The sequence below is a fragment of the Acidobacteriota bacterium genome (assembly GCA_016712445.1).
In the GTDB taxonomy this organism is placed as follows: Bacteria; Pseudomonadota; Alphaproteobacteria; order Caulobacterales; family Hyphomonadaceae; genus Hyphomonas.
This window is the reverse complement of sequence record JADJRB010000001.1, coordinates 1,107,006-1,553,345: the sequence shown is the minus strand read 5'-3', so window position 1 is coordinate 1,553,345 and position 446,340 is coordinate 1,107,006. Positions and strand designations below refer to the sequence as shown.

430 protein-coding genes, 4 tRNA genes and 4 pseudogenes (2 of these 438 running past the window's edge) are annotated in these 446,340 nt (G+C 65.3%); 221 read left to right on the top strand and 217 right to left on the bottom strand.

The window, feature by feature from the left end; all coding sequences use genetic code 11:
* A protein-coding gene (locus IPK75_07930) for a ribonucleotide-diphosphate reductase subunit beta (protein ID MBK8198284.1) crosses the window boundary here: on the top strand, nt 1–598 show its 3' portion. It extends 437 nt beyond the left edge of the window; 598 of the gene's 1,035 nt are visible here — the last part of the coding sequence; the start codon falls outside the window, past its left edge; its stop codon occupies nt 596–598.
* Between the two features lie 37 nt (nt 599–635).
* On the opposite strand, the gene IPK75_07925 is transcribed toward IPK75_07930, so the two are convergent.
* Nucleotides 636–2,987, bottom strand: a complete 2,352-nt coding sequence (locus tag IPK75_07925; protein MBK8198283.1) for a TonB-dependent receptor — start codon at nt 2,985–2,987, stop codon at nt 636–638.
* Between the two features lie 181 nt (nt 2,988–3,168).
* On the opposite strand from IPK75_07925, the gene IPK75_07920 reads away from it, so the two are divergent.
* The 6 genes from IPK75_07920 to recR all read left to right on the top strand — a co-directional run bounded on the left by IPK75_07920 (nt 3,169) and on the right by recR (nt 9,525).
* Complete coding sequence (locus tag IPK75_07920) at nt 3,169–3,615, top strand: Rrf2 family transcriptional regulator (GenBank protein MBK8198282.1); 447 nt, start codon at nt 3,169–3,171, stop codon at nt 3,613–3,615.
* Between the two features lie 60 nt (nt 3,616–3,675).
* Nucleotides 3,676–5,364 (top strand): DNA polymerase III subunit gamma/tau, encoded by a 1,689-nt coding sequence (locus IPK75_07915; protein ID MBK8198281.1) that lies wholly within the window; start codon nt 3,676–3,678, stop codon nt 5,362–5,364.
* 12 nt (nt 5,365–5,376) lie between these two features.
* A complete protein-coding gene (locus IPK75_07910; protein MBK8198280.1) occupies nt 5,377–5,700 on the top strand; it encodes a YbaB/EbfC family nucleoid-associated protein in 324 nt (107 codons plus the stop codon).
* A gap of 75 nt (nt 5,701–5,775) precedes the next feature.
* Nucleotides 5,776–7,602 carry an SEL1-like repeat protein gene (locus IPK75_07905; protein MBK8198279.1) on the top strand — a complete coding sequence of 609 codons (1,827 nt, stop codon included), beginning with the start codon at nt 5,776–5,778 and terminating at the stop codon, nt 7,600–7,602.
* A 54-nt stretch (nt 7,603–7,656) separates the two neighbouring features.
* A complete protein-coding gene (locus tag IPK75_07900; GenBank protein ID MBK8198278.1) occupies nt 7,657–8,874 on the top strand; it encodes a Coenzyme F420 hydrogenase/dehydrogenase, beta subunit C-terminal domain in 1,218 nt (405 codons plus the stop codon).
* Nucleotides 8,875–8,919: 45 nt separating this feature from the next.
* The gene (recR, locus tag IPK75_07895) at nt 8,920–9,525 is read left to right on the top strand and encodes a recombination protein RecR (GenBank protein MBK8198277.1); all 606 of its coding nucleotides are present in this window, start codon (nt 8,920–8,922) and stop codon (nt 9,523–9,525) included.
* Between the two features lie 72 nt (nt 9,526–9,597).
* On the opposite strand, the gene IPK75_07890 is transcribed toward recR, so the two are convergent.
* Nucleotides 9,598–9,972: a hypothetical protein gene (locus tag IPK75_07890; protein ID MBK8198276.1), complete on the bottom strand. Its 375-nt coding sequence runs from the start codon at nt 9,970–9,972 to the stop codon at nt 9,598–9,600.
* A gap of 438 nt (nt 9,973–10,410) precedes the next feature.
* On the opposite strand from IPK75_07890, the gene IPK75_07885 reads away from it, so the two are divergent.
* Both IPK75_07885 and IPK75_07880 read left to right on the top strand, forming a co-directional pair.
* Nucleotides 10,411–10,752 (top strand): UrcA family protein, encoded by a 342-nt coding sequence (locus IPK75_07885; GenBank protein MBK8198275.1) that lies wholly within the window; start codon nt 10,411–10,413, stop codon nt 10,750–10,752.
* Nucleotides 10,753–10,957: 205 nt separating this feature from the next.
* On the top strand, nt 10,958–11,584 hold the full coding sequence (locus tag IPK75_07880) for an energy transducer TonB (protein MBK8198274.1): 627 nt from the start codon (nt 10,958–10,960) through the stop codon (nt 11,582–11,584).
* 45 nt (nt 11,585–11,629) lie between these two features.
* Here IPK75_07880 and typA read toward each other — a convergent pair whose 3' ends face one another.
* Nucleotides 11,630–13,462, bottom strand: coding sequence for a translational GTPase TypA (typA, locus tag IPK75_07875; protein ID MBK8198273.1), 1,833 nt, complete (start codon nt 13,460–13,462; stop codon nt 11,630–11,632).
* Between the two features lie 155 nt (nt 13,463–13,617).
* Between typA and pgeF the strand changes: the two genes are divergently transcribed.
* The 3 genes from pgeF (at nt 13,618) to IPK75_07860 (ending at nt 16,333) form a co-directional block, all read left to right on the top strand.
* Nucleotides 13,618–14,382, top strand: coding sequence for a peptidoglycan editing factor PgeF (pgeF, locus tag IPK75_07870; protein ID MBK8198272.1), 765 nt, complete (start codon nt 13,618–13,620; stop codon nt 14,380–14,382).
* Between the two features lie 89 nt (nt 14,383–14,471).
* Nucleotides 14,472–15,407 carry a ribose-phosphate pyrophosphokinase gene (locus tag IPK75_07865; protein ID MBK8198271.1) on the top strand — a complete coding sequence of 312 codons (936 nt, stop codon included), beginning with the start codon at nt 14,472–14,474 and terminating at the stop codon, nt 15,405–15,407.
* A gap of 86 nt (nt 15,408–15,493) precedes the next feature.
* Nucleotides 15,494–16,333 (top strand): glycosyltransferase family 2 protein, encoded by an 840-nt coding sequence (locus IPK75_07860; protein ID MBK8198270.1) that lies wholly within the window; start codon nt 15,494–15,496, stop codon nt 16,331–16,333.
* A gap of 72 nt (nt 16,334–16,405) precedes the next feature.
* On the opposite strand, the gene IPK75_07855 is transcribed toward IPK75_07860, so the two are convergent.
* The 14 genes from IPK75_07855 to petA form a co-directional block, all read right to left on the bottom strand.
* Nucleotides 16,406–17,398 (bottom strand): peptidoglycan DD-metalloendopeptidase family protein, encoded by a 993-nt coding sequence (locus IPK75_07855; GenBank protein ID MBK8198269.1) that lies wholly within the window; start codon nt 17,396–17,398, stop codon nt 16,406–16,408.
* Nucleotides 17,399–18,334 carry a M56 family metallopeptidase gene (locus tag IPK75_07850; GenBank protein MBK8198268.1) on the bottom strand — a complete coding sequence of 312 codons (936 nt, stop codon included), beginning with the start codon at nt 18,332–18,334 and terminating at the stop codon, nt 17,399–17,401.
* Nucleotides 18,331–18,714, bottom strand: coding sequence for a BlaI/MecI/CopY family transcriptional regulator (locus IPK75_07845; protein ID MBK8198267.1), 384 nt, complete (start codon nt 18,712–18,714; stop codon nt 18,331–18,333). The genes IPK75_07850 and IPK75_07845 overlap by 4 nt, the downstream gene beginning before the upstream one ends.
* 97 nt (nt 18,715–18,811) lie before the next feature.
* Nucleotides 18,812–19,360, bottom strand: coding sequence for an isopentenyl-diphosphate Delta-isomerase (gene idi, locus IPK75_07840; GenBank protein MBK8198266.1), 549 nt, complete (start codon nt 19,358–19,360; stop codon nt 18,812–18,814).
* 73 nt (nt 19,361–19,433) lie between these two features.
* Nucleotides 19,434–19,631: a hypothetical protein gene (locus IPK75_07835; GenBank protein MBK8198265.1), complete on the bottom strand. Its 198-nt coding sequence runs from the start codon at nt 19,629–19,631 to the stop codon at nt 19,434–19,436.
* A 170-nt stretch (nt 19,632–19,801) separates the two neighbouring features.
* Nucleotides 19,802–20,509 (bottom strand): TerB family tellurite resistance protein, encoded by a 708-nt coding sequence (locus IPK75_07830; protein MBK8198264.1) that lies wholly within the window; start codon nt 20,507–20,509, stop codon nt 19,802–19,804.
* Nucleotides 20,510–20,607: 98 nt separating this feature from the next.
* Nucleotides 20,608–21,504, bottom strand: a complete 897-nt coding sequence (locus IPK75_07825) for an ion transporter (protein MBK8198263.1) — start codon at nt 21,502–21,504, stop codon at nt 20,608–20,610.
* A 101-nt stretch (nt 21,505–21,605) separates the two neighbouring features.
* Nucleotides 21,606–22,067 (bottom strand): nuclear transport factor 2 family protein, encoded by a 462-nt coding sequence (locus IPK75_07820; GenBank protein MBK8198262.1) that lies wholly within the window; start codon nt 22,065–22,067, stop codon nt 21,606–21,608.
* An 85-nt stretch (nt 22,068–22,152) separates the two neighbouring features.
* A complete protein-coding gene (locus IPK75_07815; GenBank protein ID MBK8198261.1) occupies nt 22,153–23,079 on the bottom strand; it encodes a hypothetical protein in 927 nt (308 codons plus the stop codon).
* A gap of 68 nt (nt 23,080–23,147) precedes the next feature.
* The gene (gene mtnP, locus IPK75_07810) at nt 23,148–24,026 is read right to left on the bottom strand and encodes an S-methyl-5'-thioadenosine phosphorylase (GenBank protein MBK8198260.1); all 879 of its coding nucleotides are present in this window, start codon (nt 24,024–24,026) and stop codon (nt 23,148–23,150) included.
* Nucleotides 23,980–24,438 carry a GNAT family N-acetyltransferase gene (locus IPK75_07805; protein ID MBK8198259.1) on the bottom strand — a complete coding sequence of 153 codons (459 nt, stop codon included), beginning with the start codon at nt 24,436–24,438 and terminating at the stop codon, nt 23,980–23,982. Before IPK75_07805 ends, mtnP begins: the two co-directional genes overlap by 47 nt.
* Before the next feature lie 102 nt (nt 24,439–24,540).
* On the bottom strand, nt 24,541–25,503 hold the full coding sequence (locus tag IPK75_07800) for a cytochrome c1 (GenBank protein MBK8198258.1): 963 nt from the start codon (nt 25,501–25,503) through the stop codon (nt 24,541–24,543).
* A gap of 20 nt (nt 25,504–25,523) precedes the next feature.
* On the bottom strand, nt 25,524–26,975 hold the full coding sequence (locus IPK75_07795; GenBank protein MBK8198257.1) for a cytochrome b N-terminal domain-containing protein: 1,452 nt from the start codon (nt 26,973–26,975) through the stop codon (nt 25,524–25,526).
* Between the two features lie 15 nt (nt 26,976–26,990).
* A complete protein-coding gene (petA, locus tag IPK75_07790) occupies nt 26,991–27,626 on the bottom strand; it encodes a ubiquinol-cytochrome c reductase iron-sulfur subunit (protein ID MBK8198256.1) in 636 nt (211 codons plus the stop codon).
* A gap of 131 nt (nt 27,627–27,757) precedes the next feature.
* On the opposite strand from petA, the gene hemF reads away from it, so the two are divergent.
* Nucleotides 27,758–28,654, top strand: a complete 897-nt coding sequence (hemF, locus tag IPK75_07785) for an oxygen-dependent coproporphyrinogen oxidase (GenBank protein MBK8198255.1) — start codon at nt 27,758–27,760, stop codon at nt 28,652–28,654.
* Between the two features lie 186 nt (nt 28,655–28,840).
* On the top strand, nt 28,841–29,338 hold the full coding sequence (locus tag IPK75_07780; GenBank protein MBK8198254.1) for a tryptophan-rich sensory protein: 498 nt from the start codon (nt 28,841–28,843) through the stop codon (nt 29,336–29,338).
* On the opposite strand, the gene IPK75_07775 is transcribed toward IPK75_07780, so the two are convergent.
* The 4 genes from IPK75_07775 to IPK75_07760 form a co-directional block, all read right to left on the bottom strand.
* Nucleotides 29,322–30,476 (bottom strand): CCA tRNA nucleotidyltransferase, encoded by a 1,155-nt coding sequence (locus IPK75_07775; GenBank protein ID MBK8198253.1) that lies wholly within the window; start codon nt 30,474–30,476, stop codon nt 29,322–29,324. The two genes, IPK75_07780 and IPK75_07775, sit on opposite strands and share 17 nt — an antisense overlap.
* A 46-nt stretch (nt 30,477–30,522) precedes the next feature.
* Nucleotides 30,523–30,852 carry a hypothetical protein gene (locus IPK75_07770; protein MBK8198252.1) on the bottom strand — a complete coding sequence of 110 codons (330 nt, stop codon included), beginning with the start codon at nt 30,850–30,852 and terminating at the stop codon, nt 30,523–30,525.
* A 105-nt stretch (nt 30,853–30,957) separates the two neighbouring features.
* The gene (locus IPK75_07765; protein ID MBK8198251.1) at nt 30,958–31,581 is read right to left on the bottom strand and encodes a CoA pyrophosphatase; all 624 of its coding nucleotides are present in this window, start codon (nt 31,579–31,581) and stop codon (nt 30,958–30,960) included.
* Nucleotides 31,582–31,589: 8 nt separating this feature from the next.
* A complete protein-coding gene (locus IPK75_07760; GenBank protein MBK8198250.1) occupies nt 31,590–32,177 on the bottom strand; it encodes a DUF1285 domain-containing protein in 588 nt (195 codons plus the stop codon).
* 75 nt (nt 32,178–32,252) lie between these two features.
* Here IPK75_07760 and IPK75_07755 point away from each other — a divergent pair, with 75 nt between their 5' ends.
* From IPK75_07755 to IPK75_07730, 6 genes are all read left to right on the top strand, one after another.
* Entirely contained in the window at nt 32,253–33,251 is a 999-nt protein-coding gene (locus IPK75_07755; GenBank protein MBK8198249.1) for a MoxR family ATPase, read from the top strand.
* Nucleotides 33,248–33,937: a hypothetical protein gene (locus IPK75_07750; protein ID MBK8198248.1), complete on the top strand. Its 690-nt coding sequence runs from the start codon at nt 33,248–33,250 to the stop codon at nt 33,935–33,937. The genes IPK75_07755 and IPK75_07750 overlap by 4 nt, the downstream gene beginning before the upstream one ends.
* Entirely contained in the window at nt 33,934–34,800 is an 867-nt protein-coding gene (locus tag IPK75_07745; GenBank protein MBK8198247.1) for a DUF58 domain-containing protein, read from the top strand. Before IPK75_07750 ends, IPK75_07745 begins: the two co-directional genes overlap by 4 nt.
* Nucleotides 34,797–37,655 (top strand): DUF4159 domain-containing protein, encoded by a 2,859-nt coding sequence (locus tag IPK75_07740; GenBank protein MBK8198246.1) that lies wholly within the window; start codon nt 34,797–34,799, stop codon nt 37,653–37,655. The genes IPK75_07745 and IPK75_07740 overlap by 4 nt, the downstream gene beginning before the upstream one ends.
* A complete protein-coding gene (locus IPK75_07735; protein MBK8198245.1) occupies nt 37,652–39,691 on the top strand; it encodes a hypothetical protein in 2,040 nt (679 codons plus the stop codon). Before IPK75_07740 ends, IPK75_07735 begins: the two co-directional genes overlap by 4 nt.
* A 76-nt stretch (nt 39,692–39,767) precedes the next feature.
* Nucleotides 39,768–40,799, top strand: coding sequence for an ATP-binding protein (locus IPK75_07730; protein ID MBK8198244.1), 1,032 nt, complete (start codon nt 39,768–39,770; stop codon nt 40,797–40,799).
* A 4-nt stretch (nt 40,800–40,803) separates the two neighbouring features.
* On the opposite strand, the gene IPK75_07725 is transcribed toward IPK75_07730, so the two are convergent.
* Nucleotides 40,804–41,295 carry an N-acetyltransferase gene (locus IPK75_07725; GenBank protein ID MBK8198243.1) on the bottom strand — a complete coding sequence of 164 codons (492 nt, stop codon included), beginning with the start codon at nt 41,293–41,295 and terminating at the stop codon, nt 40,804–40,806.
* Between the two features lie 45 nt (nt 41,296–41,340).
* Nucleotides 41,341–42,243 (bottom strand): 1-acyl-sn-glycerol-3-phosphate acyltransferase, encoded by a 903-nt coding sequence (locus IPK75_07720; GenBank protein MBK8198242.1) that lies wholly within the window; start codon nt 42,241–42,243, stop codon nt 41,341–41,343.
* Nucleotides 42,244–42,499: 256 nt separating this feature from the next.
* Here IPK75_07720 and IPK75_07715 point away from each other — a divergent pair, with 256 nt between their 5' ends.
* From IPK75_07715 to IPK75_07695, 5 genes are all read left to right on the top strand, one after another.
* The gene (locus IPK75_07715) at nt 42,500–42,949 is read left to right on the top strand and encodes a response regulator transcription factor (protein MBK8198241.1); all 450 of its coding nucleotides are present in this window, start codon (nt 42,500–42,502) and stop codon (nt 42,947–42,949) included.
* Nucleotides 42,950–43,048: 99 nt separating this feature from the next.
* Nucleotides 43,049–43,672, top strand: coding sequence for a rhomboid family intramembrane serine protease (locus tag IPK75_07710; GenBank protein ID MBK8198240.1), 624 nt, complete (start codon nt 43,049–43,051; stop codon nt 43,670–43,672).
* Nucleotides 43,665–44,810, top strand: a complete 1,146-nt coding sequence (locus IPK75_07705) for an AFG1 family ATPase (GenBank protein MBK8198239.1) — start codon at nt 43,665–43,667, stop codon at nt 44,808–44,810. The genes IPK75_07710 and IPK75_07705 overlap by 8 nt, the downstream gene beginning before the upstream one ends.
* 189 nt (nt 44,811–44,999) lie before the next feature.
* On the top strand, nt 45,000–45,899 hold the full coding sequence (rpoH, locus tag IPK75_07700; protein MBK8198238.1) for an RNA polymerase sigma factor RpoH: 900 nt from the start codon (nt 45,000–45,002) through the stop codon (nt 45,897–45,899).
* A 4-nt stretch (nt 45,900–45,903) separates the two neighbouring features.
* Entirely contained in the window at nt 45,904–46,731 is an 828-nt protein-coding gene (locus IPK75_07695; protein ID MBK8198237.1) for an RNA methyltransferase, read from the top strand.
* A gap of 169 nt (nt 46,732–46,900) precedes the next feature.
* Here the strand turns inward: IPK75_07695 and IPK75_07690 are convergent, their stop codons facing one another.
* The 6 genes from IPK75_07690 to cobA are packed head-to-tail and all read right to left on the bottom strand — an operon-like array spanning nt 46,901 to nt 52,100.
* Nucleotides 46,901–47,644: a phosphoadenylyl-sulfate reductase gene (locus IPK75_07690; GenBank protein ID MBK8198236.1), complete on the bottom strand. Its 744-nt coding sequence runs from the start codon at nt 47,642–47,644 to the stop codon at nt 46,901–46,903.
* A 5-nt stretch (nt 47,645–47,649) separates the two neighbouring features.
* Nucleotides 47,650–48,138: a DUF934 domain-containing protein gene (locus IPK75_07685; GenBank protein ID MBK8198235.1), complete on the bottom strand. Its 489-nt coding sequence runs from the start codon at nt 48,136–48,138 to the stop codon at nt 47,650–47,652.
* Nucleotides 48,125–49,783 (bottom strand): nitrite/sulfite reductase, encoded by a 1,659-nt coding sequence (locus IPK75_07680; protein MBK8198234.1) that lies wholly within the window; start codon nt 49,781–49,783, stop codon nt 48,125–48,127. The genes IPK75_07685 and IPK75_07680 overlap by 14 nt, the downstream gene beginning before the upstream one ends.
* Nucleotides 49,776–50,387 carry a glutathione S-transferase family protein gene (locus IPK75_07675; GenBank protein MBK8198233.1) on the bottom strand — a complete coding sequence of 204 codons (612 nt, stop codon included), beginning with the start codon at nt 50,385–50,387 and terminating at the stop codon, nt 49,776–49,778. Before IPK75_07675 ends, IPK75_07680 begins: the two co-directional genes overlap by 8 nt.
* Nucleotides 50,384–50,686, bottom strand: coding sequence for a DUF2849 domain-containing protein (locus IPK75_07670; protein ID MBK8198232.1), 303 nt, complete (start codon nt 50,684–50,686; stop codon nt 50,384–50,386). The genes IPK75_07675 and IPK75_07670 overlap by 4 nt, the downstream gene beginning before the upstream one ends.
* A 1-nt stretch (nt 50,687) precedes the next feature.
* On the bottom strand, nt 50,688–52,100 hold the full coding sequence (gene cobA, locus IPK75_07665; GenBank protein ID MBK8198231.1) for a uroporphyrinogen-III C-methyltransferase: 1,413 nt from the start codon (nt 52,098–52,100) through the stop codon (nt 50,688–50,690).
* A 110-nt stretch (nt 52,101–52,210) separates the two neighbouring features.
* Between cobA and gcvA the strand changes: the two genes are divergently transcribed.
* Nucleotides 52,211–53,143: a transcriptional regulator GcvA gene (gene gcvA / locus IPK75_07660; protein MBK8198230.1), complete on the top strand. Its 933-nt coding sequence runs from the start codon at nt 52,211–52,213 to the stop codon at nt 53,141–53,143.
* A gap of 260 nt (nt 53,144–53,403) precedes the next feature.
* On the top strand, nt 53,404–53,799 hold the full coding sequence (locus IPK75_07655) for a hypothetical protein (GenBank protein ID MBK8198229.1): 396 nt from the start codon (nt 53,404–53,406) through the stop codon (nt 53,797–53,799).
* 216 nt (nt 53,800–54,015) lie between these two features.
* On the opposite strand, the gene IPK75_07650 is transcribed toward IPK75_07655, so the two are convergent.
* Together IPK75_07650 and IPK75_07645 are read right to left on the bottom strand one after the other, a co-directional pair.
* A complete protein-coding gene (locus IPK75_07650; protein ID MBK8198228.1) occupies nt 54,016–55,935 on the bottom strand; it encodes a hypothetical protein in 1,920 nt (639 codons plus the stop codon).
* Nucleotides 55,936–56,012: 77 nt separating this feature from the next.
* A complete protein-coding gene (locus IPK75_07645) occupies nt 56,013–56,153 on the bottom strand; it encodes a hypothetical protein (GenBank protein MBK8198227.1) in 141 nt (46 codons plus the stop codon).
* A 169-nt stretch (nt 56,154–56,322) separates the two neighbouring features.
* On the opposite strand from IPK75_07645, the gene IPK75_07640 reads away from it, so the two are divergent.
* The gene (locus tag IPK75_07640; GenBank protein ID MBK8198226.1) at nt 56,323–56,712 is read left to right on the top strand and encodes an Hpt domain-containing protein; all 390 of its coding nucleotides are present in this window, start codon (nt 56,323–56,325) and stop codon (nt 56,710–56,712) included.
* Here the strand turns inward: IPK75_07640 and IPK75_07635 are convergent.
* The 3 genes from IPK75_07635 to yghU all read right to left on the bottom strand — a co-directional run bounded on the left by IPK75_07635 (nt 56,673) and on the right by yghU (nt 58,948).
* On the bottom strand, nt 56,673–57,017 hold the full coding sequence (locus tag IPK75_07635) for a chorismate mutase (protein ID MBK8198225.1): 345 nt from the start codon (nt 57,015–57,017) through the stop codon (nt 56,673–56,675). The genes IPK75_07640 and IPK75_07635 overlap by 40 nt on opposite strands.
* Nucleotides 57,018–57,100: 83 nt before the next feature.
* Nucleotides 57,101–58,066: a hypothetical protein gene (locus IPK75_07630; protein ID MBK8198224.1), complete on the bottom strand. Its 966-nt coding sequence runs from the start codon at nt 58,064–58,066 to the stop codon at nt 57,101–57,103.
* A gap of 3 nt (nt 58,067–58,069) precedes the next feature.
* On the bottom strand, nt 58,070–58,948 hold the full coding sequence (gene yghU / locus IPK75_07625) for a glutathione-dependent disulfide-bond oxidoreductase (GenBank protein ID MBK8198223.1): 879 nt from the start codon (nt 58,946–58,948) through the stop codon (nt 58,070–58,072).
* 135 nt (nt 58,949–59,083) lie between these two features.
* On the opposite strand from yghU, the gene IPK75_07620 reads away from it, so the two are divergent.
* Nucleotides 59,084–59,785, top strand: coding sequence for a class I SAM-dependent methyltransferase (locus IPK75_07620; GenBank protein ID MBK8198222.1), 702 nt, complete (start codon nt 59,084–59,086; stop codon nt 59,783–59,785).
* Here IPK75_07620 and IPK75_07615 read toward each other — a convergent pair.
* From IPK75_07615 to IPK75_07580, 8 genes are all read right to left on the bottom strand, one after another.
* A complete protein-coding gene (locus IPK75_07615) occupies nt 59,782–60,066 on the bottom strand; it encodes a hypothetical protein (protein MBK8198221.1) in 285 nt (94 codons plus the stop codon). The genes IPK75_07620 and IPK75_07615 overlap by 4 nt on opposite strands.
* A gap of 12 nt (nt 60,067–60,078) precedes the next feature.
* On the bottom strand, nt 60,079–61,608 hold the full coding sequence (odhB, locus tag IPK75_07610) for a 2-oxoglutarate dehydrogenase complex dihydrolipoyllysine-residue succinyltransferase (protein ID MBK8198220.1): 1,530 nt from the start codon (nt 61,606–61,608) through the stop codon (nt 60,079–60,081).
* Nucleotides 61,609–61,640: 32 nt separating this feature from the next.
* Nucleotides 61,641–64,649, bottom strand: a complete 3,009-nt coding sequence (locus tag IPK75_07605; protein MBK8198219.1) for a 2-oxoglutarate dehydrogenase E1 component — start codon at nt 64,647–64,649, stop codon at nt 61,641–61,643.
* Nucleotides 64,650–64,796: 147 nt separating this feature from the next.
* Complete coding sequence (gene sucD, locus IPK75_07600; GenBank protein ID MBK8198218.1) at nt 64,797–65,699, bottom strand: succinate--CoA ligase subunit alpha; 903 nt, start codon at nt 65,697–65,699, stop codon at nt 64,797–64,799.
* A gap of 5 nt (nt 65,700–65,704) precedes the next feature.
* Complete coding sequence (sucC, locus tag IPK75_07595; GenBank protein ID MBK8198217.1) at nt 65,705–66,898, bottom strand: ADP-forming succinate--CoA ligase subunit beta; 1,194 nt, start codon at nt 66,896–66,898, stop codon at nt 65,705–65,707.
* Nucleotides 66,899–67,044: 146 nt separating this feature from the next.
* Nucleotides 67,045–68,304 (bottom strand): MFS transporter, encoded by a 1,260-nt coding sequence (locus IPK75_07590; GenBank protein ID MBK8198216.1) that lies wholly within the window; start codon nt 68,302–68,304, stop codon nt 67,045–67,047.
* A 12-nt stretch (nt 68,305–68,316) separates the two neighbouring features.
* Nucleotides 68,317–69,483, bottom strand: a complete 1,167-nt coding sequence (locus IPK75_07585) for an alkaline phosphatase family protein (protein MBK8198215.1) — start codon at nt 69,481–69,483, stop codon at nt 68,317–68,319.
* A gap of 69 nt (nt 69,484–69,552) precedes the next feature.
* Nucleotides 69,553–69,987, bottom strand: a complete 435-nt coding sequence (locus IPK75_07580) for a DUF2306 domain-containing protein (protein ID MBK8198214.1) — start codon at nt 69,985–69,987, stop codon at nt 69,553–69,555.
* 238 nt (nt 69,988–70,225) lie between these two features.
* Here IPK75_07580 and IPK75_07575 point away from each other — a divergent pair, with 238 nt between their 5' ends.
* Nucleotides 70,226–71,029: a LytTR family transcriptional regulator gene (locus IPK75_07575; GenBank protein MBK8198213.1), complete on the top strand. Its 804-nt coding sequence runs from the start codon at nt 70,226–70,228 to the stop codon at nt 71,027–71,029.
* Here IPK75_07575 and IPK75_07570 read toward each other — a convergent pair.
* The 3 genes from IPK75_07570 to rsfS form a co-directional block, all read right to left on the bottom strand.
* Entirely contained in the window at nt 71,026–72,324 is a 1,299-nt protein-coding gene (locus tag IPK75_07570; GenBank protein MBK8198212.1) for an ABC transporter substrate-binding protein, read from the bottom strand. The two genes, IPK75_07575 and IPK75_07570, sit on opposite strands and share 4 nt — an antisense overlap.
* Before the next feature lie 246 nt (nt 72,325–72,570).
* The gene (locus IPK75_07565) at nt 72,571–73,035 is read right to left on the bottom strand and encodes a 23S rRNA (pseudouridine(1915)-N(3))-methyltransferase RlmH (protein MBK8198211.1); all 465 of its coding nucleotides are present in this window, start codon (nt 73,033–73,035) and stop codon (nt 72,571–72,573) included.
* Nucleotides 73,036–73,038: 3 nt separating this feature from the next.
* On the bottom strand, nt 73,039–73,443 hold the full coding sequence (gene rsfS / locus IPK75_07560; protein MBK8198210.1) for a ribosome silencing factor: 405 nt from the start codon (nt 73,441–73,443) through the stop codon (nt 73,039–73,041).
* A 194-nt stretch (nt 73,444–73,637) separates the two neighbouring features.
* Here rsfS and IPK75_07555 point away from each other — a divergent pair, with 194 nt between their 5' ends.
* Genes IPK75_07555 through IPK75_07545 form a run of 3 tightly spaced genes read left to right on the top strand, consistent with a single transcriptional unit; the run spans nt 73,638 to nt 75,719 of the window.
* Entirely contained in the window at nt 73,638–74,342 is a 705-nt protein-coding gene (locus tag IPK75_07555; protein MBK8198209.1) for a BON domain-containing protein, read from the top strand.
* A gap of 39 nt (nt 74,343–74,381) precedes the next feature.
* Nucleotides 74,382–75,332: a glutathione synthase gene (gene gshB, locus IPK75_07550; protein ID MBK8198208.1), complete on the top strand. Its 951-nt coding sequence runs from the start codon at nt 74,382–74,384 to the stop codon at nt 75,330–75,332.
* Between the two features lie 27 nt (nt 75,333–75,359).
* Nucleotides 75,360–75,719 (top strand): hypothetical protein, encoded by a 360-nt coding sequence (locus IPK75_07545; protein MBK8198207.1) that lies wholly within the window; start codon nt 75,360–75,362, stop codon nt 75,717–75,719.
* A gap of 3 nt (nt 75,720–75,722) precedes the next feature.
* Here the strand turns inward: IPK75_07545 and IPK75_07540 are convergent, their stop codons facing one another.
* Complete coding sequence (locus IPK75_07540; GenBank protein MBK8198206.1) at nt 75,723–76,892, bottom strand: alpha/beta hydrolase; 1,170 nt, start codon at nt 76,890–76,892, stop codon at nt 75,723–75,725.
* 96 nt (nt 76,893–76,988) lie between these two features.
* On the opposite strand from IPK75_07540, the gene IPK75_07535 reads away from it, so the two are divergent.
* Both IPK75_07535 and IPK75_07530 read left to right on the top strand, forming a co-directional pair.
* Nucleotides 76,989–77,675 carry a VOC family protein gene (locus tag IPK75_07535; protein MBK8198205.1) on the top strand — a complete coding sequence of 229 codons (687 nt, stop codon included), beginning with the start codon at nt 76,989–76,991 and terminating at the stop codon, nt 77,673–77,675.
* 103 nt (nt 77,676–77,778) lie between these two features.
* Complete coding sequence (locus IPK75_07530; GenBank protein MBK8198204.1) at nt 77,779–78,186, top strand: helix-turn-helix transcriptional regulator; 408 nt, start codon at nt 77,779–77,781, stop codon at nt 78,184–78,186.
* Between the two features lie 4 nt (nt 78,187–78,190).
* On the opposite strand, the gene mutS is transcribed toward IPK75_07530, so the two are convergent.
* Entirely contained in the window at nt 78,191–80,878 is a 2,688-nt protein-coding gene (gene mutS / locus IPK75_07525; protein ID MBK8198203.1) for a DNA mismatch repair protein MutS, read from the bottom strand.
* Nucleotides 80,879–81,010: 132 nt separating this feature from the next.
* Between mutS and IPK75_07520 the strand changes: the two genes are divergently transcribed.
* On the top strand, nt 81,011–83,287 hold the full coding sequence (locus tag IPK75_07520) for an NADP-dependent malic enzyme (GenBank protein ID MBK8198202.1): 2,277 nt from the start codon (nt 81,011–81,013) through the stop codon (nt 83,285–83,287).
* On the opposite strand, the gene IPK75_07515 is transcribed toward IPK75_07520, so the two are convergent.
* From IPK75_07515 to dusA, 5 genes are all read right to left on the bottom strand, one after another.
* Nucleotides 83,284–85,020 carry an MFS transporter gene (locus tag IPK75_07515; protein MBK8198201.1) on the bottom strand — a complete coding sequence of 579 codons (1,737 nt, stop codon included), beginning with the start codon at nt 85,018–85,020 and terminating at the stop codon, nt 83,284–83,286. The genes IPK75_07520 and IPK75_07515 overlap by 4 nt on opposite strands.
* A complete protein-coding gene (locus tag IPK75_07510) occupies nt 85,017–86,507 on the bottom strand; it encodes a response regulator (protein ID MBK8198200.1) in 1,491 nt (496 codons plus the stop codon). Before IPK75_07510 ends, IPK75_07515 begins: the two co-directional genes overlap by 4 nt.
* Nucleotides 86,508–86,565: 58 nt before the next feature.
* Nucleotides 86,566–88,122: a YifB family Mg chelatase-like AAA ATPase gene (locus IPK75_07505; GenBank protein MBK8198199.1), complete on the bottom strand. Its 1,557-nt coding sequence runs from the start codon at nt 88,120–88,122 to the stop codon at nt 86,566–86,568.
* A 148-nt stretch (nt 88,123–88,270) separates the two neighbouring features.
* Nucleotides 88,271–88,834, bottom strand: coding sequence for a hypothetical protein (locus tag IPK75_07500; protein ID MBK8198198.1), 564 nt, complete (start codon nt 88,832–88,834; stop codon nt 88,271–88,273).
* A gap of 153 nt (nt 88,835–88,987) precedes the next feature.
* Nucleotides 88,988–89,965 (bottom strand): tRNA dihydrouridine(20/20a) synthase DusA, encoded by a 978-nt coding sequence (gene dusA, locus IPK75_07495; GenBank protein ID MBK8198197.1) that lies wholly within the window; start codon nt 89,963–89,965, stop codon nt 88,988–88,990.
* Between the two features lie 125 nt (nt 89,966–90,090).
* Between dusA and IPK75_07490 the strand changes: the two genes are divergently transcribed.
* Both IPK75_07490 and IPK75_07485 read left to right on the top strand, forming a co-directional pair.
* Nucleotides 90,091–90,867, top strand: a complete 777-nt coding sequence (locus IPK75_07490; GenBank protein MBK8198196.1) for an ArsR family transcriptional regulator — start codon at nt 90,091–90,093, stop codon at nt 90,865–90,867.
* A 10-nt stretch (nt 90,868–90,877) separates the two neighbouring features.
* A complete protein-coding gene (locus tag IPK75_07485) occupies nt 90,878–91,273 on the top strand; it encodes a VOC family protein (GenBank protein MBK8198195.1) in 396 nt (131 codons plus the stop codon).
* 68 nt (nt 91,274–91,341) lie between these two features.
* On the opposite strand, the gene IPK75_07480 is transcribed toward IPK75_07485, so the two are convergent.
* The 5 genes and pseudogenes from IPK75_07480 to IPK75_07460 form a co-directional block, all read right to left on the bottom strand.
* On the bottom strand, nt 91,342–92,124 hold the full coding sequence (locus IPK75_07480) for an ATP-binding protein (GenBank protein MBK8198194.1): 783 nt from the start codon (nt 92,122–92,124) through the stop codon (nt 91,342–91,344).
* Nucleotides 92,114–93,642: pseudogene (locus tag IPK75_07475) on the bottom strand (IS21 family transposase). Before IPK75_07475 ends, IPK75_07480 begins: the two are co-directional and overlap by 11 nt.
* 97 nt (nt 93,643–93,739) lie before the next feature.
* Nucleotides 93,740–94,555 (bottom strand): acyltransferase, encoded by an 816-nt coding sequence (locus tag IPK75_07470; protein ID MBK8198193.1) that lies wholly within the window; start codon nt 94,553–94,555, stop codon nt 93,740–93,742.
* A 122-nt stretch (nt 94,556–94,677) separates the two neighbouring features.
* A tRNA-Val gene (locus IPK75_07465) sits at nt 94,678–94,752 on the bottom strand.
* A gap of 97 nt (nt 94,753–94,849) precedes the next feature.
* The gene (locus IPK75_07460) at nt 94,850–95,209 is read right to left on the bottom strand and encodes a response regulator (protein MBK8198192.1); all 360 of its coding nucleotides are present in this window, start codon (nt 95,207–95,209) and stop codon (nt 94,850–94,852) included.
* Nucleotides 95,210–95,447: 238 nt separating this feature from the next.
* On the opposite strand from IPK75_07460, the gene IPK75_07455 reads away from it, so the two are divergent.
* The 3 genes from IPK75_07455 (at nt 95,448) to hisN (ending at nt 97,838) form a co-directional block, all read left to right on the top strand.
* Nucleotides 95,448–96,269: an N-formylglutamate amidohydrolase gene (locus IPK75_07455; GenBank protein MBK8198191.1), complete on the top strand. Its 822-nt coding sequence runs from the start codon at nt 95,448–95,450 to the stop codon at nt 96,267–96,269.
* A gap of 324 nt (nt 96,270–96,593) precedes the next feature.
* On the top strand, nt 96,594–96,992 hold the full coding sequence (locus IPK75_07450) for a helix-turn-helix transcriptional regulator (GenBank protein ID MBK8198190.1): 399 nt from the start codon (nt 96,594–96,596) through the stop codon (nt 96,990–96,992).
* 33 nt (nt 96,993–97,025) lie between these two features.
* Nucleotides 97,026–97,838 carry a histidinol-phosphatase gene (gene hisN, locus IPK75_07445; GenBank protein ID MBK8198189.1) on the top strand — a complete coding sequence of 271 codons (813 nt, stop codon included), beginning with the start codon at nt 97,026–97,028 and terminating at the stop codon, nt 97,836–97,838.
* Here the strand turns inward: hisN and IPK75_07440 are convergent.
* A complete protein-coding gene (locus IPK75_07440) occupies nt 97,835–98,839 on the bottom strand; it encodes a TraB/GumN family protein (GenBank protein MBK8198188.1) in 1,005 nt (334 codons plus the stop codon). The two genes, hisN and IPK75_07440, sit on opposite strands and share 4 nt — an antisense overlap.
* Before the next feature lie 176 nt (nt 98,840–99,015).
* Between IPK75_07440 and IPK75_07435 the strand changes: the two genes are divergently transcribed.
* Nucleotides 99,016–99,092 (top strand) — tRNA-Arg (locus IPK75_07435).
* Nucleotides 99,093–99,822: 730 nt separating this feature from the next.
* Here IPK75_07435 and IPK75_07430 read toward each other — a convergent pair.
* Nucleotides 99,823–100,314: a hypothetical protein gene (locus tag IPK75_07430; GenBank protein ID MBK8198187.1), complete on the bottom strand. Its 492-nt coding sequence runs from the start codon at nt 100,312–100,314 to the stop codon at nt 99,823–99,825.
* A gap of 3 nt (nt 100,315–100,317) precedes the next feature.
* Entirely contained in the window at nt 100,318–101,382 is a 1,065-nt protein-coding gene (locus IPK75_07425; protein MBK8198186.1) for an ImmA/IrrE family metallo-endopeptidase, read from the bottom strand.
* 208 nt (nt 101,383–101,590) lie between these two features.
* Here IPK75_07425 and IPK75_07420 point away from each other — a divergent pair, with 208 nt between their 5' ends.
* The 8 genes and pseudogenes from IPK75_07420 (at nt 101,591) to IPK75_07385 (ending at nt 110,515) form a co-directional block, all read left to right on the top strand.
* Nucleotides 101,591–102,535 carry a nucleotidyltransferase gene (locus IPK75_07420; protein MBK8198185.1) on the top strand — a complete coding sequence of 315 codons (945 nt, stop codon included), beginning with the start codon at nt 101,591–101,593 and terminating at the stop codon, nt 102,533–102,535.
* A 2-nt stretch (nt 102,536–102,537) separates the two neighbouring features.
* Entirely contained in the window at nt 102,538–103,032 is a 495-nt protein-coding gene (locus IPK75_07415; GenBank protein ID MBK8198184.1) for a hypothetical protein, read from the top strand.
* On the top strand, nt 103,029–103,925 hold the full coding sequence (locus IPK75_07410; GenBank protein MBK8198183.1) for an AAA family ATPase: 897 nt from the start codon (nt 103,029–103,031) through the stop codon (nt 103,923–103,925). Before IPK75_07415 ends, IPK75_07410 begins: the two co-directional genes overlap by 4 nt.
* Nucleotides 103,925–105,088, top strand: a complete 1,164-nt coding sequence (locus IPK75_07405; protein ID MBK8198182.1) for a hypothetical protein — start codon at nt 103,925–103,927, stop codon at nt 105,086–105,088. The genes IPK75_07410 and IPK75_07405 overlap by 1 nt, the downstream gene beginning before the upstream one ends.
* Nucleotides 105,085–105,642 (top strand): 3'-5' exonuclease, encoded by a 558-nt coding sequence (locus IPK75_07400; protein ID MBK8198181.1) that lies wholly within the window; start codon nt 105,085–105,087, stop codon nt 105,640–105,642. Before IPK75_07405 ends, IPK75_07400 begins: the two co-directional genes overlap by 4 nt.
* A 514-nt stretch (nt 105,643–106,156) precedes the next feature.
* Nucleotides 106,157–107,659 (top strand): IS21 family transposase, encoded by a 1,503-nt coding sequence (locus IPK75_07395; protein ID MBK8198180.1) that lies wholly within the window; start codon nt 106,157–106,159, stop codon nt 107,657–107,659.
* Between the two features lie 11 nt (nt 107,660–107,670).
* The gene (locus IPK75_07390; GenBank protein MBK8198179.1) at nt 107,671–108,489 is read left to right on the top strand and encodes an ATP-binding protein; all 819 of its coding nucleotides are present in this window, start codon (nt 107,671–107,673) and stop codon (nt 108,487–108,489) included.
* Between the two features lie 166 nt (nt 108,490–108,655).
* A pseudogene (locus IPK75_07385) lies at nt 108,656–110,515 on the top strand (helicase).
* Nucleotides 110,516–110,586: 71 nt separating this feature from the next.
* Here the strand turns inward: IPK75_07385 and IPK75_07380 are convergent.
* Together IPK75_07380 and IPK75_07375 are read right to left on the bottom strand one after the other, a co-directional pair.
* Nucleotides 110,587–111,938 (bottom strand): IS3 family transposase gene (locus IPK75_07380; protein ID MBK8198178.1). Its coding sequence is split into 2 segments (ribosomal slippage): nt 110,587–111,602 and nt 111,602–111,938, totalling 1,353 coding nucleotides; the frame shifts between segments, so codons are not numbered across the junction.
* A gap of 64 nt (nt 111,939–112,002) precedes the next feature.
* Nucleotides 112,003–113,217 carry a transglutaminase domain-containing protein gene (locus tag IPK75_07375; GenBank protein ID MBK8198177.1) on the bottom strand — a complete coding sequence of 405 codons (1,215 nt, stop codon included), beginning with the start codon at nt 113,215–113,217 and terminating at the stop codon, nt 112,003–112,005.
* A 193-nt stretch (nt 113,218–113,410) separates the two neighbouring features.
* On the opposite strand from IPK75_07375, the gene IPK75_07370 reads away from it, so the two are divergent.
* From IPK75_07370 to IPK75_07335, 8 genes are all read left to right on the top strand, one after another.
* Nucleotides 113,411–114,817 (top strand): RHS repeat protein, encoded by a 1,407-nt coding sequence (locus tag IPK75_07370; GenBank protein MBK8198176.1) that lies wholly within the window; start codon nt 113,411–113,413, stop codon nt 114,815–114,817.
* 984 nt (nt 114,818–115,801) lie between these two features.
* Nucleotides 115,802–116,380, top strand: coding sequence for an antirestriction protein ArdA (locus IPK75_07365; protein MBK8198175.1), 579 nt, complete (start codon nt 115,802–115,804; stop codon nt 116,378–116,380).
* Nucleotides 116,381–116,447: 67 nt separating this feature from the next.
* Complete coding sequence (locus IPK75_07360) at nt 116,448–116,699, top strand: hypothetical protein (GenBank protein MBK8198174.1); 252 nt, start codon at nt 116,448–116,450, stop codon at nt 116,697–116,699.
* A gap of 12 nt (nt 116,700–116,711) precedes the next feature.
* Nucleotides 116,712–118,481 (top strand): ParB/RepB/Spo0J family partition protein, encoded by a 1,770-nt coding sequence (locus IPK75_07355; GenBank protein ID MBK8198173.1) that lies wholly within the window; start codon nt 116,712–116,714, stop codon nt 118,479–118,481.
* Between the two features lie 453 nt (nt 118,482–118,934).
* A complete protein-coding gene (locus IPK75_07350; protein MBK8198172.1) occupies nt 118,935–119,258 on the top strand; it encodes a DUF736 domain-containing protein in 324 nt (107 codons plus the stop codon).
* Between the two features lie 91 nt (nt 119,259–119,349).
* Entirely contained in the window at nt 119,350–119,886 is a 537-nt protein-coding gene (locus tag IPK75_07345) for a S26 family signal peptidase (GenBank protein MBK8198171.1), read from the top strand.
* Nucleotides 119,887–120,106: 220 nt separating this feature from the next.
* Nucleotides 120,107–121,306, top strand: coding sequence for a relaxase/mobilization nuclease domain-containing protein (locus IPK75_07340; GenBank protein ID MBK8198170.1), 1,200 nt, complete (start codon nt 120,107–120,109; stop codon nt 121,304–121,306).
* A 328-nt stretch (nt 121,307–121,634) separates the two neighbouring features.
* A complete protein-coding gene (locus tag IPK75_07335; GenBank protein ID MBK8198169.1) occupies nt 121,635–122,222 on the top strand; it encodes a hypothetical protein in 588 nt (195 codons plus the stop codon).
* Between the two features lie 264 nt (nt 122,223–122,486).
* Here IPK75_07335 and IPK75_07330 read toward each other — a convergent pair whose 3' ends face one another.
* Both IPK75_07330 and IPK75_07325 read right to left on the bottom strand, forming a co-directional pair.
* On the bottom strand, nt 122,487–123,761 hold the full coding sequence (locus IPK75_07330; protein MBK8198168.1) for an FAD-dependent oxidoreductase: 1,275 nt from the start codon (nt 123,759–123,761) through the stop codon (nt 122,487–122,489).
* 292 nt (nt 123,762–124,053) lie between these two features.
* The gene (locus IPK75_07325) at nt 124,054–124,443 is read right to left on the bottom strand and encodes a hypothetical protein (protein ID MBK8198167.1); all 390 of its coding nucleotides are present in this window, start codon (nt 124,441–124,443) and stop codon (nt 124,054–124,056) included.
* Between the two features lie 360 nt (nt 124,444–124,803).
* On the opposite strand from IPK75_07325, the gene IPK75_07320 reads away from it, so the two are divergent.
* The 3 genes from IPK75_07320 to IPK75_07310 all read left to right on the top strand — a co-directional run bounded on the left by IPK75_07320 (nt 124,804) and on the right by IPK75_07310 (nt 127,320).
* Complete coding sequence (locus tag IPK75_07320; protein MBK8198166.1) at nt 124,804–125,322, top strand: YqhA family protein; 519 nt, start codon at nt 124,804–124,806, stop codon at nt 125,320–125,322.
* A gap of 379 nt (nt 125,323–125,701) precedes the next feature.
* Nucleotides 125,702–126,532: a hypothetical protein gene (locus IPK75_07315; protein MBK8198165.1), complete on the top strand. Its 831-nt coding sequence runs from the start codon at nt 125,702–125,704 to the stop codon at nt 126,530–126,532.
* Complete coding sequence (locus tag IPK75_07310; GenBank protein MBK8198164.1) at nt 126,529–127,320, top strand: hypothetical protein; 792 nt, start codon at nt 126,529–126,531, stop codon at nt 127,318–127,320. Before IPK75_07315 ends, IPK75_07310 begins: the two co-directional genes overlap by 4 nt.
* Before the next feature lie 54 nt (nt 127,321–127,374).
* On the opposite strand, the gene IPK75_07305 is transcribed toward IPK75_07310, so the two are convergent.
* From IPK75_07305 to IPK75_07290, 4 genes are all read right to left on the bottom strand, one after another.
* A protein-coding gene (locus tag IPK75_07305) for an IS3 family transposase (protein MBK8198163.1) occupies nt 127,375–128,468 on the bottom strand; the annotation gives its coding sequence in 2 pieces (ribosomal slippage) (nt 127,375–128,207 and nt 128,207–128,468; 1,095 coding nt in all).
* Nucleotides 128,469–128,638: 170 nt separating this feature from the next.
* Nucleotides 128,639–130,399 carry a hypothetical protein gene (locus tag IPK75_07300; protein ID MBK8198162.1) on the bottom strand — a complete coding sequence of 587 codons (1,761 nt, stop codon included), beginning with the start codon at nt 130,397–130,399 and terminating at the stop codon, nt 128,639–128,641.
* A gap of 201 nt (nt 130,400–130,600) precedes the next feature.
* Entirely contained in the window at nt 130,601–131,413 is an 813-nt protein-coding gene (locus tag IPK75_07295; protein MBK8198161.1) for a site-specific integrase, read from the bottom strand.
* 14 nt (nt 131,414–131,427) lie between these two features.
* The gene (locus IPK75_07290) at nt 131,428–131,859 is read right to left on the bottom strand and encodes a DUF4102 domain-containing protein (protein ID MBK8198160.1); all 432 of its coding nucleotides are present in this window, start codon (nt 131,857–131,859) and stop codon (nt 131,428–131,430) included.
* Between the two features lie 182 nt (nt 131,860–132,041).
* On the opposite strand from IPK75_07290, the gene IPK75_07285 reads away from it, so the two are divergent.
* Nucleotides 132,042–133,166, top strand: a complete 1,125-nt coding sequence (locus tag IPK75_07285) for an IS91 family transposase (protein ID MBK8198159.1) — start codon at nt 132,042–132,044, stop codon at nt 133,164–133,166.
* Nucleotides 133,167–133,580: 414 nt separating this feature from the next.
* Here the strand turns inward: IPK75_07285 and IPK75_07280 are convergent, their stop codons facing one another.
* From IPK75_07280 to IPK75_07265, 4 genes are all read right to left on the bottom strand, one after another.
* A complete protein-coding gene (locus IPK75_07280; GenBank protein MBK8198158.1) occupies nt 133,581–134,012 on the bottom strand; it encodes a hypothetical protein in 432 nt (143 codons plus the stop codon).
* 701 nt (nt 134,013–134,713) lie between these two features.
* Nucleotides 134,714–138,316 (bottom strand): TonB-dependent receptor, encoded by a 3,603-nt coding sequence (locus IPK75_07275; protein ID MBK8198157.1) that lies wholly within the window; start codon nt 138,314–138,316, stop codon nt 134,714–134,716.
* A 379-nt stretch (nt 138,317–138,695) separates the two neighbouring features.
* The gene (locus IPK75_07270) at nt 138,696–151,739 is read right to left on the bottom strand and encodes a DUF11 domain-containing protein (GenBank protein MBK8198156.1); all 13,044 of its coding nucleotides are present in this window, start codon (nt 151,737–151,739) and stop codon (nt 138,696–138,698) included.
* 1,511 nt (nt 151,740–153,250) lie between these two features.
* Nucleotides 153,251–154,510 (bottom strand): site-specific integrase, encoded by a 1,260-nt coding sequence (locus tag IPK75_07265; protein ID MBK8198155.1) that lies wholly within the window; start codon nt 154,508–154,510, stop codon nt 153,251–153,253.
* 379 nt (nt 154,511–154,889) lie between these two features.
* Here IPK75_07265 and IPK75_07260 point away from each other — a divergent pair, with 379 nt between their 5' ends.
* The 8 genes from IPK75_07260 to IPK75_07225 all read left to right on the top strand — a co-directional run bounded on the left by IPK75_07260 (nt 154,890) and on the right by IPK75_07225 (nt 165,234).
* Complete coding sequence (locus IPK75_07260; GenBank protein MBK8198154.1) at nt 154,890–155,900, top strand: amidohydrolase family protein; 1,011 nt, start codon at nt 154,890–154,892, stop codon at nt 155,898–155,900.
* Nucleotides 155,901–156,124: 224 nt separating this feature from the next.
* Nucleotides 156,125–156,895, top strand: a complete 771-nt coding sequence (locus IPK75_07255; GenBank protein ID MBK8198153.1) for an SDR family oxidoreductase — start codon at nt 156,125–156,127, stop codon at nt 156,893–156,895.
* A 196-nt stretch (nt 156,896–157,091) separates the two neighbouring features.
* Complete coding sequence (locus tag IPK75_07250; protein MBK8198152.1) at nt 157,092–158,543, top strand: TolC family protein; 1,452 nt, start codon at nt 157,092–157,094, stop codon at nt 158,541–158,543.
* The gene (locus tag IPK75_07245; GenBank protein ID MBK8198151.1) at nt 158,540–159,703 is read left to right on the top strand and encodes an efflux RND transporter periplasmic adaptor subunit; all 1,164 of its coding nucleotides are present in this window, start codon (nt 158,540–158,542) and stop codon (nt 159,701–159,703) included. Before IPK75_07250 ends, IPK75_07245 begins: the two co-directional genes overlap by 4 nt.
* Before the next feature lie 5 nt (nt 159,704–159,708).
* Complete coding sequence (locus tag IPK75_07240; GenBank protein MBK8198150.1) at nt 159,709–162,831, top strand: efflux RND transporter permease subunit; 3,123 nt, start codon at nt 159,709–159,711, stop codon at nt 162,829–162,831.
* A gap of 113 nt (nt 162,832–162,944) precedes the next feature.
* Entirely contained in the window at nt 162,945–163,466 is a 522-nt protein-coding gene (locus tag IPK75_07235; GenBank protein MBK8198149.1) for a thioesterase family protein, read from the top strand.
* A complete protein-coding gene (locus tag IPK75_07230; GenBank protein ID MBK8198148.1) occupies nt 163,463–164,395 on the top strand; it encodes a nucleoside hydrolase in 933 nt (310 codons plus the stop codon). The genes IPK75_07235 and IPK75_07230 overlap by 4 nt, the downstream gene beginning before the upstream one ends.
* Complete coding sequence (locus tag IPK75_07225; GenBank protein MBK8198147.1) at nt 164,392–165,234, top strand: ribokinase; 843 nt, start codon at nt 164,392–164,394, stop codon at nt 165,232–165,234. Before IPK75_07230 ends, IPK75_07225 begins: the two co-directional genes overlap by 4 nt.
* Before the next feature lie 730 nt (nt 165,235–165,964).
* On the opposite strand, the gene IPK75_07220 is transcribed toward IPK75_07225, so the two are convergent.
* From IPK75_07220 to IPK75_07205, 4 genes are all read right to left on the bottom strand, one after another.
* Nucleotides 165,965–166,366, bottom strand: coding sequence for a PaaI family thioesterase (locus IPK75_07220; protein MBK8198146.1), 402 nt, complete (start codon nt 166,364–166,366; stop codon nt 165,965–165,967).
* On the bottom strand, nt 166,363–166,917 hold the full coding sequence (locus IPK75_07215) for a lipocalin family protein (GenBank protein MBK8198145.1): 555 nt from the start codon (nt 166,915–166,917) through the stop codon (nt 166,363–166,365). The genes IPK75_07220 and IPK75_07215 overlap by 4 nt, the downstream gene beginning before the upstream one ends.
* Before the next feature lie 80 nt (nt 166,918–166,997).
* A complete protein-coding gene (locus IPK75_07210) occupies nt 166,998–167,459 on the bottom strand; it encodes an SAM-dependent methyltransferase (protein MBK8198144.1) in 462 nt (153 codons plus the stop codon).
* A gap of 12 nt (nt 167,460–167,471) precedes the next feature.
* The gene (locus IPK75_07205) at nt 167,472–168,293 is read right to left on the bottom strand and encodes a CoA ester lyase (GenBank protein ID MBK8198143.1); all 822 of its coding nucleotides are present in this window, start codon (nt 168,291–168,293) and stop codon (nt 167,472–167,474) included.
* A gap of 135 nt (nt 168,294–168,428) precedes the next feature.
* Between IPK75_07205 and IPK75_07200 the strand changes: the two genes are divergently transcribed.
* The 8 genes from IPK75_07200 (at nt 168,429) to IPK75_07165 (ending at nt 174,666) form a co-directional block, all read left to right on the top strand.
* A complete protein-coding gene (locus IPK75_07200) occupies nt 168,429–168,929 on the top strand; it encodes a pentapeptide repeat-containing protein (GenBank protein ID MBK8198142.1) in 501 nt (166 codons plus the stop codon).
* A 35-nt stretch (nt 168,930–168,964) separates the two neighbouring features.
* Nucleotides 168,965–171,712 carry a helicase gene (locus IPK75_07195; GenBank protein MBK8198141.1) on the top strand — a complete coding sequence of 916 codons (2,748 nt, stop codon included), beginning with the start codon at nt 168,965–168,967 and terminating at the stop codon, nt 171,710–171,712.
* Nucleotides 171,712–172,008 (top strand): RNA-binding S4 domain-containing protein, encoded by a 297-nt coding sequence (locus IPK75_07190; GenBank protein MBK8198140.1) that lies wholly within the window; start codon nt 171,712–171,714, stop codon nt 172,006–172,008. Before IPK75_07195 ends, IPK75_07190 begins: the two co-directional genes overlap by 1 nt.
* On the top strand, nt 172,005–172,451 hold the full coding sequence (locus IPK75_07185) for a TerB family tellurite resistance protein (protein MBK8198139.1): 447 nt from the start codon (nt 172,005–172,007) through the stop codon (nt 172,449–172,451). The genes IPK75_07190 and IPK75_07185 overlap by 4 nt, the downstream gene beginning before the upstream one ends.
* 100 nt (nt 172,452–172,551) lie before the next feature.
* On the top strand, nt 172,552–172,893 hold the full coding sequence (locus IPK75_07180) for a ferredoxin family protein (GenBank protein MBK8198138.1): 342 nt from the start codon (nt 172,552–172,554) through the stop codon (nt 172,891–172,893).
* A 259-nt stretch (nt 172,894–173,152) separates the two neighbouring features.
* A complete protein-coding gene (locus IPK75_07175) occupies nt 173,153–173,677 on the top strand; it encodes a CarD family transcriptional regulator (protein MBK8198137.1) in 525 nt (174 codons plus the stop codon).
* Nucleotides 173,678–173,792: 115 nt separating this feature from the next.
* Nucleotides 173,793–174,197: a GFA family protein gene (locus IPK75_07170; GenBank protein ID MBK8198136.1), complete on the top strand. Its 405-nt coding sequence runs from the start codon at nt 173,793–173,795 to the stop codon at nt 174,195–174,197.
* 199 nt (nt 174,198–174,396) lie between these two features.
* Entirely contained in the window at nt 174,397–174,666 is a 270-nt protein-coding gene (locus tag IPK75_07165) for a sel1 repeat family protein (protein ID MBK8198135.1), read from the top strand.
* Here IPK75_07165 and IPK75_07160 read toward each other — a convergent pair.
* Both IPK75_07160 and IPK75_07155 read right to left on the bottom strand, forming a co-directional pair.
* Nucleotides 174,663–175,847 (bottom strand): alpha/beta hydrolase, encoded by a 1,185-nt coding sequence (locus IPK75_07160; GenBank protein MBK8198134.1) that lies wholly within the window; start codon nt 175,845–175,847, stop codon nt 174,663–174,665. The genes IPK75_07165 and IPK75_07160 overlap by 4 nt on opposite strands.
* A 69-nt stretch (nt 175,848–175,916) precedes the next feature.
* Nucleotides 175,917–177,485, bottom strand: coding sequence for a long-chain-fatty-acid--CoA ligase (locus tag IPK75_07155; protein MBK8198133.1), 1,569 nt, complete (start codon nt 177,483–177,485; stop codon nt 175,917–175,919).
* A 173-nt stretch (nt 177,486–177,658) separates the two neighbouring features.
* Between IPK75_07155 and IPK75_07150 the strand changes: the two genes are divergently transcribed.
* The 6 genes from IPK75_07150 to IPK75_07125 all read left to right on the top strand — a co-directional run bounded on the left by IPK75_07150 (nt 177,659) and on the right by IPK75_07125 (nt 184,067).
* A complete protein-coding gene (locus IPK75_07150; protein MBK8198132.1) occupies nt 177,659–179,386 on the top strand; it encodes an SUMF1/EgtB/PvdO family nonheme iron enzyme in 1,728 nt (575 codons plus the stop codon).
* Between the two features lie 14 nt (nt 179,387–179,400).
* The gene (locus tag IPK75_07145) at nt 179,401–180,315 is read left to right on the top strand and encodes a DUF2785 domain-containing protein (GenBank protein ID MBK8198131.1); all 915 of its coding nucleotides are present in this window, start codon (nt 179,401–179,403) and stop codon (nt 180,313–180,315) included.
* Nucleotides 180,316–180,377: 62 nt separating this feature from the next.
* Complete coding sequence (locus IPK75_07140) at nt 180,378–181,664, top strand: glutamate-5-semialdehyde dehydrogenase (protein ID MBK8198130.1); 1,287 nt, start codon at nt 180,378–180,380, stop codon at nt 181,662–181,664.
* A complete protein-coding gene (locus IPK75_07135) occupies nt 181,661–182,248 on the top strand; it encodes a nicotinate-nucleotide adenylyltransferase (GenBank protein ID MBK8198129.1) in 588 nt (195 codons plus the stop codon). Before IPK75_07140 ends, IPK75_07135 begins: the two co-directional genes overlap by 4 nt.
* On the top strand, nt 182,245–182,985 hold the full coding sequence (locus tag IPK75_07130) for a HesA/MoeB/ThiF family protein (protein MBK8198128.1): 741 nt from the start codon (nt 182,245–182,247) through the stop codon (nt 182,983–182,985). Before IPK75_07135 ends, IPK75_07130 begins: the two co-directional genes overlap by 4 nt.
* A 74-nt stretch (nt 182,986–183,059) precedes the next feature.
* The gene (locus IPK75_07125; protein MBK8198127.1) at nt 183,060–184,067 is read left to right on the top strand and encodes an alpha/beta hydrolase; all 1,008 of its coding nucleotides are present in this window, start codon (nt 183,060–183,062) and stop codon (nt 184,065–184,067) included.
* Between the two features lie 4 nt (nt 184,068–184,071).
* Here the strand turns inward: IPK75_07125 and IPK75_07120 are convergent, their stop codons facing one another.
* Entirely contained in the window at nt 184,072–186,129 is a 2,058-nt protein-coding gene (locus tag IPK75_07120; protein MBK8198126.1) for a S9 family peptidase, read from the bottom strand.
* Nucleotides 186,130–186,203: 74 nt separating this feature from the next.
* Nucleotides 186,204–187,190: a D-glycerate dehydrogenase gene (locus IPK75_07115; GenBank protein MBK8198125.1), complete on the bottom strand. Its 987-nt coding sequence runs from the start codon at nt 187,188–187,190 to the stop codon at nt 186,204–186,206.
* Between the two features lie 135 nt (nt 187,191–187,325).
* Between IPK75_07115 and IPK75_07110 the strand changes: the two genes are divergently transcribed.
* The 7 genes from IPK75_07110 (at nt 187,326) to IPK75_07080 (ending at nt 191,615) form a co-directional block, all read left to right on the top strand.
* Nucleotides 187,326–187,829: a hypothetical protein gene (locus IPK75_07110; protein MBK8198124.1), complete on the top strand. Its 504-nt coding sequence runs from the start codon at nt 187,326–187,328 to the stop codon at nt 187,827–187,829.
* A gap of 62 nt (nt 187,830–187,891) precedes the next feature.
* On the top strand, nt 187,892–188,428 hold the full coding sequence (gene fabA / locus IPK75_07105) for a bifunctional 3-hydroxydecanoyl-ACP dehydratase/trans-2-decenoyl-ACP isomerase (protein MBK8198123.1): 537 nt from the start codon (nt 187,892–187,894) through the stop codon (nt 188,426–188,428).
* Nucleotides 188,429–188,750: 322 nt separating this feature from the next.
* Complete coding sequence (locus IPK75_07100) at nt 188,751–189,569, top strand: enoyl-ACP reductase (protein ID MBK8198122.1); 819 nt, start codon at nt 188,751–188,753, stop codon at nt 189,567–189,569.
* A gap of 6 nt (nt 189,570–189,575) precedes the next feature.
* Nucleotides 189,576–189,842 carry a hypothetical protein gene (locus IPK75_07095; protein MBK8198121.1) on the top strand — a complete coding sequence of 89 codons (267 nt, stop codon included), beginning with the start codon at nt 189,576–189,578 and terminating at the stop codon, nt 189,840–189,842.
* A 220-nt stretch (nt 189,843–190,062) separates the two neighbouring features.
* A complete protein-coding gene (locus IPK75_07090) occupies nt 190,063–190,320 on the top strand; it encodes a YjhX family toxin (protein ID MBK8198120.1) in 258 nt (85 codons plus the stop codon).
* A 73-nt stretch (nt 190,321–190,393) separates the two neighbouring features.
* Entirely contained in the window at nt 190,394–191,164 is a 771-nt protein-coding gene (locus IPK75_07085; protein MBK8198119.1) for a hypothetical protein, read from the top strand.
* Nucleotides 191,157–191,615, top strand: a complete 459-nt coding sequence (locus IPK75_07080) for a GFA family protein (protein ID MBK8198118.1) — start codon at nt 191,157–191,159, stop codon at nt 191,613–191,615. The genes IPK75_07085 and IPK75_07080 overlap by 8 nt, the downstream gene beginning before the upstream one ends.
* 5 nt (nt 191,616–191,620) lie before the next feature.
* On the opposite strand, the gene IPK75_07075 is transcribed toward IPK75_07080, so the two are convergent.
* On the bottom strand, nt 191,621–192,451 hold the full coding sequence (locus IPK75_07075) for a CAP domain-containing protein (protein MBK8198117.1): 831 nt from the start codon (nt 192,449–192,451) through the stop codon (nt 191,621–191,623).
* Between the two features lie 74 nt (nt 192,452–192,525).
* Here IPK75_07075 and IPK75_07070 point away from each other — a divergent pair, with 74 nt between their 5' ends.
* The gene (locus IPK75_07070) at nt 192,526–193,230 is read left to right on the top strand and encodes a zinc transporter (GenBank protein ID MBK8198116.1); all 705 of its coding nucleotides are present in this window, start codon (nt 192,526–192,528) and stop codon (nt 193,228–193,230) included.
* Here the strand turns inward: IPK75_07070 and udk are convergent.
* The 3 genes from udk to rpsO all read right to left on the bottom strand — a co-directional run bounded on the left by udk (nt 193,227) and on the right by rpsO (nt 196,475).
* Nucleotides 193,227–193,919: a uridine kinase gene (gene udk, locus IPK75_07065; protein ID MBK8198115.1), complete on the bottom strand. Its 693-nt coding sequence runs from the start codon at nt 193,917–193,919 to the stop codon at nt 193,227–193,229. The genes IPK75_07070 and udk overlap by 4 nt on opposite strands.
* A 90-nt stretch (nt 193,920–194,009) precedes the next feature.
* Nucleotides 194,010–196,139 carry a polyribonucleotide nucleotidyltransferase gene (gene pnp / locus IPK75_07060; GenBank protein ID MBK8198114.1) on the bottom strand — a complete coding sequence of 710 codons (2,130 nt, stop codon included), beginning with the start codon at nt 196,137–196,139 and terminating at the stop codon, nt 194,010–194,012.
* Between the two features lie 66 nt (nt 196,140–196,205).
* The gene (gene rpsO, locus IPK75_07055; GenBank protein ID MBK8198113.1) at nt 196,206–196,475 is read right to left on the bottom strand and encodes a 30S ribosomal protein S15; all 270 of its coding nucleotides are present in this window, start codon (nt 196,473–196,475) and stop codon (nt 196,206–196,208) included.
* Nucleotides 196,476–196,716: 241 nt separating this feature from the next.
* Here rpsO and IPK75_07050 point away from each other — a divergent pair, with 241 nt between their 5' ends.
* Both IPK75_07050 and IPK75_07045 read left to right on the top strand, forming a co-directional pair.
* Nucleotides 196,717–197,187: a DUF2721 domain-containing protein gene (locus IPK75_07050; protein ID MBK8198112.1), complete on the top strand. Its 471-nt coding sequence runs from the start codon at nt 196,717–196,719 to the stop codon at nt 197,185–197,187.
* A gap of 104 nt (nt 197,188–197,291) precedes the next feature.
* Entirely contained in the window at nt 197,292–198,332 is a 1,041-nt protein-coding gene (locus tag IPK75_07045; protein ID MBK8198111.1) for an NAD(P)-dependent alcohol dehydrogenase, read from the top strand.
* On the opposite strand, the gene truB is transcribed toward IPK75_07045, so the two are convergent.
* The gene (gene truB, locus IPK75_07040) at nt 198,329–199,270 is read right to left on the bottom strand and encodes a tRNA pseudouridine(55) synthase TruB (GenBank protein ID MBK8198110.1); all 942 of its coding nucleotides are present in this window, start codon (nt 199,268–199,270) and stop codon (nt 198,329–198,331) included. The genes IPK75_07045 and truB overlap by 4 nt on opposite strands.
* A 176-nt stretch (nt 199,271–199,446) precedes the next feature.
* Here truB and IPK75_07035 point away from each other — a divergent pair, with 176 nt between their 5' ends.
* Both IPK75_07035 and IPK75_07030 read left to right on the top strand, forming a co-directional pair.
* Nucleotides 199,447–199,884: a MarR family transcriptional regulator gene (locus IPK75_07035; GenBank protein ID MBK8198109.1), complete on the top strand. Its 438-nt coding sequence runs from the start codon at nt 199,447–199,449 to the stop codon at nt 199,882–199,884.
* A 105-nt stretch (nt 199,885–199,989) separates the two neighbouring features.
* Entirely contained in the window at nt 199,990–200,412 is a 423-nt protein-coding gene (locus tag IPK75_07030; GenBank protein MBK8198108.1) for an organic hydroperoxide resistance protein, read from the top strand.
* Nucleotides 200,413–200,436: 24 nt separating this feature from the next.
* On the opposite strand, the gene IPK75_07025 is transcribed toward IPK75_07030, so the two are convergent.
* The 16 genes from IPK75_07025 to miaB all read right to left on the bottom strand — a co-directional run bounded on the left by IPK75_07025 (nt 200,437) and on the right by miaB (nt 216,043).
* Entirely contained in the window at nt 200,437–201,054 is a 618-nt protein-coding gene (locus tag IPK75_07025; protein ID MBK8198107.1) for a hypothetical protein, read from the bottom strand.
* A gap of 107 nt (nt 201,055–201,161) precedes the next feature.
* Nucleotides 201,162–201,563 carry a 30S ribosome-binding factor RbfA gene (gene rbfA, locus IPK75_07020; GenBank protein ID MBK8198106.1) on the bottom strand — a complete coding sequence of 134 codons (402 nt, stop codon included), beginning with the start codon at nt 201,561–201,563 and terminating at the stop codon, nt 201,162–201,164.
* Nucleotides 201,563–202,090 (bottom strand): YcxB family protein, encoded by a 528-nt coding sequence (locus IPK75_07015; protein MBK8198105.1) that lies wholly within the window; start codon nt 202,088–202,090, stop codon nt 201,563–201,565. Before IPK75_07015 ends, rbfA begins: the two co-directional genes overlap by 1 nt.
* 10 nt (nt 202,091–202,100) lie before the next feature.
* Nucleotides 202,101–204,668 carry a translation initiation factor IF-2 gene (gene infB, locus IPK75_07010; GenBank protein MBK8198104.1) on the bottom strand — a complete coding sequence of 856 codons (2,568 nt, stop codon included), beginning with the start codon at nt 204,666–204,668 and terminating at the stop codon, nt 202,101–202,103.
* Between the two features lie 55 nt (nt 204,669–204,723).
* Nucleotides 204,724–205,407, bottom strand: a complete 684-nt coding sequence (locus IPK75_07005; protein MBK8198103.1) for an RNA-binding protein — start codon at nt 205,405–205,407, stop codon at nt 204,724–204,726.
* A complete protein-coding gene (nusA, locus tag IPK75_07000; protein MBK8198102.1) occupies nt 205,382–207,145 on the bottom strand; it encodes a transcription termination/antitermination protein NusA in 1,764 nt (587 codons plus the stop codon). Before nusA ends, IPK75_07005 begins: the two co-directional genes overlap by 26 nt.
* The gene (gene rimP / locus IPK75_06995; GenBank protein ID MBK8198101.1) at nt 207,142–207,741 is read right to left on the bottom strand and encodes a ribosome maturation factor RimP; all 600 of its coding nucleotides are present in this window, start codon (nt 207,739–207,741) and stop codon (nt 207,142–207,144) included. Before rimP ends, nusA begins: the two co-directional genes overlap by 4 nt.
* 130 nt (nt 207,742–207,871) lie before the next feature.
* Complete coding sequence (locus IPK75_06990) at nt 207,872–208,999, bottom strand: hypothetical protein (protein ID MBK8198100.1); 1,128 nt, start codon at nt 208,997–208,999, stop codon at nt 207,872–207,874.
* A gap of 129 nt (nt 209,000–209,128) precedes the next feature.
* A complete protein-coding gene (locus IPK75_06985; protein ID MBK8198099.1) occupies nt 209,129–209,338 on the bottom strand; it encodes a cold-shock protein in 210 nt (69 codons plus the stop codon).
* A gap of 186 nt (nt 209,339–209,524) precedes the next feature.
* Nucleotides 209,525–210,226, bottom strand: coding sequence for a tRNA (guanosine(46)-N7)-methyltransferase TrmB (gene trmB / locus IPK75_06980; protein MBK8198098.1), 702 nt, complete (start codon nt 210,224–210,226; stop codon nt 209,525–209,527).
* 10 nt (nt 210,227–210,236) lie between these two features.
* Nucleotides 210,237–210,659 carry a helix-turn-helix domain-containing protein gene (locus IPK75_06975; protein MBK8198097.1) on the bottom strand — a complete coding sequence of 141 codons (423 nt, stop codon included), beginning with the start codon at nt 210,657–210,659 and terminating at the stop codon, nt 210,237–210,239.
* 45 nt (nt 210,660–210,704) lie between these two features.
* Nucleotides 210,705–212,348: an apolipoprotein N-acyltransferase gene (gene lnt / locus IPK75_06970; protein ID MBK8198096.1), complete on the bottom strand. Its 1,644-nt coding sequence runs from the start codon at nt 212,346–212,348 to the stop codon at nt 210,705–210,707.
* Between the two features lie 6 nt (nt 212,349–212,354).
* Entirely contained in the window at nt 212,355–213,215 is an 861-nt protein-coding gene (locus tag IPK75_06965; protein MBK8198095.1) for a CBS domain-containing protein, read from the bottom strand.
* The gene (gene ybeY / locus IPK75_06960) at nt 213,208–213,675 is read right to left on the bottom strand and encodes an rRNA maturation RNase YbeY (GenBank protein MBK8198094.1); all 468 of its coding nucleotides are present in this window, start codon (nt 213,673–213,675) and stop codon (nt 213,208–213,210) included. The genes IPK75_06965 and ybeY overlap by 8 nt, the downstream gene beginning before the upstream one ends.
* An 8-nt stretch (nt 213,676–213,683) precedes the next feature.
* Nucleotides 213,684–214,670: a PhoH family protein gene (locus IPK75_06955; protein ID MBK8198093.1), complete on the bottom strand. Its 987-nt coding sequence runs from the start codon at nt 214,668–214,670 to the stop codon at nt 213,684–213,686.
* Entirely contained in the window at nt 214,667–216,043 is a 1,377-nt protein-coding gene (miaB, locus tag IPK75_06950; protein MBK8198092.1) for a tRNA (N6-isopentenyl adenosine(37)-C2)-methylthiotransferase MiaB, read from the bottom strand. The genes IPK75_06955 and miaB overlap by 4 nt, the downstream gene beginning before the upstream one ends.
* Before the next feature lie 146 nt (nt 216,044–216,189).
* Between miaB and IPK75_06945 the strand changes: the two genes are divergently transcribed.
* Nucleotides 216,190–217,740, top strand: coding sequence for an alanine:cation symporter family protein (locus tag IPK75_06945; protein ID MBK8198091.1), 1,551 nt, complete (start codon nt 216,190–216,192; stop codon nt 217,738–217,740).
* Nucleotides 217,741–217,764: 24 nt separating this feature from the next.
* On the opposite strand, the gene IPK75_06940 is transcribed toward IPK75_06945, so the two are convergent.
* The 4 genes from IPK75_06940 to IPK75_06925 form a co-directional block, all read right to left on the bottom strand.
* Nucleotides 217,765–218,769, bottom strand: coding sequence for an NAD(P)-dependent alcohol dehydrogenase (locus IPK75_06940; protein ID MBK8198090.1), 1,005 nt, complete (start codon nt 218,767–218,769; stop codon nt 217,765–217,767).
* Between the two features lie 52 nt (nt 218,770–218,821).
* Entirely contained in the window at nt 218,822–220,279 is a 1,458-nt protein-coding gene (locus tag IPK75_06935; GenBank protein MBK8198089.1) for an AMP-binding protein, read from the bottom strand.
* A 41-nt stretch (nt 220,280–220,320) separates the two neighbouring features.
* Complete coding sequence (locus tag IPK75_06930) at nt 220,321–221,271, bottom strand: alpha/beta hydrolase (GenBank protein ID MBK8198088.1); 951 nt, start codon at nt 221,269–221,271, stop codon at nt 220,321–220,323.
* 78 nt (nt 221,272–221,349) lie between these two features.
* The gene (locus tag IPK75_06925) at nt 221,350–221,655 is read right to left on the bottom strand and encodes an SCP2 sterol-binding domain-containing protein (protein ID MBK8198087.1); all 306 of its coding nucleotides are present in this window, start codon (nt 221,653–221,655) and stop codon (nt 221,350–221,352) included.
* A gap of 110 nt (nt 221,656–221,765) precedes the next feature.
* Between IPK75_06925 and IPK75_06920 the strand changes: the two genes are divergently transcribed.
* Together IPK75_06920 and IPK75_06915 are read left to right on the top strand one after the other, a co-directional pair.
* The gene (locus tag IPK75_06920) at nt 221,766–223,313 is read left to right on the top strand and encodes a methylmalonyl-CoA carboxyltransferase (GenBank protein MBK8198086.1); all 1,548 of its coding nucleotides are present in this window, start codon (nt 221,766–221,768) and stop codon (nt 223,311–223,313) included.
* 98 nt (nt 223,314–223,411) lie between these two features.
* Nucleotides 223,412–224,326, top strand: a complete 915-nt coding sequence (locus IPK75_06915; GenBank protein ID MBK8198085.1) for a DUF4349 domain-containing protein — start codon at nt 223,412–223,414, stop codon at nt 224,324–224,326.
* A gap of 10 nt (nt 224,327–224,336) precedes the next feature.
* Here the strand turns inward: IPK75_06915 and gltB are convergent, their stop codons facing one another.
* The gene (gene gltB, locus IPK75_06910) at nt 224,337–228,878 is read right to left on the bottom strand and encodes a glutamate synthase large subunit (GenBank protein MBK8198084.1); all 4,542 of its coding nucleotides are present in this window, start codon (nt 228,876–228,878) and stop codon (nt 224,337–224,339) included.
* A gap of 4 nt (nt 228,879–228,882) precedes the next feature.
* Nucleotides 228,883–230,325: an NAD(P)-dependent oxidoreductase gene (locus IPK75_06905; protein MBK8198083.1), complete on the bottom strand. Its 1,443-nt coding sequence runs from the start codon at nt 230,323–230,325 to the stop codon at nt 228,883–228,885.
* A 314-nt stretch (nt 230,326–230,639) separates the two neighbouring features.
* Between IPK75_06905 and IPK75_06900 the strand changes: the two genes are divergently transcribed.
* Nucleotides 230,640–231,491: an undecaprenyl-diphosphate phosphatase gene (locus IPK75_06900; protein MBK8198082.1), complete on the top strand. Its 852-nt coding sequence runs from the start codon at nt 230,640–230,642 to the stop codon at nt 231,489–231,491.
* Here IPK75_06900 and IPK75_06895 read toward each other — a convergent pair.
* From IPK75_06895 to IPK75_06870, 6 genes are all read right to left on the bottom strand, one after another.
* On the bottom strand, nt 231,488–232,480 hold the full coding sequence (locus IPK75_06895; protein ID MBK8198081.1) for a complex I NDUFA9 subunit family protein: 993 nt from the start codon (nt 232,478–232,480) through the stop codon (nt 231,488–231,490). The two genes, IPK75_06900 and IPK75_06895, sit on opposite strands and share 4 nt — an antisense overlap.
* 106 nt (nt 232,481–232,586) lie before the next feature.
* On the bottom strand, nt 232,587–233,051 hold the full coding sequence (locus tag IPK75_06890; protein MBK8198080.1) for a spore coat protein U domain-containing protein: 465 nt from the start codon (nt 233,049–233,051) through the stop codon (nt 232,587–232,589).
* Complete coding sequence (locus IPK75_06885; protein ID MBK8198079.1) at nt 233,051–235,363, bottom strand: fimbrial biogenesis outer membrane usher protein; 2,313 nt, start codon at nt 235,361–235,363, stop codon at nt 233,051–233,053. Before IPK75_06885 ends, IPK75_06890 begins: the two co-directional genes overlap by 1 nt.
* Nucleotides 235,360–236,043, bottom strand: coding sequence for a molecular chaperone (locus IPK75_06880; protein ID MBK8198078.1), 684 nt, complete (start codon nt 236,041–236,043; stop codon nt 235,360–235,362). Before IPK75_06880 ends, IPK75_06885 begins: the two co-directional genes overlap by 4 nt.
* An 11-nt stretch (nt 236,044–236,054) precedes the next feature.
* Complete coding sequence (locus tag IPK75_06875) at nt 236,055–236,519, bottom strand: spore coat protein U domain-containing protein (protein ID MBK8198077.1); 465 nt, start codon at nt 236,517–236,519, stop codon at nt 236,055–236,057.
* A 384-nt stretch (nt 236,520–236,903) separates the two neighbouring features.
* Complete coding sequence (locus IPK75_06870; GenBank protein ID MBK8198076.1) at nt 236,904–237,527, bottom strand: J domain-containing protein; 624 nt, start codon at nt 237,525–237,527, stop codon at nt 236,904–236,906.
* A 31-nt stretch (nt 237,528–237,558) separates the two neighbouring features.
* On the opposite strand from IPK75_06870, the gene IPK75_06865 reads away from it, so the two are divergent.
* Nucleotides 237,559–237,831: a BolA family transcriptional regulator gene (locus IPK75_06865; protein ID MBK8198075.1), complete on the top strand. Its 273-nt coding sequence runs from the start codon at nt 237,559–237,561 to the stop codon at nt 237,829–237,831.
* Between the two features lie 16 nt (nt 237,832–237,847).
* On the opposite strand, the gene IPK75_06860 is transcribed toward IPK75_06865, so the two are convergent.
* The 4 genes from IPK75_06860 to IPK75_06845 all read right to left on the bottom strand — a co-directional run bounded on the left by IPK75_06860 (nt 237,848) and on the right by IPK75_06845 (nt 241,705).
* A complete protein-coding gene (locus tag IPK75_06860; protein MBK8198074.1) occupies nt 237,848–238,627 on the bottom strand; it encodes a MerR family transcriptional regulator in 780 nt (259 codons plus the stop codon).
* A gap of 97 nt (nt 238,628–238,724) precedes the next feature.
* Nucleotides 238,725–239,987 carry an HlyC/CorC family transporter gene (locus IPK75_06855; GenBank protein MBK8198073.1) on the bottom strand — a complete coding sequence of 421 codons (1,263 nt, stop codon included), beginning with the start codon at nt 239,985–239,987 and terminating at the stop codon, nt 238,725–238,727.
* An 18-nt stretch (nt 239,988–240,005) separates the two neighbouring features.
* Nucleotides 240,006–241,136, bottom strand: a complete 1,131-nt coding sequence (locus IPK75_06850) for a 3-dehydroquinate synthase (GenBank protein ID MBK8198072.1) — start codon at nt 241,134–241,136, stop codon at nt 240,006–240,008.
* Entirely contained in the window at nt 241,133–241,705 is a 573-nt protein-coding gene (locus IPK75_06845; protein ID MBK8198071.1) for a shikimate kinase, read from the bottom strand. The genes IPK75_06850 and IPK75_06845 overlap by 4 nt, the downstream gene beginning before the upstream one ends.
* 304 nt (nt 241,706–242,009) lie before the next feature.
* Here IPK75_06845 and IPK75_06840 point away from each other — a divergent pair, with 304 nt between their 5' ends.
* The 3 genes from IPK75_06840 (at nt 242,010) to IPK75_06830 (ending at nt 243,768) form a co-directional block, all read left to right on the top strand.
* On the top strand, nt 242,010–242,906 hold the full coding sequence (locus IPK75_06840) for a tyrosine recombinase (protein ID MBK8198070.1): 897 nt from the start codon (nt 242,010–242,012) through the stop codon (nt 242,904–242,906).
* Between the two features lie 36 nt (nt 242,907–242,942).
* Nucleotides 242,943–243,437, top strand: coding sequence for a hypothetical protein (locus tag IPK75_06835; protein ID MBK8198069.1), 495 nt, complete (start codon nt 242,943–242,945; stop codon nt 243,435–243,437).
* 94 nt (nt 243,438–243,531) lie between these two features.
* Entirely contained in the window at nt 243,532–243,768 is a 237-nt protein-coding gene (locus IPK75_06830) for a hypothetical protein (GenBank protein ID MBK8198068.1), read from the top strand.
* On the opposite strand, the gene IPK75_06825 is transcribed toward IPK75_06830, so the two are convergent.
* Nucleotides 243,765–243,941, bottom strand: a complete 177-nt coding sequence (locus IPK75_06825) for a YqaE/Pmp3 family membrane protein (GenBank protein ID MBK8198067.1) — start codon at nt 243,939–243,941, stop codon at nt 243,765–243,767. The genes IPK75_06830 and IPK75_06825 overlap by 4 nt on opposite strands.
* 128 nt (nt 243,942–244,069) lie before the next feature.
* Between IPK75_06825 and IPK75_06820 the strand changes: the two genes are divergently transcribed.
* The 5 genes from IPK75_06820 to IPK75_06800 all read left to right on the top strand — a co-directional run bounded on the left by IPK75_06820 (nt 244,070) and on the right by IPK75_06800 (nt 247,859).
* A complete protein-coding gene (locus IPK75_06820) occupies nt 244,070–245,125 on the top strand; it encodes a CoA ester lyase (GenBank protein ID MBK8198066.1) in 1,056 nt (351 codons plus the stop codon).
* Between the two features lie 45 nt (nt 245,126–245,170).
* Nucleotides 245,171–246,025 (top strand): formate/nitrite transporter family protein, encoded by an 855-nt coding sequence (locus IPK75_06815; GenBank protein MBK8198065.1) that lies wholly within the window; start codon nt 245,171–245,173, stop codon nt 246,023–246,025.
* A 56-nt stretch (nt 246,026–246,081) separates the two neighbouring features.
* On the top strand, nt 246,082–246,837 hold the full coding sequence (locus IPK75_06810) for an alpha/beta hydrolase (GenBank protein MBK8198064.1): 756 nt from the start codon (nt 246,082–246,084) through the stop codon (nt 246,835–246,837).
* A 78-nt stretch (nt 246,838–246,915) separates the two neighbouring features.
* Nucleotides 246,916–247,344, top strand: coding sequence for a nuclear transport factor 2 family protein (locus tag IPK75_06805; protein MBK8198063.1), 429 nt, complete (start codon nt 246,916–246,918; stop codon nt 247,342–247,344).
* The gene (locus IPK75_06800; protein MBK8198062.1) at nt 247,227–247,859 is read left to right on the top strand and encodes a GNAT family N-acetyltransferase; all 633 of its coding nucleotides are present in this window, start codon (nt 247,227–247,229) and stop codon (nt 247,857–247,859) included. Before IPK75_06805 ends, IPK75_06800 begins: the two co-directional genes overlap by 118 nt.
* Here the strand turns inward: IPK75_06800 and IPK75_06795 are convergent.
* Nucleotides 247,841–249,619 carry an EAL domain-containing protein gene (locus IPK75_06795; protein MBK8198061.1) on the bottom strand — a complete coding sequence of 593 codons (1,779 nt, stop codon included), beginning with the start codon at nt 249,617–249,619 and terminating at the stop codon, nt 247,841–247,843. The genes IPK75_06800 and IPK75_06795 overlap by 19 nt on opposite strands.
* Before the next feature lie 119 nt (nt 249,620–249,738).
* On the opposite strand from IPK75_06795, the gene hisB reads away from it, so the two are divergent.
* Entirely contained in the window at nt 249,739–250,335 is a 597-nt protein-coding gene (gene hisB, locus IPK75_06790) for an imidazoleglycerol-phosphate dehydratase HisB (GenBank protein ID MBK8198060.1), read from the top strand.
* Between the two features lie 6 nt (nt 250,336–250,341).
* On the opposite strand, the gene IPK75_06785 is transcribed toward hisB, so the two are convergent.
* A complete protein-coding gene (locus IPK75_06785) occupies nt 250,342–250,947 on the bottom strand; it encodes a TetR/AcrR family transcriptional regulator (protein MBK8198059.1) in 606 nt (201 codons plus the stop codon).
* A gap of 64 nt (nt 250,948–251,011) precedes the next feature.
* Here IPK75_06785 and IPK75_06780 point away from each other — a divergent pair, with 64 nt between their 5' ends.
* Nucleotides 251,012–252,448: a carotenoid oxygenase family protein gene (locus IPK75_06780; protein ID MBK8198058.1), complete on the top strand. Its 1,437-nt coding sequence runs from the start codon at nt 251,012–251,014 to the stop codon at nt 252,446–252,448.
* Between the two features lie 14 nt (nt 252,449–252,462).
* On the opposite strand, the gene IPK75_06775 is transcribed toward IPK75_06780, so the two are convergent.
* Together IPK75_06775 and IPK75_06770 are read right to left on the bottom strand one after the other, a co-directional pair.
* Nucleotides 252,463–253,770 carry an HlyC/CorC family transporter gene (locus IPK75_06775; protein ID MBK8198057.1) on the bottom strand — a complete coding sequence of 436 codons (1,308 nt, stop codon included), beginning with the start codon at nt 253,768–253,770 and terminating at the stop codon, nt 252,463–252,465.
* Nucleotides 253,771–253,823: 53 nt separating this feature from the next.
* Nucleotides 253,824–255,581 (bottom strand): toll/interleukin-1 receptor domain-containing protein, encoded by a 1,758-nt coding sequence (locus tag IPK75_06770; GenBank protein ID MBK8198056.1) that lies wholly within the window; start codon nt 255,579–255,581, stop codon nt 253,824–253,826.
* A gap of 87 nt (nt 255,582–255,668) precedes the next feature.
* Between IPK75_06770 and hisH the strand changes: the two genes are divergently transcribed.
* From hisH to IPK75_06750, 4 genes are all read left to right on the top strand, one after another.
* Entirely contained in the window at nt 255,669–256,301 is a 633-nt protein-coding gene (hisH, locus tag IPK75_06765; protein MBK8198055.1) for an imidazole glycerol phosphate synthase subunit HisH, read from the top strand.
* Nucleotides 256,302–256,449: 148 nt separating this feature from the next.
* On the top strand, nt 256,450–257,178 hold the full coding sequence (gene hisA, locus IPK75_06760) for a 1-(5-phosphoribosyl)-5-[(5-phosphoribosylamino)methylideneamino]imidazole-4-carboxamide isomerase (protein MBK8198054.1): 729 nt from the start codon (nt 256,450–256,452) through the stop codon (nt 257,176–257,178).
* Nucleotides 257,178–258,185 (top strand): SIR2 family protein, encoded by a 1,008-nt coding sequence (locus IPK75_06755; GenBank protein ID MBK8198053.1) that lies wholly within the window; start codon nt 257,178–257,180, stop codon nt 258,183–258,185. The genes hisA and IPK75_06755 overlap by 1 nt, the downstream gene beginning before the upstream one ends.
* A 140-nt stretch (nt 258,186–258,325) precedes the next feature.
* On the top strand, nt 258,326–258,742 hold the full coding sequence (locus tag IPK75_06750) for a hypothetical protein (GenBank protein MBK8198052.1): 417 nt from the start codon (nt 258,326–258,328) through the stop codon (nt 258,740–258,742).
* Here IPK75_06750 and IPK75_06745 read toward each other — a convergent pair.
* The 3 genes from IPK75_06745 to IPK75_06735 form a co-directional block, all read right to left on the bottom strand.
* Nucleotides 258,739–258,891, bottom strand: a complete 153-nt coding sequence (locus IPK75_06745) for a hypothetical protein (protein ID MBK8198051.1) — start codon at nt 258,889–258,891, stop codon at nt 258,739–258,741. The two genes, IPK75_06750 and IPK75_06745, sit on opposite strands and share 4 nt — an antisense overlap.
* 66 nt (nt 258,892–258,957) lie before the next feature.
* Nucleotides 258,958–259,740, bottom strand: a complete 783-nt coding sequence (locus IPK75_06740) for a GGDEF domain-containing protein (protein ID MBK8198050.1) — start codon at nt 259,738–259,740, stop codon at nt 258,958–258,960.
* Between the two features lie 90 nt (nt 259,741–259,830).
* Complete coding sequence (locus tag IPK75_06735; protein MBK8198049.1) at nt 259,831–260,019, bottom strand: hypothetical protein; 189 nt, start codon at nt 260,017–260,019, stop codon at nt 259,831–259,833.
* 203 nt (nt 260,020–260,222) lie between these two features.
* On the opposite strand from IPK75_06735, the gene hisF reads away from it, so the two are divergent.
* Complete coding sequence (gene hisF, locus IPK75_06730) at nt 260,223–260,981, top strand: imidazole glycerol phosphate synthase subunit HisF (GenBank protein ID MBK8198048.1); 759 nt, start codon at nt 260,223–260,225, stop codon at nt 260,979–260,981.
* Here the strand turns inward: hisF and IPK75_06725 are convergent, their stop codons facing one another.
* The gene (locus tag IPK75_06725; GenBank protein MBK8198047.1) at nt 260,982–261,791 is read right to left on the bottom strand and encodes a crotonase/enoyl-CoA hydratase family protein; all 810 of its coding nucleotides are present in this window, start codon (nt 261,789–261,791) and stop codon (nt 260,982–260,984) included.
* Between the two features lie 117 nt (nt 261,792–261,908).
* Between IPK75_06725 and hisE the strand changes: the two genes are divergently transcribed.
* The gene (gene hisE, locus IPK75_06720; protein ID MBK8198046.1) at nt 261,909–262,259 is read left to right on the top strand and encodes a phosphoribosyl-ATP diphosphatase; all 351 of its coding nucleotides are present in this window, start codon (nt 261,909–261,911) and stop codon (nt 262,257–262,259) included.
* 5 nt (nt 262,260–262,264) lie between these two features.
* Here hisE and IPK75_06715 read toward each other — a convergent pair whose 3' ends face one another.
* From IPK75_06715 to rpmB, 8 genes are all read right to left on the bottom strand, one after another.
* Nucleotides 262,265–262,831 carry a hypothetical protein gene (locus IPK75_06715; GenBank protein MBK8198045.1) on the bottom strand — a complete coding sequence of 189 codons (567 nt, stop codon included), beginning with the start codon at nt 262,829–262,831 and terminating at the stop codon, nt 262,265–262,267.
* Nucleotides 262,832–262,980: 149 nt separating this feature from the next.
* A complete protein-coding gene (locus IPK75_06710) occupies nt 262,981–263,670 on the bottom strand; it encodes a transcriptional regulator (protein ID MBK8198044.1) in 690 nt (229 codons plus the stop codon).
* A 122-nt stretch (nt 263,671–263,792) separates the two neighbouring features.
* Nucleotides 263,793–265,784, bottom strand: coding sequence for a cobaltochelatase subunit CobT (gene cobT, locus IPK75_06705; protein ID MBK8198043.1), 1,992 nt, complete (start codon nt 265,782–265,784; stop codon nt 263,793–263,795).
* Nucleotides 265,785–266,456 carry a dienelactone hydrolase family protein gene (locus IPK75_06700; protein ID MBK8198042.1) on the bottom strand — a complete coding sequence of 224 codons (672 nt, stop codon included), beginning with the start codon at nt 266,454–266,456 and terminating at the stop codon, nt 265,785–265,787.
* Between the two features lie 20 nt (nt 266,457–266,476).
* The gene (gene cobS, locus IPK75_06695; GenBank protein MBK8198041.1) at nt 266,477–267,460 is read right to left on the bottom strand and encodes a cobaltochelatase subunit CobS; all 984 of its coding nucleotides are present in this window, start codon (nt 267,458–267,460) and stop codon (nt 266,477–266,479) included.
* A gap of 99 nt (nt 267,461–267,559) precedes the next feature.
* Entirely contained in the window at nt 267,560–268,393 is an 834-nt protein-coding gene (locus IPK75_06690; GenBank protein MBK8198040.1) for a class I SAM-dependent methyltransferase, read from the bottom strand.
* 38 nt (nt 268,394–268,431) lie between these two features.
* Nucleotides 268,432–270,105, bottom strand: coding sequence for an amidohydrolase (locus IPK75_06685; GenBank protein MBK8198039.1), 1,674 nt, complete (start codon nt 270,103–270,105; stop codon nt 268,432–268,434).
* A gap of 247 nt (nt 270,106–270,352) precedes the next feature.
* Nucleotides 270,353–270,640: a 50S ribosomal protein L28 gene (rpmB, locus tag IPK75_06680; GenBank protein ID MBK8198038.1), complete on the bottom strand. Its 288-nt coding sequence runs from the start codon at nt 270,638–270,640 to the stop codon at nt 270,353–270,355.
* A 257-nt stretch (nt 270,641–270,897) separates the two neighbouring features.
* Between rpmB and IPK75_06675 the strand changes: the two genes are divergently transcribed.
* A complete protein-coding gene (locus tag IPK75_06675; GenBank protein MBK8198037.1) occupies nt 270,898–271,794 on the top strand; it encodes a DUF3108 domain-containing protein in 897 nt (298 codons plus the stop codon).
* A 1-nt stretch (nt 271,795) separates the two neighbouring features.
* Here the strand turns inward: IPK75_06675 and IPK75_06670 are convergent, their stop codons facing one another.
* Together IPK75_06670 and IPK75_06665 are read right to left on the bottom strand one after the other, a co-directional pair.
* Nucleotides 271,796–272,962: an AI-2E family transporter gene (locus IPK75_06670; protein ID MBK8198036.1), complete on the bottom strand. Its 1,167-nt coding sequence runs from the start codon at nt 272,960–272,962 to the stop codon at nt 271,796–271,798.
* Nucleotides 272,963–273,090: 128 nt separating this feature from the next.
* Nucleotides 273,091–274,110 (bottom strand): RluA family pseudouridine synthase, encoded by a 1,020-nt coding sequence (locus tag IPK75_06665; GenBank protein ID MBK8198035.1) that lies wholly within the window; start codon nt 274,108–274,110, stop codon nt 273,091–273,093.
* Nucleotides 274,111–274,201: 91 nt separating this feature from the next.
* Here IPK75_06665 and IPK75_06660 point away from each other — a divergent pair, with 91 nt between their 5' ends.
* The gene (locus IPK75_06660) at nt 274,202–275,893 is read left to right on the top strand and encodes an alkaline phosphatase D family protein (GenBank protein ID MBK8198034.1); all 1,692 of its coding nucleotides are present in this window, start codon (nt 274,202–274,204) and stop codon (nt 275,891–275,893) included.
* Here IPK75_06660 and IPK75_06655 read toward each other — a convergent pair.
* The 3 genes from IPK75_06655 to IPK75_06645 all read right to left on the bottom strand — a co-directional run bounded on the left by IPK75_06655 (nt 275,890) and on the right by IPK75_06645 (nt 277,747).
* Nucleotides 275,890–276,648 (bottom strand): SDR family oxidoreductase, encoded by a 759-nt coding sequence (locus tag IPK75_06655; protein ID MBK8198033.1) that lies wholly within the window; start codon nt 276,646–276,648, stop codon nt 275,890–275,892. The genes IPK75_06660 and IPK75_06655 overlap by 4 nt on opposite strands.
* A 129-nt stretch (nt 276,649–276,777) precedes the next feature.
* A complete protein-coding gene (locus IPK75_06650; protein MBK8198032.1) occupies nt 276,778–276,945 on the bottom strand; it encodes a YdcH family protein in 168 nt (55 codons plus the stop codon).
* Nucleotides 276,946–277,060: 115 nt separating this feature from the next.
* On the bottom strand, nt 277,061–277,747 hold the full coding sequence (locus tag IPK75_06645) for a GGDEF domain-containing protein (protein ID MBK8198031.1): 687 nt from the start codon (nt 277,745–277,747) through the stop codon (nt 277,061–277,063).
* A gap of 124 nt (nt 277,748–277,871) precedes the next feature.
* On the opposite strand from IPK75_06645, the gene purE reads away from it, so the two are divergent.
* The 7 genes from purE to IPK75_06610 all read left to right on the top strand — a co-directional run bounded on the left by purE (nt 277,872) and on the right by IPK75_06610 (nt 284,701).
* The gene (gene purE, locus IPK75_06640; GenBank protein MBK8198030.1) at nt 277,872–278,366 is read left to right on the top strand and encodes a 5-(carboxyamino)imidazole ribonucleotide mutase; all 495 of its coding nucleotides are present in this window, start codon (nt 277,872–277,874) and stop codon (nt 278,364–278,366) included.
* Entirely contained in the window at nt 278,363–279,442 is a 1,080-nt protein-coding gene (locus IPK75_06635) for a 5-(carboxyamino)imidazole ribonucleotide synthase (protein ID MBK8198029.1), read from the top strand. The genes purE and IPK75_06635 overlap by 4 nt, the downstream gene beginning before the upstream one ends.
* A 4-nt stretch (nt 279,443–279,446) precedes the next feature.
* Entirely contained in the window at nt 279,447–280,202 is a 756-nt protein-coding gene (locus IPK75_06630) for a creatininase family protein (GenBank protein MBK8198028.1), read from the top strand.
* An 88-nt stretch (nt 280,203–280,290) separates the two neighbouring features.
* The gene (locus IPK75_06625) at nt 280,291–281,022 is read left to right on the top strand and encodes an ATP-binding cassette domain-containing protein (protein MBK8198027.1); all 732 of its coding nucleotides are present in this window, start codon (nt 280,291–280,293) and stop codon (nt 281,020–281,022) included.
* 20 nt (nt 281,023–281,042) lie between these two features.
* Nucleotides 281,043–281,777 carry an ABC transporter permease subunit gene (locus IPK75_06620; protein MBK8198026.1) on the top strand — a complete coding sequence of 245 codons (735 nt, stop codon included), beginning with the start codon at nt 281,043–281,045 and terminating at the stop codon, nt 281,775–281,777.
* A gap of 9 nt (nt 281,778–281,786) precedes the next feature.
* Nucleotides 281,787–283,685 (top strand): Gldg family protein, encoded by a 1,899-nt coding sequence (locus tag IPK75_06615; GenBank protein MBK8198025.1) that lies wholly within the window; start codon nt 281,787–281,789, stop codon nt 283,683–283,685.
* Nucleotides 283,682–284,701 carry a DUF4340 domain-containing protein gene (locus IPK75_06610; GenBank protein MBK8198024.1) on the top strand — a complete coding sequence of 340 codons (1,020 nt, stop codon included), beginning with the start codon at nt 283,682–283,684 and terminating at the stop codon, nt 284,699–284,701. Before IPK75_06615 ends, IPK75_06610 begins: the two co-directional genes overlap by 4 nt.
* Before the next feature lie 11 nt (nt 284,702–284,712).
* Here IPK75_06610 and IPK75_06605 read toward each other — a convergent pair whose 3' ends face one another.
* Complete coding sequence (locus IPK75_06605; protein ID MBK8198023.1) at nt 284,713–285,360, bottom strand: DUF1223 domain-containing protein; 648 nt, start codon at nt 285,358–285,360, stop codon at nt 284,713–284,715.
* Between the two features lie 115 nt (nt 285,361–285,475).
* Nucleotides 285,476–288,244 (bottom strand): aconitate hydratase AcnA, encoded by a 2,769-nt coding sequence (acnA, locus tag IPK75_06600; protein MBK8198022.1) that lies wholly within the window; start codon nt 288,242–288,244, stop codon nt 285,476–285,478.
* A 165-nt stretch (nt 288,245–288,409) separates the two neighbouring features.
* Here acnA and ccmA point away from each other — a divergent pair, with 165 nt between their 5' ends.
* From ccmA to IPK75_06575, 5 genes are read left to right on the top strand one after another with little or no spacing between them, the layout of a single operon-like run.
* Nucleotides 288,410–288,991: a heme ABC exporter ATP-binding protein CcmA gene (ccmA, locus tag IPK75_06595; protein MBK8198021.1), complete on the top strand. Its 582-nt coding sequence runs from the start codon at nt 288,410–288,412 to the stop codon at nt 288,989–288,991.
* Nucleotides 288,988–289,653: a heme exporter protein CcmB gene (gene ccmB / locus IPK75_06590; GenBank protein ID MBK8198020.1), complete on the top strand. Its 666-nt coding sequence runs from the start codon at nt 288,988–288,990 to the stop codon at nt 289,651–289,653. Before ccmA ends, ccmB begins: the two co-directional genes overlap by 4 nt.
* A 20-nt stretch (nt 289,654–289,673) precedes the next feature.
* Complete coding sequence (gene ccsA, locus IPK75_06585) at nt 289,674–290,405, top strand: cytochrome c biogenesis protein CcsA (GenBank protein MBK8198019.1); 732 nt, start codon at nt 289,674–289,676, stop codon at nt 290,403–290,405.
* Between the two features lie 3 nt (nt 290,406–290,408).
* The gene (ccmD, locus tag IPK75_06580; GenBank protein MBK8198018.1) at nt 290,409–290,561 is read left to right on the top strand and encodes a heme exporter protein CcmD; all 153 of its coding nucleotides are present in this window, start codon (nt 290,409–290,411) and stop codon (nt 290,559–290,561) included.
* Nucleotides 290,558–291,079 carry a redoxin family protein gene (locus IPK75_06575; protein MBK8198017.1) on the top strand — a complete coding sequence of 174 codons (522 nt, stop codon included), beginning with the start codon at nt 290,558–290,560 and terminating at the stop codon, nt 291,077–291,079. Before ccmD ends, IPK75_06575 begins: the two co-directional genes overlap by 4 nt.
* Nucleotides 291,080–291,103: 24 nt before the next feature.
* Here IPK75_06575 and IPK75_06570 read toward each other — a convergent pair whose 3' ends face one another.
* Nucleotides 291,104–291,637: a MarR family transcriptional regulator gene (locus tag IPK75_06570; protein ID MBK8198016.1), complete on the bottom strand. Its 534-nt coding sequence runs from the start codon at nt 291,635–291,637 to the stop codon at nt 291,104–291,106.
* 145 nt (nt 291,638–291,782) lie between these two features.
* Here IPK75_06570 and IPK75_06565 point away from each other — a divergent pair, with 145 nt between their 5' ends.
* Nucleotides 291,783–292,334, top strand: coding sequence for an NUDIX hydrolase (locus IPK75_06565; protein MBK8198015.1), 552 nt, complete (start codon nt 291,783–291,785; stop codon nt 292,332–292,334).
* On the opposite strand, the gene IPK75_06560 is transcribed toward IPK75_06565, so the two are convergent.
* The 4 genes from IPK75_06560 to IPK75_06545 form a co-directional block, all read right to left on the bottom strand.
* Complete coding sequence (locus tag IPK75_06560; protein ID MBK8198014.1) at nt 292,331–293,065, bottom strand: septation protein IspZ; 735 nt, start codon at nt 293,063–293,065, stop codon at nt 292,331–292,333. The genes IPK75_06565 and IPK75_06560 overlap by 4 nt on opposite strands.
* An 8-nt stretch (nt 293,066–293,073) precedes the next feature.
* Complete coding sequence (locus tag IPK75_06555; GenBank protein ID MBK8198013.1) at nt 293,074–294,534, bottom strand: lipopolysaccharide biosynthesis protein; 1,461 nt, start codon at nt 294,532–294,534, stop codon at nt 293,074–293,076.
* 43 nt (nt 294,535–294,577) lie between these two features.
* The gene (locus IPK75_06550; GenBank protein ID MBK8198012.1) at nt 294,578–295,186 is read right to left on the bottom strand and encodes a DedA family protein; all 609 of its coding nucleotides are present in this window, start codon (nt 295,184–295,186) and stop codon (nt 294,578–294,580) included.
* Nucleotides 295,187–295,270: 84 nt separating this feature from the next.
* Entirely contained in the window at nt 295,271–296,131 is an 861-nt protein-coding gene (locus IPK75_06545; protein ID MBK8198011.1) for an EamA family transporter, read from the bottom strand.
* 77 nt (nt 296,132–296,208) lie between these two features.
* On the opposite strand from IPK75_06545, the gene IPK75_06540 reads away from it, so the two are divergent.
* The 5 genes from IPK75_06540 (at nt 296,209) to IPK75_06520 (ending at nt 299,756) form a co-directional block, all read left to right on the top strand.
* Nucleotides 296,209–296,373: a hypothetical protein gene (locus IPK75_06540; protein MBK8198010.1), complete on the top strand. Its 165-nt coding sequence runs from the start codon at nt 296,209–296,211 to the stop codon at nt 296,371–296,373.
* Nucleotides 296,374–296,382: 9 nt separating this feature from the next.
* A complete protein-coding gene (locus IPK75_06535; protein ID MBK8198009.1) occupies nt 296,383–297,237 on the top strand; it encodes a hypothetical protein in 855 nt (284 codons plus the stop codon).
* 81 nt (nt 297,238–297,318) lie between these two features.
* Nucleotides 297,319–299,058 carry an amidohydrolase family protein gene (locus IPK75_06530; GenBank protein MBK8198008.1) on the top strand — a complete coding sequence of 580 codons (1,740 nt, stop codon included), beginning with the start codon at nt 297,319–297,321 and terminating at the stop codon, nt 299,056–299,058.
* Between the two features lie 75 nt (nt 299,059–299,133).
* Nucleotides 299,134–299,541: a hypothetical protein gene (locus IPK75_06525; GenBank protein MBK8198007.1), complete on the top strand. Its 408-nt coding sequence runs from the start codon at nt 299,134–299,136 to the stop codon at nt 299,539–299,541.
* Nucleotides 299,542–299,549: 8 nt separating this feature from the next.
* Nucleotides 299,550–299,756: a helix-turn-helix transcriptional regulator gene (locus IPK75_06520; protein ID MBK8198006.1), complete on the top strand. Its 207-nt coding sequence runs from the start codon at nt 299,550–299,552 to the stop codon at nt 299,754–299,756.
* 42 nt (nt 299,757–299,798) lie between these two features.
* Here IPK75_06520 and ftsY read toward each other — a convergent pair whose 3' ends face one another.
* From ftsY to IPK75_06505, 3 genes are read right to left on the bottom strand one after another with little or no spacing between them, the layout of a single operon-like run.
* Nucleotides 299,799–301,040 (bottom strand): signal recognition particle-docking protein FtsY, encoded by a 1,242-nt coding sequence (gene ftsY / locus IPK75_06515; protein MBK8198005.1) that lies wholly within the window; start codon nt 301,038–301,040, stop codon nt 299,799–299,801.
* Nucleotides 301,037–302,311 carry a tRNA (N(6)-L-threonylcarbamoyladenosine(37)-C(2))-methylthiotransferase MtaB gene (gene mtaB / locus IPK75_06510; protein ID MBK8198004.1) on the bottom strand — a complete coding sequence of 425 codons (1,275 nt, stop codon included), beginning with the start codon at nt 302,309–302,311 and terminating at the stop codon, nt 301,037–301,039. Before mtaB ends, ftsY begins: the two co-directional genes overlap by 4 nt.
* Nucleotides 302,312–302,367: 56 nt before the next feature.
* Complete coding sequence (locus tag IPK75_06505; protein ID MBK8198003.1) at nt 302,368–302,823, bottom strand: DUF3617 family protein; 456 nt, start codon at nt 302,821–302,823, stop codon at nt 302,368–302,370.
* Between the two features lie 170 nt (nt 302,824–302,993).
* Here IPK75_06505 and IPK75_06500 point away from each other — a divergent pair, with 170 nt between their 5' ends.
* Nucleotides 302,994–303,380, top strand: coding sequence for an RES family NAD+ phosphorylase (locus IPK75_06500; protein ID MBK8198002.1), 387 nt, complete (start codon nt 302,994–302,996; stop codon nt 303,378–303,380).
* 4 nt (nt 303,381–303,384) lie between these two features.
* Here the strand turns inward: IPK75_06500 and IPK75_06495 are convergent, their stop codons facing one another.
* Genes IPK75_06495 through IPK75_06480 form a run of 4 tightly spaced genes read right to left on the bottom strand, consistent with a single transcriptional unit; the run spans nt 303,385 to nt 305,828 of the window.
* A complete protein-coding gene (locus IPK75_06495; protein MBK8198001.1) occupies nt 303,385–304,194 on the bottom strand; it encodes a diaminopimelate epimerase in 810 nt (269 codons plus the stop codon).
* 50 nt (nt 304,195–304,244) lie between these two features.
* Complete coding sequence (locus IPK75_06490; GenBank protein MBK8198000.1) at nt 304,245–304,661, bottom strand: hypothetical protein; 417 nt, start codon at nt 304,659–304,661, stop codon at nt 304,245–304,247.
* 58 nt (nt 304,662–304,719) lie between these two features.
* Nucleotides 304,720–305,502 carry an SDR family oxidoreductase gene (locus IPK75_06485; GenBank protein ID MBK8197999.1) on the bottom strand — a complete coding sequence of 261 codons (783 nt, stop codon included), beginning with the start codon at nt 305,500–305,502 and terminating at the stop codon, nt 304,720–304,722.
* Nucleotides 305,499–305,828 carry a nuclear transport factor 2 family protein gene (locus IPK75_06480; protein ID MBK8197998.1) on the bottom strand — a complete coding sequence of 110 codons (330 nt, stop codon included), beginning with the start codon at nt 305,826–305,828 and terminating at the stop codon, nt 305,499–305,501. The genes IPK75_06485 and IPK75_06480 overlap by 4 nt, the downstream gene beginning before the upstream one ends.
* Before the next feature lie 75 nt (nt 305,829–305,903).
* Here IPK75_06480 and IPK75_06475 point away from each other — a divergent pair, with 75 nt between their 5' ends.
* The gene (locus IPK75_06475) at nt 305,904–306,272 is read left to right on the top strand and encodes a helix-turn-helix transcriptional regulator (protein MBK8197997.1); all 369 of its coding nucleotides are present in this window, start codon (nt 305,904–305,906) and stop codon (nt 306,270–306,272) included.
* Here the strand turns inward: IPK75_06475 and IPK75_06470 are convergent.
* The 5 genes from IPK75_06470 to IPK75_06450 form a co-directional block, all read right to left on the bottom strand.
* The gene (locus tag IPK75_06470) at nt 306,269–307,321 is read right to left on the bottom strand and encodes a MaoC family dehydratase (protein MBK8197996.1); all 1,053 of its coding nucleotides are present in this window, start codon (nt 307,319–307,321) and stop codon (nt 306,269–306,271) included. The genes IPK75_06475 and IPK75_06470 overlap by 4 nt on opposite strands.
* Nucleotides 307,322–307,361: 40 nt before the next feature.
* Nucleotides 307,362–307,631: a hypothetical protein gene (locus IPK75_06465; GenBank protein ID MBK8197995.1), complete on the bottom strand. Its 270-nt coding sequence runs from the start codon at nt 307,629–307,631 to the stop codon at nt 307,362–307,364.
* 149 nt (nt 307,632–307,780) lie between these two features.
* Entirely contained in the window at nt 307,781–308,128 is a 348-nt protein-coding gene (locus IPK75_06460) for an arsenate reductase (GenBank protein MBK8197994.1), read from the bottom strand.
* A gap of 229 nt (nt 308,129–308,357) precedes the next feature.
* Entirely contained in the window at nt 308,358–310,019 is a 1,662-nt protein-coding gene (locus IPK75_06455) for a toll/interleukin-1 receptor domain-containing protein (protein MBK8197993.1), read from the bottom strand.
* Between the two features lie 137 nt (nt 310,020–310,156).
* Entirely contained in the window at nt 310,157–311,029 is an 873-nt protein-coding gene (locus IPK75_06450; protein ID MBK8197992.1) for a CoA ester lyase, read from the bottom strand.
* A gap of 100 nt (nt 311,030–311,129) precedes the next feature.
* Here IPK75_06450 and IPK75_06445 point away from each other — a divergent pair, with 100 nt between their 5' ends.
* Nucleotides 311,130–312,254 (top strand): beta-lactamase family protein, encoded by a 1,125-nt coding sequence (locus IPK75_06445; protein ID MBK8197991.1) that lies wholly within the window; start codon nt 311,130–311,132, stop codon nt 312,252–312,254.
* A gap of 4 nt (nt 312,255–312,258) precedes the next feature.
* Nucleotides 312,259–312,879: a LysE family translocator gene (locus IPK75_06440; protein MBK8197990.1), complete on the top strand. Its 621-nt coding sequence runs from the start codon at nt 312,259–312,261 to the stop codon at nt 312,877–312,879.
* Nucleotides 312,880–312,992: 113 nt separating this feature from the next.
* On the opposite strand, the gene rarD is transcribed toward IPK75_06440, so the two are convergent.
* Nucleotides 312,993–313,901 carry an EamA family transporter RarD gene (gene rarD, locus IPK75_06435; GenBank protein MBK8197989.1) on the bottom strand — a complete coding sequence of 303 codons (909 nt, stop codon included), beginning with the start codon at nt 313,899–313,901 and terminating at the stop codon, nt 312,993–312,995.
* A gap of 111 nt (nt 313,902–314,012) precedes the next feature.
* On the opposite strand from rarD, the gene IPK75_06430 reads away from it, so the two are divergent.
* Nucleotides 314,013–315,287, top strand: a complete 1,275-nt coding sequence (locus tag IPK75_06430; protein MBK8197988.1) for an amidohydrolase family protein — start codon at nt 314,013–314,015, stop codon at nt 315,285–315,287.
* A gap of 101 nt (nt 315,288–315,388) precedes the next feature.
* Here IPK75_06430 and IPK75_06425 read toward each other — a convergent pair whose 3' ends face one another.
* Nucleotides 315,389–317,893, bottom strand: coding sequence for a TonB-dependent receptor (locus IPK75_06425; protein ID MBK8197987.1), 2,505 nt, complete (start codon nt 317,891–317,893; stop codon nt 315,389–315,391).
* 167 nt (nt 317,894–318,060) lie between these two features.
* On the opposite strand from IPK75_06425, the gene IPK75_06420 reads away from it, so the two are divergent.
* Both IPK75_06420 and IPK75_06415 read left to right on the top strand, forming a co-directional pair.
* A complete protein-coding gene (locus IPK75_06420; GenBank protein MBK8197986.1) occupies nt 318,061–319,674 on the top strand; it encodes a sulfotransferase in 1,614 nt (537 codons plus the stop codon).
* A 109-nt stretch (nt 319,675–319,783) separates the two neighbouring features.
* The gene (locus tag IPK75_06415; protein MBK8197985.1) at nt 319,784–320,749 is read left to right on the top strand and encodes an aldo/keto reductase; all 966 of its coding nucleotides are present in this window, start codon (nt 319,784–319,786) and stop codon (nt 320,747–320,749) included.
* A 98-nt stretch (nt 320,750–320,847) separates the two neighbouring features.
* Here IPK75_06415 and IPK75_06410 read toward each other — a convergent pair whose 3' ends face one another.
* The 3 genes from IPK75_06410 to amt form a co-directional block, all read right to left on the bottom strand.
* Nucleotides 320,848–321,408: a hypothetical protein gene (locus IPK75_06410; GenBank protein MBK8197984.1), complete on the bottom strand. Its 561-nt coding sequence runs from the start codon at nt 321,406–321,408 to the stop codon at nt 320,848–320,850.
* 499 nt (nt 321,409–321,907) lie between these two features.
* On the bottom strand, nt 321,908–324,361 hold the full coding sequence (locus IPK75_06405; GenBank protein MBK8197983.1) for a DNA translocase FtsK 4TM domain-containing protein: 2,454 nt from the start codon (nt 324,359–324,361) through the stop codon (nt 321,908–321,910).
* A gap of 213 nt (nt 324,362–324,574) precedes the next feature.
* Complete coding sequence (gene amt, locus IPK75_06400; GenBank protein MBK8197982.1) at nt 324,575–325,963, bottom strand: ammonium transporter; 1,389 nt, start codon at nt 325,961–325,963, stop codon at nt 324,575–324,577.
* Nucleotides 325,964–326,181: 218 nt separating this feature from the next.
* Between amt and IPK75_06395 the strand changes: the two genes are divergently transcribed.
* Nucleotides 326,182–327,420, top strand: a complete 1,239-nt coding sequence (locus IPK75_06395) for an FAD-dependent monooxygenase (GenBank protein MBK8197981.1) — start codon at nt 326,182–326,184, stop codon at nt 327,418–327,420.
* A 13-nt stretch (nt 327,421–327,433) separates the two neighbouring features.
* Here the strand turns inward: IPK75_06395 and IPK75_06390 are convergent, their stop codons facing one another.
* From IPK75_06390 to IPK75_06375, 4 genes are read right to left on the bottom strand one after another with little or no spacing between them, the layout of a single operon-like run.
* On the bottom strand, nt 327,434–327,739 hold the full coding sequence (locus IPK75_06390) for a DUF971 domain-containing protein (GenBank protein ID MBK8197980.1): 306 nt from the start codon (nt 327,737–327,739) through the stop codon (nt 327,434–327,436).
* Complete coding sequence (locus IPK75_06385; protein ID MBK8197979.1) at nt 327,736–327,990, bottom strand: Trm112 family protein; 255 nt, start codon at nt 327,988–327,990, stop codon at nt 327,736–327,738. The genes IPK75_06390 and IPK75_06385 overlap by 4 nt, the downstream gene beginning before the upstream one ends.
* 9 nt (nt 327,991–327,999) lie before the next feature.
* Complete coding sequence (locus IPK75_06380; GenBank protein MBK8197978.1) at nt 328,000–328,644, bottom strand: LON peptidase substrate-binding domain-containing protein; 645 nt, start codon at nt 328,642–328,644, stop codon at nt 328,000–328,002.
* A gap of 53 nt (nt 328,645–328,697) precedes the next feature.
* Complete coding sequence (locus tag IPK75_06375; protein ID MBK8197977.1) at nt 328,698–329,585, bottom strand: co-chaperone YbbN; 888 nt, start codon at nt 329,583–329,585, stop codon at nt 328,698–328,700.
* Between the two features lie 162 nt (nt 329,586–329,747).
* Here IPK75_06375 and IPK75_06370 point away from each other — a divergent pair, with 162 nt between their 5' ends.
* A complete protein-coding gene (locus tag IPK75_06370) occupies nt 329,748–330,410 on the top strand; it encodes an outer-membrane lipoprotein carrier protein LolA (GenBank protein ID MBK8197976.1) in 663 nt (220 codons plus the stop codon).
* A 241-nt stretch (nt 330,411–330,651) separates the two neighbouring features.
* Entirely contained in the window at nt 330,652–331,461 is an 810-nt protein-coding gene (locus IPK75_06365) for an exodeoxyribonuclease III (GenBank protein ID MBK8197975.1), read from the top strand.
* On the opposite strand, the gene IPK75_06360 is transcribed toward IPK75_06365, so the two are convergent.
* Nucleotides 331,458–331,904 carry a GNAT family N-acetyltransferase gene (locus IPK75_06360; GenBank protein ID MBK8197974.1) on the bottom strand — a complete coding sequence of 149 codons (447 nt, stop codon included), beginning with the start codon at nt 331,902–331,904 and terminating at the stop codon, nt 331,458–331,460. The two genes, IPK75_06365 and IPK75_06360, sit on opposite strands and share 4 nt — an antisense overlap.
* Nucleotides 331,901–332,587 (bottom strand): response regulator transcription factor, encoded by a 687-nt coding sequence (locus IPK75_06355; GenBank protein ID MBK8197973.1) that lies wholly within the window; start codon nt 332,585–332,587, stop codon nt 331,901–331,903. The genes IPK75_06360 and IPK75_06355 overlap by 4 nt, the downstream gene beginning before the upstream one ends.
* A 118-nt stretch (nt 332,588–332,705) precedes the next feature.
* On the opposite strand from IPK75_06355, the gene IPK75_06350 reads away from it, so the two are divergent.
* Nucleotides 332,706–333,215: a L,D-transpeptidase family protein gene (locus IPK75_06350; protein ID MBK8197972.1), complete on the top strand. Its 510-nt coding sequence runs from the start codon at nt 332,706–332,708 to the stop codon at nt 333,213–333,215.
* Here IPK75_06350 and IPK75_06345 read toward each other — a convergent pair.
* Nucleotides 333,212–333,874 carry a YggS family pyridoxal phosphate-dependent enzyme gene (locus IPK75_06345; protein MBK8197971.1) on the bottom strand — a complete coding sequence of 221 codons (663 nt, stop codon included), beginning with the start codon at nt 333,872–333,874 and terminating at the stop codon, nt 333,212–333,214. The two genes, IPK75_06350 and IPK75_06345, sit on opposite strands and share 4 nt — an antisense overlap.
* A gap of 4 nt (nt 333,875–333,878) precedes the next feature.
* Here IPK75_06345 and IPK75_06340 point away from each other — a divergent pair, with 4 nt between their 5' ends.
* The gene (locus tag IPK75_06340; protein MBK8197970.1) at nt 333,879–334,508 is read left to right on the top strand and encodes a thiamine phosphate synthase; all 630 of its coding nucleotides are present in this window, start codon (nt 333,879–333,881) and stop codon (nt 334,506–334,508) included.
* On the opposite strand, the gene IPK75_06335 is transcribed toward IPK75_06340, so the two are convergent.
* Together IPK75_06335 and IPK75_06330 are read right to left on the bottom strand one after the other, a co-directional pair.
* Nucleotides 334,498–334,959 carry a hypothetical protein gene (locus tag IPK75_06335; protein ID MBK8197969.1) on the bottom strand — a complete coding sequence of 154 codons (462 nt, stop codon included), beginning with the start codon at nt 334,957–334,959 and terminating at the stop codon, nt 334,498–334,500. The two genes, IPK75_06340 and IPK75_06335, sit on opposite strands and share 11 nt — an antisense overlap.
* Nucleotides 334,960–335,033: 74 nt before the next feature.
* On the bottom strand, nt 335,034–336,215 hold the full coding sequence (locus tag IPK75_06330) for a porin (GenBank protein ID MBK8197968.1): 1,182 nt from the start codon (nt 336,213–336,215) through the stop codon (nt 335,034–335,036).
* Nucleotides 336,216–336,333: 118 nt separating this feature from the next.
* Here IPK75_06330 and IPK75_06325 point away from each other — a divergent pair, with 118 nt between their 5' ends.
* Genes IPK75_06325 through holA form a run of 4 tightly spaced genes read left to right on the top strand, consistent with a single transcriptional unit; the run spans nt 336,334 to nt 340,918 of the window.
* Entirely contained in the window at nt 336,334–336,759 is a 426-nt protein-coding gene (locus IPK75_06325) for a DUF3576 domain-containing protein (GenBank protein ID MBK8197967.1), read from the top strand.
* 48 nt (nt 336,760–336,807) lie between these two features.
* Nucleotides 336,808–339,405: a leucine--tRNA ligase gene (locus IPK75_06320; protein ID MBK8197966.1), complete on the top strand. Its 2,598-nt coding sequence runs from the start codon at nt 336,808–336,810 to the stop codon at nt 339,403–339,405.
* Nucleotides 339,402–339,887 carry a hypothetical protein gene (locus IPK75_06315; GenBank protein ID MBK8197965.1) on the top strand — a complete coding sequence of 162 codons (486 nt, stop codon included), beginning with the start codon at nt 339,402–339,404 and terminating at the stop codon, nt 339,885–339,887. Before IPK75_06320 ends, IPK75_06315 begins: the two co-directional genes overlap by 4 nt.
* Entirely contained in the window at nt 339,887–340,918 is a 1,032-nt protein-coding gene (gene holA / locus IPK75_06310; GenBank protein MBK8197964.1) for a DNA polymerase III subunit delta, read from the top strand. The genes IPK75_06315 and holA overlap by 1 nt, the downstream gene beginning before the upstream one ends.
* On the opposite strand, the gene IPK75_06305 is transcribed toward holA, so the two are convergent.
* The 9 genes from IPK75_06305 to IPK75_06265 all read right to left on the bottom strand — a co-directional run bounded on the left by IPK75_06305 (nt 340,915) and on the right by IPK75_06265 (nt 350,554).
* Nucleotides 340,915–341,859, bottom strand: coding sequence for a ParB/RepB/Spo0J family partition protein (locus IPK75_06305; GenBank protein ID MBK8197963.1), 945 nt, complete (start codon nt 341,857–341,859; stop codon nt 340,915–340,917). The two genes, holA and IPK75_06305, sit on opposite strands and share 4 nt — an antisense overlap.
* The gene (locus tag IPK75_06300; protein MBK8197962.1) at nt 341,856–342,662 is read right to left on the bottom strand and encodes a ParA family protein; all 807 of its coding nucleotides are present in this window, start codon (nt 342,660–342,662) and stop codon (nt 341,856–341,858) included. The genes IPK75_06305 and IPK75_06300 overlap by 4 nt, the downstream gene beginning before the upstream one ends.
* Nucleotides 342,649–343,278, bottom strand: a complete 630-nt coding sequence (gene rsmG, locus IPK75_06295; protein MBK8197961.1) for a 16S rRNA (guanine(527)-N(7))-methyltransferase RsmG — start codon at nt 343,276–343,278, stop codon at nt 342,649–342,651. The genes IPK75_06300 and rsmG overlap by 14 nt, the downstream gene beginning before the upstream one ends.
* Before the next feature lie 5 nt (nt 343,279–343,283).
* Entirely contained in the window at nt 343,284–345,149 is a 1,866-nt protein-coding gene (mnmG, locus tag IPK75_06290; protein MBK8197960.1) for a tRNA uridine-5-carboxymethylaminomethyl(34) synthesis enzyme MnmG, read from the bottom strand.
* Between the two features lie 64 nt (nt 345,150–345,213).
* Nucleotides 345,214–346,539 (bottom strand): tRNA uridine-5-carboxymethylaminomethyl(34) synthesis GTPase MnmE, encoded by a 1,326-nt coding sequence (gene mnmE, locus IPK75_06285; GenBank protein ID MBK8197959.1) that lies wholly within the window; start codon nt 346,537–346,539, stop codon nt 345,214–345,216.
* A gap of 10 nt (nt 346,540–346,549) precedes the next feature.
* Entirely contained in the window at nt 346,550–347,827 is a 1,278-nt protein-coding gene (gene rho / locus IPK75_06280; GenBank protein MBK8197958.1) for a transcription termination factor Rho, read from the bottom strand.
* A gap of 154 nt (nt 347,828–347,981) precedes the next feature.
* The gene (locus IPK75_06275) at nt 347,982–348,425 is read right to left on the bottom strand and encodes a CopD family protein (protein MBK8197957.1); all 444 of its coding nucleotides are present in this window, start codon (nt 348,423–348,425) and stop codon (nt 347,982–347,984) included.
* A 9-nt stretch (nt 348,426–348,434) separates the two neighbouring features.
* The gene (gene hemH, locus IPK75_06270; protein MBK8197956.1) at nt 348,435–349,508 is read right to left on the bottom strand and encodes a ferrochelatase; all 1,074 of its coding nucleotides are present in this window, start codon (nt 349,506–349,508) and stop codon (nt 348,435–348,437) included.
* An 8-nt stretch (nt 349,509–349,516) separates the two neighbouring features.
* Nucleotides 349,517–350,554 (bottom strand): uroporphyrinogen decarboxylase, encoded by a 1,038-nt coding sequence (locus tag IPK75_06265; GenBank protein MBK8197955.1) that lies wholly within the window; start codon nt 350,552–350,554, stop codon nt 349,517–349,519.
* A 346-nt stretch (nt 350,555–350,900) separates the two neighbouring features.
* On the opposite strand from IPK75_06265, the gene IPK75_06260 reads away from it, so the two are divergent.
* Genes IPK75_06260 through dnaQ form a run of 5 tightly spaced genes read left to right on the top strand, consistent with a single transcriptional unit; the run spans nt 350,901 to nt 354,448 of the window.
* A complete protein-coding gene (locus tag IPK75_06260; GenBank protein ID MBK8197954.1) occupies nt 350,901–351,743 on the top strand; it encodes a kinase/pyrophosphorylase in 843 nt (280 codons plus the stop codon).
* The gene (locus tag IPK75_06255) at nt 351,740–352,336 is read left to right on the top strand and encodes a Maf family protein (GenBank protein ID MBK8197953.1); all 597 of its coding nucleotides are present in this window, start codon (nt 351,740–351,742) and stop codon (nt 352,334–352,336) included. The genes IPK75_06260 and IPK75_06255 overlap by 4 nt, the downstream gene beginning before the upstream one ends.
* Complete coding sequence (gene aroE / locus IPK75_06250; GenBank protein ID MBK8197952.1) at nt 352,333–353,145, top strand: shikimate dehydrogenase; 813 nt, start codon at nt 352,333–352,335, stop codon at nt 353,143–353,145. The genes IPK75_06255 and aroE overlap by 4 nt, the downstream gene beginning before the upstream one ends.
* Complete coding sequence (gene coaE / locus IPK75_06245) at nt 353,142–353,747, top strand: dephospho-CoA kinase (protein ID MBK8197951.1); 606 nt, start codon at nt 353,142–353,144, stop codon at nt 353,745–353,747. The genes aroE and coaE overlap by 4 nt, the downstream gene beginning before the upstream one ends.
* Nucleotides 353,747–354,448: a DNA polymerase III subunit epsilon gene (gene dnaQ / locus IPK75_06240; protein ID MBK8197950.1), complete on the top strand. Its 702-nt coding sequence runs from the start codon at nt 353,747–353,749 to the stop codon at nt 354,446–354,448. Before coaE ends, dnaQ begins: the two co-directional genes overlap by 1 nt.
* Here the strand turns inward: dnaQ and secB are convergent.
* Nucleotides 354,445–354,936 carry a protein-export chaperone SecB gene (gene secB, locus IPK75_06235; protein MBK8197949.1) on the bottom strand — a complete coding sequence of 164 codons (492 nt, stop codon included), beginning with the start codon at nt 354,934–354,936 and terminating at the stop codon, nt 354,445–354,447. The two genes, dnaQ and secB, sit on opposite strands and share 4 nt — an antisense overlap.
* Before the next feature lie 133 nt (nt 354,937–355,069).
* On the opposite strand from secB, the gene IPK75_06230 reads away from it, so the two are divergent.
* From IPK75_06230 to IPK75_06220, 3 genes are all read left to right on the top strand, one after another.
* A complete protein-coding gene (locus IPK75_06230) occupies nt 355,070–355,684 on the top strand; it encodes a Tim44 domain-containing protein (GenBank protein MBK8197948.1) in 615 nt (204 codons plus the stop codon).
* 87 nt (nt 355,685–355,771) lie between these two features.
* On the top strand, nt 355,772–356,986 hold the full coding sequence (locus tag IPK75_06225; GenBank protein MBK8197947.1) for an MltA domain-containing protein: 1,215 nt from the start codon (nt 355,772–355,774) through the stop codon (nt 356,984–356,986).
* On the top strand, nt 356,986–357,504 hold the full coding sequence (locus IPK75_06220) for a Smr/MutS family protein (GenBank protein ID MBK8197946.1): 519 nt from the start codon (nt 356,986–356,988) through the stop codon (nt 357,502–357,504). The genes IPK75_06225 and IPK75_06220 overlap by 1 nt, the downstream gene beginning before the upstream one ends.
* Here the strand turns inward: IPK75_06220 and IPK75_06215 are convergent.
* The 3 genes from IPK75_06215 to IPK75_06205 all read right to left on the bottom strand — a co-directional run bounded on the left by IPK75_06215 (nt 357,501) and on the right by IPK75_06205 (nt 360,348).
* Complete coding sequence (locus IPK75_06215) at nt 357,501–358,541, bottom strand: aspartate-semialdehyde dehydrogenase (protein ID MBK8197945.1); 1,041 nt, start codon at nt 358,539–358,541, stop codon at nt 357,501–357,503. The two genes, IPK75_06220 and IPK75_06215, sit on opposite strands and share 4 nt — an antisense overlap.
* A gap of 8 nt (nt 358,542–358,549) precedes the next feature.
* Nucleotides 358,550–359,224 carry a DUF1013 domain-containing protein gene (locus tag IPK75_06210; GenBank protein ID MBK8197944.1) on the bottom strand — a complete coding sequence of 225 codons (675 nt, stop codon included), beginning with the start codon at nt 359,222–359,224 and terminating at the stop codon, nt 358,550–358,552.
* A gap of 149 nt (nt 359,225–359,373) precedes the next feature.
* Complete coding sequence (locus tag IPK75_06205) at nt 359,374–360,348, bottom strand: NAD(P)H-quinone oxidoreductase (GenBank protein MBK8197943.1); 975 nt, start codon at nt 360,346–360,348, stop codon at nt 359,374–359,376.
* A gap of 100 nt (nt 360,349–360,448) precedes the next feature.
* Between IPK75_06205 and IPK75_06200 the strand changes: the two genes are divergently transcribed.
* On the top strand, nt 360,449–360,628 hold the full coding sequence (locus IPK75_06200; protein MBK8197942.1) for a DUF1192 domain-containing protein: 180 nt from the start codon (nt 360,449–360,451) through the stop codon (nt 360,626–360,628).
* 65 nt (nt 360,629–360,693) lie between these two features.
* On the top strand, nt 360,694–361,239 hold the full coding sequence (locus tag IPK75_06195; protein MBK8197941.1) for a DUF1465 family protein: 546 nt from the start codon (nt 360,694–360,696) through the stop codon (nt 361,237–361,239).
* 9 nt (nt 361,240–361,248) lie between these two features.
* Here the strand turns inward: IPK75_06195 and IPK75_06190 are convergent, their stop codons facing one another.
* Complete coding sequence (locus tag IPK75_06190) at nt 361,249–361,878, bottom strand: TetR/AcrR family transcriptional regulator (GenBank protein MBK8197940.1); 630 nt, start codon at nt 361,876–361,878, stop codon at nt 361,249–361,251.
* 151 nt (nt 361,879–362,029) lie between these two features.
* Between IPK75_06190 and IPK75_06185 the strand changes: the two genes are divergently transcribed.
* Both IPK75_06185 and IPK75_06180 read left to right on the top strand, forming a co-directional pair.
* Complete coding sequence (locus IPK75_06185; GenBank protein ID MBK8197939.1) at nt 362,030–362,653, top strand: carbonic anhydrase; 624 nt, start codon at nt 362,030–362,032, stop codon at nt 362,651–362,653.
* Between the two features lie 62 nt (nt 362,654–362,715).
* Nucleotides 362,716–362,791: transfer RNA gene (locus IPK75_06180), tRNA-Ala, on the top strand.
* 51 nt (nt 362,792–362,842) lie between these two features.
* Here IPK75_06180 and ppa read toward each other — a convergent pair.
* The 8 genes from ppa to IPK75_06140 all read right to left on the bottom strand — a co-directional run bounded on the left by ppa (nt 362,843) and on the right by IPK75_06140 (nt 367,492).
* Nucleotides 362,843–363,376 (bottom strand): inorganic diphosphatase, encoded by a 534-nt coding sequence (ppa, locus tag IPK75_06175; GenBank protein MBK8197938.1) that lies wholly within the window; start codon nt 363,374–363,376, stop codon nt 362,843–362,845.
* Between the two features lie 95 nt (nt 363,377–363,471).
* A complete protein-coding gene (locus IPK75_06170) occupies nt 363,472–364,308 on the bottom strand; it encodes an alpha/beta hydrolase (protein ID MBK8197937.1) in 837 nt (278 codons plus the stop codon).
* A 54-nt stretch (nt 364,309–364,362) separates the two neighbouring features.
* Nucleotides 364,363–364,668: an antibiotic biosynthesis monooxygenase gene (locus IPK75_06165; protein MBK8197936.1), complete on the bottom strand. Its 306-nt coding sequence runs from the start codon at nt 364,666–364,668 to the stop codon at nt 364,363–364,365.
* Nucleotides 364,665–365,279, bottom strand: a complete 615-nt coding sequence (locus tag IPK75_06160; protein ID MBK8197935.1) for a hypothetical protein — start codon at nt 365,277–365,279, stop codon at nt 364,665–364,667. Before IPK75_06160 ends, IPK75_06165 begins: the two co-directional genes overlap by 4 nt.
* 11 nt (nt 365,280–365,290) lie before the next feature.
* Nucleotides 365,291–365,773 carry an SRPBCC family protein gene (locus IPK75_06155; protein ID MBK8197934.1) on the bottom strand — a complete coding sequence of 161 codons (483 nt, stop codon included), beginning with the start codon at nt 365,771–365,773 and terminating at the stop codon, nt 365,291–365,293.
* A gap of 29 nt (nt 365,774–365,802) precedes the next feature.
* The gene (locus tag IPK75_06150) at nt 365,803–366,402 is read right to left on the bottom strand and encodes a dihydrofolate reductase (protein MBK8197933.1); all 600 of its coding nucleotides are present in this window, start codon (nt 366,400–366,402) and stop codon (nt 365,803–365,805) included.
* Nucleotides 366,403–366,411: 9 nt separating this feature from the next.
* The gene (locus tag IPK75_06145; protein MBK8197932.1) at nt 366,412–366,855 is read right to left on the bottom strand and encodes an SRPBCC family protein; all 444 of its coding nucleotides are present in this window, start codon (nt 366,853–366,855) and stop codon (nt 366,412–366,414) included.
* Nucleotide 366,856: 1 nt separating this feature from the next.
* Complete coding sequence (locus IPK75_06140) at nt 366,857–367,492, bottom strand: TetR/AcrR family transcriptional regulator (GenBank protein MBK8197931.1); 636 nt, start codon at nt 367,490–367,492, stop codon at nt 366,857–366,859.
* A 159-nt stretch (nt 367,493–367,651) separates the two neighbouring features.
* On the opposite strand from IPK75_06140, the gene IPK75_06135 reads away from it, so the two are divergent.
* Nucleotides 367,652–369,490 (top strand): TIR domain-containing protein, encoded by a 1,839-nt coding sequence (locus tag IPK75_06135; protein MBK8197930.1) that lies wholly within the window; start codon nt 367,652–367,654, stop codon nt 369,488–369,490.
* A gap of 63 nt (nt 369,491–369,553) precedes the next feature.
* Here the strand turns inward: IPK75_06135 and IPK75_06130 are convergent, their stop codons facing one another.
* Complete coding sequence (locus IPK75_06130) at nt 369,554–370,438, bottom strand: class I SAM-dependent methyltransferase (GenBank protein ID MBK8197929.1); 885 nt, start codon at nt 370,436–370,438, stop codon at nt 369,554–369,556.
* A 201-nt stretch (nt 370,439–370,639) separates the two neighbouring features.
* On the opposite strand from IPK75_06130, the gene IPK75_06125 reads away from it, so the two are divergent.
* Nucleotides 370,640–371,122, top strand: coding sequence for an Hsp20 family protein (locus tag IPK75_06125; GenBank protein MBK8197928.1), 483 nt, complete (start codon nt 370,640–370,642; stop codon nt 371,120–371,122).
* A gap of 59 nt (nt 371,123–371,181) precedes the next feature.
* On the opposite strand, the gene IPK75_06120 is transcribed toward IPK75_06125, so the two are convergent.
* A complete protein-coding gene (locus IPK75_06120) occupies nt 371,182–372,183 on the bottom strand; it encodes a glutathione S-transferase family protein (protein MBK8197927.1) in 1,002 nt (333 codons plus the stop codon).
* Nucleotides 372,184–372,326: 143 nt separating this feature from the next.
* On the opposite strand from IPK75_06120, the gene IPK75_06115 reads away from it, so the two are divergent.
* On the top strand, nt 372,327–373,376 hold the full coding sequence (locus IPK75_06115; protein ID MBK8197926.1) for a glycosyltransferase: 1,050 nt from the start codon (nt 372,327–372,329) through the stop codon (nt 373,374–373,376).
* On the opposite strand, the gene IPK75_06110 is transcribed toward IPK75_06115, so the two are convergent.
* From IPK75_06110 to IPK75_06100, 3 genes are all read right to left on the bottom strand, one after another.
* On the bottom strand, nt 373,377–373,796 hold the full coding sequence (locus IPK75_06110; GenBank protein MBK8197925.1) for a riboflavin biosynthesis protein RibD: 420 nt from the start codon (nt 373,794–373,796) through the stop codon (nt 373,377–373,379).
* 23 nt (nt 373,797–373,819) lie between these two features.
* Nucleotides 373,820–374,533 carry a 2,3-diphosphoglycerate-dependent phosphoglycerate mutase gene (gpmA, locus tag IPK75_06105; GenBank protein ID MBK8197924.1) on the bottom strand — a complete coding sequence of 238 codons (714 nt, stop codon included), beginning with the start codon at nt 374,531–374,533 and terminating at the stop codon, nt 373,820–373,822.
* A gap of 63 nt (nt 374,534–374,596) precedes the next feature.
* Nucleotides 374,597–375,739: an AGE family epimerase/isomerase gene (locus tag IPK75_06100; protein MBK8197923.1), complete on the bottom strand. Its 1,143-nt coding sequence runs from the start codon at nt 375,737–375,739 to the stop codon at nt 374,597–374,599.
* A 122-nt stretch (nt 375,740–375,861) separates the two neighbouring features.
* Here IPK75_06100 and IPK75_06095 point away from each other — a divergent pair, with 122 nt between their 5' ends.
* The 11 genes and pseudogenes from IPK75_06095 to IPK75_06045 all read left to right on the top strand — a co-directional run bounded on the left by IPK75_06095 (nt 375,862) and on the right by IPK75_06045 (nt 385,775).
* Nucleotides 375,862–376,467, top strand: coding sequence for a hypothetical protein (locus IPK75_06095; protein MBK8197922.1), 606 nt, complete (start codon nt 375,862–375,864; stop codon nt 376,465–376,467).
* Between the two features lie 86 nt (nt 376,468–376,553).
* Nucleotides 376,554–378,719 carry a S9 family peptidase gene (locus IPK75_06090; protein MBK8197921.1) on the top strand — a complete coding sequence of 722 codons (2,166 nt, stop codon included), beginning with the start codon at nt 376,554–376,556 and terminating at the stop codon, nt 378,717–378,719.
* 51 nt (nt 378,720–378,770) lie between these two features.
* On the top strand, nt 378,771–379,361 hold the full coding sequence (locus tag IPK75_06085; protein MBK8197920.1) for a GNAT family N-acetyltransferase: 591 nt from the start codon (nt 378,771–378,773) through the stop codon (nt 379,359–379,361).
* Nucleotides 379,362–379,526: 165 nt separating this feature from the next.
* Nucleotides 379,527–381,029: a signal recognition particle protein gene (gene ffh, locus IPK75_06080; protein MBK8197919.1), complete on the top strand. Its 1,503-nt coding sequence runs from the start codon at nt 379,527–379,529 to the stop codon at nt 381,027–381,029.
* Entirely contained in the window at nt 381,026–381,337 is a 312-nt protein-coding gene (locus IPK75_06075; GenBank protein ID MBK8197918.1) for a chorismate mutase, read from the top strand. The genes ffh and IPK75_06075 overlap by 4 nt, the downstream gene beginning before the upstream one ends.
* Before the next feature lie 42 nt (nt 381,338–381,379).
* Nucleotides 381,380–381,781 (top strand): 30S ribosomal protein S16, encoded by a 402-nt coding sequence (gene rpsP, locus IPK75_06070; GenBank protein ID MBK8197917.1) that lies wholly within the window; start codon nt 381,380–381,382, stop codon nt 381,779–381,781.
* Between the two features lie 151 nt (nt 381,782–381,932).
* Nucleotides 381,933–382,208, top strand: a pseudogene (locus IPK75_06065) (peptidase inhibitor family I36 protein).
* A gap of 3 nt (nt 382,209–382,211) precedes the next feature.
* On the top strand, nt 382,212–382,589 hold the full coding sequence (locus tag IPK75_06060) for a beta/gamma crystallin family protein (protein MBK8197916.1): 378 nt from the start codon (nt 382,212–382,214) through the stop codon (nt 382,587–382,589).
* Between the two features lie 150 nt (nt 382,590–382,739).
* Nucleotides 382,740–383,630 carry a beta/gamma crystallin family protein gene (locus IPK75_06055; GenBank protein ID MBK8197915.1) on the top strand — a complete coding sequence of 297 codons (891 nt, stop codon included), beginning with the start codon at nt 382,740–382,742 and terminating at the stop codon, nt 383,628–383,630.
* 9 nt (nt 383,631–383,639) lie between these two features.
* The gene (rimM, locus tag IPK75_06050) at nt 383,640–384,197 is read left to right on the top strand and encodes a 16S rRNA processing protein RimM (protein ID MBK8197914.1); all 558 of its coding nucleotides are present in this window, start codon (nt 383,640–383,642) and stop codon (nt 384,195–384,197) included.
* Between the two features lie 99 nt (nt 384,198–384,296).
* Entirely contained in the window at nt 384,297–385,775 is a 1,479-nt protein-coding gene (locus tag IPK75_06045; GenBank protein ID MBK8197913.1) for a beta/gamma crystallin family protein, read from the top strand.
* 12 nt (nt 385,776–385,787) lie between these two features.
* Here IPK75_06045 and IPK75_06040 read toward each other — a convergent pair whose 3' ends face one another.
* Nucleotides 385,788–386,546 carry a glycosyltransferase family 2 protein gene (locus tag IPK75_06040; protein MBK8197912.1) on the bottom strand — a complete coding sequence of 253 codons (759 nt, stop codon included), beginning with the start codon at nt 386,544–386,546 and terminating at the stop codon, nt 385,788–385,790.
* Between the two features lie 268 nt (nt 386,547–386,814).
* Nucleotides 386,815–387,042 (bottom strand): annotated as a pseudogene (locus IPK75_06035) (hypothetical protein).
* A 149-nt stretch (nt 387,043–387,191) separates the two neighbouring features.
* On the opposite strand from IPK75_06035, the gene IPK75_06030 reads away from it, so the two are divergent.
* The 6 genes from IPK75_06030 to cysK all read left to right on the top strand — a co-directional run bounded on the left by IPK75_06030 (nt 387,192) and on the right by cysK (nt 393,950).
* Complete coding sequence (locus IPK75_06030) at nt 387,192–388,997, top strand: cation:proton antiporter (GenBank protein MBK8197911.1); 1,806 nt, start codon at nt 387,192–387,194, stop codon at nt 388,995–388,997.
* Between the two features lie 24 nt (nt 388,998–389,021).
* Nucleotides 389,022–389,747: a tRNA (guanosine(37)-N1)-methyltransferase TrmD gene (gene trmD / locus IPK75_06025; protein ID MBK8197910.1), complete on the top strand. Its 726-nt coding sequence runs from the start codon at nt 389,022–389,024 to the stop codon at nt 389,745–389,747.
* Complete coding sequence (gene rplS, locus IPK75_06020; protein MBK8197909.1) at nt 389,734–390,270, top strand: 50S ribosomal protein L19; 537 nt, start codon at nt 389,734–389,736, stop codon at nt 390,268–390,270. Before trmD ends, rplS begins: the two co-directional genes overlap by 14 nt.
* A gap of 214 nt (nt 390,271–390,484) precedes the next feature.
* On the top strand, nt 390,485–391,882 hold the full coding sequence (gene leuC / locus IPK75_06015) for a 3-isopropylmalate dehydratase large subunit (protein MBK8197908.1): 1,398 nt from the start codon (nt 390,485–390,487) through the stop codon (nt 391,880–391,882).
* A 23-nt stretch (nt 391,883–391,905) separates the two neighbouring features.
* A complete protein-coding gene (gene bioB / locus IPK75_06010; GenBank protein ID MBK8197907.1) occupies nt 391,906–392,862 on the top strand; it encodes a biotin synthase BioB in 957 nt (318 codons plus the stop codon).
* Nucleotides 392,863–392,966: 104 nt separating this feature from the next.
* A complete protein-coding gene (gene cysK / locus IPK75_06005; GenBank protein ID MBK8197906.1) occupies nt 392,967–393,950 on the top strand; it encodes a cysteine synthase A in 984 nt (327 codons plus the stop codon).
* A 384-nt stretch (nt 393,951–394,334) separates the two neighbouring features.
* Here the strand turns inward: cysK and IPK75_06000 are convergent, their stop codons facing one another.
* A complete protein-coding gene (locus IPK75_06000) occupies nt 394,335–394,775 on the bottom strand; it encodes a hypothetical protein (protein MBK8197905.1) in 441 nt (146 codons plus the stop codon).
* Nucleotides 394,776–395,059: 284 nt separating this feature from the next.
* On the opposite strand from IPK75_06000, the gene IPK75_05995 reads away from it, so the two are divergent.
* The 6 genes from IPK75_05995 to leuB all read left to right on the top strand — a co-directional run bounded on the left by IPK75_05995 (nt 395,060) and on the right by leuB (nt 398,796).
* The gene (locus tag IPK75_05995) at nt 395,060–395,695 is read left to right on the top strand and encodes a glutathione S-transferase family protein (protein MBK8197904.1); all 636 of its coding nucleotides are present in this window, start codon (nt 395,060–395,062) and stop codon (nt 395,693–395,695) included.
* Nucleotides 395,692–396,540, top strand: a complete 849-nt coding sequence (locus tag IPK75_05990) for a VOC family protein (protein ID MBK8197903.1) — start codon at nt 395,692–395,694, stop codon at nt 396,538–396,540. Before IPK75_05995 ends, IPK75_05990 begins: the two co-directional genes overlap by 4 nt.
* Before the next feature lie 10 nt (nt 396,541–396,550).
* The gene (leuD, locus tag IPK75_05985) at nt 396,551–397,180 is read left to right on the top strand and encodes a 3-isopropylmalate dehydratase small subunit (GenBank protein ID MBK8197902.1); all 630 of its coding nucleotides are present in this window, start codon (nt 396,551–396,553) and stop codon (nt 397,178–397,180) included.
* A gap of 30 nt (nt 397,181–397,210) precedes the next feature.
* Complete coding sequence (locus tag IPK75_05980) at nt 397,211–397,381, top strand: hypothetical protein (protein ID MBK8197901.1); 171 nt, start codon at nt 397,211–397,213, stop codon at nt 397,379–397,381.
* Nucleotides 397,378–397,674 carry an antibiotic biosynthesis monooxygenase gene (locus IPK75_05975; protein MBK8197900.1) on the top strand — a complete coding sequence of 99 codons (297 nt, stop codon included), beginning with the start codon at nt 397,378–397,380 and terminating at the stop codon, nt 397,672–397,674. Before IPK75_05980 ends, IPK75_05975 begins: the two co-directional genes overlap by 4 nt.
* A 69-nt stretch (nt 397,675–397,743) precedes the next feature.
* Nucleotides 397,744–398,796, top strand: a complete 1,053-nt coding sequence (gene leuB, locus IPK75_05970) for a 3-isopropylmalate dehydrogenase (GenBank protein ID MBK8197899.1) — start codon at nt 397,744–397,746, stop codon at nt 398,794–398,796.
* A gap of 64 nt (nt 398,797–398,860) precedes the next feature.
* On the opposite strand, the gene IPK75_05965 is transcribed toward leuB, so the two are convergent.
* Nucleotides 398,861–401,227, bottom strand: a complete 2,367-nt coding sequence (locus tag IPK75_05965) for a TonB-dependent receptor (protein ID MBK8197898.1) — start codon at nt 401,225–401,227, stop codon at nt 398,861–398,863.
* A gap of 150 nt (nt 401,228–401,377) precedes the next feature.
* On the opposite strand from IPK75_05965, the gene IPK75_05960 reads away from it, so the two are divergent.
* Nucleotides 401,378–401,899, top strand: coding sequence for a GNAT family N-acetyltransferase (locus IPK75_05960; protein ID MBK8197897.1), 522 nt, complete (start codon nt 401,378–401,380; stop codon nt 401,897–401,899).
* On the opposite strand, the gene IPK75_05955 is transcribed toward IPK75_05960, so the two are convergent.
* Nucleotides 401,896–402,666, bottom strand: a complete 771-nt coding sequence (locus IPK75_05955; GenBank protein MBK8197896.1) for a glutaredoxin — start codon at nt 402,664–402,666, stop codon at nt 401,896–401,898. The two genes, IPK75_05960 and IPK75_05955, sit on opposite strands and share 4 nt — an antisense overlap.
* A gap of 85 nt (nt 402,667–402,751) precedes the next feature.
* Between IPK75_05955 and IPK75_05950 the strand changes: the two genes are divergently transcribed.
* Genes IPK75_05950 through IPK75_05935 form a run of 4 tightly spaced genes read left to right on the top strand, consistent with a single transcriptional unit; the run spans nt 402,752 to nt 405,710 of the window.
* Nucleotides 402,752–403,942 (top strand): amidohydrolase family protein, encoded by a 1,191-nt coding sequence (locus IPK75_05950; GenBank protein ID MBK8197895.1) that lies wholly within the window; start codon nt 402,752–402,754, stop codon nt 403,940–403,942.
* Between the two features lie 5 nt (nt 403,943–403,947).
* Nucleotides 403,948–404,766, top strand: coding sequence for a DUF1801 domain-containing protein (locus IPK75_05945; GenBank protein ID MBK8197894.1), 819 nt, complete (start codon nt 403,948–403,950; stop codon nt 404,764–404,766).
* 54 nt (nt 404,767–404,820) lie between these two features.
* Nucleotides 404,821–405,180: a winged helix-turn-helix transcriptional regulator gene (locus tag IPK75_05940; protein ID MBK8197893.1), complete on the top strand. Its 360-nt coding sequence runs from the start codon at nt 404,821–404,823 to the stop codon at nt 405,178–405,180.
* The gene (locus IPK75_05935; GenBank protein ID MBK8197892.1) at nt 405,177–405,710 is read left to right on the top strand and encodes an SRPBCC family protein; all 534 of its coding nucleotides are present in this window, start codon (nt 405,177–405,179) and stop codon (nt 405,708–405,710) included. The genes IPK75_05940 and IPK75_05935 overlap by 4 nt, the downstream gene beginning before the upstream one ends.
* Nucleotides 405,711–405,845: 135 nt before the next feature.
* On the opposite strand, the gene IPK75_05930 is transcribed toward IPK75_05935, so the two are convergent.
* Nucleotides 405,846–406,217, bottom strand: coding sequence for a nuclear transport factor 2 family protein (locus tag IPK75_05930; protein ID MBK8197891.1), 372 nt, complete (start codon nt 406,215–406,217; stop codon nt 405,846–405,848).
* Between the two features lie 124 nt (nt 406,218–406,341).
* Between IPK75_05930 and IPK75_05925 the strand changes: the two genes are divergently transcribed.
* Entirely contained in the window at nt 406,342–407,382 is a 1,041-nt protein-coding gene (locus IPK75_05925) for an aspartate-semialdehyde dehydrogenase (protein MBK8197890.1), read from the top strand.
* Nucleotides 407,383–407,514: 132 nt separating this feature from the next.
* Here IPK75_05925 and IPK75_05920 read toward each other — a convergent pair whose 3' ends face one another.
* The gene (locus IPK75_05920; GenBank protein ID MBK8197889.1) at nt 407,515–408,012 is read right to left on the bottom strand and encodes a prolyl-tRNA synthetase associated domain-containing protein; all 498 of its coding nucleotides are present in this window, start codon (nt 408,010–408,012) and stop codon (nt 407,515–407,517) included.
* A 56-nt stretch (nt 408,013–408,068) separates the two neighbouring features.
* Here IPK75_05920 and IPK75_05915 point away from each other — a divergent pair, with 56 nt between their 5' ends.
* Both IPK75_05915 and IPK75_05910 read left to right on the top strand, forming a co-directional pair.
* Nucleotides 408,069–408,806, top strand: a complete 738-nt coding sequence (locus IPK75_05915) for a hypothetical protein (protein MBK8197888.1) — start codon at nt 408,069–408,071, stop codon at nt 408,804–408,806.
* Between the two features lie 106 nt (nt 408,807–408,912).
* Nucleotides 408,913–409,269, top strand: coding sequence for a GIY-YIG nuclease family protein (locus tag IPK75_05910; protein MBK8197887.1), 357 nt, complete (start codon nt 408,913–408,915; stop codon nt 409,267–409,269).
* 166 nt (nt 409,270–409,435) lie between these two features.
* Here IPK75_05910 and IPK75_05905 read toward each other — a convergent pair whose 3' ends face one another.
* Together IPK75_05905 and IPK75_05900 are read right to left on the bottom strand one after the other, a co-directional pair.
* Entirely contained in the window at nt 409,436–410,026 is a 591-nt protein-coding gene (locus tag IPK75_05905) for a hypothetical protein (GenBank protein MBK8197886.1), read from the bottom strand.
* A 15-nt stretch (nt 410,027–410,041) separates the two neighbouring features.
* Nucleotides 410,042–411,283, bottom strand: coding sequence for an argininosuccinate synthase (locus IPK75_05900; GenBank protein ID MBK8197885.1), 1,242 nt, complete (start codon nt 411,281–411,283; stop codon nt 410,042–410,044).
* Between the two features lie 166 nt (nt 411,284–411,449).
* On the opposite strand from IPK75_05900, the gene IPK75_05895 reads away from it, so the two are divergent.
* Nucleotides 411,450–413,399, top strand: coding sequence for a hypothetical protein (locus IPK75_05895; protein ID MBK8197884.1), 1,950 nt, complete (start codon nt 411,450–411,452; stop codon nt 413,397–413,399).
* On the opposite strand, the gene IPK75_05890 is transcribed toward IPK75_05895, so the two are convergent.
* On the bottom strand, nt 413,396–413,815 hold the full coding sequence (locus IPK75_05890) for a DUF4112 domain-containing protein (GenBank protein ID MBK8197883.1): 420 nt from the start codon (nt 413,813–413,815) through the stop codon (nt 413,396–413,398). The genes IPK75_05895 and IPK75_05890 overlap by 4 nt on opposite strands.
* Nucleotides 413,816–413,887: 72 nt before the next feature.
* Here IPK75_05890 and IPK75_05885 point away from each other — a divergent pair, with 72 nt between their 5' ends.
* Both IPK75_05885 and IPK75_05880 read left to right on the top strand, forming a co-directional pair.
* Nucleotides 413,888–414,229, top strand: coding sequence for a DUF952 domain-containing protein (locus IPK75_05885; protein ID MBK8197882.1), 342 nt, complete (start codon nt 413,888–413,890; stop codon nt 414,227–414,229).
* A complete protein-coding gene (locus IPK75_05880; GenBank protein MBK8197881.1) occupies nt 414,229–415,233 on the top strand; it encodes a quinone-dependent dihydroorotate dehydrogenase in 1,005 nt (334 codons plus the stop codon). Before IPK75_05885 ends, IPK75_05880 begins: the two co-directional genes overlap by 1 nt.
* On the opposite strand, the gene IPK75_05875 is transcribed toward IPK75_05880, so the two are convergent.
* Nucleotides 415,202–416,503 (bottom strand): MATE family efflux transporter, encoded by a 1,302-nt coding sequence (locus tag IPK75_05875; protein ID MBK8197880.1) that lies wholly within the window; start codon nt 416,501–416,503, stop codon nt 415,202–415,204. The genes IPK75_05880 and IPK75_05875 overlap by 32 nt on opposite strands.
* Nucleotides 416,504–416,742: 239 nt before the next feature.
* Here IPK75_05875 and IPK75_05870 point away from each other — a divergent pair, with 239 nt between their 5' ends.
* Both IPK75_05870 and IPK75_05865 read left to right on the top strand, forming a co-directional pair.
* On the top strand, nt 416,743–417,825 hold the full coding sequence (locus tag IPK75_05870) for an FIST C-terminal domain-containing protein (GenBank protein MBK8197879.1): 1,083 nt from the start codon (nt 416,743–416,745) through the stop codon (nt 417,823–417,825).
* Between the two features lie 5 nt (nt 417,826–417,830).
* Nucleotides 417,831–419,396 (top strand): EAL domain-containing protein, encoded by a 1,566-nt coding sequence (locus IPK75_05865; protein ID MBK8197878.1) that lies wholly within the window; start codon nt 417,831–417,833, stop codon nt 419,394–419,396.
* A gap of 24 nt (nt 419,397–419,420) precedes the next feature.
* Here the strand turns inward: IPK75_05865 and IPK75_05860 are convergent, their stop codons facing one another.
* Both IPK75_05860 and IPK75_05855 read right to left on the bottom strand, forming a co-directional pair.
* A complete protein-coding gene (locus IPK75_05860) occupies nt 419,421–420,521 on the bottom strand; it encodes a Zn-dependent alcohol dehydrogenase (GenBank protein ID MBK8197877.1) in 1,101 nt (366 codons plus the stop codon).
* An 84-nt stretch (nt 420,522–420,605) separates the two neighbouring features.
* On the bottom strand, nt 420,606–421,406 hold the full coding sequence (locus tag IPK75_05855) for a helix-turn-helix domain-containing protein (protein MBK8197876.1): 801 nt from the start codon (nt 421,404–421,406) through the stop codon (nt 420,606–420,608).
* A gap of 107 nt (nt 421,407–421,513) precedes the next feature.
* On the opposite strand from IPK75_05855, the gene IPK75_05850 reads away from it, so the two are divergent.
* The gene (locus IPK75_05850) at nt 421,514–421,939 is read left to right on the top strand and encodes a hypothetical protein (GenBank protein ID MBK8197875.1); all 426 of its coding nucleotides are present in this window, start codon (nt 421,514–421,516) and stop codon (nt 421,937–421,939) included.
* On the opposite strand, the gene IPK75_05845 is transcribed toward IPK75_05850, so the two are convergent.
* The 4 genes from IPK75_05845 to msrA form a co-directional block, all read right to left on the bottom strand.
* Complete coding sequence (locus tag IPK75_05845; protein MBK8197874.1) at nt 421,936–423,528, bottom strand: alkaline phosphatase; 1,593 nt, start codon at nt 423,526–423,528, stop codon at nt 421,936–421,938. The genes IPK75_05850 and IPK75_05845 overlap by 4 nt on opposite strands.
* Nucleotides 423,529–423,592: 64 nt before the next feature.
* Nucleotides 423,593–424,510, bottom strand: a complete 918-nt coding sequence (locus tag IPK75_05840; protein MBK8197873.1) for a DMT family transporter — start codon at nt 424,508–424,510, stop codon at nt 423,593–423,595.
* The gene (gluQRS, locus tag IPK75_05835; protein MBK8197872.1) at nt 424,507–425,352 is read right to left on the bottom strand and encodes a tRNA glutamyl-Q(34) synthetase GluQRS; all 846 of its coding nucleotides are present in this window, start codon (nt 425,350–425,352) and stop codon (nt 424,507–424,509) included. The genes IPK75_05840 and gluQRS overlap by 4 nt, the downstream gene beginning before the upstream one ends.
* Before the next feature lie 1,154 nt (nt 425,353–426,506).
* Entirely contained in the window at nt 426,507–427,163 is a 657-nt protein-coding gene (msrA, locus tag IPK75_05830) for a peptide-methionine (S)-S-oxide reductase MsrA (protein MBK8197871.1), read from the bottom strand.
* Between the two features lie 119 nt (nt 427,164–427,282).
* Between msrA and IPK75_05825 the strand changes: the two genes are divergently transcribed.
* The 5 genes from IPK75_05825 (at nt 427,283) to IPK75_05805 (ending at nt 435,969) form a co-directional block, all read left to right on the top strand.
* A tRNA-Ser gene (locus tag IPK75_05825) sits at nt 427,283–427,372 on the top strand.
* Nucleotides 427,373–427,644: 272 nt separating this feature from the next.
* Entirely contained in the window at nt 427,645–429,840 is a 2,196-nt protein-coding gene (gene bcsA, locus IPK75_05820; protein ID MBK8197870.1) for a UDP-forming cellulose synthase catalytic subunit, read from the top strand.
* Nucleotides 429,837–432,023 carry a cellulose biosynthesis cyclic di-GMP-binding regulatory protein BcsB gene (locus IPK75_05815; protein MBK8197869.1) on the top strand — a complete coding sequence of 729 codons (2,187 nt, stop codon included), beginning with the start codon at nt 429,837–429,839 and terminating at the stop codon, nt 432,021–432,023. Before bcsA ends, IPK75_05815 begins: the two co-directional genes overlap by 4 nt.
* On the top strand, nt 432,020–434,533 hold the full coding sequence (locus IPK75_05810) for a BCSC C-terminal domain-containing protein (GenBank protein ID MBK8197868.1): 2,514 nt from the start codon (nt 432,020–432,022) through the stop codon (nt 434,531–434,533). The genes IPK75_05815 and IPK75_05810 overlap by 4 nt, the downstream gene beginning before the upstream one ends.
* Nucleotides 434,530–435,969, top strand: coding sequence for a PAS domain-containing protein (locus IPK75_05805; GenBank protein MBK8197867.1), 1,440 nt, complete (start codon nt 434,530–434,532; stop codon nt 435,967–435,969). Before IPK75_05810 ends, IPK75_05805 begins: the two co-directional genes overlap by 4 nt.
* 10 nt (nt 435,970–435,979) lie before the next feature.
* On the opposite strand, the gene IPK75_05800 is transcribed toward IPK75_05805, so the two are convergent.
* Nucleotides 435,980–437,260 (bottom strand): O-antigen ligase family protein, encoded by a 1,281-nt coding sequence (locus IPK75_05800; GenBank protein MBK8197866.1) that lies wholly within the window; start codon nt 437,258–437,260, stop codon nt 435,980–435,982.
* Nucleotides 437,261–437,423: 163 nt separating this feature from the next.
* Between IPK75_05800 and IPK75_05795 the strand changes: the two genes are divergently transcribed.
* The 11 genes from IPK75_05795 to IPK75_05745 all read left to right on the top strand — a co-directional run.
* Nucleotides 437,424–438,053, top strand: a complete 630-nt coding sequence (locus IPK75_05795; protein MBK8197865.1) for a phosphoribosylanthranilate isomerase — start codon at nt 437,424–437,426, stop codon at nt 438,051–438,053.
* Nucleotides 438,054–438,060: 7 nt separating this feature from the next.
* Nucleotides 438,061–439,272, top strand: coding sequence for a tryptophan synthase subunit beta (trpB, locus tag IPK75_05790; protein MBK8197864.1), 1,212 nt, complete (start codon nt 438,061–438,063; stop codon nt 439,270–439,272).
* Nucleotides 439,269–439,643 carry a hypothetical protein gene (locus IPK75_05785; protein ID MBK8197863.1) on the top strand — a complete coding sequence of 125 codons (375 nt, stop codon included), beginning with the start codon at nt 439,269–439,271 and terminating at the stop codon, nt 439,641–439,643. Before trpB ends, IPK75_05785 begins: the two co-directional genes overlap by 4 nt.
* Nucleotides 439,640–439,960 carry a divalent-cation tolerance protein CutA gene (locus tag IPK75_05780; GenBank protein MBK8197862.1) on the top strand — a complete coding sequence of 107 codons (321 nt, stop codon included), beginning with the start codon at nt 439,640–439,642 and terminating at the stop codon, nt 439,958–439,960. The genes IPK75_05785 and IPK75_05780 overlap by 4 nt, the downstream gene beginning before the upstream one ends.
* Nucleotides 439,960–440,787, top strand: coding sequence for a tryptophan synthase subunit alpha (locus IPK75_05775; protein MBK8197861.1), 828 nt, complete (start codon nt 439,960–439,962; stop codon nt 440,785–440,787). Before IPK75_05780 ends, IPK75_05775 begins: the two co-directional genes overlap by 1 nt.
* Nucleotides 440,788–440,817: 30 nt before the next feature.
* On the top strand, nt 440,818–441,798 hold the full coding sequence (locus IPK75_05770; protein MBK8197860.1) for an acetyl-CoA carboxylase carboxyl transferase subunit beta: 981 nt from the start codon (nt 440,818–440,820) through the stop codon (nt 441,796–441,798).
* Entirely contained in the window at nt 441,795–443,048 is a 1,254-nt protein-coding gene (locus IPK75_05765) for a bifunctional folylpolyglutamate synthase/dihydrofolate synthase (protein ID MBK8197859.1), read from the top strand. Before IPK75_05770 ends, IPK75_05765 begins: the two co-directional genes overlap by 4 nt.
* A gap of 299 nt (nt 443,049–443,347) precedes the next feature.
* Nucleotides 443,348–443,923, top strand: a complete 576-nt coding sequence (locus IPK75_05760) for a hypothetical protein (protein MBK8197858.1) — start codon at nt 443,348–443,350, stop codon at nt 443,921–443,923.
* A gap of 449 nt (nt 443,924–444,372) precedes the next feature.
* Nucleotides 444,373–445,119 (top strand): electron transfer flavoprotein subunit beta/FixA family protein, encoded by a 747-nt coding sequence (locus tag IPK75_05755; GenBank protein ID MBK8197857.1) that lies wholly within the window; start codon nt 444,373–444,375, stop codon nt 445,117–445,119.
* Nucleotides 445,119–446,048, top strand: a complete 930-nt coding sequence (locus IPK75_05750) for an electron transfer flavoprotein subunit alpha/FixB family protein (protein MBK8197856.1) — start codon at nt 445,119–445,121, stop codon at nt 446,046–446,048. Before IPK75_05755 ends, IPK75_05750 begins: the two co-directional genes overlap by 1 nt.
* A 152-nt stretch (nt 446,049–446,200) precedes the next feature.
* Nucleotides 446,201–446,340 carry the 5' portion of a 3-hydroxybutyryl-CoA dehydrogenase gene (locus IPK75_05745; GenBank protein ID MBK8197855.1) on the top strand. It continues 739 nt past the right edge of the window, so the window shows 140 of its 879 coding nt (coding positions 1–140); it begins with the start codon at nt 446,201–446,203; its stop codon lies beyond the right edge, outside the window.

Here is a 446,340-nt window from a genome sequence, read left to right as displayed (position 1 = left end):
CGGCTGCGAGACGAACGAAGACATCGCCGTCTCGATGGCCGTCTTCGGTGCGTTCACGGAAGGCCTGCAGCTCTTCGCCTCCTTCGCGATGCTGATGAACTTCCCGCGCTTCAACAAGATGAAGGGCATGGGCCAGATCGTCACCTGGTCGATCCGCGACGAGAGCCTTCACTGCGAAGGCATGATCAAGCTCTTCCACACTTTCTGCGCCGAGACCGGCGTGATGACCGATGCCCTGCGCGAAAAGATCCGCGAGTGCTGCCGCACGGTGATCGCACTCGAAGACAAGTTCATCGACCTCGCCTTCGAAATGGGTCCGGTGGAAGGCATGACGCCGGACGACATCAAGAACTATATCCGCTACATCGCCGACTGGCGCCTCGGCCAGCTGAAGATCGAGCCGCTCTACGGCATCACCAAGCACCCGCTGCCCTGGCTGTCGGAAATCCTCAACGGTGTCGAGCACGCAAACTTCTTCGAACAGCGCGCCACCGAATATTCCAAAGGCGCCACGAAAGGCGACTGGCACGGCGATGACGGCGTCTGGAGCCGCTTCGACGACCGCCGCAAGCGCGCCGAAAGCGTCCCGGCGGAGTAGCCCGCGCCCCGCCAACGCGCGGGGGCGGGTCTGTCCCTCAGAAGCTTGCCCGCAGCGTGATACCATAGGTGCGCGGGTCAGCCGGCTGGCCGACATACAGGCCGGAGTTGCCCGGCTGGGCCGCCAGCAGTTCGAAATATTCCTCGTCTAACAGGTTCTTCGCCCAGACGAAGACATCCCATCCCTTGTCCGAGCGGAATCCGATCCGGCCGTTCAGCACCGAATATCCGTCTACGGTCAGATACGCAGACTCGGTGGGGCTTGAGGAGAAGTCCGACCGGAAGAAGCCATCAAGCGCGGTGAAGTATTCCCCTTCCCGTCCGAGGAAACTTCCGTTCCAGTGCGCCTCGCCGCCAACCGAGCCAGACCATTCCGAAATCCCCGGCAGGCGCGTACCTGAAATGTCCACAGATTGCGGCCCACCGGTATTTTCCAGCGCCGGCGGCGCGTCCGGAAAGGAGACATACTTTCCGTCGGTCCAGGCGAGCGCGCCATAGGCGGTGAAGGTGTCATTGATCCGTGCGCGGCCGTCCAGCTCAACCCCGCGCACCCTCACCTTGTCCGCGTTCGCCAAATACCCCCGCAGCACGCCGACCTGCGCGTTGACGACCTGCACCTGATAGTCCTCGATCTCGGTGTCGTAAGCGGTCAGGTTCAGCGTCACGCCGTCCAGCGGCTCGCTCTTGAGGCCAAGCTCGATATGGCGCACGTCCTCAGGCGCGACCGTTGCAAGGCCGATGGCAGGATTGCCGGCGGCGTCGTTCGGGATGCCGCCAAGGTTCAGCCCCACAGACTTGAACGCCGTCGCATAGGTCGCATACGCATTGACCCGCGGCGTCACATCATATGCCGCCGTCAGCTGCCAGGAGACATTCGTATCGTCCGCCGAAGCCTCATAGGCCAGCGGCGCAAGGATCGACCGCTGCAGCGCGATCAGCGCGGGGTCGGCCGTCTGCAGGCCGCCATAGACCTGCGCATCGTAGTCGACACTCTTCTCGTCATAATTCAGGCGCACACCGGGCAGCAGGCGCAGCCGGTCGGTCACGTGCCACTCAAGCTGGCCGAACAGCGCCGCGCTCGTATTGTCGGACTGGATGTCAGACGTCTGACCATATCCGTCGAGCAGGCCCGGCGTGTCCCAGCCTGCCGAGGACGGGTTCAGCAGCCAGCGCGCCGCCGCGCTCCCCTGCTCCTGCCGCCCGGTCGAATCGATCTCCTGCTGGAAGTAGAAGGCGCCGAACACGAATCCGACATCATCGCTGAAAACACCCGCATAGCGCAGCTCCTGCGTCCACTGCGTCTGCTCCGAGGGGTTCGCCGACACCGTCGTGATCGGCAGGCCGAGGAAGTCCCGGTCATTCGACGGTCCCCAGTTCCAGAGGCGCCAGGCCGTGATCGAGGTCAGTGTGCCCGGCCCGATCTCCCAGTTCGCCGTCAGCGACACGCCGCCAATGTCCTGGTCCGACTGGTGATGCGTGTCAGCATCCGTCAGGCGGTCGAACGCGTTGAAGCTCGGCGGCGCGTAGCCGAAGTAGCCGGCAAGCGCCGTATACTGACGATTGGCGGCGCGCAGCGTCGGCGCGACCCCTGCCGGCACCAGGGCATACCCGTTCGGACGCTGTCGCGTATGGTCGCCGGTCAGGATGACTTCGAGCGTGTCCGACGCATTCCAGAGCAGCTGGCCGCGCACGCCGGTATTGTTGAGGTCGTTGATATGGTCGTTGCCGGCAACGTTATAGAGCGTGCCGTCGCGCTGCGTGCCCGAGAAGGAGAGCCGGCCCGCCAGCGTCTCCGTGATCGGCCCGCTGATCGCCCCCTTCGCCTGGACAAAGCCGAGATTGCCGTAAGTCAGTTCCACTTCCGTCTCCGGCGTGAACGACGGCTTCTTGGTCGTGATGTTGATCGCGCCGGCCGTCGTGTTCTTGCCGAACAGCGTGCCTTGCGGCCCGCGCAGCACCTCGATCTGGGAGACATCGATGAAGTCGAGCGTCGTCGCAGCCGGCCGGGCGAAGAACACACCGTCGACATACAGCCCCACCCCGGCATCCAGCCCGTCATTGGTCAGGCCATAGGGCGCACCAAGGCCCCGGATGTTGATCGAGGTATTGCGCGGGTTGGTCGAATAGAATTGCAGCGTCGGCACGATCTCGCGCAGCCGGCCCACGTTGAAGGCGCCGGTCTCGGCAATGAAGTCCTCGGTCAGCACGGATACGGGGATCGGCACGTCCTGAAGGTCCTCGGTCACGCGCCGGGCGGTGACGGTGATCGTCTCCCGGCGCAGTTCGGCATCGTCCGGCGCCGCGGCTGGCGGCGGATCGGCCTGCGCGGCGGCAATCGGGGCAAGGGCGCTGAACAGCGCGGCGAGGGTCAGGGCGTGAGGCGGGTTCATGTCAAAGCTCCATCTTAAGCACATTATCTCGACCTATTTAGTCGTATTAATAAAGTGAGATTTTCGAAACCTTCGGTTTAGTGCCGCAAGCACAGGCGTATTTCCCTACAAATCCAGTGCCTTGACCCGAGTGATTTGGTCGCCTTGTAAGAAAAACTGAACTCTGGCAGACCGTCCCGCGATGATCTCGCAGAAGTCCAAGTACGCCCTGCGCGCCCTGATGGCGCTCGCCGACCGGTCCGGGGACGCGCCGATGCTGATCGGCGAGATCGCCGCGCAGGAAGTGATTCCCCGCAAGTTCCTTGAGCAGATCCTGCTCGACCTGAAGCATCAGGGCCTGGTCGTCAGCCGGCGCGGCAAGGCCGGCGGCTATATCCTCCTGCGACGGCCGGAAACGATCACCTTCGGCGAAGTCCTGCGCCTGATGGATGGGCCCCTCGCGCCGCTGCCCTGCCTTTCCCGGATGGCCTACCGGCGCTGCGGAGACTGCGCCAGCGAGCAGGCTTGCCGCATCCGCAAGGTCTTCGCCGAGGTCGCCGAGGCGACCCGCGCCATCCTCGACACGACCACGCTGGCCGACGCGCTCGGCAACCGGGCCGTGCTGGACGAACTGGACGCGGGCTCCTGATCCGCGCCCCGGAACGCGGGTTTGCCCCGGCGCGCCTCCCCGGCTAGTGTCCGGCCCGACATGAGCGGTGACGATTCCCTTTTCGCAGACTCCCCCGGCGGCGCCTATCAAGTGCTCGCCCGCAAATACCGTCCGCGCCGCTTCGAGGATCTGGTTGGCCAGGAAGCCATGGTGCGCACGCTCTCGAATGCCTTCGAGACCGGCCGCATCGCGCACGGCTTCATGCTGACCGGGGTGCGCGGCGTCGGCAAGACGACCACCGCCCGCCTGCTGGCCCGCGCGCTCAACTACGAACCGGCTGAAGCGGCAAAGGGAAAGAAGGGCAAGGGCGATTCCGGCCCGTCCATCCATCTCGATCCGCCGGGCGTTCACTGCGAAGCGATCATGGCGAGCCGTCACCCGGACGTGCTCGAACTCGACGCGGCCTCGCGCACCGGGGTCGCCGACATGCGCGACCTGCTCGATTCGTCCCGGTACGGACCGGTTTCGGCCCGCTACAAGGTCTACATCATCGACGAAGTGCACATGCTTTCGACGGCGAGCTTCAACGCCCTCCTGAAGACGCTGGAAGAGCCGCCGCCGCACCTCAAGTTCATCTTCGCGACCACCGAGATCCGCAAGGTGCCAGTCACCGTGCTCTCCCGCTGCCAGCGGTTCGACCTCAAGCGGTTGGACACGCCGCTGCTCGCCGAGCACCTCGCCAACATCGCCCGCAACGAAAAGGCCAAGGTTTCTGACGAAGCACTCGCCCTCGTTGCCCGTGCGGCGGAGGGCTCGGTGCGCGACGCCCTCTCCCTGCTCGACCAGGCGATTGTCCAGACGCCGGATGGCGAGGTCTCCGGCGCGGCCGTGCGCGACATGCTGGGGCTCGGCGACCGCACACGCCTCTACGACGTGTTCGAGAAGGCCATCACATCGGACGGCAAGGGCGCGCTGGCGGAAATCAAGGACCAGGTCGCCGGCGGCGCCGATCCGGCCGTCATCTTGAAAGACCTGATGGATATCGCCGCCGATGTCTCGATCGCGCAGGCAACCGGCGATGACTGGGCCGCCGCCGGCCCCGCCGACTGGGCAAACCGCACGCGCGCGATCGCGCAGCGCCTCACCCCCGCGCAGGCCGCGCGCACCTGGCAGATCCTCCTGTCGGGCTACGGCGACCTTCAGGTCTCGCCGGACCCGGCGACCGCACTGAACATGGTGATCCTGCGCCTCGCCGCCGCCTCGAGCCTTCCGTCCCCGGAGGAAGCGGCCCGCATGATTGCCGAGGGCGCCGCGCCGCCGGGAAAGGCAAGCGCGCCCCTTGAGGCTCCGCCGAGTGCGCCCGGCGGGATCGCCACCTTTGCCGATATCATCCACGCCCTCACGCAGGCGCGTGAAGTGTCGCTGCAGGTCGACACCGAACGCTTCGTCCGGTTTGCTTCTGTCAGCGCGGGTCATCTGAGCTATGCCCTCGCGCCCGGCGCACCGGCCGGCCTCGCGGGAAGGCTGAAAATCTTCCTCGACAATGAGACCGGCCTCGACTGGCAGATCCGCGAGTCGGAGACCGACGCCGAATCGCTGCGCGAGCGCGAGCGCCGGGAGAAAGCCGAGCGCATCGCCGAAGCCGCCGCGCATCCGCTGATTGCCGCGACGCTCAAAGCGATCCCCGGCGCCGTGATCCTCGATGTGACCGACGACACGCCGCCGCTTGAAAATCCGCCCGCAGCGGACAATGTGATTGACCTGACATCCCGCCGCCGGCCCGCCTGACGGAGTTCGCCCATGAAAGACCTCGCCCAGATCATGCAGCAGGCCCAGGCCATGCAGGCCAAAATGGCCGAGGTTCAGGCCAAGATCGAGGCGACCGAAGCCGACGGCGTGGCCGGGGCCGGCCTCGTGCGGGTCAAGCTCAGAGGCAAGGGCGAGCTTGTCTCGCTCAGCATCGACAAGAGCCTGATGGGCGACGATCCCGAGATCGTCGAAGACCTCATCAAGGCGGCGCATTCCGATGCACGCCGGCGCCTCGACCAGGCGATGGATGATGCAATGCGTGCCGCGACTTCGGGCATGGGCGGGCTGTTGCCGGGCTTCAAGCTGCCCTTCTAGCGCGGCCCGCTTGCATTGAGTCCGGTGCAGCCTATCGTAGCTGCGAGCGGCTGATCGGGAGCGGAGCGGGCAGACATGTGGCGGCAGTTTTGCGCGGGACTGGCGTTCCTGGCATTGGCCGGACTTGCGGGCGCCGATCCCTCCCCCAAGGACATCGCCGATCGCCTGGCCGATCTTGGCCCGGACGTGGTGGCCGCCGCCGGTGCCAACGACCGGGGCGAGAGCCTTCGCCAGTATGCGCGGGCGCGCGATCCGGACGTGACCGATCCAAAGATAACACCGGCCCCCGTGCTGTCCGGGGAAATCCTCGCACGGCTTTATCTCGCCGCCTGCGATCTCGGCGACAACTGGGGCTGCAACAATCTCGGCCTGCAATACGAAACGGCGGACGGCGTCAGCAAGGACCTGGACAAGGCCGTCGCGCTCTACCGGAAAACCTGCGACGCGGGCGACCAGCGCGGCTGCGTGTTTCTCGGCGTCGCCTACCAGTATGGCGAAGGCACATCGATCGATCTGGAAAAGGCGACCGCGTATTTCGAGGCCGCGTGCGACCGCGGCGAGCCGAGCGGCTGCCTCAGGCTGGCGCAGGTCTATCAGGACAGTGACGAGCCGGGCGCCTCGATCGACGAGGCGATCGGTATCTACCAGTCGCTCTGCGACAAGGGCGACGGCAGCGGATGTTTCTGGTTGGGCGCACTTTTCGAGATCGGTGAACGCGTCCCGGAGGACAACGAAAAGGCACTCGCGCTGTATCGCCAGTCGTGCGCGCTGGGCGAACAGCTGGGCTGCGTGAACCTTGGCTTCAGGCATCTGTCGGGAGACGGCGTTGAAGAAGACGCCGCCGAGGCAGAAAAGCTGTTTGCCGTCGCGTGCGAGCGGCGTGAAAGCAGCGGCTGCCTCCAGCTGGCAATCCTGCACTCGGACAGCCTCGGCGAACATGCGGATGCGGAACGTGCTGCCCTGTTTGCCGAAAAAGCCTGCCGGCCGACCAATGCCTATGCCTGCACCTTTCTGGGCTCGATACTCGAAACCGGCTTCGGCACGCCGCAAGATCCGGACCGGGCAGCGCAACTCTACCTTTCCGCGTGTGATTCGGGCGAAGGCACAGGTTGCTCTGAGTACGGACGGTTGCTGAACGAAGGCGTGTACCTTCGCCATGACAGTCCGGCCGCCCGCGAGCATTTCCGCATGGGGTGCGATCTGGGTGATCTCAATGGTTGCTTTTCGCTGGCCTACGACCTCGCACAGGAATCGCCGCGCGCTGCAATCGAGGCTGTTGGTCTCTACGAGAAGGCGTGTGACGGCGGGTTCTATTCCGCCTGCGCCAATCTCGGGAACCTGTATTCGGAGGGCCGAGGCACGCGGCGGGACCGCAAGAAGGCCGTCGAATTGTTCCGGAGCGGCTGCGAACGGGACGACCCGATTTCCTGCTACAATCTCGGCCTCGCCTATGCCCAGACCAAGGGACCGAACCGCAATCTCGACACGGCGGAAGTCCATCTGTCGCGCGGATGCGAACTTGGCGGCCAGCTCCAGTGTCTCGATCCCGGGATAATGTATGAATATGGGCTCGATGTGGACGCCGACGCGAAGCGCGCGGCCTGGTATTACCGCGAAGCGTGCGAAACCGGCCTTCCGGACGGGTGTGGATTCTACGGACGCCAGATGGCCTTCGGGCGCGGCGTGGATGCGGACGTGGAGCGCGCGATCGACCTGCTTGCCCGGGCCTGCGACAGTGACAGTTCGGTCGGCTGTGACACATTGGGACAACTGACCCAGGCCGGCATGGGTGTGCCGTCCGACATCAATGAAGCCATCCGGCTCTATGTGCGCGCGCTGAAGCTCAACCCGGAGAACTTCGAAGCGCAGGCGCATCTGGACCTGCTGTCCGGTACGCCCTGAACACGGGCCGAGTCTCCGGATGACAGCCGTCTGACAACCCGGTAGCGTTTCCGCATGGCCACTGCCCCCTATACCCCTCCCCTTCGCTCCGCAGAGCCGCGCGGGTTGTGCACCGATTGCGGCGTATCGCGGATGGCGGATGCAAAAGCCTGCGGGCGGGCCTGCCAGTTCATCCAGCCGGGCTATACCGGATTTGAAATCCGGCTGCATGGCCGCGCCCGCGATGATCAGCAGGCGGACGAAACGCATTTCGGCGTCTTCCGCAGGATGATCCGCGCTAGCCTTTCGCCAGCCAAGGCGGGCGCACAGTGGACAGGTATCGCCACGACTTTGGGCGAACGGCTCTTGTCCGCCGGCAAGGTGGACGCCGTGCTTGCCGTGGCGCCGGATCCGGAAGACCGGTGGAAGCCAAGGCCGGTCATCGTGACCCGCGCCGAAGACATGTCCCAGTGCCGGGGCATGCGGATGGGGTATTCGCCGCTTGTCGCCTTGATGGAAGAAGTGGCGGCAAGAGGTTTCAAACGCATCGCGCTGATCGGCATTCCCTGCCAGGTGTATGCCCTTCGGGCGCTCGAAGCGGAATTCGGTCTTGAAAAACTCTACGTGATCGGCACGCCCTGTTCGGACAATACGACAACCGAGAACTTCCACGACTTCCTCAAGTTGCTCGATCCTGCACCTGAAACGATTTCATACCTGGAGTTCCGGGCCGACTTCCGGGTCGAGCTTCGCTTCGATGATGGCCGCCAGCGTCTTATCCCCTTCCTGTCGCTTCCCATCTCCAAGCTTCCGCGCGACTTTTTCCCGCTCACCTGCCGCACCTGTGTGGACTATACGAATGCCCTCAGTGACCTGACGGTCGGCTATATGGGCGGCGAAGGCGAGCAGTGGCTGATCGTGCGCAACGAACGCGGCGAAGAACTTGTCAGCCTGCTGGGCGATTCGCTGGTTACGGCGCCGCCCGGATCGAAAGGAAGAAGAGCGCCGCATGTCGCGGCGTTCATCGCGAATGTGGAGCGGGCCGCGGGCGGACTTCCGCTGCGGTCGATGCCAAATTGGGTGCGCCCCCTCGTGTCTTTCCTCCAGCCGCGCATCGGTCCGAAGGGTCTGGAATTTGCCCGGACGCGCGTCGAGATGAAGGCCGCCGAAACGGTGATCCACCTGCGGCGAGAAGCTCCGGCCAAACTCAAGAACATGGTGCCGCGCCATGTCTGGAAACTGCTTTCGCCCTACGGCATTGCGCCCACCGAAAACGAGCAGAAAGAGCCGTGACGGGCGGGGTGACAGGCCCTGCGGAACCGCGCATAAAGCGCGCCGATGTCACAACGTTCCGCCGGTCCTGAACTCCTGCGCCTGATCGACCTGATCGCGAAGCTGCCCGGTCTGGGGCCGCGTTCGGCGCGGCGTGTGGCCCTGCACCTGCTCAAACGCAACGACACCTTGCTGAAGCCGCTGGCCGAGGCGATGGCCGAGGCCGGGGCGAAGATCCAGAAATGCGGCACCTGCGGGAATTACGATACGGTGCAGCCCTGCGCGGTGTGCCAGATGCCGGGGCGTGACGACACGCTGATCTGCGTGGTGGAAGACGTGCCGGATCTCTGGGCGCTGGAGCGCGGCGGGGCTTACCGGGGGCGCTATCATGTGCTTGGCGGCGTACTGTCGGCGATTGACGGGATCGGCCCGGCTGACCTCGGCATTGCTTCCCTTGTGAGCCGGATCGAGGCGGGCGGTGTGCGCGAGGTGATCCTTGGACTGAACGCGACGGTGGATGGGCAGACGACTGCGCACTACATCGCCGACCAGCTTGAGGGCAAAGGCGTCGAGGTGACGCGCCTGGCGCACGGTGTGCCGATCGGCGGGGAGCTCGATCACCTCGATGATGGCACGCTGGCCGCCGCGTTGAGATCGCGGCGCGGCGTATAGGCCTGCGCGGGCGGCCGCAGGGGCGAAGCCGGTGCGGTGTTTGTTGCTGCCTTTCGCGGGTTTGCCGGACAGCTAGGACGTGTCGAACTGCACGGCGCCGGACAGGACGTGTACGGACCATGCGTCGGCTGCAGGCGCAGGCGGAACGAGCGCGCGCACTTCCGGGGCCGTTGCCAGCGCGAGGCGCACGGAGCGCGCAAAAAGCCGGACGACGGCCGGGACAGGCCGCAAGGCGCAGGGCGCCGTGTCGCTGGCGGTGAAATCGCCCGGCATGTGGCGCAGGCTGACCCTGCCCCAGCGACTGACGTGGAACCAGTAAGGCACCCCGGCGCCATAGTGGCGGCGCACCCAAAGCTTCAGCGCGACAAGCTGCGCGAAGATCAGCGGCCAGAGCAGTTGATGCGTGAGCGTGAGGCCGGACGGCGGGTGGCGCAGGGAATATTTCACCCGCGAAGCATAACCCGGGCGGGTACCCTGCCGGATTCGCGCGACGCAGGTTTTTTCCAAGGTCTTGATGCGGCTTGGCATTTTGTTGGCGCAGGTGGCGCGCCTTGTTGCGCAGGGCGAAACTTGTGCAACGGTTTCCAGCGCAGGATCGGCTTCATGAGGGCGACCGGTTGATGCTGGAACGGGCAGGCCCTGCCCAGCGGGCGGGCAGTTTGGCGGGCCGGCCGCGAATTCAACAGGGGATGAAAAACGCGCGCTTGCATTGCTGCACCTGCGGGGTAATTGTTGCATTGCAACATGAAGTCTCGGCCGCATCGGGATGGCCACAGCGCCTATTGGGGGGCGTTGTCCCGGGAGACGGCAATCTGAGGCGTCCTCGTGTTGCGGGAGGAGTTTCCAGCCGGGCCTTGCCTGGCGCTAACTCTGAAGGACTGACCCATGTTCAAATCCACCGTAATGGCCGCTCTGGCCGTCGCCGCGCTTGCACCTGCAGCCTTCGCTGAAGGCAAGACGGTCACGCTGACCCACCAGTACGACACCGGACTCGTTTCCAGTGATGACGGCGCCGCTGAACTCATCGCCGAGCTCGACCGCGCCGCGAAACGCGCCTGCACATCGCGCGTGCCGGGCCTTGGCATCTCCTTTACCGACGAAGCCTGCGCCGAGTCGCTGCTCACAGCGGCTGTGAAGCAGATCCACACGGCCTCGCTTGAAGCCGGCACCTTCATTGCGCCGGCCTTCGAAAAGGCTGCGCTGACGCAGCTTGCCTCGGTCGACTGACCCCTTTCCTCCCGGAACAACGCCTGGCCACGTTTCCTCCCGGTCATGGGCGTTGGAGGGGCCATCCCCGGCCAGGGATGGCCCCTCGCTTCGGGTTCGCCCCTCGGTTGGAATTTGATTGACGCTGCGTAATTTTGACGTAGCGTCAATGCTGGGACCGCGAGACACGCGGCCCGTGCCCACGAGGGGCTGGAGGAAACGATCAATGAGACTGACACTGGATGAGGCGCCCCCGCGCCTGTCGCTTTCGATGCTGCTCGCCGCGCCGCTTGTGTATGCGCTGTTCCTGGTCTCGAGCCAGTTGATCAAGACGGATGAGCTGGTGCTGACGCCTGTTTCCGACCGGATCCTGACGCCCCTGGTCCTGCCGGTGGATGAACCGCTCGGCGTGCCTGAAGAAAAGCTTGTTCCGGAAATGACGGTGATAGAGCGCCCACCGGCCATCGAACGGCAGACGATTGAAACGACCGGCGGTGCCCCGGCTTACGAGTTCACGGCGCCCGATACCGAAGTCTTCTCTCTCGGAGACCTCAAACCGCCGATTGCCGTTGTCACGCCTGTCGCCGGACGCGACATCACCCCGGTGCGCGCGCCGCTGCCCGTGATGCCATCGGCGGCGATGACGCGTGGCATTTCAGGAAGCTGCGACGTCATCTTCGATGTCGACACGCGTGGACGGCCATTCAATATCGTGGCTCAGTGCACGGATGACCTCTTCGCCAAGGAAGCCGCCCGCGCCGTGAGCAAGGCCGAATTCCTGCCGAAGATCCGCAACGGCGTCGCGGTCGAGCAGCGCGGTGCGATCTATCCGATCGAATTCAAGATGCAGTGAGTCCGGCCCGGCCTGCGCCGGTCGCGCAGGCCGCTAGCGAAACGATCAGGCGTCGGCGCTGGCTTTCGACTGGCGCTTGCGCACGTTCGGATCGAGGTGGACCTTCCGCAGGCGGATCGACTTCGGGGTCACTTCGACCAGCTCATCATCCGCGATATAGGCGAGCGACTTCTCGAGCGTCATCTGCAGCGGTGTGGTGAGGCGCACCGCCTCGTCCGAACCGGAAGCGCGCATGTTGGTGAGCTTCTTGCCCTTGAGCACGTTCACTTCGAGATCGTTGTCGCGGTTGTGTTCGCCGACGATCATGCCGCCGTAAACCTTCGTGCCCGGATGGATCATCATGGGCCCACGGTCTTCGAGGTTCCACAGCGCGAAGGCGACCGCCTCGCCCTGCTCCATGGCGATCAGGACGCCGGTATGGCGGCCCTGGATCTTGCCCTTGTGGGGCGCGTATTCGTGGAAGATGCGGTTCATGATGGCCGTGCCGCGCGTGTCGGACAGGAGTTCGCCCTGATAGCCGATCAGGCCGCGCGTCGGCGCGTGGAAGACGAGGCGCGTGCGACCGACGCCCGAGGGGCGCATGTCGAGCATTTCGGCTTTGCGCTCGGCCATTTTCTGGACAACGATGCCGGAGTGTTCGTCATCGACGTCGATGATGACTTCCTCGATCGGCTCGAGCTTCTCGCCGGACTCGCTGGTCTGCATGACGACTTGCGGACGCGCCACGCCCAGCTCGTAGCCTTCGCGGCGCATGGTTTCGATCAGCACGGCGAGCTGCAATTCGCCCCGGCCGGAGACGGTGAAGGCTTCGGCATCGGTGGCGCGTTCGACTTTCAGGGCAACGTTGCCTTCCGCCTCTTTCTCCAGGCGGGCCCATATCATCCGTGAGGTGACTTTCGTGCCTTCGGTGCCGGCGAGCGGCGAGTCGTTGACGCGGAAGGTCATCGAAATGGTCGGCGGATCGATCGGGCGCGCTTCGAGCGGCACGGTGACCGACGGATCGCAGAACGTATCGGCGACGTTTGCCTTGGTCATGCCGGCCAGCGAGACGATGTCGCCGGCCTGGCCTTCGTCGACCGGAACGCGCTCAAGGCCGCGGAAGGCGAGGACTTTCGAGACACGCCCCTGCTCGACAAGCTGGCCGTCGCGCGAGAGGACCTTGATCGACTGGTTCGGTTTCACCGAGCCCGACAGCACACGGCCGGTCAGGATGCGGCCAAGGAACGGGTCGGCGGAAATGGTGGTCGCGAGGAAGCGGAACGGTCCTTCCTCGACGCGCGGCACCGGCACATGGTCGACGACCAGCTGGAACAGCTCGTCCATGTTGCTGACCGGCGTTTCATATTGCTTCGACATCCAGCCATTCTTGGCCGAGCCGTAGAGGATCGGGAAGTCGAGCTGCTCGTCGGTGGCGTCGAGGTTGGCGAAGAGGTCGAACACCTCGTTGACGACCTCGTCCGGGCGGCGCTCCGGCTTGTCGATCTTGTTGACGGCCACGATCGGACGCAGGCCGCATTTGAGAGCCTTGGACACCACGAACTTGGTCTGCGGCATCGGACCTTCGGAGGAGTCGACGAGCACGATGGCGCCGTCCACCATGTCGAGGATCCGCTCCACTTCGCCGCCGAAATCGGCGTGGCCGGGCGTGTCGACGATGTTGATACGGTAGCCGTTCCATTCGACCGAGGTGGTCTTGGCCAGAATGGTGATGCCGCGCTCTTTCTCGAGGTCGTTGGAGTCCATCATCCGCTCGGCCGTCTTCTCGTTCTGGCGGAAGGTGCCGGACTGTTTCAGCAGCTCGTCGACCAGCGTCGTCTTGCCGTGGTCAACGTGGGCGATGATGGCGATATTGCGCATCTTTTCGATGGGGGTCGTCATAGGGCGGGCTTTCCGGCGGGCGGCGTTCGGGAGGGGAACGGTGAGTTTCGGGTGGATTTGGGCGCCCCCTAGCAGAGGAACAGTGATTTGACCATGCCGATGCGGCAGGGCCCCGGCGCTTGACGCGCGCGGCTTTGACCGCCAGCACGGTGGGCATGTTGCCGCCCTTCGTCACTTCGCCGCTCCTCGCCGGTTTTTCCGGCATTTCGCATGGCTTTTTCGGGCGCCGGGGCGGGGTTTCGACGGGCGATTATGACAGCCTGAACGCCGGAGAAGGCTCAGCCGATGCACCGCGGAACGTGGCCGAGAACCGGGCGCGCATCTCGGCCGCCGTTGGTGCCCGCTGGATGCTCTCGTGCTATCAGGTCCATTCGCCGGACGTCGTGCGCGTGACGGCGCCGTGGACGGAGCGGCCGAACGCCGATGCGATGGTGACGGACCGGCCGGGGCTGGGTCTTTGCGTCCTGTCTGCGGACTGTACGTCAGTTCTTTTTATGGACCCAGATGCGGGCGTGATTGGCGCGGCGCATGCGGGCTGGAAGGGTGCCCACGCAGGCGTATTGTTGCGGACTCTTGAGGCGATGGAGAAGCTGGGCGCAGACCGCGTGCGGATCCGCGCGGCGATCGGGCCTACGATCCAACAGGCGAGCTATGAAGTCGGCCCGGAATTCCGCGACAATTTCCTTGGCCTCGATCCGGCGAGCGAGGACCTCTTCGTGTCCGGCAAAGGCGACCGGTTCCATTTCGACTTGCCGGGCTTCTGCGCGCGCCAGCTGAGCAGCGCCGGCGTCGGCAAGGTGAGCAATCTCGCGCTCGATACCTGCGCGCTTGAGGATATCTATTTCTCCAACCGGCGCCGCAACCTGCGCGGCGAGGCAGATTATGGCCGAAATGCCTCGGTCATCGTGATTCCGGAATAACCGGCCGATTCCAGTTTTCCGTGGCTTGCGACTCGCGGGCGCCTGTTACAAAAGCGTCGCGAGCCGGGCAGCAGAGGGTCTAACGCGCCATGAAACTGATTTCCTGCAACGCCAACCGGCCCCTCTCCGAAGCGATCGCCGATTACCTGGACATGCGGCTGACCCGCTCCGAGGTGAAAACCTTCGCCGACCAGGAGATCTTCGTGCGCATCGACGAGAACGTGCGCGGCGAGGACGTGTTCGTGATCCAGTCGACCTCCTACCCCGCCAACGACAACCTGATGCAGCTGCTGATCATGATGGACGCGCTGCGGCGCGCCTCAGCCCGGCGCATCACGGCGGTGATCCCGTATTTCGGCTATGCGCGGCAGGACCGGAAAACCGATGGCCGCACGCCGATCTCGGCCAAGCTGGTGGCGAACCTGATTTCCACGGCCGGCGCCGACCGCGTGCTGACGGTCGACCTGCATGCCGGCCAGATCCAGGGCTTCTTCGACATTCCGACCGACAACCTGTTCGGCGGCCCGGTGATGATCGACGATATCAAGGAGCGCTTCGGGCGCGACAAGATGGTGATGGTGTCTCCGGATGTCGGCGGCGTGGTGCGCGCCCGGGCGCTGGCCAACAAGCTGAACGCCGACCTTGCCATCGTCGACAAGCGCCGCCCGGAAGCGGGCAAGTCCGAGGTGATGAACATCATCGGCGATGTGAGCGGCAAGCGCTGCATCATGCTGGACGACATCTGCGACAGCGGTGGCACGCTGGCCAACGCCGCCGCCGCGCTGAAGGAACAGGGCGCGACCAGCGTTTCCGCCTATGTGACGCACGGCGTGCTGTCGGGCAATGCCGTGCAGCGTATCGAGAAATCGGTGCTCGACGAACTGGTGATGACCGACACGATCCAGCCTTCGGCGGATGCGCTGAAATCCAAGAAGCACCGTGTACTGCCGATGTCTCCGCTGCTCGGCGAGGCGATCCGCCGGATCGCGAATGAAGAGAGCGTGTCGAAACTGTTCGACCGCTAAGGCCGGCACCCGATGCCCTCTTCAGCCATTCATGCACGAAGAGGCTGGGAGCAGACCGTCCCTCGCTGCCACGGAAAAGCGGCGGCATGACCGCCCTGCCCCGCGTGCTTGCGATGACGCCCGCTTACAATGGCGAGGAATTCCTTCAGCGGACACTCGATTCACTCGCCGCACAGACCTATCCTGCCCTGCGCGTGCTGATCGCCGATGATGCGTCCACGGATGCAACTGCCGAAATCGCCGAGGCGTATGTGCGCCGCGACAGCCGGTTCTCCCTCGTCCGCCGGCCAGCCAACCTCGGCTGGACAGGCAACACGAATGCCATACTCAAGGATGCACGCGGGCAGGCCGAATACATGCTGTTTGCATTTCATGACGATGTCCTGTTCCCGGACTATGTTGCGCGCCTCGCCGCACGACTGGACTCGCAGCCGGACGCCGTTCTGGCCTTCAGTGATGCGGAGCTGAGATTTGAAGACCAGGCGCCGCAGACGGCCGCGTTCACCCGTCTGGAACAAGTCACCTCTGCCCGGGCGCGCACAGCCATCATGGCGAGGATGCCGGAAAACTGGTGGATACCCGCGCATGGCATGTTTCGCGCCAGCGCCGCCGAAACCATCGGCAGCCTGAAGCGCAGCCGCCGGGGCGAAGTCATGGCCGACTGGCCCTGGCTGGTGCGCCTCGCCTCGATTGGCGCGTTCGTGCGGGAACCGGACATCCTGACGCGAAAATACTTCCGCAAATCCAGCGTCTCCGGAATCTGGCGCCATGACGCGGATGCCTACCGGGCGGTCGCCGCAACTGTGGCGAAGGAGATCCGCGCGTCGGACCTCCCGCCGCAAGACAAGGCGGTCGCCCTCGCCTGCCTAGCAAGATTCTATGCTTACTGGCTGGTTCACAAGGGACCGGGCGACGATCAAGGCTGATGGCCGGAACGGCTCACTCATTCTGAAAAGTACTCCGGCCGGTCTCAGGCCCTCAAACAGAGCAGCGCAGCCTCATTCGATGCAGTATTCAAGCGGATAGATCACGCCTTTCACTTCGACGGCTTGACCGGCTTCATTCAAGACCGGCTTGAAGGATGCGCCGGGAAGCGCAGCCGCTGACGACTTGAAAACAGGATCCGAACAATCCGCGACTGCGTTGGCAGGAATTCCGTCGGCACCAAGATCAAACATCACGCGGCACGCGCCACTCAGGCCTTTCTCCATGGCCGCGGAGGGATAAACAGGCAGTGGCCAACTGACGGCCTGAGGCGCCCAGTCTGGTTCGAGTGCAAGGCCATTGGCCGCATTGGCCGCACGGGAAGCCTCAAGACGCGCGGCCCATTCCGGGCCCGCCTTCTGTTCCGCCAAGTCTGCTGAAAGACTGCCACAAGCCGGCGCGGCGGGCGCAGTGGCGGGCTTCGGTGCGGGTGCCGCCTTCGGCGCCACTGGCGCAGCGAGCGAGGACGGGCCGCCGGTAAACAGCAATGCGCGCGGAGCGGGCGCATCCGGCGCTGCTGTGCCCGCCGGTGCGAGCGGAGCCGGCGGCGCCGAGAGGCGCAGGGTCTCGGCCAGCACAAGCCCATCTTCCGCCTGCGGATCAACCGGGGCGCCCGCGCGCCAGACTTCGAAGTGGAGGTGCGGACCGGTCGCCTTGCCAGATTGGCCGAGGGCCGCAATCGTCTCGCCCGGCGTGACGGCATCGCCGGTTGCGACGTTCATCGACTGCAACTGTCCGAAGCGCAGCGTGGTGCCGCCGGTGGCTGCGATCTCGATGAGATTTCCGTAGCCTTCTGTGAACTCGGCGCGCGTGACAGTGCCAGCGGCAGGCGCATAGACGGGCTTGCCTTCCTCTTCTGCCAGATCAACGCCGTTGTGGAACTTCTGCTCGCCCGTAATTGGGTGGTTCCGCGCACCGAAGGTGGAAGTGAGCTTCGCCTTGTCTAGCACGGGGTGCGCGTAGACGACGCTGGACGAAGCCGAGGCCGGCGCGCCCTTGATCAGCATTCACTGCGCGAAAGCCAGCGGCGCAGCGAGCGCGAGGGCGCCGGCGACAGCAAGCCCCAGACGCCGGGGACGGCGCGGCGTTTCATTGAGCAATTCGGTGAGGCGCATTTTCAGGTTTCCTTCCCTTTTGAGGACAAGTGCAGCGACCGGCAACGTGACGGCCGGGCGTGCGAGACGCGCTGCGCGGGTGAGTGCGCGGGCATAGGCGATCCGGTCGCCGGTGAATTCGGACGCGATCTCGTCGACCACCACTTCGCGCCAGTAGTCGAGCCGCTCGCGGATCAGCCAGGCGAAGGGCGAGAACCAGAACACGTCGGCGACGATGCGCTCGAGCGGACGGGCGACGAGGTCACCGCGCTTGAGGTGGACGAGTTCGTGGACAAGCACCTGCGAGGCGTCGCCACTGGCAAGGAGCGCGGCGGGCACGAAGACCGAAGGCCGGACGACGCCTGCGAGGAACGGGGCGCCGCGCGGGATCATGCAGACGTGCGGCTGGCGCGCGAGGTCGAGCGCGTCGGCCCAGTGCGCGACGGGCCGGTCGACACGCAGGGCGCACGCCTTGAGACGCTGCAGCCGCACCTGGCTGACGAGCCAGAGACCGAGGCGGACGGCCCAGCCAGTGATGATCGCGGCCATCAGGACGACACCGAGTTCTGGCAGGCGCAGCGCAGCAGACGCTGCCGCCTGCCCTTCCGGCGCGGGCTGGACAAGCAGCGTCTCAAGCACTGGCACATCCGGCAACGGCGCCGCTTCGAACACGGGCAGGCCTGGCGCCACGAGCGCGGCGAGGAAGGGGGCGAACAGCAGGGCGGCGGCAGCGCGCCAGATGGCCTGCGCGGCGCGAGGCGACGGCTTCAGCCGGCAGAGGAAGCTGGCGCCGCCCCAGACGAGGGCGCTCCAGCCGAGGGCGATGAGGACCAGTCCGGCGGCGCTCATGGCTTGTCTCCGGCGCGGTCTTCGGCGGCGTTGATGATGGCGTCGAGTTCGTCCAGTTCGGCATCGGAAAGATGCGGGCTCTCCGCGAACAGCGCGGCGGGCAGAGGGCCGTCCATGTCGAGCACCTGGCGGGCGAGATGGCGCACGAGACCGCCGAGCGTAGCGGTGCGGTCGAGGACGGCGGTGTAGACCGCGATGCCGTGCACGTCGGCGCGGCTGACCCAGGCCTTTTCTTCCATGCGGGCGATCACGGTGCGCGTGGTCGAGGCCTTCCAGCCCTGCCCAGGGCCAACGCCGTCGTGCACTTCCCGGGCGCTCTGCGGACCGCTGGCCCACAGATGTTTCAGGACGGCGAGTTCGGACGAATTCGGCTGGGACATGGGCGCCTCGCTTTCAGCAACACTGGTACGCTACATTTGTAGCGCACTGGTGTCAACTGACGCGCACGAACGGCGGGTGCCCCTCGATCATCGAGGCTTAGATCACCGGCAAGCGGTCACGCCATTCGGACAGCTCCGCAGGATGAGCCGAGATGTAGTGCCGGAGCCAGGCGGCATAGTGGTCCGGCGCGGCCAGAACCGCAGCGGACAGCGCCTCCAGCGAAATCCAGCGCACGGCCTGGACTTCTTGGGGATTGAGCGCGGGCTTCGCGCTGGTCCGGCCAAAATAGATATGCGGGATCTCGTTCTCGACCATGTCATTGTCGAGATGCGCCACGTAGCGGCTCTTGAAACCGAAGGTCAGCGGCACCCTGAGTCCGACCTCCTCTTCCAGCCGGCGCGCCGCAGCAGCAGCCGTCACCTCCCCAGGTCGCGGATGCCCGCAGCAGGAATTCGCCCACTTCCCGGCCGAGTGGTACTTCCCCTCAGCCCTTTGCTGGATGAGGCATTCGCCCTGCGGATTGAACACGAAAATCGAAAACGCGCGGTGCAGCAGGCCGTCCTGATGGATGCGCCACTTGTCGCCGTCGCTCAGCCGCAGGTCGTTTTCGTCGACCAGGATGACCTGTTCAAATTCGTCGCTCACGCCGCCCGCCTCCAGCTCACGAGGTAAGACGACCGGGGCTGAGGGTCAAATTCCGGGCGTGTGATCGTCAGGACTACTCGACGGTCCAGCCGCGCGGCGTGCGCCGGGCCTGCAGGGTTACCGTGCGCGCATTGACACGTACCGGCACCGGGGCCGGGCGCCTGACCGCGAAATAGCGCAGCGCCAGCGCCGAGGCGGCGAGCAGAAGACCCGCAAGCGCCGTCATCATTGCGACAAGGCTGGCGAGGAACAACACCACTGCGCCGACCATCAACTGAATGAAGAAACCAAGGCCGGCACGAAGTGACGCCAGCAAGCCTGACATACGGGGCGGTGGAAGGGTCTGGTCCATGGAGCCTCACGATCAGCGATCAAGATGGCCGCATGATGGCAGGGCGTCAACGCGTTGCATGCGCCGCGCGTATCACTTTTCCGCAATGATCATTCCTGGCGCACCAGCAAGCCGCGCTCTGCCCGGATACGGGCATAGGCAGCTGTGATCGCGGCCGCCTTGGAATGGGCGGCATCCTCGAACTCGCGCGGCGCGCCCATCTGGATGATCCGGTCCGGGTGATGGTCGGCCATCAGGCGGCGATACGCTGTGCGGATATCGGGAAAATCCGCGTCATGGGCGACGCCAAGGATATGATAGGGATCGTCGCGCTCCGGCCCGAGATGGCTGGCACGGATGCGCCGGAAGGTGGCCTGGTCAAAGCCGAACGCCTCGGAAACGGTGCGCAGGTAGGTCATTTCCGCCTCGGTGACCACGCCGTCGGCGCCCGCGATCTGGAACAGGCCGTCCAGCACGCCTTCGAGCAGGCAAGGCCGGTCGCGGTAGCGCCGTCCGATGCGGCGGGCGTAGGCTTCGTATCCGCGCACCGTCTGGCGCGCGAGTGCGAACACACGTCGCACATTCTCGGCCTCTTCGGGCGGCGCCCGGAACACGCGGGCGAAGGCCATGATCTCGCTGTCGCTGACCAGGCCGTCGGCCGCCGCCATCTTGGCACCCAGTCCGACCACCGCTGCGGTGAAACCGACATCGTTCTGGTCAGGCGCACACCCGTCTGCGCCGGCACTGTCAATGTCGGGAACTGGTCCAGTGTCGAACAGGCGCCGGCCTGAATTGAGGAGGGTGGTCCAGAGACTCATGGTCCTGCTACCTATAGCAGGTTGAAACGGCATTTGGACAGCGCTCGTTGCTCACAGGGCCGTGAACCCCGGCTCAACTGACTGTGAAGCCCGGGATCCTAGCCGTTGCGCGCGGCCAGCATCGCCTTCAGCGACTGTATCTCGCTGTGCATTTCCCGCATCATCTTCATCATCTCGGCCCGGTTCGTCTCGGCCTCTTCGAGATCATCCTCGACCTGCTCGAGCGTATCTTCGAGCGCCGTATCGCGCTCGTGGATCTCCTCGAGCGCCGCCTTCTGTTCGTTGGTCAGCGCTTCGACAACCAGGGCGATGAACAGGTTCAGGATGGCAAAGCTGCCGATGAAGATGAAGACAATGAAGAAGACCCAGGCATAGGGATGGCCGTCATCGGTGACGGCGCCGAGGATTTCCGACCAGCCATCCATGGTCATCAGCTGGAACAGGGTGAGCGCCGAATCCGGCAGCGCGCCAAACATGTCGTGCACTTCGGCGTTGACCGTGTTGCCATACATGTTGGTGGCCATCACGGCCCCGACATAGATGACGAGGATGATGACCGCGAGGATCGCGCCCATCCCGGGGATCGACTTCAGCAGCGCTTCGGTGATGCGTTTCATCATCGGCACGAAGCGCAGGAGCCGGAGAACCCTCAGCACCCGGAGCGCCCGCAGCACCGTAAAGGCCGACGCCCCAGGGATCAGCGAAACGCCGACCACCGTGAAGTCGAACACGCTCCAGCCTTCCTTGAAGAACTGCCAGCGATAGACATAAAGCTTCAGCGCGATCTCCGCGACGAACAGCCAGGTGATGGCGTTGTCGAGAAATTCGAGCAGCGTCACAACGTCCGGCGAGAACGAGGCGCGGTAGGTCAGCAGGCCGAGGACGATGGCGTTGACGATGATCAGCGTCGTGATCGTGGTGCGGATCACGGGGCGCTCGAGGAAGGCCTCAATCGCCGAATTGCTTGTTTCAAAATCCAGTGTTGCACGCGCCATTCAAGCGGTCCCCTGTTGCAATCCCATTTTGACGCGCGGTGTTTGCCCTGAGCCGCCGCGCCTGCCAACCCGCCTTCTGGCGGCCAGCGATTACACGCGGATCACTCGGCCGACGTGGTCGTGTCCGAGACGATACGCCAGTTGCCGTCGATCTTGCGCAGCACCAGCGTGTAGAGCCCGGACGGCGCATCCACGGCCCGCGTCAGCTGCCAGTGTCCATGCGCGATGGCCGCATCCGGCGACAGGACGATGATCTCGTGGTCGCCTGTCTCGAGCGTGCCCATCAGGCCCGGCGTCGAATAGGTGGTCTTGTAGCGGGCGACCGTCTGGTCATAGCCGCGCGTGACAGTCCCCCCCGAGGCGAAGCGCAGATCGGGCGACTGCCAGTAGCCTTGCATGAAACCGTCGATATCGCCCTTGTTCCAGGCCACATCCTGGGCTTCCAGCAGGGCGGTGATAGCCGCGGTTTCGCTCGCCTTCTCCTTGTCCGTCAGCGCAGCGGGCGCGGTGGCGCAGGCCGCAACGAACAGGAAAGCGGCGCCGGCAAGAATGGAACGGACCATGCGCGGGTAACTCCTTCAGGCTGTTGCAGTCAGGCAGAACCTGAAACGGGCCGGCGCACAAGGCGTCGCCCGGCGGCAAGCCGGCCTAGTTGGTGACTTTTTCCGGACCTTCGGCGGGCGCCTCGTCGGCATACGCGCCGTCATCCTCGACGATTTCACCGGAAAGCGGCTCGGTCTCGTCCTCGGGCAGGTCAATCTCGACGTCATCCGGCGGCACGTCATTGGCGGCCTTGCGGCCAAAGCCGAACAGGTTGCGCTTCTCGCGCGGCGCCTCGTCCGCCTCTTCGGTCTCGCCGGCCGGCTCAGGTTCGGGCTTCGGCGCGCGCCGGCGGCCAAGCGGGCTATCGCGGTCAGCCTGCCGGTCGTAATGCATGTTGTAATACTCCCACGCAGTGTGGGTCAGCGGCTTCGGCGTCAGTTCAAGACCGTACATGCGCAGCCGTTCGACCACCTCATCGCGCAGGTGCATGCCCGGGAACGCTTCGGCCTTGAAGCCGTGGGCTTTCATCCAGTCCCGCACATCCCAGCTGCGCACCCGGCCGATCTCGGCCGGCAGGGCGCCGTGATGCACTTCCCAGAAATAGAGGGCCGCAATCCCGTTGATGGCCGCATCCATCGCGTCGTCCAGCACGTTGCCCGGCGCATTGCCTTGCGCGAGCTGTGCGCGCAGCGACAGCTTGCGGGCCTCCAGTTCCTGATAGGTGACGCCAATCACGGCGATGCCGTTGCGGTTGGCATTGATCAGCGCCCGGTTGACACCGTCGAGCTGGGGATGGCTAATCGGCAGCAGCACGTCCGGACCGACGGCCGGATTACCTGCGACCTGCGACAGCTCGCTGACCATCCGCTGCAGGTTGATGCGCATCTCGTGGCTGATGCCTTCCAGCGCAGACTGGCGCCCGGCGCGCGCGTCCTCGCGCATCCGCCAGAGGTGCCAGGAAACGAGCGTCATCAGCGCGACCAGGAGGCCGAGGCCACCGGTCAGGAAGGTATAGAATTGTGCTTCGCTCATTCTGAGATCCCCCGAGGCCTGCCGAGGCAAGCAAGGTACGCGCCAGTTCAGGGACGCACCCGCAACTCTTAGCCGTCGAGGGCACGGCCTGCAATCACCCGCAACTTATCAAGAAATTCAGGATCGCGGGCATCCGGCGCCGTGATGAGCGCAAAATCGAGGCAGGATTCAATGCCTTGCGGCGAGGGCGTACGCGGCGTTCCGTTAAGGGTACCGGCCAGCTCGACAATCGCGCGGCGCGCGAGCGCGCTGTTCTGGTGCATGACTTCGAGCACGTTGGTTACAGTCACGGCCTCGGTCTCGGCGCGCCAGCAGTCATAGTCGGTGACCATCGCCAGCGTCGCATAGGGCAGCTCGGCTTCCCGGGCGAGCTTGGCTTCCGGCATGTTGGTCATCCCGATCACGTCGCAGCCCCATTGACGGTACAGCCTCGACTCCGCGAGGGAAGAGAATTGCGGGCCTTCCATTGCGAGATAGGTGCCGCTCCGGTGCACCTTGCCGCCTGCGGCTGCGACCGCATCGCCGGCGAGCGCCGACAGACGGGCGCAAACCGGCTGCGCCATCGAGACATGCCCCACCATGCCCACGCCGAAGAAAGTCTTCTCGCGCGCGAAGGTGCGGTCGATGAACTGGTCCACGGCCACGAAATCACCCGGCGCGTACTTTTCCTGCAGCGACCCGCAGGCCGAAATCGAGAGGATGTCGGTGCAGCCCGCCGCCTTCAGCGCCGCGATATTCGCGCGGTAGGGCACGTCGGTCGGCGTGATCCTGTGTCCCTGCCCGTGCCGCGGCAGGAACACGAACTTCACGTCCCCGATGCGCCCGCGCACCAGTTTGCCGGACGGCTCGCCCCAGGCGGTGCGCCCGTCGACGCTTTCCCGGTCCTGCATCCCGTCGAGGTCATACAGGCCGGAGCCGCCGATGATGCCGATCGTCCATAGGGTCATGGATCAGTCCTTTGAACAGTTTGCGCATCCCGAAAGGTGGCGGAGAAAGCGGGTTGTGTGTGGTCAATTCCACGTCATCTGCAGGCGAATAACCGAAGCCCGCATAGAATTCCACGAGTCGGGACTGGTCAGCGCGCACCGCCAGTTGAGCCCCCTCTGCGCCGGTCTCGCGCCCATGGGCTTCCAGCGCCTCCAGGATGACCGCGCCGAGCCCATGCTTCTGGTATGCCGGCAGCACGCCGATACGCTTCACTTCCATCCAGCGCCCCTGCCCGCCCGGCCCCGGTACGGCAACCCAGCGGCCAGACCCGATGGCCTCTTCGCCCCGCATGAGTACTACCCCGCCGCCTTTTGCGATTTGGGCTGAAACCGTTTCCGGCGTCTCGCGGAAAACGGTCGACTCCGGCGACACGCGTCCGGTCCAGATCTGCCGTGTCAGCGCCTCAACGAGAAAGCCATCCGCCGGGCTTGCCCTGCGGATGGCTGTTTCGGTCTTCAGGCTGGAGGCCAGAGCCTAGTGCTCCACTTTCCGCCAGATGCGCTTGTAGGAGAACCACAGCAGGATCGCGAGGATGCCGAGATACACCATGGTGGCGAGGCCGACTTCCTTGCGGGCCTGCAGCTTCGGATCCCCGGCCCAGGCCAGGAATTGCGCCACGTCGTGGGCCATCTGCTCGACCGTTGCCTCGGTGCCGTCGGTGTACTCCACCCGGCCCGGCGTCAGTTGCGGACCCATGGCGAGGAAACCGCCCGGCGGCGCATGACGCGGATCGCCAAGATAGTTCGGCTTGGTGTCACCCGCCATGAAGGGGTTGTAGTACTGGCCAGCCGGCTGGATCAGGTAGGCAGGTCCGTGATGCGGCATGTCTTCGCCGAGCTTCTCGAACTTCGCCATGTCGATGACGGTCTGATAGACTGTCTCGCCGTTCTCCTCGAGGATCCGGTCTTCGTACATCTCGAAGTCCGGATAGCCCGTCAGAAGGCTGTAGACGTAGGACGCGCCGCCATGGCGGGCCTTCGTGATCACCGACAGGTCCGGCGGCAGGGCGCCGCCATTCGCCGCGCGAGCCGCTGCGGCGTTCGGGAACGGCGAGCGGAAATGGTCCGCAGGCGTCGCCGGGCGCAGGTCGTATTCGCCCGCATCGTTCGGTGTCGGGCTGACGATCTCGTTCTCAGCAGCGAGGGCCTTCACGAACGGGTTGTCATTCGGGTTCGGATAGGCAGGATCGTAGAACGGGCCGCCCTTTTCACCGAGGTTGCGGTAGCTCAGCAGCTTCATCGAGTGGCAACTGGAGCAAACCTGCTTGTAGACGGCGTAGCCGCGCTGGACCGAGGCCAGGTCGTACTCGCCCGTCGCGCCTTCGAACGGCCAGCCGCCCTCCGGCTCGTGCGGGTGTTTGGCGCCGCCAGCAGCATGGGCGAGGCCCGCGAAGGCGAGTCCTGCGAGACTGATGGCGAGGATGCGGAAGGTTTTCATCGAGTCTGTCCTCTCCAGTCTCATTCGGCCGGAACTGACTGCGGCTTGTGGGCCCGCAGCACGGATTTGTGGATCGACTCCGGCAGCGGCTTGGTCTTCTCGCCGAGGCCGATGAAGAACAGCATGATGAAGTAGCCGAAGTACATGAAGGTCAGGATCAGCGACAGATGCCGGAACTGGAACGTCGGCGCCGGCACGGCTTCAAGGCTGGGTGCTGCCGTGGCGGGCAGGCTTTCCATGAAGGCGCGGGCTGCTTCATAGGCCTCATCGCCGCCCTTGTAGGTCGACGTCGCGAGCGCGCCGTCGGCCGTGTAGCTGACCACGAGGCTCGGTTCGCCCTGAAGCGATTTGATCACCGCATCATCCGGGTTGGCTGCGCCGCACCAGCCGAGCAGGAAGCAGACCGCGACAAACCCGAGGAAGAACTGGCGGGCCACCGGGCGGTAGCGCATCGACTTGACCTTCGACGTGTCGAGCCAGGGCAGCACGAACAGGATGGCGATGGCAGCGAACATGAAGATCACGCCGAGCAGCTTCGCATCGATCGGACCGAGGTCGAACGTGATCGCACGCAGGATCGCGTAGAACGGCAACATGTACCACTCGGGCACGATGTGGGCCGGCGTCACCAGCGGGTTGGCCTCGATCGACTGGTCCGCGTGGCCCAGCGCGTTCGGCGCATAGAACACGAAATAGGCGAAGAGGATCAGGAACACCGCAATCGCGAACCCGTCCTTCACCGTGTAGTACGGATGGAAAGGCACGGTGTCTTTCTGGACGTCCTGGACTTCCACGCCGGTCGGGTTGTTGTTGCCCGGCACGTGAAGCGCCCAGATGTGCAGGATGACGACCGCCGCGATCATGAACGGCAGCAGGTAGTGCAGCGAGAAGAAGCGCTGGAGCGTCTGGTTGCCGATCGACGGACCGCCGAGCAGCCAGGTCTGCAGGCTCTCACCGACCAGCGGGATCGCACCGAACAGCGAGGTGATCACGTTGGCGCCGTGATAGGACATCTGGCCCCAGGGCAGCATGTAACCGAGGAAGGCGGTGGCGATCATCAGCAGGAAGATCACGCAGCCGAGGATCCAGAGCACTTCGCGCGGGGCCTTGTATGATCCGTAGTAGAGGCCGCGGAACATGTGGATGTAGACGGCGAAGAAGAACATCGAGGCGCCGTTGGCGTGGATGTTGCGCAGCAGCCAGCCGTAAGGAACGTCGCGCATGATGCGCTCGACCGACGCGAAGGCGCCGTCGACGCTCGCCTCGTAGTGCATGGCCAGGATGACGCCGGTGATGATCTGGACGGCAAGGCAGACGGCGAGGATGCCGCCGAACACGTACCAGTAGTTCAGGTTCTTCGGCGTCGGGAAATTGATCGCCGTGTCATTGGCAAACCGGATGATCGGCAGGCGCTTGTCGAGCCAGCGCTCGAACGCCGAATTCGGGGTGTAGGAGGATTCATGTCCGCTCATTTAAAGGTGTCCTTCTCAGAGGGAGATGTTGACGACCGAGTCAGAGACCCAGCGATAATCGGGAACGGGCAGGTTCTTCGGCGCCGGACCTTTGCGGATACGGCCCGAGGTGTCGTAGTGCGAACCGTGGCACGGGCAGAACCAGCCGCCGAAGTCGCCGGTGTTGCCCTGCGACGGGCCGACCGGCACGCAGCCGAGGTGGGTGCAGGAGCCGGACGTGATCAGCATCGTGCGGTTCAGCGAGCCGTCCGCCTTCGGGCGAAGGCGCGAATCGTCGGTCGCCGGGTCACGCAGGGTCGAGATGTTGACCGATTCGGCAGAGGCGATTTCGGCCTCGGTGCGGTGGCGGATGAAGAACGGCTTTCCGCCGATCAGGACGCGGATCTCGCCGCCGAGCGGCACCTTCGAGACATCCACCTCCAGCGAGGAAGCGGCCTTCGTGTCGGCGGCAGGGTTCCACTGGTCGATCGCGGCCCAGGCGAACATGCCGGCCCCGCCCAGCGCAACAGCGCCCGTCGCGATATGAATGAAGTTGCGGCGGTCGTCGTCGACCGTTTCGGTATGAGTGGTCTCAGCGGTCACGCGTGACTCCGTTCCCTGATGTCGAGGCGAATTGCGCCTGTCCTTACTAAAGCTGGCTTGCCCGCACATTGCGGCAAGTAGGCGCGGGCGCGGCTCGCCGGCACGCACCTCAGCCCCTTGCGCCAGCGCGTTAGCGCGCCCCGGCGACTGTGACAACAGGCCTCTTGCGAGACCGCGGGGCCCGGGTCCAGTGTCAGGCGATGACAAAGACCTCAAAAACCGCTGCGCTTGCCGATCATCAGGCCCGGGCGAGCGCCTGGTTCAAGGCGCTCCAGGACGACATCTGCCGGCGCTTCGAGGCCCTCGAAGACGCGGCCGCGCCGCCGCTTTACAAGGGACCGGCCGGTCGATTCGAGCTGACGGACTGGGTCCGCGGCGACGGCAGCGAAGACCTGGGCGGCGGCCGGATGGGCCTCATGCGCGGCAAGGTCTTCGAAAAGGTCGGCGTACATTTTTCGCTGGTCCGCGGCACGTTCTCCGAAGCCTTCGCGGCGCAGATTCCCGGCGCCGACAAGTCGGACGGAAAGTTCTGGGCCAGCGGCATTTCCCTCATCGCCCACCCGCGCAATCCGCGCGTGCCGGCCGCGCACATGAACACGCGCATGCTGGTGACCAGTGATTCGTGGTTCGGCGGCGGCGGCGACCTCAATCCCCTGCTCGCCTACCAGCGGAACCAGGAATTTGCCGATACGGTGGACTTCCACGCCGCCATGAAGGCCGCTTGCGACACGCATCCGGGCGTCGACCATGCCGACTTGAAAGCGCATTGCGAGACGTACTTCCACCTCGAGCATCGCAACGAACCCCGCGGCACGGGCGGGATATTCTACGACCGGTTCAACTCCGGCGACTGGGAGCAGGATTTTGCCTTCACGCAGGAAGTCGGCCGCCAGTTTGCCGGCATTTACCCGGCGCTGGTTGCGCGGCGCATGAACGAGCCCTGGAGCGAAGCCCAGCGCGAGGAACAGCTCATCCAGCGTGGCCGGTATGTCGAGTTCAACCTGCTTTACGACCGCGGCACGACCTTCGGCCTGAAGACCGGCGGCAATGTCGAGAGCATCCTTTCGAGCATGCCTCCGGTCGTGAAATGGCCGTGAAAAGCAATCCATAACTACTCCACACCGGCGTGTGGATAGTCCAAACCGTTTTCTCGCCCGGGACGGTCCTCCAGCGCCTTGGAACCGTTCGAAAATTTTCCCAAATTCCGGTCACTGCAGCGCGATTGACCTGCCCGTCGGGCGGCGCAGCTTTCGATCGGCCGTCAAAAGGCTTATCTTCAGGCGATGGGGACGACATGGCGATCGGTGGACTGGCCGGGCGCGGCTTTGGTCACGGCAGGCACGCTCGGTGCCTTGCTGGCAGGGCATGCCTTGAGCCCGGGTGGGGCTGACCCATGGTATGCCGGCCTGCGCAAGGCGCCGCTGAACCCGCCCGACATCGCCTTTGCGATCATCTGGCCGCTGCTGTTTGCGCTGATGCTGGCGGGTGCGCTGATGGTCCTGCACGAAGCGGGCAGTTTCAAGCGCGCGAGCGCGGCCATGGGTCTTTACTTCACCATGCTGGCGGCCAACGTGTGCTGGAGCCTGTTCTTTTTCGGGTTCCGCGATCCTGCCGTCGCCCTTGGGGTGCTCGCCGCGCTCTGGCTGCTGGTGGCAACGATGATGCTGCGTTTTGCGATTCACTCGCCGCGCGCAGCGCTGCTGCAGGTGCCTTACCTCGTCTGGGTAACGTTCGCCGGCTATCTCAACGCCGCCATCTGGATATTCAATCCCGCGCCCTGAGCCGGTCCAGCAGCGCGCGCCGGGTCAGGCTGAAGCCTGATGCGATCCAAGCTTCCTCAAGCGCGCCGAGGGCGGCGCCGATGGCAGGCCCTGCAAGTCCGGCCGCCAGCGCGTCACTGCCGCCGACCGGGAATTTCGGCCGGGACCAGACGGCCGTCTCGACGGCGAGCGCTGTCAGGTCGCCGCCCGCACCGCCGGCCGCTTCGATCGCCGCCCGGTCGAGGACGGCCGCAGGCCCGAACCTGTAGAGCGCCTCGCGCAGGTGCGCGCTCCCCGCCCCCAGGACATGCGGCAAGGCCGGGTCAGCCCAGCCAGCCAGCCGGGCCGCTTCGTCATTCGAGAATTTCAGCCGCGCGGACACGTCGCCGGCTTCCCGAAGCCGGCGCGGCAGCATCGCCATCAGGCGGCGAAGCGCATCGGGCTGGAGTCCAGCGCCGGACTCGGCAGACACGAGGCCGGAAAGCAGCGCCGGGCTGGCACCCGGCAGGACGGCGCCCAGGACACCGGATTCTTCCATGGCCAGAACGGCCTCGGACGGGTCCGGCGCTGTCAGCAGGCGCTTCAGTTCTTTCCAGATCCGCTCGGCCGCAATCCGTTCAAGCCCGGCGCACTGGCGCGCGCACGCGGCCTGCCCCTCGGCGTCGATGCCGGCGCCGTACCAGGCATTGAACCGGTAGAAGCGCAGGATGCGCAAGTAGTCCTCGCGCAGGCGCTGGTCTGCCTCGCCGATGAAGATGACCCGGCCCGCAACCGCATCGTCCACCGAACCCGGGATCACTTCGATGACCCGGCCATCCGCGCCGGCATAGATGGCGTTCAGCCGGAAATCGCGCCGCCCGGCATCCTCCGACCAGTCTTCGGTGAAGGCGACCACCGCGCGGCGGCCATCGGTTTCCACATCGCGGCGCAGGGTGGTGATCTCGACCGGCACGCCGTCATGCACGGCGGTGATGGTGCCGTGTTCGATGCCGGTCGGGATGGCCCGCACGCCGCCGGCTTCCAGCGCCTTGAGGATTTCGGGCGGGGTCAGCTGCGAGGCAATGTCCACGTCGTCCGCAGGCAAGCCGCGCAGGGCATTTCGCACGCAGCCGCCGACGAAGCGCGATCCGCCCTGCCGCGCCGTCTCAAGCGCGCCCATGACCGCGCGGGTCGACGGCGCCTTCAGCCAGGCCGCGCGCAGCGTCTCAGGTGGGGGCATCGGCGGGCGGCGTCTGGTGCGGTCGCGGGATGCCGACATCTTCCGGCCGGTGCTCGCAAGGATAGGTGCGCGCAGGCACAACGACGCCGTTCTCGACCCGTGCCGGCTCGGTGCACATGCCCCGGTCGCGCGGCTCGAGCGCGATCATCACGAACCAGGCAAGCGTGGCGAGACCGATGCCGATGGCGAACAGCAACTGGACGGGCCATTTGCGCGCGCCGGCTTCCTCGGCCGATTTCGTGGCGAGCACGAACAGGCCGAACACGAGGAACGGCAGCGATATGATGAAAAGTTCGATGAGCAGGCGACCGGCCACGGCAGCGCGTTCCTATTCTGGTTTCGGGCGCGTCTGGATCGGCCCCCTCTGGCCTACATAAAGGGCTGCGACGCCTTGAGGAACCCTGAATGCGGGGCGGACCGATCAGTCGCTTTCGTACAGCGTCTGGTAAAGCCGGCGGATGATGCCGGCGGTTACGCCCCAGATGCGATAGCCGTTGTGCGGCATCTCGTAATAGGTGCGGTGCTTGCCGCGATAGAAAGCCTCGCCCGTCTGGTGGTTCGCCGTGTTCATCAGGAAATCGAGCGGCGTCTCGAACACGGCGGCGACTTCGCCGGGCTCCGGCACCGGCACGAAGTCATGCGGCAGCAGTCCGACGATCGGCGTGATGCGATAGCGCGTACCCGTCACATACGGGGCGCCCTTTCCGAGCACATCGACTTCGTGCGGCGGGATGCCGACTTCCTCATGCGCCTCGCGCAGGGCGGCGGCGACTTCATCGAGGTCCAGCGGATCGACCTTGCCGCCCGGCAAAGCGACCTGTCCGGCATGATCGGCCATCGTGTTCGGCCGAAGCGTCAGCAGCGCGGTCGCCCCTTCCCGGCGCGGGATGACGCCGAACAGGACCGCCGCGGGGCGGATGATGGCAACTTCCTCCGGCGTCAGGAAATCCATGTCGCCGCCTTCCATCAGGCGCGCGTCACCGGCCGGCGGATCGAGCCGGCCGCGCACGCGTGCAATGAAGTCTTCGAGACCGGAATACGCCATGGTGCCCTTCAGGACGCCGGGCCGAGGGCGAAGAAATCGCCCCGGCTCCACACGCCGAGACGGTCCGTACCATCTGGCGCGGGCACGGCAAGGTCCACCAGCTCGTAGAAAACCGGCCGCGTCAGCTTGGCCTCGAGGCGCCCTCGCACGTTCACGTACGGCGCCGGTTCGCCGGTGCCGGCGTCGAACGCGATGTGCAGCGGCGCGTCCGGTCCGGCGGTCGTCACATAGTCGAGATTGGTGGTGAAGGTGAGCGACTGGTCAGGGCCCGGCTCACCGGTCCGGTCCACCCGAACGGCAAGGAACGGTGCGTCTTCGACCTTCACGATCACTTTCTCGTAGGGCGTGACGAGGTAGGTCACGCCGTCTTCATCCTTGCGCAGGATGCGGGAGAACAGTTTCACCATGCGCGCGCGGGTGATCGGCCGGCCCTCATGCCACCAGCTGCCATCGGCGCGGATTTCCATGCCGATGTCGGTGCATTTTTCCGGGTTCCACTTGTCCACAGGCGGCAGCGGACCCGCAAACTTGCCTTCCGGCAGGATGGCCTTAAGCGTGTCTTCGAGGCCGAAACTGCTGCCGGGGCTGGATGTCACATCTATCTCCGCCAAAATCACGCCTTACAAATAGGCTTTCAGACTAAGCAGGTTAAGCCGGAGAGGCGAGGCGAAATGGCCGATACAGTGACTGGATCCGAAACCGCGGTGGCGGACGCCGAAGCCGCCGCCGAGGCGCTGGCCCGCGTGAAGTCGGAGATCGGCCGGGCCATCTTCGGCCAGGAACGCGTGATCGAACTGGCGCTCGCGGCGGTGCTGGCAGGCGGCCATGCGCTGCTGATCGGCGCGCCGGGCCTCGCCAAGACGCGCCTCGTGGAAGCGATGGGCACCGCCCTCGGCCTCGCCAACCAGCGCATCCAGTTCACGCCGGACCTGATGCCGTCCGACATCCTCGGATCCGAAGTGCTGGACGAGGCGCCGGGCGGGCAGCGCAGCTTCCGCTTCCTCAAGGGCCCGGTGTTCACGCAGCTGCTGATGGCCGACGAGATCAACCGCGCGAGCCCGCGCACCCAGTCTGCGCTGCTGCAGGCGATGCAGGAGAAGCATGTGACGGTGGCCGGCGTGCGCCACGACCTGCCGGCGCCCTTCCATGTGCTCGCCACCCAGAACCCGATTGAGCAGGAAGGCACCTATCCGCTGCCGGAAGCGCAGCTTGACCGCTTCCTGCTGAAAGTCGATGTGACCTATCCCGATCTCGATACCGAACGCCGGATCCTGATCGAGACGACGCGCGGCGCTGATGCGCCTGTGCGCCCGGCCCTGGATGCGGGACGCCTGATGGCGATCCAGGCGCTGGTGCGGCAGATGCCGGTCGGCGAAAAGATCGTGGGCGCGATCCTGAACCTGATCCGCGAAGCGCGGCCCGAACAGACGAGCGACGCGCGCGTGCGAAGGCTGGTTGACTGGGGCCCCTCCCCGCGCGCCGGACAGGCCTTGATGCTGGCGGCACGCTCGCGCGCGCTCCTGCGCGGACGCCTCGCGCCGTCGATGGAAGACGTTGAAGCGCTGGCCGAGCCCTGTCTCGGCCACCGGATGGCGATGCGCTACGATCCGACCGGCGAGGCGCCGAAGCTCAGTGACCTGATCAATGACCTGGCGAGGAAAGCCGGATGATCCTGCGCCTGTCGATAGGGGCATTCGTTTTCCTGGCGGCCGCCTGCACGGCGGCGCCCAAACCGGCCGAAGAGGCGCAAGGCTGGGCCTGCCGCGACGCGGTGCGGGAGGCAGTATCCTATGCCTATGCAATGGCGAAACACCGGGATGACCAGCGTGCGGTGATGCTGTTCCCGGCCGGCCCCGCGATGGCCGCGTATGAAGCCGAGACGAAGCGGCTGAGGGATGAAGGCGCGCGCCTTTTGGCGGCGCTGAAGCAGCACGATCCGGCTGCGTCCAGTCTCGCGCCGCTGGCACCGCCGCCGGTCGCGGGCCTGTCGGAGGCGCTGGTCGAGGAGAAGATCCTCAACGCGGACGCCTGCATGAACGCCGAGCCGGAGGCATTATCCGCCTGCGGACGAAGCCTGACGGAGGGCGCAGCCTATGCCCGCCAGCATGCGGCCACACGCGAGAAGCGGATGGAGGTGATGCGCTTTGCCTCGGAGGCCGCAATGAATGCCTATGTCGAGCGCACGGACTATTTCCAGGCCGCCGCGACCGAGATAGCCGGCATGCGCACCCTGATCGCGTATCGCTACAATCTGGCCGTGGCCGGGTCTGAGCCCGTGTTCGCCGAAACAAGCGACGAGGAAGCCGACCGGCGCATTGCGGACGCCAGAACCTGCGCGGCGCCGCTGGTGCGATGACCCCTGCTGCCGACCTTCGCGCCGAAGCCGAACGCCTGGCCCGGCAGCTGCCGGGGCTGAACTTCAAGGCGGAAGCCTCGGAGGCGGCGCATATCGGCTCGGCGGGGCGGCGGCGCGCGGGCGGCGGCGAGACCTTCTGGCAATACAGGCGGCATGCCCAGGAAGACGACGCCGCGCGCATCGACTGGCGCCGCTCGGCCAAGGGCGACGACCTGTATGTGCGCGAGACGGAACTCGAAACCGCCCGCACGGTGATGTTCTGGGCGGACGACCAGGCGGGCTTTCGCTGGAAGGGCGACGGCGACCTGCGCACCAAGGCGGAGGAAGCGATCCTCCTGATGCTGACGATGGCGATTCCGATGTCACGTGAGGGCGAGCGGATCGGCGCGCTTGGCTCTGGCCGCCGGCCGAGTTTCGGCAAGCGCGCCGTTGACCGGCTGGCGACCGACCTGATCCGTGGCACGGGCGGCGTGTTCCCCGCTCCGCCCCGCGCGGCCGCAACAATTATTGTTGCCTCGGATTTCTATGATCCGATCCCGGAATGGTCCGCCCGACTTGCGCCGCTTGCCGCGCGGTGCCCGGAAGGCGTGCTGCTCGCCGTATCGGCGCCGGTGGAGGTGGACTTTCCCTATGAAGGACGGGTGAAACTTTCGCGGCCGGGCGCCTCCATCGACCGCATCCTCGGACGCGCCGAGACGATGCGCGAGGAATACCAGCGTCGGTTTGCCGAGCAGCGCGCGGCGCTCGAAGCGCTGGCGCGCCGGATGGGCTGGGGTTTTGCCGCGCATGTCACCGGCACCCCCGCGATCGAAAGCGCCGCGCGGCTGAAGGCGGAAATCGAACAGTTCGGGGCAGCGCGGTGACAACGCTCGGCCCGTTCCTCCTCGGCGCGCCGCTGGCGCTGTTCGCCTTGCTCGCCCTGCCCCTGATCTGGTGGGTCCTGCGCGCCACACCGCCGGCGCCGAAGCAGGCGGAGTTGCCGTCGCTGCGGCTGCTCGAAGGCGCCGTGCCAATCGAGGAAACGCCGGCGCGCACGCCCTGGTGGGTGTGGCTCATCCGTACACTGGCGGTCGTGGCGGCGATCATCGGTCTTTCCCAGCCCGTCTACGCGCCGGGCGCGAAGGCCGGCGAGCTTGCCGAGCAGGGTCCGATCCTCATCGTCATCGACAATGGCTGGCCCTCGGCGCCGCGCTGGACCGAACTGACAAACGCCGCAAGTGCGACACTGGACGCGGGCAGCCGCGACACTGCGGTACACCTCCTGCTGACCGCTCCCCAGCAGCTGAACGCCGATCCCGCCGAGCGCCTGTCAAAGGCCGAACTCGACAAGCGCATCAACACGCTGCGCCCGCAGGCCTGGGGCACCGACCGCGCCGACGCGCTGAAACGCCTCGACGCGTCCGGCCTGAAACCCGCACGCATCTTCTGGGCAAGCGACGGCCTGGAGAATGGCGGCGGCACGGCGTTCGCCGCAGACCTCGCCGCGCGCGCACCCCTCACGGTATTTGCCGCGCCCGCAGAAGGCCCGGTCGCGATCACCGGACTGGCGGCGGAGACCGACGCGGTGACCGTTCGCCTTGCCCGCGCCGAATCGCATGGCACCGCCCGGGCGTTCGTGTCGGCGCAGACCCGCGACGGCTCGGCCATTGCGTCTGCAGAAGTCGTGTTCGAAGCGGGCGCGCGCGAGGCTGCCGCGCAGTTCGAGATTCCGGCGGCCGCCCTGGCGCGCGTCGCGCGGTTCAACGTGACCGGACGGTCCGGCGCCGGCACAGTCTGGCTCTGGGATTCGGTCGACCGCACCCGCCGGGCCGGCCTTGTCGACGAAGGCACGGCGGCGCAGCCCCTGCTGTCGGACATGCACTATATCCGCAAGGCGCTGGAGCCGTTCGCCTCCATCTCCTCGGGCGACATCGACACGGTCGTGGCGACCTCGCCGGACGCCATCATATTGTCCGACGTCGGACAAATCCCGGCGGCCGAAGTTGAAGTGCTCACCAAATGGGTGGAAGCGGGCGGCGCCCTGATCCGTTTCGCCGGACCGCGCCTCGCCGCGCAGGGCGACGAGCTCCTGCCGGTTCACCTGCGCCGCGCCTCGCGCGCCCTTGGCGGGACGCTCGCCTGGGAAGAGCCGCAGGGGCTTGCCGAATTCGAGAGCACGTCGCCGTTCTACGGGCTGCCCGTTCCGAAGGACATCAAGGTGCGCCAGCAAGTCCTGGCGAGCCCGGATACCGAGCTTTCCCGCAAGACCTGGGCGCGCCTCGACGATGGCTCGCCGCTGGTGACCGCCGATGCGCGCGGCAACGGCATGTTGATCCTGTTCCACGTCACCGCTGGTCCGGACTGGTCGGACCTGTCCTATTCGGGCCTGTTCGAGCAGATGCTCAGACGCGCGATCACCGCCGGGCGCGGCGAAGCCATCGAGGACACAGCCGGCACCTACACGCCGCAGCTCACGCTGGACGGCTTTGGCCGGCTGTCGGGGGCCAGCACCAGCGCGGCACCGATCAAGGCGACCGAGTTTTCCGCCACCTTGCCCTCCGAAATCCACCCGCCGGGCCTCTACCAGGGCCCCGCCGGCACGCGCGCGCTGAATGCCGGCGCCGGTGCGAAACCGGAGCTGATCGCGAATTGGCCGGCCTCCGCGCGGCTGCTGGGCGACGCCGAGGCGCGCTCGCTTCGCCTTGCGGGGCCGCTCCTGTCGCTGGCCGCCGGGCTGCTGGCGCTGGACCTGTTCATCGCCTTGTTCGTGGCCGGGCGGTTCCGCCGTTTCGGTGGCCGCGCGAAGACGGCGCAGGCTGGCGCCGCGCTGCTGGCGCTTGCGGCGGTTTCATTTGCTGCGCCGGACAGGGCCTACGCGCAGTATGACTACCAGATGATGCCCGATGGCACCTACCGGTCCGTATCCACCGCGTCCCGCGTGGTGCCGCTGCCCGGCACGGGAATGCCCGAGAAGCAGATCGAGGCAGCGCTCGAGATGCGCCTTGCCTATGTCGAAACCGCTGACAGCGCGCTCAACGCAAGGACACGCGCGGGGCTCATCGGCATTTCGAATATCCTCCTGATGCGGACGTCCGTTGAGCCGGCCGAGCCGCACGCGCTGAACCTCGAAACCGACGCGCTGGAGCTCTACCCGCTGATCTATTTCAACGTCCCCGGCAATGCGGCGCCCTTGTCCGACAAAGCGACCGCCAGGCTCAACGCCTACCTGCGCTCAGGCGGCGCGCTGCTGATCGACACGCGCGCCGGGGAGACGGCCGGCACGCAGACCGATGTGACGAAACTGGAAGCGCTGCTGGAAGGCCTCGACGTGCCGCCGCTTCAACCCGTTCCGAAGAACCATGTCCTGTCGCGCAGCTTCTACCTGATCGACGACTTCCCCGGCCGCTTTGCGGGTCGCCGCCTGTGGATCGAACAGACCGGGCAAGGCAACGCGCCGCGCGGCGACGGCGTCTCGCATGTCTTCATCGGCGATGCCGACTGGGCCTCTGCCTGGGCGGTCGACCAGAACGGACGTGACCTTTATTCCGTGGACGGAGGCAATGAACAGCGCGAGACGGCGCGGCGGTTCGGCGTCAACCTCGTCATGTATGTGCTGACCGGCAGCTACAAGGACGACCAGGTGCACGTGCCGGCGCTGCTTGAGCGACTCGGCGAGCGCGAAGGCCAGGGCGCTGACCCGCGCCTGCCTGTGCCGGACCCGGATGGCGGGCCGCAATGAACGAAGCGGTACGCCTCGGGTTTGAGCCGTTTCTCGGCTGGCCGCTGTTCTGGACTCTCGCGGGCCTGACGGCGTTGGCGTGGATTGCCTATTTCAGCCTGCGCGGCCGCGCCTGGCTGACGCGCGCCCTCGGCCTCCTTCTGCTCAGCGCGGCCCTGTTGAACCCGTCGCTCGTGCACGAGGAACGCGAGCCCCTGCCCTCGGTCGCCGCCGTCATTCTCGACCGGTCGGAAAGCATGCAGTTCGGCGACCGGTCGAAGGCCGCGGAGGCCGCCTACAAGGCGCTCGTCGCCAAACTCGGCGAAGACAAGACGCTGGAAGTGCGCACGCTCGAGACCAGTCCCGGCGATGACGGCACCTATCTCGACGGTGCGCTCGAAGGGCTGATGTCGGATGTTCCGCGCGACCGGATCGCGGGCGCGATCTTCATCACGGATGGCCAGATCCACGACCTTCCGGACCCGGATCGTACCGAGGCGCTGATCGGCCCCCTGCATGGCCTGATTGCCGGCGACGAGGACCGGGGCGATCGCAGCGTTCGCATCGTCAATGCGCCGAACTTCGGCATCGTCGGCGAAAGCGCAGACCTTGTCGTGCGGGTTGAAGACCCGCGCGGCGGCGAGGTTGACCTGCAGGTTTCACTGAATGGCGGCGCGCCGGTGCGTATCCGCGTGAAAGCAGGCGAAGACACGCCCATCCCGGTCGAGATCGAGCGGCGCGGCGAGAACATGGTGGTGATCGAGGCGCCGCCCGGGCCGGAAGAACTGACGCTCGCCAACAACCGCACCGCCATGACGATCGCGGGCGTGCGAGACCGGCTGCGCGTGTTGCTGGTCACCGGCAAGCCGAACCAGGCAGGCCGGGTCTGGCGCGACCTGCTGAAATCAGATCCGTCGGTCGACCTTGTCCACTTCACGATTCTGAGGCCACCCTTCAAGACCGACTATGCGCGGCCCGAGGAACTGGCGCTCATCGCCTTCCCGACCGAGGAACTGTTCGAACAGAAGCTGACCGAGTTCGACCTCATCATCTTTGACCAGTATGAGCGCCAGGGCGTCATCACGCAGGCCTATCTCGCCAACATGGCGCGCTATGTGGCCGATGGCGGCGCCTTGCTGATTGTCGCGGGCGAGCAGTTTGCGGGGCCGGCGAGCCTCGCGCGCTCGCCGCTCGCCTCGGTGCTGCCCGCCACTCCTACGGGGGTCATCCGTACCGGGAGCTTCAAGCCAAAGCTGACCGGGCCGGGCAAGCGCCATTCCGTCACCGCACCGCTGGATGACAGCCAATGGGGCGCCTGGATGCGCTATATCGAGGCGGATGCGGTGGCCGGCGACGTGCTGATCGCGGGACCGGAAGGGCGGCCGCTGCTGATCGTCGACCGCGTCGACAAGGGACGCGTCGGCATGCTGATGTCCGACCAGATCTGGCTCTGGGCCAGCGGCTATGACGGCGGCGGCCCGTTCGCCGAACTGATCCGCCGCATGGTGCACTGGATGATGAAGGAGCCGGAGCTCGAAGAGCGCCGCCTGTCGATCCAGGCCGATTCGGGAAAGGCGACGGTGGAGCTGCGCACGCTGCTCGACACGGCGCCGCCGCTCGAAATCGAGACGCCCGAAGGCGATACGCTCCGCCCGCGCTGGGTCAACCGCGGCCCCGGCACCTTCACTGCCGAAGCGTCCATCGACGAACTCGGCATCTATCGCGCCCGGTCGGGCGGCCTGGAGGCGATCGCGCTGAACGGCCCGGCGAACCCGCGTGAATATGCCGACCTGACATCGACCGCCGACCTGCTTGAGCCAGTAGCCCGGGCGACCGGCGGCGGGGTTCTCCGCCTGAACGCCGACGGCACCAACCTTCCGGAAATCCGCAGGATCGGCAACCAGCGGACAGCCGCCGGCAATGGCTGGATCGGCCTGCGCGAACGGGAGGCCTACGCGGTGCGCTCGTCGACCAGCCAGCCGCTGCTGCCGGGCCTGCTGGCGGCAGGCGCCCTGATCCTGATGCTGCTGCTCGCCTGGCGCCGGGAAGGCCGTTAGGCACGCCGCCAGGCGATCAGCATTGATTTGTATCAGGTTGCCGGTCAGATACGGAACAAAGGGGAAATTGGCGTCCATGGACGACTTCAGGGTACGTCTGAGCGAGGTGGACCTCGTTGACCGGCTGGCTTTGCCCGTGCCGGCGATCGTCGTCCAATCGGGCATCGGCGTCGCCTTCTTCGTCGGCGCGCTGGTCACGCGGGCCGCTGTCGACGTCGTGGCGACATCGGCTGGCCCCTTCTCCCTGATCTACCCCGCCGTGATGCTCGCGACCCTCTACGGCCGGTGGCAGGCGGGACTGATCACATGGCTGATAAGCTACCTGCACGCCTGGTACGTCGTGCTGCCGGTGCGCAATTCCTTCGAGTTCGCGGACCCGTCGGATTTCGCCCGCACGCTGGTCAACGGTGCAGCTTCGCTGGTGATCCTGTTCTTTGCTGAGGCCTTCCGGCGGGCTGTCCGGCGCGCCACGGAAGAACGCGACGCAGAGATCCAGACGCGGGACATGCTGCTCGGCGAGCTCGATCACAGGACCAAGAACAATTTCGCCATGGTGGCGAGCCTGCTGGACCTGCAGCGCCGCGCGACAAGCTCAGAAGAAGTCTCCGAAGCCCTGACACTCGCCTCCATCCGTGTGCAGAGTTTCGCAGCCATCCACGCGTCGATCTATTCCAAGGGTGCCTTCTCCGACGAGATCGAACTCAACGACTATCTGGGCCTGCTTGGACAGGAATTGTCAGCGGCCTTTTTCCCGGATGACCGGATCCGGATCGAGGTGGCCTGCGACCCGGTGAAGGTGCCGCGTGACCGGGCTGTCGCGCTCGGGCTGATCGTCAACGAGGCCGTCACCAATGCGGCCAAGCATGCGTTCTCGGAGGATGCATCCGGCAAGATCAGCGTGAAGTTCCAGTCGCCGCGCGGCGCGCCCTGGGTGTTGACGGTCGAGGATGATGGCCAGGGCACAAACCTCAAGAAACCTGCAGTGCCGGCCTCGAAAGGCGGTCTCGGATCGCGCCTGATCGCGGCCTTCGCGCAGAAGGCGGGCGGAACGCTTGAAACGGTTTCGTCCGGAGACGGAACGGTCGTCCGGTTGACCGGGACGGCCTGACGCCTCAGGCCGCCGTTACCAGTCCTTCCAGCTGGGAGGCATCGCCGGCCAGATCCTGGATCATCACGCGCGCCTGGTCTTGCGGTCCCGGAAAGGTCAGGCGGTTGCGGGGGGCGACCACGAACCCTGCCTTGCCGAACAGGCTCTTTGCGCCGATCAGGATGGCTGCCGGCCAGCCGGCTTCCTTGCCCGCGGCGAGCGCCGCCCGGGTAATCTCGAGGCTGAGAAAATTGCCGCGAAAGGCGGGGTCGACGGCAACCGGGCCGTAGAACAAAGCCGGAGACTTTGCCTCGCCCACGACGAGCGGCCAGACCCGGCACACGCCGACCACCCTGCCCTCGTGCAGCGCCACGCGGTTGATTTCAGGCAGGGAGGCCGAATTCTCGCGCAGCCGTTCGGCGGTCTTGGCAAAGTGGCCCGGGCCGAAGGTGCGGTCGAACAGGTCTTCGATCGCGTCGGCATGCAGGGCGGGGTTTTCGGGAACAATCTCGATCATGGCGCGCGCGTCTAGGGCGCATTGCCCGCCGCCGCAAGCGGAACCTCAGGGCGCGAACTCGGCGTCCGGATCCGTCAGCAGCGCATACGACACGTGTTTCTTGAGCTCTTCGGTCAGCTCAGCCGGGTCGCCCTTCAGCCGGTCAGGCGAAATCGGCTGGCCAAAGGTCATGCGGATCTTCGAACCGGTCTTGTTGAGGAGCTCATGGAACAGCGTGATGTCGCGCAACTCGTTGGAGAGGTCGCACAGGAGGTAATAGAGCGCCGAGTTGCGGGCATCGAGGTTGAGCGGCACCACCGGCGCGCCCTGCTTGCGGGCGAGCGCGACCACGGTCGGGAACCAGTCCTTCTCTTCCATCTGGCCGTTGACCTTCCGGGCCAGCCGGCCGGAGGGAAAGATCACCACGCACTTTTCCTGCGCGAAGGCTTCCCCGGCCCGCCTGAGGGTTTCGCGGGTCTTCGAGGGCGAGCGCTTGGCGACAACCCATTCGACCGGGATCAGCACATCCTCGAAGCGCGGGTTGACGCGGATCGCGTCGGCATTGGCGAAGAAGATGATGTCCTCGCGCTTCTGTTTCAGCAGGTCCCACACCGCGACCCCGTCAGCGAGGCCGGTCGGGTGATTCGCCGCCACGATGCAGCGCCCCGTGGCCGGCAGCCGGTCGAGGCCGGACACCGACATGTCGAAGGACAACTGCGCCGACAGAAGGTCAAACGATTCCCGGCCGGTCAGCTGCACGATCTCGTCGGCCATCGTGCGGGCCTTGCTGTAACCCAGCATGCCGTAGAGGACCGGACGGGCCAGCGGCCAGAGCGGGCTGGCACGCAGTTTCGGGCAGCGCTCTTCGATCAGCACATCAACGATGTGCAGGTCGCCGCGCTCCTCCGCGGGCAGGAACGCCGACAGCGTGCCGGATTTGGCACCGGGAGTGACGGTTTCGTCGGTCATTGCCTGCTTGCCTGCCTCCCCGAGCCCGCTTTGCGGTGCCCGTGCAGCATAGGGCCGCCCCTTCCGGCTGCAAAGGGACAGGAACAGGCGCCTCAGGGCAAAATAAATTCGCGAAAAGTGCGATCTGGCCAGTTTTCAACACTTCGGAAAGTTTCGCTTTACCAAGGCGCAAGACGCGCGTGGCATGGTGAACCCATCACGGGGCCCGGCTTAACGCTTCTGCCCCATCGCCAGTTTCCTAATCGGGGTAGTGTAGATGAAAGTTCTGTGGGTTGAGGATCATGAGCCGGTGCGCGACATGCTGGCGATTGCGGCTGACAAGGCCGCCCGCGCGCGCGTTCAGGTTGACCTCGTGATGGCACCGACCCTGATGGCGGCCGAGATGCGCCTGCGTCTCGAGCGCTTCGACCTCGTCGTGCTCGACCTCGGCCTGCCGGACAGCATGGACGCCGACATGACCATCGCCCGCGTCGCCAACATGGGCAAATACCGGATCGCCGTCGTCTCCTCGCAGGAAAACCGCGACCAGGCCGTCGCCTCCGCCGTCCGCTGCGGCGCCAACATTCACCCGCAGGCGGTGTTCAAGGCCAACCTGCCGTTCAACCGCTTCATCCAGCGGCCGGAGTCCTTCGAGGACTTCTTCATGGAACTGATGCCCGCCGCCGGCGCCGTCAGCGCCCCCGCCCGCTCCGCCCGGGCCGCCTGACGCCGAGGCTTGCACGCTTCAGCCCCTGATTGCTAAGCCGCCCGGGAGACTGCTTCCGGGCGGCTTGTCGTTTCCGGCCTCCGCCGCCAAGGTAACATCATGGACATCTTCGCATCGCCCGTGACGCTGGGCCTTCTGGCCCTCAACGTGGCCGCCAGCCTGATTGCCTTCAGCAATCCCGCCTTCATGCACCAGAACGTGCTCTGGGTCGGCCCGATGCGGAAGCAGGGCGAATGGTACCGCGCGCTCAGCTCCGGCTTCCTGCACGTCAACGGGCCCCACCTGTTCCTCAACATGTACGGCCTCTGGATGTTCGGGCCGATCTGCGAATACGTGCTCGGCGGGGTCGGGTTTGCGATCGTCTACTTCTCCGCCCTGCTCGGCGGTAGCGCCTGGGCCTACCTGCACAACATGGGCGACGACCAGTACCGCGCCGCTGGCGCCTCGGGCGCCCTTTCCGGCATCATCCTCGCCTTCTGCCTCTTCGCGCCGTTCAGCATGATCTATGCGCTGTTCGTGATCCCCATGTGGGGCATCGTGTTCGGCATCCTGTACGTCGTCATCAGCTATATCTTCTCGATGCGCGCCGATCGCATCATCGGCCATGAGGCGCACCTTGGCGGCGCGGTTGCCGGCGTCATTGCCACGCTCGTCGTCCGCCCCGAAACCTGGAGCGAGTTCATGACGCAGGCGTCCGAAAAGTTCGCGGCCTACCTTGGCTGACGCGCGGACCGGCAGCGTAAGGGCGCGCTATGATGCGCGGGTGGCCAGCGGCACGCTGACCGGCGACGCCGCGCAGGCCGCAGCGGCCAGCCGCCTTGATGACCTCGCCGCAGCCTTGGCGCATCCGCAGAAGAAATCCCTGTTCGGAAAACCGCCGCCGCCCGTGCGCGGTTTGTACCTTTGGGGAGGCGTCGGGCGCGGCAAGTCCATGCTGATGGACCTGTTCTTTGCCGGGGCCGGCGTCGCCTCCAAGCGCCGCGTCCACTTCCATGAATTCATGGCCGAAGTGCATGAGCGCCTCGATGTCTGGCGCCGCCTCAGCGACACCGAGCGCCGGCGCTCGCCCTTCCACGTGCGCGGCGCGGGCGATGACCCGATTGCGCCGGTCGCGCGGCAGGTGGCAAGCGAAGCACGGCTGCTCTGTTTCGATGAGTTCCAGGTCAACCAGATCGCCGATGCGATGATCCTCGGCCGCCTGTTCGAGGCGCTTTTCGGCGAAGGCGTCACCGTCGTGGCGACCTCCAACCGCCACCCCGATGACCTCTACAAGGACGGGATCAACCGCGCGCTCTTCCTGCCCTTCATCGAACGCCTGAAGGAACGCTGCGACGTGTTCGAACTGGCGGCCGCGCGCGACTACCGGCTTGACCGGCTGGTCGAGGCGCCTGTCTGGTACGCCCCGCTTGGCGCCGGCAGCGCGGCGGCGCTGGACCTGGCCTGGGACCGCCTGACCCTGGGCGCGGAGCCGCAGCGCTGCGTGCTCACCGTCAAGGGCCGCAAGCTGGACATCGCGCGCGAAGCGGCCGGCGTCGCCCGGCTGACCTTCGAGGAACTGTGCGCCCGCCCGCTCGGCTCGCTCGACTATCTCGCCGTTGCGGCGACCTTCCACACGGTCATCCTTGAGAGCATTCCCCTGCTCACCCCCGACCGGCGCAACGAAGCGGCCCGGTTCGTGGCGCTGATCGACGCGCTCTACGAAGCGCGCACCAAGCTCGTCGCGAGCGCCGCTGCCGAGCCAGACCGGCTTTATCCGGACGGCGACGGCGCCTTCGAGTTCCAGCGCACCGCCAGCCGTCTTTTCGAGATGCGGTCGGCTTCCTACATGGCGGAGGAACGGCGAAATCTGGCGCCGGACTGACCCCCAATTCCGTTGGGCGGCCCCCTTCCCTATGTTTGCCCCAATTCCTATTTATGCACGGACGCAATGACTGAATTGCGCCTCTCCGGCGGCGACGTTGCTGCCATGCAGGACTAAGGTGCCGGGGAAGTTCCAGAATTAGAGGCGTGCCGCCGCAAACGGGACATGCCCTGAACAGGAGGACGAACTATGGCGAACGCGCCAACCAAAGCAGGCTCCGTGGCGCTCAGTCCGGAACAGGGACTCAGCCGGTATCTCAGTGAGATCCGCAAGTTCCCGATGCTCGAGAAAAACGAAGAATTCATGCTGGCCCGCCAATGGCGCGACCATGAAGATACCGAGGCGGCCGAGAAGATGGTCACCTCCCACCTTCGCCTCGTCGCGAAGATCGCCATGGGCTATCGCGGCTACGGCCTGCCGATGGCCGAGGTGATCTCTGAAGGCAACGTGGGCCTGATGCAGGCGGTCAAGAAATTCGACCCCGAGAAGGGCTTCCGCCTCGCCACCTATGCGATGTGGTGGATCCGTGCCGCCATCCAGGAATATATCCTGCGTAGCTGGAGCCTCGTGAAACTCGGCACCACCGCGGCCCAGAAGAAGCTGTTCTTCAACCTGCGCCGCCTGAAAGGCGAGATGCAGGCGCTGGAAGAAGGCGACCTCAAGCCCGAACAGGCCCGCCTGATCGCCGAGAAGCTGAACGTCACCGAGGCCGAAGTGTTCTCGATGAACGGGCGCATGTCCGGCTCGGACGCCTCGCTGAACGTGCCGATGGGCACCGACGGCGACATGGAATGGCAGGACTGGCTGGCCGATGACGAACCCGGCACGGCCGAGACTTTCGCCAACCGCCAGGAACTCGACAGCCGCATGGAGCTGCTCACCCGCTCGATGGAAGATCTCTCCGAGCGCGAGCGCCATATCCTGACCGAGCGCCGCCTGATCGACGAGCCGAAAACGCTGGAAGAACTCTCCGACCAGTACGGCGTCAGCCGCGAACGCATCCGCCAGATCGAAGTGCGCGCCTTCGAGAAGCTTCAGAAAACGATGAAGCGCCTTGCCAAGGAACAAGGCCTGCCGGTTGGCGACTGATCGCCTGAACCTGATCCGCATCACCGAAAGCCGCGACCCCCGGGTCGCGGCTTTTGCGTCCATCCGCGAGCGCGACCTGGCGGACGGCCATGGCGGCCGTTTCATCGTCGAAGGCAAGGTGACGCTGGACACCCTGCTGACGCGCGGGCGGTTCGAGGTCGAAAGCCTGTTCCTCTGCGAGACGCGGCTTGCGCCGCTCGCCGACATCCTGGCGAAAGTACCGGACGGCGTACCGGTCTATGTGGCGCCGCAGGGTGTGATGGACGAGGTGGCCGGCTTCCCCATGCACCGGGGCGTGCTCGCCTGCGGCCTAAAGGGCGCGCCGCTTCGCCCGGCAGATGTTCTGCCTGCGGACGGTCGCTCCACCGCGCTTCTGCTCGCGGGCCTTTCCAACCATGACAATGTCGGCGCCTGTTTCCGCAACGCCGCCGCCTTCGGCGCCTCCGCCGTGCTGCTGGACGACACAAGCTGCGACCCGCTCTACCGCAAGGCCATCCGCGTCTCCTCCGGCACGGCGCTCTGGATGCCCTTCAGCCATGCCGGCACCGGCGCCTCCCTGATCGAAACCGCTGAAGCCACCGGCCACGAAGTCTGGGCGCTGACACCGGACCCGCGCGCCGCGCCGCTGCCCTCAATGAAAGTTCCGCCTCGCGTGGCCTTGCTGATGGGTGCCGAAGGCCCCGGCCTGCCATCCAACCTGATCGCCCGCGCCCGCCCCGTGCGTATTCCGATGACGGACGGTTTCGACAGCGTGAACGTGGCCACGGCCGCGGCGATTGCACTGAGCCATGCGTGGAATGCGCGGCATGGTCTCCTGCCTCCCCCACCCTAGCCCTCCCCAAAATGGGGAGGGGACCGGCTGCATTGTCTTGCAGAGCTCGCTCTTCACAAAAGCTGACATGTCCCCTCCCCTTTATGGGGAGGGTTAGGGTGGGGGAGGCAAAAGAAAAAGGCGCGGATAAAAACCCGCGCCTCTTCCGTCTACATACAAATAAGGTGGATCAAAAAACCCGCGGCCGTTCGTTGCGCTCAACATGCAGGCCGCACTCGGTCTTGTCCTGCCCGGCCCAGCGGCCGGCGCGCGGATTGTTCGGATCGTCCGCAGGCTGAGTGCATGGCCAGCAGCCGATGGACGGATAACCCTGCGCGACCAGCGGGTGACGCGGTAGGTTACGCTGTTCCAGGAACAGGTCCACATCGTCCTGGTTCCAGCCGGCCAGCGGGTTCACCTTGTAACGGCCGGACGCAAATTCGAACACCGGCAGGCTCATCCGGGCGCCGCCATGGAAGCGTTTGCGCCCCGTGATCCAGGCCGAGTAGCCTTCCAGCGCCGGCTCCAGCGGGCGCACCTTGCGCAGGTCGCAGCAGGCATCCGGGCTTGAATTCCAGAGCTTGTTCTTCGGGTCTTCCAGCAGACGCTCACCCTCATTCGGCACCAGCGTGCGCACACCGGTCAGGCCGAGGCGCTCGATCAACTCGTCGCGGTAGTCCAGCGTCTGCGGAAAGTGCATGCCGGTATCGATAAACTGGATCGGCAGCGACGGATCGACATCCGCGATCAGCGCCAGCATCACGGCGCTCTCCGCGCCAAAGCTCGACACATAGGTCAGGTCGCCTGCCCACTCGCGCACGATCGCCGCGCGCAGGATGGTCTGCGCCGAGGCCTGACGCAGCTCGCCGTTGAGGCGCGCGAGCCGGACGGACGGATCCGTTGCCGGGCTTTCAATCAGGGTATCGAAGGGCATGCGCCTCAGGCTCCGGTTCGTTTGCGGAAGACTGCCGCCGGGCCCTTTGCTGAAGGTTGGTAGACTTCAGAATACTCGGCTAACGCTTCCTGCACCTCAGATACGGTGGCGCGGGTGGTTTCGTAAGCATCGAACCCTGAACGGTGCATGTAGAATATCTGATCGCGCAGGACATGGCCCACCGCCCGCAGCTCGCCGGCATAGCCAAAACGCCGGCGCAGCAGCTGGGCCTGGCTGAAGCCGCGGCCATCCGTGTATTTCGGGAACGTGACTTCGATCAGACCGAGTTCCTCAAGGTAAGGCGCCAGGCGGGCCGGATCATCCTCAGGGCCGAGGCGCACACCCTCGGGGCCGGGCTCGTTCGCCTGCTCCTGCTTCAGCGCGAGGAAGCGCGTCAGCGACACCGTCACCTTGCTGTGGTCCGGCAGCGCCGCCCCGTCCGCGACGTGCATCCACTCGTTGGCGATCTCGTCGCCCTTCTTAACCAGCGGCATACAGCACCTCCTGGAACGGCGCATGGCCAAGACGCTCGAGCGTGTCGATGAATTTCTCCGCCGGCGAGGTGCGCTGCGCCCGGTAGTATTCCACGACGCGGTGAATGGCGCCGGGCACCTCTTCCGCCTTCAGGCCGGGGCCGACGATCTCGCCCAGCGCCGCCTTCTCGTCGGCCCGCCCGCCGAGCAGGATCTGGTAGAATTCCTCGCCCTTCTTGTCGACGCCGAGGATGCCGATATGGCCGACATGGTGGTGCCCGCAGGCATTGATGCAGCCGGACACATTGATGTGCAGCTTGCCGATGTCTTCCTCATAGGCCGGGTCCGCGAACACCTTCTGCACTTCCAGCGCCACCGGGATGGAGCGCGCATTCGCGAGGTTGCAGAAGTCGAGACCGGGGCACACGATCATGTCGGTGATCCGGCTTTCGTTTGCGGCGGCGAGCCCTGCAGCATCCAGCGCTTTGTAAACTTCAGGCAGATCATCCAGCGCGACATGCGGGAGGATCAGGTTCTGCGCATGGCTGACGCGGATATCTCCGTACCCGTACTTTTCAGCGAGGTCCGCCACAACTTCCATCTGCTTGTCCGTCGCATCGCCCGGCGCCACGCCTAGCGGCTTCAGGCTGACCGTGACAGACGTATAGCCGGTCACCTTATGCGGGTGCAGGTTCGCCCGCGTCCAACGCGCAAAGGCTGCATCCGACACTTTCGCAGCTTCAAAGGCCGGCGACTCTCCCGGCTTCTCCACAAGCGGCGGCGGCGCAAAATAGGCATGGATGCGCGCCACCTCCTCCGCCGGAAGATCAATCTTCTCATCTGCGCGCTGCGCCGCAAATTCTTCCTCGACCTGGCGGATATATTCCGCCTCGCCAAGTTCCGTCACGAGGATCTTGATGCGCGCCTTGTACTTGTTGTCGCGCCGGCCATAGCGGTTGTACACGCGCATGATCGCCTCGAGGTAATCGAGGATCTGCGTCTCCGGCACGAACGGGTTCACCAGAGTCGCGATCACCGGCGTGCGCCCCTGCCCGCCGCCCACCCAGACTTCAAACCCCGTCACGCCGTCCTTCTGGCGGATATGCAGGCCCACATCATGCACACGGATCGCCGCGCGGTCATGCTCGGCCGCCGTCACAGCAATCTTGAACTTGCGCGGAAGGAAAGCGAATTCCGGATGGAACGTGCTCCACTGCCGGATGATCTCGCACCAGGCGCGCGGGTCGACCAATTCGTCCTGCGCCGCCCCGGCAAAATGATCCGTGGTCGTATTGCGGATACAGTTGCCGGAGGTCTGGATGGCGTGCATCTCGACCTCTGCCAGCTTCTCCAGCACATCCGGAATATCCTTCAGCGCCACCCAGTTGAACTGGATGTTCTGGCGCGTGGTGAAGTGTCCGAAGCCCTTGTCATAGTCGCGCGCAATTTCGGCCAGACGGCGCAGTTGCACCGGCGAAAGCTGGCCATACGGGATCGCGATGCGCAGCATGTAGGCGTGCAGCTGCAGGTACACCCCGTTCTGCAAGCGCAGCGGCTTGAACTCATCCTCCAGCAACGCGCCGGACAGCCGCCGCGCCACCTGCCCGCGGAACTGCGCCACACGCTCGCGCACGATCTGCGCATCGAACTGGTCGTATCTATACATGTGTCACCTCATGCAGGTGCGGCAGACCCAATTCCAGCTCGCAGCGCGCCACCCATCCGTGTACGGCCGGAAACTCACCGAGATCAAAGCCGCCCTCATGCGCCATGCGCGTATAGGCCAGCAGCGCGATATCCGCGAGCGTCAGCGCCGCGCCGCCCGCAATGAAGTCACTCGAAATCAGCGCCATCTCCATCCGCCCCAGCGCCCGGCGCCCCTTGGCCATCAGGTCGGCGTCAATCGCGTCGTCGGATTTCTTCAGGTAGTGCTTCTGAAAGCGGCGCACGGCAATCGTCGGCTCATGCGAATACTGTTCCCAGAACATCCATTCCAGCATCTTCGCCCGCTCGAAGCCGTCCTGCGGAATCAGGTCGGACCCCTCTGCCAGATACAGGATAATCGCATTCGACTGCGACAGCGTGCGCCCGTCCTCGAACTGCACGACCGGCACCTGTCCGAACGGATTCAGCGCCAGGAAGTCATCCGTACGCGTCTCACCCTTCAGGATATCGACCTCGATCCACGCGTGCGCATGGCCCAGCCGCTCGGCCACCCATTTCACTTTCAGGCAATTTCCCGAAATGCTGTCACCAAAGATCCGGATCATGCCTTCACCCCGTAGGCCAGCGCCGGATCGGCGCGCATCGATTCGCGCAGCGTCTCGCGGCCCGCGATCGCGCCCGTCTCGCTCACTTCCATGAAATAAGGATCGGTAATCAGGCCTTCCTGCTTCAGCGCTGCCGCAAGGCGCACCTCCGCCTCATCGCCGGTGAACACGCCGAGCGTTGCGGCATCATCCGTCCACGACCCATCGGCGCACATCCAGGCCGACCGGCCGGTCGCCGTGAACCAGGCCGTCACCGCCTTCGGTGTCTCGGGTTTCAGCTTCGGGCGTACCGACGTCATCTCAGTCCTCCAGCGCCAGCGCTTCGATGCGCGGCGATCCGCCAAATTCCGGCGGCAGGAACTGGCTGATCTGAACCGCCGAGAGCGGCAGGCCCGCCACTTCGCCGATGATCAGCAAGGCCGGCCCGCCAATGCCCTCTTCCTCGATCAGGAACGGCAGTTCGGACAACTCCCCGAACACGCGGAGTTCCTCCGGGCGCGTACCATTCTCGATCACCGCAATCGGCGTGCGCCCGTCACGTCCCGCCGCGATCAGCCGCTCGGCAATGATCGGCGCCGTCTCGACGCCCATGAACACCACCACCGTCTGGCCCGGCCGGGCGAGCGCCGCCCAGTCGAGATCCGGCACGCCGCCCGCCTTGGCATGGCCGGTCACGAAGGTCAGCGTCTGGGCGTGGTCGCGGTGGGTCAGCGGAATGCCCGCCGAGGCCGCACATCCGAGGGCGGACGATATGCCCGGCACCACATGCACGGCCACACCGGCCTCGCGCACCGCTTCCAGCTCCTCGCCGCCGCGCCCGAAGATGAACGGGTCGCCGCCCTTCAGCCGCACCACGCGCAGACCTTCGCGCGCCGACGCCACCAGCCGGTGCTGAATCTCCGCCTGCGGAACAGAATGGTCACCCTTCGATTTGCCCACCGGCACGCGCGCCGCATCCCGGCGCACGAGGCCAAGGATTTCCGGGCTCACAAGACGGTCGTAGTAAACGACGTCCGCCTCCTGCATCACGCGCAGGGCCTTCATGGTCAGCAGTTCCGGATCGCCCGGCCCGGCGCCCACGATATGCACGACGCCCGATGCGCGCGCCGGCGCCGCTGCCGCCGTCTTCAACAGGTCTTCGGCTCTCCCCAGGTCGCCGGCATAGGCCGCTTCCGCCGCCGGGCCAGACAGCGCCCGTTCCCAGAACCGGCGCCGCACGGCCTTGTCCTTGATCGCGACCGCCACAAACGGCCGAAGCCGCCCGGCCAGCGCCGCGAGGTCGCCGATCCGCGCCGGCAGCAGCGCTTCCAGTTTCGCCCGCACGGCTTTCGCCAGCACCGGCGCCGTACCATTCGAGCCGACCGCCGCGACGATGCCGTCCCGGTCGACAATCGACGGCACGGTGAAATCGCACAGCTCCGGCTGGTCGACGACGTTCACCGGAATCCCGCGCGCGCGCACGGCCTGCAGCGCGGCGTCCCGCGCCGCGGCGTCTTCCTCGGCGATGATCGCCAGTTTCGCGCCCTCAAGGGCGGCCTCGCGGTCGAACACTTGCACGCGCCCGGCAAATTCGCCGTCCGGCGCGCCGCCGACCTGAACCAGCTCGGCCGGCGAGGAAACCAGCAGGCGCAGCTTGCGCGCCGCCTCTTCCCCGCTGCCGAAGACGACGATGCGGGCGCCCTCGAGATTGAAGAATGCCGGAAACTGGCGCATGGGGCGCAACTCTCTTGTTTAGCTGTTCTGGAGGGATACATGCACACAGCGCCCTTGACGACCCCGCAGCAACGGGCAACCCCTAAGCCGATCTTTTAGAGAAACTATCGATGTCCGAGCCCACCGACCGCCTGCCCCCGCTCAACGCCCTGCGCGCTTTCGAAGCGGCCGCCCGGCGCCTGTCGTTTACGCAGGCGGCAGAGGAGCTGAACGTCACGCCCGGCGCGATTTCCCAGCAGATCCGGCAGCTGGAAGACTTCGCAGGCACCCCGCTGTTCAAGCGCACGGGGCGTTCCGTCCTGCTCACCGACGCGGCGCAGGCGAGCCTTCCCCTCGTGCGCGAGGCGTTCGAGCGGATTTCCGAGGCCGGCCGGATCATGCAGGCCCCTGCCCGCAAGGGGCGCGTCATGGTTTCCAGCGCGCCGTCCTTCGCGGCCAAGTGGCTGGCGCCCCGCCTCGAAAAGTTCAACCAGTTGAACGAAGGCATCGAGGCCTGGATTTCGGCCGACATGTCCCTCACCGATTTCAACACCGCCGATGCCGATCTCGCCATCCGCTACGGGCGCGGAAACTACGACGGCCTGAAGTCGGAAAAACTGCTGGACGAGACGGTGCTGCCCGTCTGTTCGCCGCGCCTGCTTGAAGGTCCGGACGCGATCCGCAAGCCGGAAGACCTCGTGAAACATACCCTGCTGCACGACGAGAGCTCCGAGAACGACCCCTCCTGCCCCGACTGGGCCAGCTGGCTGCGCGCGCACGGCGTCTCCGGCGTCGATGGCACGCGCGGCCCGCGCTTCAACCAGGGCATCCTGGTGATCGAGTCGGCGGCGGCCGGGCGCGGCGTGGCGCTCGCCAAGCAGGCCATCGCGTCAAACGACATCGCCGCAGGCCGCCTCGTCGCTCCGTTCGCCAATGGGTCGATCCCGATCGATTTCGGTTACTGGCTCGTCTGGCCCAAGGGCCGCCACCTGACGCCCGACGTGCGTGCCTTCATCAAATGGATCAAGGACGAGGCCGCCAGCAGCGAAATCGTCGGCGTCTGACCCGGCCCGTCACGAAGCTCGCCCTGCGCTGAAAACCGCTGCGCAAGTTCCGCCTTGCGCAACAAAACCACCTCAATTCTCCCCATCCCGAACATTTATTTCCCGTGTCATCCCGGCGAAAGCCGGGACCCAGACTTCCTTGTTCCTGCTTGCAATTTTTCGCACGCGCGCACGCATGGACGTCTACACGACCGTCCACACCAGAACTATTTTCAGCCAATCCAATCCGGCGGGCCCCGCAGCGGATCTATACTCCGCCGATGTCCACTTTCCTCAGCATACGGAACTACGTGTACTTCCGGCATCTCTTCGATGCCGTGCACCCGTTGTTCTGGCCGGTGCTCTACTGGCAGCTGAAGGCAGCGTGGCTTTCCCTCCAGCGCGAGAAGCTTACCAGCGTGATGCTCGCCGTCACCTGGTGGGGCGGCGTGCGCATCGTCTATCGCGGCGACAAGATCGAGACGCCGAAACACGATCCCCTCGCGCCGCTCAGGCCACGCTTCGACGACCCCATCTGGTCCACCCGCCTCCCGGCCTGTCTCGACACAATCGCCACATCGCGGCTCTTTCCAATCCTCCCCCTTTTCACGGGGGAGGTGTCACCGCAGGTGACGGAGGGGGCGCGCCCTCGCCACCCCATCCCCAACACCTCGTAGGGCGGGATTCACCCCGCCATCCGCCCAGCCCGTACTGCGCCTCCTTGGCCCGCTCATCCCGGCGAAAGCCGGGAACCAGAGCAGAGGCAAGCGCAACACGGCAAGGCTGGGTCCCGGCCTGCGCCGGGGTGAGCGGAGACTTGAAACTGGGAATTGAACCGGCCAGCCCCGCTGCGCCGGCCGCTTCTGCTGTTTGAAATCGAAAATCGCCGCGCTCTAAAGCGCCGCATCCACCAGCAGGAAAGCCGCGAGGCGGGCGCTGGCATTGCGGCTGGTGCTCTGCGTCTGCTCCAGCGCGACCAGCGCATCGGCTTCTTCCATGATCGCGAACTGGCGCGCCATGTCCATCAGCTTGCTGTCGCCGCGCAGGCGGTGAGACACGCGCTCGACTTCCTTGCTCGCCTGGTCCTTGATCGCTTCGCGGCGCGGCGCGTCGCCTTTCGTCGCCGCGGCGGCGATCCGCTTTTTCGACCGTGGACGGAAGATCTCACCGAGCGGAATGCCCGAGGTCTGCAGCCGGTTGACCAGCGCCTCGGCGATCTGCTCGCGGTCGAGCGGTGCGCCGCCGGTCTCTTCGCGCGAAATGTCGGAGATGATGTCGCGCAGGGCCGACCCGTTGCTGCCGTTCGACAGCATGTCGCTGGCACGCCGGCGCGGCGGCTCTGGCGGCGCCTGCTGGTCCTCGTGGCGGCGGCGCAGCATCAGCGGTTCGCTGCCCTGCGAAGTCGTATCCCGTCCCAGCACCAGCGGCGGCTCGCCGCCCGTTTGGCCCGCGCTGGCGGCAATCACGGCATCCGCGCTCGCTTCGAACAGGTCATCATCGATCGACGATCTTGCAGGCGCGGTCCGGCCATTGCCGTTGGAGTACGTGGCTGCGAGGCCGTTGCCGCCGGCATGGCCATTGGCGCTGTGGCCGTTCGCGCCATGGCCGTGGGAGGCATGGCCGTTAGTGTATGGCGCCTGGGGCGCGGCAAGGCTGGTCCGCTGGGCGGGCGCGGGAATGGTCTGCATCGGCTCGGCCGGCGAAATGCCGGTACGCCGTTCGAGGCTCTCGCCTTCAATCCGCGCGGCATAGCTGGCCGTGCGCAAGGCATAGGCCGCCTGCTCGCCGGCTTCACGCAGGCGGGCCAGTGCGCGGGCTGCTTCTTCAGCTGCGCCGCGGGTCGCAGAATTGATTTCGGCATTGGCCTGTCGGGCGCCGTCGATCGCCGAAGCGACTGCGCCTTTCAGGGCATCGCCGGTCGTCGCCGCCGCCGCGGCCGCCACTTCGCTGGCGCGCACGGCGGCGTCCACCGTTCGGCGAGATTGTTCAAGCTTGTCCTCGATCCGCGTGATCGAGAAGGTCAGCGCCTCGGTCCGCGTCGCCGCTTCGCGCGCAAGCCCGTCGAGCGCATCGAGCCGGCGTCCAAGGTCGTCGCCTGCTCGCTGCATGGCGCCGAGCCGGTTCTCCAGCGCGGTGTCTGCGCGGCCGACTTCGTCGCTCGCCTGGCGCGCGGCCGTCACCATCATCTGGGCCTGACGCGGAATGGCTTCGCTCATGGTGCTGATCTGGCTGCGCAGTTCGCGCGCCAGCGCTTCCAGCGCCTGGCGTTCGGCGGCCAGCCGCGTGGCAAGGTCGCGCGCGTTGTCCGACGTCGCGTAGGAAACAGATTCAAGCCGCAGGCGTTCGTCGCCGATCTCGGCCGCCATCGCCTTCATGGCCGTCAGCGCATGCGCCATCGCCAGGTCCACTTCGGCGGCGGCCTGTTTCATCTGCTCGGCAAAGGCGATGCCTTCGGTGCCGGCTTCGCGGGCGGGCGCCATCAGACGCGACGTCGCTTCGAGCACCAGCGCATTTGCGGCGGCCGCACGTTTGGTCGACCGGCCCATGAACCCGGCCATGACGATCAGGAACGCCGGAACGAGCGCGGCAATTCCGCCGGCCGCAACGAGGTAGGGCGAAAACTGCGCCGTCAGCGACATGCCGCCGAGACCGAGGAATCCGAGCACGACCCCGCCGAGCCAGAGCGCAGCGACGAAGAAGGCCGCCCCGACCATCCATCCGCCACCGTGCTGTGCCATCTCATAATTCTGAGAAGCCTGGTGGCGCACAAGGTCGTCCCGGCCCGAAGGGCGCGCGGAGGATGCGTCTGTCATATCCAAAGTATAACGCGCCTCGTGTGTTGCTGCGAGGGCAGATTACACGCCGGGAGGTTAAGCCTTTGCAGGATTCCTCAGCCGAAAACGGCCGTCAGCACGGAGTCTTCCGCCGGCTTGTCGTCCTTGTCAGACGAGTCGGGCGCAAATTCGAGGCCGATCCAGGCAAGAATCATGGCCAGGACCAGATTGCGGATGAGGATGAGCAGGTTGGTCATCGCGGTGTCCCCGAAAGCGAAATGCGGCGATTTCGTCCGCATTGGCGCTGCCTCTAGCAGATTTGAGGGTTTTCGACAATCGATATCCCGCGAACTTTTTGCGCCGTCCGGTTCGTTAACAGGATGCTAATGCGCTTCCCGCAGGGTTCCGGTGCACAGGAGACCCCGAATGACCGAGCCGCGCCCGCCCCTGCCCGTGATGGATCTCGCCCACCTCGCGGCCATGACTGGCGGCGACACCGAACTCGGCCTCGAAGTGATCGAGATTTTCCAGCATCAGGCCCAGCTCTGGTCACGCCTGCTCGATCCGCGCCTGCCGGCCCGGGAATGGTCCGACGCCGCGCATACGCTGAAAGGCGCAAGTCTCGGCATCGGGGCGCTGAAGCTCGCTGCCGTATGCGAACGGGCTGAAAAGGCCGGCCGCAGCGAAACCGCGCCCAGCCCGGCGCACGCTTCCGTGCTGCTCAACGATATCAAGGATTCGCTGGGCGAAACGCTCGAAGCGGCGGCCCGGGCGGCTTACGACTTGGCGTCGACCGGGCGGCGCAGCGCGTCGTAGCTTTCGAACTCGTAGGCGATGCAGCGGTCGATCAGCGTGCGCCAGACCGGTTCCGCGATCGCCGGCGACAAGCCATGTTTGGGGCACTCAGCCTTCACCTTGGCCACCACATCCTCGATCCGCGCCCGGTCATGCACGACCGCCCGGTCGCCCTTGATGCGGGCCGCCGCGTCCATGAACGACTGGCGCTCGGCCAGGATTTCGACCAGCAGCCGGTCGATCCGGTCGATCTCGTAGCGCACATCGGTCATCGCACCGGCGGTTTCGGCCGTGTGGCGGCGGGGATCTGAAGTATAGGTCGTCATGCGTCACCGGGCCTGAGCAAGAAGGTGTCCCGCCCGATACATGGGGTGCCGGGCCGCGGCAAGCCACCGGGCACGGCGCCGCACTAGGCTTTCGGCAGGCCGAGCCGCCGGCGCAGCTTCGCCACAAAGGCCGGCACGTCCCCGCCGGCGAGGTATCCCCAGGGCGTGGCCGCCGGCACTTCCAGCGCTGCGAGGTGGCGCTTGAGCCGCTCGCGATCGGGAAAAGCGGCAAACAGGCAGGCAAACTGGTTGCGGGCGAAATGCGCCTCTGCCGCCGTCATCGCCGGGCCGGATTGCGCCATCGCCCAGAAGCGGTCATCGAGATCGGCGAGTTCCTGCTTGAAGGCGGCGCCCGATACGCGCGCCTTCATGGCGTCGGCCGCGCCGTCCTCGTCGTTCATCGCCATCTCGTAGAGCCATTCCTCGATATAGGCGCGCGCCTTGAGACCTAGAAAGGCCGCGTTCGGCGCGGTCGCGGCGGCGTCGGCTACCGCGTGCATCTCTTCGACGCTGCCGTGCCATTTGGGCGCCAGGTAGTTCAACCGTGCAAGCTCGGCGCTTACATTGGCCTCCCCTGCCGCCTCAAGGTCGCGCACGATGGCCTCGAAGCCGCCGTCAGTGCCACGGGCGAGCATTTCGGTGCGGATGCGGAACGTGTGCAGCGCGCTGTCACCAGGCGTCAGATGCGCCGCTTCCGCGAGCGCCTCATGCGCCTGGTCTGCCATGTCATACATGCTGAAGGCCTGCGCGTCGCTGGTCAGGTCCGCCGTCGCGAAACCCCTCAGCCGGTGGGCCCAGACATAACGCAGGCCGCCTTCAACCGCCGCGAGCGAGGGATGCTGGCTGCGCGGCGGCAGCGCGGCGCCGATCTCGCTGAGCTGGCCCAGCCCATCCAGCAAATGCACGCGGTCCGCTGGCGGCAAGCCGGCATACAGCACGCCGAGCGCGGCGCCGTCGCCTGCCTTGAGCAGGCCGAGGCCCGGACCGACATGAATGTTGCCTTCCGCCACATCGAAGGCGGGCGCCTTTTTCCCGAACAGTCCGAACAAGGATCAGCTGCCGGCTTGCGCTTCGAGCTTGTCCTGCGTCTTCGTGTCGAAGTCGCTGGCATCATGGCGCTCGCGCAGCTGCGACTCGGGCTTTCCGAACGTGCGGTTGACCATCTGGCCGCGTTTCACGCCGGGCCGCGCACCGACCTGCTTCATCCAGCGAATGACATTCTTGTACTCCTGCACCTGCAGGAACTCGCCGGCATCGTACACGGCGCCGGTGACCAGCGCGCCATACCAGGGCCAGATCGCCATGTCGGCGATCGAGTATTCCTTGCCGGCGAAGTATTCGTTGTCCTTGAGGTGGCGGTCGAGCACGTCGAGCTGGCGCTTCACTTCCATCGCGTAGCGGTTGATCGGATACTCGTACTTCTCGGGCGCATAGGCATAGAAGTGACCGAAGCCGCCGCCGAGGAAAGGCGCCGAGCCCATCTGCCAGAACAGCCAGTTGATCGCCTGGGTCCGCGCATAATGGTCCTTCGGCAGGAAGGCGCCGAATTTCTCGGCGAGATAGATGAGCATCGAGCCGGATTCGAACAGGCGCGTCGGCGGGTTGGTGGAATGATCCATCAGCGCCGGGATCTTGGAGTTCGGGTTGATGTCGACGAAGCCGGAGCCGAACTGCTGCCCTTCCCCGATATTGATCAGCCAGGCGTCATATTCGGCGTCCTTGAACCCGGCCGCGAGCAGCTCCTCGAACATGATCGTGACTTTGACGCCGTTCGGCGTGCCGAGCGAATAGAGCTGGAACGGGTGCTTGCCGACGGGCAGCACCTTGTCATGCGTCGGCCCGGCAATCGGACGGTTGATGCTGGCGAAACGTCCGCCGCTTTCCTTGTCCCAGGTCCAGATTTTCGGCGGCGTGTAGGTGGGGTCAGCCATGTCGGTCTCCGTTAGCCAGACTCTCAGGTGCCATAGGTCGGCGTAGCGTGCGCGATTGCAAGGCCTGCCGGATCATTCTTGCGTGAAGTTCGCGGCCCATATATGTTACTGTATAACAATTCTAGGATCGCCGCGATGTCGACTGCCCCTTCCCCGTTGTCCACCCATTTCGATGCGGCGCGCGCCGAAGTGTATGACAATCAGTTCGCGGCCATGCAGCCGATCAAGGATGCGGTCCACCTGCTGGTGGAGGCGCACTTTGCGAGCCTTCCCGGCGATGCGCGCATCCTGATGGCGGGTGCGGGCACCGGCGCAGAGGCACGCTACCTCGCCGCGCGCTTTCAGGGCTGGCATTTCACGCTGATTGATCCGTCCGCGCCGATGCTGGCGGTGGCGAAGCGCCATGCCGAGGCCGAAGGCTTTGCAGGCCGCTGCACGTTTATTGCGGACTATGTGTCCGGCGCGCCGCTGGAGGCGCATGACGGCGCGACCAGCCTGCTGGTCTCGCATTTCCTGACGGAGACGCCTGCGCGCCAATCCTTCTTCGAGGACATCGCTGCGCGCCTCAAGCCGGGCGGGCTGTTATTCAATCTGGACCTGTGCGCCGACAGGCAGGCGCCGACATTCCCGGGCACGCTGGGCCTGTGGCTGGACCTGTTGCGCCTTGGCGGCGTGGCGGAGGAGAACCGCAAAGGCTGGGTCGATGCCTATGGCCGCGATTTCGGCGTACACGGACCATCCGAACTGGAAAGCCTGATCGAGGCGGCAGGGTTCACGCCGCCAGCCCCGGCCTATCAGGCGGCAATGATGCGCGGCTGGGTGGCGGCGAAGCGTTAGACTCCCGGAAACCACTGATTGCCAATGCTGACGCGCTCCGGCTCTTTCCAGCGATAGCTCTTTGAAGGCGCGGAATAGGCGCGCGACCACTCCGCCTCCGAAGGGTCATCAACGCTGCCAACAGACATGCACGAATAGCATTGAACCTCCAGACACGGGCGTGGCTGGCTGGCGGTGGAGTATACCCACCATTCATGGTCACATTTGTCGGGCTCTGTAGCATCGGAGCGAACCCAATTCATCAAGGCCTTTTCGATCTTTGATTCCAGCCAGCGAAACATCAGCCTCGCTTCCTAGACTTCCAGCAGCATCCGCTCCGGGTCTTCCAGCGCGTCCTTGACGCGGACGAGGAAGGTGACGGCTTCCTTGCCGTCGACGATGCGGTGGTCGTAGCTGAGGGCGAGATACATCATCGGCTTGATGACGATCTGGCCATTGCGGACGATCGGGCGGTCCTCGATCCGGTGCATGCCGAGCACGCCGGACTGCGGCGGGTTGAGGATCGGGGTCGACATCAGCGAGCCGTAGATGCCGCCGTTGGAGATCGTGAACGTGCCGCCCTGCAGGTCGCCGATGGCCAGCTGGCCATCGCGCGCCTTCTTGCCCAGGGCGGCAATCGCCTTCTCGATGTCGGCGAGCGACATCTCGTCCGTGCCGCGCACGACCGGGACCACGAGGCCCTTGTCGGTGCCGACGGCGACGCCGATGTCGTAGTAGTTCTTGTAGATGACGTCCTGGCCGTCGATCTCTGCGTTGACGGCGGGCACGTCCTTGAGGGCGCTGGTCACGGCCTTCACGAAGAAGCTCATGAAGCCGAGCTTGATGCCGTGGCGCGCGACGAAGGCGTCCTGGTGTTTCTTGCGCAGGTCCATGATGGCCGACATGTCGACGTCGTTGAACGTGGTCAGCATCGCGGCCGTGTCCTGCGCTTCCTTCAGGCGGCGGGCGATGGTCTGGCGCAGGCGGGTCATCCGTACACGTTCTTCACGCGGACCGGTTTCGCGGGGCGGGCGGGCCTCAGTATCGGGCATCGAAGGGACTTTCGGTTGGTTCACATAGGCAAGGGCGTCGGCTTTGGTGGCGCGGCCATCGCGGCCGGAACCCGGAATGCTGGCGGGCGAGACATTGGCCTCGGCCGCGATGCGGCGCACGGACGGCGCAACCGGGCGTTCGCCGGTGCCGGTAGCGGCGGCCGGCGCAGAAACGGTCTTTGCGGGCGCGGCCTCGGCGGCTGCCTTCACTGGCGCAGCGCCGGCAGCGCCGACGCGCGCGATCACCGAGCCCGGCGTGACGCTGGCGCCTTCCTTGACGAGGATCTCGAGCACCACGCCGTCAGCCGGCGACGGCACTTCCAGCGCCACCTTGTCGGTTTCGATTTCGGCGATCGTCTCGTCTTTCTTGACGCTTTCGCCGACCTTCTTCGAGAAGGAGGCAATCGTGCCTTCGGCCACGCTCTCGCCCATCACGGGCACTTTCACATCCGTCACGCCGCCGGCGGGCGCAGGGGCCGCAGCAGCGGGCTTCGCGGGCGCCGGTGCAGGCGCCGCGGCGGGCTTTGCGGCCGGCGCAGCTTTCGCAGCGGGTGCGCCGCTGCCGTTCAGCTTGCCGAGCAGCGCGCCGATGCCGACGGTCTCGCCTTCCGGCACGGTGATGTCGGACAGGACGCCGTCTTCCGCCGCCGAGACTTCCACCGATACCTTGTCGGTTTCCAGCTCGACCAGCACGTCATCCTTCTTCACGGCGTCGCCCTTGGCTTTCAGCCAGCGGCCAACCGTGGCTTCCGTGACGCTTTCACCGAGGGTCGGCACTACAATGTCTGTCATGGGTCTGGATCCCGGGCGATTGCTGGAAGGGGTTAGGGCGTAACGGTCCGGTCATCGACCGGGTCCGGCGAGAAGGCCGTCTTCAGGAAGGCGGCAAGTTCCGCCTGGTGTTTCGACATCAGGCCGGTGGCGGTGGCGGCGCTCGGCGGACGGCCGGCATAGGCCGGACGCGGACGGGCATAGCCGGCCTGAGCCGCGCACCATTCGATCTCGTCACGGATGAAGGTCCAGCCGCCCATGTTGCGCGGCTCTTCCTGGCACCAGACCAGCTCGGCCTGCGGGAAGCGTTTCAGCTCGGTGACCATCGACTTGCGCGGCACCGGATAGAACTGCTCGATGCGCAGCAGGTAGACATCATCGGCGCCCGACGCTTCGCGCGCTTCGAACAGGTCGTAGTAGACCTTGCCCGAGCACAGCACGACGCGGCGGATCTTGTTGTCTTTCACCAGCTTCACCTTGCCTTCGCGGCCCGGCGTCTCGGCGTCGTCCCAGAGGATGCGGTGGAAGGTCGACTTGGCATTCATGTCGTCGATCGTCGAGGTGGCCAGCTTGTGGCGCAGCAGCGACTTGGGCGTCATGATCACCAGCGGCTTGCGGAACTCGCGGTGGATCTGGCGGCGCAGGGCGTGGAAATAGTTCGACGGCGTCGTCAGGTTGCACACCTGCATGTTGTCTTCGGCGCACATCTGCAGGAAGCGCTCGAGGCGGGCCGAGGAATGCTCCGGGCCCTGACCTTCATAGCCATGCGGCAGCAGCATCACGAGGCCCGACATGCGCAGCCATTTGCGCTCCGCGCTGGAGATGAACTGGTCGAAATAGACCTGCGCGCCGTTGCAGAAGTCTCCGAACTGGGCCTCCCACAGGGTCAGCGTGTTCGGGTCGGCGAGCGAATAGCCATACTCGTATCCCAGCACCGCCTCTTCCGAGAGCAGCGAGTCGATCACTTCGTACGGCGCCTGCTTGCCATTGATATGGTTCAGCGGCGTGTAGCGCTCGCCGGTCGTCTGGTCGACGATATGGCTGTGGCGCTGCACGAAGGTGCCGCGGCCGCAATCCTGTCCGGACAGGCGCACCGGGAAGCCTTCATCGAGCAGGCTTGCGAACGCGAGGTGTTCGGCGCCGCCCCAGTCGATTTCCTTGCCCGTCTCGTAGCTCTCGCGGCGGCGGGCGATGACCCGGTCGACGGTCTTGTGCACGTCGAGGCCAGCGGGCAGCGCGGTGATCGCGTCGCCCAGTTCCTTCAGGCGGTTCTTGGCGACGCCGGTCTTGCCGCGGCGATCGTCGTCGATCGGCAGGCTGAAGCCCGACCAATGACCTTCGAGCCAGTCGGCCTTGTTGGTCTTCAGGTCCTTGGCGGCGTTGAAGGCCTTCTCGAGGAAGTCTTCGAACTCCTTCACCTGGGCGGCGACATCGTCGGCCGTCATCAGGCCCTCGGCGACGAGGCGTTTGCCGTAGATCTCGCGCGTCGACGGCAGGTCCTTGATGACCTTGTACATGACCGGCTGGGTCATCGTCGGGTCGTCGCCCTCGTTGTGACCGAAGCGGCGGTAGCAGAACATGTCGATGACGACGTCCTTGCCGAACTTCTGGCGGTACTCGGTCGCAACCTTGGCCGCATAGACAACCGCTTCCGGATCGTCGCCGTTGACGTGGAAGATCGGCGCCTGGACCATCAGCGCCACGTCCGACGGGTACGGCGACGAGCGCGAGTACATCGGGCTGGTGGTGAAGCCGATCTGGTTGTTGACGATGAAGTGGATGGTGCCGCCGGTGCGGTAGCCTTGCAGGCCGGAGAGCGCGAAGCACTCCGCCACGACGCCCTGCCCCGCGAACGCAGCATCGCCGTGCAGCAGCAGCGGCAGCTTCTGCGAGCGGTCGAGCTTGCCGCTCTGTTGCGACGCCGTGAACTGCTTGGCGCGCGTGCGGCCTAGCACGACCGGGTTCACCGCTTCGAGGTGCGACGGGTTGGCGTTCATGGTGAGGTGGACGGTGTTGCCGTCGAACTCGCGGTCGGACGAGGCGCCGAGGTGGTACTTCACATCGCCCGAGCCGAACTCGCCGGCGCCCTGCGTGGAGCCGCCCTGGAATTCGTGGAAAATCTTGTCATAGCCCTTGCCCATCACGGCCGCGAGCATGTTGAGGCGGCCGCGGTGCGGCATGCCGACGACGATCTCGTTGACGCCTAGGGCGCCGCCGCGCTTGATGATCTGCTCCAGCGCGGGCACCGCCGCTTCGCCGCCATCGAGGCCGAAGCGTTTCGTACCGGGATAGCGCTTGTGCAGGAAGCGTTCGAAGGTCTCCGCCTCGATCAGCTTGCGCAGGATCGCGAACTTGCCTTCGCGGGTGAAGGCGACGCCCTTGTCGGGGCCTTCGATGCGCTCCTGCAGCCAGCCTTTTTCGGCGGGGTCGGAGATGTGCATGAACTCGATGCCGAGCGTCGAGCAGTAGGTCCGCTTCAGGATGTCGAGCATCTGGTTGATGGTCGCGCGCTCGAGACCGAGCACGTTGTCGATGAAGATCGGGCGGTCGCGGTCTTCCGGCTTGAAGCCATAAGTGGCCGGATCAAGCTCGGGCTGCTCGCCGAACCCGTTGAGGCGCAGCGGGTCGAGCTGGGCGGCGAGGTGGCCGCGGATACGGTAGGCGCGGATCATCATCAGCGCACGGATCGAATCGGTTACCGCCTGCGAGATGTCGGCCGGCGCCGCCGCGGGGCTGGCTGCCTTGATCTTCTTCTCGAGCTTCGGCTCCAGCAGCGCCCAGTTGCCGTCAAACGCAGCAACCTGTTCGTCGCTCACGGGCTTCGGCCAGCCGGCGCGCTTCCAGCTTGCCCCTTCGGCATTCTTCGTGGCCGCCGCGCCGTCATCGCCCAGCTCGGCAAAGAAGCTGCGCCAGCTCTCCGGCACCGACGACGGGTCCTTCGCATAGGCGGCCTGCATCTGTTCGAGATAGAGCGCCGACCCGCCGTAAAGGAACGCGGTTTCCAGCATCGCGGTGTTGCCGGAGCTGCGCGGACCGTTCACCGGGCTGCCATCGTCTGCCATTGAAAAATCATCCTTCCAGAGCTTGCCGCCCCCGGCGAGCTATATGGGGGCGGATGATGCCGCCTGCAGGTCACGGGCTGCAGAGCCCCGCCTGCAGCCGCGCTACCTTCAGGACGCGCGCAGCTGCAAACTAACCAGGAGGGTCTTCTAACCCTTTAACACTTCGACCAGCGTCGTACCAAGACGCGCCGGGCTGGGGCTTACACGGATTCCCGCAGCTTCCATCGCTGCAATCTTGGATTCTGCATCGCCCTTGCCGCCCGACACGATTGCGCCGGCATGGCCCATCGTGCGGCCCTTCGGTGCCGTGCGGCCCGCGATGAAGCCGGCCATCGGCTTCTTGCGGCCGCGTTTGGCTTCGTCGATCAGGAACTGGGCGGCTTCTTCTTCGGCCGAGCCGCCGATCTCGCCGATCATGATGATCGACTTGGTCTCGTCGTCCGCCAGGAACATTTCCAGCATGTCGATGAACTCGGTGCCTTTGACCGGGTCGCCGCCGATGCCGACCGCCGTGGTCTGGCCGAGGCCGGCGTTCGTGGTCTGGAACACAGCTTCATAGGTCAGCGTGCCGGAGCGCGAGACGATGCCGACCGAGCCCTTCTTGAAGATGGAGCCCGGCATGATGCCGATCTTGCACTCGTTGGCGGTGATGAGGCCCGGGCAGTTCGGCCCGATCAGGCGCGACTTCGAGTTCTTCAGCTTCGCCTTGACGCGGACCATGTCCATGACCGGCACGCCTTCGGTGATGCAGACGATCAGCGGGATTTCCGCGTCGATGGCTTCCTCGATGGCGGCCGCAGCGCCCGGCGGCGGCACGTAAACGACCGAAGCTGTGGCGCCGGTCTTGGCCTTGCCTTCAGCAACGGACGCGAAGATCGGCAATTCCTTGCCGTTCGCCGCCGTCCACATCTCGCCGCCCTTCTTGGGGTGGATGCCGCCGACCATCTGCGTGCCGTAATATTCAAGCGCCTGGCTGGTATGGAACGAGCCGGTATTGCCGGTCATGCCCTGCGTCAGGACTTTCGTGTTCTTGTCGATCAGAATGGACATGACGCTTAACCCCGCACCGCTTTGACAATTTTCTGGGCGGCGTCGTCGAGATCGTCAGCCGAGATGACGTTGAGACCGCTTTCCTTGATGATCTTCTTGCCGAGTTCGACGTTCGTGCCTTCGAGACGCACGACCAGCGGAACCGACAGGTTGGTTTCCTTCACGGCTGCGATGACGCCTTCGGCGATAACATCGCATTTCATGATGCCGCCGAAGATGTTCACGAGGATGCCCTTCACGTTGGGGTCCTTCATGATGATCTTGAACGCGGCCGCCACCTTCTCCTTGCCGGCGCCGCCGCCAACGTCACAGAAGTTGGCTGGCTCTTCGCCGTAGAGCTTGATGATGTCCATCGTCGCCATGGCGAGGCCCGCGCCGTTGACCATGCAGCCGATCGTGCCGTCGAGCGCGATATAGGCGAGGTCCCATTCAGCCGCTTCGAGTTCCTTGGCGTCCTGTTCGGTTTCGTCTTTCAGCGCCTGCACGTCGGGGTGACGGAACAGGGCGTTGCCGTCGAACGAGACCTTCGCATCGAGCACGCGCAGGTGGCCGTTCTTCATGACGATGAGGGGGTTCACCTCCAGCATCGACATGTCTTTCTCGGTGAAGGCCTTGTAGAGGATCGGCCAGAGCTTCAGGCCATCTTCGGCGGCGGTGCCGGACAGGTTCAGCGCCTTGTTCAGCGCGGCGCAGTCGGCCGCCGACACGCCCTTCAGCGGGTCGATCTGGACGGTCTGGATTTTCTCGGGCGTGTCATGCGCGACGGCCTCGATGTCCATGCCGCCTTCGGTCGAGACGACGAACGCGACGTTCGAGGTGGCGCGGTCGACTAGGATCGAGAGGTAGAGTTCCTTCTCGATGTCGGCGCCGTCTTCGATGTAGAGGCGGTTGACCTGCTTGCCGGTGGCGGAGGTCTGCGCGGTGACGAGGTGTTTGCCGAGCATCGCTTCGGCATGTTTCATCACGTCTTCCTTCGAGAAGGCGAGGCGCACGCCGCCCTTCTCACCAGCTTCCTTTTCCACGAACTTGCCCTTGCCGCGTCCGCCGGCATGGATCTGGCTCTTCACGACCCAGAGCGGGCCGGGCAGCGTGTCGACCGCTTTCTGCACATCCGCCAGCTTCAGCACCGGCACGCCTTCGGCCACCGGCGCACCGAACGTCTTCAGCAGCGCCTTGGCCTGGTATTCGTGAATGTTCATGGAGATTTCCCTTTGTGGCCGCCGGTCTGGTCGCCTCTCGCCAGCCGTCCTGCCCTGTGGTTCGCGCCGCTGTATACCAACACTGAGGCCCGCCGCAACAGACTGGGTAGCAGTTCGTGGACCTAGGTTTCGGGATTGACGCGCGGTCACCCTGGCGGCGCGCGTTCACCCTCCCCTTCCAATTGCGGCTCGCTGGCGGTCGAGACCGCCGACGTGGCCTCTGCCGCCAGCATCGCCTCGGGCGCAACCGGCTCGGCCGGCGGCCGCACGCGACTGCGCACCAGCATGATTCCCGCCAGCAGGAAGAGGCCCGCGGCGGCCAGCGCAAACAGCGCGTTGGGCCCGCCGAGGCTCATGGCAAACCCGGACAGGATCGGCCCGATGACCGATCCGCCGGCCCAGACGAATAGGATGCCGCTCATCACCTGCGGGATGCGCCCTGCTCCGGCCCGGTCGATCGCGTGGGCGGCGCAGACGCCGTAGAAACTGAAGGCGCCGGCGCCCCAGAGGCAGAGCAGCACCAGCACCGCCGGCTCGCCCAGCCGGGAGGCGCCCACCGCCAGCGCCAACGCCGCCGCCCCCGCAAACAGCGACAGGCCCGCCACCACGATCCGCCGCTCGACCCGGTCCGATATCCGCCCGGCCGGCCATTGCACCAGCAATGCCCCCGCCGAAGCCACGGCGGCCGCCAGCGCAGCGGCGCTGGTGCCGCCGCCGCCGATTTCGAACGTGCGCGTCCAGGTCGGCAGCAGCGCCCAGGTGCCGGTGTTCAAGGCACCGGCGAGGAAGCATCCCGCCACCGCCGACGGCGCCAGCCGGAACAGCGCCGGCAGGCTCATCACCTCGCGCTCGGGCGCGGCGGGTTCTTCGAGCCGCGTCAGGCACAGCGTGATCAGCGACAGGCACAGCAGGATCGCCACCCAGCTGAGGCCGCGCGGATCTGTCGCCGCGAGGCCGAAGGCCAGGAACGGGCTGAGCAGCCCCGCGATCCGCGACAGGAAATAATAGAAGCCCATCACATCGCCGCGCCGGCCAGTCGGCACCGCCTGCCCCAGCCAGCTTTCGGCGCTGGCAAACAGCAGGCCGAACACGATGCCGTGAACGAGCCGCGCCGCGCTCCAGGCGGCAAGGTCCGCCACCATCCCCATCAGCAGCGCGCAGATCGCCGTCACCGCGGCCGCCGCCGCATAGAGCCGGATGGTGCCATACCGGCCGATCAGCGCCGGGCCGGCCCAGGCCCCCGCCATGAAGCCGGCGGAATAGAGCGCGCCGATCAGCCCGGTCAGCGTTTCGCTCGCCTTCAATTCGGACAGGCCGACGGGCGTGATGACGCCCATGAAACTCGCGCCCGCCTGCATGAGGCAGATCGCAAGGATCAGGGTAATGACGCGGCTATAGCCCGACATGACGTTCCGGGGTCAGCGAAACTTCGCGGTGTGCGCGCGCACGGTCTCGCCGGCGCCCGACTTGATCTGCAGGCTGACGGTTCCGGCGTCCCAGTCGATGCCGATGGCGCCGTAATTCTCGGGCGGGTAGCCCTCCCCCTTCTGGCGCGTGTCCATTTCGGTCGTCGTCTCGGCAAAGGCGACGTTCAGCGACGAGGCCGTGATCTCGCTGACCGGATAGGCCAGCGCCGCGTCGTCCTCATAGAGGAACGCCGTGTGCCGGTCGCCGGACACGAACACGACGCCGTTCGCTTCGCTTTCACGGATCAGCCGGTAAAGGCGCTGCTGCTCGAGCGGCATCCTCGACCAGGCCTCGAACCCGTGGACGGTCGGCAACACCTGCACCGACGAGACGATCAGGCGAAGGTCCGCCTTGTCCTGCAGGCGGTTTTCCAGCCAGGTCCACTGGTCATTGCCCAGCATGTCCTGCGCCGGATCGGCCGAGGGCATGTAGCGCTCCTTGCCGGGCTTGTTCCATTCGTCCGTCGGCGCGAGCGCCGAGCGGAAGAAGCGCGTGTCGAGCACGATCACCTGCGTGCGCTTTCCTTCCGGCCCGAAGGTGCGCGCATAGTACGTGCCCGGATAAGCGCCGACATCCTGGTTCTCTAGCCCCCAGAAGCGTTCGTGGATACGTTCTGCGAGTCTCCTGAACGGGAATTCCCGGCCCGCATCATTGGCGCCCATGTCATGGTCGTCCCAAGCCACCATCATCGGGAACTTCGCGCGCACCGCCCTGAAATCCTCGCGCGCCGCGAGGTCTCGGAAACTCGCGCGCAGCTCGTCGAGGTCAGGCTGGTTGTTGACATAGGCCGGGCCATTCTTGTCGCCGTACACGTTGTCGCCGATCATCAGGAAAAGGTCGGCCTGCTCCTTGGCAATCGAACGCATCGCGGCGCTGTCGCCCTTCTCCTCGTCGAGGCAGGAGGCCACGAGGATCTGCGTCAGGGCCGTCTCCGGCGAGGGCATCGCAGCCCCCTTCGGCGCATGCGGGAAGAAGTCGTCCGGCAGCGTGCGATAATAGGTCTCGAGCGCTTCCTCGGCTGACTTCGGCGCGAAGGCATCGCCGATCAGCGGCAGCTTGGCCGCGGACTGGCATCCCGCCAGCGCCGACAGGATTGCGAGCGAGATCAGTCTCTTCATGGCGTGCCTCCAAAGGTCCCTGCGCAGCTTGTAGCCACGTTCGGCAACCCCCGTAAGGCCGAAACGCGCTCACACCTGGAAGAACAGGTGCCACATCAGCCGCCCCGGCAGGAAGCTGAACAGGCCGGCCACCAGCAGCGCGCCGACGAACAGGCCGGTCATCTCCTTGCGGTGCACCCGGATGTTGCGCCGCCGGGCAGCCGCCAGTCCCATAGGCAGCACGATCATCGTCCAGCCGGAGAGGAGGTGGATGAATCCGTAACTGTCGCCATTGAGGCCGGTGAGGAAGAACGAACTGATTGCCGTTACGGTCATGGTGGCGACCCAGGTATATCCGAGCACCCGGTGCATTGTGCGGCCCTTGACGCCCAGCAGCAGCACGCAGCCGATCACGAACGAGGCCAGCGCGCCGGCAATATGCGCCTGCAGCACCGGGCGGATTTCGAGCAGAGGCGACAGGTCGACGCGCACCTGAACGTGGGTCCAGCCTTCCGCAGCCAGCATCGACTGCGACAGCCAGGCGAACCCTGCGAGCCCCGCCAGCACGATCAGCGTGTAGGGCCGGCGTTCGCGCAGGCGGCGAAACGAGAACGAGGCAGCGGAACGGGTGGCAGGCAGGTCGGTCATCGGGCATGGCTCCATATGGACTTGTGGACGGCTCTCCGTCCGGCCCGGCCAACCTTGCCGCCTCGCCGCCGCCCCGCCACCGCAACTACGCGGGCGGGCTGGAATCCTGCGTGAAATGCCGCCATTACCGTTCGCGAAGCGCGAATTGCAGGAGCACGAGACCCCGCTCATGGACATCGACTGGCCCCGGCGCCTCAGGGAATTCGGCGTCTATGCCGCCGCCGGCCTGTTCCTGGCGGTCATCAATCCCTTCTCCGCCACTGGCGAGGCCGCCTTCATCCTGCGCGCGGCCTACTGGATCGGTTTGATCTTCGTCGGCAGCCTGTCGGCGGAAGCCGGCCGCCGCCTGTTCGAACGCGCCTGGCGCGGCGCGCCCCTGCTGCTCGTCCTCGCGGTCACAGCGGTCTCGGCCGCCCTCGCCGTCACCCTCACGCTGGCGCTGTTTGACCTCGCCTATTACGGCGAGGCCCCGCCGCTGAACCGGACCATCACGCTGTTCGGCTTCGTCTGCGTGATCTCGGCGGCGATGACCGGCGTCGGTTTCATGGCGGACCGCTCGATCCTCGCTCCGCCGCCCACGGATGCGCCCGAAGGCGCCGGCCCGGCGGAGACCTTCCTCTCCCGCCTGCCGCTGAAGTTCCGGCAGGCCGACCTCTATGCCGTCTCGTCAGAGGACCATTACCTGCGCGTCCACACCAGCCTCGGCGAAGACCTGATCCTGATGCGGCTGGCCGATGCCGTGCGCGAACTGGAAGGCGCCGGCGGCCTGCAGGTGCACCGGTCCTGGTGGGTCGCCCGCAACGCCGTGAAGGATGTCCGCCGCAGCGGCGGCAAGCTGGCGCTGGTCCTGCCCTCCGGCAAGGAGGCACCTGTCTCGCGCACCTTCATGCCCGCCGTGAAGGCCGCCGGCCTCGCCTAGATCGGCGCGGTAAGGGCCGCCCTCACCGGCGCGCCCAGCAGCTGCTTCACGAACTCGACATGGCTGCGCAGCCGGTAAAGGTCGTCGGTATAGGAGAGCGGAACGTCGAGTTCCCCGATATCCGCCTGCAACCGTTCCAGCCGGCTGATCACCGAGGTGCGCGGCTCGCCTTCCGGCGTGGCGCGGCCTTCCTCTTCGAGGGCGCGCAGGTCCTTGTACCAGACATAGATCCGCCGCCGGACCCGCCAGCGGTAGATCGGCGGCGCTGCGCGCACCAGCGGGAAGGCCAGCGTCAGCAGCGGGATCGCCAGCACCCAGGCCCGGTCGAGGAAATTGGCCACGCTGAACGGAAAGTACCGCCTCAGGAATGACGGCCCGTCCCGGTAGAACCTCACGGTCTGGCGGCTCACCGGCATGTCGGCATTCTCGGCGTTCGGGAACTGGCCCGCCGCCGAGAACAGGCTCGGCTCGGAATGGATCGCCAGCGCCGCGTCCAGCAGCACCGCCTCGATCGCCGGGTGCAGGTCGTCGCGCACGGCCAGCTGCGACACCGCCGCCAGCAGCGGCACATCGCGGGCCGGAATGTCGGCGCCGATATCGGTGATGCCGCGCAGCAGCACGACCGATGACAAGCCCTCTTCGCGCCGCGCAATCGCGGGCGCGCGCTCGAAGGGCAGCAGGCGCACACCCTCGGCGCGCATCAGCGTCTGGATGTAAGGCGCATCTGCCGACGCGGCGAAGGCGACCGCATCGACCTCGCCTGCCTGCAGCGCCGCGAGGGCCTCTCGGGTCGACAGGGCAAGGCGGGCGCTGTTCGGCCAGTCGCCGCCATACGCCACCTGCAACGAGGTCGCGAGCGCGCGTGTCCCGGACCCGTCCGGTCCGATCGACAGGCGCGCGCCTTTCAGGTCGCCGAAATCATCCGCCGTCACGCCGCCGCGCACGAACACCCAGAACGGCTCCTCGAACAGGCCGCCCAGCGAGCGTAGCGCCTTCTGTTCCGGCGGCCCGGCAAGCCCGCCCTGCACCAGCGCCACGTCCAGGAAGTCGTCTTCCAGCAGGCGCAGGTTGTCGATCGACCCTTCGGTATCGACCAGTTCGACCTCGACGCCCTGCTCCGCGAGCAGGCGTTGGTAGCGTTCGGCATACTCATGGTAGGCGCCGCCCGGCGCACCGGCGCCAAACCGGATCTTCTTCGGCGGCGCCGGGTCCATCAGCATCAGCGCCACGATAAAACCGAGCACCGCGACCGCGATCACCGGTCCATAAATGCGCCACATGTACTTGCCCCGCATCGGCGCCGTCTCCTGCCGGGGCGCCTATCGCCCGGCACATTCCTTAGAGTGCTTGTCCCCTGCCCGGCAACCGCGAGATTCGGGCGCTGCCCGGCCGGCGGAAAATCGGGAGGGGTCGTGATCCAATCGGCCGGACCCGCGTAAATAGCTCAGGTGACCGGCTTCCGCCCCTTTCGGGGTGCCTCCGCTGCCCGGTCGTCTGCGGTCCCGCCGCCTGTTCCCCCACAGGCGCGGGGCCGCCCTCCTTCAGGCCTTGTGATACGGTGTGCCGGCCAGGATGGTCAGCGCGCGGTAGACCTGTTCGGCCAGCATGGCGCGCACCAGCCGGTGCGGCCAGGTCTGGGCGCCGAAAGCGAGCGTCTTCGGCACCTTGCGCCGCACCTCGTCCGAATAGCCCTCCGCCCCGCCGATCAGGAACACGGCGTCGCGCAGGCCCTCGTCGCGCCAGGCGGCGAGCCGGCGGGCGAGTTCGGTGGAGGTGAGGTTTTCGCCGGCTTCGTCGAGGCGTACGCACCGGGCACCGTCCGGCAGGCGGGCGATCAGCCGGGCGCCTTCGGCCTCGAGGCCGCCGCCGCTGGCTACCTCGTGTTCGTCCGGTCCGCGGAAGCCGAGCTGGCGGGCGAGCGGCTGGGCCCGCCCTAGATAGTCATCGGCAAGGCTGCGTTCGGGGCCATCCTTGAGGCGCCCCACACCGACCCATTGCAGGCGCATCGGTCAGGACGACGCGCGGGCCGTCCGGTGGGCCGACTGGTCGGACATCCAGATTTTTTCGAGATTGTAGAATTCGCGCACTTCCGGGCGGAACAGGTGGACGATCACGTCACCCGTGTCGATCAGCACCCAGTCGGCATTGGCCATGCCTTCGACACTGGCCGGGCGTCCGGTCAGGCGTTTGGCCTCCTGGGCCACGTGATCGGCGAGCGCCGAAACGTGCCGGCCGGAACGGCCGGAGGCGATGATCATGAAATCTGCGAGGGAGGATTTGCCCTGGAGATCGATGAAGGCGAGGTCTTCAGCCTTGTCGTCCTCGAGGACTTTCGACAGGGCCTCCGCCAGCAGCTTGATGTCTGCGAGCGAGGCGTTCTTTGGGGGCTCAACCCGGTTTTTGGCGGATGACAGGGCAAGGGCTCCTTTGGCGTTTGCACGGCAAACCTACCACGCGGAGGCCGCCGCGCCCAGCAAAAAGGCGCAGCTGCGGGCCTGCCGCCCCCGGCGTTCATAAGCTATACAGGGTTTCATTAGGAGAATGCCCGCGTTTCGCCCTATCTGGGTGGTAATGAAGTTTTCTCCACCGTGACTTCCAGGATCCCCGCATGCGTACCGTATTCGTCCTCCCCCTGCTTCTGGCGACCCTCACCACCACCGGCTGCGCCGCAGCGGTCGTCGGCACGGCCGGCGCCGTCGGCCTGACCTCCGTGCAGGAAAAGACCATGGGCGAGGCGCTCGATGACGCGACCGCCTCCAACGAGATCAAGGCCAAGCTGCTGAACGAGAGCGGGGCCAAGTTCGGCGAAGTCGATGTCGAGGTCTCCAACGGCCTCGTGCTGCTGTCCGGGCGGGTCAACGACCCGGCCGACCGCACCTATGCCGAAGGCATCGCCTGGAGCTCCTCGCGTGCCCGCGATGTCGCCAACGAGATCCGGATCGAGCCGCCGGGCGGTTTCATGGCCAACGTCTCGGACGAGATCATCACGGGCCGGGTCCGGTCGCGCCTGATCGGGTCGAGCACCGTCAAGAGCGTCAACTTCAACATCGAGACCTATGACGGGGTCGTCTACCTGATGGGCCTTGCCCGCAGCCCGGAAGAGCTGCGCGCCGCTGCCGAGGAAGCCTCGGTCGTCGGCGGGGTGAAGCAGGTCGTCTCCTACGTCCGGATCCGCGAGGCCGCCAGCCGCCCGCCTGCGCCAGTTGCGACAGAAGTTCCTGATACCACTTATCAATCGACCCCCGACGCTTCATATACGACCGAGCCGATGCCCGAGCTGCACGGCGCGAGTTACGATACAGGAAGCCGCTGACCGGGCGCGCCTTCCGTCACAACGGGGGCGCGAAACCGCGTGACACTGCGCATAGCCATCCAGATGGACCCGCTCGAGCGGGTCAATATCGACGGTGATACCACCTTTGCCCTGGCCGAAACCGCGCAGGCGCGCGGCGCCAGCCTGTTCGTCTACGGGCCGGGCGACCTTGCCTGGAGCGAAGGTCGTCTCACCGCCCGCGCCCGCCCCGCCCGCGTCCAGCGGGTGCGCGAGACACCGGGCCTCTTCGGCGAAGCGCTGACGCTCGACCTCGCCGAAGACGTCGACGTCATCCTGATGCGGCACGACCCGCCCTTCGACATGGGCTACATCACCGCCTGCCACCTGCTGGAGGAAATCTCCGGCCGCACGCTCGTGCTCAACGATCCGGCCGGCGTGCGCTCCAGCCCGGAAAAGATCTTCCCGCTGATGTTCCCGGAGATCATGCCGCCGACGCTGGTCACCCGCGACCGCGCCGCCATCGACGCCTTCCGCGACCGCCACCGCGACATCATCGTCAAACCGCTTTACGGCCACGGCGGCGCCGGCGTGTTCCGCATCGCGCCGGACGATTCCAACCTCGATTCCCTCCTCGAGCTGTTCTTCAGCAAGAACTCGGAACCCGTGATGGTGCAGGCCTTCCTGCCGGCGGTGTCGGAGGGCGACAAGCGCATCATCCTGATCGACGGCGAACCGGTCGGCGCAATCAACCGGCGCCCCAAGGCCGGTCAGGTCCGCTCGAACCTGGTCGTCGGCGGCACGGCCGAGGCGACCGAACTCAGCGCCGCCGACCAGCACATCTGCGAGGTGATCGGGCCGGAACTGAAACGCCGCGGCCTGCTGCTCACCGGCATCGACGTGATCGGCGGCCGGCTGACCGAAGTGAACGTCACCTCACCGACCGGCCTGCAGGCCCTGAAACGCCTCTCGGGCATTGATGCAACTGCCAAATTCTGGGACGTTGTGGAAAGGAAGCTTGCAGTCGGATAGCTGCGGCGTCATGCTTGAGGAATGCTGATGAAACCGATCACTGCCCTTCTCCTGTTCACGCTTGCGGGCGTGGGCACTGCCTGTTCCGACACCGTTGGCGCCGCCGATGAAGCCGCGCCGGCCGAAGTGGCCTCGGCGCCCGCCGCCGAAGTGCAAGGCACGCTGAACCTCAATCTCGGCCGCTCCGGCGAAAGCCAGGCCCGCCCGATCGTCGGCTCCAGCGCCAATACCGGCACCGGCCTGATCGTCGGCCCGAGCCAGACCGGCGGCAATTTCGAAGGCGTGCAGGATCTCGGCATCGACATCGAAGACGCCCCGCACGATCCGCTGGCCACGCCCGAGGAGTCGGACGAGGACGACCTGATCCGGATCCCGGAAAAGAAATAAGCCTCAGCCGGCCAGGCTTTCCGCTTCCAGCCACTCGGCGCACGTCCGCACCGCCTCGGGCAGCAAGTCCGGGCGCTCGATGTAATAATGATCCGCGCCCTGAATGTCCTTGTAGGACTTGCGGGCATGCCCCACGGCCTCGAACAGCCGGCGCGCATGGCTCGGCGTGCAGGCAAGATCGGCCGTGTTGTTGATGACAAGTACCGGGCAGGCAACGCGCGAGGCATTGCCGAGACCGTCCGCATTCGTCGTATCGTACCCCCACTGCGACAGCCATGAGCGCAGCGTCGTGAACCGCGCGAGGCCGACCGGTCCGTCATTCGCGATGCGCGGCTCTCCGAGATAGCACGTATGAGGCCGCCGGTCGGAGGGCTCCTGTGTGGGATCGGTCCAGCACACGTTCGACATCGTGCCATGCACCGTGAAGGCGCGTTCGGCATTGGTGTCACCCTTGCGTCGAAGCCCTTCCAGCGTCTCCTGCACCCAGGCCGTGATGCGCCGGTTGCGGGCGAGCTGGGCAGCCCGGAAGCGGGCCACGAATTCATCCGTATAGGGAGGCTGCGCCGGACAGGCCGGATCGTAGATGTTGAGCGCCGGATCGCGCTCGAACGGGCGCGTCTCGTCGGTGATCGACGGATCGATCCATTCGGTCAGCGTGATCGCGCGGCTCACATGCGCCGCCAGCAGCATGATACCGTCCGCAGGCGGAAGGGCCTTCTTCGTCAGGTCATAGGCATCGCCCGCCGGCGTGTGCGTGAGCGTCGGGCGCTGGGCCTGGTCCTGGTAGAACAGCGACAATGACCCGCCGCCCGACCAGCCGCCGAGAATGACGCGCTTGTAGCCGAGGCGGGTGCGGGCATGTTCGATACAGGCGCCAAGGTCCGAGATGCATTTTTCCATGATCAGCGCGGTGTCGTTTCCGCGGTAGCGCGTGTTGCAATAGATCACATGCTGGCCGCCGCGCGCGAGGGCCGAGACCAGCGGCAAGAACGAGCCGCCGCCGATCGGATGGCTGAAGATGACGACGCTGTCGGCTTTCGTACCGGCCGGATAGATGCGCATGCATTCGGCGGCGATATTGTCGCCTGCCCCGCCATACACGTCCTTGAAACCGGAAGGGTCCTTGTGGATGACAAGATAGGGTTCACGGGTGATTTCCGTAGCGCCAACCATGAAGTGTGCCTCCTTGCCCCTTTTGATTATTGCGCGCACATTATTGCCAAGAACGGCCGTGTCCATGTGGCCGCAGGGTCAAGGGAGAAAGACGCGATGATCAAGGCGAACGGGATCCACCATATTGCGATCATGGCTGCGGACATCCGCGAGCATATTGCCTACTTCTCGGATGTGATGGGCTTCCAGCTCTCGGCCCTGTTCGACATGCACGGCGTGCCGGGCGGCATTCACGCTTTCCTGCACATGGACGACCATTCCTATTTCTCGATCGTGCAGCTGCCCGCAGTGAAGGACATCCCGATCCAGCTTGGCGTCACCCATGCTGGCACCGGCGCCGGTCCGTCCGCACCCGGAACGATGCAGCACCTCGCCTTCCGCGTCGACACGCTGGACGACCTCTACGCGATCCGCGACCGGATCCGCACCAAGGGCATCAACGTCATCGGCCCGATGGACCATGGCATGTGCCACTCGATCTATTTTGCCGGGCCGGACCAGCTGACCCTGGAAGTCGCCTGCTCGACCGTCGCGGTGGATCCCAAGCTCTGGATTGATCCCGCCGTGGTCGAGAAGGTCGGCATCAGCAAGGCCGAACTCGAAACCTATGTCACGCCGGACGCCTATGCCGGCGAAGGTGGCCGCGTGAAGCAGCCGCCCTATGATCCGGCCAAGCCGCATCAGGCCTACCCCGAGGCCATGTACCAGGCGATGATTGCCACCCCGGATGACGTGATCCTGAAAGTCACGAAGTTCGAGGCCCCGGTAAAGGTTACCGCCTGACACCCGCCCGCGGTTTTCCGGCGAAACACAGCTGCTCTGCCCGTTCAGGTCGTATCTGGCCTGCGGGTTGCATTCCGGTATGTAAACGCCGGAGGGCCCCATCATGGCGAAAGCCGACACCTCGCCCGCCCATGAGGCGCGCAAGCCGACCGATGCCGACCGGTTCGTGGGCCAGCGCCTGCGCCAGGGCCGCCGCGAACTGGGCTTGACGCAGGAAGGCCTTGCCGCCCTGCTCGGCGTCACCTTCCAGCAGATCCAGAAATACGAAGCCGGTCATAGCCGCATGTCCGCCGGCCGCCTGCTCGAAATTGCGCAGGCCCTCGGCCGGCCGATCGGCTGGTTCTACGAGCCGTTCGAGATCGCCGAAAATCCCGACGGCACCCGCGGCCGCGACTTGCAGGCCCACGACCTGAAACGCGATGCCCGCCGCCTCGTCGAGGAAATCGGCGATGTCGAAAGCCTGCAGGCCGTCGTCCGCGTGCTCGAAGCGATGGCGCTGCGCGCCCGCTGAGGCTTCACGCCTTCGGCTTGCCGAGCGTTTTCAACTCATACAGGGCCTGCAGCGCATCGCGCGGGCTGAGCCCGTCGGGATCGAGCGCCGCGAGCGCCGCCATCACGGCCTCGGCTTCAGGCGGCAACCCGGCCTCCGGCTCCGGCGCGGCCGCCGCAAACAGCGGCAGGCTTTCAGCCGCCGACGGGCTCGCCTCGAGCTGCTTGAGGATCTGCGCGGCGCGCGCCACCGCGCTCCTCGGCAATCCGGCGAGGCGCGCCACCTGCACCCCGTAGGACCGGTCGGCCGGGCCCGGCTGCACCTCGTGCAGGAAGATCAGGTCATGCTTCCACTCGCGCGCCTTGAGGCTCGCATTCGCAGCGCCCGGCAGTTCGGCGGCCAATGCCGTCAGCTCGTGATAGTGCGTCGCGAACACGGCGCGGCACCGGGTCTGCGCGTGCAGGTGTTCGACGGCGGCCCAGGCGATGGCAAGGCCGTCCCAGGTTGCGGTGCCGCGCCCGACTTCATCCAGGATGACGAAGCTCTCGGGCGTCGCCTGATTGAGGATCGCGGCCGTCTCGACCATTTCGACCATGAAGGTGGAGCGGCCGCGCGACAGGTCGTCGGAAGCGCCGACGCGGGAGAAGACGCGGTCGGCAAGGCCAAGCCGAAGCGAGGTTGCGGGCACGAAGCACCCGGCCTGCGCCAGGATCACGGCCAGCGCCGCCTGGCGCAGGTAGGTCGACTTGCCAGACATGTTCGGTCCGGTAACCAGCAGGAAGCGCGGCGCCGACGTCGCCCCGGCATCGAGGCTCAGGTCATTGGCGGTGAAGCCTTTCCCGTCCCGCCGCAGCGCGGCCTCGACCACGCAGTGACGAAGACCCTTCGCCTCGAAAACCGGCGCCACCTCGATGACCGGGCGAACCGCCCCGGCCTCGTCGGCCCAGACCGCATTCGCCGCGGCGACATCCACGGCGGCGAGCGCGGCGGCCACCTCGGCCAGCGCCTCGCGCTCGGCCGACACGCGCACGCCGAATGCTTCGAAGTCTGCCAGCTCCAGTGCCTTGGCTTCCTCGTCGGCGCGGCTGATCCGGCCTGCCAGTTCGGCAAGCTCGGTGGTCGAGAAGCGCACCGCGCCCGCCATCGTCTGGCGGTGAATGAAATCATTCGCCAGCGGCGGCTTCAGCATCGCGTCGGCAAGCCGGGCCGGCACTTCGATGAAATAGCCGAGGACATTGTTGAACTTGATCTTCAGGGCGGCAATTCCGGTGGCCTCGGCATACCGGCCCTGCATCGCGGCAATCACCCGGCGGCTGCCATCGCGCAAGGTGCGCACCTCGTCGAGCGCGCCATTCCAGCCGGCCGCGATGAACCCGCCGTCGCGCGCGAGCACCGGCGGCGTCTCAACCAGGGCCGCCGTCAGGTCAGCGCCGAGGGCCGCGAGACCGCCGGGCGCCGGCAGGCTCAGCACCTCCGCCGCGCGCGCCAGAAGCGGCGGCAGCGCCGCGCCGGAATTGCGCAGGATACCGGCCGTCTTGCGGGCGGCGGCCAGCGCCTGCGCCAGCGCCTGCAGGTCGCGCGGCCCTCCCCGGCCAAGCGCGAGGCGCATGCAGGCGCGCTCGAGATCCGGCGCCGCCTTCAGCGCAGCGCGCGTGTCGCCGAGCACGGTGCGCTCGCCCGCAAAGAAGCTGACGGCATCGTAGCGCGCCTCGATCCCGGCACGGTCGCGCGACGGGCGGGCGAGCTGCGCGGCGAGCAGGCGCGCGCCCGGCGCCGTGATGGTGCGGTCGATGGCGGCGAGCAACGTGCCCTCGCGGCCGCGCGCATAGGACCGGTCGATCTCGAGACTCGCGCGGGTGGCGGGGTCGATCAGCAGGGCGCTGGCCGGATGGGCGCGCCGGGGCACCGACAGGCGCGCCGGGCGCCCCGCCTGGGTCAGCTTCACATAGTCAAGCAACAGGCCGGCCGCCGCGCATTCCGCCTTGCTGAAGTCGCCGAGCCCGTCGAGCGCCGCGACCCCGAACGTTTCCTTCAGCAGCGCCTCGCCCGCTTTCGCGGTGGCCGTTCGGGCCGGGCGTTCGGTGATTGCCACCGCTGTCACCTCGGGCAGGCCCGCAACGGCCGGCCGGCTGCGGTCCGCCTCCGACACCAAGAGTTCGCTGAGCGGCCACGCGAGCAGCGCGTCGGCCACCCGGGCCGCATCAAGCGCCGCAAGTTCGAACAGGCCGGTCGACACGTCGCACACCGCCAGCGCCGCCTCGCCCTGCGCCGTGAAGGCCAGCGCCGCCAGCGCCTGGCCCTGGCGCGCCGGCAGCAGCGTATCCTCGGTCAGCGTGCCCGGCGTGACGACGCGCACAATTTCGCGGCGCACCACCGATTTGGAGCCGCGCTTCTTGGCCTCGGCCGGGCTTTCGGTCTGTTCGCAGACCGCCACCCGGCACCCCGCCTTGATCAGGCGCGCGAGGTAGCCCTCGGCGGCATGGTAGGGCACGCCGGCCATCGGGATCGGCGCCCCGTCATGCTCGCCGCGCGAGGTCAGCGTGATGTCGAGCACGCCGGCCGCCGTCACGGCATCGTCGAAGAACAACTCGTAGAAGTCGCCCATCCGGAAGAACAGCAGCGCATCCGGCTGCTGCGCCTTGATCGACAGGTACTGCGCCATGAACGGCGTCGGCTCTGCGGCAGGCAGCGATTTGGGGGCGGTATCCGGCATGGCGCGGCAAGCTAGCCCTTGCGCGGGGGATTCGCAAAGCCGGGCCTGCATGTGTGCGGATTTGACTGTTGGCACAGCCCGCACGGCGGCCTAGACGGGATTCCCAAGCCGTCAAACTGAAACAGAGCCCCGATGACCACGCAGCGCCCGAGCTTCACCGATCAGGAAGCCCTCGACTTCCACTCGCACCCGACCGCGGGCAAGATCTCGATGGCCCCCACCAAGCCGATGGGCACGCAGCGCGACCTGTCGCTGGCCTACAGCCCGGGCGTTGCCATCCCGGTGCTGGCGATCGCCGGCAATGAAGACCTCGCGTATGACTACACCTCGAAGGGCAACCTCGTCGCGGTCATCTCCAACGGCACCGCCATCCTCGGCCTCGGAAACCTTGGCCCGCTGGCCGCCAAGCCGGTCATGGAAGGCAAGGCCGTGCTGTTCAAGCGCTTCGCCGACATCGACAGCTTCGACATTGAAGTGAACACCCGCGACGCCGAGGACTTCATCCGCACGGTGCGCAACATCGGCGCGACCTGGGGCGGCATCAACCTGGAAGACATCTCGGCGCCCGACTGTTTCATCATCGAAAGCCGGCTGCGCGAGGAACTCGACATCCCGGTCTTCCACGATGACCAGCACGGCACGGCGATCATCGCCGCCGCCGGCCTGATCAACGCCTGCCATATCACCGGGCGCAAGATGTCGGACGTCAAGGTCGCCGTCTCGGGCGCCGGCGCGGCCGGTCTGTCCGTGGCCGGACTGATCCGCCATCTCGGCGTGAAGGGCGAGAACATCCTCCTGTGCGACACGGCGGGCGTGGTCTACGAGGGCCGCAAGGAGAAGATGGACCAGTTCAAGTCCGCCTTTGCCGTGAAAACCACCAAGCGCACGCTGGCCGAAGCCATGAAGGGCGCCGACGTGTTCCTCGGCCTGTCGGTCAAGGGCGCGGTGACCAAGGACATGGTCAAGTCCATGGCCAAGAACCCGATCATCTTCGCGATGGCGAACCCGGACCCGGAGATCACGCCGGAAGACATCAAGTCCGTCCGCGACGACGCGATCATCGCCACCGGCCGGTCGGATTATCCCAACCAGGTCAACAACGTCCTCGGCTTCCCCTACATCTTCCGCGGCGCGCTGGATGTCCGTGCACGGAGCATCAACGAGGAGATGAAGGTCGCCGCCGCGCAGGCGCTTGCCGAACTTGCGCGCGAGGACGTGCCGGATGAAGTGGCCGCTGCCTATCACGGCGCCCGTCCGACCTTTGGCCGCGACTATATCATCCCCACACCGTTCGATCCGCGCCTGATCAGCTTCGTGCCGCCGCTGGTGGCGCAGGCCGCGATGGATACCGGCGTCGCGCGCAAGCCGATTGCCGACATGCATGCCTACCGCCAGAGCCTGGTGCGCCGCGCCGACCCGTCGGCTGCCTTCCTGCAAGGCGTGCAGGCGCGCTGCCGCGAAGTGCAGCGCCGCATCGTGTTTGCCGAAGGCGAAGAGCCTGCGGTCGTGCGCGCCGCGTGGAGCTTCAAGAACCAGGGCCTCGGCCATCCTATCCTGATCGGGCGCGAAGCGCAGGTCGAGGCGACGATGGAACAGATGGGCGTGCCGGCCGGCGCGCTCGACATCATCAACGCCCGCCTGTCCGACAACAATCCCGTCTATGTCGACATGCTCTACAAGCGCCTGCAGCGGAAGGGATACCTGAAACGCGACGCCCAGCGCCTCGTGAACCAGGACCGCAACATCTTCGGATGCTGCATGCTCAAGAACGGCGATGCCGACGGCATGGTGACCGGTGTGACGCGCAACTATGACGCCGCGCTGAAGGATGCCCTGCTGGTGCTCGATCCGATCCCCGGACAAGCCGTGATCGGCATGTCGATGGTGATCAACATGGGCAAGACGATCTTCATCGCCGATACCAGCGTCAATGAATTGCCCGACGGTCCCACGCTCGCCAACATCGCGCATGAAGCCGTGCGCGCGGTGCGCAGCGTCGGCTTCACGCCGCGCGTGGCCTTCCTGTCATACTCGACCTTCGGCAATCCGATGGGCGAACGCGGCGACAAGGTGCGCGAGGCCGTGTGCATCCTCGACCGCACGCCGGGTCTCGACTTCGAATACGAAGGCGACATGAATGCCGACGTGGCCCTGAACCCGAACCACAAGCTGCTCTATCCGTTCTCGCGCCTGACCGGGCCCGCCAACATCCTCGTGATGCCGGCGATCCATTCGGCCTCGATCGCGACCAACCTGCTGGAACAGATGAGCCGCTCGACGATCATCGGTCCGATGCTGCTGGGCCTCGAGAAGCCGGTGCAGATTGCCTCGCTCGGCGCGACGGTCGGCGACATCGTCGATCTCGCCGCGCTGGCCGCGTTTGACATCGACCAGGTTCACAGCGGCTAAGGCGCGGCGGCGCTTTCGGGCGCGGGCGGCAGGCGGGCTTGCCGCACCCACTCGATGACCGACAGGGCAACGGCGATGCCGCCGAGCCAGAACGTCAGTATAAAGACGCTGTAATAGCCTTCCGTCTCGATCATGGCGCCGAGCCAGGGCCGGCCGAGCGTACCGATCAGCATGGTGAGCGAAGCGAGCAGCGCATATTGCACCGCCGCGAAGCGCGGGTTCACGACGGAGGTCAGGAACGCCACGACCGCGACGCTGGCGAATCCGCCAGCGAGGTTTTCGCCTGAGATTGCGATCATCAGTCTTGCCATCCGGTCTCCGGCATCGGCGCCCTGCCCTTCCGGCGAGATGTGCGCCGCCCAGCCCGCAAAGGCCCGCAGCGGCTCTGCGATGTGCGTCCACTCGAGGAAGGCATCGATGCCGGCCCCGCCGCGCGACAGGTCTGCGAACAGGAGGTTGGTCGCCGCCGCCAGCACTGCGCCGGCCACCAGCACCGGCATGCGCCCGACAAAGCTGATGACCACCGCGCCGATGGCGGCGCCTGCGACGGTCATCAGCACACCGAAGAATTTTGAAGCCACCGCGACGTCCGCCATCGAATGGTGGAGCGCGCCGAACCGGTCGTCGAGATAGAAGGGATAGGCGAAAGAACCCCAGACGGAATCGGTGAAGCGGTAGGTCAGCGCCAGCAGCAGCACGAGCAGCGCGCCCCAGCCGAGACGCCCGATCAGGTCCATCAGCGGATCGAAAATCGAGCGGAAGACCGCGCGGATGACGCGCTTCACCTGCGGCTCGTCGCTGGGCCCGTCCACGATTTCGGCCGGCACACGCCCGTGACGCAGCAGCAGGACGAGCGCGCCGAGGGCGGGCAGCAGCACGGTCAGGCCGACGATCCATGGTCCCTGCTCGGCAACGAACACGCCGCCTTTCGGCGGCGGATCCTGCGTGAAAGAGGCGATGACAAAGCCCGCGATCATCAGGAAGGCGGCGATCCAGCCGGCGGCGACCAGTAAGGTGGCGAAGGTGCGTTCGCGTTCCGGCAGGCCGGCCTGGAAGGTCAGGCGGCGGTGGCCGGGCCCCGTCTCGGTTTCCGGTTCGGGCGCCAGCAGCGTGCCGGAAATGGCAAGCACCATCATCGCCGCGATCATCACATAGACAACCACCCAGCCGTAGAACTGGGCGAGCAGCAGGGCGAGGAAGCCGGTGATGAAACCGGCGATCCGGTAGCCGAACTGGTAGAGCGCGGCCATCAGGTCCTTGTCTTCATCCGAACGCGCGACCTCGATGCGCCAGGCATCCAGCACGATGTCGTGGGTCGCCGAGAACAGCGCGGCGAACAGGGCGATCACGGCCACGAGGCCGATATGCTCGCCGGGGTTCGAGAAGGCGAGCAGGAACAGGAGGCCGGCGATCGGCAGCTGCAGGCTGAGCAACCAGGTGCGCCGCGGACCCAGCAAGGGAAACGGATGGTGCGCCGACTGGAAGGCCGGCGACCAGAGGAACTTGAACGCATAGCCGATGGTGACGATCGACAGTACACCGATGGTTGAAGGCGAGACGCCTTCAGTCGTCAGCCAGGCATTCAGCGTACCGAGCACCGCGCCGTAAGGCAGGCCGGCGGCAAGCGCGAGCAGGAACATGGCCGCCATCCGGCGGTCGCGCATGGCCTTCAACGCGCGAATGAAACGCGGCGCTTCCTTTTCCGGCGCGCCAGCCCCTGCGAGGTCCGTCATGCGGCGCCTGTCAGACGGCCCGCGCCGGCCGTCCATTGCAGCGCGAGGGAACGCAGCGCCTCGGCATCAAGCGGCTTGGCCGCGACGCCGCTGGCGCCGGCTTCCCGGGCGCGGCGCTCGATATCGGGTGTCATTTCGGCCGAGACCGCAATGACCGGCGCTGTCAGGCCTGCGGACCGCAGGTGTCTCATGGCTTCAAATCCATCCATCACCGGCATTCTCAGGTCCATCAGAACAAGGTCGGGCGCCATCTGCGCCGCCGCATCCAGCGCTTCGCGTCCGGTTGCCGCCACACTGACGGTAAATCCTGCCGATTCCAAGGCGCGCCGTGCAATCAGGGCATTGATCGGGTTGTCGTCGGCGATCAGCACGCGGCCGCCGCCGCCTTCGTTTTCCGGCTCGTCCGAGACCTGGCGCCCGCTGCGGGCGAGCACGATCCGCTCGGCCACCGACGACATCCGGAGCGGCCGGACCAGCCAGCCCCGGCAGCCGAGCTGGCGGAAGCGGCCGATGGCGCCGCGGTCTTCAGGGCGCAGCACAACAAGCGCCGGCGCCTTGCGGGCGAGCGCCGCGACCATCGCCTCAGGCAGGTCCGCGCCGACCAGCAGCACATCGATGCCGCCGGGCACGTGGCCCGAGCCGAGGTCGATCTGGGTAACTTCCGTCTCAAGTCCGGCCATGGCAGCGGCCAGCGAAAGGGCCGTCGCCGGCGGCAAGCCGGCCAGCCCGATCTGGCCCCCGAGGCGCGAGGCATCATGCACCGGCGGCACGTCGGCGCTGCGGAGCGGGATGTCGACGGTGAAAGTTGCCCCCTCCCCCAGTCCGGACGACACGCGGACATTGCCACCGAGAAGGTCAGCGAGGCGCTTGACGATGGCGAGGCCGAGGCCGACGCCGCCTTCGCGATAGGCATCGCCGGTGGCGGTCTGGCGGAAGGCCTCGAACAGCCGCGCCTGGTCCTGCGGCGCAATTCCGGGACCGGTATCGCGCACATGCACCGTGAGCCCGTTCGCGCGCGGCACGACATCGACCAGCACGGCGCCCCGGGCGGTGAACTTCAGGGCATTGCCGACAAGGTTGAAGAGGATCTGGCGCAGGCGTCCGGCATCGCCTTCGTAGACGGGGACCGGCCATTGCTGGCAGCGCACAGCAAGGTCGAGACCGGCCGCATGGGCGCGCGGAGAGAGGAGTTCGGCAACTTCCCGGGCCAGATGCAGCGGACAGAAGCTCTCGGATTCGAGTTCGACGGCGGACGCGTCGAGCCGGGCATAGTCGAGCACATTGTTGAGCAGGTCGAGCAACCGGCCGCCGGACAGGCGGATCGTCTCGGCATATTCGCGCTGGGCCGGCGACAGGTCGGTTTCCAGCAGCAGCGAAACCGTGCCGAGTATGCCGTTGAGCGGCGTGCGGATTTCATGGCTGGCCGTGGCGAGAAACGCCTGTTCAGGCGATTCGCCCTCCGGCCGGCTGTCTGAAGGTGATGTCATGGCGCGAATCTAGCCCGGAAAGCCTGATCAGAGCCTTAATCCGCCGGGAACCATGGCATCAGCGCACCAGTGAAGAGCCAGTGATAGCGGCTGCCCCGGCGCCCGAGGCCGGGCGGTGGCGATAGCTGAGGGCTTCGGCAATGTGTACGCGCCGTACCGCATCCGAGCCATCGAGGTCGGCGATGGTGCGGGCGACCTTCAGCACCCGCGTATAGCCGCGGGCGGTGAGTGACAGCTTCACGGCCGCGTCGGCGAGCAAGGCCGCGCCGGGCGCATCCGGAGAGGCGAGCTGATCGATGGCGCCGGGCGGCATGTCGGCATTCACGTGCCGGCGGCCTTCGGTATCGGCGAGGCCGTCGAAGCGCTCGGCCTGCAGCTCGCGGGCCCGGGCAACCCGGGCGCGGGTTTCGGCCGTGCCTTCGGCGGGCGCCGGCAGGCTGAGGTCGACGGCGGTGACGGGAGGGGTTTCATAGAACAGGTCGATCCGGTCGAGGAACGGGCCGGAAATCCGCGACTGGTAGTCCTGCGCGCAGCGGGGTCCGCGCGTGCAGGCGGCGGCGCCGGGTCCGCCGCCGCAGCGGCAGGGATTCATCGCCGCGATCAGCTGGAAGCGGGCGGGATAGCGCACATGCCGGTTGGCGCGCGCGATCACCGCTTCGCCCGCTTCGAGCGGCTGGCGCAGGCTGTCGAGCACCTGGGCGGAGAATTCCGGCAGCTCGTCGAGGAAGAGCACGCCGTGATGGGCAAGCGAGACTTCGCCCGGCTTCGCCTTGATACCGCCGCCGACCATCGCCGCCATCGAGGCGGAATGGTGCGGCGCGCGGAACGGGCGGGTGCGGGAGAGCTGGCCGCGCTGCAACAGGCCAGCGATGGACTGGATCTGCGAGGCTTCGAGCAGTTCGCGGGCCGAAAGCGGCGGCAGGAGACCCGGGAGGCGCTGGGCGAGCATCGACTTGCCGGAACCGGGCGGGCCGCAGAAGAGGAGGTTGTGACCGCCGGCGGCGGCGATTTCGAGCACCCGCTTGGCGCCTTCCTGGCCTTTCACGTCTTTCAGGTCGGGACCGATTTGGGCCTCCAGCAGGTCGCCTTTCTTCGGAGGGCTAAGCACGCTGCGGCCGGCAAAGTGGTTGATCAGCGCGATCAGGCTTTTGGCCGGCAGCACATCCCCGCCGGCCCAGGCGGCTTCGGAGCCGCAGGCTTCCGGGCAGATCAGGCTGAGGCCCATGGCTTCGGCCGCCATCGCCGCCGGCAGGATACCGGCCGATTCGACGAGCCGGCCGTCCAGCGACAACTCCCCGATCGCGGCATAGCGGGCGAGCTGGTCTTCCGGAATGACGCCGAGTTTGGCGAGCAACGCCAGGGCGATCGCGAGGTCGTAATGGCTGCCTTCCTTCGGCAGGTCAGCCGGCGCGAGGTTCACGATGACGCGCTTCGGCGGAAGCGCGAGGCCCAGCGCCGAGAAGGCGGCGCGCACCCGTTCCCGGCTTTCGCCGACCGCCTTGTCCGGCAAGCCGACGACCATGAAGTTCACCTGCCCGCCGGACAGCTGGACCTGCACATCGACGGGTTGGGCCTCGACGCCGTCAAACGCGTATGTCGTGATCCGTGCGACCATGCCGAGCCCCTTCAACCGAGGGGAGGATTAACATGACGCTCCGAACAAAGGAAGAACAAATTGTTAAGGAGTGGTTTAAGGGATTGCTGCCAGCGCCTTTGCCCTCCCCTGCACGGCAAGGGAGGCGCGGAGAGGCGGCGCACGCAGCTTACGAGGTATCGAGACCGGCCCAGGCCAGAGGTCTCGCGATCTGGTCGGCGCGCAGGAGCAGCACGTCGAGCGCGGGCGGGATGCGGCGGATGATGTGCCAGGGCACGGGCAAGTCGCGCAGGCCCGGCGTCAGCAAAGTGCCGAAGCGGCGGGCGAGACGGCGGGCATGGGATGCAGGGCTTGCGAGCACGTCGGCGAGCCGGCGGGCCGCTTCGGTGAGAAGCGCCCATTGCAGCTCGGGCGGGTCCTCGCCGGCGCTGCCGCCGCCGGATGCGGCGGGCGCCTCGATCAGCGGGAAGAGATAGCGGCTCGCCCCGCGCGGGACGGCATTGTCCGTAGGCGGACGAGACGGCACCACGCGCGGTGGAGGCAGGACGAGCTCTGCGGCGAGGATATGGATATAACGGCGGACAAGCGCGGCGGCGACGGCAAGCTGGGCGCGCGCTTCACTGGCGATGGCCGCGAAAGCGCACGGGTTGGCGGTGAGCAGGAGCCGGCGCAGCGCCGCCAGCAGCGCGGCGATGGGATACCAGAGGTCAGGGTGCGGACGGGCCGGCGGCATGGACGAACCATACACCTGCCCGCAATCCCGCCGGATTGGCGCGCGGCGGATATTTTACAAGGCCCGGATTTCGCGCGCTATTTTATTTTCACGGTGCGGAATTTTGCCTGCACAAGCCGGAACTTGTGCAACCGTTCCGGGGCCCGCCATGCTTCAGGCCTCGACCTTTTCGATGGCAGCGAGCGCGGCGTGGAGGACTTCGAGGCCTGCGCCTTTCCGGACGGCCTGTTCGGACAGGATGCGGCGCCATTGGCGCGCGCCGGGCTGGCCGGCGAACAGGCCGAGCATGTGGCGGGTCATGGCATGCAGGCTTGAACCGGCGGCGAGGCGCGCGGCGATGTAGGGCTCGTAGGCGCGCACGGCAGCGGCCGCATCGACAATCTCCCCTTCCCCGAAGAGCAGCGTGTCGACACTGCCGAGGAGGCCGGGAGTCTGATAGGCGGCGCGGCCGAGCATGACTCCGTCGAACACGGCCAGGTGCTCCGCACACTGATCGAGCGTGGTGATGCCGCCATTCAGGATGATCTTGAGGCCGGGGCGGGCCGCTTTGAGCCTGGCGACAAGGGCGTAGTCGAGCGGCGGAACTTCCCGGTTCTCCTTCGGGCTCAGACCCTTGAGCCAGGCCTTGCGGGCGTGCACGGTGAAGACCGTACAGCCGGCGGCAGAGACCTTGTCGACAAAGGTGAACAGGGTTTCTTCCGCCGGCAGATCATCGATGGCGATGCGGCATTTGACGGTGACGGGAATAGAGACGGCGGCGCGCATTGCGGCGACGCAGGCCGCCACAAGATCCGGCTCTGCCATCAGGCAGGCGCCGAAGGCGCCGGACTGGACCCGGTCGGACGGGCAGCCGCAATTGAGGTTCACCTCGTCATAGCCGAAACCTTCGGCGATGCGCGCCGCTTCGGCGAGCTTGACGGGGTCCGACCCGCCGAGCTGGAGGACCAGCGGATGTTCGGCGGGATCGAAGGCGAGCAGGCGCTGGCGATCGCCGTTCAGGACCGCGTCGGCGGTGACCATCTCGGTCCACAGCAGGGCCCGCTTCGACAGCGCGCGGTGGAAGACCCGGCAATGCCGGTCTGTCCAGTCCATCATCGGAGCGACGGAGAAGCGATAGTCGGGTGCGGGCACAGCAAACCTGGAGCGGGGAAACGTCAGTGCGCATATCGCGCGCGCGGCCGGAAGGCCAGCGCAGGCGCGCCGGGATACATCAATCTGGATTGACTCATCAAAATGAATTGATGCATTAGAGAGAAATGACCTTTTCGTCCGCCCTGCCCGCCCTTGATCCGCCCGGCTTCCTGCAGCTGGCTGGCCACCCGGTACGGTGGCGGTTGCTGGAAGAATTGTCGGTGAGCGACCGGGCCGTGCGGGAGCTGACCGACCTTGTCGGCATGCCGCAGAACCTGCTGTCGTATCACCTCGCCAAGCTGCGCGACGGCCAGCTGGTTTCCGCGCGCCGCAGTTCGGCGGACCGGCGGGACACCTATTATTCGATCCGGCTGGACGGGATCGGCCAGCGCCTGGCCGCCACCGGCGCGGCGATCCATGCGAGCCTGCGCCTGCGTACCGAGGCGCCGGTCACCCCGATAAAGCCGGGCCGCAAGGTGTTGTTTGCCTGCACGGGAAACAGCGCGCGCTCGCAGATGGCGGAAGCCTTGCTGCGTGCCCGTTCCGGCGGCGCGGTGGCGGCCTTCAGCGCCGGCAGCGCGCCGAAGGCCCTGCACCCGAACGCCGTGCGGGTGATGCGGGACGTCCATGGGCTGGACCTGGCCAACCAGCACGCCAAGCACCTCGACACCTTCGCGGGCGAGCGGTTCGACCGGGTGATCAGCCTGTGTGACAAGGTGCGCGAGGTCTGCCCGGCCTTCCCCGGCGAGCCTCAGATTATCCACTGGAGCCTCGCCAATCCGGCAACGGGCGAAAGCGACGCGGCGACCTATCCGCTGTTCGTTGAAACGGCGGCCGAGCTGAACGCCCGCATCGCCGCCCTCATTGCGCAGCTGGCCGATGCGGACCCCGAACAGACCTGAGGAGGACCTGATGACAGACCCCAACGACATGGTGTGCGTCCGATACATCGTCGACGACGTGCAGGCGGCGGTCGATTTCTATACGCGGGTGCTGGATTTCGAGGTGCTGACCTGCTTTCCCGCCTTTGCCGATGTGGCGCGCGGACAGCTTCGCCTGCTGCTCAGCGGGCCGGAAAGTTCGGCGGCGCGCCCGATGCCGGATGGCATCCGCCCGGCGCCGGGCGGCTGGAACCGGATCCACCTGATCGTCGCCGACATTGCGGCGGAAGTCGCCCGCCTGAAGGCGGCCGGGGCGCCGTTCCGCAATGACATCCTGGAGGGGCCGGGCGGCAAGCAGGTGCTGCTGACAGACCCGTCCGGCAACCTGATCGAGCTGTTCGAACCCGCGATTGTTGATTTCTGCTGAGAACTGACCCGGGATTTCCATCGAGAACTGACCCGCCTTGTGACTATCTTTCGGGTTTCATTTCCGGGTCAAGATGATGCCTTCTCCTTTTTCGATTTCGGCTTCTGCGCCGAGCTGTTCTTGAACCGGAAGCTGTCATTGCCGGTTTCGAGGATGTGGCAGTGATGGGTGAGGCGATCGAGCAGCGCGGTCGTCATTTTCGCATCGCCGAACACGCTGGCCCACTCGCTGAAGCTCAGATTGGTCGTGATGACGACGCTGGTGCGCTCGTAGAGTTTGCTCAGCAGATGGAACAGGAGCGCGCCGCCTGATGCGCTGAACGGCAGGTAGCCCAGCTCGTCGAGGATCACGAGATCGGAGTGGATCAGACGGTTCGCGATCTGACCGGTTCTCCCTTGAGCCTTTTCCTGTTCGAGTGCGTTGACCAGCTCGACGGTTGAGAAGAACCGGACACGGCGTCGATAGTGCTCGATCGCATGTACGCCGAGCGCCGTTGCGATATGCGTCTTGCCGGTGCCAGGCCCGCCGACCAGGACGATATTGTCGGCCACATCGATAAAGTCACACCGATGAAGCTGGCGGACGAGGGCTTCATTGATTTCGCTGCTGGCAAAGTCGAAGCCCGCAAGGTCGCGGTAAGCGGGGAACCGGGCGCTCTTCAGCTGGTAGGCCACGGACCGCACTTCCCGTTCTGCGGTTTCGGCTTTCAGGAGCTGGGACAGCATGGGGATTGCCGACTCGAACGCGGGCGAGCCCTGAGCCATGAGATCAGTGACGGCCTGCGCCATTCCGTGCATCTTCAGGCCGCGCAACATGACGACGATCGCGCCGCTGGCTGGATCATGACGCATGACGGGTCTCCCCCACTGCACGCAACGTGTCGTAACGATCAACATTTGCCTGTGGCTCACTGGCGAGGCGCAACGCCTGCGGCGCCGTCACAGGTGGTGTACTGATGGGTTTGCCATCGACCAGCCGGTGCAGCAGGTTCAGGATATGGGTCTTGGTTGCAACGCCTGCTTCCAGCGCCATCGACACGGCCGTCAGAACCGCGTCCTCATCGTGCTGCAACACCAGCGCCAGGATCTCGACCATTTCCCGGTCACCGCCCGGCGAACGCAGAAGTTGCCGCTGAAGCCGCCGGAAGTCGTCTGGCAGCTCCAGGAACGGCGCGCCATTGCGCAGCGCGCCCGGCTTGCGCTGGACCACTGCGAGATAGTGGCGCCAGTCATAGATCGTGCGCCCCGGGCCATCGTGAGATCGCTCGATGACGCGCCGGTGTTCGCACACGACCTGGCCCTCTGCGACGACGAGGAAGTGATCCGGGTAGACCCGCAGGCTCACAGGACGATTGGCGAACGACGCCGGGACGCTGTAGCGGTTGCGTTCCAGATGCACGAGGCAGGTGGGAGAGACCCGCTTGCCATATTCCACGAAGCCATCGAACGGCCGACCCGCCGGCATCAGGCTGCCGGCTTCATCAGCCCAGGCATCGGCAACAGAACCGGGCTGGGTGCCATGCGGGATGTCCTGCCACAACGCACGGCATCGCTGCTCAAGCCAGAGGTTCAGGGCGTCCAGACTCTCCGCATGCGGTATAGGCTGCCATAGACGATGACGCGCATCCTGAACGTTCTTCTCGACCTGGCCTTTTCCCAGCCGGCTGCCGGATTGCAGAACTCGGCCTCGAACATGTAGTGGCTGACCATCGCCGCAAACCGCGCGTTGACTGTCCGCGCCTTGCCGCGCCCGACCTTGTCGATCGCCGTGCGCATGTTGTCGTAGATCCCGCGCCGCGGCACGCCGCCAAGCATACGGAACGCATGGTTGTGCGCGTCGAACAGCATCTCATGCGTCTGAAGGATATAGGCGCGCACGAAGAAGGCGCGGCTGTAGCTGAGCTTGAAGTGCGCGACCTGAAGCTTCGTGCGAACACCGTCAATGACCGCCCAGTCCTCGCTCCAGTCGAACTGGAATGCCTCGCCCGGCGCGAATGAAAGCGGCACAAAAGTCCCTCGTCCGCTTGTCTGCTGCTGGACGCGGTACTCGTCTCGCCAGGCCCGTGCAAACGCCGCAACCCGGCCATACGAACCATCATAGCCAAGGCTCACCAGATCGGCATACAGCTGCTTGATCGTGCGCTTCTGTTTGCGCGGCCGCGTCATCTCCCGCCGCAGCCATGCCGACAGCCGGTCCGCATAAGGATCCAGCTTGCTCGGCCTGTCCGGCGTCCTGAAACGCGGCTCGACCACCTCGGATCGCAGATACTTGCGCAGCGTGTTTCGAGAAAGGCCCGTCCGCCGGGAAATCTCCCGGATCGACATCTGGTCGCGGTGATACCACCGCCGGATAACGCTCAATAATGCCATGTCCAACACTCCATGGTCCCCCGCTCGCCAAAGCTCGGGACCGGTTCAAACATGGGTCACTTCTCAGTGGAAATTTCTGCCCTCCCAGGGTCAATTCTCAACGGCAATCAACAAAGCCGGTCAGCTTCAGGCGCGTACAGCCGAGCACCAGCGCCGCCGCGGGCACCACCGTCAACGGCAGCATCACGGCTTCCGCCGCCGGGCCGAGGTCGAGCAGCGAGGCGAGCGCGCGTCCGCCAACCGTCGCGAGAATCCCTGCCGACCCGGCGCCGATCAGGGCCCATGTCCAGCGCGCGTTCCCTGCCGGCCCGGTCAACAGGCGCGAAAGGTCCTCGCGGTAGTGCCACAGCAGCGCCCCCGCGCCGAACGGCAGCGCGCCGCTCCAGATCGAGAAGTAGAGGGCGTAGAAGTCCCGCCCGGTCGCGATTCCCCACGCCATGTAGGCGGCGCCGGCCGCGAACAGACCCCATGTCCGCAGCCGGGTAGCCGAAAATCCAAGGCTGATGACGAGGTAGTAGAAAAGCTCCGTCGTCAGCGCCCAGGCGGGCGGCGACAGGCGCGGCGTATCGAGGTTGTAGAAGATCAGCGTGGCGTTCTGCACCCACCCCGCCAGCGTCATCGGCACGCCCAGCGCATTGTCGATCGCATGGTCGCGCGCCGGGCCGAAGATCAGCGCCAGCGGCAGCGTGAGCAGCAGCGAGACGATATAGATCGGGTAGAGCCGCAGGATCCTGTTCAACCAGAACCGGCCAAACCCGGACGGGCTGTAATCATAGGACGTGTGCATCACGAGGGTCATCAGGAACCCGGACAGCACGAAGAAGGCCTGGACAGCGATCGGCCCGATTTTCGGGATGGCCAGCAGGTGAAAGGCCACGACGGCCATCGCCAGCACGAAACGCATTGTTCCCATGAGACTACTCTACAGGCGGCACAGTGTTTGTCCGCTCAAAGCATATTCCGCGCCAGCCCGGCCGGACAAGGCGTTGGTTACCCACCGAGGCAGGGCCGCAGAATACGCACAATCCCGGGGAATGGTGGGCGGTACAAGGTTCGAACTTGTGACCCCTACGATGTCAACGTAGTGCTCTACCACTGAGCTAACCGCCCGCTCGGCGAAGGCCCTTGGGCCATGCGTTGCGAAGCGTGCGTATTGGACAATCAGGCGTTCGGCGTCAAGCGGGCATTCGCCGCGCAGCGGGCGGGTTCAGGCCGCCATCACCTTGTCCACTTCCTCGACGATTTCGCGCAGGTGGAAGGGTTTCGAGAGCACCTTGGCGCCGGCCGGTGTCGGCGCGCCGGACGACAGCGCCACGGCCGCAAAGCCGGTGATGAAGACGATCTTCATGGCCGGGTCGAGTTCGGCGCCGCGGCGGGCGAGTTCGATCCCGTCGAGGCCCGGCATCACGATGTCGGTCAGCAAGAGGTCGAAGACTTCGCGCTCCAGCGCCTGCAAGGCGCCCTCGCCGTCGGCATAGTCCTGGACGTCATGGCCCGCGCGGCGCAGGGCCGCTGCGAGGAACCCGCGCATTGAATCGTCGTCTTCCGCGAGCAGGATCTTGGTCACAGAGGCCTCATGTCGACTGAGTCGGAGCTGATTACCGCATAAAGGGCAATGAAGGTAAATCAGTGGTGAACACGACGGCCCGCGGACGCGCCATTCTTTACATCCTGCACAGGAAAGTTCTTGACCTGCTGCCCGGTTCCCAAACCATTAGGCCATGCGCGAAACCTCTCCGGCCCTGCGATCAGACCCTGTCGCCGAGCTGCCCATCACGGGCGAGCGTCAGGCGCCGTTCGATTTCATGCCCGCCGGGGTGCCCGCCGCGCCGGTCCTGTTCGCCAGCCCCCATTCCGGATCGCATTATCCGGCCGCCATGCAGGATGCGCTGTGTGTGCCCCTGCTGGATGTGCGGCGCACGGAGGACGCCTTCATCGATGAGCTGTTCGCGGCCGCGCCGGCCTTCGGCGCCGGCCTGGTGGCCGCGCGTTATGGCCGCTCGGTGGTCGATCTCAACCGCGATCCGCACGAGCTTGACGCCGCCATGTTCGAGGACGGTCCGCCCCGTCCCTGCGCCTTGCCGACCGCCCGAGTCGAAGCCGGCCTCGGCTGCCTGCCCCGCGTCGGCGCCCGCGGCGAGGCGATCTATGCCCGCCTGTTGTCGCGCTCCGAAGGCGAGGAGCGCCTCGCCTTCATCCATGATGCCTACCACCAGCACCTCACCGAAACGCTGGACGGCCTGCGCCGCGCCCATGGTCATGCCCTGCTCATCGACTGCCACTCGATGCCGTCGGTCCAGCCCGGCCGGCGCGCGTTGACCGACATTGTCCTCGGCGACCGGTTCGGATCGAGCGCCGACCCCCGCCTGATGGCCCGGATCGAGCGCAGTTTCCGCGCCCAGGGCTTCACCGTCGCCCGCAATGCGCCCTATGCCGGCGGTTATACCACCCGTCGCTATGGCCGGCCGCGCCGGGGCGTCCACGCCCTGCAGGTCGAGATCAACCGCGGCCTCTACATGGACGAGCAGCGCATCACCCGCGCCAGCGGCTTCAGCGCTCTCAAGGACGCCTTGCAGAAAGTGATCGCCGAGATCATTGACGCCGCCGGCCACCTGCCGCGATCATGAATTTCAATAAAAACAAAGACAAATAACGGAACAATGCGTTCCGATTAGCGCGCCCTGTCCGCGGCACAAAAAAAGGGCCGCGCCCGGAGGCGCGGCCGAAGTCAAAGGGAGGAAACGCCAGAGGCGTCTGCACCGAAGTGCAAAGCCAGAATATGTTGCGATGCACAATCCAGCAAAGAACATTCTGACGCACCCCGCCTCTGACCCCCTGATTGCCCCCAAAACAGGCACATTCCGGCACGCGGCACGCCGTTTGCGTAGAAATTGCGCGAAAATCCTGTTTTGGGACTGCCACCGGTCCCGCGCCAACTCGGAGAGGGAACCATGGCTGACGAAACTGACCTTCACGTAGGCAAGCGCCTGCGCCGCCGCCGCCGCCTTCTGGGCATGACCCAGCAGGAACTGGCCGGACAGGTAGGCGTCCGCTTCCAGCAGATCCAGAAGTATGAGTGCGGTGCCAACCGCATCACGGCTTCGCGCCTGTTCGACCTCTCGCGGGCAATGAACGTCACCGTCCAGTACTTCTTCGACGGCATGCCGACGGCCAACCCGATGCCGAACGCCGCCAACGACGCCGAACAGATGGAAGGCGACATCCTTTCGCAGAAAGAGACGCTGGAACTGGTCCGCGCCTACTACCGTCTCGGCGAGCGTCCCCGCAAACGCCTGCTTGAGCTCGCGAAAGCCCTCGAAGGCGACAATTCGAGCACCGGCGCTGCTTGACGCCCCTCGTCCGGCGGGGCACCCCCTCGCCGGATGACCGCTTCCAGATCCCTCGAGACTGACCTTGGTTTTGCCGCCCGGCTTGCAGATGCAGCTTGGGCGGCAATTCGTATTCACTTCCGCAATCTCTCCGAAATCGAGGACAAGGGCGAAAGCGCCCGGCCCGGATTCGACCCCGTCACCGAAGCCGACCGCGCCGCCGAGCGCGCCATGCGCGCCCTCGTCGCGGCCGAACGCCCGGATGACGGCGTCACCGGCGAGGAGTTTCCCGACACCGCGTCAACTTCCGGCTGGCGCTGGTATTTCGATCCGATCGACGGCACGCGCGCCTTCGTCGCCGGCCTGCCGGTCTGGACCACGCTGATCGCGTTGGTCGACCCGGACGGCGTGCCCGTCATCGGCGTCATCGACCAGCCCGTCATTGGCGAGCGTTATCTCGGCTGGCCGGGCGGCGCGCGGCTCGACACCGCACACGGCAGCACGCCGATCCGCGTCTCGGGCTGCGACGACCTGCGGGCTGCGGTCATCGCCACCACCGATCCCTTCATCTTTTCGCCGCCCGAACAGGGCGCCTGGAACCACCTGCGCTCGGCTGCCCGCATCACGCGCTACGGCCTCGACGCCTACGGCTATGCGCGTGTCGCCGCCGGCACCATCGATCTCGTCGCCGAGTCCGGGCTCAAGTCCTGGGATGTTGCCGCGCTGATCCCGGTCGTGCGCGGCGCCGGCGGCCTTGCGACCGACTGGCGGGGCAACCCGCCAAAACTTGGTGGGCAGATCGTCTGCTGTGCCAGCCAGGCCGTGCTCGACCAGGCCCTGCTCGCGCTCCGGCGTGCGGCCGACTAGGGCCCCGTCACCTCATAGCCCTCTGCGCGCAGCTTCGCGATGACGCTGTCCGGCCCCACAAGGTGGCCCGCACCGACCGCGATCAGGCGCGTGCCGGGCTCATCCAGCATGCCTGCCACCAGCGGCGTCCAGCGTGTGTTCCGGTTCAGCAGCAGCGCCGCGTAAGCTTCGTCCGAGCCGAACGAATCCGGCGTCGACATCAGCGCGCCAAGGCCGGCCGTGTCGCCGTCGGCCCATTCCGCCACCAGCAGGTCCAGCAGTTCGGTCCCCTGCTTCATCGACTCGGCCGTCTGCATCAGGAAGTCCACCTGCGCGCAATTATCCAGACCGGCGAATTCGCCGAGCTGCTGGTCGACCGTCTCGAGATAGGCAAACTGCGCGCCGTGTGCCTTGGCGTCGGCCTCGATCTTCATCTCGACGCCGGCCGTCGGATCGAACCCTTCCTCGGTCATCTGCATCACCGACAGGTTCAGCGCCGCATACCAGGGCCGCATCGGCTGCACGGCTTCGATCGGCAGGCCCACTTCGGTCAGCGCCGCGGTCAGCTGCGCCACTTCGGCCTCCGTCAGCAGGCTGTTCAGCTGGGTGCCGTCGTTGAACAGGCCCTGCGAGGTGAAGAAGGCCATCAGTTCACGGCCGGCTTCCGGGCTCGTCGTATCGGCTTCGAACACGACCGTGTCGGCCGCCGCGATCGCCGCGTCGATCTCCGGCGTGCGCCATTCGAGGTCCGGCCGCAGCAGGTGAACCGTGCCGAGCAGGTAGATCGTCGTGTCCTCGTCCTTCAGGGTCCACATCGCCGGCTGGCCGGCGCCGCGGCTCGCTTCGGCGGCGGCGATCGCACGCTCCTCGGCGGCCGCCATTTCCGCAACCGCAGCTGCGCTGTCGGCCGTGCGCACGCAGGCGCCGGGTGCGGCCTCGGTGCTCGCCGTCTCCCCAGCCGCCGCAGGGTCAGCCGGTTTGGGATCACAGCCCGCCAGGACCAGCGCTGCAGACGCAGCCATCAATGCAGGAATCAGTCGGGTCAGACGCATGGGCGCGAAGGCCTCCGGGGAAGTTGTTACAGCCTGTCCAGCCTAGCCGATCCCGCTGCCGCGTCCATCACGATCCGCATGGCCGGGCGCGGCGCAATCGCGGTTGCGCGCTCCCCCGTCCTCGCTTAAACACCGCCTTCGGCGAGGCACCCATAGCTCAGCTGGATAGAGTGTTGCCCTCCGAAGGCAAAGGTCAGAGGTTCGAATCCTCTTGGGTGCGCCATAAAATCAAGGACTTAGCTGTTACTTTCTGACCGACGAGCTGCTGATTTTCGCTTGGGGTTCCACCGGGGTTCCACCGAATTCGGCGGTTTATCGGTTGTTTCGAGTGGGTTCAAACTGTTTCGATTAGCCCCTCGCGGCACTTTATTGGGCGACGCACAGCGGTCCTATGACCAAGACGAGTCGTTCTGAGCCACGGCTCGAACGCTCGCGAGACGATCGGTGCTGGATCCATGAAAACGGACTCGCTGTTCCTGTCAGGGGTGCCTCGCGATGCCAGGACTAGGCTCTGGGTTCATGCCCATTGCTGTGGCTCCCTTGAAATCTCACTCGCCTCTCAGGCAAAGATCCCTGACGGGCGTGCTCCTCTCACTCAGGATCAGCCGACCGTCAGGAATGGGGAGCCGCAGCCATTCATCTGCTTGGTAGCGATCTGGTATTGTTGGCCTAAACGGACGATTTCAATGCGTCCGAGGAGCGACGGAAAATGAGAAAATGGGCCGTCTGCTGCATGGCCGGTTTAGAGCGCAGAAATTTAGAAATCGATGCTTCAACGTATCAAGGAGGCGGTCAGCAGCCGCAAATTGGCTGATCTTAAAGAGCTACAACAGGTTCCCTGATAACGGCCTTCGTTCACGCGAGGATTGAGCGGGATAGTAAGCCAATCAGTGGTCCCTCGCTGGTGTCGGCCCTGACTAGGTTTTGACTGCCGCTCGTCGTATCGAACCGAATTAGCCGGCAAAACGAGTCAAGCGTTGTTTCACTTCATCCGCGGGAAGGCGGCAACGCGGATGGGCGAAAAGCTGGGTCAGGCCACCATGCAGCCGATCGAACTGCACATGGGCGCCATCCGCCATCTGGTCGAAGAGCCATAACACGCCATGCATGGCGATCTGCTCGACAGCGGCCAGTTCGCGCAGGATCCCGTCGCCGGTCAGCAGCGTCCATGTTCGGGACTCCGCAAGGGCGAATGCAAAGGTATCGGGTACGGAGAGCTTCTGATGCTGGCGATTGACGCCGGTCGCGCGCCGCAGCTCGGAAACTGTAAGTTCCTCGACGCGCAGCCCGAGCGCCATCAGCCTGTCTCCGAGTTCGCCTTCCAGCTCGCGGATGTAAAGGAGATCAGGCACCGCAAACTCGAACGGCAGCAGGAACATCTCATCGAGAAGGTCCGCCCGTTCGAGATCGATGACAACCGAAGTATCGGAAACCAGAACCGTCACGGATCAGGCCGCCACCTGATCCAGTCGCCTATCGAGTTCGCGCACGGAAATGCCGAGCAGTTCGGCGGCCCGGGACTCTCCGATCACGCCTTCGGCCAACGCCCGAAAGCATAGACGCTCGAAACGGCGCGGCTCTTCTAATTCCGGCCTCATGCTTTCCGGTTCCTCGAATGGTGCCGTCCGCCAGCCACGCTCCGCAAAAACCTTGAACAGACGGGCGCAGGCCGCTTGGTTGATGATGCCAAGATCTTTGCAGCGATAAGCCAAGGCCTGAATACTGACACCGAACAGTCGCTTAAGCGCCACCAGTTCGCCGATGCTGATCGAGGATCGATGGGCGCCCACTTCGGCACGGAGCACGTCCGCCGGCATCAAGAACGCGCCAGCGAAGCGATGTGCGGCCTTCTCCTCGTCGACACCGCCAGAGGGAGCGATAACCATATGACCAAGCTCATGCGCCAGATTGAAGCGCTTGCGTTCCGACCAAGAGCTCTGCTTGATGACAATGACGCGCGCTGCATCGCTGCCCTTGCGCCGGACTTTGGCGGCAAGCCCGTCCACATTGTCGAGATCGAGTGAGAGCACCTTGATGCCGCGTTCCTCGAGCAGCTCCGCAAGGTGCGGGATTGGGTCGTTACCAAGCCCCCAATCGTCCCTAACGGACCGAGCCGCGTCTTCCGCATCCCGAATATCTGACACGGGATGCGGCGCGCTTCGTGGCTGTTCCCATTCGACGCTGCGCATCTGGAGCATGTCTTCGACCGCGAGATAGCGCTCAAGCATGTGAATGGCGCGCGCTTCGAGCATGGCTTCCTCACGGGACGACGTGCCGACCTTCTTACGAAAATCGACGCCTTCCAGCGACAACTCGTCCTCGTTCAGTAGATATTCCTCGGAGACAGAGAGTGCTTTCGCAAGGGCGATCAGCACGCGAGAACTCGGCATATCTTCGTTGCGTTCATACTTGCCGATCGCCTGAGCGGAGACGATGCTGCCCATGGCATCGGCAAGCGCCCGTAGCGACATGCCGGATGCCGACCTCGCGACCCTTAGCTTGTTCCCGATCATGATGGCCTCCTTAACGACCGCAACAGGTCGGTTTCCATAAATGCGATATAGGGACATTTTTGTAAACCAAAACCTCTTGAAAAGCGACAAATGGTGCCCAGATTAGGCATAGTGCCGCACTAACCGGGATTTTCTGTAAACCGGAGCGTGTTGCGAAGAGGCCGGTCTCGATCCGGTGGTTAGTGCCAGACCGGAAAGGGGTGGGGCGATGGCTTTGAGTAACGCGGAATTGCGATACTATGACAGTAATGTGCTGCGCTTGCCCGCAGATAAGCGGAAAGAGCATCACGCACAGGTCGATCGGCTGATCACCGAGTTGTGCAAGAGCGTTCGGGACAAAACCGAAATCAAGATCACCAAGGTCATAAAAGCGGGGTCGTTCGCGAAATATACGATTCTGCGTAAGACGGTGTCCGATCCGGTAGATGTCGATCTGGTATTTTATATCGCGGGCCGCGACGTGACCAAGGAAACCCTCGATAGCCTCAGCGCGACGATCTACGATCTGCTGATCAAGATCTATCCGACCAAATCAGTTGAGGATTTTGAGATCCAGCGCAAGGCTGCCACGGTAAAATTTGTCGGTTCGGGGCTCAGCGTCGATATCGTGCCCGTGATCGAGGATGCTGCGCGGGCAGGCTATGGCTGGCAGTATGACATCCATAACGGTTCGAAGGTTCAGACCTGCGCGCCGTGCCAGATCCAGTTCGTTCGTGACCGCAAGAATCAGGACGGCGATTTTCGGACGCTGGTCCGAATGGCGAAGAAATGGCGCAACTATGCCGAGATCAAGCCGCTAAAGTCTTTCGCCATTGAACTGATCATGGCGCATGTCCTGGCGACGCAGGGCAAAGGGGGCAGCATCGAGCAACGCTTCCGCAATTTCCTTCTCTATATCGCCCAATCGGGTCTCAAGGAGCAGATCAGCTTTCCTGAGAACACTGCTCCGTTCGGGTCATTCTGCGATCCGGTTGTAATCCTTGATCCGGTCTACAGCCTCAACAATGTGACCAGTCGGATTTCGGAGGCCGAGCGTAAGCAGATCGTTGCTGCGGCACAGGAAGCGTGGGAGACGGCGAACTTCGCTTCGGCTGAAAATGACAATGCGGTCTGGAAGGAACTCTTCGGCCACGGCTTCAAGGTGGAGGATTGAACATGAGTCAGACGCGCACCGCATCCGCCACTTATACGACGACCGACGTCGAGAATGTCGTGCGGCGGGTAAAGGCAGATCTCATGATGATCGCCGACAGCGCCGGCGCATGGACGGCCGCGGAAGCGGCGAACTATGCCCATGATATCGAGGTGCTGGCCAAGGCCGGATATCTTGCCTGGGTCGATGTCACCTTGCTCCAATATGGGGCTGAGAAGAAAGCGGTCCGTTTCAATGTTGACACCGATGCCGGCGGTCTGACAACGAGCCGCCCCGGCGGCGTGCTCTGGCCCCGCCTGTCGGGTGCGACGCTGCGGATCGTAATCAGCTACACTGCCGCCTACACCGACGAGGCCCGCAGGGCGACCAGCGGCAAGCTGAAGATTGGCTGGACTGCGTCCTATGATGACACCAGCCATTCCAGTCTGAGTTCGTCGGGCGGGCGCAACTATGTCAGCAGTGCCTATGGCATGCAGCGCAAGGATTGGGCCGCATGAGCCAGCCAAGTATCTTCGATAGCGAAGTCGCGCTTCCCAGCGATGTGTTGGCTGCGCGCGAAAAGCGGTTGCTGGGGTTCGACGTCCGCTATACCCGCGTCCATGACCAACTCCGCCTGCTGCTCAATGTCGGCGCATTGGACGACTGGAACAGGCAAAAACATGGCGGCAAGCTTGCCTTGTGTGGCCTCGTTGCCGAGCAATATCCGCTCGTGATCTTTCACGGCGATGTCGGCACGGGCAAGACAGCGACGGCAGAGTGTATTGCCAACCGACTTGTCGCCGAGGGGCAAAGCTCGGATTCGATGCTGTTCAAGCTGTCCAACCGGGTGCGCGGCAATGGTATGGTCGGCGAAATGGGCAGTCTCATCACCGAAGCCTTCCACAAGGTCGTCCTGGCGGCAGGCAAGAGCCGTCGCGCCATTCTGATTATCGACGAAGGCGATAGTCTCGGCGCTTCTCGATCGCAGGATCATAGCCACCATGAAGACAAGGTCGCGGTCAACACGTTGATCCAGAGAGTGGATGACCTTCGCCAATACGGCGGCCGGATCGTCGTGATCCTGTGCACTAATCGTCTGTCCGTCCTCGATGCTGCGCTCCGGCGCCGCGCCGCCATCATCGAGGAGTTTCGCCGCCCATCGGACCAAGAGCGCGGGCAACTCTTCCAGATGGATCTGGCAGGCCTTGATGCGGGGGCAGCGCAGATTGCGCAACTGGTGCGGGCGACGGCCGCCCATGAGGGGCGGCCGCCCTGGACCTATTCCGATATCCGTACCCGGCTCTATCCAACGGCGCTGGCCCGGGCTTATCCGGATCGCGCCTTGCGGTTCGAAGATCTGCTTTCGGTTGCAACGACGCTCCATGCCTCGCCTGTCATGGAGGACAAGTGATGGCGCGCTCCCCACTGTTCGGACGCCGCATCCATATTTCTGGCAGCGTGGCCAAGGATCTCACCATCGCCCCAACGGCTGACGTTGAAGCCGCGCGCACGCTGGTCACCGGGCTGATCAAGGAATTGGTCCGGCGGGGCTCCAACTTCGTCATCCCGGTCGATGCCGAGCCTCCTCGGGAGGATGGCTTGCCGCTCTGCTTCGACTGGCTGATCTGGAAGGCCGTGAAGGACAATTTAGCGCATCGGCCCCCAAATGTGCCGGGTCCGTTCGTGGTCGCCGTGCAGCACCACAAGACCGAAGAGCAGATTCCTGAAGAACATGCCGAACTTTGGGACGACCTGCGCTCCTCCCAGCTCATTAAGATCGAAAGCGCCGCGCAGTGGAACATGAACAGCAAGCGGATGGAGGCGCAGGCGCGCTTTGGCGACGTTCTCGTCGCTCTGGGCGGCGACGAAGGCGTTCTCTATCTTGCCAACCTATATCATGATGCAGGCAAGCCAATCGTGCCACTCAACCTCCCCTTGTGCGCGGAGACGAAGGGCGCCCGGCGGCTTTACAATTTCGGTCTGGCCAGCAGTCAGACCCGTCGCTTGTTCCAGATCGCGGATGACGGCGATGCCCATGACTGGATCAACCGGATCGGCTTTCCGAGCCGGCAGCTGATCCCGGACCGCATATCCGCGCTGATCGATCTGCTTGAGGCGCTGGAACGGCCCAAGGCTTTCGCTGTTCGTCTGCTCAATCCCGACCTTGATGACTATAACGACGTCCAGAATTTCTTCGATCTAGTCGTCAAGCCGGTGATCGAGGATGAGCTGGGCTATCGTTTGGTCGTCATCGATGGACGGCAAACCTATGACCATGCCCGGATCGATCAGGAGATATTCGCCAAGCTGCACCGCAGCAGTATCGTTCTCGCCGACATTACTGGAGCGCGGCCCAATTGCTTCCTTGAACTGGGCTATGCCCTTGGCCGCTGCCTGCCCACCATGGTCATGGTACGTCAAGGTGCCAGCCTGCCGTTCGACATCACGACTTTTTCTGGCCTTCACTGGAAGGCCAGCGGTAGTGCAGAGGAGCGCAAGCGTGCTTTTCGCGAGCATTGGAATGCCATCCGCAATCGTCCCTCTCTCGTGCCGACGGAGCCACTGATCTCATGAGCGACAATCGCGAGCTATTCGTATCAGTAGACGTTGAAACTGCGGGGCCGATCCCCGGCGAATACAGCCTGCTTTCGATCGGTGCCTGCTCGGTCTTTGCACCGGAAGAGGCCTTTGCCTGCGAACTGAAGCCGATCGGCGATAAATTCGATCCCAAGGCTCTCGAAGTGACCGGGCTCTCACTAGAGACTTTGGCGCAAACCGGGGACGACCCCCGTCTGGCGATGGAGAAATTCGCGGAATGGCTGGATGATCTGGGCGGCGAAGATGCGACCGTCATATTCGTCGGGCTCAACGCTCCCTTCGACTGGTCGTTTATCAATTATTATTTCCATCGCTTTCTCGGGGAGAACCCGTTCGGCTTCACAGCGCTCGACATCAAGGCGATGTATATGGGAGCTACGGGCTGTTCCTGGGCGGACACCCGGTCGAGCCGGATCGCGCAAAAAGTGTCGCCGACCCTCGCCAGCACCCACGATGCCCTGGCCGATGCTCGTTATCAGGCGGAGATATTCCGGTTGATCCAGACAAAGCTTGTGCCTCGAGAGAAGTAAGATCCCAAACTTGGTCAAACCAGTGGGAGGGGATTAAGTCATGCTTCTTGGCTGCGACATTGCGCGCCACATGCCTGCTCATCTCCAACTGCACCGCGCCCATCAGGTTAACGAAGCACCACTTCACACTACCAGTGTCGCATATAGTCCCCATTGCCTCCAACCGAGGCCGTTCCATCTTCTCAACAATGATGTCTGCTTTCGGTCGATCCGCGGCTGAGCTACAACGGCCGGAATGGGGCGCATTCGAGACAATTGAGCGCTGGTTGTGAAATGACTCCCTTCGGCGATGAATTGCCGGACAACTTGGCTCTGGTGATCGGCATTAAAGGGGGTCAAAACCTGCCAGTTGCGAATGCCCATTTCGTGGATCGCGGGAGCTTGTCAGGTGCCAGAACGCAGTGTGAACGCCGGTAATAAAAGGGGCCACATATTGGTGGTCTGACCGGCGGGATTGCCGGATTAAAAAAGGGCCATTCCTTATAGCCCCTTGCTGGACAAGCGAGGGCGGAGGATGAAGCGCGTGGAACTGTATGTGAAGGTACGCCGGGCCGTTCTGGCAGACGGCATGAGCCGACGAGCGGCGGCACGGTATTTCGGGATCGACCGCAAGACGGTGGACAAGATTCTGGTGTTTCCTGTGCCGCCCGAACATGGCCGGGCTGGCAGGATCTACAGGCGCAAGCTGACAGGGTTCACCGGGATCATTGATGCGATCCTGTCGGCAGACCGGCAGGTGCATTCCAAGCAGCGACACACGGCGCAGCGCATCTTCGAGCGACTGAAGGACGAGCACGGGTTCAGCGGCGGCTCGACGATCGTGCGCAATTACGTGGCCGAGGCGCGGCTGCGGTCAAAGGAAGTGTTTGTACCGCTGAGCCACAAGCCGGGTCACGCGCAGGCTGATTTCGGCGAGGCGGATGCGATCATCGCAGGCAAGCGCGTGCGGTTTCACTATTTCTGCATGGACCTGCCGCAGTCGGATGCGTGCTTCGTGAAGGCGTATCCGGCCGAGGTCGCTGAAGCGTTCTGCGACGGGCATGTCGCGGCGTTCGATTTCTTCGGCGGCGTGCCGTTGTCGATCCTCTATGACAACACAAGGCTCGCCGTGGCGCAGATCCTCGGCGACGGCCGGCGCACACGCAGCAGCATGTTCTCGGGCCTGCAGAGCCATTACCTGTTCGAGGACCGGTTCGGACGTCCGGGCAAGGGGAACGATAAAGGCAAGGTCGAAGGCCTGGTCGGCTACGCGCGGCGCAACTTCATGGTGCCGGTACCGGTCGCTGACAGCTTCGAGACCCTCAATGAGATGCTGGTCGACAAGTGCGCCAAGCGTCAGCAGGCCGTGCTTCGCGGCAAACAGGCGAGCATCGCCGAACGGTTCAGGTCGGATGCGGAGATGCTCATGGCGCGGCCCGCTTATGCCTTCGATCCCTGTCACATGACGGCAGGCCGGGCCTCGTCATTGTCACTCGTGCGCTACAAGACGAATGACTACTCGGTACCGACGGCCTTCGCGCACCGGGAGATGGTGATCAAGGCTTATGTCGACCGGGTCGACATCATCTGCCAGGGCGAGCGGATTGCCCGTCACCCGCGCACCTATGCCCGCGAGGACTTCGTCTATGATCCGCTGCATTACCTTGCGCTGATCGAGCAGAAGGCCGGATCGCTGGACCAGGCCGCACCGCTGGACAAGTGGCTCCTGTCGCCGCCGGTGCATCGCATGCGGCGCCTGATGGAAGCCCGCAGTGGCAAGGATGGCCGGCGCGAGTTCATCCAGGTGCTGCGGCTGTGCGAGACGTTCGATCAGACGCTCGTCGAGGCCAGCGTCGCGCATGCACTCGACATCGGCGCCATAAGCTTCGACGCCGTCAAGATGATCGCGCTGGCGAAGCTGGAACACCGCCCGCCGCGGCTGGATCTCAGCCTCTACCCCTATCTGCCCTGCGCCAACGTGCGCGCCACCAGCACAAGCAGTTATCTGGGTCTCCTGGGTATGGCAGGTGCCGCATGAGCGAGGACTTCATGCCCCTGCCAGCTGTGGAAACGCCGGCGACATCGGTGCCGCCGCAGGTCCTGCTCGCCAATCATCTGAAGGCCCTGAAGCTTCCGGCGTTCGCACGCGACTATGAGAAGGTGGCGATGGAGGCGGCCGGTGACCGGGCCGATTATCCGAAGTACCTTTTGCGCCTGTGCGAACTTGGGCGTATCGACCGCGAGCGGCGCAGCATCGAGCGACGCATCCGCCAGGCCCGGTTCCCGCACACCAAGAGCTTCGACACGTTCGAGTTCGCCGCCCAGCCTTCGCTCAACAAGGCGCTGGTTCTCGAGCTGGCCCGCTGCGACTGGATCGAGAAGCGCCGCAATGTCATTGCGCTCGGGCCGTCCGGAACCGGCAAGACGCACACCGCCCTGTCGCTCGGCCTTGCTGCCTGCCAGCGCGGACACAGCGTCGCGTTCACCACCGCTGCCGCGCTCGTCCATGAGCTGATGGAAGCGCGCGACGAGCGCCGTCTCCGGCGCGCGCAGAAGCATCTCGCCAGCGTCAAACTCCTGATCATCGACGAACTTGGCTATGTGCCGTTCACCGCGGTCGGCGCCGAACTCCTGTTCGAGGTCCTGAGCCAGCGCTACGAACGCGGCAGCACCCTGATCACCAGCAACCTGCCGTTCGACGAATGGACCAGCGTGTTCGGATCCGAACGCCTCACCGGCGCACTCCTCGACCGGCTGACGCACCATGTCCACATCCTCGAACTGAACGGCGACAGCTTCCGGCTCGCCACGAGCCGCAAGCGCCAGAAGCGATCCACCCCCGGAAAACGGAGGCACCGCATGAAATAGGATCAGAAAACCGTCAGCGCCTCACCGTGTGTCTGGCCTCCGCTTCGCTCCGGCCAGACACCCGGCGAGGCGCAAGAAACCAGCCTCGCCTGCGGGGCTTTTTATCGAACCTGACTGGCCCCTTTTTAAACCGGCAAATGGCCCCTTTTTATCCCGGCGTTGACAAGAGTTGATCCGCTCTCTGATGGTTGTCCCGGCTGGATTGGTCAACAACTGGCACCGCGAACTAAACGACGTCTTCAACCTGGATTTTGAGGTATTTGGGTCCGAGGGTGATATCACTGACCGAAAGACGAATGCTTTTGCAAAGCACGACCGACTGATCGCCAGTATCGACACACTTAAGCGCCCGGAACGAATTAAACGCCTATTGGCCGCGCCGCGCTGGGATCTGGTGGTCTTCGACGAAGCGCATCACCTGACCGCTTACCGCACAGGTGGGAAGGTGCGGAAGACCGAAAATTACAAGTTGGCCGAAGCGCTCAAAGATCACTCGCGTGACTTGATGCTACTGTCCGCAACGCCGCACCAAGGCAACCATTTCCAATTTTGGATGCTGGCTCAGCTTTTGAATCCCACCCTGTTCGGCAGTCCCGAAGAAATGCTCGAAAACCGCCACAGGCTCAACACGGTGATGTTCCGGCGTACGAAGGCCGACGCTTGTAGGCCTGACGGTTCGCCGCTGTTTGCTCGGCGCTGGGTTCACACCGAGTCCTTTCTGATGAACGAGGACGAGCGGCTTTTTTACGAGAAGCTGCGCGAGTATCTGGAAGATGACTTCAACCTTTCTCGACGCAAAGGCAACCAAGGGCGTGCGCTCGGGTTCCTTATGGCGATATTCCAGAAGATCGCCGCTTCAAGCTTTTCAGCGGTTCGGCGTACTTTGAAACGCCGCATGCTCATGCTGACATTGCATGAGGCCCTTTTGCGCGACAAAGAGTTAGATATTGAAGGCCGCGAACGCCTGACTGACGAAGCACGCGAGCTGATTCATCAGGAGTTTGGTCTACCGCACGACAATATCGGACGCAGCGAAGTGGATCGCATGCTCGCAGACCTCCGGTATCGTTTGGTAAAGAAGCTGGACGAGGAGGCACTCGAGATGGCCTCCGATCCATACGGTAGCGAGTATTCAGCGTCCCATGCGGAGGAAGCTGCATCGGCAGCTGTCGATCTTCATCTACCAGAAGAGCGCTTGCGCATCGCAGACCTGCTTAGAGTCTTCCCGCAGCAAAGAGAAACCAAAGCACAGAAACTCATCGATGGACTGGGCACGCTATGGCGCCAGAATCCGAACGAGAAGATCGTCATCTTCGCAACATACCTTGGTACCGTTGACTTGATTGCCCGTGAAATTGACCTGGCCTTCCCCGGCCAAGGTGTTGTTGTTTTGAGAGGGGGCGATCACGGGGCCAAGCTAGCTGCCGAACGCCGGTTCCGCCAGAAGGATGGGCCTCGCGTACTCGTATGCACAGCCGCCGGTCGCGAGGGCATCAATTTGCAGTTCGCCCGGATACTCTTCAACTTTGATCTTCCTTGGAATCCAATGGATGTGGAGCAGCGTATTGGACGCATCCATCGCTACGGCCAGAACCATACGGCTCAGGTTTACAACCTCGTTTTATCAGACACGATCGGAGGTCGCAGCTTTCTGCTGCTCGATGAAAAGCTGACCGAGATTGCACGCACTGTCGGCAAGGTCGATGACCAAGGAAACGTTGCCGAAGATCTTCGGGCGCAAATTCTGGGGCAGCTATCTGAGCGGCTAAACTACGACAAGCTTTATCAAGAGGCCTTGTCAGATCCGGAGCTAAAACGCACGCAAGTCGAGCTTGACGCCGCATTGTCCAATTCAAGCGAAGCACGGCAAGTTGTCTTTGATCTTTTTCAAGACCTCAATGGCTTTAGCCTCGACGAGTACAAGCCTTTTGCCGATATTTCATCGAGCATGGATCGGCTGGTGAGATTTTTCTCCGCCGCAGTTCTGGTTCGAAAGCAGAAGCTGAACAAGATTGACGAGGAAACCTGTCCGTCGTCAGGTATTTTGAGACAGAAGGCTGCCTGACTTAAGGAGGGTCTGGCGCATCTGGGTTTCAGTTAAGCAGCAGACTCGGCGTGCTGCAAGCGCCTGAGTTTCATCGTCCTCCTTTTGATTTTCTCACGTTCGAGCAGGATGGTCTGCCCGCGGCCGGTGTAGACATCGGCCGGGGTAAGGTTTTTCAGGCTCTCGTGATAGCGCTGATGGTTGTAGTGGCCGACGAACGCGTCGATCTGCGCTTCGAGATCTCCGGGCAGGAAGTAGTTCTCCAGCAAGATGCGGTTCTTCAAAGTCTGATGCCAGCGTTCGATCTTGCCTTGCGTCTGAGGGTGATATGGCGCGCCGCGCGTGTGCTTCATGCCTTTGTCGGCGAGATATTCAGCCAAGTCGCCAGAGATGTAGGATGGTCCGTTGTCTGACAGCAGGCGTGGGCGGTGAATGACGTTCGCGGTTTCGAGCCCGGAAGCTTCGAGCGCCAGATTGAGCGTGTCCTGCACATCACTCGCCGCCATGCCCGTGCAGAGCTTCCAGGCGATGATGTAGCGGGAGAAGTCATCGAGCACCGTGGAGAGATAGAACCAGCCCCAGCCGATGACCTTCAGATAGGTGAAGTCCGTCTGCCAGAGCTGGTTGGGTGCGGTGGTCTTGTCGCGGAACTCACTGGCGGCTTTCATCACGATGAAGGCTGGGCTGGTGATCAGGTCATGCGCCTTCAGAAGCCTGTAAACACTGGCTTCCGAGACGAAGTAACGCTTCTCATCCGTGAACGTCACCGCCAGCTCCCGGGGCGAAAGTTCCGGCTGGTCGAGGGCCATTTCCAGTACCTGATCGCGCATGGCTTTTGGGATGCGGTTCCAGACGCGGCCGGACCCGCCGCGCCGGTCTTCCAGTCCCTCATCGCCAAACCGTCGATACAGATCGTACCAGCGATAGAAGGTCGGCCGCGACACGCCGATCTGATCGAGCGTCTTCTTCACCGGCTGGTGCGAGTTCTCGACCAGCCGGATGATTTCGAGCTTTTCGGATGCGGGGTACCTCATTCTTGGGCGTCCCCATCCCCGATCACGCTTTTTTTCAGAATGCGGTTCTCAAGGGTCAGGTCCGCCACGACTTCCTTCAGGTCGCGCATCTCACGCTTCAGGCCCGTCACTTCGCCCGAAGTCGCCTGCCGCTCCGTGTCGCCTGACAATCGCTTCTTGCCGGCTTCGAGGAACTCCTTCGACCAGGTGTAATACAGCCCTTGGGCGATCCCCTCGCGTCGGCACAACTCGGCAATCGAGTATTCGCCGCGTAGGCCTTCAAGGACAATCCGGATCTTCTCCTCAGCGGAAAACTTCCGCCGGGTCTGACGCTTGATTGCCTGCACATGCTTCTCGGCCGAACTCTCCTGCGGCCCGGATTTCTGTCTCATCTTCACTCCTCGTATCAGTTACGATGAGCCAGAAATCCTCCTTAAGCAATTTGGCCGATCTGTCTCACAGTCGCTGACGGGGAACAGCCGCATACGGATGATTGACCGTCAGCGTGGCAGTATAGTTGAAGCTCGGCAGGCCGCACCCCGAAGGCCCGCCGGAACCCGGGCAGTCGCGGGTGAGTGTATTCAGCGGTAGGTCATCGAGTTCGAGCCTGAAGGACAGGTCGTAGTAATCGGCTGATGTGACGATATGATCGGCATCAAAGTTGGAATCGAACTCCAGACGGCGGCCATAGATTTCATCGACCCAGAGTTGACGACTGAAGGAGGCCTGGACCCCACCAGCGCCGAGCGGCGCCGACGCAGCAACCGCGAGGCCGGTCCGGTACTGGTCAGGAATATCGCCTGTGATCGTCTGGCTGGCCACGGACGTGTAAGGGGTCGAGGTCGACCGGAACCCGCCGACAGGCTTGTAGACGGGCGGAATCTCAGGGCCGCCCACGACACCGCGTAGATCGGCCGAAAAAGCGCTCGATGTCAGGGTTGTGAGCAGCGCAACCGAACGGGCCGACAGGTAAGTGTCGAGCGCCGTTGTATTGACATTGGAGATGTAAGGCCGCCCGCTTGCGCTGCCGCTCGATATCCCCGTCCCGGCCTGCGTCGCTGCCGCGCCGGACGTAAATCCGGAGTCGCTTTCAAGATTGCGACGCGCCGCGAAATCCTGCGGCTTGAAGCTGGGGTCGAACACATACCAGGTTCCCGATATCTGGACTTCGGCCCAGGCATGGCGGATCGCAACGCCGGTGACCGATCCCGCAATATTGCAGTCGGCAGGTGATACACCATTGATTTGTGATGGAATTCCGCCAAATGCGAGCATCCGGCACGCCGAGGCGGCATGGGTCAGACCCGTCCAATCCTGAAACTGCTGGGCGGTCAGCGTTGCCGTTCCGATCCGGTAGCGCGCCGTGTAGCCGGCCTGCCGGGCGAGTTCGACAAACAGAACGTTGATATCGAACGGCGTACCCGACTGGTCGATCATCGCGCCGAGCGCGCCCTTCCTCAGGCCGTAGGCAAACTCCACATCGATCTGATTGCGGACATATTCGTAGATGAGGTCTATATCATTGCCGAGCGCGCGGGCCTGCTCAACAATCTCGGGCGGGCGACCTTCAAAACCGGAGACACCCGTGAACGAAGAGGTACGCGTCGTGGAACTGCCGTAATAAGTTTCCGCCGCCGATGGTGAAACAAGGGCGCCGCGCTCGAACCGCATGGAGGGCAGTGTTTGCGCCTGAGCGTGAAGCGCCGCGCAAAAACCGAACACTATCAAGCCAGGAAACCAGGTCCGAAACGATACCATCGATCTGCCCCTTCGGTTCAACCTTGACACGATCTCCATTTATTCTGATAAAGTCAACTCTCAGGCGAGTTGACTACACCTTTTTCACCTCGAAGAGGCACGAGAGATGATTGCAAGGCGCAGCTTCATGGCTCAGCTGTTAGCTGGCACTTGCTGTGCCACATTACTCAGCTCACGGAGCAGCGCCTTCGCCGACACCGTCAGCTACACCTATGATGCCCTCGGCCGCGTTTCGACAGTGACTTATAGCAACGGAGCATCGATCACCTACGCCTATGATGCGGCAGGCAACCGGACCGCACTCGGCCAGACGCCGCCGAACTCGGTTCAGGTCACGCTGGGTGCAAGTCCGGCATCCATTCTTGCCGGGCAGTCGGCGAGCCTCTCCTGGACATCGCAATATGCGACCGGGGTATCGATCAACAACGGGGTGGGTCCGGTGAGCCCGCTGGCAGGCGGCTCGGTTTCTGTCTCCCCCTCCGCCACCACAACGTATACCGTTACGGCGGCCGGGCCGCCCTTGCCCGCTACGGCCCAGGCCAGTGTTACCGTCTACCCGCTGCCCACCTGCACACTCTCGGCGAGCCCCTCTACAATTCTTGTCGGCCAGTCCACAACTCTGACCTGGACGAGCGCAAATGCTTCCAGCGCGTCCATCAATAACGGCGTCGGAAGTGTCACGCCGGTCGTCGGCGGTTCGGTTGTCGTGACGCCCAGCGTGACGACAACTTATACTTTGACTGTGACCGGCGCGCTAAGCAGCCAACAAACGGCCCAGACCGCCGTCACGGTCAACCCGAACAGTTTCAACCAAACGATTCAGGTGACTGGCACCGGTCCGGTCAACCTGCGTAGCTTAGCCAATGCTGCAGGATATAACGGCACACAAGACGCAAATGTTGTCTTTGAAGTCGGAAACGGCGTGACGATCACTGGTGCGGGCGGCGGCATTGCCGTCGATACAGGCACCTGGCCTGGATCGCCTTATACGATCACCCTGTCGCTCGTCGTCAAAACCGGCGGAATTCTGCGCGGCGGCGGCGGAAGTGGCGGAGCTGGGGGCACACCAGGCAATGGCAGCGCAGGCGGCGATGCGGTTTACTGCCGTCATCCGATCACGATCACAATCCAGAGCGGCGCACAGGTGCGCGGTGGTGGCGGTGGCGGCGGTGGTGCGTCCAGTGTCGAGGAAGGATTCCCGGAACCAGAATACCGGCCTGGCGGCGGAGGTGGAGGCGGCGCGCCCAACGGCGGCGGCGGTGCGGGTGACAGCGGCGCCGGAATCGGCGCATCCGGCACAACGTCAGGCGGCGGCGCCGGCGGTTGGGGCATCAACGGCGGTGTCAATGGCGGCGCTGGTGGAACGTATGGCGTAGCAGGCTCCAACGGCCAGGGCTGGTTTAGCCCGTCGGCTCCAGGTGGGACAGGCGGCGCAGCGGGCTACTGTATCCGCAAGAACGGTCATTCTGTTCCGGTCACGAACAATGGCACGACATCAGGGACGATCGGCTGAAAAATAGCAGGCCGCCGGTATTCGCGCGCGCGTTATCTGGCGTTGATCCCATTTCACAGGCGCGTCTTCGTAGGCTAGGGAGTTCACGCAAGCACGTATGCTCCGCCAGGCGCCCCGTAAGCCTGCCATAAACTGAGTGCGCCCTGCCCGCGCGAATGCGCGGGTCAGCTCGCCGGCCTGTCTGGAGGTTTGATGGCGACGATCTCTGCCAATGCCCGGCGGACCGGCGCGGCTCACTGAGATGTCGGAAGGATCGATGTCCAGGCATGGTGCTGGGCCGCTCCGGCTGGACGCGCGCCGCCGCTTCCCACTGTTCGCATCATCGGTCTACGGAAGATGCTCGGCGAGCCGGCTGCGACCAGAGGGGTCGGCGCCGCAACCTGACGCCGGACGAAGCCTTGCAGGCGACAGCTGCTCCGACGGCGCATGTCAGCTTACGAAGACGCGAAGCTTTTCATTGGCGTGGTCCAAACTCCCGAGCTGAATGACAAGCGGAAAGCCGCATTCCCGAAATGTCCCGTGGGTGAACACGCCGTTGCAGGCATCGCAGATGCGCCACGGCCGGAGCACGGCATGCCGCGATGAACGTCGTAGCGGGGCAGCGATTGCGCGCTCAGCCTTGGTCAATGATCTCTCAGTCTTGCCGGGACAATGTGGATCATATCCGCACATATCATAGTGCTCCTCATGGGTCTCTGGCTTTGACGCGCATGATCCGTGCCGCGTTTCGGCGGCGGGGTCTTCGCTGGTCGCCCGATTCAGCCCCGGCGTCTGGGATCCTTCCAGGCGGTAGTGGGCGGACGGCGCGTTTGCCGGAGCGCGGCCGCCGCGCAAGGGGGCGGATCCTGAGACCATCTGAGCGCCTGTAGGCGTCCTACCTTCAGCACCCCTTGCACGGCGCCCTTATGCGCTCCGGCCATGCGCCGACCCTGCCGCCCACCACCGCCTCATGCGGACAGGAACGCGGCGGCAGAGGAGACTGACATGACCGGACAAACGACTACCCCTTCCCCCGCCACGCGCGCGCTGCTCCGGGACGCCGGAGCGACGCCAGGCGAACGGCCACGCATTTATGTTGCCTGCCTCGCAGCCTACAATAACGCACGGTTGCACGGGCGGTGGATCGACGCGACGACGCCGGATGAGATCAGGGCCGAGGTTCGTGCAATGCTGGCGGCGTCACCCGAGCCAGATTCCGAAGAATCGGCCATCCACGATTACGAGGGCTTCGAAGGCGCGAGCCTGTCCGAATACGCGTCCTTCGAAACCGTGTGCGACCTTGCCGACTTTATCGCCGAGCATGGCGAGTTGGGTGCCCGCATCTACCAGAACTATTGTGATGACCTCGAACAGGCGCGCACCGCCTTCGAGGACTATGCGGGCGAGTACCGCAGCGCAGCGGACTTTGCCGAGGAACTCCACAACGATCTCGGCACCGCGATCCCCGAGAGCCTCAGCTATTACATCGACTGGCAGGCGCTCGCCCGTGACATGGCGATGAATGGCGAAATCATGGTGTTCCAGACGGGCTTTGATGAAGTCCACGTCTTCTGGTCGCGGTGACGGAGGGCGCACTCATGATCACCGACCGTTTTGCGGCCTTCGTTTGCCCCGGCAGGGAGGGCGCGTGATGCCGGACATCTTCGAACGCCTGCTAGGCCCGCGTCCGTCACTGACGCTCGACATCGCGCAGGGCTTTGTGATCGGCATCTGGGTTGCCGGGCGGCGCCCCGACATCATTATCCACGACTATGACTGGGGCGATACGGCCCCCGACGCGCAGCGCGACAGTTTTGGCGCGCCCTTCGTGCCGATCAACTGGCACCTGCCGCCTTGGCGGCTGGGCCTCGCGCTTGCCCCCCAACATCTTTTCCCATTTTGAAGGAGCTATCCCATGTCACAACCTGACCTCGTCCACATCAAGCTGAGCCAGCTCGGCATTTCCAAACTCAACATGCGCCGCGGACGCAAAGTCCCGGATGTCTCCGACATCCTGCCTTCGATCCGGGAGAAAGGCATCCGCCAGACCCTGCTCGTGCGGCGCGAAGCAGGTGGCTATGGCATCGTCGCCGGACGCCGCCGGTTCTTCGCGCTCCAGCAGATTGCAAGGGAGACCGGGACCGATCCGCTGGTGCCCTGCGCCGTGATGGCGGAAAGCGATGCCGCCTCCGCCATCGAGGCGTCGATCATCGAGAACGTCGCTCGCCTGCCTGCGACCGAAATGGAGCAGTTCACCGCGTTCCGCAAACTCCATGACGAGGGCCGGACCGTCGAGGACATCTCGGCTTTCTTCGGCGTGACCGAACTGACCGTCCGGCGCGTGCTGGCCCTCGCTGGGCTCAGTGCCCCGATCCGGAAACTCTACGCCGATGAAGACATCGACCGCGAAACCGTGCGCGCGCTGACACTTGCAACGCCTGTACAGCAGGCAGACTGGCTGAAACTCTGGAACAGCGAGACCGAGCGCGCCCCGATCGGGCGAGTCTGCCGCGCATGGATTACGGGAGGCAGCGCAATCACGACGGACAAGGCGCTGTTTGACCTGGCCGCCTATACCGGCGCGGTCACCGCAGACCTGTTTGGCGAGGCGGCAGTGTTTGCAGATGCAGCGGCGTTCTGGGAGGCGCAGAACGCGGCCATCGCCGCGCGGACCCAAGGCTACCGCGAACGCCGCTGGGCCGATGTGGTGCTGCTGGAACGCGGCGCCTACTTCCAGCGCTGGGACTATGTCCAGACAACGAAGAAGCAGGGCGGCAAGGTCATCGTCGAACAACGCCATGATGGCACGGTCACATTCCATGAAGGCTGGCTGAAAGCTGCCGAAGCCCGGAGGGCCAGGACGGCAAAGGTCGAGGGCGAGGTCGCGTCCGAAGCAGTTACCCGGCCCGAGATGTCAGGTCCGATGGCGGACTATATCGGATTACACCGGCATGCCGCCGCGCAGGCGAGCCTGATCCGGAGCCCGGCCATCGCACTGCGGCTGATGGCGGCTCACGCCCTGTGCGGCTCCACGCTCTGGAATGTCCGGCCTCACAATCCGGGTGCGGTGAAGGAAGCGACGCTTTCGAGTGTCGAAGGCGGCGTTGCAGCTGCTGAGGTCAGCGCTGCGCGCGAACGCGCGGATACGCTGTTTGACGCACTCGGCGCGCCGGTCCCGCGCCGGAACGGCGACGCCTATCACCTCTGCGAATCCTTCGCTGCGCTACTCGCCATGTCGGACACTGAAGTGATGCAGGTGATGGCGCTCGCGATGGCGGACACGCTCACCTCCGGCGGGCCTGCCGTCGAGGCGGTACTTCACACCTGCGCCGCTGATCCAGCGGAGTTCTGGACCCCTGACGAGGCCTTCTTCGATCTTCTGCGCGACAAGCGGGTGATCAACGCGATGGTCGCTGATATCGGCTCAAAGTCACTGGCGGAAACCTGCGCCCCCGATACCGCCAAAGTGCAGAAGACGGTCATCGCGAACCGGATCACGGGAGAAGGCTGCGCGCCTAATCCGGACTGGCGCCCCGGATGGATGCAGGTGCCGCCCACCCGCCTTGTCGAAGGCGCGGGCTCACTGCCTGCCGATGTGTGGGAGCGGATTTCAGGACTGTTCGAAGCGGGTGCGGAGGAACTGCCGGGCACCGAGCCCGAGCCTCGCGAAGCCAACGCGGCCTGAGTTTTCGTCTCGCTGTCGGCAAGGATGAAGTCGCCCGGCGTCAGCCGCCGGGCGACTTTTTCCGCGAGGGCCTCTGTGCGTGGATCAAGGAGCGGCAGGTTCAAAGCGAGTTTGGTTAATTTGCAATCGCCTTGTGATTTTCCGTGCGATTCAGGACTGCGTTGCGGGACGTGTGCCGCGTTCGTTTCGGATGCTTGCCCTTCGCGGACCTCTTGTTTCCGTCTCTTGCCGTTAGACCTGGACGACCTGCGCCAGCCCTGAAACCGCCCCTTCCGAAGAATTTTCCCCTGCGCTGCGCGCATTCCTCGCGCCCCAAAATTCTCCTGCGGGCCGGTGCTCCGCTCTGCTGCGCCCGTTCCGGTTCTGGCCCGGTGCAGGCCGTCCTTTCGGTCCGGCGTCGACGGGAACAAGGGGTTCCCGGAAGACGAGCCAGGAAACGAAAAGGAGAACACCATGGCAAACGCACTCGGATACGTCACGGAAACCAAGACCGGTTTTGAAGGCGCCCTCGCAATGATGAACCTGACCAGCCCCATCCGCATCGAGAAGAACGCGGACAAGGCCGGGGACGGACAACCCGACTACCGCATCTTCGCCGGAGAAACCGCCACAGAAATCGGCGGCGGCTGGATGCGCAAGGCAAAGGCCTCAGGACGAGACTACCTCTCGATCACCCTCGCGGACCCGCAGATCGGGCCCCGCAAGATCTTCGCGAACCTCGCCCCGGTCAAAGGCAAGAAAGGCCGGCACGTCATCCTCTGGAACCCCAAGGACTGATCCAGGCCTACCGCAACAGGCCGCCCCGGAGAAACCTCCGGGGCGGCTCTATGCTTTTGGACTGGCGCAGGACTTGCGTCACGGCTCAGCGATGCCTGCGCTAAACCTCTCCTCCCGCGCGAAAGTGCTGGTCTGTGCGTCCATGATCGCCGGGCTTGGCTTTGCGGCCGCGCGCCCGCAGGAGCTCTTCCTCTACAACCCATCGGACTCGATCCCCAAAGGGTTCTACATCCGGGACCGTTCAGAGCTGGTGCGCGGATCGGTGGTCTCGATCGGGTCGATCCATGCCGCGCCGGACTATGCCGCAAAACGTGATTTCGTCGATGCGGGCGACCGGTTTCTCAAACGCATCGCTGGCATGGACGGTGACACGGTCTGCGCAGAAGGCCGCGCGATATCGCTCAATGGTGCGCCCATCGCCGAACGGGCAGATGTCGATGCCGCCGGCGATCCCCTGCCCTCCTGGAACGGCTGCGTAACGCTTGGCCAGGGACAGGTGTTCCTGCTCGGCGATCATCCGGCAAGCTTTGACGGACGCTATTGGGGTGTTTCCGCGCGCGCCGATCTGGGCGGCCCCTGGCGCAAGTTTCGCGGATCAGGAGACCTGTCGTCTTCGCCTCGCCGATGAAACCGGAATCCTTTTCGGCCCTGCACTTGTACACTTCTGGTCATGGATCAGATCAAAAGAAAGGGAGGGCAAGATAAAGGCGCGGCCTGCAGGCCGCGCGAGACGCCTGTCGGCGCGGAGGTTTTTGCAGGCCGTAGCCTGCGCCACAGGCCGTGCCACAGCCTGTGGTTTGATCCGCATAGGGACGCTTTGAATTTTATCTCAGTGAAGCGAGTCGCCGATGACCGATAGCAAGAATGACCGCCTGATGAGCTCTTCAAAACTCGCGCGTGCCGCGAGTGGCGAAGACCTCTCCGCGATGAAGCCCTCGCGGCTCTTGAGGCCGGTTGAGACGGACCGACTCGATGGCCAGCTGGCTGGCAGTGCTAAGCGTAACGATAGCGCCGGTTCGACCAAGCCGCTCTCCCGGCGCCTCGCCCAGCGGGCGCCCGTGATGCGTCATGCGAAAGCGGTCGGGCCGGGTGAGATGGTCTCAGACCTTCGCCAGCGCGCGGCGGTCAAGGTGCATTACTTCAATCATGGAGGTGGTGGCGGCGCGGCCTTGAAGGCGCATACGCGCTACCTGGCGCGGGATGCCGCTGGGCGTGGTGAATTGAGCGAAGAGCCTGCCTCCCCTGCCCTCTGCCCAGATCTGGAAACGCCAGAAGCGGCAGCCCGCGCACATGCGGATTATCTCGCGCGAGGCGAGCAAGGCCGCGTCCTGTTCTATGACCGGGCAGAGGACAGCGTTGATGGCGGCGCACGCGCCGAGGGCTGGGCGACATCTGACAAGCGCCACTTCCGGATCATCCTGGCGCCTGAAGAAGGCGAGCGCCTCAGGGACCTGACGAGCTACACGCGAGAAGTCATGGCCCGCGCAGAAGCTGAGCTCGGTACGCGCTTCTCGTGGTTCGCCGTCAATCACCATGACACCGGGCATGCTCACACCCACATCGTCCTGCGCGGGCGAAGGGCCAACGGTCAGGACTTGATCCTCCCCCGTGACTTCATCCGGCACCGGCTGCGCGAGATCGCCCGAGATGTGGCAACGAATTGGCTCGGACATCGCACGCCCGTCCAGGAGCGCGAGGCGCTTGAGAGGGAAACCACCGGCCATGCGCCGACACGTCTCGACAAGCTGATCGCCGCGCAGTTGCCTGAAAGCCACGTGATAGAAGTCCGCCGCCTGGAAGCACAGAACCGCGATCCCCATGTGACCGCTGCTCTCAGGGCTCGGACCAAGGAGCTCCGACGCCTCGGACTTGCCCGAGAGGTCCGGCGGGGCGTGCTGCAGTTCGAGCCGGAGTGGCAGGACCGCCTCAAGGCGATGGAGCTGCACCTTGATATCCGCAAGCAACTGATGGCCGAGCGACAACGATCGCAGCAGGTCGAGCGTGAGCGGTTGGCGCGCCAGTTGTCTAGGAATGGACTGGAGCGTTAGGCTGCTTTGGCCGCATTAGCAGTCAAGCGCTTTGGAATGGCAGGTCGGCTGGATTTGGTTTGCATTCCGAAACCCGCGAATGGCCGATTTGGAGAGCGCGAATGGCACGAGTCAGGTACCCTTCTACGACAGTCGTTGGCCCTAAACCGCCGGTCGTCATTGTTGAGGCGGGGATGGTTGGAACACAGCGAACAATTGGCGCTTGGATCATTCATGAAGTACGCCATTTCGAGAACCAAAACGCATGAGCCGCCGGATTAGGGGATCAGGATCGCAATCGAATGTATGACTCACAAGACGACGAAACTAACAAGCTAATGAGGCCGGAATGATCCAACCATTGTTCCGGCTCTTGATCTTTCTTGCTGTATTGCTGGGTTCCGGCTGTCAGGCGACTGATGCTCAAGCAGACGCTACCGACACGCAAACAAAGGATGTATTTCGAAGAACATCGTTTGTGTATAATAGCGTTTCTCCGTTTGGATCTGAGCTTTCAATCCTGATGCTGAACGACGGCGTGCGCGTTGTGCTTGATCATGTGGCGCCCGTTTCGTCTGATTGTTCCTCCGAGGAAATCCCGATCTGCATAGCAAATCGCGAGGCAAAGTTTGTGTTTGCCCTGCCTGACGGTTTGGAGCCCATGCGTGGGAAAGTATGGTCTGCTAACGGGTCGGAATTCACAGTACTTGATGTTCTCACCTCCTCCTGGTTCCACAAGGTGGAACCTTTCGCAATAATTCAGGCAACGAATGCGGATGGAGACATCAATGTGTTCTATTACGGCATGAGCCGCGGGTTGGTTGCGTTCCACACCTCCGCAATTCGGGGCGATTGTGCGAGGTGCCTGAATGGCGGCAAGATTTTCGTCCTTACAGGACAAGAATACGGCTTTGGATATAAGCCAAAAGAGAAATAGGCGCAGTGCGAACCGGCAGAAATCGGCTTGTATGCCCATTCAGTGGCACTGTGATGTATCGACCCAGCGGATTCTGCTCAGTTTAGACCGCCAAAGCGAATGCCTCAGCGGGTTTTTTTATGCCGACGGCCGGATGCTGAATGACCGCCTTCGGCGAAGTCCGGCCTGGTTTCCGCAAGCCGGCGGAATGACAGGACTGAGGCAACACTGCCGGTGGCCGGTTCTGACAATCTCAGCCGACTTGGCCCTAACCAGACATCAAAGTTAGCTTTTCTTCTTGGGCGCGAGGATATTGGCTGCCTGGCGGGCAGCCGCTTCGCCGCTGATGTGTGCGCCGGAGAGAAGCGCAGGATAGGCGCCGCCTAGCGCTTCGCCGGCAAAGAAAACCCTGTCTCCAAGAGAATTGGATAATGCGGCACGCGCCTTGTGCCGTCCCGGCCGGGCAGCGGCGTAAGCTCCGCGCGTCCAAGGGTTGCTGCCCCAGTTCGTCATCCGGCCTTTGCGGATGTGGCGGCGGATATCGCTGCCCAGCATCGAGGCAAGCTGGTCGGTGGCGAAGGCGATGGCGGCGTCCTCGCCTGCCTTCTCGATTTCCCAGGCCCGGCTCCCACCCACGAACCCGACGCAGAGATCATTTCCGGCCGGAAAAGACAGAAAGAAGGCCGCTTTCGGCGGAAGGGGCTCATCGATGGCGCGCGTGACAAAGGCGTTCTCCGGCAGGCCGAAACGCGACCCGTCCGTCTGCAGCGCGATCTTCGTCAGCAGGCCCATGGGAAGGTCGTCAAAGGCTTGCCAGACTTCTGCAGGCAAGTCCGGCATAAACCTGATCCCTCGTCCGGACATGACACCGGTCGAAACCGTCACGATGACCGCTTGCGCCCGGATGTCGCCCTTCTGTGTGCGGACAGTCACGCCCGTGCCCGACCAGTCGACGCCCGTGACCACGGTACCAGTCTGGATGGGCAGACCCTTTGCGAACTTCGCGACGAGGGACCCCAAGCCCTCTCGGACGAGGGCGTTCACCGCATAGGCGCCATAAACCGCGACATCGGCGCTCGAAAGCTCGGTCAGATCGACGCCGTGATCCATCGCGCTGAGCCATGTTGCAGCGGCGGCCAGCCATCGGTCGCTTGCTTTCACCAGGCTCGACGCGGCAACATCGTCTTTGTGGGATGCCAGCAATTGCCTGAGGCGGGATGCGGCCCTGTCATACTTATCCACATCGTCCGGCGTGGCGGGCTGGCCTCCTGAAAACAGGGCGCCGGGAGGATCGTCATGATCGATCATGGTGAAGCCTGCAGAGCGGGCGGCGCTGATGTAGGGCAGATCACCGGGGCCCTGCAGCCAGGCGCATCCATGGTCGAATGGAATTCCGAAGGTTTCGCTTTCTGTGAACGCCCGGCCGCCGATCCGGTCGGAAGCTTCCAACACAAGCACGCTAAAGCCGAGAGCCTGCAGACGGTGCGCCGCGGCGATCCCGGCGCCGCCAGCGCCAATGATGACGACCTCAGGTGCAGAAGATGGTGGGGCGGTTTTCAAGGTCGGCTCTTCAGAAGTCTGGTTGGCGCCGGATCAAGCTACGCTGAGTATTGGTCTGTCAATCAAGGCTGCAGAGCCGTCGTTAAGCTGCGGGGTCGGACACCGGTTCGATTGATCGACAGGCCGATCCGGGAAAGTTTACCAAGCAAAAAAGGGCACCGTTCGTTGAGTTGCCGCATCGCAGCGAGGCGGCAGCTCAACAACTGAACCAAGGTTAACTTGCCGGCAGAGCAATCGGACCTTCAGAACCGGCTGGGTAGGTTCAGGCCGCTCGGTCAGCGTGGGTGAAGAGCTAGTTCCCCGCCTCGCCCAACGCGCCTTCAACGGCGGCTGTTGTTGCACATTGCACCAATGCCTCGCGGGTCTGGGCGTCAACATTGCCGGCTTTCTCGATGGCGGCCGGCAAGCCTTCACCGCTGAGACTTTCGCTGAGGACATTCTTGAGCGCTTCCAGATGCTCGCCGGTGATCTCTGACCCCAGGCTGTCCTGCACGCAGCCGCAGAACACTTCCGATTGCCCGGCCAGAACGCAAGCTGTCTTGGTGTCCACTGCGCCACTTGCCGCCTCGAGCGCCTGTCCGCCCAAATCGAGCGCGCCCTGCTTCACTTGTTGCAGGTCGGCTGCATCACCGCAGGCCCCAAGCACCAGTGCGAAACCGGCCACCAGAACAGTACGCATCATGTTTTCCCTTTATCTTTCTTTGCTTGTCAAAAGCCTCGATCAGCCGGAGGCCGTGAAGCGACTTGATGGTCATTGGTTTTTCTCTTCGCCGGCAGACGTGGATACCGCCAGGGCCTTCTGCAAGCGTTTGGCCCGGGACAATGCGAAAGTGTCGCGGCTGCAAGAGCCCGATTTTTTGCGAAGCCGGCCCCGGACTATTTCGTCCTGCTTTCTGGTCGGGTAAGCCGAAGCGGGCGGCGGCAGATGCACCGTCGCCGATAGTTGCATCTGCGCCATCTAGGCTTTCGGCAGTGCGGCGCCGGATACTGCAGCGACAGCGCTACCGGATGTAACAGTCATATTTGTTTCAAGGCGGAAAGAATGGAAAAACTACTCTCATTGGTCGGGTCGCTACTCTACGGCATGCGTTTCACAATGCTGTTCTTCTATGTCGGTCTTGTCACGATCATTCTCGGGATCCTGGGCAAGTTCGTGCTCGAAACTTATAGGCTGATGAACACACTGCTGTTTGAACAGATCAGTAAGATCGACCTGATCATCAAGGTGCTGGAACTGGTGGACATGACCATGGTGGCGCAACTTGTCTGGGTTGTGTCTCTGGCAGGTGTTTCACTGTTCGTGACGACCCGGCACTTTGACGAAAAGGACATGAAAAAGCCGGATTGGCTGGACCACGTAAACACCTACAATCTGAAGCTGAAGCTCGCATTCGCCATCATCTCGATATCGGGCGTCCACGCGCTAAAGACCTACCTGGGCGGCGACCTCAGTCTGGAGAACGTGCAGATTGTAGCGTTTGTGGCTGTAATTCATTTCATGTTCGTGCTTTCCGCGATCGGGATTTCCGTTGCGGAGAGGTTGACCCGGGAAAAGGAATAAGAGCCCGTCGGGCGAAAGCCGCCCATGCCTTTGACCTGGATTCCGCCGACGCCTCACGGGTGCGATCAGACGGCCAGCGATCTTCGCGTTCTTCATTGATTTGGCACCACCGGTCGACTCGGGCCGGATGCTAAATGGCTGGAATCGGCGAACTCCGGCCTGGTTTCCGTCAGGCGGCCCAATGACCGGATTGACGTGACCCTGCCGGCCGGGGAGCCTCAGCATGAGAGCCGCGTTGGCCCTAAGTTGCCGGTCGCTCGCGCGATTGCGGAAGTCTGTTTTGCGTCACACGCGTCCATACGCGCCTTGAGCGCTTGTGCAATTGCAAACAGGTCCTACGGTCCCCTTGGTTTGTAACGGGAAATTGGGGGACACGCGCATGCTGTTGCGGCGAATGACACAACACGTCAAGGCGCAGAACTGGTTCGCCGTCGCGCTTGATTTCGTGATCGTTGTCACGGGTGTCTTCCTCGGTATCCAGATCGGCAATTGGAACGCCGATGCCGCCCTTAGCCGCAAGGCCGTCGCGCTGGAGCGGCAACTGGAGTTTGAGCTGGCGGATGAAACGATCGATTACCGCGCAAGGCTGCTTTATTTCCGCGATGTTCAGGCTAATGCTGAACAGGTTTTGGCTAATGCGGAGGGCACGGTGACGCTCTCTGATGAGGATTATCTCATCAAGGCATTCCGGGCGACGCAGTTCAACAGGATTTTCAAGCGGCGCTATGCCTATGACGAGATTGTCTCGCTGGGCATTGGCTTGCGGCTAAAGGATCCGATGATCCTGCGCGATGCAGAGAACTATTACGCAGAAGCGTGGGTCGATGTGGCCTCTGCAGAGACCCAGTCATCGACCTATCGCCGCCTGTTCCGTGAAATCATTCCGCTCGACGTGCAGCGCGATGTGCGCCGCCATTGCGGCGATGAGAAAATGCAAAATTACGAGAGCTACGAAGCGGCTATCGTGATGTTTGAGCCCGACGCGACCGTGCTCCAGTTTCCGTGCCAATTATCGCTTCCGCCAGAGCGCATCGCGCTGGCCGCGGCGGCATTGCGGAGCGCCGACGGTCTTGAGCGCGCGCTGCGCTACCGGATTTCAGAGCTGGAAAACACCAACGCATTGATTGCGATGGTGGAAAAAAACATGACGGCCTGGCGCATGATGCCCGCCGAATTTGAGGCCGCTCAACAGAAAGTGACCAAGCCATGATCCTCCGCCGTCTGACCAAGCATGTGAGAGACCAGAACTGGTTCGCGGTGGGGCTCGACTTCCTGATTGTGGTGCTGGGCATCCTGATCGCATTTCAGATCACCAATTGGAGCAATGAACGGGAGAACCGGCGCGTCTATGATCAAGCTCTTGAGCGGGTGGTTGTTGAGTTGAACAGCAATCTTGCCATGCAAGACCGGGTTCGCAAAAATATCGCCATAGAGTTGCCGGTCATCCAGACAGCGCTGGAGGATTTACGCGCCTGCCGCGCCGATAAAGACGCGCTGGCCAATGTCAAGGCAGCCCTTGTGCCGCTGAATGCGCCTTACGTATTGCTGCTGCAAACCGCAGCCGTAGAGCAGTTTCTGGGCAATGAGGCTTTCCTGCAATATCAGTCGGTTGACGCGCGAGAACAGTTGACCGAGTTCTTACGACTTGCCACTTTCGCGCTGTACTATGACCGCGCCTTCAGCGAGCAATCGCTTCAAAACTTCGCATCAGTCGCTGATGCGCTGTCGGTTGGGCCGCTGGCCGTTAGCGGGCCTGATGAGATATTGGCCGTGATGCTGAGCGATAGCCCGCTCAGTCCGCCGCTCTACCGGGAGCCGATCATTGCCTTACCGCTCGAGGAGGCCTGCAAGGACAAAGCCTTTGTCGGGCTTTTCTACGAATGGGAGGCGACGGCTTTTCGTGTGTCTATCACTGCTGGCAGTTTTGAACCAAGGCTGCGCAAGGCGCTCTCCGCGCTCGGCCGTCCCGTTGCAGAGACTGAGGGAGCCACGCCGTGATCCTCCGCCGTCTGGGGTAATCATCCCATTTTTAAGCGGCTTGTTTCCTAGACTTCATGCGGCGTGTTTCAGTTTCATGGCGGGGGTTATGCCGCCGATGCCCATATTCGGGCGCTCATTGTTGTAAATCCATAGCCAGCGCGTGGCGTGATCCTTGACCTCCTCGATTGTGTTCCAGATGTATTGCCCGAGCCATTCTTGTCGAACAGTTCGGTTGTAGCGTTCGACGTAGGCGTTCTGCTGGGGCTTGCCGGGTTGGATGTAGAAGATCCCAATGCCGCGTTTGGCGGCCCAGGTTTGCAGCTTCCCACTGATGTTTTCGGGGCCATTGTCAACGCGAATCCCCATCGGCTTTCCGCGCCACTCGATGATCTGGTCGAGCGCGCGGACCACGCGGGCCGCAGGCAGTGAGAAGTCCACCTCGATAGCGAGGCCTTCTCGGTTGAAGTCGTCGAGCACATTCAGTGTCCGGAACGATCGACCATCACCGAGTTGGTCCGCCATGAAATCCATCGACCACATTTCATTCGGATGGTCGGGAACCAACAGTTTGTCTGGCACGGGCCGAACCAGTCGCTTCTTCGGCTTGATCCGCAAGTTCAGCTCCAGTTCGCAATAGATGCGGCGCACGCGCTTATGGTTCCACGCAAAACCCTGCACATTGCGCAGGAACAGATAGCAAAGGCCGAAGCCCCAGCGCCGTGTCTTCTCGGACTTCGCCAGCCGCACCAGCCAGTCGGCAATCTCGGCATTCTCATCCGACAGTTTCGCCTCATATCGGTAGCAGGTCTCGCTGATGCCAAAGGTGCGGCAGGCCAGCGCGATAGGCACGCCCTTCTTTCGAACAGCCTCTTTGGCCATCTCTCGTCGTCGAGATGGCCTTGCTACTTTTTTCCCAAGGCATCCTTCAGCAACTCATTCTGCATCGCCATCTCGGCATACATCTTCTTCAGCCGCCGGTTCTCTTCAGCCATCGCTTTCATCTCAGACAGCATCGCCGCATCCATTCCGCCATACTTGCTGCGCCAGTTGTAAAAAGTAGCGTTGCTGATCCCGTGCTCGCGGCAAAGATCCGCAACCGGCACACCGCCTTCGCCCTGCTTCAGGATCGCGAGGATCTGGGCTTCCGTAAATCTCGATTTCTTCATGGTCGTCTCCGTGCTCTATCAAAGCCGAAGAAGTCCAGTTTTCAAGTCACTTAATTTCGGGGATGATTACCACAGGACTGAGGTGACCCTGCCGGACACGGAACCCAATGATGGGAGCCGACCTGGCCCTATCAGGTCGCTCGGCATACCCTCGTATGCTCTCGCTACAGCTAATTGGATCGTATGATTTTTGCTGCTTCTGAGAAAGCGACTGCAATTCTCGATTCACTGAGCGAATCGTACGCCTCGGGTATTTCCAACAAAGCAACCTTAATCCGCTCCGACAAATTCAGGTCGGAGATTTGAACAACCTGCTTGATTGCGCCGACCAAATCACCAGTCTGATACAAACTGAATAGCCTTGAATTGTCTTTTGTCTTTTCTGCATGCTCGGCAACTTCGCGAGCCAACGATTCCAGATACTTTCTAACTGCGTTTTGATCTTTCTGGAGCTTCTTACCTCTAATTCGAGTGGTCGTGCTCGGCGGGAATATCCACCCGAACATGCTCGACAAAATTCGATCACGTTCTTCCTGTTTTGCGCGAGCCTCGGCCATTTCCTGTCGATGATGCTCGTCCTGTCCATGATCCCAGGTGTGTTTGTAGGAACTCTTCGCGCGATCGAGTTGACCGAGCTGCGATCCTGCAAAGAGCAGTGGCGCACTAGCGACAATCGCCAAAGCTGCAGAAAAGCCGGAGCTGAGAACCACCCAAGCAGCACCCCGGGCAAGGTCGCCGTCTATGAGATAGTAGGAGACAGAAATGAGGATGGCGAAAACTGCAAGACCGATCTTATTTGCCAGCGTCAATGGAAGAGCTTCAACGATAGGAAATCTACGTCTCATTCGAGGAGCGATGAAGAGCAACCCAAGAATGACTAGCGGAGCGAACAGCGGGGCCACAATTGCCCACTCTTGAGTTGCGCCATTGAGTAGGATCAGCGGAAGACCGGCGGCACATGCGAGTAAGAACAGCGCGAGGCTAATCCTTCGGGCGCTGTCACCATCTTTCGATGCCTCAGAATCGCTCAAGAATGGTGGCCATTGTTGAGTTAGGCGCTGGCCCTTTTGAGCAAAATAGTCGTCCGCGCGACGTCTCAGGTTCTGAAGCGTGGTGATTTCGTCGTTGTAGCGTCGTGCTGTATTTCCGAAGCTGCTGCCGAAAAAGCCGGCGGACACAGCGAGCAGCATATAGGGCGGCAGCCAAAAGTAACGCGCAGGCCAATGGGCTTGATCCCAAGCGTTCGTTCGGTCTGGATCGAGCGCAACGTGAACTTCTACCTTGTTAGGCGACGGGATGGGTGTGATGGCTGGTTTCGGGGGCGGGCGCTCTTGTAGCTTTTGAAGTTCAGCGTTCGGATTATTGCCAACTTGCCGAACCTCAATCTCGACGTCCTCAGCATTCGGGTGGCGTGCACGAATTTCGCTGAAGTTCTTGTTGCAGCGTTCCTGGCCGTCCGTGATGACGATCAGCTTGGCTGGGCCGTCGATCTTGCCAAGCACCTGATCGATCGCGTTCGTTATCGCTGTCTGATCATCTTTGCCTCCCAAGTCCGGGAGCGCTGGTGGGAAATCCTTTCCGCGGGGGATGGGCTTTGCGACGTCGAAAGCTTCGAAGCAGAGATTGGTGTCAGGCGTCGCAGGCTTGCTTCCGAAAAAAACTACCGAGACAGGTTGATCACTTGGGAGGGACAGAGCGCGCATCAATAGCTCCGCATCCTCCCTATTCTGTCCTTGCATTGAGCCGGACGCATCGACCACGAAATAGATAGGCTTTGGAGGCGTCGCCGTAGTGGCGGACGCCTGCGCGCGAGCGTCCGGCGCGGTCCAGAATACCAAGGCTGCAACCAGTAACCCGAACCGCATAATGCCGCCAAATGATCCGCCCGAATGTTGCCAGTATGTTCTTTTGGGCCCCACGTCAATCGTCACCGTATTGCCTCGAACACTAAGTGGCACAAATCCTATGCCGGAGAAGCACGCGCACCCCGGCCATTCGCGTAACCTAGAACGAATGAACCGGCACAACCGGCGATCAATTGCCTGATGGCGCGAACTTGTCTCCGCCCGACTTCGGCCTGTTATTTGCCTGTCAGCCACGACGCTCATGCATAACTTGGCCAATCGGCTCGACTAGGAGCGCGCTGTCGGACCATTTGAAAGTAGCTCAGAAATGTTATCGGCCATCGCTTCAGCGGCGGCGCGAACATGGCCATCTGCGAGGTGCGCATACCTGCGGGTCGTTTTGATGTCGGCATGACCAAGCAGCTTGCCGATCACTTCGAGCCCAAGGCCGCCAGCCAGCGCGAACGACGCTGCCGAATGGCGCAAGTCGTGAAGCCGGACATCCTCAAGCCCCGCCAGCTTTCGCGCCCGCAGCCAGAGCTTCGGTGTGCCTTGGAAGTAAGTTTCCGTATTGGCGCTCGCAAACACGTATCCCAGCGTCCCGTGCTTTGAACGCTCTTCGAAAATCGCCCGCATCGGTCCGGTGATGGGGATGAGCTTGGCGCCTGTCTTCGAGGTGGCGAGGCGCAGGAAGCCTGTGTGCAGATCAACTTCTTTCCAGGTCAGCTGTTCGATCTCGCCTTTGCGCGCCCCGGACAGCGCTAGCATGCGTATGATCGCAATCCCGGCTGCTGGCGCACCGGCTTTCTCGATCTGGTCGAGTGCCTCGCCAAGACGGCGCATTTCATCAGGGCTGAGGAACCGCTCCATGGACCGGCTCGGCGTCTTCTCGACGCCGAGGGCGGGATTGGCAGGCAGAAAGCCTTCGCGCACGCCGAACGAGAATATGGACGATAGGAGCGACAGCGTGCGGCTGGCAGTCCCCTCCCCGCCCCGGACGCGGCGCACACCGCGAGCTTTGGACTTAGTGTCTTTGGCGGTATCGCCGCGCGCGACCGCGTCACGGAAACGAGCGATCACACCCGCATTGAGTTCGCTCAAGCTGACCTTGCCAATCAGGGGAGGATATGCGCGTTGATCCGGCCGACATCGACCGCGATGTTGCGCGGGTCCCGTAACTTGCCCGCGAGCTTCCCGCGCTGGCGCGAGCGCAGGGCTGAACGTTCGATCCAGAGTTGGCAGAGCCCGCCAACGGTCGAAGGTCCGGTTGCCTTGACGACTTTCGCAGGCGTCTTTCCAGCAGCCGCATCGGCAATCGCAGCGCGGGCTTTGCGGCGCGCGTCATCCGCGGTCATAGCGCCAGGCTTACCGAGAGTGATCGTTATCTTGCGGGCCGCGCGACCCTTTCCTACGCGAGTCTTTGCAATGAATGTTTTTGCGCCGCCCGGCCGGACGCGGACACCGAAACAGGAGAGCTCGTCATCCCAAAGGACGTACTCGGTGGGCCTCGGCTCCGCCGCCTCGATGCTTTTCAATGTAAGTTTCATAGTGCCTTCGGGTGCCCGCTCCCTCGTCGCGACCTTTGCCTTTTTGCGACCTTTGCCTTTCCGTATATCGGGAAGGCAAATGCCGAATGGTACTCCACCGGGGCTCCACCAGATTTCGAAACGGAACGAAACACAATGAAACGCCCACGGACGGTTTACCTGAAAATACTATATTATACTGTGTGTTAGGCCGTCTACTCGAAACTGGCCGAAACGCTAAAAAACAGCCCAGCGTTGCCCTCGGTGGGCATGTCTCCCGCTGCGAGGACTGCGGGACGATGGACGTTGCCTATAACTCCTGCCGCAACCGGCATTGTCCGAGATGCCAGGCGGCGGCCTCCTATGACTGGCTGGAGGCCCGCAGGCGGGACCTGCTTCCCGTCGCCTATTACCATGTCGTGTTCACGCTGCCCGCGCCGCTGGCGCGTGTGGCGTTCCAGAACAAGCGTGTTGTCTATGACGCTCTGTTCAAGGCCGTCTCCGAGACCCTGATGACGATCGGCGCCGACCCGAAGCATCTCGGCGCAAAGCTCGGCGCGACCCTGGTCCTGCATACGTGGGGATCAGCGATGACCCATCATCCCCACATCCACGGCGTCGTGCCCGGCGGCGGCCTGTCACCGGATGGCAAGCGCTGGGTCGACTGTCGCCGCGGCTTCTTCCTGCCCGTGCGGGTACTCTCGCGCTTGTTCCGCAGGCTGATGTGCGAGCGGCTCGCCGGCCTCCATGCCGCCGGCAAGCTCAGCTTCCACGGCGATCTCGCCCCGCTGGCAGACCCGGAAGCGTTCACGCTCCTCCTGAAGAGCCAGCGCCGGCGCGACTGGGTCGTCTATGCCAAGCAGCCGTTCGCCGGGCCTGACCAGGTCCTCTCCTATCTCGCCCGCTATACCCACCGGATCGCGATCTCGAACAGCCGGATCACAGCCTATGACGGCCAGCGCGTGACGTTCCGGGTCAAGGACTATCGCAAGGACGGCGAGACCAGATACGGGGTCATGACGCTCGCCGCCAGCGAGTTTGCCCGGCGGTTCCTGCAGCACGTTCTGCCCGACGGCCTTCACCGCATCCGGCATGTCGGGCTCCTCGCCAACACCCAGCGCCGCGCCGCCATCGCGCAGGCACGCAGCCTGCTCGCCGATCGCATACCACCGCCAGAACCGATGCCCGACCCAACGCCGGCCCAGGAGGCGCCGGCCCCCGGGCCGGCGCCATGCCCCTGCTGCGGTGGACGGATGATCCTTGCCGAGCTGGTGACCCCGGCAGCGCAACTCAAGCGACGCCCACAAGCACGGATGGACACCTCATGACGTTCGCTCCGTTCTCGGTTGCCGACGTCCCCGCGTTCGCCATCATCGGCGACGTCGGGAGCTTGCGGCCTGATCGAACGCGCTGCCAGAAAAGCAGCGCACGCGGCACATCAGACACCGGCAAAATCCACGGTGCATGCGACATCCGACGGCGCCAGAACCACCCAGGACGGCCGCCTGCGCCCACCTGCAATGCAGGCGATAGCTTCAAATCTCCATAACGGTGCCAGCCACCCGCGCGTCAGGCATTCTGCGATCAAGGACGCCCGCCACCGGGCCCGGGGCCGCCGGCTGCGCATGGCGGGCGTCCTTGATCGCTTTAGAAATCCGGCCTGGTATCGGTGAGGCGGCCCGGCGGCACGATTGTATCGACCCTGCCGGTCGAGAAACCTGACGATCGGAGCCAACCTGGCCCTAAACGGACGACGGCAACCATACGACTTCCGTCTCGCGAAGCATCGCACCGGGGAGATCGTCCTGTCCGGGTAGTTCCCGAAAACTCGCCTTGTAGAGCGTCGGCAAAGGCTGAAGGCGTGCAAGTTCGGCGTCGAGCCATGACTCCAATTCATCGTATTCAGCATTGACACCACCGTGACCGGGATGGGTCTGGAGTGCGGCTTCACCGCTGTGGAATTGACGTTCCCAGGCTCGATAGATCGACCACTGTTGCATGGCGCGTTGCATGAACTTTGAACCCACGGGGTAGAGCTTGAAACTGTCCGAGTAGTCGTCGACGGTATCTTCGTACTGCGATGCAAAATAGTGCGGAGCACCATTCATGTCGGCGATGCCCGTTCGAATCCCATCGTACAGGTCCCAGATTGCATGCACTCGTTCGTATGTCATTGACTGCAGTCATAGCGCCTGCGGGACAAAGCACCAATGACTGCAACCGGCGATCTCCCGCCTGGTGGCGCTGAGGCAACCGAACGACAGGACTGAGGCGAGCCTGCCAGAAGCCAATCCGTAGATCGGAGCCGACCTGGCCCAGACTTGCCTGTCATGATTGCCTCAGCGAACGACGGGTCTGAAAAAAAGGGACGTTTTCGGCCTGCGTATCGGTCCAAAGAACCCAGTGTTCGAGCCGTTTGATTTCAGGGAGGTGTGAATCGGCATCAGCATGTGCCCCCGGCACCTCTAGCAAAATCAACCGGATATTGCGCCGATCGGCGTCGGGACCTTACGCCGATTTACATCCCAATGCCCGCCAGACTCAAAAAAGTCCGAGACCAACAAGACGTTCGCCTCGGCCGACCGATTCGAATGGGATGCTGAAGTTGCGGGACTTGCGCTGCGACATCGCTCCGGCAGGCAATTCGCGCGGTACCTTTAGATATGGTCTGACGGGCGAAATGTGCGCCGCGCCCTGGGACCGGAAGCCTCCTTGTTACTGGAACAAGCCTGCGATGTCGCCCGCGCGCTGATCGCTGAACTGACTGGCGAAACGACAGCGCTAGCGCTCGTCCTGATTGTCGCGCTACAACCGGGAGAAGTCCAAGTCCAAGCCTGGAACTGCGACTTGGATTGATACTCGACGGAACAGTCTCCTAAAATTTCGCGATGATGTTTAGAAACAGCCCGTCGTCATTGTAGGAAAGGTCGGTGAGATCATCCGAGAAGTCGGTGAAATTGTATCCGATGCCAACTTTTGCATTGTCTCCGACGTGACGATAAATAGCCGCGAGGAAACCAGCTTTGGTGTCTTGGGCAAGATCGACATCAAGTATGCGGGCTTCGAGAAGACCATCCCATTTTTTGACGACGTGAAAATCGACCCGGGCAACGGCTAGCTGCGCCTTGCTGGTGACGAAGTCTGCGTCTGTACGAGACAGGCTGACTTGGCCCTCGCGCAGTCCATATTTGCCGCCAAAGGTAAGCCAGTTGCTGATGCGATAATTTGCGTCAACGCTGAGAATGTTAGATTTTTGCGCAGGAATACCGGTTTGTCCGCTGCTCGAAATCTGTGCCGATGTCGGCAGATCTTCAAAGTAAGTATAGCGAAGCAGGGCATTCAGACGATCGTTCTCAACGGGACGATAGGCCCCGGCAAGCTGCAGCTCGGTGAAGTCTCCGGCAAAAAACGCGCCCGCGTTCGAATTGCTTTCGGCTTTGTTGAATTTGAGCAATGCCCGCCAGTCGGGTGACACCTTCACGCTGGCATTTGACCGGAAGAGCCAGGTCTCACGCTTTGTGACGGCGATGGGGTCTTCGTCTTCGCGCCATTCAAAAGCTGTTCCGAAGTTCACGGTCTCGCCTGCATAGCCCGCCGTAGCGGTATAGGCTTCCCGCTCGATACGCTGGAAAGCGTCTTCCAGATCGCCGACTTGAAACGAAGCGCCGAGCGACCAGCGCTCAGCCGGGATGAAGTCAATACCGTAAGCGTGAGTCACGCCGGTCGTGTCGCCAAAGCTCGCACGTTCTTCGCCATAAACACTGACGACATCGTTGAAGCGTTTTCGCGCACCAGCCGTCAGGCCGTTTTGTGAGTTTGATAGGAAGCTGGTACCGTCAACGCCCGGTTCCTGACGTTCTGCATCCAGCGTGTAATTCAGATAGTATTCCTCGCCGTCTTGGCGTTGCCAAGTCAGCTCCGCCAGCGCGCCTGTGCCGCCATCACCGCCGGAAACTTCACCGCGCGCCTGGAGCTGTTCGGTCAGACTGGTTTCGATACCCAAGCCAGCACGATTGGCATCTGCGCGCAAACCGCTTGCGCTCAGCGTTCCTTGAGCAAAGCCGTAAACCACAAAGCTGGCATTGGCCTGGTGACGCAGTTCAACACCCAGATCTGTGCGCTCACCATCATTACCGAATGCGGACCCGGCAATGTCGTTGTAGCGCAGACCGAGACCAGCGGTGAGGGTATCAGACAATCCGAACCTAAAATCGGCAGCCGCGGTGACTTCATCAACGCCGCCGTCAATCGAGACGTCATCAAATTTGAAGGCAAGCGAACCCTGGTCTCCCAAGGAACGTGTCAGACTGGCGCCAAAACGCTCTGTTTCTCCCAGTGTGAGGCGGCCAACGCCGGAAAAGCCAGCCTCTAGCTGTTCATAATAGCCGGTGAGTTTCGTATCGCTTTCTACTCCTGCCAGATCTGACAGTGTGGCTGCGCCTTCAACGCGCCATGCGGTGGCGTCATTGCTCGTCCCGGCAATCAGCGGATTGAACGAAAATCCGCCATCGATTGAGGCTCGCTCTTGAAACCCGGCGCCGTCTGTTTGTGCAAGTTCGGCTTTGACGTAGGTCTGATCAGTCATGCGGGCGATGATATCTGCCGAAACCAAAGTCTGGTCGGCATCGCCGGTTTCTTCGCCCTGCGCAGTCAGGCCAAGGCGGATCGAATCGTTCACCCACCGTTCGACCCGGCCACCGGTCGTGAAGCCATCGATCTCATCGAGTCCTGGTGTGTGCTCATAGCGTGCGACGAGGTAGACGGAGTTGCCGGAGACAGTACCGTCGCGCACGATTTGAGTTCCGAGCGCCGTGGATGTCAGCGGCGCCGAAAGCAGAATACGGCCCTGAATATAGTCGATGTCGTAGTCGACGAACGGTTGCAGATCGCGCGTTTCCAACACAAGTCCGGAGTCTTGATCGCGGATTTCCACACGCAGACGTTCAGAACCAATTGTCAGATCTTGCCGCTCAAGAAAGTAAACTGATCCGCCGGTTGCCTGAAACTCTTCACGCGCCGGAACCGTGCCGGGATCAGCCGCGAAGATGGTCACACGCTGCGTGCGCTCGCCGTTAGAAGTGGTCTCGTCACTGTTGTACTGGGCCTTTGCGCCATACAGACCGCGGTCAATCTGGGCAAACTCGGTATTGGTCACATTGGTGAGGAAGTTACCCCAGACGATATGATCGTCGCCACGTTCGAGTCGGACATAGAAGCGCCCTTGCGTTGGAGCATCCTCTACGTAAGTAGAATCGTCACCATAGACAGGATAGTAGCGGTCCGGATCAAGGCGGCGGAGCAAAGACTGCGGGTCCTTGTCAGACAAGTTCGAGAACAGATTGTCGACATCGTCTTCAGTCGTGTCCATCGATGCGGTCAGCAGGTACTTCCCTTGGATCTTGCCTTTCAGATAAAAGGCGCCGCGACCCGTTACATAAGTTTCGTCGAAGTCTTCGCCCGACGCCTCCAACAAAGCGCGGCTCTCGCTTGTGCGCGTTCCGACTGTCAGATCACCAATCGCGACCATAAAGAAGTCATTTTCGGGGATCTCGATGCTGCGAGAAACGTCGACCTGCTTTCCGTCTTCGCGGGTGTAGCTCACATCGATGCTGTGCTGCCCCGCCGGAACGATTTCGCGGACAACAAAGTCCCCGTCTCGGTCCATTTGAATGGGTCGCCCCATGAATTTTATATTGCTCGCGCCGTCACCTGCCATTTTGAGGCCCGACACGGTCACGGCACCACCGCGCACCTGAATGTTGCGCGTTGCCGTTGCATCCAGTCCATCTATCGCTGAGTAAGCGTTGGCTGATGACTTTGGAGCTTCGCTTTCTGATACAACCCGAATCCACTTGTCGATGGTTTCATCAAACTTTCCGTCCGCATTGTAAACGCGCAGGACATAGGTATAGCGCGATGTGTTGCGTGTCGCTGGAATGGTCCAATTCGCTTCACCCGTCTGGAGGTCGACAGCGACAACCGCGATCGGTGCCTTGATGAGTTCGTCGTCAGCATCAAATATCCGTACTTCTGCGCGGTTCACCCAAGCACTATAGTTCCAATGGGTGTCGAATTTGAGCGGCTCGCCCGGTATTCCTGCCACACGGCCGTCGATAAGTCCGATGTTCAAATGCGGCGTGACTTCCAGACTATCAAACGTCATCCGAATGTCTGCTTTATCGAGCGCCAGATCGGCAATCGTTGAGGCGTCCAGGTTACGCTTCAAGGAATCGTGAACGATAATTTGAGCCGCAGGACGTTGAATTTGGTCGGCCTGATCAGAAGCGACCGGACCTGCAGCGCGCGAAGAAAGTTGTGTCGCAGCAATTACAAGATTGCTGGCTTGCGCCGTCTTTTCGACTTGTACGCTGACAATTTGGTTTGACTGACTTTGGTCTGCAAGAGCCGTAGGCACCATTGCCGAAGTCGAAATCAGTGCGGCAATAAAGGCCGACTTTTTCAATTTCACACGCATCACGATTTAGTCCCGATTATGATCGCCAGAAAGTCCGGCGTCCCTTTTGTCGAGACTGACAATCTCAGAATTCGGTAAGCTCACGCTTTGGTTAATCGATGAAATTTTATCGATCTGAGCCTAAAGGCCAAACTTTGTTGCAGTATGAATGGCTGTTCAGCGAAACACTACGAAACGCGCATGGGAATATTAACTTCTGACTTTGACAGTCTGATCGCTCCCTTTTGATCACTGCTTCTTTTGCCACTCGGTTCGACTCCAGCGGAACGGTCCGGCGCCCTTAGGCCATCCATTATCCCAATCCAAAGACGGTGAACGCAGTGTGCCCCGAGCGATGCGCGATCGCCCGGGGCTCAAATTGCAGTGACAAAAGTCGAGGCTATCAACGTTCCGAAGGTGACGTGACCGATTCGGTATCAATCAACAGGTCGTAGTCGGCACCTTTTTCGCGCCAAGCCTTTTTGATCTCATCCGTCAGCGCTTTGAGACGCGCACCGCTCTGCGGCCCGGCATAAGCAAGGCGAAGGACGGAAGGCGCATCCGACAGCACACTGATGAGTTCAGCGATTTTTGGCTGCCATTCCGGTTTCAATTTGACGTCGTCTGGCTCAAAGGCCTCGTCGGTGAGCTGGAACTCGACGATGCGCAAAAGACTTGCGCCAAAATCAAGTTGAGACATCTTGCCCTGCGTGAGGCGGATCACGCGGGGGTTTTCGGTTGTTACAACAAATCCAGTTGGCAACGTCCGGCTATCGAGTTTCAAGATAAAGTTTGAACCAATACCTGGCTTTGGCGTGGCTGCGCAGGCGATGTGATAGCGACCAAATTCATCCGTCGTGATCACTAGACCATTGACCGTCGCGAGGCGCACGCCCGCCAGTCCTTGCTCGCCCTCGTCCTGCACTCCATTTCGGTTAAGGTCTTCGAACACTTTTCCGGTCACTTCCGAACAGTCGAACACTTCGTCCGGCACAATGCGTATCCGCGCTTGACCAACATTCGACAAAACCAGATTGCCTGGTCCGTTGTCGGCAAATCCCTCATTGATGTATTCGCCCGCCTGCGCGCCGGCACCGACAACCAGAGCCAAGGTTACGTTGGCAGCGGTTCCGGCGGCAATATCGATGTCGGACCAAATCAGATTGCGACCTTCTATTGTGGGTTCAAGATCGGCGCCGTTCACGCGCGCTGACCCCGGGACATATTTCAGACCAGCAGGTGGTCGGTCGATGATATCAATATCGTTGAGGTCGATTGTCTGACCGTTTCGCACCGTAATCGTATAGGTGATGACGGATCCGACAGACGCAGAGCTGACTGACGCCGTCTTCGTGGCTTGCAACGGCGTGGCGCTTGCCTCGAAATTCACCGGAATGTGGTTGTTGATAACGTCTCGCGAACCTTGTCCGAGGAGGAAGGCGGCAAAGAATGTCGTGCTGGGTGGTAGCGCTGATGCCGAGACTTCGCAGACCGTGCCCGGAATCGCGTCGATCGCACACACCGACGAATCCAGCGGACCGCTTGTGAAATTGGCGGGATTGAACCCCCAGACCGCTTGAGTGCCGTTTGGCAGTTCGACGGTAATTCTGTATTCTGTCGGTTGTGTTGGGCACAAGGCATCCGCACCCGGCACGATGTCAAACTGGTAGCGCCCCGACGCATCAGTGGTCTGGTTTTGTTGACTGGCGTGAACGAAACAGGCGGTTGGCAAGGGCGTACCGCCTGCCGTCAGTACCGTGAGTCGCGCACCAGAGACCGCTTCACCGGTCGCGACATTGTAAACGACGCCAGAAGGATCAATCGGAAGGTTCAAATTGACGCGTTCCTCTCCGGCTGACAGCGTCAGAGAAGAAATCGTTCCGACGACAACACCGGTCGCCGGATTGACAAAACGCACTTCACTGGCCTGCCAGGGAGCGAGATCTCCGATTGAATAGGCTCCATCGGCACCCGTGATGGCTGACCCGACCAGGACACCGTTCTGGTAGACTTCGACGCGGTAGCCGGTCAGGAGTGTTTCAGTGGATTGGTGAACGTCGTCACCATTCGCATCGAAGTATACAATCCCCGTCACGGAGGCTTCCGACAGCACCGTCAGCGTGACCGATGCTGTGGCGCAATTGGCTGGGTTCAGAACTTCACAGATCTGGTAGGTGATTGAGTATGTGCCGGGCGGCGTACCGGCCGGTATAGTCAGAGTCCCATCCGGATTCAGCACAAGTCCGGAAACGCCACCCGTTGAGATCAGCGTCAAAGTCACGCGGTCGGCGGTGACGGGCATGCCGTTCAGCAAATCGCCTTCAAGCACGCTTGGGGTTGTGCCTCCGATGGCTCCGTCTCCGACAAGAGCATCATCGTCTGCCGTAATGGGGGGTACGTCGACGACCACGGTTGCAATCGCGGTTGAGCAATTGGCCGGGTTCAGCGTCTCGCAGATCTGATACGTGATAGGATAGGAACCCGCCGGGGTTCCGGCCGGCACAGTGATCGTGCCATCGGTATTGATCGTGGCGCCAGGAAGCGCCGTGCCATCGGTGATCGAGACCGTCACCGTCGAGGAGGTGACCGCCACACCGTTCAGCGTGTCGCCATTGAACACGCTCTGCGTGGCACCGCCGGTCGCGCCATTGACCGCAGGCAGCGTGTCAGCGTCGGCAAGGATCGGCGCCGCCGAGACGACCACGGTTGCAATCGCGGTTGAGCAATTGGCCGGGTTCAGCGTCTCGCAGATCTGATACGTGATAGGATAGGAACCCGCCGGGGTTCCGGCCGGCACAGTGATCGTGCCATCGGTATTGATCGTGGCGCCAGGAAGCGCCGTGCCATCGGTGATCGAGACCGTCACCGTCGAGGAGGTGACCGCCACACCGTTCAGCGTGTCGCCATTGAACACGCTCTGCGTGGCACCGCCGGTCGCGCCATTGACCGCAGGCAGCGTGTCAGCGTCGGCAAGGATCGGCGCCGCCGAGACGACCACGGTTGCAATCGCGGTTGAGCAATTGGCCGGGTTCAGCGTCTCGCAGATCTGATACGTGATAGGATAGGAACCCGCCGGGGTTCCGGCCGGCACAGTGATCGTGCCATCGGTATTGATCGTGGCGCCAGGAAGCGCCGTGCCATCGGTGATCGAGACCGTCACCGTCGAGGAGGTGACCGCCACACCGTTCAGCGTGTCGCCATTGAACACGCTCTGCGTGGCACCGCCGGTCGCGCCATTGACCGCAGGCAGCGTGTCAGCGTCGGCAAGGATCGGCGCCGCCGAGACGACCACGGTTGCAATCGCGGTTGAGCAATTGGCCGGGTTCAGCGTCTCGCAGATCTGATACGTGATAGGATAGGAACCCGCCGGGGTTCCGGCCGGCACAGTGATCGTGCCATCGGTATTGATCGTGGCGCCAGGAAGCGCCGTGCCATCGGTGATCGAGACCGTCACCGTCGAGGAGGTGACCGCCACACCGTTCAGCGTGTCGCCATTGAACACGCTCTGCGTGGCACCGCCGGTCGCGCCATTGACCGCAGGCAGCGTGTCAGCGTCGGCAAGGATCGGCGCCGCCGAGACGACCACGGTTGCAATCGCGGTTGAGCAATTGGCCGGGTTCAGCGTCTCGCAGATCTGATACGTGATAGGATAGGAACCCGCCGGGGTTCCGGCCGGCACAGTGATCGTGCCATCGGTATTGATCGTGGCGCCAGGAAGCGCCGTGCCATCGGTGATCGAGACCGTCACCGTCGAGGAGGTGACCGCCACACCGTTCAGCGTGTCGCCATTGAACACGCTCTGCGTGGCACCGCCGGTCGCGCCATTGACCGCAGGCAGCGTGTCAGCGTCGGCAAGGATCGGCGCCGCCGAGACGACCACGGTTGCAATCGCGGTTGAGCAATTGGCCGGGTTCAGCGTCTCGCAGATCTGATACGTGATAGGATAGGAACCCGCCGGGGTTCCGGCCGGCACAGTGATCGTGCCATCGGTATTGATCGTGGCGCCAGGAAGCGCCGTGCCATCGGTGATCGAGACCGTCACCGTCGAGGAGGTGACCGCCACACCGTTCAGCGTGTCGCCATTGAACACGCTCTGCGTGGCACCGCCGGTCGCGCCATTGACCGCAGGCAGCGTGTCAGCGTCGGCAAGGATCGGCGCCGCCGAGACGACCACGGTTGCAATCGCGGTTGAGCAATTGGCCGGGTTCAGCGTCTCGCAGATCTGATACGTGATAGGATAGGAACCCGCCGGGGTTCCGGCCGGCACAGTGATCGTGCCATCGGTATTGATCGTGGCGCCAGGAAGCGCCGTGCCATCGGTGATCGAGACCGTCACCGTCGAGGAGGTGACCGCCACACCGTTCAGCGTGTCGCCATTGAACACGCTCTGCGTGGCACCGCCGGTCGCGCCATTGACCGCAGGCAGCGTGTCAGCGTCGGCAAGGATCGGCGCCGCCGAGACGACCACGGTTGCAATCGCGGTTGAGCAATTGGCCGGGTTCAGCGTCTCGCAGATCTGATACGTGATAGGATAGGAACCCGCCGGGGTTCCGGCCGGCACAGTGATCGTGCCATCGGTATTGATCGTGGCGCCAGGAAGCGCCGTGCCATCGGTGATCGAGACCGTCACCGTCGAGGAGGTGACCGCCACACCGTTCAGCGTGTCGCCATTGAACACGCTCTGCGTGGCACCGCCGGTCGCGCCATTGACCGCAGGCAGCGTGTCAGCGTCGGCAAGGATCGGCGCCGCCGAGACGACCACGGTTGCAATCGCGGTTGAGCAATTGGCCGGGTTCAGCGTCTCGCAGATCTGATACGTGATAGGATAGGAACCCGCCGGGGTTCCGGCCGGCACAGTGATCGTGCCATCGGTATTGATCGTGGCGCCAGGAAGCGCCGTGCCATCGGTGATCGAGACCGTCACCGTCGAGGAGGTGACCGCCACACCGTTCAGCGTGTCGCCATTGAACACGCTCTGCGTGGCACCGCCGGTCGCGCCATTGACCGCAGGCAGCGTGTCAGCGTCGGCAAGGATCGGCGCCGCCGAGACGACCACGGTTGCAATCGCGGTTGAGCAATTGGCCGGGTTCAGCGTCTCGCAGATCTGATACGTGATAGGATAGGAACCCGCCGGGGTTCCGGCCGGCACAGTGATCGTGCCATCGGTATTGATCGTGGCGCCAGGAAGCGCCGTGCCATCGGTGATCGAGACCGTCACCGTCGAGGAGGTGACCGCCACACCGTTCAGCGTGTCGCCATTGAACACGCTCTGCGTGGCACCGCCGGTCGCGCCATTGACCGCAGGCAGCGTGTCAGCGTCGGCAAGGATCGGCGCCGCCGAGACGACCACGGTTGCAATCGCGGTTGAGCAATTGGCCGGGTTCAGCGTCTCGCAGATCTGATACGTGATAGGATAGGAACCCGCCGGGGTTCCGGCCGGCACAGTGATCGTGCCATCGGTATTGATCGTGGCGCCAGGAAGCGCCGTGCCATCGGTGATCGAGACCGTCACCGTCGAGGAGGTGACCGCCACACCGTTCAGCGTGTCGCCATTGAACACGCTCTGCGTGGCACCGCCGGTCGCGCCATTGACCGCAGGCAGCGTGTCAGCGTCGGCAAGGATCGGCGCCGCCGAGACGACCACGGTTGCAATCGCGGTTGAGCAATTGGCCGGGTTCAGCGTCTCGCAGATCTGATACGTGATAGGATAGGAACCCGCCGGGGTTCCGGCCGGCACAGTGATCGTGCCATCGGTATTGATCGTGGCGCCAGGAAGCGCCGTGCCATCGGTGATCGAGACCGTCACCGTCGAGGAGGTGACCGCCACACCGTTCAGCGTGTCGCCATTGAACACGCTCTGCGTGGCACCGCCGGTCGCGCCATTGACCGCAGGCAGCGTGTCAGCGTCGGCAAGGATCGGCGCCGCCGAGACGACCACGGTTGCAATCGCGGTTGAGCAATTGGCCGGGTTCAGCGTCTCGCAGATCTGATACGTGATAGGATAGGAACCCGCCGGGGTTCCGGCCGGCACAGTGATCGTGCCATCGGTATTGATCGTGGCGCCAGGAAGCGCCGTGCCATCGGTGATCGAGACCGTCACCGTCGAGGAGGTGACCGCCACACCGTTCAGCGTGTCGCCATTGAACACGCTCTGCGTGGCACCGCCGGTCGCGCCATTGACCGCAGGCAGCGTGTCAGCGTCGGCAAGGATCGGCGCCGCCGAGACGACCACGGTTGCAATCGCGGTTGAGCAATTGGCCGGGTTCAGCGTCTCGCAGATCTGATACGTGATAGGATAGGAACCCGCCGGGGTTCCGGCCGGCACAGTGATCGTGCCATCGGTATTGATCGTGGCGCCAGGAAGCGCCGTGCCATCGGTGATCGAGACCGTCACCGTCGAGGAGGTGACCGCCACACCGTTCAGCGTGTCGCCATTGAACACGCTCTGCGTGGCACCGCCGGTCGCGCCATTGACCGCAGGCAGCGTGTCAGCGTCGGCAAGGATCGGCGCCGCCGAGACGACCACGGTTGCAATCGCGGTTGAGCAATTGGCCGGGTTCAGCGTCTCGCAGATCTGATACGTGATAGGATAGGAACCCGCCGGGGTTCCGGCCGGCACAGTGATCGTGCCATCGGTATTGATCGTGGCGCCAGGAAGCGCCGTGCCATCGGTGATCGAGACCGTCACCGTCGAGGAGGTGACCGCCACACCGTTCAGCGTGTCGCCATTGAACACGCTCTGCGTGGCACCGCCGGTCGCGCCATTGACCGCAGGCAGCGTGTCAGCGTCGGCAAGGATCGGCGCCGCCGAGACGACCACGGTTGCAATCGCGGTTGAGCAATTGGCCGGGTTCAGCGTCTCGCAGATCTGATACGTGATAGGATAGGAACCCGCCGGGGTTCCGGCCGGCACAGTGATCGTGCCATCGGTATTGATCGTGGCGCCAGGAAGCGCCGTGCCATCGGTGATCGAGACCGTCACCGTCGAGGAGGTGACCGCCACACCGTTCAGCGTGTCGCCATTGAACACGCTCTGCGTGGCACCGCCGGTCGCGCCATTGACCGCAGGCAGCGTGTCAGCGTCGGCAAGGATCGGCGCCGCCGAGACGACCACGGTTGCAATCGCGGTTGAGCAATTGGCCGGGTTCAGCGTCTCGCAGATCTGATACGTGATAGGATAGGAACCCGCCGGGGTTCCGGCCGGCACAGTGATCGTGCCATCGGTATTGATCGTGGCGCCAGGAAGCGCCGTGCCATCGGTGATCGAGACCGTCACCGTCGAGGAGGTGACCGCCACACCGTTCAGCGTGTCGCCATTGAACACGCTCTGCGTGGCACCGCCGGTCGCGCCATTGACCGCAGGCAGCGTGTCAGCGTCGGCAAGGATCGGCGCCGCCGAGACGACCACGGTTGCAATCGCGGTTGAGCAATTGGCCGGGTTCAGCGTCTCGCAGATCTGATACGTGATAGGATAGGAACCCGCCGGGGTTCCGGCCGGCACAGTGATCGTGCCATCGGTATTGATCGTGGCGCCAGGAAGCGCCGTGCCATCGGTGATCGAGACCGTCACCGTCGAGGAGGTGACCGCCACACCGTTCAGCGTGTCGCCATTGAACACGCTCTGCGTGGCACCGCCGGTCGCGCCATTGACCGCAGGCAGCGTGTCAGCGTCGGCAAGGATCGGCGCCGCCGAGACGACCACGGTTGCAATCGCGGTTGAGCAATTGGCCGGGTTCAGCGTCTCGCAGATCTGATACGTGATAGGATAGGAACCCGCCGGGGTTCCGGCCGGCACAGTGATCGTGCCATCGGTATTGATCGTGGCGCCAGGAAGCGCCGTGCCATCGGTGATCGAGACCGTCACCGTCGAGGAGGTGACCGCCACACCGTTCAGCGTGTCGCCATTGAACACGCTCTGCGTGGCACCGCCGGTCGCGCCATTGACCGCAGGCAGCGTGTCAGCGTCGGCAAGGATCGGCGCCGCCGAGACGACCACGGTTGCAATCGCGGTTGAGCAATTGGCCGGGTTCAGCGTCTCGCAGATCTGATACGTGATAGGATAGGAACCCGCCGGGGTTCCGGCCGGCACAGTGATCGTGCCATCGGTATTGATCGTGGCGCCAGGAAGCGCCGTGCCATCGGTGATCGAGACCGTCACCGTCGAGGAGGTGACCGCCACACCGTTCAGCGTGTCGCCATTGAACACGCTCTGCGTGGCACCGCCGGTCGCGCCATTGACCGCAGGCAGCGTGTCAGCGTCGGCAAGGATCGGCGCCGCCGAGACGACCACGGTTGCAATCGCGGTTGAGCAATTGGCCGGGTTCAGCGTCTCGCAGATCTGATACGTGATAGGATAGGAACCCGCCGGGGTTCCGGCCGGCACAGTGATCGTGCCATCGGTATTGATCGTGGCGCCAGGAAGCGCCGTGCCATCGGTGATCGAGACCGTCACCGTCGAGGAGGTGACCGCCACACCGTTCAGCGTGTCGCCATTGAACACGCTCTGCGTGGCACCGCCGGTCGCGCCATTGACCGCAGGCAGCGTGTCAGCGTCGGCAAGGATCGGCGCCGCCGAGACGACCACGGTTGCAATCGCGGTTGAGCAATTGGCCGGGTTCAGCGTCTCGCAGATCTGATACGTGATAGGATAGGAACCCGCCGGGGTTCCGGCCGGCACAGTGATCGTGCCATCGGTATTGATCGTGGCGCCAGGAAGCGCCGTGCCATCGGTGATCGAGACCGTCACCGTCGAGGAGGTGACCGCCACACCGTTCAGCGTGTCGCCATTGAACACGCTCTGCGTGGCACCGCCGGTCGCGCCATTGACCGCAGGCAGCGTGTCAGCGTCGGCAAGGATCGGCGCCGCCGAGACGACCACGGTTGCAATCGCGGTTGAGCAATTGGCCGGGTTCAGCGTCTCGCAGATCTGATACGTGATAGGATAGGAACCCGCCGGGGTTCCGGCCGGCACAGTGATCGTGCCATCGGTATTGATCGTGGCGCCAGGAAGCGCCGTGCCATCGGTGATCGAGACCGTCACCGTCGAGGAGGTGACCGCCACACCGTTCAGCGTGTCGCCATTGAACACGCTCTGCGTGGCACCGCCGGTCGCGCCATTGACCGCAGGCAGCGTGTCAGCGTCGGCAAGGATCGGCGCCGCCGAGACGACCACGGTTGCAATCGCGGTTGAGCAATTGGCCGGGTTCAGCGTCTCGCAGATCTGATACGTGATAGGATAGGAACCCGCCGGGGTTCCGGCCGGCACAGTGATCGTGCCATCGGTATTGATCGTGGCGCCAGGAAGCGCCGTGCCATCGGTGATCGAGACCGTCACCGTCGAGGAGGTGACCGCCACACCGTTCAGCGTGTCGCCATTGAACACGCTCTGCGTGGCACCGCCGGTCGCGCCATTGACCGCAGGCAGCGTGTCAGCGTCGGCAAGGATCGGCGCCGCCGAGACGACCACGGTTGCAATCGCGGTTGAGCAATTGGCCGGGTTCAGCGTCTCGCAGATCTGATACGTGATAGGATAGGAACCCGCCGGGGTTCCGGCCGGCACAGTGATCGTGCCATCGGTATTGATCGTGGCGCCAGGAAGCGCCGTGCCATCGGTGATCGAGACCGTCACCGTCGAGGAGGTGACCGCCACACCGTTCAGCGTGTCGCCATTGAACACGCTCTGCGTGGCACCGCCGGTCGCGCCATTGACCGCAGGCAGCGTGTCAGCGTCGGCAAGGATCGGCGCCGCCGAGACGACCACGGTTGCAATCGCGGTTGAGCAATTGGCCGGGTTCAGCGTCTCGCAGATCTGATACGTGATAGGATAGGAACCCGCCGGGGTTCCGGCCGGCACAGTGATCGTGCCATCGGTATTGATCGTGGCGCCAGGAAGCGCCGTGCCATCGGTGATCGAGACCGTCACCGTCGAGGAGGTGACCGCCACACCGTTCAGCGTGTCGCCATTGAACACGCTCTGCGTGGCACCGCCGGTCGCGCCATTGACCGCAGGCAGCGTGTCAGCGTCGGCAAGGATCGGCGCCGCCGAGACGACCACGGTTGCAATCGCGGTTGAGCAATTGGCCGGGTTCAGCGTCTCGCAGATCTGATACGTGATAGGATAGGAACCCGCCGGGGTTCCGGCCGGCACAGTGATCGTGCCATCGGTATTGATCGTGGCGCCAGGAAGCGCCGTGCCATCGGTGATCGAGACCGTCACCGTCGAGGAGGTGACCGCCACACCGTTCAGCGTGTCGCCATTGAACACGCTCTGCGTGGCACCGCCGGTCGCGCCATTGACCGCAGGCAGCGTGTCAGCGTCGGCAAGGATCGGCGCCGCCGAGACGACCACGGTTGCAATCGCGGTTGAGCAATTGGCCGGGTTCAGCGTCTCGCAGATCTGATACGTGATAGGATAGGAACCCGCCGGGGTTCCGGCCGGCACAGTGATCGTGCCATCGGTATTGATCGTGGCGCCAGGAAGCGCCGTGCCATCGGTGATCGAGACCGTCACCGTCGAGGAGGTGACCGCCACACCGTTCAGCGTGTCGCCATTGAACACGCTCTGCGTGGCACCGCCGGTCGCGCCATTGACCGCAGGCAGCGTGTCAGCGTCGGCAAGGATCGGCGCCGCCGAGACGACCACGGTTGCAATCGCGGTTGAGCAATTGGCCGGGTTCAGCGTCTCGCAGATCTGATACGTGATAGGATAGGAACCCGCCGGGGTTCCGGCCGGCACAGTGATCGTGCCATCGGTATTGATCGTGGCGCCAGGAAGCGCCGTGCCATCGGTGATCGAGACCGTCACCGTCGAGGAGGTGACCGCCACACCGTTCAGCGTGTCGCCATTGAACACGCTCTGCGTGGCACCGCCGGTCGCGCCATTGACCGCAGGCAGCGTGTCAGCGTCGGCAAGGATCGGCGCCGCCGAGACGACCACGGTTGCAATCGCGGTTGAGCAATTGGCCGGGTTCAGCGTCTCGCAGATCTGATACGTGATAGGATAGGAACCCGCCGGGGTTCCGGCCGGCACAGTGATCGTGCCATCGGTATTGATCGTGGCGCCAGGAAGCGCCGTGCCATCGGTGATCGAGACCGTCACCGTCGAGGAGGTGACCGCCACACCGTTCAGCGTGTCGCCATTGAACACGCTCTGCGTGGCACCGCCGGTCGCGCCATTGACCGCAGGCAGCGTGTCAGCGTCGGCAAGGATCGGCGCCGCCGAGACGACCACGGTTGCAATCGCGGTTGAGCAATTGGCCGGGTTCAGCGTCTCGCAGATCTGATACGTGATAGGATAGGAACCCGCCGGGGTTCCGGCCGGCACAGTGATCGTGCCATCGGTATTGATCGTGGCGCCAGGAAGCGCCGTGCCATCGGTGATCGAGACCGTCACCGTCGAGGAGGTGACCGCCACACCGTTCAGCGTGTCGCCATTGAACACGCTCTGCGTGGCACCGCCGGTCGCGCCATTGACCGCAGGCAGCGTGTCAGCGTCGGCAAGGATCGGCGCCGCCGAGACGACCACGGTTGCAATCGCGGTTGAGCAATTGGCCGGGTTCAGCGTCTCGCAGATCTGATACGTGATAGGATAGGAACCCGCCGGGGTTCCGGCCGGCACAGTGATCGTGCCATCGGTATTGATCGTGGCGCCAGGAAGCGCCGTGCCATCGGTGATCGAGACCGTCACCGTCGAGGAGGTGACCGCCACACCGTTCAGCGTGTCGCCATTGAACACGCTCTGCGTGGCACCGCCGGTCGCGCCATTGACCGCAGGCAGCGTGTCAGCGTCGGCAAGGATCGGCGCCGCCGAGACGACCACGGTTGCAATCGCGGTTGAGCAATTGGCCGGGTTCAGCGTCTCGCAGATCTGATACGTGATAGGATAGGAACCCGCCGGGGTTCCGGCCGGCACAGTGATCGTGCCATCGGTATTGATCGTGGCGCCAGGAAGCGCCGTGCCATCGGTGATCGAGACCGTCACCGTCGAGGAGGTGACCGCCACACCGTTCAGCGTGTCGCCATTGAACACGCTCTGCGTGGCACCGCCGGTCGCGCCATTGACCGCAGGCAGCGTGTCAGCGTCGGCAAGGATCGGCGCCGCCGAGACGACCACGGTTGCAATCGCGGTTGAGCAATTGGCCGGGTTCAGCGTCTCGCAGATCTGATACGTGATAGGATAGGAACCCGCCGGGGTTCCGGCCGGCACAGTGATCGTGCCATCGGTATTGATCGTGGCGCCAGGAAGCGCCGTGCCATCGGTGATCGAGACCGTCACCGTCGAGGAGGTGACCGCCACACCGTTCAGCGTGTCGCCATTGAACACGCTCTGCGTGGCACCGCCGGTCGCGCCATTGACCGCAGGCAGCGTGTCAGCGTCGGCAAGGATCGGCGCCGCCGAGACGACCACGGTTGCAATCGCGGTTGAGCAATTGGCCGGGTTCAGCGTCTCGCAGATCTGATACGTGATAGGATAGGAACCCGCCGGGGTTCCGGCCGGCACAGTGATCGTGCCATCGGTATTGATCGTGGCGCCAGGAAGCGCCGTGCCATCGGTGATCGAGACCGTCACCGTCGAGGAGGTGACCGCCACACCGTTCAGCGTGTCGCCATTGAACACGCTCTGCGTGGCACCGCCGGTCGCGCCATTGACCGCAGGCAGCGTGTCAGCGTCGGCAAGGATCGGCGCCGCCGAGACGACCACGGTTGCAATCGCGGTTGAGCAATTGGCCGGGTTCAGCGTCTCGCAGATCTGATACGTGATAGGATAGGAACCCGCCGGGGTTCCGGCCGGCACAGTGATCGTGCCATCGGTATTGATCGTGGCGCCAGGAAGCGCCGTGCCATCGGTGATCGAGACCGTCACCGTCGAGGAGGTGACCGCCACACCGTTCAGCGTGTCGCCATTGAACACGCTCTGCGTGGCACCGCCGGTCGCGCCATTGACCGCAGGCAGCGTGTCAGCGTCGGCAAGGATCGGCGCCGCCGAGACGACCACGGTTGCAATCGCGGTTGAGCAATTGGCCGGGTTCAGCGTCTCGCAGATCTGATACGTGATAGGATAGGAACCCGCCGGGGTTCCGGCCGGCACAGTGATCGTGCCATCGGTATTGATCGTGGCGCCAGGAAGCGCCGTGCCATCGGTGATCGAGACCGTCACCGTCGAGGAGGTGACCGCCACACCGTTCAGCGTGTCGCCATTGAACACGCTCTGCGTGGCACCGCCGGTCGCGCCATTGACCGCAGGCAGCGTGTCAGCGTCGGCAACCAGCGCTAAGACAATGAACTCATTAGTGAACGTGCAAATCGCGTTCTCGCCATCAGTAAGAGTGAGGCCGTCAGTGGGATTGCTATCCGCCGTGTCGGTACAAATCAGAGACGACTGAACGTGGGTTGGCGGCCCGGTTTCTGACAGCGTGTATGTTCCGGCTGGAACGGTCCGGTTGGTCACCAAAGCAGTCCCCGAGGTACCGCTGCCTGAAACAACGCCTGAAAAGTTTAACGTAAAATCGGACGCGGTTGCGACGCCACCGCCCGTGTTGTCGACTGACTTGACAAGCGTAATAGTGGGATCAGGAATCACGACCGTCATACTCGGCGTGAAGGCCCAAGCCATTGTCCCTCCGCCAGAATTGAACACGTAGAGACGTGCTGTCTTCACCGGGGTAAGTATATCGAAACTGACAAAATGATTGTCGATGGCGCCAGTCATGTTCAACAGCACGTTCCCGGCATCGGCAGGCAGAATTGTGAATCGACCAATGTTGCTGAGTGTGTTGGCCCCGTCTGCATCCGGAATAACAAAGCTACCAACGTCGTCAGCTGCGGCGCGATTGATCGACACAATTGCGCCGCTTGGCGGACCCGCTAGCGCCCAGGTGCCCGGAACCGACCAGGAATAAGCATCTCGCACGCTTGTAGCGCCCGCACCTGCCGACAGACTATCCAGATCATTGATGTTCAGTTGATCCAGACTGAAGGGTAGCGGCGAATTAAGCGTCGAATAATTCAAAATGATGAGATCGGCGGAGCCAATATTGGCTGTCGGTGAGCCGATGCGCGGCGGCGACGCAGTGAAATTCACCGGGTCCGTACTAGCTGCGTCACGCGTAATCTCGACACAGTACTGCCCGGAAGCATCGCATATCCGCAATCCATCTGTGATCGCGGTGGCCTGATTGAGCGTCAGAGTTGTTTCAGCGTTTGCGCCGAAGGGCGCAAAGACGGCAATAGCCGACATGACGGAAACGCTCGAAAGCCCCGGATGCGTCCGCATGACGTAACTTGCTCGAACGCTCTTGTTTTGAGGGCGCGTTTTGGTCAATTTCATAGCACGGCTCGCCAAGTGTTAATGAAGACGGATGTTTTGTTTACCCTGCTTAGAAAGCTGGTTTCCTAGAAATTCGTATACAAAGGTATAAAATGAGTGCCTGAGTGAGGTCGTGATGATCCTCTCTAATGCGCGACCGTTCGGGCCGATCATTTACAAATATGAACCTGAGATGAACATTTATTCAGTTTGGCTTTACGTTGCTTACGAAATGAACACGCGATGAACAGACCAAGAGCGACTGATGAGCGAGCGCTGGAATCTGCACAGTGCTACCCGCTGAATATATTTGGAGCGGCGATACTTCAATTTGACGAATCGACATGTTGATATTGTTTGAAGGCGAAGGTGCCGAAGAACTGCAAATCGGCGTGGAGTCCCGACGGCAGATCGGCGCTCTATCCTGGAGATTCTGCTCGTAGTACAGGGGCATTGGCAGACATCAATAATTACAGCCATAAAGATGGTTGCTATAGGGACGCAATAGTCGATTTTTCGAGCTCTTGGGACTTTTTCGACGCAATCGGCGATAAATTGCCTGATGGTGAAAAGCTGTCTCCGTCCGACTTCGGCCAGTTATTTGCCCGTCAGCCGTCGACGACGCTTATGAATGACTTGGCCAGTCGGCTCGACTAGGAGCGCGCTGTCGGACCATTTGAAAGTAGCTCAGAAATGTTATCGGCCATCGCTTCAGCGGCGGCGCGAACATGGCCATCTGCGAGGTGCGCATACCTGCGGGTCGTTTTGATGTCGGCATGACCAAGCAGCTTGCCGATCACTTCGAGCCCAAGGCCGCCAGCCAGCGCGAACGACGCTGCCGAATGGCGCAAGTCGTGAAGCCGGACATCCTCAAGCCCCGCCAGCTTTCGCGCCCGCAGCCAGAGCTTCGGTGTGCCTTGGAAGTAAGTTTCCGTATTGGCGCTCGCAAACACGTATCCCAGCGTCCCGTGCTTTGAACGCTCTTCGAAAATCGCCCGCATCGGTCCGGTGATGGGGATGAGCTTGGCGCCTGTCTTCGAGGTGGCGAGGCGCAGGAAGCCTGTGTGCAGATCAACTTCTTTCCAGGTCAGCTGTTCGATCTCGCCTTTGCGCGCCCCGGACAGCGCTAGCATGCGTATGATCGCAATCCCGGCTGCTGGCGCACCGGCTTTCTCGATCTGGTCGAGTGCCTCGCCAAGACGGCGCATTTCATCAGGGCTGAGGAACCGCTCCATGGACCGGCTCGGCGTCTTCTCGACGCCGAGGGCGGGATTGGCAGGCAGAAAGCCTTCGCGCACGCCGAACGAGAATATGGACGATAGGAGCGACAGCGTGCGGCTGGCAGTCCCCTCCCCGCCCCGGACGCGGCGCACACCGCGAGCTTTGGACTTAGTGTCTTTGGCGGTATCGCCGCGCGCGACCGCGTCACGGAAACGAGCGATCACACCCGCATTGAGTTCGCTCAAGCTGACCTTGCCAATCAGGGGGAGGATATGCGCGTTGATCCGGCCGACATCGACCGCGATGTTGCGCGGGTCCCGTAACTTGCCCGCGAGCTTCCCGCGCTGGCGCGAGCGCAGGGCTGAACGTTCGATCCAGAGTTGGCAGAGCCCGCCAACGGTCGAAGGTCCGGTTGCCTTGACGACTTTCGCAGGCGTCTTTCCAGCAGCCGCATCGGCAATCGCAGCGCGGGCTTTGCGGCGCGCGTCATCCGCGGTCATAGCGCCAGGCTTACCGAGAGTGATCGTTATCTTGCGGGCCGCGCGACCCTTTCCTACGCGAGTCTTTGCAATGAATGTTTTTGCGCCGCCCGGACGGACGCGGACACCGAAACAGGAGAGCTCGTCATCCCAAAGGACGTACTCGGTGGGCCTCGGCTCCGCCGCCTCGATGCTTTTCAATGTAAGTTTCATAGTGCCTTCCGGTGCCCGTTCCGTCTTCGCGACCTTTGCCTTTCTGCGACCTTTGCCTTTCCGTATATCGGGAAGGCAAATGCCGAATGGTACTCCACCGGGGTTCCACCAAATTTCGAAACGGAACGAAACACAATGAAACGCCTACGGACGGTTTACCTGAAAATACTATATTATACTGTGTGCTAAGCCGTCTACTTGAAACTGGCCGAAACGCCAAAAAACAGCCCAGCGTTGCCCTCCGAAGGCAAAGGTCAGAGGTTCGAATCCTCTTGGGTGCGCCATACTCCCTCTTCAAATCGGGCCAGCAAGGCTCACGTCGGATGTGATTGCCCGCACCGGCTTTGCGTGCCATCGAATGACGCGCAGGAGGGCCGAAATGCGAAAGCAATTTTTGGCATTTGCCAGTTTTATCTTTGCAGGCGCTTGCGCTCAGGTTCCGGCGGAGCCGATCATCGACATGCACATGCATGCCTGGTCGTTGAACGAGTTCGGCGGCGAAAGCGTGCCGGTCTGTATCGGCGCCCGGGGCATCGACATGCATGGCATCGATCCCGGCGAGCCATTTGATTTTTCAAAGCAGGCCGACTGCAAGGAAATGGCGGTCTCACCGGGCACGGACGAAGGCGTGCTGGCAGAAACCGTCGCCGAGATGGAACGCTACAACATTGTCGCGGGCGTCATCGCCGGCGACGGTGCCGTCGTTGAGACCTGGCGCCGTGCGCATCCGGACCTGTTCATTCCGGCCGCCAATTTCTTCATCGACGATGGCCCGCCGCCGCCAGAGCGCCTCGCCGAACTGCGGGGACAGATCGAACGCGGCGAAACCGAAATCTTCGCGGAAATCACGCCGCAGTATCGCGGCATGGCGCCAGATGATCCCTCACTCGAAGCGTTCTATGCCTTGGCCGAGGAACTTGATGTGCCCGTCGGCATACACATGGGTTACGGCGCGCCGGGCGGTCCCTACTGGGTCTATCCCCGGTATCGCGCGTCGCTCGGCAATCCGCTTCTTCTGGAAGACCTGCTTGTCCGCCACCCCAAGCTGCGCGTCTACGTCATGCATGCGGGCATGCCGATGACCGACGAGGTGATTGCGCTGCTCTACAGTCACCCTCAGGTTTTCGTGGATATCAGCGCAGACAATTGGGGCGTTCCACGCGCCGAGTTCTATCACCACCTGAAGCGTCTGGTCGATGCGGGCTACGGCAAGCGCATCCTATTCGGAAGCGACCAGATGGTCTGGCCCAAGGCAATTGGCGTCGCCGTCGAGAGCATCACCGAAGCCCCGTTCCTGACCAGGCAGCAGAAGCGCGATATTCTCTACAACAATGCAGCGCGGTTCCTCAGGCTGAGCGAAGAGGACATTGACCGGCATCACGGCCGCTGAGCAAACGGCCCGATGCTTGCCCCGCGCCGGCAAGGCGGGCAACAGGTCCTGAACGGAGTTTGCCACGTCGTCCGAAGCCGCCACCGCCATGAAATCGCGCCCGCGCACTGACGCGGCCATCGCTGCACGCTATCTCGAAGGCTGAGCCGAGCGCGGCGCCGAAGGCGATTGCCAAGGCCGCGCGCGCGCCTACTGTCCCTGCGAAACACGAAGGGAAGAAACGCATGGACCTCCAGCTCAAGGGCAAGAACGCTGTCATCCTCGGCGGCACGCGCGGCATCGGCCGGGCGATTGCCGACACGCTCGCCGCCGAAGGCGCGAACGTCGCCATCTGCGCGCGCAAGGCCGACCAGGTCGCCGCTGCGGTGAAGGACCTGCAGGCGCTCGGCGTGACGGCCACCGGCGCTTCGATCGACATCACCGACGGCGCCGCCCTCAAGGCCTGGATCGCCGACGCCGGCAAGGAACTTGGCGGCATCGACATCCTCGTCTCCAACGCCGGCGCGATGGCGCAGGGCAATGACGCCGCCGCCTGGACGCAGAACTTCCAGCTCGACGTGCTGGGCGCGGTCCACGCGTTCGAGGCCGCCGAGCCCTTCCTCACCAAGGCCGCCGCCGCCCGCGGCGACGCCGCGTTCGTCATCATCTCGTCAATCTCCGCCGCGATGGCCGACCGGGCCGACAGCTACGGGCCGATCAAGGCCTCGCTGATCCACATGGCCAAGGGCCTCGCCCGCCAGCACGCCAAGGCCGGCCTGCGCGTCAACGTGGTCTCCCCCGGCATGGTGTTTTTCGAGGGCGGCGTCTGGCACATGGTGAAGACCAACATGCCGGAATTCTTCGAGCAAGCGAACAGCCGCAACCCGACCGGCCGCTGCGCTACGCCGCAGGAAATCGCCAATGCGGCAGTGTTCCTCGCCAGCCCCCTCTCCTCCTACACGACCGGCTCGAACCTGATCGTCGACGGCGCAGTCTCCGGGCGCGTGAACTTCTAGGGCCACTTCACGAAGACGTGTTGTTGCGCTGCAAAACAAGCCTCGCGCCCCGGCGGCGGCGGGATTATGCGAAATACTCCATCCGCCGCGACGGACATCCGCGCCAAAACCGTTTATGGTCTTCCAGCAGGACTTAACCGGAACAGGGCGGCTATTGCCTTGATCGGTAAGGTTCGTCGTCTATCTGTCGAGGCAAATGACACCGTTGCACCCCTCCCGGTCCGGACGCCTAGCGGGCGCGCTTGCTGTCGTGCTCGCGGCAACGGCGTGCGCCGGTGTGCCCGAAGCGCCCGTGCCCGGCGTGCCGGTGATCGCGCCGGGCGAGGCGTTTCCAGCCCTTCCCGGCGGCAGCGCGCCGGAGTCCGCATGGTGGACCGGCTTTGACGATCCGGAAGTCCAGCGGCTGGTCGAGACCGCGCTCACCCGCTCGCCCGTCCTGCGCGGCGCGGATGCGTCCGTGGCCGAAGCGGAAGCCTTGCTGCGCCTCGCGCTCCTCGGCCGCAGCCCCTCCCTCTCCTCCTCCGCCAGCGCCACGGCCAGCCGGCCGACCGGCGGCGACGACGACTTCGAGGCGAGCGGCAACGCTGGCCTCGCCGCCGACTGGGAACTCGACGCGTTCGGCCGCCTTGGCGCCGCCATCGAGGCCGCCCGCTTCGACGAGGCCGCCGCGCGCGAACTGCGCCGCGACATCGCCGTCTCGGTCGCCTCGGAAACCGCGCTGGCCTATATCGACCTGCGTAGCGCCGAAGCCCGCCTCGCCGTCGCCGGGAAGAACGCCGCCACGCAGAAGGAAAGCCTTGGCCTCGTCCAGACCCTTTTCGACAATGGCCGCGCCAACGAACTCGACCTCAACCGGTCGCAGACCCAATATCGCACCACACTCGCTTCCCTGCCCGTCTTCGAGGCGAGCATCGCCGATGCGCGCAGCCGGCTCGCCGCGCTGACCGGCTCACCGGCCACCCTGCCCGCCCCGGTCACACCCGATGCGGGCCGCACCGCCCGCGTCCCGCGTCTCGCCGCCACGGTCAGCGCCGGCTCACCGGAAGAGATGCTGCGGCGGCGTCCCGACGTGCGCCTTGCCGAAGCCCGCATTGGCGCCGCCCTCGCCCTCGGCGACGCGGCCCGCGCCAACCTGTTCCCGCGCATCACGCTGAACGCAGACCTGTTCGGCGTCATCCGCGACAGCGGCGTCGCCTTCAACGAAGACTCGATCGGCCTCTCCTTCGGCCCCGCCATAAGCTGGGCCGGGCCGGACCTGCGCCGCGTCTACGCCCAGATCGACGTCAATGATGCCCGCACGATGGGGGCCGCCGCCGATTACGAAGCCGCCGTCCTCGACGCCCTCTCCGACGCCGAAACCGCCCTCTCCAACTACGTCACCGAGCGCCAGCGCCGCGCCGACCTCGAGGCCGCCTTCAGCTCGGCGAAGCGCGCCTACGAACTCGCGCGCCTGCGCTTCCAGGAAGGGCTAGACTCCTCACTCGACGTGCTGGATGCGCAGCGCACCCTGCTCGACGCCGAAGACCGCCTGGCGGTCAACGAAGCTGAAATCGCCCGCCGCGCCGTGCGCGCCTATCGCAGCCTCGGCGGCATCTGGACCGACGAAGATCTCGCCGCCTTCCGGGCGGAACAGGAACAAACGCCATGACCAAGCTATTCGCCCATCGTCACGCGAAGCCGGCCGCGATTGCGGCGGCCGTGATCGCCGGCGCCGTCCTGATCGGGATCGCCGTGATGGCGCCGCTCACCACCCAGCAGCCCGTTGCTGCCCAGGCGGCACAGGGCGGCCCGCCGCCGGCCAGCGTCTTCGTCGAGCCCGTCCGTACCCAGACGTTCGCGAACCGGGTCGAAGCCATCGGCACGCTCGAAGCCAATGAGCGCGCCGACCTGACGCTCAGCGCCTCGGACCGCGTGACCGCCGTGTATTTCGAGGACGGCGAGCGCGTGAAGGCTGGCAAGACGCTGATTTCGCTCGCCCAGCGCGAACAGAGCGCGCTGGTGGAAGGCGCCGAAGCCGATCTCGCCCGCGCCAACCAGGAACTCGCCCGCCTCGAGCCGCTCGCCCGGGAAGGCGCCGTCTCGCAGGCCGAACTGGACGGGGCCCGCCGCGATGCGAATGCCGCATCTGCCCAGTTGAGAGCCGTGCAGTCACGCCAACGCGACCGCGTGCTCGTCGCCCCATTCGACGGCGTGCTCGGCTTCCGGCAGGTCAGCGTCGGCTCCTTCGTGCGCCCCGGCGACGTCGTCGCCACGCTGATCGACGACAGCGTCATGCGTCTCGATTTCGCCGTTCCCTCGATCTTCCTCAACAGCCTCAAGCCGGGCCTCGCCATCGAGGCGCGGTCCAGCGACCTGCCGGGCAAGTCCTTCGAAGGCACCGTGTCCAGCATCAACAACTCGATCGACCCGGTTACCCGGTCCGTCCGTGTACGTGCCATGATCCCGAACAAGGACGGCGTGCTGAAGACCGGCATGTTTGTCGCCGTCACGCTGCTCGCCGAGCCGCGCGAAGCGCTGTCGGTGCCCGAAGTGGCGCTGCAGCCGCTGGGCCCTGAAACCTTTGTCTGGATCGTCTCGAAGGGTGCCGCCGGCAACGTTGCCAACCGCGTCAAGGTGCAGGTCGGCCAACGCCAGAACGGCCGCGTCGAGATTCTCGCGGGCCTGAGCAATGACCAGCAGGTCATCACCGAAGGCGTGCTGCGCCTGCGCGAAGGCGGCGCGGTCACGGTGCGCGACCAGTCCATCCTCAAACCCGCCGCGTCCGGGGGCACCGGCGGCGGAGCCCCGGTCGGCGCGAACCGGGAGTAGGCGCGATGCTGCTTTCGGATACCTCGATCAAACGCCCCGTCTTCGCGACGGTCCTGGCGCTGATCCTCATCGTGTTCGGACTGGTGGCGTTCTCCCGCCTGTCCCTGCGCGAGTATCCGGATATTGACCCGCCGATCGTATCGGTCACCACCAACTATCCCGGCGCGTCGGCCTCCGTGGTCGAGACGCGGATCACGCAGATCATCGAAGACCGCATCGCCGGGGTTGAGGGTGTGCGGTTCATCAACTCGCGTTCGTCCGACGGCCGTTCGAACATCTCGATCGAATTCAATATCACCCGGGACATCGAATCGGCCGCCAACGACGTGCGCGACCGTGTCTCCGGCATCCTCAACAACCTGCCCGACGAAGCAGATCCGCCGGAAGTCCAGAAGGCCGACGCCGATTCCGACGTGATCCTCTGGATGAACCTCGCGAGCGAACAGCTGGCGACACCGGAGCTGACCGATTATGCCAACCGCTACCTGATCGACCGGTTCTCGGCCCTCGACGGCGTTGCCCGCGTGCAGGTCGGCGGCGCGCGCGATTATGCCATGCGCGTCTGGATCGACCGCAAGGCACTCGCCGCCCGCGGCCTCACCTCCGGCGACATCGAGCGCGCCCTGCGCGCCGAGAACATCGAGGCCCCCGCCGGCAACCTCGAATCCGGCGACCTCTACTACACCATGCGCATCGACCGCGCCTTCCGCTCGGCGGAAGATTTTGCCGGTCTCGTGATCGCACAGGGCGACGGCTATCTCGTGCGCCTCGGCGACGTTGCCCGCGTCGAACGCGGCACCACGGATGACCGCACGACTTTCCGCGGAAATGGCCAGCCGATGGTCGGCCTTGGCATCGTCAAGCAGTCAACCGCCAACACGGTCGATGTCGCCAAGGCCGCGAAGGCGCTGGCCTTCGAACTCAACGAGACGCTGCCCGACGGCATGCAGATCTACATGTCGTTCGACAGTTCGGTTTTCATTGAGGCCTCGATCCGCGAGGTCTGGATGACACTCGGCATTGCAGTCGTGCTCGTCACGCTCGTCATCTTCCTCTTCCTCGGCAGCGCCCGCGCCACGATCATCCCCGCGGTGACTGTGCCCGTCTCGGTCATCGCCACCTTCATGGTGATGCTGGCGCTCGGCCTGTCGCTGAACCTGCTCACCTTGCTCGCCCTCGTCCTCGCCATCGGCCTGATCGTCGATGACGCTATCGTGGTGCTGGAAAACATCCACCGCCGGATGGAAGAGCTGGGCGAAACACCGCTGGTCGCCGCCTTCAACGGCACCCGCCAGGTCGGCTTCGCCGTCATCGCCACCACCATGGTGCTGATGGCCGTGTTCATCCCCATCACCTTCATGCAGGGCAATACCGGCCGCCTGTTCACCGAATTCGCAATCGCGATCGCCGCCTCGGTCGGCTTCTCCAGCTTCGTGGCCCTGTCCCTGTCGCCGATGATCGCCTCCAAGATCCTGCGGCCGCATACCGGACGCCCGAAAGGCATCCTCGCCCTGCTGCCGAACCTCGTCGACCGCGCCTTCGAAGCCCTGAAATCCGTGTACAGCGTGATCTTCGACATCATCGTCAAATGGCCGGTGATCATGGCCGCCGCCCTCGTCGGCGCGTTCGTGGCGATCTGGTTCCTGTTCCAGCACCTCGGCCAGGAATACGCCCCGCAGGAAGATCGCGGCTCCTTCTTCATCAGCGTGCGCGGGCCCGAAGGCGCCTCGTTCGAGTACATGTCGAAATACCTCGACGAGATCGAGCGCCGCGTCATGCCCTACACAGAATCCGGCGAGATCAGCCGCCTGCTCGTCCGCGCGCCCGGCTTCGGCAGCAACAGCTACAACCAGGGCAACGTCGTCGCCGTGCTCGACGACTGGGCAAACCGCCGCCCGGCCGACGAGATCATCGGCGAGATCAACGGCCAGCTCGCCGACCTTCCCGGGATCCGCGCCTTCGCCATCATGCGCCAGGGCCTTGCTGGCGGCGGCGGCAAGCCGGTCCAGTTCGTCATCGGCGGCCCATCCTACGAACAGGTCGTCGAATGGCGCGACATCTTCCTCGCCGCGCTCGAAAAGGACAATCCGGGCCTGCGCGACATCGACTGGGACTACAAGGAGACCCAGCCGCAATACCGCATCGAGATCAACTACCAGCGCGCCGCCGACCTCGGCGTCACCGTCTCCGAAATCGGCAACACCCTGCAGACCATGCTCGGTTCGCGCCGCGTGACGACCTACATCGACAACGGCGAGGAATATGACGTCGTCCTTGAAGGCCTGCGCACCGACCAGAGCACGCCGAACGATGTCCAGAACATCTACGTCCGCTCGACCCGCTCCGGCGAACTCATCCCGCTCGCCAGCGTCATCTCGATCGAGCCGTTCGCCGACAGCCCGACACTGAACCGCTACAACCGCGTGCGCGCCATCACCATCGACGCCGCCCTGGCCGACGGCGTCCCCCTCGGCCAGGCCCTCGACGGCATGGAACGCGTCGCGCGCGAAGTGCTGCCCCAGGAAGCCACGATCGACTTCAAGGGCCAGTCGCTCGAGTTCCGCTCGTCCGGCTCGTCCATCCTCTTCGTCTTCGGCCTCGGCCTGCTGATCGTCTTCCTCGTGCTCGCCGCCCAGTTCGAGAGCTGGATCCACCCGGTCGTCATCATCCTCGCCGTGCCCGCCACCGTGGCCGGCGGCATGTTCGGCCTCTGGATCACCGACCAGACGCTGAATATCTACACCCAGATCGGCCTCATCATGCTGATCGGCCTCGCCGCCAAGAACGGCATCCTCGTGGTCGAGTTCGCCAACCAGCTGCGCGACGAGGGCAAACCCTTCGACGCCGCCCTGAAGGAAGCGGCCCTGGCGCGCCTCCGCCCGATCCTGATGACCGGCCTGACCACCGCCGCCGGCGCCGTGCCGCTGATCCTTTCGGCCGGTGCAGGCTCGGAAACCCGCATGGCGATCGGCATCGTCGTGCTGTTCGGCGCCATCGCGGCCGTGTCGGTCTCGCTGCTCGTCGTGCCCGCCGCCTACAGCCTGCTCGCCCGCCGCACCGGTTCTCCCGGCGACGTTGCCCGCAAGCTCGAGGCCGAAACCGAAGCCCTCGCCCACCCCGCCGAATAGGCCGCCCCGCGCCGCATGGTGAATCCCGTTCGGCATGGCGCTTGAAAGGTGCCTTCAGGCTTCGCATAGACTTGTGCGATAAAAAAATGTCCTGAGGAAACGGCCGCACATCCATGAACCTGTTCTTCCGATTCCTGCGCGTCTTCCTGCCCGCCTTCTTCACCAGGGTTCACACCGGCCTGCTCGACCTGCACATCGTGCGCTCCGCCGTCTGGCTGGGCGACCAGGACCCGATGGGTCACATGACCAACTCGCGCTATTCCTCGTTCACCGATCTTGGCATGATGAACTTCATGGGCCGCACCGGCGCCCTGAAAGCCTATCGCAAGCGCGGCTGGGCCCCGATCGTGCAGTACGAATCGTTCAACTACATCCGCATGCTGCGCTATCCGCAGAAATTCGAACTGCAGACCCGCCTCGCCGGCTGGGACGACTGTTTCATCTGCTTCGAGCACCAGTTCATTTCGAAGGGCGCCGTCTGCGCCGAAAGCCGTGTTGTCGCCCGCCTGTACGGGCGCAAGAAGGCGAAAATTACCGCGCAGGACGCGATGGACGCGCTCGGCGTGCAGCTCGAAAGCCCGGAGCTTGCCCCCGCCTTCCACCGTATCATCGGTGAACTGAAGGCGCGCGCATGACCGCCCGCACGCCCCTGATCATCGATTGCGATCCCGGCATCGACGATGCCGTCATGCTGATGATGGCCTTCCTGAGCCCCGCCGTCGACCTGCAGGCGATCACCACCGTCGCGGGCAATGTCCCGCTGCGCCTCACCAGCCGCAACGCGCGCCTCATCTGTGAACGGATGGGCCGCAGCGACGTGCCGGTCTTCGCAGGCTGTCCGCGCCCCCTGCTCCGCAAGCCCGTCACCGCGGAGGATTTCCACGGCGAAGCCGGCATGGCCGGGATCGAGATCTTCGAACCGAAGGCCCCGCTCACTGCCGGCCACGCCGTCAATGCCCTCATTGACCGCCTCACCGCCGCCGCGCCGGGCAGCCTGACGATGATCATCTCCGGGCCGATGACCAACCTTGCAACCGCCCTCGTCATGGCGCCCGCCTGCGCGCGCGGCATCGGCCACCTGATCATCATGGGCGGCGGCAGCGCCATCGGCGGCAACATCACGCCGTATGCGGAGTTCAACATCTTCGCCGATCCCCATGCCGCCGCCATCGTCTTCGATGCCGGCATCCCCACCACCGTGCTCAGCCTCGATGTCACCCACACCGTGCGCGCCGAGCCCGAACGCATCGCCCGCCTGCGCGCCATTCCGGGACCTTACCCGCAGATGATGGCGGACCTGCTGGCCGCCGGAAATTTGCTCGAGGCGCGCTGGAAGAACGGCCTGATGGCGCCGATGCATGATCCGTCCACGGTCGTTTATCTGCTCGCCCCTCACCTCTTCGAGACGAAGCCCTGCCGCGTCAGCGTGGTCACGCGCCCCGGCCAGAAGTTCGGCCATACGCAGGTAAAAGACACGAAGCGAGGACCGCATCGCTGGGTCACGAAAGCCGACGCCGACGCCTTCTTCGGCCTGATTGAATCCCTTCTGGAGGGCGCGGCATGATCACCGTCATCGGCTCCGTCAATCTCGACCTCGTCGCCTCCGGGGCGCCGCTGCCGCATCCGGGCGAAACGGTCACCGGCGCGCGCCTGGCGCGCTATCCGGGCGGCAAGGGCGCGAACCAGGCGCTGGCCGCCGCCCGCCTCGGCCACAAGGTCCGCCTCGTCGCCGCCGTCGGCAATGACGACATGGCCGAGGAAGCGCTGAAACTGCTGCGCAATGGCGGCGTCGATCTCTCCGCCACGCATTACCTGAGCGGCGAGACCACCGGAACCGCACTCATCGCGGTCTCGCCTGAAGGCGAAAACCTGATCGTCGTCTGTCCGGGGGCGAACAATGCGCTGACCGCGGAAGACGCTGCCGCCTCGCCCATCGAACACATGCTCGGGGTGCTGGAAGTGCCCGTCCCCGCCCTGCTCGCGGCCGCCGCGCGCGCTACCGGCTTCGTCGCCCTCAACCTTGCCCCGGCAATGTCCGTCCCGCCGGAACTGCTGGCCGAGGCCGACCTGCTCGTCGTCAACGAAACTGAAGCCGCCTTCTACGGCGACACCTTGCACGCCCCCGGCCGCCGCGTCGCTATCTCGCTGGGCGGCGAAGGCGCCGAGCTCTGGAAAGGCGGTGTACGGATCGCGTCGGCAAGACCGCCTGCGGTCCGCGTCGTTGATACCGTCGGCGCCGGCGACACCTTCTTCGCCGCCCTCGCCTGCGCCCTCATCGAAGGCCAGCCCGACGAGGCGGCCCTGCAATTCGCCGTCGCCGCCGGCGCCGCCGCCTGCACCCGCCCCGGCGCCCAGCCGAGCCTCCCGAACCGCGTCGATGTCGACGCGCTCCTCGCTTCCTGAATTCCGCAAGACAGGTCCGCGCAAGCCTCCGCACCTCGGCCTCCGCTCATCCCCGCGCAGGCGGGGATCGCGCCCGGCATGCACCAAGTTTCGTTGCACAAGTTCCGCCTTATGCAACGCTCTACCTTGATTCCCACTCCCACCCCCGTGTCATCCCGGCGAACGCCGGGACCCAGAAAGCCAGGCAAATCAAACCCCTCTGGGTCCCGGCGTTCGCGGGGATGACAAGCGCAGAACTTTTTTCACCCAAACCAATCCGGCGGGGTCCGCAGCGGGTGTAATCTCCCCTCATCCAGCGACAGGAGCCGGGCCGGTACCGTTCGGTTGTCGCTGGACCGGCCCGGGTGTGGGCGAAAGTGGGATAACGGCCCACCTTCGCCCTAGGGACGTCGAACCAGGCAAGCCGGAGCAAATGCCGGTGGAGAATCCCTCTGGCCACCCAGTCCTCTCAGGCCGGGTCCGAAGCGGGTAAGCAGCCAAGGCCTGGCGGCGCCGAAGTCATCCCGAGAACTGCCCGAAGCCCCGGGCCGGGCGCGGCGGACGCGAGGCGTCCATCCGCAATACACTTTTCTACCCGGACGCTGCGGGCGTCCGCCGCGCGAGGCTCCGACGGACAAGAAATCGCGCTGCGATTTCCCGGAGGAGGCCAGTTGCCGGAACGGCGACTGGCTGGCCACAATACCCTCCGGACCCGGACGGCTCCTGCCGGTCCGGCTGCACGCGCGTGCGCTCAGAGATTCAGCTGCGTCTGCGTCGTCAGCGCGACCAGCTTGCCGTCCGCCGTCTCGATCCGCGTTTGCCAGACCTGCAGGCGCCGACCCGTGCTGACCGGCTCGGCGGTCGCTGTCAGTACACTGCCAGCCGGCGCCGCCGCGATCAGGTTTGTCTTGCTTTCGGTCGTGGTCGTCCCCTTGCTGCCCTCCGGCAAATTCAGGAACGCGCCGACTGCCCCCGCACAGTCCGCCAGCGTCATCAGGAAGCCGCCATGCGCGATGCCGCCCGCCGTGCAATGCTCCGCACCAACCGTCACCTGCGCCTGCACACACGCCTTGTCTGCCTGTGTGAAACGCAGGCCCACCTGCCCGGCGAAGGGCATCGAGGCCGCGAGGGCATCAAGACGCGGATCGCTCATGGCTGGATCGTTTCCTTCAGCATCGAGAGGTCATAGCCCTGCGCCTCAGCCGCCGCATCCATCCGGGCGCGGACGTCCGGCGAGATCGTGGGGGTGCGCGACAGGTACCAGAGATACCGCCCGGACGGCTCGCCGACAACGGCATGCGCATAGGCGTCGTCGAGATAGATCACCCAGTAGTTGCCGTCGCCCGCCGGCAACGGGATCGGCGCGAAATTCACCGCAAGACGTGCACCGCCCGATCCGTCGATCGGTTTGGCGATGCCATCGGCATCGCGCGGCTCGCCGGACTTCGTGCCGGTGCGGCAGGTGTTCAGAACGCCGATGCGCCCGTCATCGCGCAGCGTGTATTCAGCGGTAACGCCCTCGCAGTTTTTCTGGAAGCCGTTCGGATACCGGGCGATCTCGTACCAGAGACCGGCATAGCGGGTTGCATCGACGGAAGGCACAGCCTGCAGCGGCGGCGCATCCTTGGCGCGCCCCGAAGGCCCGCCCGTACAGGCTGCGAGGCCGAGGGTGCTGGCGGCGATGATCAGCAATCGAAGGGTCATGTCATACTCCGGCGTGAAAGGGATATGCGTAGGAAGGCAAATGCCCCCGCATTGGTTCCACTTAGGGCGACTGCCCGTGCCTACCAGTAGTCCTTCATCAGCTCGCTGGCCCAGTTCGGCTGACGGATGTCGCCGCGCGGCAGGAATTCGCGCATCACCGGCTTGATGTCGAGCACAGGCGTCCCGTCAATCGCGTCGAGACCCTCCACCTCGATCTCGCGGCCCTCCACCGCGACGATCCGGCAGACTGTCACGCCGATCCTGTTCGGGCGATTCTTGCCCCGCTGCGCGAAGATGCCGACGAGGGGCCAGTCGGGATTGCCGCGCGGACGCCGCGCGCCGGTCTCGATCCGGTCGTCCGGCACCAGATGGAACTGGAATATGATCTCGGCATGGCTGAAGGCATCCAGCCCGGCGAGGGCGTCGGCAGCGAGCCCGTCGACGAGGACGATCCGGGCGCGCTCGGCACCCCAGTTGTCGTCTTCAGGCCGCGCACGTCCGCCGCGCACATGGGCAACCGGGGTGAGAGCGAGGCTTGTCATGGTCTGCTTTTCTCAATCCGTGCGCGCCGCCGCAATGATCCGCTGCGCGGCCAGCACGACCGGCCGGTCGATCATCTTGCCCTTGAAGAGCGCCACGCCGCTGCCGGCATCCTGCATCGCCGCCAGCACAGCGCGCGCTTCGGCGACCTCGTCCGGACCCGGCGTGAAGGCGGCATTGACCGTTGCCACCTGCCCCGGATGGATGCAGGCGCGGCCGCAGAAACCCATTGCGCGGACGCGGCGGGTCGAGGCCGCCAGACCGTCCGTATCCGACGTATCGAGGAAGGGCACGTCATAGGCCGCAACCCCCGCCGCGCCGGCGGCGGCAGCAATCAGGCCGCGCGCGGTCAGCATGGCGTCCCAGTCCGCCACATCGGCGCCGAGGCTGGCCGAGAAATCGACGCCTCCGAACATCAGCCCGCCCGCCGCCTGCGCAGCGATCGCGGTAGCGTTGACCAGCGCCCGGCCGCTTTCGATCACGGCGATCAGCGGGGCGCGCGTGCCGCTCGCCTCTGCCACGATCTCGAGATCGACGGCGGTCTCTGCCTTCGGCACCATCAGGAAGGCAGCGCGCAGCGTGTCCCCGGCGGCGGCAATCGCGGCGAGATCGGCGCAGCCCGCGGCGGTGCGCGGCGAGTTGAGGCGCACGCCAACTGCGGCGCGATCGCTTGCGCCGAGCCAGGCGAGCACGTCGGCGCGCGCCTTGGGCTTGTCCGCCGGCAGGACGGCATCCTCCAGGTCGATGATCACGGCGTCGGCGCCGGAGGCGGCGGCCTTGTCGAAACGGTCTGGCCGGGAACCCGGCACGAACAGGAGGGAGCGATAAACGGACACGGCGGCAAGTGACCTTCCTGGTGACTGCCCTTCCGGTATCGGACGGTGTTTTGCGGGTCAAACGGAAAGCCGCCACCAGCGATTGCGCTGGCCGGCCAATCACGCCAGTTTGCCAGGCGGGCAAGGGAGTCGGGCGTGATCGCCATCCGGTACATGGATTCTGAACGGGTGACCGAGCTCGGCCTGGCCGAACTGCGCGGCGCGCGCATCGAGCGGCAGGATTTCCTGCGCGCCGACTTCAGCGGGCGCGACCTGACCGGCGCCGCCTTCCGCGACTGCGAGCTGCGCGCCGCCTGCCTCGACTGGGCAAACCTCGAACGGGCACGCTTCGACTATGCGCGGCTGATGTCGGCCACCTTCCGCCATGCGCACCTGCGGCAGGCCTCGCTGCGCCATGCCTGCCTGCGGGGCGCCGACCTGTCCGGTGCCTGCCTGATCGGGGCGGACTTCACCGGCGCTTCGCTGCGCCAGGCCACGCTGGCCGGCGCCAACCTGTCGGGTGCGACCTGCCTGTGGGCCGACGGTGACCCGCTGTCGCTTTCCGGCGCGGTGTATGATGCGGGCACCGTGCTGCCGCCGGGCCTGCGGCCGGGCGAACTCGGCATGGTGCGCCGCTTCGCAGCCGGCAGAGCTTGACTTAAGCGCCCGCCGTCCCCACCCCTCACCCGCACATGACCACCTTGAAGGCCATTCTCGGCCCCACCAATACCGGCAAGACGCACTACGCCATCGAGCGCATGCTCGCCCACGGCACAGGCATGATTGGCCTGCCGCTGCGGCTGCTGGCGCGCGAGGTGTATGACCGCGTGGTCGAAGCGAAGGGCTATGCCGCTGCCGCCTTGCTGACCGGCGAGGAACGCATCCAGCCGCCAACGGCGCGCTACTTCGTCTGCACGGTGGAATCGATGCCGGTGGATGTGCGCGCCGACTTTGTCGCCATCGACGAGATTCAGCTCGCCGAGGATGACGACCGCGGACATGTGTTCACCGACCGCATCCTCCACATGCGCGGCACGCACGAGACGCTGCTGCTGGGCGCCGACACGATGCGGGGCTTGCTCAAGGACCTGAAGCTGGGTGTGGAGACAGAACCGCGCCCGCGCTTCTCCGAGCTGCGCTATGCCGGCCATGCCAAGATCACCAAGCTGCCGAAGCGCACTGCCATCGTCGCGTTCAGCGCCGAGGAAGTCTATGCCATCGCCGAACTGCTCCGCAGGCAGAAGGGCGGCGCGGCGGTCGTGATGGGCGCCCTCTCGCCGCGTACCCGCAATGCGCAGGTGGCACTCTACCAGTCCGGCGAGGTCGACTACATTGTCGCCACTGATGCCATCGGCATGGGGCTCAACCTGAATGTCGAGCGCGTCGTGTTTGCCGCGCGCACGAAGTATGATGGCCGCCGCCACCGCCCGCTGACATTGGCCGAGTGCGGGCAAATCGCAGGCCGCGCAGGGCGCTTCCGCACGGACGGCGAATTCGGCGAGACCGGCAGCTGCCCGCCCTTCGCAGATGAAGAGTGGAAAGCCATCGAGGCGCACCGGTTCGATCCGGTCGATGCGATCCAGTGGCGCAATTCGGCGCTCGACTATTCCAGTCTCAAGGCGCTCATCCGCTCGCTAGAGAAGCCGTCCGGCAATCCGGTGCTGATCCACAATCCGCGGGCGCTGGATGAATGGGTGCTGCGCCGGATGAGCGAAGACGGCGGCATCGGCCCGAACGTGACGGGCGAGCGCAAGGTGCGCCGGCTCTGGGATCTCGCCCGGCTGCCCGATTTCCGCAAGGCCGGCCCCGAAGGCCACGGGCGCCTCGTGCTGGGCCTCGCCGAGACGCTGGCCGATCCCGATGCGCGCCTCTCCGACGAGGGGCTCAGCCGCCGGATGGAAGACCTCGCCTCCGTCCGCGGCGACATCAACCAGTTGCAGCAACGGCTGGCCGCCATCCGCACCTGGACCTATGCCGCGCACCGGCAGGACTGGCTGGAGAATCCATCTTATTGGCAACAGAAGACCCGGGAGATTGAAGACTCCCTGTCAGACGCGCTACACGAAGCGCTGACAGCCCGGTTCGTGGACCGGCGCACCACTGCCCTGCTTGCAAGCCTGAGGAAAGAAGATGCACTCGTGACTGACCTGACGCCCGAAGGCGATGTGACGGTGGAGGGCCATCTGGTTGGCCGCCTGCGCGGGCTGACGTTCGAACCGGTGGTCGATGCCCGCACGCTGGAAGGCAAGGCCGTGCGCGGCGCCGCGCTCGCCGCCATCCGCCCGATGCTGAGCGCCCGCCTCGCCGAGATCGCGTCCGCGCCCGCCGAATCCTTCCGCCTGACCGAAGCTGCGGAAGTCGAGCATAACGGTGCGCCGGTCGCCCGCCTGGCCAAGGGCCAGCAATGGATGACCCCGCGCGTCGAGCTGATCGGCGCGGTCGAGGCCGAACCGGCCGAACGCCAGCCGGCGCTGGCCCGGATCGAGGAATGGGTGCGCGGCGAGATCGGGCGCGTATTGCCGACGCATGCGCGGCTCGCCTTCGCCAAGTCGGGTGAAGCGCTGGAGGGCTTGCTGCGCGGCCTCGCCTTCCGCATCCTCGAAAGCGGCGCCGCGATTGATCTGCGCACGGACGAATCCGCGCCGCGCCTCAACCCGGAGCAGCGCGAGGCCCTGAAGGCCGCCGGCATCCGCGTCGGCCGGGTCGCCGCCTATACGCCGGACGCGCAAAAGCCCGCTGCGCAAAAGATGATCGCCATCCTCAAGGCTGTTGAGTCGGCCACCGAGTATCCGCTCGCGCCCGAGGGCGCTGGCTCGTTCGGTCTTGACGGTACCTGGCCCGAGGCGGCGCTGGCAGCCAATGGCTACCTGCGCTTCGGGCGCCGGGCCGTGCGGGCCGACCTCGCCGAACGCCTTGGCTGGGAGCTGGCCAAACGGCGCAAGGATGCCGGCAAGGCGGTGTTCGAGATTCCGATCGACCTCGCCTCGGTGATCTCCTGCCCGGCCGACGACTGGCCGGCCGTCCTGAAAGGGTTCGGCATCGCGCCGGCCGAGAAGGATGCAGAAACCGGCGCGGTGAAACTGTGGCGCTATTCGGCGCGGTCGCGCCCGGAGGGCGAGGAGCGCCCGGCCCGCCGCGCGCATCCGCCAAAGACGGAAGGTGCGCCGCAGGGCGAGCGCCCGAAGCGCGACGGCGGCAGGTCTGATCGTCCGCGCACGGAGCGACCCAGCCCCCGGCCCGATCGCCGCGGCGAGGCGGGCAGCCAGCCGCGCTTCGAGCCGCGCAGCAAGCCTGTTGACCCGAACAGTCCCTTCGCCGCGCTCGCCGCCCTGCTGCCTCCGCCGAAGCCGCCCAAGCCGCCCCGCCCCCGCAAGGGCAGCAAGCCCGCCGCCCCACAGGCGGCCGCGCCCGGCAAGTTCCGGTACCGCCCGTTCCGATGATGCCCGAAGCAGCGGCGGAAACGTCTGTGCGCGCCGACGTCTGGCTATGGCGCGCCCGGTTTTTCCGCACGCGCGCCCTGTCGACCGCCTTTGTCCGCAAGTCCGGCCTGCGCCTCACCCATGCCGGCCAGCTGCGCCGCACCGACAAGCCCGGTGTCAGCCTGGTGGTGGGCGACGTGGTGACATTCGGGAAAGGCACGGATATTCTCACGGTCGAAGTGCTTGATCTCGGAACCCGCAGGGGGCCAGCCGAAGAAGCGCGGATGTTGTACCGCCCGCTGGAGACTGGCGCATGATGAAGTCCCTGAAAAACCTGTTCACGCCGAAGACCCCTGCCGAACAGCCGATGCCATCGGAAGTCGCGGTCGCGGCGCTGCTGGTCGAGGCGGCGCTGGTGGACGGCGTCTATGTCAACATCGAGAGCGACATGATCGCCGAGATCCTGCTCGAATCCTTCAACTTCGACGCCGACAAGGCCGACGCCGTGCTGGCCGAGGCCGAAGCGCTGGCGGAGGAAGCGGTGGGCAGCCACCAGTTCACCAAGCACGCGAAAAAGCTGCCGATGGCGGACCGGGTGAAGGTGATCGAGGCGATCTACCGCGTGATCCTGTCGGACGGCGAGCGCTCGGATGTCGAGGAGGCCTATGTGCGCCACGTCGCCGGGCTGCTGTATGTCGACGACATCGCCCGCGCCGAGGCGCGAAAGCGGGCCGAGCTGCGTTCCTCAGAGGCCGGTTGAGCGATTCTGCACCGGCAGTTGAGCCTGCCACATTGACAGTGCCGGGCGTCGCCGCCAATTGGCTGGCCTGAGCTTCCCTTCCTGCGAGACTGACCCGAACATGACCTACATCGTTGTCGATGCCTGCATCCGCTGCAAATACATGGATTGCGTGGAGGTCTGCCCGGTCGACTGTTTCTACGAAGGCGAGAACATGCTCGTCATCCACCCGGATGAGTGCATCGACTGCGGCGTGTGCGAGCCGGAATGCCCGGTCGAGGCGATCAAGCCGGATACGGAGGACGATCCGGACGGGAAATGGCTGAAACTCAACTCCGAGTATGCCAAATCCTGGCCGAACATCACCCGGATGAAGGAGCCGCCGGCCGACCGCGAGCAATTTGCGCAGGAGACTGGAAAGCTGGAAAAATACTTCAGCGCCAACCCCGGAACCGGCGACTGAGACCCCTCGGAGTGCGATTCGGCCCACAGTTGCTACAGCTTCCAAGGTGCCTCAAACGTTAACGAGGCGCTTGATTCCATTCCATTTACGAATTGTGACCGTCTGCGCGCACCTGTTGTAAATGCGCCAAATTCGTGTTATGTCTTGGGTCTGATCAATAATCATAGAGAAGCGGGAATTCCTAACTCAGTACCTCATTAAGGGAACTGGGCCGGGAAGATCGTCGCTTACGTGTGTGTAGAAAAAGGGTCAATTCAGAATGGCGAAAAAAGCAGAGACTCGGACTTTGGCGTTCGAGGTCGGGCAAAGCGTTGTCTACCCGGCCCACGGCGTCGGCAAGATCACGGCAATCGAGAAGCAGACCGTTGCCGGCATGCAGCTCGAAGTCTATGTGGTCGCCTTTGACCAGGACAAGATGATCCTGCGCGTGCCGACCAACCGCGCCGAAGCCTCGGGCATGCGCGCCCTGGCCGGTTCGAAACTGGTCGACGATGCCCTGAAGACCCTTGGCGGCAAGGCCCGCATCAAGCGCACCATGTGGTCGCGCCGCGCCCAGGAATACGAAGCGAAGATCAATTCGGGCGACCTGATCTCGATCGCGGAAGTCGTGCGCGACCTTCACCGCGGCGACGACCAGCCGGAGCAGTCCTATTCCGAGCGCCAGCTGTATGAGAGCGCGCTGGACCGGATGGCCCGCGAGCTGGCCGCCGTCGAGAACATCGACAAGGGCAAGGCGATGGAAAAACTCGCCAAGTCGCTGGCCAAGAAGAAGATCGCCGCCTGATTTCAGGCTCCGCGACGGTAAACGGACAGACCCCGCAGGCAACTGCGGGGTTTTTCTTTGACTTGGCGCGTGGCCCATGGCATCTTGAACAAAACATGAACATTGGAGGCAAGTCATGGCGATCACGGGCGGCTGCCGCTGCGGCGCAATCCGGTATGAACTCAGCGCGGCGCCGGACCGCGTATCGATCTGCCATTGCCGGGATTGCCAGCTCAGCGCCGGGGCTCCGATGGTCAGCTGGGCGGTGATGCCGGCCGGGCGACTGAAGATCACGCGGGGCCACCCGGCATTGATCAACACGTCCGGCGACACGTTCCGCCGCTTCTGCAGCCAGTGCGGCACCGGTCTATTCTATGTCAACGAAACCTACCTGCCCGGGCTGGTGGATGTTCAGTCGGTGACGCTGGACGATCCGGACGCATTCCCGCCCAACGCCCGCGTCCAGACGGCCGAGCAGCCCGTATGGACGTCGCACATCCATAAGCTGGCGGCGTTCGAACGTTATCCGGGCACGGAATGATCCTGCGGAAAGGCAAATCCTAACAGGCGGGCCGCCTGCGTTCACCAAGCCGTGTCCGGCGCCATGCGTTGTTAACCATGTCCCAACCCCTTCGCGTCACCTTTGATCCGTTGCCGGATGGTCCGGCAGGTGAATGGGCCGCAGCCCGGACATGGGGAAAACCCAGACAGCTCGCGGCAGGTGTAAAGGACGACTATCAATGGCTTACTCAGATATTCCGATGGAGCCCGGCGCGCTGATCGGCGCCCACTCCCTCCCCGAAGACCTCTACCGCGCCGGCCTCGCCTTCGCGACCGGCACGGGAACCGAGATCAACCTCATCGAAGCGCACAAGTGGTTCAACCTCGCCGCCGTGCGCGGACACGAGGATGCCAGGGCGCAGCGCCAGGAAATGGCGGAAATGCTGACCTCGGACGAAGTGAAACAGGCCCTGCAGGCTGCCCGCGACTGGCTGAAGCTCGCCCACTAAGGCGCAGCGCCGCTTTCGCAGGACGGCGCGATCTTCGCGCGCGCCGTTTCAATGTCCGCTTCCACCGCATAGGGGCGGATGCAGTTCACCAGCGTGACCAGAGTCGCGCCCGGCTCCTCCATGTAGGAGAGGTGCGCCGAGCGCTCGAACCAGTAGGTCGCCTTGGCCGGCGCCGAGAGCCTGTCCATCCACTCCGCCGCGATCTGTGACGGCGTATTGAGATCATGCCGGCCGTGCAGCATGAAGACCGGGACAGGGCTCTCAGTCACCGTGTCGAAATCCACTTCCGTCAACTCTGGCAACAGCGCTTCGAGCGCGATGAGCCCGCCCTCGTCATAGGTCTTGCGGTCGTCCTCCGTGTATTCCGGCGCAAGACGGATGGCGCGGAACCAGGGATCGATGTCCGACCGGAAGCCGCCTGTCCCGCCATAGTGTATGAGCCAGTTCCGCTGCGCGCCAATGCGCGCGAGCGTCAACGCGCCGGGCCCGGGATAGGGCGCCAGCGCTTCCAGATCGGCGATGGCCTGCGCATTCCCGTCCGCCCGCGCCGCGGCCAGCGTGGCGTCAAAGCCCACCTGTTCATTGCGCCGCATGTTCACCATCTGGCCGCTGCCGATATAGACCGAGACGGCGTCCGGGCGGGCGAGTGCAGCCTGCAACCCGATGACGGTGCCCCAGGAATGGCCGAGAATGACGACTTTCTCCTGGCCCGTCCGCTCACGGACGAAATCAATGACCTCGATCAGGTCATCGCGCATGCGCTCAATCGAGAAGCTGGCGGCAACCGCGTCCGCGTCATTCAGGCGGTAGGTCTTGCCGGTGCCGCGCTGATCCCATTGCACGACGGTGAAATAGTCTTCCCAGCCTCGCTGGTAGGTCCAGCTCATGGCCATTTCCGGCGTGCCGGGTCCGCCATGCACGACGATGATGACCGGATTTGCGAGATCCTTTCCCCGGATCGTCAGCGCCTGGTCGATGCCCCCGATGCGGGCCGTGACCTGCTCGTTGATGCCGCCGGGGGCCGGTATCTCGCCGAGCGCCGCGATGATGTCCTTGGCGTCCTGCTGCGAGAAGGCCGGCGGCGGCGCTTCGGCCTCGGGCTCAGGCACGGGCGGCGTGGCGCAGGCCGCGGCAAGCAGCAGCAGGGCGGCGTTCAAGGTGCGGACGGCGGATCGGTGCATGCTCTGATTCCCTTGTGGCTGCATCGTAGATGCACCGAAGGGCCGCGCTGGATGCACCGTTCCTGAAATTTAACCCACCCTACGCGTCATTCCCTTCCAGTAGGGCTCGCGCAGGTCCTTGCGGAGGATCTTGCCAGAGGGGTTGCGCGGGAGGGCGTCGATGAAGTCGACCGATTTGGGCGCCTTGTAGGCCGCGATACGTTCCTTGGCCCAGGCGATGATACTGTCCGCAGACGGATCTTCGCCCGGCTTCTTCACGACGATGGCCTTGACGGCTTCGCCCCATTTGTCATCTGGCACGCCGATCACCGCGACATCCGCCACGCCCGGCGCGCCGAAGATCGCATTCTCCACTTCGGCCGGATAGACGTTCTCGCCGCCGGACACGATCATGTCCTTCACGCGGTCGTGGATGTAGAGGAAGCCGTCCTCGTCGAAATACCCGGCATCGCCGGTATGGAAGAAACCGCCGCGCACCGCCTCTTTCGTCGCGTCCTCGCGGTTCCAGTAGCCCTTCATGACGAAGCCCGCCTTGATGACGATCTCGCCGACCTCACCGGTTGGCATCGGATTGCCTTCGCCGTCGACCACGCGCACGACCGCGCCCGGCCAGGGCACACCGCACGAGCGCAACTTGCCCCAAGCGGGGTCATGCGCTTCCGGCGGCATGAAGGTGCCGGCGCCGACTGTCTCCGTCAGGCCGTAGAGCTGGCAGAAGCGCGCGCCGGTGATTTCGCCGGCCGTGCGCAGCAGCGCTTCGGAAATCGGCGAGGCGCCATAGGAAATCATCTTCAGGCTGGAGAAGTCGATCTCGCGGATATTGGGCTGCTGGGTCAGCATCAGGATCACGGCCGGCACCCAGAACGCGTAGGCGATCTTGTGGTCGCCGATCAGCTTGAGGATCAGCTGCGGATCAATCTCGCGCAGGATCACCGTCTTGGCGCCCTGCTGGGATGCGAGCACGCCGACATTCACCCCGGCCACATGGAACAGCGGCATGGCATTCATGACCGCTTCGCCGACACCATAGCTCGACCATTCCAGCAGCGAGGCCTGTTTGAAGAAGGCATGGTAGTTGTCATTGGTGAGCATCACGCCCTTGGGCAGGCCCGTTGTGCCGGAGGTGTAGAGCTGGATGACATCGTCGTTGCCGGCCACCGCCAGCCCCGGATTGGCGGCCGCCTTGGAATTGCGCCAGGACGGGTAATAGTCCCAGTCCTCACGGTCGCCGTCGATGGTGATGATGCGCTGAAGGTCCGGCAGCTCGGCCTTGATCTGGTCGATGACGCCATAGAATTCCTTGCCGACAAACAGCACCTTCGCTTTCGCGTCCGACAGGATGAATTTCACCTCCGGCGGCGCGAGGCGGGTGTTGACGCCGGTCATCACGGCGCGCGCCTTGGCGCAGCCGAACAGCATCTCGTAATAGGCGTCCGTATTCTTGGCGAGATAGCCGACCCGGTCGCCCGGCTTGACGCCGAGGGCGATGAGACCGTTGGCCACCTGGTTGGAGCGCTTTTCCAGTTCCGCAAAGCTGGTGGTCTTGCCTTCAAACCAGAAGGCGGCCGCTTCCGGGCGCAGGGCGGCCTGAACACGCGGCACGTCCGCAATAAAAGGCATCGCCTCAATGTCGATCATGGGTTTCCTCCGCTTGTTTGCAGATGAGACTAGGGCTTTTCTCGCACCTGTCAGCCCCCGTGTGACGGCTGCGGGCAGAAGCTGATTCCGGCCCCCTTTGGCAAAGCGGGTTTGTGTGCAAACGTTCGCCTGACGCGCGAGCTGGACCTGTGGCCGCGCCGGGGGACGAACGAATGGCCGCAATTTTCCTTTCCTACAGCCGGGCTGACCGCCCCAAGGCGCAGGTGTTTGCCGAAGCGCTGGCAGCCGAAGGCTTTTCCGTCTGGTGGGACAAGGTGCTGCGCGCCGGGCAGACCTATGACGAAGTGACCGAAGGCATGCTGCGCGACGCGGATGTGGTGGTCGTGCTGTGGTCCACCGTTTCGGTGAAATCGAAATGGGTGCGCACCGAGGCAACGCTCGGCCAGCGCACGTCGATCCTGATCCCCGCCATGATCGAAGACGCGGAACGGCCGATCATGTTCGAACTGACCCAGTCCGCCGACCTGATCGGCTGGGACGGCAACCGCGAGGATCCGCGCTGGAAGGAATTCGTGATCGATATCCGACGCGCGGTGGAACAGGCTGCGCCCGCCGAAGCGAAGCCGTCCGCACCGCCCCCGGCGCCGGGCCAGGCCGCAGACATGACGATGGAGCTGACCTTCTGGACATCTGTGAAGGACAGCCGCGATCAGGCTGATTTCGAGGCCTACCTGAAACGGTATCCGGACGGCCACTATTCCGACCTCGCGCGCAACCGGATCGCCGCCATCGCGCGGGCCGAAACGAAGCCGGCACCGCCGCCGCCTCCACCTCCTCCACCTCCACCGCCGCCGCCTCCTCCACCACCACCTCCGCCCCCTGCGGCGCCGAAGGCCGTGGCCGCGCCGGCGGCGGAGGCGCCGCCTCCGAAACCCGCCGCTGCGCCAAAACCTGCGCCCGCAAAGGCCGCGCCACCGGCCGCAAAGAAATCCGGATCGTCCTTACCCGTCATGGTTGGCGGGCTGGTAGCGATCATCCTGGCTGGCTGGGGTGTCTCGCGCCTGTTGCCGAATGAGCCGGCGGTTGACGCGCCGGTCGAGCTGGCCGCCGCAGAGACCAAGCCGGTCGAGATGCCTTCGGCGCCGGAGACCGATCTTCCGCTGGTTGATGCCTCGGCTGCCGACACCGCCGTGCCCGAGACGCCCGTGGTCGACACGCCGCCCGAGCCGGAGCCTGAACCGCTGCCGCCGGAACCGGTTTGCGACATTTGCCCGGCCATGGTGGCGCTGCCCGGCGGCACCTTCCGGATGGGATCGGCAAAGACCGAAGCCGGGCGCGAGCCGATCGAGGGACCGGACCATGACGTGACGGTGAAGGCCTTCTCGATCAGCAAGACCGAGATCACCTATGCGCAGTGGAGCGCCTGCGTCGAGGATGGCGGGTGCGGCGGCTATCGCCCCGGCATGCCGGACTCGACCGGCATGCCTGCGGCGGCGATCTCATGGCGCGATGCAAATGCCTACACCAAATGGCTGTCCGCCGAGACCGGGCGCAGCTATCGCCTGCCGACGGAGGCGGAATGGGAATACGCCGCCCGCGGAGGAACCACGACGGCTTATTGGTGGGGCGACAAGTTCGACGCTGCCAAGGCCCCGCGCGACAAGATACGGGAAGCGGCGAGCCTCGCCGAGAACCCGTTCGGCCTGCAGGGCATGCTCGGCAATGTCGGGGAATGGGTCGCCGATTGCTATGTCAATGGCTACAGCGACACGCCGGTCGATGGCAGCGCGATGACGTCGGGCGACTGCAGCCGGCGCGTTGTGCGCGGCGGGTCGGTCAAGAGTAGCCCGTCCGCGCACCGGTCTGCCAACCGGGCCCGGCTGTCCGTGACGACGCGGGACCGTCAGTACGGCTTCCGGGTCGTGCTCGAAGAACCCTGAAGGGAGCCGCGCCGATGAGGATGCCGCTGATCACCCTGTCTGTGGGCTTGCTTGCGGCCTGCGCCACGGTCGCTTCGCCACCAGCCGAACCTCCGCCGCCGGCCGCTTGTGTCATACAGCCAGACCTGTTCGCCGCCGGGCCACAGCGTGAAAGGACGCTGGCCGACATGGACGATGCCGCGCGCACCGCGCTTGTCCTGTCGCTGCCCGACTGTCTGGAAAGCCCCCAACCGGAGGTGCGCGACGGGTATGCGTATGAAGTCCTGTCATCGGCGCTGCGCGGCGGAAATGTTGAGCCAGATACGGTCCGTATGCTGAAGGCCGAGTTGCTGTCGCGGCTGGCGAGCGAGGATGCGGCAGGTTTCCGCCAGCCCTTTGCAGCGCTGGCGCTGGCCGAAGTGGCGCGCACCGACCGGATCGAACCCTGGATGTCCGAGAGCGAGCGCAGCGACCTCATCGCGGCGGCCGATGCCTACCTTGCGGGCCTCGCCGACTATCGCGGCTTCATCGACGGCGAAGGCTGGCGGCACGGCGTCGCGCACATGGCCGACCTGCTCATGCAGCTGTCGCTCAATCCCGAACTGACGCGGGCCCAGGGCGAAGCCGTGCTGTCTGCGGTGGCGCGCAAGGTGGGCACGGCGGACCACGCCTATGTTTTCGGGGAAAGCGAGCGGCTTGCAGCGCCCGTCCTGTATCTTGCGCGGCGCGATTTCTTCACGCCGGAGGAGTGGACCGCCTGGTTCGCGGGCCTCTGGCCGGCAGATGATCCGCTGCGTGCGGCGGCCTACTCGTCCGAACCCGGCCTCGCGAAGCTGCATAACCTGCGCGCCTTTTCGCAGGCTGTGTATGTCAGCGCCATGGCGAGCGAAAATCCGGTCTATGAACCGGCCGGCGCCGCCGCGCTGCAGCTGCTCGCCTCCCTGCCCTGACGCCCGGGGCCGGCGGCCGCGCCTTGCGGGAACGAGCCATTTGCGGCACATCCCTGCCTGTCATGACCCTTGCTGCCACGCCCCCCGATGCCGGCCTTGCCGAGCAGATGCACGACATGGGCGCGCGCGCCCGGGCCGCCTCGCGCGCGCTTGGCCTGCGCCCGGCGGCAGACCGCACGCGCGGCCTGATCGCCATTGCCGCCGCCATTCGCGCCGCAGCGGCCGACATCCTTGCCGCCAATGCAGAGGACATGGACGCCGCCCGCGCGAAAGGCCTCGCGCCATCGATGCTGGACCGACTCGCCCTCGACGCGGGCCGGATCGAAGGCATCGCGGCGGGCGTCGAAACGGTCGCGGCGCTGCCGGATCCGGTGGGCCGTGAACTCGCCCGCTGGAGCCGCCCCAACGGGCTCGACATCGCGCGGGTCGCGGTGCCGCTCGGCGTCATCGGCATCATCTATGAAAGCCGCCCGAACGTGACGGTGGATGCCGGCACGCTCTGCCTGCGCTCCGGCAACGCCGCCATCCTGCGCGGCGGCTCTGAAAGCCTGCTGACTTCCCGCGTGTTGGCCGGCGCAATGCGTAGCGCGCTCGCAGGCGAAGGCCTGCCGGAAGACGCGGTCCAGCTCGTCGATACCGCCAGCCGCGAAGCCGTGGGCCACATGCTGGCCGGCCTCGGCGGCGCGCTGGACGTGATCGTGCCGCGTGGCGGGCGCAGCCTCGTCGAGCGCGTGCAGGCCGAAGCGCGCGTACCGGTGATCGGACACCTCGAGGGACTTTGCCACACCTATGTCGATGCCGCCGCCGATCCGGCGAAGGCAGTCGATATCGTGGTCAACGCGAAGATGCGGCGCACAGGCGTTTGCGGCTCGCTGGAAACACTGCTGGTCGACGTGGCAGCCGCGCCGGCCCTGCTGCCGCCGATGGCGCGCGCCCTTCAGGCGGCGGGCTGCGAGCTGCGCGGCGACAGGCGCACGCGGGCGCTGCTGCCGGACATTACGCCGGCTACGGATGAAGACTGGTCGACCGAATATCTTGCGCCGATCCTCGCGGTGGCAGTCGTCGACGGGCTGGAAGGCGCCCTCGCGCATATCGCGCGCTGGTCGTCGGGTCACACGGACGCGATCATCACCGAGGACAACGCCGCAGCGGAAGAATTCCTCGCGCGCGTCGACAGCGCCATCGTGCTGCACAATGCGTCCACGCAATTTGCCGATGGCGGCGAATTCGGCTTCGGCGCCGAGATCGGGATTGCCACCGGCCGCATCCATGCGCGCGGGCCCGTCGGCGCCGACCAGCTGACGACCTACAAGTACGTCGTGCGCGGCACCGGACAGGTCCGGCCTTGACGCGCCCTTCCCTGCCCGGCGCCGCAGACGGCCGGCGCATTGGCCTTCTCGGCGGCAGTTTCAATCCCGCCCATGAAGGCCACTTGCACGTCGCCGAGCTGGCAAGGCGGCGCCTGCATCTTGATGATGTCTGGTGGGTCGTGGCGCGCGGCAATCCGCTGAAGTCCGAACACGGATCGTTCGACACACGCTTCGCGTCGGCGCAGGCCATGGCCGGGCGCGCCGGTATGCAGGTGACCGATATCGAACGACAGCTGGGCCTGACCTACACCGTCGACACACTGGCCGCCCTGCAGGCGGCCGAACCCGGCGCGCAGTTCGTCTGGCTGATGGGCGCCGACAGCGCCGCCACTTTCCATCTCTGGAAGGACTGGGAGACGATTGCGGCCCGCGTTCCGATCGCCGTCGTCTCGCGCCCCGGCACGCGCCTATCGCGCGCCCTGCCCTTCACGCGCCGCTTCGCCGAAGCCCGCTTGCCCGAGCGTGATGCGGAACGGCTTGCGGGCTGTGCAGCTCCCGCCTGGGTATACCTGCGCGCGCGGGGCAATCCGCTGTCCTCCACGGCCCTGCGTGCTGCGACATGAGCCTCGGTCCGGACGACCTCGAGCGCCACAAGCGGCATATCCTGCTGAAGGAGATCGGCGGCCCCGGCGTGCAGAAGCTGCGCGCGGCGTCCGTCTCCATCATCGGCGCGGGCGCGCTGGGCGGCCCGTGCGCCCTGTACCTTGCAGCGGCCGGTATCGGACGTATCGAGATCTGGGACGATGACCATGTCGAGCGCTCCAACCTGCAACGCCAGATCCAGTTCGGCGAGACCGACGCCGGCGCGCCGAAGGCAGCCCGCCTGGCTGAGCACCTGCGCGCCGCGCACCCCGGCCTCGACATTTCCTCCGTAGGCCAACGGTTCCGCGCCGGCGACGCGCCCACCGGCGCCGTGCTGGTCGATGCCTCCGACAATTTCGAAACACGCTTCGCGTTGAACCGTCTCGCGCATGCGAGCGGGCGGGCCCTGGTCTCTGGCGCCGCCAGCGGATGGACCGGACAGGTCGGCGTGTTCGCCTCCGGCCTCATCCCGGGCGCTCCCTGCTACCAGTGCTGGGTGCCCGAAGCGCCGCCCGCGGCCGAAGCCTGCGACGAGGTTGGCGTTGCCGGGCCGGTTACGGGAATGACAGGTTCGGCCATGGCACTCGAAGTGCTGAAGCTGGTGACCGGCGCCGGCAGCGCGCTGACCGGACGCCTGCTGCTGATCGACGGACTGGCCGGAACCGCGCGCAGCGTGCAGCTGCGGCGGGACATGCAGTGCCCGGTGTGCAGCGCCTGATATCAGGGTTTGACACCACCCCTCCGGCGGGCCCTTATCGCGCGCAGAGTCGAATCTGAAAGTTGCGCCGCCTCATGCTCCGCCGCCTCCTCGCCGTCGTTGTCACCTTGGGTATCATCCTTTTCGCCGGGTGGATGACCCTGCGACGCGGCGACATTCCTTACGAGCAACTTGAATCGATCTATGCCAACGCCGACAGCCGCTATCTCGCCTTCGGCGACGACATGCGCGTGCACTTCCTCGATGTCGGTCCGCGCGATGGCAACGTGATCGTGCTGGTGCACGGCTTCTCCGCTTCGCTGCAGACCTGGGAGCCGTGGGTCACCAACCTCAAGCGTGACTACCGCGTCGTCTCGATCGACCTGCCGGGTCATGGCCTGTCGCGCTGCCTCGATAACGACGCCATCGGTCCGAAACAGTTTGTCGAGACGATCAACCGGGTCGCCAACGGTCTCGGGATCGAGCATTTCACGCTGGCCGGCAACTCGATGGGTGGCGGCGCCGCCTGGGCGTATGCGCTGGCGCATCCGGACCGGCTCGACGGGCTCGTGCTGGTCGATGCCGGCGGCTGGCCGCGCGACGAGGCCGAAACCGATTCGCGCCCGCTGGTGTTCAAGCTGCTCGAGATCGATCTCGCCCGCCGGGTGATGAAGGATCTCGACCTGTCCGCCCTGATCCGCGGCGGCCTCGAGAACAGCTTCAGCGATCCCTCGTTCGTGACGGACGAGATGGTGGAGCGTTATGCGACGCTCGCCCGCGCGCCCTGCCACCGCGAAGCGCTGCTGTCGCTGTCGGCGGGACGCGGCGAGCGCACGGAAGCCTCGCCCGAGCTGCTGTCGGCGATCAGCGTGCCGACCCTGGTGATGCACGGCGAGGACGACAACCTGATCCCGGTCGAGCATGGCCGCAATTTCGCAGCCGCCATCCCGGGCGCGCAGCTGATGGTCTATCCCGGCGTCGGACACCTGCCACAGGAAGAGATCGCCGACCTTTCGGCAGGCGACCTGCGCGCATTCCTGGAGTCGCACGTCTACGGCGTCGACGCCGTGGCGCTGGAAGACACCTCCGGCGCGCCAGACTGACGCATCAGGACGCGGCCACCGGCAGGTGTGTCGCAAGGAAGCGCTGAATGGCCTGGAACTCCGTGCGCTCGTCTTCATCGGAGCGGTAGGAGTGTTGCGAGTCCGGCAGGCGGATGAATTCGTAGCGCTTTCCCGCCTTCTTCATCGCCTTCTCCATGAACTCGGATTGTTCGATCGGCACGATATAGTCGTCTTCGCCATGGATCAGCATGACCGGGCGCGTGATACGGTCAGCGAGGCGGGCCGGAGACACCGCTTCAATCGCATCCTTGTCCTTTGACGGGCTGCCAATGTGTTCGACCCAGTAGAGATAGGACTCGGAATCGCCGCCCTCCTCCTTGCGTTCCCAGGTCAGGAGCTTTCCAAGGTCGGACGGTGCCGCGCCGGCGATGATGCAAGCATAGCGGTCGGGCGTCAGCGTGGCGGCCGCCAGTGCCGAATAGCCGCCATAGGAATATCCGAAGATGCAGGCCCGCCCTTCGGGCGCCAGACCGGTATTGATCAAGTGCTGGTAGCCATCATCGACGTCGGTCTGCATGAGCTTGCCCCACTGGCGCCGCCCCTGGTCGGCGAAGTCCTTGCCGAAGCCGGACGAGCCGCGGAAGTTCGGCTCGAACACCTGGTAGCCGAGCGAGGCAAGGAACTGGACCTGCCAGTCGAACCCCAAGGCGGTGCGCGCTTCGGGCCCGCCGTGCGGCATCACGATCAAGGGTAGCGGCTGGCCCGGCGCGGCGCCCACCGGGCGTGTCAGGTAGCCGCGCAAGGGCGTACCGTCGCGCGCCGTGTAGTCGATCGCCTCGGTTGGGGCGAGCGCCTTGCCCTTCATGGATGACTTGCTCAGCCCGAGCGCAGAGTTGGCAGCCGTATCGAGCGAGTAGATGTGGAAGGAGCCTGAATCGGTCGGACCGTAAGTCTGAAGCAGCCAGCGCTTGCCGTCATCGCTTGAATCGATTGGCATGACGCTGACTTGCGGCCCGAAGAATTCCGCCAGCGCATCGAGGTGCGCCTGCGTTGCCTTGTCCTGCATCTCGATCTGGAGCTTGTCGTCGACATAGAAGACACCGAGCAACGAGCGTGTATCGCGGTTGAACAGCGCGCCGCTCATGTCCACCCGGTCATGCACACGGATTTTCTCGGTGATGGCGTCCTGCTCGAAATCGTAGAGATAGATCCCGGTCTTGTCCTCGCCGTCCGGACGGGCGGCGACATAATACGTGCTGGCTGTCGGGCCCGGAAAGAGGAGGTCGAACTCCTTGGCTGCCTCGTCTCGCTCGTCGCTGTCGACGCGGATGGTGCGTGTCTTGCGCCACTTCGTCTTTCCGCTCGCAGAATCCTCGCGGGCATAGATCGTCGCAACCGTGCCGCGCCGGTTCATGTCGAGCCGGAAGGCGGGCTCGCCGTTGCGGTCAGTGAACCAGCGCGAGGTGCCGGATGTCCCGATGGCAATGCGCTCGAACGAGCCGTCGCGCACGTTCACTTTGAACAGGTCGAGATCGCCGTCGAGGCGCGCGGCCATCAGGATATGGTCCGGCTGGGACGGCAGGAAATCAGTGACGGTGCCGAGATGGAAATTGCGGTTGAGGCGCCAGTCATCGCCGAACATCACGGCCATCTTTTGCGTGGCGACCTGGATCGAGATCAGGCGGCGGTAGGCGTAGGGGTTCGAACGCCGGAAGAATGGTGTCTCTTCGTCGATGTCCTTGCGGCTGAGCGGACGACCGGTGTTCAGGTCAATATAGCCGGTCGTCGCGACGAGGACGGTGTCATCGTTCGCCCATTCCAGCCAGTTGACGTAATAGTCGCCGACGGTGATCGGCTTGACGCTCTCGCCGGCCGCCGCGAGATTCATGGTGACGATATAGTCGTTGCCCTTGTCGGTGCGCAGCACCGCGAGATGGTCGCCGCTGGGCGACAATTCCGGGCTCCAGACATCGAGCGGCCCCAGGAAGTCCTCAAGCGAAGGGCGCGGCGCGGCGGCCTGGCACAGCGCTGGCTGGGCGAGCCCTGCCACCAGAAACACGGGCAGGCACGCGGCCCGCATCCATCCTGATACTGACGACATATGAGACCCCTGTTGACGCGTGACGCTACGAGAGCGCCGTTTTCGCGTCAATCTGGGATTGTCGGCTTGCCCGTCTAGAGGATCGCGGGGATGACCCGATCCGGCGGGCGGTGGCCGTCGGCGAAGGTTTTGATGTTGATGATGACTTTCTCGCCCATCTCGGTGCGGCCCTCGATCGTGGACGATCCCATGTGTGGCAGCAGGAGCACGTTGGGCAGGCCGAAGAGCTCGGGGTTTACCGCCGGCTCGCGCTCGAACACGTCGAGCCCTGCCCCGGCGAGGGCGCCGGCCCGGATGGCGCGCGCGAGGGCGGCTTCATCAATCACTTCGCCGCGGGCGGTGTTGATAATGTAAGCCTCCGGCTTCATCAGCGCGAGACGGCGCGAATTGATGAGGTGGAATGTGGCGGGCGTGTGCGGGCAGTTCACCGACACGATGTCCATGCGCGCCAGCATCTGGTCGAGCGAGTCCCAATAGGTTGCCTCGAGGGCTTCCTCGATGCGCGGGCCGACCGGCTTGCGGTTGTGATAGTGGATCTGCATGCCGAACGCCTTGGCACGGCGCGCGACCGCCTGGCCGATACGGCCCATGCCGATGATGCCGAGGCGCTTGCCGGAGAGGCGGCGCCCCATCATCCAGGTCGGCGTCCAGCCATCGAACTTGCCGCCGTCCATGATCTGGGCGCCTTCGTGCAGGCGGCGCGGCACGGCGAGGATCAGCGCCATGGCGACGTCGGCGGTATCGTCGGTCAGCACGCCCGGCGTGTTGGTGACCGTGATGCCGCGCTGCACAGCGCTCGCCACGTCAATGTTGTCAACGCCGGCGCCGAATTGGGCGATCAGGCGCAGCTTCTCGCCGGCGCGCGCCATCAGGCGCCCGTCGATGCGGTCGGTCACGGTCGGCACCAGCACGTCGGCCGTCTGCATCGCCTCGGCGAGCTGTTCTTGCGTGAGGGGAATGTCGGATTCGTTCAGGCGGGCGTCGAACAGCTCTTTCATCCGCAATTCCACCGGGGCCGGCAGTTTGCGGGTGACGACGACTTTGAGTTTCGATGCCGGCATGGGACTCCCGTAAATCCTTCTTGTTGTCATTGCGCTTACCAGAGGCTTTGCGCCGCGCCAATGACCCGCTGTTTTACCTGCGATTCATGGGAGGTGGTGTACGTAGATGCCTCCCAGACCCAAGGACCACTGCACATGAAACGGGCAGTTCTTGCACTCACCCTGCTGGTGAGCAGCGCTTGCGTGCTGCCTGTCGCGGCAGATCCGCTGCCGGAAGTGCAAATCAGCCGCTTTTCGGACAAGCCGGTCCCCCGGTTCGAGGCGCTGCGCCATGAAAAAGTGAACGGACGCATGGGGCCGAGCGAAGACTACAAGGTGCAGTGGGAATACACGCGCAAGGGCCTGCCTGTGCTGATCCTGAAGGAGAGCGGCGCCTGGCGGTATGTGCGCGATCCCTCCGGCGACGAGGTCTGGATCAAGGGCAACCAGCTGACCGACCGGCCCACGGCGGTCACGACCGATGCCTTCGTGCTGCGCGCCGGGCGCGCAGGCGACAGCGCAAGCGTCGCCGACATCGGCAAGGGCGTGCTGGTGGAGGTGCAGGGCTGCGAGGCGGAGATGTGCCAGATCACGGCCGGGGCCTTCCGCGGCTGGGCGCCGCGCACGCGGCTGTGGGGCGCGTCCGAGACAAAAGGTTGACTTTACCGCCGTCAGGCGGTGGGAAGGCGCCTGACTTTAGCGCCTTTTCAAGGATAGACCCGATGTCCGGTCCGCACGATTTCCACACCCCGAAGTCCTCCTACTCGAAGGAAGACCTGCTCGAATCCGGTAAGGGCGGCTATTTCGGCCCCGGCAACGCGCAGTTGCCCGAGCCGCCGATGCTGATGATGGACCGGATCACCTCGATCGGCATGGAGGGCGGCCAGTTCGGCAAGGGCCACGTGATCGGTGAACTCGACATCCACCCGGACCTCTGGTTCTTCAAGTGCCACTTCCCGGGCGATCCGGTGATGCCGGGCTGCCTCGGCCTCGACGCCATGTGGCAAGCGGTCGGCTACTGGCTGGGCTGGTCCGGCAGCCCCGGCAAGGGCCGCGCGCTGGGCGTTGGCGAAGTGAAATTCACCGGCGAGATCACGCCGGACAAGAAGCTCGTGCGCTACGAGATCGACATCAAGCGGGTGCGCCGGGGCAAGCTGGTGCTGGGGATCGCGGACGGGCGGGTGTATGTTGACGGCGTGCACGTCTACACTGCCGAGGACATGAAAGTGGGCCTGCGCCAACCCGGCGAAAGCGCCTGAAAAACACTCCACAAACTGTCCATAAAACAGCCTGTAGAGTAGCCGTTTCGATAGAGTCTTTTCGCCTGACAGGCGAGTTTCGGCGTGCTTCAGATACTGCCGGTGAGGGCCCAGCACGGCTCGAGGAAGACCCCGACGATCACGAGAATGGCAATGGCAATGCGCATGTTGGCTCCCCGAGGGTGGCTGGCGGCGCCGGCCGGAACCCTGTTTTCGGGAAAGCGGATTGCAGGATGCATGCCGGAACGCGCCGGCCAACTTGACGTGCCCCGCTGGCCCGCCTAGCCCAGCCATCAAGCAAGAGACGCAAAGGGAGGCCCGGATGGCTGATGACTGGAACATGCCCAAGGGCGACCTGATGAAGGGCAAGCGCGGCGTCGTGATGGGCGTGGCGAACCAGAACTCGATTGCTTGGGGCATTTCGAGCCAGCTGGCCGCGCAAGGCGCCGAGATCGCGTTTACCTACCAGGGCGAGAGCCTTGAGCGCCGGGTGCGCCCGCTGGTCGAATCGATCGGCATGGACACGATGATCCCGGCCGATGTCACCGATGATGCGAGCATGGACGCTGCCTTCGCCGCCATCAAGGCGAAGTGGGGCACGATCGATTTCCTCGTTCACTCGATCGCCTTTGCCGGCAAGGACGAGTTGCAGGGGTCGATGGTGGCCAATACCACGCGCGAAGGCTTCCGCCGCGCGATGGATATCTCCGTGTACAGCTTTATCGACTGCGCGCGCCGCGCCTCGGAGCTGATGCCGGAGGGCGGCTCGATCATCTGCATGACCTATCTCGGCGCCGAGCGCACTGTACCGTCCTACAACGTCATGGGCGTGGCCAAGGCGGCGCTTGAAGCCTCGACGCGCTACGCTGCGCGCGATCTCGGCGTGAAGGGCATCCGCGTCAACGCCATCTCGGCCGGCGCGATGCGTACGCTGTCGCTCGCTGGCATTCGCGGCGGCAAGAGCCTGATGGGCACGGGGCGCAACTGGTCGCTGCTGAAAGAGGACACGAGCATGGAAGGTGTCGCCGGCTGCGCGCTCTACCTGCTCTCGCCGCTCGGCCGCTCGATCGCGGGCGAAGTGATCCACGTCGACGCCGGCTTCCACGTGGTGGGCGTGCCGGACGCGGCCGAGGAAGAATAGGCTTCCATGATCCCCGCGCTGCACCGTCTCGAGAAGACCTGCACCGCGTGCCCTGCCCAATGGGAAGGGGAATTGTCCGACGGCACCTGCTTTTATGTGCGCTACCGGTTCGGCGTGCTGCGCGTCGGCTTTGGTGCAACGCCGGACGCGGCGGTGGACGATGCGCGGTTCGAATGGGAACTGGGCGACGGGCTGGACGGCTGGATGGAGTGGGACCAGGCGAGCGACTATTTCGACCGCGCCGTGCGCGCCCAGTATGCCGGGGGTGACTAAGCCGGCGGCTTGACGCTTGGGGCCGGCCGCGCGAAACTGGGCGTCCATCGAGGTGAGTATGCTCCGTACCCTGTCTGAGTCCCGTTGAGGGGCCTGCCGTTCCCGCACTGAACCTGTGCAAGGCAGGCCGACGAAAACGATGAGCCCGGCGAACTGCGCCGGACACGTTTTCATGCGCCCCTCCCCCTGCGGCCGGGGCGCGGGACCAGAGACTTCCACAATGGACATTTCGCGCGCCGAACAGCGCATCCTCCACCTGCTCGCGCAAGGCGGGCGGATCGACCTTATCCGGGACGACGCCGGCAAGCCGGCCGAAGCGCACTGCTTTTCGCGCGACGGCTGGCGCTATGCGAGCTTCGACCTCGACCTTTTCCGCAAGCTGAAGCGGCGGCGCACCATCGCCTCGCAAGGCGGCAAGCCCTACCGGATCACCCGGCGGGGCCTGCAACTCGTCCGGTCGCAGCCGGATAATTGCTGACAGGACGGGCGGCGAGCCAGGCCGGTCTCGCCGCCCTCTTGCGCCCGCGCCGAAATTACCAGACGTTTTGAACATGAAACGCTTTCATGTCCGCGCCGCTGCGCCCTTGATGACCCTCGCCCTGCTCCTGCCCGGCTGCCAGACCGCGCCGGCCTCCACGCGGCTGCTCGCGGCCGACGGAACCGTCTGTGCGGGCGCGGAGAAATTCGATGTCGCCGCGATCAAGGCGATGAACCTGGCGGAAGCCTCGGACGAGGAAGCGCATATCTTCGAGTATACGCAGATCACCCCGCTGCCGCCCGGCGCCGAAGAGGCCGACACGCGCATCCGCGTCCGCGTGCCGGCGAGCGGCATGTGGAGCCTCGATACGCGCGTCACGCTCTGGAAGATCGCGGACGGCAGCTGGCAGATTGCGACGGACAATATCAATTACGGGGCGCCTCCGCCGCCGCCTCCCCCGCCGCCGCCGGTCGACGAGAACGGCAATCTGTTGCCGGGCTTCGAAGGCTGGGAACCGCCACCGCCCGCCCCGCCGAAACCGCCCTATCTCTGGTCCGCGCTCGACGCCGGCGCGGCGGCCGAGCTCGATGCCTTCCTCGCCGATCCCTGTTTCCTCAACGGGCCCGACCGCCTGCCCTATTCGGTGCCGATGAACGAGATCGACGAGTACGGACGAGAGGAATGGCTTTGCCCGATGGATTCGGCCTACTACATGGCGGAAGTGAAACAGCCGGGCCGGCCTGCGCGCTACATTTCCCATTCCTGCTACATGGACTTCGCGGTGTCGAAACTGCTGACGCGGGCGGCTTACCTGACCGCCTCATCGGCGCCGGCCGATGAGTGACGCCCCTCTCATCCGCATGGCGTCCTGTCGCTGCGGCCAGCTGACGGCGGCGTGCCGGGGAGAGCCGGTGCGCGTGTCAGTGTGCCATTGTCTCGAATGCCAGAAGCGCAGCGGCAGCGCCTTCGCGGCGCAGGCGCGCTGGGCGGATGCCGACGTGGACCTGCGGGGCACGTGGAAGGTGTGGGAACGCACGGCGGACAGCGGCCACCGCGTCACTTATCGCTTCTGCCCCGACTGCGGATCAACGGTCGCCTACACGATCGAGGACTGGCCGGGCGTTACGGCGGTGCCGCTGGGCGCCTTTGCGGGCACGCCGATGCCGGCGCCGGGATTCTCCGTGTACGAAGACCGCAAGCTGGACTGGGCACAGGTGACCGGGGACGTGCAGCGCTCAACCTCCGAGAGCGCGGCACGGCGGCCGGGCCTCGACCTGCTGAAGAAACGGGACTGAGCGCCTCAGGGGGTGACGGTGACGGCGGGGCCGAGGAAGCGGATCCAGTAGAAGGACAGTGCATCCTCGCCCGGCTGTGTGGCATAGGCGGCGAGGCGGGCATCGCCCTTCACACCAGTAAGGTTCACGGCCGGAATCTCGAGTCCGTCACCATTGACGAGATCGAAGCGCACGAACTTCCAGCCTTCGAGGCCGCGCGGCGCGCGCAGGCGCGAAGTGCCCGACAGGCGGAGCGGGGCTGCTTCCGGCAGCGTACCGGAGAGGCGCAGGAAAAGCTGCGTCACCCAAACACCGCTCCGTGTGCGAACGACCCCGAAGGCGACGTGCGTCGCTTTCGGGTGCAGGATGTTCTCGCGGTGACCGGGGCTGTCCATGAGATTTTCGTGCAGGCGGCGCAGGGCAAAGTCCGGGTCGATACGACCCGGCGTCTTCGAAACGGTCGCGACATTCTCGGCGGAAAAGTCGGCCAGCGCCGTGCGGTCGAGCGCGGCGATACGGTCATCGCCCGAGCGTCCGTCCGGGCCCTCATGGCCGAAGAAGCTGTTGACCGCCATGTCGAGGCTGTGGAAGCGCGCCGCGGGGCGAAGCTCGGGGCGCAGCGCGACGGGCGGCAGGCCGGCGGCGCGGCGTTCGGCGTTCACGCGGGCGAGGAAGCCTGCCTCCATGCCGGCATCGAACTCGAAGCCCTCCGGCGGCGCCTCAAGGCAGGCGCTGGCGCGGCCGACATAGCCCGCCACATCCGCGGGGCGACCGGCCAAGCCCGCATCGCAGACCTGCGCGAACGCCGGGGCGGCGAGCGCGAGGAGGCAACCGATCAGGGCAATCAGGCGTTCCACATCCGCGAGAATAGCCCGGTCGGCGAGGCGCCGACAGAGGCCAAGCGCACAGGCCCGAACCTCCGGAGACGGACATGCTGACCCTCTCGATTGTTGTTGCCGTCGTGTCCGGCGCCCTGATCGCCGGGGCGCTCTGGGGCGCGTTCGGCAAACTTCCGGACCAGCTGGAAGGGTTCCTGATCGCGCTGGCGGGCGGAGCGCTGATCCTGTCGGTCGTCACCGAACTGATCCAGCCTTCCATCGATGAGGCCTCGCTGGCGACGGCCGCACTGTGGACGCTCATCGGCGCCGCGGTGTTCACAGGCATCGACTATCTCGTCGATGAACACTGGGGCAGCGACAAGGGCGGCGGATTGCTGGCGGCGATCACGCTGGACGGGTTGCCGGAGAACCTGGCGCTTGGCGTGGCGCTGATCGGGGCCGATGCGCTGGCCGTCGCCGCACTGGCCGGATCGATCCTGCTGTCGAACTTGCCGGAGGCAGCAGGCGGCGCGCGGGAAATGGTCAAGGGCGGCATGTCGAAGGCCGGCGCCCTCGCCCTGTGGGCTGGCACCGCGGCGCTGCTCGGCGGATCGGCGGTCGCTGGCAACCTGCTGTTCGAAAACGCGCCGCCGCCGGCGCTGGCGGCCGTCCGCTGCTTCGCGGCGGGCGCCGTGATCGCCTCGCTCGCGACCGAAGTGTTTCCGAAGGCGTTCAAGGAAGACCGCCACCTTTCGGGCATTGCGACTTGTCTTGGCTTCCTGCTGGCGCTGATCCTAAGCGAGGGGCTCGGCGCCTAGGCGGGCATGACCCCGGCGGTCTGCAGGCGTGCCAGGACGGGCGCCATCATCCGCTCGATTGCCTCGCCTGAGGGCGTCGTATCGCCGTAGGCCGGCAGGCCCTCGTCAGCAATCACGAGGTCGGCCTCGAACATGGCCGGATAGGTGAACCGGTAGTGGGCCGCGCGCACGGTCGACATGTATTGCAGGAGGACGGAATCCACCGTGCGGCCGCGTTCGATCACGTCGCGCCGGATACGGCGCGCAAGGCGCAGGTCGTCCGGCGTGTCGACATAGACCGACAGGTCGATGAAGTTGCGGATCTTCGGCATCGACAGCGCGTGGATGCCTTCGAGGATGAGCACGGGGGCGGACTCGATGCGGCGCGTCTTCTTCGAGCGGTCATGCTTTTCGTAGTCATAGATCGGCTGCTCGATGGTCTCGCCGGCCTTGAGAGCGCGCAGATCGGAGACCAGGTGGTCGACTTCCTTTGATTTCGGGTCGTCATAGTTGATGCCGGCGACGAGCGCGTGGCGCTCCTCCTCGTTCTTCGGCGCGCCGTAGAAGCTCATCGGGTGGTAGTAGGCGTCCTCCCCGAACATCACGGCCTGGCCGGGACCGAGACGCTTGAGCAGCGCGATCGCCAGCGTCGACTTGCCGGAGCCGGAGCCGCCGGACATCGCGATGAGGAAGGATTTGCGTTTGGTCATCGACGTGCCCCTTTGCCGGAAACCCGGTTTCCATGAAAAAGGGCCGCCCTGCAAGGAGCGGCCCCTTCCGATTGCCTGCTGGCAGGAACCTTATTCGCCGGCGTCGGCGCCTTCGATTTCCTTGCCGGTCTCCTGGTCGACGACCTTCATCGAGAGGCGGACCTTGCCGCGCTCGTCGAAGCCCATCAGCTTGACCCAGACCTTGTCGCCTTCCTTCACCATCTCTTTCGGATGGCCGATGCGCTTGTTGGCCATCTGCGAGACGTGGACGAGGCCGTCCTTGGGACCGAAGAAGTTCACGAAGATGCCGAAGTCTTTCATCGACACGACCTTGCCTTCGTAGATCTCGCCGACTTCGGCTTCCGCCGTGATGCCCTTGATCATCTTGATCGCGGCATCGATCGACTTGCGGTCGAGCGCAGAGATCTGGACCGTGCCGTCGTCCTCGATGTTCACCTTGGCGCCCGTCTCGTCGACGATGCCGCGGATGACCTTGCCGCCGGAACCGATGACGTCACGGATCTTGTCGACCGGGACTTTCATGATTTCCATTTGCGGGGCGGTGTCAGCGAGCTTGCCGCGCGAAGCGGTGAGGGCTTTCGCCATTTCGCCGAGGATGTGCTCACGGCCGCCTTTCGCCTGCGCGAGGGCCTTGCCCATGATTTCGCGGGTGATGCCGGCAACCTTGATGTCCATCTGGAGCGAGGTGATGCCGTTGGCAGTACCTGCGACCTTGAAGTCCATGTCGCCGAGGTGGTCTTCGTCACCCAGGATGTCGGAGAGGACGGCGAAATCCTTGCCTTCCAGGATGAGACCCATCGCGATACCGGAGACCGGGCGCGTGATCGGCACGCCGGCATCCATCATGGCCAGCGAGCAACCGCAGACCGTGGCCATCGAGGACGAGCCGTTGGACTCGGTGATCTCGGAGACCAGACGGATCGTGTACGGAAAATCCTCGTGCTTCGGCAGGACAGCCTGCAGCGCGCGCCAGGCGAGCTTGCCGTGGCCGATTTCGCGGCGGCCAGCGCCGCCCATGCGGCCGGTTTCACCGACCGAATAGGGCGGGAAGTTGTAGTGCAGCATGAACTTCTGTTTGTGCGTGCCGTCGAGACCGTCGATGTATTGTTCGTCGTCGGACGTACCCAGCGTGGTGACGCAGATGGCCTGCGTTTCGCCGCGCGTGAACAGGGCCGAGCCGTGCGTGCGGGGCAGGAAACCTGCTTCCGAAACGATCGGACGGATCTGGTCGAGCTTGCGGCCGTCGATGCGCTCACCCGTTTTCAGGATGTCGCCGCGCACGACCGAGGCTTCGGCTTCCTTGAAGGCGGCCTTGAACAGCTCGCCCGACATTTCGCCGGGGGCTTCCTCGGTGCCGACGAGGGCGGCTTTCGCCTTGTCGCGGGCTTCGCCGACGGCGGCATAGCGCTCGCCCTTGGCGGTGATCTTGTAAGCCTTCGACAGGTCCTTGCCGACGATCTTCTCGATGGCGGCAACGGCGGCGGAGTTGTCTTCCGCTGCGAATTCGAACGGCTCCTTCGCGGCTTTCTCGGCGAGTTCGATGATCGCGTTGATCACGGGCTGCATGGCGTCGTGGCCGGCGACAACGGCGCCGAGCATGACGTCTTCGGAAAGTTCGTAGGCTTCCGATTCCACCATCATCACGGCGTCGGCGGTGCCGGCGAGGACGAGGTCGAGATCGGAGTCTTCGGTTTCGGCGATGGTCGGGTTGATGACGTACTTGCCGTCGATATAGCCGACGCGGGCAGCGCCGATCGGGCCCATGAACGGCGCGCCGGAGAGCACGAGCGCGGCGGAGGCGCCGATCATGCCGACGATGTCCGCATCGTTCTCGAGGTCATACGAGAGGACGGTGACGACGACCTGGACTTCGTTCTTGAACCCCTTGACGAACAGCGGGCGGATCGGGCGGTCGATGAGGCGCGAGGTCAGCGTCTCTTTCTCGGTCGGGCGGCCTTCACGCTTGAAGAAGCCACCGGGGATGCGGCCCGATGCGAAGTATTTTTCCTGGTAGTTGACGGTCAGCGGGAAGAAGTCCTGACCCGGCTTGGCCGACTTTGCATAGACGGCAGTCGCGAGGACCGAGGTTTCGCCATAGGTGACCATGACGGCGCCATCGGCCTGACGCGCCACATGGCCCGTCTCGATGGTGAGTGTGCGGCCGGCCCATTCCAGCGACACGGATTGCGTATTGAACATGTCTGTCTTTCTTTCACATACGAAAAGCCCGCCGCGGCCCTATTGCCCGGCGGGCTTGTTTTCGACCTAGCGGCGGATGCCGAGTTCCGTGATGAGCTTCGTGTAACGTGCCTCATCCTTGCCCTTGACGTAATCAAGGAGCTTCCGGCGGGTGGCGACCATGGTCAGCAGGCCCCGGCGGGAATGGTTGTCTTTCTTGTTGTCCTTGAAGTGGTCGGTCAGGTTGTTGATGCGATAGGTGAGGATCGCGACCTGCACTTCCGGCGAGCCCGTGTCGCCCGGTTTCGTGGCGAACTTCTTGATGAGCTCTTGCTTCTTTTCAGCGGTAATCGACATCGGATAGCCTTCTGGTTAGGCGCCCGCAGGCGCTGGGTTCACTAATCGCCTGAATTGGCGGGGTTTTTTGGGATCGGGCCTTATCGAGTTGGCCACAGCCGGGATGTCGTCCAGCAGGGTCAGCAGGCAAGCCTCCGCCCCAAAAACGGGCTTATGACTCAAATGGGGGGGAATGGGAAGGGCTTGGGATGTTTCCTGCGCCAAACAGGGTAAACTCAGGCAGGATTCGCCCTGGACTCCCATGATGACGCCCCTGCCCCTCCCCTCCGACATCGCCCACATCATCCAGCTGGCCATCGCGCCGGTGTTCACGCTGGCCGGCATTGGCGGGCTGCTGAACGTCATGGCGAACCGGCTCGCCCGCGTCGTTGACCGCTGGCGGGCGCTGGAGGCGGAACTGGCCGGGGCGGCGGACGCGGTACACGCGCGCCACATCAACGAGCTTGGCATCCTCGACCGGCGGATGGCGCAGATCCACCGGGCGATTGCGCTGTCGACGCTGGCGGCGCTGCTGATCTGCCTCGTCATCATCCTGCTGTTCACCGGCCAGCTGGTGGCGATCCCGGTGGCGCAGGCGGTCAGCCTGCTGTTCATGGCTTCGATGGTGTTTTTGTCGGTCGCGCTGGTCTCGTTCCTGCGCGAGGTGCGCATCGCCAGCCGGTATCTGAGGGTCACGCGCGAAGTGCTGGAGGCAGGCAAGGCTGCGAGATAGTCCGCTCTTCCCCGCGAAGGCGGGGATGGGCGGATAAGCCGGACGCACTGGACTTACCGCCGTTCCGGTGAAACCCTCTCCTCAAAATCAAGGGAGAGTCCGCCATGCAAGTCGCCGCCTATGCCACTCAGGGTCCCACCGATCCGCTGAAGCCGTTCGAGATCACGCGGCGCGACCTGCAGCCCGATGACGTGCTGATCGACATCACGCATTGCGGCATCTGCCATAGCGACATCCATTCGGCGCGCAATGAATGGGGCCGGGCGAAATATCCCTTCGTGCCGGGGCACGAGATTGTCGGGCGCGTCAGCGCGATCGGTCCAAAGGTCACGAAACACAAGGTGGGCGACCTGGTCGGCGTGGGCTGCCTCGTGGATGCCTGCCTGAAATGCCCGGCCTGTCATGACGGCGACGAGCAGTATTGCGAGAAAGGCTCGGTCGGCACCTATGGCGGCACCGAGCCGGTAATCGGCGGACCGACCTTCGGCGGCTATTCGAAACAGATCGTCGTGCGCGATGCTTTCGTGCTGAAGATTTCGGAGAAGCTCGACCCCGCCGCTGCCGCGCCCCTGCTCTGCGCCGGCATCACCAGCTGGTCGCCGCTGAAGCACTGGGCCGTCTCGAAAGGCGACAAGGTGGGTGTCATCGGGCTGGGCGGGCTCGGCCATATGGGCATCAAGTTCGCGGTAGCGATGGGCTGCGAAGTGGTGATGATCACCACCTCCCCCACCAAGGGTGAAGACGCGCGCCGCCTTGGCGTCTCAGACGTGCTCGTCTCGAATGACCGTGAACAGATGAAGGCGCACCGGGGCAGTTTCGATTTCCTGCTCAACACCGTGCCGGTGAAGCACGACCTCAATCCCTATCTCGGCCTGCTGGCGCGCAACGGCACGATGGTGATCGTCGGCGCGATCGAGCCGCTGGAGCCGATGCACGGCGGCATCCTGCTCGCCAACCGTCGCAGCGTCGCCGGCTCCGGCATCGGCGGCATCGCAGAAACTCAGGAGATGCTGGATTTTTGCGCTGAGCATGGGATCGTCTGCGATATCGAACTGATCGACATGAAAGACGTGAACCCCGCCTATGACCGCGTGGTCAAAGGCGATGTGAAATACCGCTTCGTCATCGACATGGCGACGCTCTAGACGGCGAACACCCGAACGGGTTCGAAATGGCCGGCGCGCACTTCGCCGAGGGCGATCGCATCGTCACCCGAGAGGGCGAGCGCGAGGCGGTCTTCTTCGCCGGCGCGCTCACCCTGCCAGCGCTCGATGACATGCGGCAGAAGCAGGATCGTGCGGCCCTGGCGCAGGTTGCCGGCGTCGTTCGGCGTGACCTGAAGGTGCGGCATCGCGTTGAGAACGGCGTGCAGCGGCTTCAGGTGGGCGTGCAACGCGTCGCGGTCGTCGGCGAGGGCCTGCAGGTCCGCGATGGACACCGCGCCGGCGGCGTCGAAGGCGCCGACCCGGGTGCGGCGCAGCTGGCTGATATGGCCTTCAGCGCCAAGATCGGCTGCAAGATCGCGCGCGAGGGCGCGGACATAGAAGCCCTTGCCGGAGACGACGTGGATGACCGAATGATCGGCGTCCGGCATGCCGATGACCTTGGCGGCGTGGACGTCCACTTCGCGCGATTCAAGCTCGAAGGCTTCGCCGCCACGGGCAAGGTCGTAGGCGCGCTCGCCCGCGACCTTGATGGCGGAATATTTCGGCGGGACCTGCTGGATCGTGCCGACATAGGCCTTCAGGGCCGCTTCGACCGCGTCCCGGGCCGGGCGCACATCGGACGTGGCGACCGCCTCCCCTTCCGCATCCTGGCTGGCGGTCGAGATGCCCCAGCGGATGGTGAAGACGTATTCCTTGTGGGCGTCCATCGCCCACTGGACCGTCTTCGTCGCCTCGCCAAGGGCGATCGGCAGGATGCCGTCCGCCAGCGGATCAAGCGTGCCGCCATGGCCGACCTTCTCGGCATTGTAGAGCCGTTTGAGGATGGCGACGGCCTGCGTGGACGTCATCTCGACGGGCTTGAACAGGTTCAGCCAGCCCGTGACGGGCTCGCCCTTGCGTTTTCTCTGGCGGGACAAGTCATTCTCCATGGTCCGGGCGGGCGGATCGAACGCGCGCCGGGGCGGGTCAATTGAGCGCTGCCTTATCCGCAGCAGACGGGCGGCGTCAATCCACGCATCTGCAGGCGCGCGCAATTCCATTGCGTCATCGCAATTCCGGCCCAATATTACGAGCAATGCGCCTGGAGCCTGTCATGTCCGCTGCCGAAGATCCCCTTCTCCTCGACAACCAGCTTTGCTTTGCCTTGTACTCAGCGTCCCTGCAGATGACCAAGCTGTACAAGCCTCTGCTTGACGAGATCGGCCTGACCTATCCGCAATACGTGACCATGCTCAGCCTCTGGGAAGAAGACGGGGTCACGGTCGGGACGCTTGGCGAACGCCTCTTTCTCGATTCCGGTACACTGACGCCGCTGCTGAAGCGCCTCGAGACGGCCGGCCTGGTCACGCGCACGCGCAACCAGGCAGACGAGCGCCAGGTACTGATCGCGCTGACGGCGAAAAGCCGCGCCTTGAAGCTGAAGGCGGCCTGCATCCCCGAGAAAGTCGGCGCGAGGGGCGGGCTGACGCTCAGCGAGTTCCTCACATTGCGCAAGACGCTGAAGAAGCTGCGCAGCGCGCTCACCGCCTGACGGGACAGGCGCCCGCGCGGCGATCACGGAAATGTGCGGGCTTTTATATTGCACACAATCTAATTGTGTCATATATATCTGATATCGAAACTCATGGAGACCCCGATGAACATTCTTTACACGGCACATGCCACCTCGTCTGGCGGCCGCACTGGCACCGCCGCAACGGATGATGGCCGCCTCAGCGTGACACTCGACACCGTCAAGGAGTTCGGCGGCGCTGGCGGGCCGGGTACCAATCCAGAGCAGCTGTTCGCGGCTGGCTATGCGGCGTGCTTCCACTCCGCGCTCAAATTCGTGGCGAGCCAGACCGGTGTGAAAGTGCCTGCGGACTCGGCGGTGACGGCGCATGTCGGCATCGGCCAAAACCCGAAAGGTGCCGGCTTTGCCCTTGAAGTGACGCTGGAAGTGTCGCTGCCGGGCACGGATCGGGATGCGGCCGAGAAACTGGTCGAGGCGACCCACCAGGTCTGCCCCTATTCCAACGCCACGCGCGGCAATGTCGATGTCACGCTGAAGATCGTCTGACGATACCGGCGCCTCTCCGGCGGGTCAGCTCCCGGCCGGAGGGGCGTCTTCTTCCTCGTCGAACACATCGCTCGGCCGCGCGCGGGCAGGCTGGGCCGGGGCGGCCGCGCCCTTCGGCAGGCGGAGGTTCACGATATCAAGGTTCAGGTCAAAGTCGCCGGTGACGCTGGCGTCGCCGGTGTCCATCTTGTGGAGCACCACGTCGCGGATCTTGATGAGCACGTCGCGGTTGTTGTCGACGAGCGGGATCTGGCGCCCGTCGGAGGTGCCGATCAGCAGGCGGTAGTAGGGTTCCATCTTCTTCAGCTTGAGCGCAATCATCATGGCGCGCACGCCGAGAAACAGACCAACGAGCAGAAGGAACCAACCGCCCAGTACCGCATAGACAGCATGAGGTTGTTTTCCGCTTACATAGCCGATTGCAAGCGCGACCAGGGCAAAGAACAGGAAGCCGACGCAGCTGGTGGCGTAGATGCTCTGCGTCTTGCGGTTCTCCGGGGTATCCCATGGGAAAAAGTCGTGCTTCTCGACCGACATGGTGGCGATGCGGCGCACGGCGATGGTGTCATTTCCCATCTGGATCGACGCGGCGGAGACTTCGCCCTGGCGCGCGCCTTCCTGGTCAATGGTCTGGCGTTTCATGCCCGTGTTTTCCCAGCTTTCTGCCCTGCCTTCCTGTCGGAAGCGGCGGTGTTCCCGTCAAGTGACAAAGCATAAAGGCAGAAACGCGGCAAACGCCCGGCCGGCGATCAATCCTCGAGATCGCGGCGCACGCGGGGGTCCGCCAAGAGCCGGTCGATGGCGGTCGCCTCGTCATAGGACTTGTCGGCGATGAAATGCAGTTCGGGCGTGAACTTCAGTTCGATTTCGCGGCCAAGCCGGCCACGCAGGAAAGTGGCCGCGCGGTTCAGCGCGCCCGCAAGGCGCGTGCGGCCGGCCTCCGTATCGTCGCCGAGCGGCGTGACGAAGACCTTGGCGCGCTTCAGGTCCGGCGAGCAGCGCACTTCGCCCACCGTCACGAGCACGCCGGAGAGTTCAGGATCACGCAGGTCTTCCCGCGCGATGATCTCGGCGAGGGCGTGGCGGATGATTTCACCGGCGCGCAGCTGGCGCTGCGACGGAAGGCCGGGATTGGAGGGCTTGCGGGCCATCAGGAGGCAATCCTTGAAGTAACGTAGTCTTTGAAAGCGGTGCGGCGGGCAGGATCCCGGCCGAACCATTCGTCGGGAATGATCAGCGCATCGGCGCCGTTGGCGAATATCGCGGTATGGCCGTCGATGGCGGTGAGGCGGCGGATGCCGTCCCAGCGCACACGCGTCTCGACCGCGCCGCGCCGCACGCACAGGCCATCGGGTGAAACGGTCACCTGCGTGTCGAGGGTGAGCTCAGTGCCGCGCCCGGGCCGGTTGCGATAAGACCAGCGCATGAAGATGATGTACCATGCAATCGCCGCGAAGGCAGCCACGTTTGCCGAGGCAAGCAGCTGGATGAAGGGCGTCCAGTCGAGCGCGCGCCCGATATCGCGGAAAAGCAGCGCCACGCTGGCCGAGATGAACGGCGCCGTCAGGCCGGCATAGTAGAGAGCGGTTGGCCCCACGGTGCCGGACCGGCTGATGCGGACCAGTTGCTTGAGATCGCGGCTCTGCAGCCGGCCGGAAACCGAAAGGGACTCGCTCATCCTTGAGAGACTAAGCGAGCGTCCTTGCGATTTCCTCTACCTGGAAGCACTCGATCTTGTCGCCGACGCGGATGTCGTCATAGCGCTCGAACGCCATGCCGCACTCCATGCCTGCATTGACCTCGGACACTTCGTCCTTGAAGCGTTTCAACGTCTTCAGGCGGCCTTCGTGGATAACCACGTTGTCGCGCAGCAGACGCACGCCGCAGCCGCGAAGGACCTTGCCCTCGGAGATACGGCAACCGGCAACCTTGCCGACCTTGGTGATGTTGAACACTTCGAGGATGTCCGCGTAACCGAGGAAGGTTTCGCGTTTCTCCGGTGCGAGCATGCCCGACAGGGTCGACTTCACGTCCTCGATCAGGTCGTAGATGACCGAGTAGTAGCGGATCTCGACACCTTCGCGTTCGGCAAGGTCGCGCGCCTGCTTGTTGGCGCGGACGTTGAACGCAAAGATCGGCGCGTTGGAGGACCGGGCCAGCATGACATCCGACTCGGAGATTCCGCCGACAGCGCCGTGAATGACGCGGGCGCGGACTTCCTCGGTGGAGACCCGGTCGAGCGACATCGAGATGGCTTCCACCGATCCTTGCACGTCGGCTTTCAGCACCACCGGCATTTCGCTGGTTTCGATGGCGCCGTCCTTGAGACGGCTCATCAGCTGATCCAGCGAAGCGCGGGCCGCGACGTTGGCATTGCCGGCAATCTGGCGCTTGCTCCGCACACGGTATTCCGTGATCTCACGGGCACGCGACTCGCTGTCGACGACCACCATCGCGTCGCCCGGATCGGGCGCGCCGTCGAGACCGAGCACTTCCACCGGAAGCGACGGGCCGGCATCGGACAGCTGCTGGCCGCGCTCGTCGACGAGCGCGCGCACCTTGCCCCACTGGGCGCCGGCCACAACGATGTCGCCGCGCTTCAGCGTGCCGCGCTTGATCAGCACGGTGGCCACCGGGCCACGGCCCTTGTCGAGCTTGGATTCGATCACCACACCATCCGCTTCGCGGTTCGGGTTGGCTTTCAGTTCGAGCACTTCGGCCTGCAGCGAAATCGCGTCGGTGAGTTCGTCGAGCCCTTCACCGGTCTTCGCCGAGACTTTCACCGCCATCGTCACGCCGCCCATCGATTCGACCTGGATGTCGTGCTGGAGAAGGTCGGTCAGGACCTTGTCCGGGTTCGCATCATAAAGGTCGGTCTTGGTCACGGCGACGATGATCGGAACGCCGGCCGCCTTCGCGTGATTGATGGATTCGACTGTCTGCGGCATCACCGAATCATTGGCGGCGACCACGAGGACCGCAATGTCCGTCGCATTGGCGCCGCGCGCGCGCATGGCGGTGAACGCCGCGTGGCCGGGCGTGTCGAGGAAGGTGATCCGCTCGCCCGACTTCAGCTGCACCTGGTAAGCACCGATATGCTGGGTGATGCCGCCGGCCTCGCCGGAGACGACGTCGGTCTTGCGCAGCGCGTCCAGCAGCGAGGTCTTGCCGTGGTCGACGTGGCCCATGATCGTGACGATCGGCGGGCGGGGCTGAAGGTCGGTGTCATCGTCGGCAACGCCTTCGAGACCGATCTCGACGTCGGCTTCCGAAACGCGCTTCACGGTGTGGCCGAATTCGGCGGCGATCAGCTCGGCGGTGTCAGCATCGACGATGTCGTTGCCGCGCAGCATTTCGCCTTGCTTGAACATGAACTTCACAACGTCTGCGACGCGCTCGTTCATGCGCCCGGCGAGGTCCTGCAGCGTGATGGCTTCCGGAAGCGTGACTTCCATCGAAACCTTGTCGCGGCTGTCTGCGCCGCCCATCTTGCGTTCGCGTTCGCGTTCGCGGGCGCGGCGCACCGAGGCGAGCGAGCGCTGGCGGTCAGCGTCATCCCCGAGAGCCGAAGCGATGGTCAGCTTGCCCTGGCGGCGCGCACCGGCATCGCGGCTGCGGGCCGCGGCTTCGCGCGCGCGGTCACCGGCGCCGCGGTCATCCTTGACCACCTTGCCGCCGCGTTTGACGCGTCCGGCCTCGTCGTCTGCAGGAACTGCAGCTGCCGGGGCAGCGCCGTCTGCGCGCGGACGGGACTTGGCGGGGCGTTCACCGGCGCGCTCAGGCGGCGCGGCGAGCGCGGCTGCTTCGGCTGCCTTGCGGGCTTCCTCTTCGGCCTTGCGGCGGGCTTCGGCCTCTTCGCGCTCGCGGGCTTCCTGGACCTTGCGCTCCTGTTCGGTGCGCAGACGGTCCTGCGAGGCCTTTTCCTTCTCGAGGTCCTTGGCGCGGGCGGACTCTTCGGACTTGCGCTGGTCAAGAACCTTCTGGCGCGCTTTCAGCTCGTTGACGGTAATGCCGAGCTTCGCCGCGAGGGCGACCAGCTTGGCTTCCATCGACGCGGCAGCGTCAGCAGCCGGATCCGGCGCCTGAGGCGTGCCGGGGGCGCCGCCTACCGTGACCGGACGGCGTTTCTTGGTTTCAACGACCACCTGCTTGGAGCGGCCGTGGCTGAAACTCTGCTTCACCGTGCCGGAGGTTTTCCGCACGACGGTCAGCGGTTTGCGGCCACCGGAATTGTCTTGATCGTCTTTGTCGCTCATTCGTCCTACATATCACATTCTGAGCCCGGCCGCCCATGCAGCCCGGCAGATTCCGTTATCGGTCCGGTCCTGGGAACCAGTCGAGTTCAGGGGCCAGGCGAAAGCCGGTGAGACGCCGGTAGGCGGTTTCCCAGTTCTTCGCGATGGCGCCCCTGCGGACGAGGCCGTGTATCACACGGTCACGCCCGAAAGCCATGCCCAATTCCTGCGCACTCAGCGCGCCGGCCACTTTCACGTCGCTATATATGGCTTTCGCCAGAAAATACACCTTCTTGCGGCCATCCTCTGCACCGTCAGAAGCTTCCAGCAGGAAAGCGGGCTCGGCACTGCGGAGCGCATCGCGCACCTGGTCATGTCCCTGGATTGCCTGCCCTGCCTTACGGGCAAGACCCAGCAGCTCGACGCACCGCTTCACAAGCAGCCGCTCGGTGAGATCCGACAAGCCGTCCGGCACAGTCACGGCGGACTTGAACCCGCGTGCGAATGCGCCTTTCGCGGCGGCTGTGTCGACATGCCGGCGTTCCGACGACACCCAGACGCCGCGGCCCGGAAGGCGGGCGGCGATATCCGGCGTGACCACATTGTCCGGCGACAGAACAAAGCGCAGCATCGCCTCGCGCGGGAGGCGCTCGCGGGTCACCGCACACTGGCGCTCAGGCGATGCCGAAGCATCGCCGTCGTCGCCGTCCTCATTTTCCGGGATCAGGCCGGGATCACTGCTCGGGTACGGCTTCTTCATCGCCGCCCTCCGTCTGCAGGTCTGAAATGTCGATGCCGAGTTCCTCGGCGAGCGCATCTTCGTCGTCGTCGTCAGAATTGCCGAGTTCGCCGAGGGCGAGCAGCGCGCGCTCTTCCTCGGTGAGTTCCGGCGCTTCTTCGCCGCCTTGCTGCGCGATCAGCGCGTCTACGGCTTCCTGTTCGATCCAGCCCGCGATGACGCGCGCCTTCATGATGAACATCTGCGCGTCGTCCTTGCGCATTTCGCCCTTCTTCAGGATGCCCTCGACCCAGACCGGTTTGCCATCGGGGCCAGGCTCGCGGTAGCCGGTGATGTCGTCCGGGACGAGGCCGGCAACGTCTTCCACCGTCTTCACGCCCTGCTCGCCAAGCTTCACGGCGAAGGACGGCGTCATGCCTTCGAGATCCATGACCTCGTCCTCGACGCCGAGTTCGCGGCGCTTCGCATCGTTCTCGGCGGCGAGCTGTTCAAGATAGTCGCGGGCGCGTTCCTGCAGTTCCTCGGCGACGTCCTTGTCGAAGCCTTCGATGGTGATGAAGTCTTCCGGCGCGACAAAGGCGATCTCCTCGACCGACTCGAAGCCTTCAGAGGCAAGGAGCTGGGCGAGCGTTTCGTCCGCATCCAGAGCTTTCATGAAGAGGTCGGTACGCTCCTGGAATTCCTTCTGGTAGCGCTCGGAGTCGGCCGACTCGGTGATCAGGTCGATCTGCCAACCGGTCAGCTGCGAAGCGAGGCGCACGTTCTGGCCGCGGCGGCCGATGGCCAGCGGGAACTGGTCGTCGGCCACGACGACTTCGACGCGGCGCTCGTCTTCGTCGAGCACCACTTTCGAGACTTCTGCCGGCTGCAGCGCGTTCACGATGAACGTGGCGGCGTCATAATTCCACGGGATGATGTCGATCTTCTCGCCCGAAAGCTCGCCGACAACTGCCTGAACGCGCGCACCGCGCATACCGACGCAGGCGCCGACGGGATCAATGGAGGAGTCGTTCGAGATCACGCCGATCTTGGCGCGCGAACCCGGATCGCGGGCACAGGCCTTGATCTGGATGACGCCTTCGTAGACTTCCGGCACTTCCTGGGCGAACAGCTTGCGCATGAAGTCCGGCGCGGCGCGCGACAGGAAGATCTGCGGGCCTTTCAGCTCGCGGCTGACCTTGTAGAGGTAAGCGCGGACGCGGTCGTTCGGCTGGAAGTTCTCGCGCGGGATGCCGTCGTTGCGGCGGATGATGCCTTCGGCTCGGCCAAGGTCGACGATGACGTGGCCGTATTCGACGCGCTTGACGATGCCGTTGATGACTTCGCCGACGCGGTCCTTGTATTCATTGTACTGACGCTCGCGCTCGGCATCGCGCACCTTCTGCGTGATGACCTGCTTGGCGGTCTGGGCGGCAACACGGCCGAAATCGAACGGCGGTAGCTCTTCCTTCAGTTCGCTGCCGACTTCGAGCGACGCGTCGATCTTCTTCGCCTCGGCAAGGCGCAGCTGCTTGGCTTCGTCTTCAAACGCTTCGTCGGCGACGACCGTCTGCACGCGCCACAGCGTCTGTTCGCCGGTCGCGGGATCGATCTTGGCGCGGATGTCGTGCTCCTGGCCATACTTCGCCTTGGCAGCTTTCTCGATGGCTTCCTGCATCGCTTCGATCACGATGCGCTGGTCGATCGATTTCTCTTCCGCGACCGCCTTGGCGATCTGCAGGATTTCAAGCCGGTTGGCGGACACGCCTACGGTGGTCATTGGAGATCTCCTGTCTCTTCTTCGTCTGTGTCGTCTTCTGTCTCGTCGATCTCGAAATCGGCGAGGTCGTCATCTTCATCCGGCTGCGGCGGCAGGTTGCCACTGGCACGCGCGGCCTCGATCAGTTCGTCGGTCAGCACAAGGCTCGCCCGGCTCATCTCGTGGACGGCGGCGACCAGTTCGGTCTCGTCGTCGAGTTCGATATGTACCCCGTCGTCGCCTTCCGACACGATGGTGCCGGTGAAGCGGCGCCGGCCGTCAATCGGGCGCGCCAGTTCGACCCGGGCGGCATGGCCGATCCAGCGGCCGAAGTCGCCGGGGCGGGTCAGCGGCCGGTCGATGCCCGGCGTGGACACTTCGAGGATATAGGCTTCCGAGATCGGGTCTGCCTCTTCGAGCACGGGCCCCATCGCCCGGCTCAGGCGCGCGCAATCCTCGACATCGGTCGGCGCGCCCCCTGCCCGCTCCGCCATCACCTGCAGGTGAGGCCGGCGCCCGCCGGTCACCCGCACGCGGACGATCTCCATGTGCAGGCCATCCGCGACGGGGCGGATGATGTCCAGCAGGCGGCGTTCCTGTTCGGTCAGAGCGATCATGCGAGGGCGGGCGGGTCCCGGATAAAGAAAAACGGCGGACCCGTTTCCGGACCCGCCGCCGATATATTTCGACTTGGCGGCTAAATAGTCCCGAACGTGCCTTCTGTCGAGGGGGATTGTGTCGAGGGCCTCAGCCGCCACGTAGCGTGCGGACGATTAGAGTCAGGACCCCCGTTTCGGCGTCGAGAGCGCAGTTCGCCGTTGCGGGGTCCTCCTGCGGCTCAAACCTCCATCTTGCTATCCGGCTCTCGGCTTGCTCTGGAGTGAGGCCCGAACGGGGCAAGGCTGCGATGATTTCCGGATTGATCACCTCGCCGTTTCGCAACGAGAATTTGATCACGAATGCACCAAAAGACGCGTATCCACCCGGAAGGATGGGCTCCTTGTCAAAATCCGCAGCAATGAGGTGCCCGTCGCAAACCCGCAAACCCTTCGTGACGGTCCGCGGAGGCAGAGGCCGATCCCCAGTGTATTCAAGTTTCAGCATCGCTTCTGCGTCTGCTCTTGAGAGATAATCGCGCCCTTCGCTCTCGAGGCGCGCCCGAATCAATTCTGCCCAGCCTGTCGCTTCCCAATAACTGCGCTCCACCCAGTCAGTATGAGAATCCGGCGAATCCAGCAGACGGCGCGCCAGCTCGCCCGAAGCGCGCACAACAGTTTCAATCTGACTGGAGCGGGGCCGTATCTCGTACTCAGCTGAGATCTGCACAAACAAAGATTCATAATAATACTCAGCGTACGGCTCGCCGCCTCTGCCGAAGTGAAGATGGGCGCGACTCGCCCATTCTGCGGTTGCCTTGGAATCTCGAACCAGCTGGCTTTGGCTATACAACTCACGGAATGCAGAAAGTGTCAGATCCGTTGGCTCGCTCGCCTCTACCAAGCTCAGGGCCTCGGCAAGCGCACGCTTTGACTTCTTGGAGACCTTGACTCGGTACTCGGCAAAGGGCGCTAGCACGACTGCGTCAATCGGCGCATCGCTGCGCGTTGCAGCAAATTTGCCCGGCTTTATCGCATCCCTGCAGCTGAAATTGATACAAAGCAGCCAGCCAGCAGAGTACGCGATACGACCTGCTTCAGGATCTTCGGGATGCGCCATTGCGGACGCCGCAAGTTGCCGTGCGGCCGTTATCACTTGCTGACGACTCCCCGATGCCTTGGCGGCTTCCAGAGCTTGAAGGTCTCCTGACGGCACCTGCGCCATCGCTGAGCAGACGGCGCTCAGTCCGATGAACAAGCTGACCAAGGTTCGCCGCATGGATTTCCTCAACAATCGGTGTCAACCTTATGTTGATCCATGCATGGGCGGTCAACTCTCCTTTGGTCAAACAAAAGCGGCGGCCAGGAGAACCGGCCGCCGCTTCCTGACCCCTCGGGGGCCCGAGACTTAGAGGACTTTCAGGTCCACAGCCGAGGTCTTGCCGCGGCGTTCGTCCTTGTGCAGTTCATACGAGATGGCCTGGTTCTCGGCCAGCGTACGCAGGCCCGAGCGCTCAACAGCCGAGATGTGTACGAAAACGTCCGCACCACCCTCGTCCGGCTTGATGAAGCCGAAGCCCTTTTGGTCGTTGAACCACTTAACTTTTCCGGTTGCCATACTGGCCTTCCTTTACCGTTACCGGGCCGCAGCAGCCGCGGGATTGCGACAGGCTGGTGCCCATCGAAAACGGGGGAGGGAAAGTCATTGCCGTCGGTCTGACGGGGTCTTGATATTCAGACCGACCGGTTTCGATGGCCGCCAAAAGCGCATGAATTGCCCGAAATGTCAAGATTATCCACAGGCTCAGATGCGGAGGAAGTCGTACCAGACCGGGTCACAATCGCCGAGTTTCTTGGTCTCGTAGCGGGTCGTGACATGGTCCGCCGGCGGACGGCGCCAGTCATCCGCCCGCGCCGCCAGCCAGTCGAAACCGCCATGCGCGAGGAACGTGAGGAGCGCTTCATCCGCATAGCTCGCGACATCTGTGGCGAACCGGACTTGCCCGCCGGGCGCCAAAATCCGGTGCAGGGCCGCCACGAGATCCGGCTGGACAAGCCGGCGTTTCTGCTGCCGGCGCTTCGGCCAGGGGTCCGGGAAGAGGATGAACACGCGACCGATCGAGGCGTCCGGCAGCGCATCGACCAGCTTTCGCGCATCATCCGGCCAGAGACGGATATTGGCGAGTGCATTGTCCTCGATACCCGCAATCGCCTTGGCGACACCTTCGACGAACGGCTCGCAGCCTATGATGCCCGTCTCCAGGTGCGCCTTCGCCTGCGCGACCATGTGCTCGCCGCCGCCAAAGCCGATTTCCAGCCAGACGTTTCGCGCCGCAGCGAACAGGCCGCGCGGATCGGTGCCCGGCACTAACGGCTCGGGAATGCGCCAGTGCGAAAGTCGGGTGTCGATCAGCGTCTGCTGGCGGGGCGACAACGCGCGCCCGCCTGTGCGGCCGAACGTGCGGATCGGGCGATCCCTCAACGCGTCGCGCTCACCGGAAGCCATGGCCTGCCGCTCAGTCCTGGCTGGAGCGGGTGTCGAAGGCGGTCGCGGCGGCGCGCACCGTGTTCAGCAGCGACTTGCGCAGCGACATGTCTTCGATCTTCTGGAAGGCGGAAATCAGCTCCAGCGTTTCCGGCGTCATCACCGGCGCATGCGGCTCGTCCTCGTCCTCGGCGAACTCGGCATGTTCGGCTTCGAGAAACTCCTCGGCGCCTTCGAAGAAATAGCTGATTGGCACGCCCAGCACGCCGGCGATCTCGTACAGCCGGCCAGCCGAGACACGGTTCACACCCTTCTCGTATTTCTGGACTTGCTGGAATGTGAGCTCGAGCAATTCACCGAGGCGTTCCTGCGTCAGTTTGAGTTCGCGCCGCCGCCAACGGATGCGCTGGCCGACGACGCGGTCAATCCCGCTCGGAAGTTTGCTGTCGGTCATTGTTCAACCCGATCCTCGTGCGACGTCTGGGCCCTGTGAATGGGCTTAACGCCTCCAGCTGATGAAGGCCAGCGCTGCAAAGAGGCAGAGACTGAACCAGAAGAGCCCAGCACCAAGCCGCGTCTGGAACACGGTAACGGGGGCCGGTTCCGGGATGCGGTCACGGCCATAGGTCGAGGCCCACCCTTCCGGCGCGGTTTCGGCCGGGCCGGTACGCATCGTTTCGCGGCCATAGCCGTCAACGATGCCGGATACGCCCCTGTTTGCGGAACGCACGAGCGGCAGACCGGTTTCGATCGAACGGTAGCGGTTCTGCGCGTAGTGCTGGGCCGGGCCCATGCCGCCGCCGAACCAGGCATCGTTCGACACGAGGACGATCCATTGCGCCCGGTCGGTCTCGTTCGCCTTGCGGGTGATTTCAGGGAAAAGACCCTCGTAGCAGATCAGCGCCACGAACGGCGGCATCGTGCCGGTATCGATCGCGGTCGGGCCTGCGCCCGGGCGAAAGCCCGAAGCGGCGAGGCGCTGCGTGGTGGGCGGCAGGAATGCCGCAAGCTGACGGCCGAACGGGATGAAGTCCACGGCGGCGAGCTCGCCGAACGGCACCAGCCGATGCTTGTCGTAGAGCGAGATCGGGCCGGTCTTGTTGGCCTCCGCATCGAGCACTGCCAGGCTATTGTAGTAGACCGGAGTGTCTTCCGAGAACCATTCGTAGCGCGTCGCGCCAACGATCAGCGTGCGCTCGCCGATATAGTACGAGACCGCGTCCAGCGACGCGGATTCCTGTAGCAGGAATCCGGGAACGGCACCCTCCGGCCATAACACGATGTCGCCGGGCCGGCTGTCGGGATAGGTCAGCATGCGGATGTATTCGTCGAGCACGACGCCCGGCTCCATCCGGTCCCAGTCGGCTTGCGGAACGCCGGCGTCCATGATCACCACATTCTGGTCGGTCAGCGGCGACGGGGCTGCAATCCGCTCTGCGCCCCAGGCCCATCCGAAGGCGAGCAGCAGGACGGCCGCGAAAGACGGCGCGAGACGCAGGCCAAGCCCGCGCATGTCGCGCGTATCGACAAGGGCGGCCGGCGCGGACATGACAAACACCGTGAGCAGCGTCAGCCAGTAAACCCCGCCCAGCGAAGCCGCCTGAGAAAAGGCGCCGCCGGGCACCCAGGTCGTGCCGGGCAGGTTCCAGGGAAAGCCGCCGAACAGGTGACCACGTATCCATTCGGCGAGCGCAAAAAAGAGCGCGAAGATGAAGATGCGCGACGGCGAAGCCGACCAGAAGGCCCCGGCCATGGCCGCGCAGGCGCCCCAGATCAGGCCCATGCCGGCGGGCAGCACGATCAGCGGCAGCCAGATGAAGATCAGGCTTTCCTCAGGGTTCACGAGGAACGGCAGCGCGGTCCAGTGCATGCTGACGAGAAAGAATCCCGATCCGAAGGCCCAACCGCGCAGCGCGACCTGGCGGCCCCAGCGCTTGTGCGCACGCGCGCCGTCGATCATCCAGACCAGCGCCGTGAACGACACCGCCAAAACGACACTGAAATGGAACGGTGCAAAGGCGAACGCCGCCAGCGCGCCAAACAGCGCTGCGGCACCAGCCGCTGTCCAGCCGGTCAGGCGCGCAAGGGACTCGTGCAGCGGCCCCAGGGCCGTGAAGCCGTGGCTGCGAACCTCAGTGGACATGCAACTCTACTCCTCGGGAGACGGCGAAGCGGGCAATTCGGGAAGGCGAAGCTTGAGGCGCCGGATCCGGCGCGTATCGGCTTCCATGATTTCCAGTTCGGCGCCGCTGGGGTGGCGCAGGATCTCGCCGCGCAGCGGCACCTTGCCGGCGAGCGCCACGGCAATGCCGCCCAGCGTGTCGATCTCGGCATCGCTGTCGGCAAGGCCCAGATCCACGCCGGACTCTTCTGCGAATTCGTCGACTTCCATCCGCGCGTCGGCTTCCCAGACGCGCGCGCTGCGGCGCAGGAACATCGGCTCGTCGTCGTCGTGCTCGTCCTCGATGTCACCCACGATCACCTCAACGAGGTCTTCGAGCGTGAGCAGGCCATCCGTGCCGCCATACTCGTCGACCACAAGGGCAAGGTGGATCCGCGTCGCCTGCATCTTCACCAGCAGATCCGTCAGCTTCATCGACGGCGGCACATAGAGGACTTCGCGGTGCAGGCGTTCGAGCGGGCGTTTCGGCGGCGGCGTATCCTTCGCCAGTTCGGTGACGACATCCTTGATGTGGACAAACCCGATCGGGTCATCGAGCGTTTCGCGGAAAACCGGCAGGCGCGAATGGGTCACTTCCGCAAAGAATTTCAGGAGCTCCGGCAGCTCGGTGCCGGCTTCGACGGCCTTGATCTCGGCTCGCGGCACCATGACGTCATAGACGCGCAGCTGTTCGAACTCGGCGACACGCAGGCGCATGACTTGCGGCGCGCCTTCGCCCGCCGGATCAGCCACTTCTGCGGCAGGGGCCGGAGCGGGCTTGCGGCGGACGCCGAAAAGCCCGCGGATCCGGCCAGCGGGCGCCGTATCGGAGGGGTCAGAATCACTCATCGGGGACTGTGTCGCTCAAAAGGTAGGGATTGGCGATACCAAGCGATGCCAGTGCCCGTATCTCCTTGTCTTCCATGATTGCGGCTTCGGCCGGCGTCTCATGGTCATGGCCGAGCAGGTGCAGGTAACCGTGGATCAGCAGGTGCGTAAGGTGATCGGCCATAGCCTTGCCCTGCGCGGACGCATCCCGCGCGGCCACGCCGTGCGCCACCGCGATGTCGCCGAGCAAGGGCCGGTCCATCTCGGTCGCCGGAAATGACAGGACGTCCGTCGGCTTGTCCTTGCTCCGGAAGTCCCGGTTCAACTGCTGCAGTTCGGCGTCGTCGGTCAGCAGCAGGGACACGAGGCCCTCGGCCGCCTCTTCGGCGGCGGCGGCCGCAAAAGCCCTGCGACTCAATGCGCCGAGATCCCCGAGGGCGGACCACTCCTCCCCTTCCACGATCAATGCGACATCAATCATGTGCTTGCTCAGCTTTCGCCTGCCGCCGCATAGGCGTCGATGATGCGGCTGACGAGACCGTGTCGCACGACATCGGCTGCGGTCAACCGGTGCACGGCAATCCCCTCGACATCGCCGAGGATTTTCAGGGCATGCTTGAGCCCCGAGCCCTGGCTACCAGGAAGGTCGACCTGGTCCGGATCGCCCGTCACAACCATGCGGCTGTCCCGGCCGAGCCGCGTCAGGACCATCTTCATCTGGGCAATGGTGGTGTTCTGGGCTTCGTCGACGATCACGAAGGCATTCTTCAATGTACGGCCGCGCATGAACGCGATCGGAGCCACTTCGATCTCGCCGCGCTGCATGCGGCGCTCCATCTGCTCCTGGCCCATCAGCTCGCGCAGTGAGTCCCAGATCGGCAGCATGTAGGGATCGACCTTTTCTTCCAGCGTGCCCGGCAGGAAGCCGAGCTTCTCGCCGGCCTCCACCGCTGGCCGCGTCACGATCAGGCGCTGGCGCAGGCCGGCTTGCAGTTCCGCGACGCCGGTTGCGACCGCAAGGTAAGTCTTGCCGGTGCCGGCGGGCCCGACGCCAAAAATAAGGGCGTTCTCTGCGTTCGACAGCAGGTCGATATATCGCGCCTGGCCGCGCGTCATGGCGGTGACGGGCTTCTTCAGGCCTTTCAGCCCGGCAAAGGACTGCGAAGGCGATTGCGCGGCGGCGAGGGCGCCGTCGAGTTCCATCTCTGTCGGCTCGGCGCCGTTCTTCAGCCGGCGTTCGAATTCCGCAAGCGCCGCTTCAGCAATCGAGACGCCTTCCTCGGCGCCGTCGAGCTTGATGCCTCCCCCCTGGCTTTCGGCGCGCAGGCCGAAGGGCTTCAGCCGGGTTTCGAGCAAGGCGAGGTTGCGATGATGCGGCCCGCACAGATCCCGCAAGCGCTCGGCCTGCGCAACCGGATAGACACGGCTGGTCGCGGTATTGTCCTGTTTGGCGGAAGGAGGACGCTTGGCGCTCACTGAGCGGGCTCGCGCGCACGCACCAGTTCACCGGTCAGTGAATTCAGGCTTCCCGAAACGATCTTCACGTCGACCAACGCATTCATCAGCGTGTCGTTGCCGTCGAAATGGACCGCCTGGAGATAGGGCGAGCGGCCATGCATCTGGCCGGGATTGCGCCCTTTGCCTGTGACCAGCACGGGCAACGTGCGGCCGATCTGGGACTGGTTGAATGCCGTCTGCTGGTCGCGCAGCAGCGACTGCAGGGCCTGCAGGCGGGCGTCCTTGACCTCTTCCGGCACTTGCAGCGCCATGCCGGCGGCCGGCGTACCGGGGCGCTGCGAATACTTGAATGAGTAGGCGATCGCGTAGCCGATATCTCGCACCAGCTGCATTGTGGCTTCGAAATCGGCGTCGCTTTCACCCGGAAAGCCTACGATGAAATCCGACGCGATGGCGATGCCGGGGCACGCCTCGCGGACAGCCGCTATGATGTCGCGGTACTCAGCAGCGGAATGGCCCCGGTTCATGGCCTTCAGCACACGGTCGGATCCCGACTGCACCGGCAGGTGCAGGAACGGCATCATCGCGGAGGTATCGCCGTGGGCGGCGATCAGGTCGGCGTCCATGTCGCGCGGATGGCTGGTCGTGTAGCGGATACGCTCGATGCCGCCAATCTTCGCCAGATGGCGCACGAGCCGGCCGAGGTTCCAGTCATCGCCGCCCTCAAGGCGCGGCGCGGCGCCGTGGAAGGCGTTGACGTTCTGGCCGAGCAGGGTGATTTCGCGCACGCCCTTCGCCGCGAGATCGCGGACTTCCGCGACAATGTCATCGACATTGCGCGAGATTTCGGCGCCGCGTGTATAGGGCACGACGCAGAAGGTGCAGAACTTGTCGCAACCTTCCTGCACGGAGACAAAAGCCGTGGGACCATCGGGTTCGCGTGTTTTCGGCAGAGCATCGAACTTCTCAACCGTATCGAACTCGGTCTCCAGCCGGTCACCCACGGCGCGGCTTGCACGGGCGATCATTTCGGGCAGCTTGTGGTAGGCCTGCGGGCCGAGCACGAGATCGACGGCCGGCTGGCGCCGGATGATTTCAGCGCCTTCGGCCTGCGCGACGCAGCCTGCCACGGCGATGGTCATGCGCCCGCCGGAGGCCTCCTTCAGCCGCTTCAGGCGTCCAAGCTCGGAATAAACCTTCTCGGTCGCTTTTTCGCGGATATGGCAGGTGTTGATGACCACGAGGTCCGCGCCTTCCGGAGCCTCCACCGGCGCATAGCCGAGAGGCTTCAGCACATCGCGGATGCGCTCGGAATCATACACGTTCATCTGGCAGCCATGGGTCCTGATAAACAGGCCCTTCAGGGGCTTGGCGTCGGGGGCAGCAGTCATCGAGCGGCTTATGCCTCAAATGAGGGCAGTCTGAAAGAACCTTCCTCAATCCGCTCGCCTCGCGGCAATCAACGCCTTCACAGCCCGGCAAAGCCGGTTAGGGTGCCCCCAAATTGACACTTTCGGCGGCGGGGAGGCCCCTCACAATGTTCCAGGAATTCATCACGTCGCTTGAGGCGCATGTTGTCAATGTCAGCGGTTTCCTATGGGGCGGCGAATGGAACGGTGCGCAGCTGTTGCCGGTCGCGCCGCTGGTCGTGCTGCTTCTGGGCACCGGCATCTTCTTCATGATCCGCATCGGCTTCCGGCCGATCCTCCGGCTGGGCCCGGCCATCGGCGAGGTCTGGGCGGGCCGGAAGGGCAATGGCGACCCGAGCGCCATCACCCCGTTCCAGGCGTTGACGACCGCGCTGTCCGGACAGGTCGGCACCGGCAATATCGTTGGCGTTGCAACCGCCATCACCCTTGGCGGGCCGGGCGCCGTGTTCTGGATGTGGGTGACCGCTGTGCTGGGCATGGCGCTGGCCTTCGCGGAAAGCTCTCTGGCCCTCAAATACCGTGAACGCGACGAGTATGGTCGGCTAAACGGCGGCCCGATGTATTACATCACCAACGGCCTCGGTAAGAACTGGAAGTGGCTGGCCGTCCTCTTCTGCATCGGCACGATCATCTCGGCCACGGCCACCGGCGGGATGATCCAGGCCAACGGCATGACCCAGAACATCATGGCCGAGCTGCAGCCCTTCAATATCAACCTGCCCACCTGGGCGATCGGAATGGTCGTCGCTGCGCTGGTCTTCGTCATCATCGTGGGCGGCATCAAGTCGATCGGTAGCGTCGCCGAGAAGCTCGTTCCGGCGATGGCGATCCTCTACGTCGCCATGTGCCTCGTCGTGCTTGGCCTCAACGTGCAGGAGCTGCCGCACGCGTTCGGCATGATCTTCGCCTCGGCCTTCGGTCTCCAGCAGGCGGCCGGCGGCCTCGCCGGATATGCCGTATTGTCAGCCATCCGGTTCGGCGTCGCCCGCGGTCTCTTCTCGAACGAAGCGGGCCAGGGCTCGGCGCCAATCGCGCACGCAGCCTCCCAGATGAGGAACCCGGCCCGTCAGGGCGAGATTGCGATGATCGGCGTTTTCGTCGACACGCTCGTGATCTGCACGATGACAGCGCTTGTGATCATCACGGCGGAAGGCACCTTCGCCACGGCGCCGCAATTCCTGGCGAACGCAGACATGGTCGCCGCAGGTCTCGGTGAGACGACTTCGCACCTCTGGCTGGCGGAAGGTTCCAACCCCGCCACGCTCACCAACCGCGCCTTCACGGACGCCCTGCCCGGTCCGGTCGGCGGCTGGATCGTGACGCTCTGCCTGACACTGTTCGCCTTCACGACCATCATCGGCTGGTCCTACTACGCCGAACAGGCGGTGACGTTCCTGATCGGGGAATGGGCCACCAAACCATTCCGGTATGTCTGGTGCGTTGTCATCTTCATCGGCGCGATCGCGCAGGTGAATCTCGTCTGGATGTTCGGCGACATTGCCAACGCCACGATGGCCGTGCCCAACCTGATCGCGATCCTGGCGCTCTCCGGCGTGGTGATCGCCATCCACCGGGCGAACGGCGATCCCGACACGGCGACCGGCGACAGCGAGATTCCGCTGTCGGCGAAAGCGGCCGCCAGCGCGCCGGCCGAATAGGCCGGGCGCGGGCCGTCGGCTGCCTCAGATCGTCAGGACGATCTTGCCGAAGTGCTGCTGGCTGGCCTGATGGGCGAAAGCGGCTGCGATCTGGTCAAGCGGATAGCGGCTGTCGATGACCGGCCGGATGGTGCTGGCATCGAGCGCGTCGACCATGTCTTCCTGATGGCGGCGCGAGCCAACCGTGATGCCCGAGACGGTGACGTTGCGTGAGAACAGCGCGGCGGTCGGCACTTCGCCGGAGACGCCGGTCAGCACGCCGATCAGCGAGATGTGACCGCCAGGACGGCAGGCATTGATCGACTGCGCCATGGTGCCCGGCCCGCCGATCTCGACCACTTCGTCGACGCCGCGTCCGCCGGTCAGTTCAAACGCCTTGCGGCCCCAGTCCGGCGTTTCCTTGTAGTTGATCACGTGGTCGGCGCCGAGCGCCTTCAGTTTTTCGAGCTTGGCCTCCGACGAAGAAGTGGCGATGACGCGCGCGCCTGCCGCCTTGGCGAACTGGAGCCCGAAGATCGAGACGCCGCCAGTGCCCTGCACCAGCACCCAGTCGCCCGGCTTGGTCTTCGTCTCGACGAACATGCCGCGCCAGGCGGTAAGCGCGGCGCACGGCAACGTCGCCGCTTCATCGAATGTCCAGCCAGCCGGCATGCGCGTGAAGGATGTCTCGGGCGCCGCAACCAGTTCCGCGCCGAACCCGTCCGCGCCGTCGCCCGGCACACTGGCAAAGCCTGCTGCTTCGATCTGGCCGGACTGCCAGCCCGGGAAGAACAGCGAGATGACCTTGTCGCCGACCTTCCATTTGGTGACGCCTTCGCCGACGGCGACCACTTCGCCCGCGCCGTCCGACATCGGGATGCGACCGTCCGGCGTCGGGATGCCGCCGAGGGCGACGATGAAGTCGTGATAGTTGAGCGAGCTTGCCCGCACGCGCACCAGCACTTCGCCGGCCTTCGGCTTCGGGTCTGGGCGCGTTTCAATGACGAGCTTGTCGAGCCCGCCGGGTTTCTTGACGGCTGCTACTTTCATGGTTCGGTCCTCCCGGGTTTTCGGCACGGGACGGGCCGCGCCGTAGGGGAAGTCAAGAGCTTGCGAGACGGGCTTCCCGAAGCGCCTTGCGGCGGACCTTGCCGGCGTCATCGCGGACCGGCTCGCCGACATATTCGAAACTCTTCGGCACCTTGTAACGCACAAGCCGCTCCGCGAGGTGGGCCTCCATAGCTTTCGGATCGGCGGGGCCCTCCGGCCGGTCGATCACCGCGTGCAGGCGCGCGCCCATGTCTTCGTCCGGCAATCCGATGACGGCGGAAGAACGCACGCCGGGGAAGGCATCGATCGCGGCTTCGACTTCGGCCGGATAGATGTTGGCGCCGCCGACGAGAATCATGTCCGACAACCGGTCGGTCAGGTAGAGGTAGCCATCGGCGTCCATCCAGCCCATGTCGCCGAGGCTTTCCCAGCCGCCTTCGATCGCCTTGGCCTCGGCGCCGATATAGTGATAGGTGCTGCCAGCACCTGTATGTGGACGGATGAACACTTCCCCGACTTCTCCGGGCTTCAGCGTTTCACCCGCCTCGTTGACCACTTTCATCTCGCAGGTCTCGACCGGCTTGCCGACCGAGCCCTTGTGCTTCAGCCATTCCGTACCCTGAATGGTTGTGGACCCCTGTCCTTCGGTGCCGCCATAGAGTTCCCAGATCACTTCGGCGCCGAGCCAGTCGATGAAGCATTCCTTCAGCCAGGCGGGACACGGCGCCGCAAGGTGCCAGAGCGCCTTCAGGCTGGAGAGATCGTAGCGCGCGCGCACGTCGTCCGGCAGCGCCCAGATGCGCCGCATCATGGTCGGCACCGTGTAGACGACGTCCACCTTGTGGGCCTCGATCAGGCGCAGCGTTTCCTCCGCGTCGAAGCGCGTCGTCACGACCACCTTGCAGCCCTTGAACAGGGCCGTCATCGCCCAGAGGAACGGGCCGTTGTGATAGAGCGGGCCGGGGATCAGCATGCAGCCCTGCTGCGGGATTTCCAGCAGCGGCACGTCGGGGTCGGTCGCGGCCGGCGACTTTGAAACAATCAGTTTCGGCCGCCCGGTGGAGCCGCCGGATGTCATCGCCTTGTAGCTGATGGAGGTCATTTCCGGCAGGGGTGTGTTGGGCAAAGCCGCATCCGGTTCGAAGCCGGTAGGCAGGCAGGCTATCGGCGCATACTCACCGGCCTCGACGCCGACGACCAGGCTTGGGGCGCCCACCTCGATGATCTGGTCGCGCTCCAGTTTCGGCAAGCGAGAAGACACAGGCTGGGGCGTCGCGCCGGCTTTCCAGGTGGCGAGGCAGGCTTCAAAGAATTCGATCCCGTTGGGCAGGGCAATCGTGACGAAGTCGTCCTGCTTGACGCCCAGCGCCTGGTAGGCGCGCGCGAGCCGGTTGGTGCGCGCCTCCAGCTCCGCCCAGGTCAGCTCCGCCCCTTCATGGTGGAGCACGGTGCGTGCCGGCTGCACGCCTGCCCAGTGCGCCACGATGCGAGACAGTGAAATGACGGCCATGCTACATTCTCCCGGTGATCTTGTTCTCGTCAGTCTGAAGGTCAGATTCCGGCGCGCTTCAACAGCTTCTGGAAGCCGCTCCAGAACTCTGCCCGCCGGTCGTCGGTCTCCATGAGGATCTCATGCATCGCGCCTTCAATCGTGGTGTGGTCACAATCCTTCAGGCGGCGGCAGATGTCCGTATGCGATGTATTGTCGACGAGCTTTTCCTCGGCGGCGGATGCGACGAAGACGGGGATCGTTACCCTTGAGAGCGCCTTCGGCTTTGTGAAGGTGGCGAGAATGTCGAGCGATGCGCCCAGCCAACCCCAGGTGACGGGGCCGACTTCAAGGTCCGGCGCCGCATCGATCAGCCGGCGCTGCAATTCCCAGCGGCGCTTGTCGTGGGTGACGATGTTGCTTTCGAACCGCTCGGGCGGGCCCGGCTGGACGGCATAGTCGCCCGACCTACCGGTCGCCCGCATGGCCCAGACAAGATAGCTCATGCCGAAGAATTTCGACTTGATGCCCCACATCGGGGCCGAAAACGCGGCGGCGTCGACCTTGACCAGATCCTGCGCGATCGCGGCGAGGGCGATCGCGCCGCCCATCGAGTGGGCAAGGCAGACGTGCGGGCGCGGCAGGCGGTCCTGCAATTCCTCAAGCCCGCGGGCCAGCGCGCCCATGAACGTCTCGAAGCGGTCGATGTGACCCTTCTTGCTGTCGTCGAGCAGGCGTTCGGACAGGCCCTGCCCCGGCCAGTCGAGAATCAGGACGGCAAAGCCCATCTTCTGCAATTCGCGCCCGACCTCGAAATACTTCTCGATGAACTCGGTACGCCCCGGGCAGACGATGACCGTGCCGCGCGGCTTGCTGGGAGACAGGGCGGGCGCGGCGCAGGCCCGCAGCTCGCGGCCGGCGCTGCCCTTGAACCAGATGACCTCAGCACCGTCCGGGGCCGGGTTGTCCTTCAGGTTCACGAAGGTCGACTGCCGTTCCTGGGTATCCGCCATGCGTCCTGTCCCGAATAAACAAAGGCCGCCCACGCTGTCGCCGGGCGGCCTTCTAGGTCAATCCCTTCAGGGCAGGCCTCAGCCGGCGAGCTTCTTCATCAGGCTCTGCAGCTGCATGGCCACCGACATGTCGCCGGCGACTTTCAGTTTGCCCTGCATGAAGGCCATCGTCGGGTCCATGGCGCCCGAAGCGATCTTTGCGAAGTCGTCCCAGTTCACCGAAATGGTCGCATCGGCCGGATCGTCGGAATTGCTGGCGGTGTTGTTTACGCCGTCGATCAGGAGCTTGCCGACGCTGCCGAAGTCAAACTTGACCTTTTTCTTGAAATCGCTGCCGCCAGCCATAGCTGCCGAGGCGCGCGCGGTGAGTTCTGCGAGATCCATCCGGGGTTCCTCCTTGGGAATTGGGTCTGGCAGCGGATAAAGCAAACCGGAACGGACGGAGCAAGAAGATTCCCTTGACGTGCGGAACGGCAAGTTGATCACCTGTCGGCATGAGCTGGGAAAAGTCGATCGAAGAATTGCGCCGGCGGGAACGCCTGGCGGAGCACATGGGCGGCGATGAGCCGGTGGAACGCCAGCGCGGGCGGGGCAAGTTGACCGTGCGGGAACGCGTGGCCTTCCTCGCCGACCCGGGAAGTTTCCATGAGATCGGCAAGATCGCCGGCAAGGCGACCTACGGGGCCGACGACGAACTGGCGGCGTTCACGCCCTCCACCTCCGTCACCGGACGAGCCCGGCTGGACGGCAAGCCGGTCGTGATTCTCGCCGATGACTTCACCGTGCGCGGCGGCGCCTCGGACGCCTCGATCTGGCAGAAGATGGTCCAGATGATCAAGATGGCGACCGAATACCGGATGCCACTGGTGCAGATGATCGACGGCACGGGCGGCGGCGGTTCGGTGAAGTCGCTGGAAAAGGATCCGCGCACCTATATTCCCGAAACACCGGGCTGGAACGAGATCGTCACCGGCCTGTCGCAGGTGCCGTTCGTCTCGCTGGCGCTCGGCCCGTGCGCGGGTATGGGCGCCGGTCGCGTAGCCGCCAGTCACTTCTCGATCATGGTGAAGGACCTCAGCCAGGTTTTCGTGGCCGGCCCGCCGGTCGCCATCGCGCTGGGCGAGAACGTCACCAAGGAAGAACTCGGCGGCTGGAAGATCCAGGCGCAGAACGGCACGGTGGACAATGTGGTAGACAGCGAAGCCGATGCTTTTGCAGCAGCCCGGCGCTTCCTGTCATACTTGCCGCCGTCAGTGCACCACCTCCCGGAGCGTACTCCGCCCACGGACGACCCGAAGCGCAGGGAAGAAAGTCTGCTGTCGCTGGTGCCGAAAGATGGCCGCACACCCTACAAGCCGCGCCGCATCATCGAATCGACGGTCGACAAGGGCAGCTTCTTCGAAATCGGACACGACTGGGGCCGCGGAATCGTGACCGGCCTTGCCCGCATTGATGGTTTCGCCGTCGGCATCATGGCCGGAGACCCGTTCTTCCTTGACGGGGCCTGGACCGCCGACGTGTGCGACAAGGTCAGCCGCCACATGGATCTCTGCTCTACCTTCCACCTGCCGGTCATCCACTTCGTCGATTGCCCCGGCTTCGCCGTGGGCGTGAAGGCGGAAACGGCGGGCGTCACCCGCGCCGGCGTGCGCGCCATGACGGCCGTCTACCAGGCGGATGTGCCGGTCTGTTCAGTCGTGATCCGCAAGGCCTACGGTTTGGCGGGATCGGCGATGATGAACCAGTCGAAGACCAAGTGGCGCTATTGCTGGCCTTCGGGCGACTGGGGTTCCCTGCCGATGGCCGGGGGCATCGAGGCGGCTTTCCGCAAGGAATTGTCGGAGGCCGAAAATCCGGAGGAGTTGAAAGCTCAGCTCTACCGGAAGTTCGAAGCCATCCGCTCGCCCTTCCGGACAGCAGAGAGTTTCCTGGCCGAGGAGATCATCGACCCCCGGGAGACGCGCAGCCTGCTGGGCGATTTCGCCCATCATGCCCAGAGGGCCCTGCAAGCGGGTGAGCGGCGTGTCACCTACCGGCCCTGAAACGGCCCCGGCGCGTCCTGAATCCGGCGCGCTCTTGCCATTTTCTGCGCCATGATGCGTGAGTGACCCGGCGGGATCATTCGGGGGAGGACATATCGATGAATCTCAGGCTTCCATTCGCGGCTGCGGCCGCATCCCTTCTTGTGCTGGCCGCGTGCGGATCCGAGCGCAGTTACGACTCGAGCCCGGCGATGGCGCCGCCAGCGCCAGAGGCCATGATGAAGTCGGCTGACGCCGCCTATCTGGCCGACGAAGAATCCGCGGGCGGCGGAGAGTCCGCGCCCGACGCGCCGGCGGGCGCGGTTCAGTACATTGCCTATGCCCACTCGATCGGCATGCGCCTGCCGGTAAAATCCATCGAGCCGACGATGCAGGCGCATATCGATGCCTGCAACAAGGCAGGTCCGGCAGTCTGCGTGATCACCAATTCGTACATGACCGCCTATTCCGAAGACCAGGCGTCCGCGTCGCTGAACCTGCGCGCGACGCCCGCGTGGATCGAAACTTTCCTCGCAGGTGTCGAGGCGGAAGCGGAAGCCGCAAAGGGCGAAATCACCAGCCGCCAGACGACCGCCGAAGACCTGACCGTTTCGATCATCGACACCGACGCCCGCCTGAATGCGCAAACCCTTCTTCAGGCGCGCATCGAACAGTTGCTGAAGGATCGCCCCGGCAATCTCGGCGAATTGCTTGAGACCCAGCGAGAGCTCGCTCGCATCAATGGCGAGATCGACTCGTTGAAATCCTCGCTCGCAGCGCTGCGCCAGCGCGTGAACATGAGCCAGCTCTCGATCAGCTATGAAACGAAGATCAACCCGATTTCGCAAGGCGCGCTCTCGCCGCTCGGCGATGCGTTCGGGAGCTTCTTCTACAATCTCACCAGCGCGCTCGCCGCCGTGATCACGGCCTTCGCAGTCGGCCTTCCCTGGCTGCTGCTGATCGGTGCCCTGCTCTGGGTGTGGCTGCGGCTGATCTGGCCGCGCATCCGCCGTAAGAAGCCGCCCGCGGCCTGATCCCTGCGGATCAGGCGCGCTCGGCCTGCTTCCTGCGTGCCGGGGGTTTGCGGGCGAGCAGCATCGCGGCGACTTCCTTCGGGACGATCATCAGCATCTGGCTGAGGGTCGTTTCCCAATCATCGAGCAATTCGCGGCCCCGCACCGAACCGGTCCGGCGGACATGTTCCTCGAGCAGGGCCTTGGCTTCTCCGACGTGTTCGTCGGCCATGTCCGCGAGCGGATACCAGTCGATCGAGTCCGGATTGACGACCTGGTCGAAACGCGCCTTCGGATCCCAGACATAAGCTGCGCCGCCGGTCATGCCGGCCCCGAAATTGTCGCCGATCGGACCGAGGATCATGGCCCGGCCGTTGGTCATGTACTCACAGCCGTTTGCCCCGCAGCCTTCCACGACGGCCTTTGCACCAGAGTTGCGCACGCCGAAGCGCACGCCGGCCGTGCCCGCCGCGAACAGCTTTCCGGCCGTCGCGCCGTAGAGGCAGGTATTGCCGATGATGGCGTCGCCGACCGCCGAGCGTCGGTCGCGGGGACGCGGCGTGACCACGATGGTCGCGCCCGACAGGCCCTTGCCGACATAATCGTTGGCATCGCCCAGCACTTCCAGCAGCAAGCCCTGCACGCTGAATGCGCCAAGCGACTGGCCGGCCGAACCTTCGAGCCGGATATGCAGCCGGCCCTCCGGCAGCGAATGCATGCCGAACTTGCGGGTAATGCGCGAGCTTGCCCGCGCGCCGATGGCCCGCGTTGTATTCTCGACACCATATTCCAGCTGCATCTTCTCGCCGCGCTCGAAGAACGGCTCAGCATCGCGCAGGATTTGCGCGTCCAGCGTGTCGGGCACGGGTTCACGCCGGTTCGGCTTGTAGACTACGGGCGCGTCCGTATCGACCTGCAACAGGAGCGGGTTGAGGTCGAGATCGTCGAGATAGGCCGCGCCGCGGCTGACCTGCTTCAACAGGTCAGTGCGGCCGATCGCTTCGTCGAGCGACTTCAGGCCGAGCGAGGCGAGGATCTCGCGTACGTCTTCGGCAATGAAGCTCATCAGGTTGACCACCTTTTCGGCCGAACCGCTGAACCGCGCACGGAGCGCTTCGTCCTGCGTGCAGACGCCAACGGGACAAGTGTTCGAATGGCACTGGCGCACCATGATGCAGCCCATCGCGACCAGCGACGCCGTGCCGATACCATACTCTTCAGCGCCGAGCATCGCCGCGATGACGATATCCCGGCCCGTGCGCAGGCCGCCATCGGTGCGCAGGGTGATCTTGTCGCGCAGGTTGTTCAGCGACAGGACCTGATGGGCCTCGGCCAGGCCGATCTCCCACGGAAGGCCAGCATACTTGATCGATGTCTGCGGGCTCGCGCCCGTGCCGCCGACCCCGCCCGCAATCAGGATGACATCTGCCTTCGCCTTCGCCACCCCGGCCGCCACAGTGCCGACGCCGGACTGCGCAACAAGCTTCACGCACACGCGGCAGTCGGGGTTGATCTGCTTCAGGTCGTAGATCAGCTGGGCGAGGTCTTCGATCGAATAGATGTCGTGGTGCGGCGGCGGCGAGATCAGCGTCACGCCGGGTGTCGCGTGGCGCAGTTTCGCGATCAGTTCCGTCACCTTGAAACCGGGCAGCTGCCCGCCTTCACCCGGCTTGGCGCCCTGGGCCACCTTGATCTCGATCTCGCGGCACTCGTTCAGGTATTCCGCCGTGACACCAAAGCGCCCGGACGCGATCTGCTTGACCGCCGAGTTCATGTTGTCGCCGTTCGGCAGCGGCCGATAGCGCGCGCGGTCCTCCCCGCCCTCTCCGGATACGGACTTTGCGCCGATCCGGTTCATGGCGACGTTCAGCGTCCCGTGCGCTTCAGGTGACAATGCGCCGAGTGACATGCCGGGGGTGACGAACCGCTTGCGGATTTCGTTGATCGACTGGACCTGGGAGAGCGGAATGGCTGCCCCGGCAGACTTGAAGTCGAGCAGGTCACGCAGCTGGATCGGATCGCGCGCATGCACGGCGTCGACGTACTTGCGATAGATCGAATAGTCGCCGCGATCGCAGGCCGCCTGCAGCGTATGGATGAGGGTGCCGTCAAGCGCATGCAGTTCGTCCGAAGCGCGCAGCCGGTAGAACCCGCCGACAGGCAGCGAGATCACATCCTCGTCGAACGCCTTCTGGTGGCGCACCAGCGCGTTCTCTTCGAGGCCCGCAAGACCGAGCCCGGAAATCCGGCTCGACATGCCGGGGAAATAATCCGCCACCAGCGCGCGAGAGAGGCCCAGCGCCTCGAAATTGTATCCACCGCGATAGGACGAGATCACCGAGATGCCCATCTTGGAGATGATCTTCAGAAGACCCGCCTCGATGGCGTCCTTGTAGTTCTTGACTGCCTGGCCGAGCGAAAGGTCGCCGAGCAACCCGCGCGCATGGCGGTCGGCAATCGCATCCTGCGCGAGGTAAGCGTTGACGCACGTCGCCCCGGCGCCGACCAGAACCGCAAAATAGTGCGTATCGAGACATTCGGCCGAGCGAACCGTGATCGAACAGAAGGTGCGCAGGCCCTGCGCCACGAGGTGCGAGTGCACGGCGCCGGTGGCGAGGATCATCGGCGCAGCGATGCGGCTGGCAGACTGATTCTCATCAGTCAGGATGATGTGCTCCCGGCCTGCGCGCACAGCCTCCTCGGCTTCACGCCGGATCCGCTCTAGCGCGTCCTTCAGCGCCGCCCCTTCAGCGGCCGTCACGTCATCAGCAGCGAAGGTGCAGTCAATCGTCTCAGTGCCAAGACCGAGGCGCGCATGCAGGCGCTCGTACATGCCGGTGGTCAGTACCGGACTTTCCAGCACGAAAACTTCCTGCTGCGACTTGTCCGTATCCAGAACGTTCCCGAGGTTCTTGAACCGCGTGCGCAGGCTCATCACCCGGCCCTCGCGCAGGGGATCGATCGGCGGGTTCGTGACCTGGCTGAAATTCTGGCGGAAGAAGTGGCTCATCGGCCTGTAGGCCGACGACAGCACCGCCGGCGCCGTGTCGTCGCCCATCGAGCCGATGGCTTCCTTGGCGCTCTCGGCCATAGGTGCAAGAATCAGCTCCAGTGTCTCAAGCGTGTACCCGGCGGCCGTCTCGCGGCGCAGCAGTTCTTCGCGGTTGAACAGAACCGGTTCCGGTCCCGGACCGATTTCCGGCTCCAGCTCGGTCACTGCCTGCAGCCACTCCTCGTACGGTGCCTGCTCGGCGAGGAAGTCTACAATTTCGCGGTGCTCGTAGAACTTGCCCGTCTTCAGGTCCGCCGCGATCATGCCGCCGGCCGGGATCGACCCACGCTTGGCGATCTCGTGATTGCCGAGCGGGCACATGCCGGTCTCCGAGCCTACTGCCAGGATACCGTCCGTGGTCAGAGCATAGCGCAGCGGCCGCAGGCCGTTGCGGTCAAGCCCCGCCACCGCCCAACGCCCGTCATAGGCGGCGATGCCCGCCGGGCCATCCCACGGCTCCATCACGGAGTTGCAATAGTCATAGAGTGCGCGGTGCGCCGTCGGCATGACCGACTCCCGCTTCGACCAGGCTTCCGGAATCAGCATGGCCTTCGCCATCGGTGCCGGACGACCGGATTTGCAAAGCAGTTCCCACACCGCGTCCAGTGCGCCGGAGTCAGACGTCCCATCCGGAATGATCGGCTTGATGTCGTCGACGTGTTCACCATACGCCTCGGAGACCATGCGGATCTCGTGGCTCTTCATCCAGTTCTTGTTGCCGCGCAGCGTGTTGATCTCGCCGTTGTGTGCGATCATCCGGAAGGGCTGGGCCAGCTCCCATTTCGGGAACGTGTTGGTCGAATAACGCTGGTGGTAGATCGCAAAGGCGGAGACGAAACGTTCGTCGCGCAGGTCTAGATAGAAGTTGTCGATGTCGGCTGCGAGAAACATGCCCTTGTAGATCAGCGACTTGTGGCTGAGCGAGCAAACATAGAACGAAGGGATCGCCTGTTCGCGTGCGCGCCGCTCGATGCGGCGGCGGCAGATGTAGAGCGCCCGCTCGAGCTCTTCAGGGCTGCGCCCGCGCGCATCGCGGAACATGATTTGTTCGATCGCGGGGCGCGTGTCCTTGGCTTTCTGGCCAATCACGGAAACGTCCACCGGCGGCTGGCGCCAGCCATAGATATAGAATCCGAAGTGCAGCACTTCGCGCTCGACCAGCGTGCGGCCAGCTTCCTGCGCGCCGAAATCCGTACGCGGAAGGAATATCTGGCCGACACAGATCCGGTCATCCGTCGGTGTGTGGCCGGTGCGGATCACATGCTCACGGAAAAAGTCCTGCGGCACGTCGAGGCGGATGCCGGCGCCGTCGCCCGTCTTGCCATCGGCATCCACGGCGCCGCGGTGCCAGACGTTCTTCAGCGCCGCGATGCCCATCGCGACGATTTCGCGCTTCGGCTTGCCGTCCAGCGACACGACCAGACCGACACCGCAGGCGTCGCGTTCGTCGTCGGGGTTATAGGCGTGCCCGTCGATCAGTTTCTGACGGTTGGCTTCGTACTGTTTCACATAGTCCGACATTGTCTTACTCCGCCGCCACCTTGTCCGACGCCATTGCGCGCATGGACTTGTGCATTGCCTCGGCCGCGTCACGGCCATCCTTGATTGCCCAGACCACCAGCGAGGCGCCGCGCACGATGTCGCCCGCCGCGTAGACGCCCGGCAGGCTGGTCTGCATCGTCGCGTAGTCGACCTTCACCGCGCCCCAACGATTCACGGTCAGGCCGGGTTCGTCGAACAGCATCGGCAGGTCTTCGGGATCAAACCCGAGCGCCTTGATCACCATGTCCGCCTTGAGGTCGACCACCTCGCCGGTCTTCACCGGACTTTGCCGGCCAGATGCGTCCGGCTCGCCCAGCTTCATCCTGCTGGCGCGCACGGCCTTCACCTTTCCGGCCTTCGTGTCGAGGATGGCTTCCGGGTTGGCGAGCCATTCGAACACGACCCCCTCCTCTTCCGCGTTCTGCACCTCGCGCTGCGAGCCCGGCATGTTCGCACGGTCGCGGCGATAGAGGCAGGTCACGGATTTTGCACCCTGCCGCACAGCCGTCCGCACACAGTCCATCGCCGTATCGCCGCCGCCGATCACCACCACGCGTTTGCCTTCGGCGTTGAGCTCGCCAGACTCAAACGCAGGCACGGCGTCGCCGAGGCCCGTGCGGTTCGAGGCCGTGAGAAAGTCCAGCGCGGCGAGCACGCCGTCTGCGCCGCTGCCCGGGCACTTGAGGTCCTTTGCAGCATAGACGCCAGTCGCGATCAGCACGCTATCGTGCTTGGCGCGCAACTCGCCGAGCGAAACGTCCTTGCCGACGCGTGTGTTGAACCGGAACGCGATGCCGGACGCCTCAAGGTGCGCAATGCGGCGCTCGACGACATCTTTTTCCAGCTTGAAGCCGGGAATGCCGTAGACGAGCAAACCGCCGCCGCGATCGTAGGCGTCGTAGATGGTCACCTGATAGCCTTTGCGGCGCAGCTGTTCTGCGGCGGCCAGACCGCCAGGACCTGCTCCGATGATACCGGCCGACTGGCCGCGCTCCCGCGGCGGCTTGATCGGCTGGATCCAGCCCTCGGCCCAGGCCGTATCGGTGATGTGTTTCTCAATCGAGCCGATCGTCACGGTTCCGTGCCCGGACTGCTCGATGGTGCAGATACCCTCGCAGAGCCGGTCCTGCGGGCATATGCGCCCGCAGATTTCCGGCATGTTGTTGGTGGCGGAAGACACGCGCCAGGCCTCTTCCAGCCGGTCCTCGGCTGCCAGCTTCAGCCAGTCAGGGATATTGTTCTGCAGCGGGCAGCCCTGCTGGCAGAACGGCACGCCGCATTGCGAACACCGGCTCGCCTGCGCGTGCGCGGCTTCCGGTGAGAACCCCGCATATATCTCTTCAAAATCGGCAGACCGCACGCCTGCCGGACGTTTCTCCGGCATCGCTTTCGACACCTTCGTGAACTGCAGCATGCGTTCTGCCATCGGGCCACTCCCTGTACGTCTGAAAGCCCGCTTCGGTGTGGCGGGAACTCTGCTTTACGGCGCCGGGAACCACGCGCCAAGCATGTTTTGGATAATACATATCATATCAATAGTTATCGACCGAAAAAATCTTGGGCAGGCCTAGCGCGATCCGCCTACCGCCTGTTTTGTATATCGTTTTGATACCATAGCACGGAAAGGCTCTCGGTTGACGACGTGTTGGCGCCGGATCGGCCAACGTGCATCCTCACGATTCAATCCTTCACTTTTCTGCGCTAGGGCTGGCGCGGAATCAGCCACCGGTGCCTGCGAACATGTCGATTTTCCAGATCCTCATCATCTCCATTGTCCAGGGCATCACGGAGTGGCTGCCGGTTTCGTCCTCGGCGCACGTTCTGCTGGCGGCCGACTATTTCGGCTATGTCGGCCGCGACGAGCTGCTGATCAATGCCGTGGCCAACTTCGGCACCGTTGCCTCAATGCTCATCTACTTCCGCAAGGAGATCGGCGAGGCCATCGTCGGCGTATTTGCCCTGCCGGGCGCCGTCGCCAGCAAACGTCCGCTGTCTTCCGGAGAGCGGCTCGCGATGAACCTCATCGCCTCGCTGCCGCTGACGATTGCCGGTCTCGCAGCGGCCCGCCTGCTGATCCCCGACGAGCTCAACGCTTCCTTCCGCTCGGTTCAGGGCGTCGCTATCCCGCTCATCGGCTTCGGCGTTCTGCTGGGCCTCGCGGACATCTTCGGCAAGCGCACCCGCACGATTGACGACATGACGCCGCTGCACGCCGCGCTCATCGGTGTGGTGCAGGTGATCGCCGCCATCCTGCCGGGCACGTCACGCTCAGGCATCACCATGACCACCGCCCGGGCACTGGGCTATTCGCGTCCCGACGCCGCCAAGTTCGGCATGCTGGTCGGGGCGCCGGTCCTGTCGGCGGTTGGGCTCTACATGATCGCGGAATTCTATTTCGGCAGCGAAGTGGGTCTCGTCACCGTGACAGCGTCGGAAGCCATCGCCATCGGCGTCGGCTCAGCCCTGTCGGGCCTGGTCGCCATCTATGTCTTGATGGCGCTGGTACGCCGGATGAGCTTCCTGCCCTTCGTCGGCTACCGCATCCTGCTCGGCATCGCCTTGCTGCTGATGATGCCCGTTCCGCAGGTCTAGGCTTCGCTCGCCTTGTGGAACTCGCCATAGGTGCGGAAACGCCAGAGGTAGCGCGGCACGATGGCTTCCACCGATTCCAGCTCCGTGACCCCGAGATCGCGCAGCGTCAGCGCGCCGTCGGCAACGACATTATCGTCCTTCAAGAGCTCGATCTGGGCGCCGGTCATCGGCGGCTCGCCGAGGAAACCCCATGAAAATGGCGGCACGAACCGCCAGACTGCACCGACGAGATAGCCGACCGGGCGCGCAATGAAGAACGGCAACGTGACCTTGAACCGCTGCAGGTCGATGACCTTCAGGATCACGTCATAGAGTTCGTTGAACGTATAGGTGGCGGGCCCACCGAGCTCGTACGTCTTGCCTTCAAACTCGCCGGACGAATCCACGGCAGCTGCAATCGCATCGGCCACATTGCCGGCATAGACCGGCTGGAAGCGCGTCTTGCCGCCGCCGATGGCCGGCAGCACCGGCGCCGAACGCGCGAGCGCGGCGAACTTGTTGAAGAAGCCGTCCTCCGCGCCGAACACGATCGACGGCCGCAAGATGGTCGCCGTAGGCACGGCCTTGCGAACCGACGCTTCGGCCTGTGCCTTGGTCTGGGCGTAGGACGACTTCGAAGTCTCGCTGGCACCGATCGCGGACATCTGGATGAACCGCGTGATGCCCTTTGCGGCAGCGACTTCAGCCACCAGCGCTGCCCCATCGGCCTGCTCGCCCGAGAAAGTCTGCTTGCCGCTTTCGAACAGGATGCCGACGAGATTCACCACGGCGTCCGCGCCGTCGAGCGCCCTTTCGATCGAAGCCCGGTCGCGCACGTTCGCCTGCACGATGTCGACCCAGCCCGGCGGGCCGGCCAGGCGCACATCGATTGCCGGGCCAACACGCCGGCAGGCCACCCGCACGCGCCAGCCGCGCTCAACCAACGTACGCGCGGCATACCGGCCGATGAAGCCGGAGCCGCCGAATACCGTCACCAATCCCTTGACCATGCGAGACGCCTCTTTACGGGCCAGCCCAGCTGGCCTCGAATCCCAATTCCTGCGCCTTTGACCACAGGAAGGTTGCCAATGTCCATGCGGCATGCTCGGCGCGTCATTAGTAGATGATGGTCATCACCGGCCCGTCCGAATAATTGCCTGAGTTCACCTGCTGGCTGGCAGGTATCCGCCCGTAAACCGTGCGCGTTTGGGTGCGCGAGAAAAGGCCCAGCAACATCGTGCCGGAAAAGCTGCTGCCCTGCACTCCGTCACCCCACACCGTCGAGTAACCGGAATTGAGATAGATTTGATAGGCAAGCTTGTTCGCCGTTGCGCCCTGCCGCATCTTGCGGGCAGCGATGTTCGCCTCCTGCCCGCCATCAAGGCGCACTTCATAGGCGACGCCAATGAACAACAGTCCGGTGCAGGTCATGGTGACCGTCGAGGTCGCGTCCACCGTGAGGCCGGAATAGGCATTGTACGGCGCAAAACTCATCGTGGTTGCAGACACCGAACAGCTTTGCGCGCGCGCCGGCGCGGCCACGAAGAATGCAAAGGCGAGCACCGCCAGCAATATCCTCATCACGAAATCCCCGCATACTTGAGTTGAACCTCAGGGCCGAGTTGCATCCGGCCCGTGCTGCGCAGCGCGCCAACCCGCGCAGCGTAGGCGCCGTCCGGCGAATGGACGATGACGGTATCGTTCTCGTCCGCCTCGGCGCAGAATACGCGCCCATCCATCCCGACGGGGCAGCGCCCGCCCGCCGCGGCAAGTTCCACCCGGCTGCCCGCCGGCAGCGGCGCCCCGTCCGCGAGCGCCACACTGAACGCGAGCGCGGTCTGCCGCTTGAGATCGAACGTCACATCTGAAATGCCACGCCGGGGCACGAAGTCGAGATCAAAGCTCGCCACTTCGAAGTCCAACGGCACATCTTCAGGCTTCAGGCTGAGCCGGTTCAGTTCAAAGGGCCGCACGCCGGTTATGACCGCAATCCCGTCGGCGTCCGTCAGTGCCACCCGGCGATTGTCCTGGTAGACGGGCACACCCGCGAGTCCCGGTGTGCGGACGCGCACAGTTGCCGGCGTGGACTGGCGTGCGAACACCGCTCGCCGCCCGAGGACCGTAAAGCCGCCGCGCAGGCCGGCAGACAATTCGCGTGTCGATCCGAACGCGCCCGCATGCACGAATGCTTCCGCCGCGCCGAGGTCTGCCTGCAGGCTCGCCTGCGCCGCGTCGCTTCGATCGCCGTCCACCGCTTGCACGGTCCACTGAAGCCGTTCGCCGGCACCGCGAAGCCGCGATACTTCAAACGCCGCGGAGGATGCCCCACCAAGACTCTCGCTCCCGGCGCGCGCCGAGTAGCTCCCGAAATTGATGCGCAGGCTGACGGTCAGGCCGCTTTCGCCGCGCGCGATATCGTGAAAGCCGTCGGCGGAGAACAGGACCCGATTGTCCGACAGGCTCTTCTCCCATCCGGCGGAAACGAACCGGCGATCAGGCAACACACGGTCGTCTTGCTGGGAATAGCCCGCGCGAAATGAGCCAGCCGGCGTGAATACTCCCGCGCTGGCGCGCAGGGACACATCCGGAAAAGGCGCACCGGCCGTCGCCGCCGCATCGGTATAGTCCGGGTCGGCGATCCGCGCCTGCAGCTGAAGGCTGGCGCGCCGCGCGCTACGGTCCAGGCCGACGGCCAGCAAGTGGCCGCGCGCGCCCTCGGCCGTCTCGCTGAGGCTTGCAGACACATTCAGGATACCCATCGCGCCGGTTGCCACCTGCAGCCCGGCGCCGGCGGTTAGCGCGGCGCGCCCAAACTCTCCGTGCACTTCACCGGTCACCGAATCGCTGAGCCCCCGGCGTACGAGGGCGGAGGCAAGGAATGTGTCGCCATACTCGGACTTCGCGCCGTCGAATCTTCGCGGCACACCGGCGCTCACAGAATAGTCCGTCACCCCCGCCGCCAACCCATCTGCGGAGGCGAAGAAGCTGATATCTTCGATCCGGGTAAGGCCCGAGGCGTCACGGATCGCGATCTCGACATCGTTGAGCCCGGCTTCAGGATTGATCTGGAGCTCGCTGAAGCCCGGCGCGACGCTGGTGCGCTCGCGCAAGGCGCCGTTCACCCGGACATCGATCTCGGACTGCTGGCGTAGCAGTGTCTGGAATGTCCGGTATGGTCGATAGGACTGGTCCGGATCCATGGAGAAGTCCGTGCCGAACTGGACGCCCGCAAAGGCCGCCAGCCGGCCCCAGCGCGGGGCGCGTGTGAAACTGTCGCCAAGGGTCAACCGGGCCATGTTGTCGGGAAAGTCCAGCTCATAGGCAGTTGCGAGGCGCTGGACCTCCGTCGCGCTGCCATCCCAGGACGCCACCGAATCGTTCAGCAGCCGGCCCTTGCCGGTGTGCAGGGTCAGCGAGAGATCAGCGAAGCCAGTCTCGTGGGTGCCCGAACGGTCTTCGACTCGCTGCGCGCTGAGGCCATACTGGCCGATCAGTCCGGTCAGCGCCGGGGCATAGGTGCGCACGTCTGCCCGCCGGTCCTGCGGGCCGGGCGCGAGTCGTTGGGCGTAAACATCAATCCGGGCCCCTTCCCGGTCGAGATCGTAGGCTAGTCCGGGGATGGATTGCAGGCACGCTTCAGGGTCGGCGCCGTCATAGAGACGGGCCGTCTTCAGCGGTGCGGTTTCCATCGCGTCGCAGCCATCCGGCCGTGTGCGGAGCATCGCAAGTTCGCCAGTCGGCCGGCCATTGACATGCACCTCCAGCAACAAGTCCGGCGGGCCCGCCGGCACCTCAGCGGCAGGCGGAAGGGCGAGCGGCGCGGCCTGAGCCGGCGCGGACGCGAAGGTCAACCAGGCCAGCGCTGCCAGTCCGGATGCCCACGCGGCGTTCACTTCAGGGGTCGCAGGTCCACCGCATAGGCCTGCGCGCCAACGGCGTATTCGAGGGCAACGAAACTGGCCGCATCCGCGCCGGCGGTCAGTCGCATCTGGGCGCCCGGCAGCAGGTAGACGATGCCGCCGCCTGCCGCCACAGGCTCCGCACCCGGCACGACGAGCGCGACGTTGTGCAGCTTCAGCCAGCCCGGTCCGGGATTGACCAGCTCAATGTCCCTGCCCGCGCGCCGCGCCTGCAACTGTTCGGGCGCGCCGGCCGGCCCCGCGAACATTGACAAGACGTAGCGCAGGCGCAGGGCCAGCTGCGCGTCGGCCTGCGTCTCAGGAGCCGTGGAGGGTGGCAGTTCATCAACCACCACCCTCCACGTCCCCGCACCGTCCGTATTGGGGAGCGAGAACCGGACGGTTTGAGACTTGCCCGGTGCGATCTCGAAGATCTCGGGCCCGAAGCGGACATTCTTTGCGGGCAGCATCAGCTCGGCCCCGTCCGCCTGGGACCAGTCGAACACGCGCACCTGCACCAGTTTGGGCTGATCAAGGTCAGACTGGATTGTCAGCGACGTGGCGCCGCCTTCGGCGGGCGCGCTCAGCATGACCGGCGAGAGGGTGAGACCCTGCGCGTGCGCGCAGCCGGCCGCCCATCCTGCCACGGCCAGAAGCAGGGCCATCCTTTTCATTGCCTTCATCCTCAGTAGGTGACGGTCACCTGCACCGCGTCGGAATATCCGCCCGCGGCGACCGGCGTTCCGGTGGTTGCGCCATAGACAACGAGCGTCTGGCTCGGGCCGGTGGTCGCGAAGACCGAACCCGTGACCCCGTCGCCCCAGACCGTCGTGCGACCGGCGTTCGAGTAAAGTTGGTAAGTGAACGTGTTCGGCAGCGAATTGTGCGTCAACAGACGCGCCGAAATATCGGCCGACGAGCCACCATCCAGCGCAATCGACAGCGGGTCGCTGTTCGTGCAGTTCACGGTAATGCCGCCGGTTGCCGTAGCCGCCGACAGGCCGACGTTGGAGAACACGACCGGCGTCGTGGACACCGCGCAGGTGTTCAGCACCGTTGCCTGCACCTGCAATGTGCCGGTCGCCTGTGCCGCGTGCGCTGCGCCGGCGAGGCTCAGGCACATGGCCGCCGCAGCGAAATTCCTGAACATCTCGAAACACTCCCGAAGAAACGAAGACAGCATTCAAATTCGCCGCCACTGGGTTCCACCATAGCGATCATTGATTGAGCGAGTCTTTCGGAAGAGTCTCTGATTGGTTTACATCCGTATGATTTCTGTACGGATGATATCGGCTACGATGCGAAACACAAAACCCTGCCTGTTATGCCGCACATACAACAGACGCCAGCGACAGCGCTAGTGGCCGGGACGTGGGGCACGCTTGCAAATTCCGCGACAGTATCTTTTTCCATAGCAGTTACGATATTCTATTTTTGGTAGATACTCGCGGGTCGGATAAGCGGAGCACAAAAGCGCCGCGCGCGCCTTGCTGGCGGCTTGTAGAAACTGGAGAAAATCCAGGCTTAGAGCCGCTCAGCTCCGCATCAGGCCGGACGCCTTCAGCAGTTTGCCGGCGCGCACGACGCGCTGGAGCTTGTGCTCGCTCGACCGGTCGCCCTTGTTGGAGTCAGGATGGAAACGGCGGATATACTCGGCGTAACGCGCGCGGATCTCGGCCGGCTTGGCATCCGCCTCAAGGTCGAGTTCGCGCAAGGCCCGCAACTGCAGGCTCGAGCGATGCGCCTCGACGCGCGCTTCGGCGGCCGGCGTGTCGTCCATGTCGAAGAAGCCGCGGCCAGCCCATCTGCGCGGATCGTGCGCCTGCGCGCCCCGTGTGCCGCCCATCGGGCCCCCGCCGAACCGCCAGGTCCGCTTGTGGCCATAGCGCTCGGAACGCACGAAGGACGCAGCCTCGGCTTCGCTCATCCCTTCAAAGAAATTGAAGCGGCGATTGTACTCCGACACGTGCTGCGCGCAGAAGAAATGCCGGCCTCGGCCGCCCTGACGCGGTGCCGGATGGTCGCCTTCGAGGTCACAACCGGGCTCATCGCATTCGCGTGTCTGCTTGGCGCGCGCACGCGACGCCTCGTCCGCAGGCGGCTTCACGCGTATATCCTTGAACTTGACGCGGTAACGGAAGGGATCGCTGTCGGACATGGGACACGATAATAGGGAGCGCCGCCTTAAGATGCCACAACCAAGTGACAGACGAACGCGAATTGAAGAGATTCTCACCGAGGCCTTCGCGCCGGACTCGCTGAGCATCGTGGACGACAGCGCCAAGCATGCAGGCCATGCCGGCGCTGCGCCGGGCGGGGAAACACACTATTCCGTCGAGATCGTCGCCGAGGCCTTCGCCGGCTTGTCGCGCGTACAGGTCCAGCGCACGGTCATGCTCGTGCTGCAGAAGGAATTCGACACCGGCCTGCATGCGCTGGCGCTCAAGGCAACCGCGCCCTGAACGCCAGTCGCAGGCCCTATGCCGACAGCCCGGCAGCGTAAGCCGCGATCGCTTCGGAGAGGTAGCCGGAAAATCCTTCGGCCATCGCATCGAACCGGGCAATAAATTCCGGATTGCCGGAATACATCTGTCCGAGGCCCGCATAGGCCTGCGGCGGGCAAGGCCGCCCCCACATGTAAGCCACCCAGTCATTGTGCCGCTTGAGGATCGGCTTCAGCACCGCCGTCCCGGGCTCGATGCCGCGCCGAAACGCCTCGAGCAGGTCGGTTTCAATCGTCTCCAGTTCGGCTAGCGCCGCCTTGCGGCCTGCCTCGTCCAGCTCGTTGAACCGGGCGCGGCTGTCATCGATCCGTGCCTGCATTTCGGGTCCGTAACGTTCGACCAGCCACGCCTCGAACTCGGCTTGTTTCGCCTCGGAATGCCAGGCGTAAAGTGTTTCATCCGTCATCGTCGTTTTTCCTTCGAGGCTGAGGAGCGTCTCATCAATCACCTCCAGCAGCCGTTCCTGTTCGCCGATACGCCGTTCGAGCTGCAGCCGGTGCGCCTTCAGCGCCGTGGCCGCATCAAAGCCTGGATCATCCAGCACGCGGCGGATATCCTCGAGGCTCATCCCGAACTCGCGGTACAGCAGGATCTGCTGCAGCCGGTAGAGTTCGGCCTGTTCGTAATACCGGTAGCCGTTGCTTCCAATCCAGGCCGGCTTCAACAGTCCGATCTCGTCGTAATGGTGGAGCGTGCGGACCGAAACCCGCGCCGCATCCGCCAACATCCTGACCGTCAGTCTCTTCACCGTCATGTCTCCGCGCCGCAACCAACCTTGCGCCGGACAAGGCCTACGCTCTCACGCCGCGTGAGGGTCAACTGGCCCCGGCAACAAATCCCTGCACGGAGCGTCAGGCCGGCTCGACCCGCGAAATGTTCACCCCGGTCACCTGATTGCGCTGCCGGCGCAGGATGTTGAACCGGTAGCCGTGGAACACGAAAGTCTGCGTCGGCTCCGGGATGGTCTGGGCTTCGTGGATGACGAGGCCGGCCACCGTCACCGCCTCGTCATCCGGCAGGTTCCAGCCGGTCGCGCGGTTGAGGTCGCGGATCGGCACCCAGCCATCGACGTTTACCGAACCATCCGGCTGCGCGCGCACGCCCTGGATCTGCACGTCATGTTCGTCATGGATCGCGCCGACGATCTCCTCGAGGATGTCTTCGAGCGTGATCATGCCCTGCAGTTCGCCATACTCGTCGACGACGAGCGCAAAGTGTTGCCCCTTCGACAGGAACTGGTCGAGCTGGTCCTTCACCGGCGTTGTTTCCGGCACGAACCAGGGTTTGCGCAACACGCTTTCGAGGTCGAGCTTCGACAGGTCTCCGCCGAGTGGCAAGGCGGCGCGCAGCAGGTCCTTGGCGTGCAGGATGCCGATGATCTCTTCTTTCTCGCCGCGGTACAGCGGCAGGCGCGTATGCGGGCTCGCCAGCGCCTTCATCACCAGCTGGCGCATGTCGAGTTCGGCGTTGAGCATCTGGATGTTCTTGCGGTGGATCATCACGTCCTCGACCGTCAGCTCCTTGAGGTCGAGGGCGCCCACCAGACGCAGCCGGTCTTCGCGTTCGACGCTGCCTTCCATCGCGTGCAGATCGATCGCGCCGCGGATTTCCTGCTCGGCCGAAAGCGGCGCCGCCGGCGCGGCAAGGCCGAGAATGGCAAGCACCTGGTTCACGATGAACTGGATCAGCTTGATGATCCAGGACGCCACCCGCACGAGGATCCCGATCGGACCGGCGACAACCAGAGCCACGCTGTCTGGCCGCGTGATGGCATAAGTCTTCGGCAGCACTTCGGAAAAGATCAGCACGGTCGCCGTCATCACCGCGGTCGCCACCGCCAGCGCCAGGCCGCCCTGCCCGAACAGCGCGGTGAACATCGTTGTCGCCAGCACTGAAGCGAGAATGTTGACGAGGTTGTTGCCGAGCAGGATCGCCCCGATGAAATCCTCCCGGCTGGCGAGGAGCCGGTTGACGGACCGCGCTCGCTTATCACCTTCCTTCTCGAGCTGATGCATGCGCGCACGGGAAGCCGCCGTCAGTGCAGTTTCCGACCCCGAAAAGAATGCGGACATACACAGCAGGATGGCGATGGCAATCAGGTAACCGGCAATCATGTCGGGCAAAGAGTCTCTTCAGGCTGTTTCAAGGAGTTCGCGGGCGAGGAAGGTCTCGATCGAGGCAAGATCCGCATCCGGATGAATGTAGGCGGCGCCAATGCCGCGCGCGAGGATCAGCGGCACGCGTCCGCCGCGCGCTTTCTTGTCCTGCTGCATCAGCTGGGTCAGGCGCGGCGCCGTGAATCGCGTCCGGTCGCGCCCGCCGAGATCGGATGGCAGGCCGGACGCCTTCACCACGTCGGCAACGCGGGCTGCGTCCTTGTGGGGCGTCACGCCCAGTTCCGCCCCATACCGGAAGGCCAGCGACATGCCAAGCGCCACCGCCTCGCCGTGCAGGAGGTCCGGGCCGTAACTGTTGGCTGCCTCCAGCGCATGGCCAAAGGTGTGTCCGAGGTTCAGGAGCTGGCGCACGCCGGTTTCTGTCTCGTCCTCGACCACGATGGCGGCTTTCGCGGCGCAGGATTTCGCGACCGCATGGCGCGCCGCATCTGGCTCCAGGGCCAGCACCTTGTGCCCGCTCGCCGCCAGCCAGTCGAAGAAAGCGGCATCATTGATCAGGCCGTATTTCAGGATCTCGGCATAGCCCGCCTGCAGCTCGCGCTTCGGCAGCGTCGACAACAGTTCAGTATCGGCGATCACGAGCCGCGGCTGGTAAAACGCGCCGACCAGGTTCTTGCCGCGCGGCGTATTCACCGCCGTCTTTCCGCCTACGGAGGAATCGACCTGCGCCAGCAGCGTCGTCGGCACCTGCACGAAACCCATGCCGCGCTTCATCAGGCTCGCCGCCAGTCCGCCCATGTCGCCGATCACGCCGCCGCCGAACGCGATCAGGATGTCGCCCCTGTCTGCCCCGCCCGCGAGCAACCAGTCGAGCACGTTGCCGAGCTGCGCAAACGTCTTCGTCTGCTCGCCCGGCGGCAGCGCCATCCAGTCGAGCTTGATGCCGGCGCCGGCAACCGCCGCGTCCAGCCGTGCCTTGTGATGGCGCATCACTGTCTCGTCGGTCAGCACGAACGCGCGCGGCCGCTTGACCAGGCCCGCGAGTCGCTCGCCGAGCAGGCCCAGCGCGCCATGGCCCGTCAGGATATCATAGGCGCGCGCGCCAAGGTCCACACGGACGGTTTCGAGGGCGGAAGGCGTTGTCATCGGGGCGTCCAGGTCTGCAGGGCTTTCAGGATGGCATTGACCGTATTCGTGTGCGGGCCGTCTTTCGACATCACGTGCAGGTCCGCCTGCGAATAGAAAGGCTCGCGTTCGGCGACGAGGTTCGAGAGGTGCGCCTTCGCGTCGGCGCGCTTCAGCAGCGGCCGGTTGTCGCGCTTCTGCACGCGCCGCCACAGCGTCTCGAGATCAGCATTCAGCCAGACTGTCACCGCGCGCTCCTTCATCACGGCGCGCGTGTCGGCGTCGAGATAGGCTCCGCCACCGGTGGCCAGCACGTGCGGCGGCAGGTCCAGCATGCGCTTCAGCACCTGCTTTTCGCCCCGGCGGAAATCCGCCTCACCGTGCAGCGCAAAGATGTCGGAGATCGACAGGCCGGCGGCCTTCTCGATTTCAGCATCGCTGTCATAGAAGGCCCGGCCCAGTTTCTCCGCAAGCCGGCGCCCGACCGTTGACTTTCCGGCCCCCATCAGACCCACGAGCGCAATCGTGCGCCCCGCATAGGCGGGCGCCTCGGAAGGCTCGGGACTCGAAGGGTCGCTGTCGTCCGGCATGTCTCTCTCTTACCCGGCGTTGCACGCCAGTCCTAGACCTGCCACATAGACGGCGCATTCGGGCGGCAGGATTCGCCCGCAAAACCAGCTTTCGGGGCAGAAATCCATGCGCAAATTCCTGATCGGCTTCGTCGTCCTCGCTGTCGCGGTCGCCGGCGGTATGTGGTGGCTGGGTCAACAGGCCGTCAAGAACCCGCCGCCGGACACCGAAACGCGCATCCCGATCGAAGGCGTTTTCTGACCGATCAGCCATTAACTACGCGGTTTGACGGTCCCTTAAGCCTGCCGGCCTACCCTGCCGGACATGTCAGACCATACCCGCATCGGCGCCTTTCTCGAGATGATGTCGGCTGAGCGGGGCGCGAGCCCCAATACGCTCGATGCGTATGGCCGCGACCTGTTGGACGCCTCGGAGTTCTGCCGCAGCCATTTGACGCGCGCCAAACCGGCCGAACTGAGCGCCTGGGTCGCCGATCTTGCCGATCGCGGTCTCGCGCCCGCCTCGCAGGCCCGCAAGATATCGGCGCTTCGCCGGTTCTTCCGCTTCCTGTTCGAAGAGGGCGACCGCAAGGACGACCCGACGGTCCGCCTCGATGGCCCCTCCCCGACGAGGGATGTACCGGACGTGCTCAGCCGGGAAGAAATGCGCCGTCTCATAGATGCCTGCGACGGGGATGCGCGTCTCACCTGCCTGGTCGAACTGCTCTACGGCGCGGGCCTGCGCGCCTCGGAGCTTGTCTCCCTGACCTTGGGCAGCCTGCCGCGCCGCAAGGGAACCCGCTGGGTCACGCAGGACATCATCATCCGCGGCAAGGGCGGCAAGGAACGCCTCTGCCCGCTCGGCGCGCCGGCGCTCGCCTCCCTTTCCGCCTGGCTGGCCGAACGTCAGGGCAAGGACGACCGGGCCCGCGCCGAGGACTTCGTCTTCCCCTCGCGCGGCGCCAGTGGCCACCTTACCCGCCGCCGCCTGGGCCAGTTGCTGGAATCGCTCGCGATGCAGGCCGGGCTGGACCCTGCCCGCGTGCATCCGCACGCCCTGCGCCACGCCTATGCCACCCACCTGCTGCAAGGCGGCGCCGACCTGCGCAGCGTCCAGACCCTGCTCGGCCATGCCGACATCGCCACGACGCAGATCTATACCCACGTGCTGACCGACGAACTCCAGGAACTCCTCGAAACCGCACATCCGATGGCCGGCTGACGACGTAAGCGTGTGCATTCCCGGAAGGAACTGCTCATGAAATATGCCGCCCTCAGCCTGCTCGCCCTCGCTGCCTGTGCATCGGTCCCTGCTCCTTTGGCCCCCGTGATTACCGAAGCCGACACGGCCCTGATCCTCGGTGAGGGCTGGACCGGCACGCTGACCTACCGCGACTACAGCCCGCCGTATGGCCTGGTGACGCTGCGCACGACCCTTGAAGTGACCCGCACTGCCGGCGGGCTCGACCTCTTCCTGCGCTACCCCGACGAGCCCAAGGCTGACGGGTCGTCCGCGCTGGAAATCTCGACCGACGGCCGGCAAATTGACGGCGATCCGATCATCTCCCGCAGCAAGACAGGCGGCCAGCTCGTCTTCGTGACCGAGGGGGCCTGCGAGGACGACGACCGGCCGGCGACCTGCCGCCATACCTACAGCCTCTCAGAAACACAGTTCGACATGGCGAAATCCGTGGATTTTGGAGATGCAAATCCGACCGTCGAGCGCAACGCCTATACCTTCACCCGGCCCTGACGGTCTGAGAAATCCAGATTGCGCGCCCGCCCGCAGGTGCGATACAAGCGGCGCAGTGCCAGCGCGTGCTGGTGTTTGCCGATGGATATACCGCATGGGCCGCGTCCTCAGAGCCCTCGTTGCCACGCTTCTCCTGATCGAAATCGCCGCCATCTTCCTCGGAACGTCCACTTGGGCGATCCTGTCGGAACTGCACGCCAGCCAGAACATCATCATCGGCGGCGAAGGGATCGCGGCGCTCGTTGTCGTGGTGCTCGCGGTCGTGATCTACCGGCGCGCAATCGCCGCCGAGATCCGCATCGACCAGAACGTCGCCTCTGACGCAGCCTAGCCGGCGGCCGCTGCGCCGCCGCGCGTCTGGATCCAGAATGCGTGGATGACGCCCGGCAACCAGCCGATCAGCGTCAGCAACACGTTGAGCAGGAAATGCAGGCCGAGCCCTTCCTTCAGGAGCACGGGCAGCGGCGGCAGCAGGATGGTCAGCAGGATCATCAGGAACGACATGGGCAGGCCTCATTGATTTGGGGATGCCAGACGAACGCGCAGGCTCCGCCCCTGTTCCCCCGCCCGGCTTCTCCATTTGACGCGCTGCAGCATGGGTCCTAATCCTCTGCGCCAAACGGAGGGGCCAGATGTCTCAGAAAACGCCGCGCAATTTCTTCAAGCCCCTCGCCATCGGCGCGCCGGACCCGCTCCGCGACCTGCCCGTGCGCCTCGAACGGATGATCCATTTTGTCCCCGGCCATAACGAGAAGATCCGCCCGAAAGTGCCGGACATGGCCAAGCAGGCCGATGTCATCCTGGCAAACCTTGAAGACGCCATCCCGGCCGATGCCAAGGACGCCGCGCGCGCCGGCGCCGTCGAGATCGGAAACATGCTGGACTGGCAAAAATCCGGCACCGGCTTCTGGGCCCGCGTGAACTGCCTCAATTCCCCCTGGTTCCTCGATGACGTGACCGATCTCGTCCTCAAGGCCGGTCACCAGCTTGATGTCATCATGCTGCCGAAGGTCGAAGGCCCGTGGGACATTCACTACGCAGACCAGTTCGTTGCCCAGCTTGAAGCCAAGGCCGGTCTCTCCCGCCCGATACTCTTCCACGCCATTCTCGAAACGGCCGAAGGCGTCGCCCGAGTCGAGGAGATCGCCCTCGCCTCCCCCCGCATGCAGGGCATCTCGCTCGGCCCCGCAGACCTCGCCGCCAGCCGCAAGATGAAAACCACCCGCGTCGGCGGCGGCCACCCCTTCTACCGCGTCCTCGAGGATCCGCATGCAGACGGCGCCCCGCGCGCCAATGCCCAGCAGGATCTCTGGCACTATACAATCGCCCGCCTCGTGGACGCCTGCCGCATGGCCGGCATCAACGCCTTCTACGGCCCCTTCGGTGACATCTCCGATCTCGATGCCTGCGAACAACAATTCCGCAACGCCTTCCTCCTCGGCTGCGCCGGCGCCTGGTCGCTCCACCCCAACCAGATCGCCATTGCCAAGCGCGTCTTCTCTCCGGACCCGGACGAAGTGAAGTTCGCTCGGCGCATCCTCGCCGCCATGCCCGACGGAACAGGCGTGGCCATGCTTGACGGCAAGATGCAGGACGACGCCACCTGGAAACAGGCCAAGGTCATCTCCGACCTCGCCGATCTCGTCGCCGCCAAGGACCCGGACCTCGCCGCCGCCTACGCGGGATAAGCCGCCCGACGCATCCATCTCGGCCGCCAGGGGTTGTTTATCGCGATGAGCGACAACGGCCCCGCACCCGAAGACGAAGCTGACACCCACATCTCCGCCGAGGAGCAGGTCGAGGCGCGCGAACTGACGCGCCTGAAATCGCGGGTTGTCTACGAAATCATCCGGCAGGAAGGCGAGAGCGAACTCAAGCGGCCGCAATCCTCGATCTGGTGGTCCGGCATCGCGGCCGGCGTCGGCGTCTCGCTGTCGCTGATGACCGAAGCAATGTTCCGCGCCCACCTTCCCGACGCGCCCTGGCGCCCGCTGGTCGAGAATATCGGCTACACCTCCGGTTTCCTGCTCGTCATGCTGTCCCGGCTGCAGCTGTTTACCGAGAACACGATCACCACGGTCCTGCCAACGTTTGCCAATCCCTGCCGTCGCACCATGCTGGGCACATCCCGCCTCTGGGGCATCGTGTTCGTGGCCAACATGATCGGCACCTTCCTGGCCGCGATCATCTTCGCGCATGGCGGCATTCTGCCCGCCGAAGTCGTCGCGGCCGCCCTCGATCTCAGCCGCGACGTCGCGGCCTGGGACGCAGGCCAGACCTTCACCCGCGCAATCCCCGCCGGCTTCCTGATCGCCGCAGTTGTCTGGATGATGCCCAGCTCCGAAGGCAGCGAGTTCTGGGTCATCTTTCTCTTCACCTACATCATCGCGCTTGGCGAAATGGCGCATGTGGTCGTCGGCTCGGTCGAACTTTTCCTGCTGGTGGTCACCGGCGAGGGCAACGCCGCAAAGCTGATCGTCGTGAACCTCCTGCCCGCGCTCTGCGGCAACATCCTTGGAGGCACAGGCCTTTTCGCCCTCCTCGCCTGGGGCCAGGTCAGCACCGAGATCACCGACAAGGCCCCTTGACCCCGCGCATTGACGCCGCCGCCCGCGGCGAGGACACTGCGCCGCGGGAGGCACGTATGACAGACCCCATGGATCCGGACGTCCGCGCCTTGCTGGCCGAACTCACGCCGAGCCCGATAAGCGCCGCGCCTGGCCAGAACATGTTGCCGCCCAATGCCCGCTGCGATGTCGGCGACACGCCGCTCTGGCGGGGCCATGCGGGCCCTGCCACATTGTTCGTACACGGCTGGAACGACACGCACCGCATCTGGCGCCAGTTCGCGCAGGACTTCCTGTCGAACACCCGCCCTGTCCTTCTGATGGACCTGCCTGCCCACGGCGCCTCGAAGGCAACCTCGTATGGCGGCGACGTGGCCGGCGAGTCCGTTCGCAGCGTCTGTGCGGCCGAGGCTCCGATCGACGCGATCATCGCTCATTCCTTTGGCTGCATTGCCACGGCCAACGCGCTGAAGGCCGGCGCGAAGGCCGACTACGTGGTCCTGATTGCGCCGCCGGTGCTTGGTTGGGCCGAATCGCACCGCCGGCAGGGCACCGACCCCGAAGTGCTGGCGCGCGCCCTGGCCATCGTCGAGAAGTCCGGCGGAGGCGAACTCGGCGCGTTCGATTTCGCCAGTGCCCTCGCTGGCTATGACGGCAAGCTGCTCTTCATCGGTTCGGACGCCGACCTCGGTTGCCCGCTCGACGAAATCGAGCGCGTGGCCGAAGCGGTGCCCGGCGCACGCGTCGAAGGCTTCAGCGGCCTGGACCACCGCCAACTCTGTCTCGACCGGGGCGTCCTGGCGGCCATCCTGTCCTTCCTCGGCTACGCCTGACACCGGCCGCGGCGGCGCGAAGCGCCGCCATTGTTGCCGCCTCGGAGTCTCGCTAGTCTCGCCGCAGGAGGACACACCATGCCAGCCCATCTTATCCCGCTTGCCGGTCACAGCCGGAACCTTCAGGCCTGGATCGACTGGATCCTGGACGACCATTCCCCGGCCGGCCTTTCGGCCATCCTCGCCGACGACGTCGTGTTCAAGAGCCCGGTTGTCCACACCCCGCAGCAAGGCAAGGCCATCACCATGGCCTACCTGCTCGCAGCCGGCCAGACGCTGAACAATGACAGCTTCCGCTATACGCGCGTGTTCGACTGCGACCAGCGCGCCGTGCTGGAATTCGAGACCACGATGGACGGCATCCTCGTCAACGGCGTCGACATGATAGAATGGAACGATGCCGGCGAGATCACCGACTTCAAGGTCATGGTCCGTCCCCTGAAGGCTATCCAGACGGTCCACGCCGCCATGGGCGCCATGCTCGCCAAGATGAAGGCCGGCGCGTGACACCCCCCATCCTCGAAACCGAACGCCTGCGGCTGCGCCCGGCCGAGGCGGCTGACCTCGATCCGATCGCCGGCTTCTGGGCAGACCTGTCCGTCGTGCGCTTCATCGGCGGCAAGCCGCGCACCCGGCAGGAAGTCTGGTTCGCACTGCTGCGCGGCGCCGGCATGTGGGACATGCTCGGCTTCGGCTTCTGGACCGTGACTGATCGGGCGACCGGCGAAATCTACGGCGAATGCGGCTTCGCCGATTTCAAGCGCGGGCTGCCCGAAAACCTTGTTCCGGGTACGGAGAGTGGCTGGGTGCTCGGTCCGGCCGCCTGGGGCCGCGGCATCGCATCAGAGGCCGTGTCGGCCATCCATGGATGGTTCGACCAGACGCGCCCCGGCGTCAGCCATTGCATCATCAATCCGGGCAATACCGGCTCGATCCGCGTCGCCGAGAAGACCGGCTATGTCCAGACGGGCAGCACCCTGTTCAACGGCGAGGAAATCAACACCTACCGGCGGGGCGCCTGACGCTCCTGCCCGCCCGCGTCCTCGTCGGCGCCGCTCGCCTGCCCCGGGCGCCAGGCGCGCAGGAAGTCGAGGAACGCCGTCTCGGGCAGGCCCGGTGAGTAGAGGAAGCCTTGCGCCATCGAGCACCCGCGCCGGCGCAGGAATTCCGCCTGCCGCGTCGTCTCCACGCCTTCGGCAACCGTCTTCAGGCCGAGCGTCTCCGCCATTGCGAGGATCATCTCGACGATCGCCGGCGCCTGCCGGTCAGTCTCCAGCGCCGACACAAACTGGCGGTCGATCTTGAACACGTCGAACGGCAGCTGCGTCAGCGTGGCGAGGTTCGAATGGCCGGTGCCGAAATCGTCGATCGCGAGCTTCGTGCCCATCGCGCGCAGCGGCGAGATGAACTCCGCCACGCGCGCCGGATCGTTCACCGCCATGCTCTCGGTAATCTCCAGTTCCAGCCGGTTGGGATGCAGCCCCGTCCGGCGCAGCACTGCCATGATCGAGTCCGTCAGGTCATTGCGCTGGAACTGGCTCGGCGAGACGTTCACCGCAACCGTGAGATCGAAGCCCTCAAGCTGCCAGCTGCGCGCCGCCTCGCAGGCTGCCTCCAGGATCTGCATGCCGATGGCATCGATCAGGCCGGCCTGCTCCGCCACCGGAATGAAGGTTGCCGGCGAGATCAGCTTGCCGTTCGGCCGCCGCCAGCGCGCCAGCGCTTCGGCGCCCATGATCCTGCCCGTCTCGAAATCGATCTTCGGCTGGAAGACCGCCTTGAATTCCTTGTTGGCGACGGCATCGCGCAGCTCTGCCTCGAAGCGGTAACGTCCTTGCACGATGCGCGTCAGGCGCGGCGTGAAGAAGCGGAAGCCTGACTGCGCCTCCGAGCGCACGAGACGCACCGCCAGCTTCGCGTTCGACATCAGCTTGGCGAACGACTCGGCATCTTCCGGCGCCATCACGATGCCGCCCGAGATCGACATGGTGATCTGGCGCGTCGGCAGGTCGAATGGCTCGGCGAAGGCCGCCCGGATTGCGCGGGCGATTGAAATGACATGGTCGCGGTTGATCGCCATCGGCAGGTAGAGGGCGAACTTGTCCGCCGACAAGGCCGACAGCATGCTCGACCGCAGCGCCACGGCCGCCGGGTCGCCAAGGTCAGCCAGCGCCTTGGTCAGGCGTTTGGCCGCGCCTTCGATCAACAGTTCGCCGTTCGCGGTGCCGACCTGCTCCAGCAATTGCCCGAACCGGTCGATGTCGAGCAGCAGGAAAGCAGCCGGAAACTCGAACGACGCCTCGGGCAGCGTCGCATTCACGTGCCGCTCCAGCGCGATCGCGTTCGGCAAGCCCGTGCGGGCGTCGCGGTAGGCGATCATCCGCAGCGTCTCGTTCTCGCGGCGCAGCTTGCGCACCGTGCGCGTCGTCGCCACGCGCAGCCGCCGCAGCTCCGGAAACTGCAGGGCTTCCAGTTCCGCTTCGGCGTCGAACCGGTTGGTCAGCATGTAGGCCGTGAAGCGCTGGAAGATGGCCTGGAAGGGCTTAGCCGCAAGGAAACAGCACCCGGCCGAGATCGACACGCACACGATGAGCATCACCAGCAGGATGGGATAGGGCACTGCGAAACTGAACGGTTCGAGCCCCGCCGCCCAGCGATAGACGACCCCGATGACGAAGACGGACGAGAACAGGATGATCGACAAAAAGCCGCCGGCCATCGCGGCAAATGCCGGTATGGACGCCTTGCCGACCAGACGGCCGATGACCGTTTCCTGCTTCACACTTTCGCCGCCCCGGGCTTCGATTCGGAAAATCCCTCACAAACTGCGGCATAGATGTTTAGGAATCTGTGAAGATCATGCGCTAGCTGTAATGTTCCCTACGGACTATATGCCCAGCCATGACCAAGACGCGCACCGCCACGATCACCCGGAAAACCAAGGAAACGGACATCTCGGTGACCGTTAACCTGGACGGCACCGGCAAGTCCGACATCGACACCGGCATCGGCTTCTTCGACCACATGCTGGACAGCCTCTCACGCCACTCGCTGATCGACCTGACCGTGCGCTGCAAGGGCGACCTGCACATCGATTTCCACCACTCGGTGGAAGATACCGGCATCGTCATCGGCCAGGCCATCGCCGAGGCCCTCGGCGACTTCGGTGGCATCACCCGCTTTGGCCACGCCTATATCCCGATGGACGAGACGCTGACGCGCGCCTCGGTGGACCTCTGCAAGCGCCCCTATTTGATCTGGAAGGTTGATTTCCGGCGCGACAAGCTCGGCGAGATGGATACCGAACTCTTCAAGGAGTTCTTCCACGCCCTCGCCGGCAATGGCGGCATGTGCCTTCACGTCGAGAACATCTACGGTGAGAACAACCACCACATCGCCGAAAGCTGCTTCAAGGCCACCGCCCGCGCCCTGCGCACCGCCATCTCGGTCGACCCCCGCCTCGGCGGCAAACCCGCCAGCACCAAGGGCAGCCTCTAGAAAAGCCTATAAAAACCGGGCGTCGACGACTGCGCCGATCAGGCTGCGGTCGGCCGGCACCTGCCCGTCCAGCATCAGCATGGCGAGGCCGTGCACCAGCGCCCAGGCCTTCAGCCGCCGCGCCTCGCGCACCTTGTCCGGCATGTCACCGCCGAACACGCTGTCGATCGCGTTGACCAGCATCTGCATGCCGTCCGCCCCTTCCCCGCCGCCCGGCGGCGGCGCCTCGACCGGTCCGCGCCCGGTCTGGGTCATCATCAGCCGGAACAGCGCCGGATGGTCCAGCGCGAAGGAAACATAGGCCCGCCCCATCGCGTTGAAGGCCTCTATCCCCGGCTCGGCCGAATCCATTGCCTTGCGGAACGCCGCCGCAATCCGGGCATGCCCCTCCAGGCACAGGGCCCCGATCAGCGCCGCCTTGTCCGGGAAATGCCGGTAGACCGCCGTCGCCGAAACGCCCGCATTGCGCGCAATCTCGCGCAGGCTCAGCGCTTCGGCCGGCCCTGCATCGATCAGCTTCAGGCCTTCCTCGATCAGCGCCGCGCGCAGGTCGCCGTGGTGATAGCGATTCTTTTCTGAATTGATGTTGACAGTGTTATCATTCTCGGACATGTTATCACTGTAAACATGCTTTCCCGCCGCTTCAACCTGCACACATCGTCACAGGAGCCCTGCCATGCCCAGCCCCGTTGAGACCGCCATCCGCGGTGTCGTCACCGAAGGCATCCTGAAAGTCGCGAACTTCAACCGCGCCCGCCGCAAGTCGAAGGAGCCGAACCCTTACCTCACCGGCATCCACACGCCGCTTAAATCCGAGCACACGCTGACCGACCTGAAAGTCACCGGCACCATCCCGCCGGCCCTGAATGGCGTCTACCTGCGCAATGGCCCGAACCCGTTCACGCCGCCCAACCCCGCCACCCACCACTGGTTCGCCGGCGACGGCATGCTCCACGGTGTGCGGCTGGAGGGCGGAAAGGCGCTCTGGTACCGCAACCGCTGGGTCCGCTCACGCGAGATCAGCGCCGCGCTCGGCGAGCCGCCGGTGCCCGGCCCGCAAAGCCGCTTCGAGAGCGCGAACACCAACGTCGTCGCCATGGCCGGAAAGATCTGGGCCATCGTCGAAGCAGGCGGCCTGCCGGTGGAGGTGTCCGACATGCTCGAAACCCGCGCCCGCAGCGATTTCGGCGGCCTGCTCGCCAAGGGCTTCACCGCCCACCCCCACCTCGATCCGCTGACCGGCGAGACCCACGCCATCTGCTACAATGCGATGGAGCCCACCGTCATCTGGCACACTGTTCTGGATACGAACGGAAACGTCACGCGCCACGAACCCATCGAAGTTCAGGACGGCCCCTCGATCCATGACTGCATGATCACGAAGAACTACGTCATCATCATGGACCTGCCGGTCACCTTCTCGATGATGGCCCTGATCATGGGCGAGAACTTCCCCTATCGCTGGAACCCCAAACATGCCCCCCGCATCGGCCTCCTCCCCCGCGGCGGCAAGGGCAGCGACATCATCTGGTGCGCCATCGAACCCTGCTACATCTTCCATCCCGCCAATGCCTGCGAAACCGAAGACGGCAAGGTGCTGATGGATGCGGCCGTTCATTCCGACATGTTCGCTGACCGGCAGAAGGGCCCCAACGCGCCGAAGGTGACCTTCGAGAATCTCGAGATTGATCCCGTCGCGCGCAAGGTGACGCGCACGGTGGTGGATGATCAGCCGCAGGAGTTTCCGCGTCCGGACGAACGCCGCATCGGCCAGCCTTACCGCTACGCCTATGCCGTCGCCCTGCTCCCGCCAGGCGATCCGAGCTGGATGGGCGACTCGCGCCTCCTTAAGCACGACCTCGCCGAGAAGACCCGCGAAGTCCATGATTTCGGGCGCGGCCGGATGCCTGGCGAATTCGTGTTCGTGCCGGCGCACGCCAGTTCGGGCGAAGACGAAGGCTGGCTCGTCGGTTATGTCATCGACACCAACACCGACACCACCGATCTCGTCATCCTTGATGCTGCCCGCTTCACCGCGCCGCCGGTTGCGTCGATCACCATCCCGCACCGGATCCCGCCCGGCTTCCACGGCAACTGGATTCCGCTCGCCTGAGCGCGCCGTCCGCGTCAGCCGCTCGGGTCGTCATCCCTGAGCGGCAGGCGCGAGACGAGCAGCTTGTCGATCCGGCGCTCGTCCATGTCGATCACCTCGAACCGCCATCCATTCGACGTGATGACGTCCGACAGCTGCGGTACGCGTTGCAGGTGGTTGATCACGAGGCCCGCCACGGTGGAATAGGACGCATCCACTTCCTCGCGGACATCCGTACCCAGAACAATCTCGAGATCCTCGAGCGCCATTCGCCCATCGATCAGCCAGGAACCATCTTCGCGTTTCTGCGGGCGCGACAGGCCGTCGGCATCCGAGAAAGCCACATCGCCCGCGATGGCGCCCAACACGTCTGCCGCCGTCACGATGCCGTCGACATGCCCCAGTTCGTCGATCACCAGTGCCATCTGCACCGGGCTTGCCTGCATCTTCTCCAGCAGGTTCAGCACGGTCATCGTGTCCGGCACAAATAGTGGCTTGTGACCGACCTGCGCAAAATCCGGCAGCCGCACGCCGGCCGATGCCGCCAGCAGGTCCTTCGTCTGCACCACCGCAATGACGTGCTCAAGGTCGTCCTTCGCGACCGGGAAGCGCGAGTGCCCGCTCTCCGCGACCTGCTTCAGCAGCACGTCCGGTGGCTCATCGATGTCCAGCCAGGTGACATCCTTGCGCGAGGTCATGATCGAGCGCACGTCCCGGTCGGCCAGGCGCATCACCGAGCGGATCATCACCCGCTCTTCGTCGTCGATCGCGCCGCTGGCCGCCCCCTCGTCGAGCACGGACTTGATCTCTTCCTCGGTCACCGCATCGGTCTTGACGCCCGAAAGGCCCAGCAGGCCGAGCAGCAGGTCGGTCGATCCGCGCAGCACGAACACGATCGGGAACGCGACCTTGGACAGGAATGACATCGGCGGCGCAATGAGGCTCGCAAACGCTTCCGGCGCCGCCATCGCGATCCGCTTCGGCACAAGCTCGCCGATCACCAGCGACAGGTAGGTCGTCGCCGCAATCACAATGCCAAAGGCGATCAGTCCGGCCTGCTTGGCCAGGCCCGGCGCGACGCGCGCGATCCACGGCGCGACATCCTCCGCCAGGGCGGTCGCGCCATAAGCGCCCGCCACAATGCCGATCAGCGTTATGCCCACCTGCACGGTCGACAGGAACCGAGACGGGTCTTCCTGCAGCTTCAGCGCTACCTTGGCACCCCGGTCCCCCTTGTCGGCCCGCATCTGCAGGCGAGTTCGGCGCGACGAGACAATCGCCAGTTCAGACAGCGCAAACACGCCGTTCAGCGCGATCAGCGCAATCAAGATGAGAAGATCCATGGGGCCGCCCTATCGCATGATCCGGCGTCATTCTCAAAGCGCTATCATGCGGCTCACCCGCCGCAGAACAGGCCGAGCGGCTCGAATGAACCCGGCTCGATTTCCTGGCGCATCTCCTCCACGAGCAGCGCGAGGGCAATCCCGTAGCCCGTGCGCGGATCGTCCATCCGCTCGCCCGGCACCGAACCGAGGTGCACCCCGATCACCTGCCCGCTTTCCAGGTCGAACACCGGCGCCCCCATCGAGCCCAGCGTTGTCGAATGGTCATAGGCGAGCGCATCGGGATCGCCCGCATCCTGCAGCGCCGAGACCGACAGGGTCACCGTATCGCCGCCGCGCACCGCGTCACCGATGGCATAAAGCGCGAGCGGCCTTCCCGGTGTGTTCGCCTCATCGTCCGGCCCGCCAAGCGGCGAGCAGCCGACATCCTCTGCCGTCAGTGCGCGAACCCCGAAGGGCAACTCGCCCTCCAGCCGCCACAGCTCGAACGGCGCCACACCGCCGAGATGCGCGGGCGTCTTCCAGACCCGCTCCGCGCCCGCCAGCGCCTCGCCCTCGCCCAGCGCCGGAAACGTTACCGCGATGCCGGCCGCCGGCTCGCCGCTGAGCACCGCCACCTGCACGCGCGGCGGCGCGTCCGGCGTCAGCGCGCCGTCGAAGTCTACCCCGCCCTCCCCCGCCGCATCGATGGCCCGCGGAGAAAACTCATTGGGGAAATAGTCCGGCGCCGGCGCCCGGAAGGCTGGCACCAGCAGGTAGCGCCCCGCATCTCCGCCGCGCAGCATCGCGCCCTCCAGCAGGAAGCCGGACTGCACGCCGACCCGCGCACCGTCCGCATCCAGACGGTCGACCTTCGCCACCGCGCCGGAAAACTTCGCCGCCAGCGGGAACCATCCGCCCTCGATCAGCACCACCCGCGCGCCTTTCGCCGGCACCCGAAGCGCAATGTCCGCATTGAGCCGCACATTCGCGGCTTCGAGGTCCACCTTCGCCGCCTCCGCGAGCATCCTCGCCCCGGTCGCCACTTCTTCTGCGACCTCGGCGCGGCCAAGCGCCCGGTTCGCCTGCCACCATTGCCAGCTTGCAGCGGCCGCCAGCATACTCATTCCGATCGCCACGAGCATGGACACCACCACCGCGCCGCGCCGCTTCGCCCGCGCCTCCCGCTCCGCCGCCTCGCGCGCCGCGAGGCTCGCCGCGATATAATCCGAGTGCAGATCAGTCAGCTCCGGCGCGCTTACCGGCCGCCCTGCCGCCCAGTCCCGCGCGCCGTCCAGTTCCTCGCCGCGCAGCAGCGCCTCCTCCGGCCGCCCGCGCGCGTCCCACCGCCGCGCCAATCCGCCAAGGCGCGAATGCTCGCGGATCCATCCGGCATCCACCCGCAGCGCGCCCGCCAGTTCCGCCAGCCCGCGCGCAAAGCTCTTGCCACCATCGAAGAACACGAAATTCAGTCGCGACAGCTCCTTCGGCATCTGCGCCTCGGCCACCGGCTCCCACACCACCGGCAACAGCCGCTTCGACATCCGCAGCGTCTCGGTCACTTCCCAATGACACTGCGGCGAGGAGACCGAATGCGGCGAGATCACATAGACGACCGTATCGGCCTCCGCGATCAGGCCCGACAGCCGCGCCTCCCAGGCCTCGCCGGGCGCGATGTCTTCGCGGTCGATATACGCCTCGAACCCGCAGGCCTGCAGCCCCGCCACCAGGTCGTCGGCAAAGCCGGCGTCCTTGCGCGAATACGACAGGAACACCTTCGCCGCTTCCGGCGGCGCGGCGCTCCCGGCCGGCTGAGACGTGCGCGTCCCCATGGGTCAGCCTCTGGCGGTCACTCGCCGCCATATTACGCTTTCCAGGCGCGAATTGCCACGCCTGCCCTGTCCCGCTAAGAGCCGCCCATGTCCCGCGTCGCGCTCATCGATTATGGCTCCGGCAACCTGCACTCCTGCGCGCGTGCCCTCGCCGCCGCCGCCGGCAGCGCCCACAACATCGAAGTCACCGCCGCCCCCGCCGATGTCGCCCGGGCAGACCGCATCGTCCTGCCCGGCGTCGGCCACTTCGCAGACTGCGCCGGCGCCCTGCGCGCCATTCCGGGCATGGTCGACGCGCTCGAAGACGCCGTGCTGAAACACGCCCGCCCCTTCCTCGGCATCTGCGTCGGCATGCAGCTGATGGCCGATCTCGGCCTCGAAGACGGCGAGACGCGCGGCCTCGGCTGGATCCACGGCCTCGTCGATGGCCTCGAGCCCGCCCCCGGCCTGCCGGTGCCGCATGTCGGCTGGAACGAACTCGCCTTCCCGCATCCGCACCCGGTGCTCGAAGGCCTCGGCCCCCAGCCCCACGCCTATTTCACGCACTCCTACGTCTTCCGCCCGGAAGAAGAGTCCGTCGTCGCCGCCGCCTGCACCTACGGCGACCCCTTCGCCGCCGCCGTCGCCCAGGCCAACCTCTTCGGCACCCAGTTCCACCCCGAAAAGAGCCAGAAAGTCGGCCTCAAACTCCTCGCCAATTTCCTGGAGTGGCGCCCGTGAAGCGACGCGCGCCTCATCCTCCCCCGCTCGCGGGGGAGGTGGCCCCGAAGGGGTCGGAGGGGGCCGCTGCCCGCCACAAATTCCCCCCTCCGTCTGCTGCGCAGACACCTCCCCCGCAAGCGGGGGAGGACAGACCGGACCCCGCCTCATGACCTTCACCCTCTATCCCGCCATCGACCTGAAAGACGGCGCCTGCGTCCGCCTGCTGCGCGGCGAGATGGATGCGGCCACTGTCTTCAACACCGATCCCGGCGCGCAGGCCGCCGCCTTCCACGCGGCCGGTTTCACCCATCTCCACGTCGTCGACCTCAACGGCGCCTTCGCCGGCGAGCCGGTCAACCGCGCCGCCGTCGCCAGCATCCTCAAATCCACCCCCGCCCCCGTCCAGCTCGGCGGCGGCATCCGCACCCGCGCCCAGATCGACGCCTGGCTGGAGGCCGGCATCGCCCGCGTCATCCTCGGCACCGTCGCCCTGCGCGATCCCGCCCTCGTGAAAGAAGCCGCCCGCGCCCTGCCCGGCCGCGTCGTCGTCGGCATCGACGCGAAGGAAGGCAGGGTCGCCGTCGAAGGCTGGGCCGAGACCTCCGACATGAAGGCCGTCGACCTTGCCCGCGCCTTCGAGGATTGCGGCGTCGCCGCCATCATCGCCACCGACATCTCCCGCGACGGCCTGAAGACCGGCGTCAACGTCGCCTTCACCTCAGACCTCGCGAACGCCGTCCGTATACCGATCATCGCCAGCGGCGGTGTCGCCAGCGTCGACGACATCCGCCGCCTCCGCGCCGCCCCCGGCACACCGATAGCCGGCACCATCCTCGGCCGCGCGCTCTATGACGGGGACATTGATGCGAGTGAGGCTATCGGAGCTTTAGACTGATGTTCAGAAAGAGCACTGTCTTTGTCATTGGCGCAGGCGCCAGCAAAGAAGCGGGACTTCCGATAGGAATCGAGCTGACGGATAGCATCTCAAAAGCGCTAAAAGACGGGCTGAATGACGCACCAGCCTTCGTCCGTCGATTTGCCAATACGGCTTCAAGCTCGGATTTCAGTTATGACGATCTCGATCGCGCTGCTCGGGAGGTATCTACCGAAATTCATGGGCACGGATCAATCGACAGCTATGTGAACTGGCGCAACGACCCCGCTGTCTCAATAGTTGCAAAGCTAGCTATCGCAGCCGAAATTGAAGCAGCGGAGAAGAATAGCACTCTTTTCGTGAGCCAGTACGCTAGGACTATCATCAATGAAGCGGTTGCAAATTTAACTTGGTACGAAACGTTCGTCAGGATTTGCCTCGCGAACTTGCGCGGGACGAACATAGAGGAACTGTTCTCCAACGTGGTTGTCGTCACATTTAACTACGATCGCACGCTAGAGCTATTCTTGTTGGAGCGATTAAAGCGCTACTGCGCGACAATCGAGCCAAACCACGAGAGACTCTTCCAACAGCTAAAGATTTTGCGCCCTTACGGATACTTAGGGCCATTACGATGGAATCAGCACAACGATAGAGTTGAAGGTTTTGGCCAGATCGACGCGGCTGGATCAGGCAAAGTAATTAGCTCGATCAGGACTTACAGCGAGTTGGCAGAGAGCGCCGCCCAAGCTCAAATCACCGAAGCGATGGATAAGGCTTCAACGCTGGTCTTTCTGGGGTTCGGCTTCAACAGCCAAAACATGAGGATACTGCAGCGATCAACACCGGCCGCCGCCATCAAGAGTGTTTACGCCACGGCTTTGGGAGCATCAAAATTTGAGATCGAGGCAATCAAGGAGAACATCTACACCCAGCTGAATGTGAAAAAGGAGTACGGAAGAATCCACTTGGAAGACATGCCCTGCGCCGAATTGCTTCGGCAGATTTCGATGTCGCTTAGTAACTGAATTTCCGCAAGGGTTTCGCGGTACACGCGGAGCAGGTCTGCCCGCGCCGAGATGCCCATTCGGGCCAGAACTCAGGTTCCCTCACCAAAGTTTCATCAGCCAAATCTTGACTTAGGAATACTTTCCTTCATAGTGCGGCGATGCGTGTCGAGCCGCCTTACGCCCCGCCTTATGAGATCCACGCGCCGCAGGTCCCGCCGCCCCGGCCCGCGCCCGGTCCGCTCGTCGTCGCGCTGGCCGGCTTCCTGAACCGGAATGCGTCTGCGGTCTGGCTCACAGCCGTGCTGATGCTGCTCGCCGCCGCCCTGCTTTGGATGGCGGTGTCGTTCTTTTTCTCGGACGCCGGCCTCTACACCGCGACGGCGCTCGTCGTCCTGATCGCCGTGCCCCGGCTCTGCCTCATGGTGCTTGTAGTCGGCGGCATGTTCGCGCTCGCCTTCCTGGACCAGGCCGTGCCGCGCGCGGCGGCGCTGCTCACCGCGTGGTGGCCGCTGGCGGTCGGCCTCGCGGCCGCCCTCATCCTGGCGCTCTTCGTGGAGCGCGCCTTCTTCCGCTAGCGGGCGCGCGCGGGCGCCGTCGCAAATCCGGTGCGGGCGGCGCTGGCAATCGCGCGCTTCTGTTGCCGACTGTCGAGATAGCGGTGCATGCCGCGTTCCAGCAGCACGGCAAACCCCACGCCGAGCGCGGCCTTGATCAACTTGCTCATGGACAATCCTCCTTCATGGATCACTGCCAGAGCAACGCCGCCGCCGCCCGGCCGGTTCCGGAAGGATCAGGCGGGCATGGCGGGCCGGCGCGGCGCGGCCCAGCGCGCTTCGGCCGGCAGGTCGTCGGCATTCTCGGCGCGGTCCTTGCCGCTCGCCTTGGCGCGGTAGAGCGCTTGGTCGGCGCGCGACAGCAGGATCGACACCGAATCGCCCGGCTCCGCCGCGCAATAGCCAAGGCTGATCGTCACCGAGAGGCGCATGTCCTCATAGCCGCAGCTGGCGGCCCGCACGGCGCCCACCAGCGCGGCAAAATAGGCCCGCGCCGCCTGCGCATCGGGGAACAGGCCGGCCACGGCAAATTCCTCCCCGCCAAGGCGCGCCGCCACGCCGCCTGCCGGCGCGGCCGCCAGAAGTGTTCCGCCTACGGACTGAAGCACCCGGTCGCCCGCCTCGTGCCCGAAAGCATCGTTGACGCGCTTGAAAAAGTCGATGTCGGCAATCGCGCAGCAAAGCATGCCCCGGCCCGCGCCTGCCTGCGCCTCCAGCGCCTCGGCCGCCTTGAAGAAGGCCCGCCGGTTCGGAAGGCCGGTCAGGTCGTCACGGTTCGCCAGGCGGAAATTGTCGCGGGCGAGCTTCTCGGCCTGCATCCGCGCCCGCAGGATGAAGAAGGCGCAGGTCGGCGAGATCAGCAAAGGCAGCACGATCGCGGAAATGTAGATCGAGGCGAGATCGATCACGGGGTCGATCTGCAGCCAGATCCACACAGGCACGACCGAGGCAGTCACGGAAAACACCGTGATCGCTGCGCCGGCAACCAGCGCTTTCCTGAGGTCCCGCGAAATCTGCATCTGCCCGATCTTGAAACGTCAGGCATCATAGCCGGGCCTGGTTAATTCCGGGTCCGGACAATCGGTGAAATTTCACCGATCCGGAGGCTGTCAGCGCGTCTCCGACAGCGGCGTGCGCAGCATCCGGCGTGTGCGCAAGGCGTGCGCGAGATCGCTTTCCGCTTCGGCCGGCGGAGCTTCCTGCGCCCGCGGCGTCAGCCTGGCGGCGTTGCGAACGGCGGCGGTGTCCTCGCCCTTCAGGGCTTCAGCGGCGCGCAGGGTGCGATTGAGAAGGCTCATGGATCTGTCTCCTTGTCTCTTTCGGCCGGATAGCTTCCCACACCCTCCCCCGCCCGGCCATGCGCACCGCAGCAATCTGGACAAGCTTTCATGCTTGACAAAGGTCGTTTGTTCATGTTATGTTCTTTACCATGATGCGCTCCGGCAAAAAGCGGGCTGATGGGGGATAGCGCGGGTTCGCCCGCGCCGCTAAACCCGCGCGCATGCTGAAGACGCGCATCATTCCCTGCCTCGACGTGAAAGACGGGCGCACCGTGAAGGGCGTCAATTTCGTGGATCTGAAGGATGCCGGCGATCCGGTCGCCCTGGCCCGCGCCTATGATGCACAAGGCGCAGACGAGCTCTGCTTCCTGGATATCACGGCCAGCCATGAAGGCCGGGGCACCTTGCTGGAAACGGTCAGCCGCACGGCCGAGGCCTGTTTCATGCCGCTCACCGTCGGCGGCGGCGTGCGCACCCCGGAAGACCTCGTCGCCCTCCTCCGTGCGGGGGCCGACAAGGTCGCGATCAATTCAGCGGCGGTCGCCGATCCTTCGGTCATCTCGGCCTGCGCCGCAAAAGCCGGGCGGCAATGCGTGGTGGTCGCGATCGATGCCCGCAAGTCCGGCGCGCGCTGGGAAATCTTCACGCATGGTGGCCGCAACGCCACCGGCATCGATGCGGTAGAGTTCGCCCGCGAAGCCGCCAAGCGCGGGGCGGGCGAGATTCTCCTGACGTCGATGGACCGGGACGGCACGAAATCAGGCTATGACATTGCCCTCCTCAAGGCGGTGTCGTCGGCCGTCACCATTCCGGTCATCGCCTCCGGCGGCGCCGGCAGTGTGGATGACTTTGCCCCCGCCGTCCTGGAAGGCGGCGCGAGCGCTGTGCTTGCCGCGTCGATCTTCCATTTCGGCGAAGCAACCCTTGCCGAGGCGCGCGCAGCCCTTGCTGCGGCCGGCGCGCCGGTTAGAACGCTTTAGCTAGTCGGCAAACACCGCGCGGCGTTTCTGCATTTCGGCCATCACGGCTTCCAGCTGGTTCGGGGTGCGCATGACTTTCAGTTGTTCGCTGCTTTCAAGGGCAAGCAGTTCGGCATCGCTCGCCTCGGCCATGGCGTTGCAGAGCTTCTTGGCGCCGCGCATGGCCGCGGGGTGTTTGCCGGCCATCAGCTTGGCGAGCCAGAGGGCGTCTTCGAGCGGCGTGTCGGAGACCTTGGTGGCAAAGCCGAAGGCGTGGGCTTCGGCGCCTTTGAACTCGCGGTTCGTGTAGGTCAGTTCACGGATCACATCGTCGCGGACATTGCCTCGCCAGAGCGGGAAACCCGCCATGTCGGGCACAAGGCCCCATTTCATCTCCATGATGGCGCAGCGTGTGTCGGGATGGATGATGCGGATGTCGGCGCCCGACATGATCTGGAAGCCGCCGCCAAAGGCGATGCCGTGCACGGCGGCGATGACCGGAACCGGAAGTTCCCGCCAGCCCCAGGCAACGTACTGGGCGAGGTTGGCGATGCCGTGGCTGCGGCTGCCGAGACTGCCGGTGGCGCCTTCGCCCTGCTTCTTGCCGTCGCCCGGCTGGCCGAGGGAGGAAAGATCGAGCCCGGCGCAGAAGGCGCGGCCTTCGCCGGACAGGACAACGACGCGCAGGCCCTTGGTTTCCTTGAGCACGCCGATCGCTTCGGCGATGCCGGCGAACATGGCGGGGTCGAGGGCATTCATCTTGTCCGTGCGAACGAGCCGGACATCGGCGACGCCGTCGTCGAGCATCGTGATTGTAACGCGGTCTTTCATGGTCTTTCCTCCGGAAACTTTGACAGCAAGCTGGCGCCCTTCCCCGGCGTCCGTCAAGCGTTGGCGCGTGACGCCCGGCGGCGGGAGCGCTATGACGCCGCGAGAAGGAGACGCCCGATGACCGACCTTGCCTCCCCTGCCCGCCTTGGCGCCGCGCTGGCGCACCTTGCGCAAACCATCGACGCGCGCGCCGCAGACGGCGATGCCGGCAAGAGCTGGACGGCAAAACTGCTGGCAAAGGGGCCGGATGCCTGCGCGGCGAAAGTGGCGGAGGAAGGCGGCGAGCTGGCCGAGGCCGTGCGGCGCGAGAGCGACGAGCGGGTCGCGAGCGAGGCGGCGGATGTGCTCTACCATGTGTTCGTGGCGCTCCGGTCGCGCGGCGTGAGCCTTGATGATGTGGCGGCGGCGCTGGAAGCCCGGCAAGGCACCAGCGGGATTGACGAGAAGGCGGGGCGGCCGAAATCCTGACCGGGTCATGACGTATCAATCCCCGCCCAGGCTTCCGGGCGGGCGGCCGCGTCGAGGCGGATGAGCAGCACATCGACCGCCGGATGGATGCGGCGGATGACGTGCCAGGGGACAGGAAGTTCGCGCAAGGCCTCGCCGGTGAACCGGCGCAGGCGACGCGCAAGGCGCAGCGCATGCGGCGCCGGATTGGCCATCACCTCGGCGAGGCGCTGGACGGCCTCAAGCAGGAGGGCAAGTTGCATCTCCGCGTCGTCCTCCCCGGCACTGGCGCAGCTGCGGCGCGCGGGGCGCTCGATGACAGGAAAACGGTAGCGGCCTGCGCCGGGGCCGCCTTGCCTTTGATCCGGAATGTCCGGAAGCGGAGGAAGCGGTGGCGCAGGCGGCAGGCGGAGGGCCGCGGCAAGCACATGGAGGTAGCGGCGCACCATCGCCGTCAGCGCCGCTAGCTGCGCGCGGGCATCGAGCGCGATGTGCCGGAACGTCTCCGGCCGCGCGGCGCGCAGCAGCCCCCGCAGAGCGAGGATCAGGTTCGCAATCGGATACCAGAAATGGGGACAGGGCCGTTCGGTCATCAGCGGCGCAGTCTACGCCCGGCGCGGACCCTGCCGGATTGGCGGGGCCTGATTATTATTCATCGCCTTGTCTGTGAACGGAATTATCTGCGAGCGCCCATCCGTACTTGTTGCGTTCGCCCGATCGAGCACAACCTGCCGGGCCCGGATCAGTTGCCCGCTATCTGGACGCGGGGCGAAGCCGCGAAGGCGCCCGGGCGAAGCCAGGCCGTGATGTTGCGCAGCAGGGCCGGATCACCCTGCACATTCATCTCGCCGGTGCGCAGCACGTCCTTGAACGTCTTGTCGCCCATCCAGACCTCGTACATCGTACGGACGGTGCAGTTGAAATAGACATCCACATCCCGGCCCGGCGGCGTGACGCACAGGTCGACCTGGTCGTCCTTCACGAGCAGCCAGAAATCCTTCTGGGCCTCAAGGTCGGAGAACCTGAACCGGATGACGCTCTCGTCGCCGATCAGCTTGGACGGATCGATGCTGCGCTCCATGTAGAGCATCAGCAGCTCCACATCGAAATCCGCATCCAGCATCGTCTCCCTGGTCCAGATGATGCCCCATTCGCCGATCGCGATCAGCACCGGGAGCAGCGATTGGCAGGCGGCGGTCGGGTGGTATTCGAAGCCTTTCTGGCCGGGGATCTTGCGCCTCACCAACATGCCTTGCTCTTCAAGTGACTTCAGCCGCGTGGTGAGCAAGGCGGGTGAAATGTCGCCGAGACCGCGCTGCAGCGCGCTGAACCGGCGCCCGCCCATCAGCAGTTCCCGGATGATCAGGATGGTCCACTTCTCGCCGAGAATTTCGGCGGCCGACGAGATCGGGCAATACTGGCCGTATTTCATGGCGCGTGTTCCTCCGAGAAGGGACTCCTAACACGGATTCCGGACTTTGTAGCGGGGCGCGGCGGACACGCCCTGACGCGCTCGGACCTTCGACTTCGATCAGGACGAGCTTGTTGGGCGCGCTACTTCTTCCCCGGCGGCTTCACGGCTTGGAGCGTCGTGGTTTTCACGTCGCGGCCGAGGGTGGTTTTCTTGCCGTAGCTGGGGGCGCCCGAGGCGGCGCCTGAGACGGCGCCGCGCGTGGTGCGCTCCGTGAGCGGAGGGATGGCCATGGCGGCGGGGTTCGGCGGGTGCTCGTCGAAGAGCGAGGCGAGCTGTTCGGTCATCGCGCCGCCGAGCTGTTCGGCGTCGACGATGGTGACGGCGCGCTTGTAATAGCGCGTGACGTCGTGGCCGATGCCGATGGCGATGAGTTCGACGGGCGAGCGGTTCTCGATCTCGTCGATGACCTGGCGCAGGTGGCGCTCGAGATAGTTGCCGATGTTGACGTTGAGCGTCGAGTCGTCGACCGGCGCGCCGTCGGAAATGACCATCAGGATCTTGCGCTGTTCGGGCCGGCCGAGCATGCGGTCGTGCGCCCAGAGGAGGGCTTCGCCGTCGATGTTTTCCTTCAGCAGGCCCTCGCGCATCATCAGGCCGAGATTGCGGCGCGCGCGGCGCCACGGCATGTCGGCAGCCTTGTAGATGATGTGGCGGATGTCGTTGAGGCGGCCCGGCGCGTTCGGCTTGCCGGCCTTGACCCAGTCCTCGCGGCTGAGGCCGCCCTTCCAGGCCTTGGTGGTGAAGCCGAGGATCTCGGTCTTCACGGCGCAGCGCTCCAGCGTGCGGGCGAGAATGTCCGCACACAGAGCGGCGACCATGATCGGGCGGCCGCGCATGGAGCCGGAATTGTCGAGCAGCAGCGTCACGACCGTGTCGCGGAACTTGGTGTCGTCTTCCTGCTTGAAGGAGAGCGGCGCGGTGGGGTCCGTGATGACGCGGGTGAGGCGCGCGGTGTCGAGCACGCCTTCTTCAAGGTCGAACGACCAGGAGCGGTTCTGCTGGGCCATCAGGCGGCGCTGCAGCTTGTTGGCGAGCTTGGCGACGGCGCCCTGCAGGCCCTGCAGCTGGTGGTCGAGATAGGCGCGCAGGCGCGTCAGCTCCTCCGCATCGCACAGGTCCGGCGCATTGGCCGTCTCGTCATGGGCGCGGGTGAAGACGTTGTAGACGAAGCGGTCGCGCTCGTCGCCCGGCTGGAAGTTCGGGCGCAGCGGCTTGGTGCCGTCTTCGTCCTCGTCGGGCGAATCGTCGGCGTCGAAGTCTGCATCCTGATCGACCGAGACGTTGGCTTCCTCGCCGTCGATCTCTTCGCTTTCGCCCGCTTCCATCTGCTCGGAGGAGGCGCCCATCTGTTCTTCCGTGGACGTATCGTCCTCGGAGGTCTGGGATTCGTTGTCCTGCTGCTGCTCGCTGTCTTCCTGCTGGTCGGTCTCGACATCCTCGCCGGGCACATCGGAAGCCGTCAGGTCGCGGATGATCGAGCGGATGGTCTTGGCGAACCGGGCCTGGTCGTGCAGCTGGTCAGCCATGCCATCGATGGCCTTGCCGGCGCGCGTCTCGACCTTCTCGCGCCAGACATCGGCGACGCGGCGGGCGCTTTCGGGCAGCGCGCGGCCGGTGAGCTTTTCGCGCAGCAGGAATTCGAGGGCGGGCGCGAGGATGGCCTCGGGGTCTTCCGCGCCATTGCCGAAATTGGTCGACCGGCAGCGGAAATCGAGCGCGGCTTCGAGGTTGCCTGCGGTGCCCTGCATGGCGTTGGCGCCGAGGCTTTCGATCCGGGCCGTCTCGGCGCCTTCGTAGACGCGGCGGGCAAGCTCGCCCTGCGGGCGGTTGGAATTGTGGGCGGCGGGATCGTGGTGGGCGCGGCGCAGGGCCATCGCATCGGCCTCGCCGCGGATGCGGGCGGCCAGTTCCGGCGCGATCTCGACCGGCGGCGGGCGCAGGACGATGCGGTCGCCATGGTCGCCGGAGTCGGCGCCGAAACCGATCTCGAGGTCGCGCTCGGCGCTCATCGCCTTCGTGGTCGCGGCGAGCGCGGCCTTGAAGAGATCCTGCGGGGTGGTGTCCTTGGCCATCTAGCGGATGAAGGCCTGCGCGAAGAGGTCCATCGTGCGGTCCCAGGCGAGCTTGTCGGCGGCGGCGTCATAGTCGTGCGAGCCGGCGCGGGCGAAGCCGTGGCCCGCTTCATAGACGTAGGTCGGCACGTCGGGGCGCGCCTTCGCGAAGGCGTCGACGCCGTCCATCGGGATGAAGCCGTCGCGGCGGCCAAAGTGCACGATGGCCGGACAGCGCGGCTCCAGCCCCTTCGAGGCGGGCACGAGACTGCCATAATAGCAGGACGCGGCGGTCAGGCCGTCGAGGTTGCAGGCGGCGAGGTAGGCCATCGAGCCGCCATAGCAGTAGCCAGAGACGAAGACAGGGCCTTCAAGCGCGGCGATGCAGGCGGCGATGTCGTTCATCGCGTTGTCGAGCCCGTTGGCGCGGGCATGACCGCCGCCGGCGCCGATGGCTTCGGCGTCGTGGCCCTCGCGGACGAAGCCCTTCTCCTGCCGGTCGAACATCGACGGGGCGATCACTTCGAAGCCGGCCCTGGCAAACTTGCGGGCCGCGTCTGCCATGTAGGTGTTAAGGCCGAAGATTTCCTGGATCAGGACGAGGCCGCCCTTGCGGGCGCCTTCGGCTTCGACATGCAGCGCGGTGAACGTGAAGCCGTCGGCGGCCGTCAGCTCCATCATTTTCTCAGACATCGATCCCTCCTTCAGGGAGATCAGGCGACCTTCACCATGAGCGCGCTTTCCGGCAGTTCGGTGCCGAAGCAGCGCTGGTACATCTCGGCGACGAGGGGGCGTTCGAGTTCGTCGCACTTGTTGAGGAAGGTCATGCGGAAAGCGTGGCCGAGGTCGCCGAAGATGGCGAAGTTCTCGGCCCAGGTGATGACGGTACGCGGGCTCATCACGGTGGAGAGGTCTCCGGCCATGAAGGCGTTGCGCGTGAGGTCGGCGAGCGTGACCATCTTGGCGAGGGTTGCTTCGTCGGTGCCGGTGGCCTTCGACTTGACGATCTCGACCTCGGCATCGTGGGCGAGATAGTTCAGCGTGGTGACGATCGACCAGCGGTCCATCTGGCCCTGGTTCAGCTGCTGGGTGCCGTGATAGAGGCCGGTCGTATCGCCGAGACCGACCGTGTTGGTGGTCGAGAACAGGCGGAAATACGGGTTCGGCGCGATCACGCGGTTCTGGTCGAGCAGGGTCAGCTTGCCCGAGGCCTCGAGCACGCGCTGGATGACGAACATCACGTCCGGACGGCCGGCGTCATATTCGTCGAACACGATGGCGACGGGGCGCTGCAGGGCCCAGGGCAGGATGCCTTCGCGGAATTCGGTGATCTGCTTGCCGTCCTTGAGGACGATGGCGTCCTTGCCGACCATGTCGATCCGGCTGACATGGCTGTCGAGGTTGACCCGGATCATCGGCCAGTTGAGGCGCGCGGCGACCTGCTCGATATGGGTCGACTTGCCGGTGCCGTGATAGCCCTGCACCATGACGCGGCGGTTGTGCTCGAAGCCCGCGAGGATGGCGAGCGTGGTCTGCGGATCGAACCGGTAGGCGGGGTCGATCTCCGGCACGTACTCGGTGCGGGTCTTGAAGCCGTGCACGACCATGGCCGTGTCGAGGCCGAACAGCTTCTTCAGGTTCAGCTTTTCGGTGGGCTTCAGGCCTTCGAGCGTATCGGTGGAGGTCATTGCAGTCATGGGGTCGCGCGTCTCGCAAAGGGAGGAGTGTAGTCAGTTAGGGGTTCTAGCACGGGATGGGCCCGCGCCTAGTGCGACGCAGCGTAAAGGCCGCGCCGTTCAGTTCTTGCGGAAGATCAGCAAGGCCTGGCTGGTATGACCACGGATTTCGGGATCGAACACGTTTTTCGAGCCGTCATCCTCGGGCCGCAGCAGGAGGTCCGAACTGGTTTCCAGCCCGAACCCGGCCGCTTCGGCATATTGCTGGATGATTGCCGGATCGATCCGGTGCGTTTCGCCGCCAGTGGAGGGCGGAGAACCGGCCGGGGCCACGTGGTCGATGACGACGAACTGGCCGCCGGGTTTCAGGACCCGGGCGATCTCGGCATACACGGCGGTCGGTTCGCCGAACACGTCCGTGGCGCCTTCCGGCGAGCCGTCGGGCACGTACCAGAGTTCGTGCGGCCCCTGGAACCAGGTGACGATGTCGACCGATCCGTCCTCAAGGCCGAAGGCATCGAAGTTCGATTTGACATAGGTGACGTTAGTGAGCCGGCCGTCGATGCGCTTGGAGACGGTGTCACCGAGGAAAGCATCGAAGCCCGCCGGGTTCTGCATGTAGACGGTGCCTTCGGGGCCGACCGCGCGCGACAGGATTTCCGTATAGTAGCCGCCGCCGGCCTCGATCTCGAGGATCTTGTCGCCGGGCTGCGGCGTGAACAGGGCGAGGACGGCGGACGGGTGGCGGTTGACGTCGGCCACGATGTCCGCATCCGGACGATCCGGCGTGTCGACAAACACGGAATAGTCGATGGCGGCGCGCTTCTCGGCGGGCGCGGCTTCCGGCGCGGTCACGAGGGCGGTTTCAGCCTCGGGCGCTGCGGGGGTCGAGCAGCAGGCGGAAACAAGCGCGAATGCAATGGCGGCAGCGCCGCCCTTCAGGATCGTTTTCATGGGATACTCCCTCCCTCACCTGCCGGCCCGCGCCCTGTTCAGGGCGTTTCGGACTCGCGGCGCCAGACAACCTGGCCGCCTATCACCGTCATGACCGGCTGAGCATCGAGGATGTCACCTTCAGGCACGGTCATCAAGTCTCGGTCGAAGACCGTGAAGTCGGCCAGCTTGCCGGGTTCGATGGTGCCAAGGACGTCCTCCTGGAAGGCGGCATAGGCGGGGCCGGAGGTGAACAGGGCGAGGGCCTGCTGGCGGGTCAACGCCTCTTCCGGGTGCCAGCCCTCCCCGCTGAAGCCTTTCAGGTCCTTGCGGGCGACGGCGGCATAGAACTCGATCAGCGGCGAGCCGACTTCGACGGGCGCATCGGAGCCGCCGGCAAGGTGTGCGCCGGAGGCGATGAGGCTCGCCCAGGCATAGGCGCCGCGCAGCCGGTCGAGCCCGAGGCGTGCGGGGGCGAAGTGCAGGTCGCCGATGGCATGGCTCGGTTGCATCGAGGCGATCAGGCCGAGCGCCCCGACGCGGGCAATGTCTTCCGGGGCCAGCACCTGCGTATGTTCGATACGCCAGCGCAGATCCGGGCCGTAGCCGAGTTCCTCGAACGTATCGAGGATGCGGCGGTTGGCGAGATCGCCGATGGCATGGATGGCGAGCTGGACGTGCTTTTCCTTCGCATCCATCATCAGGTTGTGCAGCGCCTCCGGCTCAAGCAGGGCGAGGCCGCTGGTTTCCGGACGATCCGCATACGGCTTGATCAAAAGGGCGCCGCGGCTGCCGAGGGCGCCGTCCATGTAGAGCTTTACGGCGCGGTTGGTGATCGTGTCGGTCTCGAACTTGCGCTGCTCGGCGATATCGAAGCCGCGTTCGTCGAAAGCGTTGTAGATGCGCAGCGGGAGCTTGCCCTCATTGTCGAGCGCTTCGAGGAGCGGGGCATGGAGATGTTCCACGCTCATGTTGTGGACGCCGGTCCAGCCGCGGGCGGCATAGGTTTTCGCGCCGACTTCGAAGGCGCGGCGCACATCGTCGTCGCTGGGCTCCGTGATCAACTGGGTCAGCGGATACATCGCATTGTCGAGCACGATACCGGTGGCGAGATTGTCCGGGCCGCGTTCGACCTTGCCGCCTTCGGGGTCGCCGCTGATATAATAGATATTCGCCGCCAGCAGGGCCGCCTTGTTGGCGACAACGGCGTGGCCATCGGAGCGGCCCAGGATGACCGGGTTGTCCGGACTGACGGGATCAAGGTCGGCCGCAAGCGGCATGCGCCCTTCCGGCCAGCCGGTTTCGATCCAGCCACGCCCATAGAGGACCTCGCCGGGCGCCATGTCCTTCAGTTCGGCTTCGACGCGCGCGACGAGCTCGGCGACCGAGGCGGTGCCTTCTAGGTTGAGCGTCAGCTCGCGCTGGCCGATGCCGAGCGGGTGGGCATGCGCGTCGGTGAAGCCCGGATACATGAACGCGCCGCCGAGATCGACGAGATGGATCTCGCTGTCATCGTCGCCCCAGTCGGCGGACATGGGCGGGATGGTCGCGAGGATCGTGCCGTCGGGATTGACGACGACGCCGGTGACCGTCGCGGGGTCTTCGAGGCCGGTATAGATCGTGCCGTTGGTGAAGACGGTAACGCGGTTGTCTTCAGCCGGCGCGGTCGTGGAAGGCTCAGGCTGGACACAGGCGGCGAGGATGAGGGCGGCGGCGAAGGCGGCAAGGCGCATGGGAAGTCTCCTCTGTCCGATCCCTCTCTCATGCTTTGCGGGAGCCTGCAAAAACAGAGTGAGCCCACGCCTACCGCGTCATCCGGCGAAAGCCTGGATCCAGCGGGATCGCGATCGCTGACATTTCTGGGTCCCGGCTTCCGCCGGGATGACAAGAAAGAGAGGTCGCTCCCGGCCCATTGCGCCCCGGAAACGCAAAATGCCGGGCGCAGGCCCGGCATTTCGAGGTTTCAACAGCCGTGAAGGCTCAGGCGGCGACGGCTTTCTTGGCGATGTCGCGCTTGATTTTCAGGGCCTTGTCGGAGAGGGCATCGTCCTTCGCCTTGGCGAGGAAGGCATCGAGGCCGCCGAGCTTGTCGACCGTGCGCAGGGCCTTGGCGGCGATGCGCAGGCGGAAGTTCTGGTCGAGCGCTTCCGAGTGCAGCGTAACCTGCACGAGATTCGGCAGGTAGCGGCGCTTGGTCTTGATCTGGGAGTGGCTGACGATATGGCCGACCATCGGCTTCGTGCCAGTAAGTTCACATTCGCGGGACATGGGCCTCGCTCCGGGTAAAAGGGGCATGTTTGATCTGAAGGCGCGCTCCTACAGGCAGGGGGCGCCTCCTGTCAACCGGGGCGATTCAGGCACTGTGGCTGGCGGGCTGACTGTCACGGCCTGTCATCTTATGTCAGTGGGCGAAACGGGGCGAATGAGGCATGTATGCGGCAGAGCCGTTCAGGCCTTGTTGGGATGGGGCGATGTAAGAACCGGGCCAGATTGCCCGCCCGACCGCAAAAGGATCCTTTGACCCGATGAAGCGCAGCCTTCCCCTCGCCGCCGCCGCCTCGCTCGCCTTCCTGGGTGCCTCGACCGCCCAGACCGCGCCGACCCCGGCCGCGCCGCCCGCCGTGCTGGCCAGCATCAAGGCCGGCGCCCCGACGCGCATGATCTATGAGCTCGATGCCAAGGCGATGGTGTTCATCATCCCCGCCACGGGCCGGGCCTCGTTTACGGTGGACCTGAAACCAGACACCTACACCATGAAGTCGCGCGTGCGCACGACCGGGCTGGCGGACGTGTTCGTCAATTATGACATGTCGCTCAGCGCCGCCGGCTATGTCCGCGAAGGCGGCCTGAAGACGGCGCAGTACATTTCGCAGAACCGCGACGGCAAGAAAAACCGCCGGGTCGAGCTGAACATGACGGATACCGGTTTCGACATGACCGCCAATCCGAAGTTCGGCAACCTTGGCGACCCCGCCGCCACGCAGGCGCAGGCGATCCTCGCCAACGACCCGATCACGGCGCTGATCACCTTCGCGCTGGAGCCGCGCGCCAAGGGCGCCGATGCCTGCGGCGGGCCGATCAAGGTGTTCGACGGGCGCCAGCTGACCTACCTGCACCTGAAGCGGTCGGGCACCGGCACCGTGAAAGTGAAGACCAATGGCTGGTCCGGCCAGGCGATCGAGTGCCATGTGACGATGGACAAGATTGCCGGCTACAAGAAGGGCGAGTCGAACAATGACACGCTGACCGGCATCGATGGCCCCCTGAAGATGTTCCTCGCGCCGCTGGAAAACGGCGCCTATGTGCCGGTTAAGATCGTCGCGGACACCGACAAGGTGGGCAAGGTGACGCTGACGGCCCGGTCGCTGCGGTTCGAGCCGCTGGTGACGGCGGCCGCAACCACCACCGGCAAGGGCGGCTGACCTACCTGGCCTCCGGCGGCGCGGCAGCCGGAGGCTTCTTCGCCCTGAACACGAAGCTGAGGATACGCTGGTCGCGGGTCGACATGTCGTCGCGCGCGGCGAGGAAGGTGCCGAGCCGGCTCATGCCGGGCACATGGTCCGAGATCACCTTCAGCGACAGCAGGATCGGGGTGGCCAGCAGCATGCCCATGAATGACCAGAGCCAGGCCCACACCGCGAAGGAGACGAACACCACGACGGCATTCATCTGCAGGCGGCGGCCGAGCAGGATGGGGGTCGCGATCTGGCCCTCAAGCGTGTTGATCACCCAGTAGATGAAGGTCGGCGCGAGGGCGGCGAAGGGCGAGTCGAGGACGACGAGGCCGGTGACGAACATGATCGCGAAGCCGGCGAGCGGGCCGAGATAGGGGATGAAGTTCAGCAGGAAGGCTGCCACCGCGAACAGGACGGGATCCGGCAGGCCGAACGCCCAGGCCGTGAGGCCGACCAGCACGGCGACGACGGCATTGATGACCGAGATCGTGAACAGGTAGTTCGACAGCTGCTCCTCGATGTCGCGCGCAATCTGCAGGGCGCGGCGCTTGTCCTTGAAGGTCGGCATGATCTGCACGAGCTTTTCGTAGAACAGGTCGCCGGACGCGATAAGGAAGAAGGCGAGCGTCAGGGTGATGATGATTTCCCCGAACACCGCCGGGGTGGCTTTCGCCGCGAGCGACATCATGCCCGGCTGACGGATCAGCACCGCCTCCTCCGCCTGGTCGCCGGTCATTTCGGAGATCTTTTCGGTGGCATCGAGCACCGGCTGCACGGAGCCGAGCAGTTGGCGCACCTCGCGCTCTGCCCGCTCCATCAGCTCCGGTGCATTCTCGATCCGGGAGGCAAGCGTGCCGGACGCCGCATAGATGAGCGCCGCGAGCAGGCCGAGGCCGACGATGAAGATCAGGCTGGCGGCGAATACGGGCGGGATGCCGAGGAAGCCGAGGGCGCGGCGGACCGGGCTGAACACGAGCGCCAGCATCAGCGCCGTGACCAGCGGCACGAACAGGCCCTGCGCGACGGACAGCGCCCCGAATGCCATGATGAGGAAAATGCCGATGAGGGCCCAGTTCGACGGGCTCAGGTCCGCATCTGGCGGCTTGCCCGGGAGGGCTGGATCGCCGCTGGGCATGGTGGCCTCCTGCCGCGCGCAGTTCTCCGTCTCGCCGGCGTTTGTAGACAACCCGCGAAACGGGCGCCGGTTCCGGCAGGTTGCTATTTTTTTGCGGACCGGCCGGGGACCCGTCGTGCCGGCTAGGTTCAGACGCTGGCGGGCAGGCCTTTCAGCGCCGCGATCAGCGCCGCCATGTCCGGAGGGACTGGCACTTCAAAGCGAAGTGTCTCGCCAGTGACCGGGTGGACGAAGCCAAGGACAGCAGCGTGCAGGGCCTGCCGGTCCATGGCTTTGACCGCGGCCAGTGCCGCCGCGTGGGCCGGGCCAGAACCGAGGGCGGTGAGACCCATCTGGCGGCCATAGACGGGGTCGCCCAGCACCGGCACCCCGATATGCGCGAGGTGGACGCGGATCTGGTGGGTGCGCCCGGTCTCGAGGCGGCACTCGATCAGCGCGGCCGCCGGCGAGCGGGTCTGCTTGTCGCGCACACCATAGGTGGCGGTGACGCGGTAGTGGGTGACGGCCCGGCGGGCGGACGGGCTGTCCGGATTGCGGTGGACCGACATCTTCTTGCGGTCGCCGACCGAGCGGGCGATCGCGGCATCGACGGTCCCGGCCAGCGGGCGCGGGGCGCCGCGGGTGACGGCGAGATACATCCGGTCGATGTCGTGATGCTCGAAGAGAGCCGCCAGGCCGACATGCGCTGCCTCGGTCTTGGCGGCAACCATGACGCCGCTGGTCAGCTTGTCGAGCCGGTGGACGATGCCGGGCCGTTCGACCCCGTTGATGCCGGACAGCTGCCCCTTGCAGTGATGCAGCAGCGCATTGACCAGCGTGCCGGTTTCGCTGCCCGGCGCCGGGTGGACGGCCATGCCAGGCGGCTTGTTGAGGATGATGAGGTCGCTGTCTTCGAACACGATGTCGAGCGGGATGTCTTCCGGCTCCGGTTGGGCAGCGACCGGGGCCGGCAAGGCGACGGCATAGGTGCTGCCAGCCCGGACCGGCGCGCGGGGGCTGGTTTCGGCGGCGCCATCGACCTCGACGGCGCCTTCCTCGATCAGGGCCTTGGCTCGCGAGCGCGACAGCTCCCCCGCCCTTGCGGCGAGGAAGGCATCGAGGCGCTGGCCTGCGTCTTCGGGGGCGGCGACAATTTCAATCCGGCTCATCGCGGCGCTTATAGACGAGGGTTGCGGCCTGCGTCATGCTGGCTTCACATCGCCGGTTCATAAGGCGGCACGCATTCGGGGAGACAGCGGCATGACACAGGTAACACGGCGCGGACTGCTGGGCGGCGCCGCCCTCGGGACAATCGGGCTGGCGGCCTGTGCGACCAAGCCCGCAGCGCGGCCGGCATTTGAAGGCGACGTAGGCTTCCTGCACGGCGTGGCGTCCGGCGATCCGCTGCCTGACCGGGTGATCCTGTGGACCCGGGTGACGCCGGTGACCGGCTCTGGGCCGGTGCCGGTTGACTGGGAAATCTCTGCAGAGGGCGCTTCGAACCCCGTGGCAAGCGGCACCTTCGAAACATCCGAGGCGCGCGACCATACGGTGAAGGTCGACGTGGCGGGCCTGTCGCCAGCGACCCGCTACCGGTTCCGGTTCTCGGTGCGCACGGCCAGCGGCACCGTTTCCTCGCCTGAAGGCCGGACGCGGACGACTTCGGCCGACGGCGACGCCGCAGTGAAGCTGGGGGTCGTGTCCTGCGCCAACTGGCAGTTCGGCCTGTTCACGGTCTATGACGCGCTGGCGAAGGAGGACGGCCTCGATGCCGTCGTGCATCTCGGCGACTACATGTACGAGTACGGCGTGGACGGGTATGGCGGCGATGTCGCCCAGAAGCTCGGCCGGCCGCATGATCCGCCTACGGAGGTCCTGTCGCTTGCGGATTATCGCCGCCGGCATGCTCAGTACAAGACCGATCCCGCCCTGCAGGCGGCGCATGCCGCAGCGCCCTGGATCTGCACCTGGGACGACCATGAGAGCGCCAACGATTCCTATCGCACCGGCGCCGAGAACCACAATCCCGACCAGGGCGAAGGCGAATGGAGCGAGCGCAAGATGCGCGCGCTGCAGGCCTATTTCGAATGGATGCCGATCCGCGAGCCGAAGCCCGGTGAGGTAACCTCAGCCGTGTGGCGTACCTTCCGGTTCGGCAATGTGGCGACGGTGCATGCGCTCGACTCGCGCCTCACCGGCCGGTCGCAGCCGCTGGACTGGGGCGCGGCGCTGGCGGGGGCTGCCTCGCAGGAGGATATGGCCGCGAAGATTCAGGCGACGCTGCAGACCGTCGCCGATCCGTCCCGCACGATGCTGGGCGCCGAGCAGGAGGCCTGGCTGGCGGGCGAGTTTGCCGCCTCGGTGCAATCCGGCGCGAGCTGGCAGGTGCTGGCCAACCAGGTCGTGATGGCGCGGGTGAAACTGCCCGACTTCACCAAGCTGATGACGCCGGAGCAAGTGGCGGCGCAAGACGTGCCGCAGGTGATCGAGACCTTGCCGTTCACCGCGCTGGGCCTGCCCTGGAACCTCGACGCCTGGGACGGCTACCCGGCGGCGCGCGAGCGCCTCTACGCCAGCGCGGCCGCCGCGGGCGCGCGCCTCGTGACGCTCGCAGGTGACACGCATACGGCGTATGCGAACAATCTCTACGATGCCGGCGGCGCTCTGCGCGGCGTCGAGTTTGCCTGCACGTCAGTCTCGTCGCCGGGCATGGGCAGCTATGTGAAAGCGATGCCGGACCTTGGCGAGCAGATCGCCGCCGTGAACGACGAAGTCGTCTGGCACGACGCGTTCAGCCATGGCTACACGCTGGTGACGCTGACGCGCGAGGCGGCGGTGGGCACATACCGGACCGTGTCGACGATCTACTCGCCCGATTACACCGCCGCGACGGTAGCGGCTTATTCGGCGAACTTCGATAAGTCCGGCGTCACGCCGCTGGCGCCCGCCTAGTCGATCAGGCCCGAAAGGGTCGAGCGGCCGCCGTCGAGCACGAGGCTCTGGCCGGTGAGATAGGCGGCCTGCGGGGAGGCGATGTAGCGGGCGGCTTCGGCGATCTCGTCCGCCTGCGCGGCGCGCCCCAGCGGTACGCGGCGGGCGGTCCAGGTTTCCGAACGTTCCTCACGCGGACGGATCGCGATGATCGCGTTGACGCGAATGGCATGCTCGGCAAGCTCCAGCGCGCCGGCTTTCATCACGCCGAGGATGGCGCTTTGTCCGACGCTTTCGGTGAACCGGCCGGGCATCGAGGCAATCGCGGCATAGCCGAGCACGAAGGTGACCGTGCCCTTCTGCGGGATGCGCTCGGCGCCGGCCTGGGGCAGGTCTTCCTGCTCGATCAGGCTCTCGGCGATGACGCGCAGGGCGAGCGCGGCGCCGCGGGCCGAGCGGGCGAGCGCCTTCTCGAACTTCTCCTGCGTGAAGTCGAGCAAGTGGTCGCCTTCCTCGATTTCCGGTATGATCACCGCATTGTCGATACGCCCGAAGGCCTCGATGGCGGCGGTGATGGCGTTACGCAGGCCGAGCCGCGAATGCAGCTCGCCGTGATAGGTGGCAACATCATCGTCGAGCGCATCGCGCGCCGAGTCGAGGCGCTCGTCGGACGGATCGGCGACCAGTACGCGGTGGCCCGCCTCCTGGAAGGTGCGCGCGACGGCGTCGCCGACCTCGCGGCCGAGGCCGAGAACAAGGGTTACAGGCTCACCCATTTGCGCAGCAGGAGCTGTGCAGCGCGCTGCGCGGGGTCGAAACTGGATTCATAAGCCCATTCTCCGGTCGGACGACGCCAGCAGGCGTTTACCGGCAGGTCCGCAAGAAACGGGCCATTCGGGGGTGCGTCAGCTGGCCTTCAACTGTCGCAGTTCCTCCTTAATCCTGAGTTTCTGCCGTTTCATGTCCTTTACCGTCAGATCGTCGCGGGCTGGGCGCTTCTGTTCGGCGGCGATCTGTTCGTCCAGTTGGCGGTGCTTGTTTGCGAGCTCACTGATCCGACCATCGAGCGACATGGGCAGTCTCCTTTTTTCGGCACGGCACTGATGAGGCCGTGTGACCATCATGCCACAGGGGGGACTGCGAGTCATGGGAAACCGGACCGGTTTTTTGTGACTGTCCGTTAATTGGTCAGCGCGCGGCGCGTCCGGCGGCTTTCCGGCGCGATTTCTCCAGGAACATGGCCTGATCGGCGCGGGCGATCAGCGCGGCGGCGGTCTGGGCGGTGCGCCACTCGACCACGCCGCAGGAGGCGCCGACCCGCACGACGGGCGTTTCCGGCCGGGATTCATCACGAACTTCGAGCGCGTCGATGGCTTCGGCGAGCTGCGCCGCCTTGCGCTGGGTGTCCTCGAACGTGGCGTGCGCGAGCACGACGCCGAACTCGTCCCCGCCGAGGCGCCCGACAATGTCGGTCTCGCGCGTGCGGGCGCGCAGTATTTCGGCCACGGTGAACAGCACATCGTCGCCGGCGGCATGCCCGTAGGTGTCGTTGACCAGCTTGAAATTGTCGAGGTCGATGAAGATCAGCGACAAGGGCGTCTGGAAGCGGCCGGACAGCGCGATCTCGCGGCGAACTTCGCGCTCGAAGGCGCGGCGGTTGAAGATCGGCACCAGCGCGTCATTGTCGGCCAGCAGTTCGGCATCGGCGAGGGCGGCGCGCAGGTCATCGCCCTCCGCGCGCAGGGCCAGCACTTCCTCGCTCAACGCCTCGATGGCGGCGCGCGTGCGCCGGTCAAGTTGCGCGAGGTCGACGCCCAGGGCGTCGAGGAGGGCCCGGCGTTCTGCCGAATCGGTCACGGGAAAGTCCTTCGCCATGCAAGGCACGATAGTCCGGAAACGGCCGTCTGTAGAGCCCTCAGCGCCACTCGCCTGCCGCGCGAACGGTTGACCGGGGCGACGGCGCACCTATGGTGCGCGTTTTCCGGCAGCGAGGCGGGCGATGGCAGCGGGCAAGACCCCGGTAGTAGGCATTATCATGGGCAGCCAGTCGGACTGGCCGGTCATGCAGCACGCCGCCCGGATGCTGGAGGAGATGGGGGTGGCGCACGAGGCGAAGATCGTCTCCGCGCACCGCACGCCGGACCGGCTGACTGACTATGCGAAGGCCGCCAAGGGCCGAGGCCTCAAGGTGATCATCGCCGGGGCCGGCGGCGCCGCGCACCTGCCCGGCATGACGGCTGCCATGACGCCGCTGCCCGTGCTGGGCGTGCCGGTGCAGTCGAAAACCCTGAGCGGGCTCGATAGCCTGCTGTCCATCGTGCAGATGCCGAAAGGCGTGCCGGTTGGCACGCTGGCCATCGGCGAGGCGGGCGCCGCCAATGCCGGCCTCTTGGCCGCCGCGATTGTTGCGCTGGAAGACAAGGCGGTCGCAGAGAAACTGGACGCGTTCCGCGCCGCACAGACGGCCGGCGTGAAAGAGGCGCCCGAAGGATGACGCCTCTGCGCTCCGGCGCCACAATCGGCATACTTGGCGGCGGGCAGCTGGGCCGGATGCTGGCCAGCGCCGGCGCGCAGCTGGGCTTCGACATGCTGATCTACTCGCCGGAAGACGACCCGCCGGCGGGCCGCGTTGCGGCGGGCGCCTGGTCGGCGGCCTGGGATGACGGCGATGCGCTCGCCGAATTTGCGCGGGCCTGCGATGTGGTCACGCTCGAGTTCGAAAATGTTCCCGTACGGACGGTCGAGGCGGTGGAAGCGGCCGGCACGCCGGTATTGCCGGGCGCGGCCTCGCTGAAAGTCTCGCAGGACCGTTACACGGAGAAGTCGTTCCTGAATGCGCAGGGCATAACCACGGCGCCTTTCGAACCCGTGGACGGCCCCGGTGACGTGACCGCGGCGCTTGCGGCGCTCGGCGGAAAGGGCGTGCTGAAGACGCGCCGCGAAGGCTATGACGGCAAGGGGCAAGCCTGGATCCGTTCGCCGGAGGAGGCCGAGGCCGCCTGGCACCGCATCGGCGAAGCGCCAGCGATCCTGGAGGCGGCGATTGCCTTCCAGTGCGAGATCTCTGTGCTCGTCGCGCGCAGTGCCAACGGCGAGACACGCACCTGGGCCCCGCCCCGCAACCTGCACAAGGACGGTATCCTGGCCGTCTCGCAAGTGCCAAGCGGCTTGCCGAAAGCGATCGAGGAGGATGCCCGCGCAAAGGCAGTGCGGCTCGTCGGCGCGCTCGGACATGTCGGCGTGCTGGCGCTGGAATTCTTCGTGCTGCCGGACGGGACGTTGCTGGCCAACGAGTTTGCGCCGCGGGTCCACAATTCCGGTCACTGGACACCGGAAGCCTGCCAGACCGGCCAGTTCGAACAGCACATACGCGCCGTCGCCGGCTGGCCGCTGGGCGACACGCGCCGCCTGTTCGATGCGGAGATGATCAACCTGATCGGTGAAGACGGGCTTGTCAGCCCGGCCGCGCTGGGGCCTCATGACACGCTGACACTCTACGGAAAGCGCGAGGCGCGCCCGGGCCGCAAGATGGGCCACATCACGCGCCGCCTCGCCCCACGAAAGGACTGATCCGATGCGCCTTCCCGTCTCGACCTGGCCCGACATCGAAGCCTGGCTGAAGAGATCGAAGACCATCGTCGTGCCGATCGGCTCGTTCGAACAGCACGGACCGAACGGCTTCATCGGCACCGATGCCCTCTGCCCGGAGATCATCGCCAACCATGCCGAAAGCCTGGCGCCGGACGACATCCTCGTCGGGCCGACGTTCAACGTCGGCTGCGCGCAGCACCATCTCGGCTTTCCGGGCACGATCACGCTGCGCCCGTCGACGATGATGGCAGCGATGGCGGACTGGACGGAGAGCCTCGTGCGCCACGGGTTCGAGCGCGTGCTGTGGTTCAACGGCCATGGCGGCAACATCTCCACCATCGAGGCGGCGTTTGCGGAGATTCACGCGCGCCGCAGCTACGATCCGCGCGGCGCCGATAATCGCCCGGACCTGATGCTGAAGCGGCGCGACTGGTGGGACTACCGTGAGGTTATGGGCATCTGCAACCAGCTCTATCCGACCGGCCATGGCAGCCACGCCACGGCGTCTGAAGTCTCCGTCACCTATTGGGCCTATCCCGAGCGTGAACGCAGCAAGACCGAGATGAGTCCCAAGATCGCCCCGACCGGCACGATCAGCGACGCCGTGCGCTATCGCCGGGACTTCCCGGATGGCCGGATCGGCTCCGACCCGACACAGTCGAGCGTCGCGGACGGGGGCAAGATTGTCGACGTGGCTGCCAAGTGCCTGCTGGAAGAAGTGGCGCGGTTTGGCGCCTGAATTCGACGCAATCTTCACAGCCGAGGTCTGGAAGCGTTAAGCCAAGGGGTCTATCCAAGACTCCCATGAGATCAGGCGTTCCCGCGGCATGCTAGAGGTCAAGGCGCTCGAGAAATCCTACGGGTCGAAAGCCGCCGTCCGCGGCGTGTCGTTCACCGTGGAGAAAGGCACCGTGCTGGGCTTCCTCGGCCCGAATGGCGCGGGCAAATCCACCACGATGCGGATGATTGCCGGGGTGTTGGAGCCGGACGCGGGCGATGCGCTGATCGACGGCAAGTCGATCATCTCGGACCGGCGCGCGGCGCAGGCGGCGCTTGGATACCTGCCGGAAGGCGCGCCGCTCTACGAAGACATGACGCCGCCGGAATTCCTGCGCTTCCTGGCCGATGCGCGCGCCCTGCCGCGCAAGTCACGGCGAGATGCCGTGGACCGGGCGATTGCCGATGCGCGCATCTCCACCGTCAGCCACCAGCGGATCGGCGACCTGTCGAAAGGCTATCGCCGGCGCGTTGGCCTGGCCGGCGCGATCCTGCACGACCCGCCGGTGCTGGTGCTGGACGAGCCGACGGACGGCCTGGACCCGAACCAGAAACGCGCCGTCCGCGCGCTGATCGCCCGGATGGCGCCGACCAAGGCGATCATCATTTCCACGCACACGCTGACCGAAGTGCCGGCGATGTGCCACCGCGCCGTGCTGATCGACCGCGGCCTCGTCGTTGCTGACGACACGCCCGCCGGCCTGACCCGGCGGTCCGAGGACGGAACACTTGAATCGGCCTTTGCCCGCCTCACCGACCAGGTGGAGGAAGAGACGCTGTGAAGGATGTACTGCAACGCCAGCTGAGCGGATTCGGGGCGACCTATCGCCGGGAGCTCGGCGCCTATTTCGCGACGCCGATGGCCTATGTCTTCCTCGCGGTCTTCCTGCTGGCGCTCGGCCTGTTCACCTGGGAGGCCGGGCGATTCTTCGATACCGGCGTTGCAGACCTGCAGCCCTTCTTCGTGTGGCATCCCTGGCTCTACATGATCTTCCTGCCGGCGCTGGCGATGCGCCTGTGGACGGATGAGGCAGCGAGCGGCACCGATGAGCTGCTGATGTCGCTGCCGGTGGGCATTCCCGGACTGGTGCTGGGCAAGCTGCTCTCCGCCTGGACGGTCGCGGCCGTCGGGCTCGTGCTGACCTTGCCGATGTGGCTGACGGTCAATTTCCTCGGCGCGCCGGACAATACCGCGATCGCGCTTGCCTATTTCGTCAGCCTGCTGATGGCCGGCGCCTATCTGTCCATCGGCGCCGCCGTCTCTGCACTGACCGGCAGCCAGGTGACTGCTTTCGTGATCAGCGTGGTGATTGCCTTCGTGTTCACGGCCGCCGGCTGGCCGCTGGTGCTGTCGACCGTGCAAGCGATCTTCGGCACCGGGTTTGCCGACCTCATCGCGCGGTTCTCCTTCATCACCCAGTTCGAGAGCGCCCAGCGCGGCGTGCTGGAGCTGCGCGTGGTGACTTATTTCCTCGGCTTCACGGCCACGTTTGCCTTCCTCAACTGCCTCTGGGCCTCGCGCCAGCGGCTCGGCTGAGGACATGGCATGAACGCGCGGCGCTATCTCATCTTCTCGACCCTGCTGGCCGGCGTGCTGCTGCTGGCGGGCAATATCGCCGCGCAGAAATTGCTGGCAGGGGCCCGCGCCGACTTCACCGAAGGCGGCCTCTACACCCTGTCGCATGCGACGCGCGCGACGCTCGAGGACATCAGCGAACCCGTCGACCTGACCTTTGCCTATTCGCGCAAGGTCGGGCAGGCTTTCCCGGCCGTGCAGGCGCATGCGGCGCGGGTGCGTGAGCTGCTGGCGAGTTACCAGGCGGCGTCGGGCGGACGTATCCGCGTGCGCGAGATCGATCCCTCGCCCTTCTCGGAAGCGGAGGACGAAGCGCTCGCCGCGGGCATCGCGGCCGTGCCGTCCGGCGGCAACGACCCGCTGTATTTCGGCATCATCGGCCGCAACACGATCGACGATGTGCGCATCCTGCCTTTCCTTGCGCCGGAACAGGACCTGACGCTGGAATATGACCTGACCCGGATGATCGCGCGGCTGAACCATCCCGAGCCGCCCCGTGTCGGCATCCTTTCTTCGCTGCAGGGCATGGCAACGCCGGACCCGGCAGGTGGCTACGCGTTGCTGCAGGATATCGCCCGCACTTTCGAGATTGATCCGTTGCCGGAGGATTTCAGCGCGCTGCCCGAGGGGCTCGACGTGTTGCTGGTTGCCCATCCGCCGCCGCTGTCGAGCCGGCAGGAATGGCTGATTGACCAATACCTGCTGCGCGGCGGCCGGGCGGTGTTCCTCGTCGACCCTGCTGCCAAGATCGCCGTGACGGGTGACGTGTTCGGCATCAGCAGCGAATTGGCGCGCTCAAGCCTCGGCCGCCTCGGACGGGCCTGGGGCGTGGAACTCGCGTCCGACGCCGTCGCGGACGCCGCCTTCGCCTTGCCGGTGCCGGTCGAGACCGCCAATGGCCGCGTCGAGGAGCTCGCCCATCCGCTGTTCATCGGCGTGCCGGCCGCGGCGATGAACCGGGAAGATCCGATCACGGCAGACCTGATGCGTGAAGTAAACTTCGGCGCGCCGGGCGCCCTGGTCGTCGGTACGCCGCCGCCGGGCGTGACGCTGACGCCGCTGATCATGACTGGGCCAAGCCCTTCCTACATCAATGCCGGCGAGGCAGCGCGGGACATGCCGCCTGCCGAAGTGCTGCGCAACTACAAGAGCTTGCCGGCGCCGCTGCCGCTGGCGATGCGCGTTTCCGGCCTTCTGGTCAGCGCCTTCCCGAGCGGCGCGCCGGCGATCGACACGCCGCGCGACCCGGCCGCCGCCGAAGCGGCCCGCGCGGCCGCCGCTGCCCTGCCCCCGCACATCCGTGCCGGCGAGCGGCCCGCAGAGATCGTGATCATCTCGGACGCCGATTTCATCGCTGACGAATTCTACATCGTCGAAGGCGGAGGCGTGGCGGTCGCCGACAATGGCGCGCTTGTGCTCAACGCGCTCGATGCCCTCGCCGGCGGCGGGGAATTGTCGCGCCTTCGCTCGCGCGCGCCGGCGCTGCGCCCGATGACGCGGATCGACAACATGCGCAGCGCCGCCGAGGAGCAATACTTCCGCCAGCAGGAAGAACTGGAATCCCGGCTCACGGCCGCGCAGGCCCGCCTCGCCGAATTGCAGGGCGAAGGCACCGGCGATGGCTTCTTTGCAGGCGACCTTGAAGCCCAGCTGAACGACGAGGAGCGTTCGGAGCTGACCGCGTTGCGGGAAGACATCCTCGCGCTGCGCGCACGCCTGCGCGCCACGGAGCGCGATTACCGGCGCGGGATCGACCAGCTGGAAGGCACGCTGAAGGCGCTCAACATCTGGGGCGGCCCGGTCCTCGTCACCCTCGCCGGCCTCATCGTCTGGCGCCGCCAGAAACGTCCGCGCAGGCCCGCCGCATGAGCGCCCTGCGAGACCGCCAGCGCACCCGGCGCACGCTTGCCCTCGCCGCAATGGCGGGCGCCATGTGCCTTGTCGCCATCGCTGCTTCCTTCGGCGGAGGCGCACCGGTGATGACGAGTGATCGGACGGGCACGCCCGTGTTCCCGGACTTCGAGGCGCAGCGCGCCGGCGCTTCCGGCATCCGCATTACGCTCGCCGACGAAAGCTATATGCTCGTGGCGACCGGCGAAGGCTGGCGTCTCGGGTCGAAGACCGGATACCCGGTTCGCCAGGACCGGCTCGCCGAGTTGTCCGGCGGTATGGAGAGCCTCGTCTGGGATACACCGCGCACGGAGGATCCCGAGAAGCTGAATCGCATCGGGCTCGGCGATCCGCGCGAAAGCGGCACCGGCGCCCTGCTGGAGCTGATCGGCGAGGACGGCGAACCAACCGCCGCGCTGATCACAGGACGGAAAGGCGACAGCATCTATGCCCGGCGCCCGGACGAGACCAAGGCCTTCCGCGTCACCGGCGACCTGCCGCCGCTCTACAGTTCCGAAGCCTGGCTCGACCTCGGTTTCCTCGACATTCATCAGGATGCGGTCTCGGCGGTGCGCCTGACCGACGAGGAAGGCCAGAACCTGTTCCTGCAACGCGAAGTCGGTTCCAGCGACCGGGCGTTCCAACCTGCCCCGCCCTTCCACAATTACCGCCTGACGAGCCGGCTGGCGGTGACCGGACCGGCGCTCGCGCTGACGCGCTTCCTGCCGATCGGCGTCAAGCCGGCCGCCGCGCTGCGCACGCAGCCTGTGGCGAGGCACATCACGCAGACGCATGACGGCCTGGAAGTTGACGTGCGCGCCTACCGTGAACGCGACGGCCTGTTCGTGACCCTGCGTGCGGTCGAGGCGGGAGAAGGCGCAACGCGCGCCGCCGCCATCAACGAACGTGCGGCCGGCTGGGCGTTCGAGCTGACGGCAAATGACTGGGCAGACTACACGCCGCTCGTCTCTTCAATCGTGAAACCGCCGGGCTAAGGCCGCTGGAGTCAGTCGGCGCGCAGCGTCGCGAGCACTCGGCCCATGCCGGCTTCCTGCACGACGAGCGCGCAGCCGGATTCGCAAGCCGGCAGGTCAATCTCGGCGCGGCCACCGAGCCACGGACCGATCTGGCGGACACTGGTGACGGGGTTCGGCATCTTGGTCGGGTTCGCCCCGTCCTTGAGATAGCTGATCCACCAGATATCGGCGAGGCCGTCGCTGGTGCCAGTGAGCACGACGCGCTTGCCCGCACGCTGTAGCTGGACATCCGCGGCCGGTGCCATTTCGGCTTTCATCATGGCCGCGCCCACCTTGGTCGGCTTGTTTCCGGGCGCCTGCTCAAGGCCATTGTAGACCGATTGCGGTGTGTACGGACCGCGCAGCGAGAAACGGTCGACATAGGCGCGCTGGCGCTCTTTCGATTCCGGCAGGGCCATCTTTTCCTTGCCGCCGAGATAGTCCCAGTAGTCGACCGCCCAGGTCAGCACGAGCACGTCCTTGCCGCGCTCCGCCTCGACCGCGTCCAGCGTCTTGTAAGCCGCAGGGCACGCCCGGCAGTTCTTGGACGCGAACAGTTCGACCAGCACCGGCCCCTCGGCATGCGAGGGCGCAGCCAGACTGAACAGCACAGCCAAGGTGAGAAAGAGGCGCTTCATGGCGGCGGTTATATGTGTTCCCGCGGGGCGCGCACAGTCACAGCCGCGTGAGACACTGCGAAAAAGCCTGCCCCCACCGGCCCGGTGAGGCAGGCCTTTTCCGCGTTACGCGGCGTCAGGTGCCCGAGCGGGCGAGGTCGCGCAGCACGTAGTGCAGCACGCCGCCATGCTTGACGTAGTCGACCTCGATCTCGGTATCGATCCGGCATTTCAGCTGGATCTCCTTCACGGTGCCGTCGGCATAGGTGATGCGGCACGGCACGGTCGACAGCGGACGGATATCGTTGCCGAGGCCCTGGATATCGACGGTCTCTGTGCCTTTCAGGCCCAGCGTCTTGCGGTTCTCGCCCGGCATGAATTCGAACGGGATGACGCCCATACCGACGAGGTTGGAGCGGTGGATACGCTCGAAGCTCTCGGCGATCACGGCTTTCACGCCGAGCAGGTTGGTGCCCTTCGCCGCCCAGTCGCGGCTGGAGCCGGCGCCGTATTCGATGCCGCCGAAGATGACGAGTGGCACGCCCTTGTCGATCCAGGCCATCGCGGCGTCGTAGATCGAGGTCTGCTTCCCGTCCGGGCCGATCGTGTAGCCGCCTTCGACGCCGTCGAGCATTTCGTTCTTGATACGGATGTTCGCGAAGGTGCCGCGCATCATAACTTCATGGTTGCCGCGGCGCGAGCCGTAGGAGTTGAAATCCTTCACAGGCACCTGGCGGTCGGTCAGGTATTTGCCAGCGGGGCTGGTCGCCTTGAACGAGCCGGCCGGCGAGATGTGGTCGGTCGTGATCATGTCGCCAAGCACGGCAAGCACTTTGGCGCCGGTGATCGGGTTGATGTCGCCCTTCTCCGGCGACATGCCGCGGAAGTAAGGCGGGTTCTGGATGTAGGTCGACGAGATCGGCCAGTCATAGGTCTCGGCCTTGGTCGTCTCGACCGCCTGCCATTTCTTGTCGCCCTTGAACACGTCGGCATACTTCGAAATGAACATCTGCCGGGTGACCGTCGCGTGGACCATGTCGGCGATTTCCTTGGTCGTCGGCCAGATGTCCTTCAGGTAGACCGGCTTGCCGTCTTTCGAGGTCGCGATGGGATCCTTCGTGATGTCGATGTTCATGTCACCGGCAATCGCATAGGCTACGACCAGCGGCGGCGAGGCGAGATAGTTCGCGCGCACGTCGGGGCTGATGCGGCCCTCGAAGTTGCGGTTGCCCGACAGGACGGAGACGGCCACGAGGTCGTTCTCGTTGATCGACTTGGAGATCTCCGGCGCCAGCGGGCCGGAGTTGCCGATACAGGTCGTGCAGCCATAGCCGACGAGGTTGAAGCCGAGCGCGTCGAGGTCTTCCTGCAGGCCGGCGGCATTCAGGTATTCGGAGACGACCTGCGATCCGGGCGCCAGCGAGGTCTTCACCCACGGCTTGCGCGCCAGGCCGAGCGCGCGCGCCTTGCGGGCCACAAGGCCGGCGCCGATCAGCACATACGGGTTCGACGTGTTGGTGCAGGACGTGATCGAGGCGATCACGACCGAGCCGTCATTCAACGTCCACGGCTGGCCGTCGACCTTGGCGCGGCCCGGGCCGATGGCGTCGCCCGGAATGGTTTTCGGGTCAGGCGCGCCGCCCTCTTCCGTCATGTCGGATTTCTGGAGCGCCGGCGCGGTGGCGGGCTTGCGGATGCCGGCCATGTATTCGCCGAAGACGCGGGCCGCCGCATCGAGCGCGACGTGGTCCTGCGGACGTTTCGGGCCGGAGATGGCGGGCACGACATCGCCGAGATCAAGGTGCAGCGTCGAGGTGTAGACCGGCGCATAGTCGGCGCCGCGCCAGAATCCGTTCTGCTTCGCATAGGCTTCGACGAGCGCGATACGGTCCTCGTCGCGGCCGGTCTGGCGCAGGTAGCGGATCGTCTCGTCGTCGATCGGGAAGAAGCCGCACGTCGCGCCGTATTCCGGCGCCATGTTGGCAATCGTCGCACGGTCGGCGAGCGGCATGTTGTCGAGGCCGGGGCCGTAGAATTCGACGAACTTGTTCACGACGCCGTGCTTGCGGAGCATCTGAACGACTTTCAGCACGAGGTCAGTGGCGGTGACGCCTTCCTTCAGCGCACCGGTGATCTTGAAGCCGACAACTTCCGGGATCAGCATCGAGACCGGCTGGCCAAGCATGGCGGCTTCCGCTTCGATACCGCCGACGCCCCAGCCGAGCACGGCAAGGCCGTTGACCATCGTCGTGTGCGAGTCGGTGCCAACCAGCGTGTCCGGATAGGCGACGAGTTCGCCTTCCTCATTGGTCGCGGTCCAGACCGTCTGGGCGAGGTATTCGAGGTTCACCTGGTGGCAGATGCCGGTGCCGGGCGGCACCACGCGGAAATTGTTGAACGCGCTCTGGCCCCATTTCAGGAACGTGTAACGTTCCATGTTGCGCTCGTATTCGAGGTCAACGTTCATCTGGAAGGCACGCGGGTTGCCGAACTCGTCGATCATCACCGAGTGGTCGATCACGAGGTCCACCGGGACCAGCGGGTTGATCTTCTTGGCGTCGCCCTTCAGCGCCTTGATGCCGTCGCGCATGGCGGCGAGGTCGACCACGGCCGGAACGCCGGTGAAGTCCTGCATCAGCACGCGGGCCGGGCGGTAGGCGATCTCGCGCGGGTTCTGGCCGCCCTTGTCAGCCCATTCGCCGAACGCCTTGATGTCGTCCGGGGTCACCGTCAGGCCATCCTCGAAGCGCAGCATGTTCTCGAGCAGCACCTTCAGCGAGGCCGGCAGGCGGGCAATGTCGCCGAGCCCGGCCTTCTTCGCCGCCGCTTCGAGCGAGAAGTAGGTGTAGCTCTTGCCGCCTGCGGCGAGGGTGCTCTTCGATTTGAAGCTGTCTTTGGATGCCATGTGTGGGACCTTGCCTCCTGTCACGGGACCGCCCGGGGCTGGTCCGTTTGATGCGTTGGGGGTCTCTTATATGCCTCCCCCCGGTCGCGCAATCGGGCGCAGGGCTGCAGGCGCGCGACAAGGCCGCGCTTGCGGCTACCAGCGAACCGGCTATCCCTTCAGGCCATGGAAGCGGGCGCCCCTCCCCTCGTCAGCGCAGCCGGCCTTGCGATCATGCGCGGGGAGCGCGTGCTGTTCCGGAATGTCGACCTTGCGGTCCGGCCGGGTGAGGCGCTGGCGCTGCGCGGCGCCAATGGCGCGGGCAAGACGACGCTGCTGCGCATCCTGGCCGGCCTGACCCGGCCGGAAGCAGGCGCCGTCCACCGCGCCGCGACGCCGCATTGGATTGCCCACCGCGAGGGGCTGAAACCGGCCGAAACGCCGCGCGAGCACCTGCGCCTCTGGGCGTCCGCCTGGGGATCGCCCGCCGATATCGACACGGTCCTTGCCCGGATGGGACTTGCCCGGCCCCGGGACGTGCCCGCGCGCTACCTCTCCGCCGGCCAGCGCCGCCGGACGGCGCTGGCGCGCCTGCTGCTGGACACGCGGCCGGTCTGGTTGATGGATGAGCCGTACACGGCGCTGGATGCCGAAGGGCGCGGCCTCGTCGATGCATTGATCGCGGAGCATCGCCAATCTGGCGGCGCGGTCATCGCAGCGATCCATGGCGAGGCGGGCTTCGCCCCCTCATCCGAGCTCGCACTTTGACGCCCGCCCCCCTTCTGGCCGCCTTCCGGCAGGCGCTGGGCGAAGCCTGGGCGGGCGGTGCGGGCGCGCTGCTGCCGCTGGGCTTCCTCGGCGGAGCAGCGGTACTCGTCCCGCTCGGTATCGGTACGGACGGCAACACGCTGCGCGCTGTTGGCCCGGGGATCGTCTGGGTCGCGCTGGCCCTGTCGAGTCTCGTCACCCTGGAGCGGATCTTCCAGGCCGACACTGAAGACGGCACCCTCGACCTCTGGCTGCAGTCCGGCGCGCCGGTCTCGGCCATCGCGGCGGCCAAGACGCTCGCGCACTGGCTGGCCGCCGGCCTGCCGCTTGCCCTGTTCTCCCCCGTGCTCGCCCTGATGTTCCAGGCCAAGGCCGACGCCAGCCTGCTCGTGAATGCCGGCCTCTACGCCCTCGGCAGCCTTGCCTTCTTCTTCTGGGGCGGCGCGGGCGCAGCCCTGTCGGCCACTGTGCGGCGGGGCGGCCTGCTGATCTCGCTGATCGCCCTTCCCCTTTATGTTCCGACCGCGATCTTCGGCGCGCTCGCGATGACCGGCGGGCCAGGATCGGCCGGCGCACCGCTGTTCCTGGCCGCCTCCACCCTCTTCGCCTGCGCTGTTGCGCCCTATGCCATGGCCGCTGCCCTGCGCTTGGCGGCAGACTGAGGGAGCGCTAGGTCAGTTCCATGTGGTCCTACTTCGCCAACCCCCACAAATTCCTGCGCTTGTCTGACTGGCTGGCGCCGGTCTTCTATGCCGCCGGCGCGCTGTGCATCGCCTGGGGCCTCTGGCAGGGCCTGTGGATCGTGCCGAAGGACGAATACCAGGGCGGCGACATCATGCGCGTGATGTTCGTGCACGTCCCCGCCGCCTGGCTTGCCATGGCGAGCTATTCGGCGCTCGCGGTCGCCAGCTTTGTCTGGTTCGTCTGGCGTCACGAGGTCGCCGACATCGCCGCCAAGTCGATCGCGCCGCTCGGCGCCACCTGGACCGCGCTCTGCCTCGCCACCGGCTCGATCTGGGGCAAGCCGACCTGGGGCACCTGGTGGCAATGGGACGATGCACGGATGATGTCCGTGCTGTTCCTGTTTTTCCTCTTCCTCGGATACATGGCCCTGCGCGCCGCCATGGACACCCGCCAGAAAGCGGCCCGCGCCGGCGCGATCCTCGCCATGATCGGCGCGCTCAACGTGCCGCTGATCAAGTTCTCGGTCGACCTGTTCACCTCGCTCCACCAGGATGCCAGCGTGATCACGGCGGACGGCCCGAAGATGGCCGCCGTGTATCTCTGGCCGCTTCTGGTAAGCGCGCTTGGCCACTCCTTCCTGTTCGGCGGACTGGTGCTGACATCCATGCGCACGGAAATCCGCGAGCGGCGGATCGCCCGGCTGCGCGCCGAGGCGCTGGAAGGAGGATGACGCTTGCCCGAGTTTGACAAGAACGCCGCCTATATCTGGGCCTGCTACGCGATCGGCGCCGTGCTGATCCTCGCCGCGACCGCGCAAGTGATGCTCGCGGCGCGCGCCGCCCGCAAACGGCTCGCGGCGCTCGAGACGGACAAGACCGCGCCATGACGCGCTGGGTGTTCGCCCTGCCCGTCGCCGCGCTGCTCCTGTTCGGCGTGCTCGGGGCCTGGCGCATGCTGAACCCGGAAAAGGGTGAGTTCGAGCGCATCTCGCGCGCCGCGCCGTCGTTCGTGTTTGAACTGAGGGAGGGCGGAGAAGTTTCTTTCGCGCCGCCGCCCGGCGGCGAGGCGGTGATCGTCAACCTGTTCGCCAGCTGGTGCGCGCCGTGCGAAGCGGAACACCCCTTCCTGCTGGAACTCGGCGCGGCCCATCCCGACAAGCTCTACGGCATCCTCTACAAGGACACGCCGGAAAACGGCGACGACTTCCTTCAGCGCCTCGGCAATCCCTTCGCCGTCGTCGCCCTCGATCCGGAAGGCCGCGGCGGGCTCGACTTCGGACTGACCGGCGTGCCGGAAACCTTCGTGATCTCCGGCGACGGCGAGATCGTGCTGCACATCAACGGCCCGCTGGATGAAACCTCGCTGCAAAAAATAAGCGAGGCGCTTTTGGCGCCTCGCTTGTAATCCGGCTTCGCTGGAAAGCGGAGCTTATTTCTTCTTCTTGGCCGGAGCCTTTTTGGCAGCCTTGGCAGGCGCTTTTTTCGGAGCAGCCTTGGCCGGAGCTTTCTTGGCTTTCGGCGCCGGAGCAGCTTCTTTCTTCTCGGCGTCTTCGACGAGGCCGCCGAGGCCTTGCATCAGGGCGTCCTGCTTCGCCTTGGCGAGCGTGGCGAACAGGGCAGCGTCAGCTTTCGAGACAGCCGGCAGGGCTTTGTCATAGGCTTTCTTGCCTTTGACGGTGAGGCTGACCGACTTGGCGCGGGCATCCGTTTTCGAGTCGGAGCGCTTGATCATGCCGCCGGCTTCCATGCGGGCGACCATGTCGGCGAGGGTCGAGCGGTCAACGCCGGTGGCATTGACAAGATCGGACTGGCTGACACCTTCGTTGCCCGAGAGGGCAGCGAGGACAGAGAACTGGCGCAGCGTGAGACCGGCCGTTTTCAGGGCAGCGGCCGAGTGGTTGGCGGCGATCTGCTGGGCGCGGTGCAGGAGGTGGCTGGGCGAGGCGTTGAGGTTGAAGGCCATGGTGTTGGTTTCCGTTTTGCTAAAGATGGGATTCGGTGAAAGACGAGGGGTGTTGAACAGGGCCGATCCACTTTGGGGGCGTTAAACAAGAACCCCGTAGGCGGATCAAACGCATTCCCCATACAGGCGACAGGATAAAGATTGGATGACTGATCAATTGCCAACTCCTTTCCAGCATGAAGATTTTCGACTGGCCGTTCCGGAAGGAGATGACAGGGTACGGCGTATCTGTAACCGCTGCAACTTCGTGGACTATGTGAACCCGAAGATCGTTGTCGGCTCGGTCGTCACGCAAGGTGAGCGCATCCTCCTGTGCAAACGCGCGATCGAACCCCGCAAGGGTTTCTGGACGCTCCCGGCAGGTTTCATGGAGGAGGGCGAGAGCGTCGAGGAAGGCGCCATGCGCGAGGCACGCGAGGAAGCCTGTGCCGAGATCGCCATCGACCGGCTGCTGGCGGTTTACTCCGTACCCCGCATCGCGCAGGTGCAGGTGATGTTTCGCGCCGAACTCAGGTCAGAGATCGCGCCGGGTCCGGAAAGCGAAGAAGTGATGCTGGTGGAATGGAAGGACATTCCGTGGTCGCAGCTGGCGTTCCCCACGGTCGTCTGGGCGCTCACCCACTTTGCCGAAACGCGCGGACAGGATTCGTTCGCGCCGTTCGCAAATCCGCCCGGCACCGACAAGCTGACGCGCTAGGCGGCGGCTTCGCCTTCCGGCTCGCGCATGTGTTTCAGCGTGTAGGGCGTGTTGAGCGCGCCGAAGATCAGCACGATCACCATGTTGCCGAGTTTCCAGTTGGCCCACACATCCTCGGCATCTTTCGCACCGAATGTCAGCCCAAGGAATTCATAGGCGCCGGCCGGCGCGACCGGAATGCCCGCCATCACCAGCGGCACGTCGAAGCCCGGCGCATACGTGCGCCACAGGTACTCGTTCCAGAGGGCCATCGCGATGAAGAAGAAGCCCCAGCGGATGGCAAGCGTGCGCCAGGCGAAATCCGGCAGGTCGAACACTTTCGAGAACAGCGATTTCCAGATGTTACGGCCAAACAGCAACGGCACGAAGATCATCACCGCCATGAACAGCTGCTGGATCGTCGGCTTCACATAGATGAAGGCCTTCTCCTGGAGCAGGATGCCAATCAGGCCGAAACCGGCAACGATGCCGGAAGAAAACAGCATGATCTGCGACACCGGCTGGCGGCTGATCACCTGCTTCGCGAGAAAGCCCAGCATCAGCGCGAGCAGCGCGCCCGTGGCCCAGAAGATTGCGGTGTCCTTGTTGATCAGACCGTCCAGCAGCTCGACGCGCCGGAAAACGTTGTAGACGAGCACGAACGCGATCACCGGAACGAAGTCGCCCCAGAGCTGGTTTGCCTTGCCGGCCGCTGCGCCGAGGTCGCTGTCGGGTTTCGATGTGTCAGTCATGCCACTTCCTACGTTGCAGGCGGGGTTCCGGTTTTGCCGAGCCTGTCTCGCACGATCGTCCGCGCGCCGCCAGCATCAAGCACCAGCGCCGCAGCCGCATAGGCAAGTGCCCCTGCCCCGGCCTTCAGCAGCAGCTCTGACCAGCCGCCAAGGTCCGGAAGCATCCAGACCACCGGCCACATGGCGAGCGCGGCAAGACCGATGCGCGCAAGGTCGCCCACAGGCACGGGCAGCGCAACATGCCGGCGCCCGGCGAGCGCAAGCAGGAGGACGCCGGTTGCGTAGCAGACGAGCGTTGCCGCCACCGCGCCCATCAAGCCGAAGTGCGGGATCAGCAGGAAGTTCAGCACGACGTTCACCGCCGCCGGCACGAGCATCAGGATCGCGCGCTCGTGCGTGCGCCGCGCCAGCTGGAAGGCTTCGGCGAAATAATGGATCAGCAAGCCGTTCAGCAGCCCGGACGCCGCAATCCAGGGCATGATCGCAATAGCCTGCGCGCGCACCGCTTCGCCGATCATCGCCTCTCCCAGCGGGCGGGCGACGAGCGCGATGCCCACCGCGGCAGGAATACCGACGAACAACAGTGTACGAATCAATCCGCGCGCCGCCTCTGCGGCTGCCGCGCTCCCTCCCCGCTCGTACGCCGCCATTACCAGCGGGCTGCCCGCCATGGCGGCCCAGGCGCACAGCAACAGCACGGTCTTGTCGGCCACCCCGTAGCCCGCAGCATAGGCGCCGACGGCCGCCTCGCCCTCCGGCATCAGGGCCGCGATCATCGGCCGGTCGATACCGGAGACGACGAGGTCGAGGATCAAGGCCGCCGCGACCGGCAGGCCGTAAGCTGCCCAGGCCTTTTCCTTTGCCCGCGTCGTGCGCCCACCGCGCGCCGCGCCCGCGAGCCAGACGCCTTCACGCAGGGCCATGAGGAAAGCTGCGCCCGCCAGGCCAGCGAAGGGCGCCGCAGCGCCGAGCCCGGTTTTCAGGGCGACCAGTGCGCCGAGCGCAAAACCCGTCAGCAGGCGGAATGTTTCGGTGAACGCATACCGGCGCACCCGCAGCCCCGCCTTGTGCGCCTGAAGCGCCACCTGCACCACGAGGTTCAGCGGCAGGAGCGCCGCGATCCCGGGCATCGTCGCGGCATAGTGCGGCAGCCCCCGAAGGCCGAACCAGACCAGCCCCGCCAGCCCCAGCGCAATCACCAGCGCCTTCAGCATGAGGCTCGCCGCCGTGGCATAGTGGTCGGCCAGCGTGCCGGACGCTTCTGCGTCCGCCGTGAACCGGTAGGCCGCCGCCTCGACCCAGGTCAGGCTGACCGTGTGGATCATCGCCATGGCCCACAGCATCAGCGCGTAAACGCCGTACTCCTCCGCGCCGAGCACGCGCGTGAACACATAGACCGCGCCGAACGAGGCAAGCCCGCTGGCAAGGTTTACGGGGAGGTATCCGGCCAGATGACGCGACAGGCTCATCTTCCCGCCCTAGCATGCGCCGTGCCGGTTTGGCATCAGCCGCCTAACAAGCCGATGCGCCGTGCCCGGACAGCATCTTGTAGGCAACGAAGGCCGCGATCAGCACCGCGCCGCCAACCCCTGCAATCAGGCCGAGGCGCTTCTCGATGAAATGGCGGATCGCCTCGCCATACGTGTTCAGCGCCCAGGCCATCGCCAGGAACCGGCCGCCGCGCGCGACAATGCAGGTCGCGACAAACAGCGCGAAGCTGACATTCGCCGCCCCGGCAAGGATGGTCACCACTTTCATCGGCGGAATGTGCGTCAGGCTGGAGGTCAACAGCAGCGTCACCATCGTGTCGTCGCCGGTGCAGGCGCGCATGTGGTTGAAGTCGTCGAGCTTGCCCAGCGCTTCCAGCATCGGCCGGGCCAGTTCGTTGAAAGCCAGCGCGCCAAGGTAATACCCGGCAATGCCGCCCAAGACAGAGCCGACCGAGGCAATCAGCGCCAGCCGGTAGGCCCGCTCCGGCCGCGCCAGCGCCATCGGGATGAACAGCAGCTCCGCCGGCAGGAAGAATACCGAGCTCTCCACGAACGCCACAAAGGCCAGCCAGCCCTCGGCGCTCCGGCGCCCGGCCAGCGACATCGTCCAATCCATGGTCTTCTGGAACATCTTGCTTCCCGGCCCCTCAGGGCGCGCCCACACGTCGGCGGTGATCTGCCCGAAATCGCAGGCCGGCGGAAGCGGGTGCGTGCATCAGGCCGCCGCCTGCATCAGGACCAGTCCCATTGCCAGCGTGCTGGCTGCCACGATCCGCCGGCGCCCGAAGCTCTCCTTCAGCAGCCAGGCGCCGAACCCCGCCGCGAACACGACCGAGGTCTCGCGCAAAGCCGTCACCATCGCGGCGTCGGTAAGCGTATAGGCATAGATGGCCATACCGTAGGAAACCGAGCCCGCGATGCCGCCGATGACACCGTTGCGCATTTCCGGCCGCAGGCTTGCCACCACCCTGCCCCGCCGCTGCCAGGCGAGCACCAGCGTCACCCCGATCCAGTCGATCAGGAACAGCCACACGATGAAGGTGAACGGCGTCGGCATGGCCCGCGCCGCCTTGGTGTCGGCCACCGCATACAGGCCGACGCCCACGGCCGTCATCATCGCCCAGAACATCGCCGCCCGGTCGAGCCGGCGCGCCTCATGGGTCGCACCGGTCGGCAGGGCAAAAACGAGGATCGACAGGCTCGCCAGCACCAGCCCGGCGACCTGCCAGAGCGCCAGCTTCTCGTGCAGCAGCACGGCAGCCAGCGCGGCGGTGGCCAGCGGCCCAAGCCCGCGCATCACCGGAAACACCAGCGACAGCGCGCCCCGGTGCAAGGCCCGGATGGCACAGAACTGGTAGAACCAGTGTACCACCATGGAAAGCGCGATCAGCCACCAGGTCTCCGGCGGCGGCGCCGGCACGAAGGGCGCGATCGGCAACACGGTCAGCGCCATGACCAGCGCCACGATCGCCCGCGTCGTCAGCACATCGCCGCCGCGCTTCACCATGACGTTCGTCACCGCCACGGTCAGGGCCGAGGCAAGGCAGAGTACGACAGGCAAGGTGGCAGCAGTCATCGGGGTCCGAATAAGCGCCTTTGCAGCATCGCGATAGCCGTCCCGAAGTCGCGGCGCGGCCGCCGCCAAGGGCAGGAATGTCGAGCAATTTCCGGAGCCGCGCCCAGCGCCGTCCGGAACCCTGCCTGCCGTCTGGCGTTGAGGTCGCAGGCAAGGAGCACGACGATATGGGCAAAGGCATCTTACTCTGGTTCCTCGGTATCCCGATCCCGGTGATCATCCTCCTGTTGCTGATCTTCTAGGAGCTGCAGATGACCGACTTCTCGATTTCCTCGCCCGCCCCAAGCCGCGAAGGCTGGATCGCGCCGGCGATCAGCTGGTCCGCCGTCTTCGCCGGCGGATTCGCCGCCATCGGCCTCAGCGTCGTCCTCATCATTCTCGGATCGGCCTTTGGCTTCGGCGCGATGTCGCCCTTCGCCGGCGACGGACTTTCGGCGGCCACCATCGGCATCGTGACGATTGTCTGGCTGATCTTCATACAGCTCTTCGCCTCCATCGCCGGCGGCTACATTGCCGGACGAGTGCGCCCGCGCTGGACCATCCATGGCGACGAGGTCTATTTCCGAGACACTGTGCACGGGTTCCTCACCTGGGCGGTGGCGAGCGCGGCCATGTTTGCCGTTGCGGCGCTCGCCGCGGGTGTGGGGACTGTCGCCGCCGCCGGAGCAGCCAGCGCCATCGCGAGCACGGAAGAGGCCGACGACTTGCCCGCCATCCTCATCGCCGACCATCTTTACCGCGTACCCGGCGTTCCGGCGCAGGCCCTTTCCACATCGCGGGAAGAGGCAAGCCGGCTGATCCTGCAGTCGATCGCAGATGAAGACGCCATCACGCCGGAAGACCGCGCCTGGCTCGTTCGCGACGTCGCCGACCGCACCGATATCCCCGTGACCGAGGCAGACACGCGCGTTCAGCTGGCGTTTGCCCAGATTGAACAGGCGCGTGAAACGGCCCGTGAGGAAGTCGATGCGGCGCGCGCCGCCAGCGCAACCCTCGCTGTCGCCACGGCGCTCGCCATGATGGTCGGCGCCTTCGTCGCCTGTTTCGCGGCCGTGTTCGGCGGCCGGGAGCGCGACGGCCTTGAGGATCGGCTGGTCGCGACCTGACGGCATTGAATGCAGCCGTCCGTGGCGTCAGGGTTTGACACCCCCTGCCCTTGAGGCATCCTTCCCGCAGGAGGAAATGCCATGACCACTTACGACCTGATCATCCGGGGCGGCACCATCATCGACGGCTCCGGCGCACCCGCCTTCGAAGGCGACGTCGCGGTCTCGGGCGGCGTGATTTCGGCCGTCGGCAAGGTAAATGGCAAGGGTATCGAAGAAATCGACGCGCGGGGCCAGACGGTCACGCCGGGCTTCGTCGACCTGCACACCCACTACGACGGACAAGCCGCCTGGGCCGAAGCGATCAGCCCCTCCTCGCTGCATGGCATCACCACGGCCGTCATGGGCAATTGCGGCGTCGGCTTTGCACCGTGCAAACCGGAGGACCACGGGCGGTTGATCCGCCTAATGGAAGGCGTGGAGGACATCCCCTATCCCGTTCTGGAAGAGGGCCTGCCCTGGGCCTGGGAAAGTTTCCCGGACTATCTGGACTTCCTCTCCACCCGCAAGTTCGACACCGACATCTGTGCCCAGCTGCCCCACGCCGCCCTGCGCGTCTATGTCATGGGCGATCGCGGCGCCAACCGCGAGGACGCCACCCTCGCCGACATCGCGGCGATGAAACAGCTCGCCAAGGAAGCCGTGATGGCCGGCGCGATGGGCTTCTCCACGTCGCGCACGCTTAACCACCGCACCTCGGACGGCCAGCCGACACCCACCCTCACCGCCTCGCAGGATGAACTCACCGGCATCGCGATGGGCCTCGCCGAAGCCGGGCGCGGCGTGCTGCAATTCGTGTCGGACTTCAACGACCCCCAGAAAGAGGCCGCCATGCTGCGCCGCCTCGTCGAGGTCTCCGGCCGCCCGCTCTCTGTCTCGCTCGCGCAGGCGGATGTCGCTCCCGAAGGCTGGCGCCTGCTGCTCGGCGCCATCGAGACGGCCGCCGCCGAAGGCCTGCCGATCCGCGCGCAGGTCGCGCCGCGCCCCGTCGGTGTGCTGCTCGGTCTTGACCTGACGTTGAACCCGTTCAGCGCCCACCCGGTCTACCGCGAGATCGCAGACCTTCCGCATGCGGACCGTGTCCGCACACTGAACAATCCGGACTTCCGTGCCCGCCTGCTCGCCGATGAGCCGAACACGGACAATCCTTTCCTGAAAGTGATGCTCCGCAGCTTTGGCAAGATTTTCCAACTCTCCGATCCTGTCGACTACGAACCCGGCCCGGACCGCACGCTGGAAGCAATCGCCGCCCGCCGCGGCGTGAAGCCGGAGGAAGCCGCCCTCGACCTGATGCTGGAACGCGGCGGCACCGGCATGCTCTACCTGCCCTTCCTCAACTACTCTCAAGGCACGCTCGACCCGATCGCCGAGATGATGCAGAGCCCCGCCACCCTGCCCGGCCTCTCGGATGGCGGCGCGCATGTCGGCATGATCTGCGACGGCTCGTTCACCACCACAATGCTGACCCACTGGATCCGAGACCGCACACGCGGGCCGAAACTTTCGCCGGAATACCTCATCCACAAACAATCCCGCGCGACCGCCGAATGGATCGGCCTCTGGGACCGGGGCCTGATCGCGCCCGGCATGCGGGCGGACCTGAACGTCATCAACCTCTCCGGCCTGAAGCTGCACCTGCCGGAAGTCATCCGCGACCTGCCCGCGGGCGGGCGCCGCCTGATGCAACGCGCCTCTGGCTACACCGCCACCATCCTCAAGGGCCAGATCACACACCGTGATGGCACGCCAACGGGGGCCAAACCCGGCCGCCTCGTTCGAGGTGCCCAGCACGCACCGGCGTCCGCGATCGCGGCGGAATAAATTTTGTAAAGGCCGCTTGACTAGTCAAGGAGCCTTGTCATATAGACAAGGAAACTTGACTAGGAGATGGCCAAAATGACCCAACCCAAAGGCTTCCGAACCGCCAACAAGCGGTACCTGATGATTTTCATACCGATGATGACGATTTACTGCGTCAGCATCGCCGCCGCGCTCACCTTCATCGACTTCAACACCTCGCCCACAGGCCTTCGCATCGCGGCTTCGCTGGGAGTCTCGCTGCCGCTGGTCGCGATCCTCTGGTCCATCCTGCGGCTCGTGCGCGAGACGGACGAGTATACCCGCCTGCGCCAGCTGCAGGCCCTGTCCGAAGCCGGCTGCCTCCTGACCGGCACAATCTTCATCATCGGCTTCCTTGAGCGCTTCAATGTCATCCCGGACACGCCGCTCTTTCTGTTCGGACCGGCCTTCTTTTTCTTCTATGGCCTCGCCCATGCCCGCCAGCGCCTCGGCAAGACGGTCTGAGACGCGCCATGAAGAACATCATCCGTGCCCTGCGCACCGAGCGTGGCTGGAGCCAGCAGGAGCTGGCTGACAAGCTCGATGTCTCCCGCCAGTCCGTCAATGCCATCGAGACCGGGAAGTACGACCCCTCGCTGCCCCTCGCCTTCGCCCTCGCCCGCCTGTTCGGACGCCGCATCGAAGAATTGTTCGATGACGGAGTGAGCGTCGCGGAATAACCAAAAAACTCCCTCTCCCAAGGGAGAGGGGTTCAGCAGCACCTACGCTTTCAACCCCACCAACGCCTTCGCAAAGGCCTCCGCACTGAACGGGCGGAGGTCTTCGGCCTTCTCGCCGATGCCGATGAAGTGGATCGGCAGGTCGTGCGCCTCGGCAATCGCCACCAGCACGCCGCCCTTTGCCGTGCCGTCTAGCTTGGTCATCACGAGGCCGGTCACACCCGCCGTATGCCGGAAAGCCTCCACCTGCGAGAGCGCATTCTGGCCAACGGTCGCATCCAGCACCAGGATCACATCGTGCGGCGCCTGCGGATCAATCTTCCTCACGACACGGACGATCTTGCCGAGCTCGGACATCAGCTCGGCCTTGTTCTGCAACCGGCCCGCCGTGTCGACCAGCACGAGGTCCAGGTCTTCCGCCTTCGCCTTCTCGACCGCTTCGTAGACGAGCCCCGCCGAGTCCGCACCGGTGCCCTTTGCCAGCACCGGAATACCGGCGCGCGCGCCCCAGACCTTCAGCTGCTCAACCGCCGCCGCGCGGAACGTGTCGCCCGCCACCAGCAGCGCCTTCGCCCCCTGCTCCTGCAGGCGTGAGGCGATCTTGCCGATCGTCGTTGTCTTGCCGGACCCGTTGACGCCCACGAACAGCACCACGCGGGGGCGCGGCCCGTCCGAAAAGTCGACGACCTTCTCGCGCGGCTTCAGGATCGCCTCGATCTCGCTGGCGAGCGCCGCACGGATCTCGTCGCCCGAAACTTCGCGGTCGAAGCGCCCCTTGGCGAAGCCCTTGGTCACCCGCGCCGCCACCTTCGAGCCCATGTCGGAGGTGATCAGCAGGTCTTCGAGTTCTTCCAGCGCGGCCGCGTCGAGCTTCCGGCGGCCGAGCGCGGCGAGGCCTTCGCTGAGCCGCGCGGTGGACCGCGCGAGGCCTTCGCCGAGCCGCCCGAACAGGCCCGGATCATTCGCCTCGGCTTCCGCCGCCGCGCGCGCCGCCGCTTCGGCCTCCGCGCGCAGGCGCGCATGCTCGCGCCGCTCTTCCAGCAGCTTCAGCTCGGCCGCCGCTTTCGCGCGCACGGCTTCGTCTTCAGCCTCCTGTGCCTCGCGCTTCTGACGCTCTTCCCAGGCCCGGTTCGCCTCGGCGACCTTCGCCTCGATCTCGGCCTTCTCGCGCGCCGCGGCTTCCTGAGCCGCCAGCTCTTCCGCCGACAGCTCCGGCGCCTTCATTGTCTCGCCCGCGGCCTTGGCCTCGTCGAGTTGTTTCTTCTTGCCGAACCAGAGGATCATGTCAGGGTCTCGCCCAAAAGCTGTTTGCCATCATGGCCTGTAATCCGTACCGGGACGATCTGACCGCCCTCACCGTCCGCATCCAAGGCCACCTGCGTGAAATCCGGCAGGCGTGCTGCGGTTCCGCGCTCTACAAGTGCCTCGCGCACCTCGCCAACATGCCGCGTGAAATGACGCACCAGCGCCGCCTCGCCCGCCGCCCGCAGCCGCGCCGCGCGCGCCTTGATCTCTGGCTTCGCCACTTGCGGCATCTTCGCCGCCGGCGTGCCGGCGCGCGGGCTGTAGGGGAAGGCATGCAGGAAAGACAGGCCGCAGTCCTCGACCAGCCGCAAGGAACTCTCGAAATGCGCTTCGGTCTCGGTCGGGAAGCCGGCGATAATGTCCGCGCCCAGAGCAATGTCCGGGCGGATCATGCGCAGCCGCTCCGCCAGCGCAATCGCCGCCTCGCGGTCATGGCGCCGCTTCATGCGCTTCAGGATCAGGTTGTCGCCGTGCTGCAGCGACAGGTGCAGGTAAGGCGCCACGCGCGCCTCGCCCATCGCCTCCAGCAGCGCCTCATCCATCTCGATGGCGTCAATCGAGGAAATCCGCAGCTGGCGCAGGTCCGGCACCAGTTTCAGGATACGCTGCACGAGATTGCCCAGCTGCGGCGCCCCCGGCAGGTCGCCGCCCCAGCTCGTCAGGTCCACGCCCGTCAGCACGACTTCGTGGTGCCCCGTCTCGACGAGCCGGCGCACCTGCGCCACCACCTCCCCCGCCGGCACCGAGCGCGAGTTTCCGCGCCCGTAGGGGATGATGCAGAAGGTGCAGCGGTGGTCGCAGCCGTTCTGGACCTGCACATAGGCGCGGGCGCGGCCTTCCATGCCGTCGATCAGATGCGCGGCGGTCTCGCGCACGCTCATGATGTCGTTGACGCGGACTTTTTCCGCGCCGCCGAGGAGGTCCAGCGGCGCCCAGGTTTCGGCCTGCATCTTCTCGTGATTGCCGATGACGCGCGTCACTTCCGGCATCGCAGCAAACATCGCCGGGTCCGTCTGCGCCGCGCACCCCGTCACCAGGATCGGCGCGCCCGGATTGTCCTTCGCCGCCCGCCGGATCGCCTGGCGTGCCCCGCGCACCGCCTCCGCCGTCACCGCGCAGGTATTGACGATCACCGCCTCGCCGAGACCCGCCACCAGCGCATGCCGGCGCATCACCTCGGACTCATAGGTGTTGAGGCGGCATCCGAGGGTAATCACCGTCGGGCCAGAAGGAGGGGCAGTGTCCGGCATTTGCCCGTCAGATCGCGCCTTGGCGGCGGAAATGCAAGCGCGCTGCGCCGGAATGCTCAGTTCTGGCCGGTGCAGGCGCCGGTCTTGTGACCCAGCAACACGCCTTCTGCTTCAATCGGCCAGCCCTCTACCTTTCCCGCCAGATGGATGCGCCCGTAAAAGCTGTCGCCGCCCTTGGACACCGCGAACGACGCTGTGCCGATCATCGGCGTGCCGTCAAAGTCGCAGGCAAGGTTCATGTCGAATGCGTGTTCCCGGGTCCGGCTGTCGGTTGCCCGGCACTCCCCCATCACGCTCGCCATGCTCTCGTCGATGGTCACGTCCGCATCGGTAGCCCAGCATTCGTCGATGATGTCGTGCTCCGAGGGGATATCGACCTTCTCGCCGTCCATCGAGAAGTCGAAATAGACATCGCTGGTCGCATACCAGTTCCCCTTCGACACCTTCAGCGGCTCGGCGGCGGCGGCGCCAGCAATCATCAGGAACGGTATCAGTGCCAGGACACGGCGCATCGGAATCTCCCCTCAAACTGGCTGCCAGACTGAAACGCTGCGCGAAAGTCCGCAAGTCCCCGCTGCACCGCCGTTTGACCGGCTGCCCACAGCGCGTAAACCGTCCTGGACGCTTGCAGAGATCGCCCGTGACAGCCCTCACTCCCTTCGACGGCCCGGTCTGGCGGCTCCTGCCAGACAGATTGGCAGCCACGCCCTCTGCGCCGGCCACGTCGCCGGAAGGCCGATTCCACCATGGCGGACAGGTTGCCGCCTACGCTTCGCTGACTGCCGAAGGTGCTGAGATTGCGATCCGGCGCTATCTCGGAGACGGTCTCGCCCGGCAGCTCGTGTCCATGTGGCTCAAGGCTGACCGCCTCGCGGACTGCCGCGGCAATCCGGGCGCCTCCATCGTGTGGCAAGACCTGCGCGCCTCTGGCGCTCCCTCGCCGACATGGTCCTATTCCGATGCAGCCCGCGCCGCCGGCGCGCAGGCCATGCTCTACTCCTCGCGTTCGCGCCCGGAGCTCAGCCATGTGGTGGTGTTCGAACCCGCCTGCCTGACGCCGGCGCCTTGAGCCGTCAGACGTCCGTCACGAATTCCAGCTCGACCGGGCCCGTCATGTAGACGTGGTCGTCGCTCTCGCGCCAGTCGATGTGCAGGTCGCCGCCATCGACGATGATCTTCGCCTTGCGCCCCGTCAGCTTCGCCCGCGCCGCGCAGACGAGCGCCGCGCACGCGCCAGTGCCGCAGGCCTTGGTCAGCCCTGCCCCGCGCTCCCACACCCGCAGCCGGATCGTCTGCTTGTCGAGGATCTGCGCAAACCCGACATTCGTGCCCTGCGGGAACAGCGGATGGTTCTCCACCAGCGGGCCGATCTTCGGGATGTCATAGGCGTTCACGTCCTCGACGAAGAACACCGCATGCGGATTACCCATCGACACCACCGCCGGCAGCGCCAGGATCGGCTTGTCGATCGGACCGATCTTCAGGTCTACCCCGCGCACATCCATTTTCTCCGCCAGCGGAATATCCGCCCAGCCCATCAGCGGCGAGCCCATATCCACCGTGATCAGGCCGCCCTCGGCGCGGAACGCCTTCAGCATGTCGGCTTCGGTCTGGATGGTGATCCGGTCCTTGCCGGTCTCGTCAAGGATCAGCTTGCCGACGCAGCGCGAGGCATTCCCGCAGGCATAGACCTGCCCGCCATCGGCGTTCCAGATGCGCATGAACACATCCTTGGTCGCATCCCGCTCCAGTGCGATCACCTGGTCGGCCTTCAGGTCGGCCGCGATCTGGCGTATCTGCTCGACGCTCGGCGCAAACGGCGTGGAGCGCGCGTCAAAAATGGCAAACGCGTTGCCGGCACCGTTCATCTTCCAGAGCTTCATGGGGTGAACTCCTACCGGGTTTCCGCAAGCGCGGGAAGCGTCTGCAACGCTCACTTCGGCACCCGCGCCGACACGGCCCAGCCGGCAATCTGGACCCCCAGCGCAGCCATCAGCGCAAGTGGCATCAACCTGTGTTCAAAATACAACGCCGCGACCGCCCCGAGGATGCAGGCATAGTCGATCAGGTCGCTCGACATCAGCCAGCCGAGCGGCGTGCGCGCCTTGCGCACGTCCAGCAGCGTAACCCCCGGCCAGGTCCGGCTCATGTCCGGCGGACCAAATGCCGTCAGCACATCTTTTGGCTTCAGCATGCCTGCCATTTCGGCAAGATCGGCCAGCTTCGCCTCCCCCATCGCAATGGTCCGCTTGCGCGCCGACGTGCCGAGCAGGCTGACAATCGCCGAGAGGATAACCCCCAGCGCGACCGCGAACTCGGTGAAACCTGCGTAAGGTGGATAGCCGCCCATCGGCCCCATATAGGGGGCCGATGGCGTTTCGTCAGCGGGCGCGCGGAGAAGCCTCGCTTCAGGCCGTGGGCACCGTTCCGCCGTCGATGATGTATTCCGTGCCGGTAATGGCGCCGGCCCTCGGTGAAACCAGGAAGGTGACCAGGTCAGCAATCTCCTCGGGCTTTGCAGGCCGGCCTAGCGGGATGCCGCCCAGCGATTGCATCAGTCCCTGCTCTGCCGCCGAATAGTCTGTGCCGCTCTCGCGAGCGAGCCGGTTTACGAGCGCCACGGATGCTTCCGTTGCGATCCAGCCCGGTGCCACACGCACCACACGGATGCCCTTCGGAGCGACTTCCTTCGACAGGCTCTTGCTGTAGGCGGACAATGCCGCCTTCGCACTGGCATAAGCGGTTGTCGCGTCAGGCAGCGGCATCACGCGCTGGATGGATGTGACATGAACCACCACACCAGAACCCTGCGCAATCATCCCCGGCAACAGGTCCCGGTCCAGACGCACGGCCGGCATCAGGTTGAGGTCCATCTCCTTCTGCCATTCCGTTTCGTTCAGGGCAGCAAACCCGCCCGCAGGTGCGCTGGAGCCGCCTGCCACATGCACGATGATATCCACACCGCCCATCTCACGCTCCGCTGCCTGCGCAATCTGCGCACAGCCTTCCGCCGTCGAGACGTCAGCTGCAACAAACCGCACGCCGGCCGGCAGGTTTTCCGGAGCGCTGCGCGCTGTCGCCAGAACGTCGACGCCCTGAGCGGCGAGTGATGCAACAACCGCGCGGCCGGCACCCTTGGTGCCGCCAGTGACCAGCGCGCGCCGGCCGGCCAGACCCATGTCGAAGCTCATGAGCCAATCTCCAGCGCGGAGATGCGATCTCCGGCGAGCGTGAACGTGTAGCGCAGCATCACCGGACTACCGGGAAAGTCTCCTTCAACGCGGCCTGTCACAACCATCTGTGTACAGACGTTCTCTGACCATACCGGCGTCACCTCATACTTGTTCGCCGCCTTGCTCGCGCGCTTCCACGCAGCAATCGCTTCAAGGCCGTGATGCGTGTGGCCTTCATCTTTCACGGCGGCGTCAGGCGCAAAGAAATCAGCAAGCCTGCGCGTATCGTCATGACGCTCAGCATCAAAGTAGCGGCTGACAGGAATGGGCATCGTATCGGGCATCGGATCGGCCTCCATCGGGGCGCCTTGGGAGTAAGACGCCTTGCAAGACAGACGATATCGAAGTAGCCATATTAAATGACAAGTACGGACGAAAAAGTAGGGTACTTACCTGAAGGTGGGCGCCCTGATTATACAGCAGAAACCGCCGCCGACGGTGTCGAAGGTGCCCTTCAGCTTCTGGAGGGCCGCTGGAAGATGACCATTCTTTTCCATCTCTTCCCAGGAGATCTCATGCGGTTCTCGGATCTCGAGCGGGCCATTCCAGCCATCTCCCAGAAGATGCTGATCCAGCAGCTGCGCAAGCTCGAGGCCGACGGCATCGTGCGCAGGATTGTTCACCCGCAGGTCCCGCCAAAGGTCGAGTACGGCCTGACGCCCTGGGGTGAGAAGCTCTGCCCTGCCCTCGACGCACTCCTGCTCTGGGCAGAGCACCGGCCCGCCTAGCGGGCGCGCGGAATGGCGGCCCAGTAGTCGAAATCCAGCAGCACGCCTTCGGCATGCTTGCCGGAAACGTCCTTGTAGGCAAAGGCGCCCGGGTCCTGGTCCTTCACCGCCACAAGACGCAGGCGCAACGCGCCGGCCGTCTCCGACAGCTCCGCCTTGCCGAGCACTTCGCTCCAGGCATAGACCGTGTCGCCCGCGAACAGCGGCGAGACATGCGTGCCCGCATTGATGGCCAGGATCTGTCCGGCATTCTCAAGCCCGTTGAACGCCAGCGAACGCGCAATCGAGATCACGACACCGCCATAGATCAGCCGCTTGCCGAACCGGCTCGCCTTCTGGCCATGCGCGTCGAAATGCACCTTCGCCGTGTTCTGGTAGAGCCGTGTCGCAATCTGGTGCTCAGCCTCTTCCACCGTCATGCCGTCGACATGGTTGATCTTCTCGCCGACGCTGTAATCCTCATACACATGCCGGCTGCCGGCCTGGGCGAAGGGCCAGCTCTTCATTTCCGGAAAGCCCGTGAGGTCCGCTGCCGAGACCGCCGGCGGCAGGTCCGGCACCACTTCAGGCGGCGCCGGCGAGGCGGCATCGCGCTTGTTGACCATCACCCAGCGCACATAGGACATCACCTCTTCGCTGCGCTGGTTCACGCCTTTCGTCCGCACCCAGACGACCCCGGTCTTGCCGTTGGAGTTCTCCTTGACGCCGATCACCTGGCTCTCGGCGCGCAACGTATCGCCTGGCATCACGGCGCGGTGGATGCGCCCGTCGGCATAGCCGAGGTTCGCCACCGCATTCAGCGAGATGTCCGGCACCGTCTTGCCGAACACGACATGGAAGGCATGCAGCGGATCGACGCAGAGGCCCGGCAGGCCGGCGGCCTTGGCGAATTCGGCGGAGGAGTATTGCGCGTACCGGTTGCCGGTCAGCGCCCGGTAGAGCGCGATGTCGCCCTCGGTCAGGGTCTGCGGCGTCGGATGGATCAGCGTGTCGCCCGGCTTGAAGTCTTCGAAATAGTTGCCGGGATTGGATTTCGTCGTGCCGGTCATGTGCGCGTCCTCGTGCGAGGGCGCGCGGCGGCGCCGGGCGTCAGGCCCAGACGCGATCCGGAACGCCCAGAAGTGTCTCGGCGAACACCTGCATCTGCGGACCGGCAGAAATCAAGGCGGTTGCGGCAAAGGGCAGCGATGCCGCCAGCACCAGGGCCGCGCCGAACCCGGCCACCAGCGCCTGCAGGTCCGGCCGCTCCGCAAATTCCTCGAACGCCCGCGGCCCCATCACGAGGTAGGGCACGCCAAAGGCCGCGAACGCCGAAAAGGCGAGCAACAGGCCGGCAAGGAGGAGTGCAAGCGTCAACATGGACGCCCGTATGCCAGAAGATGGCGAATACCGGCTTCAGCCAATCGATGAAATTTGATCGATCTTCAAAGCCCCCTCTCCTGCGAGAGAGGGGGTTGGGGGGGTGAGGGCGGCCGACCTTGCAACCCGGGCCGCCGCAGCCGGCGGCGCTAGACGATCTCCAGCAACTTCTCATTCGGCCGGCCCAGCACCGCCTTGCCGCCCTTGATACCGATCGGCCGCTGGATCAGCTTCGGGTTTTCCGCCATGGCCGCATAGACCTGCTCGTCGCCGGCGGTTTCGGAAAGCCCCGCCGCCTCGGCATCCTTCGCCCGCAGGAACGCACGCGGCGATTTCGCGCCCATCTTCTTCGCGATGTCCTTGAGCTCCGCCACCGACAGCCGCTCGGCCGCGCTCATGTACTTGCGCACCTCGACCTTCACCCCCTTCGACTCGAGCAGCTCCAGCCCCTTCTTGGACGACCCGCAACCGGGATTGTGGATGAGGATGTAGGTCATATGGAGCTCCTGAGTTTGCGGGTAAGGAGTTAGGGGCGAAGCGCGGCGTGTCGAGTCCAGCGCCCCCAAGAAAGCCCCCCGATTCCATCTACCAAGCGGAACCACGCCTTCCAAGAACAAACGGACCGTGTTTCACTTCCAGCACAAGACTTTCGGTGTCGCCAATACCGCTTCAGGGATTTCCGCCAAGCGTGGACATGATCGTTCCATCACTCAGCAGTAAACTAGATCAGTTGTCGGCGTCACTCCTATCATATGGAGGGACACTATAGCCGGTTTGGATATCGGTAATGATATCGCCAATCCAAGTTGCACCAGAGTATCTCTCACCGCCAAGCTCGCCGACACGAACATGCATTCCGACCACATTGAAATTTCGTGTATTGAAGACAGGCGCTCCCGATAGCCCTGGCTCTGAGCCCTTTGCTGTCCAGATGGCGCGATCGCCATTGCCAATGTCGCCGAAACCTAAGACCTCCATCAGAATTAGTTCGGCGTTTCTTCCTTGGGGAAATCCGAAAGACAACGTTAGGCGAGGAAACCTTTGCCCGCCCGAATCGTCGAGAACTCGACCATCCGCAATTTGCGGCAACGTTTTCACAAATGACCTATCAAACTCTGCTGAGTCGACCCCCTCAAGCGGTAAAATTTGGTCTGTTAATGCATCGGGAACTTCAAACACTGCCGGGCCAGTCGGTATGGAACTCAGAAAAAGCGCCTCCCCCAAGGGCGCAGAGGCACACTCTTCTTCAACTTCTGCCTCTTTCAGGCAAACCACCGTGGCGTATGGATCAGTAGCGGCAATACCGAATCTCGGATCGATATTGAATGCGGCAGTAACAATGACCCACCTACCCTGCCAATCGGGTACTAAAGATCCTCCGTCCAAAACGAACCCTGATCCGACCATTGAACGTTGCCCAAATTCATTGGGCGCTTGCTCAATCCGAACGATTCCCTGCAGACTCTTTACAGCAAATCCTGTCCAGCGATCACCGACATTCATAGTGTGGTCTCGACCCAACACCCGGATAGCAAGGGGAACGCCTGATGCAAGGGTGGCATTGATCTGCCTAAGCTCTTTGTTGGCTTGTTCCTTTTCCGAAGCCGTTCGCTCCAAGACTTCGTTGTTCAAAACAAGCGACTTCTGTGCTGTCGTCAGCTCCACATTGGCTTCCCTAGCCTTCAGCATCTGAAACACACTTACCCCAGCGAGTCCTGTCATCATGATCGCAACCGCACCAGAGATCAGCGCCGCACGCCTTCCTCGCCGCTTCGCATTACGATCCGCATCCTCCTGCGCGCGATTACTGGCCGCAATCAGGCCCGCCTGAATGTCCGTGAGCGGAGGAGCGTGGATTGGACGCGCCGATGACCACTGGCGCACTGCGTCCAGTTCCTTGCCACGAAGCAGGAGATCATCCGTCCGGCCTAGCTCGTCCCAGCGACGCGCGAGATCGGCCACCCGCGTATGCTCGCGCAGCCAGCCAACGTCCGTTCGTAGGGCGAGAGCAAGGTCCTTGAGCGCGTCGCCAAACGGCCGATTCAAAAACAAGCAGAAGTTCAGCCTGCGGAGATCTACCGGCACAAGAGACATGTCGAGCGTTGTGTAGCTGACTGGCACGATCCGCTTGGATGCTTTCGCCGCTGTGTCGAGCTCCCATGCCACGATCTCGGAAGAGAGGCTTTCTGGGCTGACTACCCAGACAATGGTGTCCGCACGGTTGATCAGGTCGCCAAGCCGGCTCTGCCAGGCCTCGCCATGCGCAATATCCGCCTTGTCGATGAAAGCATCGAATCCGCAGGCTTCGATGCCCGAAACCAGTTCCTGCGCGAACCCGCTGTCAGCGCGCGAGTAAGATACGAATATTTTCGCGCCTTGATCGCTCACGGCAAATTTCCCACACCACTGCACTGAGCGTTACCATACCAAGGCGCGCGAATCGATGCAGCAATTCAGAGCTGTCGAGCTTCAGGCTGAAAGCTCACTCTCCGTTCGGGGAGGCGGGGTTCAAAGAAAGTTCAGGCCTAACCCATCGCCTTGATCGCATCATCCATCGCGACAGTCCGGCGTGCCTCGTCGAGGTGCAGCAGCTCCGTCATCTTGCCGTTGACCTTCAGCACGCCCTTGCCCGCATTCGCCGGATCGGCAAACGCCTCGATCACCGCCTTCGCCTGTTCCACGTCATGCGGGCTCGGCGCGAAGATGCGGTTGCAGTCTTCCAGCTGCGAGGGGTGGATCAGCGTCTTGCCGTCGAAGCCGAGGTCGCGGCCCTGCTCGCATTCATTGCGGAAGCCGTCCTCGTTCTTGATGTCGTTATACACCCCGTCAATGGCCGTGATCCCGTAGGCGCGCGCCGCCGCCACCGACAGCTGCAGCGCCGTCTGGAAGGCGAGCCGGTCCGGGGTCATCCGGGCACGGTATTCCTTCGCGAGATCATTGGTGCCCATCACGAACGTCGTCAGCCGCGTGCCGCGCGCCGCAGCGGCGATCTCCTGGATGTTGAGGATCGCCAACGGCATCTCGATCATCACCCAGAGCGCAAAGCCCTGCCGGCCACCGGCCTGCGTGATCGCCGCATCGAGCCGGCGGATGTCCTCGGCGCTCGTCACCTTTGGCGCCAGCACGGCGGCCGCGCCGGACGTCGCTGCCATATAGAGGTCCGCATTGCCCCAGTCCGTATCGAGCCCGTTCATCCGCACGACCAGTTCGCGCTGGCCATAGCCGCCCGCCGTCAGCGCCGCGCGGATCGCCTCGCGCGCCTCGCCCTTGGCATCGGGGGCGACGGCATCTTCAAGGTCGAGGATCAGCGTATCGGCCGGCAGGTCGCGGGCCTTTTCCAGCGCGCGCGCATTGGCGCCCGGCATGTAGAGACAGGAACGGCGCGGGCGGTGTGCGATGGACATGGGCGGCAGGCCTCCTTGACGGGGTCGGTTTCAGGGGCGAAGGGGTGGCCTGTTTCCGGCGCAAAATCAATGCGACCGAACGTGGGAGACGCGCATGCCAGATACCCCGATCAGCGGCTTCGTCGCGCCCGGCTTCGAGGCCGTGCAGGACGCCTTCGCCGACAATTTCGCGCGCGGCGAAGAACAAGGCGCGGGCTTCTCCGTCATTCTCGATGGCGAGGTGATCATCGACCTCGTCGGCGGCTGGGCCGACCGGGCGGGCACCCGGCCATGGGACGCGGGCACCATCGTGCCGGTCTACTCCACCACCAAGGGCATTGCCGCGCTGGTGCTCGCGATGGCGGTTGAAGACCTGCCCGCAGGCTATGAAACGCCGGTCGCCGAAGTCTGGCCGGAATTTGCCGCCGCCGGAAAAGACGCCATCACCATCGGCGAGGTGGCCAGCCACCAGGCCGGTCTGCCGGGCTTTGCCGAGCCCATCGACCCGGCGCTCTGGCTCGACCCGCCCGCCTGCGCCGCCGCCCTCGCCGAGCTCGCCCCGATGTGGCCGCCCGGCACCGCGCATGGCTACCATCCGCTGACCTGGGGCTACCTCACCGGCGAGATTGTCCGGCGCATCACCGGCCGCACCCTTGGCACGATCCTGCGCGAAGACATCTGCAGCCCACTCGGCATTGACTTCCAGATCGGCACGCCGGACGCGGACCAGTCGCGGGTCGCGGAAATCCTGCGCCCGAAATCCCTCGCCGACCTGGGCGAGATCACGCCCGCCCGCCGCGCCGCGTTCGTCAGCAAATGGGCTGCGCCCGACCGCGGCGGCGCGATCTGGCGCCAGATCGAAATTCCCTCCGCCAACGGACATGGCACGGCCTCGGCGGTTGCAACGCTGTACAATGCCTATGCCCATGTCGGCCTGCTTGGCGGCCGCCGGCTCATCCGTCCCGGCACGTTCGAGGCGCTGACCCGCCCGCGTGTCGACGGTCCCGACCTCGTGCTGCCGCTGACCACGCGCTTCGGCGCCGGCATCATGCACAACACCTACAAGTCCTTCGGCCCCTTCGAGGACGGTCTCGGCCATTGCGGCTGGGGCGGCTCGCTCGCCATCGCCTCGCCGTCGCGCGCGCTCACCTGCGCCTATGTGATGAACCGCCAGTCGAACACGCTGATCGGCGATCCGCGCGCGGTCCGCCTCGTCGAAGCCGTCGCCGGCTGCCTTTGATCCGATGGCAGACGGGTTCGACTGGCCGGCCTTCCTGCTCGCAGTGGCGATCATCGAGCTGACGCCTGGCCCCAACATGGGCTGGCTCGCGGCGCTCACCTTGCGCGACGGCCACAAGATCGGCTTCGCTGCGGTCGCCGGCATCGCGCTCGGCCTCAGCGTGCAGCTGGTCGCCGCGGTCACCGGCCTCACCGCCCTTCTGATTTCGGTGCCGAGCATCCACACCGCCCTACATTGGGCCGGCATCGCCTTCATGCTCTACCTTGCCTGGGAAGCCTGGTCCGATGGCGGCTCCGCATCGCTCGCCCAGCGCGGCGGCGCGTATGGTTTCCGGAGCGGCCTCGTCGCCAATGTCCTCAACCCGAAGGCCCTCGCCTTCTATGTCCTGCTGATCAACCAGTTCATCGCGCCCTCGCACGGCCTGCCCGTCTGGGTGCAGAGCCTCGTGCTCGGCCTGATCCATCTCAGCGTCGCCACGCTCGTCCACGTCGGTATCGTCCTCGTGGCGGGCCATGCTGGCACACGGCTCGAAGGCTGGCGCACCTCGCTCGCCGCGCGGCTCACGTTCGCAGGCCTCCTCATGGGCATCGCGATCTGGCTTGCCCTCACGCCGCCGCGCGCCTGACGCCGGTCTGGCACGGGCATTGCAAAGCCCATTTCAGATCAACGTTGATCTCACATGCACACCCCTATCTCCGGCGGCACCTTCGGGCGTCGCCGTTTCTTTTTGGGGTGGCCTCAGGCCGGCCGGGCCGTCCGCGCGAGGCGGCGCGCCTTCGCATCGCCCATCAGACTGTCGGCGGTAAAGATCACCAGCGCCGTCCAGATCCCGGCGAAGCCGACGGCATGTAGCGGGCTGAAGCCTTCCTTGAAAACGAAGAGCGCGATCAGGAACTGGATGGTCGGCCCGATATACTGCATCATCCCGACCGTTGAGAGTTTCAGCCGCTTGGCCGCCAGCGCGAACAGGATCAGCGGCACCGCCGTGATCGGCCCTGCGGCCATCAGCAGGAACACGTCGGCTCCGCCCTCCCCCATCCAGCGCCCGCCCGGCTGGTTGGCAAACCAGGTGAGCCAGGCCACAGCCACCGGCGCAAGCAGCGCGACCTCGACCAGGAAACCCGCGCGGCTGTCGATGGCGACCTGCTTGCGGATCACCGAATAGGCCCCGAACGTCGTGCACAGCACCAGCGCCACCCAGGGCACGCGCCCGAAGGCAAACGCAATCACCGCCACGCCCGCCGTCGCCACGGCGACCGCCACCCACTGCGCCTTGCGCAGCTTTTCCGAGAAGATCAGCATGCCGAGCAGCACATTGACGAGCGGGTTGATGAAATAGCCGAGCGAGGCTTCCATCGCCCGGTCGGCATTCACCGCCCAGATATAGGTCGACCAGTTCACCCCGATCAGCAGTCCGGACAAGGCCAGCCATTTGAGGTTCGAGCCCGAGAAGGCCGCCTTCACATCGCGCCAGTTGGCCGCCACCGCGATCAGTGCAATCGCCGTCGGCACCGACCAGATGATCCGGTGGGCCAGGAGCTCGAACGCCCCGACATGGCGCATCGCCCGGATATAAAGCGGCAGGCTGCCCCAGATCAGGTAGGCGCCAAGGGCAGCGAAAAATCCAAAGCGCACGGGCGTGGTCATGGCTGCTCCTATACGAGGCTGCCGGAGCGCCCGCCACCCGGATTTTGCGCGCCGCCTAGGCAAGCCAGCCTTGCGCGGCTAGGTCTTGCAAAACCGCTCCGGAGACACCCCATGCTTCGCCCCTTGCTCGCCGCCGCCGGCCTTGCCGCCCTTGCCTTCGCCGCGTCGGCCGAGACCACCTTGCTCAGCGGCGGCCATGTGCTGGATGTCGAGCGCGGCGTCATCATGAAGGACCACGACGTCCTCATCGAGGACGGGAAGATCAAGGCCATCGGCCGCGCCGGAACGTTGGGCGCAACCGGTGCGGACCGGATCGACATGCACGGCGCCTTCCTGCTGCCGGGCCTCTCCGACAGCCACGTCCACCTGACCAACCGGTCGGACCTGCACGGCTACCGGCGCCTGACTGTCTCCACCCCGCGCGCCGCCATCTCCGGCGTCGCGAATGCCGAGAAGACCCTGCGCGCCGGCTTCACCACAGTGCGCAATCTCGGCGCGCCGGGCTTCACCGATGTCGACCTGAAGGACGCCATCGACTCGGGCGAGGTTCCGGGCCCTCGGATCATTCCGGCCGGCCAGTCGATCGGCATCACCGGCGGGCACTGCGATTCGAACCTCCTGCCCTACGAGGACCACTCGGTCGGCGGCGGCGTGGCCGATGGTCCGTGGGCGGTGCGCCAGAAGGTACGCGAGAACAAGAAGTATGGCGCGCAGGTGATTAAGTTCTGCGGCACCGGCGGCGTGCTCTCCAAGGGCACGACCATCGGCGCCCAGCAGTTCACCTTCGAGGAAATGAAGGCGATCGTCGACGAAGCCCACGAGCTCGGCCTCAAGGTTGCCGTCCACGCGCACGGCGCGAAGGGCATCCAGACCGCGCTCGAAGCCGGCGTCGATTCGGTCGAGCACGCCAGTCTGATCACGGACGAAAGCCTGAAGCTCGCGGTCAAGAAGGGCACCTTCCTGTCGATGGATATCTACGTGTCGGACTTCATCCTCAGCGAGGGCGAGGCCGCCGGCATCCTTCCGGAATCGCTTGAGAAGGAGAAGACCGTCGGCAAGGCCCAGCGCGAACGCTTCCAGGCCGCCGTGAAGGCCGGCGCCAAGATGGCTTTCGGCACCGACGCCGGCGTCTACACGCACGGTTTCAATGCGCGCCAGTTCGCCTACATGGTCCAGTGGGGCATGAGCCCCGCCGAAGCGATCCGCGCCGCCACCATGGGCAATGCCGAACTGTTCGGACTGACCGCCGAGATCGGCAGCCTGACCGCCGGCAAGCGCGCCGACATCATCGCCGTCGACGGTGATCCGCTGGCGGACGTTCGCCAGCTCGAGGACGTCGACTTCGTGATGAAGGACGGCGCCATTTTCGTGAATGAACTCAACTGAACCTGACTAAAAAGGGCCGCTCCTGAGAGCGGCCCTTTCCAGTCTGACACCCCCCGGTGCCCCGTCGGGCTGGCCGGAGCCAACCCGCTCAGACCTCGGTATCAACCGAACTTGTAATTGAACCGTGCACCGATGACCCGCGGTGCGCCGGCATAGGTGTAGTAGCTGCGCACATAGACCGGGCCGCCATCGTCGTCGGTCAGCACCTGGTTGAACAGCGGCGTGCTGACCGCACCGGTCTCGTAATACTCGTCGAACAGGTTGTTGATGAACAGCGTCGCTGACCACGGACCCGTGTCATAGACGACCGAGGCATTCGCCACGCCGTAGCTGTCGAGCGTGATGCCGTCGCCGAGGCTGCCCGTGCGCGTCAGCACGTCGCCCTGCCAGGCATAACCGCCATTGAAGGTCAGCGTCCGGCCGGACACAAGGTCATAGACGTATGATCCGAACACGGAGAACTGGTCTTCCGACGAGCCCGGCAGACGGTCGCCGTCGCGCCCGTCGATCAGGATCGTGCCGAAACCCGGCGGCGTGATCGACTGCACGAGACCCGGCGCCGGCGCGGTGAGCGAGGCTTCCGTATGGCTGTAGCTGCCGCGCAGCGTCAGCGCATCGGTCGCGGCCCAGACGCCGTTGAGCTCGATACCTTTCGATTCGGCGCCGTCCGCGTTCACGGTGATCGGGATCGACGCGTTGATCGTCGCCGAAGTCAGCTGCGGATCAGTCCATTCCACATAATAGACCGCGCCGTTCAGCGTGACGCGGCCACCGGCCAGCGTCGACTTGAAGCCGACCTCGTAGTTGGTGGTCGTATCCGGCAGGTACTGGCGCTCGTCGCGCGTCGAGATGTCGCCCGGGTTCGGCCCGTACTGCTGGCCGGGCGCAAGGGCGCAGGCGCCCTGCAGGTTCGGCTGCAGCGGATCGAAGGGATCGCACTGGCCGACGCCGTTGGAGTTGCCGATCCGGTAGCCTTCCGAAACCGTGAGGTAGCCGAGCAGGTCTTCCGTGAAGTCATACGAGGTATTGAACTTGAACAGCGTGCCTTCATCCGACTGGCCGGTCTTCTCGGTGCCGTTCGGGCTGCCGGCGGCAAAGTCTGCCTGAAGGCTGTCCTGGAGCGAGCTGACGCCGACCGGAATGAAGGTCGGGTCAAACAGCGGGAAGTCGACGTCCGAGAAGGATTCGAGGTCGTACTGGTAGTATCGCCCGCCAACCGTGACACTCCATTTGTCGGTGAGGTCATAGCCGATCTCGCCGTAGAAGGCCGACTCTTCGAGCTTGGTATAATCCTGCGAGTAATACTCGAGGTCATCCGGGCGGTTGAACCCGGCATAGGCCGCATAGCCCGGCGTGTACTCGGCCGAATAGGCGGCGCCTTCGAACTGGTTGTAGAACGCGCCGACGATCCAGTTGAGCGGGCCGTCCGTCTTCGAGACGAGCCGGACTTCCTGGTTGATGCGGGCTTCCATGCCCTTTTCGTGCGTGTACGACGTGAAGGTCGGGAAAGCTTCGTAGCTGTATTCGAGCGTGATCAGCAGGTCGGTCTGGTCGCGCTGGCCATTGTCGTTGAAGCGCGAATAGCCTGTCGCCGACGTCAGCTCGGCAAAGCCGAGGTCAGCCACCACTTCCAGGGCGAGCAGCTGGTTGGTGATCTCGTTCGGCTCCGGCACGCGCTTGGCGAGTTCGTATTCGCCGGTCGGCACGCCAGGCTGCTGGCTGACGCCGCGCCGGCCTTCGATATCGGATTGCTGGATATAGTAGGTCAGCGTGCCGTCGAGCCAGTCAGTCGGCTCCCAGCGCGCGGCGACGCGGCCCGACCAGACTTCCTCGCCGTCCGCATCATTGATGCGGTAAGTATTGGCCGCCACATCGGCCGGATCGCTGAAATCCGGATCGGCATCGGAGACACCGATCTGGCGCACGACGAACGGATAGTCGGTGAAGCCGGAATCATTTTCATAGTCGATCGAGGCACGGATGGCGAAGTTCGGCGCGAAGGCCTTGTTGAAGGTCAGGCCCGCCTCGTAGGAAAGGTCCTCGGCTTCGGAATATTGGGAGATCTCGGTACGGACATCCAGCGTGTCGCCGTCGAAGTCCGGCTTCTTCGGGATGTAGCGGATGGCGCCGCCGAGCGTCCCTGCCCCGTAGAGCGTGCCTTGCGGCCCCAGCAGCACTTCGACGCGCTCGAGGTCGTTGAGTTTCAGGTCGAGGAAGACCGGCACTTCGCCGAGATAAGTCGCGACCGTGCCGCCCCCGTCATTGTTGCCGTCGCCGGAGCCGAGGCCGTCGGCATTGAGGCCGCGCACGATGATCGGGTTGCCTTGCCGGCCGCCGCGATCAACAACGTTGATGCCGGGTACATAGGCGAGCACATCGGCCAGCTCGTCGAAGCCCTGCGCCTCGATCTGGGCGTCGCCGACGGCGGCGATGTTCAGCGGAATGTCCTGGACGCTCTCGGCCCGGCGGGTGGCCGTGACGGTGACGGCCTGGACGCGAAGTTCGCTGTCGGCTTCGTCAGTGGCTTCCTGGGCTGCGGCGGTGAACGCGAACGACGAGGCGAGCACCGCGGCGCTCGCGGACAGGAGTAGATACTTGCGGGACATTGTTGGTGTTTCCTTCTTTGGCGATTTTTGACGTCGCCCCTCACACTTCAGTAGGCAGACAAGGTGGAGCCTAGGCAACATGCGCAAAGGTGCGTGTTGGATTTTCAGGCGCGATGACGCAAAAAGAGCACACGTGACAGGCAAATATCGAGCAGCCGGGAAATAATTTGCCCAATTCTTCATCACCTCCGGAATCCTCTCGCGCGCCTCTTGCCGAGGCGGCGCGCCTTCTGGCGCTGGGCGAGTACCGGGCGGCGCATGCCATCTGCCTGGAAGTACTGAAAAATGATCCGGGTAACGCCCAAGCCTATTATCTCCTCGGTATCCTGACGCGCGACCATGGAAATATCGCCCGCGCCGCAGACCTCTTCCGCGCCGCCACGGATCGCCGGCCGGATCACGCGCCGGCCCATGCCCAGCTTGCCCGTTGCCTGCTGGCGCTGAGCCGCCGGGGAGACGCCGTGGACGCCGCACGAGCCGCCGCCCGGCTGGAGCCGGCCGATGCCTTTACCCTCGACACGATCGGCGTGGTGCTGAGCCGCGCCGGCCTGCACCGCGAGGCCCTGCCCTGGTATGCCAGGGCGTGCAGCGCCGACCCCGGCAACGCGAACTTCCAGTACAACCATGCCGCCGCGCTGCAATTCGCCGGCGACCTCGAAGCGGCCCGCGCCGCCTATGCACGCTGCGCCGAGGCCGATCCCGCCGATACGCGCGGCCTGCCCGCGATCGTCCAGATCACCCGGCAGACAGCGGACGAGAACCAGATCCCGGCGCTTGAGGCTCTGTTTGAGCGGCACACGGACGATCCGGACGCCGCGCTGCGCATCGGCCACGCGCTTGCCAAGGCCCATGAGGACCTGAAGAACCCCGCCGAGGCGCTCGCCTGGCTTGACCGGGCAAAGACTGCCAAGCGCCGCACGGTTTCCCACGACCCTAAGGCAGACGCCGCCCTGTTCGAGGCCGCCATCCGCTCCGCAACGACCCTCCGTGGGCGAACGAGCGGCGCCGAAGGCGCGCCGGTCTTCATCTGCGGCATGCCGCGCACGGGCACCACGCTGGTTGACCGCATCCTCTCGGGCCATAGCGCGCTGGCATCGGCCGGCGAACTCACCGACTTCGCGCTCGTGCTGAAACGGCTGGCCAAGACACAATCCAACCTGGTGCTCGATCCGGAGACGCTCGACGCCGCCGCCGGCGTCGATCTCACCGCGCTGGGCAACGGCTACATGCAGCATGTGCGCGCCTCGCTCGGGATAGCCGGACGCTTCACCGACAAGATGCCGCTGAACATCCTGCTGGCGCCGGTCATACTTGCGGCCTTGCCCGAAGCGCGCGTGATCTGCCTGCGGCGTCACCCGGCCGATACGGTGCTGTCGAACTACCGGCAGATGTTTGCGACCAGTTTCTCCTACTACAATTACGCCTACACGCTTGAGGACACGGCGGCCTACTACGTCCAGTTCGACCGGATGGCCGGGCATTTCGAGCGCGTCCTGCCGGCAGACCGGTTCACCGTTGTGCGCTACGAAAACGTGGTGGCGGGCATCGAGACCGAAGCGCGCCGGCTACTGGATTTCTGCGGGCTCGACTTCGAGCCGCAATGCCTTGCTTTCCACGAGAATGCCGCGCCGGTCGCGACGGCAAGCTCGGCGCAGGTGCGCGAGCCGCTCTACACCTCCGCCCTCGGCCGCTGGAGGCGATATGAGGCCGGCCTCGGCCCGGCTCTCGACATCCTCGAGGCCGCCGGATGCCTCGCCCCCGGAGAAAGATCGCCGCCCTGACTGGCGCTTCCCGATTCCGGCGTTAGGTTGGCGCCCGCATTCAAAGGGACAAGCCATATGAAACACCGCCGTCTGGGGAAAAAGCGCGATCTACGTATCCGACATCTGCATGGGCACGATGACCTTCGGCACGCAGACCGACGAGAAAGAAGCCTTCCGCATCCTCGACGCCAGCCTCGATGCGGGCATCAACTTTTTCGACACGGCCGAGAACTACCCCGTTCCACCCGACATCAAGTATGGCGGCCTGACGGAAGAGATCGTCGGCCGGTGGATGAAGACGAAAGACCGCGACTCAATCATCCTCGCCACCAAGGTCTGCGGGCCGTCGCATGGCTGGATCAAGGGATCGCAGCGCGCCGGCATGACGGCGCTCGACCGCCACAATATCCGCCGCGCCGTCGAGGCGAGCCTGACCCGTCTGCAGACGGACTATATCGACCTCTACCAGACGCATTGGCCCGACCACGGCATCGCCTATGACGAGACGATGGAAACCCTCGACGAGCTTTGCCGCGAAGGCCTCGTGCGGATCGTCGGCTGCTCGAACGAGGACGCCTGGGGACTGATGAAGTCCATTGCGGCGTCCGAACGGACCGGCAGCGTGCGCTACCAGACGATCCAGAACAACTTCTCGCTCAACAACCGCCGCTTCGAGGACGCCCTCTCGAAAGTCTGCCGCGAGGAAGGTGTGAGCCTGATCCCCTATTCCCCGATCGGCGGCGGCGTCCTGTCCGGCAAGTACCAGAACGGGGCGACGCCGGAAGGCGCGCGTTTCTCGCGCTATATCAATCTCGGCGGCCGCCACACCGCGATGGCGCAGCGCTTCGTCAACGAGAAATCACTGGCCGCGACCGAGCGCTACATGGCGATTGCCAAGGAGGCCGGCATCAGCGTGGTGACGCTGGCAACGGCTTGGTCGAAGCAGCATGACTTCGTGGCCTCGACCATTGTGGGCGCCTCGAAGTTCGATCAGTTGGCGGATATTCTGGCCGCCATTGATCTCGAGCTCTCACCGGAAACGATGAAAGCCTGCGACCAAGTGACGAAGGACATCCTCTACCCGATGGGCTGAGCGGCCACGCCAATTGCCGCCGATACCTGCGTAGGCAGGTATCCAGCGTAGGGACGCTCTGGACCCCTGCCTTCGCAGGGGTCTGCGGAGATGTGGTGCTAGCCCGTATCGATGCCAGCCCAGGCTTCGGGTCTGGCGAGCTGGTCGAGCCGAATCAGCAGCGTGTCGACGAATGGTCCGACGCGGCGGGTGACATGCCAGGGGACGGGGAGCTCGCGCAGGCCGGGCACGGTGAGCGTGCCGAAGCGGCGGGCGAGACGGCGGGCATGGGGCGCGGGATCGCGCAGCACGGCGGCGAGGCGTTCGGCGGCCTCGAAGAGGAGTGCCCATTGCAGTTCGGGCGGGTCGGTGCCGGCGGACTTGCCGGTGGCGGCATGCGTGAGCTCGAACAGCTGGAAATGCGCCCGGCGCTGGCCTGACGGGGCGGCGGGGACCGGCATGTGCGGACGCGGATCCGTGCGGCGCGGCGGCGGCAGGGTGATCTCGGCGGCGAGGATGTGGAGATAGCGGCGCACGAGGGCGGTGATCGCCGCAAGCTGCGCGCGGGCGTCGCGGGCGACCTGCGCGAAAGCCTCCGGCGCGGTGGCACGCAGCAGCGTGCGCAGCGCGACAAGCAGCGCGGCGATCGCATGCCAGAGGTCAGGATGCGGACGGGTCATCAGCAGAACATACCCCTGCCCCGGAGCCTGCCGGATTGGTTTGGGTGAAAAAACTTCGGCGCGTGTCATCCCGGCGAAAGCCGGGACCCAGAATCCCCAGCCACTACAGGAGGTTCTGGATCCCGGCTTTCGCCGGGATGACACGGGACGGAGGTGGGGAATGCGGGACTGGCGCTGCGTTGGGGCAAACTTGTGCAACCAAATCCGGACATGCCGGGCGCGGTCCCCGCCTGCGCGGGGATGAGCGGACAGGCCTTGTTGCCGGGGGGGACCAGAGATGGGCCCTCAGACCGGCTGCGCCGGTCGAGGGTGACGAAAGGGGGCGGACTGTTTGTGCCTCAAGGCCCTCACCTCCCATTGCTGCGCAATGGGCCCCTCCTCTCCCGGAGGGAGAGGGGTTGGGGGTGTCCGTGTACAAACGAACCGGGCTCCCGCCTCCATCTGCGGGAGGTCGGGAGCCCTTATCTTTGTGCCCACCAAAGCTTGTTGCTGACGCGCCCTAGGCGGCGTTCTTGCCCTTGGTGAGGACTTCGCGTTTGCCGGCATGGTTGGGGGCGGAGATGACGCCCTCTTCCTCGAGCCGGTCGATCAGGCCCGCGGCCTTGTTGTAACCGACCTTGAGGCGGCGCTGGAGATAGGAAGTGGAGGCGCGCTGGTCGCGGATGACGACCTGGACGGCTTCGGAGAAGAGCGCGTTGTCGTCGTCACCGCCGCCGCCGGAGCTGCCATCGCCCATGCCGAGCATGGCATCCATGACCGGCGAGCCGGTGGAGCCGTCATCGGCGGATTCGAGCACGTCCATGACATAGTCCGGCTCGCCCTGCTCGCGCAGCCAGTCGGCCACCGCGCAGACTTCCTCGTCGGAGACGAAGGGACCGTGCAGGCGCTGGGTTTTCTTGCCGGGTTCCTGGTGCAGGAGGTCGCCGTGGCCGAGCAGCTGTTCGGCGCCTTGCTCGTTGAGGATGGTGCGGCTGTCGACCTTGTTGGTCACCATGTAGGAGATACGGGTCGGGAAGTTCGCCTTGATCGTGCCGGTGATGACGTCCACGGACGGACGCTGCGTGGCGGTGATCAGGTGGATGCCGGCAGCGCGGGCCATCTGTGCGAGGCGCAGGAGGCAGCCTTCGATCTCCTTGCCGGCGACGACCATCAGGTCCGACATCTCGTCGATCACGACGACGATCTGCGGGATATGGTCGATCGGCAGGATTTCGCTGTCGCCGGTGGTCGGCGCGCGGCTGACGAGTTGTTCTCCGGCGGCGCGGTATTTGGCGGCCTTCTCGTTGAAGCCGGCCAGGTTGCGCACGCCTGCCTTGGACATCAGCTCGTAGCGGCTTTCCATTTCGCGCACGGCCCATTTGAGCGCGTTGACGGCTTCCGGCGCCTTGGTGATGACCGGGGCGAGGAGGTGCGGGATGCCTTCATAGACGGTGAATTCGAGCTTCTTCGGGTCGATCATGATGAAGCGGACCTGCTCGGGCGTGTGGCGGTAGAGCAGCGACAGGATCATGGCGTTGACGCCGACCGACTTGCCCGAGCCGGTGGTGCCGGCGACGAGCAGGTGAGGCATGCGGGCAAGGTCGAGCACGGTGGGCATGCCGCCGATGTCCTCGCCGACCGCAACGGGCAGCGTGGCGCGGGAGTTCACATAGGCTTCGGACTGAAGAATCGAGCGGAGATAGACGGTCTCGCGCTCGTCGTTCGGCAGTTCGATGCCGATGGCGTTCTTGCCGGGGACAACCGCGACGCGGGCCGAGACGGCGGACATCGAGCGGGCGATATCGTCAGCCAGCGTGATGACGCGGGAGGACTTCACGCCGGGGGCGGGCTCCATTTCGAACAGGGTGATGACCGGGCCCGGACGCACTTCCTTGATGCGGCCCTGGATGCCGAATTCCTTCAGGACTTCCGACAGGCGCGCGGCCTTGGCGAGGAGCGCGTCCTCGTCGAACGTCTCGCGGCGCTCCGGCGGGACCTGCAGGAGGTTGAGCGACGGCAGGCGCGTCGAGGTGCGGCGGCGCTCGGGCTTCGAGACTTTCGGGCTGGCGGTGGTCTTCGGCTGGTGGCGGGGCACGGCGAAGCGCAGGCCGGGCGCCGGAACGGTGGCGGGCGTGTCGTCGTCCTCGCCGGCCTCGTCGTCATCGTCCCAGGCCGAGGCGCCATAGCGGCTGTCGTCTTCGTCCTCGTCGTCCTGCGGCAGGTAGCGCGAGGACGGGAGATAGTCGTCGTCATGCTTGATGACGAGCGTGCGGTCGCCGGAGGGGGCGGCGCCTTCTTCCATGCGCACCGGGCGCTGGGCGGAAAGCTGGTGGCCGATGCGGATGAGGAAGCCGCCGACACCGGCCGCGCCGACGGCGGCGTGCTTGCCGGAGCGGGCGGCGGTTTCCTGGAGGAGGACCGCGTCGCGGCGCTGGAAGCCGAGGGCGGAGAGGCCGGCCCAGAGGGCGCAGGCGCCGAGCAGGAAGCCGGCCCAGCTTTCCGGGGCGGGCAGCATCAGGGCGCGGAACGGCAGGACCGCGAGATTGAACACACCGTCGCCGAACATGCCGCCGAGACCGGCGCTGAGCGGCCAGGTTTCCGGGACAGGCCAGGCGGCGAAGGCGGCGGCGGACAGCGGCACGCCGACGAGGCCGTAAACCCAGCGGCGGATGCGCGGCTTGCCGACGAGCACGGCGCGCATGGCGCCGCCGATCATCAGGGCAAGCCCGGCGATCCAGCCGGACCAGCCGAGGATCTGGCGGGCGATATCGGCGAACACTGCGCCGGCCGAGCCGAACAGGTTCTGCACATCGGCGCCGGTGGCGGCATTCCAGCTCGGATCGGACGGCACATAGGAGCCGACGCTGCCGCAGACGAAGACCCCTGCCCCAAAGGCAGCGGCACCCGTGAGGATCCGCCAGACCGGATCACTCACCGTGCGCAGCTCTTCATCTCCGATGGCAGTATTCTTCATGAGGGGAAGCGCTCCGGGTTTGCGAGAGACGGAACGACAGCTTTGGCGGGTTAGGCTTAACACCCGGCAAACACAGCCTGTGGAATTCCCATGTTTTTACCGTCACATGCGCGGAATCTGCGGGATTCGGCCGAGTTAATTCTTCTACATGCGAAGACGCCCCGGCGGATCACTCCGCCGGGGCGCCCGGTAAGGTTTCGGAAAAGCTCCCGCCTATCGGTTGGAGAATTCCGGGTAGGCTTCGAGGCCGACCTCTGCGCGGTCCATGCCCATCATCTCGTCTTCCTCGCTGGCGCGCACGCCGAGGGTGAACTTGAGGACGAGCCAGACAACCGTAGAGGCTGCGAGGACGAACACCGCCGTGAGGCCGACGCCGACCGCCTGGCCGAGATAGCTCGGGTCGCCGGCTTCGTTCGGGCCAATCGCGCCGCCATGCGACAGCGGGACGATCATGGTGCCCCAGATGCCGCACACAAGGTGGGCCGGGATGGCGCCGACGACGTCGTCGATCTTCAGCTTGTCGAGCAGCGGCACGGCGAGGACCACGAAGACACCGCCAACAGCGCCGATCAGGACGGCCTGGCCGATGGTCGGGGTGAGCGGTTCAGCCGTGATCGAGACGAGGCCCGCGATGACACCGTTGAAGACCATCGTGGCGTCGATCTTGCCCTTGTAGAGCACGGCGGTGGTGACGGCCGCGGCGAGGCAACCACCGACAGCGGCCATGTTCGTGTTCACGAAGATGATCGAGACGGAGTTGATGTCGGTGATGGTGCCGGCAGCGAGCTGCGAGGCGCCGTTGAAGCCGAACCAGCCGAGCCACAGGATCAGCGTGCCGAGGGCGGCGAGCGGGATGTTGGAGCCCGGCATCGGGTTGACGTTCTTGCCGAAATACTTGCCGGTGCGCGGGCCGATGATCAGGGCGCCTGCAAGGGCTGCCCAGCCGCCGACGGAGTGCACCAGGGTCGAGCCGGCGAAGTCCGAGAAGCCCCACTGGGCGTCAAGGTAGCCGCCGCCCCATTCCCACGACACGACCACCGGATAGATGACGCCGGTGAGGACAACGGTGAACAGGAGGAACGGCATCAGCTTCACGCGCTCGGCAACGGTGCCGGACACGATCGAGGCCGCGGTGGCGACGAACACCATCTGGAAGAACCAGTCGGAGCCCGAGGAGTAGCCGCCATTGGCTTCCTCCAGCGGGGCCGGCGACCAGATGGCGAGATTGGTGGGCAGGAGGCCGGTCATCAGCGTGGCGTCGCCCGGATAGGCGAGGTTGTAGCCAGTGAGCCAGAACATCAGGCCGGCGACGGCGAACAGCAGCACGTTCTTCATCGACTGCATCGCGGCGTTCTTGGAGCGCACGAGGCCCGCCTCGAGCATACAGAACCCGGCGGCCATGAACATGACGACGAGGCCGCCGATCAGGAACAGGTAGCTGTTGTCCACATAGGCCGGCACGGCGGTTGCGGTTTCGAGTGCTGCCAGGCGTTCTTCCAGTGTCAGCGGCGCCGCCTCCTGCGCCCACACCACACCCGTCGTGAGCAGTGACAGCGGCGCAAGTGTCGCCCCGCGGATCAGTAATCCAGTCAATCGGCCCATGGGCCCCTCCTTCTGTCTGTTTCGGTCCTGCAGAGCTCGGGACCCCCCGCGCTCTCCCGGAGCCGATATGATTTCGCCTGCCCGAAAAAGTCGCACGGCAGACACTTGCCGCGCCCGATTCCGGGGCCGGTTGGCTAAAGGTTGTGCACGCTTGCGGCCAAACGCCCAATTCGATGCCACCGCTGGACGCCGCAGTGCAGCATCGCTACCTCATTCATATGGGTGAAACCGACATCAGCCTGCCTTCGCAATTCGACCTCGCCGTCGTCGGCGCGGGTCCGGTCGGCACATCGCTGGCGGTGCTGGCGGCGCGCGCAGGCTTCACGGTTGCGCTCGTCGATGGGCGGCCCGCCTCTGCAACAAATGCTGCAGATACAAGGACTTTCGCGATCGTGCGGGGCAGCTGGCGGCTGTTGTGCGCCGCCGGGATCGAGGGCGACCTTGCCGGCACCACGACGCCGCTCAACGGGCTGGACGCCGAAGACGGCGGCACACACTGGTTCGGCGCGCCGCATGCCGCGTTCTCAACCGGCGACCTCCCGGCTGGCACAGACGGTGAAGCGCTGGGTCAGATGGTGCCCGCCGGCGCCCTGCAGGCTGCGCTGGACCGGGTGGCCGGTGGCACGGCCAACCTGACTTGGCTGCGCGGTGCACGGTTTTCGGGCATGCGGACGGGCCCTGCAGGGGCCGAGCTGGACCTCGAAGACGGGCGCACCCTGAAGGCAGGTCTGGTGGCGGCCTGCGACGGGATCCATTCGGCGGTGCGCACCGCGCTCGGCATCCGCTCGGAAGGACGCGACTATCGCAAGTCGGTGTTCGCTGCCGATGTGTCCCTGAGCCGGCCACATGGCGGGATCGCCCGCCAGCTGTTCACGCCGGAAGGCCCGTTCGCGACGCTGCCCCTGCCCGGCGACCGGGCGAACCTTGCCTGGTACATGAAGTCCGGCGCGGCCGAAGCGCTGGCCAAGCTTCCGAAAGACGCCATCGAGGCTGAACTCAATGCCCGGTTCGCGCACTTTGCCGGTGAGATGCACCTCGCGGGCCCTCCCCTCGCCTATCCGCTGGTGATGCAGATTGCCCGGACCATGACCGGGCCGCGCACCGCGCTGCTGGGCGACGCGGCGCGGCGGATCAATCCGCTGGCCGGGCAAGGCCTGAACCTAGGCTTTAAAGATGCCGCCGCACTGATCGACGTGATGACGGAGGCGCGCGAGACGGGCCTTGATCCGGGCAGCGACACGGTGCTGGCCCGCTACCAGGACTGGCGCCGGTTCGATTCGAACCTGACGGCGATGACCATGGACCTCATCGACCGGGCCTTCTCGAACGACAATGCCATGCTCAAGGGCCTGCGCGGGCTTGCCCTGACAGCGGCCAACCGCGTGGCGCCGCTTCGCAAGCTGCTGGCCAGGCAGGCGAGCGCCGACCAGGACCATCTGCCGAGCCTGATGCGCTAGGCGCTGCCTGCGGTCAGTCGCCGACCGTCAGGGCGCGGAGGATGTTCCAGGTGTAGAGGCCGCTGGAGTGGCCATCCGAAAAGAAGATGCGGACGGCATAGCGCCCGACCGGCTCGGCCTTCAGCACACGGATGTCTTCCGGCACCGGGGGCTGCGGCGGCCTGGGGCCGCGCCCGTGACCCTGCACCTCCGCAGACGGACTTTCCGCACGCAGGCGCTTGTAGGAAACGATGCCGGACGCGCCGTCGTCGAACTCGGCGAACATTTCCTGCGCGCCGGCGCGGAAGGTAAGCCGTGCGGGCCAGGCGAGCGCGCTCATTCGCCCCCCTCCTCCCCTTCCGGCGCGGCCGGCAGGTCGAGGTCACGGGCTTCTTCCGCCAGCATGATCGGAATGCCGCCGCGGATCGGATAGGCAAGGCGCGCCTTCTTCGACACCAGCTCATTCGCCGTGCGGTCGTAAACCAGCGGCTGGCGCGTCAGCGGGCAGATCAGCAGTTCCAGCAGGCGCGGATCGACGCCGGAAGGCGGCGCATGCGGGCTGGGCGGGGCGTCGGGGCCGGGGTCGCTCATGGCGGAATCCTATTGCAGGGGTCCAGTATCGCCGCCCCGGCCATCGATCTCAAGCAGGGTGATGAGCGTGCGGGCCCGGTCGGCCAGCGACGGGGCTTCCAGCAGCGCCTGTTTCTCTGCTGCCTCGAACGGACAGCCCGCGGCAAGAGCGTGGACGAGCGTTTCCATCGGTGCGTCCTCGACGGCGCTCCAGTCGGCATCGAGGCCGAGCGCGGCGATGTAGGTGCGCAGCGCGCTGACGAGGCGGGTGCGCGGCGGCAGGCCGGACTCCGAGGCCGGCTGCAGGTCCGCGGCAAACACCGCCCAGTCGGGCGTGACCTTCCGGTAGGGCGTGGTGACGGCCTGTTCGCGCGCGACGCGGAAGCGGCAGATGCCGCTGAGCGTAATCAGGTAGCGGCCGTCGTCGGTTTCGCTGTAGCGGGTGATGCGCCCGGCGCAGCCGACCTGCGCGATGTCCGGACGTTCGCGCGGACCGCCGAGGGTCTGCACCATTCCGATCATCCGGTCGCCGCGCATCGCGTCGTCGATCATGTTGAGGTAGCGCGGCTCGAAGATGTTGAGCGGCAGTTCCCAATGCGGGAACAGCATCGCGCCCGGCAGCGGGAAAATCGCCAGCGTCGCCGGAAGATCGGTCGTCTTGTGGTACTGGCTCATGGCAGCGTCCTTCCTGGCGAACCTCAAGGACAAGCCCGTGCGGGCGTCCGCAGTCAGGCGAACATCAGCGACGAGAGGCGGCGGCGGCCTTCAATGGTGACCGGATCGGTCGGGCCGGCCGCTTCGAACACCTGCAGCAGCTTGTCCTTGGCCTTGCCGTCTTCCCAGCCGAGCTTGGCCGAGAGGATGATCAGGAGATGATCCGCTGCGTCCTTGTAACGCCCGGCCGCGGCGTACTGTTCCGCGAGTTCGAAACGCTTGGCGTGGTCGCCGGGATTGGCGTTGACGGCAGAGACGGCGGCGTCGAGTTCGGTCGGGGCTGGCGCTTCGGCAGCCATTTCGATTGCCATGCGCACGCCCTTCACGAGGCTTTCGTTCTTCTTGGCTTCAGGCACCATCTCGAGCGTGGCGAGGGCGCGTTCCTTGTCGCCATTGGCGAGATAGCAGCGGGCGAGACCGGCGATGGCGGGCACGTTCTCGGGCTCTTCCTGGAGGATGGCGGCGCAGATTTCGGCGGCGAGCGCGATGTCGCCGGCCTGGCTGGCGGCTTCGGCCTGCGACAGCGCTTCGGCGATCACCTGTGCGTTATCGGTGCCGCCGACGAGGCGTTCGATGAAGGCGGAGACCTGCGATTCCGGCAGCGCGCCCATGAACCCGTCGACCGGGCGGCCCTTGTGGAAGGCATAGACGGCGGGGATCGAGCGCACGCCGAGCTGGCTGGCATAGGCCTGATGCTCTTCGGTGTTGATCTTGACGAGCTTCACCGCGCCCTTCTTGCCCTCGACGACTTTCTCGAGGACCGGGCCGAGCGTGCGGCAGGGGCCGCACCACGGCGCCCAGAAGTCGACAATCACGGGCTGCGTCATCGAGGCTTCGACGACATCCGCCATGAAGCCCTGGTCCGTGCCTTCGATCGTGTGCTGGAGGCCTGCCGTTGCCATATCGGGTATCCCTTGAGTTTACGGGCGCAAGATGGGATGCCCGCCGAAACTCTGCAAGCGGTTGCGGCGTTCTGCATAAACGCCAGCCCACCGCCCTGTTTAGGCCGGGTTCAGGCGACTATCTGTAGACCTCGGCCAAGGTCAACCAAGGAGACCGGACACATGATGAACCTGATTGCCAGCATCAGCACTGCCGCCCTGATCATGGGCGCGCCGCTGACCATCGGCCTGAAACAGGTGCCGACGAGCCCCGCCGTGACGGCCCCTGCGCAGGCCGCTGCGCCGCTGAGCGCCGCCGAGCGGACCAAGATCCTGAAGGAAGCCTCCAAGGCGCTGGCGGGCGTGAAGACCGCGCGCGGCAATTTCGAGCAGTATTCGCCGGACGGCTCGTTCTCGACCGGCCAGTTTGCCCTGTCGCGCCCCGGCAAGGTGCGGTTCGACTATGATGACCCGGTGCCGCTGGTGCTGGTGAGCAACGGCACGACCGTGGCGCTGCAGGACAGCGAGCTGGAAACCACCGACCGCGTGCCGCTGTCGTCGACGCCGCTGTCGATGCTGTTGTCGGACAAGCTGGATTTCGAGGCACAGGCCGAAGTGATCGATGTGCGCCGCAGCGGCGGCAAGACGAACATCACGGTGCGCGACAAGTCGGGCGAGACCGAAGGCACGCTGACGCTGATACTGTCTGGCAGCGAGAACACGCTGACCGGCTGGCGCACGGTGGATGCCAGCGGCGGGAGCACATCGGTGCTGCTCAGCAATGTCGAGACGGGCGCCAAGCTCAACCCGCGCCTGTTCATCCTGCGGGATTTTGACAACCGCTGACCGGTCAAGGGGTGTTACGTCCAATTAACTTGCGAATCCCCAGCGCAGTGACATTAATGCAACTGTCGACGGATGAGGAAACCTCGCGCAGCACCGACCCCCCGCTGTGAACCTTCCGAAACCGCCGAGACCCTGGCTTCTTGCCGAGGTCAAATAACGACGCTCCCCGAAGCGTCCGGCGCGCCCGAACTCCCCGCGTTCGGGCGCGTTGACGTTTGGGGCTGCCCTGCTAGGCAGGCTTATGCCCAAAGCCCTCAAGATCGTCAGCTGGAACATCAACTCCGTGCGCCTGCGCGCGCCGAATGTCGAAGGCTTCGTTGCGGCCGAGAAGCCGGACGTCGTCTGCCTGCAGGAGACAAAATGCCAGGACGGCGAGTTTCCGCTGAAAGTGTTCAAGGACATGGGGCTGGGCCACGTATTGATGCGCGGGCAACGCGGCGGACATGCCGGCGTGGCGATTGCCTCGCGGGTGCCGCTTGAGCAGATCGATGCCCCCGACCTCTGCCGCGAAGGACATGCGCGCGTGATCGCGGCGCGGCTGAAGAACGGCCTCGAGATCCACAACATCTACCTGCCGGCCGGCGGCGACATTCCCGACCCGGCGGAGAACGACAAGTTTGCCCACAAGCTGGATTTCCTCGACCGGCTGGGCCCGGCTTACAAGAAGCTGCCGAAAGGCGCGCGGCGTATCCTCGTCGGCGACCTCAACGTCGCCCCGCATGAGCATGACGTCTGGTCGCACAAGCAGCTGCTGAAGATCGTCTCGCACACGCCGGAGGAAACCGAGCGGCTGGAAGACGGGCGCAAGGTGGCCGGGTTTGCCGACATTGCGCGTCTGGCGGTGCCGGAATCGCAGAAGCTGTATTCGTGGTGGAGCTACCGCGCGGCGGACTGGGCGGCGGCCAACAAGGGCCGCAGGCTCGATCATATCTGGGCGAACAAGGACGCACTGGCCGACACGAAGGTCGACAGTTTCAAGGTGCATCTCGCCTGGCGCGGCGGATGGAAACCTTCCGACCACGCACCGATCAGTGTTGAGGTGAAAGCCTAGCTGCCCGGCCGCCAAGCATAGTGGCATTTCTGGCGGCGGTGGACAGGGTCTTCCTCGGTCCGCTCGAGCGTGAAGCCGTGATGCGTGTAGAAGGCGCGGGCGCGCAGGTTGTCCGTATGCGTCACAAGCACGATGCCGTCCGGCAAGCATCGCTTGGCATAGTCCATAAGGAGGCGGCCGATGCCTGTTCCCTTCCCTTCCGGGTCGACGAAGATCTGGTCGATCCGGGCTTCCGTGGGAACGAGGGCGAGCAGACCGTGCAGGCGGTCGCCGTCCTCAGCTGTGAACAAGTCCCACTTCGTTGCGGCGTCATTGTAGAAGCGCGCGCGTACGCCCTCGCGGCTGAGGTCGGTATCGTTGGAGATGCCGATCGACATCCAGCTGTCGAACCAGAGGTCCGCGAGGACGGCATAGTCGGCGGGCGTCGCCGGGCGGACGATCACGGCTGCAGGCGGTAGCCGCCCGGATCGGTCATCAGCAGGCGGGCGTTTGAGGGGTCCGGCTCCACTTTCTGACGAAGGCGGTAGATATGTGTCTCGAGCGTGTGCGTGGTGACGGCGGCGTTGTAGCCCCAGACTTCCGAAAGCAGCGTCTCGCGCGCCACCGACCGGCCACCGGCGCGATAGAGGTATTTCAGGATCTCGGTTTCCTTCTCCGTCAGGCGGATGCGCTTGCCTTCCTTGGTGCGCAGCGTCTTGGTCGACGGGCGGAACTCGTATGGCCCGATCTCGAAGGTCGCGTCCTCGGTCTGCTCGAAACTGCGCAGCTGGGCGCGCACGCGGGCGAGCAGGACGGAAAAGGTGAAAGGCTTGGCGACATAGTCGTTGGCGCCGGCATCGAGGCCGGCGACCGTATCGGCTTCGCCGGTGCGGCCGGTGAGCATGATGATCGGCGCGCGCACGCCGGCCGCCCGCAGGCGGCGGCACGTCTCGATGCCGTTGATGCCCGGCATGTCGACATCCAGCACGATGACATCGACCCGCTGTGCGGCGGCCAGCGTCAGGGCCTCTTCGCCGGTTCCGGCGCTGGAGACCGCGAAGCCGTCGCTGAGCTCGAACTGTTCGGACAGGGTTTCCCGGAAATCGGCCTCGTCATCGACGATGAGGATGTGCTTCTTGCCGGTCATCACGAAATTCCTTGAGCGTCTTCAGGGGCCTGGGCGTCTGGCGCGACTTGGCGCCCGGCGAAGCGCGTGCATAGTTCGGCGCATACCTTGGCGCCAATAACAATCCCGGGAGCCGCAGCTGGCAAGCCATTTTACTGCCCATCCGGACGGACGGTTCGAGGGAGCGGGCCTCGAGCTGCGCTGCACGCTTGGCAAGGGCGGCGTCGTGGCCGCGCGCAGCAAACGCGAGGGCGACGGCGCCTCGCCCGCCGGGTCCTGGCCCCTGCGCCGCGTCTATTTCAGACCGGACAAGGGGCCGCCGCCGGAGACCGGGCTGCCTGTCATCGCGCTGCGGCCAGACGACGGATGGAGCGATGACCCCCGGGCGCCGGCCTATAACCGGCTGGTCACACTGCCCTGCCATGGCAGCGCCGAGCGGCTCTGGCGCGCCGATGGGCTCTACGACTTGATCGTGGAGCTGGGGTATAATGACGATCCTCCCCTGCCCGGACGGGGCAGCGCGATCTTCCTGCATGTGGCGCGGGACAACATGGCGCCGACCGAGGGCTGCGTTGCGCTGGCCGAGCGCGACCTGAGGGCGGTGCTGAAACTTGCCGGGGGTGGATCGGTGCTGGAAATCCGGGCCTAGGCGCGGTCGCCGAACAGGGCGGTGCCGACCCGGACATGCGTGGCGCCGAAGCGGGCGGCGAGCGCATAGTCGCCGCTCATCCCCATCGACAGGCTGGAAAGGCCGTGTGCGCGGGCAAGTTTGGCGAGCAGAGCGAAATGCGGACCGGCCGGTTCGCCGACCGGCGGGATGCACATCAGGCCTTCGACCTCAAGACCGGCTTCGGCGCGCGCAAACGCGAGCAGCGCGCCAAGTTCACCGGGCGAAACGCCGGCCTTCTGGGGCTCCTCGCCGGTATTGACCTGGATCATCAGGCGCGGCCGGCGGCCGGCCTTCTGCATCGCGGCGGCAAGCGCGTCGGCAAGTTTCGGCCGGTCGAGCGTCTGGATCACGTCGAACAGACGGACGGCGTCTTCGGACTTGTTCGATTGCAAGGGGCCGATCAGGTGGAGTTCAAGGTCGGGAAAGTCGCGGCGTTTGCCTTCCCAGTGGGCGTAAGCTTCCTGCACGCGGTTCTCGCCGAATACGCGCTGGCCGGTTGCCAGAAGCTCGGCGATTGCCGCGCCGGTCTGTGACTTCGACACGGCGACGAGGACAGGCGGCGGCGTGGCAGCCCCTGCCAGTTCGGCGAGGATCGCGGCGCGGCGTTGGGAAATTCCGGGTTCCGGCGTATCGGTCATGTCGATGAGCCTAGAACCCCAAAGCTGGCCGCAGCGCAAGTTGATCGCCGCCGCCCGCGCGGTGCGGGCGCATTTTCCGCCCGCCCTGCCCCCGGCCCTTTTTCTGACCGATCCGGCGCGGACGCCGGACCCGTTAGCCATCGCGGGCGGCCTGCCGGCCGGGTTCGGCGTGGTTTACCGGCATTTCGGGGCGCCAGGACATCGCGGGACTGCGCAGGCTCTCGCGGCGCTCTGCAATCGGCGGGGGCTTGTCTTCATGGTGGCCGCGGATCCGCTTCTGGCGGTCGAAGTGGGCGCGGATGGGGTGCACTGGCCCTACCGGCTGCGCCGGGAAGCGCGCAAATGGCAAGCCCGCTTCGCGGTGCAAACGGTGAGCGCCCATTCGGCGCGCGAGCTTCGGGCGGCTATACGGTTTCCGGTGGATGCGGTTGTGCTGTCGACGGCATTTGCCTCGGCGAGCCCGAGCGCGGGGGCGGCGCTGGGCGCTGCGCGGCTGCGGCAGCTGGCCGGGGCGGCCCCCTGCCCGGTCTACGCGCTCGGCGGACTCACAGCTGAAACGGCAGGAATCGCCGCAAAAGTTGCGGGACTGGCGGCTGTGGACGGAATGAAGCCCTTCGGGCCGATCAGAACTTGAAGGCCGACTTCAGCCGGATACCGGCCTCGACGTCCTGGTTTTCCCAGCGCGCGGAGTCGTTGAGCTCATTCAGCTCGTCGGCGCGAATGCTGACTTCGCCGCCGACCGAGAAGCGGGGCGTGATCTTGAAGGTGGCGCCGGCCTGAACTTCCTCGCGCGGCAGTGGCGAGATGCCGAGGCGCGTGAACTTGTCGACGCTCAGCTCCCAGCGGGAATTGCCGCCGAGGCGCATGGAGAAGTCCTGGTTCGGCTCTGCCTGCCATTGCGGGCGGTTTTCAGCCGGCTTGGCTTCCGAGAACTGGCGATACCATTCTGCTCGGGCCGCCGGGGTTTCCGACAGGGTGGGCGCTTCGATGCGGATGGCGTCGGCGTCTGCGCTCACCTGTGCGATCGCCGGGGCCGAGAAGGCCGCCGCCGCGAAGGCAAAAGAGAGGGCGAAACGATTGCGCATGTCCAATTCCTGAACTTCAAGAATAGTGGGCGCGGGTTCCTAATGGAAGATTAACATTCGGAAACGGCGGGCTTTTAACCGGAGAGTGTGATTTCGATCACAATACCATCCGAAGTTTCCCGTGTTTCCGGGGCCAAAGGCACCGGATTTCCCCTGTAGCGTGTATCGAGGCGCTGCCAGCCGCCCACCACGCGGATGTTTTCGTTAAGATTTCGCCCGAGCGACAGGCCGATGGAGTCTGATTCGGCGCCGAGGCCGTCATCGTCCGACTCGGCATATTCGAGGCCTGTGTCGAACTTGCCGAGGTTGACGCGCAGGGCAGCCGAGAGCGCCGTATAATCTCCAGCCGCTGCGAATCCGTTTGTGCTGTCGAGGTAGCTCGCGCCCAGCGCGAAGGACGAAAACTCGAGCGAGCCGCCCGCCGACCAGGTTTCCACCGTGTCATAGATCCCGGGCAGCGCCGCCTGCGAAGCGTCCGCCTGGCTCCACGCCGCGCCGGCGCGAATGCGCACACCGCTGCGCGGCAGGCGGCGCGAGACATTCAGTGCCAGTTCGAGGGCGTCTTCGATGTGCGGGCCGGATTGGCCGCCGACAAGGCGCGAGGGGTCGCGGTCAAGGCCCGGGGCATTCGCCTCTGGGGTCAGCGAAACGCCGGCCCGGACGCCGAGGATGCGAGGCGTGGCGTAGCTGACCTTCAGCGACGGGCCGGTCAGGTCATGGTCCGTCCGCACAAGGGAAAGGCCCGACGGGTCGAGTGCCGGATTGGCGAGGGAGGCATAGCGGAACAGCGTCGGCGCGCCTTCGAAGAAGCGGGTGGCGGCGCCCTCGTCGAGGCCGGCGCGCAGTTCGCCGTAGCCGCCCTCTATATATATGTATCCGGTTTCGATGCGCCCGCGCGGGCCGGCATCCTCGAAACCTGGGCCGCGGGCGAGGCCCGTGAAGGCGCCGGCCGGACCGGTCAGCGGCTGGGCCGGGCCGACAATGCCGCTGAAGCCCGCACGTCCCGGGTTGTCCTTGTCGAGGCCGCCGGAGGCGCGAAAGCCGACTTCCGCACCATTCTGCAGCACGTAGTTCATCTCGAAGGCGCCGCGCGCCGTGTAGAGCAGCGCCTCGCTGCCATCGGTGGCGCCGACGATGGCGGTCTCATAAGTCGCGGCGGTCTCGATGCCGCCGGGATCGTCCCAGACATCCTGCGCGGCGGCCGGCGATGCGAGGGCCGCCAGGGCCAGCGTCAGGCCTGTCAGATGATGGCGCATGGCGGCACTCCCTCGCGAATCTGCGTGTGAAGGCCATGCGCAGAACGAGACTGGCGAGGCCACACCCCCCTTGTTATACACGCCCCGTGAACAAGGTCTTGCACGCGGGAACATACAGATGATGAAGCCGACACTTGCCGCCGCCTTTGCTGCGTTGATCGCCCTGGGCGGCTGCCTTTCCGGCGGCAAAACCGACCGCGCCGCCAGCGCCGCGGCCGAATCCGTGGGCGCGGTGAACCCGTACCTGTGGCGCGCGACGCTCGACACGATGGCCCCCCTGCCCCTGCAGAGCGCTGACGCGCTGGGCGGTCTCGTCATCTATGACTGGAAGAGCTTCGACAGCGCCCCGAACGAGCGCATCAAGGCGACCGTCTACATCCTCGACTCGCGCCTGCGCGCCGATGGCGTGAAGGTCAGCGTCTACCGCCAGACCAACACGGACGGCACCTGGGCCGATGCCGGCGTCGACGCCGAGACCGGCCAGCAGCTCGAGAACAAGATTCTTGAACGGGCCCGACTTCTTAAGGCCAACGAAATCGGCTAAAGCGCCGGACTTCGCCTGTCCTTCTGATGTCTTGATGGGAGCCCGCTGATGGCCACCCGATATGATCCGCAAGCTGCGGAGCCCCGCTGGCGTGACGCCTGGGCCTCTGCCGACCTGTTCCGCGCCCGCACGCCCTCTGAAGCAGGCGACGCGCCGAAAGCCTATGTGCTCGAGATGTTCCCCTACCCGTCGGGGCGCTTGCACATGGGCCATGTGCGCAACTATGCGATGGGCGACGTGGTGGCGCGCCACCGGCGCGCCAAGGGCTACAACGTGCTCCACCCGATGGGCTGGGATGCGTTCGGCCTGCCGGCCGAGAACGCCGCGATGGAGCGCGGAATTGCGCCCGGCAAGTGGACCTACGCGAACATCGACGCGATGCGCGCCCAGTTCAAGAAGCTCGGCCTGTCACTGGACTGGAGCCGCGAATTCGCGACCTGCGATCCCGAATACTACGGCACGCAGCAGGCCCTGTTCCTGAAGTTGCTGGAAAAGGGTCTGGTCTATCGCAAGGCCTCCAAGGTGAACTGGGACCCGGTCGACAATACCGTGCTCGCCAACGAACAGGTGATCGACGGGCGCGGCTGGCGTTCGGGCGCACTGGTCGAACAGCGCGAACTGACGCAGTGGTTCTTCCGGATCACGGCGTATGCGGATGATCTGCTTACGGAGGTCCAGAAGCTTGAGCGCTGGCCGGAGAAAGTGCGCACGATGCAGGCAAACTGGATCGGCCGCTCCGAAGGCGCGCTGGTCTGGTGGGATATCGCCGAAGTTCCGGATTTTCTCGCGAAGGCGCGCTCTGGAAGCGGGCAAAACCACGCGGTCGATCCGATCGAAGTCTACACCACGCGGCCGGACACCCTGTTCGGCGCGAGCTTCATTGCGCTCGCCCCCGACCATCCACTGACGCGCACGATAGCGGCTGAACGCGCGGATGTGACGGCCTTCATCGCCGAAGCCTCGCGAATCGGGACATCCGAGGAAGCCATCGAGAAGGCGCCGAAGCTGGGCATCGATCTCGGCGTGCGCGTGCGCCATCCCTTCGACGAGACGCGCACTCTGCCGGTCTGGTCGGCAAACTTCGTGCTGTCGAGCTATGGCAGCGGCGCGATCTTCGGATGCCCGGCGCATGACCAGCGCGACCTCGATTTCGCCCGCAAGTTCGGGTTGCCGGTCACGCCGGTCGTGCTGCCGCCTGACACCGCGCCGGAGGATTTCCGCGTCGATGACAAGGCCTATACGGGGCCGGGCCACATCTACAATTCGGATTTCCTGGACGGGTTGGCGGTGGACGAGGCGAAGCGTCTGGCGATCTCGAAGCTGGAAGCGTCGGAACATGGTCAGGGTACGGTCAATTACCGCCTGCGCGACTGGGGCTTCTCGCGCCAGCGTTACTGGGGTTGCCCGATCCCGGTGATCTATTGCGATGCCTGTGGCGTGGTGCCGGTTCCGGAGAACCAGTTGCCCTTGCGCCTGCCGGATGACGTGACCTTCGACAAGCCGGGCAACCCGCTCGACCATCACCCGACCTGGAAACACGTCGACTGCCCGGCCTGCGGCAAGCCCGCGCGGCGGGAGACCGACACGCTCGACACGTTCGTGGACAGCTCTTGGTATTATGCCCGCTTCGCTTCGGCCAGCGATCCGGTCGAGCGCGCCTACTGGCTGCCGGTCGATCAATATATCGGCGGCGTCGAACATGCCGTGTTGCACCTTCTCTATTCGCGCTCCTTCGCCCGGGCGATGCGCGATTGCGGCGAGCTGGACCTGCCCTCGGGCGAGCCGTTCGCCGGCCTGTTCACGCAAGGCATGGTGACGCACGAGACCTACCGCGCCGCGGATGGCCGCTGGCTTGAGCCAGGCATGGTCGAGAAACGCGGCAATCACTGGGTCGAAATCGCAACCGGCGATCATGTCGAAGCCGGCGCCATCGAGAAGATGTCGAAGTCGAAGAAGAACACGGTCGACCCGGACGCCATCGTCGCCACGTATGGCGCCGATGTCGCGCGCTGGTTCGTGCTGTCGGATTCGCCGCCCGAACGCGATGTGGAGTGGACCCAGTCCGGCGTCGAAGGCGCCGGCCGGTTTGCGCAGCGCATCTGGAGCCTCGCCGACAGCCTGCCCGAAGGCCCCTTCCCTGCCCCCGGCGAGGAAGCGGCATCCATCGAGCTGCGCCGCACGAGCCACAAGGCGGCCAAGGCGATCGACAAGGCGATCGAGGAATTCCGGTTCAACTCCGCGATTGCCTCGGTGCATGAATGGGTCAACGCCCTGAAAAAGGCGGAAGCCGGCGACGGCCTGATCGGGGCGCGCGCCGAAGCATTGTCGATGCTGGCGCGGTGCATTACGCCGTTCATGCCCCACCTCGCCGAAAGCGTCTGGGAGCGGATCGGCGGCGCTGGCCTTGTTTCGGCAGCGCCCTGGCCTGAGGCCGACGCGGCCCTGATCCAGGACGACACCGTCACACTGGCCGTGCAGGTGAACGGCAAGCGGCGCGGCGAGATCACGGTCGACAAGGGCCTTGCCAGCGACGCCGTAGAGGCCGCCGCCCGGGCGGTGCCTGAGGTGAAGGCCTTCATCGACGGCAAGGACGTGAAGAAAACCATTGTCGTGCCGGGACGCATCGTGAATATCGTGGTGGCATGAAACGCCTCGCTGCCGCCTTGCTCGTCGCCTGTTCGGGCGCCTCCCTTGCCGCCTGCGGATTCCAGCCGGTTTACGCACCGGTGGACGGCAAGGTCGCCGATGGCGGCCTGATCGAGGTCGCCACGATCCGCGGCCGAGCGGGCCACATGCTGCGCCAGGCCCTGTTGCAGGAACTGGCCCTCGGCGTGCCGGGCCTGACCGAGCATGTCACGCTGACGGTGGACCTCAACGACCAGCTCTCGCGCCTCGCTTTCCAGCCGGACGGCGCCGCCTCGCGCTCGAGCGTCCTGGCGACCGGCATCTACACGATGAGCGGTGAAAGCGTTTCGGTCAGCGGCAGCGTGGATGTCGAGACCGGCTTCCTCGTCCCGGATTCGCCGTTCGGTGACATCGCCGCCCAGACCAGCGCCTCCGACCGGGCCATGCGCGTGCTCGCCAAACGTATCGCCGACGACATCCGCCTGCAGTTCGCGAGCCGCTGATGCTGGTCAAAGGCCGGCAAGCCGAAAGCTTTGCCCGGCGGCCCGGCGACGAGGTCTGGGCGATCCTCGCCTTTTCAGAAGATGAAGGCCTGGCGGCCGACGCAGTGCAGGCTGCCCTCGCCGCCTGGGGCGGGAAGACGCCGCTGGACGTGACTGTGCTCGACGACGACGCGATCCGGAAAGATCCGTCCCTGTTGTTCGACGCGCTGGAAGCGGTGTCCCTGCTCGGTGACCCGAGGGCCGTCCGGGTGCGCACCAGCGGCGACAAGATCGCCGCGCTCCTGATCGAGGCGATCGAGGCGGGTGATACCGAACCGGGGCGGTATGCCGCGAAGCTCGTGATTGAAACCGGGTCGCTGGCCTCGAAGTCCAAGCTGCGCTCCGCGGCGGAGAAGGCCAAGCGGACGGCCTGCCTGCAGCTCTTCGCAGAGGAAGCCGGCGACATCGGCGAACGGGTGCGCGCGGCCCTGCTCGCCGAAGGCGCCGTGATCGAAGATGCGGCACTGGACGCGTTTTGCGCCGACCTGCCCGGACACCGCGCGATCGCCAATTCGGAGATCGAGAAACTCGCGCTCTATGCCCGGGGCCTCGGCCGCGCCGTGTCCGAGGACGACATTCGCCAGCTCACCGCCACCACCCTGCGCCAGGATATAGGCGGCGTTCTGATCGCCGCGCTCGACGGGCGGCCGGCGGATGCGCACCGCGCGCTCGACCGTCTGAACGAAGTGGGCACCAGTCCGATCTCGGTGCTGAGGTCGCTGCAGATGGAAACACTCCGGATGCTGAGCGCGCATGAAAAGGCGGCTTCGGGCGACGCCAATCCGGGCCGCAGCCTGCGCCCACCGGTCTGGCCGAATGAATGGCCGGCCTTCCGCAAACGGATGAACACCTGGACCCCGAAACGCCTGATGCGGATCATGGAACGGATCCACGATGCCGAGCGCCAGGCCAAGACAGCTGGCCCCACGGCCGAGCCAATCGTCCGTCTACTGATTAACGATCTGGCAAGGGTTGCCGAAGCGGGTCGCTAGACGGGAGGCCGGCGTTTCGCGGTGAGGCGCTTGCATACCTCGTCCAGCTGTTCGAGCTCGCGGTACTTGATCCGGATCTCGCCCCCTGCCCTGCCATGCCGGATGTCGACCACCAGGCCAAGTTCGCGGCTCAGGTCTGCTTCCAGCGCTTCGGTATCGACATCCTTCTCGGCGGCCGGCGCCGGCACGGCGGACTTCGTCTCAAGCGGAACGTTGTCGCGCGACTCGCGGGCCTTGGCTTCAAGCTCGCGAACGCTGAGGCCGCGCGCGATGGCAAGCTCGATCAACGCTTCGGGGTCGGCCCCGCCCAGGGCTGCCCGTGCATGGCCGGCGCTGATGCGCCCTTCGCGGACATGCTTGCGCGCCATCTCAGGAAGCTGGAGCAGGCGGAGCGTGTTCGAGATATGCACGCGGCTCTTGCCGACGCTGGCCGCCAGGCTGTCCTGCGTCCGGCCGAAGCGCTTGACCAGCGCGTCGTAGGCTTCCGCCTCGTCGATCGGGTTGAGGTCGGCGCGCTGCACGTTCTCGATGATGCCGATCTCGAGCAGGGCAAGATCGTCAACTTCGCGCACGACCGCCGGGATGTGCGTGAGGCCCGCCATGCGCGCGGCGCGCCAGCGGCGCTCACCGGCGATGATCTGGAATTTGCCGGCTTCCTTCGGATCGGGCCGCACGAGGATTGCCTGAAGCACGCCCTTCGTCTTCAGCGACTCGGAAAGCTCGCGCAACTCCGCATCGTCAAACGTGCGCCGAGGCTGGGCCGGGTTGCGGCGGATCTGCTCCAGCGGGATCTCGTTGGCTCGTTCCGTAGGCGGAACATCCGGGGGCGGAGTACCCGCAGGCGCACGCACGCCCATCGATTCGACTTCGCCGATCAGGGCCGAGAGGCCCCGGCCGAGCCGCGACACCTTGCGGCCATCATCCTGGGGGTCCGCGCTCATGCCACCCTCGCCTTCTCACGCTGCAGCACTTCCGAGGCGAGGCGGATATAGGCCTCGCTGCCGGGGCAGCGATAATCATAAAGAAGCGCCGGCTTGCCGAACGAGGGCGCCTCGGACAGGCGGACATTGCGCGGGATGACGGTGTTGTAGACCTTCGAGCCGAAGAAGGAGCGCACTTCGTTGGCGACCTGGTCGGACAGCGAATTGCGACGGTCATACATGGTCAGCACGACACCCTGGATCTCGAGCGTCGGGTTGAGGCCGGAGCGGACAACCTCGACGGTGCGCAGGAGTTGCGACAAGCCTTCGAGCGCGAGGAATTCACATTGCAAAGGAACGAGCAACGCGTCGGATGCCGTCATCGCGTTGACCGTCAGGGCCGACAGCGAAGGCGGGCAATCGATCAGCACATAGTCATATTTCACGAGGTCCCCGGTCTCGGCGCGGGCGATATAGGCCTGCAGCGATTCCTTCAGGCGGTATGAGCGGTGGGCGTCGCCGGCGAGCTCGGTCTCGACGCCCGACAGGTTTTCGTCGCCGGGCACGATGTCGAGCCGCGGCACGATGGTGGAGAGTACGGCCTCCTCCAGCGGGATCCGGTCGACCACAAGATCATACGACGTCTTGAGGCGCTCGGCCCGCGAGATGCCGAGCCCGGTCGAGGCGTTGCCCTGGGCATCGAAGTCGACGATCAGGACGCGGCGCCCGACAGCGGCCAGAGCGGTCCCGAGATTGATCGACGTGGTCGTTTTTCCGACCCCGCCCTTCTGGTTCACAACAGCAAATATTCTAGGCTTGGCCATGGCGTCTCGCAGCCTCCCGCACAATCAAGATTACCCCGGACCCACCACTGCGACTTGGAATCGCTTGATAAGCGAAATTCCACCTTTGCCGGGCTGCCGTCAATTCCTCATTCCAGCGTTCGCCCTTTGGGAAAACCCCTGTTGCACCTTTGCACAGCCAGGGCGCGGCATAATCCAGAAGCTTCGGCAGCGGCGCGAAGGCCCGGGCGGTCACAAAATCGGCCTCGATCGGCGGCGCGGATTCGACCCGTCCCTGGAACACCTCGGCCGGCAAACCGGCGGCCTCGATGGCCGCGCGCAGGAAGGCGCACTTCTTCCCGACACTCTCGATCATGGTGACATAGCCGGCTGGCCGGGCCGCTGCGATGATCAGCCCGGGAAAGCCGGCGCCTGATCCAAGGTCCACGACGCGGGCGGTATCCGGGATACGGTCGAGCAGCTGGACCGAGTCGCCGACATGCCGCGTCCAGATCTGAGGCCACTCCTTTGGGCCGATCAGATTGCTCTTTGTCCGCCACTCGTCGAGCGTCGCGACGATGATGTCGAGCTTTGCCAATGTTTCACGTGAAACATCGTGGGCGGCGAGGAACGCCGCGCGGTCTTCTGTGCTGGTCATTTATACTACCCTGTGCGCCGGACGCGTTTCACGTGTCCGAGCAAGGCTGTCAACGCGCCGGGCGTCACGCCTTCTATACGCGCTGCCTGTCCGAGGGTTTGCGGGCGCACAGCCTTGAGCTTTGAACGGACCTCATTTGAGAGACCGCCGATAGCGTCATAGTCGAGATCCGCCGAAAGGGTCAGCGACTCGTCCCGGCGCAGCGCGGCGACGTCTTCCGACTGTCGGTCGAGGTAGGCCGCGTAGAGGGCTTCGATCTCGATCTGCGAACCGACATCGCCGGGTATCCGATCAAGCTCCGGCCACACCGCGCAAAGATGGGCGAGGGTGATGTCTTTATAAGAGAGGTATTCCCAGGCCGACCGGACGCGGCCGTCCTGATTGACCGACCACCCGGCCTTCACAGCGGCGTCTGGAGATAGGGTCAGCGACTTGAGTTGGGCGCGGGCCTCCTCCAGCGCGCGATGTTTCACGTGAAACATCGCCGCACGGTCCGCGCCGACGCAGCCCGCTTCGACCCCACGCGGCGTGAGCCGTTGGTCGGCATTGTCTGCGCGCAAGGCCAGGCGGTATTCGGCCCGCGACGTGAACATGCGATAGGGCTCTGTCACCCCGCGCGTCACAAGGTCGTCGATCAGGACCCCGATATAGGCTTCGGCCCGGTCGAAGATGACCGGGTCTTTTCCGGCGGCGGACCGCGCGGCGTTCAACCCCGCCATCAGACCCTGGGCGCCCGCTTCCTCGTATCCGGTCGTCCCATTGATCTGGCCGGCGAGGTAGAGGCCGGACAGGGCCTTCACTTCGAGCGCCGGCGAAAGGGCCCGCGGATCGACATAGTCGTATTCGATCGCATAGGCGTGCTGGAGGATCACTGCATCTTCCAGGCCGGGGATGGTCCGGATGAACTGGTCCTGGATCTCTTCGGGCAGAGAGGTCGAGATGCCGTTCGGATAGACCGTGTGATCATCGAGGCCTTCCGGCTCGAGGAAAATCTGGTGGCGGTCGCGGTCGGCGAAGCGGTGAACCTTGTCTTCGATGGACGGACAGTAGCGCGGACCCCGTCCGGCGATCGCTCCGGAATAGACCGCCGACTGGGTGATGTTCGCGTCGATGATCGCGTGGGTCTCCGGTGTCGTCCAGGTGATGCCGCACGCGATCTGCGGCACCTCAATCCGGTCGGTCAGGAAGCTGAACGGGATGGGGTCGGCATCCGCCGCCTGCATTTCGAGACGGTCCCAGTGGATCGTCCGGCCATCGAGCCGCGCGGGGGTGCCGGTCTTGAGCCGGCCCATCGGGAGGCCGAGATTGTAGAGCCGGTCCGCGAGACCGATGGCCGGTGCCTCGCCGACCCGGCCCGCCGGGATGCGCCGGGCGCCGATATGGATGACGCCTTTCAGGAACGTGCCGGTGGTGATGACCACCTTCGCAGCCCGGTAGGTCGCGCCCGTCAGACCGACGACGCCCGCGACCTTGCCATCCTCCACGATAAGGTCTTCGGCGCCGTCCTCGATCAGGGTTAGGTTCGGATAGTCCGAGAGCTCGGCCTGCATCGCCTGGCGATAAAGCTTCCGGTCGATCTGTGAACGGGGCCCCCAGACCGCGGGACCCTTCGACCGGTTCAGCATCCGGAACTGGATACTGGCCTTGTCCGCCATGCGGCCCATGACACCATCGAGGGCATCGATCTCCCGCACGAGGTGCCCTTTGCCGAGACCGCCGATGGCCGGGTTGCAACTCATCTCGCCGATGGTCGACAGCTTGTGCGTGACAAGCGCCGTGCGCGCACCGAAGCGGGCGGCGGCGGCCGCAGCTTCGCAGCCGGCATGGCCGCCGCCGATCACGATCACATCAAAGTCGGCCGCGTGCGGCATTAACCATCTCTTAAGCAGGGGTTTCGCGGGGTATATAACGCCGGGCGCCCCCAAACCCTAGAGCCTATTTCCCGATGCAGAAGCGGGAGAAGACGGCGCCGAGGACATCCTCGACTCCGATCTCGCCGACGATGGATTGCATCTCCCGGATGGCGAGGCGGAGGTCTTCGGCGACGAGTTCGAAGCCGAGCTCCTGGCCGAGCGCCTCGTCCGCCGCCTTCAGGGCATCAAGGCCCCGGCTCAGCTTTTCGCGATGTCTCGCCCGAGTGATGACTGGCGCCTCGACGGATGCCGCGCGCTGCGACACGAACCCGGCGATCCAGGATTCGAGCTTCTCCATCCCTTCGCCGGTCCGCGCCGAGAGGGGAAGGGCCCCGTCCGGGGCAAGGGCAGGGGCGCGCAAGTCGGACTTGTTGAAGACGACAATGTCTTGGGGCTCGACCGGACCCGGGGGAGGGGAGGGGTCTTCGAAGTCGACCACATGGATCCGGAGGTCGGCTTCGGCCGCCGCGCGTTTCGCCCGGCGGACACCTTCGGCTTCGACCACGTCTTCCGTCTCGCGCAGGCCGGCGGTGTCCGCCAGCCAGACAACCTGTCCACCGAGGACAAGGCGCACCTCGACCACGTCTCGGGTGGTGCCAGCGATGTCGGTGACGATAGCGGCTTCTCTCCGGGCCAGCCGGTTGAGGATAGACGACTTGCCGGCATTTGGCGGGCCGATGATCGCCACGCGGAACCCGTCCCGGATCCGCTCCCCGATGCCGCCATCGCCGAGGGCTGTTTCGACTTCATACATAAGGTCACCGATCTTGGCCCGGATCGGGTCGGCTGCCTGCGGGCTGACATCTCCCTCATCCGGGAAGTCGACCATGACCTCGACCAGCGCGAGCAGGCCCGTCAGCTCGTCACGCCACTTGTTATATGTCTCGGACAGTCCGCCGGAGACCTGCCGGAGGGCCTGCGCCTTTTGGGCGAGGGTCTCGGCCTCGATCAGGTCGGCGACCCCTTCGGCTTCGGTCAGGTCCAGCCTGCCCGCCTCGAACGCCCGGCGGGTGAACTCGCCCGCCTCGGCAAGTCGCACTCCCGGAAGGGAGGTCAGCGCAGCAAGCGCGTGCGCGATCACCGCCGCGCCGCCATGCAGGTAAAGCTCCAGCGTGTCTTCGCCGGTATAGGAATGTGGGGCAGGGGAGAAGAGGACGAGCCCTTCGTCGACCTCCGCGCCGGACGAATCCACGATCCGGGTCAGGACTGCCCGTCGCGGTTCCGGCAGTCCGCATGCCAATAGAGTGTCGCAGACCTCGCGCACAGCCGGGCCCGAAACCCGGACGACGGCAATCGCCGAAGGGGGCGGCCCGGAAGCGAGGGCACAGATCGTGTCCTGCGCGGCCACGACCGATGCCTCAGTTCTTCATCGCTTCGAAGAACTCGTCGTTGGTCTTCGTCTGGCGCAGCTTGTCGATCAGGAAGTCGATCGCGTCCGAGGTTCCCATCGGGCCGAGGATGCGGCGCAGGATGTAGATTTTCGACAGCTGGTCCTGCGGCGTGATGAGTTCTTCCTTCCGCGTGCCGGACTTCATGATGTCGATGGCCGGGAAGGTGCGCTTGTCGGCAATCTTCCGGTCGAGCACGACCTCGGAGTTACCCGTGCCCTTGAACTCTTCGAAGATAACTTCGTCCATCCGCGATCCGGTATCGATCAGGGCGGTGGCGACGATGGTCAGCGAGCCGCCGTTTTCAACATTGCGCGCGGCGCCGAAAAACCGCTTCGGACGTTGCAAGGCGTTGGCGTCGACACCGCCGGTCAGCACCTTGCCGGAGGAGGGGACGGTCGTGTTGTAGGCGCGGCCGAGGCGCGTGATCGAGTCGAGCAGGATGACGACATCGCGTTTGTGCTCGACGAGGCGCTTGGCTTTCTCGATCACCATTTCGGCAACCTGGACGTGGCGGGTCGCCGGCTCGTCGAAGGTCGAGGCGATGACTTCGCCCTTCACTGTGCGGCGCATGTCCGTCACTTCTTCCGGGCGCTCGTCGATCAGAAGAACGATCAGGTAGCACTCGGGATGGTTCTCCTCGATGGCCGAGGCGATGTTCTGCATGAGCACCGTTTTGCCGGTGCGGGGCGGGGCGACGATCAGCGCGCGCTGGCCCTTGCCGATCGGGGCGACGATGTCGATGACGCGGCCAGAGCGATCCTTCTTGGTCGGATCGCGGCTCTCCATCTTGAGCCGCTTGTCCGGGTAGAGCGGCGTCAGGTTGTCGAAGTGGACCTTCTTGTTGGCCTTGTCAGGATCCTCGAAATTGATCTGGCTGACATCCGTCAGGGCGAAGTAGCGCTCGGAATCCTGCGGGGCGACGATCGGGCCTTCGACCGTGTCGCCGGTGCGGATGTTCGCCTTTTTCAGAACTTCCGGGCTCACATAGATGTCGTCCGGGCCGGGCAGGTAGTTCGACTCTGGCGACCGCAGGAAGCCGAAACCGTCGACCAGCACTTCGAGCACACCCTGGCCCGTGATCTCCACCTCGCTGTCCGCGAGCTCCTTGAGGATCGCGAACAGCATGTCCTGCGTCCGCATCGAGGATGCATTCTCGATTTCAAGCTCTTCGGCGTAGAGCAGGAGCTCTTCAGGGGATTTGGCTTTGAGTTCACGCAGCGTGACGCTGGTCAGGTTATCAAGCATCGAGGAGGCCATTCGGGCTGGGTCCGGATTATGGATTTAGTTCAGGGGGGTGCCGGTCAGGGAAAAGTGTGGGGCGCCACGAGGATTGGGCGCACCGGCATGCGCCTCTCTTCGCCAATTTGTCCTGAAAGGTCAAGCAGTCTTGGCGGCGGGATCAGAAGGGTTTCACAATAACCAGGATGACAACGCCGATCATCAGGAGGAATGGCACCTCATTCAGCATGCGCAACTGCTTGGCCTGGACGGTGCCGGTGACATTGTCGACCTTCCGGCCGAGGCCGATGAAATAGCCGTGCAGGCCGCTGATGCCCAGGACCAGCAACAGCTTGGTGTGAAACCAGGGCTGGAGCAGGATCTGGCCGCCGCGCTGCCAGTCTAGGTACACCATCAGGATTCCGAGCACCCAGACAAGTATCAAACTTGGATTCAGGATGATGCGCTTGAGCAGCGCCGACGCATCTTTCATGGTTTCGAACAGCGGCTCGCCCGGCCGGCTCGACAATTGATGGATCTTGTAGCGCGGATACACCAGCAACCCGGCCATCAGCGCAATCACGAACACGATGTGCGCGGCCTTGATCCAGAGATAGACGTCCATCCGGTTCCCTCACGCTGCCGGCGCGTTGACCCGCTGGCCGGCAGCCTGATGTGTGACCGCATGCGGGCAGGCCGTCCAGTCGGAAGGACAAAGCCGTCCGCCAGCGCAGGAGCGGATCGCGCCTTTCATCCCCAGCGCCGCCAGGGTCTCGCCCGTCAGCGTGCGGATGAACTCCGGATGCGTACCGAGCGCTTCAACCCGCGTGTAGCTCGCCGCGCCGGCTTTCTCGGCGACCAGCCGGTATTCCTCGCCGAGCTCCACCAGCGTCTCGATATGCTCGGACACAAAGGCAATCGGCGCGATCAGGATATGCTTGCCAGCCTCGGCATGGCGATGGACTTCGGATTCCGTGGCCGGCCCGATCCATTTCAGCGGCCCGACGCGCGACTGGTAGCAGCCGATGACTTCCCACTCGGCCGGCACGCGGCCGGCAATCATCTCGGTCAGCGCTTCACACTGCCACTGGTAGGGGTCGCCCGCCTCGATCACCTGTTCGGGCAAGCCGTGCGCCGACAGGAGCAGCGTCACTTTCTCGGGTGATCCGGCTTTTGCATGCGCTTCGAAGATGCGCTCAACATGCGCCGACACGAAGTGCTCTTCGAACGGAAAGCAGCAGACCGTCTTTGCCTGGCCCTTGAACGCTTTGCGCCAGGCGTCCAGCGAGGACCCCGTCGTCGTGGTCGAGAATTGCGGGTAGAGCGGGAGAAGCACAACCTCGTCCGCCCCCCAGGCTTTCACCTCGCGCGCGGCCTCTTCGGTGAACGGGTGCCAGTAGCGCATGGCGATGAAGCACTTCACCTCGTCGCCCGGCAGCGCGCGTGCCAGTTCCGCCTGCAGCGCCTCGGCTTGCGCCTCCGTTTCGCGGAGCAGGGGAGAGCCGCCGCCCGCATCCATCATGGCATAGTTCGCCCGGGCAGACTTGGCGCGTGTCCGCGAGATCAACCGCGACAGGAACCAGCGCAGCGGCAGCGCGGTGCGCAGGATTGCCGGATCACGGAACAGGTTCTGCAGGAACGGCTGTACGGACGAAGGCCCGTCCGGGCCCCCGAGGTTGAACAGCACGACAGCAATCCTGCGCCCCATACGTAAGTCTATCCCTTCCGGATACGGCTGAGCACCTGCTCGACATGTGCGATTGGTGTCTCGGGCCGAACCCCGTGCCCGAGATTGAAGATATGGGGCCGGCCCCTGTAGGCGTCCAGCAACTCATCCACACGTGCGTCAAGTCGCGCACCACCCTCGATCAGCAGAAGGGGATCGAGGTGTCCCTGCACCGGAAACCCTGCAGGCAGTTCGCGGTTCAGGAAGGCGGGCGATGCGGCGGTATCCAGGCCGACAGCGGTGACGCCGGTCGCGGCCACATAGTCCGGCACCATCACGCCGGCCCCGCGCGGAAAGCCGATGATCGGCACCGTCACGCCCATCGCGCGCAACCGGTCGACCAGCTTGCGCGTCGGCGCGATGATGACTTCCCGGAAGATATTGTCCGGCAGGCCTTCGGCCCAGCTGTCGAACAGCATCAGCGCTTCGGCGCCGGCCTCAACCTGTTTGGCGAGGTAGTGCGCGGTCGCTTCTCCGACGACATCCATCGCCGCGGCGAGTTCCTCAGGCTTGCCGTGGGCCCAGCGCCAGGCAGCCGACTTGTCCGTCTTTCCGCGCCCTTCCACGGCATAGAGCGTCACCGTCCAGGGTGACCCGGCGAACCCGATCAGAGCGGTCTCCGCCGGAAGTGCGGCTTTCACCCGGGCGACCGTTTCGTAGACCGGCGAAAGCTTGTCGGCCGCTGCCTGGGGTTTCACGCGGGCAAGATCGGCGGCAGCTGAAATGGTCTCGACCAGCGGGCCTTCGCCTTTCTCGAACCGCACATCGAGGCCCATCGCATCCAGGATGAGCAGGATGTCGGCAAACAGGATCGCGCCGTCCATGCCATAGCGGCGGATGGGCTGGAGGGTTGCTTCGGCGGCGAGCGACGGCGTGTAGCAGAAATCAAGGAAGTCACGGGCCCTGGCGCGCGTCTCGAGATATTCGGGAAGGTGGCGCCCGGCCTGGCGCATCATCCACACCGGGGGAGGAGACTGGACCTCTCCTGAAAGCACCTTGAGGAATTTCTTCGACCTTGCGGCTGTCATCCGGAGACCCCCTTTTCAATCCAATTCAAACAAGCCCGTGAGGGCGCTTATGATTATGAAACCCTGAAATGCTGGGAGAGCGTGGTTTCAACGCCTTTGTCCACTGAAATCCACAACCGAGTCACAAGGACGGTTCGCCTCACAGGCGATCAGAATCTCCACGAGTCTCAAAGATTAACGCAAGGTTAACACCCTCGCCGGAGTCACAGCCGGGAACAAGAGAAGACCGGATGGGAGTCGAATTCGCGCCGCTGTGGATTGCGTGTGACTCGTTGTGACTCCCGGGCCATTCCACAGGCGAGTCACAACCCTTGTGCAATGCCGCCGGTCCCGGCAAGAGAAGCGCATGACCCGCCCGACCCGGCCCGCCATCTACTTCAACGTCCATCTCGTCTCGGACTCCACCGGCGAGACCCTGAACGCTGTGCAGCGGGCCGCCTGCGCGCAGTTCGAGAATGTGCAGCCGCTCGAGCACAATTACTACCTCGTCCGGTCCGAACGCCAGCTGGAACGGGTGACCCGCGAGATCGAAGCGGCGCCCGGCGTCGTCTGGTACACCATCTCGGATGCCGGACTGCGCGCGCGGCTGGAAGCCTTCTGCCGTGAGCGGAGCATTCCGACCCTGCCGGTGCTCGATCCCTCGATCGCCATGCTGAGCCGCCACCTCGGCGTATCCGCCAACAACCGTGTCGCTGGCCAGCACGCCATGGACGAGGACTATTTCGAGCGGATGGAAGCCATCAACTTCACGCTCGCACATGATGACGGCCAGAATGTCGAAAGTCTGATCGGCGCCGATGTCATCCTCCTCGGGGTCAGCCGCACCTCGAAGACGCCGACCTGTGTGTATCTCGCCAACCGCCAGGTGCGCGCGGGTAATATTCCGCTGGTGCCCGGAACCGTATTGCCCGACTTCCTGGAAAAGCTTGGCGACAAGGGCCCGCTCGTGGTCGGCCTGAAGATTTCCGCCGAACGGCTCGTCCAGATCCGGCGCCAGCGCCTGATCTCGCTGAACCAGGATGACGCCGGCGACTATGCCGACGAGGAAGCCGTGCGCGAGGAGATCACGCAGGCCAACCGCCTTTTCCAGCGCAACCAGTGGAAGACGATCGACGTCTCCCGCCGCTCGGTCGAGGAAACCGCCGCCGCCATCCTCAACCTGCTGAACGAACGCCGGGGCCATCCGTGAGCCTCGCCGTCACGCTCGCCTCCGGCAGCGCCAGCCGCCGCGCTGTTCTGGCCGCCGCCGGCGTCGTCGCCGAAGCGGTGGCGCCGAATGTGGATGAAGACGCCTTCCGCACCGCGCTGCGCGCCGACAAGGTGTCGGTGCGCGACCAGGCGATGCAGCTCGCCGAGATGAAAGCCGTGCGCGTGTCGCAGGGCCGCCCCGGCCTGGTCATCGGCGGCGACCAGATGCTCGCCCTCGGCGACGAAGCCTTCGACAAGCCGCGCGACCTCGCCGAAGCGCGCAGCCACCTCGCGCGCCTGTCTGGCAAGACCCATACGCTGGAAACGGCCATTGTGGTTTGCGAGGAAGGCGTGCCTGTGTGGCGCCATCTCGCCCGGCCGAAACTGACCATGCGCCCGCTTTCCGGCGCTTTCGTGGATACCTACATCGCGACGTGCGGCGAAGCACTGCTGTCCACCGTCGGCGCCTACCAGCTCGAAGGCCTCGGCGCGCAATTGTTCGCACGCATCGAAGGCGACTATTTCTCCATCCTCGGCCTGCCGCTCCTGCCGCTGCTCGATTATCTCCGTGTCCGGAAGGTGCTGCCCCAATGACCCGCCTGCTGGGAGTGATCGGCGACCCCGTCTCGCACTCGATGTCGCCCTACATCCACAATCACTGGCTGCGCCAGCACCAGCTGGATGCCGTCTATGCGGCGCTCGAAGTGAAGGCAGACGAACTGGCGTCGTCGCTGGACTCGCTCCTGGCGCACGACGCCTTCGGGCTGAATGTCACACTGCCGCACAAGGAAAACGTTCTGAAGCTCGCTGCCAGCGCCAGTGATACAGCTCGCCGCATCGGCGCGGCCAATACGCTCGCACGCAGCGATACGGGCTGGCACGCCGACAATACTGACGCGCCGGGCTTTGCGCTGACCCTCGAGTATGGCGACATCGCGGTTGAAGGCCGCGAAGTCTTCCTGCTCGGGGCAGGGGGCTCGGCCCGGGCCGTCGCAGACGTGCTCAACCGGCGCGGCGCGCGCCTGACCATCTGTAACCGGACGATCGCCCGCGCCGAGAAACTCGCGCTCGACCTGGCCCCCGCCGCCCGTATCCTGTCCCTCGAAGACGGACTCAGCCAGCTTTCGAGGGCCTCGCTCGTGATCAACACGCTCAGCGCCGGCCATTCAGGCGCAAGGTTCACGTTGCCGGACTCCGCCGGCGGCATCTTCTACGACATCAGCTATGGCAAGGGCGCCGCCGCCAGCCTTGCGGAAGCCGGCGCGAAAGGCTGGCGCACGCTTGACGGGCTCGGCATGCTGGTCGCACAGGCCGCGCTCAGTTTCGAGCTGTGGTTCGGCGTCACGCCTGACCTCGCCAACGCGCATGCCCGCGCCCGCGCGCTGCTGGAGGCTACGCAATGATCATCCTTGGACTGACAGGTTCGATCGGCATGGGCAAATCCGCCACCGCCACCCTGTTCCGCGAGGCCGGCGTGCCAGTCTACGACGCCGACGCTGCGGTGCACGCCCTCTATGCCGAAGGCGGCGCTGCCGTCGAGCCGATCGGCGCGGCGTTCCCGGGCGTCGTGCACGAGGGGGCCGTCGACCGGACCCGCCTGCGCACGCATGTGCTCGACAATCCGGAGGCGATGAAGCGTCTTGAAGGCATCGTCCATCCGCTCGCCGGCGAGGCGCAGCGCGACTTTCGTCAGGCCGCGCATGCCGAAGGTGCCGCGCTCGCAGTGCTCGACATCCCGCTGCTGTTTGAAACCGGCGGCGAGCGTCACTGCGACTTCACGCTGGTGGTCACGGCTCCGCCCGCCATCCAGCGCGCGCGCGTGCTGGCCCGTCCGGGTGTCACGGCGGAAACCTTCGAGGCGATCCTCGCGCGCCAGATGCCCGACGCCGACAAGCGCGCCCGCGCTGACTTCATCCTGTCGACGGCCCACGGCTTCGACTTTGCCCGCGACCATGTTCGCGCCATAGTCGCGCTGATGATTCGTCTCGCCGACGGGAAGCGCTGATGGCCGAAAAGCTCCGCGAAATCGCTTTCGACACCGAAACCACCGGCCTCAGCCCGGCGGACGGTGACCGCATCATCGAGATCGGCGCTGTCGAACTGATCAACCATATCCCGACCGGGCGCACCTTCCGCCGCCTGATCAATCCGGGCCGCCCGGTCTCCGAGGCGACCATCCGGATCACCGGCATCACCGACGCCGACCTCGTCGACTGCCCGCCCTTCGAGCATCCGGACATCGTCGACGCCTTTCTCAGCTTCCTTGGCGATGCCGTCCTTGTCGCGCACAACGCCGCTTTCGACCGCGGCTTCCTGAACGCCGAGCTGGCGAAATGCGGGCGCCCGGCCATCCCGGACGAGCGTTGGGTCGACACCGTCACCATGGCGCGCAAGCGTTTCCCGGGCGCACCGGCCAGCCTCGACGCCCTCTGCAAGCGGTTCGATATTTCGCTCGAAAGCCGCGCCTTCCACGGCGCGCTGCTCGACAGCCAGCTGCTCGCCAGCGTCTATCTCGAACTGCTGGGCGGGCGCGCCCGCGCGTTCAGTTTCGAGGGCGATACCGGCGGCCCCGGCCGGGCCGACCGGCCACCGGCCGCGCAGCGCCCGCAGCCGCTCGCGCCGGCAACCACGGCCGAGGAGGCCGCCGCGCATGCGGCCTTCATCGAAAAGCTGGGTGCCAACGCGATCTGGCGATCGCTCGTCTAGGCCGGCGGGTTGCCCGCACGTTCGGCCGCCTTGCGGTACTGCGCCTGGTAAAGCTGCACGAAGTCGACCGGGTCGATCAGCAGGGGAGGGAAGCCGCCCTCGCGCGTGATTTCCGCAATGATCCGGCGCGCGAACGGGAACAGCAGGCGCGGGCATTCGATCAGCAGCATCGGCTCGACCTGCTTTTCCGTCACGTTGGACAGCTGGAACAGGCCGGCATAGTCGAGCTCTGTGATGAACAGCGTCGCGTCGCCGGCGAGCGCCTTGGCGGACAGTTTCAGCGACACTTCAAACAGGCCGTTGCCGTCCGCGTGCGGCGCGGCGCCCACGTCAATCCCGAGATCGATGTTCGGCTGGGCCTGAACCGGGGCATGGCCCGGATTTTCGAATGACAGGTCTTTCACATACTGTCCCAGCACCCGGAGGGACGGCGCGGACGGGGCAGCGCCTTCTGGCGTGGGGTTTGCGGGCGAGCTGGTATCTGTCATTATAAGCCTCTACTGGTCGCGCCCCGCGCCTAGCATGCGCCCCTTGGCCGCGCAACGCAAAGGCTGGCACCCGCGCCCGGCCCACACTATCTACCCGGTTGATCCGAGCAATTTCTGAGGAACCCTGCGCCGAATGTCCAATCCTGTGATCGAAGTCCTCATTCTGGCCGCCGTCGCACTCTTCGTGCTGTGGCGTCTCTATGTGGCGCTCGGCCGGGGCGGCGACGAGCGGCCGATGCAGCGTCCGGCCCCCGCGCCGGAACAGCGCGCGCCCGCCGCCGATAAGCCAATCGCGGCGCCGCGCCGCACGGAAGCCGAGCGGCCCGTGTTTACCGGCCCCGCAGCCGGCGGCCTTGAGGACATCTACAATGCCGACCGCAGCTTCTCGGCGGAAGAATTCCTGCGCGGCGCCAAGGCGGCCTACCAGATGATCGTCGGCGCCTATGCGCGGGGCGACCGCAAGGCGCTTCGCCCGCTGCTCGATGACGATGTGTATGAAGCCTGGGACGCCGCCCTGTCGGCGCGCGAAGCCAGCGGCGACCGGGCTTTCGAACTGCTGCGCATCAAGCGCGCGGAAATCGAGAAGGCCGAACTCGACGGGGCCACCGCCCGTGTCTGGGTTCGCTATGAAGCCGATCTCGGAGACGGCGAAACCACCCGCACCGCCAAGGAAATCTGGACCTTCAAGCGCGAAACCGCTTCCAGCGATCCGAACTGGCTGCTCGACGACGTCGACGTCGCGGGCTGACCGCCCGCAGGTTACAAATCCGACGTCTCGCCTGTCAGGTGAAAGGGCGGTTGGCAGCCCCCGCCGTTTCACGGCATATGCGCAGGCATGCGTGCCTCCAGATTCCTGATCCCCCTCCTCGTCGCGCTCGCCGCCTGCCAGACCCAGCCGGCGCCGATTGACCAGCGCGTGCCGGTCGACCTGCCAGCCGGTCCCTCCGCACTGCCGCCGTCAGCCAGCCCTGCCACCTATCTTGAGCTTCCGGGCTGGGCCGGCGCGCCGCTTTCCGCGCCGATCGAAGCGTTCAAGCGTACCTGCGACCGTTTCACCCGGCGTGCCTTCGATGCGCCCTTGTCGCGCAGCGCGCCTTGGGCCGGCACCGCCGGAGACTGGCAGCCGGCCTGCGCCGCGATCACGGCCGCCCGCGACGAAGCCGCCGCCCGCACGATCTTCGAAACCCAGTTCGTGCCGCTGGAGATCATCGACAAGGAAGGCAAGCAGCGCTTCACCGGCTATTTCGAGCCGCGCTATGAAGCCCGCCGCACGCCCGAGCCACCGTTCACCGAACCGATCTTCGCCGTCCCGCCCGACTTCGTCGCGAACGGTGACAGCCCGCTGCAGCGCCTGCCTGACGGATCGACCCGCCCCTATCCGGCACGCGCCGACATCACTGCGCGCGGCGGCCCCGCCATCGCCTATGCCCACCCCGCCGATGTCTTTTTCCTGCAGGTCCAGGGCTCCGGACGCCTGACCTTCCCGGATGGCACCACGCTGCGCGCCGCCTATGCCTCGCACAATGGCCAGCCGTTCAAGTCGGTCGCCAACTGGCTGATCGATTCCGGGCGGATCACCCGCGCCGAAGGCTCCATGCAGGGCATCCGCGGCTGGATGGACCGCGCCAGCGCCGCCGAGGTGCGCGAAGCCATGAACGTCAACCCGCGCTTCGTCTTCTTCCAGTCTCTTCCCGAAGGCGATCCGGAACTCGGCCCGAACGGCGCACACAATGTGGCCCTCACGCCGCTCGGCTCGATGGCGGTCGACCCGGAATTCCACGCGCTCGGCGTGCCGATGTTCATCCAGACCACAGCGCCCGGTCTCGGCGGCGCCTGGTCCGGCCTGCTGATCGCGCAGGATACTGGCGGCGCCATCAAAGGACCGGTGCGCGGCGATATCTATTTCGGCACCGGCCCGGAAGCCGGCAACCGCGCCGGCACGATGAACGCGCCCGGCCGGCTCTGGGTGCTGTTGCCGCGCGCCGTCGCCGCCCGCATGTTCGAAGCTGGCCTCGTCGCCAGCCTGCCGCCTGCCGGCCAGCCCGGCTGATGAAGCGAAGGTCCCTGTCGCCCGAAGAAGCGCGCGCCTGGGCCCGTGTCGCCGCAACGGTGAAGCCAATCGGTCCGCGCGCCGCAGATCTCGCAGAGTTTTCGGCGGCGCTGGAAGCCGGTCCGCAGGAACTCGACCCGCCGCCCGCGCCGTCGCCGCCCAAGGCTCGCAAGCCCGCAGAGGCCAAGCTCCCGTCGCTGCCGGCAGAGCGCAGCGGGGAGAAGAAAGTGCGGCGCGGCCAGCTTGCCATCGCTGCGCGCTTCGACCTGCATGGCCATACCCAGGCGAGCGCGGCGCGGGCCTTGCCGGCTTTCCTCGAAAATCAGCAGGCGGACGGTGCGCGCTGCGTGCTCGTCATCACCGGAAAGGGCAGGGAAGGGCAGGGCATCCTGCGCCGGAACTTCCTGCTCTGGCTGGAATCGGCAAGCGCCCGCCGGCTGGTGTCAGGCTACGCCGAATCCCACCCCAAGCATGGCGGGGCGGGCGCGTTCTACGTTTTCCTCAGGCGGCCCGGCTAGGCGCGCTGCGCCAGCAGCACTTCCGCCACCTGCACCGCGTTCAGGGCAGCGCCCTTGCGCAAGTTGTCATTGCTGAGGAACAGCGCGAGCCCGTGGGCCACCGTCGGGTCCGGCCGGATACGGCCGACATAGACGGGGTCACGCCCGGTGGCTTCCAGCGCGTTCGGCACTTCGGTCACCACCACGCCGGGCGCGTTCTGCAGCAGCGCGGTTGCATCGGCTGCGCTGATCGGGCGCTCGAACTCGGCATTGATCGACACCGAGTGGCCGGTGAACACCGGTACGCGCACACAGGTGCCCGAAACCGGCAGGCCGGGGATCTCGAGGATCTTGCGCGTCTCGTCGCGCAGCTTCAGCTCTTCGTCCGTGTACCCGTCTTCGCCGAGCTTGTAGTTCAGCGCGACGACGTTGAACGCGATCGGCACGGCCCATTTCTTCGGCGCCGGAAAGGTCTTGGCTTCGCCGCTGCGCGCCAGGGCGCCGCTGCCTTGGCCCACCGCCTCGATCTGAGACTGCAATTCCTCGACCCCCGCAACGCCGCCGCCGGACACCGCCTGGTAGGTGCTCGCCACAAGGCGCTTCAGCCCGGCGCGGTCATGCAACGGCTTCAGTACCGGCATGGCGGCCATCGTCGTGCAGTTCGGGTTGGCGATGATGCCCTTCGGGATGGACTTCAGCGCATGCGGGTTCACTTCGGCCACCACGAGCGGCACGTCCGGATCGCTGCGCCAGGCCGATGAGTTGTCGATGACGATGGCTCCGGCCGCGGCAACCTTCGGCGCCAGCGCCAGCGAGGTTGCTCCGCCTGCGGAGAAAAACACGATGTCGAGCCCGGCATAGTCGGCGGTCGCGGCGTCCTCAACCACCACGTCCTTGCCCTTGAAGGCAATCTTCGTTCCGGCAGAGCGCGCCGAGGCAAAGAAACGGATGCCGCCCAGCGGGAAGTCCCGCTCGGCGAGGATATCGCGCATCATCTCGCCCACCAGTCCGGTGGCGCCGACGATCCCGACCTGCGGCCGGCTCACATCTGCAGTCATCTCAGGCCCTATTCGAAATCGCGGAACACGTCGTCAGCAGAGATCGCCTTCTTGAAGGCGTTCTCGGGCTCGGGCTCCGGTTCGAAGGCCGGCGTGTCCTGCGCTGGGGCAAGACCGGGGCCTTCGGCGCGGGCAGCTTTCTCGGCGTCCAGCTTGCGGCGCTTGTCGGCGGCCTTGGCGATTACTTCGTCCAGTTCGATCTGCGAGCACAGGCCGAGCGTCACCGGGTCGACCGGTTTGATGTTCTGCGCATTCCAGTGCGACTTGTCGCGCACGTTGTTGATGGTCGCCTTGGTCGTGCCGATCAGCTTGATGATCTGGGCGTCCGGCACTTCCGGGTGGTGGCGGATGAACCAGGCCACGGCGTCCGGCTTGTCGGCGCGGCGGATGACCGGCGTGTAGCGGCTGCCCTTGCGCTTCGGCTGCGGGATGTGGTCGATCCGCGACTCGGCCAGTTTCAGCTCGTGATCAGGGTTCTCCTCGCCCTTGGCGATTTCCTCGCGAGACAGGATCCCGCCGGCAATCGGGTCGACGCCGCGCATGTTCTCGGCCACGTCGCCATCGGCGATGCCCTTCACTTCGAGGTGGTGCAGGCCGCAGAACTTCGCGATCTGGGCGAAGGTCAGCGTCGTGTTGTCGAGCAGCCAGACGGCGGTCGCGCGCGGCATGAGAACGTCGGACATGGGAATCTCCTCAAAAAACTGCCGCCTGAAATGCAGCCGCCCGGCACTTGGGGTGCCGGGCGGTCAGGGTTCAGCGCGGCTGATACCTTGCGGGCGCTATACGCCAGATGAGCCCGGGTGGAAAGGCATTCTGTGGAAAAGGCCTGTTTTCACGGCCTGAGCAGGATTTTGCCCGAATGCCCGCCGCTGCTCATCCGGGCGAGGGCTGCTTCGGCCTCGGCCAGCGGGAACGCCCCGTCCAGCACCGGCCGGATATGCCCGGAAATCACGTGCGGCCAGAAATCCCGCTCCACGGCGTCGCGGATGCGGCGTTTCTCTTTCACTGGCCGGGCCCGCAGCGTCGTGGCCATCACCGACAGCCGCTTCATCAGCACCGGCGCGAAGTTCACGCTCGCCGCAAAGCCCTCCTGGTAGGCAATGTTGATGATCCGCCCGTCGAGTTTGGCGGCCGAGATGTTCTTCTGGATGTATTCGCCGCCGACCATGTCGAGCGTCACATCCGCGCCGCCTTCGGCTTTCACCACCTCCTCGAACGCTTCGGTCCGGTAGTTGATGGCCCGCGTGGCGCCCAGTTCGCGCGCGAGCGCGCACTTCTCGTCGGAGCCCGCCGTGCCGAAGATAGGGGAGGCGCCCCACACCTTCGCCATCTGCAGCGCCATCACGCCAATGCCGCTGGTTGCGCCGTGGCAGAGAAAAGCCTCGCCCCGCTTCAGGCCTGCCCGGTCGAACACGTTGGCCCACACCGTGAACATCGCTTCGGGAAAGCAGCAGGCGAGCGTCAGGTCAAACCCCGCCGGCACCGGCAGTACCGATCCCTCATCGGCGCAGACATGCGTGGCATAGCCGCCGCCCGCCAGCAGCGCCGCCACCCGGTCGCCCACCTTGTAGCGCTCCGTGCCCGGACCAACCGCCGACACGATGCCGGACACTTCCAGCCCGAGGATCGGCGAGGCGCCCGGCGGCGGCGGATAGGCGCCCGCTTTCTGCGCGAGGTCGGCGCGGTTGAGGCCGGCCGCCGCCACCTCGATCTGCACCTCGCCGGCCGCAGGCTCGGTGCGTGGCATTTCCGTCAGCACCAGTTTCTCCCCGGCGGATGCAAAGGCGGCTTTCATCATGGCGGACATCTTGGCGCCTCCGTATCAGGGCGTTGGAGAAGGATTTCGAGTCGCTTCTAGCGCCTCTTTCTGCTTTTCTGAACCCGCAGAACGGGAGCGCCCGATGGCCATCCATGATGAAGAGCCGGTCCGCATCAAGCGCCCGCAGGCCCTCGACCAGATGTCGGTCGAGGAACTGGAGGTGCATATCGCATGGCTGAAATCCGAAATCGGCGCGTGCGAAGCCGAAATCGACCGCAAGAAAGCGCAGAAGCGCGCCGCCGACGCCTTGTTTGGCGGCGGCAGTTAAGTCTCGTGAAAGGGCTGCAGGTCTAGTCTGGCGGCGGCCGGACACCGATCTCGGATGGGGGGCAAATGGCTGAACGTGACACGATTGATCCGCCTGCGGGCCCGGAGGCCTTCACCGGCGGCAAGCTGTTTGACACCGTGTTCACGCGCGGCATGGCCCTCGTGGAGGAAACCGCGTCCTATCTGGATGGCCCCGGCCGCGAGCAATCCAAGGCGCTGCCGCGCGAGGCGGGCCTGACCTATTCGGCCTGGAGCATGGAGCTGACGACGCGCCTGATGCAGGCCGCTTCCTGGCTGGTCATGCAGAAAGCCGTGCGCGACGGCGAAATGCGCCGCGAAGAGGCCGGCGCCCGCAAGTACCGGATCAAGCGCGACGACCCGCCGCTCGATCCCGCCGCCCAGCATGGCCGCGGCCTGCCGCCTCGTTTCCTCGAACTCGTGGGCCGGGCCGAGGCGCTCTACGAACAGATCTGCCGCCTCGACGAGGCCCTCTACCAGCCCGGCAGCAAGGCAAAGCCCGCCGCCAACCCGGTCTCCGACCAGATCGCCGCCCTGCAGAAGGCCGCCGAAACCGGCGCCTTTGACCCCCTGATGGTCTGGCGCCGCAAGTAAGGCAAAAGGTCAGAGCGCGCCGTAGGTGCGCAGGAAGGCCGCCGACTGGTCGGCGCAGAAGCCGTCCTTCACCGGCGCCCGCATGATCGTCAGGCGGTGGAAGATCGGGCCCAGCAGTTGCTCGATCACATCATCCAGCTCGAAATCGCGCCGGATCACGCGTTTTGCGGCCAGTTCCGCCAGCAGCATGCGCAGCGGCTGGCGAATGTCGCGGCCAACCCAGGCGCGCCAGACTTCGCCGGCATCCTTGTCATCCGCCGCCGCCAGCAGCGCCACGCGCAGCACGGCATGGCCATGGCCGGTACGGGCAGCCGCTTCGAGCGGAATGATCAGGGCGGTAATGCGCTCCTGTGGGTCGCGTCCGCCTTCGGGCGCGTCCGGGATCAGCGCGAGGGCGGCGTCCACACACATCGCGCCGATCGAAGGCCACCAGCGATAAATCGTTTGTTTTGAAGCACTTGCGCGCTTGGCGACCGAGTCCACGCTGAACCCGCGCCAGCCATTCTCCGCCATTTCCTCACGGGCGGCTTCCAGGATCGCTGACTTCGACGCTTCGCTCCGCGTCGGCCCCTTGCGGGACTTGGAAGTCGACGCTGCCGGGGCAGGGGCTGCGTTCTGCGCGTCGGTCGGGGTATCCATCTAGAAGCTCCTTGGGGCCCGGCAGGCGTTATAGACGAAATCGGCTGCGGGGCGAAACAGACCGTTCCGTTCTAGATGCCATTGGTTTCGAAAATGCTTGCGAGCGCGCAGGAATTGCGTATCCCGCTGTGAAAATGTTGCAGGAGCGAACATGAAATCCGTCGAAGACATGATCGCCGGTTATCGCCGGTTCCGCGCAGGCGCCTATGCCCAGCAAGTCCAGCTCTACCGGGAACTCGGGGAAGGGCAGGACCCTGACGTCATGCTGATCGCCTGCGCCGACAGCCGGGCCGAGCCGTCCGACATCTTCAACGCCGCCCCCGGCCAGATGTTCGTCGTGCGCAACGTCGCCAACCTTGTGCCCCCCTACAAGCCGGACGGCGGCCTGCACGGCGTCTCTTCGGCCCTCGAATTCGCGGTCCGCGTCCTCAAGGTGCGCCATATCGTGGTCATGGGCCACGGCGGCTGCGGCGGCGTCTCCGCGTCGCTGACCGAAAACAAGAGCCCGCTGATCGGCGAGTTTGTCGCCAACTGGGTGAAGCTGCTCGACGAGGCCCGCGACCGGGTCCGCGAGAGCGGTTCGGTCAACCCGCAGTTCGCGCTCGAACTCGAAGGCATCGAAACCTCGCTGGCGAACCTGATGACGTTCCCGTGGGTCGCCGAGAAGGTGCAGGCCGGCGAGCTCGAACTGCACGGTGCCTGGTTCGCCATCAAGCACGGCGAGCTGCACTGGCGGAACCCGAAGACGAAGCGCTTCGAAGTCGTCGCGCCCTAGGGCTGCGTAATGTCGCGGCCTCTTCCACTCTGCGCGGGCGCCGCTATATTTCTGGGCAGAGTGGGGACGTAGCTCAGCTGGGAGAGCGCGGCGTTCGCAATGCCGAGGTCGGGAGTTCGATCCTCCTCGTCTCCACCATCCTGCTTCGCGGCTGCGCCGCTTCGCAGGACTTTGTCCTGCGGGGTGGCCTTACTTCTCGTTCTGCGCCCGCACCACCGCGTCGCGGATCAGCTCGCGCGCCTTGTCGACCCCGAACCAGCCTTCGACGCGCGTCCACTTGCCGGTCTCCAGATCCTTGTAGTGCTGGAAGAAGTGCTGGACCTTGTCGATCAGCGTCTGCGGCAGGTCGTGATAGGTCGCGATCTTGTCGTAATAGCCGGTCAGTTTCGGGTGCGGCACCGCGAGGATCTTCTCGTCCTGGCCCTTGTCGTCGGTCATCATCAGTACGCCGACCGGGCGCGCGCGCAGCACCGAGCCGGGCACCAGCGGACGGTTGCCGACCACCATCACGTCGATCGGGTCGCCGTCGAGACTGAGCGTGTGCGGAATGAAGCCGTAGTTACAGGGATAGCGCATCTCCGTGTACAGGAACCGGTCCACGAACATGGCGCCGCTTTCCTTGTCGATCTCGTACTTGATCGCGTCGCCGCCGAGCGGGCATTCGATCAGGACGTTGACATCATCCGGCGGGTTGTTGCCGGTCTTGATCTTGGAAAGGTCCATGGCGCGTGTCCTTCGGGCGGAGCGGGGAGGGCGTTTCTGGCGCCCCGATGACGCGCCGCAGCAAAAAGGTCAAGGTGCGCAGCTGCCCCGATGCGTTAACGTGGCCGGCGCGCCTCGAGCCATCCGAGGATCAGCGCCAGCGCCGCGTCGCGGTCGAGATCGTTGAGCAGTTCGTGATAACCTTCCGGGAAAATCTCGAGCGTCTTGTCGTCTGACTTCACTAGATCGAAGAACCGCTGCGAGCCTTTCGCCGGCGTCGCCGCATCCTTCGCGCCGTGCACCACCAGCACCGGCACCGTCCAGTCGCCATACCGCCGCCAGCCGGCTTCGGACACAGCAATCGCCGTCGCCCCCAGCCGCGCCGGCGGCGCCTCGAGGCAGATCATCGGGTCAGACGTATAAGCCGCCACTTCTTCCGGAATGCGCGACAGGCTGGCCGGTGCAATCGGCGGCGTCAGCCGCGCGGCGGGCGCGACCGCCGACATCAGCCCGGCCACCGCCTTCAGCGCGCCGCCGAGTTCGACAAGGATCGCCGGGGCGCTGAGCACCGCGCCGGCCGCGCCGTCCGGCGACTGCGCGACACTTGCCGCGGTCACCAGCCCGCCGAGCGAATGGCCGAACAGGAAGACCGGCCCGCCATCCTTCGCCAGCGCCGCCCGCGCCGCGAGATGGTCGTCCACGGCGCGGCGCATGTCGGTGACGCCGCGCGCGCCGGGCGATCGTCCGTGTCCCTGCAGGTCGAAGGCGTAGACGTCGAAACCCGCCGCCGTCAGGCGCGGGATCAGCCGGTGATAATGCTCCACGTAGCGTTCGGCATACTCGCCGTACCCATGCGCCAGCAGCAGTTTCGCCTTCGCCGCCGGGCTGCGCCACACATAGCCGGCCAGCCCGCGTCCGAAATCCCAGGCTTCTGACGTCACTTCGCTTGTCATCTCTTGGGCCTCCCGCAGCGTTCGCGCCATCCTGCGCGATCTGCGCGCCGGGGGCTAGCGCTTGCCGGGCGATGCTTCCTGCGCCTCGAACACTTTCATCTCGGTGCGCGCCGCCGCCAGCGCCCGCACCTCGCGCACGAAGGCAATGCTCTCCGGCACCGCAAAGTGCGCCTTCAGCGCCTCGGCGTCCGTCCATTGCTCGACAAACACCAGCCGCGACGGGTCCTCGCAATCCACATGCACATTGTGCGCGATACATCCCGGCTCGGCGCGCGACCGCCGGCTGTGCTCAATGCAAAGTTCGGTGATGCGCGCCGCCGTTTCCGGCCTGGTGATGACGTGGCCGACAATGATGATCATTTGCCCCGCCGCCGCACCGCATAATTGAAGCTCACGGAAATCCGCGCCTCTTCGCTCAGCGAAGGCATCACTTCGTGCCGCAGCCAGCTTTCCCAGAGAAGGCAGTGGCCTTCCTTCGGCTGCGCATAGACGAACCGGCGCGCCTCTTCCGGCGCGTCGTCCACCAGCTGCGGCGCCGCCATCATCATCGCGAGGCGCGGGTCTTCGAATTTCAGGCGTCCGGCGCCCTCCGGCACACAGACATAATAGGTGCCCGAAATGACCGACCCCGGATGGATATGGCCCGTATGGTGGCCGCCCTCGCCGAGGATGTTCACCCAGATCGCGTCGAGTTCGAGCGCCAGCCCGTCCATGTCCCAGTGCAGCGCCTTCGCAAACTTCGCGGCCGCCTTGTCGAGCTGCTTCTTCAGCTCGGCGAATTCCGGCATCCGCTCGGGCAGGTCGTCGAGCGAGGCATAGGACGTATAGCCCGGATAGCCCTCGCGCTCGCACCAGTCATTGCCGGCCGCATCGTCTTCCGACAGCACCCAGGCCGCGCGCTCCAGGCCCGCGCGCAGGGCCTCGTTGCCGATCGGCAGTTCGTCGATGAGGCTGGCAAACAGGCGGCGCATGGCCGCGCGCGTTACAGGCTTTTCGCCAGCGCTTCAAGCTGGTCGGTCGCGGCGCCCCAGCCTTGTTCGAAGCCCATCGCCTCGTGCTGCTTCATCGATTCCTCGTTCCAGTGCAGCGCCCGCCAGATGAAATGCGTGCGCCCGCCGCCGGCATCCTCAAGCAATACTTCGGTCGTCATGAAGGCCTGATCCGCCGGCACCCAGCCCGCCCGGAAGGCATCCGTCGACACCAGCCGGCGCATCGGATCCACTTCCAGGAAAACCCCGGCATTCGGGAAGGCCTCGCCGTCCGGCCCGCGAAACACCGAAGTCATCTCGCCGCCGGGCCGCAGGTCGATGGCAATCTCCGTCGCGCGCCACGGCTTCGGGCAGAACCATTCCTCCATCAGCTTCGGCTCGGTCCAGCAGCGCCAGACATTCTTCACCGGCGCGTCCAGCACACGGTCAATCTCGAGCACGAACTTCGCGGCGCTCCTTGTCTTTGTATCGGTCATCTTCGTGTCTCCGGTCTGGGGCAGGGGGGTCAGTAGGAACCGGTCCGCACAGGACCGGCAGGGGTGTAGGTATTGACCGTCACGCCGGATTCGCCCGTCCGGCTACGGATCAGTTTCAGTTCGGAAGGCGCGGCGCCCCCGCCGAACAGGCGCTTGCCCGTGCCGATGAGTACAGGAAAGATCATCAGGATCACCTCATCGGCGAGCCCTTCACTGATCAGCGGCGAGGTCAGCGACGAGCTGCCCCACACGATCAGGTCCGGCCCGGCGGATGCCTTGATGCGCCGCACCTGCGCCGCCAGGTCTGCGCCCACCGCTTCCGCAGGCCCCCAGGCCAGGCTCTCCGGCCGGTGCGTCGCCACATATTTCGTGGCGCCGTTGATCTGGTCCGCCATCGGACCTTCCGCCTGCGGCCAGTACCCGGCCCAGATGTCATACGTCCGCCGTCCGATCAGCAGGTCGAACCGTTCGCCATGCGCCGCCTCGATCGCCTCGCCGCCTGCGGGGTCGTCATGCGGCGCGGACCAGCCGCCATAGGCAAAGCCGCCATCGCGGTCTTCCTCCGGCCCGCCGGGCGCCTGGATGATGCCGTCCAGCGAGACGTGTTCGAGAATTGTGGTCTTGCGCATGGCCCGCCCTCACATGTTGATGTCGGGCTCGACCAGCCGGCCGAACTTCTGAAGGCATTCCTGCCAGCCGATGTAACATCCATCGACCGGGATCATGTCCGGGATGCCGTCCTGCACGATGGTCATGTCAGTGCCGGACGGCACGGCCTTCAGCGTCACCGTCACGGTCATTTCGCCCGGCATGTTCGGATCGTCGAACCTGTCCGTGTACACCAGTTTCTTCCCGGGCTCGAATTCGAGGTATTCACCGCCGAAAGAATGGCTTCCCCCGGTCGTGAAGTTGCGGAACGACATCTTGTGCTTGCCGCCCTTGCGCGCCTCCAGTTCGTGTACGGTGCATGTGAAGCCGAAAGGCGGCAGCCAGCTGGCAATCGCATCGGCTTCCACGAAGGCGCGGAACACCTTCTCGGGCGGGGCAGTCAGCACGCGGTGCAGGCGAACGGTTCCGGTCATTTCAATTTCCTTTGCGGAGGGCGCCAGCCGGGCTGGCCGGCGCAAACAGGTGTTCAACATACCGGCGCAGGTGGCCGATGCTGTCGCCGGCCAGCGCGCGGTCGCCGCTCGCCTTGGCAAGAATGAAGGCGCCCTGCACCACGCTCACCATGTGCAGGGCAAGGCTGCGGGCGGTCCAGTCGCCCGTGATGCCGCGCGCACGCCGCGCCGCTTCGATGTCGGGCACCAGCGCATCGGCGTGCCGGGACATGCTGTCCCACGCCGCCGCCTGCACCGCCGGGCTCGTCGTCCAGGCTTCCTGCACCATCGTGCCGACAAAGCAGGTGAACTCGGCAATCTCTCCGTCGGTCATCGCGCGGCGCAGGTCGATATAGCCCAGCACCCGGTCGAGCGGATCTTCCGGCGCGTGATAGTCGGCCCCCGCAAAGAACGGCTCGGTCACCGCAGACCAGTGATACGCCGCCTCGGCGGCCAGCGCGTCCTTGCTCGCGAAGTAGTGGAAGAAGGCCCCCTTCGACACGCCGGCCGCCGCGCAGATTTCGTCCACGCTCGTCGCCGCCAGGCCCTTCTGCCGGATCAGCCCGAAGGCCGCCTCCATCAGGCTGTCGCGGGTTTTGGGGTTCGCCGTCCGGGCCATGGATCATCTCCTTGCCCAATACATACCAACCGGTCGGTATCTATGTCAAGCCTCGGCGCTGACCCGTCTTCCCGGTGCAACATGCCTCCCTTTCCCCGCGCACTACCCGTGCCCCCGGCAGGGGTATATGACTGCAGCACCATTGAGGCGGCCGGGACGATGACCGAAGCCAACGCGCGCGCGGACACGCCGCTCCTCCAGCGGCCACTGAAAGTGTTCATCTCGTACGCGAGGCGCGACCATAAATTTGTCGACTGGCTGGACAACAACCTGCGCAGCCACGGTCTCGAAACGCTCGTCGATCGCAAGTCCATCGAGAAATTTGCGGACTGGTGGGAGCGGATCGAACAGTTGATCGTGCAATCCGATGCCGTCGTTTGCGTCCTCTCGAAAGCGATGGCGAAATCTGCCGTCGCGCGCCGCGAGGTCGACTTTGCAGTCTACTGCAACAAGCGCCTCGCACCGTTGGTCATCGAGGACGTCGCCGATCATAAGACGCCGGACGCCTTGAAGCGCCTGAACTATGTCTTCGCGCGCAAACGGGACAATCGCGACGCGGCATTCGGCGATCTGATGAATGGCCTGCAGGCGGACATCGAATGGGTGCGCGAGCACACCCGCCTCAGCGAACTCACGCATCTCTGGGCCTTGAAGGAAAAGTCGTCCGACCTGCTCTTGCGCGGCGCCGAGCTCGAGACCGCCGAGGCCTGGATCGCGACGCCGCGCACGTCGATGCCGCTTGCGTCCGATCTGCAGCGGGTTTTCGTGTCGGTCAGCCGTACCGAATGGAACAGGGGCCAGAGCGCCGACACCGACCGCCTGAACCAGATCACGTCGCGCGCCCTGGTGCTGGAGGGAGAACGCGCTTTCCCGTCTGATCCCCAGCTGGCGCTTATCCTTGGTGCGCACGCCGTGAACACAACCTGGCGCCACAACCGGACTGCGCTCGAAGATGCTCTCACGCTGTTGCGGCGCGCCTTGCTGGCCACGCTGCCAGGCGTCGGCGACCTGCCGGGGCACGCGTCGCATGTCGCCTGGTCACACGATGGCGCGCGGCTGCTCGCCGGTCTCCGCGAGGCGACAGCGTTCATCCTTGATGTGGCGACGGGCAAGACCCTCCAGGTGCTCGAAGCGCATACCGGCGAGCGGCACCTTCAAATGATCGAGGACGTCGCCTGGAGTCCTGATGATGCCTGCGTGGCAACCTGCGGCCGGGATGGATTTGCAACCGTTTGGGACGCCGCGACAGGCGAAAGCAAGGCGCGGATCGATTGCAGGGGAAGCGAGGCGCTGGGGAGCGACGCGCAGACGGTCGACTGGCACGCCGATGGCCGTCTGCTCGTGGGCGGTCTTGCAATGTCACGCATCTGGCGAAATGCGCAGGACCATCGTAGCGGACCTCGCGGCAGGGCGCGTTGGCGGCCGCATCACCAGACGATGGCGGTTGGCAATGTGGAAGGAGGCCTCCTGTTCCTTGATGACGCGTTCAACCTGATCAAAGAGGTCAAGTCCGCTCACGAACGTTATGTCTACAGCCTCGCCTGGTCGCCCGACGGCAGCCGCCTCGCGACCTGCTCGGTCGACGAAGACCTGAAGATCTGGACTGCCAACGGCCAGATCGCCGCCGCAATCACGGGCGCGGGTGCGGGGTCGTTGGCATGGAATCCCCAGGGCACGCTGCTCGCCTGCGGCGAAGACCGTCTCACGATCCGCGACGCGCAAACGCTCGGGATCGTCCATGAAGTGTCTTCGCCAAAAACCCTGCTCGGCTCGGAGACAGAACATGGTCTCGGCTATTCCAGCGGGGTTGCCTGGTCGCCCGATGGTCAAGTGCTCGCGGTCGGAACTTTCGGCAAGGTGTTCCTGTTGCCGGTGGCGCTGCTCCAATCGGCGGATGCGGAAGAACTCATCGGGTTCGCCAAGCGCCACATCACGAGCGCCTTGAGCGCAGAAGAGGTGCGCCTCTTCTTCAAAGGCGAGCCGCCCGGGTTTGATTAGAATCGAAAACCCTCCACACGCGTGTGGAGGGTTTGTGGAGTGCCGTCTGGCAGGGAAGGGCGCTTATTCCGGCTTGCGGAATTTCAGCGTCATCCGGTCGCTTTCGCCGATCGCCTTGTATTTTTCGGGATCGAACCCTTCGACCGTCGTGCCGTCGCGGTTAGTGGTCGTCGAATTGGGCGGCAGCGTCCAGACGCCGAAGGGATGGTCGGCGGTGTCCGCCGGATTGGCGTTGATCTCGCTGGCTTCGACGAACTCGAAGCCGGCCGCGGTAGCCAGCGCCTTCACATAGTCCTCATGCACATAGCCGCTGGTCGCCTTGGGGTCCTGCGCCTGCGTCGACGGCAGGCGGTGTTCCACCACGCCGAGCGTGCCGCCGGGCTTCAGCGCCGAATATGCGTCGGCAAAGAATTTCTCGGCAAAGCCCGCCGCCATCCAATTGTGCAGGTTGCGGAAGGTCAGCACCACATCGGCCGTACCGTCGGCCGTCAGCGGGCCGGACGAGGCGGAAAAGGCGGTGTACTCGATGGTGCCGAATTTCGCATCGGCATAGGTCGACTTGAATTCGGCAAGGCGCTGCTCGGCGCGGGCGCGGCGGTCTGCGTCCTCGATCGGTTCGATATCGAAGCCGGCTGCCACCAGGCTGCCGCCGCCGGAGGCGAGCCAGGGCGCCAGGATATTGGTGTACCAGCCGCCGCCGGGCCAGACCTCGACGACCTTGTCATTGTTGTCGACGCCGAAGAACTCGAGCGTTTCGGCGGGATGGCGCCAGGCGTCGCGCGCCTTTTCCTCGTCGCTGCGCAGGTCGGACGCCACCGCTTCGGCCAGCGTCATCGTGGCCGGGGCTTCGGGCGCGGCCGCTTCCACGGAGGCGGGTGCGGGCGTCTTGGCGGGGGTGCACGCGGTGAATACGAGGGCCGAGGCGGCCGCAAGCAACAGGTATTTCATCGTCAGTTCTCCATCCCGGGGGCTCTTGATAGACCCCTTACGCTACCCACATAGGGCTTGTCACGGTGCCGCCAGACGGGCCGTGGCCGGTGTCACGTGCCAGTGCCGGATGACCGGGCTGGGTTTGCGCGACGGCCGAACCGGAACCGGACCTCCTTTGGAGTGTCCACAGTTGCTTGAAGCAAAGGACTGTGTATCAAAATGAGCAATATCGACCTCACCCCCCTCTACCGCACCATGGTTGGTTTCGATCGCCTCGCCGGCATGATCGACCAGGCTTCCCGCCTCGATGGTACGCAGGGCTATCCGCCCTACAACATTGAACGCGTTGACGAAAATGCCTTCGCCATCGAAATCGCGGTGGCCGGCTTCACCGAAGCCGAGATCGACATCGAGACCAAGGAAGGCCTCCTGACCGTCGCGGGCAAGAAAACCGAGACCGAAGACGGCAACGGCCGCAACTTCCTGCACCGCGGCATCGCCCAGCGCAGCTTCATCCGCCGCTTCCAGCTCGCCGATCACGTTCTCGTGACCGGTGCCAGCCTCGAGCACGGCGTGCTGAAGATCGATCTCATCCGCGAGATCCCGGAAGAGAAGAAAGCCCGCAAGATCGAGATCGGCACCACGGCCCAGCCGTCGGAGCCGCGCCTGATCGGCAAGAAGAAGGCCTCTGACGCCGCCTAAGCGCGTATCCTCCGCTCACTGACGAACGCCCGCAGCCCCTCCTGCGGGCGTTTTTCGTGTCAGCGGCCGGGTGCGAAATATTCGGTGATACCGGCCGCGGCGCAGAAAGCGGCAAGGCCCGTATCGCCGAGGCGCTCGGCGACGCCGGCGCGCACGGACGCGAAGGCGCGCGCGGCATAGGCCTGCGTCGCCTGCTCGAAGAGGCCGTCGTCGAAGGTCACCGAAAACCGCTTCTTCTCGCGTGACGCGCTGGCGGCATTCGCAAACGCCCAGGGCAGGTAGGTGCGCGAAACTTCGCCCTCGAAGATCGGCAGCAGCGTCGCTTCCAGCGTCGCCAGCTCCTCGAACGGCCCGGACGCCTTCGGGTCTTCCATGTGCCCGCACCACGCGACCAGGAAAGGGGCGCGCTCAATCAGCCAGGCGCCCGGCGTCGGGTCCGTCAGCATCTGCTGGAACTGCGCCGCGATCGCGAAGTCGGCCGCGCTCGGCCTTCCGCCGAAGATGAAAAGGTGGTGCTGCAGGTGGCTGTTCAGGCGCAGCGCAAACCGGCGGTAGGAGCTTTCCAGCGTCGGCGCATTCTCGGGCTCCGCGCCGACCAGCGGCAGGCGGGCCAGCATGCGCGTCGCAATTTGCTTCGCCGGCGCCTTGAAGGCGCGCGGGCGCTTGCCGTCGTTCAGCTGCACAAGTACCCGCAACGCCGCCGCGTCGCGGTCCGGCTGCTGGCCCCAGCGCTGCTGGAACATGCACTTGTTGAGCCACTCGTCGGCATAGTCCTCGAGGATCATCGCGAGCGCCTGCGTGGCGGCGTCTTCCGGACGCGCGGGCGGCTCGGGATGCGAGGCTTCGAGCGCGGCGAGGATCAGCGTGGAATCCTGCGCCGGGGCATGGCTGGGCGACAGCAGCAACGGCACGGTCGGCGTCGCTGCGCTCTTGCGGAACTCGGCTTCGTTGGCGACCGAGCGCGCAACCCAGTCAAACGCCACGCCCTTATAACGCAGCGCAGACCGCACCTTCAGCGAGTACGGAGATGTCTCGGCCCCGAAGAGGCGGTAGTCGGCCATTGGCTCACCCGGCTGTTGCTCGGGCCTGTCTAGGCAGTTCGCCCCGGGCTGCCAAGCGCCGTTTGCCCGCAGGACGTTTCATCGCTAAGCGCAAGTGCTACAGGTTGGCCGATGCCAACCGGGCGACAGGGCAGGAGACGGCAATGCGCGTGATGCACGTGATGGCAGGCGCGGAAGAGGGCGGCGCCGAGAATATCATGCTGGAATCCGTCCTCGCCCTGGCCGAGGCGGGCTACGCCCAACACGTCGTTACCCGGCCCGACAATGCCTTTCGCCTCGGGAAATTTGCGGCGGCCGGCATCGGCACCGACACGGCGAGCTTCAACACCAGCTGGCCATTTCCGACCCGCAAGGTGATCGATGCGGCGATTGCGGCCTTCAAGCCGGACGTCATCGAATACTGGATGGGCCGCGCCGGGCAGTTTGCACCGGCGGCCCACCGCGCCCGGTCGATCGGCTGGTACGGCGGCTATTACAAGCTGTCGCGATTCCGGAACTGCGAATGGCATGTCGGCCTGACCATCGACCTGCTGCGCCACATCCGCGAACAGGGCGTGCCGGAAGAGCGGGCGGCCATCATTCACACCTATGCCGATTTCGAAGGGACCGCGCCCGCTTCGCGTGAGGCGCTGACGACGCCGGCGGGCGCGCCGGTGGCGCTCGCGCTCGCGCGGCTGCACGAGAAGAAAGGCCTCGACACGCTGCTGGAGGCCGCCGCGAAACTTCCCGACCTGCATGTGTGGATCGCGGGGGAAGGGCCGATCGAAGCGGAACTCAAGGCGCAGTGCACCAGCCTCGGTCTTGATCACCGCGTGCGCTTCCTCGGCTGGCGCAATGACCGCGGCGCCTTGCTGGCGGCGTGTGATGTGGTGGCGTTTCCGTCCCGGTACGAACCATTCGGCACGGTCACCGTGGACGCCTGGGCCGCCGGCAAGCCGCTGGTCGCAGCAGATGCGGTTGGCCCGGCCGCGTATGTGAAGGACGGGATCAACGGCCTGCTGGTCGCGAAGAATGACGCAGATGCGTTGGCGGCGGCGCTCGGCCGCGTGATCTATGACAAGGCGCTGGCGAAGAAACTCGTGGAGGGCGGCACCGCGAGCTACGAGGCTCAGTTCACGAAGGCGGCGTTCCAGCGCGACTCGGCCGCCCTTTACGAACGTATCGCAGCCCATGCCGGGCCGTTCGCAGGCTGATCAGTTCGCTGCTGACCTGAAGAACCAGGCATAACGGCCCGCGGCGGTGCGGCGGCCCGTGCCGACCTCCACCGCCACGCCAGCGTCGCGCAGGATGCGGATGCCGTCTTTCGCCGTCGGGTGCGGATCTTCAATGGCGACGACGACGCGGCGGATGCCGGCGTCGACGAGTTTCGAGGAACATGAGGCCGCGCCGCTGGAGCGTTCGCGGCAGGGCTCCAGCGTGACATAAGCCGTGCCGCCACGCGCGCGGTTTCCGGCGTCGTCCAGCGCAATTTCCTCTGCATGCGGACGGCCGCCCTTGCCGGTGACACCTTCGCCGACGACATGCCCTTGAGCATCAAGGATGACGCAGCCGACCGAAGGATTCGCGCCGGTAAGGCCCTGGTTGAGCCCGGCGAGCGCGAGCGCCCTTCCCATCAGGCGGCGGTCGCGGCGCTTGCTCACGGCAGGGCGGGCAGTTTCTGGGCGCGGGCGGCGTCGAGATAGCGCACTGAGACCGGCTTCAGCGCGGCATCAAGTTCGATCAGCAGCGGGTTGCCGGTCGGAATCTCGACGGAGGTGATCGTCTCGTCCGGCACCTTGAACAGGTGTTTGACGAGGGCGCGCAGGGAGTTTCCGTGCGCTGCGATCAGCGTGTCCTTGCCCGCCTTCAGCTCCGGCGCGATGCGGCTTTCCCAGTAGGGCAGGACGCGCTCCAGCGTGGTCTTCAGGCTTTCCGTGTCCGGAATGTCGATGCCGCGATAACGCGGATCGGTGGACAGGTCGTACTTCGTGCCGACTTCCAGCGGCGGCGGCGGGATGTCGTAGCTGCGGCGCCAGATATGGACCTGTTCCTCGCCGTGCTTGGCCGCGGTCTCGGCCTTGTCGAGCCCGGTCAGGCCGCCATAGTGGCGTTCGTTGAGGTGCCAGTCCTTCTCGACCGGCAGCCAGACGCGCTTCATCTCGGTCAGCGCAAGCCACAGTGTGCGGATCGCGCGGGTCTGGACGCTGGTGAAACCGGCGCGAAAATCGGCGTCGAGTTCGGACAACATCTTGCCGGCGGCGCGGGCTTCGGCTTCTCCCTGCGCGGTCAGGTCAGCGTCCCACCAGCCGGTGAACCGGTTTTCGAGATTCCAGGCGGATTGTCCGTGGCGGATGAGAACAAGCTTGGTCATGCGGTTCCTGCGTGAGGTGGGTCGTGGGTTCGGGCGCGTTATGCGTCTTGTCGCCCGGAAATTTCAAGCATCCATGACGCGGATGAGTTCGGCGAGGGCGAGGACGACGTGATAGCCGGTCGAGGCGGGCATGTCCTTCGCAAGGACAGTGCCATCGGCGGCGAAGTGATCGATCCAGCCGCCATCTTCGGTGAGGAATTCGTCCATCAGCACATCGAAGCTGCGGCAGGCGGCCGAGGCGAAGCGGGCTTCGCCGCGCTGTTCGTACATCGCAAGATGGGCTTTCAGCGCTTCGGTCTGCGGCCAGGTGCGGCGCGAGGGATCGGCCGCCGCGCCGTCGCGGGTCACCTCCTGGCAGGCCCGGCCGGCCTCGTCGAGGGTGGAGACGCCGAAACTATAAAGCGTGGAGGCCGCCTCGGGCAGGGGCTTCTGGGCGAGGCGCGACCAGGTGTGCAGCAACCAGACCCATTCGAACTGGTGGCCCGGTTCAACGATGCGGGCCGCGTCGCCGTCCGGCGCTGACCAGTCCGGCCTGAACTTCTCGCCGAGAAAGCCGCCCGGCCCGGCGGTAAAGTGCGCCTCGAAGAGGCCGACGATTTCTGAGGCGCGTGCGAGGTGTCCCGCTTCCTTGTCGGTGCGGTGCAGCGCGAGGCAGGCTTCCAGCAGGTGCATGTGCGGGTTCTGCAGGCGCACCGGCGGGGCCGGCAAGACTTCCGCATAACCGCCATGGGTCTGGTCGCGGGCGAGCTGGTCAAGCGCGGCGAGGATCTTGTCCGCCTGGCTCATCGCAGCCTCGCCGCCGCCGGGGCCGCGCGCCGCTTCGGCGAGCGCAAAGAGCACGAAGGCGGTGTCGTAGAGATCGGCGGAGGCATCCGCGAGGCCGGAGCCATCGGCGCGCAGGATGCGTCCCGGCAGGCCGGTGGGCGCGAGCGCCGGGCCGGTCAGGACCGAAACGCCGGCCTGAACAAGACGCGCCGAGACATCGCGCTTCCAGCCGAGACGCCAGGCTTCAGCGAAGACATAGGTCTGGCGGGCCTGCACGCGCACGCGGGTCGTCTCGCGTGGCAGGTCGTCGTGATCCAGCGACAGGACTTCCGGAAACAGGCCGGCGGGCGTCAGCCCGTGCTCCGCCCAAAGCGGGAAGCAGCTCTCGAACAGCCAGGTGCGGGCTTCCTTGGCGCGGCGGCGCAGGGCGCTTTCGGTCATCCGGTTTGCGGTCTCCACGGTTTGCGGGGCCACTGCAAATGGCTCGCCAAATTGCCCGCGACCCTGCTAACAGGAGCATCCCGCCTTGGCCAGCGGGACCGGACCAACGGGAAGGCGGACGCATGAAGGCTTTGAGCAGTTTCCGGATGCGCGACGGGTTGTTCTTCCCGCTGGCGGGCCTGCTGGTGGTGCTGATGGTGTTCGTGGCGCTGCAGCCCGGCATCGGGCGCCTGCCGACCGGGCCGGTAGCCGGTGACGGCGTCAGCTACGACCGGATCGTGATCGACGGAAAATACCTCAACAAGGTGATTGCGGGCGGCGATGCGCGCACGCGGCTGCTGCGGACGCCGGAAAACGGATATGTGCTGCAGATCGATGCCGCGGTCGGCGCGCTGGCCGACCCGCCGGAGCAGGGGCCCCACTTCCGGCTTGCGCCGGATATCGAGCTGCAGTTTTCCGGCCGCCGGATCCGCGCCACGGTGCGCATGCGGCCGGCCGACGACCAGGGGGCGATGGCGGCGAAGCTGGACTATTCGGCCGGGCGGGTGGGCGAATCGGGCTGGCAGGAATTCGACCTCGTGCCGGGCTTTGCCGACTATTCGTTCGAGTACGATGTGCCGGTCGCGTCCGGGGAGCAGGGGGTCGACTATTTCGCCGTGCGCCCGGTGGTGCCGGAGAAACGGCGCGGCCTGCTGGTCGAGCGCATAACGCTGGAACGCTTGCCCTGAGCCGGTTTGCAATGCCGGGCAGGCTTGGCTAACACACCCGTTCCCGCGCGCCGGCCTGAGGCGCGCCCGCCCTTTCAGGAGACCCCATGCGCATCCTTCTCGCCACGATCAGCGCCCTTGCGCTGGCAGCCTGCGCCCACGGCCCCGCCCCGGAGACTGACGTGACCACTGACCTTGCCGCCCAGACAACGCCGTTCGATCCCGATTCGCATCTCTGGCTGGAAGAGGTTGAGGGACCGGAAGCGCTCGCCTGGGTCGAGGCGCAGAACACGCGCACGCTGGCCGAGCTCGAAGCCGATCCGCATTATGCCGCGTTCAAGGCCGACGCGCTGGAAGTGCTGAACGATGACCAGCGCATTGCCTACGGCACGGTGCGCAACGGCTATGTCTACAATTTCTGGCAGGACGCGGTGAACGTGCGCGGCCTGTGGCGTCGCACGACGCCGGAAAGCTACGCGACCGACGCGCCGGTCTGGGAGACCATCCTCGATTTCGACAAGCTGTCGGCGGATGAAGGCAAGAACTGGGTCTACAAGGGCGCTGACTGCCGCCGCCCGAACCAGGGCGAAGCGAGCCGCTGCCTGATCTCGCTGTCGAATGGCGGCAAGGATGCCGTGATCGTGCGCGAGTTCGACCTCGGCACCAAGACGTTCGTTGACGGCGGCTTCGTCACGCCGGAAGCCAAGCAGGGGCTCGCCTGGTCGAACCTCGACACGTTGCTGGTTGCCACCGACTGGGGCGCGGGCACGCTGACGGAGTCCGGCTATCCGACGACGGTGAAGCGCTGGACGCGCGGCACGCCGATGGACAGCGCCGCCGAACTGATCCGTGGCAAGACAACCGATGTCGGCGTCTGGCCGATGGTCATCAAGCTTGAGAACGGCCGCATCCTCGACGGCGCCGTGATCGCCGAGACGTTTTTCACGTCGAAGTATTTCTGGTTCCCGGAAGGGGAGACCGAGGCGGTCCAGTGGCCGATTCCGCTGATGTCGTCGCCGAAGGGCATCTACAAGGGCCGGTTCCTGTTCACGCTCGAGCAGGACTGGACACCGGAAGGGCAGGCGGCGTTCAAGGCGGGTGATCTCGTCGCGTTCGATGTCGATGCGTTCCTTGAAACCCGTGCGCTGCCGCCGGTCTCGCTGGTGTTCCGTCCGGATGCGACGCAGGCGGTCGACGGCGTGGCGGTCGCCAAGGGCGCTGCGCTGCTGGCGATCAGCGAGAACGTCGTCGGCAAGGTGCTGCGCCTCGAGCCGACCGAAGCGGGCTGGACGACGAGCGCCATCGACCTGCCGGGTTCCGGCCAGGTGGGCATCGCATTTGCGGACGAAGACGAGACCGCGGTGTTCCTCAACTACGAGGATTTCCTGACGCCGGACTCGCTGCTGAGCTACGACATCAACACCGGCGCGGTCACGACGCTGAAAAGCCTGCCGGCCAAGTTCGATACCGCAGGCCTGAAGGTGGAGCAGTTCTTCTCGACCTCCAAGGATGGCACCAAGGTGCCGTACTTCCTGATCCACCGGGCCGACATCAAGCTCGACGGCACGACGCCGACGCTGCTCTACGGCTATGGCGGATTCCAGGTCTCCCAGACGCCGGGCTACAGCCCCGTGCTCGGCCGCCTCTGGCTGGAGCAGGGCGGCGCCTATGCCCTCGCCAACATCCGCGGCGGCGGCGAATTCGGACCGAACTGGCACCAGGCGGGCCTCAAGCAGAACCGCCAGCGCATCTATGACGACTTCATCTCGGTCGGCGAAGACCTCGTCGCCCGCAAGGTCACCAGCCCGGAGCATCTCGGCATCATGGGCGGCTCGAATGGCGGCCTCCTGATGGGCGTGATGCTCAACCAGCGGCCGGATCTCTGGAACGCGGTCGTGGTGCAGGTGCCGCTGCTCGACATGCTGCGCTACCACCTGCTTCTGGCGGGCGCCTCCTGGGTTGGCGAGTATGGCTCGCCGGACGTGCCGGAAGAGCGCGCCTTCCTCGAGACCATCTCGCCCTACCAGAACTTCGACGCGTCGAAGCCGTATCCGGTGCCGTTCTTCGTCACTTCGACGAAGGATGACCGTGTCCACCCGGGCCATGCCCGCAAGATGGCGAAACGGTTCGAGGAGGCGGGCCTGCCTTTCCTCTATTACGAGAACACAGATGGCGGGCACGCCGCTGCCGCTGACCAGACCGCAAGGGCGAAGCGTCAGGCGCTGGAGTTCACCTACCTGACACGCCAGCTGTTTCCGGAGACGGGGAACTAGTCGCGGCCATGTGAATTGTCCGGGCGGGCGGGATATGTCACTCAATGTGACATGAGACTCGATGCGCCCGGACTTCAGGTGGCGGATGTGCGCCTGGACCTCCTGGCCGAGGGGCACCGCGCGCCGCTCGCGGCCTCGGGGGCGGTGGCCGCCATGTGGCAGTGGATGCCGGTGATCCCGACCGGCACGAACTTCGACGCCTATTTCGACCATACCCTGGCCGACGCCCGCACAGGCCGGTCGATCCCGTTCGCGATCACTCGTATTTCGGACGGCGCCTTTGCCGGGGTGGCCGCCTATCTGGAGGTCTCCCGCACCCACCGGCGCCTGCGGATCGGGTACCAATGGCACCCGGAAGAGATGCGCAGCGGTGTCGTGCCGGCGGCGACGGCGCTGGCCCTGATCGGCCGGGCCAAGGCCTGCCGCATCCGGCGGATCGAGTACCTGATCGACGAGGAGAATGTTCCAGCGATCAAGTCGGTGGAGCGGATCGGCGCCTCGCGGGAGGGCCTGCTGCGCAGCCATATGCGGGCCGCGAAGGGCACCTGGGCCAATATGGCCCTGTATTCACTGGTGGATTCGGAGATCCGGGCCGCCATGACGCTGCTGCAGGACCGGGTCGCGGCGCTGCAGATTGCTTGACCTGTGGAAAGCGCCATGCTTTAGGCCGCCCACATCTCGCGCATTGAAGAAGCGCGCCCTGACCAGCACATGTTCCAAGTGAACGGGAGGCGGCGGGGCCCCCTGCCCGGCGAAGTCTCGCTCGGCGGGGCTTTTGAGCTTTGAGCGGTATGAGGAGAAGTTTCGATGTTCGACGCCCTGAGCGAACGCCTTGGAAGTATCTTTGACGGCCTGACCGGCCGCGGTGCGCTGTCCGACAAGGACGTGAGCGAAGCGCTGCGCGAGATCCGCGTCGCGCTCCTGGAAGCCGACGTGGCACTGCCGGTGGTCAAAGACTTCATCGACAAGGTGCGCACCCGCGCGGTGGGCGAAGAGGTCATCCGCTCGGTGAAACCGGGCCAGCAGGTCATCAAGATCGTCTATGACGCGCTGGTCGACATGCTCGGCGCCGACGAGGAAGCCTCGCACCTGCGGGTCGATGTGCCGCCGGCGGTCGTGATGATGGCGGGCCTGCAAGGCTCCGGTAAAACCACGACGACGGGCAAGATTGCCAAACGCCTTGCCGACCGCGGCAAGAAGCGCGTGCTGCTCGCCTCGCTCGACGTGCGCCGTCCGGCCGCCATGGAACAGCTGGCGATCCTCGCGAAACAGGCCGGCGAGAATGTTGCCTCGCTGCCCATCATTCCCGGTCAGCTGCCGGCTGACATTGCCCGCCGCGCCGTGCAGGCCGCGAAAATCGGCGGCTATGATGTCCTCTTCCTCGACACCGCCGGCCGCACCTCGATCGACGAGCAGATGATGAGCGAGGCGGCCGAGATCGCCGCCATCGCCAATCCGTCGGAAGTGCTGCTGGTTGCCGATGCGCTGACCGGCCAGGACGCCGTCGAGACGGCGCGCCGTTTCCATGAACGCCTGCCGCTGACGGGACTCGTCCTGACACGGATGGACGGCGATGGCCGCGGCGGCGCCGCGCTGTCGATGCGGGCCGTCACGGGCCTGCCGATCAAGTTCCTCGGCGTCGGCGAAAAGCTCGACGGTCTCGATGCCTTCGACGCCAAGCGCGTCGCCGGCCGCATCCTGGGGCAGGGGGACATTGTCTCGCTGGTCGAGAAGGCTGCCGAGCAGATGGACGCCGAAAAAGCCGAGCGGATGGCCGCGAAGCTGAAGAAGGGCGAATTCGACCTCGACGACCTCGCAGACCAGCTGCGCCAGATGCAGCGCATGGGCGGTCTCGGCGGTATCATGGGCATGATGCCGGGCGCGCGCAAAGCCAAGGAAGCGATGGCGAATGCGAATCTCGACGACCGGGTGCTGAAGCGGCAGGAAGCGATCATCCTGTCGATGACAAAGGCCGAACGTCGCAAGCCAGCCTTGCTGAACGCCTCGCGCCGCAAGCGGATTGCCGCCGGCGCCGGCGTCGATGTGTCGGACGTCAACAAGCTGCTGAAGATGCACCTTCAGATGTCGACCATGATGAAGAAGATGCGCACGAAGGGCGGCATGAAAGGCATGCTCGGCGCCGCGCAGGCGGCCGGCCTCAGTCCGGCTGACCTTGCGAAGATGGGGTCCGGCGGCATGCCGGGCGGCTTGCCCGGCCTGGGGGGGCCCTCCGCAGGCGGACTACCCGGAGGTTTGCCTGGATTGGGCGGCGGCTCACTGCCCGGCCTTGGAGGGACGAAGAAGAAATGACCAACCCCGACCAAACCCTCGCGCTGTTCCAGCTGAACCAGCTGCGCGCGTCCATCGACAACATGGACTCGATCCTCATCCACACGCTGGCCGAACGGTTCAAGCTGACCCAGCAAGTCGGCAAGCTGAAAGCGCTGCACAACCTTCCGCCTGCGGACAAGGCACGCGAAGCCCAGCAGGTCGAGCGTCTGCGCCGCCTGGCGAACGAATCCGGTCTAGATCCGGCCTTCGCCGAGAAAATCATCGCCTTCATCGTGGCGGAAGTGATCCGCCATCATGAACAGATCCGTGGCCGCGAGGCCGAGTAATACCGAACAAGAACCCCGAGAGACAAACTTCAGGAGAACCCCATGTCACTCAAAATCCGGCTCGCCCGTGGCGGCTCGAAAAAACGCCCCTTCTACTCGATCGTCGTTGCCGACGCCCGCGCTCCGCGCGACGGCCGCTTTATCGAGAAGATCGGCACTTATGATCCGCGCCTTGCGAAAGACTCCGCCGAGCGCGTGAAGGTCGATGCTGCGAAAGCGGCAGACTGGATCAAGAAAGGCGCCCAGCCGACCGACCGCGTCGCCCGCTTCCTGTCGAAAGTGGAAGTTGACGGCAAGGCCGTGACGACCTGGGAAAACAGCAACAATCCGAACAAGGGCGCACCGGGCAAGAAAGCCCAGGAGCGTGCGAAGGAACGGGCCGACAAGGCTGCTGCCAAGGCCGCTGCTGCTGCGGCCCCGGCCGAGGAAGCCGCTGCCGAATAATCTGGCGGGTTTCTATAAACCGAACGGCGAAGGCCGGTGTCCGAAAGGCACCGGCCTTTTGTTTTCGCGCGGAAAAATCGGGAGGGGGAGGGAACCGAACCGCACCCTGGTTCGCTTTAGGGGCAGTTAACCCTGTTACGGAGCCCCCGCCATGAAACGTCATTCCAGACTCTTCGCCGGTGCTGCCTGCCTCGCGGCGCTCGTCATTCCTGCCTGCGCGTCGGATGGCTACGGCCCCGGCTATGGCACGCCGGACCGTGATCAGGTCGTACTGCACGACGGTGCGAATTATTCCGGCACGGCCGTCGCAATCAACGGCGCGGTACCTGATCTCGTGGATTATCGCTTCAATGATGCGACCTCCTCGATCGTCCTCAACTATGGCAGCTGGGAAGTCTGCGAAGACGCCAATTATGGCGGACGCTGCGAAGTGCTGACGGCCAGCGCGCCGGACCTGCGCGGCCTGCGCCTCAACGACAACATCTCCTCGCTCCGCCCGGCGGGCGGCTATGGCTATCCGCCGTCCACCGGCACGCCGGTCTATGGCAGCCTTGTTTTCTTCTCGAGCACAGGCCTTCGCGGCGATGCGCTGACGATTGACCGCGACGAGCCGGACCTTGCCCGCGCCGGCTACAATGACCGCGCCCGCAGCATCGACATCCGCTCGGGTGTCTGGGAAGTCTGCACCGACGGCGACTATCGCGGCCGCTGCACCACGCTCGACCGGCCGGTCGACAATCTCAGCGACATTGGCCTGTCGGGGAACATCTCCTCGGTCCGCCTCGTCACCCATCGCAGCGGCTACTGACCCGCAAATCCAGTGAAGCTGCAAGGCCGGCGCCTTTCCCCGGGGCGCCGGCTATCTGCGTCGTGCAGCCTGAACGCCGGCCAACAAGGCCCGCATGGACCATTCAGGCAGACTGGCCCAGAGATGTCTCCACTTGTTGGAGACTGACCCATGCCCCGCGACTTCCTGGCCCAGACTTTTCTCGCCGCTGTCTTCATCGCGATGGCGGCCGCCCCCGGCGCCGAAGCGCAGAAGGACGAGATCGAAGCCTTCCGGCGCGGCCCGCCGCCTGCCACGGGCCCGGCCGAAATCACACTCTATTCGGATACCGGCCTGCGCGGCACCTCGGTCACCTTGACCGCCGACCAGACCAAGCTCAGCCGCGTCAGCTTCAACGACAAGGCGCGCAGCGTGGAAGTCCGGGGCGGCGTCTGGCTGCTCTGCACGGACGCGAACCTTGGCGGCAAGTGCGAGTACGTTGACCGCACGGTGCGCAATCTCGGCGAGATAGGCCTGTCGGGCAACATCTCGTCGGTGCAGGTGACGAGCTATGATCGCGGCCCGCGCAGCTATGACATCGCCCTGTTCGCCAACTCGAACTTCCGCGGGCCCTTCCTTGGCTTCGACGAAGGCGAGGCCAGTCTCAGCCAGTTCCGCTTCAATGACACCGCGAGTTCCATCCTGATCACGCGCGGCACCTGGCTGGTGTGCGAGAACACCGACTACCGGGGCAATTGCGAATTTCTCGATGCTTCGATCAGCGACCTCGGCGGCATCTACCTGAATGACGCCATCTCCTCGTTCCGCCGCTATGACGTGCGCCGCGAAGGTCCGTGGCGCCGGCCAGTGCCCTTGCCGGGGCCGTCTTATCCCCCGTCGAATGGCGGCGCCGTCGGCGGGCTGAGCGGTGAGCAGTCGGTATTCTTCCCGGCGCCGACCTATCGCGGCGCCCGGATTTCGAACCGCGACGGCGCGGCCACGCGCTTTTGCCAGGACCAGGGGTTCTCCGAAGCGGTATATAAAGCGCCGGGGAGTGTTCTCTCGGACGTGCTCTGCCGCTAGAAGCGGCGCATGCAAGCCAAGAGCGATGACAGACTGATAGCCGTGGGCGTCCTGAGGGGCGCCCATGGTGTGCGCGGCGAAGTCCGCGTGAAGAGCTATACGGCCGACCCGGACGCCCTGTTCACCTACGGCCCGCTGCTCGACGAGACCGGCGCCGTGGTGCTGACCCCGAAATCCGCTCGTCCGGGCAAGGACCATTTCATCGTCCGCCCGAAAGAGATGAAGCAGAAGGAAGAGTGGGACTCGATGCGCGGGCGCCTGCTGCACGTGCCCCGCGGACGCCTGCCGGCAGCGGCAGATGACGAGTTCTATGTCGAGGATCTCGCCGGAATGGAGGTGCAGGACGGCGCCGGCTCGCGCATGGGGCGAGTAAAGTCCGTGCAGAACTTCGGCTCGGGCGACCTGCTGGAGGTTGAGGTTGCCGGGCTTGCCGCGACCGTCTTCGTGCCGTTCACGCTGGCGGACGTACCGCAGGTGGATGTTGCCGCGCGCCGCGTCACCATCCCTGACCTCGCCACCTGGAGTGAGCCGGCAGGCACCCTGCCGCCGGGCGAAGACAGGCAATAGTCCGGAAATTGCAGCTTGCCGGGCCGGCGCCGCAGTTTGTTGCGCCCTGTTCATAGCGCCTGTGTCAGTTTGCCGGCGTCATGGACGAAAGGAGTCCAAATGCGCCGCTTATCCCTGCGCGCGGTCGTCGCGCTGTCTGTTCCGGCTTTCTTCACCGCGCCCGCCGCACTCGCCCAGTATGCGAGCTACGAGGGCGGCAGCGATGAGCCCCCGGCCGCCATCGCGCTGTTCAGCGACGAGGATTACTATGGCGACGTGCGCGACATCTACGATCCGTTCGGCACACTGAGCGATCTCAATTTCAACGACCGGCCGCGTTCGGTGGCCGTCTTCGCCGGCCAGTGGGAACTCTGCGAGAACCGGGACTTCACCGGCCGCTGCGTGTTCATCACTGAAGACGTGAGCGATCTCGGCTGGTTCGGCCTGAATGGCCGCGTCACCTCGGTGCGCCCGATCTACGAATATACCGAAGCGCGCCACGGGCTCATGTTCACCCGCGACAAGTACGGGTACATCCGGTACGCGGACAACGAGACCTATGGCTACGATACCTGGACGCATGGCTATGCCAGTTCCTGGGGCATCAGCGTTTCGCACTATGGCTATTCGCCGGACTATTACCGTTACGGCTATTACAGCCCGACCTGGGGCTATGATCCCTATGGTTTCGCCTGGGGCCCGCGCGGCACGATCCGCTATACCAGCACCTACCGGCGCCATCCGCGCCCCTCGGTGATCAACCCCTACTGGATCGGCTGGGATTTCCATCGCAGCGACTGGCGGCGCGGGCACTGGAGCTGGCGCGGCGGCGACGATCATTGGCGCGACCATCGCGGCGGACGTGACGGACGCGGCGGCGGTCACGGCGGTGACGACTGGCGCGATCATCGCGGCGGTGATGGCCGTGGCGGCGACGGGCGCGGAGGTGATGGACGCGGTGGACGCGGCGGCGACGACCGCCCGCCGACGCGGGACGTTCCGGGTGATCGCTGGGGTCCTGGCGCCGGTGGCTCGGGCAGCGTGACCACCGATCCCCGTCCGCGCCGCGATGGCTGGACCGGCGATCGCCGCGGCGGCCGCGACGGGCGAGGCTCGGGCGGCGGTAGCTGGACGCCTGGCACAGGGTCAGGTTCAGGCGCCTCAGTCGTATCGCCCGTGCCTACCGATCCGCGCCCCGGCCGGGGCGGCGGTTCCGGAGGTGGCAGCTGGACACCCGGCGCGGGCACGGGTTCTTCGATCACGCCACCTTCAGTCGACGTCCCGCGCGAAGGTCGTGGCGGACGGCGCGGCGGCGACGCAGGTCTCGCGGGCGGCCCGGTCGCTGACACGCCGCGCGGCGGCGGGTCTGATGGTTGGCGCGGCGGCGGCCGAGGCGGCGATTCCGGCGGCCGTAGTGTCGGACGCTCCGGCGACGGCGTATCGAGCGGCGGTGGAAGAGGCTGGACTGCACCCGCGGCCTCGCCTCCGCCTCCACCTCCGCCGCCTGCTGCGGCGAAGGAAACGCGCCGCGAAGTCAGCCGGGATTCCGGCCCGCGTGACGGCGGCAGGGCCGGCGGTCGTCGCCGCGGCGACGACTAGGCGTCAGTCATATCAGGAAGGCTGGCCGCCGCGTGGATCATTCCATTCGGCGGCCACGCCATATCCGCCCCGGCGCACAAGCCAGAACATCCCCACCAGATCGAATATGCCCGCGCCCAGACGGCCGAGGAATCCATACTTCGACTGGCCGGCAAGCCGGCGCCGGTCGTTGACCAGTTCCTCGCTGACCTCCCACCCGGCGCGCTTCACGAGCGCCGGCAGGAAGCGGTGCATCGAGGCGAAATAGGGCAGGTCGCGGAATGCCTGTGTACGGATCAGTTTCCAGCCGCAGCCCGTGTCCGTCGCATCATCCTGAAGCACGAACCGGCGGACCCCGTTGGCAACGCGCGACTGGATCCACTTGAAACCGGAATCGTTGCGGCTGTTGCGCTTGCCGGCGATGATGCCAAGCCGTGCCGGCGCACCCGCGGCGATCTTCGCCGCCCAGACGCGCGCGGTATCGGCCGGGTCGTTCTGGCCATCCCCGTCGAGCAGCTGCACCCAGTCGCCGCGAACGGACTTCAGCCCAGTGAACAGGGCGGCAGACTTTCCGCGCCGCTGTACATGCGTCAACACCGTCACCGTATCAGGATGGCGAACCTTCGCTTCAGCCAGCTCGGCGCCCGTCGCGTCGCCCGAACAGTCATTGACGCAGACGATCTCGAAATCGATGCCCGACAGCGCTGCGTGCACCTCGTCGATGACGGGGTGCACATTGCCCGCTTCATTATAGAAGGGGATCAGAACGGAAAGGGCAGGGACGCGGTCCATCGCCCCTGCCTAGTCCAGCCCGCGTCTCAAGCCAATCGGGCTTGCTCAATCAGGCCGCAAACACCTGTTGGCTTGCATGCCGCGCGAACTCGGTCTTCAGCACGTCCGGGCTGTCCACAGGGCGGCGCTCCAGGTCCGATACTTTGAACGGCGCATTGTAGCCATAAGCGTCGGTCCAGATACGGTCGAGGCGGGCCTCTGTAAGATTGCCGGTGTAGGCGACTTCGCGGATCTCGGTGGCGTCGGCGCGGCGGCGGGTCTTTTGCGTGCCGGGCAGGTAGATCGTGCCGTTCGAGAAGTCGACGGCGAAGGCAATGACGCCTGGCACGAGGAACAGGAGCAGGCCGATGCCATCAAGGATGAGGACCGTCGAGTCGAGCTCGCCGTCGATCTGGCCCTTGCGTTCCGGATACATGATCGTGCCGCAGGCGCTGAGCGAAGTGGCGGCAAGCGCAAGGCCGGTACCGGCGAGAAGTTGGCGGCGTGACGGGTTCATCATGTCTCTCCTTTTGGGGGGGACGGCCAGTATCTTCCAAAATCCTGACAAAAGGATACCGGGATCGGTCAAGTTTGGCCGGCGCGCTTCCGGTCTTGCGGCTGTAGCAGGCCCCTGTCAGTCTGTACCCGAACTAGGGGAAGGGTCACATGGCGGCAGAATCTCACGGGCCCGACCTTGGCGCGCTGGTCATCCTGCTCGGCTCCGCCGTGCTGGCCGTGCCAGTATTCAAGCGCATCGGGTTCGGGTCGGTGCTCGGTTACCTCGCCGCCGGGCTTGCCATCGGTCCCTTCGGCTTCCGGGTTTTCACCGAGCCGGAAGCGATCCTGCACGTCGCGGAACTTGGCGTGGTCATGTTCCTGTTCATCATCGGGCTGGAAATGCAGCCCTCGCGGCTCTGGGCCATGCGCCGGGAAATCTTCGGCCTCGGGCTCGCGCAGGTGGCCGTCTGCATGGCGCTCTTGTCCTGGGTCGGCGTCGCTCTCGGCTACAGCGCTCAGGTCTCGCTGATCGCGGGCACCGGCTTCGTGCTCACGTCCACCGCCATCGTCATGCAGATGCTTCAGGAACGCGGCGATCTTGCGAAGGAAAAGGGCCAGCGGATGATCTCCATCCTGCTGCTCGAAGACCTCGCCATCGTGCCGCTGCTGGCGCTGGTTGCTTTTCTCGCGCCGGGCGGCGGCGACGTCTCGCTGGGCGAAAGGCTGCGCGGCGTGGCGCTCGGCCTCGGCGCCATTGCGGCGCTGGTGGTCGCGGGGCGCTACCTGCTGAACCCGATCTTCCGCATACTCGCGGCCGCGCGGGCCCGCGAAGTGATGACCGCCGCGGCGCTGCTGATCGTGCTGGGCGCGGCCTGGTGGATGCAGCTCGGCGGGCTGTCGACGGCCATGGGCGCCTTCCTCGCGGGCGTGCTGCTGTCGGAATCCTCCTATCGCCACGAACTGGAAGCGGATGTCGAACCCTTCCGGGGCATCCTGCTTGGGCTCTTCTTCCTGGCGGTCGGCATGTCGCTCGACCTCAATGTGGTGGTGCAGAACTGGCAGCTCATCGCGATCAGCGTGGTGGCCTTCACCGTTCTCAAGGGTGTCGGCGTCTACGCTGTGGCGCGCCTCTTCAAGGCGAGCCACCGCGAAGCCGTCGAGCGCACGGTGCTGATGACGCAGGGCGGCGAGTTCGCCTTCGTCCTCTATGCGGCGGCGCTGGCCGTCGGCCTGATCGACCCCGAAGGCAATGCCATGCTGACCGCCATCATCATCATCTCGATGGTGATGACGCCGCTCTTCGTGCTGGTGCACGACCGGCTGATGCCGGAAGTCGAAGTCGATGCGAGCGGCGTGGAGACGCCCAAGGACGCCGTCGGCACGGCGCTGCTGATCGGGTTCGGCCGCTTCGGCCAGATCGTCAGCCAGCCGCTGCTGGCGCGCGGCTATTCGGTGACGACCATCGACAATGATCCTGAGATGATCCGGGTCGCCGCGTCCTTCGGTTTCAAGGTCTATTTCGGCGACGGCCAGCGCCTCGATATCCTGCACGCCGCCGGGGCAGGGCAGGCCGCGCTCATTCTCGTCTGTGTCGACGACCGCGCCGCCGCGACGCGGATGGTCGAGCTCGTGCGCCACGAATTCCCGAACGCGCTGCTGCTGGCGCGCGCCTATGACCGCGAACATGGCATGGAACTGGTGAGGGCAGGGGTCGACTATCCGGTGCGCGAGACTTTTGAGTCCGCCATCAAGTTCGCCCGCGCCGCACTTGACCGGCTGGGCGAGCCGGAAGACGCCATCGACGATGCGATCGAGGAACTGCGCCGCCGCGACGAGGAGCGCTTCGCCCTGCAGCTCACCGGCGGCATGCTTGCCGGGCGGGAGCTGATGATCGGCAACGGAGGCGCCGAGCGCCCGAACGAGGACGCAGCCCTGCCGGCGACTGACGCAGACGAGAGCACGGTTGGCGGCTGAAACCACCCGCGCTAAACCCCGCCAATGTTCACCGCCACTTGCATCACCCTCGTGCCAGAGGCCTGGCCCGGCCCGCTTGGCGCCTCGATCCTTGGCCGCTCGCGTGCCGAGGGGCTATGGGCGCTGGAAACCGTGGACCTGCGGACCTTCGGCCTCGGCAAGCACCGCAAGGTCGATGACACGCCGGCCGGGGGCGGGGCGGGGCTGGTCTTGCGCGCCGATGTGGCTGCGGCTGCCATCGACAGCGTTCCGGCCAATGGCCGCCCCCTCGTTTACCTCTCTCCTCGTGGCCCCCGCTTTAACCAGCAGATGGCCCGCAGCTGGGCGGCGGGGCCGGGCGTAGTGCTGTTCTGCGGCCGGTTCGAGGGGCTGGACGAACGGGCCATTGAGGCGCGGGGGATGCAGGAGGTCTCGCTCGGAGATTTCGTGCTCGCCGGCGGCGATGTCGCCGCGATGGCGATGGTGGAGGCCGCGGTGCGGCTTTTGCCCGGCGTGGCAGGCAATTCTGCCTCCCTGACAGGGGAGTCCTTCGAGACCGGATTGCTCGAATATCCCCAATACACGGCCCCCCGGGAGTGGGAGAACCGGGCGATTCCGGAGATTCTCCTCTCCGGCGACCACAAGCGTATAGAAGAGTGGCGTCTCGACCGCTCAAAGGCGTTGACTTTTGACCGCCGCCCCGATTTATACGCCGCTTACTCCCGACCCCCCACTTCTGCTGCGCCGGAGACTGGCGATGAACCTGATTAAAGAGCTTGAGACCGTCGAAATGGCCCGCGTCCTCGGCGACAAGAAAATTCCCGCTTTCTCGCCCGGCGACACGCTGGCCGTGAACGTGAAGATCAAGGAAGGCGACCGTGAGCGCGTCCAGCGCTATGAGGGCGTCTGCATCGCCCGCGCCGGCCAGGGCCTCAACGAGAGCTTTACGGTCCGCAAGATCTCCTTCGGTGAAGGCGTCGAGCGCGTGTTCCCGGTGGTTTCGCCGACGATCGACTCGATCGAAGTGGTCCGCAAGGGCCGCGTCCGCCGCGCGAAACTCTACTACCTGCGCGACCTGCGCGGCAAAGGCGCCCGTATCGCCGAGCGCACCACAGGCCACGGCATCGAAACCCAGGAAGTGGCTGTCTCGAAAACCGAGCGCCGCCGCCAGAAGGACGCCGAAAAGCTGGCCCGCAAGGACACGGCTGCCAAGGCCCGCGCCGAAGCGGCTGAAGCCGCTGCGGCCGCCGAGGCGGTTGCCGCCGCGGCTGCTGAAGGCGCCGCCGAAGAATAGGATTGCCGGCTTAGGCCAGCCCTGAATTTCACGCCCCCGCCGCAAGGCGGGGGCGTTTTGTTTTGGCGGTGAATGCCGGAAAGATTTTCCGGCGAGGCGAGGTTTCGGGCGAGCGCGCGCAATAATTTTGCGCTGACCGGGACAGGGAAGCTGCGCGCGGGGTTTCCTCGCCGTGTTTCGCCGCTATTGTGCGGCGCGCAAAGGAGAGGCCGAAATGCCGGGCAAGACACTTTATGACAAGATCTGGGACGCGCACGTCGTCCACACCGACCCGGCCTCGGGCGAGAGCCTCCTCTATATCGACCTCCACCTAATCCACGAAGTGACGACCCCGCAGGCGTTCGATGGCCTGAAAGCGGCTGGCCGCAAGGTGCGCCGCCCTGAACTGACCCTGGCGGTCGCCGACCACAATACGCCCACCGAAAACCAGGCCGCCGGCCTCGCGGGCGTCAAGGATCCCGAGGCGCGCAACCAGCTGGAGACGCTGGAGCGGAACGTTGCCGAACACGGCATCCAGTACTTCGCGATGGGCGACATCAATAACGGCATTGTGCATGTCGTCGGCCCGGAGCAAGGGCGTACACAACCCGGCATGACCATCGTCTGCGGCGACAGCCACACCTCCACGCACGGCGCCTTCGGCGCGCTGGCCCACGGCATCGGCACGTCCGAGGTCGAGCACGTGCTCGCCACGCAGACGCTCCGCGCCCGCAAGATGCTGAACATGGCCGTCGAGGTTTCCGGCCAGCTGCGCCCCGGCGTCAGCGCCAAGGACCTAGCCCTGCACGTCATCTCGATCACCGGCACAGCCGGCGGCACCGGCTACGTCATCGAGTATCGCGGCGAAGCCGTGAAGGCGCTGACGATGGAAGGGCGCATGACGCTCTGCAATCTCTCGATCGAAGGCGGCGCCCGCGCCGGCCTGATCGCGCCGGACGAAAAGACTTTCGCCTACATGCAGGGCCGCCCCTCGACGCCGAAAGCGGGCGCCTGGGAGGTGGCCGAGAAATTCTGGCGCCAGCTCTACACGGATGACGACGCCGTGTTCGATCATGTCATCCGCATCAAGGGTGAGGACGTGGAGCCGACCGTCACATGGGGCACCAGCCCGGAGCAGGGGATTGCTCTCTCGGCCAATATTCCGCGTCCGGAGGATTTCTCCGACCCCGTCAAGGCCGCCGCGTGCGAGCGGGCGCTCGCCTATATGGGTCTCGAAGGCGGCAAGCCGATTGCCGGCACGCCGGTGCAGCGCGTCTTCATCGGCTCCTGTACCAACAGCCGCATCGAAGACCTGCGCGCCGCGGCCGCTGTCGCGAAGGGCAACAAGGTGGCCGCCGGCGTGCGCGCCATGGTCGTGCCGGGCTCCGGCCTCGTGCGCGCACAGGCTGAAGCGGAAGGCCTCGACCTCATCTTCACCGAGGCAGGCTTTGAATGGCGCGAGCCCGGCTGTTCCATGTGCCTCGGCATGAACCCCGACATCCTCGCCCCCGGCGAGCGCTGCGCCTCGACGTCCAACCGCAACTTCGAAGGCCGTCAGGGCCGAGGCGGCCGCACCCACCTGATGAGCCCCACACTCGCCGCCCGCGCCGCCATCAACGGCGTCATCGGCTGATCGATCCGCCCAAGGAGCAAACCATGGCCTACGACCTGACCCCCCGGCAGACCTGGACGCGCGAGGAAATCCGCGCCGTCTACGACCTGCCGCTCGACCAGCTGTTCGCCCGGGCACTGGCGGTGAAAGCTGCGAACTGGCCCGATGGCGCGGTGCAGAAGTCGCAGCTGCTGTCGATCAAGACCGGTGGCTGCCCGGAGGATTGCGGCTATTGCAGCCAGTCGGCCAAGTTCGACACCGGCCTCAAGGCCGAGAAGCTGATGCCACTCGAGGAAGTTGTCGAGACAGCGCGCCGCGCCAAGGCGAACGGCGCCGACCGCTTCTGCATGGGCGCAGGCTGGCGCTCGCTGAAAGACCGCGACCTGCCAAAAGTCGCCGAGATGATCACGGCGGTGAAGGCCGAAGGCCTCGAAACCTGCGTCACGCTCGGGATGCTCGAGGCCGGCCAGGCCGAAGCGCTGAAAGCCGCCGGGCTCGACTATTACAATCACAACCTCGATACCTCGCGTGAATATTACGGCACGGTCGTCAGCACCCGGACATACGAGGACCGCCTGGAGACCCTTGGCCGTTGCCGTGAGGCCGGTATCAAGCTCTGCTGCGGCGGCATCCTCGGCATGGGCGAGACGCGCGAAGACCGCATCGGCCTCATCCACGAGCTTTCGAAGCTCACGCCGCATCCGGAAAGCGTGCCGATCAACAAGCTGGTCCCGATCAAGGGCACACCGCTTGGCGACAGCGAGGAGATCGACGCGATCGAACTTGCCCGCGCCATTGCCGTCTGCCGCATCGTCTTCCCGCAAAGCTGGGTCCGGCTCTCGGCGGGCCGCGAGAAGATGACCGCCGAAGGCCAGGCGCTGTGCCTGCTCGCCGGCGCCAATTCCATCTTCGTCGGCGACCGGCTGCTGACGACGCCGCTGCCCGGCGCCGACCGTGACGCGCGCTTGCTGGAGTCGGTCGGCGGCTGCTCGAAGTGCTGACCGCCTAAAGGGTCGATAAGCGTTGCTAAACAAGCCGTTCGGTTGTCTTTCCGCTGCGGCGGGCCGATAGTCTCCCTTCACAGATTTCCTGAAGGGAGACTTGCATGTCCGGTACCGTGAAACTCGATGGCGGCGTCACGCTCGACGGACCGCGCGGCCGTATCTACGGCTCGATCCTCGAAACCATTGGCGCCACCCCGCTGGTGCGCGCCGAGAAGTTCGCGAAGGCCGAGGGCGTCAAGGCCGACCTCCTGTTCAAGCTCGAATTCTTCAATCCGCTCGCCAGCGTCAAGGACCGGATCGGCCTCGCCATGATCCTCGGCCTCGAAGCCGAGGGCAAGCTGAAGCCCGGCGGCACGCTGATCGAGCCGACGTCGGGCAATACGGGCATCGGCCTCGCTTTCGTGGCTGCGCAGCGCGGCTACCGGCTGATCCTCACGATGCCGGAATCCATGTCGATCGAGCGGCGCAAGATGCTCGCCTATCTCGGCGCGGAGCTGGAGCTGACACCGAAAGAGAAGGGGATGGGCGGCGCCATCGCCAAGGCGAAGGAGCTCTTGGAGTCGATCCCCGGCGCGGTGATGCCGAGCCAGTTCGATAATCCGTCCAACCCCGCCATCCACGAGAAAACCACCGCCGAGGAAATCTGGGCGGATACGGACGGCAAGGTCGACGCCATCATCTCCGGCATCGGCACCGGCGGCACCTTCACCGGCACCGGCCGCGTGCTGAAACCGCGCAAGGCCTCGCTGAAAATGGTCGCCGTCGAGCCCGAAGCGTCCCCGGTCCTCTCCGGCGGCGCCCCCGGCCCGCACATGATCCAGGGCATCGGCGCGGGCTTCGTGCCGGGCAATGCCGACACGAAACTGATCGACGAGATCATCAAGGTGTCGAACGCCGACGCCCTCGCCACCGCCCGCAAGCTTGCCAAGCTTGAAGGCATTCCCGGCGGCATCTCGTCCGGCGCGGCGGCCTATGCGGCGGTCCAACTCGGCAAGCGCCCGGAGATGGACGGCAAGACCATCGTGGTCATCCTCGCCAGCTTCGCGGAGCGGTATGTTTCGACGGCGTTGTTTGAGGGGCTGTAACGGCGCGCGCGCCGGAAGACCTTGATTGACCCGTTTTTGACGTTTCAGTTCGACGATTGAACAATACCCCAAAAGCGAAATTGTCTTAGCAGCTGATCATGGCGTAATCGGAGCGAAAGCAAGGTCTCGTAACTTTTAGGTACTCGAAATCCATCCCGGAAGGGTTGGGTCGTAGTTGATCGTGAGAATTGGTCCGCCATTGTCTGGAGTCACTTCGATTCGGGCTGGCGTCGTTGCCGTGTGTCTATTTGCTCCCACGGTTTTCGCATCATCGATTGTTTGAAAGCGCGAAAAATTTTCGCCGAGATGCAGAAGTACCAGCGGCATTTAGGTTTCGTCTTTCCAGTCATGAACGAGAGGGTAAGGGTGGGTGAAGTGGCGAGGTTATCGAGCCAGCCCCAATCCTGTGAGTTTCGCGACATACTCAGGGTCTGCCATCCGCGCATTTGAAGCGTTAATAGCGCGACCAACGAGAACAAAAAATCGGAAGAGACCAAACGAAACCATGCAAGCGTAAATTGCGATCGATACCCCAATGAAAGTCACATCAGAATCAAACTCGATCATCACAGCGAGCCCCATGCAGATGAAGAACATAAGAAGCGCGTTACGCATCAGAACTGAGAATATGTGTTCGAGATAAAAAAGCGCTTTGTCAGAACCGGACATGACCTTCCACTCGTTGACATGTCCGGAATTGTTGTTGAGGGATCCGCAGCGACTGCATTCGACAAACGGCTGACCTATTCCGGAGTAGTTTTGCACATACCCGCCTGTGAGGCTTTTCCCGCACGAACCACATTTCTGATTGATCATAACAACCATAGGCGAAACCCCAAGCTCTTCGTTGTTAATTCAGTCTAGGCCGATGGGATGCTTGCACAATGGGAATTTTGTGATTGCTCCCTAAGATCGCGATTGCGGATAGGCTTCTTAGCTGAATGGGGTTTTCGACTTTCTGCTGATGCCCATCGCTTCCCATCGGAGTCCGCTGACGTGGACTCCCCGGCATCCTCAAAGGCTCTACCTATCGGTCCGCCACGGCAGGCCTCGCCAAGTTCCGGTCCATGGTGGTAACTGCGGGTGAAAAAATCACCCGAGGAAACACCATGACCCGCTACACCCTTCACGGCATCTTCGCGTCCGGCCCGACCTACAAGGTTGGGCTGATGCTCCGCCTCACCGCCACGCCGTTCGACTATGAGCATGTCGACCTGCGCGCCGGGGCCCACAAGGCCGACGCCTTCCTCGTCAAGAACCGCTACGGCCAGGTGCCGGTGCTGGAAGACAGCCAGACCGATTACTGCCTCAGCCAGTCTTCCGTGATCCTCGACTATCTGGCCGACGAGACCGGCAAGTTCGGCGGCAAGGATCGCGGCGAGCGGTTGCGGGCCCGCGAATGGCAGCTCTGGGGCGCCGGCGCGCTGACCACCGGCATCTACCGCACGCGGGCGGCGAAGCTCGGCTTCTTCAAGTTCCCCGAAGCGATTGCCGAAGCGAACCTGCAGACCGCCCTCAGCTCGCTGAAGGAATTGAATTCGTTGCTCGACGGGCGCGACTGGCTGGTCGGCAAGGGCGCCACCATCGCCGACATCGACATCTACGGCATCGCCGCCTATGCGGGGCAGGCGGGCATCGACCTGCAACCCTTCCCGAACATCCGCAAATGGTTCGCCCGCGTTGAAGCGCTTCCCGGCTTCAAGGACGTCAACGCCTGCCTGCCGCAGGCGAGCGCAAAGGCATGATCAGCGGCCTTGATCACATTGTGATCCTGGCGCCCGAGATCGAAATGGGCACGGCGGTCTATGCCGCCTTGCTCGGCCGTGCGCCGGACTGGCAAGCCATCAGCGAGGCGGGCATCGCGACCGCCTGGTTCCAGCTCGGCAACACCGCGCTCGAACTCATCGCGCCTGCAGGCGGCACGCCCGCCGCCGACCACCTGCGCGAACGCATCACCGAAGAAGGCCCCGGCCTGAAGTCGCTGGCGTTTCGTTCCGGCGATCTCTCCGGTGACCACCGCGCCTTCACCCGCACCGCGCTCGCGCCCACCGCCATCGAAGACGGCCTGAGCGAAGACATGGCCCGCGAACTCCGCCGCACCTGGCGCCGCTTCCGCTGCGCCCCGGAGGCCACCGCCGGCGTGCGCTGGTTCGTGGTCGAGCCGCTCGAAGGCGCGCTGGAGCCCGCCGAAGTGCCGCTCGGCCATGTCCACGCGCTTGACCATCTCGTGATCAATACGCCGAACCCGAACCGCGCGATGGCGCTCTATGGCGCCAAGCTCGGCCTGCGCCTCGCGCTCGACCGCACGGCGCCGGAATGGGGCGTGCGGCTGATCTTCTTCCGCACCGGCGGGCTGACGGTCGAGATCGCCCACCGGCTTGCGCAGGCCGAAGACGCCGCCGGGCCCGACGGTTTCTGGGGCCTCACCTGGCGCGTCGGCGACATCGAAGCGGCGCACGGCCGCCTCGCCGCTCACGGCTTCAACGTATCAGACGTTCGCACCGGACGCCGCGCCGGCACCCGTGTGTTCACAGTGCGCGACGGTACCCTGAACGTGCCCACCCTGTTCATTGCCGGCGTCCCGGACTAGAAAGCCTGCCATGACCCCGTTCAAATCCCTCACCGGTACCGCCGCGCCCTTGCTCGAGAAGGGCAAGCCGATGTCGAACATCGACACGGACATGATCATCCCGAAGCAGTTCCTGAAGACGACAACCCGCACCGGCCTCGCGACCGGCCTTTTCCATGAGCTGAAAACCAACGCCGATGGCTCGCCCAATCCCGATTTCGTCCTCAACAAGCCGGCCTATGCCAAGGCGTCGATCCTGATAGCCGGCGAGAATTTCGGCTGCGGCTCCTCGCGCGAACACGCACCGTGGGCGCTGCTCGACCAGGGCATTACCTGCGTGATCGCGCCCTCCTTCGCCGACATCTTCCACAACAACTGCTACAAGAACGGCATCCTGCCGGTGCGCCTGCCGGTGGATGTCTGCGAGAAACTGGCAAAGGCCGCTGGCGGCGCAAACCATGTCTTCACCGTCGACCTCGAAACCCAGACCGTCACCACGCCGGACGGGGAGACCTACAAGTTCGATGTCGATCCCGGGCGCAAGTCGAACCTGCTCGCCGGGCTCGACGAGATCGGCGCCTCGCTGACGGCCGCGCCGGAGATCGAGAAGTTCGAAAGCCAGCGCCGCCTCGCGACGCCCTGGCTCGAAACCGCCCGCTGAGACCCGGCGGGCCCAACCGGAGACACACCCATGCTTCGCCGCGCCCGCCTGCTCCTGCCGCTTCTCCTTTTGCCCGCGCTGTCCGGCTGCCTCACCGATCCCTTCGGCACCAAGCCTGAAGTCCCGAACGTGAAGATCCCCGAGCGAACCGCGCCGGCCGAGCCGGAAGCGGCACCCGCCAAGGAGGATCCCGCGCCATGATCGTCATTGAAGGCACCGTCCGCGCCCCGCCCGAACGCGTCGCCGAAGCGCGCGCCGCGATGGAACAGATGATCCGCGCCAGCCGCGCCGAGCCGGGCTGCATCGACTATGCCTACGCCGTCGACGTGCTCGATCCCGGCCTCATCCGCGTCTCCGAACGCTGGGAAAGCCGCGACGCGATTGCGGCGCATTTCAAGACCGCCCACATGGCCACCTGGCGCTCGTTCTTCCCGCAGCTCGGCATCACCGACCGGTCCCTGCGCCTCTATGAAGCGGACCCCGAGCCCATCTGAGCCGGTTGCGCCGCGCGCCCCGCCTCGCTACTCAGCCCGCACCAATGACTTTTCGCGGAGGCCGCGCCCATGAAGAAGACACTTTTGCTCTTGCCGGGCGACGGCATCGGCCCGGAAGTCACCGCCGAGGCGCGCCGCGTTGCGGAGCTCCTGGTGTCGGACATCGTCATCGAGACCGGCCTGGTTGGCGGGGCCAGCCTTGATGCGCACGGCACGCCGCTGACCGACGCGACGCTCGAGAAAGCCCGTCACGCCGACGCCGTCCTGCTCGGCGCAGTCGGCGGCCCCAAATGGGTCGGCGCGGCGCGCGACAAGCGCCCCGAGGCCGGCCTGCTCGCGCTCCGCAAGGGGCTCGACGTGTTCGCCAACCTTCGCCCGGCTTTCTGCTTCCCGGCGCTCGTCGACGCCTCCAGCCTGAAGCGCGACCGGGTCGAAGGCCTGGACCTGATGATCGTCCGGGAACTGACGGGCGGCGTCTATTTCGGCACGCCGCGCGGCATCGACGAGACGGGCGGCCTGCGCCGCGGCTATGACACCGCCATCTACACCCATCCGGAGATCGAGCGCGTCGCCCGCGTCGCCTTCGACATCGCGCGCGGGCGCAAGGGCCGGGTCTGCTCGGTCGAGAAATCCAACGTCATGGAATCGGGCCTCTTCTGGCGCCAGGAAGTCACCCTCGCCGCGGCAGAATTCGGGGGCGGCGTGGCGCTCAGCCACATGTATGCCGACGCCTGCGCGATGGAACTCGTGCGCCAGCCGAAACAGTTCGACGTCATCCTCGCGGACAACCTGTTCGGCGATCTCCTGTCGGATGAAGCGGCCATGCTCACCGGCTCCATCGGCATGCTGCCCTCGGCCTCGCTCGGCGCACCGGGTGCGCCGGGCCTCTACGAACCCGTGCACGGCTCGGCGCCGGACATCGCGGGGCAGGGCGTCGCCAACCCCTGCGCCGCTATCCTGTCGCTCGAGATGGCGCTGCGCTGGTCGCTCGGAAAAGAGAAGGCGGCCGACCAGCTCTTTGCCGCCGTTGGCAAGGCGCTCGATCGCGGCGCGCGCACGCGCGATCTCGGCGGCGAACTGACCACCCGCCAGATGGCCGACGCCGTCATCGCCGCGCTCTGACGCCAGAAATGAAAAACCCCGCAGCAGGCTGCGGGGTTTTCCGTTTTGACAATCCGTATCCGGATCAGAATTCCTTGCGGAACGTCACGCCGAAGGTGCGCGGCTGGCTCCGGTGGAAACCAAGCCGGGCGCGTCCGCCGCGTTCGCGGTCGAATGACAGGTCCGCTTCCTCGTCGGTCACGTTGTTGGCGTAGAGCGTCACCGACCAGGTGTCGAACTCGAGGCCCGTGCTGAGGTTCAGCGTCGTGTAGGCGTCGAGGTTGAGGTCCACCAGGTCGCGCGGGCTTTCGAGGCCGGTCAGCGCGCCGAGGGCAAGGCCCGTGGCAGCCGGCAGGCCCTGCGTCGCGGTCTGGTCGCTCGGCTGGGTATAGCGGTCGCCGATGTGCTGGACAGAGCCCGAGACGAACGCGCCAGCATCGATCCAGCGCGGATCCCAGCGGTACGTGCCGGCGGCCGACAGCTGCAGTTCCGGCACCGAAGGCAGGCGGTTGCCGTCCTGGATGCCGCCGATCACCGTGCTGGTGCCATCGACCACAGTGGAGTCGAACTTCGCTTCCAGCACGCTGGCCGCGAGGCTGAGGTCAAGGCCGTCCATCGGGCTCCAGCCCAGTTCCGCTTCGAGGCCGGCGGTGTGCGCCTTCTCGACGTTGAACACGATCCGCGAGGAGCACGAGCCGGCGTCCAGCGTGACCTGCAGGTCCTGGATGTCGGTGTAGAACGCCGCCGCATTGAACGTGACATTGCCCGTCAGCGCCTTCATGCCGGCTTCGTAGTTCCACAACTTCTCGTCGCCATAGCTCTGGAAGCCGCCGAAGATCGCCTGGTCCTGCGGGGTGCAGAGCGGCACGTTCAGCGGGTCGTTGACGCCGCCGAGACGGAAGCCCTGGCTCGCCTGCGCGTTCAGGGTGATCGTATCGGTCGCGTCATAGCTGACCAGCACGCGCGGCGAGAAACCGTCCGACGACGTCGTATCCTGGACATTCGAGTCGCCATTGGCAAACAGGCCGCCCGACGAGATCGTACGGTCTTCCTCGAAGTCGTAGAAGCGGCCGCCGGCCGTGACGGTCAGTTTCTCGGTCAGGTCATAGCTCGCCTCGCCGAACACCGCCCATTGGGTTAGGGAGTAGGAGAGGTCCGAGTTGAACGGCGAGTCGGCCGGGAAGCCGTTGGCCACCGCAGCCGACGTGCCGGCGCCGAGCGTTGCGTCCGTCACCGCATCGTAACCCGGCGTCGGCAGGCGCTGCGCATAGACCCGGTCATTGTTCGAATAGAACACGCCGGCCAGCCATTGCAGCGCCCCGTCGGAATTCGAGCTCAGCCGCAGCTCCTGCGTCGTGCTCTCGTAGGCGGTGGTGTCCCGCAGGTTCGAGGGCAGGAAGAAGGACGGCGCCGGATAGCCAAGATCCGACGACACGCTGGACGTCAGCGCCGAGGCATCGCGGCTGACCAGGATGTCCCGGTCGATATAGCTCGTCACCGAAGTCAACGTCACCGCGCCGAGATCGAGGCTCGCCGTCAGGTCGGCAATCATCGTCTCGTCCGAGAACTCTTCGTCCAGCAACAGGAATTGCGAATTGTCCGGCATCGTCGCCGAGCCCGACAGCCAGTTGAACGCTTCGGCCCGGTTGAACCCGTCCGCCCCGATCTCCTGGTAGATGATGCGCGGCGTGATGGTCAGCGCCTCGTTCGGCTGGAAGGTCAGCGCGATGCGCCCGCCCGTGCGATTGCCGCTGTTGACGTCTTCGCCGCCGGAGGGGCCGATCGCGTCGATCCAGCCGCCATACTCGGTGTGATAGCCGACCGCGCGCAGCGCCGCCGTGTCGCCGAGCGGCAGGTTGATCATGCCTTTGACATGCCCGCCCGTGCCGCCATCGCTGATCGTGTTGAGGTTCGCCTCGAGGCTGCCTTCCTGCGTGCCGATCACCGGCTGGTTGGTGATGTAGCGCACCGTGCCGCCGACCGAACCCGATCCGAACAGCGTGCCTTGCGGTCCCCGCAGCGTCTCGATGCGGTTGAGGTCATAGAGGTCGATGTCCGGCGTGAACAGCGACAGCGAGATCACCGACTCGTCGAGATACACACCCACCTGTTCCTTCACGCCCGGCTGGTCGCGCACGATCTGGCCGGCCGAGACGCCGCGCACGGCGACCTGGCTCTGGCCGGGGCCGAGGTTCTGGATCGAGAGGCCGGCCACCGAGCGGGCCACGTCCTCGAGATTGCCGGCGCCGGACCGCTCGATGTCTTCCGCCGTCTGGGCGTTGATCGAGAACGGCACGTCCTGGATGGTCTCGTTGCGCTTGGTCGCCGTGACGATCACGGTCTTCTGGCGGGCTTCGGCGTCGTCGCCGGTGTCCTGGGCAATCGCCGCCGGCGCAAACGCCAGCAGGGCGAACGCAATGGCAGACGCACCCAACATGTAATTGGTCTTCATGGTTTCCTCCTGTGGGATGCGGCCCTCCGGTATTCCGGATTGACGTCTCGCATCCTTGGCGGGGAAACTAACGCCGCCGGGCGGGCTGACCAAGGGCGTGCTGCCCCTGCGGAACCGGGCGGCAGCGGAATTCGGGAGGGCTAGACAAAAATGTCACGGAAATTTCCCCCTTTGGCACAGGTCGGTGCGCCGGAAGTTCGCCTGCGGAGCGAGTGGCGTCCCGGCGACACTGACCTCGTGGTCGACCTTCACGCGCGCGGCTATGCCGGGGAAGGGCCACGCTTTGCCTCTGGTTTTGCTGACTATGTCCGCAAGACGGTCGAGGAAGCGGACCTCACCGACCCCGCGCGCGCAAGCCGCGTCTGGTTCGCCGAGCGCGGCGCTGAAACGCTCGGCTGCGCCGCCATGATCGACCGCGGCGGCCGCGGCCAGCTACGCTGGGTCGTCCTGGTGCCCCAGGCGCGCGGCCTCGGCCTTGGCAAGGCGCTGTTCGAGGCCGCCATGGCCCACGCTGCCGCGCAGGGCTGGCCGGAAGTGTATCTCGAAACCACCGACGGCCTCGGCCCGTCGATGCAGCTCTATCTCGCGAACGGCTTCGAAGTCGTCAGTGATGAGGAAGAAGAACTCTGGAACGGCCGTGGCCGGATGATCGTGATGACGCGCCGCCTCTAGGCGATCGCCCTGGCGACCATCCAGAGCGCCATTACGATCATCATCAGGTTCTCGGTCAACGATACGAAGCCGAGCGGTACATTGCTGCTTCCGCCGACGCACGCACATTTCAGGTCGCGCTTCTCGACATAGACCGCGCGGTAGACCGAAACTGCACCCACCGTGCCGATCAACAGCGCAACCGGCGCTGCCACGAGCCCGGCCACGCCGCCGGCGATCATCAGCACACCCGCGCCCGCTTCCGCAAACGGATAGACATAGGCATAGCGCACCTGCCGGCGCGCCAGCAGGTCATAGCCGAGGAACATGTTCGTGAAGCGCTCGATATCCTGCAGCTTCAGCATCGCCAGCAGGCACATGGCGACCGCGATGAACCATTCGCCCGCGCGGATCGTCAGCACCGTGCCAAACACCGCCCAGCTCATCGCCAGCGCCATCAGCGCCGACATCGCGAACAGGGCGATTACCGGCGTGTAGGATTTCGAGTCCGGCTCGGCCACCTTCAGCCCGAAATGCCGGCGCAGGTCATCATGCCCGCCCACGCGTTCGCCGCCGATGAAAGTCTGCGGCGTCGTCTTCACGCCATACTTCTCCTTGAACGCATCGGTCTCGGCCCGCGAGGCGAGGTGATGATCCTCCACCTCGAAGCCGCGCTGTTCCAGCAAGGCTCTCGATTTCAGCCCGAACGGACAGATATGCTGCGGCGTCACCATCCGGTACAGGACCGCCTTGCCGTCGGTCGAGGCATGGGTGTCGTTGGTGCTCATCGCGAGGCTCCTTGATTGCTCAACGTCCCGGCCTGTGGAATGTTGCCTCCAAAATACGGCCAGAGAGCCACGGAGGAAACGACCCATGTCCTACGCCGCCGGACGGCTGATCCATGATGCGGACAGCCACCTGATGGAAATGCCGGATTGCCTTGATCCGTATTTCGACCGCCGCCTGCTTGCGCGCTATCACGCCTTGCCATCCTTCCAGGCCAAGCTGAAGCGCGCCAAATGGCTTGAGGCCGAGCGCGCCAAGCACGAAGACGCCGCGTTCCGCGCCGGCGCCGAAGGCGCGATCCTGCTGCGCAAGAATTACGAAGCCCTCGGCGCCTTCAACGCATTCGACCGGCCCGCCGTCATGGACCTGCTCGGCTTCGCAAGCCAGCTGGTCTTCACCACCTTCTGCCTCGGCAATTTCGGGCTCGACCAGTCAGGCGACATGGAACTCTGCTATGCCGCCGCCGATGCCCACAACCGGATGATGACGGACTTCTGCGCCGTCGACCGCCGCCTTCTGGCGGTCGCCTATGTGCCGCTCGAAGATTTCAAGCGCGCCGAAGTCACCGCGAAGCTGGCCGTCAAGCTCGGCGCCAAGGCGCTGATGGTGCCGTCCGTATGCCCACAAAACCACGGGCCGAGCCATATCGGCCTCGATCCCGTCTGGCGCATCGCGGAAGAAGCCGGCATCCCGATCCTCCTGCATGTCGGCGGCGAGGAGAAGCTGAACCCCGTCTACAAGCAGAACGGCCTGCCGCCGGTGCCCGATTTCCACGGCGGCGACGACAACTTCACCTCCGTCTCCTATATGCCGATCCCGCAGTCCGCGATGCAGACACTCGCCACGCTCATCTTCGACGGCGTGTTCGATCGCTTCCCGAAGCTGAAATGGGGCGCCATCGAACTCGGCGCCGCCTGGGTGCCCGGATGGATGCGCTCCATGGATTCCGCCGCCCACGCCTTCCTGCGCAATGAAGAGCGGTTGCAGAAACTCTCCGCGAAGCCGTCCGAAATCGTCCGGCGAAGCTTCCGCGCCGCGCCCTATCCGCACGAAGATGCCGGCTGGATCATCCGCAATTCCGGCGACGAAGTCTGCCTCTTCTCATCGGACTATCCGCACGTCGAAGGCGGCCGCAATCCGCTCAAGCGGTTCGACGAAACGCTTGCCGGCTGCACGCCCGCGCAGGTCGCAGGTTTCTACTCGGAAAACTTCATCGACCTGATGGGGGAGGGCCTCGCGGCGGATTTGCGACGTCCGGCAATGAAGGAAAGCGCCTGAACCGCATGGCTCATGCGCCTTCTCCCTCGCAGAAGATAGACACCCGTCTCAAGGAGATTGGCGGCTGGCGCGGCGCGGCCCTCGCAAACATCCGCAGGCTTATCAAGGAAGCCGCGCCGGATGTCGAAGAAACGATGAAATGGCAGAAGCCGTCCAACCCTGCCGGCGTGCCAGTCTGGGAGCAGAATGGCATCCTCTGCACCGGCGAAGTCTACAAGGACAAGGTCAAGCTCACCTTCGCGCACGGCGCCGCATTGCCAGACCCCAAAGGCGTCTTCAATGCCAGCCTCGACGCCAGCACGCGCCGCGCCATCGACCTCGCCGAAGGCGACAAGCTGAACGAGGCCGCCTTCAAGTCGCTCATCAAGGCAGCCGTCGCGCACAACACATCGAAAGCGGTCAAGGCCGGCGGCAAGACCAGGAAGCCCGTCCTTCTCTCTGGCGGAAACCCGCAGATCGCGAAGGGCGACGGCGATGCGCCGGTGCAGGCCTACATCGCCGCCATGCCCGGCTGGAAGCAAGAGGTCGGCCAGCGGCTCGACGCCCTGATCACCGCCGCCGTGCCGGGCGTGCAAAAAGCCGTGAAGTGGAACTCGCCCTTCTACGGCGTCGAAGGCCAAGGCTGGTTCGTCACCTTCCATGTGCTGACGCGGTACGTGAAGGTTACCTTCTTCAAGGGCATCCACCTCACCCCCATGCCCCCCGGCCATACGCCGAAGAGCGGCGAAAGCCGCTGGCTCGACATTCCCGAAGACGGCTTCGACGCGGCGCAGATGAAGAAGTGGCTGAAACAGGCCGCAAAGATCCCCGGCTGGAAGCCCTGAGATTTATTCAACCAATTGGTTGACAATCAAATCCCGTCCCGTATATTCAACCACATGGTTGAACTACTTGACTCCCCCCGCCTCGACGCCGTCTTCCACGCCCTGGGAGACGCCACCCGCCGCCGCATGCTCAAGGAGCTGACCGGCGGCGCCCGCACCGTCTCGCAGCTCGCCGAGCCGTTCGAGATGTCCCTCGCCGCCGCCTCCAAGCACATCAAGTCGCTCGAAGGCGCCGGCCTCATCCGCCGCGAAGTGCGCGGACGCACCCATGTCTGCCACCTCGAGGCCGGCCCCCTCGCGAACGCCCATGACTGGCTCGCCTTCTACGAACAGTTCTGGACCTCCCGCCTCGATACCCTCGAACGCCTTCTGCGCGACGCAGATTCCAAATCCTCCGAAGGAGATCCCCAATGACCAAGCTCGCCGCATCCTCCGCCTACGGCACACTCGTGGAGCCGACCGTCCTGAAACTCGAACGCCTCCTTCCGGGCCCGCCCGAGCGCGTCTGGGACTACCTGACGAAAAGCGACCTGCGCCGCCAATGGCTCGCGTCCGGCGACATGGACCTGACGCCCGGCGCCGAGTTCGAATTCGTCTGGCGCAATGACGAACTCACCAACCCGCCCGGCAAGCGCCCGGACGGCATGGGCGCGGAAAACCGCATGACCTGCAAGGTTCTCGACGTCGATCCGCCGCGCCGCCTCTTCATTTCCTGGGGCGTGCAGTCCGACGTGCTGTTTGAGCTCACCGCCAAAGGCGCCGGCACACTGCTCACCATCACGCATCGCCGCGCACCGAACCGCGACGTCCTGCTCAGCGTCTCCGCCGGCTGGCACGCGCATGTGGACGTGCTGGAGGCCAGACTCGCGGGCACCGATCCCGCACCGCATTGGGACAACTGGGTCAAACTGCGCGCCGAGTATGATCAGCGCTTTCCCGAATAACGTTCGTCAAACAGTGCAAGCTCATCCTGAGCGAAGTCGAAGGATGGGTCACAACAGCCCTTCGCTCGGCTTGGCCCATCCTTCGACTTCGCTCAGGATGAGTGTCGCGTCTTGGGCAATGGTTCAGGTCGACATCTAGCTATAGTCCGCGATCCGGCAGAGCAGGGGCCCGCGAAACTCGAAAAAGCTCGCGCCGCGCACCTTCACGGTCTCGCCGGCGCGCACGCCGTTCGGCAGGTCGACCGCCGCGCGGCCCTCGAACTCGATCTCCGCGGCGGCCTTGCCCGCATCGGTGACGAGGTTGATCAGCCGCTGGCGGCGATACGAAAAGGCATTGCCGGACACTTCCGCCACCTGCCGCATCATCGCCTTGCCATCCAGGCGCATGGATTGTCCGGCATTCGAGATATTCTCGAACACCACATCATCCGTCACGCAGGCCAGCATCGCGTCGATGTCCCGGTCATTATAGCTTGCGATATAACGGCGGATGATCTCGTCCAGCACGGCGCGGGAACCCCTCTTTCGGCATCGCCCCCTCCTGCCAGCCGGGGGCGTATTGCACAAGCCGCTTTAAGCCGGAGCCGAGATGGCCCATATAGCCCGCAAACCACCCGGACTGGAGAACATCATGGGCACGCGCATCGCGGTTGTTGGCGCCACAGGCAATGTCGGTCGGGAGCTTCTCGCCATCCTCGACGAGCGCCTTTTCCCGGCGGACGAAGTCTACGCCGTCGCCTCCCGCCGCTCGATCGGCAAGGAAGTCTCCTACGGCGACCGCACGCTGAAATGCCACGACCTCGAACAGTTCGACTTCTCGAAGGTCGACCTCGTCCTGATGTCGGCCGGCGGCAAGGTGTCGAAGGAATGGTGCCCGAAGATCGCCAAGGCCGGCGCCATCACCATCGACAACTCCTCCGCCTGGCGGATGGACCCGGACGTGCCCCTCGTCGTGCCCGAGTGCAATGCCGACGCCGTCATGGGCTACAAGAAGAAGGGCATCATCGCGAACCCCAACTGCTCGACCGCCCAGCTCGTCGTCGCGCTGAAGCCGATCCACGATGCGGTCGGCATCTCCCGCGTCGTCGTCTCCACCTACCAGTCCGTCTCGGGGAAGGGGAAGGACGCGATGGACGAACTCTGGAACCAGACGCGCGGCGTCTTCGTCAATGACGAGCCGACGCCCGAGATCTTCCCGAAGGAGATCGCCTTCAACGTCATCCCGCACATCGACGACTTCATGGAGGACGGCTTCACCAAGGAAGAATGGAAGATGACGGTCGAGACCAAGAAGATCCTCGACCCGAAGATCAAGCTGGTCGCCACCTGCGTGCGCGTGCCGGTCTTCGTCGGCCATTCCGAGGCCGTCACCATCGAGATGAACGGCGAGATGAGCGCCGACGAAGCGCGCGCCCTGCTGCGCGAAAGCCCCGGCCTGATCGTCCTCGATGATCCGAAGGAAGATCTCTACATGACGCCGAAGGAAGCGGCCGGCGAATGGGCGACCTATGTCAGCCGCATCCGCACCGACCCCACGGTCGAGAACGGCCTCGCCTTCTGGTGCGTCTCGGACAACCTGCGCAAGGGCGCCGCCCTCAACGCCGTCCAGATCGCCGAGGAACTCCTCAACCGCGGTGTCCTCAAACCGGAAACGGCAAAAGCGAAGGCCTGACCTTCAACCCCTCTCCCGCCCTGCGGGAGAGGAGGGGCCCGCCGCCCGGAGCGGTGGGAGGTGAGGGCCTCCGTGCGCAACATGCCTCTCCCTCCGCTCACCCCGGCGACAGCCGGGGCCCGGTAAAGCTGCCTAGAGCACGCTGAAATCCACCACCTCGAAACCGTGCCCCGTCGCTTCCACGAAACGGCGGAAGTCGGCCTGCGAAATCGCGGTCGTCCCGGTGTTCACCAGCGGATGGAAGTTCACCACCTCCGCCGCCGCCAACACGGCGTCCACCAGGAACCGCACGCGGCCTGCGGTATCATTCATCAGCGCAAACGCCGTCACCGATCCGGGCACCACGCCCAGCACCTCGGTCATCAGCTCCGGCGCCCCGAACGACAGCCGCGCCGTCCCGATCAGCTTGTGGAGCTGGTTCAGCCGGATCGGCCCATGCGCCTCCGCCGCGATCAGCACGATCTGCCCGTCCTTGTCCTTCAGGAACAGGTTCTTGGTATGCGCGCCCGGCATCTCCGCCTTCAGCGCGCTCGATTGATCGACGGTGAACATCGCCTCGTGCCAATGCGTCGTGTGCGCGATGCCGAGGCGGTCGAGATAGGCGAACAGGTCTTCGGGGCTTGCTTGCATGGCGCCCATTCGCCAAGACTTGCCCCTCCCGTCAAGAAACGAATGCCCCGCCGCCCATGCACCTCGACTGCTACAAGATCTACGATGTCGCCCCGGAGATTGTCCCCGGCCGGTCCGATCGCGCCTGGATGGACGCCTTCGTCGACCGCCATCCCTATCGCTGCCTGCCGCTGACCATGGCGAACTCCACGGGCTGGGAAATCCTCTGCCCGATGGACATCAAGATCCAGTGGAACGGCGGCCCCCGCATCGAGGACATCAACCTCCTCACCACTGGCGACCCGCGCGCCATCGCTTCTTTCGCCGACAGCCATTTCATGCGCGGCATCGTCACCTTCCACACCGGCCACCTGTTCCGCACGCCGCCCGGCTGGGGCGTCTGGGTCACCGGCCCGCCGAACTGGCCGAAGGACGGCATCGCCCCGCTGACCGGCCTCGTGGAAACCGACTGGCTGCCGTTTCCGTTCACGATGAACTGGCAGATGACGCGCCCCGGCGAAGTCGTCTTCCGCAAGGGCGAGCCCTTCGCCTTCATCACCCTGATGGAACACAAACGCCTCGAGGAGATCACGCCCGAGCGCAAGCTGATGAGCACCAATCAGGAGCTGGTGAAGGAATACGAAGGCTGGCGCGACAGCCGCGCCGACTTCAACACGCGCCTCAAGGGCGGCGAACAGAACGCCATGAAGGAACGCTGGCAACGCCACTACATGCGCGGCGAAAAACCGGACGGCGACAAGGCGGAAACCCACCAGACAAAGCGCCGCCTCAAGGCACCGAAGGAAGTGAAATAGCTACGTTCGTCGGTCGTCATCCCGGTTTCGCCGAAGGCGAAGACCGGGACCCAGCAAAGCAAAAAAAGCGCGTGACAACGCTCAATGTTCCCTTTATGTTCCATACATGCAGTTCAGCTATGTCTACATCCTCGCCTCAAGGCGAAATGGCACGCTTTACACAGGCGTCACCAGCGACCTCGAGGGCCGTATCTGGCAGCACAAGCACGACATCACGCCCGGTTTCGCCCGCAAGTATGATTGCAAGCTGCTCGTCTGGTTCGAAACCCATAACGAAATCGGCGAAGCCATCCGCCGCGAGAAACAGATCAAACGCTGGCACCGCGAATGGAAACTCCGCTTGATCGAAGCAGCCAACCCTTATTGGCGCGACCTCTGGCTGGACTTATTTGTTGCACCGGAGGAGTCGATCTTGCCGGAGGCCAGGGAACTCAACCTCTCTCGCTTCAACCACGTCAGTTAGTCGTCATCCCGGTTTCGCCGCAGGCGAAGACCGGGTCCCAGGCTTCCTTTCTGCGTTCTCGATAGTCTGCTCAAGGACAGTCTGGGTCCCGGACATTTGCTGCGCAAATTCCGGGATGACGACAAACTGGGGAAGGGACTCGCTGAGTTGAAATGTTCGCAGCCCATTAGCCGCTCAGTGGCCAACCCAAGAGATCAAACAGTTGCTTCGTCAGATCGGAAGCGATCTTCTTAACTACTTCGCCTGCGGCAAGGATCATAGCGCCTCTGAGAATTCCATTCACGAAGCGAGATATAATCTCCGGAGAAAGCCTAGCCACACCAAGTGACGCTTCAAAAATTGCGATCTCGGATACCAATATTTCTCGACTGTCGGGATCAATCTCATTGTCTTGCTCGACAGCGAGCTTCAACGCCGAGGCGGTTTTGGATACTTCTTGTCTAGTGACGTCAGAAAGTTCGAGGTAGTTTCTCGGAATGGAGTACCCAAGTTTGAATTCGAACTCTCGCTTCATTTGTTGAAGCAAAACGATCAGCTGCGTTTGGGGATCACGAAGGCTGACTGGCACGTCGTGGATCTTTGAAGCCACTGATCGCGCTTCCATAGCTAACTTTATATCGCCGGAGAGACCTACGATGTGCAGAACCGCGCCTAACCATTCGTGATTCTGCGGCAGATCATGTCTGAACGTGGCTTTGCTGGGAACGGATCCCAACAACCGTACCAGTTCATGCAGAATCCTTTCGTCGGTCGACATCTAAGTATCCAATCACTAGTTCTTCCCGAACTTCCGGTCGCGGCCCGCCATCAGTCTCAGGCGCAGGGCGTTCAGCTTGATGAAGCCTTCCGCGTCCTTCTGGTCATAGGCGCCGTGATCGTCCTCGAAGGTCACGATCTTCTCCGAGTACAGACTATAGGGCGACGAGCGCCCGGTGAGGTAAGCGGTGCCCTTGTAGAGCTTGATCGTCACTTCGCCGGTCACCCAGCGCTGTGAATGGTCGATCGCCGCTTGCAGCATTTCGCGTTCGGGGCTCCACCAGAAGCCGTTATAGATGAGCTCGGCATATTTCGGCATCAGCTCGTCTTTCAGGTGCGATGCGCCGCGGTCGAGCGTGGCCTGTTCGATGCCGCGGTGGGCGACGAGGAGGATCGTGCCGCCGGGTGTTTCGTAGATGCCGCGCGACTTCATGCCGACGAAGCGGTTTTCCAGAAGGTCGAGCCGGCCGATGCCGTGTTTCTTGCCGTAGGCGTTCAGCGCGGTCAGCAGGGTCGCCGGGCTCATCGCCTCTCCGTTGATGGAGACCGCGTCGCCGCGCTCGAAACCGATGGTGATGACTTCGGCCTTGTCCGGCGCGTCTTCCGGCGAAATCGTCCGCATATGGACAAATTCCGGCGCCGCCTCAGCCGGGTTTTCGAGCACTTTTCCTTCCGAGGAGGAGTGCAGGAGGTTCGCGTCCACGGAGAAGGGGGCGTCGCCCCGCTTGTCCTTGGCGATCTCGATGCCGTGCTGTTCGGCGAATTTCAGGAGGTCGGTGCGCGATTTGAAGTCCCAGTCGCGCCAGGGCGCGATCACCTTGATGTCGGGGTTGAGGCCGTAATAGCCGAGCTCGAAGCGGACCTGGTCGTTCCCCTTGCCGGTCGCGCCATGGCAGACAGCGTCGGCGCCGACCATGTCGGCAATCTCGATCTGGCGCTTGGCGATCAGCGGCCGGGCAATCGAGGTGCCGAGGAGGTAGACGCCCTCATAGACGGCATTGGCGCGAAACATCGGGAAGACGAAATCGCGCACGAATTCCTCGCGCACGTCCTCGATGAAGATGTTTTCCGGCTTTACCCCGGCGGCCAGCGCTTTCTTGCGGGCGGGCTCCAGTTCCTCACCCTGGCCGAGGTCGGCGGTGAACGTGACGACTTCGCAGCCGAATTCCACCTGCAGCCATTTCAGGATGATCGAGGTATCGAGGCCTCCGGAATAGGCAAGAACGACCTTTTTCGGGGCGACACGTGGCTTGGCCATGGAAATCCTGACGTCTTTTTCAGCGGAAGGGGGAAAGTGTTGCCTTAAAGACCCGCCCGGTCCCTGACAAGACGGACAGGAACGGGGATTCCAGTGGTTTACGCTTTCCTTAGCCGTTATAGTAAATTCGCAGGATGTGGGCGGCCGCCGGGCCGCCGGAGGCAAGGTGGCAGAGATGCTGAACGACCCGATGGACCAGGTAAGCCGCCGGACGCCGGCCTTGCCGGAAAGCCTGCGCCAAGCTGTCCGCGAGGCAGAAGCCACAGGCCGTGCCGCCGAGGAGCGTGCCCAGTCGGCCATGCCGTTCCGCGCCCGTCTGCGCGCCCGCGACGCCGTCCGGCCCCAGCCGACCCTGTCGATCCTGACCCATTCCGCGCCGATCACGGCCGGTCCGGTCTCCCACTACGCCGTCTCGGAAGTGCGCGCGCTGGAAAAGCCGCGTGTGCCCGGCCGTCCGGCCAGCAAGGCGCCGCTGATCCCGGTCGCGGCCACCGCCGGCGGCATTCCCGTGATCCAGAAGGGCGGCTCCGGCGGCGATGACGGAGACGACGACGAGACGCGCGGCGGCTTCTTCTCCCGCCTCGGCGATTTCTCGCAGTTCGCCTTCGCCGGCCTCGCCGTGCTCGGCCTTGCCGGGCTTTCGGTCATGGCGGCCGAGAATGCCCTCGGCAAGAAACCGGCCAGCGATGATGCGGACGGCGACCTGACGCTGACGACCGCAAGCGTCGAGACGGCGCCGCTCACCGCGAATGTTTCTGCGGCGGCCGTCGAGCAGGCTTCAACGCCGGTCGATGCGGCGCCGACGCCGTGGTTCGACTATCGCGGCACGGCCGACCTCTTGAGAACCCGCGTCGCCGAAATCGAATCTGCCGAGCGGGAAGCCAACCGGCAGGCCGCGCTAGATGCCGACAAGTCCGCGGCCGCTGCCATTGCAAACGCAGAAGCCGCCCGCGTCGCTGCGCAGGCGCCGGCAGCCACGGATGGCCCGGCGGTGATCGACTCGCGCCTACGCGACCGTCTGGCTACGGAAGAAGCGATGCGCACGGCGGATGCCGACGCCGCCATGAAACTGAAGCTGGAACAGCAGGCGGCGGCGGCGAAAGCCGAAGCAGACCGGCTCGCGGCCGAAGAAGCAGCCCGCGCCGCGGCGGCCGCTGCAGAGCGCCAGCGCCTCGCTGATGCGGAAGTTGCCCGCGCGGCGGAAGCCGAGAAAGCACGGCTGGCCGATCTGGCCGCCAAGCAGAAGGCCGCCGAGGCCGAGGCGAAACGGCTGGCCGACGCCGAAGCCGCCAAGGCGGCCCAGGCCGCCGAGGCGAAGCGCCTCGCCGACATCGAAGCCCGTCGCAAGGCCGACGCTGAAGCCAAACGCCTCGCCGATCTTGCTGCGAAGCAGAAGGCGGCAGACGCGGAAGCGAAGCGTCTCGCTGATGCCGAAACGAAACGCCTCGCGGCGGTCGAAGCCAAGCGCGTCGCCGATGCCGAGGCAGCCCGCCTTGCTGCCGCGACGGTGGCCGTGGCTGCAGCGCCGGCGCCGCGTGTCTGGACGAATCCGCCCGGCCGCGCCTCGCTGAAGCCCGTCCGCCCGGCCGCGCCGGTCGAAATGGCGGCGATCGATTCCAGCGGCCTCGGCGAACCGGTTGTGCGCGCCGCGCCGCCCTCGCTGTCGGCCACCACACCTTCGGTGCGCGCCTTTGGTCCGCGCCCGGTCGATGACTTCATCGCCGAGCGCGCGGAATATACCGCCGGACATTCGCTCGATGTGGCGGCTCTTGATGCGCTGAAATCGGATTTCCTCCGCCTCGTCGAATCCAGCGCCGATGGTACGCACCACGAGTTGACTACGCCGGATGGCCGCCCGCTGCTGATCCATTTCGAGCGCACCGTGCCCGTCGATCCGGTTACCGCCAGCATCCACGCGATCAGCTATAATCCGTTGGCGGATGGTAGCATCACGCGCACCTATGCCGAGCCGGCGAACGTCAACGTCAAGGTCATGTGCCGCGATGTGGCCTATGCCTTCCCGGGCCAGGAGCGCGGCCGGTTTGCAGCCTGCGAAAGCGAAGCGGGTGTCTGGACGATGGCGCGCGCGTCGACCACCAACGGCAAGCAGATCTAGCCGCTCACGTCCCCGGTCTTCGCGGCCCGTTTGAGCACATGGCGTTCGACCATCCGGAAATTGCGCTTGTGCGCCTTGAAGAAGAAGTCGAACGCATCGCCCGCAATCGGCACAGCGCCAAGCGTCGCATCAAGCAACAGGTTCGAGCCAATCCGCGCATGCACATGCCAGGGCAGTTTCAGCCGCAGCGAGGTCATCAGCGCCGCCGAGCCCGCCGCCAGGGTAACGGCGTCGCCAAGTACCGGCACAAGCCCGACCAGCGCGTCGGCGCCGAAACGGATGCCCTTGAACTCAAACTGCGTGTCCATGAAACGGGCCATGCCTTGCAGCCATCGCAGCTCTTCATCGACCGTCCGGCCGGTGTGCAGACGCACGCGGCCCAGCGCTTCCCGGTCAATCGGCGTGGGGCGCGGCATGACGTCGTCTCCCGGAAAAGGCGCGCGGCGGATTCTTGCGTGCGCCGGCAAAGCCTGCGAAATCTCAAGGTGATGACAAGCGCACCTGTTTACAAGCTGCTGAGTGAAGCCGACTGGGCGAAGGCCTTGGCCGGCGGCATCACGGCGACCGACCTCGACATGACGGACGGCTATGTCCACCTGTCGACGGCCGAGCAGGTGCGCGAGACTGCCCGGCGCCATTATTCCGGCCAGCCGCGCGTGCGGCTTCTGCGGTTTTCGCCGGAAAAGCTGGGTGAAGTTCGCTGGGAGGCCAGCCGCGGCGGGGAGATTTTCCCGCATCTTTACGGCCCGCTGGAGATCACGCGTGCTGAAGCGGCCTGGTGGCTGCTGCCGGGACCGGACGGCGCCCCGGTGCTGCCGAGGATCCTCTGATGATCACCGAACTCGGCGCGCAGGCGCTGCGTCTTCTGCCGCCGGAAGCGGCGCACGTGGCAACCGTCCGCCTGCTGAGCAAGGGGGTGGGTGTGCCAGCGCGGGCGCCGGTGCTGTCACCCAACCTGGGTGTGACGCTGCCGAAATCGGGTCTGAAGCTCGCTTCGCCGGTCGGCCTCGCGGCTGGTTTCGACAAGAATTGCGATGTGCCGGAGGCGATGGCGAAGTTCGGCTTCGGCTTTGTCGAATGCGGAACGGTGACGCCGCGCCCGCAGCCGGGCAACCCGAAGCCGCGCCTGTTCCGGCTGGAAGAAGACCGCGCAGTGATCAACCGGATGGGCTTCAACAATAACGGGCTCGACTATTTCGTGCGGCGGCTTGCGAAATATTCCCACACGGTGCCGATCGGCGCGAATGTCGGCGCCAACAAGGACAGCGAAGACCGCGCGCAGGACTATGTCACCGGCATTGAGGCCGTCGCGCCGCACGCGGACTATATCACCATCAACATTTCCTCGCCGAATACGCCAGGTCTGCGCGGCTTGCAGGACAAGGCATCTCTGACCGGGCTCCTGTCCCGGTGCGGTGCTGCCGACCGGAAGGGCAAGCCTGTCTTTCTCAAGGTGGCGCCGGACCTGGACGGCGAGGCGATTGCCGACATCTGCGGCGTGGTGCGCGGGGAGGGGGCGTGGCTGTCTGGTCTGATCGTCTCGAACACGACGCTGGCGCGGCCGGCCAGCCTGAAGAGCGGTCACAAAGGCGAGACCGGCGGGCTTTCCGGCGCGCCGCTGTTCAATCCGTCTACGGATGTGCTGCGCCGCTTTGCAGAGCAGCTCGGCGGGGCTTTCGACCTGATCGGGGCCGGCGGCATCGCCTCCGTCGCCGATGTCCGCGCCAAGCTGGCGGCGGGGGCGCATGCCGTGCAGCTTTATTCCATGCTTGTCTATGAAGGCCCGGGCCTCGCCCAGCGGATCAACCGGGAGCTGGCGGAGACATCCGCCTGAGCAGGCCGGGAAGAAAGGCGCCGAGCGTCGCGGCGCGGTAGACATACATCGTCAGGAACGCGCCCCAGACGCCTGCATTGCCATAGGCGGGCCGCAAGGCGAGATCGGTCGCGATATAAAGCACGGCGACCGTGACACCGGAATTGCGCAGTGCGCGGCCTTGCGTCGTGCCGATGAACAGGCCATCGAGCTGCCAGGCCGCCACGCCGAGGAGCGGAACGATGGCGCAGAAGGGCAGGTAGGCGCGGGCGGCGGCGCGCGCTTCGGCGTCGGAGATGAAGGCGTCGATGATGACATTTCCGCCGGCGAGGTACGCGAGCGAGAAGGCGGCGCCGGAGACAATGGCGAACTCGGTCGTCAGCCGCATCGCGCGCACGAGCGCGGCGCGGTTGCGCGCGCCCCAGGCGCTGCCGGCGGCGGTTTCGGCGACGAAGGCGAAACCGTCGAGCACGAAGGCGGCGACGGTGATGAACTGCATCAGTACGGCATTGCCGGCGGTGGCTGCGGTGGAGACCAGCGTGCCGGAGCGGACGAACCAGGCGAAGCAGAGCAGCAAGGCCAGTGTACGGATCATGATGTCGCGGTTCGCCGAAAACATCGCAGCGAGCCGGGCGCGGTCGAACAGGCCCTGGCGGGCGCCGAGACCCTCACGGACGAGCCAAAGGCCAAAGCCGAGCGCGGTCCATTCGGCAATCGCGGTGCCGGCGCCGATGCCGGCGGGGCCGAGTTTCAGGGCGGAGACGAACCAGAGGTCGAGCCCGGCATTGATGGCATTCAGCACGATCTGGAAGGCGAGCATCTGGCCGGTCTTGCCGGTGCCGAGCATCCAGCCGGAGACGGCAATGCCCATCAGGTAAGCCGGCGCGCCCCAGATGCGGGCGTTGAAATAGTCCGTAGCCAGACTTTCGACGCGCTCGGTGCCTTCGAAGGCGAAGGCCATGCCGGCTTTGAGCAAGGGTGAGAGGAGGAAGAGCGCGAGGCCGATGGCACCGCCGAGAAGCAGCGCGCGGACGAGAACGGCGCCGCGTTCGGTCTCGTCGCCGCGGCCGATGGCCTGCGCGGTGAGGCCGGTGGTGGACATGCGCAGGAAGCCGAAGCCCCAGTAGATGAAGCTGAAGGCGACGGCCGCGATGGCAACGGCGGCAAGGTCCGCCTTGTCGCCGTAGCGGCCCATGACGAGCGTATCGACCAGACCGGTCGTCGCCGTAGCCGCCTGCGCCGCGACAACGGGAAGAGCGAGTGCGAGGACTTTCTTCCGGGTAAGTATCATGTCCCGCGTGGTATCAGGGCCCGTGGGATTTGGAAGGCAGAGGCGCCTGTCGCGGGCTGCCTTTCGGCACGGGGGTCTGGTCAAATTGTCGCGAAAACGGGGTTCAGTCAAAACTGACCACATAGCGTGAAGATTCATTAATTCTGCTGTGACACACGTACGCCCATCAACCCAACGGAGTACGTGCCATTCATTGCGTTCGTCCCATCTGGCAGTCAGAGCAAGCCGCGTTTGCACCCGTGACTGCTGCAACGCCTGCAGATTTCGTGCTTTATTTCGGTCCGCGCGAATTGATAGAGAAGCCGTCTGTCTTCAACTCCCTTCGCGCCAGTTTCCCGGGAGCCGAAATCCTCGGGTGCTCTACCGGCACGGTCATCACGGATACGCAGGTGTCGGACAAAGTGGTCGCCGCCATCGCGGTGTCCATGCGCCATACGAAAGTGCGCACCGTCTCGCTCGAGCTTGACGGCGCAGCTTCCCATGCGGTTGGCCGCAAGCTCGCCGAGCAGCTGATGGCCGACGACCTTGCCGGCATCATGATCCTGTCGGACGGATTGAACGTGAACGGATCGACCCTGGTGGCAGGCATCCAGAGCGTGACCGGTCCGTCCCTGCCCGTCGGCGGGGGGCTTGCCGGTGACGGCGCGGCGTTCGCGCACACGCTGGTCGGTGCCAATGCGCTGCCGACAGAAAACACGATCACCGCTCTCGGCTTTTACGGCGACCGGATCGAGATCAACCTCGGGGCGGCGCATGGCTGGGATTTCTTCGGGCCGACACGCCGGGTGACGCGCTCGGAGGGCAACGTGCTTTTCGAAATGGACGGCAAGCCGGCCCTGGATCTGTATGAGCGATATCTGGGCGAGGAAGCTGAAAACCTGCCGGCCTCGGCGCTGCTTTATCCTCTCATGATCACCAATCCCGCAGACCCTGCGGACGAAGTGGTGCGGACCGTGCTGGCAGTGGACCGCGAAGCGCGCACCATGACCTTCGCGGGCGACATCCCCGAAGGCTGGTCGGCGCGGTTGATGCGCGGCGTGTTCGACAACCTCACGGACGGCGCGGCGACAGCGGCACAACGCGCGCTGCCGCCAGAGCCTTCAGACGATGAGGGCCTCGCCCTGTTGGTCAGTTGCGTCGGCCGGCGCTTGCTGATGGGCCAACGTACGGCCGACGAAGCTGAAGCGGCGACATCCGTTCTCGGCGACAAGTTCCGCGACATCGGATTCTACTCCTATGGCGAAATCGCAACGCAAGGCGGCGAAGGCTATTGCGGACTGCACAATCAGACCATGACTGTGATGACCTTCCGGGAGCATTGAATTCCGTGTTTCCGAAGCACAAGACATTTGCACGCCAGCTGCGGGAGCACACGCGGCCCGATGGTTCGATCGATCTCGCAAGTCTTTTCATCGCCGTTGAAGCAACCTACCAGGACAACGACCAGAACCTGAAACGCATCGACCGTGCAAACCGGCTGATGGCGGAGGAACTGGAAGACGCCCTGGCCGTTCGCGACGCCGCGGCGGTCGAACGGGCCGCCCGCCTGGAGGCAATGGAAGCCGCGCAGACGGCGATTGCCGCTAGTGAAGCGCGCTCACGCCACCTCGCCTACCATGATACGCTGACCGGCTTGCCCAACCGCGCACTTCTGCAGGAAAAGCTGGCGCAGGCGATGCAACAGATGCGCCGCTCGGGGGCGACCTTTGCGGTTCACTGCATCGATCTCGACAACTTCAAAAGCATCAACGACACGTTCGGCCATCAGGCCGGGGACGAACTTGTGCGGGCCGTATCCGCCTTGCTCAGCGAGACATGCGGCCGGGACGACACGATTGCGCGCCTTGGCGGCGACGAGTTCGCGATCATCCAGGCGAATGCTTCGGAACAGGATGCCGAGGAACTTGCCGCGCGGTTGGTGGAAGCGATTTCACGGCCAATCGATCTCGAACTGGTGCGGGTTCATATCGGATGCAGCATCGGCATCCTGGTGGTCAACGACGGCTCGGTCGAGCCGCTGGAAACACTGCGCCAAGCCGATCTCGCATTGTACCAGGCGAAGGCTGAAGGCCGATCACGGTTTGTCGTCTTCAGGGACGAGATGGACAAGGTTGTCCGCACACGCCGTGAATTGCAGGAAGACCTGCGGATCGCGATCGCAAAAGGGGATATCGAGCTGGTCTACCAGCCGCAGGTCAACGATGGCGGCAAGATTCTCGGCGTCGAGGCGCTGGCCCGGTGGGTCCACCCGACGCGCGGCCCCATTCCGCCGTCGGTATTTGTGCCGATTGCGGAAGAAGGCGGCCTGATCGTCGATCTTGGCCTCTTCGTCTTGCGCCGCGCGTTTGAGGACGCCGCTCGTTGGCCGGACCTTCAGGTCGCCGTCAACGTATCCGCCGCGCAGCTGCGCATGAAGACCTTCATTCCCCAGATCAGGGCATTGCTGCGAGAAACCGGCGCCCAGCCCAAGCAATTCGAGCTGGAAATCACCGAAGGCGTGTTGATGGGCGATGACCTCGCAACGCACGACACGCTCGAGAAGCTGCGCGCGCTCGGGTTCAGCCTGGCCCTCGACGATTTCGGGACCGGGTATTCGAGCCTGAGTTACCTTCGCCGCTTTCCGATCGACAAGATCAAGATCGATCGGTCTTTCATCGTCAATCTCGGAATGGATGCGGAAGCCGAATCGATCGTGCTGGCCATCGTCAAGCTTGCGCACTCCCTCAACATGAAGGTTGTGGCAGAAGGCGTCGAAACCGAAACCCAGCGCGACTCGGTGTCAGCCGCCGGATGCAACTTCATCCAGGGCTTCCTGTTCGGGAAGCCGATGGTTCCCAACGAGATCGACAAGCTCTGTCCCCGGAACGATTTCTCGCTTTCCGCGGTGGCGTGACGGCGCAAGCGGCCGGTGTGAAACTCAGTCGAGTACCACCACCTGCCGGGCGACCGTGCCCTTGTTGTCCTTCAGGTTCTGCATGGCGCCGGTGATGCCGTCGAGGCCGATCCGGTCGGAAATCAGGTCGTCGAGGTGCAGCTTGCCCTGCCGGTAGAGGTCGACGAAGCGCGGGAAGTCGATCCGGAACCGGTTCGAGCCCATCACCGCGCCCTGCAGGCGTTTCTCGGTGACGAGGAGCTCGATGCCGGGAATCTCGATGTTCACGCCGGGCGAGATCATGCCGATGATCGTGGCGACGCCGCGCGGGCGCAGCATGTGATAGGCCATCTCGGCGGTCTGCTTTGAGCCGACGCATTCGAAGGAATAGTGGACGCCGCCCTTGGTGAGTTGTTTCACCTGTTCGATGGCGTTGCCGTTCTTCGGGTTGACGGTGTCGGTGGCGCCGAAGCGGGTGGCGAGTTGCAGTTTCTCCGGCGAGAGGTCGACGGCGATGATGCGCGAGGCGCCGGCAATCGCCGCGCCGTTGATCGCGGCAAGGCCGACGCCGCCGCAACCGATGACCGCGACGGTTGAGCCCGGCTCGACCTTGGCGGAATGGAACACGGAGCCGACGCCGGTGATGACGCCGCAGCCGATCAGCGCGGCGCGGTCAAACGGCATATCCTTGTCGATGGCGCAGAGCGTGTTCTCGTGGACAAGGATCTGCTCGGCGAAGGAGGAGAGGTTCAGGAACTGGCCGACCTTTTCCTTGCCGATGGACAGGCGGGGCGCTTCGTCCGGACGGCGCTTGAACTGGTCGCCGTTCTGCGTGTGGCAGACCGACATATGGCCGGTGAGGCAGTATTCGCAGACGCCGCAGAAGGGTGAGAGGATCGAGATGACATGGTCGCCGGGCTTTACGGCCGAGACCATCGAGCCGACCTGTTCGACGATGCCGGCGCTTTCATGGCCGAGGATGACCGGCATCTCGGCCGGGAAGTTGCCATCCCAGAAGTGCACGTCAGAGTGGCAGACGCCGATGGCCTTCAGGCGCACGAGCACTTCGCGCGGGCCGGGCTTGGAGATGGTGACTTCCTCGATCGACAGAGGCTTGTTGGCCTCGCGCATCACGGCAGCTTTCATGGCAGTTCCTCCGGGGTTTTATGTTTTCCGGAGCATCGCGCAGGGCAGGGCGTTTGGCCAGTGTGACGCTGCGGCAGCAGGCGTTCAGCCGGGCGCGAGGGTCGCGAAAGCGGTGCGGGTCGCGTCGTCGGCGGGGAAAAGCAGTTCGAGACGCAGGTCACGGACGGTGACGTCTTCGCTGGTGCCGAAATGGGCGATGGTGGAAAGGAAGCGGAGCTTGCCTGCGGGCGTGCGCAGCTCAAGCGGCACCAGCGGACGCCGGGTAGCGGCGACGGGCGGATGGCGCGCGAGGGCTGCGTCCAGCTCGGCGAGGAGGCTGGCAAGCTCGCCGTCCCCTGCGGCCTCAAGCGCTTCTAGCGCGATGCGGCCGCGCAGTTCGGAAAGCACCTCGGGCAGGTTTGCGATCAGGTCGGCTGCGGCATCCGATGCGGTCAGCATACGGATGAGGCTCGTTTCGCCGCCCACCTGCAGCGGCGCGAGCAGGGCGAGGGCCGAGGCATTTGCGTCGCGCACGCGCCAGTGACGGTCCGCGAGGATCGCCGGCCAGGGCGCGTGACGGTCCATCATTTCCTGCAACACCATCCGGAACGGCCCAAGCGCCTCGGAGTCGATCGGCGAGGCGGGAAACACGGCGGCGAAGCCGGCCGCCTGGAGGAGGCTGTTCTGGTCACCGAGCGGCAGCACCAGCCCGTCCGCCAGTTGCAGCACCATTTCGCGGCTGGGTTTGGCCCGGCCGGTTTCGAGGAAGGAGAGGTGGCGCGACGAGATTCCGCAGGTGAGCGCGAGGTCGAGCTGGCTCATCCGGCGGGCAGCGCGCAGGCGGCGCAGCAGGCCGCCGAAGGGGTCGGCCTCGGTCAGCGGGGGCAGCGTGTCGCGCAGGCTCATGCCTCCACCGTCGCAGGCGCGGCGCGGCAAGTCCATGACCTGCGAGGTAATTGCGCTGCCTACCTCGCTGGGTCGATCATTGCGTCCAGTCGCAACAGGAGATCGACATGAGCGGACTTTGGAAAACCTGGATGAGCCTCTGGTGCTGGGGCGTCATCCTGTTTGGCGTGGTGCTGGCGGGCGGCGGACTGCCTGCCACGGACGTTGCGGTGAGAACGCTCTATGGCATTCTCAGCAGTACGCCGTTGCCGGACGGGTTCATGGACGCGCGGGGCATGCGCTTTTCGGTCGCCCTGATGGGCGCCGTCTCGATCGGATGGGGCGTGACGATGCTGAACCTGCTGCCGGTGATCCATGCCGCCGGCGCGCCGGCGTGGCGGGGCCTGACTTTTGCGTTGGCGACCTGGTTCGTCATCGACGGCGCCTTGTCGGCCGCGACTGGCTTTGCGCTCAACAACGTCCCCAACACGGCGCTGGCGATCGGATACCTTGTGCCGGTGATCGCCAGCGGCGTGCTGAAAGCGCGCGCCTAGTCCGCCGCAGGCGCGGGCACGAGGCCGAGGGCGCGGGCCATGACGTGGAAGAGCTCGTTTTCCTCGATCACGCCGGTGACGAGGTTCGAGCCGGGACCGGAGGCGAGGGCGGCAACGTCTTCGCCGCCATGTGTTTCCGAATACATCGGCACGAGGGCGGGCTGGCGGAAGTCCGGCGCCAGCGTGTCAACGTTCGTCAGGTCCTGACGTTTGCACTCGTAGATCGGCTCGCCCTTGGCATCCTTGCCTTTCTCGACGCAGGCGCCGGGGCCGTTCGCATAGGAAAGCGTCGTGTACGGAAGGCCGTCGGCGCCGTTGGCGCCGCCTTCGCCGCCGATGCCGGAGACCGAGAGGCCGAGGATCGGGTTGCCGCGCTGGGCATAGCCCGCAATCGTCAGCGTGTGCGAATGGTCGGCGGTGACGATGATCAGGGTCTCTTCCGGATTAGTCATCTCGAGGGCTGTCGCGACGGCGAGGTCGAAGGCCATCGCGTCTTCCAGCGCGCGGATGGCGTTGCCGGCATGGTGGCCATGGTCGATGCGGCCGCCTTCAACCATCAGGACGTAGCCGTCCGGATCCTGGGAGAGGCGGGTGATCGCGGCGCGGGTCATCTCGGCGATGTGGGGCTCGCCGGCCTTGTCCTTGTCGCGGTCGAGTTCGAACTGCATGTGCGAGGGTTCGAACAGGCCGAGCACCTTGACCGGCGTGGAGAAGTCGGTGGCCTCGAAGCCGGCCTCGTCGAAGATGAAGGTGTGGTCGCTGTCCTTGGCGGTCCATTCCTCGATCAGGTTACGGCCATCGCCGCGGCCGCCCGTCTTGCCTTCATATTCCGGATCCTGGGCTTCCTTCGGCAGGAACTTCTCGCGCCCGCCGCCGAGCACGATGTCGAAGCCGGACCCCGGCATCTCGATCAGCTGGCGGGCGATGTCCTTGCAGGTGTCGGACGAGGCGCCCTTCATGTCGGTGTCGGCCTCCCAGTCCCGGAGCGGAACCTTGGCATAGGTGGCGCCGGGGGTTGCATGGGTGATGCGGGCGGTGGAGACGAGGCCGGTTGCGAGGCCCGCGCGGGCGGCAAGCTCGAACAGCGTCTCAACTTCCGTACCCGGCACACTGGCGCAATTGCCGTAGCTGACATTGCTGTCGACACCGAGCACGCCGGACAGGGTCTTCACGCCCGAGGTGAAGGCGACGGCGGTGCCGGCGGAATCGGCGATCTGGAAATTGTGGCTGTAGGTTTTCGACAGCGCGGAATAGGGCAGGTCGTCCATTGCGAGATGGTAGCTCTCGCCGTCGAGGCCCTGCGACTGGCCGGCGTAGATGCGGGCGGCGGTGATCGTGGAGACGCCCATGCCGTCGCCGATGAACAGGATGACGTTCTTGGCCGGCTTGGTGCCGCGCGCGGCGATGCGGGCATCCACGGCGGCAGCGGCGCTGACATAGTAGGGATCGGCCGCCTGCTTCGGCAGCACGGCCGTGCGGCCTGCGGTGAAGTCTGCGGCTTCGGCATTGTCGGCGGGCGCGACGCTTGCTGCGGGCGTGGCGCAGGCGGCGAGGACGGCGAGGCTGGCGGCGGCGAGGGCGAGGCGCATGGGCGGGGTCTCCGGTCTGAATCAGTCCGAACCCCTTTAGCCCCACTTTGTGACAGTGGCGACCCTAGAGCGGGGCGGCCGGTTTGATCCGCTGCTTGCGCTGCGCCAGCCAGACAGCGGCGAGGATGGCCGCGGCCCCGGCGAGCTGGATGGCGGTCAGGGGCTCCTTGAAGACCTGCCAGGAAATCGCCGCGGCGACGACCGGCTGCGCCAGCACAAGGATGCCGGCGACGGCGGTGTCGGTGGAGCCGAGGCCCGAGATGATCAGGCCCTGGCCGGCGACCTGCACGATGATCGTCAGCGCCAGCGGGGCCGCGAAGCCGGAGAGCGTGGCGGGCATGAATTTCTCGCCCGAGCCCCACACGACAAAGAAGGCGAGCGCCGTTTCGAACACGCTGAGCCAGAACATCGCCTCAAGCCCGCCGAGCGTGCGGCGCGCGAGCTTGGAGAACAACATGTAGAACGAGACGAACACCGCCGCCGCGAGGGCGAAGAGGTCGCCGCGCAGGGCGCCCGCTTTCGTTGCATCGCCGCCGAGCGACAGGGCGGCCGCGCCGATCATCGCGAGGACGGCGGCCAGTGCCCAGTAGAGGCCCGGGCGCTCCTTCAGGAAGGCCCAGGCGGCGAGGCCGACGAGGACGTTGCCGAGGTTGACGATGAAAGTGGCGTTGGAGACGCTAGTCATGGTGAGTGCCCAGTGCCAGAGCGCCATGTCGAGCGTGAAGAAGAGGGCGGCAAGGAAAACCGCCGTGTTCGGCTTGCGCGGCAGGCGCCGGTCCGCAACGAGGACGAGTACGAGCAGCATGGGCACCGCGAAGAGGTAGCGCCAGAACGCGATGGCCTGCGGGCCAAGGTCGCCGAGGCCGAGGCGCAGGCCGATCGGGGCGAAGCCAAGCGCGATGCCGCCGCCGAGCACCATCAGCGGGCCGAGCCAGGTGCGGTGGCGGGTCACGGGGCGGGGCTGGGGAACGGTGTTGGTCATCCGGCGCGCGTCATCGCGCGAATATCGTCCGGCGTCATCCCCTCTGCGCGGTAATCACGCAGGCTCTTGTCGCCGAAGCGTTTCGACAGCTTCTTGCCGTCCGGCCCGAGCACCAGTGGGTGGAAGCGGTAGACCGGCCGGGGCCAGCCCATCAGCGCCTGCAGCAGGGCGTGGATGCCGGTCACGGCCCGCAGGTCTTCGCCGCGGATGACATGCGTTACGGCCTGCAGGGCGTCGTCATGGCAGCAGGCGAGGTGGTAACTGGCGGGCGTGTCCTTGCGGGCGAGCACGACGTCGCCAAACCTCTCCGGGCGGGCCGCCACCTCGCGCTGGCGGGTTTCGGTCCACTCGGTATAGTGCAGGGCGTCAAAAGCGGGGCCGAGTTCAGCCCGGGCGGCGTCGAGCGACAGGCGCCAGGCGAAGGGCGACTGGTGGGCAAGGCGCGCGGCCTCATCGGCCTTGGCGAGCGGCTTGCTCACGAGGCCGCCTTCATCCGGGTCGGCGCCGGCCGGCAGCCGCGCGGCAATCTCGCGCCGGGTGAGAAAGCAGCGATGCACGAGCCCCCGCAGGCGAAGCGCGTTGAGAACCGTGCTATACTCATCGAAATGGTCCGATTGGCGGCGCACCTTGCCGGTCCAGTCCAACCCCAGCCATTCCAGGTCTTCCAGGATGGCAGTCTCGTACTCGGGACGGCAGCGCGTCTGGTCGATATCCTCGATCCGGAGCAGCACGTCGCCCCCTTCGGCCCGCGCGGTGTCCCACACGGCGAAGGCCGAAGCGGCATGCCCAAGATGCAGGCGACCGGTCGGGGAGGGGGCAAAGCGGGTGCGCAGCCGGGTCATGGTCCTGAGAATACAGTGTTTCCCTGTTGCAAGGATTTGGTAAGAAACGTATCGCCTTGAGGCTCTAGAGGGTAGCTGAGATGTTGATCGCCGGTTGGCTCGAAACGGCCGATACCTGGTTGGTTCAGAACGTGCCGCACGCCGAATGGCTGGGCCTGTTTGGCGCCGCCATGGCGGTGCTCGCGCTGCTGTATGTGACGGTCAGGGTGCTTTTCGCGCTGCGCCGGTTTGCCGGTGCTGCCGCGAACTTCAGCCGCGCCCGTACGGCCAAGGCCAGCAAGGCGCCCGGTTTCCGCATCCTGCTTGCGCGCCCTGATGGCGCGTCCAGCGGCCGTATCAACAAGTGGCTGAGCGAGGCACTGGCACGCAACCTGCCGGTTTTCGCCTTTGGGGCGCCGTTCTCGCTGGTGTCGATGGGCCGCATCAAGGGCGGGCTCGGCACGGCCTCCGTCGCCCGCGCCCGCAAGCGCATGGCGACCGCCGACGCCGACCTGTTCGTCTGGGTCAGCCGGCACGGCAAGGGTGACCGCGGCCTTGAACTGCACGGCCTCAGCCGCGGCGGCGGGCTCACCCCGGCCGAAGCGCGCCTGTTCACCATCGCGCTGCCCGGCGCCCGCAAGGCGCATACCGAAGACGTGGCCCGGCTCGCCTCCTACCTGATCGCCAAGCACCTGCAGCCGGCGCTCAGCGATCCGCAGGCCTTCCGCGCCGAGAAGATCCGCGAACTCGCGCTCGAGCTCGACGGCGTGCTGGAACATGACCTGCCGGTGTCCCAGACGCTGCGCGGCGAGATCGAAGCCGATTTCTGTGCGGCCGGTGTGCGCGTGGCTGAGGAACTCGGCGACCTCGCAGCGCTCGACAAGGTGATCGCACTGCGCCGCCGCCACCTCGAGGAGGCCTCGATCTCCGCCGATACGGGCCGCATCATCCAGGCGAAGCTTGAACTCGGCCGCGCGCTGATCGTGCGGGCCGAGAAACAGTTCGACCAGAACGTCGTGAAGGAAGCCATCGGCCACCTCGCCCAGGCGGTCGAAGGCCTGCGCGGCGATCCGACGATCCAGCGCGCCCAGTCCGCCTCCGACGCCCTGTTCAAGGCGCAGGCGATGATCGAGTCGCGCAAGCGTTTCTCGCTGAACTTCGGCTCGTATGGCGGATCAGCCGACCTTGACCGGCGGAAGCGGACAGCTGACGCCCGTGCCGCCGATGCCGCAATAGCCGTTCGGATTCTTGGCCAGGTATTGCTGGTGGTAGTCTTCCGCGAGGAAGACCTCGCCGCGCGGGGCGACCTCAGTGGTGACCGCGTCACCGTGGCCGGCAGCCGCCAGTTCGGCATTGTAGGCGGCGATCATGTCGCGCGCGGTGCGCTCCTGCGCCGGTGAGGCATAGTAGATGGCCGAGCGGTACTGCGTGCCGATGTCGTTGCCCTGGCGCATGCCCTGACTCGGGTCGTGGCTCTCGAGGAAGAGCTTCACCAGTTCGGCGAACGTCACTTCGGCCGGATCGAAGATCACTTCGACGATCTCGGTATGGCCGGTGCGGCCGGAGCAGACCTCCTCGTAGGTCGGGTTCGGGGTGATCCCCCCGGCATAGCCCACACGGGTCAGCCAGACGCCCCTGGTCTGCCAGAACAGGCGCTCGGCGCCCCAGAAGCAGCCGAGGCCGAACACGGCGGTCTCGAAGCCGGCGGGTGCCTCGGCTTCCAGCGGGCGGCCATTGACGAAATGGGCGGCGGCAGTGGGGATCGGGCGGGACCGGCCGGGCAGGGCGGTCTCGCGGGTCGGCAGGTCGAGGGGCTTCCTGGAGAAGAACATGGGCTTGGCTCCGGTATCTGGACCCGGAATATGGGGGCAGGCGCCGTCTGCGGCAATCACAAGCTTGCGAGGCGGCGGATCATCCGGTATCTGCTCGCCCTTCGCCGCCCGCGGCGTACGGAGAGGTGGCCGAGTGGTCGATGGCGCACGCCTGGAAAGTGTGTAGACGGGAGACCGTCTCCAGGGTTCGAATCCCTGTCTCTCCGCCAGCGGCTTTCCGGCCCTTCAGATCGACACCAGACGGGGGCCGGACCCTGCCAGCCCGAGGGGCGCGTTGCGGGCCCGGCATCCAGACGGGGCAAGGCATGAGCCTGCACGCCGGATCGCAGATGCCGGCATGCCCCGGGCAAAATCTTCCGTCTACGGACATCACGTTCGTTTAACCTTCGTTGGTTTTCGGTTACCGGGGCATTATCGGTAATTTCATGTTGTGGCGCGAATGTCGGGCCCGGGCTTTCCCGGCGTGGAGCATTCGGCACAAGTGGCAGCGAGACAGAATCCAGAGCGCTTTGTGCCGGCGTCCCGGTACGCGCCGGTGCGCACGGTCAGCGCCTGGATCGCGCTCGCATGCGTCGCGGTGATGGCCGCAGCGCCGACGCCGGACGCGGTGCAGGTGCAGCTGTGCATCGCCACAATCGCCGTCTACTTCCTGATGGGATGGCTGCGCCCCTCGGGCGGGCCGCTGCGCAGCTTCGTTGCGCTGCTCATCATCTTCACGAGCACGCGCTACATGATCTGGCGCGTGACCGAGACGATGCCGGTGGATTCCCCGCTGTCGATCGTCGGCGGCATTTTCCTGCTCGGTGCCGAGACGTACGGCTACATCCTTCTGCTGCTGTCGACGTTCCTGTCGGTGGATGTCTACAAGCGCGGCCCGCGCCCGGTGCCGGTCGCGCCGGACGCCTGCCCGACGGTCGACATCCTGATCCCGAGCTATAACGAGCCGGACGACCTGCTCGAAGTGACGCTGACCGCCGCGCTCAACGTCAATTATCCCGCCGGGCGGGTGAACGTGTACCTGCTCGACGATGGCGGCACGCTGGGCAAGCGCACGCAGGCCGATCCGAAGAAGGCCGCCGAAGCGCAGGCGCGCCACGAACACCTGAAGGCAGTGTGCGAACGCCTCGGCGCGCATTACCTGACGCGCGAGAAGAACGACCACGCCAAGGCCGGCAACATCAACGCCGCGCTGAAGCACACGCACGGCGACCTGATCCTCATCCTCGACGCCGACCATGTGCCGTCGACCGACATCCTGACACGGACGGTCGGCTATTTCGTCGAGGATCCGAAACTCTTCCTCGTCCAGACGCCGCACTTCTTCCTCAACCCCGATCCGCTGGAACGCAATCTCGGGACATTCCGGAACATGCCGAGCGAGAACGAGATGTTCTATTCGGTGATCCAGCGCGGGCTCGACGGGCTCAACGCCTCCTTCTTCTGCGGATCGGCGGCGGTGCTGAGGCGCGAATACATCATGGAGATCGGAGGCATCCAGGGTGAGACAATCACCGAAGATGCCGAAACGGCCCTCGAGCTCCACGCGCGGGGCTACCGAAGTGCCTATGTCGACCGCCCCATGGTAGCCGGACTGTCGCCCGAGACCTTCTCGGGCTTCATCGTGCAAAGGATGCGCTGGACCCAAGGGATGGTCCAGATCTTCCTGTTGAAGAACCCGCTCCTGAAGAAGGGCCTGACGTTCGCCCAGCGCGTCGGCTACTTCAATTCCTGCTTCTACTGGTTTTTCCCGCTCGCCCGGATGGCCTTCATCCTCGGGCCGCTGCTTTACCTGCTGCTGGGTGTGCGGGTGTATGTGGGCGATCTTTCCGACTTCCTGATGTACGGCCTGCCGCACATCGTCGGGGCACTGATGCTGTCGTCGATCCTCTACGGGCACACGCGCTGGGCGTTTGCGTCCGAGCTCTACGAGGTCATCCAGTCGATCCATTGTTCGGGCGCCATCTTCCAGGTGCTGCGCAATCCGCGCTCGCCGAGTTTCGCCGTGACGCCGAAGGGCGAGAACCTCGACGAGAATTTCGTCTCCCCTCTGGCGCGGCCGTTCTATGTGCTGATCGCCATCGTGTGCCTCGGCGAACTCGCCGGCCTGGTGCGCTGGTTTATCGATCCGGTCGGGGCAGGGGTCATTTCAGTCCTGCTGTTCTGGAACACGTTCCACCTCCTTCTCCTCGTCTCGGCGCTCGGCGTGCTCTACGAGCGCTCGCAGCAGCGCGTATTCCCGCGCTTCGAGATGCGCCGTCCGGTCACCCTTCGCCATGACGGCGCCGCCGTGCCATGCGAGATGACCGATGTGTCGATCACCGGCATGGGTTGCCTCGTGCGCAGCGCCGACGAAGGACATTTCGCGGAGGGCGACATCTTCCGCGCCGATGCGCGCGATCTCGGCGCCAGCACACCGGCGCAGCTCGATCTGAAAGTGCTGTCGGCCGTCTCGACGGCGGAGGGCCAGAAGCTCGGACTGAGCTTTGTCATCAGCACGCACGAACAATGGTCGGCGGTCGTCGGGCTGATGTACGCGCGCAGCGAGAACTGGAAGACGTTCCGCGACGGGCGCGCACGCTCCGACCACATGGCCTCCAAGATCGCCGGGCTCGTCCGCTCGAGCCTCGGCCACGCCCTGATCCACATCAAAGCTGTTACACGGGAAGTACGCTCATGATTTCCGCCCTTCGCTCTGCGGCGATTGCCGTCTTGCTGCTTGCTGCGTCGCCGGGGGCGGCCGTGCTCGCCCAGGAAGCCCCGGCCAGCGAGGCCGCTGTCGACGTCTATGCACGCTTCCGCGACAATCCGGAGGTTACGACCGAGCCGGTCGAGGGCGGCCTCTGGCGCGCCCGCCTGCCGCTGGCCGCGCTGCGCGCGCCGCAAGGCCCGATCCGTCTCAACGGCGCCAAGGCGACCGAGGCGGTGTCCTTCGAGATTGCTCCGCAGGCGGACATCCAGTCGGCTCGCGTGGTGCTGCGTCATGTGAGCGGACGGGCGCAGGAAGGCACCAAGCCGCAGCTGCGCCTCAGCCTGAATGACCGGTTCGTGGCACAGGTCGACGGTGTCACCGAGCGGGCCGCCGCGGTCAACGAGATCGTGCTCGATCCGTCGGGTCTCTTCTCGGGCTTCAACACGCTGCGCATCGACGCCGTGCAGCGCTACACCTATGGCTGCCAGGACCCGGACGCCGCAGAGCTGTGGACGGATGTCGACACCGCGCGTTCGTATGTCGAGGTCGTGTATGCGCGCCGGCCTTTCGGCGCTTCGCTGGCGGACCTGGACGCGGTGGTGTCGGCGGGGATCGGCGGGGTCGCGCAGCTGGGTATCGTGGCGGGCGGCGCCGACCCGGATGCGCAGAGCCTGCGCTGGGGCGCGCTCGCCGCGCAGGCGGTTGGCAACCGGATGGATTACAAGCTGCCGAAGATCACGCGTCTCGATGCCGGCGCCGTGCAGTCGGCCGGGCAGGGCACGGACCTCATCGCCGTCGGCACGCCGGAGCAGCTCGGCGCGCTGGCGCCGCCGCAGCTCACCGGGCTGAAAGGCGACGCTTCCTGGCTTTCGATCGGGCCTTCGCCGGCCGATCCGTCGCACTTCCTTATACTCGTCTCCGGCCGCACACCGGCTGCCATTGACGGCGCGCTGCGGGCGCTGGCCGCGAACGCGTTCCCGCTGTCGGACACGGGCTCGCTTTTGCTGCAACCGGCAGAGGTGCCGCAGGGCGCCGTGCTGGCGAAGCGCCGTCCGCTCGATGTTGACGCAAAGTATGTGTTCCGCGATCTCGGCTTTGCGGAGATGTCCGTGCTCGGACAGGAGCGCGGTGAGGCCCGGCTCTCCTTCAGCTTGCCGGCGGATGTGCATTTCCGCGCCAAGGCGGATGTCGTGTTCGCGCTCGATTTTGCCTATGGCGCAGGCCTCGATGACAAGTCGGTGGTCAATGTCGTGGTCAACGGCGCTTTCCAACGCGCGGTGCGCCTGACCAATCCGGACGGCGAAGTGACGCCCGGCTACCAGGTGGCCGTGCCCGCCAGCGCCTTCCGGCCGGGCCGTAACGAGGCCGTGTTCGAGATCGAGCTTTCCTCGCCTTCGGAAGGCGAATGCGCGGCGCGCAGCACGCGCCATCTCGCCTTCGTGCTGAAGGATACGTCGACGATGACGCTGCCGGCCGCCGACCGGTTCGTGGAATTGCCGAATCTCGCGCTGCTGTCGGAAGCCGGCTTCCCGTTTGCCGGGCAGGATGAAGCGCCGTTTGCCTTGCGCGCGGCCGATGCCGGCCCCGCAACGGCGGCCGCCGTGTGGACGCTTGCCGCCCGCCTCGGCCAGATCCATGGCGCGGCCTTCTTCGATACGGATTTCGGCCTGGGGCTCGACCTGCCGGATGCCCACACGCTGGTCGTCGGCGCGCGGCCGGATCTCGGCGGCTTCCTGCCAGTGCAGGTCAACATGCCGGACGGCCAGCCCGCCGACGGCTTCAGCCGCGATTTCAGTCTCGTCGATCTCGGCGACAACGGCCTCATCATCGAGGGCGAATCGCCCGGCCATCCGGGCAAGCTGGTGGCGCTGGTGACGGCGGAATCGGCGGATCAGCTTCTGGCATCGGCCCGCACGCTGGTCGAACCGAGCCACTGGAGCCAGCTCAAGGGCGGCGCCGTGGTCTGGCGTGACCACGCCGCGACCATCGTCTCGCGCGCCGCCAGCGACACGTTCGAAGTCGGCAACATGTCGCCGGGCGACATCGCGCGGATGAAGAGCGGGCGCGCGCCGTGGCGCTGGATCCTGACCATTGCGGCGGCGCTGTTTGCGCTCGCGGCAGCGCTGGCGTTGATCGCCCGCTACATGCGTGACCGCGTCAAGGACAAGTGAGCCGCCTCGCCCGCCTCCTGTGCGCGGCCCTTGCCAGCGCGGTCTGCGGGCTCGCCGCCGCCGCCCAGCCGGCGCGCGCGGCGCAGGCGGAAGGCGTGTTCTCGATCGGTATTCCGAGGGCGGAGGAGGCCGCGCCGGTGCAGCCTGCCGTCCCGGACGCAGCGCAGCTGCAGGCAGTCTGGGATCTCGGCGCGGCGGGCAACCTCGCATCGGCCGGACGGCTGCTTGCCTCGCTTGAGGCGGACCATCCTGACTGGCGCCCGCCGGCGCGCCTGACGACCTATCTCGCGGCCGCCCGGCGCGAAGCCGACGTGCGCAGCGCCCTCGCCGCGCGCGACTGGGCGGGTGCACTGGCCAAGCTGCCGGCGCCGGGCGCGCAGGCGTGCGAAGCGCCGTTCGATCTCTGGGCGCGGGCCGAGGCAACCGAGGGTCTTGGCCAGCAGGCGGACCTCCGCGCTTTCTATGTCCGTACGCTGGGCAACTGCGCCGATCCCGAGCTTGCCGCAGCGATGGCGGGGCGTGCGCTGCAGGTGCTGGACGCCGACGGGCTTGCCGCCATTGCCGCGCTGGCCTCGCTCCGGCACAGCGAAGACGCCGGCGTGCGGGTCGCGCACGGGCGCATCCTTCGCGCAGAGGCCCGCCTCCGGTTCGATGCGGCGGCGGGGCAGGGTGATCTTGCGGGCGCCGCGCGCGTGGCGGATGCCTCGGACGATCCCGTACTCCTCGCCAAGGCGGGCTGGGTGTTCCTTGAGGGCGGCGCGGCTGGCGCCGCAGACTATTTCAGCCGCGCACTGGCGCTCGGCGGCGATGAAGACGCGCGGCGCGGCTATGTGATGGCAACCCTTGCCGCCGGCGACATTTCCTCCGCACGCGGCGCAATTGCAAAGGCGGGCAATCCGGCGGCGCTGGCCGGACTGTCGGCGCGCGCAGACCTGGCCGAAGCCGCCGCGCGCCGGGCCGCAGGCGACTGGGCGGGCGCAGTGGCGCTCGCGGCGAGCGCGCGGAGCGAGACTGCGCTTGCAGGTGAGGCGGACGCGCTTACCGGCGGCGCGCTGCTGGATGCGTCCGGCGCAGCCTATGCCGCCGCAGATTTCATCGAGGCGCGACGTCTGGCGGAGCGGGCTGCGGCCTATCCGGCCACGCGGCGGGCAGCGCTGATGCGCGCCGCCTGGACTGACCTGCAGCTGGGCGAGGCGGATGCCGCTGGCGCCGCCTTCAGCCGCCTCTATGTCGAGATGCCGGATACCGAATCGGCTGAGGGCTATGCACTCGCGGCCGCCCGGACCGGACAGCTCGGTGCGGCAGCGGCATTGGCGCGCACGCTTGGCGGCCCGCTCGGCGCCAAGGTCGACGCGCAGTATGCAGAGGCCGCCTTCAGCGAAGGCAGCTATCTCACCGCGCGCGCCTATGCGCCGGACACATATGAAGCGCTCGAGGGCATGGAAGGGCCGTGGTATCGCCAGGCCGTCTCCTTCCGCCAGCAAAGCGGCACGGCGGGTGAGAACCGGTTGACCGGCGGCGTGGCAACGACGTCGGCGGGCTTCGCGCGCGGCCCAAACACTTTTGAAGCGGGCGTCGCCTTCTACACGCTCGATCCCGGCCGGGGCGCAGCTTCGGGCCTTGCGCCAGCTCGCGAAACGTTCGCGGCGCCTTATGCGGCCTGGAGCCGGGAGGGCGAGACCCGGCTTGCCGCGCGGATCGGCCTCCTGCCAGCCGGCGCCGATGCGGATCCGGTCGTCATCGGCGAACTGGCGGTTTCGCGGCAGGCGGGCGGCGGGCAAGTGGAGGCGCGCGCCTTCAAACGTCCGGTTACGGACAGTGTCCTGTCCTTCGCCGGACAGCCGGACGCGGGCGGTGAGACCTATGGCCCGGCATCCGCGACCGGCGCGCAGGTGCGCGCGCGCATGCCGGCGGGCGAGCACTATGCCGTGCAGGCGGATGCCTCGGCTGCGGAGATCGACGGCGACAACCTCGCCGGCAATTCAGTTGTCTCGGCAGGCGTATCGGCGTCGCGTGCCATAGCCCGCGACGGCTTTGCCTATCTCGTCACAGGTCCGTTCTACCAGTTCCAGGCGTATGACCGGAACACCAACTTCTTCGCCCCCGGCCATGGCGGCTATTTCAGCCCGCAATCCTTCCACCGCGCCGGTTGGTCGGCCAACCTTCAGACCGATCCGCTCGAGCGCTGGATCCTGAAGGCCGATGCGGCGCTGGCTTACGAATCGATCGAAGAGGACCCCGCGCGCGCCAACCCGTTGCAGCCCGGCCCCCAGCCGCTGCTCGGCGGCGGACGCAGCGCCGGCGCCGCGGGCGCGCTGGAGCTTGCCGCCGCGCGCCGCCTGTCGCCGCAGTTGATCCTTGCCGCCCGCTTCGCCGCCACCGCCTCGCAGGCCTATGAGGATGTGCGCGTCGGGATCGCCCTCACCTGGGTGCCCGGTGGCCGCGTGGGCCTTGCCCGCACCGACTTGCCGCCAGACCCTTTCAGCCCTGCCGCGTGGATCCAGTCATGACGCAAGCGACCGCCTCTGCACTTCCTCCGCGTCCGGACTTCCGGGCCCGCCTGACCCGGCGCCTGCAGCGCAGCGATCCGTTCCTGAAGCGCGCGGTGCAGGCAGCCGCCGTGATTGGCGCGGTGATCGGGCTGCTGCTGTATGGCTGGCAGGCGGTGAACACTGACGCGCAGGCTGCGCGGCGCGCGCTGGCGCAGGCGGCGACCGCCGGCCAGCTGGCCGCAGAGTCAGACCTGGCGCGGATCGATGCAGCGGCCCGCGGGGCGGCGCCGCTGATCACGGCGGCGCTGGCGAAAGACGCGGCACCCGAAGAAATCCGTAGGCTGAGGGCCGGCATAGCCGCGCTGCTGCAGGAGACGCCCGTCACCGCCATCATCATCTTCGACGGACGGGGCCAGGCCCTCTCCGTGTTCGGCGATCTGCCGTCGGACGCCGCGGGCCGTGTTGCCCCGCGCCGGACGAGCCAGCGGGCCGGCGGCGAATTGCTGCCCCTCGAGCTCGCGCCTGTGTCGGCACAGCGTGCCGCGCGCTACCTCGATCTCTCGGCAGGAAAGGGCCCCAAGCTGGACGCCGCGCTCGTATTGCGAACTGGCGCCTTCCAGGGCGCTCTGGGCGCCGGTTCGGCCGCAGGCGACGGTTGGCGCGCCGCGCTGCTCAACCGCGACGGCGAGACGGTCGTGCCCGCCTTCGCCGCGGGCCGGGCTTTTGGCGTCGCAGAGACGAGCCTTGCAGCCGAGGCGCTGGGCTGGACGCCGCTGCACGCCGACGAGGCCGCCGCCGCTGGCCGCGTGACCGGCGAGGCCGGCGACGTGTTCATGGAAACCCGCGCCGTGGCGGGCAACGCCTTGCAGCTCGTCTATGTGGGCGAGGTGCGGCCGGCGTTCTCGATTCTGGCTTCGCGCCGGTTTGAACTGATCGCGCTGCTTGGCTCGGTTGCGCTGGCGGCAGCGCTGGCGATCTCCGTGATCCAGAACGAGTGGCAGCGCCATGACCGGCATGTGCGCGACGCCGACCTGATGGCCCTGCGCGCCGATGTGACCTGCGACCTGCTGTCGGCCGGCGTCATCGACTGGTCTGTCGCGGATGGCGGTGTGGAATATTCCGAAGGCTGGGCGGACCTCTTCGCGCAAGGCGTCGAGCCTGCATCCGAGCAGATCTTCGACTGGATCGCGCGTATCCATCCGGACGACCGGCTCGCCGCCCGCGAGGCCTACCAATCGATGCTCGACGGACACATGACCGAACTCGTTCACCGCGTGCGGGTGCGCCTGTCATCCGGCCTCTGGGTCCAGGTGGCCGAACGCGGACGCGCCATTGCCGGCGTTGGCGGCGAGGTCAAGCGGATTGTCCTTGTGCAGACGGTCGAGCCAGTGGATGGCAGCGCGCTGCGCGGCGCCTTCGACGGGGTCCGGCGCGCCGACGCCGTGGCAGTCTGACGCCCGCTGTTCAGTCCGTGCGTTCGACGAGGCGGGCGACGCCTGCGAACTTCCGCTCGCCGATCCCGAACGCTGCAAGCCCGCCGAAGTACAGGAAGTAGACCATCATGTTGCTTGTGCCCGAGGCGTAGGACTCGGTGAAGCAGGAGATGAAGATAACCACGAACATCACCAGCAGCGTGGAATTGACGAGGTTGCCGTTGCGCAGCCACAGGTTCGCCGTGCGCAGGCCTGCCCAGCCGATGGCCAGCAGGAACAGGCCGAATCCAACCCAGCCAAAGTGAACCCGGGTTTCCCAGAATGCGCTGTGGAAGGACAGTTTGGTGCCAAATGGCTTGGAGTCGTTTTCGTTCAGTGTCTGCGCGATGCCGGTCATCGGGTTCCAGAACCCTTCGACGCCGACTCCGAACCAGGGATGCTCGGCCGAGACGCGCTCGGCGGCGTTCCAGATCGCGGTGCGTCCGGTGAACGTCGAATCCTTGCCCACGAGGCTCAGGAAGTCGTCGACAATCGAATTGTTCGGGATCGACAGGACCACCAGCGTGATTACCAGTGCAACAGCTGCGATGAAGGCGAGGAACGTGGTGCGCATGTGGCGCACGGTCGAAACGCCAGTCCAGACCAGCTTGACGCCGATCAGCACGGCGCTGCCGCCAACCGCGAAGACCAGCGACGTCGCCGAGTCAGCCAGGAACTGGAACAGGAACGCAACCGGCACGAAGGCTATCGCGATGACGCGGAGCGGGAACGGCTCCTCGTCGTTGAGGAAGGTGCCGAGCGACGTGAGGATCACCAGCATCATGTGGAAGGCGAGGCTGTTTTTCTGCGCATAGGGGCCGCCCTCGGCGAGGGTTGCGAAGAAGGGCACCGTATAGAGTGTTCCCAACCAGCCGGCGAACATGATGAGGCGCAGGAATTCGACCGCCCGCAGGCGCGCCGCCAGCACGATCAGCAGGGTCGGGGTCAGGAAGAGCAGCGTTGCGGATTTCAGCGCGTCGGCGGGGTAGGGCGTCCAGAAGATCGAGAAATAGGCCAGGATCGGCAGCGGGAAGAGCGGCCAGGCTTTCAGCATCAGGGGCATCACTTCCCGGTAATGAACAACCAGGATGCCGAGCAGGCCCGCGATACAGGCGTAGCGGATCGGCTGGAACGCATCGATCGGCATGAACACAGCGAACAGCCAGACCGTATAGAACGCCTGCTCCCACAGCGGCGCACGGCGCGCTTCCTCGTACACGTTCACCGGAATGACGCGCGGCGGCATGAACGGATTGGGATGGGTGTGTAGCAAGTGACAGGTACTCCGGCGCCTCGCGGCGGCTTGCAAGCGGCATGCCCGGCCCGTGTGCAGGCTGCCTTTTAGGCTGGCAGGGTTAACGCGCAGGGTAGGCCTGCCCCGAAATTGGGGCAAGCAGCCTCTTCCGTCCGCCGCCCGCTTCGGTTAGGGGGCGGGCATGGCGATGGTAAAGATTTGCGGGCTCACCGATCCGGACCTGGTTGCGTTTGCGGCCGGGGAGGGGGCGGACTGGATCGGCCTCAATTTCATTGCACGCAGTCCGCGCTACGTGACACCCGAAGCGGCGCCTGCCCTGCTCCGGTCGGTGGGCAATGCCGTGCCGGTGGCGCTGTTGGCTGACCCGGAAGTGGCGCAGGTGATGGAAATCGCGGCCTTGGGCTTCCCTGTGATCCAGCTGCACGGCGCCGAGACGCCCGAGCGGGTCGCCGAAGTCAAGGCGATGACCGGGGCGCAGGTCTGGAAGGCCATCGGGGTCAGCGGCCCGGCAGACCTCATGCAGGCTGCAACATTCGAGGCGGCCGACCGGCTGCTGATCGATGCCGGCGCACCGGCCGGCGCCGCCGGGGCCGGCGGTCATGGCACGGCGTTCGACTGGCACCTGCTGGACGGCTGGGCCGCCCCGAAACCCTGGCTTCTGGCCGGCGGCCTGACGCCCGAGACCGTCCGCGAAGCGATTGCCCGAACCGGCGCCGAGGCGGTGGATGTGTCCTCTGGCGTCGAGCGGGTGCGAGGGCTAAAGGACAAGGAACTGGTCCGCGCCTTCCTGCGCGCGGCCAAAGGGCACTGATTTCACGATGGACCTGCGCAATACCTGGGACAAATGGCCGGATGCAAACGGCCGGTTCGGCGAATTCGGCGGACGCTATGTCGCCGAGACGCTGATGCCCCTCGTGCTGGAGCTGGAAGCGGAATACCGCAAGGCGAAGCAGGACCCGGCCTTTGCCGCCGAGATGCAGGACCTGTGGACGCATTATGTCGGCCGCCCGTCGCCGCTGTATTTCGCCGAGCGCCTGACAGAGCATTTCGGCGGCGCGAAGATCTACTTCAAGCGCGACGAGCTCAATCACACCGGCGCCCACAAGATCAACAATTGCCTCGGCCAGGTGCTGCTCGCGCGCCGGATGGGCAAGAAGCGGATCATCGCGGAAACCGGCGCCGGCCAGCATGGCGTGGCGACGGCGACGATCTGCGCGCGCTTTGGCCTGGAATGCGTCGTCTTCATGGGCGAGACGGATGTCGAGCGCCAGAAGCCCAACGTCTTCCGCATGCGCCTGCTGGGCGCGAAGATCATTCCCGTCTCCTCCGGCACCGGCACGCTGAAGGATGCGATGAACGAGGCGCTGCGTGACTGGGTGACGAATGTCGAGACGACGTTCTACTGCATCGGCACCGCTGCCGGCCCGCATCCCTATCCCGAGATCGTGCGCGACTTCCAGTCCGTGATCGGTATCGAGGCGCGCGCCCAGATCCTCGAGCGGGAAGGGCGCCTGCCGGACGCCGTGATGGCCTGCATCGGCGGCGGCTCGAACGCCATCGGCCTCTTCCATCCCTTCATCGCTGATGAAGACGTGCGCCTGATCGGGGTCGAGGCCGCAGGCCACGGCATCGAGACCGGCCAGCACGCCGCCGCGCTGAATGGCGGCAAGCCGGGCATCCTGCACGGCAACCGCACCTACCTGCTGCAGACCGATGACGGCCAGATCATCGATGCCCACTCGATTTCGGCAGGCCTCGACTATCCAGGCATCGGGCCGGAACATGCCTTCCTGCGCGACATGGGCCGCGCCGAATACCTGTCGTGTACGGATGATGAGGCGCTCGCCGCCTTCCAGCTGTGCACGCGGCTTGAGGGCATCATTCCGGCGCTGGAGCCTGCGCACGCGCTCGCCCGCGTCGGTGAAGTGGCGAAGGATCTTGGTCCGAAGGGCCTGATGATCCTCAACATGTGCGGCCGCGGCGACAAGGACGTGTTCTCCGTCGCCAAGGCGCTGGGAGTGGAGATGTGAAGCCGCTGCTCGGCCTCCTGCCTCTGGCGGCGCTCGCCGGCTGCGTGCCGACGACGCGGTATGCCTACGTGCCGGTCACGCGCGAGAATTTCCAGGCGGCGAAGGACGGCGACGCCATCCCGCTCGTCGCGCAGTCGATGGCGATCTGTTTTGCAGATGGGCGCACAGCGCTGCTGCGTGATGCCGAATGGACCGAGACAGGCATCTGCGGCCAGGCGCATTCGCCGGTTGGCGGCGATGACGGCATGGAATGTTACGGCTGGGACTCGCTGGCCGCTGTGGGTGTTCCCTATGAAAGCCGGTCGGCCTCCGTCGTGCCGATGGCGGCCTTCAAGCTCGGCAAATGCGATCCGGAGGCGCTGAAGCCATGACCAAACTCATCCTTGTGCGGATTGCCTGTCCGTCGCGGCGCGTCGCAGAAGACATCGCCGATGCAGCGCTTGAAGGCCGGGTGGCCGCCTGCGCGAACCTCGAGGGCCCGGTCACGTCCTCGTATCGCTGGAAAGGCGTGATCGAGCAGTCGTTCGAGTTCATCCTCTGGCTGAAGGCGCCCGAGGCGAACTGGTCGAAGCTCGAAAAGCTGGCGCGCGAGCACCATCCCTATGACGTGCCGGCCATCGTCGCCATGCCGCTCAGCCATGTCAGCGAAGCCTATGGCGCCTGGGCTGCCGAGAACACGGAAGCCTGATGGGACGCACACGGATCGAGGCGGCGTTTGCGAAAGCAAAGGCCGAAGGGCGCGCCGCCCTTGTGACCTACCTGATGGCCGGCGACCCGGACCTCGAAGCGAGCTACGACGCCCTCTGCGCCCTGCGCGATGGCGGTGCGGACATCATTGAACTCGGCGCGCCCTTCACCGACCCGATGGCGGATGGCGCTGCGATCCAGAAGGCGGGCCTGCGCGCCCTCGCCAATGGCACGACATTGACCGATGTGCTCGCTCTCGCCGCCCGCTTCCGGAACGAAGACCAGACGACCCCGTTGATCCTCATGGGCTACGCCAACCCCGTCCATGCGCTCGGCTACGAGACCTTCGCCGCGAAAGCGGCCGAAGCGGGCATCGATGGCACGATCCTGGTTGACCTTCCCCCCGAGGAAGACGGCGTCCTGCGCGCTCTTTACGTCCGCCATGACCTGTCCGTGATCCGCCTCGCGACGCCCACAACCGACGAATCGAGGGCCGCCAAGGTCGCCGAAGGGGCCTCCGGCTTCATCTATTTCGTCGCCGTAACGGGCGTCACAGGGGCCGGAAGCGCCGATCCTGCCGCGATTGCAGGCCGGGTCGCGATGGTCAAAAGGGTCTCGGGCCTGCCGGTTTGTGTCGGCTTCGGTGTAAAAAATGGTGCACAAGCCGCCGAAATGGCTAAAATCGCCGACGGGGTGGTCGTTGGATCGGCTTTTGTGGAAAAGGCGGGCGATGCACAGGCAACCGGCCAGCACGGCGCAGCAGCTCCCGCGATGGGCGCGCTGGCGCGCGAGCTCCGGGCAGCCATTGAATCTGTCCCCAAGGCCTGACCGCCCTCTGATTTCAGGAGTCCCTGTCTTATGAACTGGATCAACAAGGTCACCCCGCCGGGCCTGAAGACGATGATGCAGAAGAAGGACACCCCGGATGACCTCTGGGTGAAGTGTCCTGTCTCCGGCGAGCTGATCTACAAGAGCGACCTTGAGGCGACCTGGAACGTCACGCCGGCCGGGGCGCACCTGCGCATCTCGCCCCGCGTCCGCTTCCGCCTCCTGTTCGACGACGAGCGCTGGGAGCCGGTGTCGCTGCCGCCCGTGCCGATGGACCCGCTGAAGTTCAAGGATGACAAGCCCTACCCCGCGCGCCTCAAGGCCGCGAAGGCCAAGGTGGCCAACCGTGACCTGAAGGAGACCGAAGAGGGCGGCGCCCCGCTCCTGCAGGAAGACTGCATGGTCGCCGCCTACGGCAAGATCGGCGGCGTGCCGGCGGTCGTGCTGGTGCAGGATTTCGATTTCATGGGCGGCTCGCTCGGCATGGCCGCCGGGGAAGGTTTCATCACGGCCGCCCAGCTCGCGCTCGCGCGCAAGTCGGCTTTCGTCGTCTGCACCGCATCCGGCGGCGCCCGCATGCAGGAAGGCACGCTCAGCCTGATGCAGATGCCGCGCACCACGCTCGCCATCAACGACCTCGCCGATGCGAAGCTGCCCTATGTGGTGGTGCTGACCGATCCGACCTCGGGCGGCGTCTCGGCCTCCTATGCGATGCTCGGCGACGTGCATATCGCCGAGCCCGGCGCGATGATCGCCTTCTCGGGCCCACGCGTGATCGAACAGACGATCCGCGAAAGCCTGCCGAAGGGCTTCCAGCGCTCGGAATTCCTGCGCGAGAAGGGGCAGGTGGATATCGTCTGTGACCGGAGGAAACTGAAAGCGACCCTGTCGCGTGTGCTGGCCCACCTCCTGCCGCTCGCGCGCCGCCGCGAAGACCGCTCGAACGTCACGCTCACCCCGCCGAAGACGCATGCCGAAAAGCTGCCCCAGCCGAAGGGCGCCGCTGATTGACCGGTAACAGCCCGGCGCTCGACGCCTCGCTGAAGCGGTTCGAGGGTCTTTATCCTGATGTCATCGAGCTGTCGCTCGGGCGCATCCTGCGCGCGCTCGAACGGCTGGGCCGTCCGCAGGACCGCCTCCCGCCGGTCATCCATGTCGCCGGCACCAACGGCAAGGGCTCCACCTGCGCCTTCATGCGGGCGATGGCCGAAGAGGCCGGATTGTCCGTACACGTGTTTACCTCGCCGCATCTCGTGCGCTTCAACGAACGCATCCGCCTGGCCGGAAGGCTGGTCGATGACGACCGCCTGATCGGCTGGCTCGACCGCACGTTCGAGGCCATCGGCGACGGCGAGATCACCCATTTCGAGGCGACGACGGCAGCCGCAATCCTCGCCTTCTCCGAAGTGCCGGCCGATGTGCTGATCCTCGAAGTCGGCCTCGGCGGGCGGTTCGATGCCACCAACGTCATCGACGCGCCCGCCCTCTCCGTCATCACCCCGGTCGACTTCGACCACAAGGCGTTCCTCGGCTCCGACCTGCGCGCGATCGCGGGCGAAAAGGCCGGCATCATCAAGCCTGGCCGGCCGGTGCTGACGGCGATCCAGCGCAAGGTCTGCGACGATGTGATCGCGAAGAAAGCGGCGGCCGAAAAGGCGCCGCTCTACCGGCTGAAAACGCACTTCGTGGACGCGATGCCGGCCGATCTCGCCCTCATCGGAGAGCATCAGCGCTCCAACGCCGCGCTCGCCGCGATGGCGATGCAGCTGTTCGGCAATTCCACCCGCATCGACCAGGCGGCCATCTTCCGCGGCGCGCGCAGCGCCACATGGCCGGCCCGCATGCAGCGCCTGAAACCCGGCCCCGTCACCGCGATGGCAGAGGGCCGGGAAGTCTGGCTCGACGGCGGCCACAATCCGCACGCCGCGCGCGCCATCGCCCGCCACCTGAAACAGCTCGGCGGCAAGACCGCGCTGGTGACCGCCATGCTCGCGAGCAAGGATTCGGTCGGCTTCTTCATGCCGTTCCGCTACCTGAAGCCGCCGGTGTTCACGATTCCCAATGCGCCCGGCCATCTGGGCGCCGAACCGATCCGTCTCGTCGACGCTGCCCACACGGCGGGTCTCGACGCGAAGGCGTGCGACAGCCTCGCCGGTGCCATGTCCGCCGCCGCGGCCAGCGGCGCAGACCGTATCCTGATCTGCGGCTCGCTCTACCTCGCCGGCATCGTGCTCGGCGAGAACGGCGAAGCGCCGGAATAGGCGCGAGTATTGCCTTCAGGCCCCCCACCCTAACCCTCCCCACAAGGGGGAGGGGATCTGTTGCATGCGGCCTATGGGTGAGCTCTCCCCAAAGGCTGAGCGGTCCCCTCCCCCTTGTGGGGAGGGTTAGGGTGGGGACTGGAGGCACTCAGATTTCGTTGCAGAAGAACGCACTTGCGCAACCCCGCCGCCGCCCCCGTTGCCCGCAAATTCCCCATTCCGCCGCCCATCCGGCCCGGCCCTGAATTATTTCAGCGGTTTGAATCCGGCAGGCGCCGCACCGGCTTAAACTCCCGTCGATGATTGCCCTTCCTCCGCTCCACGAACTCTGCCGCTGCGCTGTGGTCACGCACACCGTGCTGAAAACCTATGCGAAGGATGAGACGAAAATCTGGAACAGGGCCCGCCGCCGTCATGCCTGGGACGGGCTCGCCGTGTTCGCCTCCCTCCTGCGGCGCCTCATCCACCTGATGGCCCGCGCCGTGCCCCTTGCGCCGATCCATCCGGATACGGACGGCAGCGCGCCCCGCGCGCCGCCCGGTCCCGGCCTGCGCCTGCGCCCGCGCCTCGCCTTTCGCCTCATCGAGACGGCGCAGGTCCGCCGCCGCCAGCCGAAGAATCCGGCGCACGTCCCGGACACGCCGGCGTTTGACCGCGCGCGTTTCCTCGACCGGCTGTCCGCGCTCGCCCGCGTCTACCGCGAACGCGAACGCCTCGCCCGCCGCCTCGCGCGCCGGGTCCAGTCCGGCCGCGCGCCGCTGCGGGCGCGGCCGCTGCCAAAGCAGGTATACCCGCGCGTGCACCCGGCTTTCTCTTCGTTGTTGGATACGCTCAGCGCGGTTCTGCGCGGGCCGGCAATCCCGGACTCGTCCTGAATGGTCTCAGCCGTCGTCCACGCCGATATCCTTCATCAGGTGTGCGGGCAAACGCCCGCGCAGATGCACGCGCGCGCGCCGTTTCGAACGAGCCAAGTCTGTGTCGACGCTTTTAGAGGCGGGAAAGCGCCAAACCCGTCCGGCGCAGCGCGCCAGTCGAGAAATAATGTTCATGTGAACCTTGAAGCTGGGATTGGAGACGGAGCAGGGGCATGGCGGTCTCCTTTCCGGGCTTCAGGCCGCAAGGGGGCGGCGGGTTCGGACACGTGCGTCTACACCAAGGGGCCGGGTTTTGACAGGCCCCCCGCCGCCGGACTTGAAAGACCTTTCCAGCGAGCGCGCCAAATTGACCCTGACGTAAGCGTCAAGCCTTGCGCCCGGGGCGCCGCAACGGTAGGGACGGCGCACTTTTCGAGTTCCACAACCAAAAACCAACTGGGAGCGCCCGCATGAAGGTTCTCGTGCCCGTCAAGCGCGTCATCGATTACAACGTGAAGGTCCGCGTGAAGCCGGACCAGACCGGCGTCGATCTCGCCAACGTCAAGATGTCGATGAACCCCTTCGACGAGATTTCGGTCGAAGAGGCCGTGCGCCTCAAGGAAGCCGGTGTCGCCACCGAGATCGTGGTTGTCTCGATCGGCCCGCAACAGGCGCAGGAAACCATCCGTACCGCCCTCGCCATGGGCGCGGATCGCGGCATCCTGATCAAGACCGACGTGACCGTCGAGCCGCTCGCCGTGGCGAAACTGCTGGCCAAGGTCGTCGCGGATGAAAAGCCTGACCTGGTCCTCACCGGCAAACAGGCAATCGACGACGATTCCAACCAGACCGGCCAGATGCTGGCGGCCCTGCTGGACTGGCCGCAAGGCACCTTCGCCTACAAGATCGAGAAAGACGGCGACGCGCTGAAAGTCACCCGCGAAGTCGACGGCGGCCTGCAGACCGTGAAGCTCGCCCTGCCGGCGGTCGTGACGGTCGACCTGCGCCTCAACGAGCCGCGCTATGCCTCGCTGCCGAACATCATGAAGGCGAAGAAGAAAGAGATCGTCGAGAAATCGCCTGACGATTACGGCGTCGACATCACGCCGCGCCTGACGGTGGTGAAAGTGACCGAACCTGCGGCCCGTTCGGGCGGCGTGAAGGTTGAAGACGTGGCGACCCTGGTCGCGAAACTCAAAGCTGCAGGAGCTGTGTAATGGCTGTCCTCGTAATCGCAGAACATCACCATGGCGCGCTGACGGATGCGACCCACAAGGTCGTCACCGCCGCCTCGAAATTCGGCGGCGACGTCGATGTGCTGGTTGCCGGTGAGAATGCCGGCTCGGTGGCCCCGGCCGCCGCAAAGATCTCGGGCGTGCGCAAGGTGCTGAAGGCGGAAGGCGAAACCCTCCGCAAGCAGACCGCTGAAGCGATGGCCGAACTGGTCGTGCCGCTGATGTCGGGCTACGACGCCGTGTTCATCGCCGCCACCACCACGGGCAAGAACATCGCCCCGCGCATCGCTGCGAAACTCGACGTGATGCAGCTTTCGGAAATCGTCGAAGTCGTCGATGCCTCGACCTTCGTTCGCCCGATTTATGCCGGCAACGCCATCATGACCGTGAAATCGGCCGACGCGAAGAAAGTTATCACCGTGCGCGGCACTGCGTTCCCGGCCGCCGCCGAAGGCGGTTCGGCTTCGGTGGAAGACGTTGCGCCGCCGTCCGGCCCGTTCAAATCGGAGTTCGTCTCGGAAGAGATGGTGAAGTCGGACCGTCCGGAACTCACCGCCGCCAAGCGCGTCGTCTCGGGCGGCCGTGCACTCGGCTCGTCCGACAAGTTCAAGGAAGTGATCATTCCGCTCGCCGACAAGCTCGGCGCGGCCGTCGGCGCCTCGCGCGCCGCCGTGGATGCGGGCTATGCGCCGAACGACTACCAGGTCGGCCAGACCGGCAAGATCGTCGCCCCGGAACTCTACATCGCCGTCGGTATATCGGGCGCCATCCAGCACCTTGCCGGCATGAAGGATTCCAAGATCATCGTCGCGATCAACAAGGACGAGGAAGCCCCGATCTTCCAGGTCGCCGATTACGGCCTCGTGGCTGACCTCTTCGTCGCCGTTCCGGAACTGACGAACGCCCTTTAGGCGCCGGGAAAACCATTCAGAAAGCCCGGTGCTTCAGGCGCCGGGCTTTTTGTTTCGCCCCGCCAATCTGGCGGCCCTGCCGGATTGAGCTTTGCTGCGATGCACAAATCGCTATAACGGCGCAATTCAACAGGCGTTCAAGGAAACGTTGCATGACCGAATTCAGGACGATCGGCGTCATCGGTGCGGGCCAGATGGGGAACGGCATTGCCCACGTCTCAGCGCTCGCCGGATACGATGTAGTGATCACCGATGTGTCGCAGCCAGCCCTCGAAAAGGGTCTGGCGACCAT

What these genes read in the sequence shown, in the direction of transcription:
- IPK75_07925 (MBK8198283.1), bottom strand. Translation starts at nt 2,987, where the DNA reads ATGAACCCGCCTCACGCCCTGACCCTCGCCGCGCTGTTCAGCGCCCTT.
- IPK75_07920 (MBK8198282.1), top strand. Translation starts at nt 3,169, where the DNA reads ATGATCTCGCAGAAGTCCAAGTACGCCCTGCGCGCCCTGATGGCGCTC.
- IPK75_07915 (MBK8198281.1), top strand. Translation starts at nt 3,676, where the DNA reads ATGAGCGGTGACGATTCCCTTTTCGCAGACTCCCCCGGCGGCGCCTAT.
- IPK75_07910 (MBK8198280.1), top strand. Translation starts at nt 5,377, where the DNA reads ATGAAAGACCTCGCCCAGATCATGCAGCAGGCCCAGGCCATGCAGGCC.
- IPK75_07905 (MBK8198279.1), top strand. Translation starts at nt 5,776, where the DNA reads ATGTGGCGGCAGTTTTGCGCGGGACTGGCGTTCCTGGCATTGGCCGGA.
- IPK75_07900 (MBK8198278.1), top strand. Translation starts at nt 7,657, where the DNA reads ATGGCCACTGCCCCCTATACCCCTCCCCTTCGCTCCGCAGAGCCGCGC.
- recR (MBK8198277.1), top strand. Translation starts at nt 8,920, where the DNA reads ATGTCACAACGTTCCGCCGGTCCTGAACTCCTGCGCCTGATCGACCTG.
- IPK75_07885 (MBK8198275.1), top strand. Translation starts at nt 10,411, where the DNA reads ATGTTCAAATCCACCGTAATGGCCGCTCTGGCCGTCGCCGCGCTTGCA.
- IPK75_07880 (MBK8198274.1), top strand. Translation starts at nt 10,958, where the DNA reads ATGAGACTGACACTGGATGAGGCGCCCCCGCGCCTGTCGCTTTCGATG.
- typA (MBK8198273.1), bottom strand. Translation starts at nt 13,462, where the DNA reads ATGACGACCCCCATCGAAAAGATGCGCAATATCGCCATCATCGCCCAC.
- pgeF (MBK8198272.1), top strand. Translation starts at nt 13,618, where the DNA reads ATGTTGCCGCCCTTCGTCACTTCGCCGCTCCTCGCCGGTTTTTCCGGC.
- IPK75_07865 (MBK8198271.1), top strand. Translation starts at nt 14,472, where the DNA reads ATGAAACTGATTTCCTGCAACGCCAACCGGCCCCTCTCCGAAGCGATC.
- IPK75_07860 (MBK8198270.1), top strand. Translation starts at nt 15,494, where the DNA reads ATGACCGCCCTGCCCCGCGTGCTTGCGATGACGCCCGCTTACAATGGC.
- IPK75_07855 (MBK8198269.1), bottom strand. Translation starts at nt 17,398, where the DNA reads ATGCTGATCAAGGGCGCGCCGGCCTCGGCTTCGTCCAGCGTCGTCTAC.
- IPK75_07850 (MBK8198268.1), bottom strand. Translation starts at nt 18,334, where the DNA reads ATGAGCGCCGCCGGACTGGTCCTCATCGCCCTCGGCTGGAGCGCCCTC.
- IPK75_07845 (MBK8198267.1), bottom strand. Translation starts at nt 18,714, where the DNA reads ATGTCCCAGCCGAATTCGTCCGAACTCGCCGTCCTGAAACATCTGTGG.
- IPK75_07835 (MBK8198265.1), bottom strand. Translation starts at nt 19,631, where the DNA reads ATGGTCGGCGCAGTGGTGTTGTTCCTCGCCAGCCTTGTCGCAATGATG.
- IPK75_07830 (MBK8198264.1), bottom strand. Translation starts at nt 20,509, where the DNA reads ATGAGTCTCTGGACCACCCTCCTCAATTCAGGCCGGCGCCTGTTCGAC.
- IPK75_07825 (MBK8198263.1), bottom strand. Translation starts at nt 21,504, where the DNA reads ATGGCGCGTGCAACACTGGATTTTGAAACAAGCAATTCGGCGATTGAG.
- IPK75_07820 (MBK8198262.1), bottom strand. Translation starts at nt 22,067, where the DNA reads ATGGTCCGTTCCATTCTTGCCGGCGCCGCTTTCCTGTTCGTTGCGGCC.
- IPK75_07815 (MBK8198261.1), bottom strand. Translation starts at nt 23,079, where the DNA reads ATGAGCGAAGCACAATTCTATACCTTCCTGACCGGTGGCCTCGGCCTC.
- mtnP (MBK8198260.1), bottom strand. Translation starts at nt 24,026, where the DNA reads ATGACCCTATGGACGATCGGCATCATCGGCGGCTCCGGCCTGTATGAC.
- IPK75_07800 (MBK8198258.1), bottom strand. Translation starts at nt 25,503, where the DNA reads ATGAAAACCTTCCGCATCCTCGCCATCAGTCTCGCAGGACTCGCCTTC.
- IPK75_07795 (MBK8198257.1), bottom strand. Translation starts at nt 26,975, where the DNA reads ATGAGCGGACATGAATCCTCCTACACCCCGAATTCGGCGTTCGAGCGC.
- petA (MBK8198256.1), bottom strand. Translation starts at nt 27,626, where the DNA reads ATGTGCGGGCAAGCCAGCTTTAGTAAGGACAGGCGCAATTCGCCTCGA.
- hemF (MBK8198255.1), top strand. Translation starts at nt 27,758, where the DNA reads ATGACAAAGACCTCAAAAACCGCTGCGCTTGCCGATCATCAGGCCCGG.
- IPK75_07780 (MBK8198254.1), top strand. Translation starts at nt 28,841, where the DNA reads ATGGGGACGACATGGCGATCGGTGGACTGGCCGGGCGCGGCTTTGGTC.
- IPK75_07775 (MBK8198253.1), bottom strand. Translation starts at nt 30,476, where the DNA reads ATGGGCGCGCTTGAGACGGCGCGGCAGGGCGGATCGCGCTTCGTCGGC.
- IPK75_07765 (MBK8198251.1), bottom strand. Translation starts at nt 31,581, where the DNA reads ATGGCGTATTCCGGTCTCGAAGACTTCATTGCACGCGTGCGCGGCCGG.
- IPK75_07755 (MBK8198249.1), top strand. Translation starts at nt 32,253, where the DNA reads ATGGCCGATACAGTGACTGGATCCGAAACCGCGGTGGCGGACGCCGAA.
- IPK75_07750 (MBK8198248.1), top strand. Translation starts at nt 33,248, where the DNA reads ATGATCCTGCGCCTGTCGATAGGGGCATTCGTTTTCCTGGCGGCCGCC.
- IPK75_07745 (MBK8198247.1), top strand. Translation starts at nt 33,934, where the DNA reads ATGACCCCTGCTGCCGACCTTCGCGCCGAAGCCGAACGCCTGGCCCGG.
- IPK75_07735 (MBK8198245.1), top strand. Translation starts at nt 37,652, where the DNA reads ATGAACGAAGCGGTACGCCTCGGGTTTGAGCCGTTTCTCGGCTGGCCG.
- IPK75_07730 (MBK8198244.1), top strand. Translation starts at nt 39,768, where the DNA reads ATGGACGACTTCAGGGTACGTCTGAGCGAGGTGGACCTCGTTGACCGG.
- IPK75_07725 (MBK8198243.1), bottom strand. Translation starts at nt 41,295, where the DNA reads ATGATCGAGATTGTTCCCGAAAACCCCGCCCTGCATGCCGACGCGATC.
- IPK75_07720 (MBK8198242.1), bottom strand. Translation starts at nt 42,243, where the DNA reads ATGACCGACGAAACCGTCACTCCCGGTGCCAAATCCGGCACGCTGTCG.
- IPK75_07715 (MBK8198241.1), top strand. Translation starts at nt 42,500, where the DNA reads ATGAAAGTTCTGTGGGTTGAGGATCATGAGCCGGTGCGCGACATGCTG.
- IPK75_07710 (MBK8198240.1), top strand. Translation starts at nt 43,049, where the DNA reads ATGGACATCTTCGCATCGCCCGTGACGCTGGGCCTTCTGGCCCTCAAC.
- rpoH (MBK8198238.1), top strand. Translation starts at nt 45,000, where the DNA reads ATGGCGAACGCGCCAACCAAAGCAGGCTCCGTGGCGCTCAGTCCGGAA.
- IPK75_07690 (MBK8198236.1), bottom strand. Translation starts at nt 47,644, where the DNA reads ATGCCCTTCGATACCCTGATTGAAAGCCCGGCAACGGATCCGTCCGTC.
- IPK75_07685 (MBK8198235.1), bottom strand. Translation starts at nt 48,138, where the DNA reads ATGCCGCTGGTTAAGAAGGGCGACGAGATCGCCAACGAGTGGATGCAC.
- IPK75_07680 (MBK8198234.1), bottom strand. Translation starts at nt 49,783, where the DNA reads ATGTATAGATACGACCAGTTCGATGCGCAGATCGTGCGCGAGCGTGTG.
- IPK75_07675 (MBK8198233.1), bottom strand. Translation starts at nt 50,387, where the DNA reads ATGATCCGGATCTTTGGTGACAGCATTTCGGGAAATTGCCTGAAAGTG.
- IPK75_07670 (MBK8198232.1), bottom strand. Translation starts at nt 50,686, where the DNA reads ATGACGTCGGTACGCCCGAAGCTGAAACCCGAGACACCGAAGGCGGTG.
- cobA (MBK8198231.1), bottom strand. Translation starts at nt 52,100, where the DNA reads ATGCGCCAGTTTCCGGCATTCTTCAATCTCGAGGGCGCCCGCATCGTC.
- gcvA (MBK8198230.1), top strand. Translation starts at nt 52,211, where the DNA reads ATGTCCGAGCCCACCGACCGCCTGCCCCCGCTCAACGCCCTGCGCGCT.
- IPK75_07655 (MBK8198229.1), top strand. Translation starts at nt 53,404, where the DNA reads ATGTCCACTTTCCTCAGCATACGGAACTACGTGTACTTCCGGCATCTC.
- IPK75_07650 (MBK8198228.1), bottom strand. Translation starts at nt 55,935, where the DNA reads ATGACAGACGCATCCTCCGCGCGCCCTTCGGGCCGGGACGACCTTGTG.
- IPK75_07645 (MBK8198227.1), bottom strand. Translation starts at nt 56,153, where the DNA reads ATGACCAACCTGCTCATCCTCATCCGCAATCTGGTCCTGGCCATGATT.
- IPK75_07640 (MBK8198226.1), top strand. Translation starts at nt 56,323, where the DNA reads ATGACCGAGCCGCGCCCGCCCCTGCCCGTGATGGATCTCGCCCACCTC.
- IPK75_07635 (MBK8198225.1), bottom strand. Translation starts at nt 57,017, where the DNA reads ATGACGACCTATACTTCAGATCCCCGCCGCCACACGGCCGAAACCGCC.
- yghU (MBK8198223.1), bottom strand. Translation starts at nt 58,948, where the DNA reads ATGGCTGACCCCACCTACACGCCGCCGAAAATCTGGACCTGGGACAAG.
- IPK75_07620 (MBK8198222.1), top strand. Translation starts at nt 59,084, where the DNA reads ATGTCGACTGCCCCTTCCCCGTTGTCCACCCATTTCGATGCGGCGCGC.
- IPK75_07615 (MBK8198221.1), bottom strand. Translation starts at nt 60,066, where the DNA reads ATGTTTCGCTGGCTGGAATCAAAGATCGAAAAGGCCTTGATGAATTGG.
- odhB (MBK8198220.1), bottom strand. Translation starts at nt 61,608, where the DNA reads ATGACAGACATTGTAGTGCCGACCCTCGGTGAAAGCGTCACGGAAGCC.
- IPK75_07605 (MBK8198219.1), bottom strand. Translation starts at nt 64,649, where the DNA reads ATGGCAGACGATGGCAGCCCGGTGAACGGTCCGCGCAGCTCCGGCAAC.
- sucD (MBK8198218.1), bottom strand. Translation starts at nt 65,699, where the DNA reads ATGTCCATTCTGATCGACAAGAACACGAAAGTCCTGACGCAGGGCATG.
- sucC (MBK8198217.1), bottom strand. Translation starts at nt 66,898, where the DNA reads ATGAACATTCACGAATACCAGGCCAAGGCGCTGCTGAAGACGTTCGGT.
- IPK75_07590 (MBK8198216.1), bottom strand. Translation starts at nt 68,304, where the DNA reads ATGTCGGGCTATAGCCGCGTCATTACCCTGATCCTTGCGATCTGCCTC.
- IPK75_07585 (MBK8198215.1), bottom strand. Translation starts at nt 69,483, where the DNA reads ATGAAGAGACTGATCTCGCTCGCAATCCTGTCGGCGCTGGCGGGATGC.
- IPK75_07580 (MBK8198214.1), bottom strand. Translation starts at nt 69,987, where the DNA reads ATGCTGGCTGCGGAAGGCTGGACCCACGTTCAGGTGCGCGTCGACCTG.
- IPK75_07575 (MBK8198213.1), top strand. Translation starts at nt 70,226, where the DNA reads ATGCCGCCATTACCGTTCGCGAAGCGCGAATTGCAGGAGCACGAGACC.
- IPK75_07570 (MBK8198212.1), bottom strand. Translation starts at nt 72,324, where the DNA reads ATGCGGGGCAAGTACATGTGGCGCATTTATGGACCGGTGATCGCGGTC.
- IPK75_07565 (MBK8198211.1), bottom strand. Translation starts at nt 73,035, where the DNA reads ATGCGCCTGCAATGGGTCGGTGTGGGGCGCCTCAAGGATGGCCCCGAA.
- IPK75_07555 (MBK8198209.1), top strand. Translation starts at nt 73,638, where the DNA reads ATGCGTACCGTATTCGTCCTCCCCCTGCTTCTGGCGACCCTCACCACC.
- IPK75_07545 (MBK8198207.1), top strand. Translation starts at nt 75,360, where the DNA reads ATGAAACCGATCACTGCCCTTCTCCTGTTCACGCTTGCGGGCGTGGGC.
- IPK75_07540 (MBK8198206.1), bottom strand. Translation starts at nt 76,892, where the DNA reads ATGGTTGGCGCTACGGAAATCACCCGTGAACCCTATCTTGTCATCCAC.
- IPK75_07535 (MBK8198205.1), top strand. Translation starts at nt 76,989, where the DNA reads ATGATCAAGGCGAACGGGATCCACCATATTGCGATCATGGCTGCGGAC.
- IPK75_07530 (MBK8198204.1), top strand. Translation starts at nt 77,779, where the DNA reads ATGGCGAAAGCCGACACCTCGCCCGCCCATGAGGCGCGCAAGCCGACC.
- mutS (MBK8198203.1), bottom strand. Translation starts at nt 80,878, where the DNA reads ATGCCGGATACCGCCCCCAAATCGCTGCCTGCCGCAGAGCCGACGCCG.
- IPK75_07520 (MBK8198202.1), top strand. Translation starts at nt 81,011, where the DNA reads ATGACCACGCAGCGCCCGAGCTTCACCGATCAGGAAGCCCTCGACTTC.
- IPK75_07515 (MBK8198201.1), bottom strand. Translation starts at nt 85,020, where the DNA reads ATGACGGACCTCGCAGGGGCTGGCGCGCCGGAAAAGGAAGCGCCGCGT.
- IPK75_07510 (MBK8198200.1), bottom strand. Translation starts at nt 86,507, where the DNA reads ATGACATCACCTTCAGACAGCCGGCCGGAGGGCGAATCGCCTGAACAG.
- IPK75_07505 (MBK8198199.1), bottom strand. Translation starts at nt 88,122, where the DNA reads ATGGTCGCACGGATCACGACATACGCGTTTGACGGCGTCGAGGCCCAA.
- IPK75_07500 (MBK8198198.1), bottom strand. Translation starts at nt 88,834, where the DNA reads ATGCCGCCGGCCCGTCCGCACCCTGACCTCTGGTATCCCATCGCCGCG.
- IPK75_07490 (MBK8198196.1), top strand. Translation starts at nt 90,091, where the DNA reads ATGACCTTTTCGTCCGCCCTGCCCGCCCTTGATCCGCCCGGCTTCCTG.
- IPK75_07485 (MBK8198195.1), top strand. Translation starts at nt 90,878, where the DNA reads ATGACAGACCCCAACGACATGGTGTGCGTCCGATACATCGTCGACGAC.
- IPK75_07480 (MBK8198194.1), bottom strand. Translation starts at nt 92,124, where the DNA reads ATGCGTCATGATCCAGCCAGCGGCGCGATCGTCGTCATGTTGCGCGGC.
- IPK75_07470 (MBK8198193.1), bottom strand. Translation starts at nt 94,555, where the DNA reads ATGGGAACAATGCGTTTCGTGCTGGCGATGGCCGTCGTGGCCTTTCAC.
- IPK75_07455 (MBK8198191.1), top strand. Translation starts at nt 95,448, where the DNA reads ATGCCCGCCGGGGTGCCCGCCGCGCCGGTCCTGTTCGCCAGCCCCCAT.
- IPK75_07450 (MBK8198190.1), top strand. Translation starts at nt 96,594, where the DNA reads ATGGCTGACGAAACTGACCTTCACGTAGGCAAGCGCCTGCGCCGCCGC.
- hisN (MBK8198189.1), top strand. Translation starts at nt 97,026, where the DNA reads ATGACCGCTTCCAGATCCCTCGAGACTGACCTTGGTTTTGCCGCCCGG.
- IPK75_07440 (MBK8198188.1), bottom strand. Translation starts at nt 98,839, where the DNA reads ATGGCTGCGTCTGCAGCGCTGGTCCTGGCGGGCTGTGATCCCAAACCG.
- IPK75_07425 (MBK8198186.1), bottom strand. Translation starts at nt 101,382, where the DNA reads ATGATCGGGAACAAGCTAAGGGTCGCGAGGTCGGCATCCGGCATGTCG.
- IPK75_07420 (MBK8198185.1), top strand. Translation starts at nt 101,591, where the DNA reads ATGGCTTTGAGTAACGCGGAATTGCGATACTATGACAGTAATGTGCTG.
- IPK75_07415 (MBK8198184.1), top strand. Translation starts at nt 102,538, where the DNA reads ATGAGTCAGACGCGCACCGCATCCGCCACTTATACGACGACCGACGTC.
- IPK75_07410 (MBK8198183.1), top strand. Translation starts at nt 103,029, where the DNA reads ATGAGCCAGCCAAGTATCTTCGATAGCGAAGTCGCGCTTCCCAGCGAT.
- IPK75_07405 (MBK8198182.1), top strand. Translation starts at nt 103,925, where the DNA reads ATGGCGCGCTCCCCACTGTTCGGACGCCGCATCCATATTTCTGGCAGC.
- IPK75_07400 (MBK8198181.1), top strand. Translation starts at nt 105,085, where the DNA reads ATGAGCGACAATCGCGAGCTATTCGTATCAGTAGACGTTGAAACTGCG.
- IPK75_07395 (MBK8198180.1), top strand. Translation starts at nt 106,157, where the DNA reads ATGAAGCGCGTGGAACTGTATGTGAAGGTACGCCGGGCCGTTCTGGCA.
- IPK75_07390 (MBK8198179.1), top strand. Translation starts at nt 107,671, where the DNA reads ATGCCCCTGCCAGCTGTGGAAACGCCGGCGACATCGGTGCCGCCGCAG.
- IPK75_07375 (MBK8198177.1), bottom strand. Translation starts at nt 113,217, where the DNA reads ATGCGGTTCGAGCGCGGCGCCCTTGTTTCACCATCGGCGGCGGAAACT.
- IPK75_07370 (MBK8198176.1), top strand. Translation starts at nt 113,411, where the DNA reads ATGATTGCAAGGCGCAGCTTCATGGCTCAGCTGTTAGCTGGCACTTGC.
- IPK75_07365 (MBK8198175.1), top strand. Translation starts at nt 115,802, where the DNA reads ATGACCGGACAAACGACTACCCCTTCCCCCGCCACGCGCGCGCTGCTC.
- IPK75_07360 (MBK8198174.1), top strand. Translation starts at nt 116,448, where the DNA reads ATGCCGGACATCTTCGAACGCCTGCTAGGCCCGCGTCCGTCACTGACG.
- IPK75_07355 (MBK8198173.1), top strand. Translation starts at nt 116,712, where the DNA reads ATGTCACAACCTGACCTCGTCCACATCAAGCTGAGCCAGCTCGGCATT.
- IPK75_07350 (MBK8198172.1), top strand. Translation starts at nt 118,935, where the DNA reads ATGGCAAACGCACTCGGATACGTCACGGAAACCAAGACCGGTTTTGAA.
- IPK75_07345 (MBK8198171.1), top strand. Translation starts at nt 119,350, where the DNA reads ATGCCTGCGCTAAACCTCTCCTCCCGCGCGAAAGTGCTGGTCTGTGCG.
- IPK75_07340 (MBK8198170.1), top strand. Translation starts at nt 120,107, where the DNA reads ATGACCGATAGCAAGAATGACCGCCTGATGAGCTCTTCAAAACTCGCG.
- IPK75_07335 (MBK8198169.1), top strand. Translation starts at nt 121,635, where the DNA reads ATGATCCAACCATTGTTCCGGCTCTTGATCTTTCTTGCTGTATTGCTG.
- IPK75_07325 (MBK8198167.1), bottom strand. Translation starts at nt 124,443, where the DNA reads ATGATGCGTACTGTTCTGGTGGCCGGTTTCGCACTGGTGCTTGGGGCC.
- IPK75_07320 (MBK8198166.1), top strand. Translation starts at nt 124,804, where the DNA reads ATGGAAAAACTACTCTCATTGGTCGGGTCGCTACTCTACGGCATGCGT.
- IPK75_07315 (MBK8198165.1), top strand. Translation starts at nt 125,702, where the DNA reads ATGCTGTTGCGGCGAATGACACAACACGTCAAGGCGCAGAACTGGTTC.
- IPK75_07310 (MBK8198164.1), top strand. Translation starts at nt 126,529, where the DNA reads ATGATCCTCCGCCGTCTGACCAAGCATGTGAGAGACCAGAACTGGTTC.
- IPK75_07290 (MBK8198160.1), bottom strand. Translation starts at nt 131,859, where the DNA reads ATGAAACTTACATTGAAAAGCATCGAGGCGGCGGAGCCGAGGCCCACC.
- IPK75_07280 (MBK8198158.1), bottom strand. Translation starts at nt 134,012, where the DNA reads ATGACATACGAACGAGTGCATGCAATCTGGGACCTGTACGATGGGATT.
- IPK75_07265 (MBK8198155.1), bottom strand. Translation starts at nt 154,510, where the DNA reads ATGAAACTTACATTGAAAAGCATCGAGGCGGCGGAGCCGAGGCCCACC.
- IPK75_07260 (MBK8198154.1), top strand. Translation starts at nt 154,890, where the DNA reads ATGCGAAAGCAATTTTTGGCATTTGCCAGTTTTATCTTTGCAGGCGCT.
- IPK75_07255 (MBK8198153.1), top strand. Translation starts at nt 156,125, where the DNA reads ATGGACCTCCAGCTCAAGGGCAAGAACGCTGTCATCCTCGGCGGCACG.
- IPK75_07250 (MBK8198152.1), top strand. Translation starts at nt 157,092, where the DNA reads ATGACACCGTTGCACCCCTCCCGGTCCGGACGCCTAGCGGGCGCGCTT.
- IPK75_07245 (MBK8198151.1), top strand. Translation starts at nt 158,540, where the DNA reads ATGACCAAGCTATTCGCCCATCGTCACGCGAAGCCGGCCGCGATTGCG.
- IPK75_07240 (MBK8198150.1), top strand. Translation starts at nt 159,709, where the DNA reads ATGCTGCTTTCGGATACCTCGATCAAACGCCCCGTCTTCGCGACGGTC.
- IPK75_07235 (MBK8198149.1), top strand. Translation starts at nt 162,945, where the DNA reads ATGAACCTGTTCTTCCGATTCCTGCGCGTCTTCCTGCCCGCCTTCTTC.
- IPK75_07230 (MBK8198148.1), top strand. Translation starts at nt 163,463, where the DNA reads ATGACCGCCCGCACGCCCCTGATCATCGATTGCGATCCCGGCATCGAC.
- IPK75_07225 (MBK8198147.1), top strand. Translation starts at nt 164,392, where the DNA reads ATGATCACCGTCATCGGCTCCGTCAATCTCGACCTCGTCGCCTCCGGG.
- IPK75_07220 (MBK8198146.1), bottom strand. Translation starts at nt 166,366, where the DNA reads ATGAGCGATCCGCGTCTTGATGCCCTCGCGGCCTCGATGCCCTTCGCC.
- IPK75_07215 (MBK8198145.1), bottom strand. Translation starts at nt 166,917, where the DNA reads ATGACCCTTCGATTGCTGATCATCGCCGCCAGCACCCTCGGCCTCGCA.
- IPK75_07210 (MBK8198144.1), bottom strand. Translation starts at nt 167,459, where the DNA reads ATGACAAGCCTCGCTCTCACCCCGGTTGCCCATGTGCGCGGCGGACGT.
- IPK75_07195 (MBK8198141.1), top strand. Translation starts at nt 168,965, where the DNA reads ATGACCACCTTGAAGGCCATTCTCGGCCCCACCAATACCGGCAAGACG.
- IPK75_07190 (MBK8198140.1), top strand. Translation starts at nt 171,712, where the DNA reads ATGCCCGAAGCAGCGGCGGAAACGTCTGTGCGCGCCGACGTCTGGCTA.
- IPK75_07185 (MBK8198139.1), top strand. Translation starts at nt 172,005, where the DNA reads ATGATGAAGTCCCTGAAAAACCTGTTCACGCCGAAGACCCCTGCCGAA.
- IPK75_07180 (MBK8198138.1), top strand. Translation starts at nt 172,552, where the DNA reads ATGACCTACATCGTTGTCGATGCCTGCATCCGCTGCAAATACATGGAT.
- IPK75_07175 (MBK8198137.1), top strand. Translation starts at nt 173,153, where the DNA reads ATGGCGAAAAAAGCAGAGACTCGGACTTTGGCGTTCGAGGTCGGGCAA.
- IPK75_07170 (MBK8198136.1), top strand. Translation starts at nt 173,793, where the DNA reads ATGGCGATCACGGGCGGCTGCCGCTGCGGCGCAATCCGGTATGAACTC.
- IPK75_07165 (MBK8198135.1), top strand. Translation starts at nt 174,397, where the DNA reads ATGGCTTACTCAGATATTCCGATGGAGCCCGGCGCGCTGATCGGCGCC.
- IPK75_07160 (MBK8198134.1), bottom strand. Translation starts at nt 175,847, where the DNA reads ATGCACCGATCCGCCGTCCGCACCTTGAACGCCGCCCTGCTGCTGCTT.
- IPK75_07155 (MBK8198133.1), bottom strand. Translation starts at nt 177,485, where the DNA reads ATGATCGACATTGAGGCGATGCCTTTTATTGCGGACGTGCCGCGTGTT.
- IPK75_07150 (MBK8198132.1), top strand. Translation starts at nt 177,659, where the DNA reads ATGGCCGCAATTTTCCTTTCCTACAGCCGGGCTGACCGCCCCAAGGCG.
- IPK75_07145 (MBK8198131.1), top strand. Translation starts at nt 179,401, where the DNA reads ATGAGGATGCCGCTGATCACCCTGTCTGTGGGCTTGCTTGCGGCCTGC.
- IPK75_07140 (MBK8198130.1), top strand. Translation starts at nt 180,378, where the DNA reads ATGACCCTTGCTGCCACGCCCCCCGATGCCGGCCTTGCCGAGCAGATG.
- IPK75_07130 (MBK8198128.1), top strand. Translation starts at nt 182,245, where the DNA reads ATGAGCCTCGGTCCGGACGACCTCGAGCGCCACAAGCGGCATATCCTG.
- IPK75_07125 (MBK8198127.1), top strand. Translation starts at nt 183,060, where the DNA reads ATGCTCCGCCGCCTCCTCGCCGTCGTTGTCACCTTGGGTATCATCCTT.
- IPK75_07120 (MBK8198126.1), bottom strand. Translation starts at nt 186,129, where the DNA reads ATGTCGTCAGTATCAGGATGGATGCGGGCCGCGTGCCTGCCCGTGTTT.
- IPK75_07115 (MBK8198125.1), bottom strand. Translation starts at nt 187,190, where the DNA reads ATGCCGGCATCGAAACTCAAAGTCGTCGTCACCCGCAAACTGCCGGCC.
- IPK75_07110 (MBK8198124.1), top strand. Translation starts at nt 187,326, where the DNA reads ATGAAACGGGCAGTTCTTGCACTCACCCTGCTGGTGAGCAGCGCTTGC.
- fabA (MBK8198123.1), top strand. Translation starts at nt 187,892, where the DNA reads ATGTCCGGTCCGCACGATTTCCACACCCCGAAGTCCTCCTACTCGAAG.
- IPK75_07100 (MBK8198122.1), top strand. Translation starts at nt 188,751, where the DNA reads ATGGCTGATGACTGGAACATGCCCAAGGGCGACCTGATGAAGGGCAAG.
- IPK75_07095 (MBK8198121.1), top strand. Translation starts at nt 189,576, where the DNA reads ATGATCCCCGCGCTGCACCGTCTCGAGAAGACCTGCACCGCGTGCCCT.
- IPK75_07090 (MBK8198120.1), top strand. Translation starts at nt 190,063, where the DNA reads ATGGACATTTCGCGCGCCGAACAGCGCATCCTCCACCTGCTCGCGCAA.
- IPK75_07085 (MBK8198119.1), top strand. Translation starts at nt 190,394, where the DNA reads ATGAAACGCTTTCATGTCCGCGCCGCTGCGCCCTTGATGACCCTCGCC.
- IPK75_07080 (MBK8198118.1), top strand. Translation starts at nt 191,157, where the DNA reads ATGAGTGACGCCCCTCTCATCCGCATGGCGTCCTGTCGCTGCGGCCAG.
- IPK75_07070 (MBK8198116.1), top strand. Translation starts at nt 192,526, where the DNA reads ATGCTGACCCTCTCGATTGTTGTTGCCGTCGTGTCCGGCGCCCTGATC.
- udk (MBK8198115.1), bottom strand. Translation starts at nt 193,919, where the DNA reads ATGACCAAACGCAAATCCTTCCTCATCGCGATGTCCGGCGGCTCCGGC.
- pnp (MBK8198114.1), bottom strand. Translation starts at nt 196,139, where the DNA reads ATGTTCAATACGCAATCCGTGTCGCTGGAATGGGCCGGCCGCACACTC.
- rpsO (MBK8198113.1), bottom strand. Translation starts at nt 196,475, where the DNA reads ATGTCGATTACCGCTGAAAAGAAGCAAGAGCTCATCAAGAAGTTCGCC.
- IPK75_07050 (MBK8198112.1), top strand. Translation starts at nt 196,717, where the DNA reads ATGATGACGCCCCTGCCCCTCCCCTCCGACATCGCCCACATCATCCAG.
- IPK75_07045 (MBK8198111.1), top strand. Translation starts at nt 197,292, where the DNA reads ATGCAAGTCGCCGCCTATGCCACTCAGGGTCCCACCGATCCGCTGAAG.
- IPK75_07035 (MBK8198109.1), top strand. Translation starts at nt 199,447, where the DNA reads ATGTCCGCTGCCGAAGATCCCCTTCTCCTCGACAACCAGCTTTGCTTT.
- IPK75_07030 (MBK8198108.1), top strand. Translation starts at nt 199,990, where the DNA reads ATGAACATTCTTTACACGGCACATGCCACCTCGTCTGGCGGCCGCACT.
- IPK75_07025 (MBK8198107.1), bottom strand. Translation starts at nt 201,054, where the DNA reads ATGAAACGCCAGACCATTGACCAGGAAGGCGCGCGCCAGGGCGAAGTC.
- rbfA (MBK8198106.1), bottom strand. Translation starts at nt 201,563, where the DNA reads ATGGCCCGCAAGCCCTCCAATCCCGGCCTTCCGTCGCAGCGCCAGCTG.
- IPK75_07015 (MBK8198105.1), bottom strand. Translation starts at nt 202,090, where the DNA reads ATGAGCGAGTCCCTTTCGGTTTCCGGCCGGCTGCAGAGCCGCGATCTC.
- infB (MBK8198104.1), bottom strand. Translation starts at nt 204,668, where the DNA reads ATGAGCGACAAAGACGATCAAGACAATTCCGGTGGCCGCAAACCGCTG.
- IPK75_07005 (MBK8198103.1), bottom strand. Translation starts at nt 205,407, where the DNA reads ATGAAGAAGCCGTACCCGAGCAGTGATCCCGGCCTGATCCCGGAAAAT.
- nusA (MBK8198102.1), bottom strand. Translation starts at nt 207,145, where the DNA reads ATGACCACCGTAGGCGTGTCCGCCAACCGGCTTGAAATCCTGCAGATC.
- rimP (MBK8198101.1), bottom strand. Translation starts at nt 207,741, where the DNA reads ATGATCGCTCTGACCGAACAGGAACGCCGCCTGCTGGACATCATCCGC.
- IPK75_06990 (MBK8198100.1), bottom strand. Translation starts at nt 208,999, where the DNA reads ATGCGGCGAACCTTGGTCAGCTTGTTCATCGGACTGAGCGCCGTCTGC.
- IPK75_06985 (MBK8198099.1), bottom strand. Translation starts at nt 209,338, where the DNA reads ATGGCAACCGGAAAAGTTAAGTGGTTCAACGACCAAAAGGGCTTCGGC.
- trmB (MBK8198098.1), bottom strand. Translation starts at nt 210,226, where the DNA reads ATGGCTTCCGGTGAGCGCGACGCGTTGAGGGATCGCCCGATCCGCACG.
- IPK75_06975 (MBK8198097.1), bottom strand. Translation starts at nt 210,659, where the DNA reads ATGACCGACAGCAAACTTCCGAGCGGGATTGACCGCGTCGTCGGCCAG.
- lnt (MBK8198096.1), bottom strand. Translation starts at nt 212,348, where the DNA reads ATGTCCACTGAGGTTCGCAGCCACGGCTTCACGGCCCTGGGGCCGCTG.
- IPK75_06965 (MBK8198095.1), bottom strand. Translation starts at nt 213,215, where the DNA reads ATGAGTGATTCTGACCCCTCCGATACGGCGCCCGCTGGCCGGATCCGC.
- ybeY (MBK8198094.1), bottom strand. Translation starts at nt 213,675, where the DNA reads ATGATTGATGTCGCATTGATCGTGGAAGGGGAGGAGTGGTCCGCCCTC.
- miaB (MBK8198092.1), bottom strand. Translation starts at nt 216,043, where the DNA reads ATGACTGCTGCCCCCGACGCCAAGCCCCTGAAGGGCCTGTTTATCAGG.
- IPK75_06945 (MBK8198091.1), top strand. Translation starts at nt 216,190, where the DNA reads ATGTTCCAGGAATTCATCACGTCGCTTGAGGCGCATGTTGTCAATGTC.
- IPK75_06940 (MBK8198090.1), bottom strand. Translation starts at nt 218,769, where the DNA reads ATGAAAGTAGCAGCCGTCAAGAAACCCGGCGGGCTCGACAAGCTCGTC.
- IPK75_06935 (MBK8198089.1), bottom strand. Translation starts at nt 220,279, where the DNA reads ATGGCCGTCATTTCACTGTCTCGCATCGTGGCGCACTGGGCAGGCGTG.
- IPK75_06930 (MBK8198088.1), bottom strand. Translation starts at nt 221,271, where the DNA reads ATGGCGGATACCCAGGAACGGCAGTCGACCTTCGTGAACCTGAAGGAC.
- IPK75_06925 (MBK8198087.1), bottom strand. Translation starts at nt 221,655, where the DNA reads ATGGATCTCGCAGAACTCACCGCGCGCGCCTCGGCAGCTATGGCTGGC.
- IPK75_06920 (MBK8198086.1), top strand. Translation starts at nt 221,766, where the DNA reads ATGAGCTGGGAAAAGTCGATCGAAGAATTGCGCCGGCGGGAACGCCTG.
- IPK75_06915 (MBK8198085.1), top strand. Translation starts at nt 223,412, where the DNA reads ATGAATCTCAGGCTTCCATTCGCGGCTGCGGCCGCATCCCTTCTTGTG.
- gltB (MBK8198084.1), bottom strand. Translation starts at nt 228,878, where the DNA reads ATGTCGGACTATGTGAAACAGTACGAAGCCAACCGTCAGAAACTGATC.
- IPK75_06905 (MBK8198083.1), bottom strand. Translation starts at nt 230,325, where the DNA reads ATGGCAGAACGCATGCTGCAGTTCACGAAGGTGTCGAAAGCGATGCCG.
- IPK75_06900 (MBK8198082.1), top strand. Translation starts at nt 230,640, where the DNA reads ATGTCGATTTTCCAGATCCTCATCATCTCCATTGTCCAGGGCATCACG.
- IPK75_06895 (MBK8198081.1), bottom strand. Translation starts at nt 232,480, where the DNA reads ATGGTCAAGGGATTGGTGACGGTATTCGGCGGCTCCGGCTTCATCGGC.
- IPK75_06890 (MBK8198080.1), bottom strand. Translation starts at nt 233,051, where the DNA reads ATGAGGATATTGCTGGCGGTGCTCGCCTTTGCATTCTTCGTGGCCGCG.
- IPK75_06880 (MBK8198078.1), bottom strand. Translation starts at nt 236,043, where the DNA reads ATGAAAAGGATGGCCCTGCTTCTGGCCGTGGCAGGATGGGCGGCCGGC.
- IPK75_06875 (MBK8198077.1), bottom strand. Translation starts at nt 236,519, where the DNA reads ATGTTCAGGAATTTCGCTGCGGCGGCCATGTGCCTGAGCCTCGCCGGC.
- IPK75_06870 (MBK8198076.1), bottom strand. Translation starts at nt 237,527, where the DNA reads ATGTCCGACAGCGATCCCTTCCGTTACCGCGTCAAGTTCAAGGATATA.
- IPK75_06865 (MBK8198075.1), top strand. Translation starts at nt 237,559, where the DNA reads ATGCCACAACCAAGTGACAGACGAACGCGAATTGAAGAGATTCTCACC.
- IPK75_06860 (MBK8198074.1), bottom strand. Translation starts at nt 238,627, where the DNA reads ATGACGGTGAAGAGACTGACGGTCAGGATGTTGGCGGATGCGGCGCGG.
- IPK75_06855 (MBK8198073.1), bottom strand. Translation starts at nt 239,987, where the DNA reads ATGATTGCCGGTTACCTGATTGCCATCGCCATCCTGCTGTGTATGTCC.
- IPK75_06850 (MBK8198072.1), bottom strand. Translation starts at nt 241,136, where the DNA reads ATGACAACGCCTTCCGCCCTCGAAACCGTCCGTGTGGACCTTGGCGCG.
- IPK75_06845 (MBK8198071.1), bottom strand. Translation starts at nt 241,705, where the DNA reads ATGCCGGACGACAGCGACCCTTCGAGTCCCGAGCCTTCCGAGGCGCCC.
- IPK75_06840 (MBK8198070.1), top strand. Translation starts at nt 242,010, where the DNA reads ATGTCAGACCATACCCGCATCGGCGCCTTTCTCGAGATGATGTCGGCT.
- IPK75_06835 (MBK8198069.1), top strand. Translation starts at nt 242,943, where the DNA reads ATGAAATATGCCGCCCTCAGCCTGCTCGCCCTCGCTGCCTGTGCATCG.
- IPK75_06830 (MBK8198068.1), top strand. Translation starts at nt 243,532, where the DNA reads ATGGGCCGCGTCCTCAGAGCCCTCGTTGCCACGCTTCTCCTGATCGAA.
- IPK75_06825 (MBK8198067.1), bottom strand. Translation starts at nt 243,941, where the DNA reads ATGTCGTTCCTGATGATCCTGCTGACCATCCTGCTGCCGCCGCTGCCC.
- IPK75_06820 (MBK8198066.1), top strand. Translation starts at nt 244,070, where the DNA reads ATGTCTCAGAAAACGCCGCGCAATTTCTTCAAGCCCCTCGCCATCGGC.
- IPK75_06815 (MBK8198065.1), top strand. Translation starts at nt 245,171, where the DNA reads ATGAGCGACAACGGCCCCGCACCCGAAGACGAAGCTGACACCCACATC.
- IPK75_06810 (MBK8198064.1), top strand. Translation starts at nt 246,082, where the DNA reads ATGACAGACCCCATGGATCCGGACGTCCGCGCCTTGCTGGCCGAACTC.
- IPK75_06805 (MBK8198063.1), top strand. Translation starts at nt 246,916, where the DNA reads ATGCCAGCCCATCTTATCCCGCTTGCCGGTCACAGCCGGAACCTTCAG.
- IPK75_06800 (MBK8198062.1), top strand. Translation starts at nt 247,227, where the DNA reads ATGGAACGATGCCGGCGAGATCACCGACTTCAAGGTCATGGTCCGTCC.
- hisB (MBK8198060.1), top strand. Translation starts at nt 249,739, where the DNA reads ATGACCAAGACGCGCACCGCCACGATCACCCGGAAAACCAAGGAAACG.
- IPK75_06785 (MBK8198059.1), bottom strand. Translation starts at nt 250,947, where the DNA reads ATGTCCGAGAATGATAACACTGTCAACATCAATTCAGAAAAGAATCGC.
- IPK75_06780 (MBK8198058.1), top strand. Translation starts at nt 251,012, where the DNA reads ATGCCCAGCCCCGTTGAGACCGCCATCCGCGGTGTCGTCACCGAAGGC.
- IPK75_06775 (MBK8198057.1), bottom strand. Translation starts at nt 253,770, where the DNA reads ATGGATCTTCTCATCTTGATTGCGCTGATCGCGCTGAACGGCGTGTTT.
- IPK75_06770 (MBK8198056.1), bottom strand. Translation starts at nt 255,581, where the DNA reads ATGGGGACGCGCACGTCTCAGCCGGCCGGGAGCGCCGCGCCGCCGGAA.
- hisH (MBK8198055.1), top strand. Translation starts at nt 255,669, where the DNA reads ATGTCCCGCGTCGCGCTCATCGATTATGGCTCCGGCAACCTGCACTCC.
- hisA (MBK8198054.1), top strand. Translation starts at nt 256,450, where the DNA reads ATGACCTTCACCCTCTATCCCGCCATCGACCTGAAAGACGGCGCCTGC.
- IPK75_06755 (MBK8198053.1), top strand. Translation starts at nt 257,178, where the DNA reads ATGTTCAGAAAGAGCACTGTCTTTGTCATTGGCGCAGGCGCCAGCAAA.
- IPK75_06750 (MBK8198052.1), top strand. Translation starts at nt 258,326, where the DNA reads ATGCGTGTCGAGCCGCCTTACGCCCCGCCTTATGAGATCCACGCGCCG.
- IPK75_06745 (MBK8198051.1), bottom strand. Translation starts at nt 258,891, where the DNA reads ATGAGCAAGTTGATCAAGGCCGCGCTCGGCGTGGGGTTTGCCGTGCTG.
- IPK75_06740 (MBK8198050.1), bottom strand. Translation starts at nt 259,740, where the DNA reads ATGCAGATTTCGCGGGACCTCAGGAAAGCGCTGGTTGCCGGCGCAGCG.
- IPK75_06735 (MBK8198049.1), bottom strand. Translation starts at nt 260,019, where the DNA reads ATGAGCCTTCTCAATCGCACCCTGCGCGCCGCTGAAGCCCTGAAGGGC.
- hisF (MBK8198048.1), top strand. Translation starts at nt 260,223, where the DNA reads ATGCTGAAGACGCGCATCATTCCCTGCCTCGACGTGAAAGACGGGCGC.
- IPK75_06725 (MBK8198047.1), bottom strand. Translation starts at nt 261,791, where the DNA reads ATGAAAGACCGCGTTACAATCACGATGCTCGACGACGGCGTCGCCGAT.
- hisE (MBK8198046.1), top strand. Translation starts at nt 261,909, where the DNA reads ATGACCGACCTTGCCTCCCCTGCCCGCCTTGGCGCCGCGCTGGCGCAC.
- IPK75_06715 (MBK8198045.1), bottom strand. Translation starts at nt 262,831, where the DNA reads ATGACCGAACGGCCCTGTCCCCATTTCTGGTATCCGATTGCGAACCTG.
- IPK75_06710 (MBK8198044.1), bottom strand. Translation starts at nt 263,670, where the DNA reads ATGAAATACGGCCAGTATTGCCCGATCTCGTCGGCCGCCGAAATTCTC.
- cobT (MBK8198043.1), bottom strand. Translation starts at nt 265,784, where the DNA reads ATGGCCAAGGACACCACCCCGCAGGATCTCTTCAAGGCCGCGCTCGCC.
- IPK75_06700 (MBK8198042.1), bottom strand. Translation starts at nt 266,456, where the DNA reads ATGTCTGAGAAAATGATGGAGCTGACGGCCGCCGACGGCTTCACGTTC.
- cobS (MBK8198041.1), bottom strand. Translation starts at nt 267,460, where the DNA reads ATGACTGCAATGACCTCCACCGATACGCTCGAAGGCCTGAAGCCCACC.
- IPK75_06690 (MBK8198040.1), bottom strand. Translation starts at nt 268,393, where the DNA reads ATGAAAACGATCCTGAAGGGCGGCGCTGCCGCCATTGCATTCGCGCTT.
- IPK75_06685 (MBK8198039.1), bottom strand. Translation starts at nt 270,105, where the DNA reads ATGCGCCTTGCCGCCTTCGCCGCCGCCCTCATCCTCGCCGCCTGTGTC.
- rpmB (MBK8198038.1), bottom strand. Translation starts at nt 270,640, where the DNA reads ATGTCCCGCGAATGTGAACTTACTGGCACGAAGCCGATGGTCGGCCAT.
- IPK75_06675 (MBK8198037.1), top strand. Translation starts at nt 270,898, where the DNA reads ATGAAGCGCAGCCTTCCCCTCGCCGCCGCCGCCTCGCTCGCCTTCCTG.
- IPK75_06670 (MBK8198036.1), bottom strand. Translation starts at nt 272,962, where the DNA reads ATGCCCAGCGGCGATCCAGCCCTCCCGGGCAAGCCGCCAGATGCGGAC.
- IPK75_06665 (MBK8198035.1), bottom strand. Translation starts at nt 274,110, where the DNA reads ATGAGCCGGATTGAAATTGTCGCCGCCCCCGAAGACGCAGGCCAGCGC.
- IPK75_06660 (MBK8198034.1), top strand. Translation starts at nt 274,202, where the DNA reads ATGACACAGGTAACACGGCGCGGACTGCTGGGCGGCGCCGCCCTCGGG.
- IPK75_06655 (MBK8198033.1), bottom strand. Translation starts at nt 276,648, where the DNA reads ATGGGTGAGCCTGTAACCCTTGTTCTCGGCCTCGGCCGCGAGGTCGGC.
- IPK75_06650 (MBK8198032.1), bottom strand. Translation starts at nt 276,945, where the DNA reads ATGTCGCTCGATGGTCGGATCAGTGAGCTCGCAAACAAGCACCGCCAA.
- IPK75_06645 (MBK8198031.1), bottom strand. Translation starts at nt 277,747, where the DNA reads ATGGCGAAGGACTTTCCCGTGACCGATTCGGCAGAACGCCGGGCCCTC.
- purE (MBK8198030.1), top strand. Translation starts at nt 277,872, where the DNA reads ATGGCAGCGGGCAAGACCCCGGTAGTAGGCATTATCATGGGCAGCCAG.
- IPK75_06635 (MBK8198029.1), top strand. Translation starts at nt 278,363, where the DNA reads ATGACGCCTCTGCGCTCCGGCGCCACAATCGGCATACTTGGCGGCGGG.
- IPK75_06630 (MBK8198028.1), top strand. Translation starts at nt 279,447, where the DNA reads ATGCGCCTTCCCGTCTCGACCTGGCCCGACATCGAAGCCTGGCTGAAG.
- IPK75_06625 (MBK8198027.1), top strand. Translation starts at nt 280,291, where the DNA reads ATGCTAGAGGTCAAGGCGCTCGAGAAATCCTACGGGTCGAAAGCCGCC.
- IPK75_06615 (MBK8198025.1), top strand. Translation starts at nt 281,787, where the DNA reads ATGAACGCGCGGCGCTATCTCATCTTCTCGACCCTGCTGGCCGGCGTG.
- IPK75_06610 (MBK8198024.1), top strand. Translation starts at nt 283,682, where the DNA reads ATGAGCGCCCTGCGAGACCGCCAGCGCACCCGGCGCACGCTTGCCCTC.
- IPK75_06605 (MBK8198023.1), bottom strand. Translation starts at nt 285,360, where the DNA reads ATGAAGCGCCTCTTTCTCACCTTGGCTGTGCTGTTCAGTCTGGCTGCG.
- acnA (MBK8198022.1), bottom strand. Translation starts at nt 288,244, where the DNA reads ATGGCATCCAAAGACAGCTTCAAATCGAAGAGCACCCTCGCCGCAGGC.
- ccmA (MBK8198021.1), top strand. Translation starts at nt 288,410, where the DNA reads ATGGAAGCGGGCGCCCCTCCCCTCGTCAGCGCAGCCGGCCTTGCGATC.
- ccsA (MBK8198019.1), top strand. Translation starts at nt 289,674, where the DNA reads ATGTGGTCCTACTTCGCCAACCCCCACAAATTCCTGCGCTTGTCTGAC.
- IPK75_06575 (MBK8198017.1), top strand. Translation starts at nt 290,558, where the DNA reads ATGACGCGCTGGGTGTTCGCCCTGCCCGTCGCCGCGCTGCTCCTGTTC.
- IPK75_06570 (MBK8198016.1), bottom strand. Translation starts at nt 291,637, where the DNA reads ATGGCCTTCAACCTCAACGCCTCGCCCAGCCACCTCCTGCACCGCGCC.
- IPK75_06565 (MBK8198015.1), top strand. Translation starts at nt 291,783, where the DNA reads ATGACTGATCAATTGCCAACTCCTTTCCAGCATGAAGATTTTCGACTG.
- IPK75_06560 (MBK8198014.1), bottom strand. Translation starts at nt 293,065, where the DNA reads ATGACTGACACATCGAAACCCGACAGCGACCTCGGCGCAGCGGCCGGC.
- IPK75_06555 (MBK8198013.1), bottom strand. Translation starts at nt 294,534, where the DNA reads ATGAGCCTGTCGCGTCATCTGGCCGGATACCTCCCCGTAAACCTTGCC.
- IPK75_06550 (MBK8198012.1), bottom strand. Translation starts at nt 295,186, where the DNA reads ATGTTCCAGAAGACCATGGATTGGACGATGTCGCTGGCCGGGCGCCGG.
- IPK75_06545 (MBK8198011.1), bottom strand. Translation starts at nt 296,131, where the DNA reads ATGACTGCTGCCACCTTGCCTGTCGTACTCTGCCTTGCCTCGGCCCTG.
- IPK75_06540 (MBK8198010.1), top strand. Translation starts at nt 296,209, where the DNA reads ATGTCGAGCAATTTCCGGAGCCGCGCCCAGCGCCGTCCGGAACCCTGC.
- IPK75_06535 (MBK8198009.1), top strand. Translation starts at nt 296,383, where the DNA reads ATGACCGACTTCTCGATTTCCTCGCCCGCCCCAAGCCGCGAAGGCTGG.
- IPK75_06530 (MBK8198008.1), top strand. Translation starts at nt 297,319, where the DNA reads ATGACCACTTACGACCTGATCATCCGGGGCGGCACCATCATCGACGGC.
- IPK75_06525 (MBK8198007.1), top strand. Translation starts at nt 299,134, where the DNA reads ATGACCCAACCCAAAGGCTTCCGAACCGCCAACAAGCGGTACCTGATG.
- IPK75_06520 (MBK8198006.1), top strand. Translation starts at nt 299,550, where the DNA reads ATGAAGAACATCATCCGTGCCCTGCGCACCGAGCGTGGCTGGAGCCAG.
- ftsY (MBK8198005.1), bottom strand. Translation starts at nt 301,040, where the DNA reads ATGATCCTCTGGTTCGGCAAGAAGAAACAACTCGACGAGGCCAAGGCC.
- mtaB (MBK8198004.1), bottom strand. Translation starts at nt 302,311, where the DNA reads ATGCCGGACACTGCCCCTCCTTCTGGCCCGACGGTGATTACCCTCGGA.
- IPK75_06505 (MBK8198003.1), bottom strand. Translation starts at nt 302,823, where the DNA reads ATGCGCCGTGTCCTGGCACTGATACCGTTCCTGATGATTGCTGGCGCC.
- IPK75_06495 (MBK8198001.1), bottom strand. Translation starts at nt 304,194, where the DNA reads ATGAAGCTCTGGAAGATGAACGGTGCCGGCAACGCGTTTGCCATTTTT.
- IPK75_06490 (MBK8198000.1), bottom strand. Translation starts at nt 304,661, where the DNA reads ATGGGCGGCTATCCACCTTACGCAGGTTTCACCGAGTTCGCGGTCGCG.
- IPK75_06485 (MBK8197999.1), bottom strand. Translation starts at nt 305,502, where the DNA reads ATGAGCTTCGACATGGGTCTGGCCGGCCGGCGCGCGCTGGTCACTGGC.
- IPK75_06480 (MBK8197998.1), bottom strand. Translation starts at nt 305,828, where the DNA reads ATGCCCGATACGATGCCCATTCCTGTCAGCCGCTACTTTGATGCTGAG.
- IPK75_06475 (MBK8197997.1), top strand. Translation starts at nt 305,904, where the DNA reads ATGACAAGTACGGACGAAAAAGTAGGGTACTTACCTGAAGGTGGGCGC.
- IPK75_06470 (MBK8197996.1), bottom strand. Translation starts at nt 307,321, where the DNA reads ATGACCGGCACGACGAAATCCAATCCCGGCAACTATTTCGAAGACTTC.
- IPK75_06465 (MBK8197995.1), bottom strand. Translation starts at nt 307,631, where the DNA reads ATGTTGACGCTTGCACTCCTCCTTGCCGGCCTGTTGCTCGCCTTTTCG.
- IPK75_06460 (MBK8197994.1), bottom strand. Translation starts at nt 308,128, where the DNA reads ATGACCTACATCCTCATCCACAATCCCGGTTGCGGGTCGTCCAAGAAG.
- IPK75_06445 (MBK8197991.1), top strand. Translation starts at nt 311,130, where the DNA reads ATGCCAGATACCCCGATCAGCGGCTTCGTCGCGCCCGGCTTCGAGGCC.
- IPK75_06440 (MBK8197990.1), top strand. Translation starts at nt 312,259, where the DNA reads ATGGCAGACGGGTTCGACTGGCCGGCCTTCCTGCTCGCAGTGGCGATC.
- rarD (MBK8197989.1), bottom strand. Translation starts at nt 313,901, where the DNA reads ATGACCACGCCCGTGCGCTTTGGATTTTTCGCTGCCCTTGGCGCCTAC.
- IPK75_06430 (MBK8197988.1), top strand. Translation starts at nt 314,013, where the DNA reads ATGCTTCGCCCCTTGCTCGCCGCCGCCGGCCTTGCCGCCCTTGCCTTC.
- IPK75_06425 (MBK8197987.1), bottom strand. Translation starts at nt 317,893, where the DNA reads ATGTCCCGCAAGTATCTACTCCTGTCCGCGAGCGCCGCGGTGCTCGCC.
- IPK75_06415 (MBK8197985.1), top strand. Translation starts at nt 319,784, where the DNA reads ATGGGCACGATGACCTTCGGCACGCAGACCGACGAGAAAGAAGCCTTC.
- IPK75_06410 (MBK8197984.1), bottom strand. Translation starts at nt 321,408, where the DNA reads ATGACCCGTCCGCATCCTGACCTCTGGCATGCGATCGCCGCGCTGCTT.
- IPK75_06405 (MBK8197983.1), bottom strand. Translation starts at nt 324,361, where the DNA reads ATGAAGAATACTGCCATCGGAGATGAAGAGCTGCGCACGGTGAGTGAT.
- amt (MBK8197982.1), bottom strand. Translation starts at nt 325,963, where the DNA reads ATGGGCCGATTGACTGGATTACTGATCCGCGGGGCGACACTTGCGCCG.
- IPK75_06395 (MBK8197981.1), top strand. Translation starts at nt 326,182, where the DNA reads ATGGGTGAAACCGACATCAGCCTGCCTTCGCAATTCGACCTCGCCGTC.
- IPK75_06390 (MBK8197980.1), bottom strand. Translation starts at nt 327,739, where the DNA reads ATGAGCGCGCTCGCCTGGCCCGCACGGCTTACCTTCCGCGCCGGCGCG.
- IPK75_06385 (MBK8197979.1), bottom strand. Translation starts at nt 327,990, where the DNA reads ATGAGCGACCCCGGCCCCGACGCCCCGCCCAGCCCGCATGCGCCGCCT.
- IPK75_06380 (MBK8197978.1), bottom strand. Translation starts at nt 328,644, where the DNA reads ATGAGCCAGTACCACAAGACGACCGATCTTCCGGCGACGCTGGCGATT.
- IPK75_06375 (MBK8197977.1), bottom strand. Translation starts at nt 329,585, where the DNA reads ATGGCAACGGCAGGCCTCCAGCACACGATCGAAGGCACGGACCAGGGC.
- IPK75_06370 (MBK8197976.1), top strand. Translation starts at nt 329,748, where the DNA reads ATGATGAACCTGATTGCCAGCATCAGCACTGCCGCCCTGATCATGGGC.
- IPK75_06365 (MBK8197975.1), top strand. Translation starts at nt 330,652, where the DNA reads ATGCCCAAAGCCCTCAAGATCGTCAGCTGGAACATCAACTCCGTGCGC.
- IPK75_06355 (MBK8197973.1), bottom strand. Translation starts at nt 332,587, where the DNA reads ATGACCGGCAAGAAGCACATCCTCATCGTCGATGACGAGGCCGATTTC.
- IPK75_06345 (MBK8197971.1), bottom strand. Translation starts at nt 333,874, where the DNA reads ATGACCGATACGCCGGAACCCGGAATTTCCCAACGCCGCGCCGCGATC.
- IPK75_06340 (MBK8197970.1), top strand. Translation starts at nt 333,879, where the DNA reads ATGAGCCTAGAACCCCAAAGCTGGCCGCAGCGCAAGTTGATCGCCGCC.
- IPK75_06335 (MBK8197969.1), bottom strand. Translation starts at nt 334,959, where the DNA reads ATGCGCAATCGTTTCGCCCTCTCTTTTGCCTTCGCGGCGGCGGCCTTC.
- IPK75_06330 (MBK8197968.1), bottom strand. Translation starts at nt 336,215, where the DNA reads ATGCGCCATCATCTGACAGGCCTGACGCTGGCCCTGGCGGCCCTCGCA.
- IPK75_06325 (MBK8197967.1), top strand. Translation starts at nt 336,334, where the DNA reads ATGATGAAGCCGACACTTGCCGCCGCCTTTGCTGCGTTGATCGCCCTG.
- IPK75_06320 (MBK8197966.1), top strand. Translation starts at nt 336,808, where the DNA reads ATGGCCACCCGATATGATCCGCAAGCTGCGGAGCCCCGCTGGCGTGAC.
- IPK75_06315 (MBK8197965.1), top strand. Translation starts at nt 339,402, where the DNA reads ATGAAACGCCTCGCTGCCGCCTTGCTCGTCGCCTGTTCGGGCGCCTCC.
- holA (MBK8197964.1), top strand. Translation starts at nt 339,887, where the DNA reads ATGCTGGTCAAAGGCCGGCAAGCCGAAAGCTTTGCCCGGCGGCCCGGC.
- IPK75_06305 (MBK8197963.1), bottom strand. Translation starts at nt 341,859, where the DNA reads ATGAGCGCGGACCCCCAGGATGATGGCCGCAAGGTGTCGCGGCTCGGC.
- IPK75_06300 (MBK8197962.1), bottom strand. Translation starts at nt 342,662, where the DNA reads ATGGCCAAGCCTAGAATATTTGCTGTTGTGAACCAGAAGGGCGGGGTC.
- rsmG (MBK8197961.1), bottom strand. Translation starts at nt 343,278, where the DNA reads ATGACCAGCACAGAAGACCGCGCGGCGTTCCTCGCCGCCCACGATGTT.
- mnmG (MBK8197960.1), bottom strand. Translation starts at nt 345,149, where the DNA reads ATGCCGCACGCGGCCGACTTTGATGTGATCGTGATCGGCGGCGGCCAT.
- rho (MBK8197958.1), bottom strand. Translation starts at nt 347,827, where the DNA reads ATGCTTGATAACCTGACCAGCGTCACGCTGCGTGAACTCAAAGCCAAA.
- IPK75_06275 (MBK8197957.1), bottom strand. Translation starts at nt 348,425, where the DNA reads ATGGACGTCTATCTCTGGATCAAGGCCGCGCACATCGTGTTCGTGATT.
- hemH (MBK8197956.1), bottom strand. Translation starts at nt 349,508, where the DNA reads ATGGGGCGCAGGATTGCTGTCGTGCTGTTCAACCTCGGGGGCCCGGAC.
- IPK75_06265 (MBK8197955.1), bottom strand. Translation starts at nt 350,554, where the DNA reads ATGACAGCCGCAAGGTCGAAGAAATTCCTCAAGGTGCTTTCAGGAGAG.
- IPK75_06260 (MBK8197954.1), top strand. Translation starts at nt 350,901, where the DNA reads ATGACCCGCCCGACCCGGCCCGCCATCTACTTCAACGTCCATCTCGTC.
- aroE (MBK8197952.1), top strand. Translation starts at nt 352,333, where the DNA reads ATGACCCGCCTGCTGGGAGTGATCGGCGACCCCGTCTCGCACTCGATG.
- coaE (MBK8197951.1), top strand. Translation starts at nt 353,142, where the DNA reads ATGATCATCCTTGGACTGACAGGTTCGATCGGCATGGGCAAATCCGCC.
- dnaQ (MBK8197950.1), top strand. Translation starts at nt 353,747, where the DNA reads ATGGCCGAAAAGCTCCGCGAAATCGCTTTCGACACCGAAACCACCGGC.
- secB (MBK8197949.1), bottom strand. Translation starts at nt 354,936, where the DNA reads ATGACAGATACCAGCTCGCCCGCAAACCCCACGCCAGAAGGCGCTGCC.
- IPK75_06230 (MBK8197948.1), top strand. Translation starts at nt 355,070, where the DNA reads ATGTCCAATCCTGTGATCGAAGTCCTCATTCTGGCCGCCGTCGCACTC.
- IPK75_06225 (MBK8197947.1), top strand. Translation starts at nt 355,772, where the DNA reads ATGCGTGCCTCCAGATTCCTGATCCCCCTCCTCGTCGCGCTCGCCGCC.
- IPK75_06220 (MBK8197946.1), top strand. Translation starts at nt 356,986, where the DNA reads ATGAAGCGAAGGTCCCTGTCGCCCGAAGAAGCGCGCGCCTGGGCCCGT.
- IPK75_06215 (MBK8197945.1), bottom strand. Translation starts at nt 358,541, where the DNA reads ATGACTGCAGATGTGAGCCGGCCGCAGGTCGGGATCGTCGGCGCCACC.
- IPK75_06210 (MBK8197944.1), bottom strand. Translation starts at nt 359,224, where the DNA reads ATGTCCGACGTTCTCATGCCGCGCGCGACCGCCGTCTGGCTGCTCGAC.
- IPK75_06205 (MBK8197943.1), bottom strand. Translation starts at nt 360,348, where the DNA reads ATGTCCGCCATGATGAAAGCCGCCTTTGCATCCGCCGGGGAGAAACTG.
- IPK75_06195 (MBK8197941.1), top strand. Translation starts at nt 360,694, where the DNA reads ATGGCTGAACGTGACACGATTGATCCGCCTGCGGGCCCGGAGGCCTTC.
- IPK75_06190 (MBK8197940.1), bottom strand. Translation starts at nt 361,878, where the DNA reads ATGGATACCCCGACCGACGCGCAGAACGCAGCCCCTGCCCCGGCAGCG.
- IPK75_06185 (MBK8197939.1), top strand. Translation starts at nt 362,030, where the DNA reads ATGAAATCCGTCGAAGACATGATCGCCGGTTATCGCCGGTTCCGCGCA.
- ppa (MBK8197938.1), bottom strand. Translation starts at nt 363,376, where the DNA reads ATGGACCTTTCCAAGATCAAGACCGGCAACAACCCGCCGGATGATGTC.
- IPK75_06170 (MBK8197937.1), bottom strand. Translation starts at nt 364,308, where the DNA reads ATGACAAGCGAAGTGACGTCAGAAGCCTGGGATTTCGGACGCGGGCTG.
- IPK75_06165 (MBK8197936.1), bottom strand. Translation starts at nt 364,668, where the DNA reads ATGATCATCATTGTCGGCCACGTCATCACCAGGCCGGAAACGGCGGCG.
- IPK75_06160 (MBK8197935.1), bottom strand. Translation starts at nt 365,279, where the DNA reads ATGCGCCGCCTGTTTGCCAGCCTCATCGACGAACTGCCGATCGGCAAC.
- IPK75_06155 (MBK8197934.1), bottom strand. Translation starts at nt 365,773, where the DNA reads ATGACCGATACAAAGACAAGGAGCGCCGCGAAGTTCGTGCTCGAGATT.
- IPK75_06150 (MBK8197933.1), bottom strand. Translation starts at nt 366,402, where the DNA reads ATGCGCAAGACCACAATTCTCGAACACGTCTCGCTGGACGGCATCATC.
- IPK75_06145 (MBK8197932.1), bottom strand. Translation starts at nt 366,855, where the DNA reads ATGACCGGAACCGTTCGCCTGCACCGCGTGCTGACTGCCCCGCCCGAG.
- IPK75_06140 (MBK8197931.1), bottom strand. Translation starts at nt 367,492, where the DNA reads ATGGCCCGGACGGCGAACCCCAAAACCCGCGACAGCCTGATGGAGGCG.
- IPK75_06135 (MBK8197930.1), top strand. Translation starts at nt 367,652, where the DNA reads ATGACCGAAGCCAACGCGCGCGCGGACACGCCGCTCCTCCAGCGGCCA.
- IPK75_06130 (MBK8197929.1), bottom strand. Translation starts at nt 370,438, where the DNA reads ATGAAATACCTGTTGCTTGCGGCCGCCTCGGCCCTCGTATTCACCGCG.
- IPK75_06125 (MBK8197928.1), top strand. Translation starts at nt 370,640, where the DNA reads ATGAGCAATATCGACCTCACCCCCCTCTACCGCACCATGGTTGGTTTC.
- IPK75_06120 (MBK8197927.1), bottom strand. Translation starts at nt 372,183, where the DNA reads ATGGCCGACTACCGCCTCTTCGGGGCCGAGACATCTCCGTACTCGCTG.
- IPK75_06115 (MBK8197926.1), top strand. Translation starts at nt 372,327, where the DNA reads ATGCGCGTGATGCACGTGATGGCAGGCGCGGAAGAGGGCGGCGCCGAG.
- IPK75_06110 (MBK8197925.1), bottom strand. Translation starts at nt 373,796, where the DNA reads ATGGGAAGGGCGCTCGCGCTCGCCGGGCTCAACCAGGGCCTTACCGGC.
- gpmA (MBK8197924.1), bottom strand. Translation starts at nt 374,533, where the DNA reads ATGACCAAGCTTGTTCTCATCCGCCACGGACAATCCGCCTGGAATCTC.
- IPK75_06100 (MBK8197923.1), bottom strand. Translation starts at nt 375,739, where the DNA reads ATGACCGAAAGCGCCCTGCGCCGCCGCGCCAAGGAAGCCCGCACCTGG.
- IPK75_06095 (MBK8197922.1), top strand. Translation starts at nt 375,862, where the DNA reads ATGAAGGCTTTGAGCAGTTTCCGGATGCGCGACGGGTTGTTCTTCCCG.
- IPK75_06090 (MBK8197921.1), top strand. Translation starts at nt 376,554, where the DNA reads ATGCGCATCCTTCTCGCCACGATCAGCGCCCTTGCGCTGGCAGCCTGC.
- IPK75_06085 (MBK8197920.1), top strand. Translation starts at nt 378,771, where the DNA reads ATGAGACTCGATGCGCCCGGACTTCAGGTGGCGGATGTGCGCCTGGAC.
- ffh (MBK8197919.1), top strand. Translation starts at nt 379,527, where the DNA reads ATGTTCGACGCCCTGAGCGAACGCCTTGGAAGTATCTTTGACGGCCTG.
- IPK75_06075 (MBK8197918.1), top strand. Translation starts at nt 381,026, where the DNA reads ATGACCAACCCCGACCAAACCCTCGCGCTGTTCCAGCTGAACCAGCTG.
- rpsP (MBK8197917.1), top strand. Translation starts at nt 381,380, where the DNA reads ATGTCACTCAAAATCCGGCTCGCCCGTGGCGGCTCGAAAAAACGCCCC.
- IPK75_06055 (MBK8197915.1), top strand. Translation starts at nt 382,740, where the DNA reads ATGCCCCGCGACTTCCTGGCCCAGACTTTTCTCGCCGCTGTCTTCATC.
- rimM (MBK8197914.1), top strand. Translation starts at nt 383,640, where the DNA reads ATGCAAGCCAAGAGCGATGACAGACTGATAGCCGTGGGCGTCCTGAGG.
- IPK75_06045 (MBK8197913.1), top strand. Translation starts at nt 384,297, where the DNA reads ATGCGCCGCTTATCCCTGCGCGCGGTCGTCGCGCTGTCTGTTCCGGCT.
- IPK75_06040 (MBK8197912.1), bottom strand. Translation starts at nt 386,546, where the DNA reads ATGGACCGCGTCCCTGCCCTTTCCGTTCTGATCCCCTTCTATAATGAA.
- IPK75_06030 (MBK8197911.1), top strand. Translation starts at nt 387,192, where the DNA reads ATGGCGGCAGAATCTCACGGGCCCGACCTTGGCGCGCTGGTCATCCTG.
- trmD (MBK8197910.1), top strand. Translation starts at nt 389,022, where the DNA reads ATGTTCACCGCCACTTGCATCACCCTCGTGCCAGAGGCCTGGCCCGGC.
- rplS (MBK8197909.1), top strand. Translation starts at nt 389,734, where the DNA reads ATGAACCTGATTAAAGAGCTTGAGACCGTCGAAATGGCCCGCGTCCTC.
- leuC (MBK8197908.1), top strand. Translation starts at nt 390,485, where the DNA reads ATGCCGGGCAAGACACTTTATGACAAGATCTGGGACGCGCACGTCGTC.
- bioB (MBK8197907.1), top strand. Translation starts at nt 391,906, where the DNA reads ATGGCCTACGACCTGACCCCCCGGCAGACCTGGACGCGCGAGGAAATC.
- cysK (MBK8197906.1), top strand. Translation starts at nt 392,967, where the DNA reads ATGTCCGGTACCGTGAAACTCGATGGCGGCGTCACGCTCGACGGACCG.
- IPK75_06000 (MBK8197905.1), bottom strand. Translation starts at nt 394,775, where the DNA reads ATGGTTGTTATGATCAATCAGAAATGTGGTTCGTGCGGGAAAAGCCTC.
- IPK75_05995 (MBK8197904.1), top strand. Translation starts at nt 395,060, where the DNA reads ATGACCCGCTACACCCTTCACGGCATCTTCGCGTCCGGCCCGACCTAC.
- IPK75_05990 (MBK8197903.1), top strand. Translation starts at nt 395,692, where the DNA reads ATGATCAGCGGCCTTGATCACATTGTGATCCTGGCGCCCGAGATCGAA.
- leuD (MBK8197902.1), top strand. Translation starts at nt 396,551, where the DNA reads ATGACCCCGTTCAAATCCCTCACCGGTACCGCCGCGCCCTTGCTCGAG.
- IPK75_05980 (MBK8197901.1), top strand. Translation starts at nt 397,211, where the DNA reads ATGCTTCGCCGCGCCCGCCTGCTCCTGCCGCTTCTCCTTTTGCCCGCG.
- IPK75_05975 (MBK8197900.1), top strand. Translation starts at nt 397,378, where the DNA reads ATGATCGTCATTGAAGGCACCGTCCGCGCCCCGCCCGAACGCGTCGCC.
- leuB (MBK8197899.1), top strand. Translation starts at nt 397,744, where the DNA reads ATGAAGAAGACACTTTTGCTCTTGCCGGGCGACGGCATCGGCCCGGAA.
- IPK75_05965 (MBK8197898.1), bottom strand. Translation starts at nt 401,227, where the DNA reads ATGAAGACCAATTACATGTTGGGTGCGTCTGCCATTGCGTTCGCCCTG.
- IPK75_05960 (MBK8197897.1), top strand. Translation starts at nt 401,378, where the DNA reads ATGTCACGGAAATTTCCCCCTTTGGCACAGGTCGGTGCGCCGGAAGTT.
- IPK75_05955 (MBK8197896.1), bottom strand. Translation starts at nt 402,666, where the DNA reads ATGAGCACCAACGACACCCATGCCTCGACCGACGGCAAGGCGGTCCTG.
- IPK75_05950 (MBK8197895.1), top strand. Translation starts at nt 402,752, where the DNA reads ATGTCCTACGCCGCCGGACGGCTGATCCATGATGCGGACAGCCACCTG.
- IPK75_05945 (MBK8197894.1), top strand. Translation starts at nt 403,948, where the DNA reads ATGGCTCATGCGCCTTCTCCCTCGCAGAAGATAGACACCCGTCTCAAG.
- IPK75_05940 (MBK8197893.1), top strand. Translation starts at nt 404,821, where the DNA reads ATGGTTGAACTACTTGACTCCCCCCGCCTCGACGCCGTCTTCCACGCC.
- IPK75_05935 (MBK8197892.1), top strand. Translation starts at nt 405,177, where the DNA reads ATGACCAAGCTCGCCGCATCCTCCGCCTACGGCACACTCGTGGAGCCG.
- IPK75_05925 (MBK8197890.1), top strand. Translation starts at nt 406,342, where the DNA reads ATGGGCACGCGCATCGCGGTTGTTGGCGCCACAGGCAATGTCGGTCGG.
- IPK75_05920 (MBK8197889.1), bottom strand. Translation starts at nt 408,012, where the DNA reads ATGCAAGCAAGCCCCGAAGACCTGTTCGCCTATCTCGACCGCCTCGGC.
- IPK75_05915 (MBK8197888.1), top strand. Translation starts at nt 408,069, where the DNA reads ATGCACCTCGACTGCTACAAGATCTACGATGTCGCCCCGGAGATTGTC.
- IPK75_05910 (MBK8197887.1), top strand. Translation starts at nt 408,913, where the DNA reads ATGCAGTTCAGCTATGTCTACATCCTCGCCTCAAGGCGAAATGGCACG.
- IPK75_05905 (MBK8197886.1), bottom strand. Translation starts at nt 410,026, where the DNA reads ATGTCGACCGACGAAAGGATTCTGCATGAACTGGTACGGTTGTTGGGA.
- IPK75_05900 (MBK8197885.1), bottom strand. Translation starts at nt 411,283, where the DNA reads ATGGCCAAGCCACGTGTCGCCCCGAAAAAGGTCGTTCTTGCCTATTCC.
- IPK75_05890 (MBK8197883.1), bottom strand. Translation starts at nt 413,815, where the DNA reads ATGCCGCGCCCCACGCCGATTGACCGGGAAGCGCTGGGCCGCGTGCGT.
- IPK75_05885 (MBK8197882.1), top strand. Translation starts at nt 413,888, where the DNA reads ATGACAAGCGCACCTGTTTACAAGCTGCTGAGTGAAGCCGACTGGGCG.
- IPK75_05880 (MBK8197881.1), top strand. Translation starts at nt 414,229, where the DNA reads ATGATCACCGAACTCGGCGCGCAGGCGCTGCGTCTTCTGCCGCCGGAA.
- IPK75_05875 (MBK8197880.1), bottom strand. Translation starts at nt 416,503, where the DNA reads ATGATACTTACCCGGAAGAAAGTCCTCGCACTCGCTCTTCCCGTTGTC.
- IPK75_05860 (MBK8197877.1), bottom strand. Translation starts at nt 420,521, where the DNA reads ATGAAAGCTGCCGTGATGCGCGAGGCCAACAAGCCTCTGTCGATCGAG.
- IPK75_05855 (MBK8197876.1), bottom strand. Translation starts at nt 421,406, where the DNA reads ATGAGCCTGCGCGACACGCTGCCCCCGCTGACCGAGGCCGACCCCTTC.
- IPK75_05850 (MBK8197875.1), top strand. Translation starts at nt 421,514, where the DNA reads ATGAGCGGACTTTGGAAAACCTGGATGAGCCTCTGGTGCTGGGGCGTC.
- IPK75_05845 (MBK8197874.1), bottom strand. Translation starts at nt 423,528, where the DNA reads ATGCGCCTCGCCCTCGCCGCCGCCAGCCTCGCCGTCCTCGCCGCCTGC.
- IPK75_05840 (MBK8197873.1), bottom strand. Translation starts at nt 424,510, where the DNA reads ATGACCAACACCGTTCCCCAGCCCCGCCCCGTGACCCGCCACCGCACC.
- gluQRS (MBK8197872.1), bottom strand. Translation starts at nt 425,352, where the DNA reads ATGACCCGGCTGCGCACCCGCTTTGCCCCCTCCCCGACCGGTCGCCTG.
- msrA (MBK8197871.1), bottom strand. Translation starts at nt 427,163, where the DNA reads ATGTTCTTCTCCAGGAAGCCCCTCGACCTGCCGACCCGCGAGACCGCC.
- IPK75_05815 (MBK8197869.1), top strand. Translation starts at nt 429,837, where the DNA reads ATGATTTCCGCCCTTCGCTCTGCGGCGATTGCCGTCTTGCTGCTTGCT.
- IPK75_05805 (MBK8197867.1), top strand. Translation starts at nt 434,530, where the DNA reads ATGACGCAAGCGACCGCCTCTGCACTTCCTCCGCGTCCGGACTTCCGG.
- IPK75_05795 (MBK8197865.1), top strand. Translation starts at nt 437,424, where the DNA reads ATGGCGATGGTAAAGATTTGCGGGCTCACCGATCCGGACCTGGTTGCG.
- trpB (MBK8197864.1), top strand. Translation starts at nt 438,061, where the DNA reads ATGGACCTGCGCAATACCTGGGACAAATGGCCGGATGCAAACGGCCGG.
- IPK75_05780 (MBK8197862.1), top strand. Translation starts at nt 439,640, where the DNA reads ATGACCAAACTCATCCTTGTGCGGATTGCCTGTCCGTCGCGGCGCGTC.
- IPK75_05775 (MBK8197861.1), top strand. Translation starts at nt 439,960, where the DNA reads ATGGGACGCACACGGATCGAGGCGGCGTTTGCGAAAGCAAAGGCCGAA.
- IPK75_05770 (MBK8197860.1), top strand. Translation starts at nt 440,818, where the DNA reads ATGAACTGGATCAACAAGGTCACCCCGCCGGGCCTGAAGACGATGATG.
- IPK75_05760 (MBK8197858.1), top strand. Translation starts at nt 443,348, where the DNA reads ATGATTGCCCTTCCTCCGCTCCACGAACTCTGCCGCTGCGCTGTGGTC.
- IPK75_05755 (MBK8197857.1), top strand. Translation starts at nt 444,373, where the DNA reads ATGAAGGTTCTCGTGCCCGTCAAGCGCGTCATCGATTACAACGTGAAG.
- IPK75_05750 (MBK8197856.1), top strand. Translation starts at nt 445,119, where the DNA reads ATGGCTGTCCTCGTAATCGCAGAACATCACCATGGCGCGCTGACGGAT.